This is a genomic window from Peribacillus sp. AS_2 (assembly GCF_026891895.1).
GTDB classification, from domain to species: Bacteria; Bacillota; Bacilli; order Bacillales; family DSM-1321; genus Peribacillus; species Peribacillus frigoritolerans.
The window spans coordinates 230,686-587,262 of record NZ_JAPTGA010000001.1 but is presented as its reverse complement, the minus strand read 5'-3'; the positions used below and the strand labels follow the sequence as shown (position 1 = coordinate 587,262).

The window sequence follows — 356,577 nt, the reverse complement described above, 5'->3', positions numbered from 1 at the left end:
TCGTTTCTCTCAGAAGCGACCTCTATAATGTAACACATTCTGTCACGTTTCGTCAACAACTTTTTTAAAATCTTTTTTAACAACTTGTTAGCTGTTTAAGTTGCTGTCTTAGCGACAAGAAATAATATACCATGTACTAAAAATGTTTGCAATACGTTTTTAAAAACTTTTTTCAAAAAAAACATATTCACCTATTTCCTTCTATATATTCTTTACATCATCACACCCCTTCCCTACATCCGGGCCATGCCCATGTTTTATGAATAAACGAAGCATATTTCCAAAGAAACACAAATAGTCATATATAGATATCTTTTTTCCATGAGGTGAAGCAATGAATCTGCCATTAATCGGATTACTCATTTCCTACAGTATGGCCCTTTACTTATTCAGTACCGCTTTTTATGAAGCCATCAAGTTCAGCAGAGAAAAAGGCAAGGTGAATGGTACGACGTTTTTATTCAGCTTTACTTTCGCTTTGATTTTCACACGGATCACCTATTTGTTTCACCCATATTAGATAAAAGCAGTAAGTCGGGAGACTTACTGCTTTTATACGGAGACTTGCGCCTCTTTATGTTCCTTGCTTTTCTTTTCATCCTTTAAGAACATCATCAAACCACCCAATATGATGGTACCTCCAAGGACCTGCGTCCAGAGTATCGGTTCATCTAATATGAAGTAAGCCAGAATTGTCGCTCCCACCGGTTCAAGCAATATTCCCATCGAAAGCGTCGATGTGCTTAACCATTTTAGTGACCAATTGAATAAAGAATGTCCTAATAAAGTCGGGAAAATGGCAAGCAAAACGAAATAGATCCAATCGGAAGCAGGATAAGGCGCCAATGCCTCACCCTTGAAGATCACATAAAAAAACAAGGCGACGGCGCTGATTGCATACACGACAAATGTATATGTTATAGAAGAGATGCGTTTTCGGACATTTTGACCAAACAGTAAATATCCGGTTACGAGCGCACATGCGACAAGCGAAAGAATATCTCCCCAAAGCGCCATGCCGCTGATTCTCAAATCACCCCAGCTAATGACAAGGCTGCCTGCTATCGCAATGATGCCGCTCAATATTGCCTTCACTGAAAATCTTTCTTTAAAAAACAGGTAGGCTCCGGCAAAAGCGAATAAAGGCTGGAGGGTTACAAGGACGGTTGAACTTGCGACCGATGTGTAATTAAGCGATTCAAACCATAAGATAAAATGAAAAGCCAAAAACACTCCTGCAGCAATCGAATACAGCCAATCCTTTTTTTCAATGAATTTAAGTTCATGACGGTATTTCACCACGAAAACCGGCAGCATAATAAGGACGGTAAATAATAAACGGTAAAAGGCGATAACACCCGATGGAGCGGTCGCCAATTTAACAAGGATGGCCGAAAACGATACGGATGCCACGCCGATTGCCAACGCTACATAGGGATTCACTTTTGGCATTTGCACTTAGATTCCTCCTTTCAACGGAATTACGTTACATAGAACTCTATTCTACTATGTTAAAATTATTAGGGTAGTTTTTTTTGAAAAACGGGTATATGGCAACAGACGATTTTATTCTTCGATAATAATTTGGAAGTGGTGAAACAAAATGGAATGGACATTCAACCCTCAATCGGAACTGCAAATCCTAATCAAATTGGGGATTTCAGCTCTCCTTGGACTAATTATCGGCCTAGAGCGAGAAATGAAACGAAAACCCGTTGGATTAAAAACAAGCCTGGTCATTTCAATCGTCAGCTGTTTATTAACGATCGTTTCCATGGAATCCGCTTATAAATTCCCGGGTAGCGAAGACGTTAATATCACAATGGACCCCTTACGTCTTGCGGCCCAGATCGTTTCCGGCGTCGGTTTTATAGGTGCAGGTGTCATTCTCCGGCGTGACAACAACAGCATATCCGGTTTAACGACAGCCGCCATCATCTGGGGAGCGGCGGGAATAGGGATTGCCGTTGGAGCTGGTTTTTTTCTCGAGGCCATAGCCGGCGTCATCTTATTGATCATTAGTGTAGAATTGGTGCCCGCAATCGTCACCTGGCTCGGACCGATGAAGTTACGGCAAAAAGAAATCTTTCTGCAGCTGGTCGTACAAAATAAAGATGACATTGCAATCGTACTGAAAAAAATCAAAGACGAAAAAATATTCATCAAAAATCTCAGAATCAAAGATGTGGCAAATGACAACCACCTTTTGACCCTTAAAGTTCTGGTCGATCACAAAGTCAGAACATCGGAAGTGTATTACACCGTCTCCAATCTTAAGGAAATTGCACGGGTGGAGATCGAAAATGTATAAATTAAAGGCCGTTTGACTGCACTCAAACAGTTCATAAAAGGGGTTGGGAATTAAACATTCCGAACCCCTTTTGAAATTCTCCTTAACTTTCCTCCATACCTATACGAGTCCACTCCGTTAAACCAGTTTTAACCCCTTGGCAAGTCCAGCTGGACATCAATGAATGGCTAAGTCTTGCCTGCTTAAACCAATCGAAACTTCCACAATCCTCAGTTTTTATCTCCAGCATCAGAATCTAACACCTATATATGGATATTTACTCTCATCCATCGGTCAGAGAGGAAGTCTAGTGTTACGTGACTTCACTGTGGCCTAATCCATTATTCATCTAAGGGTCCATTCTATACATTTATTATAATTACAAAATGACCAAACCGATATCCTGCTCTATTCGTTATATATAGTGAAAGGACGAACTCTGGCTTGACTTAAACATTTTAAAGGAAGGTGGTCAGGACAACCAGCATGATATTGACAGGGATATAAACCATTATCAAGAAAATAATTTCCCGAGGTGAGTGATGTTTAAAAAAATGAAGGTAAAAAGTATATGGATACCCTTACTATTTGTGCTTTTCATACCAAATGTAATAGGTGCTTCTTCTATTAAAAGTAAAAGCCCAGAGTTGGCGACAGGCTTTGACACCCACATCACCAACAATTCCCTTGCCGTAAGTCCGGATGAACAAATAGCGATTGTCTCGGATAGCCGTGAACAATCCATCCTGGTCTATGATCTTACTAAAGGCAAGCTGCGTAAAAAGATCGACGGCTTCGGTTCACCGAGAAACATCGTGTTTATTGACGGCGGCTCAGAGTTTATCGTCTCTGATAGTACTCTCGGTACGATTCGTTTTTACAGCTTAAAAAACTTCACCTTGAAAGATGAAGTTGTCGTTGGTCCAGGTGCATTCGGGACCGCTGTCAGTCCGGATGGCAAGACATTGTATGTGAACAATCAAGCACACAATTCCGTCACGATTGTGGATCTGGAAAAACGAAAACCGATTGACGTCATTACCGGTTTCGCCCAACCAAGACAAGGCATTAAAGTCTCTTCGGACGGAAAATATATCTTTGTCACGAACTTTCAAGGAGATAAAGTCTCTATCGTTGATGCCGCCACCAAAAAAATCATTCGTGAAATAACAGGTTTCTCCAGTATTCGCGGAATCTCGATTACCGCTGATGGAGGAACATTATATGCAGCCAACAGCGGACGCAACAGCATTTCCGCAGTGGATACACTAGATGGTAATATAAAGGGTGAAATCAAAGTGGGACGCGAGCCATATGGCGCTGCTCTATCTCCTGATGATAAACTCCTTTTCGCAAGCAACAAAGCTGATCATACGATTGACGTGATCAATGTCGCTGATCACCGCGTAGTTAAGACAATCGGGGGGTTCAAAGAACCAAGGCAAGCAATCGTCTTTAGTCAGGATGGGGATCAGGCTTATGTATTAAACCGAGATCTCTCCATTGCACGTGTTGATGTTAAAACATACACCATCACGGATATAATTCAGGATAAGTAAAAAAATATAAGCTTAAAATACTAGAATCTGATGAAGCACGTGATAAATGAAAATGAACCCAGAGATGGATTAACATGAAATCTTTTGCGGCAGGTCTTTTACATCCAATCGTATAAACAAAAAATCTGTAGCTACGTGATTCATCACGTCTCTAGTCTGATCCGTTTGACTATCCTCAAACGGATTTTTTATCATTTTTGCAAAAATCTTATATTTTATATTGACTTTTCACCAAAATCCGATAAAATAATTATTGTACCTCAATTCGGGGCATTAGCTCAGCTGGGAGAGCGCTACGCTGGCAGCGTAGAGGTCAGCGGTTCGATCCCGCTATGCTCCATTTCCGAAAACCCTTGATATATCAAGGGTTTTTTCTTTTTGTCAATTTTTCCACCACTGCCCCCTAATATTTCTTCAATCACTGCGATAAAATTTCCATACTTTTTTTAAACGTAATGTATGAGCCTTTTCCTCTCTCATGCTCGGAACATATTTTTGCTTTTATAATAAAAAACCTACCCCCTTTTAAGGAAGCAGGCGCATAAATACATCGAAATAACTAATAGATTAACAAATTAACAATCCTTCAGGACACTAGATGCGATAAGCTGCCCTAGTCTTCGTATTCCCTCGATCATTTCTTTCTCATCGGCATAACTGAACGAGAGCCGGAGAAACTCGGTTCCATCGTTTTGATCCAAGAAAAAGTATTTCCCTGGAACATACGAAACACCATTAGCCAGAGCCTGTGATAATAACAGCGATGTATCCGCTCCTGGAATTCTCACCCATACAAAGTAACCGCCATCTGGAACATACCAGGAAACGGATTCTGGAAGGAATTGTTCCATCGAATGGATTAACGCAGTGCATTTAGAATGATACGTATTTTTTAAAAGGTCGAGCCGTTTCTCAAAATCGGTATTTTCTAAGTATACAGCCATTGAACTTTGAGCAAACGGATGGTCTAAATCTTTTTTAAACCACTCAAAAGCCTTAATGAATTCACTTTCTCCCGCTATCCATCCAATCCGCATTCCTGGCGCAACAACCTTGGATAATGACCCAACTTGCAGGACTCGCCCGCATTTATCAATAGATTTTATTGGTACCGGATTTTCATCGAAGGATAATTCTCCGTATGCATCATCCTCCAGAATGAGGAAATCATACTCGATGGAAAGCTCCAATAAATGCTCCCGGCGCTCATTTGTCATAGTCGTTCCAGTTGGATTTTGAAAAGTTGGGATTGTATATAAAAAACGCGGGAGGGTTTGGCCTGTGCGTTTCCTTTCATCCAGCATTTCCTTTAATCGGCATGTTTGGAGTCCCTGTTCATCTATGGGTATACTAATAATCCGTTTCGTATAGTTTTGAAAAATCTCCAAAGCCTCCATATAGGTGGGAGACTCTACCGCTACAACCGCTTTATCATCAAGAAGAACGCGGGCAATAAGATCAATCCCCTGGCAAGCTCCTGATGTAATCAAAAGCTGTTCTTCCAAAACGCATATTCCACGCTCTGCCAACCTTTTCTGGATTTGCTTCTTTAGTCTTGGAATTCGCGGACTTCCGAGATAATGGAGCGGCAAATCCTGCTCCTCATCAAGAAGTCTGGCTACAGCTTCCTTAAGCTCCTCAGCAGGAACGAGAGCAGGATCAGGATAGCCTGAACTCAAGCGAATACAACCATCTGGCAGATCTGGCATCCATGCACCGGGCGGATCATTCTTAAGTGCCGCTTTAATGTTCTCAGAAAAAAAAGATTCAACATTCACTTCAACCAAACACCTTTCCTTCAATCAAATCTTGATTGAATCTCGCAATCTTTAAAGTTAGCTGCTTATTATAAGATACAAATCATAACTTACTATTAATTTTAAACGTTCTTCTGATGAGGGACAACAATCCCTCTCTTTATATTTTCCAAATTCCGGAGCCCCTCTTACACGTAAAAAATAAAGAAAGGCAGATCGTCCGCCTTTCTTCACTTTGTATTCAACTCATTCCATTTCTTTACCATACGTTTCGGTGCCGCACGTAAATAACCTTCTTGAATTAGAGAGGTCAATTCATCCCAGTCTTCCCTATCCGGATTTTGAATGGAAACCCAACCGTGACGTCCTATATATGGGGTTTTGAAATATTTCTCTTTCTGTAGCAATAATTCTTGAGTTTCTCGATCTGACTTGAATGACAAGCTGAATCCTTTCTCGCTTTCACCAGAAATCACGAAGGATTTTCCATTGATTTTAAAAGTATTGTGACCGAAACCATCAATATGTTCAACAGCTTCCGGCAGTGCAAGACAGATATTGCGTACATGATCAAGCACGGCTTCCGTGTATCGTGATTCCATGTTTTAATTCACCTAATATCCACTCTATTTTGCATTCGCATCGGGTTGATGAATTCCAAAAGTATTGCCTTCGGGATCGATATAGTATCCTTGCCAAGCCATTCCGGGCAGGGCAAATTTGGGCATTGCGAGCTTGCCGCCATTCTCGATAATTTTAGCTTCCGTTAAATCGTAGTTTTCCACGCCAATGGTACACGCAAATGCATTTAACGCTTGGCCTGTTTCCGGCGGAGCACTTTGGCGCTGCATCAAAGCACCATCGATGCCATGTTCATTCTCATTGCCAGTCACTGCTCCAAAGTAAGGCATCCCTGCATAATCACTCCAGTCTTGAAATGACCATCCGAACACCTCTCCATAAAACGCCTTTGCCCGTTCCATGTCATTCACATGAATTTCGAAATGAACTATTCTTCCCATGATTTCCTCCTAAGGTACATATGAATTAGCCATTCATTTACATTATTCAGTCTGTGTTCGCTGCCTATTTATTATTATAATTTAAATGGAAATAAATTCAAACAAATTGAAGCTTCATCATACAACCAACCCGGGAACCGCTTTTCAACTTTGAATCCCAAACATTTGCGAAACTATGTGTATATTTTTGTGAAAGCTGGACGAGACTGCTAGTAAATCATTCTAGGAGGTTATCAAATGTTTAGATTCGGGAAGAGAAAGCCGCGAAGCAAGGTCGGTAAATTAATCGATAAGCACGGATATACTCAAGAGGAGTTTGTAAGTGCGTCAGGAATTTCACGCAATACGATAAGCAGAGTTTGCAGCGATCCAAGGTATGTGCCGTCAGCCGGGGTTTTAAAGAAAATCATGAAGGCGGTTCGAAGTATAGATGCAGGCGCAAAGGCAGATGACTACTTTGATTTGTAAACAAAAAGGCCTGGCTTATGGGCGGGCCTAAATGTATTTTTCAATTCTTGTTCATACTCTCCTATCCATGCTCCCAAAACCCAAGCTTTCCTTTCGGAAATAACCTTCATTCCAACGGCCCCGGCTTTTCAAAGTTCAGCTGAGATTCAACGACATCCCCTGAATTAAAATCCCCCACTTCCATTAGGAGCGGGGGATTTTCTTCATTCTCGGCTGATATGTATTGAGGTTCTTTTGTCCCTTTTAGACAAACCCTGCAGGGATTTCTTTTAAACAAGGGCTAGTTATCGATTAGGGACAAAAGGTTATGTATTCCGCTTGAGCTATTTTCGGCCGACCATTTTCTTTATGAACTGAACCACAGGTGACACGATGGATTCATTTACATTCGTAAGGGCATAACCGATCAGACCCAAAATTACCAGGGCCATTATTAATCCTACTATCAATCCCGATGTTTCTCTAAGTTCTTCAAGTACAGCATCCATTCATTATCCTCCCCGGCTTGCCGATGCACTTATTTTTACGGTTTTTCACCGATTTCAAGTCTGAAAGCTTCATTTATCGTTTTTTCTTCGAACATTGACCGATTCTTTTAAATAAGGTTCATTATAACGCATTGGATGATTATGGTCGAGTTGCCACTTTTAAACGCATTCATATTAGTCCTAATCACTAATAAAGGCTTTACCTCTAGCGTTTCTCTTTAAGTCAAAAGATAAACCTTCATTACAACTGCAGAAATGTAAACCTTTTCATTTGTCCAAAACCGACAAAGAAATGACAGAATTATTGTTTTTTAAGAACATTGAGAATATTGTCGAAAAACCTTAAGCTTAATTTAAGAAATACATCTTCTTAGGGGGTGCGCTTTATATGGAAGCCATTACAAGGGACTTTTTCTTATTTTTATCTAAGAATAACCTGCTTAATAATATTGCTAAAAAAAGCGGAGGAAATTTTGCTGCTGGAAAGATCATTGGGGGAACTGATTTCCAAAGTTCCATTAAATTCATTAAACAACTTAATAATAGCGGCTTGTCGGTTACAGTCGACCATCTTGGGGAATTCGTTGATTCCAAGGAAGTGACTCTGGAACGGACGGCAGAATGCATCGAAACCATCGAAATGATCAGCAGGGAAAAACTTGATTCACAGGTTTCTCTGAAAATGACTTCTTTGGGACTTGATATCGATCATAAACTAGTGATTGAGAATATGACGAAAATTCTTGATACAGCCGAAAAACATAAAGTCATGGTCACGATTGATATGGAAGATGAAGTTCGCTGTCAGGCAACAATCGATATCTTTAGACAGTTCAAAGAAAAATACAGCTGCATAAGTACTGTTCTACAAGCATATTTATTCCGCACAGAGAAGGATTTGGAGGACCTTGGCCAATATAAGCCATTCCTTCGTCTCGTAAAGGGTGCCTACAAGGAATCTCCAGAGGTGGCTTTTCCCGAGAAGAATGATGTCGACGAAAACTATAAAAAGTTGATTAAGCAAAGTCTTCTTAACGGAAATTATACGGCCATTGCCTCACATGATGACAAAATCATCGAATATACAAAAGAGCTGGCCAAGAAATATGACATCCCAAATACACAATTCGAATTCCAAATGCTTTATGGCATGAGGAACAAGACTCAATACGAATTGGTCAAGCAAGGTTACAAAATGCGCGTCTATGTACCATACGGTCTGGATTGGTATGGATACTTCATGAGAAGGCTTGCAGAAAGGCCATCCAATATTGCCTTTGCCTTCAAAGGGATGGTCAGAAGCTAAATAAACTTTCAACATTATTAATTGCTACAAAAAATCTATTAAAAGGTGTGATTATCAATGATTTCATATAAACACGAACCATTTGTTGATTTTACAAACGAGGAAAACAAAAAAGCATATCAGGAAGCACTTCAAACTGTTGAGGGCTACTTAGGGCAAGACTACCCTCTTTATATCGGAGCAGAGCAAGTGACGACTGACGAGAAAATCGTTTCATACAACCCGGCAGATAAGCAAGAGGTCATCGGCCGCGTATCGAAAGCGAATAGGGACCTTGCTGAAAAAGCCATGCAGGAAGCTGTTACCGCATTTGAAAGCTGGAAAAAAGTGAAGCCGGAAATCCGCGCTGACGTTTTGTTCAAAGCCGCTGCCATCATTCGCAGACGCAAGCATGAATTCTCTGCGTTATTGACGAAAGAAGCGGGAAAACCTTGGAATGAGGCTGATGCTGATACAGCGGAAGCAATCGATTTCCTTGAATTCTATGCTCGTCAAATGCTGACTCTTAAAGATGGTGTGCCTGTTCAAAGCCGTCCGGGAGAATTCAACCGCTATGATTACATTCCATTAGGAGTAGGCATCATCATTTCTCCTTGGAACTTCCCATTTGCGATCATGGCAGGTACAGCTGTTGCCGCTATCGTTACCGGGAACACAATCCTGTTGAAACCAGCTTCTACTACTCCTATCGTTGCTGCGAAATTCGTTGAAGTGATGCTTGAAGCAGGCCTTCCAGCAGGTGTGTTGAATTTCGTTCCAGGAAGCGGAGCAGAGGTCGGCGACTACCTGGTCGATCATCCTAAAACACGTTTCATCTCCTTCACAGGTTCACGTGATGTAGGTCTGCGCATTTACAAACGTGCTTCAGAAGTGAACGAAGGCCAAATTTGGCTGAAGCGTGTCATCGCTGAAATGGGCGGAAAAGATACAATCGTCGTCGACAAAGAGGCAGATCTTGAATTGGCTGCCCAATCGATCGTGAAATCTGCATTTGGCTTCTCTGGACAAAAATGTTCTGCATGTTCCCGTGCTGTCATCGTTGAAGATGTATATGATCAAGTTTTAGCTCGCGCTGTTGAATTAACAAAACAGCTTACAGTTGGTAATCCTGTAGAAAATCATTTCATGGGACCGGTTATCGATCAAGCTGCTTTTGACAAAATCATGAGCTATATTGAAATCGGGAACGAAGAAGGACGCATTCTGACTGGAGGAGAAGGAGATAGCTCTACAGGCTACTTCGTTCAACCGACAATCGTTGCTGATGTCGATCCGCAAGGCCGCTTGATGCAAGAAGAAATCTTCGGACCAGTCGTTGCCTTCACAAAAGCCAAAGACTTTAACGAAGCACTTGAGATTGCCAATAACACTGAATATGGTTTGACTGGGGCTGTCATTACGACAAATCGCCTTAACATGGAAAAAGCACGCGAAGAATTCCATGTGGGGAATTTGTATTTCAACCGCGGCTGTACTGGTGCAATCGTAGGTTATCAGCCATTCGGCGGGTTCAACATGTCAGGAACTGATTCCAAGGCAGGCGGACCGGACTACTTGCAGCTTCATATGCAAGCAAAAACAACATCCGAAACATACTGATAATGTTCCATTAAGCAATTTGAAGATAATTTGAAACCTCTATGGTTTTCGTATCTTCCATTCTGGATACGGAAACCGAAACGAGGTTAAATGGAGGAAGTGACAAATAGGTTGCTTCCTCTTTTAAAACAAAAAATTATATATTTCATCACGAAGGGAGTCTTTTATGGATTACGCATTAATAATTTCAATCAGCATCTACATGGCTGGCATGCTTTTCATTGGTTACTTCGCTTACAAAAGAACTTCCAATTTAAATGATTATATGCTGGGCGACCGGGGTCTTGGACCTGCTGTCACTGCATTGAGCGCCGGTGCCGCCGATATGAGCGGTTGGCTTTTAATGGGTATGCCTGGTGCCATGTTCGCAACTGGACTAAGTTCCATCTGGATTGTAATCGGTCTCACACTGGGAGCCTATGCAAACTGGCTGTATGTTGCACCAAGATTGAGGACTTATACGGAAGTAGCCAATAACTCGATTACGATCCCCGCTTTCCTGGAAAATCGTTTTGGCGAGGGCTCACAGATCTTAAGGCTCATTTCGGCTTTAGTTATCCTCGTATTCTTTACCTTTTACGTTTCTTCCGGAATGGTATCCGGCGGTGTCTTATTCCAAAGTACATTCGGACTTGATTACCATTCAGGTTTATGGATTTTGACAGGTGTCGTCGTCGCCTATACATTATTCGGCGGATTCCTGGCAGTAAGCTGGACAGACTTTGTACAAGGAATCATCATGGTCATCGCCTTGGTTCTTGTCCCGATCGTCACCCTTACTCATGTGGGCGGATTCGGTGAATCCATCGACACGGCACGTTCCATTGATCCAGCTCTATTGAATATCTTCACAGGAACGAGCTTTTTAGGAATCATCTCACTGTTTGCATGGGGACTCGGTTACTTCGGACAGCCGCATATCATTGTCCGCTTTATGGCGATCAGTTCTGTTAAGGAAATCAAGAAAGCCCGTAATATCGGAATGGGCTGGATGATCTTCTCCAGTATCGGTGCGATGCTGACTGGATTCATCGGAATCACGTATTATTTCAAAAACGGTCTCAAGTTAGCTGATCCTGAAACGATTTTCATAGAATTAGGGGAAATCCTATTCCACCCGCTTATCACTGGTTTCCTGATTTCAGCGATACTGGCAGCCATCATGAGCACGATTTCTTCGCAGCTTTTGGTTACCGCCAGCTCATTAACAGAGGATATATACAAAACCTTCTTCCGCCGTACCGCTTCAGATAAAGAACTTGTTTTCCTGGGCAGGCTTTCCGTACTGATCATTTCGATCATCGCGCTGATCCTATCTTGGAAGCAGAATGACACAATTCTTGGACTTGTCGGGTATGCTTGGGCTGGATTCGGTTCTTCATTCGGTCCGTTGGTCTTACTGAGCCTATGCTGGAAACGGATGACAAGATGGGGCGCTTTAGCAGGGATGATCGTTGGTGCCGCTACTGTAATTTTCTGGTCGATGGCTGGATTATCCGATACGCTTTATGAAATGATTCCTGGTTTTGGCGCAAGCTTGATCGCCATCATCCTGGTCAGTCTTCTAACAGCGAAACCATCAAAAGAAGTAGAAGCGAAATTCGAAGAATTCGAAAAAACTTTAAAACAATAATAAAACCCCTAAAAGGAACGGTATTTTTTCATATACCGTTCCTTCTTTGTTCTTGCCCCTATACACATCATTAGTTTAAACGTATTATTAAACTAAGTTGTCATACACTTCAAAAAACTGCAGGGGGCCATATATGTCATTAGAAAAAATCCTGACACTCACAAACATCAACGATATAACGGATATGGTCAGCACTTATTTAAAAAAACCAGTCGTCATCGAAAATGACCAATTTTTATTGCTGGCATATAGTTCATATTATATCGAGCACTTCGACCAAGCCAATCGGCAAACCATCTTCACAAAGCATTGGCCGATTCCAATCCTGGAAAAATTCATGGATGAAGGCATTGTCGAACAGCTTAAAACAGTGGAGCATCCCTTTAGGGTGAAACAAATCGAGGAAATCGGGTTAAATCAAAGGGTCGTTGTGAGCGCCGTTCATAAAGGACAGGTCTTCGGGTTCATTTGGGTCCAAGAAACGGAAATGATGACTGATTCCGATCTGGAATTTTTACACGAAGTTTCCCATCATATCGGCAAGCTTCTTTATCAGAAAAAACAGATAAATATGAAAAAAGATGAAGAAAAAAATGAGTTTTATCAAAAGGTCATTGACGAAGTCTATCAAACGGAAAACCAAATAAAATGGGAAGCCGCCAATATGAGTCTTCTCATTCCGGAAACCTTCCTTGTCAATGTCTTTACCATCGCTCAATCAGATGCGGAACATTTCGATGAATTAGCGGATACAGTCAGTCTGTTCGCCAATGCGTTGAATCATTTTACCCATGTATTCACAAACCAATTGAAGATCATCGTCCTGATTGGCAGCAACGGAAAAGGGAAAGACCTGCTTACCGATAGCGCCAATGATTTAACGAATACCGTTCTTTCCCAATTCACTGACAAAAAGGTATTCCCGGGAATCGGAAATGAGTACTCTTCGATTCTTCAATTAAGAAAATCCTATCTCGAAGCCCTGGAAGTGATCAACGCAGCCAAATTCATCGGTGAACCCGAACAGCTTCCCTTCCAATATGGCAAGCTTGGGATTTTCCGTTACCTCGAAATGATCTCCAACCATCATACTAAAACGAATTATATCAATACGGATTTAGAAATTCTTCAAAAGAAGGACCTGGAAAGCCAGACCAAACTCCTTCAAACACTGGAAATATATCTCTTGAACAATTGCCGGATCAAACCGACATCGGAACAGCTATACATTCATACCAACACATTGAAATATAGATTGAATCAGATAACCGATCTCACCTCAATCGATTTTGATGACTTTCATTCGAGAATGCAACTATACATCGACTTACAGCTTTTAAAGCAGAGATCTTAAAGAACGTCCCGTTTTTGAGTTCGGGTGATTCAATAAGCGAAGGAGAGAAGAAACGCGGCGAGGACTGCCGGCTTCTTCTCTCCTTATTCATGCTTTACCTATTTACTGGACTCACCTTATGCGGAAACTTTAGGCCTCCCAGTACGAACAAAATCCATGATTTCCTCTTTCGATAGTTTGCTAAGACCCAGAGTTTCAATGGTTCTTCCACTTTGCGGAGTGCCCCCAACAAGAATTTCCCGGCTTATCGCTTGAACCAAGAACCATTCCGTCTTTATCCGTGATAAGTACATCATGACCGATACCTTCACTTGTTATGTTCACAATTTCTTGAGCTAATTTGGCTAACATATTATCCCCCCTGGTTATCGCAAAACCATGAAAAACCAGCTCGTAAATAACTTGAGCTGGTTTTTCATGTATCTTCTTCTATTAAATGAATTTAATAGCATTTTCCCTCAAGAAACATTTTCCTTGTCGCCGGTGTACTCACGCTCCCAAAAATCGGCGTTTTTTATGCCTAAAGCTTTTGGATTGAAAACCGGATCGATTCCTGCTTTCTTTTGCTTTTCGTAATCCTTTAACGTAATGAGCGCCGGTTTAGCAAGGATTAAAATGGCAATGACATTGAGCCATACCATAATGCCTAAACCCGCATCCCCTAATGCCCAAGCCAGCTCTGCCGTACGCACGGATCCGTAAAAACTGGCCGCCAGGATGACGAGCTTCAAGGCGAACATGGCCGATTTACCATTCCGGTTGCGCATTAAATAGGCGATATTGGTTTCAGCGATATAATAGTAGGCCATGATCGTCGTAAAGGCGAAGAAGAAAAGGGCGATTGCAACAAAGCCAGCACCAAAACCTGGGATCACGCTATCAATTGCCGCTTGTGTATACCCTGGACCAGGTGTTACATCTCCCAAATTATTGACGATAAATGAACCACTTTCCGCTTGTGTATTATACATTCCTGTAAATAAAATCATGAAGGCCGTAGCGGAACAAACGAACAATGTGTCGATATAAACCGAGAATGCTTGAACAAGCCCCTGCTTTGCCGGATGTGATACTTCCGCCGCAGCCGCAGGATGAGCTCCTGTCCCTTGGCCGGCCTCATTCGAATAAACGCCGCGTTTCACTCCCCAAGCTATCGCCATGCCAATGATTCCCCCAAATGCGGAATCCAACCCGAAGGCACTTCTGAATATCAAAGAGATGACTCCTGGTAATTCTGTGATATTCATTAGAACTATGACAACAGATAGCAATATATAACCAAGGGCCATAAAAGGGACGATTAAGGTTGCAGCATTAGCTATCCGTTTTACACCGCCGAATATAATGAAGCCAAGTAAAAGGACAATGGCCAAACCAGTGAACACCGGTTTGATGCCGAATGCATTTTCCACCCCGGCAGCAATCGAATTGGATTGAACACCTGGCATAAGGATGGCCATGGCTATAAGGGCCGCAAATGCAAAAAGAACAGCAAACCACTTCACGCCCATTCCTTTTTCAATATAATAGGCTGGTCCCCCTCGATATTGACCGTCTTGTTTGACTTTATAAATTTGAGCTAAAGTGGATTCCACAAATGCACTGGCCGCTCCTATGAAGGCTATGGCCCACATCCAGAAAACGGCTCCTGGACCGCCAAAGGCGATAGCCGTGGCCACCCCTGCAATGTTACCTGTACCGACCCGACCTGAAAGGGCTATGGATAAAGCCTGGAATGAGGAAACCCCCGCTTCCGAACTTTTTCCTTGGAACATCAAAAGGACCATTTCCTTAATATGCCTCACTTGCAGGAAACGGGTCAAAATCGAGAATAATAAACCTACTCCCAATAAAATATAAATGACTGGCGAACTCCATAAAACTCCATTTAAAGCCGTAATAAATTCAGACAATCAAGCTCCCCCTTTATAGTTTGAAAATTCTAACTTATATTTTAATGATTATATTTCATCTTGATGGATTAAACAACAGTTTTCACGTGAGGAAACCTCACATAAACATTTTTATTTTTCCACTTGCAAATACCCCGATAATCACATTCCGAATACAAAAAAACGCCAGCGATTCCGCCGGCGTCATGTTTTTGCATATTGATCAAGATACTTTAATCGCACCCAATATTTCCTGTTCCAATTGATTGGTTCTCTCCATTTTTGTTGATTCCGTCCATCCAAAATTTCCAGCCATATAATCGATCACTGCATGTTTATGCGTTTGGACTAAATCGATATCGAATAACAGTGTCCCCGTCCTGCGGAAAAAGAAATCCACTGGGGTCGCGGCCATTTCATGATCAACTGCGTATTTCAGCTGTACGAACAATTTCTTTGGAAGACCGCTGTTCTCTCCTCCGTCTCCTTCGTTTTTGGCGATATCGAATAGTACAGGTGCGTTGGACCCGTACATGGCCAATATCTCTTTGGCGTCCTTTGCAGCGAGCCCTGAGTCAACTCCCATTTGAACATGTTGCTTGATATAATCGGAGAAGTTTCTTGATCCCCCGACATCCCCTCCGGAAATCGGCATGCCTTTCGTGCTGCTGGCTGGATAAGTTTTATTGGATTGCTGGGCTAGCTTCCCTGCCAAAAGGTCGACCGTCGTTTTGGCCATTTTGCGATAACCGGTCAATTTCCCACCAGCAATCGTGATAAGGCCAGAATCGGACTCCCAGATTTCATCTTTCCTTGATATCTCAGAAGGATCTTTCCCTTCTTCAAGAATCAACGGCCTTACCCCAGCCCAGCTGGATTCGATATCATCATCCGTAATGTTCACTTCTGGAAACATATAATGTATGGACTTTAATAGATAGGCACGGTCTTCGGAAGTAACGGTCGGCACTGCAGGATCACCATCATAAAAAGTATCCGTAGTCCCTACATAAGCTTTACCTGCTCTCGGGATGGCAAAAATCATCCGGCCATCAGGCGTATCAAAATAAAGCGCCTGCTTCAACGGGAATCTCGATTGGTCGATGACCACGTGCACACCCTTGGATAACTTCAGCGTTTTCCCATTTTTCGATTGGTCCTTCTCACGAATGGAATCCACCCACGGACCTGCTGCATTAATAACTTTGTCTGCGTATATTTCATAAGCATCACCTGAAAGCAAATCGGCCACTTGGACTCCGTTCACCTTACCGTTTTCATATAACAATTTATCCACTTTTGTATAATTTATCGGTGTTGCACCTTTATCGACAGCCGCCTTCATGACTTCAATCGTAAGACGTGCATCATCTGTCCGATATTCAACATAGTAGCCTCCGCCCTTCAGTCCCTCTTTCTTAACGAGAGGCTCCCGTTTTAGTGTTTCATCCGCCGAAAGCATTTTCCTGCGTTCAGATTTTTTAACTCCTGCAAGGAAATCATAGACTCGAAGCCCAATCGAAGTACTGAATTTCCCGAAGGTGCCTCCTTTATGCATCGGTAACAGCATCCATTCCGGCGTGGTCACATGCGGTCCATTCTCATATACGATTTCTCGCTCTTTACCAACCTCGGCAACCATTTTTATTTCAAATTGCTTCAAATACCGCAATCCGCCATGAACAAGTTTTGTCGAGCGGCTTGAAGTACCAGCAGCAAAATCCTGCATTTCAACCAAAGCCACTTTCATCCCACGGGTCGTTGCATCCAGAGCGATCCCTGCACCGGTAATTCCCCCACCAATGACAACCACATCAAATTTCTCTTTTTTCAGAGTTTCGACCGTTTCTTCCCGATATATATTTGAAAACCTCATGCCTGACTCCTCCTTTAAGTATTGCATTCTATTGTTTTTTGTATGAATTGGCGCTGTCCCCTCGTGAATTCTGCACTTTTAATCGTGAATTCTACGTTTACTCGTGAATTCACACGATTTACTCGTGAATTCTCACGGTTTACTCGTGAATTCTGCACTTTTACTCGTGAATTCTGCGTTTATTCGTGAATTCGCGCCATTTACTCGTGAATTTACACGATTTACTCGTGAATTCGCGCCATTTACTCGTGAATTCTGCGTTTACCGTGAATTCGGTCATTATATTCAATTGGTTCATTTGTTCGCATAAGTTATATAGATATTAATATCCCTAATCTGCCGTTAAAAACAAAAAAAGAGACCATAAATGCACATTATCGAATTAACGATAACGCATTCATGGTCTCTCCTGTTCTCCGGCCGAGTTATTAACTTGATTTCATTATAGCATACTCCAGCTCATTTGAGAAAGAATTCATGTTGTTTTTTATTTAAATGCCATAGCGGCATGTACGGCTTTCTTCCAGCCTTCATATAATTTTTCACTTTCTTGCTCTTCCATGGATGGTTCAAAGGTTTTGTCTACCGCCCATTGCCGGGAGATTTCTTCTTGATCCTTCCAATACCCGACAGCAAGTCCTGCAAGGTATGCAGCACCTAATGCTGTAGTTTCGTTTATGGTCGGCCTCTCGACGGGCACACGTAATAAGTCGCCCTGGAATTGCATCAAGAAGTCATTCTTGACTGCCCCGCCATCCACTCTTAATGTTTGCAGCTCGATTCCTGAATCCGCCTCCATTGCATCAAGGACATCCTTCGTTTGATACGCAAGTGATTCAAGTGTGGCGCGAATGAAATGTTCTTTTGATGTGCCGCGCGTCAAACCAAAAACGGCTCCCCGCACTTCGCTGTCCCAATATGGAGTTCCAAGTCCTACGAAAGCTGGTACCACATATACTCCATCCGTACTTTCCACCCGTTTTGCATAGTCCTCGCTGTCCTTGGCATCATGCAGCATCCGCAGGCCATCGCGGAGCCATTGGATGGCGGAGCCAGCTACGAATATACTGCCTTCCAGTGCATATTCGACCTTCCCATTCAAGCCCCAAGCAAGGGTCGTCAATAGTCCGTGTTCGGAGCTGACAGCCTTGGTTCCTGTATTCATGAGCATGAAACAGCCTGTTCCATACGTATTTTTAGCCATTCCTTCATTAAAGCAGGCTTGGCCGAATAATGCTGCCTGCTGATCACCGGCTGCCCCGGCGATCGGAATCGATTGGCCGAAGAAATGATATTCGATCGTACGTGCATATTCCTCAGAGGAAGGCCTCACTTCCGGCAGCATCGACTTTGGTACAGTCAATATCTCAAGCAGTTCTTCATCCCATTTCAGTTCATGGATATTGTACATCAATGTCCGGGATGCATTGGAATAGTCCGTTACATGAGCCTTGCCTCCTGATAGCTTCCAGATCAGCCAAGTATCGATGGTACCGAATAACAGCTTGCCTTCATCCGCCTTTTGCCGCGCCCCTTCCACATTATCGAGGATCCATTTCACTTTCGTTCCGGAAAAATAGGCATCTATCAACAATCCCGTTTTATCCCGGAATAAATCATTAAGTCCCTTTTCCTTCAACTCATCACAGATTCCACTTGTTTGCCTGGACTGCCATACAATCGCATTATAGACAGGCGTACCTGTTTCCTTATCCCAAACGACTGCCGTTTCACGCTGGTTGGTGATCCCGATACCAGCAATTTGCTCTGGCTTTACACTGGATTCAGATAGTACACCGGCGATCACCGCCAGGATCGACCCCCAAATCTCATTGGCGTTATGCTCGACCCAGCCTGGTTTAGGGAAATGCTGTGTGAATTCCTTTTGGGAGGAATGGACGATTTCCCCCTTTTCATTAAATAAAATCGCCCTCGAACTTGTTGTTCCTTGATCTAATGATAAAATGTATTTTTCCATTGTGTATGCCCCTCCTTTTAATTAACTAGCGATATTTCTGCTATCCAATTCATGTGACTGTTTTTTACCAAAAGCATAGGCTACTATCAATAGTACCAGGCTTGCACCTATAACAGACCAAAATCCTGCCGTTATTTCCCCCATGAAGAATGCCTTATAACAAACGGCACCTAGTGAACCCCCTACAATCGGTCCAACGACCGGAATCCATGAATAGCCCCAGTTGGAATTTCCTTTACCGGGTATCGGCAGCAAAAAGTGAGCGATGCGCGGCCCAAGGTCGCGGGCCGGGTTAATGGCGTATCCTGTCGTTCCCCCAAGTGACATCCCGATCACGACAATCAATAACCCGACTGCGAAAGGGTTTAGGCCCTCTGTAAAATTATTGGCCCCTATAAATAATAGACCAAGAATAAGGATGAAAGTTCCAATCATCTCACTTAATAGATTTGAAAATGTGTGCGGGATTGCAGGTGAAGTCGCGAATACACCAAGCTTCGCCCCTGGATCATCCGTAGCTTTCCAGTGTGGCAAATAGTGCAGGAATACTAGAGTTGCGCCGAGTATCGCGCCAATCATCTGGGCAACGATGTAACCGGGCACATCACTCCATGGAAATTCTCCAATAATGGCAAAACCTACTGTGACCGCCGGGTTTAAATGCGCCCCGCTTATGGAACCCACTGCAAAAACACCCATGGTAACCGCCAATCCCCACGCAATCGTGATAACGATCCAGCCGGCATCTTTTGCATAGGAACCTTTTAAGGATGAACCTGCCCCAATACCTGCTCCGAATAAAACTAAAATCATCGTGCCTAACACTTCTCCCCAAAATGGAGTCATGATAAAACCCTCCCCTGATAATTTTTTAAACCTTGCCAACAAATAAAAGGAGATCCACAGCAGAACTATATTCATAAAAAAATTATGAATATATCTGTTGTGAATCTCCTAGTCTCCGTCACATATATTAACTTGTACTGTAAAATATACTAGGTTATGAAAACGCTGTCAATATTTTGCGAAAAATTAATCTATTATTCTGTAATTTTTTTCAATTTTTCCCTATTAGACGATATCCCATAATTCAGTTTTTGAAGTGGTGATTGACGAGGCGCCGGCATCAAGGGCATTCAGGACTTCATCCGAAGTACGTATGAGGCCGCCTGCAAAAATCGGTGTCTGCAATCGTTCCTTCACTTCTTTTATCATCCATGGCATGGCGCCCGGCAATACTTCGATATAATCCGGCTTGGTTTTCTGCACCAGCTTATAACTTTTCTCAAGCGCATGTGAGTCTATTAAAAAGATTCGCTGGATGGCAATGACCCCCTTTTGCTTCGCCTTCAATATAACGCTTGATTTAGTCGAAATCAGCCCATAGGGGTTATATTCCTGACAAATGAATTCTGTCGCGTACTCATCACTTCTTATGCCATGGATCAAATCGACATGATAAATCATTTTCTTATTATGCTGCTTAGCCATCATACTTACATTTTTCAATTGTGAGATATGCAAATCAAGAAACACACCTATTTCATAGGAACTTTCTAGAAATCTTTCAAAATCCTTCATGCTTGCTGAAGCAGGCAAAATCTTCTGATCCATCATCATCCTCCTCATTCCCAGAAAAACTCAAAACTTCAAGTCATTTAGTATATTTTAAAGAACTTGATTTATCAAACACATTTTTTCATGAACCATGTAACCTTAACACTATCATACCTTTCACACCCTTTATAGATTGCGGCAAAGGATATATGTAAAATATCCCCTTGAATCATAAAGAGAGTTTCATTTTTAATGCACCTTCGACGAGTTCATACGATCTAATTGTGCCAATGGGAATCTTTCTCACGATGCTCCAAGCATTAACATTCATTTTGATCGCTCTTTTTTCATATTCAAAAAATGGCGGTCTGTTAAATATCCTTTGGTTGATGAAATCCCTGTCAATTGGTTCCATTTCGACTAATTCAAATGAAATCGTTCTTTTTTCCACATGAACCGGTTTTAATGTAATCCGGAAAGCCACGTTTTTCTTAAACATCATTTTTTTCACTTCCATCGTTCCGGAAAGCACAATATGCCTTGGCGTAATTTCGACTTTAATCTCCTGACCAGATGATTTCATTTTTATGATTCTCTCTATCATGGCATCAGTTACCGTAATCGGTATGCCATTTTTGAATGGACTCATCCTTGCATTCCCTCCCCACTCAAAGCATATGCCGGATTCCCTGATGCCGTTAACATTTCAGCCCGGATTAATAAACGGTATATTCGAAATATTCCAGCTCCACCCCTTGACCTTCGTAAAAACTACCTGTATAGTCATAGTTAATTTAATAGACAACTCTTATCCAGAGAGGTGGAGGGACTGGCCCTTTGATGCCTCAGCAACAGACTGATCTTGTACTGTGCTAATTCCAGAAGTTTAAAAACTTGAAGATAAGAAGAGTATATAGCTTTGTTGCCAACACCTCTTCTTATTTTTTAAGAAGAGGTTTTTTATTTTGGCTGTTTTCACATACTTTGTTGCTATTTACCAGGTAGTGGGTTGTGGTTGATTTCCCCTCAAGATGCTCGCTTTCCGCGGGGCGGGCGGTGAGCCTCCTCGGCGTAAACGCCTGTGGGGTCTCACCTCTCCCGCTGCTCCCGCAGGAGTCTCGCACTTCCGCTCCAATCAACCTTAAATAGTTTCGTTTAAAAACAACAATCTTTACGAAAAGAGCCTTTATTTTTAAAAGGAAAGAAGGAATGCAACATGTCAATCACATTAACGAAAGCCCCATTCAGGGCCGACCACGTCGGAAGTTTATTAAGACCGGAACGTTTACATATTGCCAGGAAGGACTTTAAGGAAGGTACCATTTCAGCTGAGAGGCTTCGTGAAATTGAAACTGAAGAAATCAATCGGATCGTCGATAAACAAATCGAAGTTGGTTTAGAGGCCGTTACGGACGGTGAATTCAGACGAACATGGTGGCACTTTGACTTCCTCGAACATTTAAATGGCATCGAGGGATATGTAACTGAAAAAGGCCTCACATTCGATGGTGTCGAAACAGAGAGATATAATGTTCGCAATACCGGGAAGGTTTCATTCAACCCTGAACATCCCTTCATTCGTGATTTCATTGAATTGAACAAAATCGTGAACGGACGTGCCGTTGCCAAGCAAACAATCCCCAGTCCGAATCAATTATTTGCTGCAGGCATTCATAATGAAGACGTCTACCCTGATATTGAAGACTATGCAAATGATATCATCAACGCCTATCAGCATGCTTTGAAAGCCTTTTATGAAGCAGGTGTGCGTTATCTTCAATTGGATGATGTATATATTGCCAGACTTTCAGCTCCGGATTTCCAGTTCAAAGATGGAAAATATACGAGGGAACAATTAATTGATCTTGCACTTCGGGTCATTAATGGAGCATTGGAAGGCAAACCAGAAGACCTTATCGTCACTACCCATCTATGTCGCGGAAACTACCAGTCGACATGGGCATTTGAAGGAAGCTATGCCCGTATCGCCCCAACTTTATTGGCAAAAGAAAAAGTGGATGGATTCTTCTTGGAATATGATGATCAACGCTCAGGGGATTTCAAACCATTGGAATACATTCCAAATGGCGGTGCACGGGTCGTACTGGGTGCCGTCACTTCAAAAAATGGAGAAATCGAGGACAAGGAAGCTGTTAAGGCACGCATTAAAGAAGCATCGCACTTCGTTCCGCTCGAACAATTATGCTTAAGCCCTCAATGCGGCTTCGCCTCCACCCATCACGGCAACAAGCTAACCGAAGCACAGCAATGGGAAAAACTGAAATTCGTCGTTGATGTAGCGAAAGAAGTATGGGAATGATTATTTTACGGAGACTTTAAAACTTATTTACAGGATTCAAACAACCTAATCGGCTTCAATATAAGCGTGCCGATTAGGTTTATTCTTATAACCCTAAAACTGAAAGCAAACAAAAAAGAACGGCCATCTGGACGTTCCCTTTTTACTTGCAGCTATCATCATCATCATCCTCCATTTTCTTCACGAATATATCATCCGTCACCCTATCTTCCAGCTTGTTCCTCAAGGCCAATTCCGCAGCCTTCCCATCACTAGGCGATCCGTCCGAGAAGTACATCGGAAACAGGGAGAAAAACATAACGTAGAAAGAAAAATAGATGAATTGATACCAGATCACCGAGCTGTCCAGGATATTCTGATACACTAAGCTATATATGATCAGCATGCTGACTAAATTAAAGATAGCCCCCCCTAAATATATCAGCGTATTCGTCAATCGATTATCATGTTTCAATCCCTTGAACTCGCAAGTCCCATTCCAAAAATAATATTTCCTCACCTCTATGTTCCGAAAGGCGAAAAGTTTATTGCCACACCCGATCAAGATTTTCTTTTCTGATCCCCCAAAGAGCGTAACAAAGAAAATATGCCCGCTCAAATGTATCAGCGTAACGATCGGCATGATCAAAAAAAAGGAAAATAGAAATTTAATGATATCAGAGAGACCAAACATATTTAACTAACCCCCTCCTTACCAGGATGCTACTCTGATACCCTGCCCACACTGGTTATAACTAGTAAATTTTCACAGTGGTAATATGTTGCTTTCCACAAATGATAAGAGGATAATTGTTCTCCTTCCGCTTCACTTCGAACTTCGAACGATCATATCGACCCTCCCCCTGCTTTTTCCGGCATTCAAAAAAAAACAGGCTATCACCTTCCAAAAATACTGGAAAAGCGATAGCCTTTACATCTTTATTTAGCGATTGGGGGTGCGAAGGATTTCTGCGTTGTTTTGTCCTGGCTCCAAGCCTGCATGTTTATATTCAGGGGTGAAAACCGATGTTTTGATCGGGCAGGCGATTTGCCTCTGGACATTCCCTTTTCCGTCAGGAACCTCGACGATCATTCCCCTCTCCTTCAATTGGGGATGCTCACCCGCTTCTGTGAAAGTCAGCACTGGTTCTGCGCAGGCCTCGAATTCAGCGAATATCTCCTGCCATTCATGAAAATCTCTTTCGAGGAAAGCCAGCCGGACGGCCGTTTTAAACCTGATTCCGCTTTCTTCATCGCTTTTCTTGCTCAGCTCATATAATTCGGGTGCACCGATCGCTTCACATAATGCTTTTCGAAAAGGGGGCTCAAGGCTACCTACCGAAAAATAGCGTCCATCTTTCGTTTCGTAAAAGTCATAAAAAGACCCTCCGTTCAGCATCAGTTTTTCTGGTTCAAGTTCAAGGCCACCTTGTAAACTCAGAGGTGCGGATATGGCATTCAAGGCAAAACTGCAGTCGGTCATGCTGATGTCGATGGCTTGGCCGAATCCTGTTCTTTCCCTGTGAATGACTGCAGATAATATTCCGATGACAGCATGCAATGAGCCTCCGGCAAGATCTGCTATTTGGGTTCCGTTTTTTGCCGGACCGTCCTTTTTCGTACCGGAATAGCCTGATAAGCCTGCTATCGAAATATAATTGATATCATGTCCCGGTCGTTCTTTATAGGGACCAGTCTGGCCATAGCCCGTGATGGAACAGTAAATCAGCTTCGGGTTGATCGATTTTAATGCCTCATACCCCAGACCCAAACGTTCCATGACACCTGGACGGAATTGTTCAATGACGATATCGTATTCCGTCACTAGGTTTCTTACGGATTCGATAGACTCGGATTGTTTTAAATCCAGTGTGATCGACTTCTTCGATCTGTTAAGATATTGATTCACACCCCATGAATCCTTTGTCCCCGGCCTCTCCACCTTCAAAACATCCGCTCCTAAATCCGCTAGCATCAAAGTGGCAAATGGGCCTGGCAGTAACGTTGAAAAGTCCAATACTTTTAAATGAGTCAATAAGGTCATCAGCTGTGCACCTTCCCTTTCCCTTTAAAATAGTAAAAGCCCTCCAGTCGTTCCGTACATGCAATTTAGCTGAGTTTACGATTATCATATAACACCTCCCATAATATTTGTATAAATTTCCATTTAATAAAAATAAAAGACCAGGAATCAGCTTCCTGGCTTTTGATAATGAGCCTATAGAAAACAAGGAAAAACCGGACAATTCAATACTGCATTGTCCGGCTGCTTTTACTTTAAGCTTGTTCAGTCATATTTTTTGTCAAAGTCAAATTCGACTTCATCAAGTTTAACGAATTTAGTTTTTCTTATAAATTTATAGCCAAGCCATAGACCAAGGAAAAGCGGAATCCCCAAGTATGCAGCTACAACACTGCCCCAATCGATATGGTCTGAGAAAAAGGCTTGGATATTTTGGGACAGGATGACGATCATGCCGATTAAAATGGCAAAAATCGGTCCGATCGGGAACCATAATGCCTTATATGGCAGCTTCTCCAATGAATGGCCTTGAGCGATGAACGCTTTCCGGAAACGGTAATGGCTGATGGAAATTCCGAGCCAAAAGATGAATCCTGTAATTCCGATGGCATTCATTAACCAAATATACACTTTGCCATCGCCGAATATGGAGGCTAAAAAGGCCAGCATGCCGATGGAGCATGTCAAAACCATGCCTGCAACCGGTACGCCTCGTTTATTAAGTTTTGCAAAAATGCGCGGTGCTTGCCCATCTTTTGCCATTGAATATAGCATACGGGTAGATGCATATAGACTAGAGTTACCTGCAGATAATACCGCTGTTAAAATGACGGCATTCATAAGCGAAGCGGCAAAGGCGACTCCAGCTTTTTCAAAAATGAGCGTGAATGGACTTACCATGACGTTATCACCTTGCAAACTCGAGTTCGTATAAGGGATAAGCAGTCCAATTACGAAGATTGCCAATACGTAAAAGAGCAAGATCCTCCAGAAGACACTTTTAATGGCCTTCGGTATATTCCGTGCAGGATCTTCACTTTCCCCGGCAGCCACACCGACAATTTCGGTACCTTGAAAAGAAAAGCCAGCCGCTATGAAAACGATGAAGACACCCATGAACCCGCCCGGGAAAGGAGCGTCATCGACGGTGAAGTTTTTAAAGCCTACTGCTTCGCCGCCCATAATGCCGACGATCATTAGCAGCCCGACGATAATAAAAATAACGATGGCGGTTACTTTTATGAAGGAAAACCAGTATTCCCCTTCACCATATCCTTTAACGGATAAATAGTTCAATAGGAAAATGAGCACCAAGAATGATGAACTCCATAACAATGATGGACTATTCGGAAACCAGAATTTCATGATCATTGTCGAGGCTGCCAACTCTGCGGCTATCGTCATCGACCAATTGAACCAATACGTCCATCCCAAGGCAAAACCAAATGCCGGATCGACGAATTTCGATCCATAGGTACTGAAAGAGCCGCTTGTCGGCATAAAGGCTGCCAATTCCCCTAAGCTCGTCATCACGAAGTACACCATTGCCCCAACTAAGGCATAAGCAAGTAATGCCCCGCCTGGCCCAGCTGTATGAATGGCTGCACCGCTGCTGAGGAACAGCCCGGTACCAATAGCCCCGCCAATGGAAATCATCGTTAAATGGCGGGATTTCAAACCGCGCTTTAACCCTTGTTCTTCTTGCTTTGGAGGATGCAAGATGTCATTTTCTTGTTTTGGTATCATAATTTTTCATCCCTTTCTATATAAGCGCTTTCATATATGGGGAAATCATTTAATAAATTTTCCTATTTCATAGACTCTCAAATAGACCTAATTTACAATTCGAATTCCTTTTCTGAATATATGCAATTTTCATGCCAAATTTACAAAGCGCAATATTCAACAGATTATCCAAAAAAATGCCTTCAATAGACAAATTTCTTTGCACTTTACGCCATGGTTTTTTGCACATTATGCCATGGTTTTTTGCACATTTATTCATTTGGTTTAATTTAAATACATTCCAAATATTACTAAAAGAATATATCCAAAGAATATTTCTATTAAAATCCATTTTTCTCCATTTTATTCCTTTAAATGTCATATTTTTCGCGAGTTTTCTCCATTTGATAATAATTATGAAACGATGTAAAAATGAGGTATTCTCATGAAGGAGTTGAGTGTTATGAAAGGTAAGGTATTTTTAGGAACTGCACTATCAATCGGTCTATTATTTTCTGCTATTCCCCATCAAGAAGCTTTAGCGGCAAAAAATGTGTTAAGTGTTGAAAAGTACAATAAGCATAGGGATTCGCTAGAATACAAGTCTGGGAAGCTTACGGACCCGTCAAAGCAAACGGCAGAAGATATCATTCTTACCTTTTTTGATGAGAACAAAAAGTCTTACAAGCTAGAAAAGCAAAAGGCGAAGGACTCCTTCACGATCGAGAAAGAAAGCAAGGATGAACTGGGCAATACCGTCCTTAAATTGCAACAAACCTATAAAGGCGTACCAGTATGGAATTCCACACAAGCCGTATTGATTGACGCTAAAGGTGTATTGACCGTCGTGTCCGGTACGGTTGAAGCCAATCTAAACACGAAATTAGGGAAAAAGGCTAAAAAAGGCATCAGTGAATCCGAAGCTATCAAAATAGCTGAAGCGGATCTGGGGTTCACACCTGCTTACGAGCAATCACCTGAATCTGACCTGTATGTATACGCAAATGAAGGCAAGGCCGATTATGTATATAAAGTCAATTTGAAATTCTTAAGTCCGGAACCAGGAAATCATCATTATTTCATTTCAGTCAAAACGGGTAAAATCCTGAATAAATATAATACATTGGATGAAGTGACGGGGACCAACTCCGTCGGAACGGGCACTGGCGTCTTAAACAATACGGTGTCGCTGAACACTACCTTATCCAACGGTCAATACTACTTACAAGACAATACACGCGGTAAAGGCATCTACACGTATAACGCCAATAACCGTTCAAGATTGCCTGGTACACTCTTTTCCAACACAACAAATGCTTTTACTGCTTCTGCCGATAAAGCTGCGGTGGATGCTCATTATTATGCGGGTAAAACCTATGATTATTACAAATCCACATTTGGCCGGAACTCCTATGATGGTAATGGAACCATCCTGAAATCAACCGTCCATTATGGCTCGAGATACAATAATGCTTTTTGGGATGGCACCCAAATGGTTTACGGTGATGGAGATGGCACGACGTTCATCCCATTATCCGGCGGGCTCGATGTCGTTGCGCATGAATTGACGCATGCCGTCACTTCCTCGGAATCGAACCTTACCTATCAATATGAATCCGGTGCTTTGAATGAAGCGATATCTGATATTTTTGGCACTGTCGTAGAATTTAAGAATCAAAGTGCCAAAGCCGACTATTTGGTCGGGGAAGATATTTACACACCTAACATTTCCGGTGATGCACTCCGCTCGATGGCCAATCCAACATTGAATGGGGACCCTGACCATTATTCGAACCGTTATACAGGAACGGGTGATAATGGCGGAGTCCACACGAACAGCGGAATCATTAATAAGGCAGCTTATTTAATCTCTGCAGGCGGAACCCACCATGGCGTGAGTGTATCCGGAATCGGCATCGATAAACTAGGAACCATCTTTTATCGGGCAAACACAACATATTTAACTTCGTCGTCTACTTTTTCACAAGCCAGAGCGGCCGTCATACAATCGGCCTCTGATTTATACGGTTCAAGCAGTACAGAAGTCACGGCTGTCAAAAATGCCTTTACTGCTGTCGGTGTGAATTAACAGATTTACCTATAAATCAAACACCTCCCTAGCTTCCCTGCTGGCGGAGGTGTTTTTATCTTATGAATCGGTCTACCTTCCGAGGATCTTTTCGGCCATTCATTCCCTTTTTTCGTCCTTCATGTGAAGAATTCCGTCCTACGGTGCAGGTAGATCCTTAATAAAAAACAAACTGAGCCATATACTAAAAATGATTAATTCCGTAAAATAGTTGCTTTTCTTCTTATTAACTGTCAAGCTTAGATGATCTGGACTATATTGAATAGAACAAGTAGGTGACGAACATGATTGAAGTTAAAACTTCCACACTCAGTGATGGCGAGTTCAATAGAGGCGTATTCGCAACACGAGATATTAAAAAAGGTGAGCTTTTGCATGAGGCACCAGTCATTGCATATCCGAACGAGGAGCATGTTTTCATTGAGAAGACATTGCTGGCTGATTATGCGTTTGAATATGGAATTAACCATACTGCCATGCTTTTAGGCTATGGCATGCTGTTTAATCATTCTTATACACCCAACGCTACGTATGACATAAACTTCAAGAATCATACGTTTGATTTCTTTGCTTACACCGACATAAAAGCAGGAGAAGAAATCCTGATTAATTATAATGGTGAAGTCGATAATGAGGATCCGCTTTGGTTCAATAAAGAAAATGACGGTGAAGATGAAGCTGAATGATCATTGATCCCTCATGAAAGCACTTGTACTTTTGAATGCCTGTCCAATGGTCTTCGAAAGGAACGAGTGCTTTTCCTTTTACCGGCATGATGAATTCACTAAACCATAAAAAAAGCCCCATTAAGATTAACTTAATGGAGATAGTTTTTTGAAGACGATTGAATAAAAATAAATTTGCTACACTCTTGCCGAATGAACTGGTTAGCCGGAACCGCTTGCTTTGATTAGACTTGGCAGACAATTGGGCGGAAGCAGCAGATTTGAGGGCTAGTAATATGATTTCCACTCCAGGCACTCGCTTTCCGTTCCATTCAACTTTTCATTTAAAGTAAGGTGAAACCCTCTCAAATCCGCGACACTCCTGAAAACACTGGTTCTTCTCTAATTTGTCTACAGTTTGACCCCATTAAGAATTACTAATGGGGTCATTCACCTTAACGAACGGAAGGGTTACTTGATTTTGTTTTGGTTATTGATTGGAATTGGCTCTTCACCTTATCAATGGTTTCTGGTGTGGCTAGGGATCTTATTTGACTCATGGTTTTTTCACGAGTTTTCTTATTGCGCATTAAAAATGCGGCTGCTCCTATCAGGACGGTTCCAAGCATTTTGTTTGATGGCATGTTCGTTTCCTCCTTCAAGTTAGTCCTATATAGTATTCCCTCTATCAGCTGATTTAAACAAAAGCACCTTTTTGAGAGAGCGGTTTCGCTTTATTCATCCTCGTTCAGGCTTTCGATGAACTTTATGCTTTCGGGATTTTTCACGACTTTTTCCGCTTGATCAGGGTCAGCTTTCGTTTGCTTCATGTTGTTAAGTTTATATGTCAACACTCTTTTTACTGACTCGTTAATTCTATCCATTGGAACTTCCCCTGCTTTTACTGATTGCAGTAAACCGTTATATACCTCAAGCTCATGGGAATATTCATGACAGACGAGTAATAAGTCAGCTCCTGCAAGGATTGCCTGCTTCCCCATCTCATCATAGGAGAAGTACTTGTTCACGGCTCCCATTTCCAAATCGTCGGTAACGACAAGTCCTTCATATTTGAGTTTCCCCCGAAGCAGGTCTTCTATGATGATTTTAGAAAGGCTTGCTGGTTTTTCTTTATCATAGGCTGGATATTTAATGTGGGTCACCATCACGAAAAACTTTTGGTTATCCATTTCACTTATGATTTGCTTGAAGGGATAGATATCCGAATTTTCCAGATCCAGTTGGTTGGCCTCCACGGATGAAGTTTCGACATGCGGATCGATTTCGCTGCGTCCGTTGCCGGGAAAGTGCTTCAATGCACCCGTTATCGATACATCATTCAAGCCTTGAATGGCTTTCTTCCCGTATTGATAGACCTTTTCCGGATCTTGCCCCAATGAACGTTTATCCGTTTTTGATAGATCAAGTACAGGGGCAAAATTAATGTTAATCCCCATGGAGCCCAGTTCTGTCCCATTCAACCTGGCCACCTTGTACATGTCTTCAATAGAGGCATTTTTCCCAAGATCCTGTTGCGCAGGGAGGGGCGATACCCTTTCCTTCATCCTGATGATGTCCCCGCCTTCCTGATCGATGGCCACCATCAACGGAAGCGAATGTGCACTTTGATTGGCCGTTTGCTGAAGCGAGTTGGATAACCGGGCCACTTGTTTAGGTGATTTCATATTGCGGTCAAAATAGATGACACCTCCTATATGTTTTTGTTCGATGAGCTCCGTAATTTCATCGCTCTTTTCAGTCCCCCTGAAACCGACCATCATAAGCTGTCCGATTTTTTCTTCAAGCGTCATTTTATTCAGCAATTTCTCGATTCTCTCATGATTATCCGTATCGTCGTCCTCCCCTTTTTCCGCTCTGGAATTGACATCCATATTCAGCTGAATGAACACGGCTGAAAAAGCGAGGATTGCGATGAAAAGCAGGCCCATAAATATTTTTTTATTCCTCATGCTTTGACCTTCTGTCCTTTCTTGTTTGCCCTTTTATTGATTTTGTTGCACACTTCTTAATCATGTTCATAAAGTGACGATTCTATATCATCATTGCCGATTTTTTTGCATAAACCATTAGCCGCGTATAATACTACATACATAGCCTAATTCAAAGGAGATGCACCCATGAACGGAATCTTTAAGAACATTGCCGGCACTTTCAGTCATGCCGTCGATTATGCAAAAGAAAAAATAACAGCCATTACAGGAAAAACTTCTGTTACGATAGCGGAATTGAGTGAGCACATCATCAATCAGCCCGAAACAAAGATAATCAGGAAAAACCTTTTAGGGATACCTTTTTCTTTTTATCATTTACAAAAAGAAGACGTTACGTACTATTTGGAAATGAAAAGCTCACAGGTTCTCCAGTTGGATGTTCAAGCGCATAATCATTCGATTGTGTCTTACAGGTCTTATCGGGATAAATCCAGCTTGCCCACGGCCATCAGATTTCCTAAAACCCTTTTAGCCGAATGAAAAATAAAGGCTGTTTTCGCATACGTTGTTGCTATTTAACAAGCAGTGCGGTGTGGTTGATTTCCCCTCCAGTTGCACGCTTTGGGCGGGCGGTAAGCCTCCTCGGCGTAAACGCCTGTGGGGTCTCACCTGTCCCGCTAATCCCGCAGGAGTCTCGCACTTCCGCTCCAATCAACCTTAAATAGTTTCGTTTTAAAAACAACAATCTTTTCGAAAAGAGCCAAAATAAAAAAGCTGATATCCCCTGCATATGGGGTTATCAGCTTTTTTCAAATCTTATAGGGAGAAAAAACGGTCTCTTTCACTTGAAATCCATTTCTCGGCATCTTCTTCATCCTTTTTAACCAAGCGGTTAACGAGGATATCATGCCAAATGTAATTTTCGAGAAAATTGATATGAATGGGATCATCCGTGTAGAACGCCGTTTCTCTCGTTTCGGGCGAAGGGCCGTAAATCGTCTCCTTGCCATCAATGGATAAGATGAACCATTTGTTTTCCCCGATATTTTCCACATAGCTTGTTTGGCGATGTATATCTATATCTGATAATGGGTTTTCAACCTGAAATGCAATCCCCTTCAGCGTGCAATGCGCAGCGGCCCCTATTAGCTCTTGTTCAAGTTTTCCATACATCTCGTCCCATAGGGAAACCACCACCCTTTTCTCGGCTTTTTGAATCAAGGTACGGCAGAAGGATAGGATGTGCCCTTCACCTTTAAGTGTCATTACACGATTGTCGGACATCGGTTCGTTTTTCTCGAATTGCTTTAATGTATGGCTGATGGATTGATAGGTATTGTTCCATTTTGATTGAACCGATTCCAAAAAAACATCGACTGGCAGCGGTGAATATTTTATCGAGTCATTGATTTCCTCTTTTAAGACGATTCCTTCTTCTTGCAGTCCATTTAATATTTCATAGATGCGGGCCCTTGGAATTCCTGACTCCTTGCTTACTTGATAGGCACTGGTTGGGCCTTGGCGAACCAAAGAAACATAAGCCTTTGCTTCATATTGACTAAACCCGAGAGACTGTAGTTTTTGAATGATATCTTGCATAGTACCTCCTAGTGCTTTGGTAAGTTATATGCCTATCATACCAAATCTCTTATCGAAATCTATTCGATTTCAAACAGTATGGCTCAAATATTCTTATTTACAGAATGGTTCTTATTAGTTACTATCTAAATAGTGACTAATATGAACGCATGGATTATGGCTCCAGCAAAACAAGCATTTCAGCCATAATGCCATCGATACGGAGGCTTCTTGGATGGAAGATATACAAATTTCGACACTTTTGCTGCTGATGTTTTTCGGATTTTTAGCAGCATTCATTGATTCCGTGGTCGGCGGCGGCGGCCTGATTTCGATACCCGCTTTATTATTTTCAGGACTTTCCCCGTCAGTAGCGATCGCTACGAATAAGTTAGCAAGTTCCATGGGGTCTTTAACAAGCACCATTGCTTTCATTCGCTCAGGTAAGGTTGATTTCAAATTGGTTTCAAAACTATTCCCATTGATTTTCATAGGTTCCCTGCTAGGAGCCTGGGTTGTCAATTTCGTCTCGCCTGAATTATTAAAGCCAATGATCTTGGTTCTATTAATAGCTATTGCCATTTATACCTTTTTTAAAAAGGACTGGGGCCAGAAATCGACTTACCATACACTCACATGGCAAAAGGCTGCACTATTTGCGTTCGCTATATTTGCCATTGGTTTTTATGATGGCTTTTTGGGCGCTGGAACGGGATCCTTCATTTTGTTTACCTTTTTAATGATTGGCTTTGATTTTTTGCACTCTGCAGGAAATGCCAAATTTTTGAACTTCGGAAGTAATTTGGCGGCACTGATCATGTTCATATTCCTTGATACCGTCAACTTTTCCTACGGAATTCCAATGGGAATCTCCATGATAGCAGGAGCGTTGGCCGGTTCTAAATTTGCCATTAAGAAAGGAGTGGCATATGTAAGAGTATTATTTATCATCGTGACCGTCATTTTGATCGTGAAAAATATAATGGATTACTTAATGGGCGGCTAATCTTTTTAAAAAATAGACGACAGCACACTGTTCCCCCCCACAGAATGTGACATATAGGAATTATTTGGGTATATGATAAGTAAAGACTGTGTGGAAAGGTGTGATTGGATGATTGAAAAGTGGAATGGCGAAGAAATGGCAGATGTATCGGGGCAAACCATTGTGATTACTGGTGCAAATAGCGGGCTTGGCTTCGAAACGGCTTTTGCATTGGCCGGTAAGGGGGCAGAGATCATCCTTGCGGTCCGGAATGCTTCAAAGGGTGAAAAGGCGGTCGATAGAATCTTATCGGTCCATCCAAAGGCAAATGTACGTGTGATGGAGCTGGATTTAAGTGATTTGAGCAGCATTCGGCATTTTGCCGCTTCCTTTCAGGAAAACTATGAATCTCTCTCCGTCCTCATCAATAACGCAGGTGTGATGATTCCGCCCTACAGTAGGACGAAGGATGGCTTCGAGCTGCAATTCGGCTGCAATCACCTCGGTCATTTTGCTTTGACAGGCCTCCTTCTTCCGTGTATCCTTTCTACGCCAAAATCGCGTGTGGTCACATTGAGCAGCTTGGCCGCCATCAATGGATATATAGACTTCGAAAATCTAAATGGTGAAAACGGTTATAAACCAATGAAATACTATGGGCAAAGCAAGCTGGCCAATCTACTCTTCGCCCGCGAATTACAAAATAAATTCAGTCAGCATGGCGCAACCCCGATCAGTGTTGCCTGTCATCCGGGCCTTTCCCATACTAATCTCATGTCCCGCGGTTCCGGCAAACCCATAAATAGATTCGTGCACTTTCTTTCCAAAACCATCACCCAGCCGGCAAGTATGGGAGCATTGCCTACCCTTTATGCCGCAACGGAACCCTCATTGACAGGCGGGGAGTATATCGGACCCGATGGAAAGAAGGGCAGAAAAGGCTTTCCCAGAAAAGACGAGGTCATCGATACCTTATATAATGAAGAAACTTCGAAAAGATTATGGGATATTTCCGAAACCTTGACAGAGGTCAAATATCGTTTCACTGAAAGCATGACGCCAAAATGACTTTATATTTCCCTGTCTTCGCTAATGAACAGAGCAAAAAGAAAGAGGGAGCATAATGCCCCCTCTTTTCGCTTCCATCATTCAGCGTCAAAAACTTCGACTTTTTCCATTTTGTCGCCATTTTTCATAGCTTTGGCTGTTTCAAGTCCAGAAGTCACTTTACCGAATACTGTGTGAACACCGTTAAGATGCGGTTGTGGTTCATGCACGATAAAGAATTGGCTTGAGCCTGTGTCTTTTCCAGCATGTGCCATAGATAGGCTTCCTGCCTCATGTTTATGAGGGTTTCCTTCTGTTTCACATTTGATTTGTGTGCCGCTTCCGCCTGCGCCTGTACCTGTTGGATCTCCGCCTTGGCTTACGAAACCAGGGATTACACGGTGAAAGACTACGCCATTATAAAATCCTGTGTTTGCCAAGTTTTCGAAGTTAGCCACTGTGTTAGGTGCTTCGTTCGGGAAAAGATCGAATTCGATTTTTTCTCCATTTTCCATAAGTATGTATCCTTTTTTAGCCATGTTAAACATCTCCTTTAATATGAACTGAATCAAATCTAATAGTACCATTTTTAGTAGCAGAAAGAAAAGGAAGCGCTACTTATTTCGAATTGTATCATTATACATTCCCCTATTTTTTCTTTTATAATGGGATAGATTCATTATTATAAGGGGGAACGAACCATGATACAGCAATTTGATGCATTAGTCGTGAATAAGCAAGATAATCAATTCACCGTTAACATTCAGGAGCTATCACTTGATGATCTACCTCAAGGCGAAGTGCTCATCCGTGTTCATTATTCCGGTGTGAACTATAAAGATAGCCTTGCAGCCATTCCAAATGGAAACATTGTCAGCAGCTATCCGATCGTTCCGGGAATTGATATGGCTGGTGTTGTCGTTTCATCTGAGGATTCCCGCTTTAAAGAAGGAGACGAAGTCATTGCGACCTCGTATGGAATTGGCGTTTCCCAATCAGGGGGCTATAGTCAATTTGCCCGTGTTCCTGCAGAGTGGATCGTCCCGCTTCCTGATGGCCTAACAATGAAAGAGGCGATGATCATCGGAACGGCCGGTTTCACTGCAGCACTATCGGTTCTGCGGCTGGAAGAAAACAACCTCACACCTGAGCAAGGGAGCGTTCTTGTCACTGGTGCAACTGGCGGGGTCGGCAGTTTTGCCGTCTCGATCCTTTCCAAACTTGGCTATTCCGTTGAGGCTAGTACAGGAAAGGAATCGGAACATGGATATTTGAAGGCAATCGGTGCGTCGACCATTGTATCGCGTGAAGATGTATATGATGGCAAGCTTCGGGCTCTGGGCAAACAGAAGTGGAGCGGGGCGGTAGATCCCGTCGGCGGTGAACCGTTAGCTTCGGTCCTTAGCCAAATCAAGTATGGCGGAGCTGTGGCGGTCAGCGGATTGACAGCTGGGACAAGCCTTCCTGCCACCGTCTTTCCATTCATCCTAAGAGGTGTTAATTTACTTGGGATCGATTCTGTCAATTGCCCGATGGATACAAGATTGAAAGTTTGGCACCGACTTGCCACCGACTTTAAACTGGAGGATTTGGAACAGCTCGTTCAACAGGAAATTACACTTAAAGAATTGCCTGACGTGCTTCCTACCCTATTAAAAGGGGAAGCAAGAGGCAGGACGATCGTTAAACTATGATCCAAAAAGTGACGAGAGCATGGCTTCTCGTCACTTTTCATTGTGAACTTTCATAGATAGGGAGACTGATATCCACAATCGTCCCTTCTCCCACTTCGCTAGTGAAATGAATTTCCCCATTATGTTCATGGATGATTTTGGTGCTGACCATGAGCCCAAACCCTGTTCCTTTTTCAGATGTACTATAAAAAGGCTGCCCTAGATGCTTCATGCGTTCATTTGAGATTCCGCAGCCTTGATCAATGAACCGGATCATCGCAGAGTCACCTTCATGGTTTAACTGTATATGAAGTTTACCGCCATTCGGCATGGCTTCTATCGCATTATTGGCGACATTCGTGAATACTTGTTTTAACTGATTCGGTTCGCCAAAGACTGATGCCGTATCCGAAGTATATTCCTTGATGATTTCGACATCATTCAATATCGCTTGAAATTCGGCTAACGTAATCACACTGTCCAATATCTCGTTAAGCTGAATGAGTTCACAAACCTTCGCTTTAGGCTCTGCTAAACTTAAAAACTCATTGGCCAGGATTTCGATTTTTTCAACTTCACTGACCGTCATTTCAAGATAGTCCTTTTGCTCAGGGTCTTCCCTTAATAATTGCAAAAACCCTTTGACCGTAGTTAATGGATTTCTTATTTCATGTGCGATGCCTGCAGCCATCTGTCCTACCGCCGATAACATATTGGATTTACAGATCAGCTCTTCGGTCTTTTTACGCTCCGTAATATCCCTACAGAATACCTGAATGGCTGGTTGCCCTTTATAAATAATCGGAAGACCGAGTGTTTCTCCATAAAATTCTTGTCCGTCAAGCCGAATGAACTTTTGTTCCAGTAAACCAACCGCCTGATGATCGTCCCTCATGATTTCGATTCTTTTTTGCACACTTTCCCGGGACTCCAGGTGGACGAACTGAAAAACCGATTTACCGATAATATCTTCCACACTATCCATCCCAAGCATTTTTGCCCCCATGGGATTCATATACTCGATGATCCCATTGCGATGTACAAAAATCGCTTCAGGTGACACCTCCACTAAACTGCGATACCTTTGTTCACTTTCCTTCAAGGCAGCTTCAGCAAGTTTTTGATTCGTAATATCCCGATAAACGAAAACCAATGCGCACGGCTCATTTTCATTATCGCGGATATTAAACAGGGAGATGCTTACATCGATTAACTGGCCATCCTTCCTTAACCTGACCGTTTCAAAGCCTTTCTTTTGTACCCCAGCCTTAATTTGGTCATGCAATTCATTGACTGACTCCTTCAAGAAATCAGGAATAATTGGAAACGGCATGCCAATGAGCTCCTCATTCGTCCATCCGAAAAACTCTTCAAAAGCTGCATTCACCTGAAGGGTCTTTCCTTCCAGATCAACAATGGAAATGGCGTCCGGGTTGTTCTCCATGAAAGACTTGAATTTCTCGGTACTATCCTCCGGCTGTTCTCCCATTTGCCCTTTTCCATAATCAATAAGCCTTTTACTCATCAATTTTTTATTCCTTTCTTATCCGGAAATTTACAGTGTCAATTTTACAGTATCAGTAAATCATTTGCCAGTTTTATCATATGTTTTTTCCAAGTTAAGGATTGATGCAGAAAGAGGCCAACCCCCCATAAGGTTCAGCCATTTCCTTAAAATGTATTATAAATATTGGGACATTCTGTACCTGTTGGTTCATAAAAGCAATGGAGCTTGAAACGCCCAACAAGGGGCTGATTATACCAGGTTGCCGGGCAATCTCCCGGTGGCCTGAAGTACCATAGGCTAAATTTCGAAGGCCATAGCCTTTCGCCGCTTACGCTACGGCTTGCAAGCCTCTTTTCCCTGTCTCTTGCCCGCTGATAAAAATACCCCTTCTGTACAGCCTCAAAGGCATGCTCCTGATAAATCATGTCTGGAATCGTCCTCAACCCTTTGAAATCGGAACAATTCGACCTAATCTGATTGACCCCGACATTACCGATCATCAGCATACCTTGATCACCTTCACCCTCGCCTTCCGCCCTAAGCAATCTTGCCAATAAGGCAATATCGGCATCAGTCCTATGTCTTCAATATGGAAAAATACTCCGTTTATTAACAAAATCTTCATATGTAGTACACGTCCTATCAATAATACAACCCTATACTTAAGTAAGGCTGGATAGCACGCGTGGCTATCATGGTATTTGGCGAAGGCGGGGCCGATACTTTCCTTATACATATAAAAAAGGCGGCACACATTGTGCCGTCTTTTATCTTGTCACTCTTTCGCTTCAAATGCCGCTTCAAACGCCAATGATACCTTTTCGAATTCTTCATCCGATTCGATATCGAGCAGTTCACCTTCGCCTTCGACCCTGAAAAAGAAAATATCGATATCTTCATCCGTATCCTCTTCAATATCTTCAAGCAAGCCTACTGCAACATATTCCGTTCCTTCTACATCCAATGAACCTAAAACCTCAACTTCATGGCCTTCATCACTGTCATCAGTAAGAGTGAAAACTTCACCTTCACGAATTTTTCCCATACTACCTCTCCTCTCCTATCCATTAATAATGGAGTTGTTTCCATAGTATATCGACTATTCCATTTAGAAACAAATTTTTGCCCTGGAAAATGATAAATACATTTCTTTCCAATAAAAGAATCTATCAAGAGATACTATGGAAGAAAAGTATTAACCCAAAAGCCATTTGTCATTTTTTCATTATTTACCAATACTTTCCCTTTATTAACATCATTTTAAAAATTATCTAAAAACGGCTATAAAAAAGTAATTTAATTCCGAATAATCTTATATATACTACTATTAGCAAGTTGCATACGGATTTAATGAAGGAGGAAGATTTCTTGGCTGTAAAAAGGGTCGATCACATTGGCGTTGTTGTAAAAGATCTTGAAAAATCCATCGCCTTTTATCAAGATGTGCTGGATTTGAAATTAAAGGAACGCATGACTCATACTAATGGAGTGATCGAACTGGCATTCCTCGGTTACGAAGAGTCGGACGAAACAGAAATAGAATTGATTCAGGGATATAGCGACACACTTCCCTCCGAAGCAACGATCCACCATTTCGCCATTACCGTGGATGATATCGAAGAAGAATATGCCCGGATCAAAAGCTTGGATAACACCGAACTGATTGATGAAGAGATTGTCACCCTTCCGAATGGTTATCGCTATTTCTACGTATATGGACCGGAAAAAGAGTGGATTGAATTTTTCCAAAGGTAAAAAACACCCTAAAAAGGCAGAGTCTTATAGACTTCTGCTTTTTTTAAATGTTCACTCTATTCTTCAAACAAAATTTACAGATAAAAATCCTTTCTTTACTTATATGAAGTAATTTCTTAATATACTGCATTTATCCTAAATGTAATCATATTTTTGGAGGTATGCATTTTGGGGAAAATGAGCAAAAAGGTAGCAGGAATTACTTTAGCGGGCGCGGTGGCCATATCATCACTTGGTAGTTCAACAATGAAGGAAGATGTTCAGGCTAAAGACAAGAAAAAAGAACCAACCAACGTCATCATGATGGTGATGGATGGAACAAGCACAGGAGCAACAACCCTTTCAAGGTGGTATAAAGGCGATAATCTAGCCATGGACGAAATGCTGTCTGGCGGCATGCGTACATACTCGGCTGAATCGGCGATTACCGACTCAGCTCCTGCAGCAACAGCGCTTGCGACAGGAAATAAATCAAATGATAAATTTGTCGGTGTCCTGCCGACCATCGTTAATTCTCCAGGGCTCGATCCAGTTAATCCGAAAAATGCCCATAAACCAGTCGCTAATGTTTTGGAGGGTGCGAAACAAGCCGGAAAGGCTACTGGCATCATTTCTACATCTGAAATCCAGCATGCTACACCCGCAGGCTTCTCCGCTCACGTGACACATCGAAGCAATTATGGTGATATTGCGGAACAGCAGGTTTATCAGGGGATTGACGTCGTTTTGGGAGGCGGCAAAGAATTCCTTTTACCAGGTAAAACAAAAAATGCAAGAATGGATGGAGAAAACCTTTTGGAAGTGCTCGATGAAGACAAATATGATTTTGTTGAAACCCGTGACGAGCTGTTAAAATCCAAATCGAATAAAATTTGGGGAAGCTTTGCACCAAGCGCCCTGGCATATGATTTAGATCGTAAAACAACAAAGCCAAGTGAACCCACTTTAGCTGAAATGACCAATAAAGCCCTTAAAACCTTGAAAAAAGATAAAGATGGCTTCTTCTTATTTGTTGAAGGAAGCAAGATTGACTGGGCTGCTCACGGAAACGACACGATTGGAATGATTAGTGATACTTTAGCTTTTGATGATGCCGTGAACGAAGCCCTTACGTTTGCAAAAAATGACGGAAACACGATGGTCATTGCTGTAACGGATCATGGGAACAGCGGAATTACAATGGGTAACGTAAACACGAACTCTTCCTACCCGGAAACACCCGTATCAGCTTATATCGATCCATTAAAGAAAGCGAAAATGACTGTTGAAGGGGCCTTAAGTAAGCTAAAACCAGATCATTCCAATCTGAAAGAAGTTGCAGCACTGTATGGACTGGATAATCTGACTTCTGAAGAAACAGCAAAACTTACCTCTTCTAAAAATGTAGGTGCTGAAATGACAAAGCTGCTTGCTAACCGTGCCAACATTGGCTTTACAACTGGCGGTCATACAGGTGAAGACGTATTCCTGTATTCTTATGGCCCTTCAAAACCGACTGGATTAGTGGAGAATACAGACCTCGCTAAAAAAATGGCCGAATTCATGGGCTTTGATTTACAAAAATTATCGAACAAACTATACATGAATGCTAAAGATTCCTTTGAGAAAAAAGGATATTCAACCCGCATTGATGTTACAGACCCGAATAACCCAGTTTTCGTAGCGAAAAAGGGGCAGCAAAAAGTGGAGTTGCCTGCAAATAAGAATATCGTTATCAGCAAGACTCCTAAATCCACTAAACAAAAAGAAATTAATGCGATCACCGTTTACAACGGAAAAGACTTTTATATATCCGAACAAGCATTAAAGGCAGTCAAGTAAGCAAACACTTTTGAATGGGAAGGAGCCCTTGTTTTTAACAAGGGCTCCTCAGACTGTAAACAAATCAATTAAAGTCCCAGTTGATTTCAGATTCCGCTCCCTTTCCGCCGACTGTGTCTGCCAAGCCTCCTCACCGCAAGCGCCTGTGGGGTCTCGGTTAGCCAGTTTTTTGGCAGGAGTGCCGCAATTTTCTTCCATCCAATGAGGATTACAGGTGAAAAACTTAAAGGATTAACTAGTCTTAAATATGAGTTGGGATGAGACAGCCTCAGTTTTTTCTAGAAAACATTCCAGTTGATTTCAGAATTCCGCTGACTGTCTGCCAAGCCTTCTCACCGCAAGCGCCTGTGGGGTCTCGGCTAGCCAGTTATTCGGCAGGAGTGCCGCAAACTTTCTTCAATCTTATGAGGTTCCGTCCGTATAAACAAGCACTACACTGCCCTTTATTCGGACTCCAACCCCCTTTTGTCGCCAAACTGAGGGGCCCTTTTCTTATGAATGATTTAGAACTCCGCTCACCAGCTTGACTTTTTGACACCCGGCAGTTGCCCTTTATGAGCAAGTTCCCTAAAAACGATACGCGACATGTTGAATTTCCGCATATATCCACGGGGCCTCCCCGTTACTCCACAACGATTGTGAACCCTTGTCGGCGAGGAATCACGAGGGAGTTTGGCCAATGCGGCATAATCCCCTTTCTCCTTCAATTCCTTTCTAAGTTCTGCATACTTTTCGACCATTGCCACCTGTTTTTGCGCTTTTATCACCTTGGATTTTTTCGCCATTTATATTCTCCTTTTTTTATATCTTGATTGTATGAAAAATCTATAAACTATCCACAATTCGTTCCGCTGCCTGTCTTGCTCCCGATATATTCCTGGATATCGGTCCCATTTCAAGTTCAGCCAATGCACCCGTGACATATAAACCAGGTCCCCACTGCAACGACTGCGATACAATTGGATAACCACATTCCGCGCAGCGTAAATCATGCGACCGGATGACTGGCGTCAGCCAATCCTCCCTCCTTTTACATCCATTCTCTTCGATAAAACATAATCATTACGATTTAAGCCTTAAAATTACTTCGTTTCACGGTGAAGCGTGTGTTTCTTCAATCGCGGGCAGTACTTTTTCAATTCGATCCTGTCCGGATTATTCCGCTTGTTTTTCGTCGTAATATAATTTCGGTCCCCTGATTCTGTGCATGCTAACGTAATGTTTACTCTCATTTCTATTTCCTCCTAAAGTTTTTTAATGAACGATTTCCGTAAATGCAGGCAATCGATCTTCATAAAGAGACCAATCCTGCTGCATCTCCATTTCTGTCAATAAGCATTGATCTAATTCATTTTCGAGTTCCTGTTGATTCATTTGAATGCCAATCAGCACAAGCTCCGTCATCCTGTCACCGTATACTGCATTCCACCGTTCCAATAATTCAGGTGCTTCCTTTAAAATTTGGCGCTGTTCTTCCTCAGGGTAAGCTGCAATCCATTTACCGGCTGCTTGTAAAGTCAATGACGGTCCTGCCTGCGAAAGCAAGCCTGCCGTATCATTTCTCGATGCCAGCCAAAGGAATCCCTTCGACCTCACCACTTGTACGGGCCAGTTTTCCAACCACTCCATCAGCCGTTCGGGATGAAAGGGTATTCCCCTCCTGTAAACGAAGGAAGAAATCCCATACTCCAAGGTCTCCGGGATATGCTCTTCATTCAATTCCTTTATCCAGCCGGCTCCTTGGCTTGCCTCTTCAAAATCAAATAAATGTGTATTCAATACATCCTTTAGCGGCACCTTGGAATGGTTTGTTTCGATAATTCTCGCATCGGCATTCATTTTATGAAGAACCGCCTTCAATTCCGCAACGGTTTCAGCATCCATCAGATCGCTTTTATTTAACAGGATGACATTGGCGAACTCTATCTGATCTATTAATAGATCGACCACTTCCCTGCCATCCGCAGCATCAGTTGCCTGCATCCTATCAATAAGCGTTTCTCCGGAAGTGAAGTCTTGCCAAAAATTATACCCGTCAACAACGGTAACCATCGTATCAAGCCGGCAAGATTTCGATAAATCAATTCCCATGCTTTCATCAACATAACAGAAGGTTTGGGCTACAGGGACCCGTTCGCTTATCCCAGTCGATTCAATCACGATGTAATCAATGTCCCCTTGTTTCGCCAATTTCTCCACTTCAATCATCAAATCCTCACGAAGCGTACAGCAAATGCAGCCATTCTGCATTTCCACCAGTTTTTCATCCGTCCGGGTAACCCCTCCCTGTTTGACCAGCGAAGCATCAATATTGATTTCACTCATATCATTAACGATGACGGCAACCTTCAGATCATCCCTATTCTCAAGAATATGATTCAAAAGCGTCGTCTTTCCTGCTCCAAGGTATCCACTCAATACCGTAACCGGAATTTTCTTCATCTCCAACCCCTTACCACTCCTTTACCTAATTTCTTTGCTTCAAGTAAATCAAAATCATTACGATTTAAATGCCGAAGCAATCTCCAAATAAAAACACTCTCTAATAATAAAACGTAATCATTACTATTTGCAAGTTTTTTTAAAATTGCCTCCGAATACTTCTCATGAACCCATGTAATCACGCTTGCTCCGACACACGGATAAATGAAAGGGGCTGACATTAAAACAATAAAATTAAATGGAAGCCCAATCACACATTACATCATGTGTAAGGAACCTCCATTGCAGCTTAATCATTTTAATGTACTTCTATATTACAAACAGCTGATCATTAACAACGTTTCATTATCCAATACATTTTTCTTTTTCTTTGTTGCAAATCGAGAAAAAAATTATTGGCCATTGTGCTTATTCCGCCATTTCCCATCCTGAAGATGTTACTGTCTTTTGTTCAAAAGCTTCAATCTCTCTCTGTTTCGCCAGCTTAGAAGCTTGTGACATGGACCACGTTAAATTCCCAAAGGCAATCACTGTCCCGATCGAGATAACCAACACCTTTTTACAAAGTATTTTCTTCAATAGCTTCCTCCTGAGAATGTATTGGAATACTCTAAATATAAACCAACATTGTTAACCTAACATGTAGCTGCTGTAAATGTACGAAATTATTTCTGTACATATCCCTAAACACAAAAAAGCTGAGTGCATATGCAGTCAGCTTTTCATAGGTGTTTCTTATTTATAAAACACTTTATCGACGTTGTATTTAGCATGAAGCTTATTGATCATGTACGTTTCATAGATTTCACGTTCCATAGCGTCTTCAACTAAAAGAATGTCAATTTTCTTGACTTCATTACGGTGCTCTTTAATCGGAGAAACATTATCCTCGAAATGCTTCTTGACCCTTGGTCTTAATTTACGGGCTTTACCGACAAAAATCAGTTCATCATTCTCATTGTAAAACAAGATGATTCCGCCTTTATCACGGGGAATCAAATGAAAATCGATAAACCCGTAAATTTCAGGAATGACAGCTTCGTCTCCTTCTATAACTTGCTTTCTTTGTTTGATGCTTATATCCGCTGCAGGGATTTCAATTTTAATCATTACAATTCACGTCCTCTATTTGTATAAGGTGAAACTTTCAATCGACTCCAGTTTCACGTCAAGCTCATCACTTCAATCTCAAAGGTAAATGGTATCATAATTATGAGTGAAAAGCCATGAATGCCTTGCTTGGATTAAGAGATGATTCTAAATATAAAGAAGAAGACTCGCTGGGAGCCTCCTTCTTTGTCGGAAATATCCGTTACCACCTGTGAGCCTTTGCATTGCTTCTTAGTATAATGTTTGTTTGTGATTCTTGCGTGTGGCCATTAACTTGAGATTTTGAACGCTTAGGTCTTGTCCAATTATGGTGAAACTTTTGAGAATGTGGATCTAATTGATCTTTATAGCTCATTCTGTGTCACCTCATCATTAGGATTTGGATATTCCGTTCAGTGATAGTAATCCCCATCACTTGTTCTAGTATTTTATTTTTCCAAGCCATTTATACATATTCTTTAAAAAGCGAATTCAGCTGACTTGCCTTTTGCAAGGACTTTCCCTTCGTCATCCACCGCATCACTTGACATGACGGATATGCCTTTTATGTTTCCATCATTTAGAATGAAACCAATGTTTCCGCTTTTTGAACCGTTTCCTTCTATTTCACCAGTAAGTTCTTCCAAATAGATCTCATCTTCCCATGTCAGATGTTCTCCCCTGTCCGTTTCAAGGAAAGCAACTGGCGAAAACTTAATTTTTTTATCCGAATTGTTTTTGATTTCCACGTTCACTTTTACGATATCGAAATCTTCATCATGCGTATAGCCGTGGAAGAAATCGATCATGCTGTAATCCGGAGTGGCATGCATCACTTTCATTTCTTTGATGTTAACCTCGATCGGGCCAACATTCAACGTTTCATTCACTTTTTTATAGGCCTTCAAGGTTAATTCGCCTTTGGCATCGGAAACGTTCTGTCCGATCTGGTTCAAGTTTATATCATCAGGAAGCTGCGGATTCGGAACATAGACATCCTTTTTTTCCAGTGGTCGTGCAATTTCCTCTGTTTTTTCTTTAGCCGTCGTTTCTTCTTCGTAAGCTGGTTGGGTATTAAGAGCACCAAATGCCGTTAATAACAGGGCACCGATCATCAGTCTGTTCATTGAATCCCTCCCTGAAGTCATTATTTCTTTAATAGCTCAAAAATGATTTTGGCTTGATCCGTGTTATCGACCTGCCCGGCAAAACGATCTTTATATGGCCCGTATGCGTAGACTGGAACATCTTCACCCGTATGTCCCCCAGTAGTCCAGGCAGTATTGGTCCGGTTATCGAATATGGCTTCGATGGCATTATCGACATTCGTCACATTTTTTGATTTGGCAGCTTCAGTTACCGTTTTGATTTCACCGTCAGTTAACTTCACTACATTTTGGTTAATATATTGCTTTAGCGTCTTTTCGACATCAGCGCCTTTGACGATGGCATCCGCCATGAAGTCAGGAGTGCGTTTGGCTGCCTTGATTGGCTTACCGTACCAGTTATATATTCCTTTTGCTCCGATCGAGAATCCTCCTGTAGAGTGATCCGCCGTAGCCACCACTAAGGTATGTTTGTCTTTCTTCGCAAATTCCATGGCCGCTTTGTATGCTTTTTCAAAGTCTTCCATTTCACTCATTGCACCTACGATATCATTATCATGTCCTGCCCAATCGACCTGGCTTCCCTCGACCATAAGGAAGAATCCATCTTTATCTTTATTCAAGCGCTGGATCGCCGAACTTGTCATGTCTGCCAAAGAAGGCGTTTCACTTGGGCGGTCAATCATTTTCGGAAGTCCTTCAGAAGCGAATAAACCAAGAACCTGCTCATTTTTGTCCTTTAGCATTTGATTTTTATCCGTCACATAACTGTAACCGTCTTTTTCGAAGGCTTTCGCCAAATTGACATCAGGCCGGACAAAATTGGACTTCCCTCCGCCCAATAGGACGTCAATTTTATGTTTGCCTTTGATTAATTCGTTATAATAATCGTCTGCGATTGAATTCATGTTTTTCCGATTTTCATCATGGGCGCCAAAAGATGCAGGCGTAGCATGAGTGATTTCCGAAGTGGCAACCAATCCCGTCGCTTTTCCTTTTTCCTTTGCTGCTTCCAATACGGTTTTGACTTCGGATTTATCATTATCCACTGCAATGGCAGCGTTATAAGTCTTCACTCCTGCAGACATTGCCGTAGCGGCTGAAGCTGAATCCGTTATATTTTGTGCAGAGTCTTCTGGGTAAGTCATCTGCTGGCCAACCAAGTATTTATCAAACTCTGTCCGTTCTGCCACCTTCGTACCAGGATTATCTTTTAAATACCGGTAAGCGGAGGTATAGGAAACACCCATGCCGTCACCGATAAGGAAAATGACGTTCTTGATTTCCGGTTCTTTATTTGGGTTCCCCTTTGCCGAAACACGATCCGCACCGGACCATGATAAACTTCCAAATGCCAATGCAGAAACGAGCGTGATAGGTAAAACCTTTTTACTCCAATTGCGATTCAAATGAATGACCTCCCGTTAATGTTTTCTATTTAATTTAACTATAGGTGAAGAAAATGAACTCAATGTCAAGGCTATGTAAAAAAGTGACAGGATAATTGTTAAGACAAAGTAAAGACAGCATGTGGAATTGGTTATTTAGGGAAGTCATCAGTAGCTAGGGTATATTTACAGGCCATTGAACATCTTCAAATCGGATGATTGTCAGGAGTTTAATGTGCCATTAATGGAGAAATAAATGGCTGTTTTCACATACTTTGTTACTATTTACCAGGTAGTGAGTTGTGGTTGATTTCCCCTCCAGATGCTCGCTTTCCGCGGGCAGGCGGTGGCCCCCTCGGCGTAAACGCCTGTGGAGTCTCACCTGTCCCGCCGCTCCCGCAGGAGTCTCCACTTCCGCTCCAATCAACCTTAGATAGTTTCGTTTTAAAAAAACAACCCTTACGAAAAGAGCCAAAAAAATAAAGCATCCGAATAAGGATGCTTTAGAGTAAGACAACTGACAAAGTCATCTTTGAGAAACGTTACATTTTTTTGAAAATCTGCTTTTTTTCGCCAACTGACTGTCAAACCTCTGTCGCAAGCATCTAGCTGATTCTCGGCTAGCCAGTTATTCGGCAGGAAAATCATGAAGTACTAACTATTCTTAAACCGTTCGGGATGAGACCAGCCTACGTTTTACTTTAAAAACCATTCCAGTTGATTGGAGTGGGTGTACGGGACTCCTGCGGGAAAAACGTGTCCAAGGGAGGCCCACAGGCGCAAATGGCGCCGAGGAGGCTTCCGGACCGCCCGCGGAAAGCGAGTACCTGGAGTGAAGATCATGTTCCATTTGATTTAAGAAATCTGCTCCCTCTTGTCGACAAGCTGAAGAGCTCCATTCAAAGAGCGCTTTTTTCACTATTCTTTCTCTATAACTAAACATTCCAAAGCACGGGCCGCATTCACTCTCGCCACCTCGATGGAATCGGCAGACGACAGGGCGACCGCAACCCTTCTACCTTCCTTTGTAACAGGTTTTCCGAAAAGACGCACTTGTGTATCAGGTAAAGCCAAAGCCTGTTCAACACCGACTATTGAATATTCCGATAACTCATCTTGCGCTTTTAATGGACGGCTGGCACCTGGACTGATCAGCTTGATTTCCGGGATGGGGAATCCTAGAATCGCCCGAATATGAAGGGCAAACTCGGACAAATTCTGAGTCACCAATGTCACTAGCCCCGTATCGTGCGGACGTGGGGAAACTTCACTGAAATAAACTTTATCCCCTGAGAGGAACAGCTCTACCCCGAATAATCCGTACCCGCCAAGTTCATCCGTAATGGCATGGGCAATTCTTTTCGCTTCGATTATTTGTGCTTCGGTCATATTATGCGGCTGCCAGGATTCAATATAATCCCCGCCCTGCTGAATGTGACCGATTGGAGCACAAAACATGGTACCATTTACGGCCCGGACAGTAAGCAGCGTGATTTCTGAATCAAAACGGATAAATTCTTCAATGATCACCCGTCCATTTTGAACCCGGCCTCCTTCCATCGCGATTTTCCAGCAATCCTCCAGGTCACCTTCCGTGCGGCACACACTTTGCCCTTTACCTGAAGAACTCATCAGCGGTTTGACGACATTGGGAAACCCAACTTCCTTGGCAGCTTGGACAAATTCTTCATAAGTGCTTGCGAATTTGTAGGCTGCTGTCGGAATCTCCAGGGTTTCAGAAGCCAGCCTCCTGATCCCTTCACGATCCATCGTCAATTTAGCGGCTCTTGCTGTCGGAATGACTTGAAAGCCTTCCTCTTCCAACTTGACTAATTCGGATGTAGCGATGGCTTCTATTTCCGGTACAATCAAATCGGGTTGTTCTTTCTCTACAACTCCCCTTAGTTGTTCCGCATCCAGCATATCGATCACATAACTGCGATGAGCGACTTGCATGGCAGGAGCATGTTCATAGCGGTCTACAGCAACGGTCTCCACACCAAGTCGCTGAGCTTCAAGTATGACCTCTTTCCCCAATTCACCCGAGCCCAATAATAAAATCTTTTTCGATTTATACATTCAGTCTCTCCTCCTTAATTCCTCAAAAACATTATATACGAACTATAAACGAATAAACATAAAAATTTATTCGTATTTTCATTTAAAATCACACTGAAAACAGGAAATGAATAGATTTATTTCCCGTTATCAAATACCAACTTGACAAATAGGATTAATACACTTTATACTGCTTTTATATAAGGAATATATATAAGCTGACTAGTCTACTGGAGGCTCTCTATTCAACAGGAATAGGGGGTTTTTTCGTTTTTATCAATGAGGGAGGAGTTTACTATGCAAAAGGAATTGCTAAGGACCATTTCCCCTGTCATGAATGAGAAGAAAAATGGGGGCTTAGAAGATATGGAGTACCTTAATCTTCCTGACAGACTATTTTTTCACTGGTGCCAGCAGAAATATCGACTGAATAAAGGGGTTTACAACACGATCGATCATTGGTTCTATGAATACGGCATTGTCCATATTCTTCACCGCCGGATCAACCTTTTAGCCTTTTTGGATTTCGCTTCTACCTCGGAACAGGAAGCCGGAAAGACAAAGTTCATTAAATTCGGCAATGGTGGCCTAAGGCAAAAGCTACAGGAATTCATTGCAGATTAACCTGAATCTTATAAGGCCCTTATCAGTAATATGCCCATTCTCCACCTACTGGTAAGGGACACTTATACGAATGTCGAAATTTGCAATACGATTATTTTTGAAAATGTAAGCGCTTTCTATTATAATGAAATTAGGTTGGATGGCATGCGTGGCCGTCACAGTATATGGCGTAGGTGGGGCCAATACTAGCGCTAAGGAAGGTTAACTTCTTTACCGTAAAACTATTAGATTTCCTTTTGGTAGGGGCTGCAATATAACCGAGACATGGAAAATGTCCGTTCATTTCAAGCTAAAAAGCAATTTAATCATGCAATCGATAAGTAAAGCATAACTTTACTTATTTTTTGCAGCAGCCCTCATCGTTTCAAGTCTAATAGTTTATAAGACTAAAAAGCTCTACCCCATGGAAACGGAGTTGAGCTTTTTCATTTGGTCAAATTTCACATATATAACCCTGCCAAGAAAATCCCAAGCGACTTCTGATAAATCTCATCGAACTGTGATATGGGAAGGGGATTCGTTCCTTTGCCCAGCTCCACGGTAAACCCGGGCCTGCGCCAATCCTGAATGTACCAATCCTTATACCCTGCGTAACTACCGGCGGATTTGACAGGCTCATATCCACTGACCCTCGCAAACTCATTGACTATCGTTTCCGACTCGGGTGGTTCCAAACCTTCAAACCCCCAATAAATGACCTCTCCTTGGGTGTGGAAAGCAAGGGCTTTGCCAAAATCACGTTTTTTTGTCAACTCTGACATAGCAATGGCCTCTGGCTGTGTAAGCGGCCCTTCCCCTGGATAATTTGCCGGACCTGGCTCCGTTACATTATTGCGAGCTTGCTCCAGTTCCCATTTGGCGGGAAATTGATCATTCAGATCCACCCCGTTAATATTGGCTTTCCAGCCAGAGAAGTCTTCGCTGCCATTATTCCATTCGATGAGCCGTCCTCTCAAAGACTCATCTGCAGGCGGTCCTTTCAAAACCAACTCCACTCCGTCCGGATTCACCATTGGGACGAGCGACAGCATCGTCTGTTGATAAAAGGGAAACATATCTAGACCGCGGATGTCAGCCTGATTCGTGATTGCAAGTAAATAATCATTTAAAAAGGTCATGATCACAGGCGTCGTTATCCACTCATTCGCATGAAAGGAACCATTATAGTGAACTCGCTTGTTGCCATTTCCAATCAGAACTTCGGGGATATCCCTTTCAAGCACGGAGTCCCCGATGGGGGAGGTTTTTATAAATGGATAGATTGTTTTCAAACGTCTAACATCGGTCATCATCGTCTCATAAGCATATTCCCGATTACCTTGAATGAGCCTCCACGTAATCCTTAATGGCACAGAAATTGTCTGACCGACTTGCAAGGCATTCGGGTTGAGCTTGGGATTAACTAAAAATAGGGCATCCAATGAAAGATTGCGTGATCTGGCAATTGCCCATAACGAATCACCTTGCTTTATTGTATAGCCGGTCGTCGTAAAGCCAGGTATTTTGATTTGTTGGCCAATCATAAGTGCAAGTGGATCAATCCCACTATTGGAATCAATGATAAGTTGGTAATTCACCTTGAATAATTGGCTATAATACCACAAGGAATCATTTTGCCGCACAAAAACGTCCATACTGCACCTCCTCTTACCCAAATGTATGAAGATTCGATTCAATTATTGCCAAAGCAAAAGTCACTCCTCAAAACGAATCAAATTGGGGTTTTCATCCAGAATGCTTTGATATTGCTCAGTACTTCCATACGTACCATCAGGGTCTAATTCCCGATATCTTTTGAATTTCGCCATCCGATCTTCTTTTTTGACCCAGCCCAGATGCTTCAATCGTATGTCGGATAACTTGTGAGGCAATTCAAAGACATTTTCGGCAAATCTACCGCAATGTTGCGGCCTATCGTTCCATTTGCATTCAAACCCCTCCCGATATCTGACCAGGAACGGCCGGTAATACTGGTGAGCGCACCAGTGTTCATCCTCCCTGTAATGGGTTTCATTCCAAAAGTCATATAACCGGAAGCAATATACATCCACTTCTTGATCGCTTATCAGCTGCCTGACTTCCTCTTTGAACCTATTTTCAAACACTTCATCGGCGTCAAGATTTAAAATCCAGTCGGGATTTGACTTCACTGTCTCTGTCCATTGCATTTTACGAAGTTCAATTTCATTGGAGAACTTGGAGATGTCATTCCTGATGATACGCACCGGTATCCCTTTCAATACCTCTAAACAAACCTCTGCGGAATTGTCCGTGCTGCCGTCATCAATAATCACGGCTTCATCAATATAATCACGAATTTCCTCTAAAACCTTCCTTAGATAGCGCTCGCTTTCATTTTTCATGACCATGCTCAGCGTTAATTTAGGATGTGATGCTACCTTTGAACCTTCCCCCATATCCGTTCGATCAAGAAATTCCATCGCACCTTCCAAATCCGAATCCCTGTATATATGATAAGCGGGTAAGTGGGTATCAACATACATCGAAATCCCTAAAGCTGCTGCACGGATACAAAAATGCCGGTCTTCACCCCAAAATGTCAGATTCTCGATTCTATTAAAATTCACCCCGGCTTTCAAAGCTTTTTGGCTGATGAGTGTACAGGCACCCAGTCCCCCAACTTTATGAACACCAGGTGTTCGCATCTGTCGGATGAACGATTGATAACGTGTGTTGATCTCCGAGTCCGTCAACGCCTGACCGCGTGATATCTCCCATTGGGTATATTCATCATATAACCATACTTGAGGCCGCTCTTCGGCATCAGGCTGCCATTTTGTCCAGAAGATATTAGAGGTGATATCCTTATTTGCAGATATAAGCTGGTTGATGGTCTGAGGATATAGCAGGAGGTCTGAATCGATTAGAAATAAATAATCATATTGTTCTTTGATCGCATGTTCGATTATCATATTTTTGAAATCCGCGACCTTCCATACCAAATTTTCATTCCAGTAATGGGTAGTGCCATTACACACATAAACATCGCTTTGATTGGATGCCAGTAATTTGACATTGTTCTGCTCCTGACTGAAATCTTCGAGCATCTGGCTTGATCGCTCATCTTCATTGTCGTCAATGAAGAAATAGGCAAGTTCCTTCCCCTCCGCATCCAACCGTTTGAGTGAAAGCAGGAACTTTTGTAAAATATGTGGTTTTTGGTAAATTGGACTGCCCACTAACACCCGAACCTTTTTACTGGTCATTAATACCACCCTTTACTGTTGATCTTAACTGGCCCCCAATTAATCTGACTGCAAAAATTCCCCTGAAGACATTTATAACTATATATTCTTAACGAACTTGTCGGATGTCATTTAAAAACGGCGTCCCGCGTAAACAAAAAAGGCATCCATTCATGAATGGATGCCTTTTTGCATTTACTAGATTGGGAGAACCATATATTACACTTCCTGCGGTACTGATAAACCTAAACCTTCGGCTATGCGCGTTCCGTATTCCGGATCAGCTTTATAAAAATGACCGATTTGACGAAGCTTGATTTCCTCTAATTCCACAGGTTTCATTGCACCCACGATCGTGTCAACAAGGCGCGTTCTCTCTTCGGCACTCAATAGACGATATAAGTCACCTGCTTGAGTGTAGTGATCATCACTATTATGACCAACTTGTGCAGCTTTCCCGGTCACCTCGAAAGGAGTGACTTTATTTTCCGTTGATTCGGCAGGGCCGCCAAAACTATTCGGCTCATAATAAACAGATCCCTTGCCATTGTCATCTGCACGCATGAAGCCATCACGCTGATAGTTGTTCGCTTCCACTTTCGGACGGTTAACCGGAAGCTGGTTATGGTTCGAGCCAACACGGTAACGGTGTGCATCTCCGTATGCGAATAGACGCCCTTGAAGCATCTTGTCTGGGGAAGCCTCAATTCCCGGTACGAATGTTCCCGGTGAGAATGTGGCTTGCTCTACTTCAGCAAAGTAGTTTTCAGGATTTCTGTTCAATTCCATACGGCCAAGCTCAATCAGCGGATAATCCTTTTGAGACCATACCTTCGTCACATCGAATGGATCGAAACGGTATGTATCCGCATCTTCCAGAGGCATGATTTGAACATATAATTTCCAGGCAGGGAAGTCCCCTTTTTCAATGGCATTGAAAAGATCTTCCGTATGGTAATCAGGGTTTTCCCCTGCTAGTTTTGCAGCAAGATCCACATCTAGGTTTTTGATGCCCTGTTCTGTTTTGAAGTGGTATTTCACCCAAACGCCTTTTCCTTCTGCATTCACCCATTTAAATGTGTGGCTACCGAAACCATGTGTATGGCGAAGTGTAGCAGGAATGCCCCGATCGGACATCAGGATCGTCACTTGGTGCAGAGATTCCGGTGAATGTGACCAGAAATCCCAAACAGCCGTAGGATTTTTCAAATGTGTTTTAGGATCTCTCTTTTGTGTATGAATGAAGTCGGGGAATTTAATCGCATCGCGAATAAAGAATACTGGCGTATTATTTCCGACAATATCGTAGTTTCCTTCTTCGGTGTAGAATTTAACGGCAAATCCACGCGGATCACGGACTGTATCTGCAGAACCCAATTCACCTGCAACTGTGGAGAAACGGATAAAAAGATCTGTCTTCTTGCCCACACCATTGAAAAGTTTAGCTTTCGTGTACTGAGAAAGGTCGTTCGTTACTTCGAAAGTGCCGTATGCACCGGCACCCTTCGCGTGAACCACACGTTCAGGGACACGTTCACGGTTGAAGTGGGCTAGCTTTTCCAATAAGTGTACATCTTGAATGAGCACAGGGCCGCGTTCGCCGGCAGTGATAGAGTTTTGATTGTCTCCAACTGGTGCTCCCCAGCTTGTAGTAAGGTTTTTCTTATTCGACATAATTGAACCACCTTTTCATTATTATTTATGTATATAATGATAAAGCTTCTCAGAAAAAAATCAATACTTATTTATAATAATTTTAATATAATAATCAATTCATTATTTATTCGTTGATGATACAACACTAAACAAATCCATAATATGGATAGTGCATAAGGTGTAAACGCTGGAGGAACAGCCTATTCACATAATTCCATTCCTAATAATGGTATACGACCCTTATAGGCGATTTTCCTTCATGACGAGTGATTTTATCATTTCCCCTACCAATGGTATAGCAATCGAGAATGGTTAACGAATAATCATAGATACTTTGAACTACTTTACCTCTTTCCTTCTATTCATCTTATAACAAACCGAATTGTTCTCCTGTGACTTTGTTCACTTCGTCAGACTTTATTTACAGAATGCGAATAGCCGGATGCTAGAAACTGAATTTTCATTGTTTTTGTGAATCCTATCTTTCAACAGGGCCCTTCCTGAATCAGCTGAAACAAAAGGCCATCCCCTTATTTTGCTAGGGAATTTGTAAACATGCTGGTTTGTGTTCATATAGAAAATAAGATACTATTACGTTAAAATGACCGTCCAATAAGAGTAAGGGTGATATATGTGAATGAGCGCAAACAAATGGTAGTTAAATATGCGCACCAATTATTTATTGAAAAGGGTTACCAAGCAACTTCCATTCAGGATATTTTAGATTATAGCGGCATTTCAAAAGGAACATTTTACAACTATTTTTCTTCTAAAAGCGAATTGCTTAAGGCAGTCTTCCTAACTTCGCAAGAAAAATTCGAAAAAGAGCGGAATGAATTGCTGATTGGGCAAAACCTTGCAGATATTGAAATATTCATCAAACAATCAGAATTACAAATGCATTCAAACAAAAACAACAAAATCTTTTTCTTATATGAAGAAGTAATGATTTCAAATGATAACGAACTTAAGAACTTCATAACACATGCTAAATTCCAGCATATCCATTGGTTATCAAAACGGTTTCTGGATATTTTCGGTGCTGATAAAAAACCTTATATTTTGGACTGTGCCATTCTTTACTCGGGAATGATGCATCAAACGATTCATTTTAATGCCTTGGCTAAAGAGCCCGAGTTCAACCCTACTGAAATTATCCGTTATTGTGTCGATAGGATTAAATCGATTTTCGAAGATGTCAGCAAGTCAAATGCACAGCTTTTGGAACCCGATCTCATCAAGCAATGGCTGCCTGAGTGCTTCCATAACCAGCAGGATTTTCATACAGCACTCCTGCACTCTGCAAATGACCTAAAAAAGATGATCTTGAGGCTTTGCCAAGATGATGAAGCGGAACGGGTTAAAAACTTAAAATTGATTCACTTTATCCAAGAGGAATTATTACAAAACGTTGAACCGCGAACCTTTCTTATTGAAAGTGCCCTTCTTTCCTTAAACACCAATCCCAAATTAAAAAACACTTTGGAATTAAGTGAATTCGAAAAGATCATTGCCAACAACTAAAGAGAACCTAATGAATCCCATTTTGTAGACAAATGGGGTTCGGAATGGCCTTATCACCAACCATAATTTTACAGAAACCAAGTTATGCTTCATGGTTTTTTACTGTTTTATAAAATCCGCAACGGATTGAAGAAAACTAGCTGAAACGTCATTTTTGTGGGTTTGTAAAATGGGAACGTTCGTTGATTTCCACTACAGGCACTCGCTTATCCAGAGGCGGGCGGGAGCCTCCTCGGCGTCGCCTGCGGGGTCTCCCGTGACGCGCTTTTCCCGCAGGAGTCTCGTACCTTCCGTTCCAATCAACTTTGTTTTATTTAGCTTGAACCCTTTTGATTCAAGCTAGATAATATTTGTTTGCCGGCAGTCTTTTTGTGGGTTTGTAAAATGGGAACGTTCGTTGATTTCCACTACAGGCACTCGCTTATCCAGAGGCGGGCGGGAGCCTCCTCGGCGTCGCCTGCGGGGTCTCCCTTGGCCACGCTTTTCCCGCAGGAGTCTCGTACCTTCCGTTCCAATCAACTTTGTTTTATTTAGCTTGAACCCTTTTGAATCAAGCTAGATAATATTTGTTTGCCGGCAGTCTTTTTTTGTGGGTTTGTAAAATGGGAACGTTCGTTGATTTCCACTACAGGCACTCGCTTATCCAGAGGCGGGCGGGAGCCTCCTCGGCGTCGCCTGCGGGGTCTCCCTTGGCCGCGCTTTTCCCGCAGGAGTCTCGTACCTTCCGTTCCTATCAACCGAAATGTTTTTTAAAATAAAAACTGCAGGCAGATATCTATTCGGAACCAAGTTTAAAACTAGTTTATCCTTTAAGTTTTTTTCACCTGTAATCCTCATTGGCCAAACCGTGTTTTTAAAACAAGGCTTGCTTACCTTCATGGTTTACTTTTATATTGATGAAACCTATATTGGATGGAAGAAAAATTGCGACACTCCTGCCGAATAACTGGCTAGCCGAGACGCCACAGGCGCTTGCGCCGAGGAGGCTTGGCAGACGGTCGGCGGAAAGGGAGCGGATTTCTAAAATCGACGGACCTTTTTAATGAAAAGACTGTAGCCAAACCGTGTTTTTAAAACAAGGCTTGCTTACCTTCATGGTTTACTTTTATATTGATGAAACCCTATATTGGATGGAAGAAATTTGCGACACTCCTGCCGAATAACTGGCTAGCCAAGACCCCACAGGCGCTTGCGCCGAGGAGGCTTGGCAGACGGTCGGCGGAAAGGGAGCGGATTTCTGAAATCGACGGACATTTTGAATAAAAAGCGTCTATTCCATTCTGGGAATGCATATCGTATCCTCTTTTTTTGTGACAATTCTGCAAACATATAACTGAAATTCATTAAATTTTAGTATAATGACTTGTAGAAAGTGTCTTCAGGAGGAGTTTTTCATGAACATAATCATGCGTTTTCTTATCAACGGGCTGGTATTGCTCGTTATTGACTGGCTTCTCGACTCCATCACGATCAAATCTTACGGAACTGCCTTGCTGGCGGTTTTTATATTATCGATCATGAACTTGCTGGTTAGACCCATCCTCCAACTTATCACATTGCCGATCACCATCCTGACGTTCGGGTTGTTTTCTTTCATTATCAATGCCTTCACATTCCAAATCACTTCCTATATTGTCAGTGGCTTTGTAATAGATTCTTTTTGGGGGGCTTTAATCGGATCATTGTTATTGAGTTTCATTCAAAGTCTTCTTTTAAAACAGAGTAAAAAAAACCGTCAGTAGCATGCTGACGGTTTTTCGTGTCATTTCCATGACAGCCTTCGATATTTCCCGGGCTATTTCACTAAATTCCGCTAAGCATCACTAGCTGTTTTCTCTCATTTTTGACAATCCAGAAGGAAAAAACGGCTAATATCCATAACTTTACATATACATGCCAATTTCTCTGGAAATGGGTATGAATAGAATTATGGAGGAATCACATGTTCACAAAACATGAATCAAGATTTGCCCAGTCCATATTACTCGCGCTCGCTTTCTTTATTCCCTCTCTTTACATTACTCCATCACTAGCAACGGCTGGCAATGATGGAACTAAACCAAGCTGTTCCTTATCTTTAGGACAGCTTTTCCACTTTTAAATGTCTAAATTTTTTGAAAAATCACATAATTATATTTTGTTTGTATAGCATTATTAATAGTTTCGAATCATTATTATACGAGAAAAAACATGGGATCACTCCCGTGGTAAGCGTTTTCATTTTTTGCTTTACATTCATCCTATTAAAATATATTATTTAGTTGTAATATTATGTGAAAAATCAATAAATAATATGTATTCTCCTCTACTAGTGATAAAATGCTAGATAGAGAAAATTAAACTCCAACATAGAAAAGGGGAAAATTATGCAAAACTCCAAAGAATCTCAACTACATAGAGGTTTGGAAGAAAGACATATCGCATTAATGTCTCTTGGCGCAGCCATTGGAGTCGGTTTATTTCTCGGCTCGGCATCTGCGATTAAATTAGCCGGTCCAGCAATCATCATTTCTTATGCCATTGGCGGACTTATGATCTATCTTATCATGCGCGCACTAGGTGAAATGGCAATAAAAAATCCAGTCGCAGGCTCCTTCAGCCGCTACGCAAGCGAATTTGTCGGTCCTCTTGCCGGATATATTACCGGATGGAATTACTGGTTCGTTTGGATCGCCACCTGTATGGCTGAAATTACGGCAGTCGGAATCTACATGCAATTTTGGTTCCCTGATACTCCGCAATGGGCTTGGGCGTTAGCCGCACTTGCCATCATGACAACGATTAACTTTCTTGCTGTAAAAGCTTACGGTGAATTGGAGTTTTGGTTCGCCCTCATTAAAATCGTAACGATCATCCTGATGATTGTCCTTGGCTTCGGAATGATCATCTTTGGTTTGGGGAACGGCGGAATCGCGGTCGGTTTCGGCAACCTTGTTGAAAATGGCGGATTTTTCCCTAATGGGATTTCTGGAGTCATCCTTTCGTTCCAAATGGTCATGTTCGCCTATTTGGGAATTGAAATGCTCGGTGTAACCGCAGGTGAAGTTAAAAACCCTGAAAAATCTTTAAAAAGAGCCATCGATACCGTTTTTTATCGGATTTTACTTTTTTACGTTTTAGCTCTGACGGTCATTTTATCAATCACTCCATGGGATGAAATGAATGGAGAAAACAGCCCATTCGTTATGATGTTTGATAAAATCGGTATACCAGGCGCAGCAGGAATCATTCAGTTTGTCGTACTGACAGCAGCCCTTTCATCTTGTAACAGCGGGATCTTCAGTACAGGAAGAATGTTATTCAACCTGGCACAGCAAGGTGAATCACCAAAAAGTTTCGAACGTACAACAAAGTCAGGCGTTCCTGGCGTTGCCATTATCGTTTCGGCTATCGTACTTCTTTTCGGCGTTTACCTTAACTACATGGAAGCCGATAAAGTTTTCACTTACGTCACAAGTGTCGCTACATTCGGCGCCCTCTGGACATGGGGAACGATACTTGTCACACAGATTATGTCCAGACGAAAAATGAGTCAGGGAGAAAAACAAGGCTTATCTTACAAGATGCCTCTTTTCCCATTGACTTCTTATTTCACTTTAGCCTTTTTAGTATTCGTAATGATCGTACTCGGTTTTTCAGCAGATACAAGAATCGCTCTAATCGTTGGTCCGATTTGGATCTTACTGTTGGTAGTCCTGTATTATGTGACCGGCTTGCATAAACGGAAAAGATAAATGCCAGAGGGTGCCCAATCTAATTGGCACCCTCTATTTCATTCCTTCACCTTTTACCCCTTCTTTTGATCACCCAATGGACCACCGCACCAGCCCCGCCTAAAATAATGAGGATCGGCAAGTTTCCGATTATAAAAACAATGATTCCTGAACCCGCTTTAAGTAATAGATTCGCACTCGTTGCAAGTTGTTTCTTTGTCCTCTCCCATGTATTCAATTCCTTATTATCAATGCCCGGCACAACTATCCTGTCCTGTGATAACGTGATGGTGACCGTCGAATATGAGGTCTGGTTTTCAAGATACTTCATTTGCCCGGTCAGCTGCTCTATTTCTTCTTGTACCACGGCAAGATCGGATGATATTTTCAGCAAATCTTCCGTCTTCTCAGCATCCTTCATGAATGCAAGTAACCTTTCCTCCACTGCCCTCTTTGACTTCAATCTTGCTTTTAAATCCACATATTGCTCCGTTACATCCTGTCCTGTCACATTCCTTCCGACCACTTCTGAAGCCTCGCCCTCACTATCGGTTAGAAAATCCTGAAAATGGGCTTCAGGGACCCGAACAGTGATCGTTCCTTCCACCAGTTCTTCATCTTCCCTGTATACATTGGACTCAACAACATATCCGCCATATCCTGCCGCCTTATTCTCAATCTTCATTTGTGCCTTTTCAAGGTTCTTCACCTTCAACTCAAGCTGGGCCTGATGGATGACCTTTCTTTCATCCGTCATTCCTTCCTTTTCCGCTGCTTCTTCCTGCACCTTATTCCCGGAAATGGAAGCGTCCATTTTACTTTCCGCCTTTTCATCCTGTGATTCCGATGCTGAATCATCTTTTTCGTTACTGCTGCATCCAGCAAGTAAAAGGAACAAACTGAACATTAGCATCATTGTTTTACGGTTCATCGGTATTCCCCCCTTTTCTTAATAGTACCGACGTTAAAATTTGGAAGAAAGTTACACTTCTTGATTTAAGGGGATGTTTTATTTTCAGGTGCGAAAGTAAAGGTATAAAATGAAGAAAGAAATGGATTGCATTATGAACTACGGAAAATTGGCTAAAAGTGTATTGGTACCTGTGGTCGAAAGATCACTATTCGCCACAAGGAATTCAAAAGAAATTTATGACAAACTCAAGAAACCTGCTTTTGCTCCTCCTTCCTGGACTTTCCCCATTGCTTGGACCAGCCTTTATACGAATATGGGACTGCTGACCTTGATAACACTGACGGCATTCGAGTTTTGTAAAATAGACCGTATATCAGGTTTAGCAATGATTCCCTATATAGCATGGGTCACCTTGCTATTTAGATAGAACTTTTCCATTTTCAGAAACTATTAATCACAAAAAAGAGCACCCCTTATATTAAGGAGCGCTCCCTTTAGAGTTTCACGAGTAAAAGTTGAAAACTCACGAGTAATTGCTCAATTTTCACGAGTAAACCCGCTAAACTCACGAGTAAATGTGCTATTTTCACGAGTAAACCTCAACTAACTATTGATATTCGTAATTCTGCCTTCAATTCCTGCCGTGATCTTTCCGCCTTTAAAGGTCTCTTTCACATAGTTAACGAATGCTTCCAGGTCTGCATGTCCAAATACACGCTCTTTTCCTTTCAGGACGGTATAGTTATCACCGCCGCTTGCCATGAAATCATTGACGGCCACCGTGTATGTTTCGGTATCCTTGACCGGTGTTCCGTCCGCTTTCTTCAATAAGGTGACACGCTCCGTGACAGGTTTACTGAAGTCGGCTGTATAGCTCAGTCCAGAAATTTGCAAAGTTTTCGGAGATCCTTCCACTACCCATTGCTGTTGAAGCAGCGTTTTCACTTCCGCTCCAGTCAGTTCCAGCTTAACCAATACGTTTCCGAACGGCTGGATTTTCGCTAAATCGGAAAAAGTGACTTCCCCCTTTGGAATATCTGCACGGATTCCGCCTGGATTCATGAAGGCAAAATCGGAGTTCAAATCGGCCTTCATTGAATCGGCAATTAAATTTCCAAGGCCCGTTTCCTGCGTATAGGCATTGGTTCTTAAAATTTTCTCGTCCGTTGTCCCAAGCGGAGCTTTCAGCTCGGGGAACATGTCCAGGTAGTCGTTGATGAATTTCGTCGTCCCGGCATCCGGTGTGATGCCATCTTGTGTAACCGTAACAATCTCAGCTGACTTTTTGACAATATCCTTTGTGCTTGGATCGATTTCCAAATCCACATCATCAAAAGCCGTTCCATAAGAGTAAGCTTGTACGATCAATTTATTATCGACATAGTTATTGACCTTTGCATGATTATCTCCGGCTAAGATCACATCCACTTCATCATCCACGGCATTGGCAAGATCAGCCACTTCGCCTGTGATGACCCCTTCCTTTTCCGTGCCTGGGTCATGTGAGATGATCACGATCGATTTGACGCCTTTACCTTTCAACTCACTAACCGCCTTATTTACGGCAGGTGCCTGTTCTATGAATTCCACATTCTTAATGCCATCCGGACTTACTTTTTGAGGTGTGGCATTCGTGACTACACCTATGAACCCAATGTCAACCCCGCCGACATTTTTTATGACGTATGGGTCCAAAATCGGTTTTTTCGTGTCTTTATATACGACATTGGCCACTACATATGGAAAGTTCAATTTATCGAATACCACATCGGATGTTGGCGACTTTCCGCCATTGATTTGAGCCATCAAGGTTTCTACCCCTTTGTCGAACTCATGGTTCCCGACAGTTCCGACATCGAATTTCATATCATTCAAAAACTGAAGCGTCGGTTTATCCTGGATCAAAGAAGAAACGGGTGCACTTGCCCCAACGGCATCCCCTGCCGAAAGTAAAAGTGTATTTTCAGGGTTTTCAGCTTTACGCTGCTTCAAGTGAGCGGCTAAATAATCGGCACGCCCTTGTTTGATGCCGCCAAAATCGGAGGTGGTATCAAGCTGGCCGTGAAGATCATTGATTCCGAGCAGTTGCACCTTAACGTTTTCTTTCCCCAAATTGTATTTGTAAATGCCAAAGCCTTTATCATCCTTTTTGCCTGTATAGGAAATCGGGCTGTCTTCCTTTAAATATTCCGCACCTTTTGGCGATGAGGTGAAAGTAACGTTCACCTTGCCTGAAATCGGGGCTATCGACCAGTTATTATCAGCGGTTGGATTGATCTCACCCTCTTGTGTGATGTAATCCATCAAGATCTGGCGATTTTCATCCGCAGAGTCAACCACATATTCGCTGCCCTTGACTCCCGGGAAGTTCCCCCCGCCCGAAGCACGGTAATTATTCGTCACGACGATGAAATCTTGATTCGGGTCCACTGGTTCACCATTATATTTCAAATCTGCAATCCTGCTTGAATCCGACACTTTTATCCCTTTTTCATCATAGCGCGGAGCCTTGGTGACATCGATTTTGTAAGTGACACCGTCAATCACATCAAAATTATAGACGGCAAACTTTCCATTAAGCAGCTCCTGTTCCTCAGACTTGGCAGGATCGATCGTATTATATTTCCCGGCAGACATCTCAAGCCACTCTTTAACCACGGACCCTTTGATCTTGATTGCCTTCAAGGTATTATCGTATAAATATAAATCACCGGCGCTGCGGATGGTCAGTCCGCCTTCCTTGATTTCCGTGAATTCCTCTACGCCATTGCGACCCGCTTTGAATGGTGCTCCTACAGAGAGGATGGGCAGGTCTTTGTATTCAGGGCGGTTGCTTTGAATGTATTTTTCTACATACCATTTCTGTGCGCTCGTCACAACCTGTACGGAAGGATCGTCTTGCACAAGTGCGAAATAACTATGAATTGGAGCTGTAGTCGTTCCGATTGGCGTGTTAACATACTTGATCGTTCCTTCGTGATCCTTCTTCACAGCTTTGACGACAGCTGCATCTTCAGCCGCTTTTTTTCCTGTTATTTTGTCGTTGATTGCCCGTGTTGATGAATCGGAATTGACGACCTTCCATTTTCCCTTGATATTTTGGATATCAAGATCGATGATCCCGAGATGACTGCCGCCATATCCTGCTTGAACGGCTGGTACACCATTGATGGTACCCTTTTTATTATCCACGCCTTCAAGAACCTTTCCTTGGCTATCTTTGAATAGGCTGTCTAAAGAAGCCTCATCTTGTGCCGGGAAGACTTTATGCGTGTGGGAGAACGTGATGGCATCGATGCCGGATACCTTGCTTAATGAATAGATGACATCCTCGGTATTCTTGGTATCGCCATTAAACCCGGAATGTGTGAGGGCCACGATGACATCCGCGCCTTTTTTCTTCATTTCAGGTACATATTTTTTTGCGGTGGTGACGATTTCCTTTGTCATGACCTTACCGTCTAGATTCGCTTTATCCCAATCCATGATTTGCGGAGGGGCAAATCCAATGTATCCTATTTTTACTGATTTTTCTTTTCCATTGATGTCCTTCACTTTCTTCGTGACGATTTTATAAGGAGCATATTTATTTTTATCATTCTTTGGATTATTGTCTTTATCCTTTTTATAAACATTGGCATTGACGTAAGGGAAGTTCGCATCGTTGATGGCCTCGTCCAAATAAGATAAACCATAATTGAATTCATGATTGCCGAATGTAGCCACATCATAATCAAGCAGGTTCATCGCTTTATAAACGGGATGGACTTCACCCTTTTTCAGAGGCTCTATTTTCGCTTTGTACGTACCTAGGGGGGTCCCTTGAATAAGGTCGCCGTTATCCACTAAAACGCTATTTTTCACTTCTTTTCGTGCCTGTTTGATTAAAGATGCCGTGCGGGAAAAGCCGACGGAGTCCGATACGGCATCCTTATAATAATCATAGCTCACCAGATTGGTGTGTATATCAGTCGTTTCCATGACCCTTAGTTCAAATGGGGCATCCGAAACGGAGGCTGCCAGGCTTTTGCCGAAGTCACTCGTATGGCCGTTATAATTGGAGACGACCGACACGTTAACCCAATAACCCGATTTGTATGAGTTGAAGTACGCCGAGAACTTTTGGGCCGACTTAATATCCGCCTCAACGGCTGATTGTGAAATGACCTTCGTCCCATTCATTAATTGAAAGACAACGGTTTCATTTCCTTTGTTCCCCTTTTTCGGTGTGACCGTTACAGTCGCTTTGGTGCCTTTTGAGTAATGAACAGTAGGAGCTGAAATGATAAATGGTTCAGTCGTGGCAGGTTTCTTATTAGACTCTTTGGCGGATGCCTCCCCCGGTACGGTAAATGGCGCTGTAATTAAACTCACAGCAAGAATCGGGGCGAGCATCTTCTTAACATGCAACTTGTACGACATACTTCACAACCCTTCTAGTTTTGTAAAATGCTAGAATAATATATCATGATTTTGTCGAATTATCGCCAAAATTTACCGTAATATTATGAATTTTGAATAAACGGTACTTTTTACCCATTTCCATCCAAAACGCCTAGCTCGATATACCTTCAATCATGTATATAAATCATCATAGAATCCCTTTGTATCCTTAGGGAGAATCTCCCCTGATAGAGAAAGCTGGCCCATGAAAATGAACCAGCCTGCTAACATCGTATGGTTTTCAAATATGTTCCTTACGCTCTTTTTTCAGGGAAACCCTTTGAAACGGCAAACCTATAAATCCCGATCTATTAAACTGGCGGATACCGGTTCGATGCCCATCTCCCTCGACCAGATGGACAGCTGGCCTATATGGTGAATTTCGTGCGCTATGAGATGGCGCAATATCCTGCCTTTTTCATATGTCCCCTCCATCCAGGATGGCTGAACCATTCCATGCCCTTCTTCAATTGCATCCGAGTTCAAATAGTCCATGATCTCTGAGTGATATTGGTTAGATAAATCCTCCACTTTTCCGATCGTATCATAAGCGTCCAAATCGATCGCGACATCAGGCCTCCCTTGTATGGCCCTGATCCAGCTGCATTCGACATCGATAATATGGGCAAGTGTCCGCAATATATTGCCCATCCCTCCCGTACGCTGCCGTTTCAGTTCTTCATTCGGTAAGGATCGGCACCACTTGAACCATTCCCTTCTTACCTGCCAGTTATAATTGAATAATGTCAAAATCCTTCCCATCCCCCCTAACACTCTTTGTCGTCAAATTCCCTTCAGCCTTTGTATTGATAATAATCCTGTCTTTGAATCGTTTTAAAGCCACAAGATTCATAGAGTCTTAACGCATGCTCATTAGTCGCCTCGACCTCGAGAAAAATATCATATCCCAGCTGGCATTGTTCGGCTACAACCTTTTTCAATGCCTTTCTTCCAAGTCCTTTTCCCTGGTATTTTGGCAAAATGGAAAATCCATAAATCCACGCTTCCCCGCCTGAGTGATCAACACGGATTTTACCGACTGCGCGCCCGCCCTTTTCAATCATCATGGTTTTCAGAGTATCCTCATATAGGATGCGCCGATAATAATCCTTCGCCTCTCGTTCCGTAAATCGGAAACATTGAATATCCAGCTCAATTTCCGTTTCCTCATCATCTCTCCGTGAAGGGCGAACGACTGCATCATCATAATCATCAAGCTCCGTTTCGGACCACTTCATTTGAAACTCTGAAAAAGCAAACTCACATGGGAGCTGTTTCAAAAATTCTGTCCCAGAATGTGATTGAGCAGGTGAGTTCAAGAGAATCACCTTATAGTTGCGCTCCATGGCACTCCTTATCGCCTCTTCCAGCAGCTTAGTAAAAATGCCTTGCCTCCGGTAGTCGGGGTGCACCATCCCGCACATCTCCGCTTTGTTTCCAAAATCGTAAATACCAAGAAAACCAACAAGCTTCAATCCATCATAGTGGAGAAAATCATTCTTATGAACACCATTTCGACTGCGAAGCGTTTCCCAATTCAGTTTTAACGTAAAACCTTCCCGTTCACATTCTTGCTGCAGGATCCGAATATCTTCCAGCTGATCACTTTTCAAATATGCCACCCCTTTTCCATATTATCAGTTTATTACCAAAAAATAAGAAAAGCAGCACCCTTTTACTTGGGTGCCGCAAACTATTCAGAAGTTTTTTGATGAATGTTGTTTTTTTAAAAGTATTTTCACTTTAATCCATAAAACTAAAATCCTACGAGGGGAGGATTTCCTATCTAATTCCATTGACGGATGAATTATAGCAGTAAAATGATTCCAAATGACGATTATTTTTTACCTATTTTGTGCTATATTCCAAATAATGGTTTATTATTATTTTATTTTAGGTTAAGGGAGGGATTTAACAAAAGCTTGAATCAGTTAGTACCCATTTCTTTATACCCGAATTCCGGACCCTTTTTAGTATAGAATCCGAAATTCGGTGTTTACCATCCGGCACTTACGTCCTGAGGTTATCGTTTTTTCGTTTTATGAGCGGACTTTTTTAAGTTCTCTACGTCCGTTGTCAGTTCTTTTAATTGTTTACCGAAGCGGAAGAGCAAAAACATAGAAACGACGAATGGATAGCCAAATTCGCTAACTAATGAAACCCACATAGTAGCATCCTCAATCATCATCCTCTTCACCCCTTTTCTTTGTATCTGATATCTAAAGTGAAACTTGTCAAAAAAAATCAATCTAGCACTATTGATTTATGGAAAAAAGAACGAATGTTCCTATATAATTGATTTATTCCCCTTGTCTATCACTTTATTAATAAAAGGAGGGATAACAATGAACCAATTAACTTCTCATTTTTTTTCTCATTCATTGGAGTTTCTGCAGCAACAGTACTCATCTTTCTTTGCACAACCGATCATTCAATTATTCTTACAGAACCCAGAGCATTTAAAGATTTTCACTGAAACTCTTGATTCCCCTTCTTCCCACAACATTGATCATCTCAACGAGACTTTCAAAATTTTCTATTACCGGGCTAAAGTATACAAATACATGTGCTCCTTAATTTACTTCTTCTCTGTTGATTTTGATAAAAGGGCACGGAAGCAGCGGGAACGTTATCGAATGGTACTTGATGCGACACCAAGGGATACTGGCGGATTGATCGATCGAATCGGCACCTTGGATGTTCAACTTGAAAAGATGGGGGAATCGAATGAACTCGCTTCACACATAAGTGATGAAGAGATGGCAAAAGCCTTGAAGAAGTTAACAGCCAAACAAAGCCTTGTGCTGACCATGATCTTTTCCTACGGCCTATCCAACAAGGAAATCGCTGCCTATTTCCAGGAGTCGCCACAGAATATCTCAAGCATCCGTAAACAAGCTCTAAAAAAACTTCGAAAGCACTATATGGATGAGGTATATGTTAGAAAGGAGAAAAGCCATTGTGGATAAAAAACTGTCAAAAGAAGAATTATTGGATCTGATCGACTCTTTGAATCCTAAAATAAAAAAATCATTAAAAAACACGAACTATCAAGACCGGAATGATCTGGAGCAAGAAATTAAACTCAAGATCATTGAATCATATGAAAAAATCGCAGCAATCGAAGCCCCTAATTTTGAGGAGTTCCTTGCAGAATTCCTGACTAAGCAAAAACAATGAAAAAGTACCAAGTCCAGAGAAAGCTGCTGGACTTGGTACTTTTTTTGAATCTCAGTTTGATGGTTTCAATATCAGCTTATCCCCTTTTGGATCGTCCATCGTGGTTTTGTGATAAGTACCCTCTGCCCAATCATCAAGCTGATCGTGATACCACTCACTTTTAACGTTACCTGATTGACCCGGTCCAACAAGGTGATATCCTTGTTTCATGTCGGCTAGGTCGATGACGAATCGCCAGGAGCCACCGTGATTAACGGTTCCATCATCTAAAAATGCCGCCGCCTGTACGGTGACACTGCTGCCGCCTACCGGAATGCCACCGCCGCCGTTAAATAAATAATGTAACGGGGCGACACTTGATAGCGGGTGGTTAAACCTGACCTGATGATAGTCTCCCCATTCCCAATCAGCTATATCGTCACCTTGTGATTCTGCCAGTTCCGTTAACGTCACCTGTAACGACTTGGCAAGCACCTGCTCAAGTCCGCCTGCATCTTCAATCCAAGGGCCCGGCTTACCGTCCAGTGCCCGCCTTAGCAGTTCATCAATGGCCGAACGCCTTCCATTAAAAAGGTTGAGGGTTTCTTCCGGTATTTCTTCTTTAAGCAGGACATCCCCTATATTTCGCATCCAGACATTAAAAATCATAGGTGCCGCTTCATCAGCGGAATCGATATGATTCCATTTCTTCAGAATCGTCAGTGCCTCGGCTTCCTGTTTCCCAGATGGACCCTTCAATACCTCCACGAATCGAGGAACAAACTCCTTAGCTTGCAAATTCACTTTATCCATCTGCAGGCTTTGCATATCCTCGGCCGTAAGCTTTTTATTCGTCTTTAAAAACTCCTGTATCCTCATCTGGCGGTATGGCTGTGCCCAGTTATTGCTGATATGGTAAGGGTAATCATCCGAGATGACTTTATTATTCGCAGTCGAAATGAATCCCTCTTTTGGATTCACCGTTTTTGGAAGTTGATCAAAGGGAATATAGCCTTTCCACTCAAATTCATCCGTCCAGCCAGGTACAGGCAGCATACTATCACCTTTTTTCCGGATTGGGATTTTCCCATTCGCCTTATAGGCAATGGTCCCATCGGCTGACGCAAAGACGAAATTCTGTGCCGGCGTTTCGAATTTCAAAAGGGCCTTTTCGAATTCTTTCCAGCTTCCCGCCTTATTCATATTCAGTACCGCTTCAAGCTCGGCAGATGGATCAAGTGCCGTCCACCTTAAGGCAAGCACGGTATCTTTTCCGCTTTTCCCGGCAAACTCGGAGACAACGGGTCCGTGGCGGGTAACCGTCACTTGATAGTCAAGTGTTTCCCCATCCTTCACCTTGATGGGTTCGTCCAAGATTTCAGCTTTTTCCCATTTACCTTTGTAGGAGAATTCTTTCTCGTTTTCCGGGTTTCTCCTCTCAATATACAGATCCTGAACATCCGGACCGGTATTGGTCACACCCCAAGCGACCTCTTCGTTATGGCCTAATATGATTCCCGGAATCCCGGCAAAAATGACACCGCTCACATTGACTGACGGGGCCTCCAAATGCATTTGATACCAAACCGACGGTGTAGCCAATCCCAGGTGGGGATCATCCGCCAATAACGGCTGACCGGATTTCGTTTTCTTGCCTGAAACGACCCAGTTATTGCTGCCGTTGAATTCATAAGGAATAACGGCCCCTGCAAAACTTTTTTCAATATCCAGTTCATCCTTGCTGATGATATATGGGGCGTTCTTTGGATAATCAGGAAATAAATCATATGCCTTTTCCTTGGGGAACGTTTGCAGCAAATACTGCCTAAACGCCTGATCTTCCCAGTTCCCGCCTAAATCAAAGGCCATATATTTACCGATGGTCAGCGAATCGACGGGTGTCCAAGGCTCCGGTTCGTATCCAAGCAGAGTGAACTCCGCCGGCCATTTCCCATTCTCCCTCAATTCATCGATATAAAGATTTACCCCCTCGGCAAACATATCCAAGGCTTCTTTTCCGTCACTTGAATATGCAGCATAAGAAGCTTCGGCTGCCCGCCTCAAACCAAGTGTGCGGAAATACTTATCATTTTTGACGGTTTTCTCACCAATCACTTCACTTAATCTACCTGACGCCTGACGCCTGCTTAAATCCATTTGAAATAAACGGTCCTGGGCTTGGATATATCCTTGCGCTAAATACAAATCATGTTCACTCGCTGCGTTGATATGCGGGACCCCACTTGAATCCCTCACCACCGTAACCGGTTTCAAAAGACCTGGAAGCGATATTTCCCCCTTCGTTTCCGGCAAGGCTCTTGAAAGGAATACATTTGCGGCAATCAAGACAGACAGCGAAAGTATGATCAGGATTCCAAAACTCCATAGCGCCCGCTTTCTCCACTTCCGTTTTGGCTTTTGCTGAGGTACGGCAACTTCCATCGATTCATCTTCCTCTCCCCTTAAAACTCTCTTTCTTTCTATTTAAGATATTCCGCGTTTAACTCCATCTTTCCTACCACCCTCCCCACATTGTCTCTTTTTATTTCAAGGTGCAAGTACGGATTATTCCGAGCAACGTCGAATTATTACACACAAGGTCGAATCAACTCCCTCAAGGTCGAATTTTCACCGTGAAATTGCTCCGATAAACAGTAAATCAAATGCAAAAACACCGATACAATGTATCGATGTGGCAGGGAATGCTAGCTATTTGCAATAATGTATTCAATCACTTTATCAGCATCGTCTGTATAAAAGAGAGCTTTATCAAAGTCATGGGCAGCCTTCGTCTCGGCTTCCATATATTCAATCGGGGAAAGGAGACCAAAGATCCTCTTCCATTTATGAGTTTTCTCCAGAAGTTTTCTTTCCTTTTTTATATCCTCTGGTATGAATTCATTAATGATAAACCATGGGTCGGAAAGTGAGTGGTCCCCAAAACGTTCATTCAAGGCTCGCAATTTGTCCCGATCCCATTCCACCCTTACCAAGTCCGATATGACCGAGACATTTTGGACCGAGTCGAGGATGCGTTTGGACAAGACGTCATATTCTTCATCCTCCAACCCATTATCCGTCATGATTCCTACACAATACCATTTTTCGTAATGTTCAGGTTCTTCATTTTTCTTGAAAAACACTATTCAACCACCTTCCTTACACGCTTTACATATCCTATTTAATTTAAATCAAAAACAACATGTCCGTCCACGTCACTTCACTATAACATGGAGAAATATTGATGGGCGATTAAATATAGGGGCAGCAGGAATGTTAGCCTGACATAGAAAAAAAGATACCCTAAAAAGGATACCTCCATCATACTGGCTGAAGAGCCAGCCCTCTTTGGTTAAACAGATATTCCAGGGCCTGCCTGAACGATAGAAAGGCTTTTACCTGATTTGCAAAATCAAGTTTGACGATCTCTTTCACGACATCAGGGGTAAAACCGACAAACATCGTTTCCGTTCCCATCAAGGCCAATGCCCCCACTAATTGATCCAGCAGGGAGAGCATATCGCTTTCCTTCGTAAAGGTAATTCCCGAGAAATCCATGATCAATACTTCCGCATGCAGATCTGCACATTTTTGCAGCACCGTCGATTGCATCGACTCCATTCTCCAATCGTCAATGCGTCCGATCAACGGTAAGAGCAGCACATCCTTTAATACGGTCTGAACAATCGGGGTGGACAATTCTTCCATGACTTCTTGGTTTTCCTTTATCTTCTGCAAAGAATCGTTTGCCATTTTCGCCATTTCTTTATAATGATTCACGTAACTGATACTCACACAGTGTATGAACTGGTCCAGGATTGCATCAATTATCGAGCTTGCCTTTAACAGAATTTCAATGGAGTAATATCGGTTGCTCACCTCTTCTTCAATGAAACTCCAGAAAAGGTTACGCATCGCTTGAGCTTCCTCAATATTCTTATCTAAAGGAATGCCCATATCCACGACGCGCTTACCTATTTCCATACCCGTTATTTTCATGCTTTCCATCGCTTGTGCCTTTCCATGAATCAAGGCATCTGCATGAATTTGAATAAGTTTTGACCGTACCTCTTTACTCGTTTCTAAATCATAGAGCGGTTCCTCTTCTTCAAACAACTCGATATGCTCCACTAAGATATATTTAAATTTTTCAATTTTTTCGCCGATCATTCTTAATTCTTCCATATGGACCTCCCATACAGGGCTTTTATCATATTTTAGCAAATAAACGAGGGTTAAGGATATAAAATCCTTCTATTACCAATATGCTAATAGACGTTTACCCTTTTCTTGATAAGGGTATTATGTTATATGACTTGGAGGGATGAACATGAAAAAAGATCAACAAGACTTCGAATCTGAAAACATGAGCGATTTAGTCGAGCTCATAAACAGTAAAAATAACAGCCGCAGAATCTTGGATGTACTTCGGCGTAATAAAAAGGATAAAAGTAAAGGCAAAGATAAAAAATGAAAAAACCCAGTCCAAAATGGCCTGGGTTTTTGAATGGGATCAAATAAGAGCTGAGCTGTTCATTAAGCAAACCCAGCTCTTTCGTCATTAAAAATCGATAAGCCACTACCTTTTTCTCCGGATCTCTTCCACATGGTTCCCTTCAGTAGTAATATAGACTGTTTCATCAATTTTGTATGTTAAATAACGGTCACAATCAATTTCAAACGTTTTCCCATTGTCGAATTTCATTGCGCAATTGGATCCCTCTTCGGTTTCCGTCACATCAATGACTTCGTTCGTCTTAAAACCGACTGCCTTGCCATCGGAGAAATGCGGATAGTATTTTTCAACAATCTGCACCTTATGCAATCTGCCCGGACTTGTTAAGTATACAACGAATAATATAATTAAAACGGCTATTAACCCAATGAGAATTACTGCTTTTCGTTTCACTCTATCTAATACCCTCTTCTCTTATCAATCTATTATTCAATATCCATTTTCACTAGATTATATTCAGGATTCCGGAAAAACATGATAGAAAAGATCATTTTATTTAACGATTTTCACTTTTTCCACCATCATCGCACAAGCGGCAGCAAGGAGGATCAGAATGGATACAGCCGAGATGACCCCTCCCCAGCCGAACTTCATCAGGAATAAACCGCCTGATGCCCCAACTATACTTGATCCTGCATAGTAAAACAGGAGATATAATGCGGATGCTTGTGCCTTTTCACTCTTATCTGCCAAACTGCCGACCCAGCTGCTCGCAATGGAATGAGCTCCAAAAAAGCCAAATGTAAACAGGGCAAGCCCCATTATTTTCAGTAAAAGCGGGTCCAATAAAGTTAACAGGGCGCCCATCAGCATGATTGCGATTCCGATAAGAAGTACAACACTCCGACCATATTGATCGGCAAGCTTCCCCATCCATGTTGAACTAAACGTCCCCACAAGATAGATTATGAATATGAAGCCAATCAATGTCTGTGATAAATGATATGGCGGTCCCATTAAAGGTATACCCACAAAGTTATAAACGGTAACGAACGAGCCCATTAATAGGAAGGCCATGCCGAATAAGAGTACTAGTCTGTTATTCCTTAAGTTATTGATAAGGGAGGTTTTGATTCTCGATAATGAGACCCGTACGCGGACAGCATGCTGCGAAGGCGGTAGCATCCACCAAAAAGCCAGACTGATGATCAAACTTAAAGCTCCAAGGCTTCCAATCGCTATGTTCCATGAGAAATGGTCGGTCAGCACCCCGACAATCAGCCTGCCAGCCAATCCGCCGATACTCGAGCCGCTCACATAGATCCCCATCACATAGCCAAGGCTTTTCGGATGAAACTCTTCATTGATATAGGCCATCGCAATGGCCGGGAAACCTGCAAGCACCGCTCCTTGAATCGCCCGAATTGCGATCAGGATGTATAGATCATCCTGGATGAAGCTGACACATATGGATAACAATGCAGACAGAGTGAGCGCCGTCCCCATTATTTTTTTCCTATCGATATTTTCTGAGAAAAAAGAAACAAGCAATAAACAGAGTGCAAGCGTTCCAGTCGCGAAAGATAATGTAAGGCTTGCCATTGCAGGAGAGACTCCAAATTGCTTTGCGAAAACCGGAATGACCGGTTGGGTACTATACAGATCCGCAAACGTTACAAAGCTACCGAGAAATAAAGCCAAGATCGTTTTCCTGAATGATTTACCAGCAGGCTCGATATAATTCACATTTGTTCAGACCCTTCACTATTTAACTTTCCCCCTATGTTAATACGAACTTCCCGAGTTGTCTATTTCACCACTCTATCCAACGGGAAAATTTCATTCCAGCAACTAAAACAACCTTCACTGCATGCAGTGAAGGTTGTTTCATTAATTTGAACGTTTATCATCCCGCTCGCTTTTCTTAAGGAGCCAGTACACTGGCATACCGATAATGAGGATGATCACTGAGTACAGGGCATTTAAAGGTGTTTGGATTAACGTGCTTAAAACGATGTATATTGCACCAGCAATCGCCACGATGGGGATGAATGGGTAAAACGGCACTTTATACGTTTTTGCATCCGGATCTTTTCTGCGTAAGATGAAGACCGCAAAGAAGGCTAATCCATAAAAACAGAAGACAGAGAAAACAGCCATATTGGTAAGTTTGTCAGGGTCTGTTGCAACCATCATGATGATTGCAATGAACACTTGCAATACCGTGGCATTTATAGGCGTTTTGAACTTGGGCGATATTTTTCCGATTTGTTTATGGCCTGGCATCATTTTATCAGTCGCCATCGCCAAGGTAATGCGCGGGAAGGTCAAAAGCTTTCCGTTCAAGCAACCGAAGATTGAAATCGCAATTCCGATCGATATCAATTTCCCGCCCAATTCACCGAATAGAAGCGTTGCTGCAACATTCGCTGCATTCGTACCATGGGCTATGACTCCCTCCGCCCCCAATACATGAAGCATGGCAAGATTCACACCCAAGTAAGCGACCATGACGACGACCAATCCCGTTATGATTGCCCGCGGCAACGTTTTCTGCGGATTTTTCATTTCCCCTGCCATGAAGCCGACATTCATCCAGCCATCATACGCCCAGAGCGTTGCCAAAATCGCACCGGCCATACTGATTTTCATTGAACTTTCGCTATCGATATTGAATACAGGCATATCACCTTGTGCGATACCGAATACTGCTATGAAAATGATCGGGATCAATTTAGCAACGGTCGATAAGGTTTGGATGATACCGCCGTATTTTGTCCCCAGCAAGTTCATGCCTGCTATGAATACAATCGTAAGAATCCCTATCGCCAAAGAGTAGCTTGAAGCGATCTTAAATATTCCTGCAACTAATAACCCGAAGTATAAACTGAGTGCGCCCATGACTGCAGGTCCGTATACCAATGTCTGAACCCAGCCGCATAGGAATCCCCATGCTTTACCGTACACTTCTTCCATATAGACATATAAGCCGCCCGTTTTAGGAATCCGTGTACTCACTTCAGCAATCGTCAACCCGCTTGCAAGGGTAATCAGACCGCCTATCAGCCAAGCTAACAAGGCCATGGTTGAATTACCGCTCAATTCAAGCACGTCACCAGGTCTCATGAAAATACCAGAACCGATAACTGTACCAACTACAATAGATGTTCCAACCCAAAAGCCAATCGTTTTCTTCAATTGGTCATTTTTCATGTTGTCCTCCCCAGGTGTACACATGTACTTTATTTATACTAAAATTATATCATATAAATTATATGGAAATAGTTTATGTAATCATTTGAATATTCCGGAAAATACCCAAACACGTTGGTATCATTACGCTCAGGCAGTTTTATTTTATTTATATTTTTTTTACTAATTATGACTGAAACTGCACTGAAAACCGAATATTTTTTTATTATAAAAAGATTTATTGAGTTTTTATTCAATAATGACGAATTAAAAACTTAAAAACTAAATTATCATTCGTTATTAATTTCATGGGAATCCTGCTTATTTTCGGACGCACAAAAAACCACCCCGAATCAACGGGGTGGTTCCTCTCCTCTTTCAAGCTTCATTTCGTATTACCAAATAATGAATAGAAGCACAACCGCCAAGACGATCCGGTAAATGGCAAAAGGAGTCAATTTAACTTTATTGATTAAAATCAAGAAAAAGCGGATACAGAATAATGCAAAGATAAATGCACTGATGAAACCTGCAATAAAGAATGGCAGAACTTCAGGCGTGAAGCTATCCCAGTATTTCACGATTTTCAAGAGACTGGCACCAGCCATGATCGGCACTGCCATGATGAACGTGAAATCGGAAGCAGCCCGATAGCTCATCCCTAATAGCACACCGCCTGATATCGTTGAACCTGAACGGGAAAATCCCGGCCATAGTGACAAACATTGAATTAATCCTACACCAAAGGCTTGTTTATAAGTGATTTGGTCAACCGTCTCTGCAGTCAGCTTTGGACGGAATTTATCCGCAGCAATCATCAAAAATGCGCCTAGGAACAATCCGACGATAACCGTCTTCATCGTAAATAAATGATCATCAATATAATCTTCGAATAATAGACCTAAAACGCCCGCCGGCAACAATCCGACAATGATCTGCAATAGGTTAAGCTTTTGGCCGTTCCCAGCGGATGTGCCTTTCAGCTTCCTTAAACCAAGCAAGTCCATGAATCGCCCCCAGAAGAGCACGACAACGGCGAGTATCGAACCAAGCTGGATGACCACCTTAAAGGCATTAGCCACTTCACTCCCGAAAAGCTCTTTCGAATTCAGCCATAAATCATCGACGATAATCATATGCCCTGTTGACGATACAGGAGCAAACTCAGTTAATCCTTCTACAAGACCAAGGATAACTGCAACAAAAATTTCCCACATATTCATTTTATTCACCTCATGTTTCGAACACCTATTTATGGAAATACCATATGTATTTTACTCGTTGTTTAAAATATTGTCTATTAAACATTGCTGAAACAATTCAAGCGTACATGTATGATAGGGTTCAAGATAAAGTTTAAAGGGGAAGTGATGATTTTGCAAAACATACTGATTTTCGCCCATAGAGGGTCCAAGGGGACGCATCCTGAAAATACCATGGCAGCCTTTCAAAAGGCGGCAGAAATCGGGGCCGAGGGGATTGAGTTCGATGTCCACCTTAGTTCTGACGGGGAATTGGTCATCATACATGACGAAACACTTGATCGAACGACCACCCTTACTGGTTATGTAAAAGATCATTCGGCACAAAAACTGAAAACGGCTGATGCTGGGAGCAAATTTTCCAATGAATTCCTTGGGGAGCAGATTCCTTTTTTAATGGACGTTTTCGACTGGGCTAAGGGAAATGCTTTATTGATGAATGTCGAAATCAAGACGGATAAACTCGCTTATGAAGGAATCGAACAGAAGATCATTGATTCAATTCGTCAATATGGAATGGAAAAAAGGGTGATCCTCTCTTCCTTCAACCATCAATCCATTGAAAAAGTGAAGATGCTTGCCCCAAATCTTGAACGGGCATTATTGTTCGAGGGACTTCCTGAAAACTTCGAAGAAATCTTACGTGATAAAAAGGAATCGGGTTTTCATCCAGATAAAAACAGCCTGACTCCAGCAGTTAAAGAAAAAGCGAAAAAACTCGGATATAAAATCCGGCCTTGGGTCGCCAATGATGAAGCCGACATCGTCAGGCTGGCAGAGTTGGGAGTCGACGTCATCATGACCGATTTCCCTGAAAGGGCAATCAAGATTTTAAAAGCTTGGCAGTCACATGGCTGAACCATGCGAAAGAGAAGGAGCGTTGCTCCTTCTCTTTCAAATCCATATTTATTCAATTAATTAACGAGAAAAGTTTGAACCGCCTAGTTGTTGTTCAGCCATTTGAACCAAACGTTTTGTGATTTCCCCACCAACAGATCCGTTAGCGCGAGAAGTAGTGTCAGCACCTAGGTTTACACCAAATTCACTAGCGATTTCATTCTTCATTTGTTGTAGGGCTTGTTCTGCACCAGATACTAAAAGTTGATTGCTGTTATTGTTGTTTGCCATGTGTTTTTCACCTCCTACTAATATTAATTAGCATTTTAAGCTTAAATTATTATTGCCAATTTATTGAATTTTTCTGTTTGCGTTTCTCCCAATCCTGAGCTCTTTATCATGAATTTCTTTTTATGCTCATAAACTGTTAGGAAACTTTCAGTAGGAGGGAAAAGAATTGCAAATACATGTGGTTAGGCCAGGCCAGACGTTATATGGCATCGCCCAGACGTACAGCGTAACCGTTGACAGGCTCGTTGAATCAAATAAGATCCCTAACCCAAATAATCTTGTTTCGGGGCAGGCCCTTGTCATTCCAATCGTCGGCAGTTATTATTTCGTTCAACCGGGTGATAGTCTTTATTCCATTTCCCAAAGGGTTGATGTCCCTGTTCAAGAATTGGCAAATATAAATGGCATTTCCGAAAATCAAATCCTATCCGTTGGATACCGGCTTTATATTCCGGCACGGAGGAAAAGGACCGCCGAATTCAACGGCTATGTCGAGCCGAGGGGTACGACGGTTGCACCGGCCCTTGTGACGGCCGCCAGGGAAGCTGCGCCCTATTTAACCTACTTAGCCCCTTTCAGCTTCCAGGCGCTGCGAGACGGCTCCTTAAAAGAGCCATTACTCGATGACTTCCCTGCCATCGCCAGGGAAAATAAAAATGTCCTGATGATGGTGATCACAAATCAGGAGAATGACCAATTCAGCGATGAGCTCGGGCGGATCATCTTAACGAATACTTCCGTTCAGAATAAGTTCCTGAACAATATCGTTACAACGGCAAAGAAATATGGTTTCCGGGATATCCACTTTGACTTTGAGTATTTACGGCCGGCCGACAGAGAAGCCTATAATCAATTTCTCCGAAAAGCCAGGGATCGCTTCAAGAAGGAAGGATGGTTCATTTCCACGGCACTGGCCCCTAAAACAAGTGCAGAGCAAAAAGGCCGTTGGTATGAGGCGCATGACTATAAAGCACATGGTGAAATCGTCGACTTCGTCATCATCATGACTTATGAATGGGGATATAGCGGCGGACCGGCAATGGCTGTGTCTCCTATTGGACCTGTTCGGGAAGTTCTCGAATATGCCGTCACCGATATTCCTTCCAACAAGATCCTGATGGGGCAAAACCTATATGGCTATGATTGGACCCTGCCTTTTGTACAGGGATCCACTGCCAAGGCTGTGAGTCCGCAGCAGGCCATCCAGATTGCGGCGGCCAATAATGTTGCCATCGAGTATGATGAAACCGCACAGGCCCCGCACTTCAACTATACCGATATAGAGGATAGGCAGCATGAGGTGTGGTTTGAAGATGCCAGATCCATTCAGGCAAAATTCGATTTAATCAAAGAACTGAATCTAAGGGGAATGAGTTATTGGAAGCTCGGCTTAGCCTTCCCCCAAAACTGGCTGCTCATCAGTGATAACTTCAACGTACGGAGAAGGGTTTAACAAAGATTTAGGAATACCGAAGCTGAAATGGGCATATAATCAACCATCGAGCATGAAGTCCATTCAGGATACGTGACTCAGCACTAAAAGCCTTCCGACATCTTCCGGAGGGCTTTTATCATTTACCGTAATTCGATCAGGCAATATGCCGATATTCATCATTCAAAGTTTGTCTGTCCGGACCCTTATGAGCCATGCCTTTTTTGACCATACTATAGAAAAGCTCAAAGGGTGTGAAAATAATGATTCGAATCGGTCCATACATGAGTACCGTTCCCAGATTTCCGCGTTTCATCAGATTGCTTTCCATCATCGCATTATTTTTACTTTCATTCGGGGTCTTGATCCACATTGTGGAGCCGAAGAGATTCCCCACCTTACTTGATGGCATCTGGTGGGCAATCGTGACGATGTCAACGGTCGGCTATGGAGATTTCACTCCCGTGACCAATCTTGGCAAAATCATCGGGATGGTCCTCATTTTGTCAGGAGCCGGCCTGATTACTTCTTATTTTGCGTACATCGCTAAAATTTCCATATCCAATGAACAGCAATTTCTAACAGGAAAGAAAGTATTCGGCGGCGGCGGACACATTATCATTGTGGGCTGGAATGGCCGTTCCAAGAGAATCATCCAAAACATCCATGATCGCAAGCACCATCAATCCATTGTCCTTATCGATGATACACTGCAAAAGCACCCGCTTCCACGAACGAATATCCACTTTATCCAAGGAAAAGCTACATTGGATTCCGTTTTGCAGAAAGCCAATATTAAACAAGCCATTCGCGTCCTTATTACGGCTGACCTTAAGCAGGACGAGCTGCAAACGGATATGTTCTCGATTTTAACGTTACTGGCCGTCAAAGGGCTGAATCCGCATGTGTATTGTCTTGTGGAAATATTGACGCATGAACAAAAGGAAAATGCTTTACGGGCTGGGGCGGACGGTATAGTCGAAACGAATAAATTCGCGAGTGAATATATGCAGGATTGCTTATCGAAGGGGATCATAACGGAAGCCAGAGAACAAAATGAGCTGGATGGATTGAGCCTCAAACAGCTGCCCATCCAGGATGACTGGGCGGAATTGACGTTCAAACAGCTGAACGTTAAGCTATTCGATCAAAACATTTTATTGGTCGGCATCATTTCAGGAGGCAAGACCTTAATCAAGCCCCCCGGAGATGTAATCATCCATCGTGATGACACTCTAATCATCATTGATGATTAATGTAATAAAAGCTTTTCCAGATTACTGACAAGCGCTTTACCTAACGAGATATAGTTTTCCGGAAATTCGGCATCCGGATTTTCAGGCTCGGCAAACTGATTGAAGGAGGCGGAAAGGTTTCCGATATTTCCTTCATCGTCAATTCCGTCCTCGTACTTATGAGATAACAAAAACGGTTGTAAGAGTTCGACCATTACCCCGTCCTGATCGAGTGAACCATCAACAGCCTTGAAAGGGACCCGCAAGAATTGGTAGCCATCACTGTCATCAATCTTATAATCAAAAGACCCGTGGTCATAATCCCATCCTCCGCCAATCGCATATCCTTCCGGTTTTAACTTTGTCTCCAAATCGAACAACCCGAATGTTTTCCCTTCCAACTGAGAAGAAATTTTAATCATTGTATAAAACCTCTTTCGCTAATTTTCTATTAGCTTAACCAAAGCGCCTAAAAAAAAACCTGGAATGACTCTATTGTCCCTTGTTCAGGCATAAAGGAGGATTGGCTTCCTCACTGACTTCCAAGCTTTCCTTACGCTTTTATTTCAGCTTCGTCGCTCCCTCCTCCTCCATTCGTAATTACTGGATCTTCTGCTGGTAGCGTCTTATAACGTTAAGCACATTTTCCTGACGCTGCCCATATATAACTTTGGCTGACTTTAAATTCCCCACTTTTAACCTCAGAAATATGAACTAGGAACAGCACATAGAATAGGTATAGAAATATTGCGGCTAATGCTGGACATGGAGGGGATGTATTTATATGAGTACCAGAATGATCCGGCAACTGATAAGATCAAGGCAACAGGAATTAGTCGAACTTGCTGCTTCATTTATTCGAATTCCATCTGAAAATCCATCGCCCGAGTTTAAGAAGCGGTCAGCAGAAATGGGACGCCATATTAGCCGATACCTAGCAGCAAAAGGGTTCTTGATTACCGAACACCGCCGTAGCGAAAATGCGCTGGTTACCGTGGTCTGTGATGCTCCCTTAACCAGGGTACCTGGTCCACGGCTCCTATTTTGTGGACATACAGATGTCGTACCTGCAGGTGATTGTTCACATTGGACCTTTGATCCTTTCTCAGGAGAAGTCAGAGCAGGTATGCTTTTGGGTAGGGGAGCCTCCGATATGAAAGGAGGCTTGGCATCACTGATTTTTGTGGCTGGACTACTTCAGGAGTTCGCCCCCGCTCTTAATTTGAAAGGTAGCCTAGGAGTTATTGCCTCTCCGGATGAAGAGACTGGCGGCATTGAGGTGGCCTCGCTCCTGGATCAAGGATTGATTAAGGGTGATGCTTGTCTGATTGGTGAACCAACGGACCGCTACCATCCGAATGCCGGTGAAAAGGGCAAGGCATGGATGCAGGTAATCATACCAGGTCAGGCAGATCATGGCAGCCTACAACCGCTTTATGGAATCTCCGCCGTACGAAGAGGGGCAGCCGCGGTCGAAGCACTAACCAGGCTATGGGAGCTCAAGGCAACGCCTCCGCCAGAGCCTTGTCAACTTTTGTACAATACTGAGTGGCTCCTATCTCAGAGTCTAGGAAATCCCTTACTGTCACAGTTACTTTATCGTCCCTCTTACAATCCAGGTGTAATCCAGGGCGGAACAAATGTGAACGTCGTCGCAGACAAGTGTATCATTAAAGTGGATACCCGGGTTCCATTCGGTATGAAGCCCGAGTTTGTACTTGATATCGCTAGGAATCTTGTTAGTGCTGTAGCGCCAGGTGCGGTTGTAGAGCCAATGGTACCCTGTACTTACCCGAACTGGACCTTAGAGGATCGTCCAATTGTGAGGGCCATGGAACTGGGAATCCAGCGTGTCCTTGGAATGGAGGAACCCGTCTTCAGCGTACTTTTGCTTGGTTCAAGTGATGCCAGTCACTTCCGGCGCCATGGCATTGAAACTGTCCTTTACGGTCCAGGGCTGGAACACACTATCCATGGGTACGATGAGCGGGTTTCAGTGGAGAACTTAGTAGAATCTGCCGAGATATATGCTGAGACTGCAGTCAAGTATCTTAGGTCATTTTAAATCTATTTTCACTAAACTTTATGCAGGTGCAGGGTATACTGCACGCGCTACTGCTAATGTTCTCTTTCAAGGTGTATATGGTCGTGGTCATTGGTGGGAATATTTATATACTCGTTGGTATTAATTCATTAGTTCAATGCTAAACTAAATATATTTATTGCGTGTTTTGAGCAAACTTTGTTTCAAATTTACATGAAGACCAAAAGCTAAAAAAAGAGCCTGGAGCAGAAAAACCGCTTCAGGCTTTTTTCTTTTTGGGAAAAGTGGGAATTCCCTTTTTCTCTGAATGAACTAGGATTTTTTTTAATAATTCTTTGCCTTCTTTTTTAGGGCTATAAGGGCAAACAGCAAGGAGGGATAAAGGATAAAACCCCAGCACCAAAAGATATAAAAATATTTAAGTCTCCCAATATGATTTCCTCCAGTTTTGATTTTCTCTTGTTTTAGCATCTTACGTCTTCTTCTTTCCATCCGGCAGGCAGGCTTCTTGCGGACCGGGGAACCGTTCTTAGTTTCTCTAGCTCCTCGATACTAAATCCCCCCCCACTTTCATATTCGATACCAGTATCGAATATGTTTATTCTTACCCTTTGGCGTTCAACCAAAAAAAGGCAACAAGCCGGATGTTATTCCGGCTTGTTGCCTTTTAAATTATAAGCGCTGTTCAAGCTCCGCTTTTTTCTTTTCATAACCCGGCTTGCCTAAAAGAGCAAACATGTTCACCTTATAGGCTTCCACTCCAGGCTGGTCAAATGGATTTACACCCAGTAAGTAACCGCTCATTGCACAAGCTTTCTCGAAGAAATATACAAGGTAGCCAAAAGTATAAGCATCGAGCTGAGGAACCGTTACGATCAGGTTGGGAACGCCACCGTCCGTATGGGCTAACAGCGTACCCTCAAATGCTTTATTATTCACGAATTGCACCGTTTCACCTGCTAGGTAATTCAGGCCGTCCAAGTCATTGGCCGCTTCTTCAATCACGATTTCATGACGGGCCTTATCGACTTTGATGACCGTTTCAAAAAGATCACGCCGTCCTTCCTGGACATACTGCCCTAATGAATGCAGGTCGGTCGAGAAGTTAGCCGATGAAGGGAATATCCCTTTTTGATCCTTTCCTTCACTTTCTCCAAATAACTGTTTCCACCACTCAGAGAAGTATTGAAGTCCAGGCTCATAGTTTATCAGCATTTCAATCGTTTTCCCTTTATTGTAAAGGATATTCCGAACCGCCGCATATTGGTATGCCTGATTCTCCCCTAGCTCGGATGAACTGAAGTCGGCCCTGGCATGCTCGGCTCCCTCCATGATTTGATCGATATCCGCCCCGCTGACAGCAATCGGAAGCAGCCCTACAGCCGTTAAGACCGAGTAACGTCCGCCAACATCATCAGGAATGACGAAAGTTTGGAAACCTTCCTCCGTTGCTACCGTTTTTAATGCGCCCTTCTCTTTATCAGTCGTAGCATAAATGCGGCTCTTAGCTTCTTCAACGCCGTATTTTTGTTCAAGCAGTTTCCTGAAAATCCTGAAGGCCAGTGCAGGCTCCGTGGTCGTACCGGATTTAGAGATGACGTTGATCGAGAAATCCCTATTTTCCAATAGGTCCATCACGTCCTGCATATATGTAGAGCTTATATTATTACCGACAAATAAAATTTGCGGTGCTTTCCTTTTATCCGAAGGTAGAATGTTATAAAAACTATGTTGAAGCATCTCAACTGCTGCCCGTGCTCCCAGATATGATCCACCGATTCCGATAACCAGCAGCACTTCTGAATCTTCTTTTATTTTCGCAGCTGCTTTTTTGATTCTTGAGAATTCTTCTTTATCATAATTGACGGGTAAATCAAGCCAGCCAAGATATTCATTGCCTGCCCCTGTCTGCTCATGCAGGGAATGGTGCGCCACTTTTACAGCATCCTGTAGATAGGTAATTTCATGCTCCCCGAAAAACGGCAGGGCTTTTGAATAATCGAAACGAATATGGGCCATTCAAATTCCTCCTTGAATTCTTTAGTTTCCCTTTCACTTTATCTGATGTAATTCTCATAATCAAGAAATCGATCAAGTAAATAACGAATTATGCATATAAAGCAATCTCCCACCTGGCAAGGAGGGAGATCGGATCATATCACTTGTTTATAAGGAAGCCCGTAAAATGGCAAGGACATCTTCACGGTTCAGGACTTTGAATCGTCCAAATTCCCCTCTGCTCATCGCTTTATCAGCCATGACTTCCAATTGTGAGTCATCGATGCCATAATCCGAAAGATTGGTCGGCGCCCCTAAGCTGCTCCAAAATGACCTAAGTCTTTCAATGCCTTCAAGGGCCGCTTCCTCATCCGTTTTACCTTCCGGATCTACATGGAATACACGGACTGCAACTTGTTTAAAGCGTGCGACATTTTCATGGAGCACATGCTTCATCCAATTCGGGAATAAGATGGCCAATCCTCCTGCATGCGGGATGTCATAAACAGCTGAAACGGCATGTTCAATGTTATGCGTTGCCCAATCACCGCTGTAACCAACCCCAAGCGACCCATTCAAGGCTAGGTTTCCGGCATACAGGATAGTGGCCCGATGCTCATAATCCTCCAGGTCTTCCAATAGTTTAGGTGCCGTTTCAATCACCGTCGTTAACAGCGATTCACAAAAACGATCTTGCAGCGGTGCATGCGTTTCCGGGTGGAAGTACGTTTCGAATACATGTGACATCATATCGACCATTCCGTATACCGTCTGGTCTTTTGGTACTGAAAAAGTATTTTCAGGATCCAAAATGGAGAATTGCGGAAATACCAATGGACTGCCCCATCCATATTTCTCTTTCGTTTCCCAGTTTGTTATGACAGATCCGGAATTCGCCTCAGAGCCTGTTGCAGCTAAAGTCAGCACCGTTCCGAATGGAAGGGCCTCTTCGACTGGTGCCTTCTTAATGACAAGATCCCATGGATCACCCTCATATTTAGCACCTGCAACGATGGCCTTTGTAGCGTCTATAACGCTTCCCCCTCCTACCGCAAGGACAAAGTCGATCCCATGTTCTTTACAAAGGTCAACACCCTTCCGGACTGTTGAGATGCGTGGATTCGGTTCAACTCCGGAAAGTTCGTGCACCTCTGCATCGATCTCTTTCAAGACATTGATCACTTTTTCATATAAGCCATTTTTCTTTATGCTTCCCCCGCCATATACAAGTAAAACTCTATCGCCATAGGCGGGAATTTCAGTTTTTAAGCTTTCAAGCTGACCTTTTCCGAAAATTACTTTTGTAGGATTTTTATATGTGAAATTCTCCAATGGTATCTCTCCTTTAATGCCACATTGACTCCGTTTTCGAATGAACGACAGGGGCCAAGTGCTAGTTTTTCTTTTATTCATTATGACCAATGTTCCATTTAAATACAAAACATCCGCCCGTAACTTTTGAGTGGATGTATATTTACATGCTGAAAATGCATGATAAGTAAAGAACTGATTTTTTCAAAAAAAGGAGGCTGTACAATGAGTGGAATACAAAGAATTGCACTTGTTCTTACTATAATCGGGGCAATCAACTGGGGATTAATAGGGTTTTTCCAATTTGACTTGGTCGCTTCGATTTTCGGGGGGCAAGATGCTGGAATGGCCCGTATCGTTTATGGATTGGTTGGAATTGCCGGTCTCATTAATCTTGGTCTTCTCTTTAAACCAAGTCCTGAAATTTCCAGGGAGCCTGAAACCAAACCGACTCGCTGAGATCTTGATCATCGACAATGTCATGTTCTATAAAATAAAGCCGGACCATGGATAAACACATGACCGGCTTTATTTCATTCATGGCACCAGGACAAAAAAAACCGGCTGATCGAGGATCTGCCGGTTCTAAAAAATTATTTTTTGATTAAGTCTTCGCGTTGAGATTGTTCAATCCACTCTTGAAGTTTGTCTTTCAATGTGTTGAAACCTTCAGTAGATTCGATGTGAGATGTCGCTTTAACAGATGCTTGGCGTTTTTTCGGAGCTTTTTTCGGAGCTTCAGTACGCTCAGGAGCTTCTTCTGTAGCGCGGATCGATAAGCCGATTTTTCCAGCAGCTGAATCGATGGAAAGAACTTTAACTTTCACTTCATCGCCCACTTTTAAATGTTCGTTAATATCTTTAACGAAGCCGTGAGTGATTTCAGAAATATGAACTAAACCTTGAGTTGATTCATCTAAAGCAACAAATGCACCGTATGGTTGAATACCAGTAACTTTACCAGCAACTACCGCACCAATTTCGAATTTTTCAGACATGGTAACACTCCTATTTTATATATATTTTTTCGTCTTTTCACGCAATAAAAAATTATATCACATAATTGGAAAATAATCAAAGTTAAGTATACCATACTTTTTGGGATTTTACTCATTAAAAATGTTTGTTTTTTGGAAATAATAAATATTATAAGATCTTTGTATATAACTTAACCTAAAAATTTGCAAATAACCCCTATTTCCATTAAGATATTTACTCATTTTTCTAAAGATTGTAATATTAAACCTATCCAATTGCCCCTAATCATAGTAAGATGAGAAAATGTTTTAAAAAAATAATATACAGCTAGATATTCTTTACATCTAAAGGAGTTTTTCCATCATGTCAAAACAAGATCAATGGACTTCAAAACTTGGGTTCATCCTGGCAGCCGCGGGATCCGCTATTGGATTGGGCGCCATCTGGAAGCTCCCGTATATGACTGGGGAAAATGGCGGTGGGGTCTTTTTCCTGCTCTTCATTATATTCACCCTGCTTATCGGGACACCGATATTAATAGCGGAATTCACGATTGGCCGCAATGCACAGAAAGATGCCATTAGCGCATATAAACATATCGCCCCAGGAAAGCCTTGGGCATTGATTGGATATGGCGGTGTCGTCGCTTCAATCATCCTTCTTTCCTTCTTCAGTGTTGTTGGAGGCTGGATCATCTCCTATTTAGCAAGGAGCTTTACAGGTTCCCTCTCAAACTTGACGCAAGAGGAATATGGGAACTTCTTCAATACGATAATCAGTAATCCTTATGAAACGGTCATCGCTCAGTTATTATTCATGGTCTTTACCATTTGGGTCGTGCAAGGCGGCGTTTCCAAGGGAATTGAAAAGGCTAATAAATATATGATGCCTTCATTGTTCATTCTTTTCATCATCCTTCTTATCCGCTCCTTGACTCTGGATGGGGCAATGGAAGGTGTTAAATTCTTCTTGAAACCGGACTTTTCCGCATTAACAGGGGAAACGATCCTATTGGCACTCGGCCAATCCTTCTTTGCACTAAGTGTCGGTGTTTCCGTGATGGTAACCTACGCATCCTATTTAAGTAAAAAAGAAGATATTACAAAATCGGCCTTTTCGGTAGTTGGACTGAATATCTTCATTTCCTTGCTGGCAGGTTTGGTCATCTTCCCGGCTGTTTTCGCACTGGGTTTCAGCCCTTCAAGCGGTCCTGGACTGGTATTTGTCGTGTTGCCTGCCGTCTTCAATGAAATGGCGCTTGGCGGGATCTTCATGTTCATTTTCTTCATATTATTATTATTTGCCACCCTTACGACGGCATTCTCCATTCTCGAAATCGTCGTTGCAGCCATGATCAAGGGGGATTCCGCAAAACGGAAGAAGGCCTCTTGGATAGCTGGTATCACCGTTTTCCTGATTGGAATTCCTAGCGCATTGTCCTTTGGGGTGCTTTCGGATGTGAAGATTTTCAATTTATCCATATTCGATTTCGCTGATTATCTGACAAGCAATATCGCGCTGCCAGTCGGCGCCTTGTTCATATCCCTTTTCATCGGTTATCAAATGAAAAGGATCGAGGTACAAAAGGAGTTCGAAACTGGCGCTGATCCCGGCCGATCACTTTTTAAACTTTGGTACTTCCTGATTCGCTACATCGTGCCGATCATGATCATACTCGTATTCCTTAAGTCAACTAATCTCATTTAACATTCAACATGCCGTTTCGATATTTCTCGATGCGGCATTTTTTTCACAAAACCTACATATTCCGTTCCTTCACTTAAGTAATAATATGGTAAAATAATTACATAATAAAAATATATTTCCTGAAAAAGGAGTGTCTGACCATGTCAAATATCGCGAAGAATATCCGTCAATACCGAGAAGATCACAACCTAACTCAACAGGAACTGGCTTTGAAATTACGAATCGGCACAAAGAAAATCGAAAAGTATGAATCGGGTGAATCGGTTCCTGATACACAAACCATTTTACGTCTTTCCACCGTTCTTGACATTCCGGCTTCAGAATTCCTGAAGGATGCCCAGACCGGTAACGCTGCTGGCATCGACGAGGACTTAAAAAAATTGATTGAAGAAATCGGAACCAAAAAAGCTGAGCTCATTCTAAGGACAGCCAAGGACTTTAGCGAAGAAAAAATTCTGAAAGTTATGCATACTTTATATAAAACACAAGCTTAATTCAAAAAATGGGTCGTAGTATGTGTATTTTTTTTCTGGGTACTGGATATACTATGATTAACACTTTCTATGTTAATCCATTAGATTAACTCTTTTTTCTAATTCCCCCTATGGAAAGGGATCCGGCTGCTAATGGCCGGATCCCTATTTTTTTGCTTTTATTGGCAATGATTCTTCATGAAACGTTCCATTCTTCTGAGCGCCTCCTGAAGCTGTTCCATGGAGGATGCATAAGAACAGCGGATATGACCTTCACCGCTTTCCCCGAACACATCTCCCGGTACAACGGCAACAAGTTCTTCCGTCAGAAGTTTTTCAGCAAATTCCATCGAAGTCATCCCCGTTCTCTCGATTGATGGAAAAGCATAAAAAGCCCCGCCGGGATTATGGCAATCCAGCCCCATATCGTTAAATGATTTCACGATAAAATTCCGTCTTCTCCGATAACTCCGACGCATTTCTTCCACATCCTGCATACCGTTCTTTAAAGCTTCCAATGCAGCATGCTGCGCAACGGTCGGCGCGCACATCATCGCATATTGGTGAAGCTTAAGCATCGCTTCGGAAATTTCCTTAGGTGCACAAACGAACCCAAGACGCCACCCTGTCATCGCAAATCCTTTCGAAAACCCATTGATGACAATCGTCCGCTCAAGCATGCCGTCAACGGCAGCAAAAGAAGTGAATTCCTCATCATAAGCAAGTTCGGCATAGATTTCATCGGAAATCACCAGCAAGTCATGCTTTTTAACGATGTCAGCAAGCATTACTAATTCTTCCTGCCCAAGCTGGGTTCCCGTCGGGTTATTCGGTGAACAGATTAAAACGGCCTTCGTTTTAGGCGTGATCGCCGCTTCGAGTTGTTGGGGAGTCAACTTAAAGTCTTCTTCCTTGGATGTTTGGACCGTGACCGGTATTCCCCCTGCCATGGTCACAAGCGGTGCATAGGCGACGAAACAAGGTTCGACGACAATGACTTCTTCACCTGGATTCAAGATGGTCCTCAGGGCAATATCGAGGGCCTGGCTTGCTCCGACCGTGACAATGATTTGATCATCCGGTCTATACGAAACATGGAACTGCTTCTCCATATACCGGCTGATTTCCGACCTTAATTCAAATAATCCGGCATTGGCCGTATATGAGGTATATCCTTCCTCCAGGGAGTTGATCGCCGCTTCCCTTACCGCCCAAGATGTAACGAAATCCGGTTCACCTACACCAAGCGAGACGACCCCTTCCAAATTGGCTGCCAAATCGAAAAAGCGGCGGATGCCTGATGGCTTAAGCTCTGCAATCGTTTTTGAAACATAACTCGTTTTAATCATGGTGACACCACTATCCGCTTATCTTCTTCAGTTTGATCAAAAATGGTGCCATCATGCTTGTATTTTTTCATTATGAAGTGAGTCGTCGTAGAAATGACGGAATCCAGTGTCGAAAGTTTTTCCGAAACGAAGCTTGCCACTTCGTTCATCGAACGCCCTTCGACAATGACTGAAAGATCATAAGCCCCTGACATTAAATAAACGGACTCGACTTCCTTGAATTTGTAAATCCTTTTGGCAACATCATCGAAACCCACGCCGCGTTTTGGAGTGACCTTTACATCGATCATCGCTGTGACACCATGGTATTCATCCACTTTAGCCCAGTTAATGACTGTTAAGTAACGTACAATGACCCGCATATCTTCCAATTTCTTCAATGTTATTTCAATGTCCGAATCTGATTGATCGGTCATTTTAGCCAAATCCTTCAGATCAATCCGGCTGTTATTTTCAATGATTCTCAAGACTTCCAATTCCTCTTCATTCAAGTGCATTGGAAAACCCCCCTTTTGGAATTCACTAATTTAGCTGTGATGGTTTGGCTGGCAGATAGTCTCACGAATTACCTTATTAGACTTTTTAAAAAACCTATATGACAATATAATTTAATAAGTCCTATGCTGTCAGGATAAACTTACACTATTATATCAAAATTGGCTGGTGACCTGTTATAGTAATTGTCTTTTTTCATCGTTATTATTACAATTACTGTTATGCAACAGTATTATAGGACCTTTTTTGGAATATTCAGGGTAACATAGGTTTTTATCATGGAACAATAACGGAGGAGGAGCTTATATGGAAAGTCATACAATCAAAGGTCTCGAACGGGTAGGGAATATCGAAATCTATTTTGAATATGACCGAATCGATGATTCTCTCCCCACCCTTGTCCTGCTTCACGGATTTTTGTCATCGAGCTTCAGTTTCCGTAAATTAGTCCCCCATTTAATCAAGGAATACAATGTGATCTCCATAGACCTCCCGCCATTCGGGCAAAGCGGAAAAGATTATCGATATACATATTCATTCCGAAACATCGCTAAATCCGTCGTTATGTTCCTGGAGGGAAAAGGAATCAGGAAATTCAGTATCATCGGCCATTCCATGGGCGGGCAGATTTCCCTGCAGCTCATCAAGTCATATCCTGATCTTGTCGACCAAGCCATTCTACTTGCCGGCTCAGGCTATCAGCCCGGCTATTCGGAAAAAATGAAGATGGTCAGTTACCTGCCTTTCTTTTCATACGGGATAAAACGGTATCTGCAAAAATCAGGTATCGAAAAGAACTTGAAAAATGTCGTCCATGACCCGGCGATGATTGACGATGAAATGCGGCAGGGATATCTAGGGCCCTTCATAAAGAAGCATGATATTTTCCGGGCATTGGGAAGGATGCTTCGAGATAAGGAAATCGATTTGCTGAAGGAGGACCTTAGTGATATACATACACCATGCCTGCTTATTTGGGGAAGACATGATCGAGTGGTGCCATTGAGTATCGGCGAAAGGCTCCATGAAGACCTGCCTAATTCCGAGCTTGTTGTCATTGAGGATTCCGGGCACCTTCTTCCAGAAGAGAAACCTGAAGAAGTGTATCAACTAATTAAGGAGTTTATTGGAGTAGCCACCCCAACGTAAACTCACGAGTAAATGGGCGAAATTCACGAGTAAATGCGCGAAACTCACGAGTAAATAGCCAAAACTCACGAGTATACTGCACAAACTTACGAGTAAATAGCCAAAACTCACGAATATACTGCACAAACTCACGAGTAAAAGCACAATTCACCAATAAATCGCCGACTCTCACGGTTAAATCACTGAAATTCACAAGTATACTGCACAAAACATCAGTTAACTGAACAAACTATGGGTATAGAGCAAAAAAAACAACGTAAAAAAGGTGCCCCTGATTTCCGGGTACACCTTTTTCACCTTTATATCGAACAGCTGGCATCATTTTTTATGATGAGCAGCTTTCGTGCAACGTCCAGGCACTTTTCCATCTGAATGGATTCATCGAATGCGAACTCGTAAATGGATTTTATTTTTTCCGCCAGTTCCTTCGGGTCATCTATATCCCGGATTGCTACGACCGTATCTGCAATTTCCGGCTCATATAGATCCCAACCTATCTTGAAAGGGTCCCATTCTTGTAAAACGGCAACCAACGCTAAATTCATTTGCTGTGTATCCATCTAATTTATCACCTGCTCAATATTTTCAAAGAACATGATATCATAGTATCATAACAACAGGCTTTTCGCGAAGACGACAAATTTTTATTCGGTGGTGGATATTTTGAATAAATCAATATTTGAAGAACAAATCAACAGGGAAAATTCAGGGTCTGCAAAATGGGATAAAAACTCCCTCACATCCTTATATGGGCGCGAGGATGTTCTGCCAATGTGGGTTGCCGATATGGACTTCCCATCTCCTGAGGGCATTCAAAAGGCATTGATGGAACGCTTGAATCATCCGATTTTCGGCTATACCGTCCCTTCTGAAACGGTTTTCACTGAAATTCAAAGCTGGCTTAAAGACCGGCACTCCTGGCAAATCGATAAGAAGTGGATTTCATTCAGCTCCGGTGTCGTTTCCGCAATCGGTACAACGATCCAGGCATTCACGAACCCGGACGAAAAAATTCTGTTACAATCTCCCGTCTATACCCCATTTTTTGATATGATCAAAAATAATGACCGGGAAGTGGTCAACAGTCCCCTTATCTTAGAAAAGGACCGCTTCGAGATTGATTTCAACGATTTTGAGGACAAGCTGAAAAGCGGAGTGAAACTATTCCTTTTTTGCAGTCCCCATAACCCTGGCGGACGCGTTTGGACAAAGGTTGAACTCCTGCGGATCGGGGAGCTATGTGAAAAATATGATGTAGTCATCGTCAGTGATGAGATACATGCTGACTTATTCCATACAACATCCAAGCATTATCCGATCGGCTCCCTTTCAGGAAAATTAGCGGATAGGACCGTTACATTGATGGCGCCAAGCAAAACATTCAATATTGCCGGCCTTCAGGCTTCTTTCCTGATCACCAGTAGTGAAAGATTGCAGAAGAAACTGCAAATGGCGCAAACGAAACTGGCCTTCCATGGCCTTAACATCTTTGCCTTAACAGCAATGGAAGCCGCGTATCGGGAGGGCTTGGAATGGCTTGAAGACATGATTGGCTACATTGAGGAGAATATAAAAGTGGCTGAGGAATTCATTGCAGCCGAAATTCCTTCACTGCATGTCATGCATCCGGAAGCCTCTTACCTTTTATGGATTGACTGCCGTGACCTTGGATTGACCGACAAGGAAATAAAGGATCGACTGATCCATCAAGGGAAGCTCGCATTGGAGCCTGGTTCTAAATACGGACCTGGCGGAGAAGGTTTCGTCCGCATGAATCTAGGTTGTTCACGCAGCGTCCTGATGGATGGGCTAAACCGGTTGAAATTGGCTTTTTCTTAAAAAAAGAACCAGGCTTAGAATCCTGGTTCTTCTTTTTCAATCTTTTTCTTCATCCACATATGGATCATGCTCATATCGGGGCAAATCCCCAAATGGGGTTTGAATATTTTCTTCAAAAAGTTCTTCCTTCAATTCTTCATATTGAGAGTTCGGATATACCGTTACCTCTTTACCGTATAAATCCACACCTACGAAATTTTCATAATTTTCTACATAGCCGACATTTTCTTCGGACTCGACATACATATCTTCGTAATCGTTTGGCGGATTTACGAAATCGGAAGGCGATTCAGATGTTCCATAACTGGCAACATCCTGCCAAGAATCTTCCGCATCGTACGCAACCGATTCATGCCGGTCATCATAATCAAACCTCCCAAATGGGGGTCCGAGCACTTCCTCTTCCACTGGCCGATTGTGCGAAGTTTCCTGTGAGAGGGTATGCTCGACACAATAAGTGGTAGTAGGGATCGCTTTCAAACGTTCAAGAGGTATTTCCTTTGAACAAACCTCGCATTTTCCATACCCACCTGCCTCGATGGCAGAAAGCGCTCGTTCAATATCCCTTATTTCATCCCGATCATGCTCGGAAAGGGCTAAATCCTTTTCCCGTTCATATAACTCGGTTCCTTCATCTCCCGGATGATTATCGTAACTCGATAACTCACCAGTCGAATCCTCCATGCTTCTTCTTAAATCGTAGTTGCCTGAATCATTTAATCGCTCTTCCAACTCTTGCTTCGTTTGCTGCAATTGCTGTTGAAATTCTTTTAGCTGCTGATTGGATAGCATGTGCAACATCCTTTCAAAATCGTTCTTCCCTCTAGTATTTCTCTCTTCCCGCCATTCCATAAAGGTACTTTTTACCTTAGGAATAATTTAATTCAGATAACAGAAGCTAACTTAGAAATATTCATTTTAAGGAGGGCTTCCATTTGTACTTCTATAAAGAAGACTTAATCAATATGATCGTTCCCGATAAACCTGATCCAAATGCAGCAAAAGTGCTCCAGGAAACGCTTGGAGGGCAATTCGGTGAAATGCGGACAATGATGCAATATTCTTTCCAAAGTGCCAACTTCCGCGGCAAGGCTAAACAATATCGTGATTTAATTCGCGGGGTTTTCTTGGAGGAACTGAGCCACGTCGAACTTGTCCAATCAACCATCAATCAGCTGCTGAATGATGCTGGCGGGGATATGCCTGGAGATTCCGGTACCGATAGCGCCCCATTGGATGAAGTCATCAAAGGCGGCGCAAACCCCCACCATTTCATCATCGGTGCGAAAGCATCCCTGCCCGTCGATGCTGGCGGCAATCCTTGGAACGGATCATGGGTTTATGATCACGGTAATCTTGTGGCGAACCTTTTGAATAATGTCATGCTTGAATCTACGGGAGTCCTGCAAAAGTCGAGGATTTATGAAATGAGTTCCAATAAAACAATGCGCGAAACACTGGCATTTTTAATGGTTCGCGACAATGCCCACCAAAATGCATTTGCCAAGGCATTGGAGACGCTTGGGGTCGACTGGGGAAAAATCTTCCCTGTGCCTAATTATGATTTGAACAAATATCCTGAATGCCGCAAATATGTGGATTTAGGCTACCATAATGCCCAATTCAATTTCAGGATGGATGAAACACGGATCAGCCAGATCTTCCAAGGGGAGACACCTAGCCGAAATGGCGGAAACCTTGCTGTTACCGAGCCGCCAAAAGGATTCCCGGTCCCTGAAATGCCGGATATGCCAAATGAGCATAGCCCGGGATTGAGTGATTTGAATAATTAAAAAAGAAGGCGGACACATCGTTCTGTGTTCGCCTTCTTTTTTAATTATTGATATATTTCTCAAAAACAAAGCCAAAATCTTTCACATGGTACTTTTTCCGGCTGTCCATCAACCATTCGAAAGCGGCCGAATTAATTTCCTTGAAACTTGCCGCCATTTGGCTTCCATCAGTTCGAACCTGGTTCAAAGTGGAAGAAGCAAGGTTTACGCTTTGCTGGGCATATTGAAGGGCAAACTCATTCTCATGGCTAATTTCCGATATTTTCACGAGTGATTTGAACAAGTCCTTTAATTCTTCAATGAATTTCTTATGGACATCAATGGAGAAAGTCTTTGCACCGATCGAAAATTTAATTTCCGCATCCAAATCCACTGTCCCTGCGGTTTCAAGCGTGGCGTTGGAAATCGTATACTGGCTGTAGCTATATCTCGTAAGTGTTCGCTTTTTGCTGATCGCACTTGTGCCGTCCAAATGTATGAACGCTTGATTCGTGAAACAGTACTCATCGGTTTTCGATTTAATCAGGAAATAGATTTTTTCCCCATCTTCATGCATGATATAATCATCTGCATCCACCTTGTCATAATCTGCAGGACTAATCACACTTCCAATATCACTAAGACCAAGGGCATCAGCTGCCATTTTCTTAAACATAACCATTCCCCCTATCAATATCCAGGTGAATTTCACCTTATTATAAGCATTTCTCAAGTATGATCTCGTCTCGGATCGGAATTCCATCAAAACTATAGAATGGTATTTCCGGCTTGATTTTCCGTGATTCTTCCACGGCGTTTTTAACGATTTCCGAAATGACATAACCACGCTTTTGAAAAAACTTCAACGCCTGTAGATTATCGTTCGTTGTAATCGCTTTAATAGTATGGCAATTTTTTTCCTTAGCGATATTTTCCATCACATAAAGCAATGATGAGCCCACACCTTGATTCTCATGCTCACTGTTCAAAGAGATGATCTGACATACATGGTCGGATAATTTGTATGTTCCCAACCCCGTGATTTTTCCATTCTCGTCCATCACCCCAACACCCTCAAGTTCCGCATAATGAAACAAGCCTCTTGAAAAAACGACTTGAGTCGTCTCCCAGTGCTGAATGAAAAAATCCTTGACCGTATCTGCCGCAATCATTCTTTTAGCTACGATTTGCATAACCAATTACGCCCCCAAAATTTCTATCTCTATGCTTATAGTATAAAATGCTTATGCTGAGAAAGGAACATTTAATTCTTTACGACCTTCTAACAAAACATAATACCATTCATATTCAGATAATCAATATCAAAAAAAAGGGGCTCGCGATGCAGGCATCTTCCGGGATCAGGAAATCGTATCATCCTTTATACGCCGGTTCCTTCTGGTGACCTCATCTTCGAATTGCTTCGTTTTCAATTCTTCCTTCTTTGAATATCTTATAATGGCCCTCATCGTAAAAACGGCCGCCACTAAAAAAATGAAGCAAGTTATACCAGCCGAGATATATTCAGTCTTGTCTTCCGGAAAGTAAAGAAACAAACCTAGTAAAGCATGATTGAGAAAGTCCATCCGTTACATCCTTCCTGATAGGGAATTAAACTGCATTCTCTCATTATATCAATTACCAGAACAATCCACTAGTGGGCCTATTCCACTAAAACATAAAAACGAGAGGCACTGAGCCCCTCGCTTATCTTTTATTTAGGCTCTTTTCGTAAAGATTGTTGTTGTGAGTTGTGGTTGATTTCCCCTCCAGATGCTCGCTTTCCTCGGGGCGGGTGGTGAGCCTCCTCGGCGTAAACGCCTGTGGGGTCTCACCTATCCCGCTGCTCCCGCAGGAGTCTCGCACTTCCGCTCCAATCAACCTTAAATAGTTTCGTTTTAAAAAAATAACAACAAAGTATGTGAAAACAGCCTTTATTTATAGAATGGTGATCCCTTTAATGACAACGTCAACTGCTGGCTTGTCTCCCGCAACTGTCTCTACGTTAGCAATCGTATCAACAACGTCCATGCCTTCGACCACTTGTCCAAAAACAGAGTGTTTATGATCCAGCCAAGGTGTGCCTCCTTGTTCCATATAAGCACTGATGATTTCTTCCGGATAACCGGCTTGCTTCATTTGCTCACCCATCCTGCTGTCCACATGCTGGGCTTGTACGACGAAGAATTGGCTGCCGTTTGTTCCCGGGCCTGCATTAGCCATGGAAAGAGCTCCGCGCAAATTGAATAATTGCATGGAAAACTCGTCCTCAAATGGAGCTCCCCAAATACTTTCTCCACCCATTCCAGTCCCTGTCGGATCTCCGCCTTGAAGCATGAAATCCTTGATGACACGGTGGAAGATGATTCCTTCGTAATAACCGTTTTTAGCATGTGTCAAGAAATTCTCCACTGTCTTTGGAGCAAGTTCAGGGAATAGTTTAATTTTAATATCGCCCATCGTCGTTTGCATGATGACCGCTTTTTCATTTTCCAAAATTTCACTTGTTAATTGCGGAAAGTTTGTCATTGTACATAACCTCTTTCTTTTTAAAATAAAATGGCATGAAACACCATTTTTCATCTTCATTTGTACACTTTACACGATTTTCATAAAAAAAGCATCTTTACGAAATTGAACAAATTCGCTGTGAAAAATCGTTGTTCTTATGTATCATGAAGGAAGTTAAAAGAAAGGTGGTAGGGAAATGTCAGAACAGGATTTTAAAATCGGCGATAAGGTTACCGCCATATATAAAACTGGAAAATACATCGGGGAAGTCACCGATATCAGACCTGCTGCATATCTTGTTAGAGTGTTGGCTGTTTTGAAGCACCCCATGCAGGGAGATCTTCATAACCCGAAGCAAACGGAAGTGTCAATGTTCCATCAGCGGCGTGCTCTTGCATTCCGGGAGCAAACCAATGTACCAAAGAATATGGTAAGGACTTTCGATGAGGGGATTCCGGAGTATAAGGAATCCTTAAGAGAAGCTGTTGATAAAATGAAAGGCACTTTAAGCGAAGCCCAAACAGAGTGGAATGATAAAAGCTTACAGTTGCTTGAAGATCTAGCGGCGGATTATTTCAAATAAAGCTTAAAAGCCAAATCAGTAGTATATGATTTGGCTTTTATAACGCTAAATGATTCAATACCTTTGATAAATCAATGCGGTCGCCAATTGTCGTCGGTTCATGATTTTTCATATAACTTTTATCTTTCTCCACTAACTTAAAGATATTATATGTCGTAATCGCATCATCCAGCGCCCTATGATGCTTGCCTGTCCCTTCTTTGCCATAGGCCTGTACAGCTTTCCAAAGTCCGGTTTGATTTTGATCCCCGAAAAAGCGTTTATACTCCAGGCATAGATCATTTTCCTTCCCTGAAAAAGGGAAATCCAATCCTGCCTTCTGACAATTCTGGCGAAGCACCTTCATGTCCATATTTCCCCAAGTAACAATCGTCGTCGGGTGCTGTTCATCTATTTTCTTCAATAACGCAACCAGCTCTTCAAATGAAATCCCCCGGTCCACCTGATCCTGGGTAATGTTCAAGAACTTCTTGCATCTTCCCGTTAAAACTGGAAATTTCAATGGGTTAACAAAAGATGAGAATTGTTCCTCAATGGTCTCATTAATGACTGTGACTAAACCAACCTCAATGATTTCCGGATAAAACCCCGTTGGATTGGCTTTTCCTTCCGGCATCGTAAATTCAAAATCTATGAATACATATTGCTGTTGTTCCTCCATTTTTATGACCCCCTTCATATTCCTGACATCAACATATAAACAAACATCGTTTTTTCTCACGAGATTATTATAACAGAAGATTTAGAAAGTTATTTCTTTGGATCGCAACACACCATTCGGATACCGCGCTTGCCGTCATACCTAATTTACCCAAAACCCTTTATCGTCTACCTGATCGTGTTGGATGAATGAACCAAAAATACCATTTTTTCATTCCTTCATTCCAAGGACATACTAAAAATATATTAGTTAGGAAGTTGAACTATGCGCACGTATCTGGCTATATCACGATTTCCCTCTTAGTTCCGGTATTGATCCTTTTCATTTTCCTTTCCCATCAGGAGTGGTCCTTAGCACAATCTCCCTATCATGTACTCGACGAGCGAATTCCTGTTGAATCGAAAGAACTGGCTCAGAATAGTTACATGAAGGCCGCAAATGGAAAGGTCATCAGTGAAATTTCCACTGGTGAGAAACGGACTTAATTAAAACTTGAAGACATCCCCCTTTACCTGGAAAATCTGTTCATCTTTACAGAGGACCAGAAATTTCATGATCATGCAGGAGTCGACCTATCCGGCATAAGCAGGGCGCTTCTTATCAATTCACAAAATAAAACAATCGAACAAGGCGGCAGTACCATTACCCAGCAACTGGCCAGGAATGTTTATCTATCACATGATAGGACATATAACCGAAAACTCAGTGAACTCATTTATGCCTATCAGATAGAGCGAAAAAAATCAAAACCGGAAATCATGGAGCTATATTTGAATCCATCTATTTCAGTAATGGAGCTTATGGAATCGAAGCTGCTTCCCAATATTATTTAAAGTAAACCGACTGGAGAGCTAACCAAGGCGGAACTTTCCTTCCTTGCCGCAATCCCTAATAATCCGGAATACTATAATCCCCTTGAACATTTCGATGCGACGAAAAAGCGTCAGGAGAGAATGCTGGAACAAATGGTTGCCAATGGTGCATTAGAACAGGCCGAGTATGAAAGTCTTATCAAAAGTACGATTAAATTAGACTTGTCCATCCCGGTCGACTTATATCCCGATTACGTGACATATGTTCATCAGGAATTGAAAAACCTGGTGGCATCCTCCGAGGGTCTCTACAACTCTCTGCAAAGCACTGATGTCACTAAACGTAAGAACGCGGAAGCCGAGTTGGATAAAAAGATCAAAAAGCTTTTGAATTCCGGTAACCATCCATACCGCACTCGATACTAAACTTCAAACACAATCAAAGACTGCTGTACAATCAAAAATCGGTGTCAATGATATCGAGGGAGCTTTAGTGGTTATACAGCATCATACGCACGAGCTTGTCTCTTTGATTGGGGGAAAAGATTAAAAAAAAAATTCTTTCAATCGGGCATACCAAAGTTATAGGCAGCCAGGGTCGGCGATTAAGCCGCTTCTTGATTATGCTCCCTATTTAGAAGAAACGGATGCTGACATCAATCAGCTCGTTAGCGGAGCAAGCTATTGCAGCAATTGCATTTCCCCATAAATGGCAAAGGAGAAGCTGAATAACAGGATTGCAATGATTGGTAAATGGCTAAATAGGTGTTTTCATGATTTCTCACCAGTGTATCTTTTATCCTATAATATGCAAGATAATCCATTATTTCACAATTAATACTCTGCTCATTCACCGTTGAAAAACTTTTTTTAATAAATTTTTCAGGACGGTTCCCCCTCCTTTTCTACCTATATATAAAACATCATTCCAGTTGACCTTCACCGTTTTTAAAGCCATGCAAACCCTCATAAATTGCGTTATACTTTTAAGCGAGGCAAGCATTCGATAAAAAAATACATATTCAGCGAAGATTTCCTAACGTCTAGGATTGCGTGAAAAAAGCATAATAAGACGACTGACTTCGTTTTTTAAAAAAGGGGGGAGTTTATGTCTTTACTTCATTGGGCGGTATTATCACCGTTTCTATTAGCACTTATTGTACCAATATTGTACAAACTATTTCGACAAATACATACAGGTTGGTTTGTATTGATTTTACCGATTCTCCTTTTCACCTATTTTTCAAGGTTCATTTCCTTGACCAAACAAGGGGATATCGTTATGGAAAGCACAACATGGATTCCTTCTCTCGGAATAGATGTTGATTTCTATGTCGATGGACTAGGGCTTTTGTTTGCCTTGCTCATTACAGGTATTGGTTCACTCGTCGTTCTTTATTCAATTTTCTATTTATCGAAGGAGAAAGAAAAGCTGAACCAATTTTACGTCTTCCTTTTGCTTTTCATGGGGGCGATGCTTGGTGTCGTCCTTTCCGATAATCTAATAGTCCTTTATTCGTTTTGGGAATTCACGAGTTTATCATCTTTTCTATTGATAGGATATTGGAATGAGAGGGAGCGTTCACGTTACGGGGCGCAGAAATCGCTGCTGATCACTGTGCTTGGAGGCTTAAGCATGCTTGGAGGCATCATTCTCCTTTCCATTATGGGGAACACATTCAGCATACGTGAATTGATTGCCCAAAGCGAGGAACTTATGGACCACTCGCTCTTCGTTCCTGCACTTTTGCTTGTGCTGCTTGGCGCGTTCACTAAATCCGCACAGTTCCCGTTCCATATTTGGCTTCCTGACGCTATGGAAGCCCCTACTCCTGTCAGTGCTTACCTTCATTCCGCCACAATGGTCAAGGCTGGCATTTATTTGGTTGCCCGATTAAGCCCTGTTTTTGCAGAATCAGGATTATGGTTCTGGCTCGTTTCGATCGCCGGATTGATCACCCTGTTCTGGGGCTCATTCTTTGCAATCAAGCAGACTGATTTGAAGGGGATTCTTGCTTTTTCCACCATCAGTCAGCTCGGATTGATCATGTCGCTTTTGGGGCTTGGAGCTGCGGCACTCCACTATGAAACGCTGGGGGAAAATATATACTTGGCAGCCACGGTTGCAGCAGTATTCCACTTGATTAATCATGCGACCTTTAAAGGGAGCCTATTCATGGTTGCAGGCATCATTGATCATGAAACCGGTACGCGTGATATCAGAAAGCTTGGCGGATTGATGCAGTTGATGCCGATCACTTTCACTGTCGCTGTGATAGGTGCATTTTCAATGGCTGGACTTCCGCCCTTCAATGGTTTTTTGAGCAAGGAAATGTTCCTGGCCAGCATGGTGAATGTATTGCAATTGGATATCTTCAATATGGATACATGGGGGGTCCTGTTCCCTGTGGTTGCATGGGTAGCCAGTGTATTCACTTTTATTTATAGCATGATTGTCGTGCTCAAACCCTTTACTGGCAAACTTCAGTTACAACTTTTGGAAAGGAAGCCCCACGAGGCACCGGCCGGGATGCTAATATCCCCGATCATCCTTGCTTCGTTGGTCATCTTTTTCGGTATTTTTCCAAACTTGCTGTCTTCATCCATCATTAAACCTGCTGTAGCCGGCATACAGCCGAGCTTAGCGAGACCGGATTTCCAAGTCCATATCGCCTTCTGGCATGGATTCGAACCTGAAGTATGGATGACCATCGGCATCATAGCATTTGGCATTCTATTATACAAAACGCTTCCGAAGTGGCAGAAAGTCACTCAGTGGATTCCTGAACGCATCTCCCTGAATGCCTTGTATGATAACGTGGTAAGAGGGCTCGAACGTTCAGCTTCCTTCGTCATGAAAGTATTAATGACAGGTTCGATTCGGACGTATCTGCTTTCAATCTTCCTTTTCTTCATATTTTCCTTGGGCTTTACGCTCTATTGGAAGGATGCATTTAAATTGGATGCAGGGAATTTTGCCCCGATCGGCATTTATGAATTGATATTAGCTGGAATCATCGTGATTGGCTCGGTCGCCATTCTGTTTGCAAGATCCCGTTTAACTTCCATTATCATCTTAGGAGCCGTCGGTTATACGATTTCCCTATTTTTCGTTTTGCTGCGGGCACCGGATTTAGCCTTGACTCAACTAGTCATCGAAACGATTTCGGTATCGCTGTTTTTGCTCTGTTTCTTCCACCTCCCGTTAATGGCAAGCAGAAAGGAAGAACGGATGACGTTCAAGTTGAATAATGCCATGATATCCATTGGTGTAGGAGTCATCGTCACATTGATCGCCTTATCGGCACATAGCAATAAACTGTTTGATTCCATATCCAGTTACTATCTTGAAAATGCTTATAAGGAGGCAGGCGGGAAAAACGTCGTAAATGTCATTCTCGTTGACTTCCGCGGACTTGATACGATGTTTGAAATCACTGTTCTTTCCATCGCTGCGCTCGGAATATTCGCGATGATCAAATTGCGTTTGACAGGGGGGAAAGATAAATCATGAAGCAAAATGACCTGATTCTCCAAACGGTTACGAAAGTCGCCGCCTTTGTTATCTTGCTGTTTGCGGTAGCCATCTTTTTAGGCGGGCATTATTCGCCAGGCGGCGGGTTTGTCGGCGGTTTAATGACTTCAGCCGCCATAGTCCTGCTGTTGCTCGCTTTCGACATTAAAACCGTCACCGGCATTTTGCCGATTGACTATAAGTTAATGATCGGTTCAGGCCTGTTCATATCAAGCCTGACCGTGGCCGGCGGGCTGGTGTTCGGGGTGCCCCTCATGACACATGTTTATCAATACGTTGATTTACCGCTTCTTGGGCACATCTCGCTTCATACTGCGGTACTTTTTGATCTGGGTGTTTATCTTGTGGTTGTTGGTGTAACGATGACCATTATTCAAACGATAGGGGAGAGTGAATAATGGAACTTTTAATGGCCATTGTCATTGGAATACTATTTATGTGTGCGACCTATTTAATGCTTTCCAAAAGCATTTTAAGAATCATAATCGGTACCGGGCTGCTTAGTCACGGCGCCCACCTTTTGATTTTGACGATGGGCGGTTTGAAAGGCGATTCCGTTCCATTGCTAAGTGATGAAGCTGCATCCTATGTCGATCCGCTTCCGCAAGCGCTTATCTTGACGGCGATCGTCATCAGTTTCGGAGTCACATCATTCCTGCTGGTACTTGCTTATCGGACCTACCAGGAACTCGGTACGGATGACATGGAAGAAATGAGAGGTACGGAAACGAATGAATAATCTTACTTTCATGCCTGTTTTATGGCCGCTTTTCACAGGAATCCTTCTCATATTCTTTGCAAAAAAGATCAAGCTGCAAAGAGGGATATCGCTTTTTTCCTCATTTATCGGAATTGTAATTTCCTTATACCTAGTGATTACGGTCCATAATCAAGGCATCTTGGCTTTAGGCGTCGGCAGCTGGGATGCGCCATTCGGGATCGTGATCGTCGCAGATATGCTATCTTCGCTGCTCGTACTGACCACGAATATCATTGGATTGGCCATACTGCTTTACTCGTTTTACTCCATAGGGGAAGAACGGGAAAGACATTATTACTATCCTGTATTTCAATTTTTGCTGATTGGGGTGAACGGTGCCTTCCTTACGGGGGATCTTTTCAATCTATTTGTATTCTTCGAAGTCATGCTGATGGCTTCCTACGTGCTGCTTGTACTCGGAGGGACGAGAATCCAGCTGAGGGAATCATTGAAGTATATCATCGTCAATGTACTATCCTCTTCCTTTTTCGTCATTATGGTGGCTTATCTTTATTCAGTCGTAGGAACATTGAACATGGCGGACATCAGTCAAAGGATAACGGAGGTCAACCAGCCTGGAATCATCTCGGTGATAGCGATTGGCTTTCTGATCGTCTTCGGTTTGAAGGGAGCCATTTTCCCGCTTTTCCAATGGCTGCCTGGTTCTTATTATGCTCCGCCCATTCCAGTGATGGCTCTATTCGGGGCATTGCTGACAAAGGTCGGGATCTATTCCATTTTCCGAACCTATACACTGATGTTTTATCATGACCAGGATTTCACCCATACATTCCTGGCGATACTTGCAATCTTGACCATCATCATCGGTGTCATTGGTGCGATAGCTTATTGGGATGTAAAAAAAATCATCATTTACAATATCATCATCGCCGTCGGGGTTATTCTATTCGGCATCTCCGTCATGAATGAACAGGCCTTATCGGGTTCCATTCTATATATCATTCATGACATGCTGATTAAGGCTGCACTCTTCCTGCTGGTAGGCATCATGATCAAAATCAGCGGATCGGATGATTTACGGGACATGGGCGGCTTGATCAAGGAATACCCGACCGTTGCATGGACCTTCTTCATAGCAGCCATATCATTGGCGGGAATCCCGCCGTTCAGCGGTTTTGCCGGCAAGCTCCTTATTCTTCAGGGAGCTGCAGAAAAAGGAGCCTACTTGGGAATGGCCGTTGTCTTAATTTCAAGCTTGATGGTCCTCTATTCCGTCATGAAAATATTCATGAATGGCTTTTGGGGAACTCCAAAAGCTGATTATGCCTTAACTAATGGTAAGGTCAATAAAATGCTGGTTCCGGCAGTCCTCCTCGTCATCATTTCCATTTTATTCGGAATAGGGACAGAATCGGTTTACCCATACATTACACAAGCTGTAGATTCATTAATGAATCCCGAAATCTATAACAAAGCGGTTTTAAAGGAGTAGTGCCTGATGTCATTCCAAATTTTACTGAATGTGTTCCTTGCGTTTATCTGGATGTTTTTAAAAAATGAGTTTAACGGGAGCACTTTTATCATCGGATATATATTGGGGCTCGGCATCATGTTCGTCTTCCGTCATTTTTTCAATGATCGTTTTTACTTGAAAAGGGTGAATGCCGTCGTTCTATTGCTGCTCATATTCGCAAGGGAACTCATACTTTCCAACATAAGCGTCCTTAAGGCCGTGCTTAAACCAAGCCTGGATATGAAGCCTGGCATATTCGCATTTGAAACCGTGCTGACCAAGGATTGGGAAATTACGATACTATCGAATTTAATTACACTTACACCAGGAACACTTGTCGTTGAAGTTTCGGAAGATAATCGGATTCTTTATATTCACGCGATGGATATTGCCGACAAGGAAGAGGCTGTGGACAGCATTAAAAATACATTTGAAAAAGCGATTATGGAGGTGGGCAAATAATGTTCGATCTAATGCTTAAAATCGCGTTGCTCGGTGTTTCGCTTTCCATGATTGGATTCTTATACCGTTTAATCAAAGGGCCTTCCGTACCGGATCGGGTCATCGCACTCGATGCAATGGGAATCAATCTTATCGCAATCGTTGCACTTGCCTCCATTGTCATGGATACAAGCGCTTATCTGGAAGCCATTCTTCTGCTCGGAATCCTATCTTTCATCGGAACGGTCGCTTTCGCCAAATTCCTTGAGAAAGGGGAGATAATCGAAGATGACCGCAATCGTTGAAATCCTATCGGCCCTATTCCTATTAATGGGAGTCTTTCTCTTTTTAGTCTCGGCTTTCGGCATCATCCGGCTGCCCGACGTCTATACAAGAAATCACGCTGCCTCAAAAAGCTCGACACTTGGAATCATGTTCATCCTGATCGGCACCTTGTTATATTTTTATTATAAACATAGCCATTTCGATTTCCGGGTCGTGCTCGCGATCATCTTCATCTTCATGACCAGTCCTGTTGCCGGACATTTAATCATGCGCTCGGCTTATCATACTGGCGTAAAAATGTGGGATCGGAGTGTCCAGGATGATTTAAAGAAAACCCGGTGATCCCTGCCATTGAAAAAGAGCTGCCCTGATTACAGGGGCAGCTCTTTTCTGTTTCAATCTATTAAAAATACCTCATCGCCCACTCTGATTTCACCTGTTTGCATGACCGAGGCATATACGCCAAAATGATTTTCCCTTTCCTTGACGACAGTTTTCAGCAATGATGGATCTCTATGTGAATCGCTCGGATCGACAGTTATGATCATACAGCGCTCACAATGCCTTTTGATCTCCAATTCCACTTCATTTCCAATAAAAATCCTTTTTCCGAACCATTGCTCTTCTAAAAAGGGCGTTTTGTTCACTAGAGATAGCACTAAATTTTGCCTAAATCTCCTGCCATCCAGTTCTTTTCCCCAAAGCTTTGTCAATTCGCCAATCGAGGCATCACTGACAAGCAGGATGTTTTCTTCTTCAATCGCACCTAACGGAATATGGGAAGGATGATAAACAACTGGTGCTGCCTCCTGTTTAAACAACCTTTCCATTTCCTCCTGAAAGGCTTGCTCTCCCCATGTCAAAACGTTTCCAGAAGGGGTCTTCACTTGGATTTCCGGATATTGGTCAAGTGCTTCCTCACCAGAAAAAGCAGCTTGATATCGGACCATTTCCGGGACTTGAGTTATCGTCAGGAACTTCCCATTTTTGCCTTTAAAGGCATGGCTGCGATCTCCATAAAGTCCATAGTCCATCACCTTCGTTTTCTGTACCTGTTCACCAGTGAATGATTTTACAGGATGACGGGTGATTTCTTGTATATGACCCACCAGCATAGAAAAACCTCTTTTCATACAATAGTCTACTGCCATCTTATACGTAAACCGGATAGAATCATTGCGCCAAATTGCGATTGTTCTTTTGATTTACTTTGACTTCGGTAAGTCGATAACGGCCAATGTACAGCGTGAAATGCAGATAAGATGATCCTCTTCATCACGGATCTTCACGTCCCACACCATCGTCGTCTTCCCGCGATGGATGATGTTCCCCTCTGCGGTAACAACACCTGAACGGACGCCCCTAACATGATTGGCATTGATTTCAAGGCCGACGACAGCTTGTTTTGTACTATCTACCAGCATCATCCCTCCAAAGCTTGCAACGGATTCCGCAAGCGCAACGGACGCTCCCCCATGCAATAAACCATACGGCTGCCTAGTGCGTTCATCCACAGGCATCGTCGCAATGACTTTCCCCTCGCCCACTTCTTTCATTTCAATCCCAAGCGTGCCTATCAATGAATTTTCAATATTTCTCTCCATCCCATTACCCCCGACTCTCTTGTTTTTTTAGCAAAAAAAATGAACCGTTATTCATATTAGTATACAAAAAAAGGATGACTCAAGTCTATCAAGTCATCCTTCAATAATGTAAATGTATTATTTGGAGAGGATTTCTTTTAATTCAAACCAGCTTGTCAGTCTCGGAATATCCAATTCCCTGTTATAGGAGTTATCCATTGCATACACTTTCGTTGGAATATCCAATAACGTTTCCAGCACTGCCGGTTTATCATCAAAATAATAATCCAATTCCAATTTGCGGATCGTATCAATTTTTTCATGATCCTTCATCCCGCAGTAAAAATGGTCATCCTTAACCGGGAAGCCGTTTTCGATCAGCCATTTTTTCGTCCGTTCACCATGCTCCGCTTTCCTGGCGGTGATGTAATAGATTTCGTGGCCATCGCGTTCAAGCTCCTGCAGCGTTTCCACTGCGCCCTCGAAGGCTGGACAGGATGAATAATACACTTCATCGGCCAGGCTGTTCCACATCTTGCCCCCAGCCTCTTTATCAAGCCCGAAAGCTTCATGGATCTCCAACGTCTTTAAAGCCCTGAATTTCGTTAACTCTATGTTCGTATTAAGCTTTTCATTATAAAGATGGAACGCGAACTCCCTCAAGTTAATAAGGGTATCGTCAATATCAAAACCGAATTTCATATCCTTCACTCCTATTCAAACATAAGCGGCAGCAAACTGTGATGCGAAGGACATCTCCTTGTCCACCTGAATGGCCTGTAATCTTTCAATCTCGGCTTTTCTTTTTGGCTCAGCCATTTTAAGTCCAAGGAAGCCAGTATCCCCCTGCAGGATGCATCCAGAAATAAGATCGGCCAATATATCGGCATCCTTCATGGCACAATTGAGTCCGAACGCACCTGTAGGCGTCATCGTATGGGCTGCATCACCTAATAAAGCTACGCCATCCTTTGTCCACGTCTCACAATAGCTGCTGTAAACATCCAATAAAATGAAGTCCTGCCAAGAGCGGATATTTTCACATACAACCTTTTTTAATTCAGGAAAGGCAAGAAGCAAATCTTCAATGAATGGTTCAAAATGCTGTTTTCGCAAATAGGGAAATGAACCATGCTCTATATTCCATCCAATTTGGATGAAACCTCCGGCCTGGGTGAAGAGGGCAACCTGGGAGCCATTGACCAATGCCATCTTGATCGAAGGCTTCCACCCCTCCGGAGCAGGAATTTTTGCCCACAGTAAATCATAGCCATGACCTTTAATCTCGACTGGTATTCCCGCTTTTTTTCGAACGATGGAAAACCTGCCGTCCGCTCCGATTATCAATGGACTTTGCACTTCAAGGTCATTTCCGTCATTACGGGCCTTGACACCCGTAAAACGGCCCATTTCATTCTGCATCAAGTCGGTAACCCTCGTATTCATCATCAATTGAAAGGAGTCCAGCTTTTCGGCTTCATTCAATATGGCTTTAAGCAGATGGTTTTGAGGGACATGTATCCCAACATGATCGACAGGCCATTCCGGGATAATGCTTTTGAATATTTGGCCGTCATGCCAATATTCAATTTGTTCCATCCTCAGCAAGCCAAGTTTTTCCACACTATTGAATAAACCGTGCTTTTTAAGAATGCCCTCTCCTTCATCGTTCAAGAACTCGCCCCTGAACTCCCTTGAAACTTCAGAATGCCTTTCAAGCAATACGACTGAAATGTCCTGCTTGGCCAATAGATAAGCCAGCAGGGCACCTCCAGGACCTGAACCGACTATGCATACATCTGATTTAACCATCATGCCTCTTCACCTGTTGTCTATTTTTATTTTGGATAAGCCGTGATGCGTATGTCCTCACCAAACGTTTCCACGCCAGAAAAGGAAACATCCATCGCTTCATCCATCGTATCCACATTCATGCCAGTATACGGTGTCAGTGAGTTTCTGCCGCCCAATAGTTTAGGGGCTATATAAATCAAGTATTTATTAATGAGCCCCTCCCTGAGGAATGAGGCATTCACTTCGCTTCCGCCTTCCAGCAAGACATCCGTAATCCCCTTTTTATACAGCTCTTCCATTAATGCCGTTAGATTCAGTCCCGTCTCGTTTTTGGGGACGAAAATGAATTCGATCCCTTTTTCACGTAAATGGTCCATTTTATCCGCAGGTGCATTTTCCTGCGTTACGATCAAGGTCTTCGCATCTGATACTTCTACAACTTTGGCATCCAATGGAACCCGTAATTCACTGTCTAAGATGATCCGGATTGGATTTTTCCCTCCGCCCTCCGGAAGTCTGGTCGTCAGTGATGGATCATCGGCCAACACAGTCCCGATACCAACTAGGATGGCATCCACTTCATCACGGAGCAAATGAACGGAATGACGTGACTCTTCCCCTGTTATCCACTTTGAATGGCCTGTGTGGGTTGCAAGTTTTCCATCGAGAGTCATCGCATACTTCGATATGACAAATGGACGATCCGTCAGCATATTGTGAATAAAACGTTCATTCAGCCTTTGAGCTTCCTTTTCCAGGACGCCGACTTCAACTTCAATGCCTGCATTCTTTATGATCGATATTCCTCTGCCGGCCACTTCCGGATTCGGATCTTGAGTCGCAACCACGACTCGCCGGACACCTGATTCCTTCACCAAATTTGCACAAGGAGGTGTCTTTCCATAATGGGAACAAGGCTCAAGAGTCACATAAAGCGTTGCACCTTCTGCATACTCACCCGCCATTTTAAAAGCATGTACTTCCGCATGCGGTTCACCCGCTTTACGGTGGATCCCTGTCCCGGCTATCACACCGTCTTTCACTATGACTGCCCCGACCACTGGATTTGGATTCGTCTTTCCTTTAGCACTGGCTGCCAAATCCAGTGCCAGCTTCATGTAATATTGATCATCATTCATTCTATAGTCTCCTTTATACAATCAAAGTTGGCTTCTTTGTGGGTATATGTCCAGACTTCTTGACCTTTGTATCGAGATAGAAACTATTATCTTCCGTCAAACCGCCCCATAGCGGAATATGGTCCTTTGCCGCAAGTCCATGCTTCATGAGGGCATCCAGCTTTTTGGGGTTGTTCGTGATTAAAGTAACCGGATCCTTACGCAGTTCCCTCAATACGCGAATGGCTCCCTCGTAAGATCGCGTATCGTCTTCGAATCCTAAAGCCTCATTCGCCTCGACCGTGTCATAACCTTCCTGCTGTAGCAAATAGGCAAGAGATTTGGAAAACAGGCCAATCCCTCTTCCTTCATGGTCCGCAAGGTAAAAAATGGCCCCGCACCCATGCTCGGCTATCATCTTCATCGATTGGTGGAGCTGGTAGCCACAATCACAGCGTTTACTGCCGAAGATATCACCTGTGTGACAGATGCTATGCATCCGGACAAGTGCATCCTCCGACTTTTCAAAATCACCATAAACCAATACGGAGGATTGCTGTCCAAAAGCGAGGTTCGCTTCCGAAAGCGAATCAAGCACCGTATCCTTGTCATTATCCGAACCGTCAAGCTGAAGCCATGTATACCATTGGAAAACCGTTGAGAAATCTCCTTGTTCAACCGGCAAGTTCACAGGTCCCACAAGGCATATATCAGCTTTACCGGGGGTTTGGATGATATTCATTTTATCTATTAAAAGGTCTTTTGTTTCCTGGGTTATTTTCATGTTAAAATCACCTATTTTATAATTTATAGTGTGCCTTCTCCTTACTTTAGGTAAGTAAGTATATTACTATACACTATACCTGTCAATGAAGCAGTTTACAAATAATAGTGTGTCTTTGATCATAATTTTCAAGAAGTTTTTTTGCAGAAAAAGGTCATTCACAAACCTCTATCATATCGGCTGGCCTTTATACATATTTTAACGTATAACGAAAACGTGTCTATAGACAGACCTAATGAAAGGAAGGAAACCTTTTGGAGGATTTCCCTTATTTTTTATATGATCCCATCCTATTTCCGCCTCACGCCAGGAATCGGACATTGCGTCCCTACTTGGCAACCAATCCAGATCTGCTAGTCAAATCGGCAAATACCTCGCAATCTTTGATGCTTGATGTAAAAAAGGTCATGGATACCATAGCCACATCCAAGCCTTTCTCGAACCGGTTGATGACTGCTGCCCAAGCATCGCAAAAAAATGTCGTGATCGATATGATCCGAAAGATAGGAATTAAGAACGAACCTGATATCACGTATAACCCCGATGGGATCCGTTTTGATTTCTACCCTAAAGCAGGAGAAGAAAATTGCCATATCATCGTCAGCTTGAAGTGGAGGGAGACATAACGTCCGTCCAACACCTTTTTGGTAAAAAAACCGAAGCCTATTTTCGGCTTCGGATATTTGGGTTCATCTTGTTTTCGTTTCAAAGGTTTCTACCAATAGTGCAAGCGTCCGTGCCATGACACCAGTAGCCCCCGATGTGCACAATTCGGAGTTGCTCGAGGTTGTGGAGGTTCCGGCAATATCCAGATGGACCCACGGAGTGTCTTCGGCAAATTCACCGATGAAGGCGCCGCCCATGATCGCATGTCCCGCCCCTCCAGGTGAATTATTCAAATCCGCTATTTTACTATTGCGTACCCGCTCTTTATCCTTTTCCGTAATCGGCAATCTCCAAATGGGCTCCCCGGCCTCCTCTGAGGCTTTGACCACTTGTTCATAGAATTCCGTGTCATTTGTCATTGCACCCGTCATATCCATGCCCAGCGCCGTTATGACACCACCCGTTAAAGTGGCAACGTCAATAAGATAGTCGGCACCATGATGTTTGGCGTATGTCATGGCATCCGCCAAAACCAGACGGCCTTCCGCATCCGTGTTCAATACCTCTATCGTCTTGCCGCTCATGGCAGTGATCACGTCATCGGGCTTGAATGCATCACCGCTGATCATGTTATCAGTGGAAGGAATGACCGCCACGACATTTTGGTCCGGTCCCAATTCGCCGATGATTTCCATTGCACCTAAAACGGCTGCCGCACCGCCCATATCCGTCTTCATTCCAACGATACCAGCCTTCGTTTTCAATGAGTATCCACCCGTATCGAATGTGATCCCTTTACCGACCAACCCGATAACATCCTTCCATTCATCCTTACCTTGATACTTCAGGACGATCATTTTCGGAGGCTCGACCGAACCTTTATTGACAGCAAGGAGTGCGCCCATTCCCAACTTGAGCATGTCCTCCTTCTCGAGGATCTCCACTTCAAACCCATAACGTTCGCCCAAGGCAGATGAATAATCCGCCAAATCCGTGGAAGTCAGCAAATTGCCCGGTGTATTGACCAATGTTCTGGCTGAGTTCGTCGCCCTTCCGAAGATCCTCCCTACATGAAGCGCGGCACCGACCTCTTCTTGATCAAATTCACTGTAAACCGTAATCGATTCAAGGCTTTTTTCGACCTGGTTCGATTTTTGCTTATATCCGTCAAATTTATAGGATGCAAGTTCAAAAGCTTCGGAACAAGCATGCGCTGCATCCAATGCATCCAGATTTTCAGTCGTGAATGTATCCAACGCGATCGAAAGTGTCGTAATCTTTGATTCTTTTATCGTCTTACGCGCTTTTCCCAACGCTTCGCGGAGCGTTTCAAAAGATAGCTCCTTTTCCTTGCCCAACCCTACAAAAATCAATCTCTTTACGCTTAATTTACCTAATGTATGTATTTTGACCACTGATTTTTTCTTGGAAGAGATTTCACCGGCTTTCACCAACTCTGTCAGCTGGCCATCCAATCGTTCATCCGCTTCTTTTCCTATCCCTGTGAACTTTACGGGTCTGTCAAATACGCCTAGAATCAGGCATTCGTCAATCAAATCTATATTTAAGGAATTTTTTACTGTGAACATTCTGATACCTCCTCCATTCTATTACATTCATTATAACGAAATCTTCAAAAATTTTCGAATAAGCCGCGAAAATAATAATAACAAGGGATATTGTTTAGAATGGGTGACTTTAGAGTAATAGTATAAGAAAGATCATATTTATACTTATGCCGGCAGGGAATCGACAGGACTGAATGGAACTAATAATAAGGGCCTTATTCCGAACAGGATGCATTTACCCATATATGGATTTCATCTTTACTTATAACTAGAAAGAAGGCTGATACTCTTGGAATTATTACTCAACTTCCCTTTAATTGCAGCATTGATTGCCATTTTCTTTGCTCAATTCATCAAAGTGCCCATCCACTTCATAGCATTTCGCAAAGTGAACTGGTCACTCATTAACTCCACAGGCGGTATGCCAAGCTCCCACTCTGCGGCCGTGTCAGCCCTGACCGTGGCGGTAGGGATCGAAACCGGAATGGATTCCCCTGTATTTGCCGTTGCCGCGATCTTTGCAATCATCACGATGTTCGACGCGACAGGAGTGAGACGGCAGGCTGGAGAACAGGCAGCCGTCTTGAACCAGCTCGTTACCGACTTCAATACCTTTGTCGAGCAAGCAAAGAACTGGCAGAAAAAAGCAGATAAACAGAAACAGCAGCAATTAAAGGAACTGTTGGGCCATAAGCCAATCGAGGTATTTTTCGGAGCCTTGACCGGAGTATTCATTGCATTGGCACTTCACTTTTTCATCTTTCAAGGGTAGGTGTTCAATTTGAAAATAATCTCTCTTTGCCCCAGCAATACGGAACTATGCACATATCTAGGAATCGAAGATCAGCTGATCGCCATCGATGACTACTCTGATTGGCCTGAAACCCTACAGCATCTTCCTAAAGTGGGGCCCGACTTATCGATCGATATCGATCATGTGGAATCACTAAAACCCGATTTGGTGCTGGCTTCACTGAGTGTACCGGGCATGGAAAAAAACATTGAGGGGCTAAAAGAACGGAACATCCCCCATATCATCTTCAACCCGCAATCGCTTGAAGATATCGCAAAAGATTTACTGACCTTGGGCGAGGCGATGGATCTTAAGGAAAAAGCAGAGGAACAGGCTGCCAAATTCCGTGATGCCATCCTTCAATATAAAAACATCGCCGATAAAATCGAAACAAAGCCGTCCCTGTATTGGGAATGGTGGCCTAATCCCTTATTCAGCCCCGGGGGAGTTAATTGGTTATCCGAGATCAGTACGCTTGCGGGAGGATATAACCTTTTCGAGGATGTCGACATGGCAAGCATTCAAGTCACTTCCGAAGAGGTCCAAAAAAAGGATCCCGACCATATTTGCTTAGCTTGGGTCGGTGTCCCTTTACGTAAAGTAAACCCTGCGCTTGTCAAGAAACGGCAAGGGTGGACTGATATGAAGGCCGTCCGGAATAACCATATTCACATCATGGAAGAACCATTATTCTGCCGGCCTTCCCCGCGTTTGCTGGATGGGCTGTCCATATTGGCAAAGACTCTGCATCCTGAAGCCTACAAAGGCATGCCCTAAGGGCGTCCCAAATGAAACGGAAAAGGCTGCCTCAATTGAGGCAGCCTTTCACTTTCCTCTTTAAAAAGCAAAAGAAGCTACATTCTCATTCAATGTTTTCTCAGCGATTTTCGGCTTGAATACCTGCTTGATCTTGGTTTCATTCAACCTGCTTAACTGTTGTTCGGATAACTCGCCGTTCCCTTTTTGGACAACATATACTTCAAGGGTTTTCTTTCCCCAGTTCTCGTACACATCCTGTACCGTTTCGTAGTATAGATCCAGATGATTCCCTTTGATCGCACCACCCTTGTCCGCTACAACCCCATATCCATAGCCCGGAATCCAAAGGATGGTTCCGAGAGGAAATATGGCAAGATCGGCGGCAATGGTGGAAAACAAATCCCGTTTCACCTTCACCCCTGAATATGTGATTCCATAAGATGGGCTTTCCGGGTACTTTCCGGTTGATTCATATCCTGCTGTATATCCTGTAGCCAAAACTTCATGCTTCGGGTATTTCGAAAGCTCGATTGCCTCCGCTATCGTCGTGGGACCATTGCTCGCGGATGCCGATGCCATTAGCGTTGCCACTTGCCCCCCACTATGAATCGCTTTATATTCGAGACCAAGCATTCGATGCTGTCTCATTGCCTCTTCAAAAGGATGATCTTCAGGAACTGCCCCAAAAACATGATTCAAGGTCGATTCGATGGCCAAGATAAATAATATGATAATAGCAACCCTCAAAAATAATGCCTTTACAATCTTCATATGTATCAATTCCACTCCTCTCACAAGGATATTTGTTCCCTTTACGGAGTGAAAGTATTCAAAAAGCATGGAAAGAACCAATTTTTCTTACAAAAAAGGCTCTTTTCGTAAAGATCGTTGTTTTTAAAACGAAACTATTTAAGGTTGATTGGAGCGGAAGTGCCAGACTGCCTGCGGGAGCAGCGGGACAGGTGAAGACCCCACAGGGTTTACGCCGAGGATGCTCACCGCCCCGCGGAAAGCGAGCATCTGGAGGGGAAATCAACCACACCGCACTACTTGGTAAATAGCAACAAAGAATGCGAAAACAGCCTAAAAAAAAGGACCGTCCATAAATGACGGCCCTTCCCTTATTAAAACATTTGATATCCTTTATTCCTTAGAATCCTGATGACCACACCAGCTAAAACCGCGCCAAGCAGCCCGCTTGATAAAATAATGATGTCTGCCGTATGCAGGGATGTAAGGTTCGTACCAAGATTGGAAAAAGATATTCCCGGATTCCTAAAATATTCTATTAGCTTTGTTTCATTGACAATGATGATGAAGACGATTGGAAATAAGAAGACCATGATCCACGAAGAACGAAAGAGCATATTCAGCAAAAAGCCAATTCCGAAAAACAATATGAAAAATAAGAGTATTGAGATAATTAAAACAGGCAATGGCATGTTATTCTTGACCCTCCTTAAAAGCGACACCTTTAGTTTACTGAAAAAATAATTGCTGCGTCAACGACTTATACCAAATAATACCGAAGAAAAGATAATTACCCAAATTACAAGAATAGTTTATATGATGTATATCCAAATTGATCTCCCGGATTCAACCCGTCAAGCATCGTCTGCATTCTTTCCTTTTTAAAAGCTAAAAGCTGTTCCAATAGTAACGATTGCTTCCCTTCCTTCATGAGTAAATCAGGATGATAAAATTTCGCTTCATATAATTCATCCAATTGAGCATTTACTTCAAAGCTAAGCGGTTTAAGTAAAAATATCAACATATTATCACTTATATCCCCTTTGATGACTCCGCTTCTCACTCCTACGATGCCTTCGATTTCTGTATGAATGCCCGTCTCCTCCAGCACTTCCCTTACGACAGCTTCATCGACGGTTTCATCACTTTTTACAAAACCTGCCGGAAGCGACCATTGCCCTTTCAATCCGCCATACCTTTTGTTCACGACAAGCCACTCACCTTTATCCGATATCACAAGGCCGGACACTGCCAGCCAAACATTTTTGCAACGTTCCACCAAAACCCACTTCCCCTACAATCATTATTTAGTAAAGATGATGCCAAAGATAATTTCCTTGATCAAACTTCGTCATCCCCATTATATTCCACACAAAAAAAATGCATACTCCGCTATGACACACTCATCGATGGATGGGCTGTCAATGAAAAAGCCATTCAGGGACAATCCCCAAATGGCCATTATTGATCTATCGAAAAAATTAAAGGACGTTGAATTTACCTTTTTTAGCAACAAGTGAGGCTCCGCCAATCATTAACAATGCCCTGTTATCAACCATTTTCTTCATGAATGATGCAGTCTTACCTGTAACTTTCTTGCCGAAGACAACACCAATCGCATTATCTTCACCGAGTGAACATACCGTTCCTTTGTTTTCGAAGGTGAACGTTTCAAGGTCGCTTTCGTTACGAACCAATTTAGTCAGGTTCTTCGCAATGACCTCACCTTGCTGCATCGCTATTTGTGCAGTAGGTGGATATGGACGATTAATTTCCTCGTTGATGATCAAAGCGCAATCCCCTACGATGAAGATATCGTCATGCCCCGGTGCCCGCATGTCAAGGTTCACTTTAATACGTCCGCGCATAGCTTCAAAACCGGAAGCTTCTATCACGGAGTTTCCACGTACTCCAGCTGCCCATACAACGGTGCCCGCTTTGATTTCTTCCACTTCATCTTCGCCTTTTGCCACGATGATGCCTTCAGGAGTCGCCCCCTTGATCGGTGTGCCGATTTTGAATTCCACACCTTTTTTCTCAAGGTAAGATACTGCATAATCCACCAATTCCGGATCGAAGCCAGGAAGGACGGCTGGGGCTGCCTCCACACAGTACATGCGGACCTTTTGGAAATCGATGTCGTATTCTTTACAAAGTTCAGGGACACGGTTAGCCAATTCGCCAAGGAATTCGATACCCGTAAATCCTGCTCCTCCTACAACGATCGTCAAGCGGTCTTCATTCTTTTCGGCCTCAGTACTGTACGTCGCGAATTGCAATTGGATATGGTCACGGATTTTACGTGCCGTGTTCACGTTAGAGATAGAGAAAGCATATTCTTTTAGCCCCTGGATTCCGAATGTTTCCGATTCAGGTCCAAGACCAATCACTAAGTAATCATAAGAAATTTCGCCGTTTTGAAGGATGACTTTTTTGTTCTCCGTTTTCACTTCCAAAACGGAATCCTGGATGAATTTAACTTTGCTGTTAATGACACTTTTGATTGGATAGCGCACACGATCATGATGAAGCGTTCCAGCGGATGCTTCATGCAGCCATGTTGTTTCATAGTGGTAATCATTTTTGTTAACTAATACGATTTCTGCTTCATTTTGACCTAACGCCTTCTGTAAGCGAGTAACAGTCATCAATCCGCCATAACCTGCTCCTAAAACAACGATTGTTGGCTTTTTCAAAAGTATTCTTCCACCTTTACGATATTTTCTTGTGATGCTTTCCATAACTAAAATATATTGTCTATCTTTATAATTTCCATTATAAAAAGCACTCTTATACATTTGTGACGTATTTCACGTAACACTTCATAAATGTCATAAAAGATTCATAAAAAATTTACCAAATGATATCTAAGTAAATATTAGTCTTTTTCCTTACCTTTTTCAAGTAACAAACCGAACTTTTTCGGGTTAAAATATAGCCGAAAAACATTACTTTTCACCCAGTTGCGACCATATTTATACGATATGCTCAACATTGGCAAAGGGTAATTTCACCCGGATTTGAAAGCGGATACAGAACATTCATCAGGAAACTGCACAAATATAGTCAAAACTTTCTCACTTTTCTAACTTTCTCCGTTTTTTAAAAGATCATCTATGTTAAAATAAGAGAATAAATTTCAGCAAACCTAGTATATCGGAGGGATAACGTTGGAAGTTAATGAAAAAGTTTATGATATTACAATCATTGGCGGAGGCCCGGTTGGATTATTCACTGCATTTTATGGAGGAATGAGACAGGCATCCGTAAAAATCATCGAGAGCCTGCCACAATTAGGCGGTCAATTGTCGGCCCTTTATCCAGAGAAATACATCTATGATATCGCTGGTTTCCCCAAAGTGCGAGCTCAGGAGCTAGTGAATAATTTGAAAGAACAAATGGCAAAGTTCGAACAGGATGTCGTCCTGGAGCAAGCCGTTCAAGAAGTGGAAAAGCAAGCCGATGGAGTGTTCAAGTTAACGACTGATAAAGAAATCCATTACTCCAAAACGATTATCATCACTGCTGGAAATGGGGCTTTCCAACCCCGCCGCATCGAAATTGAAGATGCAAAAAAATATGAAAACGGCAACCTTCACTATTTCATCGATGACCTCAATCACTTTGCCGGCAAAAAAGTGGTCGTCTTCGGCGGTGGGGATTCAGCAGTGGACTGGGCCTTAATGCTGGAGCCGATTGCCGAGAAAGTGAGCATCATTCACAGAAGAGATAAGTTCCGTGCCCACGAACATAGTGTAGAAACACTTAAAAATTCAAAAGTGGAAATAAAGACTCCATACATACCTGCAGAGTTGATTGGTACAGACGGACGTATCCATACAATTGTCATCAAGGATACAAATGGTGACGATACAGAGACCATGGATGTAGATGCAGTCATCGTCAATTACGGCTTCGTTTCTTCTCTTGGTCCCATTAAGGAATGGGGACTTGATATCCAGAAGAACAGCATTTTGGTGAATTCCAGAATGGAAACGAATATCCCGGGGATTTATGCAGCAGGCGATATTGCAACTTATGATGGCAAAGTAAAATTGATTGCCAGTGGTTTTGGTGAGGCACCCACTGCCGTCAATCACGCCAAACAATATATTGACCCAAAAGCAAAAGTTCAGCCGATGCACAGTTCTTCCATGTTTTAATTTTATTACGCAAAAACCGGCTTTCATGGCCGGTTTTTTTTGTCCCCAATTCGATGATTGTGGATAAGTTTTTTCAATTAGTTATCCACAGTGCTTGCCCTATTCATTCTATGGGTACAGAGTAGAAGAAGCCATGAAAGGGGAATGCATCCAAGAATATTTTAATTGCAGGGGCCAACGGAACGAACGGAAAGCAGCTCATTGGGGAATTATCAAAAAATTGCAAATGACCGTATACGGGATGATCAGGAAAGAGGAACAGGCTCAAACGATAAAAGAACTCGGCGGGCATCCAACCCTTGCAGATTTAGAGGGAAATGTGGATAAAGCAGTGGATAACATGGAAGCCATCATTTTTGCCGCCGGATCCGGACCCGAAACTGGGCCGGATAAAACGACAGCTGTGGATAAGAATGAAGCCATTAAACTGGTCTCGTGTTAGTTAGGATGAGACCATCCTAATCCTTCTTGTAAAAAACAAAAAAGGGGGGCACTTATTAAAGTGCCCCCTTTTTCCGATGTATTGGAGTTTACTTAGCAGTTCTCCGGCGTACCGGCATTTTTTGCCGTTTTGAAGGAAGACCCGCAACCGCATGATGCGATGGCATTTGGGTTTTCGATCGTAAAGCCTCCGCCCATCATCGTTTGCTTATAATCAATTACCGTTCCATTCAATATATCTGCATCCTCGGCATTAACAAGGATCTTAATTTCAAACTGTTCCAACTGGCTATCTTTTTCTCCGGGCTCTTGTTCAAAGCCCATTCCGTAGGATAATCCACTGCAGCCTCCGCCTTTAACGGCCACTCTTAAAAAGGAACCCTCTTCACCATTATGTTTCATCATTTCTTTTATCTGAAAAGCGGCAGCTTCCGTTATTTGAACAACTTCACTCACAATAAATCCCTCCTTCTTCTGAATATGTGAGATAGAACCATTACTCTTTATAGTATATACCAAAGAAATTCCCGCGCTCAATTTTCCAGCTTGGAAAAATTCATATTCCCCCACCTATTTTACCAACTAAGATTAGTCTACAACAATAGGTATAGGTATAATGAACCAACTCATTGAACCTTATCCTAAAATTCGTATCCCAAAAAAAGGCCCGGAAAGCCTCCCTCATCCAGATGGCCAGACACCGCTTTCAGGAATTCAAACGGACCCAGGAAACAATCCACCCTTTGCTGCAGCACAAATAAAAAAAGGGCTGTCCCTTCCAGGAACAGCCTTTTATCCGCCGTTGATGATTAAGACATTTCAAATTCATCAATGTATTTATATATTTTATCTACCAATTCATCCGTTGTGTCACCAAAAACCACTTCACCGTTTACAAGTGCATATAAGTTACTGGAGCATCTGCCGCAATATCCCAGGCAACCATATTCTATGATATCCAAATTCGGATCCCGCTCCAATCTTTCGAGAGCCTCCTGAGCCCCGCTGGCTAGATTGCTTACGCAAAATTCAATAATCGGGTACATTGTTTCACCTCACAGTTACTAACAACCCATCTTATTACTTTTCCCATTAACAGTCAATATTTACGCATAAAAAATAAGCCTATTTCAAGATATCGGTTGTGATTTCCTTTTATATTCGTTATACTTTTGTCGGGGTACGTAAAAAAAGAAAATTATCTAATTTTTTATTCTTACTACAAATTGGGGTATATATATTTAATTAAACTTTTAAGGGGACCATTTGGGGGAATCCTATAGTTAAATGCTAATCAAATTTTTCAAGAGATCAAATAAAGGGGAAAAAATCATATGAAGAATCTAGTCATACTTGGTGGCGGGTATGGTGGTATGCGCATGTTGCAAAGATTGCTGCCTAATCAGCTTCCTGAAAATGTGAGCATCACGCTTATCGACCGTAATCCTTATCACTGCTTAAAAACGGAATATTATGCTTTAGCAGCAGGTACCATTCCAGATCAGCACATCCGTGTTGCATTTCCTGAACATCCTCGCTTGAAGAACGTATACGGAGAAGTACTTTCCATCGACATGGAAAATAAACAGGTCATTATAGAAAATCAAGATCCTGTCGTTTATGATGATTTAGTCATTGGCCTTGGCTGCGAAGACAAATACCACGATATTCCTGGTGCAGACATACACACTTACAGTATCCAAACAATCGATAAATCACGCCGCACATATTCAGCTTTGAATAATTTAGGTGCCGGTGCAACCGTTTCTATCGTTGGTGGCGGACTGAGCGGTGTTGAGCTTGCAAGTGAATTGATTGAAAGCCGTTCAGATTTAAACGTTAAGCTATTTGACCGTGGTCCGCATATTCTATCTGCTTTCCCAGAAAGATTAAGTACTTTTGTCGAATCATGGTTCGATAAACATACCATCGAAATCGTCCATCATTCAAATATTACGAAAGTTGAACCAAACCTTCTTTACAATGGCGACGAAGCCGTTCAAAGCGACGTCATCGTATGGACAGCTGGAATTCAGCCAAGCAAGATCATCCGCGATATGGATATTGAAAAAGACCGTCAAGGAAGAGCCGTTCTGACTCCTCAGCATTTCCTTCCTAATGATGACAGCATCTTTGTAGTCGGCGACTGCGCGAGCCTGCCTCATGCACCTAGTGCTCAATTAGCGGAGTCCCAAGCTGAGCAAATCGTCCAAGTCCTTGTGAAGAAATGGGCAAATGAACCACTTCCTGAAAGCTTCCCTACCATGAAATTAAAAGGAACATTAGGTTCCCTTGGGAAGAAACAAGGTTTTGGTCTTGTTGCAAATCGCCCAATCACCGGCAGAGTGGCACGCCTAATGAAATCAGGCATTCTCTGGATGTATAAATACCATAACGGTTGATTATAAACTGGCCCAATGAGCTGCATGCAGCCCATTCATGGGTCAGTTTTTCTTATTTCTTCCATTATATATCACACTCGCACTGAGTATCCATATTTCTCCATCGTTTCCACCACTTTTTTGAGACGGACATTTCCTTCCGCAATGATTTCATCTTCGATGAGGACCAGTGGATAAAATAAATCTTCCTCGATCATTTTCTCGGCAAAGCTCTTTTGCTTCAATGTTTCTGGTGGGTTATACATATCTATATAGGATATTTTGAATGGCTGCTCAGGAAATTTTCTCGTTAAAGCGGCTTCAAGCCACTCGCAGGTATCTTTCGAAGAGGGGAGATTCACACAACTGGCGCAAATTTGCTCCGCTCCATACACTTCTATCTCAATATCTTTCCTTACCATACTCTTCCTCCTTCAGTTTATTATAGTTGCTTCATTTGAATAATGTTTTAAACTTCACCTGTTTCCATCATACCAGAATAATATAGATTATATTTCCGCAAAGTTACAGTTGGATTTTTTATTACCTTCGCATTATAATATGATTAGGAAAGGAGTCGATTGCAATGTCTGAACAAACAATGGAAGTTCAAGTTCAAGAAGTCCTAGATAAGCTTCGTCCGTTTCTTCTTCGTGATGGCGGTGACTGTGAACTAGTTGACGTAGAAGATGGAATTGTAAAATTACGATTACTAGGAGCTTGCGGAAGCTGTCCTAGTTCGACCATTACGCTAAAAGCTGGGATTGAGCGTGCCCTTCTTGAAGAAGTTCCTGGTGTAGTGGAAGTTGAACAAGTTTTCTAATAGCCCTTTAAATAACATGCAGCGTATGGATGAAGGATCACTTCATCTATACACGTTCAACCTTTTTTCATGCAGGCCGGAATCTTTTTGCGGACTGTAATAAAAATAAAGCTGACTCGGCTTTTGCCCTATCAAATGAATTGATACGGCTTGACACGGGTCAGCTTTTTTATATGGCAAATGAACACGGCTCACGATTTCAAAAACTTCAATTCCTTTTTTTCCTGTTCAGAAAGGATTGCCGTATAACTTCCATCATTATCGATTTCCAATTCCCTCACATGGAATTCCGGAAATCTATCCTTCAATCCAGTGAGCAAACCTTCACTTTTTTCTGGAGATGCCAAGCATAAAACGGTTGGTCCTGCTCCGCTTAGTGCCGCACCAAATCCGCCTTCATTGTGGACGACTTCTTCAATAAGCTCTAAATGAGGGACCAACTCCGCTCGATATGGCTGATGGAAACGATCACTTTGCATCATTTCACCAACAAGTTTCCAATCTTTCGATAGAACTCCTGCAAGCATTACATTTGCGGCTGCGCTCCCGCTTATCGCATCTTTATAGGAAAGCGAATTCGGAAGGACATTTCTTGAATCCTCAGTAAGCAATTCAAAATGGGGAATGACAGCGATCACCTTAACTCCCTCGATCGGAAATGACACGACATCCGTCCTTTCCTCCGTATGAAGGCCCACAACCAATCCACCATACACAGATGCCCCCGCATTATCGGGATGCCCTTCAAAGAGGGAAGCATGCCTATTCTTCTCCTCATTTGATAAATGAAGCTCACCAACGATATTCGCCAATTCAATTCCCGCCACAATGGCAGATGCACTGCTTCCAAGCCCGCGCGCCAGTGGAATTTCGCTTGAGACGAAAAGCCGGCATGGGGAAAGTTCCTTTCCATAGGAGGCCGCCGTTTCCTTGGCAATTTGGACGATATAATTACGGTCATCCCTTGGAAAAACAGACATTTCCTCTGAAAGCGGGACGACTTCCCAATGATCTGATGGAGATCCGTGTATTTCCAAGTAAAGTCCCAGCGCCAAGCCGATGGAATCGAAACCTGGCCCTAAGTTGGCCGTACTTGCTGGTACACGGATCAAGAACATCTCTGATTCCGCACTCATGCCTGTTTCACACCTTGCAGATGTTCTAAAATGACTTCTTCATCCATTGGCAGCAATGTAGGTTGAATCGTACTTGTATTGACTGCCACATTCGGATCCTTCAATCCATTTCCAGTCAATACAGCAACAATCTTACTTCCTTTTTTGATTTCACCGCTTTTTAATTGTTTATAGATACCTGCAATGGAAGCACATGATGCCGGCTCTGCAAATACCCCTTCTTTTTTAGCAAGGAAATGGTAGGCTTCCAGAATTTCTTCGTCTGTCACCTCATCAATTTTGCCTTTGGATTCATTTGCCGCTTCCACAGCAAACTTCCAACTTGCAGGATTTCCAATCCTGATGGCCGTTGCGATCGTTTCTGGATTTTCAATAATGCTATCCCGAACAATTGCAGCCGCTCCTTCAGCTTCGAACCCTCTCATTTCAGGAAGGCCCGTTTGTTTCGATTCGTTATATTCCTTAAAGCCTTTCCAGTAAGCCGTTATATTCCCTGCATTCCCGACTGGCAGCGCCAAAATATCCGGTGCGGAGCCGAGAGCATCACAAATTTCGAAAGCCGCTGTCTTCTGCCCTTCAATCCGGTATGGGTTGACCGAATTCACAAGAGTTATCGGTGAACTCTCACTAAGCGAACGGACGATCTTTAAAGCTTGGTCGAAGTTTCCTTCGATCGAGATGATTTCCGCTCCATACATAACGGCTTGGGCAAGCTTGCCCATGGCTATTTTACCTTCCGGGATGACGACGATACAGCGCAGGTTGGCACGGGCCGCATAAGCTGCTGCAGCTGCTGATGTATTCCCTGTGGATGCACAGATGATCGTGTCGCTGCCCTCTTCTATCGCTTTGGCGACGGCCATGACCATTCCGCGGTCCTTAAATGACCCAGTTGGATTTGCCCCTTCATATTTTACATGTAAGTCGATTCCCCACTCTTCGGATAAACGGTTCAGTCTGATTAAAGGTGTATTGCCCTCCAAAAGGGTTAGTGCAGGCGTGTTTTCATTGACGGGTAAAAAATCTTTATACGTGCTTATAAGTCCTTGCCAGCTCATTTGATGTCCTCTCCTTCAACTCTGTATGTGCTTTTCACTTCTCTTACCATATTGTAATCATGTAATTTCTGTATTATTTGCTCAAATGCAGCCTTTGTTGCAGTATGCGTAACTAATACGATTTCGGAAGATTCCTTTTCATCCAGCGGCAATTGAAGGATTTTATCGAATCCTACCCCGTGCTCGGCAAATAAATTCGTGATTTTGGCTAAAACGCCAACTTCATCCTGAACATGTAACCGAATGAAGAATTTAGCGAAAATTTCAGTGGCATCTTTTAATTGTTTCGGGTATTGAGGTGCAACGGCACTGCGGCCATTTACGCCCAGCCTCATATTCTTGATGACCGTCACCATATCCGAAACGACTGCAGTCGCAGTAGGAAGACTGCCAGCCCCCGGTCCGTAAAACATCGTTTCCCCTACGGCTTCCCCATAAACGTATACAGCATTATACTCATTATTTACCGATGCCAACGGATGTGCTTCCGGAAGAAGTGCAGGCTGGACACTTACGTCGACCCTATCCCCTGCCCTGGAAGCGACCCCGATCAATTTCATTGTATAACCAAGCTTCTTGCTATATCTCAAATCCTCTTCGGATATCTCGGTAATGCCCTGTACCTCAACATCATTCAAGCCAATGTTCATTGAGAACCCGAGTGTTGATAGAATTGCCATTTTACGGGCCGCATCCAATCCGCCTACATCGGCTGTCGGATCGGCTTCAGCAAATCCCAGCTCCTGGGCTTCCTTCAATACGTCATCATAAGCTCTGCCTTCCTTGCTCATTTTCGTTAAAATGAAGTTTGTCGTTCCATTGACGATTCCCATCATTTTCGTGATGCGGTCAGAAGATAACCCATCGACAAGACCGCGTAAAATCGGAATTCCCCCTGCAACACTTGCTTCATAGAACAAGTCACATTGATTATCGGTGGCCAACTCCAACAGTTCCGGTCCATGTAAAGCCATTAGGTCTTTGTTGGCCGTAACGATATGCTTTTTATTTTTTATCGCTTCTATTAGATAGCCGCGTGTTTCTTCGATTCCGCCCATCACTTCTATTACAACATCAATCTCGGGATTCGAAAGGATATCCTCAGGATTGTCGGTTAACATTCCTTTTTCGACCGCGACAAGCCGCTCCTTCGTCGTGTCTTTCACTAGTATCTTCTTAATGGATATGGAACAGCCCACTTGATGCATGAGCTTGTCCTGGTGGCTTTCAATGATTTGTACGACTCCTGATCCGACTGTACCTAACCCCAATAAACCGATCGAGATGGCTTTCATATTTTGGTTCCCCCTTAAAAACTGTTTGCCTGTAGAAAACATTTGTATTTGTATAGTAGACATTATAAGTTTAATTCACATAATTATCAATAGTTAGAAAAGATGGATGCACGAACTTTTTTCGTCCATCCCTAGAACGAGTAAGAACGGGTAACGTTTATTTTTTTTATAGGAAAACCATTTTGATGATTATTACTTAATGCTCTTCAATGAATCATTTGTACCCATTACAATATGTGGCTTTTGCACGGGATCCATCCATTTCAGTAAACTGAGGACATTCCTTTCGGCCGTGGCTGTACATCCCGCCGTCGGTTTTGTACCCCCTCTCCATATATGGAGAAAGATTGCACTGCCTTTTCCTTTTATGATGGGATCTGTATTATAATTGATGACCGCTCCATACTTATACAGTTCATGATTCATCCTTTCAAAAGACTTCCATTTAACTGCAGGATTTCCTTTATAGGTTTTCCACTTGTTATAATCCTTGGATGTCTGATCATCAATCCAGTAGTCATATTTGGTCGTTTTCTTATAACCCATTTTCATTCCGGCCGGCTTCGTTTCGCTTCCAAAGGCCGTACCAAAGGAATAAATTCCAACCGGGGATTTCCCATCCCCCTCTTTTTTGCTCTTCGTGAAGCCGTTCTTCCCAATGACACCCTCCATCTTCTTCAATGCCCGGCGCCATTCCCCTTGTTTCTTCTCATAAGTTTGGATCGTTACCTTCGTATCACTCATCGATTTACCTGTCGCCGATACAACTTGGTTAACGCCTTTCCTCCTATCGAATTTCTTCAGAAGCACTTTTTCATCAGTACTGAAAACTTCTTTTACATCTGCCATATGGATATATGCGGCCTTATTTGCGTGACAGATTTCATACCAGTTTCCAGTTCTCCCGCTTGCCGATAATTCTTTATTTTTCTTATACGTTTTTAACGTTTTACTTGCAGCCGACGCCTTTTCTTTCACATCCGCTTCAGACTTCATGACAATCTTGAATTGAGTCGATTCGCAGCTTGTTTTCGATTCAGCTTTCGCAAGATTCGCCGTTTGGATGATTAAAAAGGCTATAACGGCGGCCATCATCAATCTTTTCATGATCCCATCCTTCCGCAGTGATTAAATATCTAATTATTCTAAAAAATCTTGTTATTATCATAACATAGTAAGTAAGAATGAATCATATTTCTTTCCCGTTTTTATCTAAATCCAGTCAATTTTAGGCAAATCATAATGCGTGGCAGGGACCTCTGCCAATTCATAAAAATGTTTGAGGAAGTACTCATATTGTTGGGAGGATTTCGTGATCGAAGCTATTTTATCCTCCAATTCATTCGACCTTGATTCCGTCGTTTTTGAAAAATACTCTTCCACCGTTTCAAAATAATGAATGGGAAACAGCATCCTCGAATATAACAACCGGGCTGAAAAACTGGATAAGGGTTCTATGGACTGATATTCGTGAAAGAAATGGCCAATGCCCCGCTGATGGGTATGCACATTTTGAAAATAATGTTCCCTCACCCATTCCGCGACATCCCTGGTTCCGTGGTCGAATACCCAATCGAACGGATTTTTCATCCACTTATTGCTTTTCCAGGTATCATGTAAAAAACGTTCATAACATACCGTTCCGCTATCGACAATTTGCGGGGTATCATCAATTTCCGTGTCGACTAAATATTGAATCGCATTTTCACCTAGGACCATATAATAGGGAAAGGTTTCTATAAATAATTTTTCAAACTGGTTATCAGGATGGGCGTTGAGCTTATCCCGCCAAATCTTTTCTAACTGATCGATCCTTTGTTCCCAGAGTTCTTTCCATTTACCGATCCTTGAACAAGTTCGAATCGTTTCATTAATCGTTCTCCCACGCTGATGGAATCTTGCCAGACGTCTTCCCGGATTGAAATTTCTCGGACCTTCCAATGCCTGATTGGCGAGAAGGATGAATAATTGTTCATCCGCTTCCGAAACATAACTTCCATGATTGGCAAGGACAAAGGCGGATACGTGACGATCACCTTGTGAAATCAGATGTTGAGACATTTTATACCGTTCCACTAATTCCTCCTGCTCCATATTTTCAATGGGAACAATACTGTACACCATATTTCCTGAGCGGAAGCTTGGAAACCTGACATTGGCTTCTTCAAGCTCCACCTGTATGCCATAATTATTAAAAATGATTTCTTCTATCATGGAATGGCCTCCTTCATCAAATGGATATAATAGAAATATTGGACATCATATACTTATATATATGTGGAATAACCCGTTTTCTGAATGATTATCGAAACCTTATTAGAAATTCCAATCAAAACATCCTTCATAGGTTTTCAGTTTAATCAAATCAAACTACCTGCATTAGGACTATCCCTTTAAAATATAGAGAAATGGGTGATGAAATGGCTAATATTGAACAATCAATGTCTGAAAAAACAGCTCGGAAATGGCTAATTGAACGAGGAGTGAAATTGGAGGATATCGCTGAGCTTGTCATGTATTTACAATCCGGCTACCATGAAAATCTCCAAATGTCCGATTGCCTTCACAATGTCGAACGGGTCCTTTCAAAACGCGAGGTCCAAAATGCCATCCTTACCGGCATACAGTTGGATATTCTGGCTGAGAAAAAACTCCTCGAAGAGCCTCTGCTGAGCATCATTGAAATAGATGAAGGCCTATATGGGGTCGATGAAATATTGGCTTTTTCAATTGTGAATGTTTATGGATCCATCGGCTTTACCAATTATGGTTTCATCGATAAACAAAAGCCGGGTATCTTAAAATATTTAAACGATAAAAGCACAGGTAAGGTGAACACCTTTTTAGATGATATCGTTGGGGCAATTGCCGCTGCCGCTTCAAGCCGGCTTGCCCATAGAACCGAAAATGCGGAATAGTAAACGAATGATATTGACGGCATGAAAAAACCAGGGCTGCATTCGCAGACCTGGTTTTTTTCATTCAAAGCGCCATAAGTCAAGGGTGTCCACCACATGCGTAGGCTGCTCCTTATATTGCTTTAAACGTTCTTTTGTCGTTACGCCAGTATGTACAAGCAATGTATCGATCCCAGCATTAATGCCGGCAAGGATATCCGTATCATAGTTATCTCCAACCATGATTGTCTCTTCTTTAGAAACCCCTAATACTCTTAGGGCTTGCTCCACTATGACGGATTCTGGCTTTCCAATGAAAATCGGCTGTACCTGGGTCGAAACGGAAACAACGGAGGTCAAGGAACCATTCCCAGGCAAAAGGCCTTGCTCGGTAGGAATGGCAATATCACCATTGGTCGAAATGAAAACAGCACCATTTCTTACAGCAAGACAGGCTTTTGACAGCTTTTCATAATTGATGCCGCGGTCGATGCCCATGACCAGATAATCGGGATGCTCTTCCACAAGCTTCATTCCTTTTTCCTTAAGAGCCTCGATTATGCCTTCTTCACCCACCACATAGACCGATGCACCTTTCTTTTGTTCAGCTATGTAATTGGCAGTGGCCATGCTTGTCGTGAAAACCTGGTCATCCTCCGTCGATATGCCGATGCTTCTCAATTTATCCGCTACCTGTGCCGGAGTACGGGATGAATTATTGGTGACGAATAAATAAGGGATATCCCTTTTCCTTAAGTCATTAATAAACCCTGCCGCTTCCGCAATTTGTTCCGTTCCGCGATACATGGTGCCATCTAAGTCAATTAAATATCCTTTATACGACTTCATTTGAAATTCGCCTTCCTAACGCTGCTAGTTTTTAAAAGCTGAAACAGGTCCCAATTCATTCGTTAAATAGTTCCTCACCAAATCAGGGAATTGCTTGAATGCCTCGATATTTTCCGAAAATACGGCAAGCAGTTCTTTGTGATCCACTTCAATGAAGTCTTGAACCAGCATTTTCCTTAATGGCAAAACCTTTTTGAATTGCATCGCTTTTTCTTCTGAAATCACTTTTTCATCTTGAAGGATATCGATAATATCCTCATAACTTCCCGGATCACGCATAATGAAACCATCAATTACCGCATTTCCTACATCCAACACGGAATCGATGGAAGTTTGTATAAGCCTTTCAGCGATAAGTTCCGAATGGTCTCCATCCCAATTATCCTGCCCCTCAAAAAGTCCAAGCTGCTTTTCAAGAAAACCTAATATTTGTTCAATCTTTTGGCGGTCTACAAAGTACATTTTTCCAGATCCTTTCTGATCTAAGATGATATAGGGAATCATTGGTTGAATGAGCGGCATAGTTAAAAAAGCTGTACCGAACCAACCTTATTCCTTGATAATACCATAGCTTCTCCCTTACTCTCAATTCCTTCAACCACACATTGCCTTTCTGCGGGGGTGCATTTCCATACGTACACTCCCCGATTCCATTTATATTCTTGCCATTTTCATTTAATCGATGAATGCATTTATGCTTGAGCGAAGTTCTTCAGCCGGAAGCCCCGAAAAATGTCTGTTCCCCTATTGAAGTCACTTTGATATGATGGAACTACAAATGTGAAGATACGAAGGGAATGATACTATGGAAGATCGCTTTTATTTATACAATGACGTCGTTGATTCAAAAACCCGGTTCATAAGCTTCATGGGAGAGGAATCAAGATTCGATCTGGCCATTACGGCAACCGATCGTTTCTATGGAAAGAAGCTTGTTTTAAATATGCAGAGTAACCGTTTCGCGATTATTGGGCCTGATGATTTGGAAGAGGAAGGCTATCTTGAGCATGCCTTTCAATTGTCGGAAGCTGAAGCCGAAGAACTTCGTCACTTTTTAATGGAAATCGTCTGAGTGCTGAAGTTTTTTAGCTTAAACGGGAAACCTACTGAGTGTAAGACCGATTACATGAGGGGGGATTATCTTGGACAAAGAAGAATACCACGATTTTTCCAATGTCGAAAAACAGAGGGATTATTTAATTCCTGAAGAATTTCCCGAAGGACCTTTTGGATCAGCCATAGCAAAAGATGAACCAGTTCAGAATAAAAATACCCCGTGGCAGGAAGGGCAACGATATCAAAGTGCCTTTAATTATGAAAATAAATCGTTACATGAGGGTATGCCTCGACAATATCCTGGGGCACATCCGACACATGATGATTCAGAAAAAGACGAACAGCCTCCATATAAAGGATATGGTAACTCTTAACATGGAAGGCCAGAGTGAATTCTGGCCTTTTTATTTCTTTATTTTCTTCACGACGAAATAAGGACAGCCAAAATTGCAGTATTCATATAAATATTCACTAAGCGTGCTTATTTTCGTATCGAAGGTAGCTTTCTGATTGGAATCATCAAAAAATCCACGCAGCCTCAATTGCCCGTAACCCCAATCGCCCACTATATAATCATACTTCGTTAAAATCTCACTGTATCTGGCTTTAAACGCTTCTTCGTTATAGCCTTCCCTTTCATCCTCAATTATTTCATAGGTCATGTTATTGATGTTAATCATTGTTTTCACCTCTCATATATACATTCCTTCTTTAAATTATAACTGATTCCCCATCAATTACTAAGCGAAAAATAGAGAAATATGTTCATCCTAAAGTTATGGGGGTGTTATTGATGAAAAAAACAATAATAACGATAGGTTTAAGCTCGATTATTGCACTAACCGGATGTGCTGATAAAGATAAAGATCAGGGTCTCGGGGCAAAAAACAATGCCGGTAACCCAACAAACGTAAATAATCCAACTCAATATTATGATGAGGATTATCGCAATAATGACAATAAAAGTGATGATTTCGGTTTTACCCGCACAAATAGTGCAACCATTGACGGCCGAAACATTTCCAACAAAGCTGCTTCCATTGACCGTGAACAACTTTCTGATGTCATCTCTAAACTGAGTGTTCAGATTCCAAATGTCAATGATGCCGCTACCCTCGTTACTGATGAGGAAGTGCTTGTCGTATATGACACCAATGCAAAGGATCGGACGGAAACCGCAGACCAGGTTAAACGTACTGCCATGTCCGTCGTGCCTCGCTACTATCATGTCTATGTCAGTGATGATTATCAAACCCTTGCCCAAGATGTCGAGAACTTCGCTACAGTGAAATCCGGTAGCAGAGGGATTGACTATACGATTGAACAGACCATCAAAAGAATGCTGAAGTCGCCTCAAGGATACAAAATGAGTGACGGTGAAAATGAAAACGGCGAAATGGTTAACGATAAAAGAGATCATCACGATAACATCCATCAAAAAATGGATAACCGTTGAATACAAAAGGACCGAATTTTTTCGGTCCTTTATTTCACTCTATTTCAATAATTCTTCACCTTTGCTCTGCTTATGTTTTGCCGCAGCATTAACCTGTTCATCCGCATGGTAGGATGAACGGACAAGCGGACCTGATTCACAATGGCTGAATCCTTTTTCCAATGCACGTTCTTTCAGTTCGGCAAATTCTTCAGGCGTGTAGTATTTCAGCACTTTTAAATGCTTTTTAGTCGGCTGCAAATACTGGCCGATCGTCATGATATCCACATTATTGGCCCTTAGGTCATCCATTGTCTCAAGGATTTCCTCACGCGTTTCACCCAGCCCCACCATTAAACTGGACTTTGTCGGTATTTCCGGATACAGTTCCTTGGCTCTTCTTAAAAGCTCCAATGAACGATCATACTTGGCCTGAGCCCGTACACGGTCGGATAAACTTCTGACAGTCTCTATATTATGGTTCAGGATATCCGGTTTAGCATCCATCAAAGTCTTGATATTTTCAAACACCCCGCCCATATCAGACGGCAATACTTCAATTGATGTAAATGGATTTTTGCGACGGATGGCACGGACCGTTTCAGCGAAAACTTCAGCGCCTCCATCCTTTAAATCATCACGGGCAACAGCTGTAATGACGACATGCTTTAAATTCATCAAAACAACGGAATCGGCAACACGCTCCGGTTCAGCCCAGTCCAATTCATTCGGACGTCCGGTTGTTACTGCACAAAAACGGCAAGCCCTTGTACAGATTTCACCTAGAATCATGAAAGTAGCCGTCCTTCTCACTGCCCAGCATTCGTGAATATTCGGACATTTTGCCTCTTCACAGACTGTATGAAGATTTTTCTCGCGCATCATATTTTTTAAACCGAGGTAATTTTCGTTAGTATTAAGCTTTATTTTCAACCAATCTGGTTTTCGAAGAATTTCTTTATTTCTAGAAGACATGAAAATGCCACTCCATTCTATAGAAATTAACACACCCTACTTTAACAATAAAAAAGCATTTATACAAGTTATAGTTGGTTTCCCATTATTTATTTTTCATGTTTATTGCCAAATCAGCAAAACTATAAAAGATGGATGGACTGATGTCTTTTAATAACGGAGAATATCATGAAAGGAGCCTGCCCCGTTGAAAAAATTATTCCTTCTAACGATAACTTGTTTGTTTATCTTGGCACCAGGCCAAGTCGCCAACGCTGCTGATACCCCTGATGTTTATGCCGGGAGAATGGCGCTATATAAAAATATGGAGGCTGCCCTCCAAATCCCGTGGTATTACCTTGCTGGAGCAGATCAATATGAGCACAGCCTAAGGGCCGCAAGAAGGGATTTAGAGCCGGCAAAGGGTTTTATAGGCATCCACATCGAGCCTACAAAGTGGAGCGGGGCTCTCAATCCTGACTTAAACGATGTGAACCCGCTCACGATCACATTTTTTGATGGGTTGGGCCAGGATGGCAATGGTGATGGCAAAGCGGATATCACTAATGATACCGATCGATTGTATGCTTTTTCTAAGCATCTCCAAGCATATGGTGCAGATGAAGATAATATCCGAATCGGCTTGTGGGATTATTATAAACGCGATAAAGCCGTCAGCATCATTATGGGCAATGCCGAGATTTATAAGAAATACGACCGGTTGGATCTACATGAAAAAGCCTTCCCGGTTCCAGTACGGACTCATTATACGTACTTGAATACATGGGGAAGCGCTCGCGGATGGGGCGGAAGGAGAATCCATGAGGGCACTGATATTTTTGCGGATTATAGCCTTCCCGTTCGTTCCACGAGCTATGGAATCATAGAAATGAAAGGCTGGAATAAATTCGGCGGTTGGAGGATTGGGATACGGGATTTAAATAATACCTATCATTACTTTGCCCATTTAAGCGGCTTCGCCAAAGGGTTGAAAGTCGGTCAAATCGTTGAGCCCGGACAAGTCATCGGGGGTGTCGGCAGTACGGGCTACGGTCCTCCAGGAACTTCCGGAAAATTCCCTCCTCATCTTCATTACGGAATGTACAAAGACAACGGAATCACAGAATGGAGCTTTGACCCTTACCCCTATTTAAAATTGTGGGAAAGGAAAGATCTGGCCAAAAAGAAATGGTGAGCGGCGTGAATTTTACGCTGCTTTTTTTTGATTCGAACATAAACCCCTGAACTTGATGCATAGTTATTAGTAAAGGGGGCTAAAGCGTGTTCCGAAAAAGATTTCGAACGAAGAAATTCCGAAAAAAGGGGCCTCTTCCCACCCGAAAAGTATTTCTCTATTCATTTATCCTGTTCATCATATCAAGCATCATGACTCTTTGGTACGTGGACAAATCGATCGAACCCGTGATCATGAGTGTAGCCGAATATGAAATCAAACGGATTGCAACCGAAACGATTCATGAATCGGTTGATGAGAATATAGCCAAGATTGACATGAACAAAATCATCACCAACACCAAGGGTGGTGATGACTCCAGTTCTTCCTATAGCTTCAATCCAGTCATATATAGTGAATTGCGGGCTAACATCACGAAGGATATTCAAAAGAAGCTTGGCATCAAACAGGGAAATCCTTTTAAAACAGGATCATCCAAAATAAATGATGAACAATATAAAAGTGTGGTGTATTATATACCATTTGGTGTCGTAACCGGGAATAACCTCCTTTCCAATTACGGACCTGAAATCCCAGTGAAAATGTCAGTCATCGGGAATGTTGAATCGGATTTGAGGACAAAACTGACAAACGCAGGCATCAATAATGTTTATTATGAATTGATTGTGGACTTTGATGTCAATATTCAAATCGTCATCCCCTCTTTCACGAAGGAGACCAAGGTAAGCCAGGAAGTGACAGTCGGAAGCCTGCTGATCGAAGGTGATGTTCCAAGTTATTTCAGTAACGGAAACGGCTCGGTTGCACCTGCCATCATGAAGGAAAACAAGGAATGAAAAAACCAGCTTATCCTTGAGGTTAGGCTGGTTCTTGTAGAGACATTTCATGATGAGCAAATGCAGGTTTTTATTCAAGTCCACTTCGTAGGGCTCTTTTATCTGCTCTCCATCTTCTTCAAGTATCCTTATCATGGGGCGGTCTCCTATCCCTTCATTTTGAGAGGATACTACCCCTTTCCTCCCATCATTCAATTCAACGGATAGACCATTGGGATAAATGGCAACCGCCCTGGGGAAAGCCTCGATGATCGTATTGTCGAACTTTTTCCCGACTCCGGCATAAAGGACTTCCAATCCTTGATGCGGCAGCATGGCCTTACGGTAAACCCGATTGGAAGTAACGGCATCAAACACATCGGCAACGGCAATGATCTTGCCGAAATAATGGATTTCATCCCCTTTTATCCCACGGGGATATCCAGATCCATCTAACCTTTCATGATGCTGATAGGCACAGTTCGCAACTAAAAGTGAAACGGTATGAACATTTTTAATTAGATGAAATCCGTAATCGGCATGTTTTTGGATTTGTTCAAACTCCTTTTCCGTCAGCTTACCGGGTTTACGGAGGACTTCCAAAGGCACGAGCATTTTGCCGACATCATGTAAAATCGCTCCAAGCCCAAGAATTTCGAGATTCTTATCATTGATATTCAATTCCACCCCGATCGCCAAGGTATATAAGGTCACATTGAAGGAATGTGTGAAGATATAGTCATCGTATGTATAAACGTCGGCCAATAAAGTCATTAGCTCTTTATTCCTTTTCAGCTCGCCCATGATGTTCCGGACTATTTGAGTTAATTTGACGTTAGCCTGCTCTATCGTGAATGATCCATCCAGGTTCATTTTATTTTTCATGTCCAGGAAAGTGGTTTCAATCATATTAATGGCTTCTCTTCTAAGTTTCCCGGAAACTGGGGGCTTCGGAATAATGTCATCCGTCCTGGAATCTTGAATGTAAACATAGGGAATATTAAGGGAAACCAGTCGATTGATCATCTTCTGCGTTAATCTAAGACCCTCGCACAATAGGATATGGCCCCGATCATTATAAATGCTTTTACCGAGCCTTGCTCCAGGTCTTAGGGACTTTGTGATAGCTAGCCTCATACTTGTACTCCGTTTCCCCATTCAATATTTGCAATTCAAACCGATTCTTTCTTTTATAAGTTTTATCGGAGCATATTTTTATAAATGAATCTGTTAGAACATATTTATTGAAAAAATATTTACCTTGATAAAAAATAAGGCCCCCTTCGGAAGAAAGAAAGCCCACCTTTTCAAATCATTTTGATTAATGCCTCTTTACCAATCATTCCTGGATGTATGCCCTTTTCCACAGCCTCCCAGGTGACTGATTCAAGCGGCGCTTCCAATAACTCTTCAATCGATTTAACTCCTGTGGCCCTCCCTGCAAGGATTTTACGATCTCTCAATTTATCGTTCAGCAGTCCAACATCTAACGCACCGCACATTATATACCCTTTTTCGGACGCGACAGCAAGTAAATTCGTTTTCGGCAGTCGGACAGAAATGGCTAGGAATGTATGATTATCAAGAATTATTGGGATCATGTTAATCAATTGGTTTCGCCCCTTCCTTCCCCATACTTTATGAAAAAAAGGGCAAAACCGTGATTTTGTATCAGGGGTTAGTGTATATTTTTTTCAGCTTCCATAAAAGGATATCCCGTAAGAATTCCGGCAGTAAGTATTCCTTGCGATTGGAGCGATGGATACTTGGAAAGAAGTGCCCGAACGTGAACATATCAGGTATTGCCAATTTATAGGACTTATCCGCCTGCAGTTTCTCTCCTTTTATAAGGATCCCTTTTACGATTCCATTCTCCATTTCGTTAAATTCAATTTGATCATAATGCATGACTCCCATGATTTTTCCGCGGAAACCAAAACCTTTCACCTGAATATGAGGCCACTCTTCATTTCTCGATTGCATCAAGATTTCCTTTAACTCATTCCCATCTACTTCAACGACACAAGGATTGATGGGATGTGGGCAGATTCTGTGAATATCCCCTTTTGTGACAGATCCCTTCGGAAGCCCCTCGAGCAGAAGACCTGCATTCAAAAAGGAACAATCCGCCTGACTCCACTCCCTTAGGGCCTCCACAAGGATTTCCGTCAAAGGACTTCGTTTGAACCAATCATTATCCAGTGCCATCGGTAAATCCACAGCAACCTGTTTTAGCGTTTTTCCTCCGGCCTGGTATATTTCTTCAATCCATGACCGTTCATTCTCCAATTCCAAAAAGTCATTGGTATCATAAAGAATGGCTCTCTTCTGGCTAATTTTCTTTTCCGGGTTGATGGTCATTTCCACCTGTCCAACAAAAAAACCATATTTCCCTGCCCCGCAAAGGAGTGTGTCATTGATCAATTTACCTTGGTGGAGGATGTGGTGGGTATGCGCGCCAAGTATAATGTCAATCTCCGGAAAGTCCCTTGCCATCCTCTCATCATCGTGGATGCCCAGGTGGGAAAGGATGATGATTACATCCGCCTCTGTTTTGACCCTTTCGAGCTGCGCCTTTAACTCCATGAATGGTTCCGTTATTTCCCAGCCCATCGCAGAATAAAACTTTTGAAAAAAGGCTGTCAAACCTATCATCGCGATTTTGGTGCCTTTTGCCGTTGTATGTATCCAAAATGGAAGCGCCCATTCCGGCCTTTCATTATCACCGTAATAAATATTGGCTGCCAAGACCTTGAACCTTGCATAATCATATAAGGAATCCAATGCATCATGAGGTAAAGTGATCCCTTCATTATTGCCGATGGTCACATATTGGTAGCCCGCTTCATTAAGCAGTTCAATATTTCCTTTACCCAACGTACCTTCTGTATATGGATGCCAGCGGTCCACATGATCGCCTATATCCAGTATGATCGCTTCTTCTCCCGTTTCTTGATGAAGTTGTCTTCTTTCTTTAAGAAACTTATCAATACGAGGCCAATTCTCAAAATGACTATGGAGATCATTGGTGTGATATAAATGAATGATTTCTGACATCATTTTTCCTCCTCGTTTATCCTGTAATGCCTTGGTATATAAGACGTAAACCAATGATTATCAGCACTATTTTCAACATATTCTCCAGCGACGCACTCTTTAGGCGCGTATTTATGAATGCGCCCAATTTAGCACCGAACCACGCACCCGGGATCAAGGCAAAAGCATATGGCCAATTTACATTTCCAAGGGAAATATGCGTAATCGAATTAGTGATGGAAGATAGGAATACCATGAACATCGAAGTCGCTACAGCCATATGCGGAGGAAAGAAGAAAAGAAGCATCATGACAGGTACCATTAAGGCTCCGCCGCCAATTCCAAATAACCCGGAGCTGAATCCCACGACAAAAGAAATAAATACAGCTAACAGGGGGTGGTAACCATAGGAAAATGAATGTCCATTTTCGGTTTTATACGTTTTCACTATTTTCCCTTTTCCAGGCTTGAAAAGCATGGGCTTCAAACGATTTTTCACTAATAACACGATGGCCATGAAAACCATGAAAATTCCAAAGTACAATGAAAAAGCTTCGGCGTTAAGGTTTTTATTCACATGGGCCCCCATTATTCCCCCAGGTGCACCGCCAATAAAAAAGATTAAGCCGGCCTTATAATCCACCACCTTATGTTTTAAATAAGATAGAGTGGAAGATAAGCCGGTAAAAATCATGATTACGGTTGAAACACCAACGGCGACCTGTGGAGTCAGCTCATCGATAATATTTGTAGATGTTCCTAAATATAAAAGGGAAGGCACAATGATGATGCCGCCTCCCAGACCGACAAGAGCGCCGATTGATCCCGCTAATAATCCAATACCCACTAATACTAACCATACCATGAAAAAAATCCGCCTTTACCTGTTTGTGAGGATATTACCTCTACTAGCTTGTCACATCATCTCATTATTCATTATATAATCCCTCTTAAAACAAACCAAGCTGCTTAGGAGCCAGTCCTTCATATTCTATACCAAGCAGCTCGATCATTTGTTTGGCATTATCAGCTGCATCCCCGCCTGAGTTATTATTGAACAGGACATATAACTCCTTGGATTCCTTTTCCAATACCCTGATTTTCTCCACCCATTCAGTCAATTCCTGATGATTATATCGATATAGGTACCTGACCTCACGCCAATTATCCCCCGAAGCAGGCCTTTGCCAACCATGCAGGTTACGGCCATGAAAGCGTACCAGGGTTTTATCTTTATCGGTGGCATGCAGAACGACAGGAATGGATCCCTCACCAGCCTGCGGCTCATCGCATACAGTATGGATCCAGCCTTCCTTTTCGATAAAATCCAAAGTTTGCTGGACTACGTTGGGCCTGTACCAGCTTTGATTCCGGAACTCTATGGCAACTGGGATATCGCCCATTTCAGCTTTGCACCATCGCAGGTAATTCACATTTTCACGTTTACAATCAAACCATGGCGGAAACTGAAATAAGACCATCGCGAGCTTGCCGGACTTCCGATATGCTTCCAGTGAGTCGCAAAACGCCTTGAACATCTCCTTCTTACTTTCAAATGGGATTTCCCCACGTTGATGTCCTGTCATCCCTTGGTAGGCTTTAACGACAAACCGGAATGATGCTGGCGTCTCGGATACCCACTTTTCACTGTTCCTCTTTGGCTGGACTGCATAGAATGAAGCATCCACCTCCACAATGGGAAAATGAGCGCCGTACTCTTTGAGTTTATCACGTTGGGAAACACCTCCATGATATAAACTATCATGATCACCCCAACCGGTCACACCAACATAAATCATCTGCATCACCACTCCTTTGGGACAGGACCATTTCCTGACTTCTTCTTTTATTTTTTTACCCTCATTGAGCCATATCTAATCTTTCGTATAAGGGTGTGGAATATCAAAATATCAAAACAAAAAGCCTGCCAGTCAAACCCGGCAGGCTTTTGTATGAATGATTATTCTAAATCGCCTTACAGGCAGGCCAGTCGGTTATTATCCGATGGAGCCTTCCATTTCGAACTTGATCAGACGGTTCATTTCAACCGCATATTCCATTGGAAGTTCTTTTGTAAATGGTTCGATGAAGCCCATTACGATCATTTCCGTTGCTTCTTGCTCAGAAATTCCGCGGCTCATCAAGTAGAACAATTGTTCTTCAGATACTTTGGAAACCTTCGCTTCGTGTTCAAGGGAAATATTATCATTCAAGATTTCATTGTAAGGGATCGTATCAGATGTAGACTGATTATCCATGATTAATGTATCACATTCAATGTTGGAACGAGCTCCATCCGCTTTACGTCCAAAATGAACGATACCACGGTATGTTACTTTACCGCCCTGTTTAGAAATTGATTTAGATACAATCGTTGAAGATGTATTTGGCGCTAGGTGAATCATTTTTGCACCCGCGTCTTGGTGTTGGCCTTTACCTGCAATGGCAATCGATAATGTCATACCCCGAGCGCCTTCACCTTTTAAGATGACAGCAGGATATTTCATTGTCAATTTCGAACCGATGTTACCATCAATCCATTCCATTGTTGCATTAGCGTCACAAACCGCACGTTTCGTAACCAGGTTAAACACGTTGTTTGCCCAGTTTTGGATCGTCGTGTAACGGCAGTAAGCATCTTTCTTGATGACAATCTCAACAACCGCACTATGAAGGGAGTTAGTTGTATAAACAGGAGCTGTACAACCTTCTACATAGTGAACGGATGCGCCTTCATCAACAATGATTAGCGTACGTTCGAATTGCCCCATGTTTTCAGAGTTAATCCGGAAATAAGCTTGAAGCGGAGTATCCACTTTAACGCCTTTTGGTACATAGATGAATGATCCACCTGACCAAACTGCCGAGTTCAATGCAGAGAATTTATTGTCAGTAGGCGGGATCGTTTTCCCGAAATGCTCACGGAAGATATCTTCATTTTCACGAAGCGCTGAGTCCGTATCTTTAAACACGATACCCAAGTCTTCCAATTCTTCTTTCATGCTATGGTAAACCACTTCAGATTCATATTGGGCAGATACACCGGCAAGGTATTTTTGTTCGGCTTCAGGAATTCCCAATTTATCAAAAGTCTGTTTGATTTCATCAGGAACTTCATCCCAAGACTTCTCTGATTTCTCTGATGGCTTAACATAGTATGTGATTTCATCGAAGTTCAGGCTCTGCATGTCGCCGCCCCATTGAGGCATTGGCATGTTGTAGAAATGCTCCAATGATTTCAAACGGAAATCAAGCATCCATTGCGGTTCATCCTTCATTCGAGAAATTTCTTCCACGATTTCTTTTGTCAGACCACGCTTTGAACGGAAGATGGAAACATCTTTATCCGCAAAGCCATATTTATAATCGCCGATATCAGGCATTTTCTTTGCCATAGCTCGTATTCCTCCATTTCAAATGGCTGAATTACAACAGCTCATTTTAATTTAATTATTCCTTCAATCCCTTTTCCATGGCTTTCCAAGCTAGGGTAGCACACTTGATTCGGGCAGGAAATTTAGAAACACCCTGAAGGGCTTCAATATCCCCAAGGTCCATCTCATCGTCGTATTCTTTCCCCTGAATCATTAAGGAAAAAGTCTCGGACATCGCTAGGGCAGTATCAACGTCTTTGCCCTTAATGGCTTGCGTCATCATGGAAGCCGAACTCATCGATATCGAACAACCATCACCATCGAATTTAACATCGCTGACCTTGCCGTCTTCAATCTTCATCGTTAAACGAATCCGATCGCCGCAAGTTGGATTATTCATATCGATTGTCATGCTTCCATCTTCTAGCATGCCCTTATTACGAGGTTTCTTATAGTGATCCATAATGACTTGACGGTAAAGTGTATCAAGGTTATCAAAAGACATTACTGAAATACTCCTTCGTTTTAACAAGCCCGGACACAAGCTTATCAATATCTTCTTCCGTGTTATATAGATAGAAACTTGCTCTTGCTGTCGCTGATACGTCAAGCCATTTCATTAATGGCTGTGCGCAGTGGTGACCGGCACGGACAGCAATTCCATCTGCATCAAGAACGGTAGCGACATCATGTGGATGTACGTCATCAATATTAAAGGTTATTACACCAGCACGCTTTTCTGCATCTTTAGGACCGTAAATGGTCAGCCCTTCAACTGCTGACATTTTCTCCATTGCATAAGCCGCGAGCTTATGTTCATGCCGTTCAATATTATCCAAACCAATTTCCTCCAAGAAATCAATGGCAGCCCCCATGCCGATGGCGCCGGCGATGATTGGGGTACCGCCTTCGAATTTCCACGGGAGTTCTTTCCATGTAGACTCATACAAACCTACAAAATCAATCATCTCTCCGCCGAATTCGATCGGTTCCATTTTTTCCAGAAGATCTTTCTTGCCATATAATGCGCCGATGCCCGTTGGACCGACCATTTTATGACCTGAGAAGGCAAAGAAATCACAATCCAAATCACGGACATCCACTTTTAGATGCGGCGTGCTTTGTGCCCCGTCGACTACCATTACAGCATTGTGATCATGGGCAATTTGGGCGATTTCCTTCACAGGATTGATAACGCCAAGCACATTCGAAACCTGCATGATGGAAACGATTTTCGTTGCTTCCGTAATTGTAGCCCTCGCATCGTCAACGGAAATCGTGCCATCCTCCTGAAGCGGAATATACTTCAATACAGCGCCTTTTTCTTTGGCAAGCTGCTGCCACGGAATGATATTACTGTGATGCTCCATGTAAGAGATGACGATTTCGTCACCCTCTTTAATATTTGCACCACCGTAACTTCTTGCTACAGTATTTAAAGCAGTCGTTGTGCCTCTGGTAAAGATGATTTCTTCTGTAGAAGAAGCATTAATGAATTTACGTACCTTTTCACGAGCACCTTCATACGCATCCGTAGCTTTTGTTCCTAGTGTATGCACCCCGCGGTGAACATTCGAGTTATAGCCGCGGTAATATTGCTCAATCGCTTCAATCACTGCAGCCGGTTTTTGAGAGGTTGCAGCACTATCTAAATAAACTAATGGCTGACCATTGACTTCTTGATCTAATATTGGAAAAAGCTTACGAATTTCGTATGGGTTCATTACTGTACTTTCCTTTCAATGACCGCTACTAATTGTTTTTTGACTCCCTCAATTGGAAGCTCGTTAACAACAGGGGCCAAGAATCCGTGAATGACAAGTCTTTCTGCTTCTTTCTTTGTAATACCACGGCTCATTAAATAATACAGCTGAAGCGGGTCGACACGGCCGACTGAAGCAGCATGACCAGCCGTTACATCATCTTCATCGATCAAGAGGATCGGATTGGCGTCTCCGCGTGCTTTTTCACTTAACATCAATACACGTGACTCTTGTTCAGCATTGGCCTTTGTAGCACCATACTCTATTTTCCCAATGCCATTAAAAATGGAGGATGCGGATTCTTTCATGACACCGTGCTTAAGGATATAACCCTCAGAGCGTTTGCCATAATGAATGATGGCTGTCGTGAAGTTCTGCCTTTGTTCCCCGCGTCCGACTACAACGGTTTTTGTATCACCGTGAGAGCCATCGCCCATTAGATATGTTGTATTATCTGAAATCGTATTTCCGTCGTTCATCAGGCCAAGCGCCCACTCAATACGTGCGTCACGTCCTGCCACTCCACGGCGGTTAACATATGTCGTGAAGCCTTTTGAAAGGGTATCGACCGCACCATATTGGACTTTGGCATTCGCATTTGCAAATACTTCAGTTACGATGTTGGCAACACCTTCGTTAGACTCAACGGTTGAGAAATAGTTCTCTACATATGTGACAGAGCTATTATCTTCAGCTACGATCAAGACATGGTTGAAAAGTGTAGTATCCGGATTATCCAGAAGGAATACCGATTGAATCGGCTCTTTGATTTCTACATTTTTCGGAACATAAAGGAATGCTCCCCCATTAACCAATGCAGCATGAAGCGCCGTTAAACGATGCTCATCTATTTTAACGCCGTCTTTCATGAAATATTTTTGCACAAGCTCAGCATGATCGCGAGCCGCTGATAAAATATCCGTAAAAATGACGCCTTGTTCTTTCACATTTGCTGACAGATTGATATGTGCCGGCGTATTATTGCGTTGGATGTATAAGTTTTCATTTTCTTCAATGATGGACTTAATTTCTTCCGGAAGCTCCTCTAAAGAGGCAAAAGCTTCACTCTCAACCGTATGAGTTTGGAAAGAAGTGAAATTCCATTTATCGATTTTCGTTTTATCCGGCTTTGGCATCGGGAGCTTTTCTAATTCAGAAAACGCTTGAATCCGAAGCTCGGATAGCCAAGCTGGATCATTATTTTTAGTTGAATAGGAGCTTATATCCTCTTGTTCAAACGGTAATTTCGTTTCTGTAGTCATTGCAAATCCTCCTACTTACGCTTCTTCGCCAACAGTTTCGTCTTCAATGCCCAATTCTTGTTTAATCCAGTCATAACCTTCCGCTTCCAAGCGGGCAGCAAGTTCAGGACCGCCTGATTTTACGACACGTCCTTGCATCATTACATGTACAAAATCAGGAGTGATGTAATTTAATAGACGTTGGTAGTGAGTGATGATCAAGCATCCAAAGTCTTCTCCGCGCATTTCGTTGATTCCTTTTGAAACGACTTTAAGTGCATCGATATCTAGACCTGAATCAATCTCATCCAAGATTGCAATTTTAGGTTGGATCATCATTAATTGAAGAATCTCGTTGCGTTTTTTCTCTCCGCCTGAGAAACCTTCATTTAAATAGCGTTGCGCCATATCTTCATCCATTTCAAGGAATTCCATTTTTTGGTCCATTTGACGAATGAATTTCATCAATGAAATTTCATCGCCTTCTTCACGGCGTGCGTTAATGGAAGAACGTAAGAAGTCTGCATTTGTAACACCGCTGATTTCACTTGGATATTGCATAGCTAGGAATAGACCGACACGAGCGCGCTCGTCTACTTCCATCTCCAATACATCTTCACCATCGAATGTGATGCTTCCGCTAGTTACCTCATATTTAGGGTGACCCATGATTGCTGATGATAAAGTTGATTTACCAGTTCCATTTGGTCCCATGATCGCATGGATTTCCCCACCTTTAACTTCAAGGTTTACCCCTTTTAAAATCTCTTTGCCTTCAATTGATACGTGCAGATCTTTAACCGTTAATGTAGAAGCTGACATAATAATACCTCCGTGAACTAATTCCAATTTTATTACCAGAAAGTAAAGATTACTTTCATTACTATAATTTCCGTAAAAGCATTCTCACTTTATTCTCATTCCAATTTTATAACAAATCCAATTTGGAATCAACTAAATAGATAGGGGTTTCCACTTCGGCCATGTTAAAAACCTGTCCTATTCTTACAATACTAACAGATATGGCCTGTTTACTGCATATTCATACTTATTTTAGCTTTTGTTAAAATTATCTTATTATTCGGCAAATCTTCGCCCTTATTACTATATGTTCAAAGGTTTCGATTGCAAGGTATGAACGTTCCGATTAAAAAGAAAAAAATCGGACTGTCAGGTATTATGTAAGTTTATCCAATAAGGAAACCCTTATTTTATGGACCACTTTCCATTTTACCTCTACAGACCGATCTTTTAAAGAATTCTTTTATATGCTTAGCCGTGAATTTTGCGTTGTAGGTCCTGGACCATTTTGTTGCACTTTACATGTTCCCTATCCCGTTCTTTCTCAACCTCGATACGGAGGTCTAAGTCTCTACTGTACTCACTGTAGCCAATCCCATGTGAAGACTGCATCGCCTTTTCCATTTCGCTTGTTACATTTAAATCCAGAGTATTGATAGTGAACCATCCTTTCAAATTTGTGTATCTTTTTTTCACCTTCATTATCTCTATACCCTTTCCTTTCCTGATTAAACATGAAAGGAATTACATTAAGCCGCAGACTTGAAACAACCTTGATCATCATTATAGCGAGCTGGTTTGTCCGTTCAGCTTTTGCATAATCCGCCGCTCATAATTTTTAGTTTGACTACAGTTTTTTAGATTTTTAGGTTTTCAAAATTTGGACGTTACTTTCCACTTCAGGCACTCGCTTTCCGCGGGCGGTCCGGAAGCCTCCTCGGCGCTTTTGCGCCTGCGGTGTCTCCCCTTGACTCGCTTTTCCCGCAGGAGTCTCGTACCTTCCGTTCCAATCCACTAAGACTACACAATCAGATAGAATCACTTTCACCTACATTCTATATTCCTTTCAATGCCGGTTAGGATTTCCGTGATAAAGTGCTTCACTTCTCTAAGTTCGGCGCTTTATTAATCATTTGTTCAATCAGAGGCTCTTAATCGAGTATTTCCGGGTGTTACTATCGTCCCAACACAAATCCGTTACTGACTGCTGAAGCATACATGAATAAAACCTGAAGCTGTTGACGCAGATTCCGCAACCATGGCTATGTGTAATATGAGCGTTTCGGTTGTTATCCCTGCCCATCGGCACTCAATAACAAATGCAGAGGGCTATTCTGATTTTAAATCCAATAAAAAAAAAAGGTTTCGGAATGAGACCATTCCGAAACCTTTTTAAACGGCGACCTGAATTAAATCAGGCCGCCATTCTCGAATTATTTATCCGCCGGTACAACTGCACCTTTGTATTCTTTAAGAATGAAATCTTGAATTTTTTTAGAATGCAATACTTCTACAAGCGCTTTGATTGCTTCTTTATTTTCGTCACCTTTGTTTACGGCAATGACGTTCACATAAGGTGATTCGGAATCCTCAATCGCAATTGAATCTTTAAGCGGATTCAAACCGGCGTCAATTGCATAGTTGGAGTTGATCAAGACTGCATCGCCTTCGCCGCTCTCATAAATTTTAGGAAGCAGGGCCGCTTCATAATCTGCATCGAATTTAAGGTTTTTCTTATTTTCAACGATGTCTTTCGTTGTAGCCGTCGTTTTATCGATGCCTTCTTTCAAAGTGATCAGGCCATTCTTTTCCAAAAGGGATAAAGCGCGTCCATGATCAGCAACAGAGCTGCTCATAATAATTGTTGCGCCTTCAGGAAGTTTATCAATGCTTTTATATTTTTTTGAATATAGAGCAATCGGCTCGATATGGATTCCGCCAGCATTGACGAAGTCATATCCATTTTCTTTAATTTGCCCCTCTAAATATGGAATGTGTTGAAAGTAGTTAGCATCCAATTCCTTATCATTCAACGCCTTATTCGGTAAAACATAGTCCTGGAACGTTTCAATTTCCAAATCGATTCCTTTTTCTTTAAGAAGCGGTTTAGCTTCCTCAAGGATTTCTGCATGAGGAACATTGGATGCCCCTACAACTAATTTCTTCGATTCTTTTTCCGTATCGCTGCCGCTTTTATCCTTTTCACTTCCACAAGCAGCCAAAGCGATAGATAACACTAAGATTAATGCAAATCCTAAAAACTTTTTCATCCTATTCATCTCCCTTTATCTTTTGTCCAATTTAGATGTAATCACATCTCCAATAATTTGAATTATGAAGACGATAATTAGAATAACGATTGTCGCTACAAGCGTAACGTCATTTTGATTTCTTTGATAGCCGTCCAAATAGGCTAGATTACCAAGCCCGCCAGCGCCGATGACCCCGGCCATTGCGGTATATCCAACCAATGCAATCGATGTTACCGTAATCCCGGAAATAAGGGCAGGCATCGACTCTGGAAGAAGGACCTTCCAAATGATCGTGCTCGTTTTTGCCCCCATCGATTTAGCGGCTTCAATTACACCTTTATCGATTTCACGAAGGCCGATTTCAACCATACGCGCATAAAATGGGGCAGCACCGATAATAAGTGCCGGCAGTGCAGCGTTCTCACCGATCATGGAACCGACAAGCGCTTTAGTGAAAGGAATGAGCAGCACGATCAAAATAAGAAATGGAATGGAACGGAATATATTGACGACTGCACTCATGACTCCGTTAACAGCCCGGTTTTGCCACATATTACCCTTCCCTGTCAGGAAAAGGATCAATCCTAGTATTATGCCTATAAAAAAGGTTGCCACTACAGAGACGCTTGTCATGTAAAGCGTTTCTTTCGTAGCTTCAATGATGTCTTCCCAATCAACATTCGGCAATAATTCTTCAAGCATGAGTAATCACCTCCACGCCTACCTGCTGTGCTTTAATGAATTCGATTGCGCGGAGCATTTCATCCTCTTTGCCATCTAGATGGATAAACAATGTTCCATATGAACCGCTTCTTGTTTGGGATATCTTACCTTGAACAATATTGACATCCAACTCGAAGTTACGTACAAGCTTGGTGATCAATGGGCTTTCTGCATGATCACCTACAAAGGTCAATTGAATCACTTTGCCTGCTGGATAGCGTTCGAGCAAATGGTCCATCGTTTCTTTCGTTTCTTCCGGTTCCGTTACCTGTTGCACGAAACGCTTCGTCATTTGTTCTTTAGGATTCTTGAAAACATCCAGGACAGGACCCTGTTCAACAACCTGCCCGCTTTCCATCACGGCGACGCGATGGCAGATTTTACGTATTACATGCATTTCATGCGTAATCAAGACGATCGTCAATCCCAAACGCTGATTGATGTCAACAAGCAATTCGAGTATGGAGTCGGTAGTCTGCGGATCCAATGCAGAAGTCGCTTCATCACACAGCAGCACTTTAGGGTCATTTGCCAGAGCCCTGGCTATTCCCACCCTTTGCTTTTGCCCTCCGCTTAATTGCGAAGGATAGGCCTTTTCCCTGCCTTCAAGTCCGACTAACTTGATCAATTCGTTCACACGCTTGGTGCGTTCAGGTTTAGAAATACCTGCAATTTCCAACGGGAAAGATATATTCTCCTGAACGGTCCTTGACCATAATAGATTGAAATGCTGGAAAATCATGCTGATTTCTTGACGGGCCTTACGGAGCTGAGCCCCTTTAATTTTTGAAATTTCCTTTTCAGCCACCACAACGGATCCCTCTGTCGGTGTTTCCAATCCATTGAGCATTCTGATCAAAGTACTTTTCCCCGCTCCACTGTAACCGATGATCCCGAAAATCTCGCCTTTATTTATTTCAACATTCACATTATTTACAGCCTTGATCGTCTCACTGTTTCCTTTTCCTGTTCGGAACAGCTTACTGACTTTCGTCAATGTAATCATTAACCCTCACCTCTTTTATCCAATAAAACCTATGAACTTAGTTGATTTCTCTACATTATTAGTCTGTTTCTCCTATCATGTAAAAGTTTTCCCAATTAAAATAGAAAAAACCTTTCTGCATGAGCAGAAAGGCAGGTGAAGAAACAGGCCTTCCTCTCATCTTCCAAAGTGATTAAACTTTGTGTGAATTGGCACCTTTCCAAGGAAATCTCCTTGTCGGTTGCCGGGTTTCATCGGGCACATCCCTCCACCTCTCTTGATAAGAGCTAATATATAGAATATTTGTACATCATTAAGTTCTTTAGTATGGAGAAATTTTATCATAGATAAAAAAGGAGCGCAATGTATATTATTTCTAGTACAAGAATGAACAGGAACTTTGCTTAAAGCGTTTTGGATGTCAAGGAGACGATTTTCGTCGCCTTTTCAATTGCCTGCTCCAAATCTTCTATTAAGTCGTCTATATTTTCAATCCCAATCGATAAACGGACTTGATCGGCACTTACACCCGCTTTCGCAAGACCCGCCTCATTCAATTGTTGATGGGTGGTACTTGCTGGGTGGATGATCAAGCTCTTCGCATCCCCTACATTCGCCACATGGGACCATAATTCCACCGAATTGATAAGTTTTGCCCCAGCTTCGCGATTACCTTGAATCCCAAATGTGACGACAGATCCAGCTCCCTTTGGCAAATATTTATCCGCAAGGGCTTTATCGGGATGATCCTCATCACCAGGATGTGAAACCCAGGTCACGGCAGGATGGTTTTTTAAATATTGAATGACAGACTTGGTGTTTGATAGATGCTCTTTCATCCTTACATGCAGCGTTTCAAGTCCAAGCGTAAACTGGAATGCACTTTGGGCACTTAGCGCAGGGCCCAAATCACGGAGTAACTGGACCCGGGCTTTCGTTATGAATGCGGCAGGGCCAACTGCCTCGGCGTATACCAGACCGTCGTAACTTGGGTCAGGCTCCGTGAAGCCAGGATAGTTTGGCGAGTTCCAATCGAATTTCCCTCCATCCACGATGACACCGCCTAGCGTCGTTCCATTTCCAAGAAGCCATTTTGTAGCGGAATGGATGACAATATCCGCTCCAAAATCAATTGGTCTGCAAAGATACGGTGTCGCGAAGGTATTATCAATGATTAAAGGTATGCCGGCTTCGTGGGCGATTTCCGCTACCGCTTCAATATCGAGCACCCTCAAACTTGGATTTCCGATCGTTTCAGCAAAAATGGCTTTAGTTCTTGGTGTAATCGCCCTTTTAAAATTCTCAGGGTCATCGGGAGAAACGAACTTCACTTTGATCCCATATTTAGGAAGAGTGTTTTCGAAAAGGTTATACGTACCGCCATATAATGTTGAGGCTGAAACAATCTCATCCCCTGCAGCAGCAATATTCAGGATTGAAAGTGAGATGGCAGCCATTCCGCTTGCCGTTGCCAATCCGCCGATACCGCCTTCCAATAAGGCCATTCTTTCCTCAAAAACGCTGACCGTGGGATTATGAAGCCGTGAATATATATAGCCATTCTCCTTTAGGCCAAATAAATTCGCTGCATGGTCGGTGTCCTTGAACAAGTATGCATTGCTTTGGTAGATAGGAACGGCACGGGCACCTGTTTCATCAGCTTGCAGACCGCCATGAACACTCAATGTTTCGAAACGCAACTTTTTCTCTGACATATAATTTCACCTTTTTTCTATGGATTTAGTTGGATTTATATGAAATCTGGCTTTTTATAAACAAAAAAACCACTTCTATAAGAAGAGGTTTCAAGAACACACCTCATCTACCAGAGCCAACACTCTGCTGGAATTAGCACCGTATATAAAAATTTATACCGGTTGCCGGGCTTCGTCGGGCCAGTCCCTCCGCCACTCTTGATAAGAACTATTAAATTCTGCCATTACTTAATTCAAAATATAGCATTTTAGATTAAATCAGTCAATGAATTGTTAGAATATTCTTTGTTTATTTCCTGCTCTCATTCAAATGTCAGCACAAAGAAAACCAACCGCGGTTCTGATTGGTTTCCTAACTGATTTCCTTAAGCAATCCGTACAAATAAGGAACGGATTGAAAGGCATATATTTTCTTGTGCAGCTGCCCTTCTTTGAAAAGCAATAGGCAAGGAACACTTTCGATTTCATATGATTCGGCAATTGCTTGGATATAGTTCATATTCATTTTGCCTGCCTTCAATTCGGGGAAAAGCTCCAAGGATATCGTCAGCATCTTGGAGGCCACCTGACAGGTTCCGCATAAAGGTGTATATAAATATAAGCAAAAAGTTTCCCCATTTTCAACAGCAAGCTTACACTCTTCTTCTTTCCATTCCTGCATCAATTAGTCGTTCACCCTTTGACTTAAAAATTTCATTTTCACATTCATATTGGCAGATAGGAGCACAGTTGCGATATGATGTTCGGGCGAGCTCTCCACTTCTTTGTACATTTTATTAATATACAGGTGGTTCGCTTCCGGCATTTCCCTTCGGAACTGCTTCCGCAGCTTTTCTCCTGATTCATCTGCGTCAAAAAGGAGATAAACATCACGGTCCATCAATTCATCCACTAATTCATCCAGCTTAGTTAATGATATGGTCCCATTCGTACATCTTATTTCCACATCTTCATTTAAAACGGAGGCAACTTTTCTTTTATCGGAACTGCCTTCTACAATGATCACTTTATCGAATTCGCCCCACTCCATGTCATCACTCCATCTCACGAATTATGTGCGCAACTCACCCACTGTACAAATGAAAAAGAGAGCAGGCCTTTTCAGTCCCCCCTCTCCTTTCTTTTTTAACCGTTGATTAAACTCTCATACTCTTCAGCGCTCATCAAGTTTTCAATATCACTGCTATTAGATGGTTCAAGCACGACCATCCATGCCTTTTCATAAGGGGACTCATTTACATATTCAGGGTTGTCACTTAAATCTTCGTTCACTTCAACAACCTTGCCACTGATAGGTGCATAAAGTTCAGAAACGGTCTTAACGGATTCAACGCTTCCAAATGGTTCGTTCGCTTTCAATTCATCGCCGATTTCCGGAAGCTCAACGAATACGATGTCCCCTAGCTCGGACTGTGCGAATGCCGTAATTCCAATACGCACTGTTCCATCTTCCGTTTTGACCCATTCATGTTCTTTAGTGTAACGAAGTTCTTTTGGTGTTGTTGTCATAATTAACCCTCCATATGTACATCTTATTTTATCTATTCCATTATAAGGTAGATTGTTTGTTTAAGTAAGGAATTAACCAAATATTTTGTGAAATTTCAGTTCCAAACCTGTTCGAATTGCTCTTCTTTGAATCCTACCGTCACTTTGGTGCCATCCGTAACAATCGGCCTTTTCAGAAGCATTCCATCTGTGGACAATATATCAAGCATCTCTGCTTCAGAAGCTTCTTTCAGCTTATCCTTTAAGCCCAGCTCCCGATATTTTTGACCGCTAGTATTGAAAAACTTCTTCAACTCCAAATTGCTGTTTTTATATAGATGTTCTATTTCAGTTCGCGAAGGGGGATTATCCGCTATATGGATCGCTTCATATTGCAGTTCATGATTATCCAGCCACTTCTTCGCATTACGGCATGTACCGCATTTTGGGTACCAATATAATGTTAAGCCCATCATTTCACCACCTATCAATAGAATACCCGTTTTTACCACGCAATACAACGAAATGTCTTTTGAATTTCCAATGCGATTTCATCAAAGGAAATAAAGGGAATGCCTTTACGGGCATTCCCTTTACGGATTCTGACTCATTGCTTAAAGAGCATATTTTTCCGTTTCGATTACTTTGACGGATGCTTCGCGTTTTTTCGCAATGACATTGATCGGAGTGTGTCTTGTCAGCTTGCGGAGCGACGAAAGCATGATGCGAAGAGTATCGCCTGTTTCCACTGCAATTAACGTTTCCTTTGCATGCTGTTCTATTTCATTGAAAGCTTCCTGAACGAAGATTTCAGTGTAAAGCACTTTTTGTTTGTTCTTCTCAAGACCTGTAGCTGCAATTGCTTTTTCCGTACGCAATACCACGGATTCAGCTGCATAGGCAAGGGATGCGATATCAGCAATGTTGGAGAGGATTTCTTGTTCTTGATCAAGATTTTTGCCATATTTCTGTGCCGCAAGCCCAGCTGCCAGAATACCGATTTTCTTAGCGTTCCTAACAAGCATTTTTTCTTGTGCCAGTGGCTCATCGCCAGGTTCTTCCGGCATCATCATCATTAATTCCTCTTGCAGGCCCTGAGCTTTTTGAAGTAGCGGCAATTCCCCTTTAAGTGCTTTCTTCAGGAATGTTCCTGGGACAAGCAATCTATTTATTTCATTTGTACCTTCAAAGATTCGGTTAATACGGGAATCGCGATATGCTTTTTCAATTTCATACTCCTGCATGAAACCGTAACCGCCATGAAGCTGTACGCCTTCGTCCGTAACGTAATCCAATACTTCGGAAGCAAAGAATTTATTCAATGAACATTCGATGGCATACTCAGCGATTGCAGCCGCCATTGATTTCCCATCTTTCACTTGCTCATCCGTCAATTTGCTTTGTCTTTGATCATAAAGGCCAACCGTACGATATACAGAACTTTCTGCTGCATAAATTTTAGCTGCCATTGTTGCAAGTTTTTCTTTCGTCAAGTTAAAATCGGAAATTTTCGTTTTGAACTGTTGACGTTGATTCGTATAAGCAGCTGTAATCTCAAGGGCACGTTTAGATCCGCCGACAGCACCGACGCCTAATTTATAGCGCCCGATATTCAGGATATTGAAAGCGATGATATGACCTTTTCCGGCTACACCCAAAAGGTTTTCGACTGGTACATGAACATCTTCGAGGATTAAAGTACGTGTGGATGAGCTTTTGATCCCCATTTTCTTTTCTTCAGCCCCAGTTGATACGCCTTTATAATCACGCTCAACAATGAAAGCGGAGAATTGTTCGCCGTCGATTTTGGCGTATACACAGAAGACATCTGCAAAACCTGCATTTGTAATCCATTGTTTTTCACCATTTAAAATATAGTGTGTTCCTTCTGCATTCAATTTCGCTGTCGTTTTTGCTCCCAAGGCATCTGAACCTGAGCTTGGTTCCGTTAAGGCATACGCAGCAATCTTCTCACCCGTGGCTAGTAAAGGAAGGTATTTTTTCTTTTGGTCTTCATTCCCGAATAATACGATTGGCAAAGAGCCGATACCTACATGTGCACCATGCGTAATTCCGAAGCCGCCTGCAAGTGCCATTTTTTCCGTAATCAATGCCGAACTGATTTTATCGAGACCCAATCCGCTGTATTCCTCAGGAACATCAGCACCAAGTAAACCGATTTCACCTGCATGCTTCAGTAATTTAACGGAACGGTCAAACTCATGGTTTTCTAAATGTTCAACCTGCGGCAGAATTTCATTCACTACGAAATCCTCGGAAGTTTTGGCAATCATTTTATGCTCATCAGAATAATCTTCCGGTGTAAACACTTGATCATACGTAATATCTTCTATTAAGAAGGCCCCGCCTTTAATAAGGTTATCTGTAGTTTGATTGGACATGTTATTTCCTCCTATGTGTTTAAGATAGTAAACCCGCCGGAAGCATGACAGCTTCCGGAAGGGGTCGGATTACGCCATTAATTCAAACACTCCGGCAGCACCCATCCCGCCGCCGATACACATTGTCACGACTCCGAACTGTTGATTTCTGCGCTTCATTTCATGAAGCAGGCTTAATGTCAATTTTGCTCCCGAACATCCTAGCGGATGGCCTAGGGCGATGGCTCCGCCATTTACATTGACAATCTCTTCATTCAATCCGAGCTCACGAATGATTTGAATGGATTGGGAAGCAAAGGCTTCATTCAATTCAAATAAACCAATATCCGATAATTCAAGACCCGCTAGCTTCAAAGCTTTAGGTATGGCTGCAATCGGTCCGATGCCCATAATTTCAGGCGGTACTCCTGCTACAGCAAAGGAACGGAACTTACCCATCGGTTTCATCCCCAAGGAAGAAGCCTTTTCCCCATCCATGACCATGACCGCGGCTGCACCATCACTCGTCTGTGATGAATTCCCTGCTGTTACGGATCCTGTAACGGAGAATGCAGGTCTTAACTTTTTCAGCACTTCAGCAGTCGTTCCTGGACGAACGCCCTCATCCTGTGTAAAAGTAAATGATTTTTCCTTTAACTTAAGATCTGGCCCCACTGAACGAAGGGTAACGTCAACCGGTACGATTTCATCGGAAAACTTTCCTTCTGCAATGGCCTTAGCCGCCTTCTGATGACTTCTAACAGAAAATGCATCTTGATCGTCACGGGAAATGCCGTATTTTTTGGCAACGGCTTCAGCAGTGTGACCCATACCCATATAATATTCCGGTGCCGTTTCCGCAAGTCTCGCGTTCGGTCGTGTTACATGGCCCATCATTGGCAAAAGGCTCATGGATTCCGCTCCGCCTGCAATGACTGTATCACTTTGGCCGAGCATGATCCTTTCCGCTCCATATGCGATACTTTGCAGCCCGCTTGAACAGTAACGATTAATCGTTATGGCCGGTACTGTATAAGGCAATCCCGCCAATGCTCCAATGTTACGCGCCATGTTCAAGCCTTGTTCCGCTTCAGGCATTGCACAACCGATAATCAGGTCATCTATCGTTCCTTCATAATTCCCTGCACGCTTTAACGTTTCCTTTACGACAAGAGCCCCTAAATCATCAGGGCGTACACTAGCAAGAGAACCTTTTTTCGCTCTTCCTACCGGAGTCCTTGCTCCAGCTACTATTACCGCTTCTTTCATGAGGATCCCCCTTACTCATTTTTAAGCTATCGATCTATTGATCTCGTTTTGGCCATATCTTCATCTATTCATCAATTACGGAGAGGTTTACCTTTAACGAGCATGTGCTGCATCCTTGCCTGGGATTTCGGAGTCGAAATCAGTTTTAGGAATGCCTGTTTTTCCAGGTTCAAGATATACTGTTCATCTACTTCCGTGCCAAATGGGAGTTTCCCCCCTGCCAGGACGTATGCCAGCTCTTTGGCTATGACAAGGTCATGTTCAGATAAGAATCCTGAAAGGCGCATGGATTCCGCCCCTAATAGCAGTGCGGCATATCCAGTTTCACCTACGACAGGGATCTTTGTGCGGGCTGGAGCGGTATAGCCTTGTTCATGCATGGAAAGTACCGCCTGTTTCGCATCATATAGCTGATGATCTGCATTCACGCTTATTCCATCAGCTGAATCAAGGAAATTATTCCCCCTCGCTTCCTCGGCGGAGGTCGAAACTTTTGCCATGGCGACCGTTTCAAATACTTGGTTGGCCACTTTCTGTAAGTCGAAGTCAACGCCCTTCGGCATATTCCTCAACGTCTTCACATAAAGTTCTTTAGTCCCGCCGCCGCCTGGGATCAAGCCGACACCAGGTTCCACCAGTCCCATATACGTTTCAGTCGTTGCCTGGATGCGCGCTGCCGGAAGGGACACTTCAGCACCCCCGCCAAGTGTCATATTAAACGGGGCAACCACTACAGGAACTGCACTGTACTTAATTTTAAGCATCGCCTGTTGGAATTGGCTGATGACCATATCGAGTTCAAAAATATTGTCATCCTGCGCTTCCATCAGCATCATTGCAATATTAGCGCCGACACAGAAATTCTTTCCTTGGTTTCCGATGACCAGGCCTTTAAAATTCGTTTCCGCTTCGTCAACCGCGGCATTGATCATTTGTATGATATCAAGACCGATTGCATTATTCGGCGAAGTGAATTCAAGCAGAGCCACTCCATCGCCGATATCGATCAAGCTTGCGCCACTGTTTTTCTTGATTACGCCTTTTTGCTTCTTGATCGCTTTAAGATTGATCACTTTAGGATTCTCGACAAGCTCTTTATATTCACCATTATCATAATAGTGAACTATGCCATTTTCTTCTTTATAGAATGACGTGATGCCTTTAGCGAGCATATCCTTCACCCATTGCGGAACGGTGATGCCTTCCGCTTCCATTCGGGCTGCCGATTTTTCTACACCTATCGCATCCCAGGTTTCAAATGGGCCTGTGGACCATCCAAATCCCCATTTCATCGCTTGATCGATCGCCACGATGTCATCCGCGATATCCCCAAGCAGCTGGGCAGAATACACAAGCGCCGGATTCAGGACATTCCATAGCAATTGGCCGGCACGGTCTTCGCTATAAACAAGCGCTTTCATTTTATTATCCAAGCCCTTGGCCTGTTTAGCCATTTCGATGGAAGGCGTTTTTAATCTTTTTCGTGCAGCATATTCAAGGGTTTCGGGATTCAGTTCAAGGATTTCCTTGCCTTTTTTCAAGAAGAATCCTTGTCCTGACTTGCTTCCAAGCCACCCATTCTTAAGCATTTCATTCATGAAATCAGGTATCTTGAAAACTTCTTTTTCTTCTCCGTCCACCTGGTCATAAACGTTTCTGGCAACATGTGCAAAGGTATCCAATCCAACGACATCAAGTGTCCGGAAAGTGGCGCTAGTTGCCCTTCCAATCAACGGACCTGTAACCGAATCGACCTCACCGACACTGTATCCGCCTTTTTGCATTTCCCGCAAAGTGACCAATAAACCATAAGTTCCAATGCGGTTTGCGATGAAGTTGGGGGTATCCTTGGCTTCGACAACACCTTTTCCAAGAACATCTTCGCCAAATCGTTTCATATATTCGAGCACTTCTGGTGAAGTTGCCTTAGTGGGGATGATTTCCAACAATTTAAGATAACGCGGCGGATTGAAGAAGTGAGTTCCCAGGAAGTGCTTTTGAAAGTCCTCCGAACGTCCTTCTGCCATCGCTTCGATTGAAATTCCGGATGTATTAGATGAAACGATGCATCCTGGTTTACGATGCTGATCAACCTGGGCGAATACGCTTTGCTTAACCTCAAGCTTCTCAACGACCACTTCGATGATCCAATCGACATCCTTTAAACGACTTATATCATCTTCCAGGTTTCCAGCCTCGATCAACGCGATGTTTCCCTTAGCCGAAAGCGGAGCTGGTTTCTGTTTTAAAAGTTTCGTAATCGCCGTTTGGCTGATGCGGTTACGCACTTGTTTATTATCTAATGTCAGTCCCTTTTTCTTTTCATCCTCAGTGAGTTCACGAGGTACAATATCCAATAATAAAGTCGGAATGCCGATGTTAGCAAGGTGTGCAGCAATCCCTGATCCCATAACTCCTGACCCTAGAACAGCAGCCTTTCGTATTTGTCGAACCAAGTTTATATCCCCCTTACACAATTTATTGAATGAATGCTCATTCATTTTTAATTCAAAAAAATTTTGAATATTTTTTCTTATTACTAATATAGAATATATTTGGAAATTCCGCAATGATTAAACAGGAAAAAATATATTTTTTTCTCCGCGTTCTTTCGGTTATTTCTCCTCCGTTCAGTAAAAAATAACCGGGCAGGAGGTGACTTATATAATGAAGCGTAAAGATAATCCTTCTAAAGCAGCCGTGAGCGCAGCAAGTGTTAAAGGCAATGCCGGCCCTGGCGCTGAACGTCAACATGGAATCAATAAAGTGAACAGCCAGAACAATCAGTTCAAAAGATAATCCTTCTTGATGAGCAGCCGTCCCTTTTCCGGGGCGGCTCTCGTTTCCTATTTCTTGAATAGGCCTTTTAAAACGAAAGCAATATTGGCCGGCCTCTCCGCAAGGCGGCGCATGAAATATCCATACCAATCCGTACCATAAGGAACATACACCCTTACCTTATATCCTTCTTTAGCAAGTTCAAGCTGCTTTTCAGTGCGGATGCCATATAACATTTGAAATTCAAATGAATCCCGGGGTATTCCCTGATCTTTGACTAGGTCCCTCGTATAATCAATGATACTATCATCATGTGTGGCAACGGCTGTGTAATTTCCATTTTGCATATGCTTCTTGATGATTTTCTTGAAATTCTCATCCACATCTTTTTTTTCAGGAAAAGCCACGTCCCTTGGTTCTTTATAAGCCCCTTTAACAAGCCTTAAATTCGGATGGTATTCATCCAGCTCTTCAATATCCCTCTCAGTACGATACAGATAAGCTTGAACGACAGTCCCCAATTCATTATATTCAGACTTCAAGGTTTTGAATACATCCAAAGTCGGCTGACAGCGCGGAAAATCTTCCATATCAAGCGTCACGAAAACTCGATGGGCTTTAGCTTCATCCAAGATTCTCCGCATGTTATTCATTACGACTTGTTCGGACACATCCAAGCCCATCGAGGTCAGCTTCAGGGATAACTGTGAGTCCAGTTCATTTGTGCCAATCATCCGGATGGCTTCGATGCACTCTTCTGCCATCTTCCCTGCTTCTTGTTCATCTTCAATGAATTCACCCAAATAATCAATGGTGACAGCAAGCCCCTTCCGGTTAAGTTCAGCAATCACATTACATGCCATATCCAAGGATTCTCCTGCCACGAAGCGAGATGCACCAAACCGCAGCCCGTATTTTTTCGCTGCCTGTGTCATAGCTTTATTCTTTGATAAAAAAAGGAATAGATTTTTCAAAACCCTTTCCATCTGCATTCCCCTCCAAATCATTTTGGAAAATAGATGCACAAGATTATTTTACCATTTAATTCATTTTTCAGATATTTAGAATCAAGAATAAAAAATTTCATGAAGGGAAAATTAAGCCCGATTAAAGAACACATGAGGAGGTAGAATGATGGAACAGCAAAATTCGTTTAATAGCCAACAGCAGTCGACCGGCTTTATGAAACAGCCGCCGGAGATGGTTTCGGTGAAAGATAGCTTATACTTAACCGATATGCTTGCATGGAATCTGAATGCAGTTAAAAAAGCACATTTTTTTGCCACACAATGTAAGGACCCGCAAATCATTGATGCGTTAAATCGGTGCGGACTCATGCATCAACGCCATTACGATACCATTTTGAAACATTTGAACCCGGACCAAAATCAGAGTCAACAACAATATCAATAAAGGAGGGTTCTTGATGCCCAATGAAAACAAAGTCCAAAACCCTGAATCTCCCGTGGCAAAAACACCGCAAATGAATGACAGGGATTTTATAAATGATATGCTCACAACTGAAAAGTACTTTTGTAACTCCCTTTCCGTTGCCCTGCATGAAATGAGCAATCAAGCATTATTCCAAGACATTTTCTCAATTTCCAAAGAAAATCAGGAGATGCAGCGTGAACTCTATAACCTTATGTTCGAAAAAGGCTGGTATAGTTTAGAAAAGGCGCAAGCTTCCAGCTTAAGCCAATCGCATCAACAATTTTCCGGTTATAAAAATCAATTTCCATCTGGAACGAATATTCAATAAACAAACATTCAGGGGGGTGGATTCTGCTCCTTTTGTTTTTTTGCTACAAATAAAGCCGGCCCATCGGGGGCCGGCTTTATTATTAGATATCCGTGGAAAACATATACTTCTTATAGTGATACCGAATGCTGAATATTAGGCCCATCGCCATCATGTTCCCCATGAGCGAGCTTCCTCCATAACTGACAAATGGAAGCGGAATCCCCGTAATCGGCAAAAGGCCTACAGTCATGCCGATATTTTGAAAAACGTGGAACGTCAACATGCTTATAACGCCAACACAGATATATGTATAGAAGTTATTTTTCGTGTCCATTCCCGTTTTGGTTATGTGGTAAATCAATAGGAAAAACAAGGAAATGATGATACTTGATCCGATGAAGCCGAATTCTTCACCGATGATGCTAAAAATGAAATCCGAATGACTCTCAGGCAAATACACTTCCCTCGAACCGATTCCCTTGCCCGTTGTCTGACCGGAGCCAATGGCCAGTAAGGATCTTGTTAGGTGATACCCTTCGGAGCTGGCATAATTATATGGATCCAGCCAAGAATAGATACGTCCGAATTGATAGGTTTTTACCCCTAAGTATTTTACCAGGATCTCCGGCTTCCAAATAACAAAGTAAAGGACCGTTGAAGCGACTACAATTCCTCCCGAAACGATTGGCAGCAGGATCTTCCATGATATCCCTGATATGAAAATCATTCCGAGCATGATTGACATGATGACAAGCGAGGTGCCCAAATCCGGCTGTTGCATGATTAACATTAAGGGCGCACCGGTCACAAGACCGATTTTAATAAGCAGCCAAATATCCGTTTGAATCGTTTTCAGCGTGTTTTTTAGATGATGGTTCGATATGACATTGGCTAGAGCCAAAATCAGGAAAACCTTCATGAACTCCGATGGCTGAATCGAACCGATTCCCGGAATGATGAACCAACTTTTCGCACCATTCCGGACAGGAACGATGCTTTCCGGCATAATGATCAGCAAAAATAGCAAAAACAATCCGAATCCATAGGCGTACCAAGAGATTTTTTTCAGTTGGTCCGAATCCAGTGTAATGAACCCTAATACGATTCCAATCCCCACTATATACCAAAAAATTTGTTTAATTAAGAAGTTTTCAGCATACTGTCCAGTCGTTTGGGCACTATAGATTGCCAGGCAGCTTCCAACGCATAATAACAGCAATATTGTGACCAAAGAAAAATCTATTCGAGATGAAAATTTATTTTGTTCTTCCATACTTAACTCTCCCTTAAAAAGGCTCCTGCGATACATCTATAAATACACTTATTCATTATACTTTAAACAAATAAAATCACAACTATATAGAAGAATAGTTTACAGGCTTCATGGAGTTATTTACATGAAGCCTGCAGGCATGGGAGCTATGCGTGTGATTCCTTTGATTTTCTCCGTTTCAGCAATAGGCTGACCAATCCATTGCCTGGGGAGAAGAGAAAGGCCAATCCGAATAATATGGCGGCCGACCCTACCATGCAACCTGATATCGAGGCAGCCAAAATGGTGGCTGAATAGTAGCCGATGACGGAACTTAGCACCCCGACCCCGATACTGACCAATATCATGCGGCTTAGAACGGTCTGACAGCAGATAGGCCGTTGCCGCAGGTATGATGAGCATTCCAACTACTAAAATGGAACCTACACTATCAAAAGAAGCAACAGTTGTCAGTGAAATGAGGCTCATCAATAAGTAATGAAAGAACAGTACAGGAATTCCCATCGCGGCAGCAAGTGCCGGATCAAATGAAACGAGTTTAAACTGTTTGAAGAAAAGGAAAATCAGTATGAGGTTCAGGATAAAACAACTGCCGACTATCCAAACAGCTTTTGGTCCAGCCTCGATTCCCCCGATTGTCATCGTGTTCCACGGAGTATAGGCTATTTCCCCATAAAGGACATGTTCCAGGTCAAAATCTATTTGTTGCTTATCAAATCCATCAGCAATGACTTTTACACACAGCAAAAGCTGTCAGGAGGCTCCACTAGGCAGCTTCCTGACAGTCAGTCATTCCGTATGATGAAGTTTTATTTATATTGTGGAGTTTTACTGGTGAATATAAACTAGGGGGAGCTTTTTCTGGACGACGTGAAATTCACGAGTAAATGCGCGGATTTCACGAGTAAAGTGGCAAAACTCACGAGTAAATGTGTGAAATTCACGAGTAAAGGGCCAAAATTCACGAGTAAACGCGGTTTCCACGCATGAAGCCGCGGACTTCTTGACGGGCATTGCCACTCATTTCTCCTGTTTCAAGGAAATGGCCAAGTACGCAAATCCCAATTCGATTCCGCAAAGCAAAAACAGGGTGATTAAAGTTTGGAACATCATGTTTTCCTCCTCCTCTAAGACTTAGACCAATCTTAAAGGATGAAACCAATACCATAACAAGACCCTATTTGCAGAAATCTTTAGCAGTCCCCACTGTTCCCTTGCCCTGAAATGGGTTTCATACTGTACAATATAAAAAAAGAAAAACGGTGATACCATGACAAATATTAAAGAAATAGCTCAATGTGCTGGTGTATCTGTCTCAACAGTGTCTCGTGTATTGAATGATCATCCTTATGTAAGCCCCGATAAAAGAAAGAGCGTCCTAGAAGCGATCAATCGTTTGAATTATACGAGAAACATCAACGCCATCCATCTTTCAAAAGGGAAAACCAATCTTATCGGCGTCATCATCCCCTTCAACAATCACCCATATTACGGGGCAATCGTTAACGGAATCACAAAACAGGCAAATGCAATTGGCTGTCATATCGTCATCTTTCAAACAAATTATGACAGGGAGAAAGAGATCCAGGCTTTTAATATGCTGCAAATGAAGCAGCTCGATGGCATTATCGTTTGTTCAAGGATTTCGGAAATGAAAATCCTCTTGGATTATCAAAAATACGGACCGATTATTTTATGTGAAGATACCGCCCAGGCTGAATTCTCATCCATCAGCATTGATCATTATGCAGCTTTCTCCTGTGCCCTTGAGTACGTGATTGCTAAAGGATATAAGAAAATCGGATACAGCCTCGGCCGTAAAAAGAGCAGAAACAGTTCCCATCGTACAAAGGCCTTTAACGATATCATGAGTAAACATCAACTGATAAACAATAAAGAATGGCTGTTTGAAGGCAGTTATCACATTAAGGACGGTGAACAATTGTTTCAGGAATGGAATTCGATGATGGATAAACCTGAAGCCATCATCATCACGAATGATGACACGGCGGCGGGCTTCATTCTTACCGCTAAGAAATCGGGTATAAGGGTACCGGAAGATGTGGCCATTCTTGGCTTCAATAATGATAGCCTTGGCGAAATGCTCGACATCACGACCATTTCCTTACCGCTGGAATGGATCGGGAAAATGGCAGTGGATCTCTTTGAGAATCCTGAAGAGGTCAAACATGTAAAACTGGACTATGCCCTAATAAAAAGGAAAACCGTTTAGTTATCAGGATGTGCTATATTTTAGTACATCGTCACTTGATTCCTCCTTACAGCCATCATTCATTAACTAGGAAAAAATAACCACATAAAATAATCATTGCGATATCCCAGAAGTTATTTTATAATTTTGATATAGTAAAGTTTACTCAATTACTAGCAATCTATTAGCGATTGCATGAATTTCATGAGTACAGTCGTACGACGTCACCTACAAGCTGACGCCAACGATTTTAGAAAATTGAATACTTCCTCATTTACCGATGAGTTAGAGGCTGCAGCTTATAAAAGTAAAACGGACGAGATTCTGGAAAATTAAAGACTCCGTTTGAAAGGATAAGTTGCCGAAGTTAGGGTATATTCCATGTATATTCTCGCTGGCGGTGTTACCGAATAGGAACACCACTGTCACGTTTTTTCAAAAAAGCGTGGGGAGCTATCTTCGGAAGGATAAACGGGTTTATTATAAACAGCCGTCGATCTTTTTCGACTGCTGTTTTTTTATTTTTCGTTCCCTTCCAATAAAAAGGAGTGTAACATCAATTGTCAAATTCACAATCACCATCAAGCCCTACTGAATTGAAAAGGAGCCTGAAAGCGCGTCATTTAATGATGATTTCATTAGGTGGAACGATTGGAACAGGTTTATTTTTAGCTAGTGGCGGGGCCATTCATTCAGCCGGTCCCGGCGGTGCCTTGGTGGCATACGCGGTCATCGGCATCATGGTTTATTACTTAATGACAAGTCTTGCAGAAATGGCAGCGTTCATGCCAGTGGCCGGTTCATTCCGTGTCTATGCATCCAAATTCGTCGATCCGTCCTTCGGTTTTGCGATTGGTTGGAACTACTGGTATAACTGGGCAATCACCATTGCCGCTGAATTGGCAGCCGTTGTCTTAATTATGAAGTTCTGGTTCCCGGATAGCCCTTCATTTATCTGGAGTGCCATTGCGTTAATCACTATGTTTCTTATCAATTACATGTCCGTTAAAGGTTTCGGGGAAACAGAATTCTGGTTTGCCATGATCAAGGTCGTGACAGTCGTCATTTTCTTGATTACGGGTGTTCTGATCATTCTCGGAATCATGGGTGGGAATGACCCAATCGGTTTTTCCAATTTCACAATGGGCGAAGGTCCCTTTAACGGAGGGTTCTTCACGATTCTAGGCGTATTCATGGCTGCCGGCTTTTCATTCCAAGGAACGGAATTGCTTGGAGTGACTGCTGGGGAAAGTGAGGATCCAGAAAAAAATATCCCTAAAGCAATCAGATCCGTTTTCTGGCGCATCCTCTTGTTCTATATCCTTGCAATTTTCGTTATTGGAATGATCATTCCGTTTACGGATTCACGTTTATTGAGTCAAGATGTTGCCGTAAGTCCATTCACGCTTGTATTTGAACGGGCCGGCCTTGCATTTGCTGCATCCATCATGAACGCGATCATTTTATCATCCGTACTCTCTGCGGGTAACTCTGGCATGTATGCTTCAACCCGTATGTTATGGGACTTGGCACGTGATGGGAAAGCACCGAAATTCCTAGGCAAGTTAGATAAAAGAGGAGTGCCGGTGAATGCACTTATCGTGACTTCCTTAGTTGGCTGTGTTGCATTCTTAGCTTCATTTTTCGGGGACGGCGTCGTTTATATCTGGTTATTGAACGCTTCAGGCATGGCAGGATTCGTCACTTGGGTAGGGATTGCGATTGCCCATTATCGGTTCCGCAAAGCCTATGCAGCTCAAGGCCTTGATATGAATGCTCTACCATTCCGGGCAAAAGGCTTCCCATTCGGGCCTATATTCGCACTTGTCCTTTGTATTATCATTATCATCGGACAAGGCTATCAGGCTTTCAGCAGCGATGGGATCGACTGGAATTCAATGTTCGTTTCCTACATTGGCTTGATTCTATTTTTCGTCCTATGGTTCGGCTATAAAATTAAGCATAAAACGAAAATCATTCCGCCAGAGGAATGTGACCTTAAATCAAAATAATACGCAAAGGACCTGTTCTTCCCTAACCGGAGAAGGACAGGTCCTTTTTTCATTTCAAGTGATAAACACGGCATTCATATGGTTGCAGGGGTTTGCTGGAGATTCCTTCTTCCTCCTGACCATAATTGCCGATCAGCTTTGTGGCAGAATATGCATGCAGCTCTTCAGGCAAAGTATAAGCGGCCTGCTCTTCTTTAAAGTTGCATAGCACCAATAACTTCTCTTCCTCAAACGATCTCGTGTAGGCAAATATTCGTTCATCATCCGGCAACAGCAGTTCAAAACGGCCATAAACGACGATATCATGTTCCTTGCGCAGTTGGATAAGCTTTTTATAAAAATGAAAAATGGAATTCGGATCATTATAAGCCTTTTCTGCATTAATCTCGGGAAAATTGGGATTAACCTTAATCCAAGGGGTCCCGTTCGTGAATCCTGCGTTCCGGGAGTCATTCCACTGAATCGGTGTCCTCGCATTATCCCTGCTGCGGGCGTGGATGGCTGACATCATCCGCTCTTTTGACCAGCCATGTGAATGGACGAGTTCATCATATGAATTCAATGTTTCGATATCCCTGTATTCATCGATGCTTTCAAATGCAACATTGGTCATGCCCAGCTCTTCCCCTTGATATATATAAGGTGTACCTTGCAGCATATGAAGACAAGCGGCAAGCATCTTTGCGCTTTCAATACGATACTTTCCATCATTACCAAACCTCGAGACAACCCGGGGCTGATCATGGTTGTTCCAGTATAAACTGTTCCAGCCATCCCTCTCCAAACCAGTCTGCCACTTGGAGAGGATTCGCTTTAAATCGGTTAGCTTCCATTTATCGTTACTCCATTTCCCTTCTGGTCCCTTCCCCAAATCCATATGTTCGAATTGAAAGACCATATGTAGCTCACCACGATCTTTTCCTGTGAACAATTGCGCTTCCTCCGGCGTGACGCCTGGCATCTCCCCAACCGTAATCACGTCATGTCCAGAAAGGGCCCGTTGATTGATTTCCTGCAGAAACTCATGTATGCGCGGGCCATTCAGGAAAAAGGGGCTTCCATCACCATACTGCTTTTCATGCTGAATGGCTCCATCTGAGTAACTTTGATCTTTTGAAAGGAAGTTGATGACATCCATCCGGAAGCCATCGACACCCTTATCCAGCCACCAAGTCATGATGCTGTAGATTTCTTCACGGAGCTTAGGATTCTCCCAGTTTAAATCCGGTTGTTTCCTGCTGAATAAATGTAAATAATATTCATCGGTTGCTTCATCATATTCCCATGCTGAACCTTTAAAAATGGACTCCCAATTATTTGGCTCTTTTCCATTCCTGCCTGGTTTCCAAATATAATAATCGCGTTTCGGATTATCTCTTGAGGATCGGGATTCCTCGAACCACGGATGTTCATCTGAAGAATGATTGACAACGAGGTCCATCATGATCTTCATTCCACGTTCATGAACGGCCTTCAACAACCTATCGAAATCAGCCATGGTCCCGAATTCAGTCATGATTGCTTTATAATCACTGATATCGTACCCATTGTCATCATTGGGAGATTGATAAACTGGGGATAGCCATATCACGTTCACACCCAGCTCTTGTAAATAATCGAGCTTCATCAAAATCCCGTTTATATCACCAATACCATCGCCATCACTATCCATAAAACTCCTTGGATACACTTGATACACAACTGCCTCTTTCCACCATGCTTTGTCCATGCTTTTCCCCCTTTTTAGCCGCATTGACACAATCCTTACACCAATACCCTATTATAAAGGGGGAAACTCCAGAATATTCTACTTTTATTCAGCTATTCCCGTTTGAATCATTTCAATATCCAGATCGACCTCGATTGGAATATCGGGATATGTCTCCTCCCAATGTTTTTGATCAAAATTTCTTGTTTTACTTTTAGCATGATCACCGAGTGCAAGCGGATCTATATGGTTCTCCTGAAACATGGTTACCATCTCATTTAATTTTTTACCAATGACCCGCTCGGCCCTGGCCTCTATTTTATTAAGGTCGACCTCTTTGCCCAAATCAAAGCCTTGGACCTCTAGCAGACTCGCTTTCATTTTCACTTCAATCCTGGCCTTAGGGTCTTGATTGGCATTCGAAATATGATAATGGACACGTGACTCCACGTTATTGATATCGGTAAAGTCATTTTCCTTCCATTTAATTTCATAACTCCCCAGCTTAAAATTTTCACTAAGGACCTTATATAAGAAGCCTTCTTCATAAGGTATATATTTACCAATATAACGATCCTTTTTAAACAAGGCGATTCCCCTTACCCGTATTTGATCTCCTGTAGTTTCCAATAAGGGCAAGACCGGATCGATTCCGTTACCATGACACGCATATAAATACCTGTGAAGGTCTACATTAGGCAAATTGGTCCTTATATTCTGTTCGATCAGCTCCTTCACTTGAACTCCTGGAGTTTTAATCAACTTCGGCTCCATTTTAACTACATCCTCCGCTTTGCCATGAACGACCGCTAAATACAAATCCCTTCCCACCATTGGGTCACGCCTATATGTATCGACATAATCATTCAATCCCTTACTTGCCAATTCCTCACCATATAGAGTGACTGTCAGTCTCCCGCCGACAATCGGGTATGGTGTTTTTGCATTTTCCTGCTGGCGGGCCGCCTTTATATCATGGGAGTCCGCTTCATATACTTCTTTACCCAGATTTGCTTCCTCCCCAGGCTGGGGAACGCTGACAACGACCGTACCCTTGATTTTCTTGTCTCCGGCATCATCATAACCTACGACTTCAGCAATTAATATATCTTCTAATATTTGCTTTTCCACGCCGCACGCCGCCATCAAAAAGCTCGCTAATGTTAATAAGAGGAGTTTGATTTTCATGATTTATGCCCCCTGACTTTATAGACGATCGACTGCCATATGAATAAGAGAGGAAGATACAAATAAACGATATAAAAACCAATTTGCGAACTGATCGTGTTAAACTTATCGATCCTATAGCGGTTATCCAAAAAAATGCAGAAAATCAAGATGATGATCAGGATGAGAACCATCATCTTTTTTTGCCTAAATCCGAATACTCTTTTCGCTGTCCTGCTTGCTGCCCAAACCCCTAGGCAAACATTCGGCAGCACCATGAACAGCCAAACGGAAATCCCTATGTATTCAAACCTTTCAATGAATGGAAGGTCTACAATTTTCCATAACGTCAAAGTTGCCCAGATTACATCTTTCAGCTGATCTTGATGATAGTAGGCTAATGAAACAAGGATGGATACTACATATACCACCATAGTGAACAAAGCCCCTAAGTGGGCCCACTTTTGAGATTTTTCACGATTTTTAATGAAGGGATAATAAATGAGGATTAATTCAAAACCAAGGTAATTCAGGGTCATTTTCTTACAGGCCTTCATGATTTCCAAAAAGGAATGATCAAGCAAAGGACCCAAATTTTCAAAGTGGGCGTACTTCAAAGGGAAATAATTCAATAGGAATAATGGCGATGCGATTATAAGGCCGATTATGCAAAAACCGGTAATGACCCTGAAACCTCCCTCCACAAAGTTATACACGAGAATAAGGATGATGGTTATCAGCATCAGGACATTGACACCAGGGAACATCCAAACCTGAATGACTTCCAAATAAGTCCTGATAAGAATGATGGAAATCATGATAAAGTAGAAGATGAATAAAATATTGAAAGCATTTCCGACCCATTTACCGAACAAATCCTTGTGGATGGCAACCAAATCAAGAGTTTGGGGGCCCCTGCCCAAAAGCTTGAAACACATCCAAAGCAGAACATTTATGATCAACCCTGATATCAGGACCGATATCCATGCGTCTTGGCCAGCCTCTTTCGCTATGATCCGTTCAAACCCCAATATCCCTACTCCAATCTGCATGCCGGGCATGAGGAAAAAAACAAAAAATGGAGATATTTGTTTTGTTTCATTTGGTTTGACTTCCATTCCTTCTCACCGCTTTCTACTTCCTTATTCATCGATATCATTACGGGGGTTTCGTTTTTCCGCCTCTTTCCTTATCCTTAGTGGATTTTCCGTCCGCAGAAACTGCGGGCGTTTTTTCTGCTTTGAAAAAGGGAGGCGAATCAGACTATCTTTAAAGTCATGAATTCTTAACGGGTACAGCGGGTCTAAATAAGGACTGCCAAGCGAAGTCAATTTCAATAAATGACTTAAAATGAATGCACTGCATAAAGCTATTCCAAACAGTCCGTATAACTGGGCAGCAATTAGAAAGGGAAAGCGGATAAGGCGAATCGTATTGCTGATTTGGTAAATCGGCACCGTAAATGAAGCCAAGGCAGCCAAAGCGACAAGCATCAACAAGACATTACTGACAAATCCCGCTTCCACAGCGGCTGTACCGATGACTATACCGCCAACAATACCGATGGTGGAGCCAACCTTGGCAGGCAGCCTGACCGCCGCTTCCCTCAGCAATTCGATCGTCCCTTCCAGTACGATTGCTTCCAAGATCGGCGGAAAAGGGATCACTCCCCTGGATGATATTAAGATTGGCAGCAAATCCGTTGGGATCACTTGATAATGATAGGTTAAAACGGCCACATACAAAGGTGATGACAAAACGGAAAACAGAACGGCGAAAAGCCGAATCAAACGGAATGAAGTGCCGAGATTCCAAATTTGAAAATAATCTTCAAATGACGAGAAGAATGAAATGATGGTATTGGGACCAACCAATGCATGAGGAGATCCATCCAGCATGATCCCTATTTTCCCTTCCGATAATACACTGGCAAGATGATCAGGCCGCTCCGTATCAATCAATTGCGGGAACATCGAATTCCGATTATCCGTGATCATCTGGCTTACGAACGAAATATCGACGATTGTATCATATTCTATATCTTCTATTCTCTGTATGACCGTCTTGATGTTCTGTTGATTTACCACCCCATCTATGTAGAGTACCGCTACCCTTGTTTGCGAAATGCTCCCGACCCTAAATTCCTTGGACTGCAATTCAGGAGTGGGCAGCCGGTTACGGATCAGATTCAAATTCGAATCAAGCGATTCAACAAACGCCTCCTTGGATCCAACAACCGTATACTCCGACTCAGGTGTGGAAATTTGCCTTTTCACACTGTGAACACACGGAATGAGTAAACACATTTCATCATCTTGCTTGTATTGAATCATGATCGATCCTGCCAAAACCAATCTTTGAATGTCTTTTAAATCAGCCGTCAATTTCATATCTTCCATCGGAATATCGCCTTTTAGTTGCTTAAGGACCTTCTTTGGCTGATTCGACATGACCGCCAATACTTGTTCATGGAGCTGTTGTACACTGACCAGTGAATTGAAGTAGGAGATGATATAGCCATCATCATTCGGGAATTGGAAGGTAAGGAAATCATCGGATGCTTTAAACTTTTTAAGGAGTTCCTGAAAATCCTTGGAAGTAACCTGAAAGGATCCTGAATCCATTTCCCTCTTGCCCTTAAATAACCTCACCACCCCACCCCCCATACAAGTTTTTCGTTCATTCGATTATTGTAACCACCCTATTTAAAGTTAGTCATGTTCCACAGATATCTTAAAAATAGGAAAAGACCTATCCGGGATCCACCGGATAAGTCTCCACACCTTAATTTCCCAATCATCTTGAACTTGGAAAGATCCGTGTTACAAGTTCACGGAACTCTTCAGCAAATCCTTCAACAGGTTTTCCATTCTCGATATCATTCGCATACCTATCCATTCTTTGAACAAAGTCCGGATTTGCCGACACATAAACTTGGTCTACAGATGGATCCGCTCCCCTTACTGCATCAGCAATCCTTTCTTTAAGGTCATTCGAGATATCCTTATCTCCGCCGTCTTTTAATACTGCGCCTACATAGGCATTATTTTCAGTCACGATGACCTTTGCGTTACTTACTTCCTTCAAAGCTTCGACTCGATTTGAGATATCCTCGGAGACCCTCATACCGTTTACGCCATTATCATTATTATCATTATTGTCATTATTGTCATTATTGACATTTTGCCTTGTGTCGCTTACATTCATCGGATTATCCAAATTATCCTGATGAGTACGATTCAGGCCAAGGTTTTCACTGGCGTCTTCTTTATCATTCGTTGCACAACCTGTAATCATTAAAGCCATCATTGTACTTGATACTATCGCTTTATATTTCATATTCTTCACTCCTCAAATATCATTTACCATTACTATTTGCGAGGAGTGGGCAGATTATTCAGAAGAGGTGACCTTCAAGCCGATAATTCCAACTAAAATAAAACCGGCGAATACCAATCGCATCGCATCCTTAGGCTCGTTAAAAACGATGATGCCTACCAGAACAGCCCCAAGAGCCCCTATTCCCGTCCAGATTGCATACGCTGTTCCCATAGGCAGAGTTTTTATCGCCGATGACAAAAAATAAAAACTAATAACCATGCCAGCAATCGTTATGATAGAAGGTAATAATTTCGTAAAACCCTCGGTATACTTTAGACTTGTCGCCCATACCACTTCAAATAATCCTGCAATAACCAATTGAATCCAAGCCATCTTTTTCCCCTCCAATTACAGAAAAAGCCCGGGAGGTCATCTTTCATAACCTCCCGGGCTTTTTTCCCTCCGTGTACGCAGATTCCTGCGCGTTTCTCTTGGACCATTCCGGTAACATTCAACCGAGGAACCCTAGAAACATAGTATTTCCATACTATATCATGTACATTTCAGTTCGGTCAAACACCTATGCATCGCTTCTGTTTCTAAGCTTCCACTTGTCACCTTTTATTGAAAACCAAATATTCTTAAAGGGTTCAGGTATTTCTTTAGCCGCTTCAACCGTATATTGGACAGCCTCTTTTTTATATTCAACATCTTCAGTGATTTCCTGCTGTGTCATGGCGAGTTGGTCCGTTTCCGATTTAATCTGGTCCGTTTTGGCCTGGATACGTGTAACGGTTTGAGTCACATTTTCAATTGTCGGTTTGGAATCCTTAAATGTTTTAAAAGCAAAAAACGCTAAATAAATAATCGATCCGATAAAGAGGGCAAGACTTATATATACAATGATCACCTAGATTCCTCCTTTTATTTTACCTATACTATACCCGTAATAATTGAGCAGAAAACGAATCCCCATGTATTTTCTTTTATGCCTGGTCATATTATTGAAAGTAAAAGGAGGAATGAAAATGAATCAAATGCCTCTTCTTAAAGCCTGTTTTAAAGCCGGAATCCACTTCATTAGACAAATGACCATACAGCAGGCCGCCACGATTGCAGGAATCATTTTTTTAATCATTCATCCAGAAGTTTTCAGCCCCCTTTGGCTTACATTGGCAACATCCGTCTTGATTCTGCTCCTGCTTTGAAGATTGCAAGTATCTCCTGCACACTTGCTGTGTTATGGATTTCTTCGCTGACACCCCCATCCAGATCAGAAAAAAACCGAGGATATGCACCAGCATTCTACCCTTGCTTCAGAAGAATGTTCTCCTGTACGGATCAAACTGCCATGGAGGCCCGACCATTAATATTGCTCGGACTGTTCCTATCCAGGATTTCAATCTCTTCAAAACGATGATCTATAAAGTTTAATCAATCGATTGATTAAAACGGAATTTGCCTTTAACCCCCTTTTGACAGCTGGGCTTCCCTCCCCCTTCAGATGTTAATTACACTACACTTACCATTTCATCAAGCTGAAAACTACTAGAAAATTACGAAATTTGTGTATAATTAGGCTATATTCATTTACTCTTAAGGAGGAATCATAGTCATGGATAATCTTATTCAACAGTTCAGGAATTTGCCCACCACGGCGATTTCAGATGCAATGGAAGGGTTAAGCAATCTTGATTCGGCAATAAAACCCTTAAAGGAAGAATTTCGTTTGGCCGGACGAGCTTTGACCGTACAGATTCCCGTCGGTGATAATTCTGCTGTGTTAAAAGCGATCGGTGAAGCCAAGCCTGGGGATATAATTGTAGTTGACAGCAAGGGTGATACATACCGGGCAATAGCAGGAGACTTTGTTGTCGGCATGATGCAGACCATGGAAATAGGCGGCCTCGTTGTCGATGGGGTCATTCGCGACCTTGAAGCCATTAAAGAATTGAATTTCCCTGTATTCAGCAAAGGGGCGACGGTTGCCTCAAGCGGCAAGGCAGGGGTAGGCGAAACCAATGTGCCCATATCATGTGGAGGTGTCACCGTATATCCAGGGGACATCATCATAGGGGACATAGATGGAGTCGTGGTCGTGCCCAAAGATAAGGGTGAAGAAATCCTGGTCAAAGCCAAGGATAAAATCATGAAAGACGATCAGCGTGCTGAAAAATATGCAGGGAAGCCTGATGAAATCAGAAAGTATATTGCCATGATGACCAATAAAGGATGACGCATAAAAAAACAGGCAGGAAGCGATGGCTTCCTGCCTGTTCTTTCATTAGCCTTATTTATCGGACTTTTCTTCCTTAGAACCTTCTTCATCATATGTGTAATCATAATCAGCTGGATCAATCGGTTTAAAGCCGTTTGGAGTATAGAAACGAAGTAAGTCGCCGTTCACTACTTGGTCGGATAAATTGAGCATCGTTTCAGCTCTCGTTTTATAATTGAGGATGGCATCATTTTCCTCGACCAATTCTCCCGTTTTAGTATCGTAGTATTTCCCTTTAATGGAAGTTACATCCGGTGTTACAAAATCACCATTCCTGAAAGGTACCACTTCATTATGATCTTTTGACAATAAATCGGAACCGAATTGTACATAATCCTTAGATTCAATTCCTAACAGATGCAATAAAGTCGGGAGAAGGTCAATCTGTCCACCGTATTGGTGCATTTCCCCGCCTTCAACACCTGGAACATGAATCAATAATGGTACACGTTGCAGTTGGGCATTTTCAAATGCGCCAACATCCTTGCCAAGCACTTTTGACATGGCTTCTTTATGGTTTTCGGAAATACCATAATGATCACCATACATAACGATTACCGAGTTATCATATAGACCGGATTCCTTCAGATAATCGAAAAACTCTTTAAGCGCCTCATCCGCATAGCGTGCAGTTTGGAAGTAATTATCTACGGAAGCATCGCCTGTCGTTTGTTTACCGATTGTTGCTTTTTCCTGGTCCATGGCATATGGGAAATGATGGGATACCGTTATGAATTTTGTATAGAAAGGCTGTTTAAGCGTTTCTAACATTGGAATCGATTCTTTAAAGAAAGGCTTATCCATTAATCCATAACTTAGTACTTCCTCTTTATTTTCCATATTATAATGGCTTGCATCGAAGAACTGATTAAAACCAAGAGACTTATACATCTTATCCCGGTTCCAGAAAGATTTGTAATTACCATGGAACACAGCAGATGTGTATCCTTGTTGTCCTAAAATCGCTGGTGCTGCTTGATACGTATTTTGGGATCTGTTTGTGAATGCTGCCCCCTGTGGTAAACCGAACAGGGAATTTTCAAGCATGAATTCGGCATCCGCTGTTTTACCTTGGCCTACTTGATGGAAGAAATTATCAAAGTGCATGAAATCTGATTTATCATGTGCAAGTGAGTTTAAAAATGGAGTTACTTCTTCCCCATTTAATTTATAATCGATCAAGAAATTCTGCATCGATTCCAAATGCAGGTAGATAACATTCTTACCTTTGGCTGCACCAAAATATTTAGGGTTCGGTTCAGCGCTTGTTGCCTTTGTATAGTTGACGACTTCAGCGATATCGGTGCTGTTTGCAGTCGCACGCTGGGCGTATGTTTTAGTATTCTGAACGGCATCATAAACCGTATAGTTGAACATGCCCAAATATTTGACGATATAGTTTCGGTCGAATGTTCTTGATAATAATTGCGGGCGATCCTTTTCAGCAAGTCCCAAATTGATTGCGAAAATTGCCAGTCCCGCTAGGTAAACCAATCCAACTGTACGGCGTTTGACTTTGAAGTCTTCCACTTTAAAGCCTTTGAATCTGTACAACACGATCAAAAGAACCGTATCAAGGAAATAAAATACATCATGGCCTTTAAATAATTCTAAAATACTCGGCCCCAAATCCCCGGCATTTTGCACTTGCGTCAAGGTTGGCAATGTAATGAAATCGGTAAATGACCGATAGTATACAATATTGAAGAATAACCATAGTGACATCAATAGGTTCAACCTGATGATCCATTTAAACGATTTTTTGCCTCTAGCCAATAATGCCAAGCCAAAGAATAAAATGGCTGAACTAATCGGGTTTATGAACAGTAAGAACTGTTGCAGGCCATTTTCAATACCTAAGTTAAATTCAACTCGATATCCAATATAAGTTTTTATCGTAAACAAGACTACCGCAATAAAGAAAAAGCCTAGTATGTTATCTGCAAATAAATGCCGGCTTTTTTTTACAAAATTATTCATGCTTTCACCTCTATTAATCTAGTGGTTTATTTATATAAATTTTTACAAACTTACAAAAGACGGAAAATCAGAAACCTTATAATAGCATTCTTTCACTTGGATAGTCAAGATTGTGAAAACCACCTTTTGTCACATCCATGACTCCTCAAATCCAGAACACTTCTTTAGCTTATGAACAAGCCTTTGAAAAAATAACAGAGTTTCCCCGTCCCGAATGTTTTAGCGCACCTATAACAAATATATAGGAACTACATGTCTTAATCCAATAAATATCACCGTAACTTTTTGGGGTGACTGCGGGTGACAGGCACTAATTAATTTCACGTCCTTCAGGCTTTTACCATTATAAACGACTCTTTATAAAAAAACCAGTACATTACAAAATATGTAAGATATAAATCTTCAATAATTTAAAGCTATAGATATATCCAGGATTTCTTTCCCGATAATTCGACAGTTAAAAATGGATGGCCGGTTACATGGATGCTTTTCTCATCCGCACTTTTGATACCCCGTGCCTGTAAAGTTTAACCTTTTAACCTATAAGCGTCCTGCCACCCCTAAATACCATAAAATAACAAATGAATAGCACGAAGTATCGACATCATTCCCCTCCGGCTTTTTTATTCAGCTTTTTTCAAATAATTTTTCCTGAAAAATATTAATCCACCGAATTCTCCCCGATAATTTGAAGTGGAGATCATATTATTTTTATCATCCATAACAGATGCAATTTCCCAAATTTAACATAAATTACGATTTCAAATCCCTCCTGGAACCGGAATGAATGCAAATGACATTATAATAGGAAGAAACTGAATTTTTCCATATTGGCTGAAGGGTTAAATTCTTTCGATAGCAGCCCATATGACCATAGCAGCGGCAACAGGCGGAATATAGACCTTGTCCTTTCCCATTCCCCCTTAATTAGGTTGTGGCGCCTTATTATAAGCTTACCTGTGTTTTGCAGGAATTCTTTTCTTCCCCTTTGTTAGTATATTTGTTTCATCCAGCTTTATTATAAAAAATAAAAAATCCTGCCCCTCAATCGAGGACAGGATTATCTTTCATCATATTTACATTACTTAATGCCTTCTGAAACTTCTTTAACCATAGCGTCAACAGATTCTAAACCGCCGCCTGATAAGTACCAGTAGTTAGGGTCTAGATAAATGATGTTACCTTCTTTAAATGCCTTTGTATTTTTTACAATGTCATTTTCAATCGTTTCTTTTGCTGCAGCTCCATCACCGGCAACCGCATCCCTGTCTACAACGAATAGGTAGTCAGGATTTTTTTCAGCAATGTATTCGAAAGAAATACTTTGACCATGTGTCGATACTTCCAATTTATCATCCACTGCAGGTACTCCGAATACATCATGGATGATTCCAAATCTTGAATCCGGTCCGTAAGCACTTACTTTTCCACCGCTGGCAAGAACGATTAAACCATTTTTGTCAGTCGGGGCTTTTTCTTTCAAAGCATTAATGTTTTCTTCAACACTTGCCAATTCTTTAGCTGCTTCGTCTTCTTTATCGAAGATTTTACCTAAAAGTGTTACGTTCTCTTCAAATGATTCCATATACTTTGTTGTATCTACACCCACAAAAACAGTAGGGGCAATTTTGCTTAATTCTTTATATGCTTCAGATTGACGGCCAGAAATAAGGATTAAATCAGGAGCGATTTCGTTGATTTTTTCGAAGTCAGGTTCTTTTAATCCGCCGGCATTTTCAGTTGTATCTTTATATTTAGAAAGGTATTTTGGAAGGCCATCATGAGGAACAGCTGCCACTTCCACATTCAATTTATCAAGAGTATCAAGAGCACCCATATCGAATACAACTACTTTTTCAGGGTTTGTTTTTACTTTCGTTTCGCCTAGTTGATGCTTAACTGTAATTTCTTCGCTTTTAGCACTTTCTTTTTTCGCGCTTGATTCTTCTTTTTCCTTATCTGATCCACAAGCAGCAGCCACTACAGCCAGCATTGCAACCAAAAGCAGCAAGGATAATTTCTTAATCATTATGGTCACCTCGAAAAATTTTTTTATTTAAAATTACATATTGAATCCTCACCATCACAGAGTTCACCTTCAACACTTTCCCTGCCAGATGAACAGGAGGCGGCTAAGGTCTTGGGCGCCCGCCAACTCTTAGCTGCCTAAGAAGCGTACGAGGTGATTTCTGGACGGCTACGAATACTGAAGTAATTTAAAACCGAATGGAATTGTCTTATGTGAAGTACACACAGATCTTATTGTCATTGATACTTTGGATTTCAATATCCATATCATAAATTTCCTTTAATACATTGGTATTGATGACTTGTTCGGTAGGTCCATTATGAACAACCTTGCCATCCTTCAATGCGACGATATAGTCGGAATAACAGGATGCAAAATTAATGTCATGAATGACGATGATGACCGTTTTCCCCAATTCATCGGCCAATCTCCTCAATACCTTCATGATTTGGACGGAATGCTTCATATCAAGATTGTTCAGGGGTTCATCAAGAAGCACATACTCCGTGTTCTGAGCAATGACCATGGCAATGAAGGCCCTCTGTTGCTGCCCGCCGCTCAGCTGGTCAAGAAACTTATCCTGCATGTCAGCAAGTTCCATATATTCAATCGCTTCATCGACGTATTTCCAATCCTCTTTCGTCAGCTTTCCTTGTGAATAAGGAAAACGGCCAAAGGCGACCAGTTCACGAATCGTTAAACGGATATTGATGTGGTTAGCCTGCTTTAAGATGGCAATCTTTTTCGCAAGTTCATTGCTATTGAATTTCCCCATATCCTTACCCTCGATAAGGACTTCTCCTGAATCCCGGGTAATGAGACGGCTGATCATAGAAAGGACGGTACTTTTACCCGCTCCATTGGGACCGATGAAGGATGTGATTTTCCCTTTCATTATTTCAATGGAAACATCCTCGACAACCGTTTTATTATTATATTTTTTGAATAAATTTTTCACTTCTACCATGATTTATTCTCCTTTAATAGAAGATAGATGAAATAGACACCGCCGACAAAGTTGATGATGACACTTAAGGTCGTGGAAAATGTAAAGATCCTCTCTACAATGAATTGGCCGCCGACCAAGGCAATCACACTGATCAGCATTGCACCCGGGAGGATATGTTTATGCTGATAGGACTTAATGAATTGATAAGCCACATTTGCAACAAGCAATCCGAGGAACGTGATCGGACCGATCAAGGCAGTCGAAATGGAAATTAAAACCGTAACGACGATTAAAACCCGCTTCGTGACAAAATCATAATCCACACCCAAGTTTATGGCTTGGTCCCTCCCTAGGGACATGACATCTAAATACTTCAAAAATCTCATGAAATATATCATTGCCGCAATCATGAGGACAATAGCTAAGGTTAACAGGTCCGTGTTGACATTATTGAAGCTGGCGAACATTTTATTTTGAATGATTTGGAATTCATTCGGGTCAATCAATACCTGCATGAATGAAGACATGCTGCCGAATAAGGTTCCGAAGATGATACCGATCAGCAATAGGAAGTAAATATTGCGGTTTTTCTTGAACATGAACTTGAACAGCAGGCTTGCAAAAATGAGCATGGCCGCAAGTGTAATCAGGAAATTGAGATTTTTATTCATGATCATGATATGCGTTGAACCGAAGATGAAAATCACTCCCGTTTGAATCAGCATATACATGGAGTCCAACCCTAAAATGCTTGGCGTCAGGATTTTATTATTCGTGACCGTCTGGAAAATTACTGTTGAAAAAGCAATTGCACAGCCAACCACGATGATGGCGATGATTTTTATGACCCTTCTCGGCAGTGCATAGTCCCAATTCGGGCCAAGGTCCCAAAAGATATAACCTGCCGTTAAAGCAGCTGCAAGAACAGCCAATATAATGATCCTACTTTTATTATTCATATGCCTTTCTCCTCAGTATCAGATAGATAAATACGGCGCTTCCTATCACACCAACCACGAGTCCGATTGGGATTTCAAATGGATATATGAGGATCCTGCCCAGAATATCGCAGATCAATAGGAAGACTGCCCCTAGCAATGCTGTATGAGAAAGACTCTTTTTCAAATTGTCACCAAGGTAAAGGGATACAATATTTGGTACGATCAATCCTATGAAAGGAATCGTTCCCACCGTTAACAAAACGACAGTGGAGGATAATGCCACGATGATCAATCCAAAATTGACTATGAACTTATAATTGAGTCCTAGATTGATAGCAAACTCCTCTCCCATCCCTGCCACAGTGAATTTATTGGCAAAGAAGTATGCGAGAATGACTAGCGGGATACTCAGATATATAAGTTCGTACCTTCCCGACATGATCATCGAGAAATCACCATTCATCCATGTGTTGAGGCTTTGAATCAAATCATATTTATAGGCAAAGAAAGTCGAGATCGATCCTACGATATTACCAAACATCAAACCAACCAATGGAATGAAGATCGTATCCTTATATTTCACTTGATCAAGAATTTTCATGAACAAGAATGTACCTGCCAAAGCGAATATGAAAGCGAATGCCATTTTCTCAATAAGTGCTGCCGATGGAAAAATGATAATGGCAAGAAGAAGTCCCAGCCTTGCAGAGTCCATGGTACCGGCAGTCGTCGGGGACACAAATTTATTGCGGCTCAATTGCTGCATGATCAGACCGCTTATACTCATCACAATACCGGCAATGACTATGGTCACCATTCTAGGGAAACGGCTTTGCAGCATGATTTGCACTTTATCATCACTTAGATTCAATAAATCCAGGGGGGTAATATCTTTTACACCAATGAATAATGACGTAAACGATAGAACAATTAACGCCATGACTAAATATCTTATCTTCATCTACATTTCCTACTCTTCCTATCTCACTTTAATACAGCGATAATATTTTTAATTAAATATATTTGAATAAAGACTATCATTAAGTCACCTATCGAAGTGGGACTCATTAAGTTGCAATAGTTACAAGGATCTTCCATTCGTGATAATGAGATTCATTATCATCCACTCTTATTCTATCATTTCTTGGACATGTGTCAATATATACAAGGGAATTACTTGATATTCTCACGATAGTCCAATTGTAATGAATTCGGATGAACCAACCATGCATTTCATTTCAGGAAGTGATAAAATCAAAATAACAAATATTTACTCTTATAATGAAAGAAGCGATATGATGAAAAACTTGTTATCCAAAGTGTTCTCAAAAAAGGCGAAAATCCAGATTGAATTTTGCCAAAATAATCTTGACCGCTTCCTTAATGAACAAACAATTGCCGATTATGGTAAGTTCTTAGAGAATCCAAGGATTCAATATAAGGAATATGAATGTTTGAGTGAGTGTAAACTTTGTAAGAAAACCCCCTATGCGAAAGTGAACGGCCAGATAATGAGTGGCGAGGATTCACAGGATCTTTTAAATAAGTTATATGATGAATTGAAATGATACGGGTTAAGCAAATAGCTTAATCTGTATCATTATGACTTTCCACCTGTAATTATACAGAATACAGGTGATGAACATCTATTAAAAGGATTGCGAATTCTACCATGGAATCATTAATATAGTCGTTACTTCCTGTTCACCTGTTTCAATTACTGCAAAAGCGAAGTTAATTCTAATCATACTTCTGCTTTTGTTTAATAATTAACCTATCTCACCAATCCTATGAAATACTCCCCCGAAAGTCTTATAAAATCCACAATCCCATTCCTTCAATTTCACCGTATATGTATGCTCCATCGCTATCAGCCTTCCCATTTTTAAACTAGTTCTATATACAAAGGCGTAGTAGGAGTTGGTAAGCCTTCAATTTCAAAGAAATTTGTATAGGATAGTGCCAAGTCTTTATCGTAATGAATGTCACTAAGAGATTTAATCCCTGATTTTCAATTCCCAAATAACGTCCGAAACCACATAAGTCATTCCCCACCCTAAATGAATGGCAAGTTGTCACTTTACAGTGCTTATATAAATTACATATTAATTCTTGTGCAGTTTCTATCATTCCGTACTCTCCTTATTAATAATCTAAATATGAAGTAGATAGAATAATTGAGTATTATTTATTAAATGTTAGTAAATAATACATCAATTAAATTTATCACTTCTTAAAGAGTACCCCTTCAAAATTCAGACAATATATCTTTGTTGAAACCAAACAAATTAAAATTGGGACGTATTTTTTTTGCAAAGGAAGTATAATTGAATTACCTAATCCAAAAATCCATCTGTTTTTATGGCAAGACCTCAAAAAAGAATTTACATACTTAACTGTAGAGAAGTTTTGGTTAAGTTTCTATTTGCCCATCATCCCACATAGTTAAAAACCTCTAAAAAAAATAGGTAAGTTCCGCCGAAAATAATCGGTGAAACTTACCTAAAAAAATAAGGGGTCGAGGGTATGTGGAAATAAGTATAAGACATGAAAATACCTATAGTATTTCTTTATTGGAGCATACTACTTCATATTAGATATATTTTTAAAGATAGTTTGTCCCAAATCAATTTTCCTCTTATGTACTTTTTTCCGATTAGTCTTATGCTAATTGGAAAAGTTTCTCCCCCTCCCCCCCCCCCTTCAGTCGTATCTTCTGCAAATCTTTCGGGCTGCTCCTGACCAGACAAGTATGATCTCAAAACCTTCGTTTATAGTCCTGTTCAACATTCTCATAAGGCATCCATTTAACTCTTTCAAAAACAAGGCGATAACTCATAAAACAACTTCAACAAATTTCCGTTTATAAAAACAGCCCAATAAATTTATTTTGACTAGAGTATATGCCGTTTATCGGAACTATGAGCCCTTTTGATTATTTAATGTCAAATCCCCTTTTTTGTAACTTCTAATAGTGTTTCCTCCTCTTGAAATAACTTTTTAAACAATAATTTCATTCTTATCATGATCATTCTAAATTTCATTTAAATAAGTGAAATATGCTTCTTATTCCCTCTTTATCCTTCTAGCGTTAAATTTACATAACCCGAAAAATCACAACAGTCCTAAGTCATTCAAAGTAAATATCAGTAGGTCTAATTTCTTATATGAAGTCTCACAACCCATTTTTGAAATTAGATCTAACGATTTATTTTATAAAATGTAATTAACACATGACATTCCTTTTATCCTACAGACTACTCATTTCTTCATTGAACATAAATTACTGCAAGGAGGGAAAACAACGGGAAAACGAGGAGTTATTAGTAGAATTGGTAACAGTGCTTTATCGAAGCACTGGGTTTTTCATCCAACTCAAAGGCGTGGTCATGTTCAACATATATTAAAATTTAAAAGGGGAAATACAAAATGAGTATCAAAAAAGCCTTAATTAAAGGACTAATGTCCTCAGCAGCATTACTGTTATTCGCGACACCTACATTCGCAGCAATCGATCCCACTGCAGTGACAGGAAGTACAGATGGCCTTGGAGCAACTTCTCATGGTCATATTATGATAACACCAGGAGACGAAACTACAGGACCAACCGATCCAATTTTCCCAAGTGAACCAGGTGGTGAAACAGGTAACGAAGGTTCATTAACGATTGATAATGTTTCACCTTTAGAATTTGATACCCACCAATTAGCGAGTGGTGCCGTAGAATATACAACTACATCCATAGATCCTAACGCACAAGTAACCGATAAGCGTGGTACAGGTGTTGGTTGGGCTTTGCAAGTTGCAACTTCACCATTTATGGATCAAACAGATGGCACTAAAATTTTAAAAGGTGCAATTGTTACATTACCAATCGGCACTGCTGAGACGAATCCAGGAAATGTTTCTCCACCACCTGAACTAAGGGAAGTACAATTAGGTACGGATAGTGGAACAACTAATCCCCAAATCCTTATGAGAGCTGAAATGAACACAGGATTAGGGACTTGGGTAGATAAATTTGATCCAAGCAGAATTAAAATTTCCGTTCCATCAGGAAACTTGGCAGGGGATTATGTATCGACTTTAACTTGGAGTCTAGTGGACGCTCCACAATAATAAATAAACGAAATAGGAGATTAGAAAAATGAAAGCATTTAGTCTATCAGCAGTAGGCAGCATTATTTTGGCCGGAACACTTCTTTCAACAAGTTCAGCAGAGGCGGCTGTCATAAATGACGCAACTTCTAATAATTATATTGGCTTTATTGCAGATGAGGGACCGACTAATCCAGTAGATCCCACAAATCCGGACAACCCTAATCCACCAAGTCCAATTGATCCGGAAGACCCAGGCAATGGTGGTACTGGAAATGCTGGGGCTTTAACTCTGGACCATGTCTCAAATATCCAATTTGGAACACAAAAAATCATGAGCGGAAACACGACTTATCATGCTAAAAATAAGGATCCCTTTGTCCAAGTTTCAGATAAACGCGGAACGGGGGAAGGATGGTCTTTGACAGCAAAGGCTTCAGAATTTAAAAGCGATTCTGGAGAAGTCTTAAGAGGAGCTATTTTATCATTCAAAAATGGACAAGTGAAATCACAAACCAGTAATGTTTCCACACCACCAACTGCTAATGATGTTGTATTTGATAATTCAGATTCCAAAGTACTTATGTTAGCTGAAGTAGATGCAGGTCGCGGAACATGGCTAGATGTTTTTTCAGGTACCGAAGGCGATAATAGTAACGTACAATTAAATGTTTTGGCGGGATCCGCTGATGCTCAAAACTATACGGCTACTATGACATGGGAATTATCTGACGCACCGAAATAAATTCAAATTAAAAAAACTTGGCTTAATTAATTATTTTAGCCAAGTTTTTTTTGAAAAATAACATCATGAAATTAGAGATGTGAGGGATAGAAAAAATGAAAAATATGTTATCCATTATGGTTTTAATATTATTGACTGGATTGGGATTTATCTCCACTAATGAAGTGGCCTTTGCTGGTACTATGGAGTATTCAGTAAAAGCCAATATCCCCAAAAACCAAATTAATAAAAAGCTTACCTATTTTGACTTGAAGATGTCTCCAGGTTCAAAACAAACGATATCTTTAACCGTTAAAAACACTTCTAGTGAAGAAAAAAAGATAATGATCGAACCCAATTCAGCTATTACCAATCAAAATGGAGTGATTGACTATAGCAAACATGGACACAAAAAAGACAGCTCATTAAAATATGCTTTTTCTGATTTGATATCTCCAAAGCAAGAAATTGTAATAAAAGGAAAAGAAACAAAGAAAGTGCCCTTTGCTATTCAAATGCCCAAAGAGTCATTTGATGGAATTATTCTGGGTGGATTCTATGTTCACGAAGTAAATAAAGAGGAAAAAAAGAAAGAAAATAATAAAGTTCAAATCAAAAATGAATTTTCGTATGTGATTGGCGTGAAATTAACCGGAACGGATGAAGTTGTGAAGCCGAAACTAAAGTTAAATGAAGTTCAAGCAGGGTTGATGAACTATCGTACGGTTGTTACTGCGAATTTACAAAATACCGAAGCTGTCATAATAAATAACTTGGATGTAAATGCACGTATTACGAGGGAAGGAAAAAAAGAGAAGCTCCACTCAACGAAGAAAAGTAAGTTATCCATGGCACCGAATTCTAATTTTGACCTTCCTATTACATGGGATAATCAAAAACTGGAACCAGGTAAATACCATTTATATTTAACAATTACAGACGGTAATCAAACATGGAAATTTGATAAAATGTTTGAAATTAAAAGTGCAGATGCAAAAGCGATAAATAAAACAGCAGTTGAAGTAGAAAAAGATTATACGTTCCTTTTCATCGGACTTGCTGTGTTTATTTTATCATTAATCATCATTATCATTAACTTGCTGAAAAAGAAAAAAAGAGGGGAAGACAATGAAGAAGAGTAACAGGAAGTTTCCTCGTGCTGCCCTTTCCGTGATGTTAGTAATGGGGTTAATTCTACCAAGTCCCGGTTGGTTGGCCCCTGTGCATGTTAAAGCAGCAAATAACGGCAATCCTCCATTTAAAATTGATTTGACTGGTATATTCGTTACTCCCGCTACCGGTTCAAATAGTTCCGTTATAGGAGGTAATATCGTTCAAGTAACCCCTGATACCGCTAATCAAAAGGGTGGTATCTGGTCGACTGAAACTAATAAACTGGACTTAACAAAAGATTTTAAAGCGTCAATGTATATCTATTTCGGGGATCGCGGAGCTAACGCAGCAGATGGTATGGCCTTTGTTATGCATAATGACTCAAGAGGCACGAATGCCATATCACCTCACAGTGGTTCGGGTCTTGGAGTTTATGCTGGACAGACACATGGGTCATCCAAAACGGATGGCATTCAAAAAAGCTTTGCTGTTGAGTTCGATACCTTTATAAACAATAATGTGAACGATGGTTATTTTGATACAAATACAACCAAAGGGAACCATGTTGCTTGGAGCTACCCAGGTCAAGCTGAAACTTATATCGATTACTACACAAGTTTTCAGTATAGAAGAACGATGAAACATAATAACATTGATGGTCCAAATAATGGTGCTCAATATCCTGGCAATTTATCGAATGATACCTGGCGTAAATTCACCATTAATTGGAATGCAACTACTTCAACACTTACGTATCAATTAGAAGGTCTATCGTCTGTTAGTATCCCAATAAATGTACAAGATATTTTTGGTGCAGATCAAGTCTATTGGGGGTTTACTGGTTCAACAGGATCTAGATATCAGAACAATCGTGTTGCATTTGAAGAAGTGCCAGGGCTAGTAAATGCAGAAGTGAAAGAAACAATTACGAGAAAAGATGGTGCTGTTGTTGACAATGGTGCCCTGGCCAATAATGGTGAGGAACTAACCTATACGATAAACGCTAAGTATCTTTCCGGCAAACAGGATTGGACCGATATTATAGTGAAGACTGTTTTAAATGATCATGTTTCCTATGTTCCTGGCTCAATGACAATATCATCAGGGGACGGCTCAGGAGAATTGGATGATGGTTTTTGGACGGGACAATCTTTAGCAGCTAGTATTCCTGATATGAATACCAATCGGAACGATGTCACCATTTCCTTTAAAGTGAAAGTCAATCAAGTAAAGGTAAATACGCCAGTTACTGAGACAGTTAAGTTTGAGGGGAGTAACTATATAAAGAATACGAATCCAGTAGATTATGTCATACAAGCTAACAATGTACCTGAAGTGACCATAAATGAAAAAGGCCCCATTCATTTAGCTGTTGGTGAAGATTATCAAGCAAAAGGAACTTGGAAAGATTCTGATGATTCCACAAATACCTTGTATTATGACTTAAATGGCGAGTTGCTAAAATCCGAAGTGCTAGACAATGGAGGTTCTATTGAACCGGTAGATTGGAGCTATCTTATAACATCGGATCAGTTAAAATTAGGCGAAAATAATCTTCAAGTCACAGCAAGAGATGGTAAAGGCGCTTATTCAGTTCCCGCTAAGTTGAATATCATTGTTGAAAGTCCTCCAGCCATTACGTTAACGGATGCTAATCGGGAAATTCCTGTTGATTTTGGCACTGAGTATACGATGAGTGGCAGTTGGAACGACCTTGATAGTAATCTAGTTGATTTATATTATGCAGTGGACAGTAATACCCCTGTAAAATTTGCTTCTAATGTATCAAATTCCACTAACAAAGGTGAAGACATTAACTATCAATACAGCATTCCGGCAGATCAATTGTCTTTAGGCATGCATCAAGTTTCAGTTTATGCTGTAGATGATACGGGTCGAAAATCAAATATTGAAGTAGTGAACGTCAATGTAACGGGAAAATTAAGTTTCATGAGTGTAACTGAAAATGTTAGTTTTGAAAATATGAAAGTACCAAATCAACCAACCTATTCAAAAAGAAATTATGATTGGGAGATCCTTGTGAAAGATACCCGTGGATTGGGAAGTTCATGGCGTCTCACAGCAACATTAATGGAGGAATTCTCTGATAGTCAAGGGCATTTTTTGAGGGATGCATTAAAGTTTGTTAATGAGGATGGAATTGAAACAACAATGGCGCTTGGAGCTGAGACGAATGTTTATGAAATGATTACACAGGATGAACAAAATATATCGATTAACTGGGAATCGGATAAAGGTATACTGCTAAAAATTGATCCTTTTGTTTATATAGGTAATTATACTGGGAAAATTAATTGGAATCTAATTGATGCCCCATAAATATAGAGGATAAATTGATATACTTATTCGGTTAAATCGTAACTTGAAGAAATGATATGAACTGAATAGGTTCCATCATCAATTAATACTTAGGACAATTCGTATACTTGCTTCCTTTCATTTTTACGAATAGGTTTAAAAACCGTTTTAATAATATAGAAAATTTGAAGGGTAGGAGGAGCTGCCTAAATGACTACCACAATTGCGATTATAGATGATCATCAACTTTTCCGAGAAGGGTTTAAACGAATCCTTGAAATTGAAAAATCTTTCCAAGTTATTGCCGAAGGTGTAGATGGTATCGAAGTAGCTTCTATTGAAAAAGAATATAAGCCAGACATTTTCATAATCGATATCAGTATGCCACTAATGAATGGACTCGAAGCAACACGCAGGCTAATCGAAAATAACCCCAATACAAAAGTAATGATCTTATCCATAAGTGAAGATGAACATTATGTAACCGAAGCACTTCAAAGCGGTGCAATAGGTTATCTGCTTAAAGAGATGAGCGCAAGTGAACTTATTGATGCTGTTCATCTTGTTGCGGAGGGCGGTTCTTATTTGCATCCAAAGGTAATTAGCAATATCCTGAATGAATATCGAAAATTAGCTGAAAAACACTTAAGAGAAGATGAAGATTTTGAGCAATCTCTTAAGCTTTGTCGCCCTCTCCACCTGCTAACGAATCGCGAATGTGAAGTCCTTCAATTGCTTACAGATGGAAAAAGCAATTCCCAGATCGGTGAAGCACTTTTCATTAGTGAAAAGACTGTAACAAATCATGTCAGCAGAATACTCCAAAAAGTAAAAGTAAATGACCGTACTGAAGCAGTTATCCATGCGATTAAAAATAACTGGGTCAAAATTTAATAATAGATCAGGACTTTTAACTACGAAAGTTAATGGTTGAAATCATGTAACAATCACCTGCCTACTCTTTAACAGGCCACAAAAAAAGAAAAGACTATTTGAGCACTTACTTTATGTAAGTGCTTTTTGCTACACATTTAGCCATGATTACCATCTGGTTAAAAGTTGGGGATTATTCTAAGTTTTTTAGTCAGAAAGAATATACCTTAAATAACGGGGTGTGTGCCAAAAGTGGGGTATTTTTTTAATTTTCTGAATATTAACGAAGAAGAAAAGGTATTATTAAAAAAACGGGACTTAGTTACTATCAATAAGAGATCGATGTAAATATTCTAAGTTAATGATGTAAATTCCTTAAACAGGGAAAATAAAATGAGAATCCTTTTGTAGTCTTAGGTTTAGGAATAGGCTATGATCGATTACGAAATAGGTGATAATATGAATCGATTTTATAAACGTTATTCAGACTTGATCTTTCATTTACTTAATAGTAACAAATGGATTAGTATAGCTGAATTATCCGAGAAAACAGAGTATTCAAGAAGTACTATTTGGCGTGATTTAGAAATCCTGGAGTCTATTTTCCCTGACGGATGGATTTTGAAAAAAAATGAAAACCTTGGAGTTCGTCTAATTAAACCTGAAAATGGTACATTAGAAAGTTTATTAACACAAGTAAGAGAAAAGAATTCCTATTTACACACATTAAAGTTAATTCTTTTGAACGATGGTGTTGATATTCCCCAGATATCCCAAGCGGTTTATATTAGTCGTTCCACTGCATACCGTCACCTTGAAAAATTACAAGAGGTTGTAAGTGAGGCAGGTGTTACATTAACTGCAAGCCCCTTTAAAGTCATAGGGGATGAAAAAAAGATTAGAAGATTCATCACGCAATATTTGGATTTTATGTCGGTTGAATCCAGTACCATTAAAGATGATTCAATCGATACGATAAAATTTCAAACAGATTTATTACAGCTGTTTTCAAAATATTCAATGTCTTGCAGAACAGGTGCCTTACAGCGATTAACAATGATTTTATTTATATCAAATTTTCGTGTCTCCATGGGGCATTATATCTCATTTCCTAAAAATCTAATAAATACTTACGAGGGCAGTAAATATTTTGAGCTCTCGAAAGAATTGGTAAAATATATGGCCAAATGCCCGACAAGAGATATTCAACTACAGGAAATTCTCTTCTTTTCTATTTATATCATGAGTGAGGAACGACCATTAAATAGATCACAGTACATTAATTATATTAAAAAAAGAATGAGGAGTAAAAAAGGTTTTCCCTTGGTTAAATTTTTAAACTGTCTTTCTAAATATGTTGGTTTTAATCTATCACAAGATGATATTTTTTTATTTCATTTATCCCAAACATTAAAAAGGATACAAGTTGAAACTGAATTTGAAACGGAAAGTGCAGGAAATTCAATGTTGCAGTTCCTTCCATATTTTGAAACAAATCCAATTTTCCAGGTAATTGAGGAACTGGCAATTGAAAGTTTTTCTTCAGTGCCTTTAACGATTAAGAAACTTGATGTTTTAGAGATTTTTTCACTTCTACAGTCTGTTGTCTTGAGAAAATGGAATCAACATACAGTACAGGTTGCGTTAATGTGCAGAACTTATAACGAAAAAGATTATATTAGGGAAGTATTAAAATATCACTTTGGTAATAAAGTGGCTATCTCAACATTGGATCCATCCAGTATTGATTTGCTCTTCAAATATGAGGAGTTTGATCTGCTCATTTCTACCGATATTGGTGATCATACACATATGCTAATTGAGCACATCCCTACCATTCAAGTATCGTCCTTTCCCACCCCATCAGAATTAATAAATATTAAACATTTTATAGAACAGCATTTTTATGGAAATTTAGGTATAGAACCGGAATTGATCTATCCATATGGTATTGATGAATGTCCTTGTTAATGAACATAAGAACTCGAGTAGAAGAAAATCAGTATATTTGGTAGCAATACCTTCTTTGAATCAAACCGAACTACTGATTGGATCCAAATGACGCTTTGGGAGCTTTCATTGCCAAAGCGTTTTTAGTTCCCTCCTCCTTTATTCTTGTGGGACGATGCGCCTGACATGATTTCTTGAATGCAACGACAAGTTTTGAATATACATATAAACGGAAATGTGTTTATAGAGGAGGAAAGTCATTGAACCAAGATGTACAATCGGAAATCAATCGCCTTGTTCATCGCTTGAAACGAGACCAATCCGCTGATGGTTCGTGGAATTATCCCTTTGACACCGGGATAACAGCAGATGCCTATATGATCATATTATTGAAAATTCTCGATATGGAAGATACTCCTCTTATAGAGGCTTTAGTAAAAAGAATCGAAAGCAAGCAAACAGAAAACGGGTCATGGAAACTATTCCAAGATGAGAAGGACGGCAATGTTACGGTTACGATCGAGGCTTACTATGGCCTTCTTTTTAGCGGACTCCGCAATAAGAATCATCCGCATATGAGGAAGGCCAAACAATTCATTCTTTCCAAGGGCGGCATCAAACAGGCCAAAATGTTAACGAAAATGATGCTTACTGTCACCGGACAATATCAATGGCCGCGCCTATTCCCCATTCCACTCGAAGTGGTCTTACTGCCTACGACCTTTTTCGTCAGCATTTATGACCTTTCCGTATATGGGCGGGTCAATATGATTCCATTGCTATTGCTAGGCCATAAAAAGTTTCAGATCACGACCCCGGACACGCCAAGTTTAAAAGATTTATTCCAAACAAGGGAGGACAGTTCCGAAGAGCAAGTGTGGGAAGAATACCGTACCGAAGAATATCATTCCTTCTTCTCCAAACTTCAAACAGGCGTCAAAACCTTGATTGGTTATCCGGATTATTTGCATTCCTTGGCCTTGGATTCAACGAAAAGGTTCATGCTCGACAGGCTGGAACCAGACGGGACACTGTACAATTATTTCGGCTCTACCTTTTTCATGATCTTTGCCCTCCTTTCAATTGGATATTCGAAAAGAGATCCAGTGATTCTAAAGGCCATTGCCGGTCTGAAGGGGATGGCCTGCTCCATTGAGGGACACACACATATCCAGTTCACGACGCCCCATGTTTGGAATACCTCCTTAATAAGCTACGCCCTTCAAGAAGCGGGAATGCCTTTCAAAGACAAAACGGTCAAGGCCGCCAATCAGTACTTACTGTCACGCCAGCATTATATGTATGGAGATTGGCTGATCCATAATCCTGATGCAATTCCTGGCGGCTGGGGGTTCTCGGATTTGAATACCATGAATCCGGATGTCGATGATACGACCGCCTCACTGCGGGCGCTGGCTAAGCAATTGCAAGCGAAACCGGATAATCGGGACAGCTGGCAGCGCGGTGTCGCCTTCACGATTTCCATGCAAAATGATGATGGTGGTTTTCCAGCCTTCGAACGGAATAACGACCATAAATGGCTGCAGCTTCTTCCTATAGAGGGTTCAAGGTATCTCCTGACTGACCCTTCCACCGCTGATCTGACAGGAAGGACGCTGGAATTCCTGGGGAACTATACAAATATGAAAAAGCCGGAAGAAGTCAGTAAAAGAGCGGTGGATTGGCTATTGGAAGACCAGAAGCGTGATGGCTCCTGGTATGGGCGCTGGGGCATCTGCTATCTATATGGCACATGGTCTGCACTGACCGGCATGAAGGCAGCAGGGCAAGCCACTGGACATCCATCCATCCAAAAAGCCTTAACTTGGTTGAAGAAAATTCAAAATGAAGATGGCGGCTGGGGTGAATCTTGTTACAGTGATATCAAGCAACGATATATCCCCCTCGGAACAAGCACACTGACACATACAGCCTGGGCTGTGGATGCGTTGATATCGGCATCAGAAAAGCCGACAGCCGAGATTGAAAAAGGCATTGCCTACCTCATCCGTGCAGGTCAACAAGAAAGCTGGACCAATGATTATCCTGCAGGCCAGGGAATGGCGGATTTTTTGTATATCCATTATCATAGCTATCGCTATATTTATCCCCTTTTAGCCTTAAGTCATTACAATAAAAAATTCCTGGAGACTTAATCGCCAGTGTTTTTTTCATATTAAAGGTGAATATGTGGATTACCTGTGGAAAAGTAGTGAATAACACGGAAAGTTATCCACAATCCGAGGTTATCCACATTCATTTATCCGTAAAAGTGGCAAAAGCAAGAATTTCCCCATCAAATTTGTTGATTCATTCATTTCGGCTATGTAAAAGTGACTGGTTTTATACAGGTTTGTGGATAGTTTGGGGATGAGCACGATTTTATGTGAAAACTTTATCCAGTTTATCACTATAAAATTCTATCGCCTTAGCATAAGATTGTATTTCTTGATCCCTCGAGGTTTCGGCAATGATCTTCAAAAGAGATTCCATCGCAAGATCATGTTGGCCCAAATTATAAAATGCCATGGCCCTGAATACCAATAAAGCCTTATCCCCAGGAAACTTCGCCAGTCCGGATTCCAATGTCCGTCTTGATTTTTCATATTCCCCTATGGTGCGATATGTGCTCCCCAACCCGAGGTAGGCCCCTTTTGCATCCTCCTCCGGCAAACCTAATTCGAGTGCCGCTTCATAATAGGGCACCGCCTTTACCTCAAGTCCGAGAATATCCAAACTCCAGGCACACTGATACTGTATGACTGCATCACCGGGATTTTGCTTTGCCATATCCATCAATATACGATTGGATTTTTCGAATTCCTTCTTTTCCCTTAAGAACAGGGCCCTTTCCAAATTTCCCATTGTCATTCCTCCATTGTATATGAGTCCTTAATCCCCTATTCGCGATTCTTCTTTTCAATTCCTTCTTATATGTATAAACAGCCCATCTCCCAACAATGCTGCAGCCAGGAACCAATATGTTGTTAAGGATTTGGAAGCTTCACTTCCCCGACTGTCTTGGCAAATAAAAAAAGGATCTGCCTCCCGGCAAATCCTTTCATACATTTCAATCTCCATATATCATGGATTACTGTCGACATGACATATGATTAATCATCCAATTGGTTTTTCAATACTTTTCCCGTGGTGGCATCCACCACTACATCATATTCCTTTAGTCCTTGTTTTATTTCCAGCTCGTACACAAGGGTGCCATTCTCTGAATCCAGCTCCATATCCGTTACTTGACCATCCACCGCTTTCAAGGCAATCTTTTCAGCTTGATCACTGCTGACTTTTGCAGTTTCCACGGCTTGTTGAGTGCTCATATCCGCATCGTCACCGTCTTCCATCTCCTGAGAAAGAATCTCTCCTTTTTCAGCATCAACGTCAACGTCTTGATAGCCTTCTTTCGTTTTTACGGTCATTTCATAGGTCATCGGCTGGTCCCAATCCTTTTCAAATTGAGTAACTTCCCCGCCTAGTTTTTCTGAAATCATTTTGATAGCCTCATCCTCGGAAAGGTTCCCCTTATTGACTGCATATACCGCCGTTCCAGCAGCACCGCCGAAAAGCAATACGGACGCAATGGACACTGTCATGATTACCTTTTTCCTTTGAATGATACCTTCTTTAATCGTACTCCACTGTTTTTTCATGAATGATTCCTCCTTTAAGTTGTTACCCTTATAATAAGCACCCTTCATGAAATGAACATGAGCGTTAGATTAGAATTTGATGAGAAAGAGTAAGAGTCACCAACGTTCCCTCCCCCACCTCGCTTTGAATCTCCAATTTACCGTCGAATGACTCGACAAGCGTCCGGGCGATGGATAGCCCGAGCCCATTGCCTCCCGTTTTCCTTGCCCTTGATGAATCAACGCGATAAAAACGGTCAAATACATGCGGGAGATGTTCTGGTGATATCCCTCCGCCGTGATCTTTCACACCGATGACAATTTCATTTTCCTGCCGTTTTATCATGATCTGTATGCCTGATTCACTATATTTCATTGCATTGTCCAATAGGATGACTATCACCTGTTCAAGCTTACTGGAAATGGTCATTGCATAGATTTCCTTAAACTCTGACTCTATCGTTATTTCACGATTTCCCGTCCTTCTGAATGTTTGGGCAATCCCTTCACAAAACGAAATGAGTTCTATTTTCCCTTCCACATCTTCGGAAGGTTCCGTTTGGGAAGCTGACTGCAGAAGATGTTCCGTCAGTTTTTTCATCCGGACGGCTTCATGATGGATTGCCTCCACTGCCTCTTCCTGAATCGCCTGATCCTTCATTCCCCAGCGTTTCAATAGAGAGGAGTAGCTTTCGATGACCGTAATCGGGGTTTTCAATTCATGCGAAGCATCTGAAAGGAATTGCTGCTGTTGGTTATAATTCCGCTCCAGTCTTTCCATCATCCTGTTGAATGCCGCTCCCATCACCTGCAGCTCGTCCTTCGATTGATCCGATAGCGGTATTCGTTTGAATTCCCCGCTTTTCTCAATATCCTTCATCGTTCCGCTCATGACCGATATCGGTTTGAGGATCAGGTTGGCCAGCCACTTACCGGCAAGAATCGATAACAGAATGACAAAAAGGGATGCACCGCCCAAAACGAGGGCAAGCGTCGATAAATTATCAAGGAGGGTATCCTGCGGCTGTGTGACCTCGATCATCCCCAGTCTCTTCCCCTCATCAGGATAAGGATAACGGTAGGTCAATACATATTCACCGTCAGCTTTGGCAAAATCATATCCTTTCTCGTTAATGGATTTAACCGCAAGCCCCTTGAGGTCCTCTTCATCCGTAAATGATTTAACCAGCCTTCCATCCGTGTCGAATATCCGCACCATTCCATCGTCCGGGATATAGGGCTCCATTAAATCGGAATCACCGGAAATCAAATCTTTCGTCAGGATATTTTCTTCGATTAATGAAGCTTGATCTTCAAGCAGATCCCGTTCCCTCTCTAACGATATCCAAAGGAAGGCGATTAAAACGATGATACTCAACAATATGAGCATGACGCTTAAAAAAAGACTGGAATACGATTGGATTTTCGTCCGAATCTTCATACTGGCTCCTTCAGGCTGTAACCTACCCCGCGGTAAGTATGGATGAGCTGCAGCTCAAAGGGATAATCTATCTTTTTGCGCAAATAACGGATATACACATCAACCACATTCGTATCCCCTGCGAAGTCATATCCCCATACATGTGTCAGGATTTGCTCCCTTGAAAGTACTTGATTTTTATTTTGCAAAAGATAAACCAGCAAATCGAACTCGCGTGATGTCAGCTCAATCCTATTGCCTTGCCTGTGTATGTCCCTAGTCCCAAGGTTCAGCTTCAGATCGTGGATCTTCAGTTCATCCACTTCCCCTTCTGATAGGCTCTCCCTTACATTGGTACGAAAACAAGCACGGATCCGTGCCAGCAGCTCTTCAATTTCAAACGGCTTCGTTACATAATCATTCGCGCCATGATCCAGGCCATTCACCTTGTCTGGCACAGCATCCCTTGCGGTCAAAAGGATGACCGGTGTCGACCCATTCTTTTTCCGGTAACGCCTAAGTACCTCTATGCCATTCAACTCGGGCAGCATCACATCCAATAAGATTAAATCCCACTCTTCGGCTTCCGCCCTTTCCAGACCTGCCTTTCCCGTAAATGCCGATTCTGTTTGATAACCCTCATGATTAAGTTCCAGCTGAAGGACCCTTGCTATTTTTTCTTCATCTTCTATTATTAAAATTCTCTTATTCATGATCATCACCACCTACCCCTTAGTGTACTGAAGAAATATGAAAATATCATGAGAAATTGACCCCTCCGCAATAAAAATCCTCTGAATTGATGAATTTAATTTTTGTACCTTTAAAAAGACAATAAAAAGAACCGGATGTGAAAACACACCCGATCCATTTCATTCACCGTTCCAATGCTGGCCAATGAATTCATCGCGTCCCGATTTCGCACGGTCCGCTTTATAATCATCTTTGTTTTTTTTATGATAGCCCTGATGGTACTCTTCGGCAGGGTAAAAGGTTTGGGCAGGAAGGATTTCCGTTACGATTGGTTTCTGGAATTTCCCGCTGGCCGCTACCTTTTCTTTCGCTTCAAGGGCCAGTTTTTCTTGGGCTTCATCATGATAGAAGATGGCCGTCCGATACTGGCTTCCTCTGTCATGGAATTGACCGCCATCGTCGGTTGGATCGATTTGCTGCCAATATAGTTCCAGCAATCTTTCATAAGGAAATAACTGAGGATCGAAAGTGATTTCCACGACTTCATAATGCCCCGTAGTTCCCGTCTTCACTTCCTCGTAAGTCGGGTTTTCAACATGTCCTCCCGTATAACCGGATACGATTCCCCCAATTCCCGGTTGTTCTTCAAATGGTGTCACCATGCACCAGAAACAGCCTCCAGCAAATGTAGCCTTTTGCATAATGGTCACCCCTTTCCTTATGTAATAGAAATTAATATACCATAATTCAATCCTGACACAGTGCTTTTTTGATTTGCAAAGCAGCCAGGGATTTACCTTTGATCAATCTTTTGACCAGCCCTTTTCCTTGAATCTTACAATCGCTTCGACGCGGTTGCTTACATCCAATTTATCAAGGATGACCGATATATAATTACGAACCGTTCCATTAGTCAGATAAAGCTGGCTTGCGATTTCTTTTGTGGTCTTTCCATCCGCGATCAATTTGAGCACTTGGCACTCTCGTTCAGTCAAAGGGTTTTCTTCTTCGAAAGCCATATCCACCAGCTCAGGAGCATAAATGCGCCGCCCATCCATGATGACACGGATCGAGTTCGCCAGTTCCTCACTAGGGCTATCCTTGAGAAGATATCCGCCCACCTCTGCCTTTCTGGCTCTTTCAAAATACCCAGGACGTGCAAAGGTGGTCAAAATGATGACTTTGCATTGGTGGCCCTGATCCTTGATCTCCTCCGCTACATCGAGCCCGGTTTTAACTGGCATTTCAATATCGGTTATGCAGATATCCGGCTTTAATTGATTGACGAGATTCATTGCTTCTTCCCCATTGCTCGCTTTTCCGACAACTTCCATGTCACTTTCCAAATCAAGGATGGAACCTAGCGCGCCAAGCAGCATCCGCTGATCTTCGGCAATTACGATTCGAATCAAAGTTAATCCCACCTATCCATTATTTTTTATAGCATTCGGAACCCTTATATACAGTGTCGTTCCATCTGTTGATTGAATATCCAGGCTGCCATTAACGAATTCAAGCCTTTCTTTCATTCCTTGAAGTCCATTTCCTTTAATATACTCTGATCGATGTGAAAGTCCCACTCCATTATCCTGTACTTTAATCGTCACCCCTGTTTGTAATTCTTCGATGACGATATGACAGCAGTCGGCCCTGCTATGTTTGACGATATTGGTCACAGCTTCCTTCAAGCACATGCTCAAAACCGTTTCAACAAGCAATGGGGTATCTCGCAATTCCGCGTTGCCTTCCAAATTGAATTCTATCTCTGCCGCTTTCAATATTTGCTTGACCCGGATGATTTCATCGCTTAGCTTCGCCCCACGCATTTCCGACACCATTTCACGTACTTCCTTGAGTGCCGTCCTCGCCGTTTGCCGGATATCCTTGATTTCCTTCTTGGCCGTCTCCGGATTCAAATCGATCAATTTCCCTGCAAGGTCACTTTTCAAGCCAATCAAAGACAGCTTTTGTCCAAGTGTATCATGTAAGTCACGGGCAATCCGCTGACGTTCTTCCATTTTGCCAAGCTCTGATATTCGTTTATGGGCGTCCTCCAATTGTTCTTCCAGCACACCCCGTTTGTTCCGATTATACGTGTTGAAAGGGAGAAGGATCACGCCTACCACACAAATGAGCATAAAGGGAAATTGCGAAAAGAAGGTAGGGTCTTTCATGATGAAGCCAATATTGACAGACACGATGGTAGCCAATAGCTGGATTGAATATAATACGAAAAAGCCAACCTTATTTTGAACATTCCCAATAAAGAATGCCAAAAAGAGTGAAAAGTAAATGTAGCTGAAAAATATGGTCATCGATATGGAAATGATTATTTGTATCGCCGTCCATACGTATACGGGCCATCCCTTCGAAACGAATGAGAGACCATATGATATGAAAAACAAAATGATCATGACGATTCCAAAGACTATCTCCAACATCGAAGAGGATTTGAAGATGAAATAAAAGGGAAGGATACAAAAAATGATCCAGACATAAGGGCTCAGCCCTGTGTTTTTCGGAAAGATATGATACCAACTTTGCATGGCGCCGCCTCTATTTCTTTTTACCCTAGTATATACTAAGGAGTTTCATCAAAAAACCATCCAATGGAAATCGAATGGTTTTTTGATGAACGATTTATTTTTCTTGAAGACTTGGACGTTTAGTATTGATTTCCACCTTAGACTTTGTTTCATTTAGACGTCCCTTAATCTCTTTAAAACTTACAAACGTCTTGTTTTCTCCATCATAAAGGCGGAAGCGAAGCGATTTTAAACTTGAACTAAGGGTGATTGTCGTTGCCTGCTGCAATGGCAGGGTGGAATCATGTACTTTTTCCAAGTTATAGTTTGGCACTCTTGGACTAAGGTGATGCACGTGGTGGAAACCGATATTACCGGTCACCCATTGCAAGACCTTTGGAAGTTTATAATAAGAACTTCCATCAATGGCAGCCTTCACGTAATCCCACTCAGATTCCTCTTCGAAATAAGAATCTTCGAACTGATGCTGTACATAAAACAGCCAGATGCCCAGCGATCCCGTTACAAAAAGCATCGGTACCTGAATCATCAAGAATGCCTGCCATCCGATAGCCAAGCATAAAAGACCATAAATTGCCACGATTGCGGCATTTGTCAAATACGTATTCATCCGTTCTTTCTTTTTAGCGCCCTTTTTATTCAGACGGTTCGATACAAGAAATAGATAAAATGGACCCAATCCAAACATGACGATCGGATTTCTATATAAACGGTAAGCAAGACGCCCCCAGAATGAAGCGGCGATATATTCATCAACGGTCATGATCCAAATATCCCCTGTGCCGCGTTTGTTTAAATTACTGCTTGTTGCATGATGTATGGAGTGGCTATGCTTCCATTGCTCATACGGAAATAACGTAACGATTCCACTGATTGTTCCCAGGATGCTATTCGCTTTCCTGCTTTTGAAAAACGATTGATGGCAGCAATCATGGAAAATGATGAAAATCCTGACTACGAATCCTGAAGCAAGGACGGCAAATGCAAGTGTCAGCCAGTATGAAATGGTTAAGCTTTGATAAGCTAAAAACCATAACAGGAAAAATGGCGGAAATGTATTTATAAGCTGTTTCACACTTGATTTAGTATTGGATTTTTCAAAAGGGGCAATATCTTTTCTCAATTGTTTTTGATTATGATTATGATTACTCATGATTTCCTCCTCATAATATATAAGAATGGAGTGTTTAAATGGATTGGTTATGCTTACTTCTCTTCTTTAAGTATAGTAATAATAACCGATTTTCTATAGTCATAAACGTCAATTCCCTGCCATGACACTTGTCATATACTTGTCTGCTTCAACACTTTTCACACTATTTTTTCCTCTTTCATCATTTTTACACTTCAAAAAAACGTGAATTTCCCATCAATCCGATTCCAAGAAATTGCCTGCATTTATTCGATCAAATAAAAAAGATCCGCCGCTTGGCGAACCCATTTATAACTTGATGGCATACACCCGTTCAGGACGTCCTACCGTGCCATACGTTAAATCGGCATCAATTTTTTCCTCTGACATCAAGTGCTCCAGATAACGCCTTGCCGTTGTCCTGCTCACCCCGATCTCCTTTGCCACTATTTCGGCAGTTAACCCAGGGGAGGATTTCCCCAACACAACCATCACCTTCTCCAATGTCATCCGATCAATCCCTTTTGGCAGTGAAGCCTGTTCCCTCTCTTTTTCTTTCATATCCTTTCGCAAAAGCTTATCAACCTGTTGCTGCGTTACGGGAAAATTGCCCTTTTCCAATTCAGACAGCTTAATGTGATACTCCTGATACCGGAGTAGGGACTGCTTGAAACGTTCAAATGCGACAGGCTTGATAATATAATCGAATATGCCGATCTTGATGGCTTCCTGGACTTTTTCGATTTCTTTAGCCGCCGTTATCATGATGACATCCATTTGTTTACTTTGCTGCTTGATTTCTTTCAGGATATCGAGCCCATTCATATCCGGAAAATACATATCGAGCAGCAGTAGATCCGGCTGCATGATTTCAATGAAGCTTTTAGCCTCGTCATAGCTTGAGGCGATCCCGATCGTTTGAAACCCCTCAAGCTTTTCGATGAATAGCTTTTGTATCTCGGCAATCCGCAGGTCATCTTCTACGATCAGAACTTCTATATCGCGATTGGCCATCATGAAATCACCCCTCTGTTTTTTGGCAGTGCTACAGTAAATATCGTATATTCCCCTTCTTTCGTCGAAAAAGTGATATACCCCCCTAATCCATCTATCGCTTCCTGAACAAGGCTCAAACCTATACCTGAATTGGTTTGATGGCTTTTCGTCGTAAAACCGTTCCGGAAAATCAGTTCGGTAACCTCCGAACCCATCCCTTTTCCGTTATCTTCAACCTCTATGATCAACTCTTTACCCAAGTCCGTGACGAACAACGATACCCTTTTTTCCTTCCTTTCGTTTTCCCGTACAGCTTCGAAGGCATTATTGATGAGATTGCCGATGATCGTCACTAATAAATCCCGATCTATTTCGGACGGAATATCTTTAAAACTGCTTTCTCTATCGATGGTGAAATCAATTTTCAGCTCGCTAGCTAAACTTACCTTCCCTAAGATGAACCCCGCAATGATTGGATCGGGCACTTCCTTCATCAGAAAGTGAATGAAGCCCTGGGTCACATCAACTTCCTTCGATATGAAATCCATTGCTTCTTTATATGAACCGAGTTGAATCAAGCCCAGCAGTGTATAAAGCCGATTGGAATATTCATGTGTCTGGGCCCTCAGCCCTTCTGCATACGCCTTTACATGTGACAGTTCTTGAAGGAGATTGGATAGCTCCGATTTATTTCTCAAACTTGCAACGGCACCGATGATTTCCCCCTGTCCATTCAAAATGGGAATCCGGCTTGCCAAAAAAACTTCACCGTCAATCATGAATTCCTGGTCATATTCGGCCCGTGCCGTGCTGACTACATCAAGCAAATGTGTATGCGTGATGACTTCTTCGATTTTTCTTCCGCGAAGCATGACGTCTTTAGGGATATGAAGGATTTTATGCGCCGTTTCATTGACGATGGTGATTTTCCCATGAACATCAATGGCAATAATGCCTTCATGAATGGATTCCAAAATGGCATGCTTCTCTTGAAACATCCAGGCGATCTCTTTCGGCTCCAGACCCAATATCGCCTTTTTTATATTGAATGAAATGAAAAAGGCCACCAATAAACCGCCGATTAATATAAAAGAGATGATCAAGACGATCTTTCTTTGTATTCTGGACACTTCTTTTTCAATATCATCCTGTAGGTAGCCAACGGAGACGACACCAATGACCTTTTCATTGGCGATTATCGGGGATTTCCCCCTTATGGAAGGTCCCAATGTGCCAGTGGACTCCGTGATGATGGATTTCCCATCCCAAACCTCGGCGTTATCTCCCCCAACCATTTTCTTCCCGATCATGTCGGGATTTGGATGGGACAGGCGTGTTTCATTCTCATCGCCTATCACTATGAATTCCGCATCGATCTGCCTGCGAATCCTTTCCGCGATGGGCTGGATGATTACAGAAGGATGATCCTTTCGAAAAGCTTGTTTAATTTCAGGCAGCAAAGAAACGGTCTGGGCAACCGACAATGCTTTTTCCCCTGTCTCCTGCTTCAGGTTATTTTCCAGGATATTTATGAAAATAACTTCAAAGATTCCACCCATTAAGATGATTAACGTACAGATGCCCAGCATCAACTTGGTGTGTAAACGCATTCAATCACCTCTACTTACATCATATAAAAAATAACCCCTTTAAAAAAGGGGTTATTTCGCAACATTCAGAAAATATCAATTAACCTTCAATATTGATGACAACATCCTTCCCTCTCTTCTTAAGTAAAACCGGAATGAGCAGCCATAATGCCGTTACGATCAGGAAGGTCAGCGAAAGCGGCCGAGTGAAAAACAAACTGTAATCCCCATCGGATATCGTCAGTGCCCTGCGCATATTGTTTTCTATCATCGGCCCTAAAACCAGGCCTAATACCAACGGGGCGATTGGATAATCATTTTTACTTAAGAAGTATCCCAAGACCCCGCACCCTAGTAATAGCAATAAATCATAAGTCGATACCTGTACCGCATAAACACCAAAAATGGAAATTGCGATAATGATCGGAATCAAATATTTCTTTGGCGTTTCAATGATTTTCGCAAAAACCTTAACGAGCGGGAGATTAAGGATGAGGAGCATCAGATTTCCTATGAACATACTGGCGATAAGTCCCCAAGCCACCTGGGGATGGTCCTCGAATAATAATGGACCCGGCTGAACATTGTACATCATGAGCGCACCCATTAAAATCGCTGTTGTACCGGAACCCGGAATTCCCAGCGTCAATAATGGTATCATCGCTCCGCCGGAAGCCGCATTATTGGCCGTTTCAGGGCCAGCCACACCTGCGATTGCCCCTGTACCGAATCTCCCAGGTTTTTTTGAAATCCGTTTTTCCATAAGGTATGAGAAGAAGGAAGCAAGAGTGGCCCCTGCCCCCGGCAGGATTCCTACAAAGAAACCTAAGAGCGATCCCCTCGCAATCGGCCCCGCAGATTCCTTGAATTCTTCTTTGGAAGGAAGCAAATTATTGATCTTTGCAATTTCCCCATCATCCTCGTCCTTTTCCAAGATTGTCTTGAATACTTCCCCAAGGGCGAATAGACCAACAGCGATTGTCAGGAATTCGATCCCTTGATACAGCCAAGGAAAGTCGAATGTAAAACGGGCGATCCCGGATACATTATCAATGCCTATCGTCCCGATCAACAAACCGCAAACCGTCATGATCAGTGCCTTGGTTACGGATTTTCCCGCAAGGCCGCTGACTGCCGCCAACCCTAGAAGCATGAGTGAAAAATACTCCGCAGGACCGAATTTAATGGCAATCGTCGATAATGGCTGAGCCAAGGCAATCATGGCGATAAGGGTGACGATCCCTCCTACGAAGGAACCGATCGCCGAAATGGATAAAGCACTCCCGGCTCTTCCCTTCTTGGCCATTTGATATCCATCCAATGTGGTGACGACAGAAGAAGATTCGCCAGGTGTATTCAATAGGATTGAAGTTGTCGATCCTCCATACATCGCTCCATAATAAACACCTGCAAGTAAAATGATGGCACTTGTTGCCGCTTGCTCTGGAGGAAGTCCACCTGTAATCGAAGCGGTTACTGGAATTAAAAGAGCCACACCGCTCATCGGCCCGATCCCCGGCAAAACGCCGACCGCCGTACCGATCAATACTCCGACAAATGCAAATAGTATGTTATACCAAGTTAGTGCCGTTTCAAATCCGTGCATTAAATAATCAAAAGTGCCCACTTCACATCCCCCTTCCTCTTATGAAAACCAGATTGGCCAACCCGGAAGTGTTCCCTTTAACACATTCACGAATAAATAATAGATGATTCCGGAAAAACCTGCGGAAATGATGAGCGATGTCACCCACTTATTCCGTTCCATCGTTTGAAAGCAAACAAACAAAAACAGAAAGGTCGTAATGACATATCCTATCGTTTCCAATGTCAAAATATAAATCAAGGTGGAGAGCAGAATGATGATAAAAGGCTTATATTGCAGCTTTTCTTTACGTGATTCCTGCCCCCTGCCCCGAAATGCCTCATAGAACAGGCGAATACTTAAAAGAGAAAGGACGAGCCCTAATACAAAAGGGAAAATGTCCGGTCCTACCGAACTTCCATATGAAGAACTGGCCAGTTTCCTGCTTCCTATCATAAACAGCACTCCGACAGCCAGAAAGGCTGCAGAAGCAAAGCGATCAAATTTAACATCCATTACAATCCCCCCGTTTCAGAAAATAAGAAGAAGGTGAAAGCACCCCCTTCTTCCCGATTATTTTTCCATCCCTAAAGCTTCCAATAATTGCTGCACCTGTTTCTCCTGTTCTACTAAAAACTTGCTGAATTCTTCACTATTTTTATATTCATGTTCCCATCCCTGCACTTCCACTTCCTTTTTCCATTCAGAAGTTTCAACTAGCTTCTCAATGGTTCCGTCCCAAAAGGTTTTCGCTTCACCAGACATATTCTGAGGTCCAAAAACGCCTCTCCAAATCGTGAATTCAGCATCGACCCCTTGTTCCTTTGCCGTCGGTATGTCTTTAAGATCCCCACCTAAACGTTCATTCGAGGTTACAGCCAACACTCTAATCTTTCCTGCTTTTAAAAATTCCCTGACACTGGATGCATCCGTTCCGATCACATCCGCATTTCCGCCAAGCAATGCCGTAATCGCTTCCCCGCCACCGTCGTAAGAAACGTATTTAAGTTCGGTTGGATTCAAGCCATATTCATAGGCTGGAAGAATGGAAATCAAATGATCCATGGATCCCGGTGCAGATCCCCCTGCAAAGGTCAGCTTACGCGGATCTTTCTTCACCGCTTCCAGCACTGATTTCAAATCCTTGAATTCAGAATCCGCCTTTACCACTATCGCCCCATAATCCTTTGTCAGCTGCGCCAAAGGAGTCGTATTTTTATATCCATAAGGACTGTTGCCTTCTTTTTTAAGGTTATTGATGATGACAGGCGGTGAATTAACGAACAGCATGTCATTATTATCCGCTTGCTGTGTTGCATAGTCCGCCATGAAGACAGCGCCCCCGCCGCCGGGTTTGTTTTCGACGGTCAATGGCTGGTTCACCAATTTCGTCTCACCCAAGACCTTTGTAAATGAACGGGCCGTTAAATCCCATCCTCCGCCTGCACCCGAAGGAGCAACGACCGTTATCGCTTTTTTCGGATAACCTGTATCTTCTTTCTTTTCCCCTGATGTCCCCGAACTGCTGCATGCACCTAAACTTAAAGCTAACGAACCTGCCAATAGTACCGCTGAAATCTTTTTACGAGAAAACATAGTAATCCCCCTTTTGAAAGCGTTTTCTTAATTCTACAAAAATATCTTCGCTTTCAATGATTGCCCAACTAAAATGCATAAATTCCAAAACCTTCATATTGTTCATAAAGTTTTATCGGGAGACACGGGAAAAAGGCCCGCCCACAAAGAGCAGCCCTGCTAGAATAGTATTTTTGATAGATACACGACCATCGTTACCGTTATGCTGCTGAATAAAGTCGACATCAAAACCGCCTGTGCCGCATACTCCGGATGGTTGTCATATTCCAAAGCGAATAATGCGCTGTTTCTGGATGTGGGAAATGAGCTTGCGATAAACAACCCTTGGGCGACAGTCCCTTCCAAGCCCAGCATGAGAATGATCAGGAAGGCGATGGATGGTGAGAGTATTAAACGCCCCGCCAAGCTAAGGATAAGCGGAAGCGGGAAATGCGTTATTTTCAAATAGGCACTCTGTGCACCTAATGTAATCAATGCAATGGCTATGAAGGCACTCGCGATATTATCAATCGGGGTCCATAAGAACAGAGGGATTTCAAAAGAAACGGAATGTAATATTAAACCAAGCAATAAAGCATAAATGACGGGGTTCTTCAAGAACTCGCGAATGGCACCCTTTGCACTTTTTGTATGGACCGAAACAGAATTCATCAATCCATAGGTATAGGTCAACAGGTTTTGAAAAATGATCACGATGACTTGGATCGACAGGCCAAGCGGGTTTCCATTAAATACCATCTGACTGACAGGTAACCCGAAATTGGCCGAGTTATTCAGGACTACACTATTTTTAAACGTGGCCGAAAGACTTTGATCAAACCTGGCTAGTTTCGCTACCACTGTACTCACGATGATGAGGCTTACTGTTTGAAGAGCAAGGAAGCTGAATATCTGGACGATCATCCCCCCGCCCAATTTGCTTTGATAGATATTGACAAAGCTAATGGCGGGCATGAGCAGGAAGTGATTCAATTTAGACAGCGTATTCATATCCAACTTGAATTTACGATGCAGAATGGCCCCCGCCCCTATAAGGAAAAAAACCGGTACAATCACATTCAATACAATCAGAAACAGGACACTCACTTGACTTCCTCTCCATTCCTTAGGCAAATTCCTGATGATTTACATCTCCCATCTATCATAATGCCGGGATAGCCATAATTAAAATACCAATAAATTATCGTTATCCATTCAAAAAAGGAATGATAAAAAAGCACAGAGGTTTCTGCGCTTCAGTTAAATATCCCTCATGAAATCGACGCCTTTGACAAATTCGACAAACTCTTTGACCAGTTTTAATTCCTGCGACTTTTCATGATATAACATCCATGTATTCCTGATAAGGGGATTACCTTGCTTGTCCTTAAGGTCCATTTGACGGAGGTTTTGGTCATTCTCCAATAAAACACTGGGGAGGATGCCATATCCCAGGCCATTCTTGACCATTTCCTTGCATGTATCCCCTTTGTCCACTTCCATCCCCACCAAAGGAGGTCCGGAAAAATTGTCTCTCCACCAATTATCGATCATTGTTTTCAAAAGGGCATCTGTCCCATAATCGATCCTCGGCAGGAAAGGCAGGTTCCGGACTTCGATTTCTTCCTTGGAAGCAATGCAAATCGTTTCCTCAAAAAGATGATGCCTTGATCCTGACCATTGATAATCCCCCCGAACAATCCCGACATGCACTTCTTCCTTATAAATGAGGTTCAGCACTTCTTTACTCCAGCCGGTTGTCACATGGAAATCCACTTTAGGAAATCGCTCACGAAAAATTTTCAGCAGGCCAGGCAGCTTATGCAGCGTAATATAGTTGGAAACACCCAGCCGTAATGTTCCACTGATCTCCTGACCCATATTGAATGCTGTCTCTTTTATCTGCCGGAGCCTGATCAGCATCTCATCTGCACAGATGGCCAAATATTCACCTTGAGGGGTGAATTGCACTCCCCTAGTTCCCCGCTCCACAATCTTCAGATTGAATTCCTTCTCTATTTGTTGAATCCGTTTCGTTAAAGAAGGTTGCGAGATATATAAACTTTGCGCCGTTTTAGTAATATTCCTGTGTTCATGCAACACCTTTAAAATATGCCAATCCCTTTCGTTCATAACCCTTCCCCCGATACGAATTCCCTTGAATGTTTTATAAAAACTGTACCATAAATGGCCTGTTGGATATATCCTTTTACAAATACAAAAAAGCCCAGGCCAAACCGGCAGGACTTTCAGATAAGCATCCTTCCAGCGAAGGATGCTCAGTCATTCAATAGAATCCTTTCAGGACATGTGTAGATATTCAGTGAATCATTGCGAATGAACCCGACCGTCGTGATTCCCAATCCTTCAGCCAACTCCAAAGCCAATTCAGTTGGAGCGGATTTCGAGAGTATCAGTTCACAGCCGATTTTCGCCACTTTCAAAAGAATTTCCGATGAAATCCGGCCGCTGAACACGATAGCCTTCCCTTCCATCGAAATGCCATTTTTCAAGCAATGGCCGTATATTTTGTCCAAGGCGTTATGCCGTCCGATGTCCATCCTGCTTAATACGAGCCCATTGGCATCACATAAAGCGGCATTGTGGACTCCGCCCGTATTCTGGAAAGTGACAGCAGAATTTTGTAAGTCCTTCATCAAGCGGAAGCAGTCATCAGGAGTCAGTTTCACCGAAACATCATCCATTTTCTTTGCAGTCAATGCATCATTTACAAAGACGAAACCTTGTCTGCTCATTCCGCAGCATGATGTAATATACCGCTTATTTTGAAAGTCCTGGAAGTAGGGATTCACTTTATCCGTCTTCACATGAACAAAGCCTTCTTTTTCCTGGACCCAGACTTCTTTTATCTCATCATATTTTTTGATGATTCCTTCCGAAGCCAAATAACCAATCACCATATCCTCGATGTATTCAGGTGTACAAACCATCGTGACGAATTCCTGGCCATTTATTTTGACAGTAACGGGATGCTCCGTTACGATCGCATCTTCCGTCCGCTCGATGTTACCTTTGGTTATCCGGATGATGTCCCTCTTGATTTCAATCGCTTTCATGTTCCCACTCCTTTTACTATCCAGGAGCCAATTGACCAAATGTAAGGAACATGGTCAATGCCCGTTGAGTTTGTCCGCTATATTCTTATCAAATACGAATACGGAAATCGCTATGTTTTCCTTGATTTTGATGTCTGAAAACAAATGGAGCAGTTTAGCTCCAACCAGATCTTCCATTCCATCGGGAGGACTCTCCGAATACACATCCTGAACCATTTTGGTTCGTGCAGAATGGACCATATCCCTTCCTTCCTCCGATCTTGATATGAACATTTCCGTAGGAGTCAAATTTCCATATAACGTAGAAACGGCCATATTTTCCACGAAAACCGTGTGTATGCGTTCTGGTCCTTTACCGAATAGTTCCTTGCGCAGCTTACGAATCATATCATTGAATTCATGGATAACTTTTGACACCGTTGCGTCACTCCATTTCAAGAAAAATAGTTCTCAATTTTCTTATCATAAATCAACGCGAAGAAAAACGAAAGGAATTTGGGAATGATACCCTCTTTCCAGGATTGTTTCTTTTCATGATAAAAGGTATAATATCAATGATGAAAGTTGGGAGCATGATAGTGTACTGTTGTGTCCTATCTTTTTTAAAATTATCCATTATGGTATGGATTGGTATATTGGCAAGCTTTGCTATTAAACTATTCCACCATGACCTACATTTCCGTTCAGAGACGGAGGTGTAATCATGGTGGTTTTTTTGCGTCTTTTGGCTATAAAAGGGGGAAATATAATGATCGATTCAAACATCACCATCACAATCAACGGGAAGGCTTATACCGCTAATGAAGGTGCGACAATACTGGAGGTCATCAACCAAAATGAGATGGCCCATCCACAGATTTGTTATGTTCCTGAGGTGGACCCGATCCAAACATGCGACACATGCATCGTCGAAGTTAATGGGAAACTCGTCCGGTCATGTTCGACAAAAGCAGTGAGCGGCATGGATATAGCCTTGGACTCAAGCAAGGCAAAAGAAGCCCAAACCGAGGCCATGGACCGGATACTGGAAAACCATTCTTTATACTGTACTGTATGTGATAATAATAACGGAAATTGCAAACTACATAACACAGCAGAATTAATGGAAATTGAACACCAAAAATATCCTTATACACCGAAAGTGGAATTGGGTGCCGTCGATATGTCCCATCCATTTTACCGCTATGATGCCAATCAATGCATCGCATGCGGGCAATGTGTTGAAGTGTGCCAAAACCTTCAGGTCAACGAGACGCTGTCCATCGACTGGGAAGCAGAACGCCCTCGGGTAATATGGGATGAAGGAACGGAAATCAATAACTCATCTTGTGTAGGCTGCGGACAGTGTGTAACGATTTGTCCATGTAATGCATTAATGGAAAAATCGATGCTTGGCGAAGCTGGTTTCATGTCAGGCTTGAAAAACGATATGCTGGAACCGATGATCGACCTTGTCAAAGAAGTGGAACCTGGATACAGCGGGATTTTTGCCATTTCGGAGATTGAAGCGGCAATGCGAGAGACACGGACGAAGAAGACAAAAACGGTCTGTACGTTCTGTGGGGTAGGGTGCACATTCGAAGTCTGGACAAAAGGCCGTAAAATCCTTAAAGTCCAACCTACTCATGAAGCACCCGTCAATGCGATATCCACATGTGTCAAAGGGAAATTCGGTTGGGACTTCGTAAATTCGGAAGAACGTTTGACAAAGCCCCTGATTCGGAAAAACGGAAGATTCGTTGAATCAAGCTGGGATGAAGCACTTGATTTGGTTGCGTCCAGACTGGGTTCGATCAAACAGCAATACGGCGGAAATTCAGTAGGCTTCATTTCCTCATCCAAGATCACGAATGAAGAAAACTATGTCATTCAAAAACTGGCACGGCAAATGTTCGAAACGAATAACGTCGACAACTGCTCGCGTTACTGTCAATCCCCGGCAACAGACGGACTGTTCCGTACAGTCGGCATGGGCGGAGATGCTGGTACGATCAAGGATATCGCCGCAGCAGGACTTGTCATCATCGTTGGGGCTAACCCGGCAGAAGGACATCCCGTACTGGCGACACGCGTTAAACGGGCACACAAGCTTCACGGACAAAAGCTGATTGTAGCTGACATCCGCAAAAACGAAATGGCCGAACGTTCCGACATCCATATCAGCCCAAAACAAGGAACGGATCAAGTCTGGTTGATGGCGGTTACAAAATATATGATCGATCAAGGCTGGCATGATCAAGAATTCATCAATGAAAATGTTAACTTCTTCGACGATTATAAAGAAGTACTTGAGAAATATACCCTGGAATATGCAGAAACACATACAGGTATTTCTAAAGAAACATTGATCCAAATAGCTGAGGCCATTCGCGATGCAGACGGTACATGCATTCTTTGGGGTATGGGCGTAACACAAAACACCGGTGCCTCCGATACTTCGGCGGCAATTTCCAACCTGCTATTGGCTACGGGTAACTACCGTCGTCCAGGAGCGGGAGCCTATCCGCTTCGCGGCCACAACAATGTACAGGGCGCTTGCGATATGGGTACCCTTCCAACATGGCTTCCGGGATATCAGCATGTTACCGATGACGTGGCACGTGCTAAATTCGAAAAAGCTTATGGAGTGAAAATCGCTGGCCAACCAGGCTTGAACAATATTGAAATGCTTAAATCGATAGAAAAAGGTGACATGAAGGCGATGTATCTTGTAGGTGAAGATATGGCTCTTGTTGATGCGGATGCCAACCATGTTGATAAAGTGTTATCCGGATTGGACTTCTTTGTTGTCCAGGATATTTTCCTTTCAAGGACAGCCCAATATGCCGACGTGGTATTGCCCGGAGCTCCATCTCTTGAAAAAGACGGAACGTTCACCAATACGGAGCGCCGTGTACAGCGATTATATAAAGCCCTTCCCACTATGGGAGATTCTAAGGCGGACTGGGAAATCACCCAAGAAATCGCCAACCGCTTAGGTGCAAATTGGAATTACTCTCACCCTAGTGAAATCTATGACGAAATGGCAAGCCTGTCACCGATATTCAGCCAAGCGAATTACGAAGTGCTGGAAGGATGGAACAGCTTCCTCTGGGGGAGCCATGATGGATCAAGCACGCCCCTTCTTTATGTAGATGGCTTCAACTTCCCTGATAAAAAAGCGCGCTTTGCACTGGCTGACTGGGTGGAACCTCATAAATTCCCGGAAGAATATGACCTTCATATCAATAATGGACGCATGCTGGAGCATTTCCATGAAGGCAATATGACGAACAAGTCCAATGGAATCCAATCGAAAGTACCTGATATTTTCGTCGAGGTGTCACCAGAACTTGCCAAAGAACGTAAAGTCAGTGATGGCGGACTCGTTCGCTTGGTGTCTCCATTCGGGGCCGTTAAGTTAAAAGCATTGATCACAGACCGTGTTAAAAATAATGAGCTATTTTTACCGATGAACTCCGTCGATAAAGACTCTGCCATCAACTTCCTGACCGGTCCCATCTATGATCGACGCACAAGCACGCCTGCTTACAAACAGACGATGGTCCGCATGGAAGTATTAAGCGCAAGCGGAGACATTCCATTACCGGGTACCAATCCACGGAACAAAAAACGTCATCCTCAAAATGGTGTCGAGGTTGAACGTAAGTGGGCCCGTCCAGGGTATGTTCACTTAACGGAAAATTAAACAAGGAGGGTGAAGATCATGGCAGCTCCTATAACGGAAATCCATAATCCCATTACTGAGGAAGAGATAAAGCTACAAAAACTGGAGGAACTGAAAACGCTGATCACCGATAATGAAGATGCCTTGAACAATATGTTTAAAATCGTCAATGAACTGAATGACTCGGGAGTATTCGAAGCCGCGACCTCCATGCTTCAAGGAAAAGAACAAATAGCGAAAATCGCACTTCAACAAATCACAAGGCAACCTGTAACAAACCTGATCAATACCCTTATGGGTGCAACAGGAGCCTTGATGAACGCCGATGCCGCACAATCCACGAAACTGCTGAACAGTGCACTTGCAGGAATCGATGAAGGAAACAAATTCCTTCAGGCCGATAAGAAGATCGGTGTTCTGGAATTAATGAAAACATTGAATGACCCAGACATAAACAGGGCGATCGGCTTTGGCGTCCACTTCCTCAAGGGAATGGGCAAGGAATTAAAAGAATAGAAACGGAACAAAGACTCAAGAGAAGCTTCTTTTGAGTCTTTTTCTATAGTTGCTGCAAAACTGCTGAAAGTGCAGCGTTGGATAAGATTAGCATTGGAGTGGATGTGTAATGAATCAAGAAGAAAAAATTAAGAGCAAAAGAATTACACCTAGGCTCAGTAAAAATTTTCAAAATGTTGATGTGAATATAAAGAAACGAGTTAAAGTCACTCATCAAAATACAGGCTGTACACCCTCCCCTTATTCGCACCACTGCTTGTCAGATTCAATGATTGCAAGATCCTCGTTGCACTGGATGAAGAGGAAATGTTTAAAAAGTTCCTCAATTGCCGATTCGTTATGGTCGAGCCTAATAGATAAAAATAATCTCGTAAAGCCGGGATATGTGCTTTTTTACTGGAGAGTTGGCATTGATTGCAAAGCCATGTGCCATGCCTTCTAAATAATTTATTGCCCTTACAATTCTCACAAATCACTCCTTTAATTACGTCCTTTTCGGTAAGATTGTATCGTTCCAGAATGGAAAAGTCCGCATCGATGTGGTGTTTATTCATTACGCGAATTGCTTTCTTCAAATCTTTCTCACTAAAACTGGATTCTGTTATGGAATGCTCCATTTGATTAATTTTAGCGGGAAGTGCATCGCGATGGATAACTTTATAGTGGAGTTCATGGTTTTCAAGGGCTGTACGGATGATGGTTTGGGGATTACTGATGACAATCAATGAAAGGATGGGCAGTGAGGGAAAACCGTTTTTCAAGAACCAATTGGTCAATTGTGATTCCTGGCGGCTGACTTGTATGATGGGATCTGGAAAGGCCGTTTCTTTTCCTTCTATCGTTCGAATGAGCTGATTGAAATGCGGATCAAAATAGATCGACCCTGCAATGTTCTTCACTTCAATGATAAGCGCATATTTCTTGGAGATTAATAAGGTATCCAGCTGAAAAAATCGGGATTGATCCTGAAGCCTTAAATCGTGGAAGATGAAATGGCTTTTCGGTTCAAGAAAGCTTAATGGAAAATCAATGGAACATTCCCCTTTATAGCCCGCTTCCCTTTTATTGAGATCGTTCATGATTAAGGGAACTTTAGGGTGATTCGGAGGAAGCCTGCACGCTAATGCACGTAATTTGCGGACGGCAAGAGGAACTTTTCGTTTTTTTACAATCAATTTCATCGCTCCAATCCTATTTTCTTCAAAAGGATTCTACAGCAAATGAAGGAAATTGTACAGTTTATCTGCGAAATCGGGAATATATCTTCGAAACTGGAGATATATCAACGAAAAACCCTGATATATCTGCGAATTATTCGATTTATCGATTTTTCGACAAAAACGACGAAAAAAAACCAAATAAAAAACCACCAATATATGTATTGGTGGAGACGGTGGGAGTCGAACCCACGTCCAGACATAACGGCACTTAAGCTTCTACGAGTGTAGTCGATATATTCGCATTTCGCGAACTCATTAGCCTATCGACAGGCGGCAGAGCAGCTAGTCTGATTGGTCTCTTCCTTCATCCTCAGACGGTGGATTCCGGCGTATCCCACTTAGAGTGAGTCCCTTACCCTACCACGTGGGCCATGGAGGGAGGAACAGCTATCGACTGTTATTAAGCAGCGAAAGCTAGGTTGTTGTTTTGTTTGCCAGTTATAGGCGTTGACGTTTTAACGAGGCCGATCCCCTCGACTCGCAACTTAAGCTCGAACTATCCCTGTCGAATCCGTAACGTCCCCATGATAGAAATGGAGCGTACGAGAGAAGAATAGTCAGCAAGTTGGCTGATATTCAATTGTCATCGGTACAGGATTAATTATAACAGATTGGCTCAAAAAATCAATTGTAAGGTCTTGGCAGTTCTACATCTTCTGACGATCACGGAAAGCACGTTCAATATCACGCTTCGCTTCCTTCTTCTTCAGGTCATCACGCTTGTCATATTGTTTCTTCCCTTTTCCAAGTCCGATTAAAACTTTGGCAAAGCCATTCTTTAAATACATTTTCAACGGGACGATGGTGTAACCTGTTACCTTTGTTTCCCCGATCAGTTTACTGATTTCTTTCTTATGCAAAAGAAGCTTCCGTGTCCGTAACGGATCATGGTTAAACTGGTTTCCCTGCTCATAAGGGCTGACATGCATATTATGAAGATAAACTTCACCATTTTCTATTTTAGCAAAGGCATCCTTCAAATTCACTCGGGCCGCACGGATTGCTTTGATTTCGGTCCCTTTTAAAACGATTCCTGCTTCAAACGTTTGTTCAATAAAGAAATCATGATACGCTTTTTTATTTTGTGCTAGTTGTTTACCTGAGCCTTTTGGCATCTAACTCTCCCCTTTTTTACATCCAATCGCAGCGAGAGGATGTAATGATCATCCCCCCGCCTGAATCTTTATCTCTTTTTAGGTTTTCTCTTGCGCTTGGCAGCTGGCGCATTTTCAAAGAATTTTTTCTTCTTTTTCGATTTTCTTCCAGAAGAAGTCGAATCTCCATTACGCTCGCCGCCTTTTCCTTCCTTACGTCCCCCATTACCGCCTCGGCCGCGTTTGCGTTCACCTGAATTGGCTTTGAATATTTTCTTCTCGCCGGATGGACGCGGACGGCTTACCTTCATGCCGATAATTTCAAAGTCGATGGCGCGTTCCTCTTTATTGACGTTGGAAACCCGTACGTCGATTTCATCGCCAATCCGGAACACATTACCGGTACGTTCCCCGATCATTGCTAGCTGACGCTCATCGAAGCGGTAATAATCATCCGTCATGAAGCTGACATGGACAAGTCCTTCAATCGTGTTCGGCAGCTCGACGAACATCCCGAAATTGGTGACTGAACCAATGATCCCGGTATATTCCTCGCCGATTTTATCCAGCATGTATTCCGCTTTTTTCAGATCATCCGTTTCCCGCTCGGCATCGACTGAGCGACGTTCACGTTTCGATGTATGATCGGCAATCTCAGGTAAATTGGCATTCCATTTCTCCTTCGTAGCTTCATCCATTTTACCTTCCACCAAGTAGGTCCTGATCAGCCTGTGCACGATCAAATCCGGGTAACGGCGAATCGGCGATGTGAAATGTGTATAAAACTCAGCAGATAAACCAAAGTGGCCTAAGCTCTCCGGATCATATTTCGCCTGTTGCATGGAACGAAGCATGACGGTGGATATGACCGTTTCTTCCGGCTTACCGGCAACCGCCTCAATGATTTCCTGTAACGCCTTAGGATGGACGTCATTGGCCGATCCCCTTACAATGTATCCGAAGTTCGTAATGAATTCGAAGAAACGCTGCAGTTTTTCCGGCTTTGGATCTTCATGAATACGGTAAATGAACGGTAGGTCAAGACGGTGGAAATGCTCAGCAACGGTTTCATTAGCTGCAAGCATGAACTCTTCAATCAGCTTTTCCGCAACCGACCTTTCACGTAAAACCACATCAGTCGGATGGCCCTCTTCATCAACGATGACTTTCGCTTCATTGAAATCAAAGTCGATCGCGCCGCGGTTCATCCGGTTTTTACGAAGGATGGCCGCTAACTTCTCCATGTCCTGGAACATCGGCACCAACGCTTCATAGCGTTCAAGCTGTTCTTCATCTTTATCGACAAGGATTTTGTTCACATTGCCATATGTCATACGTTCCGTCGTCTTAATGACACTTTCAAAAATATCATGGTTGACGACTTTGCCATCCGGCGTGATTTCCATTTCACATGAGAGTGTAAAACGATCGACTTGTGGGTTCAAGGAACAAATGCCATTCGATAAACGATGCGGGATCATCGGGATGACCCTGTCCACCAAATACACGCTCGTCCCTCTTTCCAGGGCTTCCTTATCGATTGGAGAACCTTCCTTCACGTAATGACTGACATCAGCAATATGAACGCCCAGCTTGTAATTGCCATTCTCAAGCTTGGAAACAGTGACGGCATCATCCAGATCCTTTGCATCCGCTCCATCAATCGTAACCAAAACATCATTACGCAAGTCCCTGCGGTTGCCAATTTCACTTTCTTGAATGGTATCGGAAACGGCATTGGCCTGCTCCATGACGTCATCCGGGAACTCCATCGGCAAACCATACTTATGGATCACGGAAAGAATATCCACACCAGGATCATTTTTATGGCCAAGAATCTCAATGACTTCACCTTCGGCACTTATGCGACCCTCAGGATAAGAAGTAAGCTTGACGACAACCTTATGTCCCTCTACCGCTCCATGTGAAGCATGCTGTGGAATGAAGATATCGTTTGCGATCTTTTTATCATCAGGGATGACGAAACCAAAACTTTTACTTTCGGAGTATGTACCGACCACTTGTGTAATTCCGCGTTCAAGTATTCTGATGACCGTGCCTTCTTGCCTTGAGCCCGATGTTTCCGAAGATACCCGTACCATGACGACATCTCCATGCATCGCTGTGCCCGTTTCATTTGGCGGAATGAAAATATCATCCATTCCCGGGTTGTCTTCAGGTGTGACAAAGGCAAACCCCTTTGCGTGCCCCGTTAATTTACCGCGGAACAAATTCATTTTTTGCGGCAGGCCGTAACGATTGCTCCTCGTCCTGACCACCAATCCCTTTTCTTCCATTTTTACTAAAGCCTTAACGAAATTCTTGAAATCTGCCGAGTCTTCGATTTTCAAAGCCTCTTCCAGTTCTTGTACCGTTAGCGGCTTATACGCTTCATCCGTCATGTATGTCAGAAGCTTATTAATATGTTCTTGAATGTTATCTTCCATGAAAACCCTCCTATTCAGGGTATATTTTTGTTATTCGGACCAATCAAGGCTTTCTAAAAATTCCAATACATCTTCATGCAGCTCGTCTTTTTCTTTATCAAGGGTTATGACATGACCAGATTCTTCATACCACTTGATTTTTTTGACCGGTGATTCTACGGAATCAATAATAATATCGGCACTTTTTGGATTGATAACATCATCATGCCGGCCCTGCACGACAAATGTCGGAGCATAAATAAGATCGACGTGCTCCCGTACATCCGTTATCAATTCCTGAAGGGCTTTCAATGTATTCATCGGTTTATCGGCAAGGAGGTCCATTTCAAGCTCTATTTGCTCTTGAGTTTTTCCTTCATACTTCTTAAATTCTCTGGCGTACTCCAATACTCCTTTAAACATCATTTCTTCACTTTTGATATACATAGGCGCACACATTGTTACGATACCCTTTATAGGTACAGTGTAACCTAATTTAAGAGAAAATACGCCTCCTAATGAGAGTCCGGCAACAGCAATTTCTTCATGGCCTTTGCTTTTCAGGAAATCATAGCCCATCATGACATCTTCCCACCAATCTTCCGGACCTGTTTTCACCAGCTCCTCTGGGGGAACGCCATGCCCTTCATAGTGCGGGGCATGGCAGGTGTATCCCTGTTTCTCCAAGTAACGGCCCAGCATCCGTACATCCGCTGAATTCCCCGTGAACCCATGTAAAAGTAAGACAGCCCTTTTTCCGCCTTCAAAAGTAAAGGGCTGCTGCAGCTTGATTTTCATGACCTTAAACTCCTTTATCAGTAAATAGAATTTTAAAAAATCCCTATCCTATAATTAAGTACTAAAATCACTATATCTATTCATGCAACTATTGTGCAAAGAAAAAAGCCTAGCTATTTAGCTAGACTCATTTTTGATCCATTACACATCAAAGTATGCAACAAGTAAAGTTAAAGCAAAGAATAGAATCGCCAATACTATTGTCGCACGATGTAAAACCAGGTCCAAACCGCGTGCCTTTTGCTTTCCGAATAACTGCTCAGCACCGCCGGCAATCGCACCTGATAAACCTGCACTCTTACCTGATTGAAGCAATACCGTCACAATGAGGGCGATACTGACAATCACTAAAAGCGTTATGAGAAATGCATGCATGCAATTACACCTCCTGAAGAACCAATAAACAATTACTTTAACTTTACCACACCCAATAAATATCCACAATCTTTGTTATACTATGATGGTAAGAATTCCTAAAAACCCATAGTCATTTATTTTCTTTTTGAATCAAAGTTTGAGATAATTTGCATAAATAGAGAAAGAGGTGTCAACATGTTTAAGTCCATACTACGGATTCTTGATCTCCTGACCATCCTATTCTCGGCGGTTGCCGGCTATTCTTTATGGGCAGGCGGAAGCAATTTCATCAGCGTCCTATTAATCATCCTATCACCGCTTCTATTGCTGCTGGCAAAGTATCACGGAAATCGATACTTATTATTTGCTGCATATATCACGACAACCGTTTATTTTACTGCTATTATTTATAATGGACTTTCCAATAGCGGTATCGACTTTTTCCAATCAAGCTTCCATGTCCTCCTAATCGGGGCAGCAGCTGCCTTGCTGAGCGTCATAGCGGCGGTCATTGGGTTCGGGACCAATACCCTTACGATTCTTTGGTTATCGCTTCATGCCCTTGTCACATTCGAGACAATCAGGATGTCATCCGGTTTCCTTTCGAGCTTTTGGTCTGATCCCGTCGTGGAAACCGCAATCCGTAACGATTATCCATTTTTACTGATGGTCGTCTGGATTGGCTTATTTCTTGATAAATATCAAAGTGAATTAACAAGGGATTACTTATCACGATAATTTTCAAAACTACTTTTATTGGAAATCTTATATTAAAAGCAAGGGGCCTTTCATATGTTAAAACCTATATTTGCAGCAACCGCTCTATCATCTTTCATTCTGATGGCTGGCTGTTCATCCGACCTGACAAGCGAGCATGAAAAAGAGCAAAAAGAAGAACAACCGAGCTCCCAGGAGACTGAGAAGGAGACTGAGACCGACAAGAATAATGATTCAAAAGAATCGGCCCAACGCCAGGTGGAAGTTGATGAAACGGCTAAACCCGGACAGGCTGGCCTTCAGACATTAGCCCATCCGGAAGGCATTCCTGTACTTGTCAATAAACAATACAGCCTGCCTGAAGATTACAAACCTGCTGACCTCATCTACCCAAAAGTGGATTTCATCTTTGAAGATAAAATTGAAAAAAGAATGATGCGAGAGGAAGCGGGAAAGGCACTTGAATTAATGTTCCAAGCTGCCGAAAAAGAAAACATGCACTTTGCCGGCGTTTCCGCTTACCGCTCTCACCAAAGACAGATCGAGGTCTTTAATAACTATGTGGCTAAGGACGGGGAAGAAAAGGCGAAAACCTACAGTGCAATGCCTGGGACAAGCGAGCATGAAACGGGCCTGGCGATCGATGTCACGACCCACGATGGGGCATGCGCTGCCCAAGACTGCTTCGGTGAGACGAATGAAGCGGCCTGGCTTGCTGAACATGCACATGAATACGGATTTATCATCCGTTACCCTGAAGGCAAGGAAAACATCACGGGTTATAAATACGAACCATGGCATATCCGCTATGTTGGTGTCGATGCCGCAACTGAAATCTTTGAAGCGAAGATTACATTAGAAGAATACTATAATGCCGTACCAGTGGAAGCTGTATCGGATAAATGAAAAAAGGTGCCCTGATGCGGCACCTTTTTTTATTAATCAAACGTTTGATTAAATCCCTTCAAGCTGGAAGCACTCACTGATTTATGGACATAAAAAACCTCCTATTCAATGTGGCTGGCCACATTGAATAGGAGGGAAAATTTCTGTAATCCATCTTCTAGCAAAGATTACTTTTTCAAGTTATAGAAAGATTTCAAGCCGCCATATACAGCCAAGTCACCAAGCTGGTCTTCGATGCGAAGAAGTTGGTTGTATTTAGCGATACGGTCCGTACGGGACATGGAACATCAGTAAAAACAGGATCATATCAACTTTTATTATCACTGTTACTCTTATTTATATGTAGTTGTATTGCTTACTTCATGACTAGCATTTTCAATAAATTCAAGCTATGTATGAAGTACTTTAATTATATCATAAACTTAAGTAATAGCAGTTTTAACTTTCAAATTTCAGGTATAAAATGAAAATACTCCTCTTTTAGCCACTAATAAAGGTTTTCATTCAATTGCCCAAAATTTTTAGTTTCAAAGTGCAAAACGCTACTTTTAATTGAATTTAATTTCTACACCCTTAGATTTGGTCATTTGTCCTACTTATTATTAAGCAAATAAAAAAGCACCCAAACGGATGCTTTTTGTTATATTACAGTGAATTCTCATATTTTCTAATCAATTCTCTATCTTTATCTTTATCTTTATCGGTCAGAGGAGTTGGATCACCTTGTGTAAACCGTGAAGTGAAAGAGGAACGACTAGCCTCACCGAAGGGAAGAACTATATCCAAAGGATTTGCTTTTATTTCGTTAATCTTCTTTTTCGCTTTACCAAGTTGAAGTAAATTTGTCATAATCTCAACTCCTCTCAAAAAATTGTCAGGTTTGATTATGTCCTGAACGTAAGTAATACAATGAGGCAAACTTGACATTCCGTAACTTTCTCTAATGTCAAAGCTAACTCTATAGTCCTCAGCAATTTGTTCAATAGCTACATTTATCTTCCAAAAGGGATCTCTATCACTAAAGGATACTATCCGAGAAGCACAATTGTCAAGATAACCAGAATCATCCAGCCAATCATAAACATCCATTAACTGTTCAATTCCGTTATTATCCATAGCCCTATATGTTAGTATATGTCCAAATTCATGTATTATACTAGCTGCTGTTCTTTCACCAACATCAAGTCTTTTCATTTCTCTATCCCAAGTATCATATATACCCTTGTCAATTGCAGATTGAGCTAACAACATTTCAAAGCCTTCCCTATGATGTGCCAAATCGTTCAAAATCCTTGTAGGAGTATGATCAGGAACTAAATAAATTTTTCGATTATCCCGAGTCGTAAAAGCTGTTTCTGCAGGTTTCCCTCTGCCATTAACAACAGTGAAAGGTAAATTTACAATTTCTGTGTCAATAATGATGTTTTTTTGTTCAACCTTTTTAAAACCACTATATACCTCGTGTTTGGTTCTTGGCATATGTCCATTTGAAATACAACGGTCTGCTCCAAAAGATAAATGCATTTCTTGAAAATACATATTAGTTGGTTTGTTTAAAACATTTATAAATCCATTTTCTAGTTGCACATCATCAAATGGAATATCCAACTCCTCATCAATAATACTTTTATCCATATATATCTTTTCCCCCATCTACCATTTATAAACTCAATATACCAAAATATAGAATATAATGGAAGATTAATTGAGATAAACATACATTAAGATGCTTACTTAGAAGAGTTGGAGAGAAAATTGACTTCCTTGCATGGAATCGTGTATATCTATGACGTGAGCCTATACCTACTATGCTCATATCTCTTAGATACAGGGACTTATAATGTGGGAAATACCCCCCTCACCTTTTCCACCACGTAAGATTGCTCTGTGAGGGAAGATAGCAATCCACGATTCAGAACATAACCACTTGATCTCCATTCTCCCTCATAGCAGTTACTTTACCTTTAAGACTTTCTAAATGGACAACTAGTCCATTTAAAACGTTCAGAATATCGCCTCTCTTATAAAGACCGTATCTACCTAATGAAAGTTCAACATTATTGTGGTTTATCAATGACTGGACTGCATTATCTGGTATTTCGTAAAAATCAACCACAGCTGAACTATCCCAAAGTCTGAATTAGGCAATAATACCAATCCTTTACCCGATCCAATACATCAAATCGTCAAGTCATATAAAGTTTTCTGTATCTAAGTTTGATAGGCAACCCTTCGCTACTTTTCTTTTACCGCTCTATATAAGGTAGCCCTGCTTATCTTAGTTATGTCAGATATCTCATTAACCGTCATTTTATTCGTGTCCCTATTGTTGAAAAGCTCCAGAGCATGATGTAATCCTTTATGCTTATCGGTGTACTTTTGAGGTCTACCTTTATATACACCTCTTTGCTTAGCCAACTCAATGCCTTCCAATTGTCTTTCTTTAATCATGTCAGCTTCAAATTCAGCTATACCACTTAATACTGTTATCATTAATTTACCGATAGCAGTTGAGGTATCTACCTTATCACCACCCATATTTAAGACAACTAGACTCACATTCTTTTGGTTAAGTAACTCAATTGTACTTAATGCATCCTTGGTACTTCTTGCAAATCGGTCTAACTTTGTAACAACCACAGTGTCACCATCTTTGACTGTCTCTAGTAGTTTTTTAAACTCCCCCCTGTTATCCTTCTTTCTGCCACTGACCTTTTCCTTATATATCATTTCACAGCCATTTTCTTTTAATTGGTTGATCTGTGCCGTCAGATTCTGCCCTAATGAAGAAACCCTGCCATAGCCATATCTCATATTCCATCACCTTTTCTCGCATAATTATGATACATGTATATGATACATTATGAAGTGGTATTATTACGGGGTCAAGTATTCATTCCAATTGGGTGTAGTTAAATGATACATTTCAAACAAAATAAGAAGGATTCCTCTTTGAGTAATCCTTCTCTTCTACTTAGCTTCTTTTACGTACGTTTTGAGTCGTATGTTATTCTAGCTCTATTCTTAATTATTGCCCTATTTATTAGGAATTAGTACGTCACCCTCAAGTACCTCTTTGATTAATGTATTTGCTTCATCAATTTCTTTAATATACGTACTTAAAGCTATAATAAAAGAAGTAGCTTGATCAATACTATCCGAGTCAAAGGTCTTATGATTATATCCTAGTTGCTGGTATTTAAACCAAGTTTTTAGTACATCATATCCCTTTATGACATAGTTAAACACATTCGTAGGAACTTCCTTAAAGTAACCTTTCTTTTTTTTATCGAAATCATTCAAGATAATTGTTTGGCTATCAACTTGAAAGGTTACATTTTTCAGCTTTAAGCTTCTTTCTCCTTCATATATAACTTCAGGTAACCCCTCATATCCTTCAATTTCATAACTTTGAAGTTTGCGGAGCTTTTTCCCTATTTCTATTCCTCTAAAATATAACTCCTTGTTACTAGTCAACGGTATTCGTAACATTCCTTCTACAAGTCCAAAGTATATGATTTGTTCATAAGTTACTCTAAATACTTTGGAAGATAAAACAGTATACATATAGTCGATTAAGTCTCCTGCTATAGTATCGTATTCAGATGAATTTTCATAGAATTTTTCATTTAATATTTTGATCAAAGATTCATCAACATTTTTCCCTATACTCTTAGTTTTCTTATCAGGAAAATACAATGGAAATATGTAAGAATTACCTCTTGAAGCAAGGTCATTATCTGGTAAGTTCTCTACAATATATGCAAATTGATCTAAATTCTTGCTAACTAAAGATGGCGATTTAGCCACTGCTAAAGCTTTTTTTTGGTAATCGGAATTCAGAAATAATACTTCTAATTCAGGTCTTGCTCTTCCTCCATCTTTTGAGGCTGTTTTCATTACTTTTGGTGAGTAGAAAACAAATCGTTTTAAGAACGGTCTAAAGTCATAATCAACAATGTTACGACTATTTAGATTCTCTTGAATTTCTTTTGCTGTATATGCTCGTTTCCATCCAGAGCGATAGCTTCCTACCTTTGCTTGATTCTCAAAGTATCTTTTATTTATCTCTTCGTCACTCACTGCCTCTGTAGAGAAATCCTCTAATAGTGACATGAGAGTGTCTTTATTTGAGTGGACCACTAATGCTGTACATCCAGTTTTCACTCCTGAAACATGATTCTTAAAGATTTTGTCTAATTCCCAAAAAGATAAGGAATACTTGGAAACTAAATCTTCCTCTGCTTGTATGGGCTTAAACGCTTTAAGCCAACCATAAGTATGAGATTCTATATAGTCCAACAAGTTTTGATCATTGTCTAACCATTCTTTTTTTTCACTACCATTTTTCCCTAATAGTGCTTTATAGAAAATTTTTCCCACATCGTTTTCAGAATTCAATTTTCCATCACTAGGTTTTTTAACAAGGGTCAATAAAGCTCTCCCTTGGCGAGTAGCAAATATATTTTTTTCAGACATACCTGTTTTACGCAGATCTGCATCAAACTCTAATACGTATATTTCGGAAAAATTCGCTTGAAGATACTCTCTCATGTAAACATACGATTTATCAACAAGTGCGGAACTTGGCACAATAAAAGAAATAATACCTCCATTTAACTTATCTATCTTAATACAAGCCCACATGATAAATTTCACAAAGTCATTTTGAAGTTGTTTTTGTATATTTTGTCTACCCCGTCTAGATTCTATAGGTGGACGAAAACTTTCTAAAGCACTTTCAATCTCTGTAAAATTCTCTCCCATATTGAATCCGCTATCTGAGGACGGAGGGTTGCCAATAATAACTACTAAAGGTGAGGAAGAAGCCTTTGTTAATTCATTAAACTCTTCTCGTAACAGTTGTGCTGAACTACCCATTTCTTTCTCATATGGAATTAATTCTTCCTTCAATATATCGTCACTCAAAGAATTTCCCAGGTACACTTTTGGGGTTGTGCTGTCTTTAATGCCATCAACTAATTGATTTATTCTCATTTGCGATAGAACATATGGTGCAGGTAATATTTCAATACCACTAATCTTAAATCCCTTTGCTTCTTTTTCTAACTTACTATTTTTATATAATGCTTCTAGAAAAGATCCTGTTCCACAACTGGGATCTATAAGCTTCGCTCCTTCTGAGTAGATACTCTTCTTAAAATGCTTCTGAGCCACCTTATTGGATAGCTTAACCGCATAGTCTGCTAAGTAACCTGGGGTAGCGTAAGCACCAAAATCTAGTCTCTCCTCTTGATCATATTTTCCATGGAATGAATCATATATCTTGTGAAAGTCATTAAGTAGTTCTGGAAGATCAATCTTTATCTTAGAAAGTAATGTTGCTGTATCATTCCAGCCTGTTGCTATATAACTTAAAGGTGATGAAAACACCAAAGTTGTCATTGCTGCTAGCGGTCTATATTCTTTAACCATGTCATTAAGTAAATATTCTTGAAGAGATTTTACACTAACATCCTCCTCACCCTTAGATTTCTCTATATATGCTAAGAGTAATGAAAATATAAGAGTTTGTCCCACAAGACTAGCAAAAGATTCCTCATCTAAAGTTTCATCCAAATTCTCTTTAAAAACCTTGTAAATTTGCTGCAAATTAACTGCTAACACTTCAGAACTGTAATCATGATATTTCTTCAATAACAAATTTCTTACATCATCTTTAATAAAGTTAGCCCTTCTTGCTAATAAATCAATAAATTGATCATTGTTTAAATCCCTTGCAGTCGCACTAGAAAAAAATTCGTTAAAATATTTATATAGATCGTCCACGACTTGTTCAGGAATATCAAACTCCTCTCCATTTAAGAAGTTGGCTTTTGAATTGACTAAACAAATTCGGGGGGCGACACTAAAATCATCAATGGTTTGAGCATTATGAAAAAATACAAATTCTATACCGTCAGTTAGTATTAATTTAGTTTCCAATTCACTATAACGGTTAATTTGCTCTTCGAACTCAAGAGGGTCAAGCTCAGCATTTGAAATGTATTTTACCTCAACATACCCATAAACACTATAGTCATTAATGTTATGAAATTTATAATCTGGTCTACCCTTACCAGTAGAACTTGGCTCATGTATGTAGCCTATGTCGTTTAGTTTCCCTAGTCTGTTTATTATTTGATCAAAGAAATTACTTATGTTCGGACGATATGTCATTTCAGGTGTTGCTGATCCCGATTCTTTTCCTTGTACATATGTGTTTTTTAATTTCATCAAATATTCCCTAACGAAATCCTTATTTAACATTATTAACCTCCCCCTCTTTTTACAAAAAAAAGGCTTATGTGTAAGCCCTATACTTAATTATACACATAAGCTCTATTCTCTGACCTATTGAATTCTTTTCTCTTTCTTAATGCTTCTGTAAAAGCATAACCTAAAGATTCAGCTAATAAAGGAGGGACTGCATTACCTATCTGTTTAGCAACTTCTACCTTAGTCCCACTGAAAACAAAGTCATCCTTAAAGGTTTGTAACCTTGCTCCCTCTCTTAATGTTATACTTCGATTTTCTACAGGATGAGCAAATTTCCCTCTTGTGAAACTATCAAACCTCGCTGTTATTGTTCCAGCTGGTTCATCCCATGCTAACCTTCCGTATACATATCGGTGTCCTGCTTTTTCCACACTTACCTTATGACATTCTAATCTCAATTCCTCTGGAATAAATTCTCTCCCTCCACCTTGTGGAACATGGGATATCCTTATTCGATTCATTTCCGAAAGTCTTTCCTTCCTGTGGTTAGGGTAAAGCGGATGATCACTAAAGTCCTCAGGAGGAGTCGGCAAGTCAAAAATAGCATCCCTCACTGTACGGTAATTTTCAGGTTGATATTTCTTCTTAGGGAACTCAAAAAAAACTCGATCATTAATCGGTTTTTCACCTACAATAAAGACTCTCTTTCGTGATTGAGGGACACCATAATCAGCAGCATTGAGAGTTTCCATTTGGGTATGATATCCCATTTTCGTTACTAACTCCAATATCTCCTGCACATAAGATGCACCTCTTTTATTCTTTATACCTGTTACATTTTCCATTAAAAAGAATGTTGGTTTTAACTCTTCAATTAAACGAGCATACTCTAGTACAAGGGAATTTCTTGCATCTTTGTCTTCCCCTCGTCTTTGAACCGAAAAGCCTTGGCATGGTGGTCCACCAGCCAACAAAGACAATTCTCCCCTTTTCAATCCAACAGACTTGAGTAAATCATTACCGTTAATATTCTCTATCGATTCTAATAAGACTGGATGACGAAAGTTTTTACCATAAGTCTCCACAGCATATTTATTATTATCAAAGGCTAATTTAATATTTAAACCTGCTTGTTGCAACCCAAGCGACAAACCTCCTGCACCACTAAACGAGTCAATAACAGTAAAGTCCTTTTCATACACTGATAATTACCCCCTTCTTTTTTTTAATCCTGCAATAACACTGGAAAATGAGTTACTTACAGGTTCAGTTACATCATATTTTTTATCTTCAAGGTACTCAATTTCTGTTGGCTCGTCTGCCATCATTTCACCTAAAATATGAGCAGCCAGATATGTCGAAAATCTTGGTGGAACAGCATTACCAATCTGCCTGAACTTTTCATCAAATGTTCCCTCAAATATAAAGTTAGAAGGAAACCCTTGAAGTAAAGCAGCTTCTCTCACTGATAAGCCCCTATCTTGTTCTGGGTGGCTAAAGCGACCACTTGCTGGGTTTCTTGCATAGTTTGTGATTGTTATAGAAGGACGATCCCAATATAAACGACCATAAACATCCGAGAATCCTTTAACTTTGTCTAGACACTGAGGTCCAATTCCATGAGGACGATTCCCACCATTCTTCGGTACACTTGCAATGGTATCCACCGTTGATTTTTGATGTCTTGCAGTAACATGAAATGAGTCGTCCTCATTTGCGACTCCAGGTTCGATTGGAGGTAGGTATCCTATCGCATCCCTAACCGTCCGAACATTTTCTCTATCTAAAAACCCTTTAGGCATAAAAAATCTCTTTTTAGAGGCAATAACTAATGCTCTATATCGTGCTTGTGGAACGCCATATTCAGCCATGTTTACTATTGTAGCCCTTACAAAATATCCACTATCTTCCATCGTTTTTTTGAATTCCTGAAAGTTTCCCCAATACTTCTTTGCTAATAATTCAGGAACATTTTCCATAATAACAAAATCAGGTTTTATCTTAGCAGCTACTTTTGCAAAAGTACCTACTAGAGTATTTCTAATGTCATTATCATTCCTTAATTTCTTACTATGGGATGAAAAACCTTGACATGGCGCACAACCAATTAATACTAATGGATTCTTTTCATTAATATCGAACAAGTCATTCAGTTCCGAGTCATTTTTCATCACTAGTTCATTTATGTCTATATGTTTAGGTTTGATACCAAGATTAGCCTCATAGGTCATATTTGCTTTGATATCAATGTCCACTGCTCCTCGCTCTCTAAAAGAAGGAAGGACAGAGGTAATTGCCTTGAATCCTGTAGAAATCCCTCCGCAGCCAGAGAATAAATCAATAACATCTATAGATCCTCGATAGTCTAGTGCGTAGTTTATATTGTTAATTTCATTACTATATGCTAACCATGCTCCTACTAATCTTGCATAGTATCTTACATCTTCATTTTCTTTATCCATAGCAATCTTTTGATTGCTTCTAAAATTCTCTAAATCTTTGGTTTTAACTAGTTTTTCAATTCTATCTTTAATAGGAGAGAAAATATCCTTATTATTGACTGTACTCATTGTACTTAATCCCTCCATAAATGATTGGGTTGATTGGGTCTTAAAACGAACATTCGTTCTTTATTGATTTTACTACAATTATCTTTTTAAAGCATTGATAAAAACTCTATATTTATATTACGATCAGTTTTTATGAACCAGCTTTTGAATTATTTTCCAAATGCGAAACCCTACAATAAAAGTTTTACAGGGATTGTCTAATGTTGTACCAACAGAGTACAAAACCATTTTAAACATCAATTATTACATTACCATAGTAAACAATTTTCTGTCACTGAATTGGCTTTTCACTACTAGTCTCTTTAGAAGTAAACCTTGAACCAATTATTGTCTCAGGCTTTTGTCTTTTCAATAACGAATTTCACTACTTTTTGAAGAAGTACTTCTAATAAAATCGATATTTCATTAATTTACCGAAAAATATAATAATAGTGACGTGTCTCTATATCAACTATGTATTAATCCCATAGATACGGGTGGGTGCTTATGATGTGAAAAGTAGCCCCCCTGTGTTTGCTTACTCTGATAGTTTATCGTTTACAAATACTACTACTTGAGTTCATACACAAACTTTTGCTTACTCATGTTCATATATGAATTTTATTACAATATATCCCTAAAGGATTTGTACGTATTTTTTATTGTAATGTTATCTTCATCTTCACATTTGGTTCTAAAACTTCAGTTTTATATTCAGCCTTCACACCTTTTAACGTTTCTTCAACAAAATAAGTAATTTCATCAAGATAAAGTTCTTCATTTCGTTCTATAACAACTTCTCCTTCATCCTGTAATTTTATCAACGCTTTCCCAACTTCTCCTAAGATTCCATTCATTTAATTTCATCCTTTCAATTTTAAAGATATTCCTTAACTTGAGTTCCAACACTCAATAAATGTTAGTTAATTATGTCATCTGTTACCGTATTTCCTCTCTCTCTAACAAACTATACAAAGTTCCAGTTCCGATCGATAATGTCTTACATATGTATCTCACGGACTTACCTTCTTTATACCATTCTATAGCCTGCATTGCCTTTTCTGACTTCTTCCCACCTATTTCAACCTCAAACTTACGTCCTTTATATTTCCCCGCTTTCTTTGCTATCTCTATGCCCTCTCGCTGACGTTGTAGTGTTAATCCACGTTCCAGCTCCGCTAAGCTTCCAAAGATATTAAGTAAAAACTCATTCATCGGATTATCATTTGAAGTGTCTAACCATGACTCATTTAGCGACTTAAGAGAAGCACCTTTTTCTTTGATGCTCTCAACGATAGTTAGCAAGTCTTTAACTGAGCGGGATAGACGAGATATCTCATGAACTAGTACAACATCACCAACTTTCAGTTCGCTTAACATACGTTGAAGTTCTGGACGGTCTGTTCTTTTGCTACTCATTTTCTCTTCATAGAACACATTGCACCCTTCTGCTTTTAATGCTTTGCGTTGAAGAGCTGTAATCTGTCTTTCAGTCGATACTCTTATGTATGCTTTATTACTCATGTAACTGCCTCCGTCATTTTGTAGCTTTATAGTAGCTTTTATTTCAGTAACAGTCAAACGGTAACAAAATGAACATACGGAAACTCTTGACATTACCACGTTTGTAAAATGATTACAAACGTTACAGTATACGTACCCTCTATCAAACCAAATGTTTTTCGAATGACAAGGTAGAAAGAGGCTACCACTGGTAAACCTCTCTTTAGAACCAATATAATATTCCAATCTATGCTAGGATGGTGAATATTCCAAGTGAAAATCGCCGTTCTACGTTCTTTTTTATCTTATACGCATCTTTGATCCCATACTCTTTAATTAGGGGTCATTATTATGAAAGGGATGACTTTTACTTTTCTATACTTTATAATGTCATTAACTAATTAAATTTGTTTAATTCTTTGACTTGTAAGGGACGGCAATCCTTTACAAGTTTTTTTTCTGATTATCTTTGGAAAACTAAACTTATTCATATCTTCTTCTGTTATTCCCATTTCATCTTTTATCTTTTTGTTAGCGGAAACAATCTCTAAATCATAAATATCAATCATTTCACCAATACAACGCTTAAATTGCTGGGTCTTAAATTCTTGTTGACCCCTAAAGTAATACGGTATTTTACCAAGTACTTCTTTTTCAGTTGCCCATCCGTTCTGTTCTATTAACGTAAGTGTAGTAAAATGTATTTTTGATACTGTCTCTGTGTTCAAATCCTCAATTTCTTTTCCTTTGTCTTGAGGGAAAACTCTGTCTGCTTCCTGCCGCCCAAAAGTCCTCATAATTCCTTCATAGGAGATAGTCCTACCTGTACAACCCTGTTCTAACCAAACCTTACACATCTCATCAATTTGGCAAAAGAAATCATAAGTGTAAAGGGGTAATTCATAGGTACTACTTCTATATTGAAAGTGATTTTCTCTTTTGTTCCTTTTCTGGTTTAACAAAAGGTTTTCTGGTATTTCGGATTCTTCGAATTTTCTTGTTATCTTGAAAAGTGTTAAGAAATTCATTCTTGTTCCTGTAGCACTGGTGCTTCTACCGAAGTGTTTTGCTAGCGTTCTAATGCTATGGTAAAACACAATGCTTGGATCTGAATCATTGGTTATAAACTCTTTCGCTAAATCTAACAGCATGTACAAATCCTGTAAATGACCATATCTATTAAACACCTTGTGGAAATGGGGATGTATATCTTCTAGCTCATCAGACCTTATTAGTTCCTTATATATATCTACTGATTCCTTAAATTCCTTAACCGCTTCACTCTCGTAAACCTCTATTCTATAAAGTTCCAGCAAATATTTCTTTGCTTCTACTACAGAACATTTTAACAACTGCTGAACCACATGAAAGATTGTTCCTGCAAATGGATGACTTGTTGAATGACATTTATATAGCCAGTGACCATTACCTTTTTTAGATCGATAGATTGAAGCACTAGGATTACTCTCTTCATGAAAAATATCGATAACGTTACCTTGTGTTTCAAACCCCAAAAAAGCTCTTAAATTTTGTTTTTTTAGATAATCGAACACCTCATTGTTTGATAATGTTACTGGTTCTATATTAATCAGTTCTTGAAGCTTCTTTATGTTCCTATTCCTTATTAATTCAACATGATTAGAATGGATGGTGTTATGTGAAGCTTCGGGGTTCGTGTGAACCCTTGTGACGGACATATCTAGATTACTCTTTATGTCCTGCAAAGGGGTCTTATTAATTAACTCCTCTATCTCTAACCGATTTTCGTAGTTAAATTGAATAACTTTTTTACCACCAAAGAATAAACGACTTCCATCTCTACATGCCTGATCTGCATATGGATAGCGTTCAAACAAATCAGCCATAATGTTTTCAAAATCCATATAGGACGTTACTGGTTCATCTAATACAAAGACCACACGGAACTTATGATGTTCTTCTCTATGACTAAAAGTTGTATAAAGAAATGCAGCATTTTCTTGAAAAAAGTCATCTTCAAAAGCTTCATCTAAGGTCAAACCCTCATCAAAGTCTAAAGCAATTACCTGTTGGGATTCCCAGTTTGCTTTTGACCGTTTAACTTTTCCTTTTACCTGCTTAAAGGTTGCAGGTATAAAGGTTTTCCCCCTTGCTATTTCAGCTGCCATATTCTTCACGTTAACTTCTACAGGAGCATTTTGGATAATGCGGTTATTGAGCGCACCAATTTCATACCCATGTGGTTTTGACGAATACTCAACTTTATCTAGTATTATGTTCATCAATGTTATCCTCACTGTGCTGTTTAATATATTCTCGTACATATTCAGTGAATTGTTCATTATTTCTAAGGAATGAAAGAGTATCAATTAAAGCTTTAATTTTTTCTACCTCTTCCTTCTCGAATAAGTTATTTAATGAAGTTACAATGTTTAAATAGTTTTCACCGATAGAATACTGTAAACCATCCATATAATCCGTGTCGTATAGATTCATTGTTACTCTCTTTATTTCCATTTCTCTTTCCTTAATTTCAAGTAACATTTGTCTATCTTCTGCGTGAGGGTCAGATGGCACAGGTATTCCATAGAAATCATCCTCCACTTCTACTGAATCTCTGTCTGACAGATATTTGGAACGAGCTATTTCAATATCTATTTCATCTACACTATCCATTGCTTTTTGAAATAATTCCTTATCTACATACCTAAACTCTGGAATTTCCGTCAACTGGTCAATCCTTTCTTTTGGAATCTTTCTTTTTCCCTTTAACCAGTCATAGACGGTTTGTCTACTTACGCCAATTTTTTGAGCTATTTGATTGGCATTCAAATTAAATACGTTAATAGCTTTTTCTAATCCAATGATAATGATCACCTCTAATTAAATTTTGACTTACAAATGTAAGTCTGTATAAAGAGAATACCATGACTTACATTTGTAAGTCAATACTTGATGTGAATTTTTCTAAAAGAAATGCAAATGTCAAAACCATACATAGTAACAGTTGAAAAATCTTATACTTTTTTATAATCAAAATGAAACCCGCCTCGTATCGGATATTTTTAACACTGTATCGTGTGGACTAACCTACTACCCCTATTCTCCCAAAGTAAGTGGGGAAAATATGTGATAAATACCGCCCCCTCTTATACAAGAAAGAGCAGCCACAATAACAACCCCAATAGTTTCAATCATCACGTCATTGATACAATACGTTTTTTGCCAAGAAAGGGGTATTCATTGGATTCAACAAATAACTACAAATTCATCAAAGGACTAGATTTTGTTGCCAATTCTAAAATTTCCTCTGTTTCTAGACCTTGTAAATAACGCTTAGTAACTTGAATATTTTCATGCCCCGCAATCCTTGAACAGCTATATAAGTCTAGTCCATTCCTCAAGTTAGATTGAATAGAGAAGTGTCGTAACGTGTGGGGGCTACATCTAATATCTTCTCTTACACTAGCTTTCATACCTGCCTTTCTAACAACATTCTGAATTTGAACACCTGTCAAAGGTCTTCCGTTCCTCGATAAGAAATAATTTCCATGCTCTAATTTCTTATTTTTAAAATAGCCTTCTTTTATCCGCTCATATCTAATCATATACTTCTTCAACATCAAGCTAATCGGAACATAACGCCACTTTGCTCCTTTACCAAACACCCTAATATTTGTCTCATTCATCCACCCTGACTGTACATTGATTAACTCTGTCATCCTTATCCCTGTATCGACAAACATAGCAATAATGACCTTATTACGTGCGTTTAAGTAACTTTTAAAGTCATAGATCTCAATCATCTTAGCAACTTCTTTATCCGTAAAAGTTTTTATAACGACTTTGTCTTCTTTTAACAGTTTTATCTTAGCAAGCACATTATGACTGACGTATTCCTCACTAACTAAATAACCATAGAATGCTCTCATAGATTTAATTATGGTGTTGATGTAGTTTGATTTGTTTCCTATTTCTAATTGATATTGAACAAACCTCTTAATGTGTAAAGAGGAAACATCCTCAATATCAGAAATCTCATGTTGTTTATCCAAGAAAATAATCAATTGATCGATATTGTATTTGTACGTCTCTATCGTCCGCTTAGAATAGTTCTTAATCTGTAAATCAAATGAAAACTCCTTCAATAGATCCTTTATTAACATAAAAAAACCTCCCAATTAATGTGGATTACCACATATAAATAGGAGGTTAAAAGCAATAAACTGTACGACTAAGTTCATGTTTTTGTATGACACAACTCAAGCCCTACGAACTAGTCTTGTACGACTTAATTCAACCCTTTATAACTCAAAATAATTACTTTTTCAAGTTATAGAAAGATTTCAAGCCGCCATATACAGCCAAGTCACCAAGCTGATCTTCGATGCGAAGAAGTTGGTTGTATTTAGCGATACGGTCCGTACGGGACATGGAACCGGTTTTGATTTGTCCTGCGTTTGTTGCAACGGCGATATCAGCGATCGTTGCATCTTCCGTTTCACCTGAGCGGTGGGAAACGACTGCAGTGTAGCCTGCGCGTTTAGCCATTTCAATTGCATCAAACGTTTCGGTCAGTGTACCAATTTGGTTCACTTTGATCAGGATGGAGTTACCGATGCCTTTTTCGATGCCTTCAGCCAATTTTTTCGTGTTCGTTACGAAAAGATCGTCACCAACAAGCTGAACTTTAGAACCGATGCGTTCCGTTAGAAGCTTGTGGCCATCCCAGTCATTTTCATCCAGGCCGTCTTCGATGGAGATAATAGGGAATTCATTCACTAGCTCTTCATAGAAAGCAACCATTTCTTCGGATGTAACACCATTGCGGCCTTCGCCTGCAAGATCATATTTGCCTGTTTCTTTGTTATAGAATTCAGATGAAGCCACGTCCATGCCAAGGTAGATATCTTCGCCTGCTTTGTAGCCAGCTTTTTCAATTGCCTCGATGATGACTTGAAGCGCTTCACGGTTTGAACCAAGGTTTGGCGCAAAGCCGCCTTCATCGCCGACTGCCGTATTCAAGCCTTTGGCTGAAAGGACAGATTTCAAGGCATGGAATACTTCTGCACCCATACGAACTGCTTCTTTGAAGCTAGGAGCTCCTACAGGAAGGATCATGAATTCCTGGAAGTCAACATTGTTATCGGCATGTGATCCGCCGTTAATGATGTTCATCATTGGAGTCGGAAGTTGTTTCGCATTGAACCCACCAAGGTAACGATACAATGGTAATCCAGAAAATTCCGCAGCGGCATGGGCAGCAGCCATTGATACGCCAAGGATTGCATTGGCTCCCAAGTTACCTTTGTTTTCAGTGCCATCCAATTCAATCATAGTAAGGTCAAGACCTGCTTGGTTCGTTACATCCAAACCGATGACAGCTTCAGCAATGATATCATTTACATTATCGACTGCTTTTTGTACCCCTTTACCCAGGTAGCGAGATTTATCCCCGTCACGAAGCTCAACCGCTTCGTGTTCTCCTGTTGAAGCACCTGATGGTACGATTGCACGTCCGAAGTATCCGGACTCTGTTTGGATTTCTACTTCTATTGTTGGGTTACCACGTGAATCTAGCACTTCGCGTGCATATACATGTTCGATGTACGGCATTATAAATCTCTCCTTTTCCTATTCACAATTTTATTTAGATAATAGGGATTCCCCTGTCATTTCAACAGGTTTTTCGACTCCAAGCAAATCAAGCATCGTTGGAGCTAAATCGCCTAAGATACCACCTGTTCTTAATGTTACCTGATTTTTAGTGATAATGACAGGAACGGGATTCGTAGTATGGGCTGTCATCGGGTTGCCTTCTAGCGTTACCACTTCATCAGCATTCCCATGGTCAGCGGTGATGATCGCTGTACCGCCTTTTGAGACGATTAAATCGACAATCCTGCCTAGGCATTCATCCACTGTTTCAATCGCTTTAATGGTAGGCTCAAGCATCCCTGAATGACCGACCATATCCGGGTTGGCAAAATTCAAGAGAATGGCATCAAAACGGTCAGCCTCAATTTGTTCCACCAATGCATCCGTCACTTCATAAGCACTCATTTCCGGTTGTAAATCATATGTAGCGACTTTCGGAGAATTAATTAAAATCCTCTCTTCACCAGGAAACTTCTCTTCACGTCCGCCGCTCATGAAAAACGTCACATGCGGATATTTTTCAGTTTCGGCGATACGAAGCTGGGTAAGCTGGTTTTGGGAAAGTACTTCCCCTAATGTATTATCAAGATTTGTCGGATTAAATGCAACATATCCGTCAACTGTTTCTGAAAAATGTGTCAAGCAGACAAAATGGAGATGCTTCGGATGTCCAGGACCGCGGTCAAATGAGCGGAAATCCTCATTCGTGAACGTATTGGAAATCTGGATCGCCCGGTCTGGACGGAAGTTATAAAAGATTACGGCATCATCATCTTTAATCGTTGCCACCGGTTTACCGTCTTCCGCCGTTATGACTGAAGGTATCACGAACTCGTCGAAAATTCCATGTTCATACGAATCCTCGACACATTCCATCGCAGAAGAGTAAGCAGGGCCATCACCATACACCATTGAACGGTAGGATTTCTCCACACGTTCCCAGCGCTTATCACGGTCCATCGAATAATATCTTCCAGAAATGGTCGCAAACTGACCAACACCGATTTCCTTCATTTTCGCTTCCGCTTCCTTAATATAACCCTGTGCCGTTTTCGGTCCGACATCACGGCCATCTAAAAATGCATGTACATATACATTTTTAACTCCTTCTTTAGCGGCCAATTTCAAAAGGGCATACATATGATCGATATGACTATGCACGCCGCCATCTGAAAGAAGACCGAAAAGATGAAGGTCCGTGCCTTTTTTCTTGGTATGGCTCATGGCATCGACCAAAGTTGGGTTTTGTGCAAACTCACCTTCACGTATTGCCAGGTTCACACGGGTCAGGCTTTGATAAACGATCCGTCCTGCCCCGATATTCAAATGGCCCACTTCCGAGTTCCCCATTTGACCGGCAGGCAAGCCGACCGCTTCCCCGCTTGCAGTTAAATGGGAGTGCGGATACTGTTCCCAATATCGGTCAAAGTTCGGTTTTTTCGCATGAAAAACAGCATTGCCCTTTTCTTCGTTACGGCAGCCAAAACCGTCTAAGATGATAAGTGCCACAGGCGACTTACTCATAGTGACCAGCCTCCAGCAATTGTAAAAATGAATCGGATTTCAAGCTAGCACCGCCAACCAATGCACCGTCTATATCAGGTTGTGCCATGTACTCTTTAATATTCTCAGGTTTTACACTGCCACCGTACTGAATGCGGATGGCTGCAGCAGCTTCATTTGAAAATTTGTCGGCAACGACTGAGCGGATATGCGCACAAACTTCGTTAGCATCTTGAGCAGATGACGATTTTCCTGTTCCAATCGCCCAAATCGGCTCATAAGCAATAACGGCTTGTTTCAATTGATCGAAAGATAATCCTGCTAGGCCTTTCTCAATCTGGCTGCCTACGAAATCATTCGTTTCGCCAGCTTCCCTTTGCTCAAGTGTTTCACCGCAGCAAACGATCGGGGTCAACTTGTGGGCAAAAGCGGCATGAGCTTTTTTATTAACGGCTTCATCCGTTTCGTTGAACATTTCCCTGCGCTCAGAATGACCAAGTATGACGTAGGATACCCCAAGATCAGCCAAGGCGATTGGGCTGATTTCTCCTGTGAAAGCACCGCTTTCTTCAAAGTGCATGTTCTGTGCCCCGATTTTCACATCGGTTCCTTTTGCTGCTTGAACGAGCTGATCCAAAAATAAAGCTGGAGCACATACAACCGTATCGATTACATCTTGCTTCGGAATCAAATTGCTCACTTCTTCTAAAAAGGCAGTCGCTTCAGATAGTGTTTTATTCATTTTCCAGTTTCCTGCAATAATCGGTTTACGCATTTGGTTTCTCATCCCTTCTAATGTTGAAATATGTAACGGTTCAATCTTATTTATCGTTCAAGGCTACAACGCCAGGCAACTCTTTGCCTTCCATGAACTCAAGAGATGCACCGCCGCCAGTTGAAATATGGGACATCTTTTCTGCCAGTCCAAACTTTTCTGCAGCTGCGGCCGAATCCCCACCACCAACAATGCTGTACGTATCATTTGCTTCCGCCAAGGCTTGAGCAACGGTTTTCGTTCCATTCGCAAATTTATCGAACTCGAATACACCCATTGGTCCATTCCAAATGACAAGCTTGGAACTTTTGATTACATCCGCAAATAATTCACTTGTTTTTGGTCCGATATCAAGAGCCATTTTATCACTTGGAATAGCATCGATATCGACATTATCCGTCTCTGCATCAGGTGAAAATTCAGCAGTTACGACTGCATCGATAGGCAAGTGAAGTTTTACGCCTTTTTCTTTTGCACTTTCGATGAAAGATTTGGCCAATTCTATTTTGTCTTCTTCCAATAAAGAATTACCGATTTCATGACCTTGCGCTTTAATGAATGTGTAACCCAATCCACCACCAATGATCAAGTGATCGACTTTTTCCAAAAGGTTTTCGATAACGCCTATCTTATCCTTTACTTTTGCTCCGCCAATTATAGCTGTAAAAGGACGTTCTGGGTTGGATAGGGCTTTTCCAAGTACAGAAAGCTCTTTTTCCATCAGCAATCCAGCAACGGCCGGGAGATGGTGAGCTATTCCTTCAGTTGAAGCATGTGCACGGTGCGCAGCTCCGAATGCATCGTTAACATAAACATCAGCCAGTGCCGCAAATGACTTCGCCAATTCTTGATCGTTCTTCTCTTCTCCTGGATAGAAACGAACGTTTTCCAACAACAGGATCTCGCCATTTTGCATGTTTTCAATGATTGATTGAACGGTCTCGCCGTATGCTTCTTCTGCCTTTTGCACATCTTTGCCGCTAAGTTCGCTTAGTCTTTCCGCAACAGGTGCTAAACGCAATTCTTCTACGACTTGTCCTTTAGGACGGCCAAGATGGCTGGCTAAGATGACTTTTGCGCCTTGTTCTGTCAAATAGGAAATCGTCGGCAGTGCAGCCTTGATTCTCGTATCATCCGAAATCTTTCCGTCCTGCATCGGCACGTTGAAATCAACACGGCAAAATACGCGTTTCCCCTTTAATTCAATATCTTTAATTGACTTTTTATTCATAATCCAAGAACCTCCTTAGATATTGTTATCATATTTTTGATTCTTTTAGCCAAAAAGGGAGAGGGTAAATTTCCCAACTCCCCTTTTCTCTTTTTCATTATAGTCGGTTTCCAGGAAATTATCCAAAAACAAGAAATGTAAACGCTTGACTGATTAATGACTTACTAATAATATCATCTTCTGCCAAGTTTTTTTAGAGCTGTGATAAAAAAAACCTCACCTTGGTGAGGTTTTTTTATTATTCTAATTACAATCCTTTTTTAGCCAAATAGTCGATCAAATCAACAACACGGCTTGAATATCCTGTTTCATTATCATACCAAGATAATACTTTAACCATGTTTCCTTCCATTACCATTGTGGAAAGGGCATCGATTGTAGATGATGATGGGTTACCGTTATAGTCAGTTGATACTAGCGGAAGTTCGCTGTACTCAAGGATTCCTTTTAATTCACCTTCAGAAGCCTTTTTGAATGCTGCATTAACTTCTTCAACTGTTGTGTCTTTTTCAAGTTCAGCAACAAGGTCGACAACAGACACGTTTGGAGTAGGTACACGCATTGCCATACCATTCAATTTCCCTTTAAGTTCAGGAAGGACAAGTGCAACAGCTTTTGCTGCCCCAGTTGTTGTAGGAATGATATTCTCAGCAGCTGCACGTGCACGACGGTAATCTTTATGAGGCAAATCAAGGATTTGCTGATCATTTGTATAAGAGTGAACAGTAGTCATCATACCGCGTTTGATTCCGAATTGTTCATGAAGAACTTTAGCAAATGGAGCTAAGCAGTTCGTTGTACAAGAAGCATTAGAGATTACATGGTGGTTTGCTGCATCATATTTGTCTTCGTTTACACCCATGACGATCGTGATATCTTCATCAGATGCAGGAGCAGAGATGATTACTTTTTTCGCGCCAGCTTCTAAATGCTTAGCTGCATCCGCACGTTTTGTGAAACGTCCAGTAGATTCCACAACTACTTCTACTCCCAGTTCACCCCATGCTAATTGTGCAGGATCACGTTCAGCCAATACTTTTACTTTGTGACCATCAACAACAAGGTAATCCCCATCAACTGCTACTTTTTCATTAAGAGATCCATGAATTGTATCGTATTGAAGAAGGTGCGCTAACATATTAGCATCCGTTAAGTCGTTAATAGCAACAATCTCTACCCCAGGATTACTCAATGCTGCACGAAATACATTACGTCCAATACGTCCAAAACCATTAATACCAACTTTTACTGCCATGAAAAATTCCTCCTTTTAAGTTCGCAAATATATTAAGGGGTGTAATTCCCCTGAATTAACTCTTGTGCCGCAGCTTCATCCGTGATCAAAACGGTCGATGAAGGTGCGCCTTTCATGTAGGAACGGATAGCCTTTGCTTTAGTTTTGCCACCTGCCACAGTTATCACTCGCTTTTCAGGGCTAAGATCATCTAACTGGATGCCGACTGTCAAAACTTTATGAACAACTTTGCCGTTTTCATCGTAGTAATAACCGAATGCCTCTCCTACAGCATTTCCATCTAACAGCTTCTTTAACATTTCTGGCGAAGAATTTCTTCTCTCTGCCATCGCCATGGCATCACCGATTCCATGAATGATCATATCGGCAGACTTGATTTGGGAAATCACTTCTTTAATTGCAGGTTCCTTCTGAAATGATGCATAAACCTCACCGCTTAATTGATCGGGTACATATAACACTCTGTAGGAGGCTTGTGCCTTTTGTGCCATTTTTTCGACAATCGTATTGGCCTGATTCTGCACCGCTTCACCAATTCCCCCGCGGGCTGGGACAAATGTCAATTTCCTGGATGCTTCATCAGGTGACAACGAATTAGCCACTTCGGCCATTGTCGATCCGCCAGTAACCGCAATGATATTCTTTGAGTTCCATTCTCGTTTCATACGGTTTGCACAAGCTTTACCCAATTCTTTTTTCACCCATGGGGTTTCATCACAATTTCCTGAGACAATTATGACTTCATCCACTTGTAACAAATCCTGCAATTGCTTTTCCATTATGTCTATACCCATTACTTCACGCATTATTCCTTCTAACTTATCCAGGATTTCAATCCCTTCATCAGTCAGCGTCATGCCAGAGCTGAAGATGTTAACCAGGTTCTGACTTTTCAGAAAATCAACCTCGCCTCTAAGCGTCCGCTCTGTCAAATTAAGGCTCACGGACAGACTGCGCCTTCCAACCGGCTGCATCATTTTGATATAACGCAGGATATCATATCTTTTTTGCATAACCAAAAGGAAATCGGGCAATAATTTTCTTTGTACCTCGAGTAATGTACGCATATTTAAAACTCCTAAAAAGTTAAGTTGGACATTTAACGTCCCGCGTAGTCATTTTCTGTCCCACTTAAAACAAAAAAATATTCCTGCTACATATTTTATTCTAGCAGGAACGGAATGTTTCTTCAAATGATTTGAAAAATTATTTTTCCAAAAGCCTATTTAGAGCTGATTTATCAACGTTTCCGAACTGAACGATTTCATCTTTCCATTCAACGACAGGAATCATCAGCCCGAATCTCTCAAGCAAATCATCATCGGTATGGATATCGATTTCCTTATAGCCTATGCCTGACTCCACTTTCACTTCTTCGAGTACCTGCTTGGCTTTATCACATAACGGGCATTTATCCCTACTATATAAAACAAACGCGTTCGTTTCCAAAACCACTCATCCTTTTCAGTCATATCTTTTTCGTTTAGATGAAGAAGGGATCCCTAATTGTTCCCGGTACTTGGCAACGGTTCGGCGTGCCAGGATAATTCCATGCTCTTCCTTCAGCCGTTCTGCCAAGTCTTGATCCGAAAGCGGCTTTTGTTTATTTTCCCCATTGATGGCTGCCTGGAGGCTCTTTTTCGCTTGCATGCCCGACATATCCTCATCAAGGCCGACCGACTGTAAAGAAGTAGTGAAAAATATCCGCATCTCTATCGTGCCAAATGGTGTCTGTACGTACTTCCCCTTAACCGCCCGGCTCACTGTGGACTCATGTATGCCAAGTTCGTCTGCGATTTCTTTCATCGTCATCGGCTTCAAATAGTTCAGGCCATGATGAAAGCACGCCGGCTGTTTTTCGACGATGCACTGAATGACCTTCAATATCGTTTCTTTTCTCTGTTGGATTCCCCTGGAGATCCATTGGTATTCCTGCCACTTATCCTGGATAAACCGCTGAACTCCCTGATCCTTATGGCTCTTCATTCGGTTTAAATACCCTTTATCCACATTAAGATTGGGTGTGTTACCATCATAATTCCCGACAAGCAGCATGCCATCCCGAACTTCCACGACCACATCCGGCACTATATAAGACGGTTTTTCCTGAAAAAAGAGTGATGCCGGACGCGGGTTCAACGTCTGGACATAATCAAAGACCTCTTGAATCTCCTTCAGTGTAACACCGATTTTCTTACTTAGGTCTTTCCAGCGCTTTTCAGCAAAATCGAGGAAATGGTTTTCTATGATCGATTCTGCCAGCAGATTCTCCCCTTCTGCTTTCACTTGGAGCAAAAGGCACTCTTGAAGATTCCTCGCTCCGATGCCATGCGGTTCGAGTTCCTGTAAAATCGAGAGACACTCTTCCAAAACGGCCGGAGATATGCCTGGGATGCATATATCATCCAGCTGAGTCCTTAAGTAACCGTTTTCATCAAGGTTATGAATTAATAGAAGCATTGCCTTTTGCTGCTCACCGGAAAACTGCTGGTGATTCACTTGGGACATGATATGCTGTTCCAGCGATATGGTATCTTCACTGATCTGTTCAATCCAATAGTTGGCATCATACGTATTTTTAAGAGTCCGTTTACCTTTTTTGCGGTCAAAAGTTGGCTGAAATAAAGAAGATGTTGGCTGATCTATTGACAGTAATGGGTTCTCCACCATTTTATTTTCTAAAAAAGCCGATAGCTCCTGCGAGGAGTATTGCAGCAATGTAATAGCTTGCATGAGCTCCTGGGTCATTGCCATCTTTAATGTTTGCTGTTGAAAAAGTCCTGCTTTCATATTCATACTCATCGATTCATCCCTCCCCCACTCCATTTTACATTATCAGGAGAAAATTCTACACAAAAACCCATGAAAACGCTTACGATTTTTTCTGAATAGTTTATTTGTTTTAAATACTATATGTTAGAAACGCAAATTAAACAACTACTTTTATTGAAAAATCACCATTTTTCAATAGTGTGGGCGAATATTTTCAAGACAGGACCGACATTACAGGATTCGATGGAATATTACGGAAAATGAGCAAATTCGGCAAAAATTTTAACTCTCCTAAAAATGACCAATAAAAAATCCCCCACTTTATTAAGCAGAAGATTGGTAATGCCCTCGGCAGGAATCGAACCTGCATTTCAAGCTTCGGAGGCTTGCGTTCTATCCGTTGCACTACGAGGGCGTAATAGAAAATATGTTTTCAACAGACTTCATTATATGATAGAATTCCCTCCTTTGCAAGGGTTATCAGGTTTAAAACTTTATCATTTGGGTATTATGGGTAATGTGGAAATTCATCCCTGTGCGGCATAATATATAAAACATTCTATCAGGAAGGAGCCTTAGCCAGAAAATTGTCGAACAAATTATCCATAATAGGGTTTGTTTTGTTTGACCTAAATTGACCAAAAAGTGTATCATACATACATAAAGAATTTAAATGATTCTCTTAATCGAAGGAGGAAATGAACATGAATTTAATTCCTACAGTTATCGAACAAACAAGTCGTGGGGAGCGTGCCTACGATATTTACTCCCGTTTATTAAAAGACCGGATCATTATGCTAGGAAGTGCAATTGACGATAATGTTTCCAACTCCATTGTTGCTCAATTACTATTTTTAGAAGCGGAAAATCCTGAAAAAGATATCACTCTATACATCAACAGCCCTGGCGGAAGCATCACTTCCGGTATGGCCATTTACGATACTATGCAATATATCAAACCTAATGTTTCGACAGTATGCATCGGTATGGCCGCTTCCATGGGTGCTTTCCTATTGGCCGCTGGCGAAAAAGGCAAACGTTATGCATTGCCAAACAGTGAAGTCATGATTCACCAACCACTTGGAGGAGCTCAAGGTCAAGCTACGGAAATTGAAATTGCTGCCCGCCGTATCCTTCACTTGAAAGATAAACTGAACCAAATCTTGGCAGAACGTACGGGACAACCTATCGAAGTCCTTCAAAGAGATACGGAACGTGATAACTTCATGACTTCCGAAAGAGCTCTTGAATATGGCTTGATTGACAAAGTCATCACGCGCAGCGTTCTTGATGATAAAAACTCTAAGTAATCCTGCAACAAAAGAAAGGCTCCGGACATCGCCATAAGCGACTTCCGGAGCCTTTTTTCCATGATAAAAGAAAAGGATGCACATTTAGGCATCCCCTTTTTTATCCCTCTTGCTGTACGAACTCTTCCAATGCTTCCAATGCTTCTTTTTCATCGCGTCCTTCGATGATTAACTTCACGGACACACCAGAACTGATGGCAAGGCTCATTAATCCCATTATACTTTTTGCATTCACTTTCTTTCCTTCTTTTTCAAGAAAAACATCTGAATGAAAGCGGTTAGCTTCTTGTACAAAAAGAGCCGCCGGCCGAGCTTGCAAACCCGTTTTCAATTTTACCTCAACTTGTTTCTCCACCATCTTGATCTCCCCTGTTAGCTTTATTTTTTCGCAGCAATAGCCTCTCCCCCACGGAGCCTGTCAGCTATTTCATCAATCTTTCGCAATCGGTGATTAATCCCGGACTTACTGATGGTTCCCCCGGATACCATTTCCCCAAGTTCCTTTAAGGTTATATCCTGAAACGCTATCCTAAGCTCCGCTATTTCCCGAAGCTTATCCGGTAAAATGCTAAGTCCTACCGTATCCTCGATATAATGGATATTTTCAACCTGGCGCAATGATGCCCCGATCGTTTTGTTCAAATTGGCTGTTTCACAATTCACAAGCCGATTCACTGAATTACGCATATCACGGACAATCCGTACATCCTCGAACCTTAATAAAGCTGAATGGGCGCCAACTATACTTAAAAACTCGGCAATCTTTTCGGCTTCTTTCAAATAAATGATGTACCCCTTCTTGCGTTCAAGTGTCTTGGCCTTCAAGCCAAACTTATTCATTAGCTCACAAAGTGCATCATTGTGCTCTTTATAAAGTGAGAAAATCTCAAGGTGATAGGAAGACGTTTCCGGATTGTTTACCGAACCCCCTGCAAGAAATGCACCTCTTAGATAAGAACGCTTACAGCATTTCTTCCCAACAATAGTATCGGATATTTCATGGAGAATTTCAAAGCCATCGCCTAAAATTTCCAAATCGGTTAAAACCCGCTGCCCTCCGGATGACATCCTGACAATATATACATTGTTCTTTTTAAGCTTCATCTTTTTACGGACCAACAGCTCGACCTGGACCTCATAACTTTTTTTCAGCAGCGTATAAATCCTTCTGGCAATCGCAGCATTCTCAGTTTGAATATCCACAACAAGCTTCCGATTAGAAAATGAAAGGGATCCGTTCATCCGGATAAGCGCACACAATTCCGCTTTACCGCAGCAATCCTTTCCCTCTAATGTTGTAAGCTCTTTTTTTGTTTCTGAAGCAAAAGACATCCATTTCACCCCCAATCGAACGCAGGTAATCTATTTTTATCAATCAAAAAGCCGTCCCCGCTTATATCTACGGTTCTATGTGGCTTTTTGTTTCATTTACAAGCATATTATAAAGCAAATCCGCCACTTTTTTCGTATCATGGCGTATTACATTCCCTTCATAGCTGAAAATGCGTTCTTGTATGATTTCAAGACCCATCATTTTTAAGCTTTCCACATCATACATGACCGGTTTGGCATATTCAGCTTGATAGCGCTGCTGAATCTCGGTTGGTATTTCCTCATTATTAACAAGTATCCTGTCAATATATGCATTTCCCATATGGTCATATATCGCTTTTATATGATCACTCGCGCTATAATCCAGAGTCTCGCCGGCTTGTGTCATCAAATTGCAAATGTACACCTTCTTCGCCTTGGAACGGGCAACCTCTTCTCCTAAACCAGGGACAAGTAAGTTAGGCAGAATGCTAGTATATAGGCTTCCTGGACCTATGACTATAAGATCTGCCTGCTTGATTTCCTGGAGAGTTTCACTAAGCGGCTTTATATGATGAGGAGACAGGAACACTTTTTTTATTTTCTTTCCTGAGAAGGGAATCTTGGACTCTCCTGTAACAATCGTGCCGTCATCCATCTCTGCATGGAGAACCACACTTTGATTCGCAGCCGGAAGCACTTTACCGCGGACATTAAGGAATTTACTCATTTCCTGGATCGCATGGACGAAATCCCCGGTCAGCGAAGTCATTGCCGCAAGTATCAAATTCCCAAGCGAATGGCCGGACAACTCATTTTTACTTTGAAAGCGATGCTGAAACATTTGTTCAACAAGGGGCTCTACATCCGATAACGCAGCCAGCACGTTACGAATATCACCCGGAGCGGGAATATCCATATCTTCGCGAAGGCGGCCTGAACTTCCACCATCATCAGCTACCGTTACGATTGCCGTTATATCCACCGGATGCTTCTTTAACCCTCTCAACAAAACAGGAAGGCCGGTTCCTCCACCGATGATCACAACCTTAGGCTGTTTCTTTTTATCTAACATCTGCTTTCCCCTTACTTTTTTCGATATCGCGATGTGATACTTGAACCCTGTAATCCTTTTTGAAGTGGTTTGAAATATACTCCGTCAATGCTACAGAACGATGCTGGCCGCCTGTACACCCAATCGCAACAACAAGCTGCGCTTTCCCTTCACGTTTATAATACGGAAGCATGAAAGCGAGCAGATCGGTCACTTTTTCCAAGAATTTTTGCGTTTCACTCCATTTTAAAACGTAACTAGACACTTCCTGTTCCAAGCCAGTCCTTGGCCTCATATGGTCAATATAATATGGATTTGGCAGGAACCGTACATCAAATACAAGGTCGGCATCTATCGGCAGACCATGCTTGAACCCGAACGACATGACATTGACTGTAAAACCGACACTTTTATCAGCAGAAAACTCCGAAGCGATTTTCTCCCTCAATTCGCGCGGTTTCAGTTGGGAAGTATTAAAGATCAACTGGGCCCTTCCCTTCAATTCGTCCAAAAGTTCCCGTTCCATTTTAATGCCTTCCAATGGCCGGCCTAATGGAGCAAGGGGATGGGTCCTTCTCGTTTCCTTATATCTGCGTACCAAGGAATCATCATCAGCTTCAAGAAAAAGGATTCTTGGTGATACTGCAGCTGCATCCGATAAATTATCCAGTGCAAGAAACAAGGAATCAAAAAATTCCCTCCCCCTTAAATCCATGACAAGAGCCACTTTATTCATCTTATTCCCGGAGTCCTTCATTAACTCCAAAAACTTTGGCAACAGCGTGGGCGGCAAATTATCGACGCAAAAAAAGCCGAGGTCTTCAAAACTTTGAACCGCCACTGTCTTACCTGCTCCGGACATTCCGGTAATGATGACCAATTGCGTTTCACTCATCTGCCCTGTACTCATAGTTTCTCCGCCCCCATGTATAGCAATCTTTTTTATCTCTAAAAATTAACCTGGATCTAACCGGTAAGAAAGCAGCTTGAACTCAGGCGTGTAGGTAAAGGTTCCATAGATGATACCACTGCCATGAACCATATAATCCAGGATGTGAAAGTCACCTTCAGCCATCATCAGCTTTTTAACATCTTCAACCGGATGCCAGCTAAGTTCCCCTTCTTCACAAACATCCACATTTATACCATCGGAATCCGTTGCAAAGAAAGTGAACATCATCCATTCTGATAAAACTTTATCTCCGTCCTTCATGATGAAGGTGAAAATACCTTTGATGGAAGGGTTTTTTAAATAAACGCCCGTTTCTTCGCGATATTCCCTAATGCAAGCATCGCGAACAGATTCCCCAGGTTCCATCTTGCCGCCTGGAGCTACCCACCATCCGCGTCTAGGCTTTTTCAATAAGAGGATTTGGTTATCTCTGATCAATACACAGTTTGTGACACGTTGCACGTTCTTCACCTCGATTGGCTCTGCTCGACTAATAGAAACCTTCACCCCCCGTGTTGAAGAGATTCAGTTTATATCCTTAAACCGCCGCAAGATATCCATTTGGCGATCTACAAATGCTAATAGTTCAAACAAGTTGTATTTTTCATCTTCTTACCATTATGAAAGATATATATATGTTTAGTATATCTTATCATTATACTATTTTTAAAATAAGCTAACAATAAAGTAAACTTCCTGCATTGGGGGAATCTTCAATCGCAAGGAATCACATAGGTAAGCCTTTATCCTGCTTACCTCCTATTCTTCTCCACTTTCGCTTCCTAAATGCAAAGGAATGACTTGTTTCACATTAAAAACCGCTGGGTACATCCTAAAAATTGGAACTAAAGATATAGTCTCAAAGCAGGAAAACAAAAAAAAAGACACAGAAACTTATTCTGTGTCCTTAAACGTTTATAATTAAAGGGGGTCAACTTCTATCCCCTACTATACCGAATCATTATTTCACGCATGTTACAACCTCGTTAAAACGGAATTACGATTGTATATTCTTGTGAAATCAAGCCTTTGGCTGCAACTTTTCTTGAAGTTCCTCAACAAAATGCTGAGCGGATTGGGCGGCAATGCTTCCATCGCCTGTAGCTGTAACGATTTGGCGCAATGTTTTTTCACGAACATCACCTGCAGCGAAAATACCAGGTACGCGTGTTTCCATCCGATCATTCGTTTCAATATAGCCTGTTGAGTTCAAGATGCCCAAGTTTTCAAATGGTTTCGTTAGCGGAAGCATTCCGATATAAATGAATACACCGTCTGCGTCCATCACTGTCTCTTCTCCGTTTTCAGTGGAAACTAGTGTGACACCGCCGACCTTGCCGCCTTTTTCATTGATTTCCTTCAAAGTGTGATTCCAGATGAAGTTAATTTTCTCATTGGCAAATGCACGATCTTGAAGAATCTTTTGAGCACGAAGTTCGTCACGTCTGTGAACGATCGTCACTTTCGAAGCAAAGCGGGTTAAGTACACACCCTCTTCAACAGCAGAGTCTCCGCCGCCGATAACGAACAGTTCTTTTTGCTTGAAGAATGCACCATCACAAACTGCACAATACGATACACCGCGGCCGCCCAATTCTTTTTCGCCAGGAACGCCGATTTTCTTGTATTCGGCACCAGATGAAATGATGATTGAACGTGCTTTGAATTCCTTTGAACCGGCTTTGATCGTTTTATACTCTTCACCGTCGATGATTTCCTTAACATCCCCATAGGCATACTCCGCACCGAATTTCTTTGCATGGTCAAACATTTTCGTTGAAAGTTCAGGTCCGAGTATAGTGTCGAATCCAGGATAATTTTCTACTTCCTCCGTATTGGCCATTTGCCCGCCCGGTACCCCGCGTTCTAACATCAATGTTGAAAGGTTCGCACGTGATGTATAGACAGCCGCCGTCATCCCTGCAGGACCAGCTCCAATAATAACAACGTCATAAATTTTTTCAGACATGTTTTCACTCCTCCATATTCCATTACAAATGGAACCTTCACTACGGTTAGTGTTCCCTACCTATTATCCTATATAACAAATAATTTTTCGTCCAAATATCTGCTCATCCGAGTAAGTTTTGAACCAACTTCACGTACTTAGATAAGGTGGACACCGAAATGAAATGTTTGTCTGCAATTGCCTGTTTGCTCGCCTTCTCACTTTTAAGCTGAATCCACACATACTCCACCGCAGATGCCCATCCTGCAGGATTATTTAGCTTCTGCTCGGATTTCACCGCTTCGATGAAAACGGAAAACCACATTAAATAGAGCCCGGCTTCATTTAATTGTATCGGTTGGAAATGCTGATATAATAACTCAGCTGTGCGATCGGCAAAATCAATCGGTGTTAATTGGCGATCTTTAGCAGGACCTTGAACAAGTTCGGCATAATCACGTTCCAATTCAGTGAAATTCTGGTTTAGGTTAAGGACCTGGTTTTTCAATAGCTTCTGTTTATGAACCGAATGTTTCAGAAGGAAAATGGCAAAAAGCCTTTCTTCGATGAATTCACTTTCCAGCCTTTTTATAATAGAAGGAAAATGATGTTCAAAACCATCTGAAGTTGCATTCATATCTCCCCAAGGCTCCATGCCTTCCTTTTCCGGATTCATTTCCACGACCTTTTTCCATGCTTTTTTGGCAGCCTGTTCGTGGCCTAAGTGGTAAGCGGAAATGGTAAGCCAATAGTAGAAGGTTCCATCTCCTTCGAACCCTTGCTTTTGAAGTCCTTTAAGCCAATTATATGCAGAAGCATAATTTCCGATCAGAGCGAAGGTCGCTCCAAGCTTGAAACGGTGTTCGGATAGCATCGGCCTAATTTTCTCCAGCATCTGTATGAGCTCTTCAACCTTTGCCTCATCCTGTTGATAATGATGAAATACAACAAGGTTACAAAGCGCATGCAGGTTTCCCGGACTTTTTTCCAGTACCTCATCAAGTGTTGCAAAAGCTTCATTCACTTGACCAAGATAGAAATAGGCAAGTGCCAGGTTATTATAAGCGGACCAGTAATCCTCGTACTCGGCAATCGTTTCTTTCAGCACTTCGATCGCCTTCGGGAAATTGCCTGATTCCAGGTACTCGCGGGCTTGTTCCTGTTTGGTAATGAGCCCATCATGCTTAAAGGGATTTTCTTCTGACTCATCCGACTCAAAAGTTATCAATTCAAGCAAATCCTCTGCGTCATCGCTGAACTCCCCGTCTTCTTCTTTATCAAGATAAGCACTGGCGTGACGATAAGCCTCCTTGAACATGCCTAAGTGGGCATAATTATTCGCCAGGAAGTAATGACATTCCGACATATAAGGATCCATCACATCCAAGATGTTTTCCAAAAGGTTGTTTGAATAATTATATTCACCGATTTCCGAGCAAGTGATAGCCAATTGACAAGCTATCATCGGTTCAGCAGGTTCAAGTTCCAGCGCACGTTCCAGGTATTTCTTTGATTTAGGTAATTCCCGTCTATGATAAGCTTTTAAACCCTTGGTGAAATAATATTCACCTGTTGGGTGAAAGGTTAGAATTTTTGCCTGTTGGCCAAATTTAGAGTCTTTACTCATGTAATCCTCCATCTACAAGTTGATTAACCATAGTATTATAACATATTGGAGAAAATTTGCCGAACAATTCAAGAAAATGGAAAACGGGAATCATCATGTTTTCTTCAAGAAAAATTGAAGCATTTTCCCTGTCATATGTTGATTCAGGATCACTGCCCGCCATCGTGAACACACAAAAAAGCCCTCCTATTGACGGAGGGCAATCACCATTCATTCGGTTTCTTTCGGTTCGTCCTTATCGGCATGTCTAGCCTTCAATACATCAAGCACCGCTTGGAAAGGCAGCTCCTGCTCTTGAAGAAGAACGAATAAGTGATAGAGGAGATCGGCACTTTCCATCGAAAGTTCCTCTGCATCACGGTTCTTAGCAGCAATGATCACTTCTGCCGCTTCTTCACCGACTTTCTTCAGGATCTTATCAACGCCCTTATCGAATAGGTAGGTCGTATATGAACCTTCAGGCATTTCCGATTTTCTTTTTTCAATCAATCTTTCTAATTCCGTCAAGAAAGTCACATTCGCCTTCACGCCTTGTCCGGCTTCACCGTTTTGGTAAATCGTTTCGCTAAAACAGCTTGATGCCCCAGTATGGCACGCAGGTCCTGCAGGCACGACCCGCACGACCAATGCATCTTGATCGCAGTCATACTTCATTTCGGTGATTTTCTGGATATTGCCGCTGGTTGCTCCTTTATGCCATAATTCATTGCGCGAACGGCTGAAGAAAACCGTTTCCCCTTTTTCAATCGACAATTGCAGAGATTCTTGATTCATGTAAGCAAGTGTCAGCACTTCGCCTGTTCCTGCATCTTGAATAATTGCCGGTACCAGACCTTTTTCGTCATATTTAATAGTTTCAAGATTCATCGTACAACCACTCCTTGTTGTTTGAGAAACGCTTTGACTTCTTTAACGGATGTTTCTTTATAATGAAAAATCGATGCCGCTAATGCTGCGTCGGCTTTACCTTCTTGGAAGGCTTCCTGGAAATGTTCAGCGTTGCCTGCCCCGCCAGAGGCGATGACCGGAACTGAAACGGCTTCAGATACCGTTTTTGTCAAAGCGATATTAAACCCTTGTTTCTCGCCGTCACAATCCATGCTTGTCAATAAAATTTCCCCAGCACCGCGGGATACGGCTTCCTGCGCCCACTCGGTCACTTCCCATTCAGTCGGTTTCCGGCCGCCGTGGGTATATACGCGCCATGACCCAAGCCCTTCATCATATCGGGCGTCTATGGCAACCACGATACATTGGGAACCAAAATAATCAGCACCTTCATTAATTAACTCAGGACGCAGGATGGCTGCTGTATTTAGGGAAACTTTATCGGCACCCGCCCGCAGGATCTTCTTCATATCCGCCAATGAATTAATGCCGCCGCCCACCGTGAACGGGATTGCCAAGCTGCCCGCTACCGCTTGAACGACGTCGACGATCGTTTCCCTGCCTTCATGTGATGCGGAAATATCCAGGAAGACAAGCTCATCGGCACCTTCTTGATCGTAAAAGGCTGCAAGTTCGACCGGATCTCCAGCATCCCTAAGGGAAACAAATTGTATGCCCTTGACTACGCGCCCATCTTTTACATCGAGACATGGAATAATTCGTTTAGTGAGCATTTAACCACGCACCTTTTCTAGTGCTTCTTCTACAGTAAAGCGGTTGGTATAAAGTGCCTTGCCGATGATAGCCCCTGCAATGCCTTGGGCTTCAAACTCCTTGAGGGTGATAAGGTCTTCGAGTGAACTAATGCCTCCTGAAGCAATCACGTTTTTACCAGTTGCCTCCGCCATGGCCAATATACCTTTCACATTCGGCCCTGAAAGCATGCCATCCGTCGCGATATCAGTCACGATAAAGGTCTCGGCACCAGCATCGGCCAGTAGTTTGCCAAGATCTACCGCAAGGGTTCCAGACGTTTGAAGCCAGCCATGAGTGGCAACCTTGCCATCCTTCGCATCGATCCCGATAGCAATATGGCTTCCATATTTCCTAATCATATCTTTAGTGAAATCAGGGTCTGAAACGGCCGAGCTGCCTAGAATGACACGTTCCACTCCATTATCCAGATAATGGGCTATATCCCGTTCCGTTCGGATGCCGCCGCCGATTTGAATGCGGGCGCCTAACTCACTTGCCGCTTTAATTACGTATGAATCATTGATTCTTACTCCCTCTTTAGCTCCGTCAAGGTCGACCATATGTATCCAACCGGCTCCTTGGTCTGCAAAGCTTTTAGCCATATCGAAGGGGGAATCACCATAAACGGTTTCCTGATTGTAATCTCCCTGGATTAAGCGGACGCATTTGCCTCCGCGCATATCAATCGCCGGGTAAATAGTAAAGTTGCTCATGCTTCTTCCTTCCCTTCTACTAATGACAGATAATTTCTCAAGAGTGACATGCCCATATTCCCGCTTTTTTCCGGATGGAACTGCATGCCGAACACATTCCCTTTACCGACGATCGCCGGAACTTCCACATCATACGTCGCCGAAGCGGTAACGAATGATTCATCTGTATCGACGTAGTATGAATGGACGAAATAAACATGTTCCTCTTCCAGCCCCTCATTCACTGGTGATGCGTGTTTGAATTCAAGTCGATTCCAGCCCATGTGCGGCACTTTATAAACCTGGTCATTCGCATCCACTCCCTTAAAACGAACGACTTTTCCCGGGATGAGGGATAATCCTTTTGCCGGTCCATTTTCCTCACTTTCATCAAAGAGAAGCTGCATACCAAGGCAGATGCCTAATAGGTATCCCCCATCCGCTACATATCCCCGCAGGAATTCATCTAGCTTTTGTTTTTCCAAAAGACTCATGGCATCCCTGAAAGAGCCAACGCCGGGAAGTATGATCCCTTTCGACTTTGAAAGTTCTTTTGGGTCATCGGAAATGAATGAATCGGCACCAAGGCGCTCAAGACCTTTACTTACAGAAAATAAATTCCCCATGCCATAATCGACGATCCCGATCATTTACAACATTCCTTTCGTCGAAGGGATGCCTTTGACACGTGGATCGATTGTCGTAGCTTCATCCAATGCACGGCCAAGCGCTTTGAATATTGCTTCGATCATATGATGTGTGTTGTGACCGTAATGAACGACTACATGAAGGTTCATCCTGGCTTCAAGAGCGAATTTCCAAAGAAACTCGTGCACCAGTTCAGTATCGAAAGTACCGACCTTTTGCGAAGGAAACTCAGCCCGGAACTCCAGATGCGGACGGTTGCTTAAATCGATGACAACCTGGGCGAGTGCTTCATCCATAGGTACGAAAGCATTTCCGTAACGCTTTATCCCGCGCTTGTCTCCAAGGGCCTCCAATAACGTCTGCCCCAAGCAAATGCCAATATCTTCAGTTGTATGGTGATCATCCACGTCTGTATCCCCATTTGCATCTACTGTCAAATCAAACTTCCCGTGTTTCGTGAACAAATCCAGCATATGCGTCATAAACGGAACGCCGGTCTTAATGGAGGAATTACCTTCCCCATCCACATCAAACTTCAAACTTATTTCCGTTTCATTCGTCTTTCGCTCCACACTAGCAAAACGTTCCATTACAGCTCCTCCTCAACGGGGTACGACCCCTTTTCCCAAGATGTAAAAGCATGTCTAAAGTCTTTATATCACTGATTTCACTTATTTAATCATTCAGGACCTTTTCCCGATTCATTCACACCACGTGATTCGATGGCACGGGCATGGGCCTCAAGTCCTTCCATTCGGGCAAATGCTGCGATTTTTTCTGCATTTTTGCGGAAGGCCGTTTCACTATACATGATGATGCTCGATTTCTTTTGGAAATCATCCACATTCAGCGGGCTGGAAAAACGGGCGGTTCCATTGGTAGGCAACACATGATTGGGGCCTGCAAAGTAATCCCCGACAGGCTCCGAGCTAAAGCGGCCAATGAAGATTGCACCGGCATGGCGGATTTTAGCCATGATTTCAAGTGCATCTTTGGTCACAATTTCCAAATGTTCCGGTGCAAGTTCATTAATCGCTTCAACAGCTTCTGCCATATTCCCGCATACAACGATTCTTCCATAATCCCTTATCGATGCTGCAGCAATATCATGACGCGGAAGCAACGCCACCTGGTTGGTCACTTCTTCTGCCACTTCTTCTGCTAGAGATGCAGAAGTCGTGACCAAAACACTGCAAGCCCGGGCATCATGCTCTGCCTGTGATAACAAGTCTGCCGCTACTTCTGCAGCGATGGCCGTTTCGTCCGCCAAGACCGCTATTTCACTTGGACCTGCGATCATATCAATGGCGACATCCCCGAATACTTCGCGCTTCGCTAACGCCACATATATATTTCCCGGACCCACTATTTTATCCACTTTCTTAATTGTTTCCGTCCCATAAGCGAGGGCAGCTATGGCCTGAGCCCCGCCAACTTTATAGATTTCCTTAACTCCGGCAATTTTGGCGGCTGCCAAAACCGCTGGCGATAATTTCCCATCTTTCCCTGGAGGAGATACCATAACGATCCGTTCCACCCCCGCGGCCTTCGCAGGCAGTGCATTCATCAATACTGACGAAGGATAGGCCGCTGTGCCTCCAGGTACATAAACACCTACAGCATCAAGAGGTGTCAATTTTTGTCCTAGCATCGTACCTGTATCATCAGTCGTAAACCATGAATTTCGAATTTGTTTCTCGTGAAACATTCGGATATTATTCGCAGCTTCTTGAATAATATCAAGCTGCTCAGCAGTCAATGCCGCTGTCGCTTCTTCCATTTCCTGCTCCGATACAAGCAATTCTCCTGGACTGACACCATCGAAACGTTCGGTATAGGTATGTAAAGCCGCGTTTCCGCGTTTCCTGACATCATAAATAATATCCTGAACCGCTTTTCTTTGATCGGCAGTACCTGCTTCAACCGAACGTTTCAGGGAAATCCCTTCAGTAAACCGTTCTATTTTCATACCTTCACCTCATTAGCGATTCTTTACTATTCAATAATTTCTGCTAGCCGTTCCACGATTTCGGTAATCCTTGCTTCTTTAATTCGATAGCTGACAGGGTTTGCTACCAGCCTCGAAGTCACATTGGCGATTTTCGCATATTCCACAAGACCGTTTTCCTTCAATGTCCGCCCGGTTGAAACGATATCGACGATCCGTTCGGCTAAACCAATTAACGGTGCTAACTCAATAGACCCATTCAACTTTATAATCTCGACTTGCTCCCCCTGCTCGCGAAAATAACTGGAAGCAACATTCGGGTATTTACTGGCTATTTTGGGGGCGATGTCACTTATTTTCGTACCAGGCAGTCCAGCTACGGCCAAGTAGCAGGCACTGATTTTCAAATCAAGTAACTCATAAACATCACGTTCTTCCTCAAGCATGACATCCTTCCCTGCAATTCCAATGTCAGCGACGCCGTGTTCCACATAGGTTACGACATCCATCGGTTTAGCTAAAATGAACCGCAGATTCTCTTCTTCCACCTCAAGGATCAATTTCCGGGAATCATCAAACTCGGGAGGGAGACGAAAACCGGCCCTTCTTAATAGCTCTGCCGCTTCTTCAAATATTCTCCCTTTCGGCATGGCAATCGTTAAAAAGCTATTATTCATCTTTTCCATTCCCCCCGTTCCCCACGAATAAATGAACTTCAGAAAATGTCCGTGTAAAAGCATCGACATTTTGGACGACTGTAATATCTTGAATCGTTACCGATTTCCCTCCGGAGCGTTTTTCCCTTGCAAAACCGATCGCTTCCAATCTTCGTTCGGGACTGAATAAAATACATTCTGGCGCGACAGGCTGAATCGGCTCCCCAAGAGCTTCTGCAAGACGATCCACCCGGATTGCAAAACCTGTGGCTGAAGCATTCCAGCCGAACTTCTCAAGCAGATTATCATACCGGCCGCCATTGCCGATTGGAGAACCGACTTGTCCGGCATACACTTCAAATAAAGTTCCCGTGTAATAACTCATATGACTGACCAATGTTAGGTCGAAGCTCACATATTGTTCAACGTCAAACTCTTTTAGCTGTGCAGACAATTCCTTCAGTTCAGCCAAAGAATCTTGCCCTTTATTATTTTCAACCAATCCTAGCGCCCTTTCCATGGTTCCTTCACTGCCACGTAAGGAGGTAAATTCGATAAGCCGTTGTTTATCAATGGATGAAAGCGGAAGTGATTTAACATGCTCACGATAACCAACATAATTTTTTTCATACAAAAACTTCCTTAATATAGAGGCCCTTTCCTCCGTACCTAGAATGCTCAAGAAAAACTCTTGCAGAAATCCGATATGTCCAATGGAAATTTTAAATTCCTGAAGCCCTGCAGCCTTTAGAGCATCCGCAAGCAGGGCAATCATTTCAGCATCGGCACTTATTGACTTATTTCCGATACATTCAATGCCAATCTGTTCGAATTCTGCCGGCTTGCCTCCTTCACGCTGCTGTGCCCGGTATACATTCGCGGAATAGGCCAGGCGAAGCGGAATTTGCTGTTTTAGCAGTTTGGATGCTGCGACCCGTGCAATGGGCGCTGTCATCTCGGGACGGAGGACGAGCGTATGCCCCTGGGAATCAAGAAGTTTGAACAACTGTTGATCCAATATTGCTGAAGCCTCGCCAATTGTTTCATAATATTCCAAAGCTGGCGTTTCAATAAATTGATAGCCCCACTTCTTGATTTCATCACTCATTTTATTTCTGGCCGACACTTTCGTTTCATACAGCACCGGCAATGTATCTCTCATGCCTAATGGTTTTTCAAACATAAATGGCTTTGTCACGACTGCACATCCTTTTGCAATATTGATTACTATCTATATATCCAATCGGTCCGCCTATAGGCAAAAACCGATGCACCCATTCCCTATTTTGTTTATCCTTTATCTTTCCAAGGTTTTCACGCTTAAATCCAAATTTCGGATAACATATAAAAATAGTATCAAATAAAATGACATAATCCTATAAATAATCGCAATAATCTATTAAATCACTTTAGTTCGCTAATATGGTAGCAGGTTGAAGTTATTAATAGTTTACCCCTGCCCCCACCTCACGTCAAGGAAAATATGCCTAATCCCATTCCTTCCATACCACGTCGGTCTTGGATATTCTTCATGATCGGTTTATGTCCTTTTCCCCGGATACTTCTTCCTATCTTTAGCCATTCATTGTTATTAATGTGTACCTTTTGGTTTAGCTGTTTTATAATACATAGGTGTTTGGCAATATTAGATAAATTTAGTAGGATATGGGAATGAAGAGATATTTTTCGTTTTTTGTGGCACTTATCGTTCTTTTTTCACTGGGTTCAAGCGGAACGAAGGGTTTTGCGGCGACTAAGATCAACCAGGATGAGCTTAATGCATACCTTTCTGAAGTTAGAATGACGCAAGAAGAATTGGAAGAGTATTTATCCTATTACGACTTAACATTGAATGAACTGAAATCGGCAGAAGAGTTGCGTGAAACATTAGGACCTGCCGTCACTCCTGAGACCTTACAGAATCTACTTAAACAATATGAAATGACAGAAGCTGAACTTACTGAATTATTAATGGAATACGGCGAACTGGAAGAGGGTGATTCCATCATCGATACCTTCCATTTCATTTACGACATTGAGGATATCATCGATTTGGAAATGGATTATGATGAGGAAGAGATCAGCGATTTAATGGATGGTCTCTTTACTGAGATCGGCCTTACTGACGAAGAGCTCGACAGATTCATGAACCACCTTTTGCCTATCGTCGAAGACCCTTCTTTTGAATCTCGTTTAATGGCGATCTCCGATAGGATGAATCAACTCGAGTATTTTGAAACAATTGATGAATTATCTGCAGAACAAGTGGCTGAATTGCTTTCGATATATAATGATCTTCAAAGCTTGCTGCAAATTCAATTCAAATTTTCTTTAATTCAGGATGGTGTCACGACAAACCTATCCCTTGAGGCACTATTCCAGCTTAAGGAATTGACGAATGCTAGTTTACTAGTTTCCATTTATGATTTAAACGGCCATTTCCTGCTCGATTTTACATTGACTGGTGAAATGATCGGTTCCAATTTAGTGAAAGAAACCGGCAATGACATGAAACAGTCCACCAAGGTCATTTCTAAAGTGGCTGAGGTAAAAAAAGAAAAGAAGAAACCGGCAAAACCTGAGCATAAAACGGAAAAAGGCGGAGTGCTTCCTAAAACGGCAGGTAATTATTTATTCGGTGCTTTATGCGGTTTAGTGTTGATGGGTATCGCTTTCGGATTAATTAGAAAAGCGAGACTCACTAATTAAGATGAGCAAAAATGGGCAATCCAGGCATAAGAAAAAATCGTTGCTTATCACTGCTGTTTGCTTTTTAACTTTAGGTTTTTATTTTACAACGACAAACGCTTATACGCTGTTAAAAGGCTATGTCCTATATAAATGGAATGAATCTGACACGACGGAAGCGACGGCTAAGCTCCCCGAACCGAAGACGAAAGCAAATAGTCCCGATGGACTTGAACTATATGAAGAACGACCGGAGACAGGTGATTTGATGGGTGAGCTTTATATCCCAAAAATCGAGGCAACACTCCCAATTTATCACGGAACGGACGAAGATGAACTCGAAAAGGGCGTCGGTCACTATGCGGGGTCCGTTCTTCCCGGTGAAAAGGATAATTCCGTTTTATCCGGTCATCGAGATACAATTTTCAGAGATCTAGGTGAAGTCGGCGAGGGTGACTTGCTGATTGCCAAGACAGAAGCAGGTACGTTTACATATAAAGTGAGGAAGGTCCGTATCGTCGATGCGGATGACCGTACCGTGATCGTTCCCAAGCCTAAAACCACACTTACAGTAACAACCTGCTACCCTTTTTCATATATTGGTAGTGCACCGGAACGGTACGTATTGGTTGCCGATTTATTGAAATCGGAATAGATAAATGAGATGCGGGGCTGAAGTCGTTCAGCTCCCTCTTCATGAATCTTTACTAGATGATAGGAGGACAAGTCCAATATGGAAAAACAGGCACAGGAAAGGTTTTTTCAAATTTTAAAAGAAACGTATGAGACGACGGTGAACCATGAAAATATATCAATCAACGAAGTGATAGAGCATCTAAAGAATGAACTGACTCCGTTATACCCAAAGTGCCATTAAAAAAGGACCTGCCGCATATAGGGCAAGTCCTTTCTTTTATCATAAGGAAGTTTGCTGCTCTCTCTCAAGCATTTCCTCTTTGGTATATATGATTTTCATTGGATTCCCCCCAACGAAAGCTCCCTCCGGAACATCTTTATGGACAAGCGTCCCCGCAGAGACAATCGCCCCATTACCAATTGAAAGTCCTGGAAGAATGGTCGAATTCGCGCCAATCAATACTTCATCGCCAATGACCACTTCTCCTAAACGATATTCATGAATCAAATATTCATGAGCAAGGATCGTCGTATTATAGCCAATGACAGTATTTATTCCGACCGATATTTTTTCCGGAAACATCACATCCGGCATGACCATCAAGGCAAACGAAGTATGCTTCCCGACCTTCATATGTAAAAAAGTCCTGTATAGCCAATTCTTCATGCCCAGAAAAGGCGTGTAACGCGCTATCTGTATCACCACAAAATTCTTGACGACTTTCCAGAATGGAACGGTCTTAAATACATGCCATAGTGAATTGGCCCCTTCAACTGGATAGCGGGACGTGCGCCTCATTTTTTTCTAGCCTCCGTGAGTTTTTCAACCTCAACGATATTCAATAAATCCGCCATCTGCTCAAGCATATAATCAGGGTGATAGCTTTCCAGGAATTCACGGCCTTTAATGGACCAGGAGACCCCTGCCGTTTTTGTACCTGTATTTTTCCCGCCCATGATATCATGATAACTGTCGCCAATCATGATCGCTTCTTCAGGGACCGAACCGAGTTGATGTAAAGCTTTTACCAAAGGCTCTGGGTCCGGCTTTGCCTTTTCCACCTCATCCAGTGTGACCACCACTTCAAAGAACTGATCCAGTTTGCTTAAACGCAGGCCCTTTTCGACGACATCACGCTTCTTTGTCGTAACGACTGCCAATTTATAACCGCTCTGCTTCAGCGTTTGAACGGTTTCGAACACCCCGTCAAATTGTGTGACAAGCAAATCATGGTTCCTCCAATTATGCTCCCGATAGTATGCGATCATTTCATCCACACGTTTTGGATCAATGGAAGAAAACGTATCGACCAAAGTCGGTCCGATAAATGGAATGATATCTTCCCGCTTGTACTTTCCAGGACAAAAGTGATTTAAAGTTTCTGTAAAAGAGGCGATGATCAATTCATTTGTATTAATCAACGTACCATCAAGATCAAATAATAATGTAGTTATGTTACTGTTCATATACAGCTTCCTTTCTCTGTACCCTATCAGTCCGATTCCATATATACGCAACGGCCATCGTTAAAACAATGGCAGTGAGCAGCCGAATAAGTAACAGCGGCAAGACCGGAATCCCCAGCGGAATAAAAATCAGTGTGTCTTCTACAACAGCATGGCAGGCAACTAAAAAGATGAATGCAATCGTCATATCCTTCTTCGAAACATTATCCTCTTTAGCAGCTTGAATCATTACGCCTGCGCCATATGCCAAACCGAGAGTCAGGCCGGTAACGAAAGGCATGGAAGCATTCGGCTTCATCCCCAGGACCTTCATGAAAGGAGCAAGGGTCTTCGAGAAGGCTTCCAGCCACTTTAAATCCTTCATGATTTGAACCGCCACCATGAGCGGAATAACGATGACCGCCAGCTGTCCAATTCCTGAAAGGGCCTGGATGACCCCATGCAAAAGGATTGCTCCCGTTCCGTTAATCTCTGCAGCCTCCCCGATAGCCGTTCCTTGGGCCATTTCAGATCCGCCCTGCCAAACAAGATTGATGACGACCGCGGACAAAAGCGCAAGCCCGATCCGTACTGTTAGAATGACCCACAGCTTGACACCGGTTTTCATCGCCAAACCTGACTCAATCAATAAATTATGTGAAAAAGATAGCATCATAGCGATGATAAAAACTTCTTTCACAGTCAAATCAAGCGTTAATATGCCAGCAATCGCTGCGTATAAATTCAGGAAATTCCCTAATACAAGAGGAATTGCGGCATCCCCTGGAAGACCGATGAGATTCATTAAAGGCGCTATCAAGTTGATGATGAACGGCAATACAGGCGTATATTGAAGCACAGTGACGATCAGAGTAACCGGAAATATCACTTTCCCCAAAGACCAGGTTGTATTCAAGCCTGAAAGAAGTCCCTTTTTAACCGAATCTACTATCACTATGCCCTCTCCCTTTTCACATATTACCTATGCATCTAAATATCTTTTGTCTGCATGCCCGCGGACCCTTCTATAGACCACTAAAGCAATGGCTACAACTACCAACACTATCGAAATCACTTGTGCGATACGCAGTGACTCCGTCAGCATCAAACTGTCCGTCCGCAATCCTTCGATGAAATAACGTCCGAAGGAATACCATATTACATAGGTTAAAAACAGTTCCCCCCTGCGCAAGTTCACTTTCCGTAAACTTAAGAGAATTATGACTCCGAGGATATTCCAAATAGATTCATACAAGAAGGTCGGGTGATAATACGTACCGTTTATGTACATTTGATTTATGATGAATTCAGGCAAATGCATATTTTCAAGGAATGACCTTGTTACTTCTCCCCCATGCGCTTCCTGATTCATGAAATTACCCCAACGGCCAATCGCCTGCCCCAACAATAAGCTCGGTGCAGCAATATCCACCAGCTTCCAAAATGAGACCTTCTTGACCTTTGCAAAAACGATTGCAGTCAGCACCGATCCGATCAACGCACCATGTATGGCAATTCCGCCATTCCATATTTTTATGATATCCCCCGGGTTTTGTGAATAGTACTCCCATTGGAAGATCACATAATAAATACGGGCACTAATGATCGCGATCGGGACAGCAAACAAAATCAAATCAGTAAATATTTCCTTATCAAGACCTCTTCGCTCAGACTCCCTTAATGCGATAATAAGTCCCAATAACACACCGAAACCGATGATTAGCCCATACCAATGTACCTGGATGGGCCCTAGATCAACCGCTATCGGATTCAGCGGCTGTATTCCTTGTTCCATTTTGTCCCCTCTTTTCCTATAACCTTTTAAAATTCATCATGTTCCGGATCTGCAATGGCATGGTTCAAGCGATCAGAAAACTGTTCTGCAGCATTTACTCCCATTCGTTTCAGGCGGTAATTCATGGCTGCCACTTCAATGATAACAGCTAAATTTCGCCCTGGACGGACAGGTACGGTAATTTTCGTCACTTCCGTATCGATGATTTTCATTTTCTCTTCATCAAGGCCAACCCGGTCATACTGCTTATTTTTTTCCCATAGTTCCAGATTGATGACGATTGAGATCTTTTTATTGCTGCGGACTGCACCAGCTCCAAAAAGTGTCATTACATTTATGATTCCCAATCCCCTAATTTCAAGAAGATGTTCGATTAAATCCGGGGCATTCCCGACCAGTGTATCTTGATCTTCCTGCCTGATTTCGACGCAGTCATCGGCTACGAGACGATGACCCCGTTTCACTAATTCCAGGGCTGTCTCACTTTTACCGACTCCGCTTTTACCGGTGATCAACACACCTAAACCATAGATATCCACCAATACACCATGAACGGCAGTGGTTGGCGCCAACCTGCTTTCAAGGAAATTGGTCAGACGGCTGTATAACCTTGTCGTCTTCATATTGGATCTCATCACAGGAACGGATTCCCGCTCAGAAGCTTCGATCAATTCTATCGGCACTTCCTGACCACGCGTAATGATGATGCCTGGAGTGAAGTCCCGGCACAACTCTTCCATCCTCTGTATTCGATCCGGTTCATTCAACCGATTAAAAAAGGACATCTCCGTCATGCCTAAAAGCTGTACTCGATCTGCTGGATAATAATCAAAAAAACCGGCTATTTCAAGTCCGGGACGAGATAAATCACTCGTGACGATCGGTCGGTTAATTCCTTCTTCCCCACTGATAAGTTCTAGACCGAACGCTTCTACTATATCCTTTGTACGGACTTTTGCCATATATCTTTCCTCCTTCTGGAGCGATGCTATTTTTTGAGATACTTTTTCTATTTTAGCATTTTTCTGTTAATAACCAAACAATGCATTATCGATTTATCGTTTTTTTATTCACTCCGTACGGATTGGCCACGTGAACAGGAAAGAGATGAGGATGAACATAAATAAAGGAAAGCCCGCCATTTTATATTGGCCGGCTCACTTTGGAGGCGAAAGGGATAGGAAAACGTACCTTTCATCAAATGATATTCCCGAACTAACTCTAAGCACCCCCTTAGGTGTGGTTTCGCTAAAATTGCATGTTGATTTCCGCTCCAGTACTCGCTTATCCAGAGGCGGTCGTGGAGCCTCCTCGGCTTGCGCCTGCGGGGGTGGTCTCCCCTAGACGCGCTTTTCCCGCAGGAGTCTCGTACCTTCCGTTCCAATCAACCTTATTATTAAATTTTAAACAATCCATAAAAAAATGCAGGCAAACTCTTTTCCCATCGAGTTTGCCTGCATTTTGCGCCGCCAGTGAACTTCCCTTTTCAAGAAACCGTTATTGCTGCAGTCTTCGTTTCTGCAAAAACATGAAGCACAGGAACTTCTTCTTTAACCGTCTTGAACTTAAGGACCTTCTGAACCACATCACTTTTCTCTTCGATGATGGTCATCCCTTCCAAAGTTACATTAAAGCTTCCTAAATTGGATTTCAACTCTCCTTCGATCGCCTTGCCTGGAGGCAGGGTCAGCTGGACTTTTCCAGTGACTGACTTAGCATGGATCGAATCGCAATCCATTCCTGAATTCGTACAGATGACTTCACCATTGAACGTTTGGACATCCAATTTCTTGAAGTACCCATCGGCATTAATCGCTCCATTCAAGGTTTCGGCTTCCAAGTCATTAAAATTGGTATCTGAAATGGTGATCATCCCGTTACCAGTTTCAAGTTCACAGAAATCACCCGTACCCTGCATGATATGAATGGCACCATTCGCTGTTTTCGCTTTAAAGTTTTCTGATTTCAATGATTCAGCCGTGATTGCGCCATTGAACATCCTTACATGAATGTCGTCATATTCCTTTCTTGGAATGTACATGGTCGTATCAACCTTTATGGATTTTTCACGAACCTTGAACTTCAACTTTCCATTTTCAATCGTGAAATCGACTTCTTCCAAAAAGTTTTTCCTGGCTTCTTCTATATCTTCCACACGGTATACCTTAGCTTGGCATTCCACCCGGACATCATCATGGTCCCATGCGGCGATTTTCATTTTCCCATTTGCTATATCTACATCAACTACATTCAGGAAATCTTGATCATGCTGGAAAATATGACTGACCTCCACAGATTTCCCGAAATTGAAATCAAGATCCGTTTCTTTGATTTTCTTAAAAGCACTTTCAACGAAATCCATAATCTTTTCTTTCGATGACTGGATATTCTTCTTAAACGTATCCTGATTGCTTCCTTCGCTTTTCTTATCCACGACCACCGTCGATAATTCATTTTGCAATTTCTGCTCTTTAGCTTCACTTTCCTGACTGGCTTTATCTAATTCTTCCAATAGGCCCATGGCTTCTTCCGCTGATAACTTTCCATCCTGAATCATTTCTAAAATTTTCTTTCTTTCCTCCTGCATGAACATTCCTCGCTTTCTTCTATCATTTTATTCATACATACGCCTAGATATCTAAAAAGTTTCATAAATACCGTTTTTCCCACCATTCGACAAACGAAAATGACAATTTCCGAAAAGGAAGATGTTTGATTTCCCCGGAAATATCTTGTTTTCCCATTCTTTAATCAAATGATTGATTAAATGCCCACTGTCATTTTTCTACAAAAAAACAAGCCTGATGGCTTGTTCTTTTAAGCATGTTCATGCTCTGTTTCTTTTTCTTCAATCCAATTTTCCATACGAATTTGATCACGGGTAAGTACAGGTTTTAAGTATTTTCCCGTATACGATTCGGAAACTTCACATATTTTTTCAGGTGTTCCATAAGTGACGATCGTACCGCCCTTATCTCCGCCTTCCGGTCCCAGGTCAATAATATGGTCCGCCGTCTTGATGACATCCAGATTATGTTCGATCACCAAAACTGTATCCCCATTGTCAACCAGCCGCTGAAGCACCTGGAGCAGCCTTGCTATATCGTGGACATGAAGTCCGGTAGTCGGTTCATCCAAGATATAAAATGAGCGCCCAGTGGAACGGCGATGCAATTCAGAAGCGAGTTTCACCCTTTGCGCTTCACCGCCTGATAAAGTGGTGGCAGGCTGTCCAAGCTTGATGTAACCCAAACCAACGTCATAAATCGTTTGTAGCTTCCGTTTGATTTTTGGGATATTTTCAAAGAAACTTACGCCTTCCTCTACTGTCATATCGAGGATGTCGGATATATTTTTCCCTTTATATTTCACTTCAAGTGTTTCCCGGTTATAACGCTTACCATGACAGATTTCACATGGGACATATACATCTGGGAGAAAATGCATTTCAATCTTGATAATGCCATCACCTCGGCATGCTTCACAGCGGCCGCCCTTCACATTGAAACTGAACCTGCCTTTTTTATAACCGCGTATCTTCGCTTCATTAGTCGAGGCAAATACGTCACGAACATCATCGAATACACCCGTATAGGTAGCTGGATTCGATCGTGGGGTCCTGCCAATTGGTGATTGGTCAATATCAATGACTTTATCTAAATGCTCAACTCCCTTAATCTCGCGGAAATCACCTGGTCTGGCTTTTGCCCGATTCAGCTTTTGAGCCAAAGATTTATGGAGGATTTCATTCACTAATGTACTTTTCCCTGATCCAGATACTCCTGTAACTGCTGTAAAGACCCCAAGTGGGAATTTCACATTAACGTTTTTCAGATTATTTTCCTTGGCACCTTTTATCTCAATGACACGGCCATCATTTTTCCGGCGTTCCAATGGCAATGGAATGAATTTCTTCCCTGCCAAATATTGACCCGTTAAGGATTTAGGATCATTCATGACCTCTTCCGGAGTACCGGCGGCCACTATTTCCCCTCCATGCGCTCCGGCTCCTGGACCAACATCAATCAAATAATCCGCAGCAATCATCGTATCTTCATCATGCTCGACAACAATCAGGGTGTTCCCGATTTCGCGCATATTCTTCAATGTTTCGATCAAACGGTCGTTATCCCTCTGATGCAGCCCTATTGAAGGTTCATCCAAAATATAGAGGACTCCCGTTAAACGGGAACCGATCTGCGTCGCCAATCTTATACGCTGCGCTTCACCGCCGGATAATGTTCCCGCTGCCCTGCTCAACGTCAAATATTCCAAACCTACATTAGCCAGGAAACCGAGCCGCTCACGAATTTCACGTAAAATCAATCTCGCAATTGCCGCTTCCTTTTCAGTCAAATCAAGCTCATCGAAAAATACTAATGCATCTTCCACTGATAAAGCTGTCGTTTCACTTATATGGACCCCTTGAATGAGCACGGAAAGACTCTCTTTCTTCAAACGGTGACCCTTACAGGTCGGACAGTGATGTTCTGACATGTATTTCTGCATTTGCTCACGAATATAGTCTGAACTCGTCTCCTTGAAGCGCCTTTCGATGTTTCTTAAAACTCCTTCAAATGGAATATATCCTTCTTGCACTCTTCCAAAATCATTTTTATAACGGAAATATATCTTATCTTTACCTGAACCAAGCAAGACCTTATCCATCTTCTCTTCCGGTAAATCTTTAACGGGCACATCCATATCTATTCCATAATGGTTGGCTACCGCTTCAAGGAGCTGAGGATAATATTGAGAACTCGTCGGCTCCCATGGCGCAATCGCATGTTGACGGAGGCTTAATTCGTTATTCGGGATGACGAGATCACGGTCCACCTCAAGCCTCGCCCCCAAGCCATCACAATCCGGACAGGCCCCGAACGGGCTATTGAAGGAAAACATCCTCGGCTCTAACTCTTCAATCGAAAATCCGCAGTATGGGCAAGCATGATGTTCACTGAAAAGCAGCTCTTCCTCACCCATTACGTCAATGATGACTTTGCCTTCGCCAAGCTGTAAAGCACTTTCCAATGAATCTGCAAGCCTGGCTATGATCCCCTCTTTAATGACGATCCGGTCAATGATGACTTCAATCGAATGTTTCTTATTTTTTTCGAGAGTGATTTCCTCACTGAGATCATGCATTTCCCCGTTCACACGAATGCGGACATAACCTTGTTTCTTAACATCCTCCAAAACCTTCGCATGTGTCCCTTTTCTGCCTGAGACGAGCGGTGCCAATACTTGAAGCTTGGTTCTCTCAGGGTAATCAAGAATGCGGTCCACCATCTGTTCGATCGTTTGTGAGGTGATTTCAATATTATGGATCGGACAGGTCGGTCTGCCGACCCGTGCAAATAACAGCCTTAAATAATCATAGATCTCCGTAACAGTCCCTACAGTTGAACGAGGATTCCGACTGGTCGTTTTCTGGTCTATGGAAATGGCTGGTGACAAACCTTCGATCGCATCGACATCCGGTTTATCCACTTGGCCTAAGAATTGACGAGCATAAGCGGACAGTGATTCCACATAACGTCTTTGCCCTTCTGCATAAATCGTATCAAAAGCCAAGGAAGACTTTCCAGATCCGGATAATCCGGTAAGCACAACAAGTTTGTCTCTCGGTATCGTGATATCAATATTCTTTAAATTGTTGGCCCTGGCGCCTTTTATCACAATTTTATCCATTGCCATGTTTCGTCACCCTTCCGCTTTTAACTCTAGTAATAAATCACGCAGCTCGGCAGCTCGCTCGAAGTCCAGTGCCTTTGCCGCTTCCTTCATTTCTTTTTCCATGCTTGCCATCACTTTTAAACGCTCTTTTTTAGGGAGCTTCGCAAGGCTTGGTGCAAGATCTTCCTTATACTCTTCGCCTTCTTCGGCTACATGAGTCGCCCTTATGGAATCACGGATATCCTTTTGAATGGTTTGAGGCATTATTCCATGCTCTTCATTATACTTCTCCTGGATTTCACGGCGCCGCCTCGTTTCATTGATGGCAATTTCCATCGAATTCGTGATGCGGTCTGCATACATGATGACATGGCCGTTGGCATTACGGGCTGCACGGCCCATCGTTTGAATAAGCGAACGTTCCGAGCGAAGGAACCCTTCCTTATCGGCATCCAAAATGGTCACTAACGACACTTCCGGAATATCCAGGCCTTCCCTTAAAAGGTTGATTCCAACGAGTACATCATATTTGCCCATTCGGAGTTCCCGGATGATTTCTATCCTTTCCAAGGTCTTCACTTCCGAATGAAGATATTGGACCTTGATGCCGATTTCCTTTAAATAATCAGTTAAATCTTCAGACATCTTTTTCGTCAAGGTCGTTATGAGCACACGCTCGTTCTTTTTGACGCGCTCCTGTATTTCACCGATCAGGTCATCTATCTGCCCTTCAATCGGCCGCACTTCTACCGTCGGATCCAGCAATCCGGTAGGACGGATGATTTGCTGAACCATTTCTGGTGTATGTTCGAGTTCATATGGTCCCGGAGTTGCCGAAACGAATATGGATTGATGGACCTTTTTTTCAAATTCTTCAAATCTTAGCGGGCGGTTATCTTTCGCAGACGGCAGACGGAAGCCATGGTCGACGAGCACTTGCTTCCGCGCCTGATCTCCATTGAACATTCCGCGGATTTGCGAAAGAGTTACATGTGATTCATCCACGACCAATAGGAAATCCTCTGGAAAGTAATCTATTAAAGTGTATGGTGTCGCACCTGAGGGACGAAGCGTCAAATGACGGGAATAGTTCTCGATCCCAGAACAAAAGCCCATTTCCCGCATCATTTCCAAATCATAGCGGGTCCGCTGCTCCAAGCGCTGTGCTTCAAGGAGCTTTTCATCTTCCCTTAATTCCTTCAGTCTCTCTTCCAGTTCCGTTTCGATATTTTGAATGGCTATCCGCATTTTCTCTTCGCGGGTTACGAAGTGGGAAGCCGGGAAAATGGCGATATGTTCCCGTTCACCGGTAATTTCACCGGTCAGGGCATCGACTTCACGGATACGGTCGATCTCATCCCCGAAGAACTCGACCCGTACACAATGTTCATCACGGGAGGCCGGAAAAATTTCGACGACATCGCCGCGAACGCGGAAGGTCCCCCGTTGGAAAGCAATATCATTCCTCTCATATTGAATATCCACGAGTCTGTGCAGCAAGGCATTCCGGTCTATTTCCATGCCAGTTCGGAGGGAAACGACCATCTCCCGGTACTCTTCAGGAGAACCGAGTCCATATATGCACGAAACGCTGGCAATGATGATGACATCTTTCCTTTCGAACAAAGATGATGTGGCCGAGTGACGCAGTTTATCGATTTCATCATTGATGCTTGCATCTTTTTCGATGAATGTATCCGTGGATGGAACATAAGCCTCTGGCTGGTAGTAATCATAATAGCTAACGAAGTATTCGACGGCATTATTAGGGAAGAACTCTTTGAACTCACTGTAAAGCTGCCCTGCCAACGTTTTATTGTGGGCAATGACAAGAGTCGGTTTATTGATCTTTTGGATCACATTGGAAACGGTGAACGTTTTCCCTGTACCCGTTGCCCCCAATAACGTCTGCATTTCCTTGCCTTCCTTAATCCCTTCGACCAGCATTTCAATTGCTGCCGGCTGATCTCCTTGAGGAGAGTATTTTGAGACTAACTCAAACTTATCTTTCACCAAGCATGGCCTCCTATTGAAATATTTTTATATGAAAACGGGACATGCCTATATCCCTTCTATTTATTCCGGTTTAATAAAGCATATATACACATTCTACCACAATAGCCTTAAAACAAACCAGCAATAAGCGAACATCCATTCGATTCTTGTTTTAATGAACTTCATGATGTGTTGAGGGGAATGACAAGTTTGAGTACAAAAAAAGCACCTTTGATGTCAGGCGCTCTTGGATGTACGTTTCATCATTCTTTTTGATAACCAAAATCCCACTGTCAGGGATAAGGCATCGACGATGATCAATAAGTTTGTATGCGTATAACCTTTATATGCGGAAGCTGTAATCAAGGCAACAGTTAAAACAAGGCCTACGACATTGTTATAGGTGACTCTTGAAAAGAGCATGACAAGTAGACAAGGAAGGAAAAGGGCAGAAAGAATTTTAATCATTTTTTCATCTCCTTTATAAGAGAAAAATAGAGTAGTTTCAGTTTAAATGATTATGAAGTTTTTTGCCAATCAATTTCCTGCTTGATTTTAAAAAGGCATCCTTGGAAGAGCATCCACACATCCATTAATTATGCCCATAAAAAAAAAGAGGCAAACCCCTTTATAAGGAAGTTTGCTTCTTTTCAGTTCAATCAATATGGATCCGCTCCATGTCCTTTTCTAACGGCGTCCTCAGGGTTATCCGTCCCACCCAGTGGTTTTGAAGATTCCGTATGTTCTGAGGCCGCGGCCAGTCCCTCTTTCAATCTGCGGCCATACTCTTCATCGGCCTCTTCGGCAAGTGCTATCATTTTTTCCTGAATGCGCTTGTCGGCAGGAGCCAATGCCGCCACTAAATTGGAAATTAAATCGTCTTTTTCCCAATCCTCGAATTCCCGGTACGTTTCCCCGGCCTGTTTCGTATTGTTTTGGCGATCAATTGTCTCACGGACAAGTTTCCCTTCCACCATAGGTGTATACTCTTTGCCCGTTTGATTGGCTTCCTTCAAGCCGCCGACAGTGGATGGTTCGTAGTTGATGTGGGGGCTTTGGCTGCCTCTGCCAACTTCATATTGCATCTGTCCGCCAGTCTGATTCGTGGCAGTTCGTTTCTTTGGAGCATTGATCGGCAGTTGCAAATAATTCGCGCCAACACGGTGACGCTGTGTATCGGAATAAGAGAATGTACGTCCCTGTAACATCTTGTCATCAGAAAAATCCAGTCCATCCACTAGGACACCGGTACCGAATGCAGCCTGTTCGACTTCAGTGAAATAGTCTTCAGGGTTTTTATTCAATACCATCTTACCGACATGCAGCCATGGGAACTCATCTTTCGGCCAGATTTTCGTATCATCCAGCGGATCGAAATCCAATTCAGGATGATCATCATCACTCATGATCTGTACGTTGAGATCCCATTCCGGATAGTCCCCGCGTTCGATCGCTTCATATAGATCCTGTGTGGCATGATTGAAATTCGTAGCTTGAATTTCATTGGCCTCTTGCTGCGTCAGGTTCTTGATCCCTTGTTTCGGTTCCCAATGATACTTGACGAGCACTGCTTTCCCTTCCTCATTCACCCATTTATAAGTATTGACCCCTGATCCTTGCATCATGCGGTAGTTAGCTGGGATGCCCCATGGGGAAAACACAAAGGTAACCATATGGAATGTTTCAGGCGAACTCGAGCAAAAATCGAAAATCCTCCTGCCGTCCTGAATATTCGTGACCGGATCCGGTTTGAATGCATGAATCAAATCCGGGAATTTCATGGCATCACGGATAAAGAAAATTTTCAGGTTATTGCCTACAAGATCCCAGTTTCCATCTTCCGTATAAAATTTAACGGCAAATCCCCTTGGGTCACGTAACGTTTCCGGGGATGTCCCTCCATGAATAACAGATGAAAATCTCACGAATACCGGGGTTTTTTTACCTTCTTCCTGAAAAACCTTCGCTCTCGTATATTTTGAAATCGGCTCGTCCCCCGCTTTACCTGTCGGAACGAAATAACCATGCGCACCTGCACCGCGGGCATGCACAACCCGTTCAGGGATGCGCTCCCTATCGAAGTGGCTGATCTTTTCCAGGAAATCATAGTTCTCAAGTGTACTAGGACCTCTGTTCCCTACAGTTCTTAGACTCTGGTTATTCGTTACCGGGTGCCCTTGCCTGTTCGTTAATGTTTCATTCGTTTCATCATTTGTTTTTTTGGATTCATCAGACAAAAAAATCCCTCCTTTGTTAATAAAGGCCACAATACTACTATACTTTCCCCCATTTCCTATATTTAACTCTTCAATCTTCAAAATTTAATTGAAATTAGGTAAATAAGTACTTTTCCCCTATATATCGATGAGCCTATTTTCATGCCATCAACGACTTGAAGAGTTTAGTAGTTGGAGTGAGCATACCCATTTTTGTATAAGTCAACATGACAACACTATAATGAAATGAGGATAAAAAATTCAAAAAGCGGGGTGCCTTCATTGGACGAATCAATAATAGGAAGACTTGGCAGGGTGATGACAGGAAAAACCAGTCGTTGGGTTGTCATTACCGCATGGATAATTACAGCAATTGCATTAACCTTCACATTGCCTGCCGTTAATGATCTAACAGCAAATAATGCCTCAGACTTGCCTGATGACTCGCCTTCTGTCGTGGCTGATGAACTTATTAAAGAAGAGTTTCCAAATTCCTCTGGAATACCTGCCCTGCTTACATGGCATCGGGAAGGTGGACTGAAAGAGGCCGACTTGGCTGAAATCCAGTATCTTTCAAAGGAACTGACAGATAATCCATTGACACAGCAATCTTTCTTACCGCCGCTTCATGAAATTCCGTTGCCTGCTCTTAAAGGATCGGTTTCAGAAGATGGAACGACTTTCGTGCAGCCGCTTTTCTTTAAAGAAAAGACCGAGACTGAAATTCTCGAAAAAAATCTTGAAAGCATTAATGAAGCAGTAACGGAGCGCATTGGAACGGACCCATTCAAGGTCCCGACCGATTCAGATGAATTATCCCTTCGAGTGACAGGCCCTGTAGGGATATCAGTCGATGCAACGGGTTTATTTTCAGGTGCTGATTTCAAATTGCTTTTAGCGACAGTAATACTTGTACTTGTCGTATTATTACTTATTTACCGCTCCCCGCTTTTAGCCATAATTCCTTTAATCGGAGTAGGCTTCGCCTATATTGTCACAAGCCCGATCCTTGGCTTCATGGCAGATCATGGTTGGATTACAGTCGATTCACAGGCCATTTCAATCATGACCGTATTATTATTCGGTGCCGGAACGGACTATTGCCTATTTTTAATTTCTCACTACAGAAGTGAATTAAGGAATCATGCAAGCAAACGGGAAGCCATGATCGCAGCATTTAAAGATTCATCAGGCGCCATTGCGATGAGCGGCCTAACGATCGTCATCTCCCTGCTAACATTGCTTGTAGCCAAATACGGAGCCTATCACCGTTTCGCTGTACCATTCAGCTTGTCGATTTTAATCATGATGCTGGCAGCTTTAACACTTGTACCTGCATTGCTTTCTGTATTCGGAAGGGCTTCCTTCTTCCCAATCGTCCCGCGTACACCTGAAATGGAAGAAGCACGGGCCAAGAAAAAGGGAAAAGCCGTCAAAAAGCATAAAGAAGGCCGCATCGGTAACTGGATTGGCCATATCGTCACAACCAAGCCATGGACCGTCATTCTTACATGCCTGATCATCTTCAGTGTTTTAGCTGGATATTCTTCACAAATAAAATATTCATATGATATTCTCTCTTCCTTCCCTGAAGATATGAACTCACGTGAAGGCTATTCTGTCATTTCCGACTCGTATTCACCAGGCGAACTGGCACCGGCGACAGTGGTTGTCGATACGGATGGTGAAGATATTGATTTAGCACCGGCATTAAAAGGGATGGATATTGTGGAAACTGTTGCCGATCCAGTCTCAAGTAAATCGAATAAAGATCTGCAATCCTATGAGGTCACATTCAACATCAACCCATATGATATCGAGGCCATAGATTCCATTCCGGAAATCCGTACAATGGCGGAGAAAGAATTGAAAGCCGCCAATATATCTTCCGTAGATGAAAAGGTTTGGGTTGGCGGGCAGACTGCGACTCAATTCGATAAAAGGGATACCGTCAAATCCGATGAATTCATGATCATCCCGATCATCATCGTCCTGATTTCCCTGCTCCTGTTAGCCTACTTGCGATCTGTGACAGCCATGGTGTATTTAATGGGGACAGTCATTCTCTCATTCTTTGCAGCTATGGGGTTAGGTTGGATTATCCTGCACTATTTCATGGGTGTCGATGCGATAGAGGGGACAATTCCACTTTATTCTTTCGTATTCCTGGTCGCACTTGGAGAAGATTATAATATTTTCATGGTTTCAAGCATTTGGCGTAAGAAAGAAACGATGCCAATCAAGCAGGCCATCAGAAAGGGCGTTGCCGAAACTAGCGGTGTCATCACCTCCGCCGGAATAATCTTGGCAGCCACTTTTTCCGTTCTAGCCACACTTCCGATTCAAGTATTGGTCCAATTCGGGCTCATTACCGCCCTTGGTGTTTTAATGGACACATTCATTGTGCGCCCGTTCCTTGTTCCTGCAATCACCTCCCTCCTTGGCCGCCGTGCTTTTTGGCCGGGTAAAGTGACCAATCAAGAAAAGAAAGAACAGGCCAATTAATAAAGATGTCCGCTTTACCCTTCTTCATTAAAAACCCTGTGCCCCATAAATGCACAGGGTTTGAGTTTGTAAGCAAAAGGGTTTTTACCTGAAATTTCAAAACAAAGTCGATTGTTACGGAAGGTGCGAGACTCCTGCGGGAAAAGCGCGTCGAGGGGAGACCCCGCAGGCGCAAGGCGCCGAGGAGGCTTCCGGACCGCCCGCGGAAAGCGAGTGCCTGGAGTTGAAATCATCATTCGAGTTTGTCTACAGTCTGAAAACCCTGTGCCCCATAAATGCACAGGGTTTTTCATGTTTTCAAAATTAAGGAAAACTTTCAGTTGACACTATTGCTTTCAGCTCTTATAATTACATTAAGTTAAGATATCTCAAATTAAAGATATATAAATTCAAGATTAATAATCAGGAGGAATAAATATGACAAATACAAAATGGATAGTCGACCCGACTCACAGCGCTATTGAATTTTCCGTAAAACATATGATGATCGCCAAAGTAAAAGGAAGTTTTAATAAGTTCGAGGCAAGCATTCTAGCAAATCCATCGGATCTAACGACTGCAGAGATTGATTTTACCGTTGATGTGGCCAGTATCGACACACGCAATGCAGACAGGGACAATCACTTACGTTCCGCTGACTTCTTTGATGTAGAAAAAAACCCTACATTAACATTCAAATCAACGAAAATCGTGAAAACGGATGAAGATGAATACGATGTAACTGGAAATGTGACTCTTAATGGAGTTACACAAGAAGAAACTTTCAGCATCACCTTCGAAGGCCAAGGGAAAGATCCATGGGGAAATGAAAAAGCAGGCTTCAGCGGAAAAGGGAAAGTCAAACGCAGTGATTATGGTCTAACCTATAACGCGGCATTAGAAACAGGCGGCGTACTGATCGGCGATCAAATCACGCTTACCATCGAAATCGAAGCAGCTAAAGAAGCTTAAAGAAATAAAGAAGCAGTCCTCCCTAGGATTACTGCTTCTTTTTGCATTTACCGGAATTACGAATTCCTCGTTTTATATAGTAAATAAATGAAGTATGGTGCCCCGATGCTCGCTGTGAAGACACCAGCCGGTATTTCCAAAGGTGAGAATAAAGTCCGTCCAATCAAATCCGCCACCATAACCAGGATGCCGCCAAGCAAAGCCGAAGTCGGCAGTAACACTCCAAAACTAGAACCAACCAGCCTTCTGGCCATGTGCGGTGCCATTAATCCCACAAACCCTATTCCCCCAGCAAAAGCCGTGGAACCGCCAATCAAGGCCGTACTGATCATCAATAAAGTAAACCGCTGTTTTTGGACATGCCCCCCAAGCCCCGTTGCCAGGTCATCGCCTAGCTCCTGTAAATTAATATTCCTGGCATACAGGAAGGCAATTAACAGGAATAGAATCGTCCATGGTGCCAATACAGCGATATTATTCCAAGTGGAGGTGGACACTGACCCGGTGATCCAAAGGTTTGCCTGGCTCGCTTGATAGACTGGACCAAGAATCATCATCATCGTGGTGAGCGCCTTCATTAAAGCCATCACCCCAATCCCGATCAACACAAGCCTGATCGGGGGAACCCCATTTTTCCAGGCTAATGAATAAACGAGTAAGGCCACGACTGTCGCCCCAATGAATGCAGCTACCGGCAGCCAATTGATGCTCACCGTTAATGAATGGTTCTTATCGCTAAAAATGGCCAAGAATCCAACGACCGCTACAGTCGCTCCTCCCGTAATCCCCAAGATATCAGGCGAAGCAAGTGGGTTTCTAATCATCCCTTGAAGGATACCCCCAGCTACAGCAAGGCCCATCCCTACCAACAGGGCAACAATTATTCTAGGCAGGCGGAAAGATTGGATAATAAGCCGGTCGCTCTCCGTCCCCCCTCCGATAAAGACCTGAAGAACGCTTAGCGGATTTATATTCATTTCACCCACTCCAGTACTGATCACAAACACTAGTGAAGTGACTAAAAATAATATGAAAATCACGATCATGGCTTTTTTATCCATCAAGAATGATATTTTTTCATTAAACAAACGAAAGCTCTTATATGACTTCATCGACCGCTGAACCCCTTTCTAGCTATATAAATAAAGAATGGGGTCCCGATTATGGCTGTCATGACTCCAACCGGAACTTCGCGAGGCATCAGGATATACCTGGATATGACATCGGCTGCTATCAAAAGCACCGCTCCGAAAAGTCCAGAGAAGGGAATCAACCAGCGATGATCGATGCCAACTATAGAACGGGTAAGATGCGGAACGACGATTCCTATAAAGCCAATCGGACCCGCAACCGCTACTGATCCGCCAGAGAGCAGGATGATTGCCAGCCCAAGGGCCAGTTTAAGGAATACTATATTCAGTCCAAGACCCTTTGCAACATCTTCACCCATGGATAACACATTCATTTTACCGGACATGATCAAGGCAAGGACCCAGCCTGCGGCAAGATAAGGCAGGACGGCAACTAAATTGTCCAGGCTTCTACCGGAAACGGATCCGGCAAGCCAGAATAGGACTTGCTCTAAAAGAGCCTCGTTAGAAACAAGAAGACCTTGTGTAAGTGAGGCTACCATCGCCGTCATGGCTGCACCTGCCAATGTCAGCTTCATCGGTGTCAAGCCGCCGCGTCCCATGCTTCCAATCATAAATATGCTTATCGCGGCTATGGCGGCCCCTAGGAATGACAGCCATGTGAATACTTGAAGATTGCTTATCCCAAAAACGGTGACACCAGTGACCACCGCCAATCCCGCCCCGGCGTTGACTCCGAATATATCCGGGGAGGCGAGGGGGTTTTTAGTTAGCGTTTGCATCAAAACCCCGGAGATGGCTAAACTTGTACCGATGGCCGAAGCAATCAGGGCACGCGGAAGTCTGACTGATTGAATGACAATGTGCTCATTCGTCCCATTGAAATCGGTAAAAGCATCGATGGCCATTTTCCATGTTGTATCCGTATAACCGTATACAATGCTTGAGCACAGTAAAAACAGCAGCAAAAGAATGGTAATGAGCAGCCCCATCCATTTCTGCCATGAATTTTTTAATAACATATCCAGTTACCTTTCCAATCACGTTTGTATATCAGTATTTAATTCAATTGTACTGGCGTTAACGGGATTATGTCAACGAATTTGAGAATCATTTTCAATTATATATTGACAGAAAAGTATATTCATTTTATGATGATGCTGTTAAGTGCGAATGATTATCATTTGCTGACAAATTGGGAGGGATACATAGATGTTTAGATTTAAGTCTTTATTAACGCTTTTTACAATATTTGCAGTCTTCCTTCTAGCAGCTTGCGGGAATTCGGATGAAAAGGCCGATGGAAATAAAGCTGAAGACAAGAAAGAGGAGAAAAGCTACACAATTAAGCATGCCATGGGCACTGCCGAGTTGAAAGAAACGCCTAAAAGAGTCGTCGTTTTAACAAATGAAGGTACTGAAGCATTGATCGCTCTAGGAATTAAACCTGTTGGTGCCGTTCAATCATGGCTTGGTGACCCTTGGTACGACCATATTAAAGATGATATGGATGGGGTCGAAGTTGTTGGTGTTGAACATGAAGTTAACTTAGAGAAAATCGCATCACTGAAGCCTGACTTGATTATCGGAAGCAAGATACGCCAAGAAGCTGTTTATGATAAATTAAATGCAATCGCCCCTACCGTTTTCTCGGAAACGCTAAGAGGAGATTGGAAAGAGAACTTCAAACTTTATGCAAAAGCCTTGAACCTTGAAGAAAAAGGTAACGATGTAATTGCGGAATTCGATAAAAATACTGAAGATCTTAAAGCTAAATTGGGTGATAAAGTAAATCAAGAAGTTTCCATTGTTCGTTTCATGGCTGGAACTACTCGTATTTATTACACAGATTCATTCTCTGGAGTGATTTTCGATCAATTAGGATTTAAACGTGCAGAACAACAGAAGGAACTTTTCACTGCAGATAATAAATTAGGCAACCTTGCCATTGAGGTTGGAAAAGAAGTCATCCCTAAAATGGATGGAGATATTCTCTTCTACTTCACCTACGCTCCTGAAGGAGACAAACAAGCCCTAAGCACAGCAAAAGAATGGACGAATGATCCACTTTGGAAAAACCTTGATGCAGTCAAAAACGGAAATGCCCATGAGGTCAGCGACGCAACATGGAATACAGCTGGTGGAGTAATTGCAGCTAATAAAATGCTGGAAGATATAGAAAAAATCATGCTTGAAAAGTAATAACTCGTTTCCATTGAAAAAGGCCTTTCTCGATATAATTCGAGAAAGGCCTTTTATTTTATATCATTAACCCACTTGTCCGCTTTCCTTCAATTGATCGTCAACGAACAAGAGGCCCAGTTCGTAATGCTCCCCGTCAAATAGAGCTCTTTGCACAAAACGAATCTGTTCATTATTATCGATGACCTCGAGCTTGCAATGTGCCCGGTTTATTTGTAGCGCCCTGTATAGCTCTTCTTCTTCCCTGACGACGACCCCATTTATTTTCGAAATGACCTCGCCTTTTTGCAACCCCATTTTATCTGCCGGAGATTGAGGGATAACGCCTAAGATCTGGACACCCAGCTTACTTTTCGAAAAATAAAAAGGAAGCTTTTGATCCATTGCCTTTTGGGAATGATGCAGGAATTCACGGCAAAGGATTGCCAAAACAACCGTTATGATTGCCAATGGAGGGTACCAGTAACCAGCTGCAGCCAATACCGTAATTACAATTCCCAATGCCCCTACCTTTTTGCCTTGCGCCTTAATTGCCAGTTCCGGGAGCGTCCCATGAACTTTTTGCTCAAAGCCGATTAAAATGGGCAGTACGATCGGCGACAGGGACATGTCCCCGATTGTAAAAACCGGATACCATTCGAAAGGCGCTGGAAGTTGTCCTCCAGGAATCATAACGAACATGGGAATTAGCCAGACCCGCTGTGAAACATACACACCTATCGGCTGCCCCCTTTTGGATACCTCCAAGTGAGGAGAGACCTTTTTACTTCCATTAGCAACAATCAAAAACCCTTCAGCAATCAGTAATAACCCCATTAAAATAACAAGTGTCGGATATACGGACCGATCTAGCTGATTAAGGGAATCCTGAAATAACGTCAGCTCGATATCTCTATCATATAGAAAGAACAGGATAAAGAAAGTGAGCCCCATTGTATAAACGGGGGAAACAAACCTCTTTTTCATGGATAGCATCGCCAAAACCGTAACCACTGCCATGATGGACATTGCCGCCAAAGGAATGGCGAGTCCGGTGGCCAGCGTAAGGAAGGAAAGGATCATCCCCCCTATCAATCCTAGAGGCAGCATGGAACGCAGCTCCATGGAAAAACTGTAGATCTTCGTATTAAAATCATGGCGTTCCCGTTTAACGCGAAGATAGCCGATGAATAAGCAATAGGCAATCGAAACATAAAGCAAAGGGTGAAGGAAAAGTTTTCCTAATCCCATTAAGCATGCAATCAGCCAATCCGTTGTCAATTTCTTTCCACCATCCTCAAAAGTAATCAAAATTTTGTCAAACTTCGTTCTGGTCAGTTACCTCCTATTCTATCAAAAATGTAACCTCCATGCCTATTAAGATGCAGAAAAATTAGGTTTATCTCAAGTTGGCAGGCAAGGAACGATTAAATGCAAAAGAGGCACCGCTCCAAGGGGAACGATGCCATCAAGTTACTTCACTAAATAATTCAAAGCCGTGCGTAACTGGATATCATTATCTTCATCCTGGATCTTTTCCAGAATGGCGGATTCCAGATGCGCTGCGGTTTTAGCATCCAGCTTACCGGTCACTTCCAGGCCGAATTGTTTTTGGAATGCCTTTACTGCGATTTCTGTACTCCAATCATAATATCCATCCTCACGACCCGGTTCAAATCCGAGTCCTTTCAGAATGCTTTGGGCATACTGGATTTGTTCATCATTCATATCCCGCTCCAACACCTTCTCAATCGCCAGCTGATGGGCATTAAAATACTCCGGTTGTTTGACTTTGATCGTCGGTTCGATCCCTTTTTTATGGATCCAGTTCCCTGAAGGAGTCAGCCACTTATATAACGTAAGTTTAATCTTACTGCCATCACCCATTGGTACAGCTTGCTGTACTGTGCCTTTACCGAAAGTCTTCTCGCCAACCAATGGATAGCCTCCCGCCTCTTGCATGGCGCCAGCCAGGATTTCCGAGGCAGATGCGCTCCCTTTATCCGTCAAGACAGCAATGGGATAACTTTTCGCTTTCTTAAGGCTTGTGAAAAACGATTGTGTTTCCCCCGTTCTTTCGGCAATTTGCAAATAGGGCTTGTCTTTTGTGATGAACTCACCAAGAATCGTTTCCACACTGGAAAGAAGGCCGCCTGGATTGCCGCGTACATCTATTACCAAGCCCTTGATTCCCGTCTTTTCCAGCTTCTTAATCTGCTTTTTGAAATCACTTGCAGTATTTTCCGAGAATGTGGTCAACTCGATATAACCGATTTGTTCTCCGCCGACTTCCTTAATTGATGAAAATACGGTATCCAATGGAATTTCGGCGCGCACCATGCTGAATTCAAGTGGATTATCAATCCCTGCCCGCTTTATTTCCATTTTGACAGGTGATCCTTTTTCGCCGCGGATTTTCAGGCGTGTCTCATACAGATCCAAACCTTCTACACTCTCGCCATTCACCTTGAGGATTTGATCTTTCGGCTTTAATCCAGCTTTTTCTGCAGGCGAGTCTTTGTAAGGAGAAACAATGATGACCTTACCATCTTCCATTCCGATTTCAGTCCCGATCCCTTCAAAAGAGGAATCCAGAGTTTCATTGAATTGCTTAGCGGTCTCCTTGTCCATATATACGGAATAAGGATCTTTCAGCGCTGACAGCATGCCTTGGATGGCACCCTCAACCAGGTTGGAGCCATCCACCTGCTCTACATATTGACTTACGATCAAACCGTAGGCTTGTTCAACCTTTGCCCATTCCTTATCCTTCGATATTTCTTGGCTTTCGTCCTTTGCTTCATTCTTGGCCGGAAGGCTTGTCCAATATATGCCCCCCACTGCTCCAATGGCTAGTGACATGATGATAGCTAGAGGAAGTACCCATTTTTTCACCATATTTATCCCCATTTCTGACCTGATATGTATTTCACTATATGAGGGGAATGAAAAGAATATGCTTATAGAAAATGATGACACCACATAAAAAAACAGACAAGGAATTTATCCTTGTCTGTTTTTCCATTGATATATTGGGTATTAGATATTTACATAGTTTAATGGATTAACAGCATTTGACTTGCTATAATTCCATGGGCCTTTATGTAGCTCAAAGTGTAAATGCTGACCGAAGGAATGTCCTGTGTTACCCATGATGCCAACTTGTTGACCTTTTGCAACTACAGCACCTTCGCCTACTTGTCTAGAACTTAAGTGTGCATACACAGTAGTCCATTGCTGACCGCTGATCGAGTGGGTAACGAAGACGACGTTACCGTATGTACTTGAGAAGTAAGAACGGCTTACGACCCCGTCGGCTGCCGCTACAACCGGAACCGTTCCGCTAGCAGCTATATCGATGCCGGCATGCTGTTTATTCCAGCGTTCACCCATTGTTGAAGATACATATCCTGCACTAGGTCTAGTGAAAGTACCCGATGATACGGCTGGCGCTTGACTTACATTAGACGAAGCGGGTGAAGATGATGATGAACTGTTGCTTTTTGCACTATATCCTGAAGAAGTGGATTGTTTTTTTGTTTCGGTTGCCTGTGATGCTTGTGATGCTGCTTGTGCAGCCGCTTGTGCAGCTTCTTGCTCTGCACGTTTTTTCGCTTCGGCTGCCGCTTTTTTACGAGCTGCTTCCAATTCGGCAAGACGTTGATGTTCCAAGCTGATGGCTGATTTGATGGCTTTTTCTTGAGCAGCAAGATTCGCTTTTTCTTCCTCTAGACCCATCTTCTCATGTTCATGCTTTTCAGTTTGTTGCTTTAATTTTTTAACCAATGCATCCTTTTCTTGCTTCTGCTGTTTTTGTTGCTTTTGAATTTCCAATAGTTCAGCTTTTGCCACTTCTAAACTGGCAAGCTTCGTTTCAACGGCTTTTTGCTTTTCTTCGAGATCCTTTTTATCCAGCTCATGCTGCTTTAAAATATCGCGGTCGGCTTCAGCGATTGTCGCTACAGCTCCGACACGGTCAACTAAATCCCCAAAACTGGATGATCCGAATAATACTTCAAGGTAGTTCACGTCCCCGCCAGTCTCCTGGAAAGAAAGTGCCCTTTCCTTCAATACTTCATTACGTTTCGCGATCCGCTCTTTTAATACTTTAATCTCTTCTTTCAATGCCTCGATTTCTTTTTTCGTTTGTGTAATTTCAGCATTTTTAGCATCGATTTTTTTTGCGGACTCTGCGATTTTCGCTTCAATGGCAGCTATTTGGTCTTCTGCTGTCATTTGCTTATCCTGCAGGCTATCGATTTTCTTTTCCGTGTCGGAAATATTCGATTCAACACCTGAACGTTTTTCCTGGATGGATTCTTTCTGTTTCTCTAAATCCGATATAGACTCAGCATAAACCGAAGGTGCCGCCAGAATGCTTCCCAACCCGATCATGATGGAGGCATTCATGGCAATGATATTTTTTTTCACGTTTCATTTCCCCTTTCAACCCGTTACATCCTTGCCTTGTAACGTCTCTCTATTTATGTCTGGCTACTTTTGGCTTTCGAGTAAAGATACAATTTAAACTTTCAAGAACTTCCTGACTGACATCAAGCTGCCCCATATTCCGATAACCGCACCAATTACGATGAGGATGGCCGATACTTGATAAATGAACGGATTTGCAGGCAGGAAATCTATGAATTTGAACGTAATCTGCGGTGCTGCATATTTATAAAGATTATAGTAGAGTACTGCAATCAGTCCTATCGGAATGATGGAACCGAGGACTCCCAACCAAAGTCCTTCCAAGAAGAATGGCCAACGGATGAATGTATTCGTCGCTCCTACCAATCTCATGATCTCAATTTCTTTTCTTCTGGCTACAATGGTAATTTTAATCGTATTCGAAATCAGGAACATTGCAGTAAATAGTAAGCCTACAATAAGAACGATCCCTATGTTTCTAGCAATATTAACAAAGCTGAATAGCTTCTCGACGTAGCCTTGTCCATATTTAACACTTTGGATATATTCCATACCTTCGATTTTCTTTGCCACCTTGATGACATCTTGCGGAGATTTCGTTTTGATAACATAAACGTCCCTTAATGGGTTATCCTGTTCAAATGGTTTAAAAGCATCACCATTATCTCCTAAATCATCTATTAAATTAGTAAGCTCTTCATCTTTTGGAGAGAAAATCACTGATTCGATACCGTTTATCTCCGTAATTTGCTTACCGATAGCTTTTATATCGTCATCATTCGCCGCATTATCAATATGTGCACGAACTTCGACATCTTTCTCCACATTTCCCGCGATATGATTTAAATTCATCATGAGCACTAAAAAGACGCCAACCAAAGTTAGAGTGACCGTTACTGCACTGACAGAAGCAAACGTCATCCATCCATTACGGCCAATATTTTTAAAACTTTCACGGAAGTGACGGAGCAATGTTCTAAATTTCATATCCGTAATCACCTCGATGTTCATCGCGAACTATTTTTCCACTTTCAATGGCAATGACACGTCGTTTAATATTGTTGACGATGTCCCTATTATGTGTGGCCATGACCAGTGTAGTTCCGCGTTTATTAATTTCTTCGAATATGTTCATGATTTCCCATGATGTTTCGGGATCAAGGTTACCTGTAGGCTCGTCGGCTATGACTACCTTGGGATCATTGACGATCGAACGGGCTATTGCAACCCTTTGCTGTTCCCCACCAGATAACTCGGAAGGAAGCATTCTCGCTTTATGTTTAATGCCAACCAGATCAAGAACTTCCATGACTCTCTTTTTGATTTCTTCTGGTTCCTTTTCAATAACTTCCATGGCAAAAGCAACATTTTCATATGCAGTGAATGTTTGAAGGAGTTTAAAATCTTGGAATACCATACCGATATTACGGCGGAATAGAGGAACTTTCGAATTGCGGATACTTGGCAGGCTTACACCATTGACCAAAATATTACCGCTTGTAGGCTTTTCTTCCCTATACATCATTTTGATGAAGGTCGATTTTCCGGCACCGCTCGGACCCACTACATAAACGAATTCGCCTGGCTTTATTTTCACATTGATTCCATTTATGGCAATTACGCCATTTGGGTATGTCTTTTTCACATCTATCATTTCTATCATTCTAAAACCACCTAATTTGCTTGGATTATCACTATGTATATACAGCTTTTCGACAATTTTCACTGAAATCTGACAGGAATCTCCCTTACTTGAGCACAGAAACATTATAACATCATATTTTGTCAAATTAAGCATAAAAAATATTACAGTTTCATTTCAGTTAGACATATATCAACATCTATGTAATAATTCCAGGATTTGATTGCTTGATAAGTGGTTGATCGCGAGTTGTTTCGAGGGTTTAATTGAGGCTAAATGAAACGTCCCGCTGAGCAGAACGTTTCATTAATCATTATTTATGTTCAGCAAGCCATTCAGCGACCATGCTCGCTTCCTTGCCCTTGATTATACCTTTTGGCATTCCGCCGCTTTGGCCATTCGCAATGACTTTTTCAATGTCTTCTTTTGATAGCTTGGAACCTACCTTCGTCAAGTTCGGTCCCACGCCGCCTTCAAGATTCACTGCATGGCAGCTTGAACATTTGTTTTCATAAATTTTTGCGGCATCACCGGCACCTGCCGTAGTCGTTTCGTTATTTTCACTTGCAGGCTCTTTATCTGCAGCATCATCGTTCCCACCGCATGCAGCCAAGGCCAAAGAAGTACCCAGAACTAAGGCTAACCACTTCATTTTCATTGAACTTACCCCCTCTGATTTATACCAGCACAAGAACATTATACCAATTTCAATCCAGTTTAAAACCCTCCCCAAGTACCTCCGACGCGTCCATTACAATTACAAACGCTTTAGGGTCAACGAGTTTCACCAATTGTTTCAATTTGGTGAATTCCGACTGGTCTATTACGCACATCAAAATTGGACGAGTATCATCCGTATAGCCGCCATACCCGGATATGCCTGTTACACCCCGGTCCAGCTCATGTAAGATAGCATCCCTTACTTCCATTTCTTTATTCGTGATGATCAGTGACATCTTCGAACGGTTCAATCCAATCTGGACAAGGTCGATCGTCTTGCTTGTCACATATAGTCCAATCAATGCATAAAGGCCTTTTTCAATATCAAAAACGATGGCAGCACTTAAAACGATGATTCCATCAATGACAGCCACACAGGTCCCCAATGACAGATGGGTATATTTATGGAAAATCTGTGCCGCCAAATCGGTCCCCCCAGTGGAACCCTTGCCGCGAAAGACGATTCCCAGCCCAAGCCCGACCATCATCCCCCCGCAAATCGAACCAAGCAATGCATCATTCGTCCATGCCTCCCAATCCTTTGTCAGAAATACCACTAAAGGCAGGAACAAGGTTCCAATCAGGCTTTTGGCTCCGAAATGCCTTCCGAGGATAATAAGCCCCGCAATGAACAAAGGGATATTAAAACCCCAAAGAACATAAGCCGGCTCCCAACCGAGAGTTGACCTGAGAATCGTGCTAATCCCGCTGACCCCTCCGGATGCGACCTGGTTAGGCAGTAAAAACACATTAAAACCAATGGCAATTATGGACGAACCTACAATCACCAATCCATACTCCGTTAACTTTTGAATGAAAGGATGCCTCTGCTCCCTGTATCTTCTCTTCATTTTGCATAAGTCTCCTCGAACCATCATTATTATCTAGTATTGGCCGAACGAGGTAGAGCATCCCTTTTCAATCCTGTAAATGTCAGCCAGAAGATTCATTAAAAAGGGAAATCATAAAAAAAGCCGGACCGGGGAAACCGGTCCGACTGGCTGATCTTATAATTTTGAACGCAAGTACGCATCAATGAACATATCGATATCCCCATCCATGACAGCTCCCAAGTTTCCGGTCTCCGCACTAGTACGGTGATCTTTAACCATGGAATACGGATGGAAAACATAAGAACGAATTTGGCTTCCCCAGCCAATTTCCTTTTGCTCTCCGCGGATTTCATCCAATTCCGCTTGTTGCTGTTCAATTTCACGTTGATACAATTTGGCTTTCAGCATATTCATGGCCTGGGCCTTGTTTTTGATTTGAGATCTCTCGTTTTGGCACGTTACCACGGTGTTCGTAGGTAAATGGGTGATCCGGACCGCCGAGTCCGTTGTATTGATATGCTGACCACCTGCACCACTTGCCCGGTACGTATCGATTTTCAAATCTTCCGTGCGTACTTCTATATTGATCGTCTCATCGAATTCCGGCATGACTTCACATGAAACGAATGAAGTGTGGCGTCGTCCTGAGGAATCGAAAGGAGAAATACGGACAAGACGGTGTACCCCTTTTTCCGCTTTCAAATACCCATAGGCGTTATGGCCTTTGAAAATTAAAGTGACACTCTTGATCCCAGCTTCATCACCTGGAAGGTAATCAAGGGTTTCCACTTTAAAGCCTCTTTTTTCACCCCATCTTGTATACATGCGCAACAGCATGGAACCCCAATCCTGAGACTCCGTACCGCCTGCACCAGGATGCAGTTCAAGAATGGCATTTTTCGAGTCATATTCTTCACTTAATAAAAGTTGAAGTTCAAAGTCATTCATCTTTTGTGCAAGAACCGTGATTTCTTCTTCCAGCTCAGCTAAAAGTTCTTGATCATTCTCCTCTTTCACTAATTCATATGTCAAATCCAGATTTTCATATGATTCATTCAGGTCGGACAATTGATTGACTTGTTCTTTCAAAGCATTCGTTTCATTGATGACAGTTTGTGCTTTTTGCTGATCATTCCAAAAATCGGGATGTGTCATCTCATTTTCTAGCTGTGCGATTCGTGCCTCTTTTTCATCTAAGTCAAAGAGACCCCCTAAAGTCCGTTAATCGCTGCGCTGTCCGTTCAAGTTCATTTCTTATTTCTGCTAATTCCATTTCTCTTCACCTCATTAAGTATGTTAAAAAAAATCCCTGAAGAGGGATTCCCTTCATTACAATAAACCTCTTCATTATATGCAAACTAAACATGAAAAGAGGCGGCTAGCCTTGGACTTAACCGTCTCATCTTCATTATACACCTAACTTTAGCCTAAATTGCCATGGCAATTCTTATATTTTTTACCGCTGCCGCATGGGCATAACGCGTTTCTTCCAACTTCTTCCTTTTTACGGGCAGGGGCTTTTTTCACTTTTCCCCCGTCTTCTTCCTTCGGATTGACCGCTTGTCCTTTTATGACTTCCTTACGTTCCAAATTGTTGCGGATTTCAGCCTTCATGATGTATTTCGCGACTTCATCTTCCATTGAAGCAATCATCGCTTCAAACATCGCAAAACCTTCGGATTGATATTCACGAAGCGGATCGATTTGGCCATAAGCACGAAGGTGGATCCCTTGGCGCAGCTGCTCCATTGCATCAATATGGTCCATCCACTTACTATCGACTGCACGAAGAACGATTACTTTTTCGAATTCACGCATTTGTTCTTCAGATAGCTCTTCTTCTTTTTGGTCATAGCCTTCTTTCACTTTTGCTAAAATGAACTCAACCAATTCCGATTCGTTTTTCCCTTCCAAATCAGCCACAGTGATTAAACCTTCATTGAATAGGTTACCATTCAGGTAGTCGACAAGGCCTTGTAAATTCCAGCCTTCCTCATCGCCCATTGGAGCAAACGCGACAACATTTCGCTGGATGGATGCCGTGATCATCGTTTCGACGATTTCACGTAAGTTTTCACTTTCCATGACATCGAAACGCTGTTTATAGATAATTTCCCGTTGTTGACGGAGAACATCATCATACTGCAGTAATTGCTTACGTGAATCGAAGTTATTGCCTTCGACCCGTTTCTGTGCGGATTCAACGGCCCTTGTCACCATTTTACTTTGAATTGGCTGGGAATCATCCATACCTAGGCGTGCCATCATGTTTTTCATGTTATCCGAACCGAAGCGGCGCATCAATTCATCTTCCATTGATAAATAGAATTGAGTGACCCCTGGATCACCCTGACGGCCGGACCGGCCACGCAGCTGGTTATCTATACGCCTGCTTTCATGACGTTCCGTGCCGATGACGGCAAGGCCCCCAAGCTCCTTGACACCTTCACCAAGCTTGATATCCGTACCGCGACCTGCCATGTTAGTAGCGATCGTAACTGAGCCTTGATTACCCGCATTCGCAATGATTTCCGCTTCACGCTCATGGTTTTTTGCATTCAAAACATCGTGAGGGATGCCTTTTTTGGATAAATAGGCAGATATGACCTCAGATGTTTCGATGGCAACCGTACCGACAAGCACAGGCTGACCCTTTGTATAACGTTCGGCGATGTCTTCCACAACAGCCTTGAATTTCCCATCAGTTGTCGCATATATAAGATCTGCCCTGTCATCCCTGATGATATTCCTATTTGTCGGGATCGCAATGACATTCATATTATAAATATTGCGGAATTCCTCTTCTTCCGTTTTGGCTGTACCGGTCATACCTGAAAGTTTTTCATACATCCTGAAATAGTTCTGGAATGTAATCGTCGCAAGAGTCATGCTTTCATTTTGAATTTCAAGTCCTTCTTTCGCTTCGATCGCCTGGTGGAGACCTTCACTGTAACGGCGGCCTTTCATCAAACGGCCGGTGAATTGGTCAACGATGACTATCTCGCCTTCCTGGACGACATAATCCACATCCAAATGCATGGAAACATGAGCCTTTAACGCCTGATTGATATGATGATTCAAAGTAACGTGACTAATATCGAATAAATTATCGATATTAAACGCTTTTTCAGCTCGATTCATCCCATCTTCCGTCAGCTGAACACCTTTTGTCTTTTCATCATATGTGTAGTCCGTATCTTTCTTTAAGGTTCTTACAAACGCATTGGCCTGGATATAAAGCTGAGCCGATTTCTGTGCCGAACCTGAAATGATCAATGGCGTTCTCGCCTCATCAATCAAAATCGAATCGACCTCATCGATGACAGCGAAGTGCAGGGGACGCTGTACCATTTGTTCTTTATATAACACCATATTGTCACGAAGATAATCAAAACCTAACTCATTATTCGTACTGTACGTAATATCAGCATTATACGCTGCCTGCTTTTCTTCTTTAGAATGACTGTTCAAATTCAACCCGACGGTCAAACCGAGGAAATCATACAATACACCCATTTCGGTGGCATCACGGTGTGCCAAGTATTCATTGACGGTAACGACATGTACACCTTTACCGGTAAGCGCGTTTAAATAAACCGGCATCGTGGATGTTAAAGTTTTACCTTCCCCTGTTTTCATCTCGGAGATATTTCCATCATGAAGGGATGCCCCACCCATGATTTGAACACGGTAAGGATATAAGCCCAGAGCACGCTTTGCCCCTTCACGCGCAACCGCAAAAGCCTCGACAAGCAAATCATCAACGGTTTCCCCATTTTGATAACGCTCTTTAAACTCTTCCGTTTTGGCACGCAACTGTTCATCCGATAACGCAGCAGTTTCATCAGCCAGCGCTTCGACCTGATCGGCGATTTTTTCTAAACGTTTGATTTCTCGCTTATTCGGATCAAAAACTTTATTTAATATATTAAGCATTCAATAACGCTCCTCTATTATGGTAATGATCGTTCAATGATAAAATTCATATAAGTAAGAAGAAACACACCTTCTATTATTACTAATGCACGCTTAATTTTACCACTTCTATCATAGAGGTACAACTTCATGTCACTTCGCTGGTATAGACCTGAATGCAATTCTTGCGAAAAACAATGGATAAATGAGGAGGAAAACTGTTAAAATAGGAGGAAGTATAAAAAATATGTTGCAAACTCCCCATTATTCCATATGCAAATGTGAATTATCCATAACCTTCCATCACTAGATGCTGTGTCCTCTCTAGAGATAGCATGTCAAGGTAATCCAACCTTACAGGCGTCATGTTTTGAATGATAAGGTGGGCTGCCGAAACTTTTTAGCGGAAGATAAATAGAACATGTTTCGAGGTGGTATTGATGATTGGTGAACGTGTAAAAAAACTGCGAGAAGAAAAGAAAATGTCGATGACTGAACTTGCCGATAAAGCAGGTGTTGCAAAGTCTTATTTAAGTTCGCTCGAGCGGAACTTACAAACGAATCCTTCTATTCAATTTCTTGAAAAAATCTCCTCCGTACTTAACATCCCAGTTGATGCCCTGCTTTACGATGCTCCAAATAAGGAAACCTTGGACAATGAGTGGATGAAAATCGTTGAGGAAGCCATGAATTCGGGTGTCTCAAAACAACAATTCAGGGAATTCATCGAGTTTAATAAGTGGAGAAAAGATAAAGAAGAGTAGAGTGGTAGTGCACTAGTTTACTTACATAATCCTGATGAATACAGTTTGAATAAGCTAGACACACAAGAATCCCAAGGAAGAATAAACCCTATAAACAGCTATGAATCGAACCACTGTTTATAGGGATGTTCTCGAATTTGTTCGGAACCTATTTTCCATCGTTCTCCTCAAAAATTGCCTCAGGGCTTTCCCGTTTTAAAAAAGCAATGATTTCCTCTTTTTTGAAACCCAAGCTTCTTGCTTCAGAAATCAATTTCACCCATTCTTGATCCATTTCCACATTAGCCACCTCTTCTACCTCCTAAAATACTCTTGTATTTCAGGCAGACCAGCCATCATAGTCAAAAGGACCTTAGACCTGTGCCTTTGCGCCCTCATTTTTCAAGGAGTTTGCCTTTGTCGTGGTATTTATTACCAAATACATTACCTATAATCATATTATAACGGATACACACTCCATATATTGCTATTTTATGTCGGTAATCCACATAAATGCAAAAACTTTCATCCGACAAAATATTACAATATTAAGAAAATTTGAAGTTCAGGTGATTTTTCATAGACTAATTCAATTTCGTTTTCTCTTCTTAAAAATTCTTTGGGATGTATTGATTCTCTCGATTATAAGTGCCTCGTGGGCTTTTTGCGAAGTTAAATCCTCATCTCAGGTCGGGCAAAGCCACTTTCCATATTCCGCACTGCTAAAAGAAGCTCTATGGCATGTATGGCAATTCTTTCGATACAAATAATCCAACCCCCTCTGCACCTTGATCAAATTGTTTTCTACAAATAACTTATTGTTCTTTTTAAAGAACTGACAATTCGAGTAAGTGCAAAAGATAGAGGTATTTTAATAGATGAAATTGACTATTTATCTTAATGAAGAACATTTTTTTGTTCTTTTAAGTGAACTTTTTGTTTTTTAGAGAACAAAAAGAAGCAATCATTTTTACGTTCTAACGGATTCTATCAACATGTAAAAAAGCACAACCCAGAGGCTGGGCTGTGCTGTGCTTTTGATCTTAGAATAATAATTAACTAGGTTCAATCAATCCATACCGTCCATCTTTTCGGCGGTACACTACGTTTGTTGTATTAGTATCCGCATTCGTGTAAACGAAGAAACTGTGACCAAGCATATTCATTTGTAAAATCGCTTCTTCACTGTCCATTGGCTTTAAATCAAAGCGTTTATTGCGGACCACTTCAATATCATTATCGTCTTCGAATTCATCCACCACTTCGTCAGCTTCCGTATTGAAGGCGAATGCATCGGGTGTAGTCGATAGATTGTTTCGGAACTTGCGATTGACCTTCGTTTTATGTTTACGAATTTGGCGTTCAAGCTTATCATTGATCAAGTCAATGGCAGCATACATATCCGCATTTTCCTCTTCAGCGCGAAGAACCAAATTCTGCATGGGAATCGTCACTTCGACCTTAGATGTATTATTGTTCACTTTTAAATTGACTAACACATTTGCATCTGGTGTATTGTTAAAATATCGTTCTAACTTGCCAATTTTCTTTTCGACGTATTCTCGAATTGCTGGAGTTACCTCAATGTTTTCACCGCGTACGTTGTAATTCATAAAGTGAGTCCTCCTTAAATTAAGACTATACAGTTAGATTCTACAATACCCCTCCGGTTCCTTTTAGAAACACATCATGAAATATGTCGAAATAATGAAACAATTGTCGGAAGGTTTGGAAAGGGTTGATGTCTGCCCTAGCTTCATTATATCAAATGCTATGCTAGAAAGAAAAAATTAAGCCTATTTTATTTACAGAAAATTTAAAAATATTTAACGTCGAAACCATTTGGACTCCAAAAGGGAAGGAAATCAATTTCTTTTATCATAGAACACGCCATCCACTGATAGACTTTCATACGGATTTGTGTATTTATTGGAGGACTTTTTCTTCTTATTCATTTCCTGGATATCCAGATGAATTGAAGAGACTGATAGATCAGTTGCTGATTTAAACCGTTCCGCTCCTTCAGCTTTGCCACTTCATCGATCAATGCCGCTTTTAGCATTTTAAGGACTTCCGTTTCTTCTGGTCCTGTCAGTTCCGTCACGGTATGGATGGAGGCAGGCTGTCCCGCCGTTCCATTGGCTGCAAGAAATTCCTCGACTGCCCTTTCTCTTTCCTTATCCGTCTGGCTGATCGCTTTAATATGCTTTTGTTCCGAAATCAGCAGGGCAGTAATCGCCTCGGTATCATTCGCTTTCAAAATGGCCGTTTTTCTTATCGCCAATTGATTCAAGCTTTTATGAAGCTTGATCAATTTTTCAAGCGATCCGATGATGTTCCGTGCAGTCATTTCGCTGCCTCCTCCGCTCATAAATGAAGGACGGAAACTAGCTCCGTCCACTTCATTCAAGCTTCTTTTTCATGAAAAATTCATTTTCGGTAAAAATCGATGAGACCCTTAGCCGTGGCTTGTGCATTCAATTTATAATTTCCTTTTTCAATCTGGATTTTCAGTTCATCCACTTTTGCTTGTCTTGCAGCAATCATCTTCGATTCTTGCTGCATTTCTTTTGCCGCTGAAGAAATTTCAACTTTATCCGAGGATTTGACCTTGGATTCCTTGATATTCCCCGTTTTATTGGCTTGAAGATTATAAGGGTTAACACCTGTCATACCGACGTTATTGATTTTCATATTCCAGATCCTCTCCTTCGGTCGATTTTATAAATCCCATTATGTTTCGATTCCTTAACACATGAAAATGGCTCTGGACTGTGTTATTCTCCCTATCTTTTTTATCGACAAGGAACCGATTTCTTTAATTGTTTGCTGTAATCTTTCCTTCACAACCCATTGTCGAATATTGTTCTCAATATCGAATATTCTAACAAAAACGGCATTATGTTTCCATGAATGAATTACCCTTTTTGCTCATCCTTCATATAGTACGTATTTTTTTTATCATTTCCTTGAATTTCAGTCAGGCGCTTTTCTTCATATTCAAATGCCTGCAAATCCGTAACGAGCGAATTGGTGCATTTGCCGCATAACCTTCCGCTCTTGATGTTGGCGCCGCACTTTTCACAAGGAATTCCGAGATTGGGAAACTGTGAAATTCTCAGCTTTCCGGTTCTCACAAATTTAATAATTAACCTTTCTTCAACGCCGGTTTCCATAACCGCCTGCATCATGGACGCCGTACTATTTGTTTTCTTGCGAATATATGCATACACTTTATCATATTGGGCTTCTTCTTCTTTATAACAGGCATCGCACACATCACGGAATTTCGTCATAACGAATAACGAATTACAGTTTGGACAGTTGAATACATCCATCGAGGCCCCTCCTTCACCATCACGGCGATTATTCTTCAGTACTGTATATATCGAATAATCCCGGCGATACTTTAGGAAGTTTTATTAAAATAAGCTTTTTCACCTAGCCAGTGTGATCGATGATACTTCTTTGGCCCCAGCCGTTATCAATGCCTTTGCTGCATGCCTGAGAGTTGTGCCAGTTGTGTAAATGTCATCGATGATCAAAATGGATTTATGCTCCAGCATATCAGATTGCATGACCTGAAAAACCTGCGGTAATGACATTCTCTCTTTACGAGATTTTTTTGATTGTTTTTCGGTATGGATTCTTGTCAAGGTCTCAACCGTATGAAGTCCAACTAGATCTGCCAAAGCCTTTCCTTGGTTGAACCCCCGCTCCTTAAGCCGTTCATCGCTAAGCGGGATGGCGGTTACCAGGTCAAACTCCACCTCCTTTAACCTTTCTTTCAAAAAAGGGACGAAAATCTCAGCCAACGCATAATCACCCCGGTACTTATATTTAGCAATCAGATCTTTTAAGTATTCATTATAATGAAATAGCGCTATGTTCTTAGACAAATAGCCTCCCCATTCCCTATTCCTTTCCCATCTTGAACAATCGGGACAGAGGTCACCGGTCATATTGTCCCCTCCCAGCTCCCTTGAGCACATTGTACATGTATCTCCGGTTATCCTATTAAGTTTCACCTCACATCCTTCACAGATTGCCCTTGCCTCGGCCTGCTTAAGCAGGCTCACCCATGTCAAAGCTTGCTGCATTCCTTCATCACAAACTAGACATCTATTCATCCAGCAGCCCCCTTTTCATGGCATTTTTATTCATCATCTGTATATGGCGGACCGCCTCGGCCATCGCTTCACTTTTACCGTAATGAAAAAAGGTGACCGTCCCGGAAGGATTCGCAAAGCTTCTCCCTACCCTGCCGGCAATCTGAACGAGAGCACTTTCAGAAAACACTTCATGTTCAGCACCGATCACGGCTACTTCCAACCGCTCGATTGTCACGCCCCGTTCCAGGATGGTCGTGGTCAGTAGTCCCGGAACGAGTCCATTCCTTAAGGCCATTACTTTTTCCTTTCGATCAGGGTGCCGGGAGTGGACAATCGATAATTCAGGGGACAGCCTTTGAAACAGCGGAAGAACTTGCTCCATCACTCTGATGCTTGGAAAAAACAATAGGAAGGGGATATTCTGGTTAAGGCGCTCACTTACCCATGCGTTGATTTTCGATGGAATCTTTTGTTGAAGGAATAGTTTTTGCCAATTGCCGCTCCACTTCATTTCAGGAACGGGGATTGGCTGGCGATGATAACGGGCCGGGATTATGAAGGCTTTCAATTTGCCGCTTCGGTATAGCCGCCGCATGCTCTTCGAAGGTGTGGCGGTCAAGTAGATGGTTGCCGCGGATACCTTTTTCGACTTATTAACCGCATAATGCAGCGAATCATCCATTGAGTAGGGAAACGCATCGACTTCATCAACGATGATGACATCGAAAGCTTCAATAAAACGGAAAAGCTGATGGGTCGTGGAAACGGTCAGTGGCGAAAAACCATGTCGATTTTCACTGCCGGCATGGAGGGTAGTGACTTCAATGGCAGGAAAAGCTTTTTTTAACCTTGGGGAGAGTTCGAGAACGACATCGGTACGCGGTGTTGCCAAACAAATCCGTTTCCCGGCAAGCAAGGCTGCCTCAATCGCTGGAAATAACACCTCCGTCTTCCCTGCCCCGCATACAGCCCATACTAGGAATTCATCTTTTCCGTTTACGGCTTCAACGACACAGTCGGATGCATTCTGTTGACCTGCCGATAAAGTGCCCATCCACCTCATCACATTGTCAGGAATCGTATATTGAATGCCGGGACCAGTCCACCTATAAAGCTTTGCACATTCACTGACCCGTCCCATCATGATGCATGAGCGGCAGTAAGTGCAATCTTGATTGCAAATCTTGCAAGGGAAAGTATAAAACAAGGTTTGATCTTTGTTACCGCAGCGTACACAGTGATAACAGCCGTTCCCGGATTGCACGCCGCAAGTTTCCGAGACATACCCATTCTTGAGGTGCTCTGTGAGGATTTCTTGGGAGAAGGGGATTTCGAAGGCCAAAAGATGTTTTCCGGTGAGATGGTTCTGAAGTTCAGGGGAATAAGGCGGGGAAATGCTCGTTTTTATCAAACTGCAACCTCCATTTCTTGATAAATTACACTCCCCCTTATCATTCGCTTTTAACTCCCGGATTCCTTTTTGTTCATAAAAAAACGCCTTTCACTTAGTAAAGGCGTCAAAGCTTAAATTTTATACCAGCCCATCCCCATCGAGCCTTCGCCCAGATGCGTTCCGATTACTGGGCCGAAGTAGCTGATGTCGAATTCGACATTCGGGAACCGTGCTTCAAGTTCCGCTTTCCAGTCTTTGGCTTCATTTTCCCGTTTTGCATGAATGATGACGGCCTTATATTTCTCGCCGCTCGCCGCCTCTTCTCCAAGTAAATCGGCAATCCGTTTCATCGCTTTTTTCCTTGTACGGATTTTTTCGAATGGGACGATGACTTTATCAACAAAATGGAGCACCGGCTTCACTTGAAGCAGACTGCCGATCAAAGCTTGGGCACTGCTTAAGCGGCCCCCGCGCTGGAGATGGGATAGGTCATCTGCCATGAAGTATGCCTTGACCGATGGTTTCATTTCTTCAAGCCTGGCCATGATTTCTTCTGCACCTTTGCCATCAAGTGCCATCTTTGCCGCCTCGATCACGTAAAACCCCTGTACCATGCAGCTGATTTCCGAATCAAACGCATGAACCCTGATTCCCTCGACCATTTCACCTGCAGATGCCGCTCCTTGATACGTGCCGCTGATGCCGCTCGATAAATGAATGGAAATAACATCATCATATTCTTTTTGCAGTTCCTCGAACTTCTCGACAAACTTCCCGATTGGAGGCTGTGAAGTGGTCGGCAATTTCTCCTGCCTCTTTACTTCCACATAAAACTCATCCGCAGTAATATCAATTTCCTCCCGGTAAGCTTCATTGGAAAAAATGACATTAAGCGGCATCATATGTATATGTAAACGATCACGCATTTCCTTTGGTATATATGCAGTGCTATCTGTTACGACTGCGGTTTTCATATCAGTACCATCCTTATAAAAATTTACTTCGTACCATATTCAACATTCTATCTGAAAATGCCTTTATTTGCATTAAATAGCTTTTTAAATTACCAAAAATTTGAATATGATCACATCCAACAAAAAAATCCAGCCCTTCAGCACGCATTGCGGAATCTGAAGGGCCGGACTTATCGAACGCTTTGATTACTTCACTTCTACCCAGCCGTTTTTAATAGCTAGGACAACCGCTTGTGTACGGTCATTCACATTCATCTTCTGAAGAATGTTACTCACATGGTTCTTGACTGTTTTTTCACTGATATATAGAGTTTCGCCGATGGCCCGGTTGCTTTTCCCGTCAGCTAAAAGCTGAAGCACTTCACATTCACGTCGAGTCAATAGGTGAAGCGGCCTCCTGATTTCTATCGTATGTACGGAATCACGATCAGCACCCTCTTCAGCTGCTAAACGGCGATATTCTTTAACTAAGTTATGGGTGACCTTCGGATGAAGGTATGAGCCGCCTTCAGCGACTACACGCACAGCATCGATCAACGCGTCTGCGTCCATCTCTTTCAACAGATAACCTTGTGCTCCTGTTTTCAATGCGTGCTGCACGTAGTTTTCATCATCATGAATGGAAAGGATGATGACTTTTGTTTCAGGGTAACGGCTCACGAGCATTTTTGTAGCTTCGACCCCATTCATGTTCGGCATGTTGATATCCATGATAACAACATCAGGTTTATGTGTTTCAACAAGATCCATAGCTTCGCTTCCGTCATCACCCTCGGCAACAACATCAAAGGATGATTCAAAATCTAATATGCGCTTTACGCCTTCACGGAAAAGCTGATGGTCATCGATTATGACGATACTAGTCTTCAACGGCTTCTTCCTCCTAGTTTCTATTTAATATGTCTATTCTCTATTATTTAAATGGTAGGGAATTTGGATAAATACCAAAGTGCCTGCTCCCGGTTGTGAATCGATAGTCATTTCACCTTCCAGCAGCTCGACTCTTTCTCTCATTCCAACCAAGCCAAATGAGCCTTCTTTTTGAATCGAAGAGTCAAACCCCTTTCCATCATCTTTGACGACGACGGTCACCATCTCCTTGGAAATGGACAGTTTAACTTGAATCTGTTTTGGGTCCGCGTGCTTCAATGAATTTTGTACAGCCTCTTGAACCAGCCTGAATAATGCGACCTCCATATCGGAAGGGAGCCTTTTGACCTGCCCAAGGTTGACGAAATTCAGATTCACGCCATTATTATAGTCTTCGGTCGTTTGCAGGTACTTTCTGAGGGTAGGAACAAGTCCTAAATCATCAAGCGCCATAGGCCGAAGGTCATAGATGATTCTTCGCACTTCATATAAAGCATTCCTTACCATGACCTTTAAACTGCGGATTTCCACTAACGCTTCATCGGGACCTCTCTCCCGCTGCACTCGTTCTATCAGGTCTGAGCGCATCATGACGTTTGCCAGCATTTGCGCCGGACCGTCATGGATTTCACGTGAGAGCTTTTTACGTTCCTGCTCCTGGGCTTCGATTATTTTCAGTCCGAAGTCCTGCTTGCGTTTCGCTTCTTGAAGGGCTTCCCCCACAAATTTAAGATCTTGTGTCAAATAATTCTGCACCACCGATATTTGCGAGACGAGATGCACCGCTTTATCGATCGTCTGCTGCAAACCCCTTAACCTTAACTCAAGTTCATCCCGGCGATTACGGAGCTCTTTCTCCAATTGCCGGTTAATTTGTAAATCGACTTGCAGCTTATGTGCCCTTTCATAAGCATCACGCACTTGTTCTTCAGAAAAATGGTTGAAGTGCATACTGACTTCTGAAAGCCTTTTTCGAGCAAATCTGGCTTTTGAATCCAGTGCATCGCTGTCGGTTATCACAATGGCGACCCTGATTTTCACATCATCAAGCTCTTTTGATAATGTCTCGAAGTCCTTTCGGCATTGTTCGCCGATATCAAAGACTTCATCCTTACTTTCACTAACAGTGCTCACCATTGTTTCTAAGATCTTGTCCAATGCTTTAGCATCAACCTTTTTTATGGACATTAAGATCCCTCCACTTAAATCAAAAGACTTAAACAATTTATTGTCTTAAAGACTATGTATATGGAAAAAAGTTCTTTCCCTTTTTCATGAATGGTTAAATTTCAGGAAACATTTGTATGAAGTAACCTTCATGAACATATTGTACCAAAAAAAGTTTAAAAATACGTTAATTCCCTTTTTGATTTCCATAAAATGTACATACTTACTATACATCTCATAATCCGGCCATTAAGTCTGCCTATTAAAGGCCGAAAGCTATATCAATTATCCTAATACAAAATATCCTTTTCAATCAAATGGGATATTCCGCTCCATTGATTATCATATGAAACAGATGCATTTATTAAATGGCAAAATCCTTGAAATGAGAGGACACGTTAAGGTAAAGCCAGGATAATGGCACAGAACTCATGTTTTTCCTATAATGTTATTCTTTTAAGCATATATGACCAGCTAATAACAATAACAGGCAATGAAATTAATTATAACACGTACATCTTTATCTTATATTAAAGTTTCTTTACACATGCAGTATGTAAATGAATCGTGATTGCCACTTTTTCCGCAAAGCCTTATAATAAATCAACTAATAGGAAGCACGAAGGTGGAATTATATGCTCACTCAATATTTAACGGTGGCAGGTCGCGGCGAACATGAAATCGTCATTGAAAAATCCCGTTTTATTTCCCACATCGCCCGGGTCGAAACCGAAGATGCCGCACAGGCCTTTATCCAGGAAATCAAGAAAAAGCACAAAGATGCTACACATAATTGTTCAGCTTATATGATCGGGGAACAAAATCAAATCCAAAAAGCCCTCGACGATGGGGAACCGAGCGGAACGGCAGGCGTCCCTATCCTAGAAGTGCTTAAGAAGAAAGAACTGAAAGACACAGCTGTTGTGGTCACTCGGTATTTTGGCGGCATCAAACTTGGTGCTGGCGGTCTCATTCGCGCTTACAGCAAAGCGACTTCAGAAGGGATAAATGCCACTGGTGTCGTCATTAGGAAACTGATGCGGGTCATTTCGACAACCGTCGACTATACCTGGCTTGGAAAATTGGAAAACGAATTGCGCTCTTCCATTTATCAAATAAAGGAAATTCAATACCTTGATCAGGTCAATATCCTTGTATATGTTGAGGAAACACAAAAAGAGACATATATCGCTTGGATTACAGAGCTGACAAATGGTCAGGGCCATATCACGGAGGAAGAAATGCTTTATTTGGAAGAGGAGTTCTCCTGATATACTCCTGCATATTTTCCCTTTTTTTTGCTGTAATATAATTGAAAAGAAATATTTATTTTACGAAATTATTAAATCATTGTAAAATTAGGTGTAATATATGACGAAATATAAACTGCAGGATTCGAAAAATAGCGATATATGTCTGATGTTCGTTATTTAAAAGGAGAAGAAAAAGATGTCTACTACTAGGCGTGTTTATAAAATTAAAAAAACAAAGAAAAAAAGGCGAAAGAGGCTTTGGTTATTGCTTGTTCCCCTTCTGGTACTTGGTCTGGGGGCTTCTACGTATGCTGCAACCCTGTATATGAAAGCCCAGAATGTATTCAATGATTCCTATGACCCTGTGGAAGCTTCAGCAAAGCGGGATGCAGCTATCGACCCGCTCGAAGATAATTTCTCGATCCTTTTCATAGGAATCGATGATAGCAAGGACCGTGACTTAAAAGGAAACTCCCGGTCGGATGCTTTAATGCTGGCCACATTCAATAAAGATCAAAAATCTATAAAGCTATTAAGCATTCCGCGTGATTCATATGTTTACGTGCCAGCTAAAGGCGTAACCACGAAAATCAACGCGGCCCATGCAGCCGGCGGTCCGAAAGCGACCATGGACACCGTAGAGGAGTTACTCGATGTCCCTGTCGATTATTATGTTCGCATGAACTTCAATGCTTTCATCGATGTCGTAGATTCATTGGATGGCATCGAAGTCGACGTCCCTTATGAAATAAATGAAATCGATTCACATGACAAAAAGAATGCCATCCACCTCGAAGAAGGATTACAGACCGTTGATGGTGAAGAAGCATTAGCATTTGCACGGACACGTAAAAAGGACAGTGATATCCAACGCGGCGAGCGTCAGCAGGAAGTCCTGAAAGCCATCATTGCCAAAGCAACCTCTGCTGGATCACTGACGAAATATACAGACGTAATGGAAGCTGTCGGTGACAATATGACAACGAACCTTAAATTCTCGCAAATGAGAGGTTTCATAAAATATGTGACTACCGATAAAGGCATCAATCTTGAAACCATCAAACTTGAAGGTCAGGATTCTACCATTAACGGAACCTATTATTATCAGCTGAACGATACATCATTAGCAAACACTAAGCTGTTGCTTCAATCCCACTTGAACCTGGGACCAGCTGAAGGCAATCAAACTGAAGCAGTTCAATCACAAATACAAGAATAAAGCGAACCCCCCACTCGTCATGAGTGGGGGTTTTTAATGCATTCCATTTGAAATCACATACTGCCGCAAGAATGGCCCTAATAAGATCAAGCACCCATTACAAAAAAAGCCACCAACCGTTACTTCAAACGATTGGTGGCTTTCCAATAAAACTAGCGAATCTAGTAATCTATTCCTAAATGATCATGGCTTGTTTTTAAAGTTGAGCATCTTGAGCAACGGCTGGTAGTTTGAATTGACCAAGCCAATTTTCTCCACGAAAATCTCTATGATCAGCAGAAGTCCCGTTACAAGGATCAAAGCCCCCCACATCGTGGCAAATGAAAAGATTATGGCCGCTAAACCAAAGCAAGCAGCTAAAGCATAAATGAGCAAGACAGTTTGCTTATGGGTGAATCCCAAGTTTATCAAACAGTGATGTAAATGTGATTTATCAGCAGCCGAGATCGGCTGTTTATTGACGACCCTGCGGATAATCGCGAAAAATGTATCCGAAATGGGAACACCCAAAATGATGATCGGTACGATCAAGGAAATCATCGTTACGTTTTTAAACCCTAGCAGGGACAGAACGGCAATGATGTAACCTAAGAATAAGGCACCTGTATCTCCCATGAAAATCTTTGCCGGATGGAAGTTATATTTCAAGAAGCCAAGAGTGCTTCCAATCACGATCAATGCGACCACGGCAACAAATAGGTCCCCTTTAATAAGGGCCATAGTTGCAATTGTCACTAATGCGATCGTTGAGACACCGCCTGCAAGACCATCCAGTCCATCTATTAGGTTGATTGCATTAATGATGCTGACGATCCATAAAATGGTGATCGGTATACTGAAAACACCAAATTCAAGAGTATCGGTAAAGAACGGCAAGTTGATGAATTCCACTTCAAGACCGCCCCATAATACGATAATCAGGGCAGCCAAAACCTGGCCCAGGAATTTGGGTGCAGCTCTTAATTCAAAAATATCATCAGCCATCCCGATCAATATGATGACAAGCGCTCCCACCAGAAGGGGCAGCTGCTGCCCAAAATCATCCATGAAAAGCAAAAAGGTAATGAAAAAACTCAAAAATATAGCTAAACCGCCCATGCGCGGCATAATTTTACTATGCACTTTTCGCTCACTCGGTTTATCGGTAGCTCCTAATTTAAAGGCCAGCTTTCCGACAAAAGGAGTCAAAAAAATGGATAATAAAAAGGCTACCAACAAGGCCCCTATTAACATCAGGAACGACATCAAAAACCACCTCAATTCAACTAAAAATCTAATACCCGTAACGATCTATAAGAAAACCTATATATAAATGCTTATTTTAATTTTTCATCCTCAAATAAACATTATATACGTTATTGGCTAAAATCTCTATAGAAAAGTTGTTTTTTGCAAATTTTTGTAAATCCAGCCCTATCTTTGTCAAGTCCCCGGATTTTTTTAATTCCAAAGCATTGCAAATGGCCAGTTTCAGCTGTTCGACATTGCCGATATCCGTTATCCAGCCCTTGCTCCGATCGGGAATCAATTCCTGTACACCGCCGACATCACTAGTGATTGCCGGAAGACCGGATCTTGCTCCTTCAAGTAAAACGAGTGGAAAGCTTTCGCTTAACGAAGTCAATAATGTGATGTCCCCCAACGGGTAGATTCGATCTAAATCTTCACGATACCCTAAAAAGTACACATGATCGGATAACCCCTTTTCCGAGACCATCTCTTCCAGAGCGGATCTCCTGCTTCCGTCCCCTGCAAGTATCAGCTTCACATGGGGGAATTCCGATACCACTTCACTTAATGCCGCTAAAGCAAATTCATGACCTTTCACCGGTTCAAGCCTTGCAGGCATGATGATGATGAAGTCATCTTTCCCGAACCCGAAATCTTCTCTTTGAAACGGGAAAGGCAGTTTCTTTTCAAAGTCAATTCCGTTCAGGATCTTTGTTATTTTGGTCGAATGGATTCCTTGGTCAATCAAGTCCTGCTTAAAGCGGTCGGAAACCGCCAGTATATGATCAGCATATTGAAATGACCTTACATGAAGGCCCGTAAACAATTTCCCTTTTACACCCTGCCCTAAAAAATCATGATGAGGCGAACTGTGAACAGTAAGGAGCCATGGGCATTTAATGAGGTGCTTTATAAAAGCACCATATATATTAGCCCGCGGACCATGTGTATGGATGATGTCTATATTATTTAGACGGATAAAGTCCCTCAAAGGTTTCAAAATTGAAAGGTCATATTTGGAATGTTGCTTGAAAAGTTCAGTTTGTATCCCGGAGGACATGGCCCGCCGGTATAGTTCACCCTTTTCAAATACACCAAGCAAACACTCCTCTTTATTCAATTGGTTCAGTAAGGACATAATATGAAACATACCGCCGCCGGTTTCATTCCCAGCGTTCAAGTGCAAGATTCTCATCCAGTCCACTCCTTATGTTCAGGAACGCTGCACCGTTTTCCTTAACCGCCTAACCTTTAATACGAATCTTGGCAGCGCAAGCATCCGTTTCCACCGTGAAGGTTGCTGGATCAGTCGGTACAACCATTCAAGACGCATTTTTTGCCAGAAAACCGGGGCGCGGTTCACCTTTCCCGCAAGTACATCAAAGCTTCCCCCTACTCCCATGAATAACCCTTTATTGAATAACGCATAGTGTCTGGATACCCATTTCTCCTGCCTAGGGAACCCTAATGCAGTCAAGATGATGTCAGGTTCAAGTTCCGCTATCGACTTCGGCAGGGCATCATCCTTGATATCAATGTAACCATGGTTGTATCCCACCAACTCGAGACCCGGGTATAATTCTTTTACTTTCAGGGCCGCTGCTTCAATCACGTTTTCCTCCGCTCCAAGCAGATATACCTTCAACGCTTTTTCATCAGCGACCCGAAATAATTCATTCATCAAGTCGAATCCTGTAATCCGCTCTTGTAAAGGTTGATTTAGCCATTTAGAGGCCATAATAATACCAACGCCATCCGGAGTGATGTAATCAGCCGATATAATGATGTCTTTATAGTCCTTATGTTCATTTGCATACTCGACTATTTCGGGATTTGCCGTAACGACAAACGTTTTTTCCTGATTCATCAATCTCGGATAAATCATTCTATTCATGAACTCATCCATATTGCTATCAATGAATGGTATGGTTAGTATCTCAACAAACTTCTCTGTCATTTCACTTCAGCCTTTCATATGTACTATACATCTAAAGGGTGGGGTATTATTCAAGAAATTTTTTCATACACATCATAGAACATGATTTTTGATTCAAAGGTGGTTAATCAATTGAAGTTTATAGAAAAACAATCGTTACCCATTCTATTTCTGTGCCTGCTCATCCCATCGGCAGTGCCTCACCCTATCGCCGGTTACATTGCAACGGCGTTGATGCTCGTTTTTATCGGTATAAATAAAAAAAACCTGTTATTAATTCTATTCATTTATTTCCCTGCCCGTCCCCTATTGATGGAACTGAATAGCGGCTTAACTTATACAGGTGACCTGATCATCCTCACCTTATTCATTTCTTTGCTTATTGAAAAATTCAAAAAGAACGAATGGCCATTTTCGAAATATCATTTCACTGCGCCATTTTGGTTGTTTTGTTTAATTGGTGCCGGTGCTGCACTCATAAACGGGGTGGGAATCCTCCCCATCTTGTTTGAACTCCGTGCATTGCTTATTACATTCTTGCTTCTTTACATTATCGGTGAATTAAATCTAGAAAGAAAGGATATCTTTCGCTTTTTGAAGGTAATCCTAATATTTACTATCTTACTTTGCCTGCATGGCCTAGTGGAGAAAATCTTTTCACGTACCATCCTGCTTCCCCGCGCATGGGAATTGTGGAATCTTTCCCCAGCAAACCGGATGAGGATTTATGGAGCACCAGCCAATCCTAATGTATTTGCCTTATTCTTAAGCATCCAGTTATTCCTTGGTTTCTTTCTATTTCAATCGCTGAAAAAATATAAATGGATCGTCTTCCTGGCAGCCATCCTGATTTCCGGAACGTTACTGCTTACCTATTCGCGGGGCACGATGATCGCATTCGGGTTCGCTGCGCTTGTCTTTATAATTTGGACTAGAAATAAACCATTTCTCAAATATGCTGTAGGAGCATTTTGTCTCGGCCTGCTTCTTATTTATTACCCAGTTTTATTTGCATCAAGCAAAGTGGAGGTATCCGCATCAATTCCCATGGAAAACGTGGTGATTGGCAGCACCCCCTCTTCCGAACACGAACATGCCCTCTCCAATCGATTTTCAGAAATGTTCTCTGATAAGACCCTGCACCAAAGTACTGAATGGGGCCGGTTATATGTCCTAATCAAGGGAATTGAAATTTTCAAAGATCACCCGGTAATCGGCACCGGGCTAGCAACCTTCGGAGATTCTGCCACACTTTCCTTCTCCTCACCAATCTATCAGGAGTACCAAATTGGTGAAAGGATGTATACCGATAATCAATATATCCAGATTCTGGTCCAAACTGGTGTGCTGGGCTTCCTTGCAGTTCTTGCATTCATCTTTTTCACCTGCCGGCAAATCCTGAAATCGGGAAAAGGCACATTCGCGGCGTTCAACATCTGCCTGATGTTGGCCGCATTACTAGCAGGACTTTTCTACAATATTCTCGAAGATAAAACGTTTACGCTGATATTTTATAGTTGTTTGGGATTCTGTTTACAGAAGGACATCATTTTAAAGGATTGAAAATATGCCTACTCTTTCAAATGTCATTAAATCGGTCGGGCTCGTCACCATTATTGCAGCCATTGGAAAAGTCCTCGGATTCGGGCGGGAATCGATCATAGCCGCCTATTTCGGGGCATCATCCATGGCGGATGTTTTTTTCGTGGCAAGCCTCATACCAACCATTCTTTTTACGGCTCTCGGCAGCGGTCTTCAGGCCGGCGTTATTCCTATTTATTTGGAAAAGAAAGCGGATAACCCAAAAAAGGCGGACGAATTCATCAGTGTTTTAGGTTCTTTCTTCATGCTGGTTGCCGGAGTCCTGACCATTGCCTGCATGATTTTCATAAAGCCGCTCGTCATGATGACAGCCCCGGGTTTCTCCGAGTCAGAGCTTGCCCTGACGGAATCACTGACCCGGATCATGCTGCCAAGTTTACTATTTTTCACGCTTTCATACATGGCGACGGGGGTCCTGAATGCGAATAAGCGCTTTATTCTGCCGGCACTCACTTCAACTGCACAAAACACGGTCATTATAGCTGCCACCGTATTGTTCGCTGCTCCCTATGGGATTGAAGGACTTGCTTGGGGGTTTGTGTTCGGTGCAGCAAGCCAGTTCCTTATTCAATACCCATCATTGAAGAAATACGGAATCCGGCCCATCGTCTCTTTCCTGCCTCATAAAAGGCAGATCGCACAAACATTGTTCACCTTTTACCCAATCATTATCGCCGCCTTGGCGATCCAGTTGAATAGTGTCGTCGATCGGATCATTGCGACTTCGCTCGAAACTGGGAGCGTATCGGCCCTTAATTATGCGAATCGCCTGCTGTGGCTGCCATTGAGCATTGTCCTTACGCCGCTGATTACCGTATTGTACCCTTCAATCGTCGAGCGCGCGCTTATAAGCTATCAATCTTTCCTTAATTTGACCTTAAAAGGGTTGAAATCGCTGTTATTTCTAGCGATTCCGTTCATGGTCGTCATGTTAATCAGCGGAAACAGCCTAATCACTCTGGCTTTCCAACGCGGGGCTTTCGATGCTTCAGCAACTGATATGACTTATAGGGCATTCCTCTTTTATTCAGCTTGCCTCCCATTCTTTGCACTGAGGGATTATTTGATGAACGCCTTCTACGCCTTGAAGAAAACGAAAGTGGCCATGTATTCCTGCCTGATTGCCGTTTTGCTTAATGTGCTGCTCAGCTGGGTTCTATCACGTTACCTCGGCGTTGGTGGCATTGCTTTAGCATCGGGGATTTCCATGCTCCTGCAATCTCTCTACCTTTTCAGCTACCTGTGGCTGAAGACAGGGAGAACGGACAAGGCCGCTTTCAGGGATGTTTTTCAGGAAATCGGCAAGCTTACCATCATCGGAGCCATCCTTTACGGAATCGCTCTCTGGATCCATCCGCTTACCCTATCGTTGCCCATCATCATGGAATTGGTGATCATCACGCTGCTGGTATTCGGATTATATCTCGCACTATCCATGCTTTTTAAAGTAAGCAGCCTGCAAGGGCTGAAAAGGACCAGATCATCAAAGTAATAAACTAGAAGAAGGAGTGCCAATATGAACATTTTAATCACAACGATTTTCAACTACCCTCATGAAGGGGGGCTATCGAGCCATATCACTACGTTAAAAAAGGGGTTAATGTCACGGGGCCATAATGTGGACATATTATCTTTCTCTCAATTACCAGCTTTCAAGAGGAAGATGCTCGCCCAGGCTCCAGGATTTTTATTAAATAAAGTAAAACAGGGGAGCGGCCAGCTTTTCAATGATCGGCAACGCCAAAAATTATTGGCTTCATCTATTAACGCCTTGAAAAAGGACTATGATGTCATCAATGCCCAAGACATTTTCGCAACCCTCGCTTCCATCGAATCCGGGATACCAACGGTGCAAACCGTGCATGGGTATTATTCATTCGAGGCAGTCAGCAGGGGCGCTCTCCTTCCGGACAGTGAAGAAGATTTGATCATTCGCGAGCTAGAAAGAAAAGCTTACCAGTCCGCTGCAAAAGTTGTGACGGTCGATCAAAGGATCAAAGACTATATAAATCATTTGGCACATATAGAGGCGGATACGATCAAGAACTTCATTGACGTGTCTGCTTTTAAACCGGAGATGGCAAAGCGGGAGCAAACTCGCCGGGACTTTCAAATACCGCTACATAAAAAGATGCTTTTCGTTCCGAGAAGAATGACGGAAAAGAACGGTGTCATCTACCCGCTCCTTGCTTTGCCGGAGGTGCTGGAAAAACATCCTGAAACGGTTTTGGTTTATGCAGGTACAGGGGAACAGCGAAGCCGTCTTGAGGAAACCGCAGCAAGTCTCAATATATCCGCTTCCGTACTTTTCCTGGGTTCTGTGCCGTTCGAGAAAATGCATAACCTCTATGAAGCATCGGAAATCGTACTCATCCCTAGCGTTCATTCCCACGGGGTGGAAGAAGCGACTTCCATTTCCGCTTTAGAAGCGATGAGTTGCCGCTCACCCGTCATTGCAAGCGCAATCGGGGGTTTAAAGGAGATTCTCATTGATGGCGAAGATGGCCTTTTAGTAGAGGAAAAAAATAAAGAAGCACTTGCACAAGCCATCTCCCTTTTGCTTAAAGACCCTGAATATGCAGCAAAGTTAGCTTCGAAAGCAAGGTATAAAATGGAAAGCGAATACTCCCACCTTTCAGCAGCCGAGCGGTTTGAGAAAGCTTATGTTGAAGTGCTTAACTAAAAAAAGCAGACCCGAAGCCCGGGTCTGCTTTTCACGTTCATACCAGTGCGGAACTACGTCTTTTCATTTGCTCTTCACGGTATTTTTTCTGTTCTTGTTTAGACATGGCGTTATATTCTTTTAAGAATGCCTCATATTGCGGCATTACTTCCTTCATGTCACCGTATGCCTTTAACTCTCCATATTCAAGCCATAATGCCTTTTGGCAAAATTTCTTCATCTGACCGATTGAATGGCTGACAAAGAACATCGTTTTGCCCTTTGCCTTAAATTCGTTCATTTTCTCTAAACACTTCTCAGCAAAGTTTTTATCCCCGACAGATAAGGCCTCATCAATAATCAGGATATCTGGATCGATATGCACGGAAATGGAAAAACCAAGCCTGGACTTCATGCCGCTTGAGTAGGATTTCACCGGTTGGTCAATGAACTTACCAAGCTCCGAAAACTCAATGATCTCAGGCTCAAGTTCTTTGATGCGATTTTTATCGAATCCGAGCATCAGCATTTTCAGTTCGATGTTTTCCCTGCCCGTCAACTGATTATTCAGGCCCGATGAAACGGCAATCAAGGCCGTTTTCCCATTAGTTTGGACATTTCCGTCCGTAGGCGGGACAATGCCTGCAATAATATTGGACAATGTGGATTTACCTGATCCGTTGACCCCGACAAATCCTATTACATCGCCCTTTTCTGCTTCAAAACTAACATTCCTCAGAGCGAAGTACTCTTCCCCATAGCTTTTAGGCAAAAGGAGATCCAATAATTTTTCCGAGTTTTTATTATATAATTTATACTTTTTCGTTATATCTTTGACTACCACCGATTTTTCCAAATTTTCTCACTTCCAGTTTACTTAAAGTCAACAAAGCGATCTCTGAACCTGACATGCAGCGAGGAACCTATCATAAACAAGATGATAACGACTGCCCAGAAATAAAGCGTATACTCCCAATGCGCTATCAGATACCATGATTCCCCCAACAACGAAGCTCGATACCCTTCCACAATATAATATAGTGGATTCAGCTTCATGATGTTGACTATGGTAGGATGTTCCTTAGCATCCATTACCCAAAGGATTGGTGTTAAATAAAACATGACTTTCATCAAGGACACGATGATATTATGAACGTCACGAATGATGGTTGATAATGTTGAAGTGATTAAACCCAACGAAAATAACAGCAAGACCGTCGCTGCAACATAATACGGCAGTTGCAAAATGTAGAGTGTAGGGAGGTAACCTGTAAACCCTAATAGGATGATGATGACTCCCAGCAGCATGAGATGCTGATACAACTTAGCAAAGATGACATACGATGGAATTACACTCATCGGAAAGCTCATCTTGGATACCATATTCATTCGGGAATAGACGGATTTGGACGTTTGGGTTATGGCCGGGTTCACAAAGAACCAGACAACGATCCCTGCCATCAGCCATGGAAGGAAATCATCCCCGCGATTTAAGATGATAAATCCAAATACAAACCAATAAATCGCAATCTGTATCATCGGATTGATGATTTCCCATAGGACTCCCAGGTAGTTACTGCTGTTGGCACTTTTCACCTCATAAACAGATAAACGCCTTACCAAATAAAAATGTTTGATTTGTTCTTTTAAAACGGTCAAAGCTGAACTCATAAATTACACAGACCTTCCTAAAAACACTTTTTCTACGACACGGCGTGAAGCCTGGCCATCCTCGAGTGCACAAAACCGCTCGTGAAAATGATTGATATCATTGGTATTTTCATATTTCATCGTCTTGATACTATCAATGACCGCATCAGATGTTTTGACTAACAAACCTGGTGCATTCTTTTCGAAATCAAAGTAAAATCCGCGAAGCTTATCTCTGTAATTTTCAATATCATATACATAGAAAAGCATCGGACGCTGTAAATTTGCGTAATCAAAGAATACGGATGAATAATCGGTTATTAATAAATCCGAAATAAGATACAAATGACTAATATCTTCGTAACTGGATAAATCATAGGCGAATCCTTCATGCGCCGATAAATCCAAGTTCTCAGAAACCAAATAATGAAGACGGAGCAAAATGACATACTCCTCCCCCAATTCCCGTTTCATTCGATCCAGATCCAGTTTTATTTCGAACTTATATTTTCCCTTGCTATAAAACTCATCATCCCTCCAAGTCGGGGCATATAAAACGATCTTTTTCTCTATTGGTATACCCAACTTCTGTTTCAATGAGTCGATTGTATCACGATTATTCCCGTTGTAAAGGATATCATTACGTGGATAACCGGTTTCCAGAATTTTAGAGGCATCGACATTGAAGGCCCGGGCAAAGATTTCACTTGAATAAGCATTCGGTGAGATTAAATAATCCCATTTACTTGATTCGGCATGGAAATTTTCTTTATATTTATCCGTCGTCGTTCCAGGCATATGAACTTCATTCATATCCGCCGCAAGCTTCTTTAGTGGAGTACCATGCCACGTTTGCAAATAGATCGTGTGCTTCGGCTTCGGAATCCAAAGCGGAAGCCTGCTGTTCGTCACCCAATAACGGGCCCTTGTCATTTTGAGCAGCCAACTGAATGAAAAACGATCGAGATATGGAATGCCTGCCTCTTCGAAAAGAGCTGCATATCTTTTATCCACGCTCCAATACATTTTATATTCAGGATGGTTACTCTGCAAGTATTCATAAATCGCCCGGGGATTACAGCTATACTGCTTGCCCAAAAAGCTCTCAAAAATGACAAGCTTCTGGTCCACTGGCAACACTGTGCCCGCCAATGCAAAAGCCATTTTATATCCTCTTAAAATAATTGCTTTAGCCTTATTTTTAACTAACGATAGAAAGGAAGGTCTCTTTGAGGTTTGTACATTTTCATTTGACATATCCGATCTCCCTTTTTATTGATTAATGATCATTTCAAACTAAAAATAAGCTCACCCAATAAAAGGGAGAGCTTATTTTTGGCGTACTTCTAACAGCTACTCCAAAGACTTAATTGCCAGTCCCAAATTATTTGCCACTGTTGTATAAAACTCCACATTTTTCTTATTATACGTCATCTTATTTTTCAAGATCCTTTTAATATTCACCAATTGATAATCATTGTAGCGAATGAACACTGTAAATAATGACATTTCCATTTTATCAATTTCTTCTAAAGAAACAGTAAACTGACCTCTATTACCTTCTATTTGAACTCTGCAATTGATTTCATTGTCCATTCTTTTTCGATCACGTATCAATACTGAATCTATGTTGTCTATATCATCACCATAAATCTCAAAACTTTGGTGGTAGACATTATCCATGATAAAGGAATCCATTGCACGGGCAAGCATCGGTATCCTGACAAAACGATATTCGTCGTCCAGAAATGGCAGTTCATAATATGGTAAACCGTCTTTAATGTGATACTTTTTATTGGAATCTCGTTTTAACCATTCAAATAACTTTACGAAATCCTCAATGCGATCCCCCATGAATAATTCAAGAGCCAATTTATAAATAGGCACCTTAAATTCATTCTTAAAATCATATGACAAGTTTTTCGAAGTTTCGACAGCTTCCCTTAATATTTCTATAAAATCTTCTTTATTCTTGGATTTCACAAAAGTTTGGCTGTCGAACGTTTTTACAATATCGTACTCATAAATCCGGTTAAGTGCCACCTTTTTCAATTCAATGGCAATGTCTTTGGATTGAATATACTTTATTATGTCGATATCCGCTTTTCTTTTTTCCAGCACATTCGTAACACGTGTTAAAGAAGAGGAATTTTCTGAAGTCCTATTGACATAATAAATAGGTTTTTTAGTAGTTGATACTGCTCTGACTTTAAAGAAAACATCATTAAAAAACCATTTATCTTCACCGAATTTCATATTCGGAAAACCAATTTCATGTTCTTTAACCATAGGCAGATTCATCATCCTGGCCGTTGGACCCATATGATAAAAAAAGTGCGGAACATCCATTGGGGTGATGCTTCTTCTTTCTTTAATGGAAGCAAACTCACCGATGACACTCTCTGCCTCAGATTCGACTTTTACCGTTTTGCCCACTACATAATCATCACCGGTTTCCTCCAGGATATTATAGAGGCTTTCCAGTCCATCATGGGCAAGCCAGTCATCCGCGTCTAAAAAAGTTATATATTTGGATGTTCCCAATTCAATTCCAATGTTTCTAGGGGTCCCAGGTGAACCATTATTTTCTTGAAGAGTAACTGAACAGATATTTTTATATTTAGCTGTATACTCCTGAATGATTTTATTGGTAGCATCAGTCGAACAATCATCAATAATGATGTATTCAATCTGATCCATACCCATTGTCTGATTTATTACTGATTCAATCGTTTTTCTGATGAATTTTTCAGCATTATAAGCAGCCGTGACTACAGTGACCTTTTTTTCTTTTCCTAAAAATTTATTCCTTAAGCCTACAGGGTTATTTTTTATTGAAATTTTACCGCTCTTTAAAAGTTCCCTCGCCTTTTGACGTACCAAGAAATTCATACGATTCCCTCCTTTTATGTAGAGGTAACATAGATGTTTCTATCAGGCAGCCAGTTACCAGTTACTTAAAAGCAACAATACCCTTTATTTCAGGAATCAATCATTAAAAAATTTATCCACGATTCTCTGTGTAGCTTTACCATCCTCTATTCCACAATACTTCTCTCTAAATAAACCATATCTCTCTTTGTATTGCATGTTTATTTCATCAATATTGGTAATAGTATCGATAATCTCCTCAGTCGTTTTTAAAAATGGACCTGGTGCTTCTTTTTCAAAGTCCATATAGAATCCGCGGATGTTATCTCTGTAATCTTCCAAGTCATACGTGTAGTACAAAATCGGCCGGGCAGTATTAGCAAAATCGAACATTACGGAAGAATAATCCGTAATCAATATATCAGAAATCAGGTAAAGTTCCTGGATATCTGAATAATTGGATACATTTATCACGAAATCCTCGAATTCGCTCGGAATGCTGAGATTATTACTTATAACAACATGCATCCTTAACAACAGGATATATTCATCCCCTAGTTCTTCCTTCATTCTTTCCAAATCAAATTTCAGCTCGAAAATGAATTTATTGTTTTTCGAAGTTTGATTATCCCGGAATGTAGGAGCATATAAGATGACTTTTTTTCCTTTTGGTATCTTCAGTTTTTCCATCACTGAGTCGGCAACCAGTGAAGCATCTTCCTTGTAAAACAAATCATTTCTCGGATATCCCGTTTCCAATATTTCCCCCTCATATTTGAAAGCACTTCTGAAGGCTTTGGATGCGTATGGACTTGGTGATATTAAATAATCCCACGTTCTCGTTGCACCATGCACCCGATTCAAGTACCCCTCGTCTCTTCCTTGAATATTATCGATATCAAACAGCATTTTTTTCAAAGGGGTTCCATGCCAAGTCTGAATATATGTCGTTTCCTTCCTTTTGCTTAAATAAGTAGGGAAGTTTTGATTATTTATCCAATAACCTGCTTTGGCCAAATAATAATAATATTCCGGGCTTAGGCGTTTGATCAGCTTCGTGTTCTTTCCTTTTATCGGTAAATTACCATTATACACCCAAACTTTTTTATATTTATTATCCCTTTTGACCAGTTCTTCATAAATATATTTGGGGCTATCAGAGAATTGCTTCCCTATCCCACTTTCAAAAAGAATAAGGTTCCGGTCAACCGGTATGATCCTGGACATGATTTTATAAACTTTTTTCATAACAGGGAAATACTGTTCACTTTTCCTAAATCGATTCATAATGAGTTTTGATATCGGGTGGTTATATAATTTAATAAGTGAATTCTGATCTTTTTCTGCATGTTTAATCACTTCGAATATCCTTGAATTAGAATGGACATCGCGATATTTAATAAAACGGTTGGCCTTATCGATATACTTTTTCTTCATGACAAAATCAGTGTTGGCGTATTCGGCTAATACACCCAACAATCCATCCAATTCATCAACGATTTCACCCGGAAGATCGTTATCCAAATCCAAATGTGACGGTCTTTTCCCTATGAAACGATCTCTATCAAATTGATAGTAAATAACCGGTTTATGCAGGAAACTAAAGTCGAAAGCAACACTTGAATAGTCCGTGATCATAATCGCGCTTTCCTTAATTAACCTTTGGACATCCACTTCACCCTGACTAATCACCCGAACAGGGGCATCTTTAAAATAAGACGTGAATTTCTGCATATTAGGGTGAAGGCAAAATATGATTTCAAACCCATTATTTTTAGATAACTCATGTAAAACCGGGTGATTCACCAAGTTCTGATACCTTTCGAAATACTCGCTTTCCAAAAATATTTCATCGGATGTAATCCAATCTCGCCATGTCGGAATGATGAGTAATTGCCGCTTTGTTAAAACATCATCCTTAAACAGTGAATCGAACCTAGAAAGTCCGGTCGTGAATACTTCCTTTTCGTTGTATCCAAAATCCGTTACGATCATATCCTTTTCGAAGTCTGAACTAACTAGAAAAACATCCGTACTAAAACCGGAGGATGCATTTTTCCCGTAGTTTGCAACCATGTTCTTAGTCCCCATAACACCATGTTGAAGAAATACCTTAACTCCCTTAACACGATTTTTAAATTCAGATGTTCTTAAAGGATATAAATAATCCGGATGATGTGATGAAATGATACGTGTCGATTCCATTGTCTTTTTAATATGATCCTTTGACTTGAAATAAAGGATATTCCCAAAGGGCTCGACGTTCTTGGCTTCCACGGAATTTTCTTCTATTACATAATAGACTTCTTTTTCAGGGTGGTTTTCCCTCATATATTTAAAAAAGTGATATCCGGTATCTTGGGCTTTATAAGTTCTTTCGCCAATTAGCCAAACATCCTTTTTCTTTTTAAATAGGGCCAAAAAACGCCTCCATCCCATCATCTTTTTTAAATATCGATAACTTTCCGTAGAGAAGTTAAACACTTCCAAAGATAAATTGGATGCTTTAAAGGTATAATATGGATTGATGATGGCCACTCCATTATTCGAGCTCACATCGGTCTTTTTTGTAAATAATTTAGTTCTCGTGGTCGGTCTTCCGACGCGTACCATTTTCGGCTCTTCCTGATCATGTAAATGTAATTTCATGTAAATATCATATACATCATCTTCCAAATCCACACTGACTAATTGTTCTAAATCCAATTTCAAATCATATATATATCGATTCAGTCCAAATTTCTTAATATTCATTTCCTTATTATGAATAAAAGATAGATTGGCCTGATATTCTTTGCCACTTTGTCTTCCTCTAACTAGGCCCTCACCTTTTATGATCGCGGAATGCTTGGTGAAGATTTGACCATTAACATGCATGGTCTTCGAATTGTTTTTCATTTTTTCAATTTGAGACTTAATCTGTATTTTAGGGGTTTTATTGATGTAAAGAGATATATTCCCTTTATTCGTTATCGAGAATATACTTTGTTTATCTTCATAGGTGTAAATACTTAAATTGTTCGTGTACGTCTCCTGAAAACGCCCTAGACGAATTGGAAATTCAATATGAACCTGTTCGTTCTCTTCTACATATTCAGCTTTATGTTCGATATTAAGTATTGTTTTCTTGCTCAGCTTTTCAATCGGAACGGCTACCTTTATATAACAGTCATAAACAGTCGGTTCATCATCTACTAATTTCCGCATTAAATCTTTCATATCTACTTTAAAATCAAATTTAGACGAGCTCACCGATTCAGCTATTTTTATTTTCTGATCTTCGTTTTCCCTAGAATATAGCCATAGTTCTTTTGCGCAATAATGTTCTATTGAAAATTCTCCTTTAATCAATAGCATATTTTCCTCTTGCGCAATGGTCAGAACTTGTTTTAGCTTAATTTTAGGCGCTTTTTTTGCTTTCCCTTTTCCAAGAAGCTTTTTAATCATTTTAGACCACCTATAACAAATTATTTATTTAAATAAAAATGAATCATTCATTGTACCTTAAAATCATAAACTTTTTTTGGTTTTTCCTCAATATCATTAAACAGACAGGTGAATTTCCCTTAATTCCCCTTCAATTCCACCTATGAACAAAAAAGAAAGTATCCAGGTGATTTGTTGTCGTACCAAAACAAAAAACCGCAAAAATCAAATGCATGTCCTTCCATGTTGCCAGAATGGAAAGGGAATAGCAAAAACATGTCTTTCAATTACAAAGAAGTCTTCTTACTATCAAAGTGAACGCTTTCAAAACAGGTCTACCGTTTATATTTTCCCCTCATTAAATGGTTCCATAAAAGTTAAGCGATAGATTTATGGCCGGTAGATACCCATCCTCTGTCCTTCACCTTCCACTTTTAGAAAACAGGATTTATGAAGCTCCTCTAGTTGTTCTCTCCTAAACGTGGTAAAATTGTGAGTGGCTTTTCTGATTGCAGCAAGAATGATGAAATCTTTTTTCATTCATTAATGTGAGGGGAATTATTTTTAAATACCATTAAGTATAAATCCTTACATTAATTATGGACACTTTATTATGCCCTTCAGAGTCATACAAATTAGTCAACATTTAATTTTAACTTAAAAAATAATATTTACAAGAATCATCAATGTAAAAAATTGTGGTTTATTTGTAAAAAAATTGTGGTTTATTTGTAAAGCTATTAAGTTATAATTAGTTAGAGAATGTCATTGCCTAAAAAATATAGGAAAACAACAAGCAGAATTAAAGAGCTGGTTGCCTGTTTTATTGTTCCATTTCATATTCTAATAGACCAAATATATATTAATTTGATTGAATAACAGTTCAAGAGTCTTAAAGGAGGAATAAAAATGAAAAAAGTAATCACTTACGGAACCTTTGATTTGCTTCATTGGGGTCATATCAATCTATTAAAACGTGCTAAAGATTTAGGGGATTATCTGATCGTTGCCATTTCTACGGATGAATTCAATGCTTTAAAAGATAAAAAAGCTTATCACAGCTTTGAAAACAGAAAAATGATCCTAGAATCAATTCGTTATGTGGATGAAGTCATACCTGAAGACAATTGGGAACAAAAGAAGGAAGACATCGTTCGCGAAGGTGTGGATATCTTTGTAATGGGTGATGACTGGAAAGGCCAATTCGATGAATTATCCGAAGTTTGTGAAGTGGTCTACCTTCCAAGGACAATCGGCATTTCAACTTCCCAAATTAAAGATGACCTTCTACAAGTTACTAATGGCTAAAGAATTCGCGATAGGGATTTATCTTTTTTGTTTCAAAGTTTTATTCTCTATCTTTAAACTTTTCCCTTTATATGACAAAACGACCTTTGTCACATCATTCGGGGACAATTGCCAATATATCGCAGATGAAATGGACAAGCAGGACATTTCCGTTCAAAAGGTATTTTTAATGAAATCAAGCAGTTCTATACAAGTTAAGGACGATGGGGAAACCATCGTCCTTCCGTTTGAATCAAAAAATATCAGTGCCATGATCCGATCGATTTATCATCTGGCTACATCAAGATGGATTATCATCGATAATTATTTTGGCTTTCTTTCAGCCATTTCATTCAAAAAGCAAGTGACATGCGTGCAAGTGTGGCATGCGGCCGGTGCCGTAAAGCAATTCGGAGCAAAAGATCCTTCCATTAAAAACCGTTCAGCCGGTGCAAGGAAAAGATTTTTTGAGGTATATGATAAATTCGATTATGTTACGGCAGGTTCAGAGAGAATGGCCGAGATTTATCAAGAAAGTTTCCAACTGCCGGCATCCCATATCCTAAGGACCGGGATCCCTCGGACCGATTTCTTTTTTAATGATGAATCAAAAAGGACTGCCCGTAATGCTTTGCTGGCCAAGTATCCAGAACTTGAGCATAAGAAAATCATGTTATATGCCCCTACATTTCGTAATGACGGCTTGAACAACGGAAAGATTGCTCTTGATTTGGAATTGCTCTACAAGGAACTTAAGGGCGAAAATTATGCGTTATTGCTAAAGCTGCATCCAGCAGTAAAAGCAGAGCATGATTTACAAGATAAATTCCCGGGATTCATTTACCCTGTCAATAGTGACTTTCACGTTAATCAACTGCTGATCAGTACGGATCTTTTAATAACCGATTACTCATCGATTCCATTTGAATTCTCTTTTTTGGGAAGACCCATGATATTCTTTGCATATGACTTAGAAAAGTATGTGCAGGAACGGGGATTCTGGGAGGATTACTCTTCTTCCATGCCCGGACCCGTGGTATCCACCACGGAAGAGCTCTTGAGGAAAATCCGTACTGCCGATCATTCATCAATGAAGATCGCTTCCTTTAACCAAAAATGGAATGAATACTCCACGGGAAATTCAAGCAGGAACTTAGTTGATTTCCTTTATAAATAAAACCACCCACTTCGTAAAACGAAGTGGGTTTTCTATTTTTCCATAACCACTGAGCGGAATGCACGCCCTACAAAAAGGTACATTTTTTTCATAAAGTGAAAAAGGGAAACACCACGCTCCGAAATATGAAAAAAGACTCACAATATAGAAAATATTGTAGATTACAATACTCAAACGCCACCAATATAAACCAGTAAAATACTACTATTTTCCCCTTGTAACAAAAATGTAATATGTTTAAACCCATTTATTTTGTTAGAATAGGGAAAAAGACATATTCGAGGTGGAAAACCGTGAAAAAAAGTGTTGTCGCATTTTCGACATTAGCCATTTTATCTTCGACTTTTGTTTCTCCTGCCCTTGCCGGTACATATACAGTCAAAAGCGGTGATAACCTAAGTAAAATCGCCCAAAATCATAATACGACGGTAAAAGACTTAAAACAGCTTAATAACTTAAAATCAGACTTTTTGAGAATCAATCAAAAATTAATTACACCCAACTCCAAAACAACATCAAATGCTCCTTCAGTTTCCGTGAAAACAACAAAGAAAACCACATATACCATTGTTTCAGGTGATACCTTAACCAGGATAGCAAACAAGCATAACCTTACACTTGCTGAATTGATGAAACTGAATAACTTAAAATCCGATAGAATTTATGCAGGCGCCAAACTTATCGTATCCAAATCAACCACCACCACTACCATTGATTTACCCGGCAGCTCCAAACCATCCAGTGGTACACAGACCCCAGCCAATTCGTCTACATACATTGTGGTAAAAGGTGATACTCTTTCCAAGATTTCCAGAAAAACAAACTTGACTGTAGCCCAGCTTAAATCAATCAACTCGCTAAAGTCCGATTTAATCAGAGTAGGGCAAAAACTGAAATTAAGTACCTCGGCAAACACTGCCCCTGCAGATAAAAACGATGGTGGAAAAGTGGAAGCCCCAAGTTCAGGAAACAAAGTGGCCAAGCTCGTTTCCGAAGCAAAGAAATTGATTGGCACACCTTATTCGTGGGCGGGTTCCTCCCCATCAGGATTCGATTGCAGCGGATTCATCTACTATACGTTCAAAAAGGCTGGGTATGATGTTCCAAGGCTTTCATCATCCACCTATTATGATATGGGCAAAAAAGTTACTTCACCGAAAAGCGGCGATCTTATCTTCTTTGCAACGGGTTCCAATAAATCAGTCATAAGCCATATGGGAATTTACTTGGGCGGCGGGGAATTCATTCATGCCTCATCAAGTAAGGGAGTAACGATCAGTACTACTTCAAACTCTTATTTCAAAAGTAAAATCATCGGTTATAGAAGTTTATAAGATTTACTTGCCAGACTTTCTCTTAAAGTCTGGCAAATTTATGAAAAGATTCATAAATTGTATAACTTTTGGAAAAAATGAACGCTGTGTAAACGAAGGAATTCAGAATCCTTCGTTTTTTTGAATGAAAAAAGGTAAATATGCACTCTAACTACAAAAAGAAACTATTCTATTTTTGACAAAAAAAAGGTATAGTTAGAAATACCGACTAGGTACTTTTTCACACCTTCCATTTTGTGGGATGGTTAAGGGAGGAATATTAAATGAGATCCGAACATAAAAAAAAGAAAAAGAAACGTAAAACGTTTAAAATAATCGGCTTCACCCTTCTTATCCTTATCATTGGCGCAGGTGTTTATGGCGCTTCAGTATATCAATCATTAGCCGGTGCGATCAGCACTATGCAGGGCACAGCCCATAAAACGGATAAACGTGTAGAGGACATCAAGTTCAAAAGCCAAGATCCATTTTCATTACTAATTCTTGGTGTGGATGAAAGAAAAAATGACTCAGGTCGATCAGATACGATGATTGTCATGACCGTTAATCCTAAAAAAGAATCGATTGAATTATTGAGTTTACCGAGAGATACGCGTACAGAAATCGTCGGTAAAGGGATAAATGATAAAATGAACCATGCCTATGCATATGGCGGAGTCGCCATGTCGATAAATACAGTGGAATCCTATTTGGATATTCCGATTGACTATTACGTCAAAATGAATATGGAAGGCTTTCAGGATATCGTGAATGCCGTTGGCGGTGTCACGGTCGATAATGATATGGACCTTGCCTATAAAGGATATACCTTCAACAAAGGTACAATCGACTTAAATGGTAAAGAGGCCTTGATTTATTCCCGAATCCGTAAAGAAGATCCCCGCGGGGATTATGGACGGCAAATGCGGCAACGCCAAGTTATCCAAGCTGTCATGAAAAAAGGGGCAAGCCTATCAACACTTACCAATTATGACGATATATTCGAAGCTTTAGGTAAAAACGTGGAAACCAATTTAAGTTTCAATGAAATGCTGAGCATTCAAAATAACTACAAATCATCCCTCAAAAATATTGAACAATATACACTTGAAGGTGACAATCAACGGGTAAATGGCGTTTGGTACAACATCGTTCCAGAAGATACAAAGCTTGAAGCCCAAAATCGCGTTAAAGCACATTTGGGATTATAATGTAAGGAGGATGACTTTTATCAGTCATCCTCTTTTTTTACCTCTTTCTCAATTTTTTTAAAGTAATCGGAGCGTATCACCTGATCACTCAGATCAATCTCCTTTTGATCTTCTGGTGAAAATCCTTCGACCTTGCCTTCCCCATTTATTTTCATTTGAGAACCATAATCCCCTTTTAATATCAAGGCATCACCCTCTTCGCCATCCAGCATGCTCTCTCCAAAGTATGAAGAACTCTTTATATTGAACAAATCATATAGAGTGGGCAGAATATCGATTTGGCCCGCCACCTTATCAATCGTTCTCCCTTCCATATCCTCCTGATAAATGATCACGGGAATGGGCATATATTTTTCAATCCACTCTTCATTGCTAATTTTACTACCATAATACGCTTCAACCTCGTGTTTATCTTTTAAGAATAGCCCATCATGATCTCCGTAAATGACAATTACGCTGTCTTTCAACTTCCCGTCATCCTTCAACTTCTTCACGAAATCCCCGATAGCTGAATCTGTATAATGAATGGCTTCGAAATATTTAGTCAGGTAACTATTTTCTTTTCCAACTTCATGCTTCATTGTTATCTGTTCCTTCGGCAGTGAAAAAGGTACATGGCTGGTCAAAGTAACGAAAAAAGCGTAATAGGGGTTTTGTTTATCTTTTAAGAAATCATAGCTTTGATTAAAGAAACTGCGGTCTCCCAAGCCCATCGAAATCATCTCGTCCTGCTTCATATCCTCTATGGAAAGATAGTCATCAAAACCTAGCGAGGGATATGCATGCTGCCTATTCCAAAAGTCTTCTTCATCTCCGTGGAAAGCAAAACTTTGATAATCCGACTTCTTTAATTCCTTGGCAAGACCAGGAAAATCATTATAAGGGAACCGAAAAAAGGTCGCACCTTGCTTTAAAGGAAATAGTCCGGTATTCACGATAAGCTCTCCATCAGATGAATTTCCAAATACCGTCTGCGGATATACATGCGGGAAATACAATCCCCCTTTCGCCATTCCATTCATGAATGGCGTGACCTCCTGCCCGGCACTGGTTTGAAAGAGCGGAAACGACTGTAAAGATTCCACCTGGATGATAATGAGATTCTTCCCTTCCAAGGATCCTGAATGGGCATTTTCCTTTCTTTTCTTTTTATTGAAGTAATCAGAAACGGCCTTCTTTTCTTCCGAAGACATTTCATCCCTTCCCGAGTCAGTAAAATAGGCATACGTATCCAATGCATGATGACCGATAGGGCCCCAGGTTCGCAAGAAGGTATTTGCCTCATAACGCCGGGTTATATCTACTTTGTCGATAAAGATATTCTTGACCGGTTTTAATCCTGCTATCATCAGGAATATTACGGCCGGCACAAGTGCCATATGCTTGAGGGGGTATTTTTTCTTCACAAAAGATTCAGCAATTGGAATGCCTGCCAGAAGAAAGATTGCATCCTTGATTTCCATCATACTGAATATACTTTCACCTAGCCCATTCAGATTGCTTTTTTGCATCCACATATAGGATGTTATAGGTGTCGAATAATAACGATAAAACCAGATGTCCCCAAGGAAAAAGACCATGATCGAAAGAAGGAAAACTGAAAAAATGATGCCCTTTACGATTCGATTCGATATCCATTCCTTCAGATAAACAACAAAACCGGCAGCACCGATGATTATCGTAATTATTCCAATAGAAAGATCGTTACCCATCCTATCATTCGTATAAATGAAAAGTATGGCCACGATTGAGAATGACAATAACTCAAATAGCCTCTCCTTCAAGCGTTGATTACGGTTATTCTTCATGCTCCTGCCACTTTCCTCTTCATTATTTCCAAGCCTTGGTTAGGCTAGATTGCGGAAGATTACTTATAAATATTACTTATCGTTACCATTTATGAGAAATTGCACACAGAAAGTGGCATAAATATTTGGTGCTACTTACCTCCCTAATAAACAAAAAACCTTCATCACTAAAAGGATGAGGGCTTTGCTTTGGTGCTCCGGCAAAAAAGCTGCCGATTGCCGCTAGACTCTTGCGGTTGTTTTTCTACTTTCTCTTCCATTCAAAAGCAATCTTCCAACCTTCATCAGGAATCGATTCCGCCAACATATCCCCTTCCTCGAACAAGAAACGCCATGGCATGCATGAAAGTGCTGGAAGCTCACCAAGCTCTGAAAGATCGAATGTCTTTTTCGCGAGGAATTTTCCATCTCCATCAACTAACAGTAAATCCACGATATCAAAACTGACGGCTTTCTCTATTGAACTTCGCAGAAAAGCCTCTATGATGACATCATCTTCCACCCTAGTCAGCTTGATGCCGGATATAGAAATTTGGTTCGGTTTTAATGCAGGCAGCCTTTGATGGTGGAATTTATATACATATTTCTCTTGTTTGGAAATATCCCACCCCTTGTGAAACATCAGGACAGTATGAACGGTGTCATCATGATTTGCTAACTTAGGTACATCTGAAGCTGCATTATCCCTTTTTCCAAATAAACTCATCGTTCCTCCCCCTCGAAAGAAGCTGCATCTTGCTGATTGCTTTTCATATATTCCATAAAACGGATGCTTATCTCCGCCTCAATTTTACTTAATAGAAGGTTGAATTGACTGAGAGCTGCTTTTTCAAACAACGCATATGGGTCCTGCTGACCATATTCGCTTAAACCAATGCCTTCCTTCAAACTGTTCATTTCATCTAAATGGTTCATCCAATTTGTATCGATTTGCTGCAGCATGAAAGCGCGCAACTGGTTTCCCCATTCTGCATCGGCTTGAAAGATCACCAGTCTCGATTCCCATTTACCTAAAGCCTCCCATACCCTTCCTTCAATTTGGCCTTTTATATCCTTTAAATCACTTTCCTGCCAACCTAACGACAGCAAAACAAAGGTTAGCTCTTCAATTAAGTCAGAGGAATCAGGCTCTGCTATATGTTCACGGTCATATTTCACTGTGAGCCGAGTAATGTATTTTACGATGTAGTCAAGTAAAATGGCCGACATCCGTTCAGGCTCCATATAAAGAATCCGATTTCTCATTGCATAGATGATTTTACTCTGCTCATTTAATGCATGTTCCAACTTCAATATGTGATATCGGCTTGATTGATGCATCTGCTCTACCGAATCCTGAACCATTTTAACGAATTTATCGGGTGCAGGGCCCAGCACCAACCCATTTTCATCCGTTTTGATTTTCTTGATATAACGTCCCAATTCTTCTTCATCATAGTAATGAAACAAATCATCTTCCAAAGAAATGATGAATTGTGTTGAACCAGGATCACCCTGCCGCCCGGAACGTCCTCTTAACTGCATATCGATCCGACGGCTTTCGTGACGCTCCGTCCCGATAATATGAAGGCCGCCCAATTCCTTGACATCATTCCCAAGTAATATATCCGTTCCTCTCCCAGCCATGTTCGTAGCCAGCATCACTTGTTTTTTTTGCCCGGCATTCGCAATGATCTCCGCTTCATCCTCTTCCGTCTTCGCATTAAGGATTTGATGTTTAATTTTCCGATTATCCAGTTGAACCGAAATTTTTTCAGATTGCTCAATGGAGGTCGTCCCGATCAGGATAGGTCTGCCTTCTTCATGTATTCGTTTTACTTCCGTGACGATTTTGTTGATTTTGCTTGTTTCATCTTTATAAAGCAAATCAACCTCATCCACTCGAATAATAGGCTCATTAGTTGGAATTTCAATGACGGGGAGCTGATATATTTCCTGGAATTCAGACTTTGATGGTATGGCACTCCCTGTCATCCCAGACATTGAATGATATAATCGAAAATAATTTTGGACGGAAATCATAGCCTGTGTTTCATTCTCTTCGGAAATCTCCAATCCCTCTTTTGCCTCAATGGCTTGATGCAGCCCGTCACTGAAGCTTCGCCCTTCCATCACCCTGCCTGTGAATTTATCGATGATTGCAATCTTTCCATCGATGACAATGTAGTCCACATCCAACTTCATGATTGCCCGCGCTTTCAGAGCCTGTGTAACATTATGTAATAACTCTTGATGCTCCATTCCATACAGATTGTCGATGCCAAAGGCCTCTTCAATCTTGGAAGCACCTTGATCCGTGAAGAAGGCGGACCTTGACTCGACGGAAATCTCGTAATCATCCTTTTCTATAAATGTCTTCATGATTTGCGCCGTGATCTGGTGAAGCTCGGTTCCGTCGTTTGCCCTGCCCGCAATGATTAATGGTGTCCTCGCTTCATCAATCAAGATGCTGTCAACCTCATCGACAATGGCAAATCGGTGTCCTCTTTGAACCTTGTCTTCCCTTCGATAAACCAGATTATCACGCAAATAATCAAAACCGAACTCTGTTGCCGTCCCATACGTGATATCTGCCGCATATGCTTCACGTTTCGCGGAAGGTCCCATTTGGGAAATGTTCAAACCGATCGTCAATCCTAGAAATTCATGAATTTGTCCCATTAACTCTTTATCACGTTTGGCCAAATATTCATTGGCCGTTATTATATGGACACCATTACCGAACAGTGCATGTAAATAGCTAGGCAATGTAGAGACAAGCGTCTTCCCCTCGCCCGTATTCATTTGGGCAATGCCCCCTTCACTCAGGACAAAACCGCCTGCAAGCTGAACATCATGGTGCCTAAGATTCAATACTCGCTTGGAAGCCTCCCTCACGACCGCAAAAGCTTCGGCTTGTATATCCAAAATATTATCACCAGCATCCAAAATGCCTTTAAATCTATCCTTCATTCCATTTAATTCCAGATCTGAATATTTTTCATATTTACCCTCTAGCCGATTCACTTCTTCTACCAACTTATAAATTCTCTTCAAGTCTTTAGAACCTTCTTTGAAGAACCTTTTCATACTGGATAGCATAGGGTTTTCTCTCCTATTAATTCAATTGACCTTTAGTGAAATTATATCAGTTATGTATTTACTGTTTATAAACTTTATTGTAATTATATAGAAATTCTTTATTTTTTTGAAAGACAAATTATACAAAAACCGACTTGATGCAGCTAACCATGCTAAAAAGATTAACTCCATCCTGAATATCAGGGAGGGGTTTTTTTATCGATTTAAACAAATAATAGGAAGACTTTCACCCAATGGAGGATTTCAGATGAATAAGACATCCAGATATAAACTCGTACAGCCGCATCGCTTTGGATTATTCGTTCTTATAATTTTCATTATTAGCATGAGCTCCCCTATTCAAGCAGAAACAAGAAACACCCCCAAGAATGTCATATTGCTGATTGGCGACGGCATGGGGCTAGGGGCAATAGAAATTGCCCGGCAATTGGAATATGGAAAGACAGGTGTTCTACATTTGGAAAAACTGGAGCATGTCGCCCTGATGCGCACCTATTCCGCCAATAATTACGTCACTGACTCGGCAGCAGGAGGGTCGGCGATTGCCACTGGTATAAAAACCAACAATGAATCAATCGGTGTTGATGCCAATGGTTCCGAGGTGGATAGTGTATTGGATGCCTTTCAGAACAATGGCAAAAAAGTCGGGATCATCTCAACCAATATGGTAGTCGATGCCACACCCGCTGCCTTTGGTGCAAGTGTGCCTAACCGCTGGACAGGTGGCGCAAATATTGCGAGGCAGCTCTTTGATAACCGGATCGATGTCATTCTCGGCGGTGGTGCCAGCTATTTCGATGCGAATAAGCAGAATGGCGAGGATTTAATCGCCAAATTTAAACAAGCTGGCTATGGGATTACGACGACTAAAGAAGAACTTAGTTCCATTAATACTCCGGCAAAACTTTTAGGATTATTTCACCCTACCTATATGAATTTCAAACTGGATAAAGAAGTATTACATTCCCAAGAGCCATCCCTCCCCGAAATGACATCCAAAGCGTTGGATATTTTATCCCAGGGTGATAAGGGATTCTTTTTGATGGCCGAAGGTGCGCGTATTGACCATATGGAGCATGCAGCCGACATCACTGGAATATGGAAAGAAACGATTGAATTTGACCAAACCGTGAAAGAGGTTGTAGATTGGGCAAAAAATCGAAATGATACATTGATCGTTGTACTTGCAGACCACGAAACAATGGGGACCTCCGCTTCTGAAACAATGGATATCACGGCATTGAAAAAAATCAGGGTTTCATCCGAATATATGTCCAAACAGCTTACATTCGATAAAAATAATGAAATCAATCCAGAAAGTGTCGTTTCCACATTCAAGAAGTATGCACATATATCTCTTACGGATCAGGAAGTCGATCAATTCATTGATAACGTGAGAAAGAATAAAACGCTTGTCTATCCAAAGCATCAAATCGATTGGGAAATCGGTAGCACCATCGCCAGGCACCATAAGGCGGGCGTAGCAGATCGAAGCATACGGGCAGCCAGTTCCACAGGAGGACACACAGCCAATATGATTCCCGTTTTCGCCTCGGGTCCAGGCAGTGAAGCCTTTGATGGAGTCATTGAAAATACCGATATTTCAAAAATCATCACAAAAGCCGCTGGCGTTCCGTTCACACCCGGTCAGCATAAAACAAAAGAGGAATGAATGCATTCATTCCTCTTTTAAGATTCTCATTTTTGATTAAGGTCCGTTAACTCAAGTTATGGCGAAGTTTGCGGGCATTACTCACGAGTTTAATGCATTTACTCGTGAGTTTCCGCCTTTTACTCGTGAATTTAGTCCATTTACTCGTGAGTTTCCGCCTTTTACTCGTGAATTTGGTGCGTATACTCGTGAGTTTGATGAAGAGTCATGATGTCAAAAAAAGACGCCATTATTGGCGTCCTGCTCATTCACTTTTTTATATGTTTTTTTAATACATACCCAATTTGGCTTCCCTTTTTCACTTTGTACCACTCATCTTGTTGAGCCAAGATCGTTACAGATTGGTCCCTGTATAGATTCCCAACCGTTTCAGAAGATGCATTTCTATTTTCTTTAATATATAATTCGCTTGCTGTCACTATTCCCGTCGTCTTCCTGATCGAGATTTTCGTTGAAATGGTTTTCTGATTGTCACTCTTATCCTTAGCTGAGATTGTCACCGTAAATATGCCGCTGGACATATTTTTGAAATCCCATGTTGCGGATTGCCTGCCTTTACTGAACGGCCTTTCAGAAAGGATACCGACAACCTTACCTTTACTGTTCTTGATTTCCACTGTTACATTAGCGTCTTCATTAATTATATATGTTATGTTCGCTTGCTCGGTACTATAGTCACCCGATGTTTTGACTTCGGTGATTTTCGGTGCCGACGTATCTTTACTGATCTTAATCGGCATTGTTGCCAAACCTTCATTCCCGTTGCGGTCCATTGCTGATATTTCTGCTTTATATGTACCGTTACTCACCGCTTTTGTGTTCCAGATTGCTGAATGGGTACCCTTTTTCATTGTTTGGTCACGAACTGGGGTAGCTATGGATTTCCCTTTACCATCTTTAATCGTAAGTGTAACCACAGTATCTTCTTTTAGGGAGTATGTGATTCCAACCTCATCATTGACATGATCCGTTTGCGCTTTCATGCTTACTGAATTCGGTTCTGCCTTGGCGACAAGATCCGTTTTAAATCCAGCGCCTGGTCCATATTCCCTTTCTATAGTTGTGTCAGGATAATAAAATCCCAAAATATCTAGATAGGATTGTCCTGCTTCCGCTCTGTTTTTCGCCCCAAACTGACTTAGCCCGACACCATGCCCATATCCTGATCCTTTAATAGAAATTATTTTGGAGTGATCGGAGGATGAATGGTCAACCAGATAGCTTTTCATCACCTCTTGCCCCACCATGCCCCTGATTTTGGAAGCTGATACATTAGCAAACCTAACCGTTTGCGGCAGAAGCTTTCCCCGGTCATCAACGAGGTCCCTTACATAGAAATTCAATTGGATGGAGCCTTTCGTTACACGGCCTCCCGTTTTCTCATCTGAAAATGTTAACAAGGGAATCTCCGTTATTTTAATATCTTTCTGCGCATATCCATTATTCTTCAGCCAAGCCTTAAGCTTCGGCACAACCGTTTTATCTTTTTCCTCTACACTTGTCCACCATTCTTCCGGTTTAGCTAAGTCCATTTTTGAAAGGTCGATTTGCTGCTTGTCCAGCGTTATCTCCCAACTGGTTTTCGGATCATAGAAATCTTCTTTTATAGATAAATATGCAAGGGGGCTGCCACTTGACCAAACATTTGAATTCGATTCGGTCATTCCTCCATTGCTTGAGGAAAAGAACGCTTCGATTGTTTCGCCATCATGCTTGATTACCATGCCCTTCGTCTGCTCAATGGCTGAATTAGTCCGATAGTGACCGGCAGCCCCGCCATATACTTGGTAAGAAACCGTATCATCAATTATTGTGGATTGATGGCGAAGTGCATAGGTCCGGGCGGCAATCGCCTGTGCTTTTAAGGCTTCGGAGTGCCATAGTGCAGGCATCTCCAGCGGTACGACGCCCTTTAGGTAATCTTCCATATAAACAGTATTGATCGGCCGGATGTAACCGTCCTCCGCTGTAAATGAAAATGAGCCTTGATACGGACGGCCGTTTATGGATAATGAAGAATCAGGTTTAACTGGTATTACCTTAAAAGAAGCATAAGATCCCTTTTTCTTAGATCCTTTGTATACGGCAAGTTTAGCCGACTCCACTTTCAAAGTCAGTTTTTCCCCCGCATTTATGAATATCTCTCCCCTTGATGTACGGTAGTCACCGGTTGCCGTTATTTCGGCACTGGTTCTATTGCCCAAATAATTCTTCAGTTTCACATCCATCGTTAAATTTTCTTCTGCTGCTGTCGCTTCATGAGAAGGAAATGCAAAAAAAGTGATAAAGAAAGCGATAAACAAATACTTTAATCTTTTCATTCCTTTTCATCCTCATTCCCATTCTATTAATCTTTCAAGGATTTTTGAATTAATCCCATTCAATCCATCGGCATGTGGTAACATAACGGCCTGGATGATGTCACTCTGTAAACATCATGGTTTCAGGACGTCCCTAGTATACTAGCAAGTTATTGAACTCCTTTTTTACATTCTGTATGCACGACACATTCTCCTTCAAATCCAGCTTCATTGCCGCCACAAATTAGAATCCACAACCAAAATAAAGCAGGACATGGAAGAAGCCAATGTCCTGCTTTTTAATGTTAAATGCTTGCCCAGTTCTGATGGGTGACTTTTTTCTTTACTTTAAATACTTCTTCAACACCGGTTTCATTTGGTCGACAACGACATGGCTGCCGCCTCGTCCTTTTACATCTTCCATCATCCATGCCATGAGAAGTTCCGGGTCTTCTGTGTCCATGGCAACAAACCAGCCGTTTTCTGTTCCGTCCGCGTTTTTGGATGCCTTGATTTCAGCAGTTCCCGTTTTGGCAGCGATTTTGATGCCAAGATCAGCTATTCCATGTCCGCTTCCCTTAGGATGCTCCACTACTTGTGTCAACATCTTGGTGACCTGATTCGCTTGGTCTGCTGATATCGCATTTTCTTTCCATATTTTCTTTTCTATTTTATCTCCAGTTATTAAGAAAGGTGCAGGAATGTTTCCTTCATTCAAGAAGGCTGAATAGGTCATGGCGAGGTGGAGCGTGCTCATTTGAACTTGCGCTTGACCATATCCGGCATCTGCCAATCTTCCCTCACTGTCGATCTTGCCAATGCTCGATGCTTTGATCGGATAATCATAATTCAAAGACTCATCAAATCCGAAAGCCTTGAGTCCATTCGTGAATTTTTCCTTTCCAAGCCCGAGAGCTTTTTGGGCAAAGTAAATGTTGTCTGAATAAATTAATGCCTTTTCCATATCGATTGGAACTCCAGGGTCCGAAACCCTTGTAATGGAATGATCTTTCCATTTCGATTTGGCCCACGTTTTCCCTTGGATATTGATCGACTCTTTCGGATCCACACCATTTTTCAAGGCGATCGCCGCAGTGAGGGCCTTAATGGTTGAACCAGGTGCAAACGTCGAACTGAAGCGGTTCAGAAGTGGTTTTTTCGGGTCTTCTTCAAGCGCTTTTTGTTCTGCTTTCGTTATTCCGAAAATATATTTATTAGGATCGAATGACGGACTTGAAACAAGTGCAAGCGTTTCGCCTGTCTTCGGATCAATTGCCGATGCCGATCCAGTTTCGTTCTTATATTGCTTGAAGATATCCTTTTGAAGCTCAGCGTCGATGGTCAATGTAATTGTTTCTCCCTCTTCAGCAGGCTTTTCAGCAATCACCTTTTCTTCGCCATCTTCGGTTTTAATGAAGATTTTACCGCCAGGTTTGCCTTTAAGCCGCGCTTCCAACACTTCCTCAAGACCTCGCTTGCCTATAACATCACTTGCGGTATATCCTTTTCCTCTCAATTTCTCCAGGTCCTCGGCCGATGCCTCACCGACATATCCGATTAGGTGGGCAGTGGCCTCTTTATACGGATATATGCGCTCTTCCGTATTATTGACAGATACCCCGGCAATGCTCAATAGCTTTTCCAAAGTTGCGCTATTATCATTTGACACTTTCTTGATGGGCACGAAATAGCTTGGCTTTACCCATGTTTGTTTTAATTTCTGATTCACTTCGTCAGTGGACATGTTGAGGATTCCAGCGACCTTTTTAACCGTTTCGGATTCGTTGGCCATTTTCTCGGGCACGATTCCCACTTCTGCCACCGTTCCATTCATGGCGAGGCCGCGTTCATTTCGATCGACGATTTCCCCGCGAATGGCTGGATACGATTCAACCGATACCTTCTCACCAGCTTCCAATTGAGGGAATATGTAGCTTTCATCCCACTTGATATACCAATTTTCTTCCTCGCCTTCCCCTTCCTTGACAAGTGTCGCTTTATGATCAGAGCTGACAGCGCCCGCCATAGTGGACATATCAACGGTATATGCAAGGCTTACCTTTTCTCCATCTTTATGATCATTTTCTTCTTTTGGCTGTTTATAGTCCACCTTTAATTGGTCGGCTTCAATGCCCGTATAGATTTTTTCATAACGCTTCTCAAATTCATCCGCACTGATTTCTTTCCTTGTCTCAGGTGACAGATACTCGTACATCTTCGTAAAATCTTGTTTATTCCAAAGCTTCGTGTATGCCGCAAAGCGCTCTTCCGGACTTGGCTCATCCGAGCAACCGGCCAGGAACAATACGCTCATCAACAATAAGCTGGAAACTAAAGCTAGTTTCTTCATGATTTCCTCCTAATGAATAGTTAGAATGATATACCTATAGTTTAGCAAAATATTAGGGGAATGGGGGATTTTACATGCTTAATTTCTTCATTTTTCTAATTAACCATGATTTTTCTAAAACAAAAGTCCCGTACATCGCGTACAGGACTTTACTTTAAAGCATTCTTTTTTTTCGGCTTTTTTTCTCTTGCAGCCATTTTTTCAGGAAGAAAAAGCCCAGGATGGCTGAAATGATGAGTCCGCTTGTCGTTACAATGACAGCTACCCATTCGTATAAGGTGTAATCCATATACGCTTTCCATGGTAATTTCCCTTTCCAATCTTCAATGTATAGATTCATTCCGAATATACCGGAGACCACCGTATAAATCGTTAGTATTTGCAAAAGATAATTACTGCTTTTCCCAGACAATTTATCCTGATTTTGATAAAGGTAGGAAAGTGTTTCCTTGACTTCTCTGTAGAGAGGGGCAATCCTGAAGGTTTCATCCGTTTTTTTGAAAAGCTCTTTACCGATTGCCGTACTATTCACTTCAGTGAATAAGTACTTTGCAGAAAACTGAGTGATCATGAAAATCAGCTGTTCTGTATCCGATTGATCTTTTTCCACATCAATCTGGGAATGTTCATGAGCCAATTTAAGCAGTACGATCTTATAATAGAAGAAAAGCAACAATGTATAAAAATGCTGTCCGTACATTTCGCTTGCCAGTTCTTGTTCCAGTTTACCTGTCGCTTTCGTGACACACGCGAAATGATACATGCTAGTTACATAATAGGTTTCCTTGCCCCACCTGTCATATACCCTTTCTTGATAATACTTTTCTATATAATCAGGGTTTAATGCGCCTATATATGGCTCACCATCATTGTCATACCCGTTCAGCTCACTGATCCGGAATAAATCATCTTTAGAAATATCACGATTCTCAGGGAATGCCGTATAACTGATCACATACATTCTTTCATCGATGAAAAAGGGCAAACTCCCAAAATAGGTCGGATCCGCTTGTTCTTCATCTATATATTCCTCAATAGGCGGCAACAGTTCATTGAAGATGAAATCCTTCACCTGTTCATACTGATTTTCACGGCAGCCAACTTTCGTTTTTTCTTCATCATCAGCAATCGGCTCGAGGATTCTAAATGTATCGCCAAAATAGAGCACATCATTTTGTGAAAGCCCTTCAGGTAAAGTAACACGTAGATTCATCATGCCAATATGAAATGGGCATATGAAAATATCTATAGAGTTAATAATAAATGGGGTATTTAGATAGGGTGATTCGAAGGTACAATCAATATCCAGTTTTTTCGTGAAACGCCGCAAGCCTTCCTTCTGTTTTGCATGACCCGGAAATAAAATCGGTTCGATGTATGGCATGAAATACTTTTCCAATTTACGGTGTGAAACTTTATGGCCGCCGTAAAATTGATTTTGTTGTTCCATATCTTTCAAGTTCAAAAAAACGAAATTGTCCTCAAGCAATTTTCCCACAAACTTTTCAATCATTTTTCCTTCAAGCGTAAATGGAAAAATGAACTGCTGGAAAGTTCGCTTCGTGGGATCATTCTTCACTTTCACATCCATAAAATATATTCCTCCGATTAAACTGCTATAACACAGGTTTAATTCATCTTGATTCTTATATATTTACCCATGTATATACAAACAAAACGAAACATAATATAGAAATAAAGTGGACAAATTATCCAAAAAACAAAAAGATCCCCCAAGCAAGTGCTCGGGGGCCATCGAAAAGAGTTCTTCAACCCTCTTCACTTTAGGGTACTAGAAACTGATGTTTCTAATGAAAAATCCGATATTCGGACCATTTTAGCATTTTTTTAAAGTATGATAAAACTCGAAATTCTCCCATATTTAGGCTTTACCACTTATTATCATCTAATTAATCCTTATATGCAGAGATTGACAAATGAAAATATAACTCTAGGAATAATTTGTGATCTATTGGCTCATTATTCTTATCCCTTTATGAGGAAATCACGTTTTAGTTTTAAAAAAATGGGTAAATAAAAAATACAAAGGAGAGACATCATGAAATCCGATAGATATAAACAACACTTTAAATTTTTTGAGAGAGCAAATAACGATAAACCAAGTGAAAGGAAACAATTGAGCGATTTCATCAAAAAGAAAATGAATGCTCAAAACACTCATTTAAATGGTAAAAACTCATGACATATGGTGTGTCATGAGTTTTTATCGTTTAAAATGCGATTTCTTTTCCCTGAAGGTTGTGCTTCACACATTTTTTGATACCGATTACATTCAAAAAATGTTTAATTTTCTTCATTGAGGTTGCCTGATATTCATCCGCAATGGAAAACTCTTTAATATAGGCAATTTTTTCTTGTACATCTGTATCTATATGATCTTGGCTGTATTCTTTTTCATCTGATTTTTGGCATGTGTACACCACAGCTTCACCAATATTCCTTGTTGCCTTATCAAAATAAAAAGAAAACACAATGGCACATTCATCATCGTAAAAAGAGGGTTGAACTTTCATATTAATATCAATCATTAACCTTACACCTCTCTCCGTTTTGTTATTTACACTATAACAAAATCATTAAAAGGAAATAGGCGTTACAAACTACCCTCACGTTTCTTCCACGCCTTCCAAATGGACCTTACTCTCCCCATTCATAGATAATTATAACTACAGGAATATGCGCAAAAGAATAATCATTCAAAAATGATAACAAAAAAACATCTTCAATTGAAGATGCTTGAATCAGTAATAGTAAGCTTCATTTACTTATTTATATAAACCTGGAAGTTCTGCGTAAAGGCCTGGTAATTCGCTTGGGACAATAACAAAAGCAGCGATGATAAGAAAAGATACGACTAATGCTTTAGTACTTTTTTTCATAGGTCATTCCTCCTTTTCTTTTAAAAAAATATTGGTTAAAATAGAAATAAATTCTATAGTTATATTTAACCACACTTCTTAAAACCATATATTTCGAGTAAAGAATCTATTTAAACCGTTCAGGACCTGTACATACCGCTTTCACCGATTTTTCATAACAAAATATAACTCTAGGCATATTTTAAGGAGAATCAAAATGGATTTTTTTGCAGTTGGACAAAAGATCAAAGAACTACGTAAACAAATCGGGCTTTCCCAGGAAGAGTTGGCAACCGGTATTTGTACACAAGCACAGATCAGTAAGATTGAAAAGGGCGATGTCTACCCATATGCATCCACTCTCTATTTAATTTCCCAACGTTTAGGCGTTGATGTAAACTATTTTTTCGATATTGGAATGACCCCTAGGCTGGATTACGTGGAAGAAGTGATTTATCAATTAAAAATAGCCAGAAGAACCCGAAATTATGAGGAAATGCAGCAAATTGTAAAGGCTGAGGAAAACAGTCCCCTCTTTCTTCAGAATAAAAAGAATCATCAATTGATTCTTTGGCACAAGGGAATATACGAATATGAAAAAAATAAAGATTTAGATAAAGCCATCGATTTCATTAATCAGGCCATAGCCATTACTCATACGACAGACAAAATTTATTCGGAACGGGAGCTTGAAATCTTAAGCAGCCTTGGTGTAATGTATGTTGCCGAAGAACAGTACGAAAATGCATTCGCCTTGTTACGGAAAGCTTTAGATCACTTGAAAGCCCTGCCCTTTTTGACGGATAAAACGCTTAAGACACGTCTATCCTATAATTTCGGCAGAGTGTTAACACGTCTGGTCCGATACGAAGAGTCCATTGCCTGCTGCCAAGATGCCATAAAGTGGTGCCTCGAACATGACCAATTATATGCTTTAGCGGATTTACATTACCATTTAGGGTATAATTTTGAACTCGTAGGTAACTTTGAAGAGGCAAAAGAGTACTTGGAAAAGTCGGCTTTTCTATTCAATTTACAAAAAAATCATACCTTTGTTACATTCATCAACAAAAAGTTGGACAGTTGGAAGAATGAAATGAAAGTTAACTAATTTTTTTATTTTAGAGCCATTCCCGCTGGAATGGCTCTTCCCATTAACCAAGAATATGCATAATCTTACACTCATCATTTTCAAAACCTCTATTCTACATTTTAAATTCCAAGCCAAAATGAAGTATAATAAAGAGATGCTTCAAAAAAAGCACAATAAAAAAGGGTTCCGGCCCCTCATCACTTAGTTTTGTGAAGCTAATGAGGATGAAGGATTCCAGGCATGTTCATCGTGAATGCCGGTTATTCCTGTTTATATCCGAACTGCTTATATTCAAGCGGATTTTTGACGATATTGACTTTTACAGGGTATTTATGAATATAACGGCAAGAAGCAGTGATTAAATTGAATAGAACGTAAAGAACGGTTCCAGCATTCGATCATATATACACAAAGCCGGGATGGGAATTACGAAAAGTTAAGAACTGATGGTTCATAATCATACAAAAATATATAACTAGGGCTGGTCCCTGAAGGAGGAGAGTATGGAGCGGGAGTTGTTGTTAGTTGGGGAGCGGCTGGCGGAATTTTTGGAGGCCGGGGATCCGGAAGATTCGGATGTGGTGAATCAAGGGCTCCAGTTATACCGTCAGGGGCTCGTTGATATTAAAGAAGAAGCGGTAGATACGATTGCGGCTGAGGTACAGGAAGAGACACGATTTAAGGCTAGGCTGAATCTGCTCTCCCCACAGGATGGAAGCTGTACATGTGATTCAAGGTTCATTTGCCGGCATCAAATGGCCGTTTTCTTTTCTGCATATTCCGAACACGCTAGTGTTTCCGAATGGCTGGGCGATTGGAAAGCACCTAAAAACGCCTCAGCCGCCCAAGCACTGCAGCAGGTGAAACCGGCAAGTGAATTACTTAAACAGGCGGCGGGGAGATCCATCACCTTAGATAAAAGCTATCCATCATGGAAGCAATTCGTAAATGATGCCTTTGCGGAACATGTCGAGCCCCATATAGGCGAGGCTACTTACATGATTGAAAATCATATACAAACTTACTTTAAACGCCTTAGCTCAAAAGCTCCAATGGAAAGGGAATGGAAGTTGCTTTATCATTTCGTTACGCAATTTTGCACAATGCAGCAGACACTGAGAATGATTCAGCTGCATAAAAGTGAGACGCAAACGATCAGGGTCTTTTATGCACTTGCCGTCGACTTGGCAGAAGAGCTGCATGAAACGGTACAGCCGCTAAGCAGGCAAGCGCGGCCTTTCGCCTTTGACCCCTTCGTTTTCAGCATCAAGGAAGATGTAGCTAAACTGCTGGATGGAGGGGAAGGCCTCGAATATGAAAAGATCGACCTCTACCGGGAGATATGGAGCTACTTATTCTCCAACTCCTCATGGCGTAAAGAGGAACTTGAACGAATCAATAAAGAACTTCCCGAGAAGTATATGGGCACCACTGAGAGGACGTCCTATACCCTCGCAGCCATTCACCTATCCCTTTTGGAAAACCATGATAAACAAGCGATTGAGCTTCTACTTGAATTGAAGAAGGATGCCTGTCCATACATTTTTTATTGGCTGAATCTCCTGGCTGAATCTGAAAACCGGGCACGGGCCATTCCTTTCATTGAATTCATCAATAATAATGTTCAGGAATTCCTTGCCGGTCTATCCGATTATTATAAACGGGTAGATTTCGTCCGGACCTTTACGACTTTAATTAACAGTTGCTGTTATAAATTAAAACGAACTGATTTGCTTGAGAAATTTTACAGGGCCACCCTTCCGCACAGCTATTGGAACTATGCAAATTTCCTTTTTGAACAAGGACAATACAAAAAATGGGTGGAGATGCATATTTACTCGGAAATCAGCATTGACTTAATCAGCAGTGAATCCATCAAAGAAGTGGTATCAAAAGAACCGGAACTAATCCTTCCCCTTTATTATCATGCGGTCCAGGAAAAAGTTTCTTTGAAAAACAGGCCTGCTTATAAGCAGGCTGTCCGTTATTTGAAAAGGATGCGCACCATCTATAAAAAGAGCAAAAAGGAAGACGTATTCGAACGGTATATACTTTATGTAGCAGATTCGACCAAACGGCTTCGCGCTTTCCAAGAAGAATTAAAAAGGGGTAAGCTTATCGATGTTTAATCCAGGGAAATTAAAAATCAAAATAGCCGCTCTCGAAAACGGAACTTACGCCCTTGGTGTCGTCAATGAAGAGAATACCTTCATCACCACGAATCATATACGCAGGCTGTTATTCAACTGGGATGACGCAAGCTTTTATGGAACTAAAATGACTACGGATATAGTGGATGGAAATCAAGTATTCATTCTTGACGCTTGGGGACTTCTCAACTTTTTTGCAAGGGAAAGCTTTAACTCCTTCATAGAATGGGAATGGTCCGAAATATCGTCCCTTTGCCTGTCAGCAGCGCCCGTTCTTCATGAATCCATAGAAGCTGGAATCCCCGTACCGGATTTCACTAATCTTCAATTGGACTCCATCGGCTGGAAACTGCCGGAAGAAGTGGAAGAGGAATTCGTCCCGTCCTTTTGGGAAGAAGAAATATCTTTGGATCTTCCTTCACCTGAACCGGAAACCAACCGTACTTTTATCGAAAAGTGGTATAACGGTGCCGCTAACATGTATTTAAAAAACTATTCACCCATGCAGCATAAATGGAGTGAAGCCGTCGGGGCGTTAAAGGATACACGACTTTCCCCCGAAGAATTACAGGCCTTTTTTGACAAAGACAGCTGGCAGGAATGGCTCGGTACCCTGCCCGACCCAAAACCATTCACCATAGGTCTCCGTTTAACTGAGCCTCCTGAGGGTAATGGGCCTTGGATACTTGATGTTACCCTTCGTTCCAAAAAAGATGAGAATATCATTGAAACATATACAGGAAAAAAACTGCCGCGGGGCTGGAACAAGTATGCAAGTGATGTGGTTCGTGCCACGAAACGCTGGCAACTCGTCGTGCCATGGCTTGGGGAGAATGGCCGTCTGAAAAGGGAGATTTCGGAAACGGACGCATGGGAGTTCTTGACCGATGCAAGCGAAAAGCTCCTGTTTCTTGGCGTCGAAATTCTCCTCCCATCGTGGTGGCTTGCCTTGAAGGAATCCTCATTGAAGGTCAAGGCGAAAGTGAAGAGCCAATCGAATCGCGGCCCGTCTTATGTAGGGTTAAAAGCTTTGATGGACTTTGATTGGCGATTCTCATTAAATGGCAAAGAGCTCACTGAGGCGGAGTTCGAGGAGCTCGTCAATGAAAAAAGGCGGCTTGTCTTCATCCGCGGCCAATGGGTCAAGCTTGACCCAGCTTTCATTAAACAAATTCAGGAGCTGATGGAAACAGCCAATGAAAAAGGCATCCAACTGACTGACTTGCTGCAGCAGGAACTGTTGAATGGCGTAAATGAAGATGGCGATGATGATTCTGAAAATGATGAAATGCTTCGGATTCAATTTGAATTGAACCAGGAGCTCCGTAAAATGGTCGGAAGGCTCAGGGAAACCAAAAACATATCCGTCCTGCCCGTCCCTAATGCACTTCAAGGAGATTTACGCCCCTATCAAAAACTGGGCATGAGCTGGCTCCTTTTTTTAAGGGAGCATGGTTTTGGTGCTTGTCTGGCCGACGATATGGGACTTGGAAAAACAGTCCAGATGATTGCCTACCTGCTTCATGTGAAAGGCAAAGAAGGAGCTGGTGAAGAGCTGCCCGCTGCGCACAGGGACGAACAAAAGAGTGAACCGATCATCGTCGAAGAGGATCGCGGCACAGAGAGCAGTGATGAGGCTGAGGTCATTGCCACTGCCCCTGAATCCGTCTCTGTTCAATCGGCGCTCATCGTCTGCCCGACATCGGTCCTTGGCAACTGGCAAAAGGAATTGGAAAAATTCGCACCTTCACTTAAAGTTCACCTTCACTATGGATCGAATCGTGCTAAAGGTGAAGCATTTACTAAACTGGCAGCCGAACATGATATTGTCTTAACATCATATGGACTGACCCACCAAGATGTGGCTGAACTGACCTCGATCCACTGGAGCAGCGTTATCCTTGATGAAGCACAAAACATCAAGAATGCCCAAACGAAGCAATCCAAGGCGGTCCGAAAGCTAAATGGCAGACATCATATCGCCTTATCGGGTACGCCGATGGAAAACCGTTTAAGTGAGCTATGGGCGATTTTCGACTTCATCAACAAAGGTTATCTCGGAACGCTAGGTCAGTTTCAGGAAAAATATGTGGCGACCATTGAGCGTGATGAACAAAAGGATAAAATCAAGGAATTGCAGCGTTTGATACAGCCATTTTTGCTTCGCCGTACAAAACGCGATAAGGAAGTCGCTCTTAATCTTCCGGATAAGCAAGAACAAAAGGAATTCGTACCGCTTACCACCGAGCAAGCATCGTTGTATGAACAACTGATTAAAGATACATTCACTGATATCGAACAACTGTCTGCCTTTGAGAGAAAAGGCATCATCCTCCAGATGCTGAATAAGCTAAAGCAACTATGCAACCACCCAGCTCTTTACTTAAAAGAGACGGAAAAGGAAAACATCATGAAGGCACCTAACCGATCAGGCAAACTCGAGAAGCTGACCGAGCTTATCGATGCGGTCCGCGAACAGGATGAAAGCTGTCTCATTTTCACACAATATATCGGGATGGGCAATATGATTAAAGAATTGCTGGAAAAACGATATGGCTTTGAAGTGCCATTCCTGAACGGGAGTGCGAACAAGAAGCAGCGTGATGAAATGATCACCCGATTCCAAGATGGGGAATTCCCTATTTTCATACTCTCGTTGAAAGCAGGCGGCACGGGTCTTAATCTTACAGAAGCAAACCACGTGATTCACTATGATCGCTGGTGGAACCCAGCTGTTGAAAATCAAGCCACCGACCGTGCTTACCGAATTGGTCAACAGCGTTTCGTACACGTTCATAAGCTAATCTGCACAGGGACCCTGGAAGAAAAAATCGACCAGATGCTTGATAAAAAGCAAGCCTTGAACGACGAAATCATCAGCAGTGACAACTGGATCACTGAACTTTCCACAGAGGAAATCAAGGACTTGGTCGCTCTTCAATAACCAGATTTCACGATTATGAGATGATTGAGGGCAAAAAAAGGGAGAATGCATATATGATATGCATTCCCCTTTTTTTATACATAGACGTCCTGTTATACATGGTCGTTTGGTTCGAAAACGTTTATCTGATTCAAAAAAGCGACTTCACCATATAGAGGGCTGTAATCCAAATGATAATTGCAGAAATTTTATTTAATATTCCAAGGAATTTTCCAGATGTATCAACCTTTTTCAGCAATCGTCCCGCAAGACATAATCCGTGGAACCAGCACCATGACACAAAGATGCACGTCATGGTGAAAATCATTTTATCTTTTCCTGAATAAACAAGTGAGCTCGAACCGATTACACCTATCGTATCCAGGATTGCATGCGGATTCAGTAATGATACGGATAGAGCAAATACAATTTGTTTTTTTGTCGACATCTGCATGGATTGGACACCTGACTGTGAGTTTGATTTGGCAAACCAAATCTGAAAGCCCATATACAATAAAAATATAACGCCGATTATGATTAATGTAAGGCGCAACCAATCGTATTGCATGACAATCAACGATACACCTAAAATAGCTAACAGAATGAGCACCGTATCACAAATTGCAGCCGTGATCGTTGCTGGCAATGCTTTTTTTATTGTAGGTTGGATTGCTCCTTGATTAAAAATGAAAACATTTTGCACTCCCAATGGAAGTATCAGCCCTAATGCCAATAATAATCCATGAAAAAATGGACCCATATGAATACCCCCTTCCTTCATATTCAGTATAATGAATTAAACAAAGGAATTGACCATCCAATTGGTTGGTCTTCAAACCAACCAATTTATAATGAATATAGAACATGAAAGGAGTGGTTTTCGTATGTTTATCGAATGGGGACCAAACCGTTCTTCCGCGCAATCACTTCACCAACAAATAGTAGATTGGATCAAACAACAAATTACACGGGGGGAATGGCCAGTTGGCACTAAGCTTCCATCACAACGCTCATTGGCCGACTCATTTGGCGTAAACCGAAGTACCATCATCACAGCCATAGATGAGTTGATTGCAGACGGATTATTGGAAACTAAGCTTGGTTCTGGCACATTCGTTTCCAATAATACATGGAATGTGCTCGTCTCCAGCAAACAGCCCGACTGGAAAAACTATGTCCGGAATGGCCTTCATGAACCTAATTTAAAAACGATTCAGGATATTAATCAGTATGAAACGGACACTGCCATCATCAGACTAGGCACTGGTGAATTATCTCCAGCTCTATTGCCTACAAAGCAAATCGAAAAGACGTTGCGATCCACTTCCTTTGATGCGCACTCATTAGGATATTCCGAACCCAAGGGTGACAAGAGACTTCGCCAATGTATAAGTGTTTATTTAGAAACAAAAGGGATCAACGCAAGTCCCAGCTCCCTTATGGTCGTTTCAGGCGGGCTTCAGGCACTCCAGTTGATTTCAGTTGGTTTACTTCAAAAGGGATCGATGATATTACATGAATCCCCTTCCTATTTAAATTCCGTCCACCCTTTTCAATCTGCGGGCATGCATTTAGTAGGTTTATCAAAACAAGGACGTGAAAGTATCCCGACACAAATGAAGCGCATCAATGGACGGAAGAAAGCGTCACTGTTTTATACTGTCCCAACGTTTAACAATCCAACGAATACTACATGGTCAAAAGAAGAAAGACTTAACCTCCTATCACTATGCAAAAAAGAACAGATCCCGATTATTGAAGATGACGTATATAGTGATTTGTGGTTTGATGAGGAACCGCCGCCGCCATTAAAATCCCTTGATGCAGATGGCCTTGTATTGCACATTGGCAGCATGTCCAAAACTTTAAGCCCAGGATTGCGCATCGGCTGGATTGCTGGCCCCATAACTGTGATTGAACGTTTAGCGGACATCAAAATGCAAATGGATTACGGTTCCAGTGCACTTTCCCAACACCTTGTGGCAGAATGGTTAGCAAATGGTCAATATTCTAAGCATTTAGAGTGGCTAAGGCAAAAGTTGAAGGAACGCAGGGATTTTACATTAACTCTTCTCAATCAATATTTTAAAGGGCTGGCCGAATGGCAAATACCTCAAGGCGGATTTTATATATGGCTTAAATTATGTAAACCCATCGTGAATCCAAACCTTTTCAAGCAAGCGATAAAGGAAAACATACTTCTTAATCCGGGATACATATACGAACCAAATAACCATACACATATACGGCTTTCATATTCATACGCCTCGGAGGAACAATTAGCTTATGGCATCCAAACCCTTTCAAAGATCGTTCGGCGCTTGGTTTGACATCTCCAAGGATAGGAACGCTCATCATGGCGAAACATTAATGGAGCTGCCGTGGCAGCTCCATCCATATCACTTATTGGCAGCTTTCATTTTTACGTTCCGCTCTTTTTGCTGGATGATGAAAAAAGAATGGTGATAGCCATGATTGATCATGATATGATCGAGGATTGCAGTAAGCGCCTCCCCCTTATTCAGCTGATAAGTCTCTGAACTTTCCTCAATGATGATTTTTCCTTGGTGGGGGTCATAATTAATAGATGTTTTAGCACCACTTTCAAAAAAAGAAAGGGTTACCTCCTGACATAGAGGAAAATCCTGATAGGGTGAATCTGAGCGGGGATCCTTTTCAAAGGGGGAATGGACGTGTTGAAGTGCATCAAAGAAACTCGTTTTTGTAAGATATGACCTGTCGCTTCCTCTCCTTTCGAATTTCACTGTAATTGCAATACTAGTTACTTTATTGCTAGATTTCTTCTTATAATTCATAGATACCCTCCTTTTAATAAACCCTTTATACCTAATTCTTTTATCCTATTCGATATACCTGCCGGATAATGAAAAAACTTCTTCACCAAGAGATTTCCATATTAACACGGTGAAATTACAGTAAACTACTCCAGCTTCACGAAAAATTCAAAATCCGGATATCTTATTACGCAAAAACGGCCCTCTTGGGTAAGAGGGCTTAGACTATAGAACAACTCGATAATAATTGATTTTGCCTACAGTTTTTTTGAGGGTTAGTACAATTGAAACGTTGATTTCCACTCCAGGCACTCGCTTTCCGCGGGCGGTCGGCCCTCGGCTTGCGCCTGCGGGGTCTCCCTTGGACACGCTTTTCCCGCAGGAGTCCCGTACCTTTCGTTTCAATCAACTGGTATGTTTTTTTAAAGCATACTGTAGGCAAACTCGCTTTCTTCGTATTTGTCCACAAAAAAACAGCCCTCTTGAATAAGAGGGCTGCGTTTCGTTTATTTTTTTGCTTTATTGATGTTAAAGGATTTTTTCGATTCATTTCCTGCAAGATCGGTCACCTTAAATTCAATCTTGTTGTTGCCTGTCTTAAGCGGCAGTTCCAAATCCTCTATCTTTTTCTTATAGGAACGCATTTTGTATGGTTCCTTGAATTCATGATAGAATATTTCACTTCCGTTCAGGTAAAGGCGGATTTCATCGAAATTATCTTCTACCGTCACGTCCACTTTTGGATTTTTGCCTTTGAATCCCACAGTTTCCGGTACGCCTTTAACTTTTAAACCCGGCTTTGTTGCATCGACCATTATCGTCCTTTTAAAGGAAACCGTGTTATCCCATTTATCGGTTGCTTTAACGGTGAAGCTTTGGACACCATCTTCGAATTTCTTTTCATATGAGAATTCATATTTTTTATTCGTTTTGTTATACGTTGCAGGTACCGTTTTATTGTCGATTTTAAATTCCTTTATTTCCGACGCTTCTTCAATTTCTCCTGTTATTTTGATTTTATTTTTATTGTTCACGCTCAAGGCTTCAGGACTCTTGATCTTTACAGCTGGTGCATGATTATCGATTGGAGCCGAATCACCGGCCAATTCGGTTTCAGCCGTTTTCTCATTACCTGCATAGTCGATTGCCACAACCTGAACCTTTTCCCCTTTTACATCAGGTAGGGTGAATTGTTTAGCATTTGCTGGGAGCGGCTCTTCCATGATGGATGCTCCATCGACTTGTACATCGTAATAAGCAAGCCCTGAACCATTCAAATTATCCTTACCTTGGATGGTTAAAACATTGCCCTTTTTCGAAATCTTGACCGTCGGCTTTACCGTATCGATTTTGATTGGCATTTTAACCGTCTGCCATTTTGCACCCTCGTAATCTATCATCGCTTTGATTTCAAAATAATAGACCCCATCCTTAGCGAGTGCATTATTGATTTTACCGTCCCATTTACGGGCCGGATCCAGCGTGTATGCGGTCCCTAGTCCGCCATCATAATAGTCCTTGCGTACATTATTCTCTGTGCGAAGTTTCCGGACTGATTTGTTTTCACCATTCAATATATTGTATTCTACTTTTTTCGCATTCCTTAAGAATGATAGGACAGGCACGAAGTCATCCTGTGCACCATCGCCATTTGGGGAAATCGCGATATTTTTGCCATTGAATGTTTTCCCCGCAGGGTCATAGCCAAGATACGTGAAATCTTCACCTGCTGTTGATACTCCCCCTGCCATGCCATAGAAAGATTCTTTGTCATATTTGGTGCCATCCAGGATTGGGGCTTTGTCCCATTCCCCTTTAAATCCTACATACGGTACATTCAGTTCCGGATTCGAATCGGCTGGATCCTTCAATGAGATGAACCCTTCAACAAAATAGCCGTTTGGAAACACCTTGTCAATATCTACAAGAGTTTGAAGGTCATCACCAAGTACCTTTGCGTCGGATATGTCCACTTTCACTTCGAATGTAATCGATTTTTTTGCAGGAACGGTGATCTTATTTGCATTTTTATTATTGATTTTAATCGTAGCGTTCTTAATTTCCTGTGCTTCCAGCACGTTAGCGGAATAGCCCAGTTGTCCCTGGATTGCATAGTCTGTTTGGATATTTCCTTTTACATCATACTTGACTGCTTTGTTGCTGAAGTTTTCAACCTTTAAAGTAAAGGCGAACTTATTGCCGACCTCCTTCATGGCAACCTTCGCTTCTTTCGAGAATGCCTCGGTCACGACAGCAGGTGTTGACAATGCGGATTGCAGCTGCATGACCCCGGCTCCCTGCCTGCGAGGCGAGTAAGGATTTTTCCAGTCAAGTGCCTTATTGACGACCCCCTGATCCGTTAATGGTTTTGATGTATTCATCATCAGGTTCTTCGCTAAATTAGCCCGGGCCGAGCCTTCTAATTTAAAGTCTTTATCCACTCTTTCCAGAACCAGTGCCGAGCCGCCGGAAACATGCGGCGCTGCCATCGAAGTACCACTCATCATTCCATATTCATCATTGTTCAGCGTTGAATAAATTTGTCCGCCCGGAGCGGTGATTTCCGGTTTGAAATCCAAGTTCGGTGCGACTCCCCATGAACTGAATGAGCTCATTTTCCCTGCTTCTGGATTTACAGCTTTTGTTTTATCACCATTAAAGGTAATCATCACCTTTTCGCCATCCGCTAAGGCCGCTTTCAGCTTTGCACCATCCGATTTCAACATGAACAGCTGGGGAATGGTGATGCTTGAATCTGTAGCCATGGAAATATATCCGTCAGCATTATTGTAAATTATGACTCCTGTCGCTCCTGCTGCCTGGGCATTTTGCGCCTTTTCTATAAAAGAAAGCGTGCCGCGCTCGATAAGGGCGAACTTGCCTTTAACATCCACTTTGGAAATCTCCTCTGGCGTCCCAAGACCAGCGGCCACCAATTCATGTGATTTATCCTTCAAGGCATTGGGATGCACGCTTGAAGCCGACATGAATGGAGCTTTTCCTGCTTGACCGTTTATTTCATAAGTCGCTGCATCCAAATCCATATAATTATTCTCTACCGATGCCACTTGTACAGAATCGTAAGCAAGTCCAGGTGAACCTGAAACGCCAATGTCCGGGTTCGAGGCTGATGGGTTGGCAAATCCATTTCCAAAGTGTGCCGAGTTTCCTGCTGAAATCGACATGAGGATCCCATTATCAACAGCTCTGGATACCGCCTGCTGCTCCGGATCGTCTGCCGATACAAAGCCTGCAGTGGAGCCAAGGCTCATATTCAGCACATCCGCCCCAAGAATGATGGCATCGTCAATCGCCTTAATATATATATCGCCCCATGTTGTCTGCATGTCGGGATCATTTCCGAAGACCTTTAATGCAAGCAGCTGGGCTTCAGGAGCAACCCCTTTAATGCCGCCATTCTCTTCATCTCCATTGGCTCCGGCCGTACCTGCCACATGCATCCCATGCATGGAAGCCTCTTCACCAAGGTCAAGGATTTCTTCATTTTCATCCATGTAATTGTATCCATAAGGAACCTTGGCCGTATAGTAATTGCCTAATAGATGGCTGGATTCCTTCATCGCGCTGATTTCACTTTCAGTCAGTTCAGCCTTATTCTCGTCGTTCAGGACCATATCACGGTGAGATGGGTCGATTCCAGTATCAATAATCCCGACGACCATCCCTTCCCCTTTATATCCATATTCCCGCCATGCTTCCTGGGCTTGGACAAGCTCTTTGCTATATAGCATTTCGGGTTTCTCTGCAGGACGTTCATATTCATTCGCTATATGTACTTCAGCAACTTCAGGCATGGCTTCCACCTTTTTGATCTCACCATACTGAAGTTCACCGCTGAATCCATTGACGACTGTCGTAAAACTCTCAAGTTCCTTGAAAGCTATTTTTTTCTCTTTCACCTTTTTTTTCAATTTCTTCTGAGTAGCTAGCTTTTCAGACTTTAATTGTTGTTTCTTATTTTTTGATAATTGTTTAAATAGCTTTCCTTCTTTCGAAGCGGTTTCTATTGCCGGGGCTTCCTTCATCTCTACGATGACCCTGACCTTCTCATTGCTTTTGTATTTCTTCCCCATGTCATTTTTCTTCAGCTTTATAATGCTTTCCTGATTCTTCTTACCTGCACCGCCCGAGCCTGTCGGGGGATCTGGGAGCTTGGCTGCGGAAACGCTTGCAGTAAATACTAATAGAAAGATTGCTAGAATGGACAAGCTACGTTTGATCAATGAACTTTCCTCCTCTAAAATAAACAATTTTTGGAATATTCTTACTGAGTATAAAAGTATCACAACTTTTGGGGTGATTTTAAGGGGTAATAGTCACTATTTTCCTATTTAGAACTAGGATTTTTTTATTATTTTTCATATTTTGTTAGATTTACAGGATAAACGGCAAAAAGATGGTGATGTTAAACTAACATCACCCTTTTACTTCTAGTTTTTCATTCTTGGATCCAAGGCATCACGCAGCCCATCCCCCATTAGGTTAAAGCCGAGTACCGTAAGCATGATCGCAAGTCCAGGGAAGAGAACCGTCCATGGCGCTTGAATGATGAACGCCCTGGAATCGGCGAGCATTTTCCCCCACTCTGGTGCTGGCGGCTGTGCACCGAGGCCGAGAAAGCCGAGTGCTGCGCACTCAATGATGGCTG

General features: G+C 41.9%; 329 protein-coding genes, 2 tRNA genes, 1 other RNA gene, 5 pseudogenes and 6 riboswitches (1 of these 343 only partly in view). Of the genes and pseudogenes, 104 read left to right on the top strand and 233 right to left on the bottom strand.

Translation table 11 applies throughout. The annotated features are described in order from the left end of the window. The first annotated feature begins 334 nt into the window (after window positions 1–334). The gene (locus tag OTG27_RS02820) at window positions 335–520 is read left to right on the top strand and encodes a hypothetical protein (protein WP_034310479.1); all 186 of its coding nucleotides are present in this window, start codon (window positions 335–337) and stop codon (window positions 518–520) included. 32 nt (window positions 521–552) lie between these two features. Here the strand turns inward: OTG27_RS02820 and OTG27_RS02815 are convergent, their stop codons facing one another. Then, window positions 553–1,452: a DMT family transporter gene (locus tag OTG27_RS02815; RefSeq protein ID WP_307729995.1), complete on the bottom strand. Its 900-nt coding sequence runs from the start codon at window positions 1,450–1,452 to the stop codon at window positions 553–555. A 151-nt stretch (window positions 1,453–1,603) separates the two neighbouring features. On the opposite strand from OTG27_RS02815, the gene OTG27_RS02810 reads away from it, so the two are divergent. The 3 genes from OTG27_RS02810 to OTG27_RS02800 all read left to right on the top strand — a co-directional run bounded on the left by OTG27_RS02810 (window position 1,604) and on the right by OTG27_RS02800 (window position 4,189). Beyond that, on the top strand, window positions 1,604–2,311 hold the full coding sequence (locus OTG27_RS02810; RefSeq protein ID WP_268936134.1) for an MgtC/SapB family protein: 708 nt from the start codon (window positions 1,604–1,606) through the stop codon (window positions 2,309–2,311). Between the two features lie 521 nt (window positions 2,312–2,832). Next, entirely contained in the window at window positions 2,833–3,849 is a 1,017-nt protein-coding gene (locus OTG27_RS02805) for a beta-propeller fold lactonase family protein (RefSeq protein WP_268936133.1), read from the top strand. A gap of 267 nt (window positions 3,850–4,116) precedes the next feature. Beyond that, a tRNA-Ala gene (locus OTG27_RS02800) sits at window positions 4,117–4,189 on the top strand. Window positions 4,190–4,424: 235 nt separating this feature from the next. On the opposite strand, the gene OTG27_RS02795 is transcribed toward OTG27_RS02800, so the two are convergent. From OTG27_RS02795 to OTG27_RS02785, 3 genes are all read right to left on the bottom strand, one after another. Then, complete coding sequence (locus OTG27_RS02795) at window positions 4,425–5,627, bottom strand: aminotransferase-like domain-containing protein (protein WP_268936132.1); 1,203 nt, start codon at window positions 5,625–5,627, stop codon at window positions 4,425–4,427. A gap of 209 nt (window positions 5,628–5,836) precedes the next feature. Continuing rightward, the gene (locus OTG27_RS02790) at window positions 5,837–6,208 is read right to left on the bottom strand and encodes an MmcQ/YjbR family DNA-binding protein (RefSeq protein ID WP_063574829.1); all 372 of its coding nucleotides are present in this window, start codon (window positions 6,206–6,208) and stop codon (window positions 5,837–5,839) included. A gap of 24 nt (window positions 6,209–6,232) precedes the next feature. Then, window positions 6,233–6,628 carry a VOC family protein gene (locus tag OTG27_RS02785; protein ID WP_063574828.1) on the bottom strand — a complete coding sequence of 132 codons (396 nt, stop codon included), beginning with the start codon at window positions 6,626–6,628 and terminating at the stop codon, window positions 6,233–6,235. A gap of 237 nt (window positions 6,629–6,865) precedes the next feature. Between OTG27_RS02785 and OTG27_RS02780 the strand changes: the two genes are divergently transcribed. Next, window positions 6,866–7,096 carry a helix-turn-helix domain-containing protein gene (locus tag OTG27_RS02780; RefSeq protein ID WP_034310472.1) on the top strand — a complete coding sequence of 77 codons (231 nt, stop codon included), beginning with the start codon at window positions 6,866–6,868 and terminating at the stop codon, window positions 7,094–7,096. A 323-nt stretch (window positions 7,097–7,419) separates the two neighbouring features. Here OTG27_RS02780 and OTG27_RS02775 read toward each other — a convergent pair whose 3' ends face one another. Continuing rightward, window positions 7,420–7,584, bottom strand: a complete 165-nt coding sequence (locus OTG27_RS02775; protein WP_156500233.1) for a hypothetical protein — start codon at window positions 7,582–7,584, stop codon at window positions 7,420–7,422. 388 nt (window positions 7,585–7,972) lie between these two features. Here OTG27_RS02775 and OTG27_RS02770 point away from each other — a divergent pair, with 388 nt between their 5' ends. The 4 genes from OTG27_RS02770 to OTG27_RS02755 all read left to right on the top strand — a co-directional run bounded on the left by OTG27_RS02770 (window position 7,973) and on the right by OTG27_RS02755 (window position 13,476). Further along, entirely contained in the window at window positions 7,973–8,890 is a 918-nt protein-coding gene (locus OTG27_RS02770; protein ID WP_034310470.1) for a proline dehydrogenase family protein, read from the top strand. Between the two features lie 57 nt (window positions 8,891–8,947). Further along, window positions 8,948–10,489, top strand: coding sequence for an L-glutamate gamma-semialdehyde dehydrogenase (gene pruA / locus OTG27_RS02765; protein ID WP_057277973.1), 1,542 nt, complete (start codon window positions 8,948–8,950; stop codon window positions 10,487–10,489). 166 nt (window positions 10,490–10,655) lie between these two features. After that, window positions 10,656–12,122 carry a sodium/proline symporter PutP gene (putP, locus tag OTG27_RS02760; protein ID WP_250161621.1) on the top strand — a complete coding sequence of 489 codons (1,467 nt, stop codon included), beginning with the start codon at window positions 10,656–10,658 and terminating at the stop codon, window positions 12,120–12,122. A gap of 133 nt (window positions 12,123–12,255) precedes the next feature. Further along, window positions 12,256–13,476: a PucR family transcriptional regulator gene (locus OTG27_RS02755; RefSeq protein WP_063574826.1), complete on the top strand. Its 1,221-nt coding sequence runs from the start codon at window positions 12,256–12,258 to the stop codon at window positions 13,474–13,476. A gap of 195 nt (window positions 13,477–13,671) precedes the next feature. Here OTG27_RS02755 and OTG27_RS02750 read toward each other — a convergent pair whose 3' ends face one another. The 3 genes from OTG27_RS02750 to OTG27_RS02740 all read right to left on the bottom strand — a co-directional run bounded on the left by OTG27_RS02750 (window position 13,672) and on the right by OTG27_RS02740 (window position 17,244). After that, window positions 13,672–13,827, bottom strand: a complete 156-nt coding sequence (locus OTG27_RS02750) for a sugar diacid recognition domain-containing protein (RefSeq protein WP_268936131.1) — start codon at window positions 13,825–13,827, stop codon at window positions 13,672–13,674. A 107-nt stretch (window positions 13,828–13,934) separates the two neighbouring features. Next, window positions 13,935–15,389, bottom strand: coding sequence for an alanine/glycine:cation symporter family protein (locus tag OTG27_RS02745; RefSeq protein ID WP_268936130.1), 1,455 nt, complete (start codon window positions 15,387–15,389; stop codon window positions 13,935–13,937). A 202-nt stretch (window positions 15,390–15,591) separates the two neighbouring features. Next, complete coding sequence (locus OTG27_RS02740) at window positions 15,592–17,244, bottom strand: glycerol-3-phosphate dehydrogenase/oxidase (RefSeq protein WP_268565235.1); 1,653 nt, start codon at window positions 17,242–17,244, stop codon at window positions 15,592–15,594. 124 nt (window positions 17,245–17,368) lie between these two features. Between OTG27_RS02740 and OTG27_RS02735 the strand changes: the two genes are divergently transcribed. Continuing rightward, window positions 17,369–17,554, top strand: coding sequence for a hypothetical protein (locus tag OTG27_RS02735; protein WP_268936129.1), 186 nt, complete (start codon window positions 17,369–17,371; stop codon window positions 17,552–17,554). A 177-nt stretch (window positions 17,555–17,731) separates the two neighbouring features. Here OTG27_RS02735 and glpK read toward each other — a convergent pair whose 3' ends face one another. From glpK to OTG27_RS02715, 4 genes are all read right to left on the bottom strand, one after another. After that, window positions 17,732–19,222 (bottom strand): glycerol kinase GlpK, encoded by a 1,491-nt coding sequence (glpK, locus tag OTG27_RS02730; RefSeq protein WP_057277979.1) that lies wholly within the window; start codon window positions 19,220–19,222, stop codon window positions 17,732–17,734. 21 nt (window positions 19,223–19,243) lie between these two features. Further along, window positions 19,244–20,068 carry an MIP/aquaporin family protein gene (locus tag OTG27_RS02725; protein ID WP_095679891.1) on the bottom strand — a complete coding sequence of 275 codons (825 nt, stop codon included), beginning with the start codon at window positions 20,066–20,068 and terminating at the stop codon, window positions 19,244–19,246. A gap of 225 nt (window positions 20,069–20,293) precedes the next feature. Continuing rightward, window positions 20,294–20,842 carry a glycerol-3-phosphate responsive antiterminator gene (locus OTG27_RS02720; RefSeq protein WP_063574821.1) on the bottom strand — a complete coding sequence of 183 codons (549 nt, stop codon included), beginning with the start codon at window positions 20,840–20,842 and terminating at the stop codon, window positions 20,294–20,296. A 166-nt stretch (window positions 20,843–21,008) separates the two neighbouring features. Further along, entirely contained in the window at window positions 21,009–21,428 is a 420-nt protein-coding gene (locus tag OTG27_RS02715; RefSeq protein ID WP_268936128.1) for a hypothetical protein, read from the bottom strand. Window positions 21,429–21,584: 156 nt separating this feature from the next. Next, window positions 21,585–21,686: riboswitch (SAM riboswitch) on the top strand. Window positions 21,687–21,995: 309 nt separating this feature from the next. On the opposite strand from OTG27_RS02715, the gene OTG27_RS02710 reads away from it, so the two are divergent. Then, on the top strand, window positions 21,996–23,099 hold the full coding sequence (locus OTG27_RS02710) for a 5-methyltetrahydropteroyltriglutamate--homocysteine S-methyltransferase (RefSeq protein ID WP_268936127.1): 1,104 nt from the start codon (window positions 21,996–21,998) through the stop codon (window positions 23,097–23,099). Window positions 23,100–23,241: 142 nt separating this feature from the next. Here the strand turns inward: OTG27_RS02710 and OTG27_RS02705 are convergent, their stop codons facing one another. The 3 genes from OTG27_RS02705 to OTG27_RS02695 all read right to left on the bottom strand — a co-directional run bounded on the left by OTG27_RS02705 (window position 23,242) and on the right by OTG27_RS02695 (window position 26,847). Then, window positions 23,242–23,772: a hypothetical protein gene (locus OTG27_RS02705; RefSeq protein ID WP_268936126.1), complete on the bottom strand. Its 531-nt coding sequence runs from the start codon at window positions 23,770–23,772 to the stop codon at window positions 23,242–23,244. A 249-nt stretch (window positions 23,773–24,021) separates the two neighbouring features. Further along, the gene (locus OTG27_RS02700) at window positions 24,022–25,122 is read right to left on the bottom strand and encodes a CaiB/BaiF CoA transferase family protein (protein WP_268936125.1); all 1,101 of its coding nucleotides are present in this window, start codon (window positions 25,120–25,122) and stop codon (window positions 24,022–24,024) included. 243 nt (window positions 25,123–25,365) lie between these two features. Beyond that, window positions 25,366–26,847 carry an amino acid permease gene (locus OTG27_RS02695; RefSeq protein WP_268936124.1) on the bottom strand — a complete coding sequence of 494 codons (1,482 nt, stop codon included), beginning with the start codon at window positions 26,845–26,847 and terminating at the stop codon, window positions 25,366–25,368. 442 nt (window positions 26,848–27,289) lie between these two features. On the opposite strand from OTG27_RS02695, the gene OTG27_RS02690 reads away from it, so the two are divergent. Together OTG27_RS02690 and OTG27_RS02685 are read left to right on the top strand one after the other, a co-directional pair. Then, window positions 27,290–28,915 (top strand): M4 family metallopeptidase, encoded by a 1,626-nt coding sequence (locus OTG27_RS02690; RefSeq protein ID WP_239859644.1) that lies wholly within the window; start codon window positions 27,290–27,292, stop codon window positions 28,913–28,915. 284 nt (window positions 28,916–29,199) lie between these two features. Continuing rightward, entirely contained in the window at window positions 29,200–29,601 is a 402-nt protein-coding gene (locus OTG27_RS02685; protein ID WP_034310428.1) for an SET domain-containing protein, read from the top strand. On the opposite strand, the gene OTG27_RS02680 is transcribed toward OTG27_RS02685, so the two are convergent. From OTG27_RS02680 to nagZ, 3 genes are all read right to left on the bottom strand, one after another. Further along, window positions 29,564–29,887, bottom strand: a complete 324-nt coding sequence (locus OTG27_RS02680; protein WP_268936123.1) for a hypothetical protein — start codon at window positions 29,885–29,887, stop codon at window positions 29,564–29,566. The genes OTG27_RS02685 and OTG27_RS02680 overlap by 38 nt on opposite strands. 148 nt (window positions 29,888–30,035) lie before the next feature. Beyond that, on the bottom strand, window positions 30,036–30,224 hold the full coding sequence (locus OTG27_RS02675) for a hypothetical protein (protein ID WP_034310424.1): 189 nt from the start codon (window positions 30,222–30,224) through the stop codon (window positions 30,036–30,038). Window positions 30,225–30,314: 90 nt separating this feature from the next. Beyond that, on the bottom strand, window positions 30,315–31,550 hold the full coding sequence (gene nagZ, locus OTG27_RS02670) for a beta-N-acetylhexosaminidase (RefSeq protein WP_268936122.1): 1,236 nt from the start codon (window positions 31,548–31,550) through the stop codon (window positions 30,315–30,317). 168 nt (window positions 31,551–31,718) lie between these two features. Between nagZ and OTG27_RS02665 the strand changes: the two genes are divergently transcribed. Continuing rightward, entirely contained in the window at window positions 31,719–32,072 is a 354-nt protein-coding gene (locus OTG27_RS02665) for a hypothetical protein (RefSeq protein WP_268936121.1), read from the top strand. Between the two features lie 276 nt (window positions 32,073–32,348). Here OTG27_RS02665 and OTG27_RS02660 read toward each other — a convergent pair whose 3' ends face one another. Continuing rightward, the gene (locus tag OTG27_RS02660; protein WP_268936120.1) at window positions 32,349–33,131 is read right to left on the bottom strand and encodes a TrmB family transcriptional regulator; all 783 of its coding nucleotides are present in this window, start codon (window positions 33,129–33,131) and stop codon (window positions 32,349–32,351) included. A 214-nt stretch (window positions 33,132–33,345) separates the two neighbouring features. Here OTG27_RS02660 and OTG27_RS02655 point away from each other — a divergent pair, with 214 nt between their 5' ends. After that, the gene (locus tag OTG27_RS02655) at window positions 33,346–34,116 is read left to right on the top strand and encodes a sulfite exporter TauE/SafE family protein (protein ID WP_268936119.1); all 771 of its coding nucleotides are present in this window, start codon (window positions 33,346–33,348) and stop codon (window positions 34,114–34,116) included. A gap of 108 nt (window positions 34,117–34,224) precedes the next feature. Further along, window positions 34,225–35,163 (top strand): oxidoreductase, encoded by a 939-nt coding sequence (locus tag OTG27_RS02650; RefSeq protein WP_268936118.1) that lies wholly within the window; start codon window positions 34,225–34,227, stop codon window positions 35,161–35,163. A 77-nt stretch (window positions 35,164–35,240) separates the two neighbouring features. Here the strand turns inward: OTG27_RS02650 and OTG27_RS02645 are convergent, their stop codons facing one another. Then, complete coding sequence (locus tag OTG27_RS02645; protein ID WP_034310415.1) at window positions 35,241–35,681, bottom strand: peptidylprolyl isomerase; 441 nt, start codon at window positions 35,679–35,681, stop codon at window positions 35,241–35,243. 162 nt (window positions 35,682–35,843) lie between these two features. Here OTG27_RS02645 and OTG27_RS02640 point away from each other — a divergent pair, with 162 nt between their 5' ends. Next, window positions 35,844–36,836, top strand: a complete 993-nt coding sequence (locus OTG27_RS02640; protein WP_268936117.1) for an NADPH:quinone oxidoreductase family protein — start codon at window positions 35,844–35,846, stop codon at window positions 36,834–36,836. Window positions 36,837–36,873: 37 nt separating this feature from the next. On the opposite strand, the gene OTG27_RS02635 is transcribed toward OTG27_RS02640, so the two are convergent. The 3 genes from OTG27_RS02635 to OTG27_RS02625 form a co-directional block, all read right to left on the bottom strand. Next, the gene (locus OTG27_RS02635; RefSeq protein WP_268936116.1) at window positions 36,874–38,340 is read right to left on the bottom strand and encodes a PAS domain-containing sensor histidine kinase; all 1,467 of its coding nucleotides are present in this window, start codon (window positions 38,338–38,340) and stop codon (window positions 36,874–36,876) included. A gap of 146 nt (window positions 38,341–38,486) precedes the next feature. Beyond that, the gene (locus tag OTG27_RS02630; RefSeq protein ID WP_268936151.1) at window positions 38,487–38,885 is read right to left on the bottom strand and encodes a cell wall hydrolase; all 399 of its coding nucleotides are present in this window, start codon (window positions 38,883–38,885) and stop codon (window positions 38,487–38,489) included. Window positions 38,886–39,097: 212 nt separating this feature from the next. Next, a complete protein-coding gene (locus tag OTG27_RS02625; RefSeq protein WP_034310405.1) occupies window positions 39,098–39,367 on the bottom strand; it encodes a DUF1292 domain-containing protein in 270 nt (89 codons plus the stop codon). A gap of 323 nt (window positions 39,368–39,690) precedes the next feature. On the opposite strand from OTG27_RS02625, the gene OTG27_RS02620 reads away from it, so the two are divergent. Beyond that, entirely contained in the window at window positions 39,691–40,077 is a 387-nt protein-coding gene (locus OTG27_RS02620; RefSeq protein WP_223255861.1) for a VOC family protein, read from the top strand. 177 nt (window positions 40,078–40,254) lie between these two features. Continuing rightward, complete coding sequence (locus OTG27_RS02615; RefSeq protein ID WP_268936150.1) at window positions 40,255–41,898, top strand: alkaline phosphatase; 1,644 nt, start codon at window positions 40,255–40,257, stop codon at window positions 41,896–41,898. 515 nt (window positions 41,899–42,413) lie between these two features. On the opposite strand, the gene rpsN is transcribed toward OTG27_RS02615, so the two are convergent. The 10 genes and pseudogenes from rpsN to purT all read right to left on the bottom strand — a co-directional run bounded on the left by rpsN (window position 42,414) and on the right by purT (window position 50,002). Beyond that, complete coding sequence (gene rpsN, locus OTG27_RS02610) at window positions 42,414–42,683, bottom strand: 30S ribosomal protein S14 (protein ID WP_057277996.1); 270 nt, start codon at window positions 42,681–42,683, stop codon at window positions 42,414–42,416. Between the two features lie 40 nt (window positions 42,684–42,723). Beyond that, window positions 42,724–42,918: pseudogene (locus OTG27_RS26615) on the bottom strand (hypothetical protein); the annotation flags it as partial. Between the two features lie 62 nt (window positions 42,919–42,980). Then, a complete protein-coding gene (gene rpmG / locus OTG27_RS02605; RefSeq protein ID WP_034310390.1) occupies window positions 42,981–43,130 on the bottom strand; it encodes a 50S ribosomal protein L33 in 150 nt (49 codons plus the stop codon). Window positions 43,131–43,152: 22 nt separating this feature from the next. Further along, entirely contained in the window at window positions 43,153–44,340 is a 1,188-nt protein-coding gene (locus tag OTG27_RS02600; protein ID WP_268936149.1) for a GTP-binding protein, read from the bottom strand. Between the two features lie 408 nt (window positions 44,341–44,748). Then, a complete protein-coding gene (locus OTG27_RS02595; RefSeq protein ID WP_268936115.1) occupies window positions 44,749–44,919 on the bottom strand; it encodes a hypothetical protein in 171 nt (56 codons plus the stop codon). 156 nt (window positions 44,920–45,075) lie between these two features. After that, the gene (locus OTG27_RS02590; RefSeq protein ID WP_170946990.1) at window positions 45,076–45,456 is read right to left on the bottom strand and encodes a nucleotide excision repair endonuclease; all 381 of its coding nucleotides are present in this window, start codon (window positions 45,454–45,456) and stop codon (window positions 45,076–45,078) included. 196 nt (window positions 45,457–45,652) lie between these two features. Then, the gene (locus OTG27_RS02585) at window positions 45,653–45,805 is read right to left on the bottom strand and encodes a YpzG family protein (protein WP_072272311.1); all 153 of its coding nucleotides are present in this window, start codon (window positions 45,803–45,805) and stop codon (window positions 45,653–45,655) included. 103 nt (window positions 45,806–45,908) lie between these two features. Next, entirely contained in the window at window positions 45,909–46,556 is a 648-nt protein-coding gene (locus OTG27_RS02580; protein WP_034310384.1) for a DUF4352 domain-containing protein, read from the bottom strand. Window positions 46,557–46,576: 20 nt separating this feature from the next. Beyond that, window positions 46,577–47,944, bottom strand: coding sequence for an alkaline phosphatase (locus tag OTG27_RS02575; protein WP_268936113.1), 1,368 nt, complete (start codon window positions 47,942–47,944; stop codon window positions 46,577–46,579). 897 nt (window positions 47,945–48,841) lie between these two features. Further along, window positions 48,842–50,002: a phosphoribosylglycinamide formyltransferase 2 gene (gene purT / locus OTG27_RS02570; protein WP_268936112.1), complete on the bottom strand. Its 1,161-nt coding sequence runs from the start codon at window positions 50,000–50,002 to the stop codon at window positions 48,842–48,844. Between the two features lie 276 nt (window positions 50,003–50,278). On the opposite strand from purT, the gene OTG27_RS02565 reads away from it, so the two are divergent. Continuing rightward, window positions 50,279–50,605: a hypothetical protein gene (locus tag OTG27_RS02565; RefSeq protein ID WP_222620010.1), complete on the top strand. Its 327-nt coding sequence runs from the start codon at window positions 50,279–50,281 to the stop codon at window positions 50,603–50,605. Between the two features lie 440 nt (window positions 50,606–51,045). On the opposite strand, the gene OTG27_RS02560 is transcribed toward OTG27_RS02565, so the two are convergent. The 3 genes from OTG27_RS02560 to katA form a co-directional block, all read right to left on the bottom strand. Then, window positions 51,046–52,239, bottom strand: coding sequence for a M14 family metallopeptidase (locus OTG27_RS02560; RefSeq protein ID WP_268936111.1), 1,194 nt, complete (start codon window positions 52,237–52,239; stop codon window positions 51,046–51,048). A 60-nt stretch (window positions 52,240–52,299) separates the two neighbouring features. Next, window positions 52,300–53,832 carry a glycosyltransferase gene (locus OTG27_RS02555; protein WP_268936110.1) on the bottom strand — a complete coding sequence of 511 codons (1,533 nt, stop codon included), beginning with the start codon at window positions 53,830–53,832 and terminating at the stop codon, window positions 52,300–52,302. A 198-nt stretch (window positions 53,833–54,030) separates the two neighbouring features. Beyond that, entirely contained in the window at window positions 54,031–55,485 is a 1,455-nt protein-coding gene (katA, locus tag OTG27_RS02550) for a catalase KatA (RefSeq protein ID WP_268936109.1), read from the bottom strand. A 615-nt stretch (window positions 55,486–56,100) separates the two neighbouring features. Between katA and OTG27_RS02545 the strand changes: the two genes are divergently transcribed. The 4 genes from OTG27_RS02545 (at window position 56,101) to OTG27_RS02530 (ending at window position 60,725) form a co-directional block, all read left to right on the top strand. Further along, on the top strand, window positions 56,101–56,991 hold the full coding sequence (locus tag OTG27_RS02545) for a TetR/AcrR family transcriptional regulator (protein ID WP_057278002.1): 891 nt from the start codon (window positions 56,101–56,103) through the stop codon (window positions 56,989–56,991). A gap of 1,394 nt (window positions 56,992–58,385) precedes the next feature. Next, on the top strand, window positions 58,386–58,733 hold the full coding sequence (locus OTG27_RS02540) for a phage holin family protein (RefSeq protein WP_057278003.1): 348 nt from the start codon (window positions 58,386–58,388) through the stop codon (window positions 58,731–58,733). Window positions 58,734–58,933: 200 nt separating this feature from the next. Next, window positions 58,934–59,092 (top strand): hypothetical protein, encoded by a 159-nt coding sequence (locus OTG27_RS02535; RefSeq protein WP_268936108.1) that lies wholly within the window; start codon window positions 58,934–58,936, stop codon window positions 59,090–59,092. Between the two features lie 265 nt (window positions 59,093–59,357). Further along, on the top strand, window positions 59,358–60,725 hold the full coding sequence (locus tag OTG27_RS02530; protein ID WP_057278004.1) for an amino acid permease: 1,368 nt from the start codon (window positions 59,358–59,360) through the stop codon (window positions 60,723–60,725). 46 nt (window positions 60,726–60,771) lie between these two features. Here the strand turns inward: OTG27_RS02530 and OTG27_RS02525 are convergent, their stop codons facing one another. Next, window positions 60,772–61,635 carry a DUF4349 domain-containing protein gene (locus OTG27_RS02525; RefSeq protein WP_230134658.1) on the bottom strand — a complete coding sequence of 288 codons (864 nt, stop codon included), beginning with the start codon at window positions 61,633–61,635 and terminating at the stop codon, window positions 60,772–60,774. A 109-nt stretch (window positions 61,636–61,744) separates the two neighbouring features. On the opposite strand from OTG27_RS02525, the gene OTG27_RS02520 reads away from it, so the two are divergent. After that, on the top strand, window positions 61,745–62,044 hold the full coding sequence (locus OTG27_RS02520) for a TspO/MBR family protein (RefSeq protein ID WP_268936107.1): 300 nt from the start codon (window positions 61,745–61,747) through the stop codon (window positions 62,042–62,044). 176 nt (window positions 62,045–62,220) lie between these two features. Here the strand turns inward: OTG27_RS02520 and OTG27_RS02515 are convergent, their stop codons facing one another. From OTG27_RS02515 to OTG27_RS02500, 4 genes are all read right to left on the bottom strand, one after another. After that, window positions 62,221–66,039 (bottom strand): bifunctional 2',3'-cyclic-nucleotide 2'-phosphodiesterase/3'-nucleotidase, encoded by a 3,819-nt coding sequence (locus OTG27_RS02515; RefSeq protein ID WP_268936106.1) that lies wholly within the window; start codon window positions 66,037–66,039, stop codon window positions 62,221–62,223. 315 nt (window positions 66,040–66,354) lie between these two features. Continuing rightward, window positions 66,355–66,813, bottom strand: coding sequence for a DinB family protein (locus OTG27_RS02510; RefSeq protein WP_268936148.1), 459 nt, complete (start codon window positions 66,811–66,813; stop codon window positions 66,355–66,357). Between the two features lie 41 nt (window positions 66,814–66,854). Continuing rightward, window positions 66,855–67,682: a GNAT family N-acetyltransferase gene (locus OTG27_RS02505; RefSeq protein WP_374941232.1), complete on the bottom strand. Its 828-nt coding sequence runs from the start codon at window positions 67,680–67,682 to the stop codon at window positions 66,855–66,857. 401 nt (window positions 67,683–68,083) lie between these two features. Further along, complete coding sequence (locus OTG27_RS02500) at window positions 68,084–68,248, bottom strand: YvrJ family protein (protein ID WP_081088496.1); 165 nt, start codon at window positions 68,246–68,248, stop codon at window positions 68,084–68,086. A gap of 157 nt (window positions 68,249–68,405) precedes the next feature. Here OTG27_RS02500 and OTG27_RS02495 point away from each other — a divergent pair, with 157 nt between their 5' ends. Beyond that, window positions 68,406–69,029 carry a sigma-70 family RNA polymerase sigma factor gene (locus tag OTG27_RS02495; RefSeq protein ID WP_063574794.1) on the top strand — a complete coding sequence of 208 codons (624 nt, stop codon included), beginning with the start codon at window positions 68,406–68,408 and terminating at the stop codon, window positions 69,027–69,029. Beyond that, window positions 69,022–69,240, top strand: a complete 219-nt coding sequence (locus tag OTG27_RS02490) for a hypothetical protein (protein ID WP_048678007.1) — start codon at window positions 69,022–69,024, stop codon at window positions 69,238–69,240. The genes OTG27_RS02495 and OTG27_RS02490 overlap by 8 nt, the downstream gene beginning before the upstream one ends. A 51-nt stretch (window positions 69,241–69,291) precedes the next feature. On the opposite strand, the gene OTG27_RS02485 is transcribed toward OTG27_RS02490, so the two are convergent. The 3 genes from OTG27_RS02485 to OTG27_RS02475 all read right to left on the bottom strand — a co-directional run bounded on the left by OTG27_RS02485 (window position 69,292) and on the right by OTG27_RS02475 (window position 73,404). Further along, the gene (locus OTG27_RS02485; protein WP_268936104.1) at window positions 69,292–71,661 is read right to left on the bottom strand and encodes a penicillin acylase family protein; all 2,370 of its coding nucleotides are present in this window, start codon (window positions 71,659–71,661) and stop codon (window positions 69,292–69,294) included. A gap of 263 nt (window positions 71,662–71,924) precedes the next feature. Then, the gene (locus OTG27_RS02480; RefSeq protein ID WP_145506585.1) at window positions 71,925–72,362 is read right to left on the bottom strand and encodes a hypothetical protein; all 438 of its coding nucleotides are present in this window, start codon (window positions 72,360–72,362) and stop codon (window positions 71,925–71,927) included. A 178-nt stretch (window positions 72,363–72,540) separates the two neighbouring features. Continuing rightward, a complete protein-coding gene (locus OTG27_RS02475) occupies window positions 72,541–73,404 on the bottom strand; it encodes an STAS domain-containing protein (protein WP_053536706.1) in 864 nt (287 codons plus the stop codon). A gap of 145 nt (window positions 73,405–73,549) precedes the next feature. Between OTG27_RS02475 and OTG27_RS02470 the strand changes: the two genes are divergently transcribed. Next, the gene (locus OTG27_RS02470; protein WP_158226130.1) at window positions 73,550–73,693 is read left to right on the top strand and encodes a hypothetical protein; all 144 of its coding nucleotides are present in this window, start codon (window positions 73,550–73,552) and stop codon (window positions 73,691–73,693) included. 105 nt (window positions 73,694–73,798) lie between these two features. On the opposite strand, the gene OTG27_RS02465 is transcribed toward OTG27_RS02470, so the two are convergent. From OTG27_RS02465 to OTG27_RS02450, 4 genes are all read right to left on the bottom strand, one after another. After that, complete coding sequence (locus OTG27_RS02465; protein WP_034310337.1) at window positions 73,799–74,128, bottom strand: hypothetical protein; 330 nt, start codon at window positions 74,126–74,128, stop codon at window positions 73,799–73,801. A 99-nt stretch (window positions 74,129–74,227) separates the two neighbouring features. Continuing rightward, window positions 74,228–75,421: an MFS transporter gene (locus tag OTG27_RS02460; protein ID WP_063574789.1), complete on the bottom strand. Its 1,194-nt coding sequence runs from the start codon at window positions 75,419–75,421 to the stop codon at window positions 74,228–74,230. A gap of 144 nt (window positions 75,422–75,565) precedes the next feature. After that, window positions 75,566–76,888 (bottom strand): APC family permease, encoded by a 1,323-nt coding sequence (locus OTG27_RS02455; protein WP_268936103.1) that lies wholly within the window; start codon window positions 76,886–76,888, stop codon window positions 75,566–75,568. 374 nt (window positions 76,889–77,262) lie between these two features. Further along, window positions 77,263–78,090, bottom strand: coding sequence for an undecaprenyl-diphosphate phosphatase (locus OTG27_RS02450; RefSeq protein ID WP_057278017.1), 828 nt, complete (start codon window positions 78,088–78,090; stop codon window positions 77,263–77,265). Window positions 78,091–78,243: 153 nt separating this feature from the next. On the opposite strand from OTG27_RS02450, the gene OTG27_RS02445 reads away from it, so the two are divergent. Further along, a complete protein-coding gene (locus OTG27_RS02445; RefSeq protein ID WP_268936102.1) occupies window positions 78,244–78,987 on the top strand; it encodes a glycerophosphodiester phosphodiesterase in 744 nt (247 codons plus the stop codon). 60 nt (window positions 78,988–79,047) lie between these two features. On the opposite strand, the gene OTG27_RS02440 is transcribed toward OTG27_RS02445, so the two are convergent. Next, complete coding sequence (locus tag OTG27_RS02440) at window positions 79,048–79,257, bottom strand: alpha/beta-type small acid-soluble spore protein (protein WP_034310322.1); 210 nt, start codon at window positions 79,255–79,257, stop codon at window positions 79,048–79,050. Between the two features lie 166 nt (window positions 79,258–79,423). On the opposite strand from OTG27_RS02440, the gene OTG27_RS02435 reads away from it, so the two are divergent. Then, window positions 79,424–80,710 carry a glycoside hydrolase family 18 protein gene (locus tag OTG27_RS02435; RefSeq protein WP_268563849.1) on the top strand — a complete coding sequence of 429 codons (1,287 nt, stop codon included), beginning with the start codon at window positions 79,424–79,426 and terminating at the stop codon, window positions 80,708–80,710. 242 nt (window positions 80,711–80,952) lie between these two features. After that, complete coding sequence (locus OTG27_RS02430) at window positions 80,953–81,945, top strand: potassium channel family protein (RefSeq protein ID WP_176548590.1); 993 nt, start codon at window positions 80,953–80,955, stop codon at window positions 81,943–81,945. Here OTG27_RS02430 and OTG27_RS02425 read toward each other — a convergent pair. Beyond that, entirely contained in the window at window positions 81,942–82,346 is a 405-nt protein-coding gene (locus tag OTG27_RS02425) for a YugN-like family protein (RefSeq protein ID WP_268936101.1), read from the bottom strand. The genes OTG27_RS02430 and OTG27_RS02425 overlap by 4 nt on opposite strands. A 362-nt stretch (window positions 82,347–82,708) precedes the next feature. Between OTG27_RS02425 and OTG27_RS02420 the strand changes: the two genes are divergently transcribed. Next, on the top strand, window positions 82,709–83,989 hold the full coding sequence (locus tag OTG27_RS02420; RefSeq protein ID WP_268936100.1) for a M20 family metallopeptidase: 1,281 nt from the start codon (window positions 82,709–82,711) through the stop codon (window positions 83,987–83,989). 651 nt (window positions 83,990–84,640) lie between these two features. On the opposite strand, the gene OTG27_RS02410 is transcribed toward OTG27_RS02420, so the two are convergent. After that, entirely contained in the window at window positions 84,641–85,987 is a 1,347-nt protein-coding gene (locus OTG27_RS02410; protein WP_268936099.1) for a glucose-6-phosphate isomerase, read from the bottom strand. Window positions 85,988–86,134: 147 nt separating this feature from the next. Continuing rightward, on the bottom strand, window positions 86,135–87,298 hold the full coding sequence (locus OTG27_RS02405) for an iron-containing alcohol dehydrogenase (RefSeq protein WP_063574781.1): 1,164 nt from the start codon (window positions 87,296–87,298) through the stop codon (window positions 86,135–86,137). A gap of 204 nt (window positions 87,299–87,502) precedes the next feature. Between OTG27_RS02405 and OTG27_RS02400 the strand changes: the two genes are divergently transcribed. Further along, window positions 87,503–87,736 (top strand): DUF378 domain-containing protein, encoded by a 234-nt coding sequence (locus OTG27_RS02400; RefSeq protein WP_034310308.1) that lies wholly within the window; start codon window positions 87,503–87,505, stop codon window positions 87,734–87,736. Between the two features lie 134 nt (window positions 87,737–87,870). On the opposite strand, the gene yugI is transcribed toward OTG27_RS02400, so the two are convergent. After that, entirely contained in the window at window positions 87,871–88,275 is a 405-nt protein-coding gene (gene yugI, locus OTG27_RS02395; RefSeq protein WP_034310304.1) for a S1 domain-containing post-transcriptional regulator GSP13, read from the bottom strand. A 343-nt stretch (window positions 88,276–88,618) separates the two neighbouring features. Here yugI and OTG27_RS02390 point away from each other — a divergent pair, with 343 nt between their 5' ends. Next, window positions 88,619–89,962, top strand: a complete 1,344-nt coding sequence (locus OTG27_RS02390; RefSeq protein ID WP_268936098.1) for a sodium-dependent transporter — start codon at window positions 88,619–88,621, stop codon at window positions 89,960–89,962. A 140-nt stretch (window positions 89,963–90,102) separates the two neighbouring features. Continuing rightward, on the top strand, window positions 90,103–90,456 hold the full coding sequence (locus OTG27_RS02385; protein WP_057278025.1) for a helix-turn-helix domain-containing protein: 354 nt from the start codon (window positions 90,103–90,105) through the stop codon (window positions 90,454–90,456). A 158-nt stretch (window positions 90,457–90,614) separates the two neighbouring features. Here the strand turns inward: OTG27_RS02385 and OTG27_RS02380 are convergent, their stop codons facing one another. Beyond that, the gene (locus OTG27_RS02380; RefSeq protein ID WP_063574780.1) at window positions 90,615–91,784 is read right to left on the bottom strand and encodes an aminotransferase; all 1,170 of its coding nucleotides are present in this window, start codon (window positions 91,782–91,784) and stop codon (window positions 90,615–90,617) included. After that, a complete protein-coding gene (locus tag OTG27_RS02375; RefSeq protein ID WP_034310292.1) occupies window positions 91,781–92,281 on the bottom strand; it encodes an Lrp/AsnC family transcriptional regulator in 501 nt (166 codons plus the stop codon). The genes OTG27_RS02380 and OTG27_RS02375 overlap by 4 nt, the downstream gene beginning before the upstream one ends. A 304-nt stretch (window positions 92,282–92,585) precedes the next feature. On the opposite strand from OTG27_RS02375, the gene OTG27_RS02370 reads away from it, so the two are divergent. After that, window positions 92,586–93,428 (top strand): alpha/beta fold hydrolase, encoded by an 843-nt coding sequence (locus tag OTG27_RS02370; protein ID WP_268936097.1) that lies wholly within the window; start codon window positions 92,586–92,588, stop codon window positions 93,426–93,428. Here OTG27_RS02370 and OTG27_RS02365 read toward each other — a convergent pair. Together OTG27_RS02365 and OTG27_RS02360 are read right to left on the bottom strand one after the other, a co-directional pair. Next, complete coding sequence (locus OTG27_RS02365) at window positions 93,403–93,621, bottom strand: hypothetical protein (RefSeq protein ID WP_268936096.1); 219 nt, start codon at window positions 93,619–93,621, stop codon at window positions 93,403–93,405. The two genes, OTG27_RS02370 and OTG27_RS02365, sit on opposite strands and share 26 nt — an antisense overlap. A gap of 106 nt (window positions 93,622–93,727) precedes the next feature. After that, window positions 93,728–93,988 (bottom strand): DUF1871 family protein, encoded by a 261-nt coding sequence (locus tag OTG27_RS02360; RefSeq protein WP_048882924.1) that lies wholly within the window; start codon window positions 93,986–93,988, stop codon window positions 93,728–93,730. Between the two features lie 103 nt (window positions 93,989–94,091). On the opposite strand from OTG27_RS02360, the gene OTG27_RS02355 reads away from it, so the two are divergent. Then, window positions 94,092–95,267 carry a MalY/PatB family protein gene (locus tag OTG27_RS02355; RefSeq protein ID WP_268936095.1) on the top strand — a complete coding sequence of 392 codons (1,176 nt, stop codon included), beginning with the start codon at window positions 94,092–94,094 and terminating at the stop codon, window positions 95,265–95,267. 36 nt (window positions 95,268–95,303) lie between these two features. Here OTG27_RS02355 and OTG27_RS02350 read toward each other — a convergent pair whose 3' ends face one another. Further along, a complete protein-coding gene (locus OTG27_RS02350; RefSeq protein WP_268936094.1) occupies window positions 95,304–96,059 on the bottom strand; it encodes a TraR/DksA C4-type zinc finger protein in 756 nt (251 codons plus the stop codon). A gap of 143 nt (window positions 96,060–96,202) precedes the next feature. On the opposite strand from OTG27_RS02350, the gene OTG27_RS02345 reads away from it, so the two are divergent. Then, entirely contained in the window at window positions 96,203–97,060 is an 858-nt protein-coding gene (locus OTG27_RS02345; protein WP_268936093.1) for a manganese catalase family protein, read from the top strand. A 40-nt stretch (window positions 97,061–97,100) separates the two neighbouring features. Here the strand turns inward: OTG27_RS02345 and OTG27_RS02340 are convergent, their stop codons facing one another. The 4 genes from OTG27_RS02340 to OTG27_RS02325 all read right to left on the bottom strand — a co-directional run bounded on the left by OTG27_RS02340 (window position 97,101) and on the right by OTG27_RS02325 (window position 99,568). Continuing rightward, a complete protein-coding gene (locus OTG27_RS02340; protein WP_034310278.1) occupies window positions 97,101–97,715 on the bottom strand; it encodes a PH domain-containing protein in 615 nt (204 codons plus the stop codon). A 40-nt stretch (window positions 97,716–97,755) separates the two neighbouring features. Beyond that, entirely contained in the window at window positions 97,756–98,232 is a 477-nt protein-coding gene (locus OTG27_RS02335) for a GNAT family N-acetyltransferase (protein ID WP_034310275.1), read from the bottom strand. A gap of 168 nt (window positions 98,233–98,400) precedes the next feature. Beyond that, window positions 98,401–98,625, bottom strand: a complete 225-nt coding sequence (locus tag OTG27_RS02330; protein WP_268936092.1) for a hypothetical protein — start codon at window positions 98,623–98,625, stop codon at window positions 98,401–98,403. 352 nt (window positions 98,626–98,977) lie between these two features. After that, the gene (locus OTG27_RS02325; RefSeq protein WP_307729979.1) at window positions 98,978–99,568 is read right to left on the bottom strand and encodes a peptidylprolyl isomerase; all 591 of its coding nucleotides are present in this window, start codon (window positions 99,566–99,568) and stop codon (window positions 98,978–98,980) included. A 178-nt stretch (window positions 99,569–99,746) separates the two neighbouring features. Here OTG27_RS02325 and kapB point away from each other — a divergent pair, with 178 nt between their 5' ends. Continuing rightward, complete coding sequence (gene kapB / locus OTG27_RS02320; RefSeq protein ID WP_268936091.1) at window positions 99,747–100,133, top strand: kinase-associated lipoprotein KapB; 387 nt, start codon at window positions 99,747–99,749, stop codon at window positions 100,131–100,133. A 37-nt stretch (window positions 100,134–100,170) separates the two neighbouring features. Here kapB and kapD read toward each other — a convergent pair whose 3' ends face one another. Further along, on the bottom strand, window positions 100,171–100,794 hold the full coding sequence (gene kapD / locus OTG27_RS02315) for a 3'-5' exonuclease KapD (protein WP_034310264.1): 624 nt from the start codon (window positions 100,792–100,794) through the stop codon (window positions 100,171–100,173). A 188-nt stretch (window positions 100,795–100,982) separates the two neighbouring features. Between kapD and OTG27_RS02310 the strand changes: the two genes are divergently transcribed. The 9 genes and pseudogenes from OTG27_RS02310 (at window position 100,983) to mnhG (ending at window position 108,443) form a co-directional block, all read left to right on the top strand. After that, window positions 100,983–101,279 carry a hypothetical protein gene (locus tag OTG27_RS02310; protein WP_268936090.1) on the top strand — a complete coding sequence of 99 codons (297 nt, stop codon included), beginning with the start codon at window positions 100,983–100,985 and terminating at the stop codon, window positions 101,277–101,279. A 15-nt stretch (window positions 101,280–101,294) separates the two neighbouring features. Beyond that, window positions 101,295–102,032, top strand: a pseudogene (locus OTG27_RS02305) (transglycosylase domain-containing protein). A gap of 682 nt (window positions 102,033–102,714) precedes the next feature. Continuing rightward, window positions 102,715–105,120, top strand: a complete 2,406-nt coding sequence (locus OTG27_RS02300; protein WP_268936089.1) for a Na+/H+ antiporter subunit A — start codon at window positions 102,715–102,717, stop codon at window positions 105,118–105,120. Beyond that, window positions 105,117–105,539: a Na(+)/H(+) antiporter subunit B gene (locus OTG27_RS02295; protein ID WP_034310256.1), complete on the top strand. Its 423-nt coding sequence runs from the start codon at window positions 105,117–105,119 to the stop codon at window positions 105,537–105,539. Before OTG27_RS02300 ends, OTG27_RS02295 begins: the two co-directional genes overlap by 4 nt. Further along, window positions 105,539–105,880 carry a Na(+)/H(+) antiporter subunit C gene (locus OTG27_RS02290; RefSeq protein WP_241636501.1) on the top strand — a complete coding sequence of 114 codons (342 nt, stop codon included), beginning with the start codon at window positions 105,539–105,541 and terminating at the stop codon, window positions 105,878–105,880. The genes OTG27_RS02295 and OTG27_RS02290 overlap by 1 nt, the downstream gene beginning before the upstream one ends. Next, window positions 105,873–107,354 carry a Na+/H+ antiporter subunit D gene (locus OTG27_RS02285; protein WP_268936088.1) on the top strand — a complete coding sequence of 494 codons (1,482 nt, stop codon included), beginning with the start codon at window positions 105,873–105,875 and terminating at the stop codon, window positions 107,352–107,354. The genes OTG27_RS02290 and OTG27_RS02285 overlap by 8 nt, the downstream gene beginning before the upstream one ends. A gap of 6 nt (window positions 107,355–107,360) precedes the next feature. After that, a complete protein-coding gene (locus tag OTG27_RS02280; RefSeq protein WP_057278036.1) occupies window positions 107,361–107,837 on the top strand; it encodes a Na+/H+ antiporter subunit E in 477 nt (158 codons plus the stop codon). An 11-nt stretch (window positions 107,838–107,848) separates the two neighbouring features. Continuing rightward, complete coding sequence (locus tag OTG27_RS02275; protein WP_370023645.1) at window positions 107,849–108,121, top strand: Na(+)/H(+) antiporter subunit F1; 273 nt, start codon at window positions 107,849–107,851, stop codon at window positions 108,119–108,121. Continuing rightward, window positions 108,105–108,443: a monovalent cation/H(+) antiporter subunit G gene (gene mnhG / locus OTG27_RS02270; RefSeq protein ID WP_048687653.1), complete on the top strand. Its 339-nt coding sequence runs from the start codon at window positions 108,105–108,107 to the stop codon at window positions 108,441–108,443. The genes OTG27_RS02275 and mnhG overlap by 17 nt, the downstream gene beginning before the upstream one ends. Window positions 108,444–108,496: 53 nt before the next feature. Here mnhG and OTG27_RS02265 read toward each other — a convergent pair whose 3' ends face one another. The 6 genes from OTG27_RS02265 to OTG27_RS02240 form a co-directional block, all read right to left on the bottom strand. Further along, entirely contained in the window at window positions 108,497–109,216 is a 720-nt protein-coding gene (locus OTG27_RS02265) for an MOSC domain-containing protein (protein WP_268936087.1), read from the bottom strand. A 90-nt stretch (window positions 109,217–109,306) separates the two neighbouring features. Beyond that, entirely contained in the window at window positions 109,307–109,705 is a 399-nt protein-coding gene (locus tag OTG27_RS02260) for a hotdog fold thioesterase (protein ID WP_034310237.1), read from the bottom strand. 117 nt (window positions 109,706–109,822) lie between these two features. Beyond that, the gene (locus OTG27_RS02255) at window positions 109,823–110,386 is read right to left on the bottom strand and encodes a 5' nucleotidase, NT5C type (protein ID WP_034310235.1); all 564 of its coding nucleotides are present in this window, start codon (window positions 110,384–110,386) and stop codon (window positions 109,823–109,825) included. A 15-nt stretch (window positions 110,387–110,401) separates the two neighbouring features. Beyond that, on the bottom strand, window positions 110,402–111,499 hold the full coding sequence (locus OTG27_RS02250) for an FAD-dependent monooxygenase (RefSeq protein ID WP_268936086.1): 1,098 nt from the start codon (window positions 111,497–111,499) through the stop codon (window positions 110,402–110,404). A gap of 23 nt (window positions 111,500–111,522) precedes the next feature. Then, window positions 111,523–112,617 carry a bifunctional diaminohydroxyphosphoribosylaminopyrimidine deaminase/5-amino-6-(5-phosphoribosylamino)uracil reductase RibD gene (ribD, locus tag OTG27_RS02245; protein ID WP_268936085.1) on the bottom strand — a complete coding sequence of 365 codons (1,095 nt, stop codon included), beginning with the start codon at window positions 112,615–112,617 and terminating at the stop codon, window positions 111,523–111,525. A gap of 13 nt (window positions 112,618–112,630) precedes the next feature. Continuing rightward, complete coding sequence (locus OTG27_RS02240; protein ID WP_095679242.1) at window positions 112,631–113,380, bottom strand: GTP cyclohydrolase II; 750 nt, start codon at window positions 113,378–113,380, stop codon at window positions 112,631–112,633. A gap of 254 nt (window positions 113,381–113,634) precedes the next feature. On the opposite strand from OTG27_RS02240, the gene OTG27_RS02235 reads away from it, so the two are divergent. Next, window positions 113,635–114,006 carry a YuzC family spore coat inner layer protein gene (locus OTG27_RS02235; RefSeq protein WP_063574765.1) on the top strand — a complete coding sequence of 124 codons (372 nt, stop codon included), beginning with the start codon at window positions 113,635–113,637 and terminating at the stop codon, window positions 114,004–114,006. A gap of 63 nt (window positions 114,007–114,069) precedes the next feature. Here the strand turns inward: OTG27_RS02235 and OTG27_RS02230 are convergent, their stop codons facing one another. After that, a complete protein-coding gene (locus tag OTG27_RS02230) occupies window positions 114,070–115,575 on the bottom strand; it encodes a leucyl aminopeptidase (protein ID WP_034310224.1) in 1,506 nt (501 codons plus the stop codon). 268 nt (window positions 115,576–115,843) lie between these two features. Between OTG27_RS02230 and OTG27_RS02225 the strand changes: the two genes are divergently transcribed. Both OTG27_RS02225 and OTG27_RS02220 read left to right on the top strand, forming a co-directional pair. Continuing rightward, window positions 115,844–116,326 carry a divergent PAP2 family protein gene (locus tag OTG27_RS02225; protein ID WP_034310222.1) on the top strand — a complete coding sequence of 161 codons (483 nt, stop codon included), beginning with the start codon at window positions 115,844–115,846 and terminating at the stop codon, window positions 116,324–116,326. 9 nt (window positions 116,327–116,335) lie between these two features. After that, the gene (locus OTG27_RS02220; protein WP_063574764.1) at window positions 116,336–117,124 is read left to right on the top strand and encodes a cobalamin-binding protein; all 789 of its coding nucleotides are present in this window, start codon (window positions 116,336–116,338) and stop codon (window positions 117,122–117,124) included. A gap of 60 nt (window positions 117,125–117,184) precedes the next feature. Here the strand turns inward: OTG27_RS02220 and OTG27_RS02215 are convergent, their stop codons facing one another. The 4 genes from OTG27_RS02215 to OTG27_RS02200 all read right to left on the bottom strand — a co-directional run bounded on the left by OTG27_RS02215 (window position 117,185) and on the right by OTG27_RS02200 (window position 120,552). Beyond that, a complete protein-coding gene (locus OTG27_RS02215; protein ID WP_048687644.1) occupies window positions 117,185–117,877 on the bottom strand; it encodes a 3D domain-containing protein in 693 nt (230 codons plus the stop codon). 353 nt (window positions 117,878–118,230) lie between these two features. Further along, on the bottom strand, window positions 118,231–118,548 hold the full coding sequence (locus OTG27_RS02210; protein WP_034310217.1) for a YuiB family protein: 318 nt from the start codon (window positions 118,546–118,548) through the stop codon (window positions 118,231–118,233). Between the two features lie 107 nt (window positions 118,549–118,655). Further along, window positions 118,656–119,135 (bottom strand): NUDIX domain-containing protein, encoded by a 480-nt coding sequence (locus OTG27_RS02205; protein ID WP_096339402.1) that lies wholly within the window; start codon window positions 119,133–119,135, stop codon window positions 118,656–118,658. A gap of 202 nt (window positions 119,136–119,337) precedes the next feature. After that, complete coding sequence (locus OTG27_RS02200) at window positions 119,338–120,552, bottom strand: NAD(P)/FAD-dependent oxidoreductase (protein ID WP_098864800.1); 1,215 nt, start codon at window positions 120,550–120,552, stop codon at window positions 119,338–119,340. Between the two features lie 474 nt (window positions 120,553–121,026). On the opposite strand from OTG27_RS02200, the gene OTG27_RS02195 reads away from it, so the two are divergent. Both OTG27_RS02195 and OTG27_RS02190 read left to right on the top strand, forming a co-directional pair. Next, entirely contained in the window at window positions 121,027–122,019 is a 993-nt protein-coding gene (locus tag OTG27_RS02195; RefSeq protein ID WP_034310210.1) for an NAD(P)/FAD-dependent oxidoreductase, read from the top strand. A 133-nt stretch (window positions 122,020–122,152) separates the two neighbouring features. Beyond that, window positions 122,153–122,461, top strand: coding sequence for a Rossmann-fold NAD(P)-binding domain-containing protein (locus tag OTG27_RS02190; protein WP_268936084.1), 309 nt, complete (start codon window positions 122,153–122,155; stop codon window positions 122,459–122,461). A gap of 92 nt (window positions 122,462–122,553) precedes the next feature. On the opposite strand, the gene OTG27_RS02185 is transcribed toward OTG27_RS02190, so the two are convergent. Further along, window positions 122,554–122,916, bottom strand: a complete 363-nt coding sequence (locus OTG27_RS02185) for a HesB/IscA family protein (RefSeq protein ID WP_063574759.1) — start codon at window positions 122,914–122,916, stop codon at window positions 122,554–122,556. A 353-nt stretch (window positions 122,917–123,269) separates the two neighbouring features. Then, complete coding sequence (locus OTG27_RS02180; protein WP_034310204.1) at window positions 123,270–123,506, bottom strand: YuzB family protein; 237 nt, start codon at window positions 123,504–123,506, stop codon at window positions 123,270–123,272. Between the two features lie 288 nt (window positions 123,507–123,794). On the opposite strand from OTG27_RS02180, the gene OTG27_RS02175 reads away from it, so the two are divergent. Beyond that, window positions 123,795–124,862, top strand: a complete 1,068-nt coding sequence (locus tag OTG27_RS02175; RefSeq protein ID WP_048687320.1) for an NAD(P)/FAD-dependent oxidoreductase — start codon at window positions 123,795–123,797, stop codon at window positions 124,860–124,862. 71 nt (window positions 124,863–124,933) lie between these two features. On the opposite strand, the gene OTG27_RS02170 is transcribed toward OTG27_RS02175, so the two are convergent. After that, window positions 124,934–125,263 carry a YuzD family protein gene (locus tag OTG27_RS02170; protein WP_048687322.1) on the bottom strand — a complete coding sequence of 110 codons (330 nt, stop codon included), beginning with the start codon at window positions 125,261–125,263 and terminating at the stop codon, window positions 124,934–124,936. Between the two features lie 164 nt (window positions 125,264–125,427). On the opposite strand from OTG27_RS02170, the gene OTG27_RS02165 reads away from it, so the two are divergent. Continuing rightward, window positions 125,428–125,664, top strand: coding sequence for a NifU family protein (locus OTG27_RS02165; protein WP_034310199.1), 237 nt, complete (start codon window positions 125,428–125,430; stop codon window positions 125,662–125,664). Window positions 125,665–125,855: 191 nt separating this feature from the next. On the opposite strand, the gene thrB is transcribed toward OTG27_RS02165, so the two are convergent. The 5 genes from thrB to yutH form a co-directional block, all read right to left on the bottom strand. Next, the gene (gene thrB / locus OTG27_RS02160) at window positions 125,856–126,800 is read right to left on the bottom strand and encodes a homoserine kinase (protein ID WP_268936083.1); all 945 of its coding nucleotides are present in this window, start codon (window positions 126,798–126,800) and stop codon (window positions 125,856–125,858) included. Then, window positions 126,797–127,858 carry a threonine synthase gene (gene thrC, locus OTG27_RS02155; protein ID WP_053536744.1) on the bottom strand — a complete coding sequence of 354 codons (1,062 nt, stop codon included), beginning with the start codon at window positions 127,856–127,858 and terminating at the stop codon, window positions 126,797–126,799. The genes thrB and thrC overlap by 4 nt, the downstream gene beginning before the upstream one ends. Then, window positions 127,855–129,153, bottom strand: a complete 1,299-nt coding sequence (locus tag OTG27_RS02150) for a homoserine dehydrogenase (protein WP_034310194.1) — start codon at window positions 129,151–129,153, stop codon at window positions 127,855–127,857. Before OTG27_RS02150 ends, thrC begins: the two co-directional genes overlap by 4 nt. Before the next feature lie 192 nt (window positions 129,154–129,345). Further along, window positions 129,346–130,260, bottom strand: a complete 915-nt coding sequence (locus OTG27_RS02145; RefSeq protein ID WP_268936082.1) for a L,D-transpeptidase family protein — start codon at window positions 130,258–130,260, stop codon at window positions 129,346–129,348. Between the two features lie 105 nt (window positions 130,261–130,365). Beyond that, a complete protein-coding gene (gene yutH, locus OTG27_RS02140; RefSeq protein WP_268936081.1) occupies window positions 130,366–131,367 on the bottom strand; it encodes a spore coat putative kinase YutH in 1,002 nt (333 codons plus the stop codon). A 206-nt stretch (window positions 131,368–131,573) separates the two neighbouring features. Here yutH and OTG27_RS02135 point away from each other — a divergent pair, with 206 nt between their 5' ends. Beyond that, window positions 131,574–132,071 carry a phosphatidylglycerophosphatase A family protein gene (locus OTG27_RS02135; RefSeq protein ID WP_034311650.1) on the top strand — a complete coding sequence of 166 codons (498 nt, stop codon included), beginning with the start codon at window positions 131,574–131,576 and terminating at the stop codon, window positions 132,069–132,071. A gap of 60 nt (window positions 132,072–132,131) precedes the next feature. On the opposite strand, the gene OTG27_RS02130 is transcribed toward OTG27_RS02135, so the two are convergent. Continuing rightward, window positions 132,132–132,899: a TIGR01457 family HAD-type hydrolase gene (locus OTG27_RS02130; protein WP_268936080.1), complete on the bottom strand. Its 768-nt coding sequence runs from the start codon at window positions 132,897–132,899 to the stop codon at window positions 132,132–132,134. Between the two features lie 24 nt (window positions 132,900–132,923). Further along, on the bottom strand, window positions 132,924–133,361 hold the full coding sequence (locus OTG27_RS02125; RefSeq protein ID WP_268936079.1) for a DUF86 domain-containing protein: 438 nt from the start codon (window positions 133,359–133,361) through the stop codon (window positions 132,924–132,926). A gap of 343 nt (window positions 133,362–133,704) precedes the next feature. Here OTG27_RS02125 and OTG27_RS02120 point away from each other — a divergent pair, with 343 nt between their 5' ends. Together OTG27_RS02120 and OTG27_RS02115 are read left to right on the top strand one after the other, a co-directional pair. Continuing rightward, window positions 133,705–133,971 carry a DUF3055 domain-containing protein gene (locus tag OTG27_RS02120; RefSeq protein ID WP_034310182.1) on the top strand — a complete coding sequence of 89 codons (267 nt, stop codon included), beginning with the start codon at window positions 133,705–133,707 and terminating at the stop codon, window positions 133,969–133,971. Between the two features lie 70 nt (window positions 133,972–134,041). Beyond that, a complete protein-coding gene (locus tag OTG27_RS02115; RefSeq protein WP_170946935.1) occupies window positions 134,042–134,329 on the top strand; it encodes a cytosolic protein in 288 nt (95 codons plus the stop codon). 30 nt (window positions 134,330–134,359) lie between these two features. On the opposite strand, the gene OTG27_RS02110 is transcribed toward OTG27_RS02115, so the two are convergent. Continuing rightward, entirely contained in the window at window positions 134,360–134,635 is a 276-nt protein-coding gene (locus OTG27_RS02110; RefSeq protein WP_034310177.1) for a YutD family protein, read from the bottom strand. 113 nt (window positions 134,636–134,748) lie between these two features. On the opposite strand from OTG27_RS02110, the gene OTG27_RS02105 reads away from it, so the two are divergent. Then, window positions 134,749–135,411: a YhcN/YlaJ family sporulation lipoprotein gene (locus tag OTG27_RS02105; RefSeq protein ID WP_063574755.1), complete on the top strand. Its 663-nt coding sequence runs from the start codon at window positions 134,749–134,751 to the stop codon at window positions 135,409–135,411. A 39-nt stretch (window positions 135,412–135,450) separates the two neighbouring features. Here OTG27_RS02105 and lipA read toward each other — a convergent pair whose 3' ends face one another. Further along, window positions 135,451–136,365 carry a lipoyl synthase gene (lipA, locus tag OTG27_RS02100; protein ID WP_034310172.1) on the bottom strand — a complete coding sequence of 305 codons (915 nt, stop codon included), beginning with the start codon at window positions 136,363–136,365 and terminating at the stop codon, window positions 135,451–135,453. A 187-nt stretch (window positions 136,366–136,552) separates the two neighbouring features. On the opposite strand from lipA, the gene OTG27_RS02095 reads away from it, so the two are divergent. Next, window positions 136,553–137,539: a M23 family metallopeptidase gene (locus OTG27_RS02095; RefSeq protein WP_374941231.1), complete on the top strand. Its 987-nt coding sequence runs from the start codon at window positions 136,553–136,555 to the stop codon at window positions 137,537–137,539. Window positions 137,540–137,730: 191 nt separating this feature from the next. Then, entirely contained in the window at window positions 137,731–138,375 is a 645-nt protein-coding gene (yunB, locus tag OTG27_RS26610; RefSeq protein WP_374941233.1) for a sporulation protein YunB, read from the top strand. 261 nt (window positions 138,376–138,636) lie between these two features. Here the strand turns inward: yunB and OTG27_RS26605 are convergent. The 22 genes and pseudogenes from OTG27_RS26605 to OTG27_RS01980 all read right to left on the bottom strand — a co-directional run. After that, a pseudogene (locus tag OTG27_RS26605) lies at window positions 138,637–139,128 on the bottom strand (HD-GYP domain-containing protein); the annotation flags it as partial. Between the two features lie 533 nt (window positions 139,129–139,661). Further along, complete coding sequence (locus OTG27_RS02080) at window positions 139,662–139,964, bottom strand: YunC family protein (protein ID WP_034310161.1); 303 nt, start codon at window positions 139,962–139,964, stop codon at window positions 139,662–139,664. 61 nt (window positions 139,965–140,025) lie between these two features. Then, window positions 140,026–141,411 (bottom strand): bifunctional metallophosphatase/5'-nucleotidase, encoded by a 1,386-nt coding sequence (locus OTG27_RS02075; protein WP_268936077.1) that lies wholly within the window; start codon window positions 141,409–141,411, stop codon window positions 140,026–140,028. Between the two features lie 16 nt (window positions 141,412–141,427). Continuing rightward, entirely contained in the window at window positions 141,428–142,255 is an 828-nt protein-coding gene (locus OTG27_RS02070; RefSeq protein ID WP_057278060.1) for a sulfite exporter TauE/SafE family protein, read from the bottom strand. Window positions 142,256–142,340: 85 nt separating this feature from the next. Then, window positions 142,341–143,189: a DUF72 domain-containing protein gene (locus OTG27_RS02065; RefSeq protein ID WP_063574749.1), complete on the bottom strand. Its 849-nt coding sequence runs from the start codon at window positions 143,187–143,189 to the stop codon at window positions 142,341–142,343. A gap of 198 nt (window positions 143,190–143,387) precedes the next feature. Next, the gene (sufB, locus tag OTG27_RS02060; RefSeq protein ID WP_034310152.1) at window positions 143,388–144,785 is read right to left on the bottom strand and encodes a Fe-S cluster assembly protein SufB; all 1,398 of its coding nucleotides are present in this window, start codon (window positions 144,783–144,785) and stop codon (window positions 143,388–143,390) included. Between the two features lie 55 nt (window positions 144,786–144,840). After that, window positions 144,841–145,269: a Fe-S cluster assembly sulfur transfer protein SufU gene (gene sufU, locus OTG27_RS02055; protein WP_034310148.1), complete on the bottom strand. Its 429-nt coding sequence runs from the start codon at window positions 145,267–145,269 to the stop codon at window positions 144,841–144,843. Next, window positions 145,259–146,488, bottom strand: a complete 1,230-nt coding sequence (locus tag OTG27_RS02050) for a cysteine desulfurase (protein WP_048688225.1) — start codon at window positions 146,486–146,488, stop codon at window positions 145,259–145,261. Before OTG27_RS02050 ends, sufU begins: the two co-directional genes overlap by 11 nt. Then, window positions 146,488–147,789 carry a Fe-S cluster assembly protein SufD gene (gene sufD / locus OTG27_RS02045; RefSeq protein WP_268936076.1) on the bottom strand — a complete coding sequence of 434 codons (1,302 nt, stop codon included), beginning with the start codon at window positions 147,787–147,789 and terminating at the stop codon, window positions 146,488–146,490. Before sufD ends, OTG27_RS02050 begins: the two co-directional genes overlap by 1 nt. A gap of 15 nt (window positions 147,790–147,804) precedes the next feature. Next, complete coding sequence (gene sufC, locus OTG27_RS02040) at window positions 147,805–148,590, bottom strand: Fe-S cluster assembly ATPase SufC (protein WP_034310141.1); 786 nt, start codon at window positions 148,588–148,590, stop codon at window positions 147,805–147,807. A 450-nt stretch (window positions 148,591–149,040) separates the two neighbouring features. Then, the gene (locus OTG27_RS02035; protein ID WP_268936152.1) at window positions 149,041–149,265 is read right to left on the bottom strand and encodes a YuzK family famiily protein; all 225 of its coding nucleotides are present in this window, start codon (window positions 149,263–149,265) and stop codon (window positions 149,041–149,043) included. Between the two features lie 737 nt (window positions 149,266–150,002). Next, entirely contained in the window at window positions 150,003–150,839 is an 837-nt protein-coding gene (locus tag OTG27_RS02030; protein ID WP_268936075.1) for a MetQ/NlpA family ABC transporter substrate-binding protein, read from the bottom strand. Between the two features lie 15 nt (window positions 150,840–150,854). Beyond that, entirely contained in the window at window positions 150,855–151,523 is a 669-nt protein-coding gene (locus OTG27_RS02025; RefSeq protein WP_034310130.1) for a methionine ABC transporter permease, read from the bottom strand. Next, complete coding sequence (locus tag OTG27_RS02020; RefSeq protein WP_268936074.1) at window positions 151,516–152,550, bottom strand: methionine ABC transporter ATP-binding protein; 1,035 nt, start codon at window positions 152,548–152,550, stop codon at window positions 151,516–151,518. The genes OTG27_RS02025 and OTG27_RS02020 overlap by 8 nt, the downstream gene beginning before the upstream one ends. Window positions 152,551–152,703: 153 nt before the next feature. Continuing rightward, window positions 152,704–152,816, bottom strand: a riboswitch (SAM riboswitch). Window positions 152,817–152,933: 117 nt separating this feature from the next. Continuing rightward, window positions 152,934–154,244, bottom strand: coding sequence for an O-acetylhomoserine aminocarboxypropyltransferase/cysteine synthase family protein (locus OTG27_RS02015; protein WP_268936073.1), 1,311 nt, complete (start codon window positions 154,242–154,244; stop codon window positions 152,934–152,936). Window positions 154,245–154,344: 100 nt separating this feature from the next. Next, window positions 154,345–154,452: riboswitch (SAM riboswitch) on the bottom strand. Window positions 154,453–154,596: 144 nt separating this feature from the next. Beyond that, window positions 154,597–154,905, bottom strand: coding sequence for a thioredoxin family protein (locus tag OTG27_RS02010; RefSeq protein ID WP_053537408.1), 309 nt, complete (start codon window positions 154,903–154,905; stop codon window positions 154,597–154,599). A 3-nt stretch (window positions 154,906–154,908) separates the two neighbouring features. Then, window positions 154,909–155,274 (bottom strand): toprim domain-containing protein, encoded by a 366-nt coding sequence (locus OTG27_RS02005; RefSeq protein ID WP_057278065.1) that lies wholly within the window; start codon window positions 155,272–155,274, stop codon window positions 154,909–154,911. A 95-nt stretch (window positions 155,275–155,369) separates the two neighbouring features. Further along, complete coding sequence (gene gcvH / locus OTG27_RS02000; protein ID WP_034310122.1) at window positions 155,370–155,753, bottom strand: glycine cleavage system protein GcvH; 384 nt, start codon at window positions 155,751–155,753, stop codon at window positions 155,370–155,372. Between the two features lie 95 nt (window positions 155,754–155,848). Then, complete coding sequence (locus tag OTG27_RS01995) at window positions 155,849–156,205, bottom strand: arsenate reductase family protein (RefSeq protein WP_268936072.1); 357 nt, start codon at window positions 156,203–156,205, stop codon at window positions 155,849–155,851. A 141-nt stretch (window positions 156,206–156,346) separates the two neighbouring features. Further along, complete coding sequence (locus OTG27_RS01990) at window positions 156,347–158,134, bottom strand: acyl-CoA dehydrogenase family protein (RefSeq protein ID WP_268936071.1); 1,788 nt, start codon at window positions 158,132–158,134, stop codon at window positions 156,347–156,349. A gap of 69 nt (window positions 158,135–158,203) precedes the next feature. Next, a complete protein-coding gene (locus OTG27_RS01985; RefSeq protein ID WP_048688201.1) occupies window positions 158,204–159,382 on the bottom strand; it encodes an acetyl-CoA C-acetyltransferase in 1,179 nt (392 codons plus the stop codon). Window positions 159,383–159,453: 71 nt separating this feature from the next. Then, window positions 159,454–161,838, bottom strand: coding sequence for a 3-hydroxyacyl-CoA dehydrogenase/enoyl-CoA hydratase family protein (locus OTG27_RS01980; protein WP_268936070.1), 2,385 nt, complete (start codon window positions 161,836–161,838; stop codon window positions 159,454–159,456). Between the two features lie 208 nt (window positions 161,839–162,046). On the opposite strand from OTG27_RS01980, the gene OTG27_RS01975 reads away from it, so the two are divergent. Beyond that, window positions 162,047–162,181 carry a YuzL family protein gene (locus OTG27_RS01975; protein WP_072273724.1) on the top strand — a complete coding sequence of 45 codons (135 nt, stop codon included), beginning with the start codon at window positions 162,047–162,049 and terminating at the stop codon, window positions 162,179–162,181. A gap of 47 nt (window positions 162,182–162,228) precedes the next feature. Here the strand turns inward: OTG27_RS01975 and OTG27_RS01970 are convergent, their stop codons facing one another. Further along, window positions 162,229–163,146 (bottom strand): proline dehydrogenase, encoded by a 918-nt coding sequence (locus OTG27_RS01970; RefSeq protein WP_268936069.1) that lies wholly within the window; start codon window positions 163,144–163,146, stop codon window positions 162,229–162,231. Between the two features lie 148 nt (window positions 163,147–163,294). On the opposite strand from OTG27_RS01970, the gene OTG27_RS01965 reads away from it, so the two are divergent. Next, entirely contained in the window at window positions 163,295–163,573 is a 279-nt protein-coding gene (locus tag OTG27_RS01965; RefSeq protein ID WP_034310108.1) for a hypothetical protein, read from the top strand. Window positions 163,574–163,586: 13 nt separating this feature from the next. Then, window positions 163,587–163,922 carry a spore coat protein gene (locus OTG27_RS01960; protein ID WP_063574745.1) on the top strand — a complete coding sequence of 112 codons (336 nt, stop codon included), beginning with the start codon at window positions 163,587–163,589 and terminating at the stop codon, window positions 163,920–163,922. An 82-nt stretch (window positions 163,923–164,004) separates the two neighbouring features. On the opposite strand, the gene OTG27_RS01955 is transcribed toward OTG27_RS01960, so the two are convergent. The 3 genes from OTG27_RS01955 to OTG27_RS01945 form a co-directional block, all read right to left on the bottom strand. Beyond that, window positions 164,005–165,177, bottom strand: coding sequence for an FtsW/RodA/SpoVE family cell cycle protein (locus OTG27_RS01955; RefSeq protein ID WP_063574744.1), 1,173 nt, complete (start codon window positions 165,175–165,177; stop codon window positions 164,005–164,007). A gap of 120 nt (window positions 165,178–165,297) precedes the next feature. Next, the gene (locus OTG27_RS01950) at window positions 165,298–165,924 is read right to left on the bottom strand and encodes a metal ABC transporter permease (RefSeq protein ID WP_374941230.1); all 627 of its coding nucleotides are present in this window, start codon (window positions 165,922–165,924) and stop codon (window positions 165,298–165,300) included. A gap of 81 nt (window positions 165,925–166,005) precedes the next feature. Continuing rightward, a complete protein-coding gene (locus OTG27_RS01945; protein WP_268936067.1) occupies window positions 166,006–166,197 on the bottom strand; it encodes a hypothetical protein in 192 nt (63 codons plus the stop codon). 250 nt (window positions 166,198–166,447) lie between these two features. Between OTG27_RS01945 and OTG27_RS01940 the strand changes: the two genes are divergently transcribed. Next, a complete protein-coding gene (locus tag OTG27_RS01940; RefSeq protein WP_063589753.1) occupies window positions 166,448–167,410 on the top strand; it encodes a LacI family DNA-binding transcriptional regulator in 963 nt (320 codons plus the stop codon). A gap of 257 nt (window positions 167,411–167,667) precedes the next feature. After that, window positions 167,668–167,853: riboswitch (Lysine riboswitch) on the top strand. A gap of 96 nt (window positions 167,854–167,949) precedes the next feature. Next, the gene (locus OTG27_RS01935) at window positions 167,950–169,401 is read left to right on the top strand and encodes an amino acid permease (RefSeq protein WP_268936066.1); all 1,452 of its coding nucleotides are present in this window, start codon (window positions 167,950–167,952) and stop codon (window positions 169,399–169,401) included. Between the two features lie 49 nt (window positions 169,402–169,450). Here OTG27_RS01935 and OTG27_RS01930 read toward each other — a convergent pair whose 3' ends face one another. From OTG27_RS01930 to OTG27_RS01900, 7 genes are all read right to left on the bottom strand, one after another. Beyond that, window positions 169,451–171,130 carry a glycoside hydrolase family 13 protein gene (locus tag OTG27_RS01930; RefSeq protein ID WP_268936065.1) on the bottom strand — a complete coding sequence of 560 codons (1,680 nt, stop codon included), beginning with the start codon at window positions 171,128–171,130 and terminating at the stop codon, window positions 169,451–169,453. A gap of 84 nt (window positions 171,131–171,214) precedes the next feature. Continuing rightward, entirely contained in the window at window positions 171,215–172,297 is a 1,083-nt protein-coding gene (locus OTG27_RS01925; RefSeq protein WP_268936064.1) for a Ger(x)C family spore germination protein, read from the bottom strand. Continuing rightward, entirely contained in the window at window positions 172,294–173,394 is a 1,101-nt protein-coding gene (locus OTG27_RS01920) for a GerAB/ArcD/ProY family transporter (RefSeq protein WP_268936063.1), read from the bottom strand. Before OTG27_RS01920 ends, OTG27_RS01925 begins: the two co-directional genes overlap by 4 nt. A gap of 24 nt (window positions 173,395–173,418) precedes the next feature. Further along, window positions 173,419–174,927: a spore germination protein gene (locus OTG27_RS01915; protein ID WP_222620019.1), complete on the bottom strand. Its 1,509-nt coding sequence runs from the start codon at window positions 174,925–174,927 to the stop codon at window positions 173,419–173,421. A 145-nt stretch (window positions 174,928–175,072) separates the two neighbouring features. Continuing rightward, window positions 175,073–175,615: a YhcN/YlaJ family sporulation lipoprotein gene (locus tag OTG27_RS01910; protein WP_268936062.1), complete on the bottom strand. Its 543-nt coding sequence runs from the start codon at window positions 175,613–175,615 to the stop codon at window positions 175,073–175,075. 54 nt (window positions 175,616–175,669) lie between these two features. Next, window positions 175,670–175,990 (bottom strand): quaternary ammonium compound efflux SMR transporter SugE, encoded by a 321-nt coding sequence (sugE, locus tag OTG27_RS01905; protein ID WP_034310082.1) that lies wholly within the window; start codon window positions 175,988–175,990, stop codon window positions 175,670–175,672. Between the two features lie 48 nt (window positions 175,991–176,038). Then, window positions 176,039–176,137: riboswitch (guanidine-I (ykkC/yxkD leader) on the bottom strand. A gap of 40 nt (window positions 176,138–176,177) precedes the next feature. After that, window positions 176,178–176,507: a DUF948 domain-containing protein gene (locus OTG27_RS01900; RefSeq protein ID WP_063574734.1), complete on the bottom strand. Its 330-nt coding sequence runs from the start codon at window positions 176,505–176,507 to the stop codon at window positions 176,178–176,180. A gap of 118 nt (window positions 176,508–176,625) precedes the next feature. Between OTG27_RS01900 and OTG27_RS01895 the strand changes: the two genes are divergently transcribed. Both OTG27_RS01895 and OTG27_RS01890 read left to right on the top strand, forming a co-directional pair. Next, window positions 176,626–176,805, top strand: coding sequence for a hypothetical protein (locus OTG27_RS01895; protein ID WP_268936061.1), 180 nt, complete (start codon window positions 176,626–176,628; stop codon window positions 176,803–176,805). A gap of 407 nt (window positions 176,806–177,212) precedes the next feature. Continuing rightward, on the top strand, window positions 177,213–177,833 hold the full coding sequence (locus tag OTG27_RS01890) for an RraA family protein (protein ID WP_098864820.1): 621 nt from the start codon (window positions 177,213–177,215) through the stop codon (window positions 177,831–177,833). A gap of 54 nt (window positions 177,834–177,887) precedes the next feature. Here OTG27_RS01890 and ltaS read toward each other — a convergent pair whose 3' ends face one another. The 5 genes from ltaS to OTG27_RS01865 form a co-directional block, all read right to left on the bottom strand. Beyond that, window positions 177,888–179,855 (bottom strand): lipoteichoic acid synthase, encoded by a 1,968-nt coding sequence (gene ltaS / locus OTG27_RS01885; protein WP_268936060.1) that lies wholly within the window; start codon window positions 179,853–179,855, stop codon window positions 177,888–177,890. Window positions 179,856–180,936: 1,081 nt separating this feature from the next. Then, window positions 180,937–181,881 (bottom strand): siderophore ABC transporter substrate-binding protein, encoded by a 945-nt coding sequence (locus tag OTG27_RS01880; protein WP_268936145.1) that lies wholly within the window; start codon window positions 181,879–181,881, stop codon window positions 180,937–180,939. Window positions 181,882–182,092: 211 nt separating this feature from the next. Then, window positions 182,093–182,851, bottom strand: a complete 759-nt coding sequence (locus tag OTG27_RS01875) for an iron ABC transporter ATP-binding protein (RefSeq protein WP_268936059.1) — start codon at window positions 182,849–182,851, stop codon at window positions 182,093–182,095. Next, on the bottom strand, window positions 182,845–183,792 hold the full coding sequence (locus tag OTG27_RS01870; protein ID WP_268936058.1) for an iron chelate uptake ABC transporter family permease subunit: 948 nt from the start codon (window positions 183,790–183,792) through the stop codon (window positions 182,845–182,847). Before OTG27_RS01870 ends, OTG27_RS01875 begins: the two co-directional genes overlap by 7 nt. Then, complete coding sequence (locus OTG27_RS01865; RefSeq protein WP_053536781.1) at window positions 183,785–184,735, bottom strand: ABC transporter permease; 951 nt, start codon at window positions 184,733–184,735, stop codon at window positions 183,785–183,787. Before OTG27_RS01865 ends, OTG27_RS01870 begins: the two co-directional genes overlap by 8 nt. 265 nt (window positions 184,736–185,000) lie before the next feature. On the opposite strand from OTG27_RS01865, the gene OTG27_RS01860 reads away from it, so the two are divergent. The 8 genes from OTG27_RS01860 to shc all read left to right on the top strand — a co-directional run bounded on the left by OTG27_RS01860 (window position 185,001) and on the right by shc (window position 197,007). Continuing rightward, window positions 185,001–185,342: a DUF1450 domain-containing protein gene (locus OTG27_RS01860; RefSeq protein WP_231892147.1), complete on the top strand. Its 342-nt coding sequence runs from the start codon at window positions 185,001–185,003 to the stop codon at window positions 185,340–185,342. A gap of 1,894 nt (window positions 185,343–187,236) precedes the next feature. After that, window positions 187,237–187,893, top strand: coding sequence for a WxL domain-containing protein (locus tag OTG27_RS01855; protein WP_268936057.1), 657 nt, complete (start codon window positions 187,237–187,239; stop codon window positions 187,891–187,893). A gap of 28 nt (window positions 187,894–187,921) precedes the next feature. Further along, a complete protein-coding gene (locus OTG27_RS01850) occupies window positions 187,922–188,617 on the top strand; it encodes a WxL domain-containing protein (RefSeq protein WP_098185526.1) in 696 nt (231 codons plus the stop codon). A gap of 95 nt (window positions 188,618–188,712) precedes the next feature. After that, entirely contained in the window at window positions 188,713–189,738 is a 1,026-nt protein-coding gene (locus tag OTG27_RS01845; protein WP_268936056.1) for a WxLIP family cell surface protein, read from the top strand. After that, on the top strand, window positions 189,725–192,049 hold the full coding sequence (locus OTG27_RS01840) for an L-type lectin-domain containing protein (RefSeq protein ID WP_268936055.1): 2,325 nt from the start codon (window positions 189,725–189,727) through the stop codon (window positions 192,047–192,049). Before OTG27_RS01845 ends, OTG27_RS01840 begins: the two co-directional genes overlap by 14 nt. Before the next feature lie 189 nt (window positions 192,050–192,238). Further along, complete coding sequence (locus OTG27_RS01835; RefSeq protein WP_268936054.1) at window positions 192,239–192,922, top strand: response regulator; 684 nt, start codon at window positions 192,239–192,241, stop codon at window positions 192,920–192,922. A gap of 411 nt (window positions 192,923–193,333) precedes the next feature. Next, window positions 193,334–194,872, top strand: a complete 1,539-nt coding sequence (locus tag OTG27_RS01830; RefSeq protein WP_268936053.1) for an AcpB/EbpR/MafR family transcriptional regulator — start codon at window positions 193,334–193,336, stop codon at window positions 194,870–194,872. A 239-nt stretch (window positions 194,873–195,111) separates the two neighbouring features. Next, window positions 195,112–197,007 carry a squalene--hopene cyclase gene (shc, locus tag OTG27_RS01825; RefSeq protein ID WP_268936052.1) on the top strand — a complete coding sequence of 632 codons (1,896 nt, stop codon included), beginning with the start codon at window positions 195,112–195,114 and terminating at the stop codon, window positions 197,005–197,007. A gap of 226 nt (window positions 197,008–197,233) precedes the next feature. Here shc and OTG27_RS01820 read toward each other — a convergent pair whose 3' ends face one another. The 17 genes from OTG27_RS01820 to OTG27_RS01740 all read right to left on the bottom strand — a co-directional run bounded on the left by OTG27_RS01820 (window position 197,234) and on the right by OTG27_RS01740 (window position 213,522). After that, on the bottom strand, window positions 197,234–197,716 hold the full coding sequence (locus OTG27_RS01820) for a tetratricopeptide repeat protein (protein WP_187050245.1): 483 nt from the start codon (window positions 197,714–197,716) through the stop codon (window positions 197,234–197,236). 248 nt (window positions 197,717–197,964) lie between these two features. Beyond that, window positions 197,965–198,513 (bottom strand): PepSY domain-containing protein, encoded by a 549-nt coding sequence (locus OTG27_RS01815; protein ID WP_268936051.1) that lies wholly within the window; start codon window positions 198,511–198,513, stop codon window positions 197,965–197,967. A gap of 64 nt (window positions 198,514–198,577) precedes the next feature. After that, the gene (locus tag OTG27_RS01810) at window positions 198,578–199,933 is read right to left on the bottom strand and encodes a sensor histidine kinase (RefSeq protein WP_268936050.1); all 1,356 of its coding nucleotides are present in this window, start codon (window positions 199,931–199,933) and stop codon (window positions 198,578–198,580) included. After that, entirely contained in the window at window positions 199,930–200,625 is a 696-nt protein-coding gene (locus OTG27_RS01805; protein ID WP_034311632.1) for a response regulator transcription factor, read from the bottom strand. The genes OTG27_RS01810 and OTG27_RS01805 overlap by 4 nt, the downstream gene beginning before the upstream one ends. A gap of 159 nt (window positions 200,626–200,784) precedes the next feature. Further along, window positions 200,785–201,306, bottom strand: coding sequence for a peptide-methionine (S)-S-oxide reductase MsrA (gene msrA, locus OTG27_RS01800; RefSeq protein WP_053536794.1), 522 nt, complete (start codon window positions 201,304–201,306; stop codon window positions 200,785–200,787). Between the two features lie 102 nt (window positions 201,307–201,408). After that, window positions 201,409–202,017 carry a response regulator transcription factor gene (locus OTG27_RS01795; protein WP_057278094.1) on the bottom strand — a complete coding sequence of 203 codons (609 nt, stop codon included), beginning with the start codon at window positions 202,015–202,017 and terminating at the stop codon, window positions 201,409–201,411. Between the two features lie 12 nt (window positions 202,018–202,029). After that, on the bottom strand, window positions 202,030–203,151 hold the full coding sequence (locus tag OTG27_RS01790) for a sensor histidine kinase (protein WP_268936049.1): 1,122 nt from the start codon (window positions 203,149–203,151) through the stop codon (window positions 202,030–202,032). Between the two features lie 94 nt (window positions 203,152–203,245). Next, on the bottom strand, window positions 203,246–204,304 hold the full coding sequence (gene desA, locus OTG27_RS01785; protein WP_268936048.1) for a Delta(5) desaturase DesA: 1,059 nt from the start codon (window positions 204,302–204,304) through the stop codon (window positions 203,246–203,248). A 288-nt stretch (window positions 204,305–204,592) separates the two neighbouring features. Then, the gene (locus tag OTG27_RS01780; RefSeq protein ID WP_098371522.1) at window positions 204,593–205,300 is read right to left on the bottom strand and encodes a response regulator; all 708 of its coding nucleotides are present in this window, start codon (window positions 205,298–205,300) and stop codon (window positions 204,593–204,595) included. Beyond that, window positions 205,297–206,889 (bottom strand): ATP-binding protein, encoded by a 1,593-nt coding sequence (locus tag OTG27_RS01775; protein WP_268936047.1) that lies wholly within the window; start codon window positions 206,887–206,889, stop codon window positions 205,297–205,299. Before OTG27_RS01775 ends, OTG27_RS01780 begins: the two co-directional genes overlap by 4 nt. A gap of 79 nt (window positions 206,890–206,968) precedes the next feature. Continuing rightward, window positions 206,969–208,495 carry a tripartite tricarboxylate transporter permease gene (locus OTG27_RS01770; RefSeq protein ID WP_063574719.1) on the bottom strand — a complete coding sequence of 509 codons (1,527 nt, stop codon included), beginning with the start codon at window positions 208,493–208,495 and terminating at the stop codon, window positions 206,969–206,971. An 18-nt stretch (window positions 208,496–208,513) separates the two neighbouring features. Continuing rightward, window positions 208,514–208,969 (bottom strand): tripartite tricarboxylate transporter TctB family protein, encoded by a 456-nt coding sequence (locus OTG27_RS01765; RefSeq protein ID WP_191930009.1) that lies wholly within the window; start codon window positions 208,967–208,969, stop codon window positions 208,514–208,516. 57 nt (window positions 208,970–209,026) lie between these two features. Next, a complete protein-coding gene (locus OTG27_RS01760; protein WP_268936045.1) occupies window positions 209,027–210,049 on the bottom strand; it encodes a tripartite tricarboxylate transporter substrate binding protein in 1,023 nt (340 codons plus the stop codon). 159 nt (window positions 210,050–210,208) lie between these two features. Then, on the bottom strand, window positions 210,209–211,135 hold the full coding sequence (locus OTG27_RS01755; protein WP_268936044.1) for an AEC family transporter: 927 nt from the start codon (window positions 211,133–211,135) through the stop codon (window positions 210,209–210,211). A 153-nt stretch (window positions 211,136–211,288) separates the two neighbouring features. Beyond that, window positions 211,289–212,161 (bottom strand): LysR family transcriptional regulator, encoded by an 873-nt coding sequence (locus tag OTG27_RS01750; protein ID WP_268936043.1) that lies wholly within the window; start codon window positions 212,159–212,161, stop codon window positions 211,289–211,291. 146 nt (window positions 212,162–212,307) lie between these two features. Next, a complete protein-coding gene (fdhD, locus tag OTG27_RS01745; RefSeq protein WP_095679215.1) occupies window positions 212,308–213,105 on the bottom strand; it encodes a formate dehydrogenase accessory sulfurtransferase FdhD in 798 nt (265 codons plus the stop codon). Between the two features lie 54 nt (window positions 213,106–213,159). Beyond that, window positions 213,160–213,522, bottom strand: coding sequence for a Na-translocating system protein MpsC family protein (locus tag OTG27_RS01740; protein ID WP_048688083.1), 363 nt, complete (start codon window positions 213,520–213,522; stop codon window positions 213,160–213,162). 331 nt (window positions 213,523–213,853) lie between these two features. Here OTG27_RS01740 and fdhF point away from each other — a divergent pair, with 331 nt between their 5' ends. Both fdhF and OTG27_RS01730 read left to right on the top strand, forming a co-directional pair. Beyond that, window positions 213,854–216,793 (top strand): formate dehydrogenase subunit alpha, encoded by a 2,940-nt coding sequence (fdhF, locus tag OTG27_RS01735; protein WP_268936041.1) that lies wholly within the window; start codon window positions 213,854–213,856, stop codon window positions 216,791–216,793. Between the two features lie 18 nt (window positions 216,794–216,811). Continuing rightward, window positions 216,812–217,288: a helical membrane plugin domain-containing protein gene (locus OTG27_RS01730; RefSeq protein WP_034310010.1), complete on the top strand. Its 477-nt coding sequence runs from the start codon at window positions 216,812–216,814 to the stop codon at window positions 217,286–217,288. Window positions 217,289–217,494: 206 nt separating this feature from the next. Here OTG27_RS01730 and OTG27_RS01725 read toward each other — a convergent pair whose 3' ends face one another. From OTG27_RS01725 to secG, 6 genes are all read right to left on the bottom strand, one after another. After that, the gene (locus OTG27_RS01725; protein ID WP_268936040.1) at window positions 217,495–218,469 is read right to left on the bottom strand and encodes a nuclease-related domain-containing protein; all 975 of its coding nucleotides are present in this window, start codon (window positions 218,467–218,469) and stop codon (window positions 217,495–217,497) included. A gap of 201 nt (window positions 218,470–218,670) precedes the next feature. Continuing rightward, window positions 218,671–219,032, bottom strand: a transfer-messenger RNA (tmRNA) gene (gene ssrA / locus OTG27_RS01720). Between the two features lie 123 nt (window positions 219,033–219,155). Further along, window positions 219,156–219,623: an SsrA-binding protein SmpB gene (smpB, locus tag OTG27_RS01715; protein WP_034310006.1), complete on the bottom strand. Its 468-nt coding sequence runs from the start codon at window positions 219,621–219,623 to the stop codon at window positions 219,156–219,158. A 68-nt stretch (window positions 219,624–219,691) separates the two neighbouring features. Continuing rightward, window positions 219,692–222,049: a ribonuclease R gene (gene rnr, locus OTG27_RS01710; RefSeq protein ID WP_268936039.1), complete on the bottom strand. Its 2,358-nt coding sequence runs from the start codon at window positions 222,047–222,049 to the stop codon at window positions 219,692–219,694. Between the two features lie 30 nt (window positions 222,050–222,079). Continuing rightward, the gene (locus OTG27_RS01705; RefSeq protein ID WP_268936038.1) at window positions 222,080–222,826 is read right to left on the bottom strand and encodes an alpha/beta hydrolase; all 747 of its coding nucleotides are present in this window, start codon (window positions 222,824–222,826) and stop codon (window positions 222,080–222,082) included. Between the two features lie 141 nt (window positions 222,827–222,967). Continuing rightward, the gene (gene secG, locus OTG27_RS01700; protein ID WP_034309999.1) at window positions 222,968–223,201 is read right to left on the bottom strand and encodes a preprotein translocase subunit SecG; all 234 of its coding nucleotides are present in this window, start codon (window positions 223,199–223,201) and stop codon (window positions 222,968–222,970) included. 177 nt (window positions 223,202–223,378) lie between these two features. On the opposite strand from secG, the gene OTG27_RS01695 reads away from it, so the two are divergent. Together OTG27_RS01695 and OTG27_RS01690 are read left to right on the top strand one after the other, a co-directional pair. Further along, a complete protein-coding gene (locus OTG27_RS01695) occupies window positions 223,379–223,921 on the top strand; it encodes a hypothetical protein (RefSeq protein WP_057278104.1) in 543 nt (180 codons plus the stop codon). Window positions 223,922–223,975: 54 nt separating this feature from the next. After that, window positions 223,976–224,806, top strand: a complete 831-nt coding sequence (locus tag OTG27_RS01690) for a M15 family metallopeptidase (RefSeq protein ID WP_268936037.1) — start codon at window positions 223,976–223,978, stop codon at window positions 224,804–224,806. Between the two features lie 167 nt (window positions 224,807–224,973). On the opposite strand, the pseudogene OTG27_RS01685 reads toward OTG27_RS01690, so the two are convergent. The 20 genes and pseudogenes from OTG27_RS01685 to OTG27_RS01590 form a co-directional block, all read right to left on the bottom strand. Further along, window positions 224,974–225,090 (bottom strand): annotated as a pseudogene (locus OTG27_RS01685) (hypothetical protein); the annotation flags it as partial. 361 nt (window positions 225,091–225,451) lie between these two features. Beyond that, window positions 225,452–226,441, bottom strand: coding sequence for a hypothetical protein (locus OTG27_RS01680; RefSeq protein ID WP_268936036.1), 990 nt, complete (start codon window positions 226,439–226,441; stop codon window positions 225,452–225,454). Window positions 226,442–227,041: 600 nt separating this feature from the next. Beyond that, window positions 227,042–227,620 (bottom strand): recombinase family protein, encoded by a 579-nt coding sequence (locus OTG27_RS01675; RefSeq protein ID WP_268936035.1) that lies wholly within the window; start codon window positions 227,618–227,620, stop codon window positions 227,042–227,044. Window positions 227,621–227,842: 222 nt separating this feature from the next. Continuing rightward, entirely contained in the window at window positions 227,843–231,076 is a 3,234-nt protein-coding gene (locus OTG27_RS01670) for a type ISP restriction/modification enzyme (protein WP_268936034.1), read from the bottom strand. Between the two features lie 53 nt (window positions 231,077–231,129). After that, complete coding sequence (locus tag OTG27_RS01665; protein WP_268936033.1) at window positions 231,130–232,227, bottom strand: DNA cytosine methyltransferase; 1,098 nt, start codon at window positions 232,225–232,227, stop codon at window positions 231,130–231,132. 6 nt (window positions 232,228–232,233) lie between these two features. Next, entirely contained in the window at window positions 232,234–233,595 is a 1,362-nt protein-coding gene (locus OTG27_RS01660) for a DNA cytosine methyltransferase (protein ID WP_268936032.1), read from the bottom strand. A gap of 638 nt (window positions 233,596–234,233) precedes the next feature. Beyond that, window positions 234,234–234,431: a hypothetical protein gene (locus OTG27_RS01655; RefSeq protein ID WP_268936031.1), complete on the bottom strand. Its 198-nt coding sequence runs from the start codon at window positions 234,429–234,431 to the stop codon at window positions 234,234–234,236. A gap of 82 nt (window positions 234,432–234,513) precedes the next feature. Next, a complete protein-coding gene (locus tag OTG27_RS01650; protein WP_268936030.1) occupies window positions 234,514–235,098 on the bottom strand; it encodes a recombinase family protein in 585 nt (194 codons plus the stop codon). Between the two features lie 380 nt (window positions 235,099–235,478). Then, complete coding sequence (locus OTG27_RS01645) at window positions 235,479–237,338, bottom strand: hypothetical protein (RefSeq protein ID WP_268936029.1); 1,860 nt, start codon at window positions 237,336–237,338, stop codon at window positions 235,479–235,481. Next, entirely contained in the window at window positions 237,319–237,933 is a 615-nt protein-coding gene (locus OTG27_RS01640; RefSeq protein WP_268936028.1) for a helix-turn-helix domain-containing protein, read from the bottom strand. The genes OTG27_RS01645 and OTG27_RS01640 overlap by 20 nt, the downstream gene beginning before the upstream one ends. Before the next feature lie 383 nt (window positions 237,934–238,316). Then, on the bottom strand, window positions 238,317–239,222 hold the full coding sequence (locus OTG27_RS01635) for a tyrosine-type recombinase/integrase (RefSeq protein WP_268936027.1): 906 nt from the start codon (window positions 239,220–239,222) through the stop codon (window positions 238,317–238,319). A gap of 154 nt (window positions 239,223–239,376) precedes the next feature. Then, a complete protein-coding gene (gene eno, locus OTG27_RS01630) occupies window positions 239,377–240,672 on the bottom strand; it encodes a phosphopyruvate hydratase (RefSeq protein ID WP_034309992.1) in 1,296 nt (431 codons plus the stop codon). A 30-nt stretch (window positions 240,673–240,702) separates the two neighbouring features. Continuing rightward, on the bottom strand, window positions 240,703–242,238 hold the full coding sequence (gene gpmI / locus OTG27_RS01625) for a 2,3-bisphosphoglycerate-independent phosphoglycerate mutase (RefSeq protein ID WP_034309990.1): 1,536 nt from the start codon (window positions 242,236–242,238) through the stop codon (window positions 240,703–240,705). Continuing rightward, on the bottom strand, window positions 242,231–242,992 hold the full coding sequence (gene tpiA, locus OTG27_RS01620; protein ID WP_268936026.1) for a triose-phosphate isomerase: 762 nt from the start codon (window positions 242,990–242,992) through the stop codon (window positions 242,231–242,233). Before tpiA ends, gpmI begins: the two co-directional genes overlap by 8 nt. A gap of 46 nt (window positions 242,993–243,038) precedes the next feature. After that, entirely contained in the window at window positions 243,039–244,223 is a 1,185-nt protein-coding gene (locus OTG27_RS01615; RefSeq protein ID WP_063574711.1) for a phosphoglycerate kinase, read from the bottom strand. Window positions 244,224–244,470: 247 nt separating this feature from the next. After that, the gene (gene gap, locus OTG27_RS01610; protein WP_034309982.1) at window positions 244,471–245,478 is read right to left on the bottom strand and encodes a type I glyceraldehyde-3-phosphate dehydrogenase; all 1,008 of its coding nucleotides are present in this window, start codon (window positions 245,476–245,478) and stop codon (window positions 244,471–244,473) included. Window positions 245,479–245,510: 32 nt separating this feature from the next. Then, the gene (locus tag OTG27_RS01605) at window positions 245,511–246,545 is read right to left on the bottom strand and encodes a sugar-binding transcriptional regulator (protein ID WP_034309980.1); all 1,035 of its coding nucleotides are present in this window, start codon (window positions 246,543–246,545) and stop codon (window positions 245,511–245,513) included. A gap of 139 nt (window positions 246,546–246,684) precedes the next feature. Next, window positions 246,685–246,927, bottom strand: coding sequence for a glutaredoxin family protein (locus OTG27_RS01600; protein ID WP_057278109.1), 243 nt, complete (start codon window positions 246,925–246,927; stop codon window positions 246,685–246,687). Between the two features lie 15 nt (window positions 246,928–246,942). Continuing rightward, window positions 246,943–248,280 carry an RNA polymerase factor sigma-54 gene (gene rpoN / locus OTG27_RS01595; protein WP_222620024.1) on the bottom strand — a complete coding sequence of 446 codons (1,338 nt, stop codon included), beginning with the start codon at window positions 248,278–248,280 and terminating at the stop codon, window positions 246,943–246,945. A 313-nt stretch (window positions 248,281–248,593) separates the two neighbouring features. Continuing rightward, a tRNA-Arg gene (locus OTG27_RS01590) sits at window positions 248,594–248,665 on the bottom strand. 289 nt (window positions 248,666–248,954) lie between these two features. Between OTG27_RS01590 and clpP the strand changes: the two genes are divergently transcribed. Further along, window positions 248,955–249,560, top strand: coding sequence for an ATP-dependent Clp endopeptidase proteolytic subunit ClpP (gene clpP, locus OTG27_RS01585; RefSeq protein ID WP_034309977.1), 606 nt, complete (start codon window positions 248,955–248,957; stop codon window positions 249,558–249,560). Window positions 249,561–249,660: 100 nt separating this feature from the next. Here clpP and OTG27_RS01580 read toward each other — a convergent pair whose 3' ends face one another. The 16 genes from OTG27_RS01580 to OTG27_RS01505 all read right to left on the bottom strand — a co-directional run bounded on the left by OTG27_RS01580 (window position 249,661) and on the right by OTG27_RS01505 (window position 263,238). Further along, window positions 249,661–249,918: an HPr family phosphocarrier protein gene (locus tag OTG27_RS01580; RefSeq protein ID WP_034309974.1), complete on the bottom strand. Its 258-nt coding sequence runs from the start codon at window positions 249,916–249,918 to the stop codon at window positions 249,661–249,663. Between the two features lie 20 nt (window positions 249,919–249,938). Further along, window positions 249,939–250,892, bottom strand: a complete 954-nt coding sequence (gene whiA / locus OTG27_RS01575) for a DNA-binding protein WhiA (protein WP_063574708.1) — start codon at window positions 250,890–250,892, stop codon at window positions 249,939–249,941. Between the two features lie 67 nt (window positions 250,893–250,959). After that, complete coding sequence (locus OTG27_RS01570) at window positions 250,960–251,946, bottom strand: gluconeogenesis factor YvcK family protein (protein WP_057278110.1); 987 nt, start codon at window positions 251,944–251,946, stop codon at window positions 250,960–250,962. Further along, window positions 251,936–252,835, bottom strand: coding sequence for an RNase adapter RapZ (rapZ, locus tag OTG27_RS01565; protein ID WP_034309965.1), 900 nt, complete (start codon window positions 252,833–252,835; stop codon window positions 251,936–251,938). Before rapZ ends, OTG27_RS01570 begins: the two co-directional genes overlap by 11 nt. Before the next feature lie 45 nt (window positions 252,836–252,880). After that, the gene (locus tag OTG27_RS01560) at window positions 252,881–253,339 is read right to left on the bottom strand and encodes an NUDIX hydrolase (protein WP_053536815.1); all 459 of its coding nucleotides are present in this window, start codon (window positions 253,337–253,339) and stop codon (window positions 252,881–252,883) included. A 559-nt stretch (window positions 253,340–253,898) separates the two neighbouring features. Further along, a complete protein-coding gene (gene trxB, locus OTG27_RS01555) occupies window positions 253,899–254,846 on the bottom strand; it encodes a thioredoxin-disulfide reductase (protein ID WP_034309960.1) in 948 nt (315 codons plus the stop codon). Window positions 254,847–254,949: 103 nt separating this feature from the next. Then, window positions 254,950–256,452: a tetratricopeptide repeat protein gene (locus tag OTG27_RS01550; RefSeq protein WP_053536816.1), complete on the bottom strand. Its 1,503-nt coding sequence runs from the start codon at window positions 256,450–256,452 to the stop codon at window positions 254,950–254,952. Then, window positions 256,445–256,624, bottom strand: a complete 180-nt coding sequence (locus tag OTG27_RS01545; protein WP_268563784.1) for a hypothetical protein — start codon at window positions 256,622–256,624, stop codon at window positions 256,445–256,447. Before OTG27_RS01545 ends, OTG27_RS01550 begins: the two co-directional genes overlap by 8 nt. A gap of 38 nt (window positions 256,625–256,662) precedes the next feature. Next, window positions 256,663–257,319 carry a bifunctional phosphoribosyl-AMP cyclohydrolase/phosphoribosyl-ATP diphosphatase HisIE gene (hisIE, locus tag OTG27_RS01540; RefSeq protein ID WP_268936025.1) on the bottom strand — a complete coding sequence of 219 codons (657 nt, stop codon included), beginning with the start codon at window positions 257,317–257,319 and terminating at the stop codon, window positions 256,663–256,665. After that, window positions 257,316–258,074, bottom strand: coding sequence for an imidazole glycerol phosphate synthase subunit HisF (hisF, locus tag OTG27_RS01535; protein WP_034309948.1), 759 nt, complete (start codon window positions 258,072–258,074; stop codon window positions 257,316–257,318). The genes hisIE and hisF overlap by 4 nt, the downstream gene beginning before the upstream one ends. Then, the gene (gene hisA, locus OTG27_RS01530; protein WP_034309946.1) at window positions 258,075–258,809 is read right to left on the bottom strand and encodes a 1-(5-phosphoribosyl)-5-[(5-phosphoribosylamino)methylideneamino]imidazole-4-carboxamide isomerase; all 735 of its coding nucleotides are present in this window, start codon (window positions 258,807–258,809) and stop codon (window positions 258,075–258,077) included. Further along, on the bottom strand, window positions 258,806–259,438 hold the full coding sequence (gene hisH, locus OTG27_RS01525) for an imidazole glycerol phosphate synthase subunit HisH (protein ID WP_054398702.1): 633 nt from the start codon (window positions 259,436–259,438) through the stop codon (window positions 258,806–258,808). Before hisH ends, hisA begins: the two co-directional genes overlap by 4 nt. Continuing rightward, complete coding sequence (gene hisB, locus OTG27_RS01520) at window positions 259,439–260,026, bottom strand: imidazoleglycerol-phosphate dehydratase HisB (protein WP_048688005.1); 588 nt, start codon at window positions 260,024–260,026, stop codon at window positions 259,439–259,441. Between the two features lie 89 nt (window positions 260,027–260,115). Beyond that, entirely contained in the window at window positions 260,116–261,405 is a 1,290-nt protein-coding gene (hisD, locus tag OTG27_RS01515) for a histidinol dehydrogenase (RefSeq protein ID WP_268936024.1), read from the bottom strand. Window positions 261,406–261,431: 26 nt separating this feature from the next. Further along, window positions 261,432–262,061 (bottom strand): ATP phosphoribosyltransferase, encoded by a 630-nt coding sequence (gene hisG, locus OTG27_RS01510; protein WP_034311625.1) that lies wholly within the window; start codon window positions 262,059–262,061, stop codon window positions 261,432–261,434. Beyond that, window positions 262,054–263,238 carry an ATP phosphoribosyltransferase regulatory subunit gene (locus OTG27_RS01505; RefSeq protein ID WP_268936022.1) on the bottom strand — a complete coding sequence of 395 codons (1,185 nt, stop codon included), beginning with the start codon at window positions 263,236–263,238 and terminating at the stop codon, window positions 262,054–262,056. The genes hisG and OTG27_RS01505 overlap by 8 nt, the downstream gene beginning before the upstream one ends. Before the next feature lie 473 nt (window positions 263,239–263,711). On the opposite strand from OTG27_RS01505, the gene OTG27_RS01500 reads away from it, so the two are divergent. From OTG27_RS01500 to OTG27_RS01490, 3 genes are all read left to right on the top strand, one after another. Continuing rightward, window positions 263,712–264,749: a processed acidic surface protein gene (locus OTG27_RS01500; RefSeq protein WP_268936021.1), complete on the top strand. Its 1,038-nt coding sequence runs from the start codon at window positions 263,712–263,714 to the stop codon at window positions 264,747–264,749. Window position 264,750: 1 nt separating this feature from the next. Further along, a complete protein-coding gene (locus OTG27_RS01495; RefSeq protein WP_268936020.1) occupies window positions 264,751–265,383 on the top strand; it encodes a class D sortase in 633 nt (210 codons plus the stop codon). Window positions 265,384–265,461: 78 nt separating this feature from the next. Beyond that, window positions 265,462–265,605: a YwzD family small protein gene (locus OTG27_RS01490; protein ID WP_268936019.1), complete on the top strand. Its 144-nt coding sequence runs from the start codon at window positions 265,462–265,464 to the stop codon at window positions 265,603–265,605. A 39-nt stretch (window positions 265,606–265,644) separates the two neighbouring features. Here the strand turns inward: OTG27_RS01490 and OTG27_RS01485 are convergent, their stop codons facing one another. From OTG27_RS01485 to OTG27_RS01440, 10 genes are all read right to left on the bottom strand, one after another. Then, window positions 265,645–266,163 (bottom strand): acyltransferase, encoded by a 519-nt coding sequence (locus tag OTG27_RS01485; RefSeq protein WP_034309938.1) that lies wholly within the window; start codon window positions 266,161–266,163, stop codon window positions 265,645–265,647. Then, window positions 266,160–266,831, bottom strand: coding sequence for a pyrophosphatase PpaX (gene ppaX / locus OTG27_RS01480; RefSeq protein ID WP_057278119.1), 672 nt, complete (start codon window positions 266,829–266,831; stop codon window positions 266,160–266,162). The genes OTG27_RS01485 and ppaX overlap by 4 nt, the downstream gene beginning before the upstream one ends. Beyond that, complete coding sequence (locus OTG27_RS01475; protein WP_268936018.1) at window positions 266,821–267,765, bottom strand: nucleoside recognition domain-containing protein; 945 nt, start codon at window positions 267,763–267,765, stop codon at window positions 266,821–266,823. Before OTG27_RS01475 ends, ppaX begins: the two co-directional genes overlap by 11 nt. Window positions 267,766–267,792: 27 nt before the next feature. After that, window positions 267,793–268,605 carry a prolipoprotein diacylglyceryl transferase gene (lgt, locus tag OTG27_RS01470; protein ID WP_268936017.1) on the bottom strand — a complete coding sequence of 271 codons (813 nt, stop codon included), beginning with the start codon at window positions 268,603–268,605 and terminating at the stop codon, window positions 267,793–267,795. A gap of 26 nt (window positions 268,606–268,631) precedes the next feature. Further along, the gene (hprK, locus tag OTG27_RS01465) at window positions 268,632–269,567 is read right to left on the bottom strand and encodes an HPr(Ser) kinase/phosphatase (protein ID WP_034309933.1); all 936 of its coding nucleotides are present in this window, start codon (window positions 269,565–269,567) and stop codon (window positions 268,632–268,634) included. A 524-nt stretch (window positions 269,568–270,091) separates the two neighbouring features. Beyond that, window positions 270,092–271,192 (bottom strand): DUF4097 family beta strand repeat-containing protein, encoded by a 1,101-nt coding sequence (locus OTG27_RS01460; RefSeq protein ID WP_268936016.1) that lies wholly within the window; start codon window positions 271,190–271,192, stop codon window positions 270,092–270,094. Between the two features lie 230 nt (window positions 271,193–271,422). Further along, window positions 271,423–274,302, bottom strand: a complete 2,880-nt coding sequence (uvrA, locus tag OTG27_RS01455) for an excinuclease ABC subunit UvrA (RefSeq protein WP_268936015.1) — start codon at window positions 274,300–274,302, stop codon at window positions 271,423–271,425. Between the two features lie 6 nt (window positions 274,303–274,308). After that, window positions 274,309–276,294 carry an excinuclease ABC subunit UvrB gene (uvrB, locus tag OTG27_RS01450; protein ID WP_098185592.1) on the bottom strand — a complete coding sequence of 662 codons (1,986 nt, stop codon included), beginning with the start codon at window positions 276,292–276,294 and terminating at the stop codon, window positions 274,309–274,311. A gap of 219 nt (window positions 276,295–276,513) precedes the next feature. Continuing rightward, complete coding sequence (locus OTG27_RS01445; protein WP_034309928.1) at window positions 276,514–276,744, bottom strand: CsbA family protein; 231 nt, start codon at window positions 276,742–276,744, stop codon at window positions 276,514–276,516. 191 nt (window positions 276,745–276,935) lie between these two features. Then, window positions 276,936–278,519: a catalase gene (locus OTG27_RS01440; RefSeq protein ID WP_268936144.1), complete on the bottom strand. Its 1,584-nt coding sequence runs from the start codon at window positions 278,517–278,519 to the stop codon at window positions 276,936–276,938. A gap of 255 nt (window positions 278,520–278,774) precedes the next feature. Here OTG27_RS01440 and OTG27_RS01435 point away from each other — a divergent pair, with 255 nt between their 5' ends. Then, window positions 278,775–280,997, top strand: coding sequence for an MMPL family transporter (locus OTG27_RS01435; protein WP_483878182.1), 2,223 nt, complete (start codon window positions 278,775–278,777; stop codon window positions 280,995–280,997). 417 nt (window positions 280,998–281,414) lie between these two features. After that, window positions 281,415–281,948, top strand: coding sequence for a YceI family protein (locus tag OTG27_RS01430; protein ID WP_053536834.1), 534 nt, complete (start codon window positions 281,415–281,417; stop codon window positions 281,946–281,948). A gap of 56 nt (window positions 281,949–282,004) precedes the next feature. Here OTG27_RS01430 and OTG27_RS01425 read toward each other — a convergent pair whose 3' ends face one another. Together OTG27_RS01425 and OTG27_RS01420 are read right to left on the bottom strand one after the other, a co-directional pair. Next, entirely contained in the window at window positions 282,005–283,060 is a 1,056-nt protein-coding gene (locus tag OTG27_RS01425) for a FecCD family ABC transporter permease (protein ID WP_057278123.1), read from the bottom strand. After that, a complete protein-coding gene (locus tag OTG27_RS01420; RefSeq protein WP_268936014.1) occupies window positions 283,057–284,061 on the bottom strand; it encodes a FecCD family ABC transporter permease in 1,005 nt (334 codons plus the stop codon). The genes OTG27_RS01425 and OTG27_RS01420 overlap by 4 nt, the downstream gene beginning before the upstream one ends. Before the next feature lie 190 nt (window positions 284,062–284,251). Here OTG27_RS01420 and OTG27_RS01415 point away from each other — a divergent pair, with 190 nt between their 5' ends. Continuing rightward, window positions 284,252–285,241, top strand: a complete 990-nt coding sequence (locus OTG27_RS01415; RefSeq protein WP_057278125.1) for an ABC transporter substrate-binding protein — start codon at window positions 284,252–284,254, stop codon at window positions 285,239–285,241. 66 nt (window positions 285,242–285,307) lie between these two features. On the opposite strand, the gene OTG27_RS01410 is transcribed toward OTG27_RS01415, so the two are convergent. From OTG27_RS01410 to secA (OTG27_RS01370), 9 genes are all read right to left on the bottom strand, one after another. Beyond that, a complete protein-coding gene (locus tag OTG27_RS01410) occupies window positions 285,308–286,501 on the bottom strand; it encodes a PDZ domain-containing protein (RefSeq protein WP_268936013.1) in 1,194 nt (397 codons plus the stop codon). A 192-nt stretch (window positions 286,502–286,693) separates the two neighbouring features. Continuing rightward, entirely contained in the window at window positions 286,694–288,118 is a 1,425-nt protein-coding gene (locus OTG27_RS01405; RefSeq protein WP_098185485.1) for a S41 family peptidase, read from the bottom strand. A 141-nt stretch (window positions 288,119–288,259) separates the two neighbouring features. Beyond that, window positions 288,260–289,651 (bottom strand): murein hydrolase activator EnvC family protein, encoded by a 1,392-nt coding sequence (locus OTG27_RS01400; protein ID WP_057278128.1) that lies wholly within the window; start codon window positions 289,649–289,651, stop codon window positions 288,260–288,262. A 93-nt stretch (window positions 289,652–289,744) separates the two neighbouring features. Further along, the gene (ftsX, locus tag OTG27_RS01395) at window positions 289,745–290,638 is read right to left on the bottom strand and encodes a permease-like cell division protein FtsX (RefSeq protein WP_063574694.1); all 894 of its coding nucleotides are present in this window, start codon (window positions 290,636–290,638) and stop codon (window positions 289,745–289,747) included. Then, entirely contained in the window at window positions 290,628–291,314 is a 687-nt protein-coding gene (gene ftsE, locus OTG27_RS01390; protein WP_034309898.1) for a cell division ATP-binding protein FtsE, read from the bottom strand. Before ftsE ends, ftsX begins: the two co-directional genes overlap by 11 nt. Window positions 291,315–291,606: 292 nt before the next feature. After that, on the bottom strand, window positions 291,607–291,951 hold the full coding sequence (gene cccB, locus OTG27_RS01385; RefSeq protein WP_057278129.1) for a cytochrome c551: 345 nt from the start codon (window positions 291,949–291,951) through the stop codon (window positions 291,607–291,609). A gap of 49 nt (window positions 291,952–292,000) precedes the next feature. After that, on the bottom strand, window positions 292,001–292,864 hold the full coding sequence (locus OTG27_RS01380) for a YitT family protein (protein WP_258249168.1): 864 nt from the start codon (window positions 292,862–292,864) through the stop codon (window positions 292,001–292,003). Between the two features lie 156 nt (window positions 292,865–293,020). Next, window positions 293,021–294,119, bottom strand: a protein-coding gene (gene prfB, locus OTG27_RS01375) for a peptide chain release factor 2 (protein WP_223255851.1) whose coding sequence is annotated in 2 segments (ribosomal slippage) — window positions 293,021–294,055 and window positions 294,057–294,119 — 1,098 coding nt in all. Because the reading frame shifts where the segments join, the coding sequence is not laid out codon by codon here. Window positions 294,120–294,268: 149 nt separating this feature from the next. Next, the gene (gene secA / locus OTG27_RS01370; RefSeq protein WP_268936012.1) at window positions 294,269–296,782 is read right to left on the bottom strand and encodes a preprotein translocase subunit SecA; all 2,514 of its coding nucleotides are present in this window, start codon (window positions 296,780–296,782) and stop codon (window positions 294,269–294,271) included. A 419-nt stretch (window positions 296,783–297,201) separates the two neighbouring features. On the opposite strand from secA (OTG27_RS01370), the gene OTG27_RS01365 reads away from it, so the two are divergent. Beyond that, window positions 297,202–297,525: a helix-turn-helix domain-containing protein gene (locus OTG27_RS01365; RefSeq protein WP_268936011.1), complete on the top strand. Its 324-nt coding sequence runs from the start codon at window positions 297,202–297,204 to the stop codon at window positions 297,523–297,525. A gap of 148 nt (window positions 297,526–297,673) precedes the next feature. Here the strand turns inward: OTG27_RS01365 and sinI are convergent, their stop codons facing one another. The 10 genes from sinI to OTG27_RS01315 all read right to left on the bottom strand — a co-directional run bounded on the left by sinI (window position 297,674) and on the right by OTG27_RS01315 (window position 306,041). Then, window positions 297,674–297,814 carry a DNA-binding anti-repressor SinI gene (gene sinI / locus OTG27_RS01360; protein ID WP_084737319.1) on the bottom strand — a complete coding sequence of 47 codons (141 nt, stop codon included), beginning with the start codon at window positions 297,812–297,814 and terminating at the stop codon, window positions 297,674–297,676. Between the two features lie 30 nt (window positions 297,815–297,844). After that, window positions 297,845–297,930, bottom strand: a riboswitch (cyclic di-GMP riboswitch). 629 nt (window positions 297,931–298,559) lie between these two features. Continuing rightward, entirely contained in the window at window positions 298,560–299,117 is a 558-nt protein-coding gene (gene hpf / locus OTG27_RS01355) for a ribosome hibernation-promoting factor, HPF/YfiA family (protein WP_048684017.1), read from the bottom strand. 338 nt (window positions 299,118–299,455) lie between these two features. After that, complete coding sequence (locus OTG27_RS01350; protein WP_268936010.1) at window positions 299,456–299,854, bottom strand: flagellar protein FlgN; 399 nt, start codon at window positions 299,852–299,854, stop codon at window positions 299,456–299,458. Window positions 299,855–299,934: 80 nt separating this feature from the next. After that, window positions 299,935–300,198: a flagellar biosynthesis anti-sigma factor FlgM gene (flgM, locus tag OTG27_RS01345; RefSeq protein ID WP_063574691.1), complete on the bottom strand. Its 264-nt coding sequence runs from the start codon at window positions 300,196–300,198 to the stop codon at window positions 299,935–299,937. A gap of 224 nt (window positions 300,199–300,422) precedes the next feature. Then, entirely contained in the window at window positions 300,423–300,842 is a 420-nt protein-coding gene (locus tag OTG27_RS01340; RefSeq protein WP_268936009.1) for a TIGR03826 family flagellar region protein, read from the bottom strand. Window positions 300,843–300,941: 99 nt separating this feature from the next. Further along, on the bottom strand, window positions 300,942–301,634 hold the full coding sequence (locus OTG27_RS01335; protein ID WP_268936008.1) for a ComFC family protein: 693 nt from the start codon (window positions 301,632–301,634) through the stop codon (window positions 300,942–300,944). Further along, entirely contained in the window at window positions 301,627–303,027 is a 1,401-nt protein-coding gene (locus OTG27_RS01330; protein WP_268936007.1) for an ATP-dependent helicase ComFA, read from the bottom strand. Before OTG27_RS01330 ends, OTG27_RS01335 begins: the two co-directional genes overlap by 8 nt. Before the next feature lie 113 nt (window positions 303,028–303,140). Beyond that, the gene (locus tag OTG27_RS01325) at window positions 303,141–303,983 is read right to left on the bottom strand and encodes a DegV family protein (protein WP_268936006.1); all 843 of its coding nucleotides are present in this window, start codon (window positions 303,981–303,983) and stop codon (window positions 303,141–303,143) included. Between the two features lie 186 nt (window positions 303,984–304,169). Continuing rightward, window positions 304,170–304,853 (bottom strand): response regulator, encoded by a 684-nt coding sequence (locus tag OTG27_RS01320; protein ID WP_048687855.1) that lies wholly within the window; start codon window positions 304,851–304,853, stop codon window positions 304,170–304,172. A gap of 33 nt (window positions 304,854–304,886) precedes the next feature. Then, the gene (locus OTG27_RS01315) at window positions 304,887–306,041 is read right to left on the bottom strand and encodes a sensor histidine kinase (RefSeq protein ID WP_034315684.1); all 1,155 of its coding nucleotides are present in this window, start codon (window positions 306,039–306,041) and stop codon (window positions 304,887–304,889) included. A gap of 614 nt (window positions 306,042–306,655) precedes the next feature. Between OTG27_RS01315 and OTG27_RS01310 the strand changes: the two genes are divergently transcribed. Then, the gene (locus OTG27_RS01310) at window positions 306,656–307,291 is read left to right on the top strand and encodes a YigZ family protein (protein ID WP_057278137.1); all 636 of its coding nucleotides are present in this window, start codon (window positions 306,656–306,658) and stop codon (window positions 307,289–307,291) included. A 178-nt stretch (window positions 307,292–307,469) separates the two neighbouring features. Then, the gene (locus OTG27_RS01305; protein WP_268564581.1) at window positions 307,470–308,492 is read left to right on the top strand and encodes an LCP family protein; all 1,023 of its coding nucleotides are present in this window, start codon (window positions 307,470–307,472) and stop codon (window positions 308,490–308,492) included. 183 nt (window positions 308,493–308,675) lie between these two features. Here the strand turns inward: OTG27_RS01305 and OTG27_RS01300 are convergent, their stop codons facing one another. The 3 genes from OTG27_RS01300 to OTG27_RS01290 all read right to left on the bottom strand — a co-directional run bounded on the left by OTG27_RS01300 (window position 308,676) and on the right by OTG27_RS01290 (window position 311,679). Further along, window positions 308,676–309,725 (bottom strand): glycosyltransferase family 4 protein, encoded by a 1,050-nt coding sequence (locus OTG27_RS01300; RefSeq protein ID WP_268936142.1) that lies wholly within the window; start codon window positions 309,723–309,725, stop codon window positions 308,676–308,678. An 88-nt stretch (window positions 309,726–309,813) separates the two neighbouring features. After that, complete coding sequence (locus OTG27_RS01295) at window positions 309,814–310,917, bottom strand: glycosyltransferase family 4 protein (protein WP_268936005.1); 1,104 nt, start codon at window positions 310,915–310,917, stop codon at window positions 309,814–309,816. Between the two features lie 18 nt (window positions 310,918–310,935). Further along, complete coding sequence (locus OTG27_RS01290) at window positions 310,936–311,679, bottom strand: WecB/TagA/CpsF family glycosyltransferase (RefSeq protein WP_057278141.1); 744 nt, start codon at window positions 311,677–311,679, stop codon at window positions 310,936–310,938. Window positions 311,680–311,790: 111 nt separating this feature from the next. Between OTG27_RS01290 and OTG27_RS01285 the strand changes: the two genes are divergently transcribed. The 3 genes from OTG27_RS01285 to OTG27_RS01275 are packed head-to-tail and all read left to right on the top strand — an operon-like array spanning window position 311,791 to window position 315,943. Further along, complete coding sequence (locus OTG27_RS01285; protein ID WP_268936004.1) at window positions 311,791–313,221, top strand: O-antigen ligase family protein; 1,431 nt, start codon at window positions 311,791–311,793, stop codon at window positions 313,219–313,221. Between the two features lie 4 nt (window positions 313,222–313,225). Further along, the gene (murJ, locus tag OTG27_RS01280) at window positions 313,226–314,752 is read left to right on the top strand and encodes a murein biosynthesis integral membrane protein MurJ (RefSeq protein WP_268936003.1); all 1,527 of its coding nucleotides are present in this window, start codon (window positions 313,226–313,228) and stop codon (window positions 314,750–314,752) included. A 24-nt stretch (window positions 314,753–314,776) separates the two neighbouring features. Next, window positions 314,777–315,943 carry a glycosyltransferase family 4 protein gene (locus tag OTG27_RS01275; protein ID WP_268936002.1) on the top strand — a complete coding sequence of 389 codons (1,167 nt, stop codon included), beginning with the start codon at window positions 314,777–314,779 and terminating at the stop codon, window positions 315,941–315,943. Between the two features lie 37 nt (window positions 315,944–315,980). On the opposite strand, the gene tagH is transcribed toward OTG27_RS01275, so the two are convergent. The 5 genes and pseudogenes from tagH to OTG27_RS01250 form a co-directional block, all read right to left on the bottom strand. After that, the gene (tagH, locus tag OTG27_RS01270; RefSeq protein WP_057278145.1) at window positions 315,981–316,778 is read right to left on the bottom strand and encodes a teichoic acids export ABC transporter ATP-binding subunit TagH; all 798 of its coding nucleotides are present in this window, start codon (window positions 316,776–316,778) and stop codon (window positions 315,981–315,983) included. 17 nt (window positions 316,779–316,795) lie between these two features. Continuing rightward, the gene (locus OTG27_RS01265) at window positions 316,796–317,593 is read right to left on the bottom strand and encodes an ABC transporter permease (protein ID WP_034315708.1); all 798 of its coding nucleotides are present in this window, start codon (window positions 317,591–317,593) and stop codon (window positions 316,796–316,798) included. A 3-nt stretch (window positions 317,594–317,596) separates the two neighbouring features. Beyond that, window positions 317,597–318,802: pseudogene (locus OTG27_RS01260) on the bottom strand (CDP-glycerol glycerophosphotransferase family protein); the annotation flags it as partial. Window positions 318,803–318,925: 123 nt separating this feature from the next. Next, the gene (locus OTG27_RS01255) at window positions 318,926–320,464 is read right to left on the bottom strand and encodes a glycosyltransferase family 2 protein (RefSeq protein WP_268936001.1); all 1,539 of its coding nucleotides are present in this window, start codon (window positions 320,462–320,464) and stop codon (window positions 318,926–318,928) included. Between the two features lie 96 nt (window positions 320,465–320,560). After that, window positions 320,561–323,890 carry a CDP-glycerol glycerophosphotransferase family protein gene (locus tag OTG27_RS01250; RefSeq protein ID WP_268936000.1) on the bottom strand — a complete coding sequence of 1,110 codons (3,330 nt, stop codon included), beginning with the start codon at window positions 323,888–323,890 and terminating at the stop codon, window positions 320,561–320,563. 888 nt (window positions 323,891–324,778) lie between these two features. Here OTG27_RS01250 and tagD point away from each other — a divergent pair. The 4 genes from tagD (at window position 324,779) to OTG27_RS01230 (ending at window position 328,857) form a co-directional block, all read left to right on the top strand. Then, window positions 324,779–325,177 carry a glycerol-3-phosphate cytidylyltransferase gene (tagD, locus tag OTG27_RS01245; RefSeq protein ID WP_034315711.1) on the top strand — a complete coding sequence of 133 codons (399 nt, stop codon included), beginning with the start codon at window positions 324,779–324,781 and terminating at the stop codon, window positions 325,175–325,177. Continuing rightward, window positions 325,170–326,333 carry a CDP-glycerol glycerophosphotransferase family protein gene (locus OTG27_RS01240; protein ID WP_268935999.1) on the top strand — a complete coding sequence of 388 codons (1,164 nt, stop codon included), beginning with the start codon at window positions 325,170–325,172 and terminating at the stop codon, window positions 326,331–326,333. Before tagD ends, OTG27_RS01240 begins: the two co-directional genes overlap by 8 nt. Window positions 326,334–326,626: 293 nt before the next feature. Continuing rightward, window positions 326,627–327,667 carry a C40 family peptidase gene (locus OTG27_RS01235; RefSeq protein WP_268935998.1) on the top strand — a complete coding sequence of 347 codons (1,041 nt, stop codon included), beginning with the start codon at window positions 326,627–326,629 and terminating at the stop codon, window positions 327,665–327,667. Between the two features lie 263 nt (window positions 327,668–327,930). Then, complete coding sequence (locus OTG27_RS01230; RefSeq protein WP_268935997.1) at window positions 327,931–328,857, top strand: LCP family glycopolymer transferase; 927 nt, start codon at window positions 327,931–327,933, stop codon at window positions 328,855–328,857. Window positions 328,858–328,877: 20 nt separating this feature from the next. On the opposite strand, the gene OTG27_RS01225 is transcribed toward OTG27_RS01230, so the two are convergent. The 3 genes from OTG27_RS01225 to secA (OTG27_RS01215) all read right to left on the bottom strand — a co-directional run bounded on the left by OTG27_RS01225 (window position 328,878) and on the right by secA (OTG27_RS01215) (window position 333,746). Beyond that, window positions 328,878–330,665, bottom strand: a complete 1,788-nt coding sequence (locus OTG27_RS01225) for an LTA synthase family protein (protein WP_268935996.1) — start codon at window positions 330,663–330,665, stop codon at window positions 328,878–328,880. A gap of 244 nt (window positions 330,666–330,909) precedes the next feature. Then, window positions 330,910–331,371: an SLAP domain-containing protein gene (locus OTG27_RS01220; protein WP_268935995.1), complete on the bottom strand. Its 462-nt coding sequence runs from the start codon at window positions 331,369–331,371 to the stop codon at window positions 330,910–330,912. Continuing rightward, a complete protein-coding gene (gene secA / locus OTG27_RS01215) occupies window positions 331,368–333,746 on the bottom strand; it encodes a preprotein translocase subunit SecA (RefSeq protein ID WP_268935994.1) in 2,379 nt (792 codons plus the stop codon). Before secA (OTG27_RS01215) ends, OTG27_RS01220 begins: the two co-directional genes overlap by 4 nt. A 247-nt stretch (window positions 333,747–333,993) precedes the next feature. Here secA (OTG27_RS01215) and OTG27_RS01210 point away from each other — a divergent pair, with 247 nt between their 5' ends. Both OTG27_RS01210 and OTG27_RS01205 read left to right on the top strand, forming a co-directional pair. Further along, window positions 333,994–335,418, top strand: coding sequence for an alkaline phosphatase (locus OTG27_RS01210; protein WP_268935993.1), 1,425 nt, complete (start codon window positions 333,994–333,996; stop codon window positions 335,416–335,418). 58 nt (window positions 335,419–335,476) lie between these two features. After that, window positions 335,477–335,629 carry a hypothetical protein gene (locus OTG27_RS01205; protein WP_268935992.1) on the top strand — a complete coding sequence of 51 codons (153 nt, stop codon included), beginning with the start codon at window positions 335,477–335,479 and terminating at the stop codon, window positions 335,627–335,629. A 37-nt stretch (window positions 335,630–335,666) separates the two neighbouring features. Here the strand turns inward: OTG27_RS01205 and OTG27_RS01200 are convergent, their stop codons facing one another. The 3 genes from OTG27_RS01200 to OTG27_RS01190 all read right to left on the bottom strand — a co-directional run bounded on the left by OTG27_RS01200 (window position 335,667) and on the right by OTG27_RS01190 (window position 341,659). Beyond that, window positions 335,667–337,739, bottom strand: a complete 2,073-nt coding sequence (locus tag OTG27_RS01200) for a SpoIID/LytB domain-containing protein (protein ID WP_268935991.1) — start codon at window positions 337,737–337,739, stop codon at window positions 335,667–335,669. Window positions 337,740–338,061: 322 nt separating this feature from the next. Continuing rightward, window positions 338,062–340,068, bottom strand: a complete 2,007-nt coding sequence (locus OTG27_RS01195; RefSeq protein WP_268935990.1) for a penicillin-binding transpeptidase domain-containing protein — start codon at window positions 340,066–340,068, stop codon at window positions 338,062–338,064. A 154-nt stretch (window positions 340,069–340,222) separates the two neighbouring features. Next, complete coding sequence (locus OTG27_RS01190; RefSeq protein ID WP_268935989.1) at window positions 340,223–341,659, bottom strand: hypothetical protein; 1,437 nt, start codon at window positions 341,657–341,659, stop codon at window positions 340,223–340,225. A 468-nt stretch (window positions 341,660–342,127) separates the two neighbouring features. On the opposite strand from OTG27_RS01190, the gene OTG27_RS01185 reads away from it, so the two are divergent. After that, entirely contained in the window at window positions 342,128–342,271 is a 144-nt protein-coding gene (locus OTG27_RS01185; RefSeq protein WP_156500225.1) for a hypothetical protein, read from the top strand. Window positions 342,272–342,299: 28 nt separating this feature from the next. Here OTG27_RS01185 and OTG27_RS01180 read toward each other — a convergent pair whose 3' ends face one another. Then, window positions 342,300–342,617, bottom strand: coding sequence for a hypothetical protein (locus OTG27_RS01180; protein ID WP_063574667.1), 318 nt, complete (start codon window positions 342,615–342,617; stop codon window positions 342,300–342,302). A 547-nt stretch (window positions 342,618–343,164) separates the two neighbouring features. On the opposite strand from OTG27_RS01180, the gene OTG27_RS01175 reads away from it, so the two are divergent. The 3 genes from OTG27_RS01175 to OTG27_RS01165 all read left to right on the top strand — a co-directional run bounded on the left by OTG27_RS01175 (window position 343,165) and on the right by OTG27_RS01165 (window position 349,134). Continuing rightward, window positions 343,165–344,058 carry a helix-turn-helix domain-containing protein gene (locus OTG27_RS01175; RefSeq protein WP_057278160.1) on the top strand — a complete coding sequence of 298 codons (894 nt, stop codon included), beginning with the start codon at window positions 343,165–343,167 and terminating at the stop codon, window positions 344,056–344,058. Between the two features lie 485 nt (window positions 344,059–344,543). Then, window positions 344,544–346,169 carry a hypothetical protein gene (locus OTG27_RS01170; protein ID WP_057278161.1) on the top strand — a complete coding sequence of 542 codons (1,626 nt, stop codon included), beginning with the start codon at window positions 344,544–344,546 and terminating at the stop codon, window positions 346,167–346,169. Continuing rightward, window positions 346,162–349,134 carry a DEAD/DEAH box helicase gene (locus tag OTG27_RS01165; protein WP_268935988.1) on the top strand — a complete coding sequence of 991 codons (2,973 nt, stop codon included), beginning with the start codon at window positions 346,162–346,164 and terminating at the stop codon, window positions 349,132–349,134. Before OTG27_RS01170 ends, OTG27_RS01165 begins: the two co-directional genes overlap by 8 nt. 130 nt (window positions 349,135–349,264) lie before the next feature. Here the strand turns inward: OTG27_RS01165 and OTG27_RS01160 are convergent, their stop codons facing one another. Further along, window positions 349,265–349,873 (bottom strand): LysE/ArgO family amino acid transporter, encoded by a 609-nt coding sequence (locus tag OTG27_RS01160; protein WP_034315735.1) that lies wholly within the window; start codon window positions 349,871–349,873, stop codon window positions 349,265–349,267. A gap of 124 nt (window positions 349,874–349,997) precedes the next feature. Here OTG27_RS01160 and OTG27_RS01155 point away from each other — a divergent pair, with 124 nt between their 5' ends. After that, window positions 349,998–351,443, top strand: coding sequence for an aminotransferase-like domain-containing protein (locus OTG27_RS01155; protein ID WP_268935987.1), 1,446 nt, complete (start codon window positions 349,998–350,000; stop codon window positions 351,441–351,443). A 69-nt stretch (window positions 351,444–351,512) separates the two neighbouring features. Here the strand turns inward: OTG27_RS01155 and OTG27_RS01150 are convergent, their stop codons facing one another. From OTG27_RS01150 to OTG27_RS01140, 3 genes are all read right to left on the bottom strand, one after another. Then, window positions 351,513–351,929 (bottom strand): hypothetical protein, encoded by a 417-nt coding sequence (locus OTG27_RS01150; RefSeq protein WP_063574662.1) that lies wholly within the window; start codon window positions 351,927–351,929, stop codon window positions 351,513–351,515. 485 nt (window positions 351,930–352,414) lie between these two features. Further along, window positions 352,415–356,152: a S8 family serine peptidase gene (locus OTG27_RS01145; RefSeq protein WP_268935986.1), complete on the bottom strand. Its 3,738-nt coding sequence runs from the start codon at window positions 356,150–356,152 to the stop codon at window positions 352,415–352,417. Between the two features lie 207 nt (window positions 356,153–356,359). After that, window positions 356,360–356,577, bottom strand: the 3' portion of a protein-coding gene (locus tag OTG27_RS01140) for an ABC transporter permease (RefSeq protein WP_048685793.1). It continues 685 nt past the right edge of the window; the window shows 218 of its 903 coding nt (coding positions 686–903); its start codon lies beyond the right edge, outside the window — the gene reads right to left on this strand; the stop codon is at window positions 356,360–356,362.

Bases quoted from the DNA above. Each gene is read 5' to 3' on its own strand.
- OTG27_RS02820 (WP_034310479.1), top strand. From the start codon at position 335: ATGAATCTGCCATTAATCGGATTACTCATTTCCTACAGTATGGCCCTT.
- OTG27_RS02815 (WP_307729995.1), bottom strand. From the start codon at position 1,452: ATGCCAAAAGTGAATCCCTATGTAGCGTTGGCAATCGGCGTGGCATCC.
- OTG27_RS02810 (WP_268936134.1), top strand. From the start codon at position 1,604: ATGGAATGGACATTCAACCCTCAATCGGAACTGCAAATCCTAATCAAA.
- OTG27_RS02805 (WP_268936133.1), top strand. From the start codon at position 2,833: ATGTTTAAAAAAATGAAGGTAAAAAGTATATGGATACCCTTACTATTT.
- OTG27_RS02790 (WP_063574829.1), bottom strand. From the start codon at position 6,208: ATGGAATCACGATACACGGAAGCCGTGCTTGATCATGTACGCAATATC.
- OTG27_RS02785 (WP_063574828.1), bottom strand. From the start codon at position 6,628: ATGGGAAGAATAGTTCATTTCGAAATTCATGTGAATGACATGGAACGG.
- OTG27_RS02780 (WP_034310472.1), top strand. From the start codon at position 6,866: ATGTTTAGATTCGGGAAGAGAAAGCCGCGAAGCAAGGTCGGTAAATTA.
- OTG27_RS02775 (WP_156500233.1), bottom strand. From the start codon at position 7,584: ATGGATGCTGTACTTGAAGAACTTAGAGAAACATCGGGATTGATAGTA.
- OTG27_RS02770 (WP_034310470.1), top strand. From the start codon at position 7,973: ATGGAAGCCATTACAAGGGACTTTTTCTTATTTTTATCTAAGAATAAC.
- pruA (WP_057277973.1), top strand. From the start codon at position 8,948: ATGATTTCATATAAACACGAACCATTTGTTGATTTTACAAACGAGGAA.
- putP (WP_250161621.1), top strand. From the start codon at position 10,656: ATGGATTACGCATTAATAATTTCAATCAGCATCTACATGGCTGGCATG.
- OTG27_RS02755 (WP_063574826.1), top strand. From the start codon at position 12,256: ATGTCATTAGAAAAAATCCTGACACTCACAAACATCAACGATATAACG.
- OTG27_RS02750 (WP_268936131.1), bottom strand. From the start codon at position 13,827: ATGTTAGCCAAATTAGCTCAAGAAATTGTGAACATAACAAGTGAAGGT.
- OTG27_RS02740 (WP_268565235.1), bottom strand. From the start codon at position 17,244: ATGAGGTTTTCAAATATATATCGGGAAGAAACGGTCGAAACTCTGAAA.
- glpK (WP_057277979.1), bottom strand. From the start codon at position 19,222: ATGGAAAAATACATTTTATCATTAGATCAAGGAACAACAAGTTCGAGG.
- OTG27_RS02725 (WP_095679891.1), bottom strand. From the start codon at position 20,068: ATGACTCCATTTTGGGGAGAAGTGTTAGGCACGATGATTTTAGTTTTA.
- OTG27_RS02720 (WP_063574821.1), bottom strand. From the start codon at position 20,842: ATGATGATGGATCAGAAGATTTTGCCTGCTTCAGCAAGCATGAAGGAT.
- OTG27_RS02715 (WP_268936128.1), bottom strand. From the start codon at position 21,428: ATGAGTCCATTCAAAAATGGCATACCGATTACGGTAACTGATGCCATG.
- OTG27_RS02710 (WP_268936127.1), top strand. From the start codon at position 21,996: ATGTCAATCACATTAACGAAAGCCCCATTCAGGGCCGACCACGTCGGA.
- OTG27_RS02705 (WP_268936126.1), bottom strand. From the start codon at position 23,772: ATGTTTGGTCTCTCTGATATCATTAAATTTCTATTTTCCTTTTTTTTG.
- OTG27_RS02700 (WP_268936125.1), bottom strand. From the start codon at position 25,122: ATGACCTTATTGACTCATTTAAAAGTATTGGACTTTTCAACGTTACTG.
- OTG27_RS02695 (WP_268936124.1), bottom strand. From the start codon at position 26,847: ATGATACCAAAACAAGAAAATGACATCTTGCATCCTCCAAAGCAAGAA.
- OTG27_RS02690 (WP_239859644.1), top strand. From the start codon at position 27,290: ATGAAAGGTAAGGTATTTTTAGGAACTGCACTATCAATCGGTCTATTA.
- OTG27_RS02685 (WP_034310428.1), top strand. From the start codon at position 29,200: ATGATTGAAGTTAAAACTTCCACACTCAGTGATGGCGAGTTCAATAGA.
- OTG27_RS02675 (WP_034310424.1), bottom strand. From the start codon at position 30,224: ATGCCATCAAACAAAATGCTTGGAACCGTCCTGATAGGAGCAGCCGCA.
- nagZ (WP_268936122.1), bottom strand. From the start codon at position 31,550: ATGAGGAATAAAAAAATATTTATGGGCCTGCTTTTCATCGCAATCCTC.
- OTG27_RS02665 (WP_268936121.1), top strand. From the start codon at position 31,719: ATGAACGGAATCTTTAAGAACATTGCCGGCACTTTCAGTCATGCCGTC.
- OTG27_RS02660 (WP_268936120.1), bottom strand. From the start codon at position 33,131: ATGCAAGATATCATTCAAAAACTACAGTCTCTCGGGTTTAGTCAATAT.
- OTG27_RS02655 (WP_268936119.1), top strand. From the start codon at position 33,346: ATGGAAGATATACAAATTTCGACACTTTTGCTGCTGATGTTTTTCGGA.
- OTG27_RS02650 (WP_268936118.1), top strand. From the start codon at position 34,225: ATGATTGAAAAGTGGAATGGCGAAGAAATGGCAGATGTATCGGGGCAA.
- OTG27_RS02645 (WP_034310415.1), bottom strand. From the start codon at position 35,681: ATGGCTAAAAAAGGATACATACTTATGGAAAATGGAGAAAAAATCGAA.
- OTG27_RS02640 (WP_268936117.1), top strand. From the start codon at position 35,844: ATGATACAGCAATTTGATGCATTAGTCGTGAATAAGCAAGATAATCAA.
- OTG27_RS02635 (WP_268936116.1), bottom strand. From the start codon at position 38,340: ATGAGTAAAAGGCTTATTGATTATGGAAAAGGGCAAATGGGAGAACAG.
- OTG27_RS02625 (WP_034310405.1), bottom strand. From the start codon at position 39,367: ATGGGAAAAATTCGTGAAGGTGAAGTTTTCACTCTTACTGATGACAGT.
- OTG27_RS02615 (WP_268936150.1), top strand. From the start codon at position 40,255: ATGAGCAAAAAGGTAGCAGGAATTACTTTAGCGGGCGCGGTGGCCATA.
- rpsN (WP_057277996.1), bottom strand. From the start codon at position 42,683: ATGGCGAAAAAATCCAAGGTGATAAAAGCGCAAAAACAGGTGGCAATG.
- rpmG (WP_034310390.1), bottom strand. From the start codon at position 43,130: ATGAGAGTAAACATTACGTTAGCATGCACAGAATCAGGGGACCGAAAT.
- OTG27_RS02600 (WP_268936149.1), bottom strand. From the start codon at position 44,340: ATGAAGAAAATTCCGGTTACGGTATTGAGTGGATACCTTGGAGCAGGA.
- OTG27_RS02585 (WP_072272311.1), bottom strand. From the start codon at position 45,805: ATGAGCTATAAAGATCAATTAGATCCACATTCTCAAAAGTTTCACCAT.
- OTG27_RS02580 (WP_034310384.1), bottom strand. From the start codon at position 46,556: ATGAACAGACTGATGATCGGTGCCCTGTTATTAACGGCATTTGGTGCT.
- purT (WP_268936112.1), bottom strand. From the start codon at position 50,002: ATGTATAAATCGAAAAAGATTTTATTATTGGGCTCGGGTGAATTGGGG.
- OTG27_RS02565 (WP_222620010.1), top strand. From the start codon at position 50,279: ATGCAAAAGGAATTGCTAAGGACCATTTCCCCTGTCATGAATGAGAAG.
- OTG27_RS02560 (WP_268936111.1), bottom strand. From the start codon at position 52,239: ATGGACGTTTTTGTGCGGCAAAATGATTCCTTGTGGTATTATAGCCAA.
- OTG27_RS02555 (WP_268936110.1), bottom strand. From the start codon at position 53,832: ATGACCAGTAAAAAGGTTCGGGTGTTAGTGGGCAGTCCAATTTACCAA.
- katA (WP_268936109.1), bottom strand. From the start codon at position 55,485: ATGTCGAATAAGAAAAACCTTACTACAAGCTGGGGAGCACCAGTTGGA.
- OTG27_RS02540 (WP_057278003.1), top strand. From the start codon at position 58,386: ATGAACATAATCATGCGTTTTCTTATCAACGGGCTGGTATTGCTCGTT.
- OTG27_RS02535 (WP_268936108.1), top strand. From the start codon at position 58,934: ATGTTCACAAAACATGAATCAAGATTTGCCCAGTCCATATTACTCGCG.
- OTG27_RS02530 (WP_057278004.1), top strand. From the start codon at position 59,358: ATGCAAAACTCCAAAGAATCTCAACTACATAGAGGTTTGGAAGAAAGA.
- OTG27_RS02525 (WP_230134658.1), bottom strand. From the start codon at position 61,635: ATGAACCGTAAAACAATGATGCTAATGTTCAGTTTGTTCCTTTTACTT.
- OTG27_RS02520 (WP_268936107.1), top strand. From the start codon at position 61,745: ATGAAGAAAGAAATGGATTGCATTATGAACTACGGAAAATTGGCTAAA.
- OTG27_RS02515 (WP_268936106.1), bottom strand. From the start codon at position 66,039: ATGTCGTACAAGTTGCATGTTAAGAAGATGCTCGCCCCGATTCTTGCT.
- OTG27_RS02500 (WP_081088496.1), bottom strand. From the start codon at position 68,248: ATGATGATTGAGGATGCTACTATGTGGGTTTCATTAGTTAGCGAATTT.
- OTG27_RS02495 (WP_063574794.1), top strand. From the start codon at position 68,406: ATGAACCAATTAACTTCTCATTTTTTTTCTCATTCATTGGAGTTTCTG.
- OTG27_RS02485 (WP_268936104.1), bottom strand. From the start codon at position 71,661: ATGGAAGTTGCCGTACCTCAGCAAAAGCCAAAACGGAAGTGGAGAAAG.
- OTG27_RS02475 (WP_053536706.1), bottom strand. From the start codon at position 73,404: ATGGAAGAATTAAGAATGATCGGCGAAAAAATTGAAAAATTTAAATAT.
- OTG27_RS02470 (WP_158226130.1), top strand. From the start codon at position 73,550: ATGAAAAAAGATCAACAAGACTTCGAATCTGAAAACATGAGCGATTTA.
- OTG27_RS02455 (WP_268936103.1), bottom strand. From the start codon at position 76,888: ATGAAAAATGACCAATTGAAGAAAACGATTGGCTTTTGGGTTGGAACA.
- OTG27_RS02450 (WP_057278017.1), bottom strand. From the start codon at position 78,090: ATGAATATGTGGGAAATTTTTGTTGCAGTTATCCTTGGTCTTGTAGAA.
- OTG27_RS02440 (WP_034310322.1), bottom strand. From the start codon at position 79,257: ATGGCAAACAACAATAACAGCAATCAACTTTTAGTATCTGGTGCAGAA.
- OTG27_RS02430 (WP_176548590.1), top strand. From the start codon at position 80,953: ATGATTCGAATCGGTCCATACATGAGTACCGTTCCCAGATTTCCGCGT.
- OTG27_RS02425 (WP_268936101.1), bottom strand. From the start codon at position 82,346: ATGATTAAAATTTCTTCTCAGTTGGAAGGGAAAACATTCGGGTTGTTC.
- OTG27_RS02420 (WP_268936100.1), top strand. From the start codon at position 82,709: ATGAGTACCAGAATGATCCGGCAACTGATAAGATCAAGGCAACAGGAA.
- OTG27_RS02410 (WP_268936099.1), bottom strand. From the start codon at position 85,987: ATGGCCCATATTCGTTTCGATTATTCAAAAGCCCTGCCGTTTTTCGGG.
- OTG27_RS02400 (WP_034310308.1), top strand. From the start codon at position 87,503: ATGAGTGGAATACAAAGAATTGCACTTGTTCTTACTATAATCGGGGCA.
- yugI (WP_034310304.1), bottom strand. From the start codon at position 88,275: ATGTCTGAAAAATTCGAAATTGGTGCGGTAGTTGCTGGTAAAGTTACT.
- OTG27_RS02390 (WP_268936098.1), top strand. From the start codon at position 88,619: ATGTCAAAACAAGATCAATGGACTTCAAAACTTGGGTTCATCCTGGCA.
- OTG27_RS02385 (WP_057278025.1), top strand. From the start codon at position 90,103: ATGTCAAATATCGCGAAGAATATCCGTCAATACCGAGAAGATCACAAC.
- OTG27_RS02380 (WP_063574780.1), bottom strand. From the start codon at position 91,784: ATGATTAAAACGAGTTATGTTTCAAAAACGATTGCAGAGCTTAAGCCA.
- OTG27_RS02375 (WP_034310292.1), bottom strand. From the start codon at position 92,281: ATGCACTTGAATGAAGAGGAATTGGAAGTCTTGAGAATCATTGAAAAT.
- OTG27_RS02370 (WP_268936097.1), top strand. From the start codon at position 92,586: ATGGAAAGTCATACAATCAAAGGTCTCGAACGGGTAGGGAATATCGAA.
- OTG27_RS02360 (WP_048882924.1), bottom strand. From the start codon at position 93,988: ATGGATACACAGCAAATGAATTTAGCGTTGGTTGCCGTTTTACAAGAA.
- OTG27_RS02350 (WP_268936094.1), bottom strand. From the start codon at position 96,059: ATGCTATCCAATCAGCAGCTAAAAGAATTTCAACAGCAATTGCAGCAA.
- OTG27_RS02340 (WP_034310278.1), bottom strand. From the start codon at position 97,715: ATGTTTAAGAAAATGGCAGCTGATGCCCTTGGTCTTAGTGATATTGGA.
- OTG27_RS02335 (WP_034310275.1), bottom strand. From the start codon at position 98,232: ATGCAAATCGTAGCTAAAAGAATGATTGCGGCAGATACGGTCAAGGAT.
- OTG27_RS02330 (WP_268936092.1), bottom strand. From the start codon at position 98,625: ATGGACTTTCTCAATCATGCTTTACTAGGTTTGTTTCTTTACTTTCCG.
- OTG27_RS02325 (WP_307729979.1), bottom strand. From the start codon at position 99,568: ATGACAAACTTTCCGCAATTAACAAGTGAAATTTTGGAAAATGAAAAA.
- kapB (WP_268936091.1), top strand. From the start codon at position 99,747: ATGTCAGAACAGGATTTTAAAATCGGCGATAAGGTTACCGCCATATAT.
- kapD (WP_034310264.1), bottom strand. From the start codon at position 100,794: ATGGAGGAACAACAGCAATATGTATTCATAGATTTTGAATTTACGATG.
- OTG27_RS02310 (WP_268936090.1), top strand. From the start codon at position 100,983: ATGAACCAAAAATACCATTTTTTCATTCCTTCATTCCAAGGACATACT.
- OTG27_RS02300 (WP_268936089.1), top strand. From the start codon at position 102,715: ATGTCTTTACTTCATTGGGCGGTATTATCACCGTTTCTATTAGCACTT.
- OTG27_RS02295 (WP_034310256.1), top strand. From the start codon at position 105,117: ATGAAGCAAAATGACCTGATTCTCCAAACGGTTACGAAAGTCGCCGCC.
- OTG27_RS02290 (WP_241636501.1), top strand. From the start codon at position 105,539: ATGGAACTTTTAATGGCCATTGTCATTGGAATACTATTTATGTGTGCG.
- OTG27_RS02285 (WP_268936088.1), top strand. From the start codon at position 105,873: ATGAATAATCTTACTTTCATGCCTGTTTTATGGCCGCTTTTCACAGGA.
- OTG27_RS02280 (WP_057278036.1), top strand. From the start codon at position 107,361: ATGTCATTCCAAATTTTACTGAATGTGTTCCTTGCGTTTATCTGGATG.
- OTG27_RS02275 (WP_370023645.1), top strand. From the start codon at position 107,849: ATGCTTAAAATCGCGTTGCTCGGTGTTTCGCTTTCCATGATTGGATTC.
- mnhG (WP_048687653.1), top strand. From the start codon at position 108,105: ATGACCGCAATCGTTGAAATCCTATCGGCCCTATTCCTATTAATGGGA.
- OTG27_RS02265 (WP_268936087.1), bottom strand. From the start codon at position 109,216: ATGCTGGTGGGTCATATACAAGAAATCACCCGTCATCCTGTAAAATCA.
- OTG27_RS02260 (WP_034310237.1), bottom strand. From the start codon at position 109,705: ATGGAGAGAAATATTGAAAATTCATTGATAGGCACGCTTGGGATTGAA.
- OTG27_RS02255 (WP_034310235.1), bottom strand. From the start codon at position 110,386: ATGAAATTCGGTTTTGATATTGACGATACCCTTATTAACTTGAGGGAG.
- OTG27_RS02250 (WP_268936086.1), bottom strand. From the start codon at position 111,499: ATGATGGTTAAATCAGATGTATGCATAGTCGGTTCAGGTCCTGGAGGT.
- ribD (WP_268936085.1), bottom strand. From the start codon at position 112,617: ATGAATGATGATCAATATTACATGAAGCTGGCACTGGATTTGGCAGCC.
- OTG27_RS02240 (WP_095679242.1), bottom strand. From the start codon at position 113,380: ATGAAAATAACCCAGGAAACAAAAGACCTTTTAATAGATAAAATGAAT.
- OTG27_RS02230 (WP_034310224.1), bottom strand. From the start codon at position 115,575: ATGTTCACAGTAAAAAATTCCTTAAATATAGATTTGATTGACGAATGC.
- OTG27_RS02215 (WP_048687644.1), bottom strand. From the start codon at position 117,877: ATGAAGATTGTAAAGGCATTATTTTTGAGGGTTGCTATTATCATATTA.
- OTG27_RS02210 (WP_034310217.1), bottom strand. From the start codon at position 118,548: ATGCCATTGCCTGTTTTAATTATCTCAATACTCTTATTTTTCATATTG.
- OTG27_RS02190 (WP_268936084.1), top strand. From the start codon at position 122,153: ATGAAAGGGGAATGCATCCAAGAATATTTTAATTGCAGGGGCCAACGG.
- OTG27_RS02180 (WP_034310204.1), bottom strand. From the start codon at position 123,506: ATGTACCCGATTATTGAATTTTGCGTAAGCAATCTAGCCAGCGGGGCT.
- OTG27_RS02175 (WP_048687320.1), top strand. From the start codon at position 123,795: ATGAAGAATCTAGTCATACTTGGTGGCGGGTATGGTGGTATGCGCATG.
- OTG27_RS02170 (WP_048687322.1), bottom strand. From the start codon at position 125,263: ATGGTAAGGAAAGATATTGAGATAGAAGTGTATGGAGCGGAGCAAATT.
- OTG27_RS02165 (WP_034310199.1), top strand. From the start codon at position 125,428: ATGTCTGAACAAACAATGGAAGTTCAAGTTCAAGAAGTCCTAGATAAG.
- thrB (WP_268936083.1), bottom strand. From the start codon at position 126,800: ATGAGTGCGGAATCAGAGATGTTCTTGATCCGTGTACCAGCAAGTACG.
- thrC (WP_053536744.1), bottom strand. From the start codon at position 127,858: ATGAGCTGGCAAGGACTTATAAGCACGTATAAAGATTTTTTACCCGTC.
- OTG27_RS02150 (WP_034310194.1), bottom strand. From the start codon at position 129,153: ATGAAAGCCATCTCGATCGGTTTATTGGGGTTAGGTACAGTCGGATCA.
- OTG27_RS02145 (WP_268936082.1), bottom strand. From the start codon at position 130,260: ATGAAAAGATTGATGATGGCCGCCGTTATAGCCTTTTTAATCATCCAA.
- yutH (WP_268936081.1), bottom strand. From the start codon at position 131,367: ATGATAGAAGAAATCATTTTTAATAATTATGGCATACAGGTGGAGCTT.
- OTG27_RS02135 (WP_034311650.1), top strand. From the start codon at position 131,574: ATGGCTAATATTGAACAATCAATGTCTGAAAAAACAGCTCGGAAATGG.
- OTG27_RS02130 (WP_268936080.1), bottom strand. From the start codon at position 132,899: ATGAAGTCGTATAAAGGATATTTAATTGACTTAGATGGCACCATGTAT.
- OTG27_RS02125 (WP_268936079.1), bottom strand. From the start codon at position 133,361: ATGTACTTTGTAGACCGCCAAAAGATTGAACAAATATTAGGTTTTCTT.
- OTG27_RS02120 (WP_034310182.1), top strand. From the start codon at position 133,705: ATGGAAGATCGCTTTTATTTATACAATGACGTCGTTGATTCAAAAACC.
- OTG27_RS02110 (WP_034310177.1), bottom strand. From the start codon at position 134,635: ATGATTAACATCAATAACATGACCTATGAAATAATTGAGGATGAAAGG.
- OTG27_RS02105 (WP_063574755.1), top strand. From the start codon at position 134,749: ATGAAAAAAACAATAATAACGATAGGTTTAAGCTCGATTATTGCACTA.
- lipA (WP_034310172.1), bottom strand. From the start codon at position 136,365: ATGTCTTCTAGAAATAAAGAAATTCTTCGAAAACCAGATTGGTTGAAA.
- yunB (WP_374941233.1), top strand. From the start codon at position 137,731: ATGACTCTTTGGTACGTGGACAAATCGATCGAACCCGTGATCATGAGT.
- OTG27_RS02075 (WP_268936077.1), bottom strand. From the start codon at position 141,411: ATGTCAGAAATCATTCATTTATATCACACCAATGATCTCCATAGTCAT.
- OTG27_RS02070 (WP_057278060.1), bottom strand. From the start codon at position 142,255: ATGGTATGGTTAGTATTAGTGGGTATTGGATTATTAGCGGGATCAATC.
- OTG27_RS02065 (WP_063574749.1), bottom strand. From the start codon at position 143,189: ATGATTTATGTTGGTGTGACCGGTTGGGGTGATCATGATAGTTTATAT.
- sufB (WP_034310152.1), bottom strand. From the start codon at position 144,785: ATGGCAAAGAAAATGCCTGATATCGGCGATTATAAATATGGCTTTGCG.
- sufU (WP_034310148.1), bottom strand. From the start codon at position 145,269: ATGTCTTTTGATAACCTTGATACACTTTACCGTCAAGTCATTATGGAT.
- OTG27_RS02050 (WP_048688225.1), bottom strand. From the start codon at position 146,488: ATGAACCCATACGAAATTCGTAAGCTTTTTCCAATATTAGATCAAGAA.
- sufD (WP_268936076.1), bottom strand. From the start codon at position 147,789: ATGACTACAGAAACGAAATTACCGTTTGAACAAGAGGATATAAGCTCC.
- sufC (WP_034310141.1), bottom strand. From the start codon at position 148,590: ATGTCAGCTTCTACATTAACGGTTAAAGATCTGCACGTATCAATTGAA.
- OTG27_RS02030 (WP_268936075.1), bottom strand. From the start codon at position 150,839: ATGAAAAAGTTTTTAGGATTTGCATTAATCTTAGTGTTATCTATCGCT.
- OTG27_RS02025 (WP_034310130.1), bottom strand. From the start codon at position 151,523: ATGCTTGAAGAATTATTGCCGAATGTTGATTGGGAAGACATCATTGAA.
- OTG27_RS02020 (WP_268936074.1), bottom strand. From the start codon at position 152,550: ATGATTACATTGACGAAAGTCAGTAAGCTGTTCCGAACAGGAAAAGGA.
- OTG27_RS02015 (WP_268936073.1), bottom strand. From the start codon at position 154,244: ATGTCAGAGAAAAAGTTGCGTTTCGAAACATTGAGTGTTCATGGCGGT.
- OTG27_RS02010 (WP_053537408.1), bottom strand. From the start codon at position 154,905: ATGCAGGAATGGAAAGAAGAAGAGTGTAAGCTTGCTGTTGAAAATGGG.
- OTG27_RS02005 (WP_057278065.1), bottom strand. From the start codon at position 155,274: ATGGAGTGGGGCGAATTCGATAAAGTGATCATTGTAGAAGGCAGTTCC.
- gcvH (WP_034310122.1), bottom strand. From the start codon at position 155,753: ATGACAACAACACCAAAAGAACTTCGTTACACTAAAGAACATGAATGG.
- OTG27_RS01995 (WP_268936072.1), bottom strand. From the start codon at position 156,205: ATGGGCTTAACATTATATTGGTACCCAAAATGCGGTACATGCCGTAAT.
- OTG27_RS01990 (WP_268936071.1), bottom strand. From the start codon at position 158,134: ATGTCCAATCAAACTACAGATAACCTTATTAAAGGCGGGGCCTTCTTA.
- OTG27_RS01985 (WP_048688201.1), bottom strand. From the start codon at position 159,382: ATGAAAGAAGCGGTAATAGTAGCTGGAGCAAGGACTCCGGTAGGAAGA.
- OTG27_RS01970 (WP_268936069.1), bottom strand. From the start codon at position 163,146: ATGGAAAGGGTTTTGAAAAATCTATTCCTTTTTTTATCAAAGAATAAA.
- OTG27_RS01965 (WP_034310108.1), top strand. From the start codon at position 163,295: ATGGAACAGCAAAATTCGTTTAATAGCCAACAGCAGTCGACCGGCTTT.
- OTG27_RS01960 (WP_063574745.1), top strand. From the start codon at position 163,587: ATGCCCAATGAAAACAAAGTCCAAAACCCTGAATCTCCCGTGGCAAAA.
- OTG27_RS01955 (WP_063574744.1), bottom strand. From the start codon at position 165,177: ATGGAAGAACAAAATAAATTTTCATCTCGAATAGATTTTTCTTTGGTC.
- OTG27_RS01940 (WP_063589753.1), top strand. From the start codon at position 166,448: ATGACAAATATTAAAGAAATAGCTCAATGTGCTGGTGTATCTGTCTCA.
- OTG27_RS01930 (WP_268936065.1), bottom strand. From the start codon at position 171,130: ATGGACAAAGCATGGTGGAAAGAGGCAGTTGTGTATCAAGTGTATCCA.
- OTG27_RS01925 (WP_268936064.1), bottom strand. From the start codon at position 172,297: ATGAAAATCAAACTCCTCTTATTAACATTAGCGAGCTTTTTGATGGCG.
- OTG27_RS01920 (WP_268936063.1), bottom strand. From the start codon at position 173,394: ATGGAAGTCAAACCAAATGAAACAAAACAAATATCTCCATTTTTTGTT.
- OTG27_RS01910 (WP_268936062.1), bottom strand. From the start codon at position 175,615: ATGAAATATAAAGCGATAGTATCAAGTACAATGATGGCTTTAATGATT.
- sugE (WP_034310082.1), bottom strand. From the start codon at position 175,990: ATGGCTTGGATTCAATTGGTTATTGCAGGATTATTTGAAGTGGTATGG.
- OTG27_RS01895 (WP_268936061.1), top strand. From the start codon at position 176,626: ATGAATCAAATGCCTCTTCTTAAAGCCTGTTTTAAAGCCGGAATCCAC.
- OTG27_RS01890 (WP_098864820.1), top strand. From the start codon at position 177,213: ATGGATAATCTTATTCAACAGTTCAGGAATTTGCCCACCACGGCGATT.
- ltaS (WP_268936060.1), bottom strand. From the start codon at position 179,855: ATGAATAATTTTGTAAAAAAAAGCCGGCATTTATTTGCAGATAACATA.
- OTG27_RS01875 (WP_268936059.1), bottom strand. From the start codon at position 182,851: ATGGTAGAAGTGAAAAATTTATTCAAAAAATATAATAATAAAACGGTT.
- OTG27_RS01870 (WP_268936058.1), bottom strand. From the start codon at position 183,792: ATGAATAATAAAAGTAGGATCATTATATTGGCTGTTCTTGCAGCTGCT.
- OTG27_RS01865 (WP_053536781.1), bottom strand. From the start codon at position 184,735: ATGAAGATAAGATATTTAGTCATGGCGTTAATTGTTCTATCGTTTACG.
- OTG27_RS01860 (WP_231892147.1), top strand. From the start codon at position 185,001: ATGCATTTCATTTCAGGAAGTGATAAAATCAAAATAACAAATATTTAC.
- OTG27_RS01855 (WP_268936057.1), top strand. From the start codon at position 187,237: ATGTCCTCAGCAGCATTACTGTTATTCGCGACACCTACATTCGCAGCA.
- OTG27_RS01850 (WP_098185526.1), top strand. From the start codon at position 187,922: ATGAAAGCATTTAGTCTATCAGCAGTAGGCAGCATTATTTTGGCCGGA.
- OTG27_RS01845 (WP_268936056.1), top strand. From the start codon at position 188,713: ATGAAAAATATGTTATCCATTATGGTTTTAATATTATTGACTGGATTG.
- OTG27_RS01840 (WP_268936055.1), top strand. From the start codon at position 189,725: ATGAAGAAGAGTAACAGGAAGTTTCCTCGTGCTGCCCTTTCCGTGATG.
- OTG27_RS01835 (WP_268936054.1), top strand. From the start codon at position 192,239: ATGACTACCACAATTGCGATTATAGATGATCATCAACTTTTCCGAGAA.
- OTG27_RS01830 (WP_268936053.1), top strand. From the start codon at position 193,334: ATGATCGATTACGAAATAGGTGATAATATGAATCGATTTTATAAACGT.
- OTG27_RS01820 (WP_187050245.1), bottom strand. From the start codon at position 197,716: ATGGGAAATTTGGAAAGGGCCCTGTTCTTAAGGGAAAAGAAGGAATTC.
- OTG27_RS01815 (WP_268936051.1), bottom strand. From the start codon at position 198,513: ATGAAAAAACAGTGGAGTACGATTAAAGAAGGTATCATTCAAAGGAAA.
- OTG27_RS01810 (WP_268936050.1), bottom strand. From the start codon at position 199,933: ATGAAGATTCGGACGAAAATCCAATCGTATTCCAGTCTTTTTTTAAGC.
- OTG27_RS01805 (WP_034311632.1), bottom strand. From the start codon at position 200,625: ATGAATAAGAGAATTTTAATAATAGAAGATGAAGAAAAAATAGCAAGG.
- msrA (WP_053536794.1), bottom strand. From the start codon at position 201,306: ATGCAAAAGGCTACATTTGCTGGAGGCTGTTTCTGGTGCATGGTGACA.
- OTG27_RS01790 (WP_268936049.1), bottom strand. From the start codon at position 203,151: ATGCAAAGTTGGTATCATATCTTTCCGAAAAACACAGGGCTGAGCCCT.
- desA (WP_268936048.1), bottom strand. From the start codon at position 204,304: ATGAGTAATCATAATCATAATCAAAAACAATTGAGAAAAGATATTGCC.
- OTG27_RS01780 (WP_098371522.1), bottom strand. From the start codon at position 205,300: ATGATGGCCAATCGCGATATAGAAGTTCTGATCGTAGAAGATGACCTG.
- OTG27_RS01775 (WP_268936047.1), bottom strand. From the start codon at position 206,889: ATGCGTTTACACACCAAGTTGATGCTGGGCATCTGTACGTTAATCATC.
- OTG27_RS01765 (WP_191930009.1), bottom strand. From the start codon at position 208,969: ATGGATGTTAAATTTGATCGCTTTGCTTCTGCAGCCTTTCTGGCTGTC.
- OTG27_RS01760 (WP_268936045.1), bottom strand. From the start codon at position 210,049: ATGTTTTCTCGTAAAAAGATTTCAGCGGTACTATTGGCAGGTTCGTTA.
- OTG27_RS01750 (WP_268936043.1), bottom strand. From the start codon at position 212,161: ATGAACGAAAGGGATTGGCATATTTTAAAGGTGTTGCATGAACACAGG.
- fdhD (WP_095679215.1), bottom strand. From the start codon at position 213,105: ATGAAAGCGATTGAAATCAAGAGGGACATCATCCGGATAACCAAAGGT.
- fdhF (WP_268936041.1), top strand. From the start codon at position 213,854: ATGATCGATTCAAACATCACCATCACAATCAACGGGAAGGCTTATACC.
- OTG27_RS01730 (WP_034310010.1), top strand. From the start codon at position 216,812: ATGGCAGCTCCTATAACGGAAATCCATAATCCCATTACTGAGGAAGAG.
- OTG27_RS01725 (WP_268936040.1), bottom strand. From the start codon at position 218,469: ATGAAATTGATTGTAAAAAAACGAAAAGTTCCTCTTGCCGTCCGCAAA.
- smpB (WP_034310006.1), bottom strand. From the start codon at position 219,623: ATGCCAAAAGGCTCAGGTAAACAACTAGCACAAAATAAAAAAGCGTAT.
- rnr (WP_268936039.1), bottom strand. From the start codon at position 222,049: ATGGAAGATAACATTCAAGAACATATTAATAAGCTTCTGACATACATG.
- OTG27_RS01705 (WP_268936038.1), bottom strand. From the start codon at position 222,826: ATGAAAATCAAGCTGCAGCAGCCCTTTACTTTTGAAGGCGGAAAAAGG.
- secG (WP_034309999.1), bottom strand. From the start codon at position 223,201: ATGCATGCATTTCTCATAACGCTTTTAGTGATTGTCAGTATCGCCCTC.
- OTG27_RS01695 (WP_057278104.1), top strand. From the start codon at position 223,379: ATGTTTAAGTCCATACTACGGATTCTTGATCTCCTGACCATCCTATTC.
- OTG27_RS01690 (WP_268936037.1), top strand. From the start codon at position 223,976: ATGTTAAAACCTATATTTGCAGCAACCGCTCTATCATCTTTCATTCTG.
- OTG27_RS01680 (WP_268936036.1), bottom strand. From the start codon at position 226,441: ATGGATAAAAGTATTATTGATGAGGAGTTGGATATTCCATTTGATGAT.
- OTG27_RS01675 (WP_268936035.1), bottom strand. From the start codon at position 227,620: ATGAGATATGGCTATGGCAGGGTTTCTTCATTAGGGCAGAATCTGACG.
- OTG27_RS01670 (WP_268936034.1), bottom strand. From the start codon at position 231,076: ATGTTAAATAAGGATTTCGTTAGGGAATATTTGATGAAATTAAAAAAC.
- OTG27_RS01660 (WP_268936032.1), bottom strand. From the start codon at position 233,595: ATGAGTACAGTCAATAATAAGGATATTTTCTCTCCTATTAAAGATAGA.
- OTG27_RS01655 (WP_268936031.1), bottom strand. From the start codon at position 234,431: ATGAATGGAATCTTAGGAGAAGTTGGGAAAGCGTTGATAAAATTACAG.
- OTG27_RS01650 (WP_268936030.1), bottom strand. From the start codon at position 235,098: ATGAGTAATAAAGCATACATAAGAGTATCGACTGAAAGACAGATTACA.
- OTG27_RS01645 (WP_268936029.1), bottom strand. From the start codon at position 237,338: ATGAACATAATACTAGATAAAGTTGAGTATTCGTCAAAACCACATGGG.
- OTG27_RS01635 (WP_268936027.1), bottom strand. From the start codon at position 239,222: ATGTTAATAAAGGATCTATTGAAGGAGTTTTCATTTGATTTACAGATT.
- eno (WP_034309992.1), bottom strand. From the start codon at position 240,672: ATGCCGTACATCGAACATGTATATGCACGCGAAGTGCTAGATTCACGT.
- gpmI (WP_034309990.1), bottom strand. From the start codon at position 242,238: ATGAGTAAGTCGCCTGTGGCACTTATCATCTTAGACGGTTTTGGCTGC.
- tpiA (WP_268936026.1), bottom strand. From the start codon at position 242,992: ATGCGTAAACCGATTATTGCAGGAAACTGGAAAATGAATAAAACACTA.
- OTG27_RS01615 (WP_063574711.1), bottom strand. From the start codon at position 244,223: ATGAATAAAAAGTCAATTAAAGATATTGAATTAAAGGGGAAACGCGTA.
- gap (WP_034309982.1), bottom strand. From the start codon at position 245,478: ATGGCAGTAAAAGTTGGTATTAATGGTTTTGGACGTATTGGACGTAAT.
- OTG27_RS01605 (WP_034309980.1), bottom strand. From the start codon at position 246,545: ATGCGTACATTACTCGAGGTACAAAGAAAATTATTGCCCGATTTCCTT.
- rpoN (WP_222620024.1), bottom strand. From the start codon at position 248,280: ATGAGTATGAATATGAAAGCAGGACTTTTTCAACAGCAAACATTAAAG.
- clpP (WP_034309977.1), top strand. From the start codon at position 248,955: ATGAATTTAATTCCTACAGTTATCGAACAAACAAGTCGTGGGGAGCGT.
- OTG27_RS01580 (WP_034309974.1), bottom strand. From the start codon at position 249,918: ATGGTGGAGAAACAAGTTGAGGTAAAATTGAAAACGGGTTTGCAAGCT.
- whiA (WP_063574708.1), bottom strand. From the start codon at position 250,892: ATGTCTTTTGCTTCAGAAACAAAAAAAGAGCTTACAACATTAGAGGGA.
- OTG27_RS01570 (WP_057278110.1), bottom strand. From the start codon at position 251,946: ATGTTAGATAAAAAGAAACAGCCTAAGGTTGTGATCATCGGTGGAGGA.
- rapZ (WP_034309965.1), bottom strand. From the start codon at position 252,835: ATGAGTACAGGGCAGATGAGTGAAACGCAATTGGTCATCATTACCGGA.
- trxB (WP_034309960.1), bottom strand. From the start codon at position 254,846: ATGTCTGAAAAAATTTATGACGTTGTTATTATTGGAGCTGGTCCTGCA.
- OTG27_RS01550 (WP_053536816.1), bottom strand. From the start codon at position 256,452: ATGAGTAAAGACTCTAAATTTGGCCAACAGGCAAAAATTCTAACCTTT.
- hisIE (WP_268936025.1), bottom strand. From the start codon at position 257,319: ATGAATCTTGAAACTATTAAATATGACGAAAAAGGTCTGGTACCGGCA.
- hisF (WP_034309948.1), bottom strand. From the start codon at position 258,074: ATGCTCACTAAACGAATTATTCCATGTCTCGATGTAAAAGATGGGCGC.
- hisA (WP_034309946.1), bottom strand. From the start codon at position 258,809: ATGAGCAACTTTACTATTTACCCGGCGATTGATATGCGCGGAGGCAAA.
- hisH (WP_054398702.1), bottom strand. From the start codon at position 259,438: ATGATCGGGATCGTCGATTATGGCATGGGGAATTTATTTTCTGTAAGT.
- hisB (WP_048688005.1), bottom strand. From the start codon at position 260,026: ATGGAACGTTTTGCTAGTGTGGAGCGAAAGACGAATGAAACGGAAATA.
- hisD (WP_268936024.1), bottom strand. From the start codon at position 261,405: ATGAAAATAGAACGGTTTACTGAAGGGATTTCCCTGAAACGTTCGGTT.
- hisG (WP_034311625.1), bottom strand. From the start codon at position 262,061: ATGAATAATAGCTTTTTAACGATTGCCATGCCGAAAGGGAGAATATTT.
- OTG27_RS01500 (WP_268936021.1), top strand. From the start codon at position 263,712: ATGAAGAGATATTTTTCGTTTTTTGTGGCACTTATCGTTCTTTTTTCA.
- OTG27_RS01495 (WP_268936020.1), top strand. From the start codon at position 264,751: ATGAGCAAAAATGGGCAATCCAGGCATAAGAAAAAATCGTTGCTTATC.
- OTG27_RS01490 (WP_268936019.1), top strand. From the start codon at position 265,462: ATGGAAAAACAGGCACAGGAAAGGTTTTTTCAAATTTTAAAAGAAACG.
- OTG27_RS01485 (WP_034309938.1), bottom strand. From the start codon at position 266,163: ATGAGGCGCACGTCCCGCTATCCAGTTGAAGGGGCCAATTCACTATGG.
- ppaX (WP_057278119.1), bottom strand. From the start codon at position 266,831: ATGAACAGTAACATAACTACATTATTATTTGATCTTGATGGTACGTTG.
- lgt (WP_268936017.1), bottom strand. From the start codon at position 268,605: ATGGAACAAGGAATACAGCCGCTGAATCCGATAGCGGTTGATCTAGGG.
- hprK (WP_034309933.1), bottom strand. From the start codon at position 269,567: ATGGCAAAAGTCCGTACAAAGGATATAGTAGAAGCGTTCGGTCTAGAA.
- OTG27_RS01460 (WP_268936016.1), bottom strand. From the start codon at position 271,192: ATGCAGGAGGAAAGAAAGAAAATTTTAGAAATGATTCAGGATGGAAAG.
- uvrA (WP_268936015.1), bottom strand. From the start codon at position 274,302: ATGGCAATGGATAAAATTGTGATAAAAGGCGCCAGGGCCAACAATTTA.
- OTG27_RS01445 (WP_034309928.1), bottom strand. From the start codon at position 276,744: ATGATTAAAATTCTTTCTGCCCTTTTCCTTCCTTGTCTACTTGTCATG.
- OTG27_RS01430 (WP_053536834.1), top strand. From the start codon at position 281,415: ATGACAAATACAAAATGGATAGTCGACCCGACTCACAGCGCTATTGAA.
- OTG27_RS01425 (WP_057278123.1), bottom strand. From the start codon at position 283,060: ATGAAGTCATATAAGAGCTTTCGTTTGTTTAATGAAAAAATATCATTC.
- OTG27_RS01420 (WP_268936014.1), bottom strand. From the start codon at position 284,061: ATGTTATTAAAAAATTCATGGCAGAAATGGATGGGGCTGCTCATTACC.
- OTG27_RS01415 (WP_057278125.1), top strand. From the start codon at position 284,252: ATGTTTAGATTTAAGTCTTTATTAACGCTTTTTACAATATTTGCAGTC.
- OTG27_RS01405 (WP_098185485.1), bottom strand. From the start codon at position 288,118: ATGGTGAAAAAATGGGTACTTCCTCTAGCTATCATCATGTCACTAGCC.
- ftsX (WP_063574694.1), bottom strand. From the start codon at position 290,638: ATGAAATTTAGAACATTGCTCCGTCACTTCCGTGAAAGTTTTAAAAAT.
- ftsE (WP_034309898.1), bottom strand. From the start codon at position 291,314: ATGATAGAAATGATAGATGTGAAAAAGACATACCCAAATGGCGTAATT.
- cccB (WP_057278129.1), bottom strand. From the start codon at position 291,951: ATGAAAATGAAGTGGTTAGCCTTAGTTCTGGGTACTTCTTTGGCCTTG.
- OTG27_RS01380 (WP_258249168.1), bottom strand. From the start codon at position 292,864: ATGAAGAGAAGATACAGGGAGCAGAGGCATCCTTTCATTCAAAAGTTA.
- secA (WP_268936012.1), bottom strand. From the start codon at position 296,782: ATGCTTAATATATTAAATAAAGTTTTTGATCCGAATAAGCGAGAAATC.
- OTG27_RS01365 (WP_268936011.1), top strand. From the start codon at position 297,202: ATGATTGGTGAACGTGTAAAAAAACTGCGAGAAGAAAAGAAAATGTCG.
- hpf (WP_048684017.1), bottom strand. From the start codon at position 299,117: ATGAATTACAACGTACGCGGTGAAAACATTGAGGTAACTCCAGCAATT.
- OTG27_RS01350 (WP_268936010.1), bottom strand. From the start codon at position 299,854: ATGACTGCACGGAACATCATCGGATCGCTTGAAAAATTGATCAAGCTT.
- flgM (WP_063574691.1), bottom strand. From the start codon at position 300,198: ATGAAAATCAATAACGTCGGTATGACAGGTGTTAACCCTTATAATCTT.
- OTG27_RS01340 (WP_268936009.1), bottom strand. From the start codon at position 300,842: ATGGATGTATTCAACTGTCCAAACTGTAATTCGTTATTCGTTATGACG.
- OTG27_RS01335 (WP_268936008.1), bottom strand. From the start codon at position 301,634: ATGAATAGATGTCTAGTTTGTGATGAAGGAATGCAGCAAGCTTTGACA.
- OTG27_RS01325 (WP_268936006.1), bottom strand. From the start codon at position 303,983: ATGAAAACCGCAGTCGTAACAGATAGCACTGCATATATACCAAAGGAA.
- OTG27_RS01315 (WP_034315684.1), bottom strand. From the start codon at position 306,041: ATGTCCATAAAAAAGGTTGATGCTAAAGCATTGGACAAGATCTTAGAA.
- OTG27_RS01310 (WP_057278137.1), top strand. From the start codon at position 306,656: ATGCTCACTCAATATTTAACGGTGGCAGGTCGCGGCGAACATGAAATC.
- OTG27_RS01305 (WP_268564581.1), top strand. From the start codon at position 307,470: ATGTCTACTACTAGGCGTGTTTATAAAATTAAAAAAACAAAGAAAAAA.
- OTG27_RS01300 (WP_268936142.1), bottom strand. From the start codon at position 309,725: ATGTTAATAGGGGCCTTGTTGGTAGCCTTTTTATTATCCATTTTTTTG.
- OTG27_RS01295 (WP_268936005.1), bottom strand. From the start codon at position 310,917: ATGAGAATCTTGCACTTGAACGCTGGGAATGAAACCGGCGGCGGTATG.
- OTG27_RS01290 (WP_057278141.1), bottom strand. From the start codon at position 311,679: ATGACAGAGAAGTTTGTTGAGATACTAACCATACCATTCATTGATAGC.
- murJ (WP_268936003.1), top strand. From the start codon at position 313,226: ATGCCTACTCTTTCAAATGTCATTAAATCGGTCGGGCTCGTCACCATT.
- OTG27_RS01275 (WP_268936002.1), top strand. From the start codon at position 314,777: ATGAACATTTTAATCACAACGATTTTCAACTACCCTCATGAAGGGGGG.
- OTG27_RS01265 (WP_034315708.1), bottom strand. From the start codon at position 317,593: ATGAGTTCAGCTTTGACCGTTTTAAAAGAACAAATCAAACATTTTTAT.
- OTG27_RS01255 (WP_268936001.1), bottom strand. From the start codon at position 320,464: ATGAATTTCTTGGTACGTCAAAAGGCGAGGGAACTTTTAAAGAGCGGT.
- OTG27_RS01250 (WP_268936000.1), bottom strand. From the start codon at position 323,890: ATGATTAAAAAGCTTCTTGGAAAAGGGAAAGCAAAAAAAGCGCCTAAA.
- tagD (WP_034315711.1), top strand. From the start codon at position 324,779: ATGAAAAAAGTAATCACTTACGGAACCTTTGATTTGCTTCATTGGGGT.
- OTG27_RS01240 (WP_268935999.1), top strand. From the start codon at position 325,170: ATGGCTAAAGAATTCGCGATAGGGATTTATCTTTTTTGTTTCAAAGTT.
- OTG27_RS01230 (WP_268935997.1), top strand. From the start codon at position 327,931: ATGAGATCCGAACATAAAAAAAAGAAAAAGAAACGTAAAACGTTTAAA.
- OTG27_RS01225 (WP_268935996.1), bottom strand. From the start codon at position 330,665: ATGAAGAATAACCGTAATCAACGCTTGAAGGAGAGGCTATTTGAGTTA.
- OTG27_RS01220 (WP_268935995.1), bottom strand. From the start codon at position 331,371: ATGAGTTTATTTGGAAAAAGGGATAATGCAGCTTCAGATGTACCTAAG.
- secA (WP_268935994.1), bottom strand. From the start codon at position 333,746: ATGCTATCCAGTATGAAAAGGTTCTTCAAAGAAGGTTCTAAAGACTTG.
- OTG27_RS01210 (WP_268935993.1), top strand. From the start codon at position 333,994: ATGAATAAGACATCCAGATATAAACTCGTACAGCCGCATCGCTTTGGA.
- OTG27_RS01205 (WP_268935992.1), top strand. From the start codon at position 335,477: ATGGCGAAGTTTGCGGGCATTACTCACGAGTTTAATGCATTTACTCGT.
- OTG27_RS01200 (WP_268935991.1), bottom strand. From the start codon at position 337,739: ATGAAAAGATTAAAGTATTTGTTTATCGCTTTCTTTATCACTTTTTTT.
- OTG27_RS01195 (WP_268935990.1), bottom strand. From the start codon at position 340,068: ATGAAGAAACTAGCTTTAGTTTCCAGCTTATTGTTGATGAGCGTATTG.
- OTG27_RS01190 (WP_268935989.1), bottom strand. From the start codon at position 341,659: ATGGATGTGAAAGTGAAGAATGATCCCACGAAGCGAACTTTCCAGCAG.
- OTG27_RS01185 (WP_156500225.1), top strand. From the start codon at position 342,128: ATGAAATCCGATAGATATAAACAACACTTTAAATTTTTTGAGAGAGCA.
- OTG27_RS01180 (WP_063574667.1), bottom strand. From the start codon at position 342,617: ATGATTGATATTAATATGAAAGTTCAACCCTCTTTTTACGATGATGAA.
- OTG27_RS01175 (WP_057278160.1), top strand. From the start codon at position 343,165: ATGGATTTTTTTGCAGTTGGACAAAAGATCAAAGAACTACGTAAACAA.
- OTG27_RS01170 (WP_057278161.1), top strand. From the start codon at position 344,544: ATGGAGCGGGAGTTGTTGTTAGTTGGGGAGCGGCTGGCGGAATTTTTG.
- OTG27_RS01165 (WP_268935988.1), top strand. From the start codon at position 346,162: ATGTTTAATCCAGGGAAATTAAAAATCAAAATAGCCGCTCTCGAAAAC.
- OTG27_RS01160 (WP_034315735.1), bottom strand. From the start codon at position 349,873: ATGGGTCCATTTTTTCATGGATTATTATTGGCATTAGGGCTGATACTT.
- OTG27_RS01155 (WP_268935987.1), top strand. From the start codon at position 349,998: ATGTTTATCGAATGGGGACCAAACCGTTCTTCCGCGCAATCACTTCAC.
- OTG27_RS01150 (WP_063574662.1), bottom strand. From the start codon at position 351,929: ATGAATTATAAGAAGAAATCTAGCAATAAAGTAACTAGTATTGCAATT.